Below are 461,373 nucleotides of genomic sequence, written 5' to 3'. Positions count from 1 at the left end.
CGCCGACGACATGCAGCCCCGCCAGACCGGCCACCACGGCACGTTCCTCGCCACGGTCCTTACGCAGGACAGGCACGACCACGGCCTCGTCCGACACCGACTCACGAGCCAACGCCGACAGCACACCGTCCGGACCCAGCTCCAGGAAGGTACACACACCCGCCTCGGACAACGCCCGCACACCATCAGCGAACCGCACCGTCTCCCGCACATGCCGCACCCAATACTCAGGCACACACAGCTCATCAGACGAAGCCAGAGCACCCGTCAGATTCGACACCACCGGAATCAACGGCGCACGAAACTCCAACCCCGACACCACGGCACGGAACTCGTCCAACATCCCGTCCATCAACGCCGAATGGAACGCATGCGACACCCGCAACCGGCTCGTCTTCCGGCCCAGCTCCGCCAGCCGCGCAGCGACCTCCAGTACCGCATATTCGACGCCGGACACCACCACCGAAGCAGGCCCGTTGACCGCAGCGATCGACACCCCACCGGAGGAATCGGAGAGTTCGGAGAGGTACGGCAGGACTTCGTCCTCGGTGGCCTGGATCGCCACCATCGCCCCACCACGCGGAAGCTCCTGCATCAGACGGGCGCGGGCCGCCACCAGACGGCACGCGTCCGCGAGCGACAGAACACCGGCCACGTGAGCCGCCGCGACCTCACCGATCGAATGCCCACCCACATAATCCGGCGTAACGCCGAGGGACTCCAGCAGCCGGAAGAGGGCCACTTCCACCGCGAACAGGGCCGGCTGAGCGATGCCGGTCTCGTTGAGGGCGTCCGGGTCCTCACCCCAGATCACCCCACGCAGGCCCTCTGCGCCGTCCAACGGCTCCAGCTCCGCGAGCACCGCGTCCAGCGCCTCCGCGAACACCGGGAACCGACCGTACAACTCCCGCCCCATACCGAGGCGTTGAGCACCCTGACCACTGAACAAAAACGCCAACGGACCCTGCGCGACCGAACCCCGCGCCGCCTCGGCCAGACCGTCCTGCGAAGCCAGCAGGACAGCCCGATACTCGAAGGGGGTACGGGCCGTGGCCAGCGAGAAACCAACATCCAGAGCCGAACGGCCCGCCTCGCCGTCCGCGAAGGCCCGCAGCTGATCCACCTGTGCCTTCAACGCGGCCTCGGACTTGGCCGACACCAGCCACGGCACCACGTCCGGTACCACACCCGGCTCCTGGACCGCCCGCTCCACCGACGGCACAGCCTCCAGAATCACATGCGCATTCGTGCCGCTGATCCCGAACGACGACACACCCGCACGACGAGGATGATCCGCCTCAGGCCAAGCCGTGTTCTCCCGCAACAGCTCGACATCCCCGGCGGACCAGTCCACATGCGACGACGGAGCATCCACATGCAACGTGCGCGGCAGTACGCCATGCCGCATCGCCATCACCGTCTTGATGACCCCCGCGACACCCGCAGCCGCCTGAGTGTGACCGATGTTGGACTTCACCGTGCCCAGCAGCAACGGACGTTCACGATCCTGGCCATAAGCGGCGAGGAGAGCCTGCGCCTCGATCGGGTCACCCAACGTCGTACCCGTACCGTGCGCCTCCACCACATCCACATCCGCCGGCGACAGACCACCGCTCGCCAGCGCCTGACGAATCACCCGCTGCTGCGACGGACCATTCGGCGCCGTCAGACCATTCGACGCACCATCCTGATTCACCGCACTACCACGCACCACCGCCAACACAGCGTGCCCGTTGCGCTCCGCGTCCGACAACCGCTCCAGCAAGAGCATCCCCACGCCCTCGCCCCAGCCCACACCATCAGCCGCATCCGAGAACGCCTTGCACCGACCGTCAGGGGACAGACCACCCTGCCGGGAAAACTCCACAAACGTGGACGGCGTCGACATCACCGTCACACCACCGGCCAACGCCAGCGAACACTCACCCGCACGCAACGCCTGCGCCGCCAGATGCATCGCCACCAGCGACGACGAACACGCCGTATCAATCGTGACGGTCGGACCCTCCAGGCCCAACGTGTACGCCACCCGACCCGACGCCACACTCGGAGCACTCGCGTTACCCCGGAACCCCTCAAACTCCCGACCGGTCAGCAACAACCCATAGTCGTTGTACATAAGACCGGCAAACACACCGGTCTGACTCCCCCGCAAGGACACCGGGTCGATACCAGAACGCTCAACGGCTTCCCACACCGTCTCCAACAGCAACCGCTGCTGCGCATCCGTCGCCAACGCCTCACGCGGACTCATCCCAAAGAACTCGGGATCAAACTCCGCAGCATCATGCAAGAACCCACCGGCACGCGTCGAAGACGTACCCGGATGCTCGGGATCCGGGTGATACAAACCATCCCGATCCCAGCCACGGTCCGCCGGAAACTCCGAGACCGCATCCACACCACCGGACACCAGATCCCACAACTGATCAGGAGACGACACCCCACCCGGATACCGGCACGCCATCCCCACAATCACCACCGGGTCATCCGCCACCGGCGGCAACACACCCACCGGCACCGACACAGCAGCGTCCGATCCCAGCACCTGGTCCAGCAGATGATCGGCAAGCACCTGAGCGGTCGGGTAGTCGAACACCAGCGTTGCCGGAAGCCGCAACCCCGTCGCCGCACTCAACCCGTTCCGCAACTCCACCGCCATCAACGAGTCAAACCCGAGATCACGGAACGTCCGGGCCGCATCCACCGCAGCCGCACCCTCATGCCCCAGCACCAACGCAACCCGGCCCCGCACCAGATCAAGCAACACCTCACGCCGCTCAACCTCATCAAGCCCACCCAGACGCTGCACCAGACCACTCGCACCGCCCCGACCGGCCGCACGACGGGCCCGCACCAGACCACGCAGCAGCGACGGCACCTCACCACCGGAACCGGAACGGAAGGCAGAAAGATCCAACGGCACGGGCAGCAACACCGGTTCACCGGTACCGAGCGCCGCGTCGAACAACGCCAGTCCCCTCTCGACGGAGAGTGGCGGCAGGCCGGCGCGCGACATCCGCTCACGGTCGGCCGCGCTCAGCACGCCGGCCATCCCGCTGGGCTGATCCCACGGTCCCCAGACCAGCGACACGCCGGGCATTCCCTGGGCACGCCGATGCTCCACCAGGGCGTCCAGGAACGAGTTCGCGGCAGCGTAGTTACTCTGGCCCGCTCCGCCGAACGTACCCGCGACGGAGGAGAACACCACAAACGCAGAAAGGTCGCCGGTCAGTTCGTGCAAGTGCCAGGCCGCGTCCGCCTTCGGCCGGAGCACAGCGTCCAGTCGTTCGGACGTCAGCGACTCGATCATCCCGTCATCGAGCACGCCGGCCGTGTGCACCACCGCCGACACCTCATGGGTAGCCAGCACTGCGGCCAACGCCTCGCGGTCTGCCGCGTCACAGGCCACCGCCTCGACATGCGCGTCGAACTCCCGCAACTCAGCACAGAGTTCAGCCGCACCCGGAGCATCCAGACCCCGCCGGGACAGCAACAGCAGATCCCGCACCCCATGCTCAACCACCAGATGACGGGCCACCACCGCACCCAAACCACCCGTACCACCCGTGATCAAAACCGTGCCGGAACCGTCCCACACCGGCCCCACCACATCGGGCACCTGGACCCGAGCCAGCCGGGGAGCCACAAGCCGCCCCTCACGGACCGCGCTCTCAGGCTCCCCGGCAGCCAGTGCCTCCCACAGCACCGAACCCGAGCAACCCTCGTCGTCCAGCTCCAGCAGACCGAACCGCCCCGGATGCTCCGACTGCGCCGACCTCAACAACCCGCGCACGACCCCAGCGACAGGACCCTCACCCGCACCACGCACCACCACGACCAACCGGGAACCGGCAAACCGCTCCCCCGCCAGCCACCCCTGCACCAAACCCAGAACCCGCGACGCCACACCATGCGCCGCATCCACCACACCACCGGCCGACGACTCCCCCGAAACCACAGCCAGCACCACACCGGCCACCGGCTCCTCACCCGCAGCCAACTCACCCAGATCCACCCACGCCTCAGCGGGGAAGCACGAGTCCCTCACGAGGTCACCCAGACCACCGTCCGGCCCCAGCACCGCAACCCCGGACCACGCGGATGCCCCGGACACCCCAGACCCAGCAGCCTCACCCGCCCCGGACACCGGAGCCCACTCCACCCGGAACAGCGAATCCCGGCCGATCGTCCGGACCTCATCGAGCTGCTCCGCCGTTACGGGACGCACCCGAAGGCCGTCCACCGAAGCGACGGGCTCTCCGGCCTCGTCCGAGACGGCAATCGTGATCGTTTCCTGCCCGTTGTACGACAACCGGGCCCGTACCGCTGTCGCACCGGAGGCGTACAGCGAGACCCCTTCCCAGGAGAACGGCAGCGCCCCGCCTTCCGAGCCGCCCGCGCCGTCGCCCGCGTAGGCCGCCGCGTGCAGGACGGCGTCCAGCAAGGCGGGATGCAGCCCGAAGCCCGCAGCCGCGGCCTCCTCCGGCAGCCCGGCCTCGACGAACACTTCCTCGCCGCGTCGCCATGCGGCCCGTAGCCCTTGGAACACCGGGCCGTACGCGAATCCCGCCTCAGCCAGCCGTTCGTAGCAGTCATCGAGATCGACGGGCTCGGCCCCGGCCGGCGGCCACACCGCCCCATCGAACGTCACTCCCGGCACTGCTCCCGGCAGTTCATCCTCTGCCGGAGCCAGCACACCCACCGCATGCAGACTCCACGGCAGCTCCTCGGAACCATCCGACCGCGAATACACCTTCACCGACCGAAGCCCGGAATCATCAGGCGTACCGACAAACACCTGAATCCGCACCGCAGCCCGCTCGGACAGAACCAACGGAGCAGCCAGCGTCAACTCCTCGACCCGACCACACCCGACCTCATCACCGGCCCGGATCGCCAACTCCACAAACGCCGTACCCGGCACCACCACCCGGCCCATCACCACATGGTCAGCCAGCCACCCATGCGACCCCAACGACAACCGACCCGCGAACACCGCCCCGTCCGAATCAGCCAACGACACAGCCGCACCCAACAAAGGATGATCCGCCGACGCCAACCCGAGCCCTTCGGCATCCTGGGCACCGGCCGATACGGAAGGCCAGTACCGCCGCCGCTGGAAGGCGTACGTGGGCAGGTCGACCCGCTGGGCACCCGTGCCCGCGAAGTACGCCCGCCAGTCGACGGCCACACCGGTCACGTGCAGGCGGGCAAGCGCCGTAACGGCCGCCGTCTCCTCACCACGGTCCTTACGCAGGACAGGCACGACCACGGTCTCGTCCGACACCGACTCACGAGCCAATGCCGACAGCACACCATCCGGCCCCAGCTCCAGGAACGCACGGACACCTGCCTCGGACAACGCCCGCACACCATCGGCGAACCGAACCGTCTCCCGCACATGCCGCACCCAATACTCAGGCACGCACAGCTCATCAGCCGTAGCCAGAGCACCCGTCAGATTCGACACCACCGGAATCAACGGCGCACGGAACTCCAGCCCCGACACCACACCCCGGAAATCGTCCAGCATCCCGTCCGTCAACGCCGAATGGAACGCGTGACTGACAGCGAGCCGACTCGTACGCCGCCCCTCGAACCGCCCCACAACCTCCAGCACCGCATCCTCGACACCGGACACCACCACGGACGAAGGCCCATTGACGGCAGCGATCGACACCCGGTCGGAGAGGTACGGCAGGACCTCGTCCTCGGTGGCCTGGATCGCCACCATCGCCCCGCCACGCGGAAGTTCCTGCATCAACCGCGCGCGAGCCACCACCAAACGGGACGCATCCGCCAACGACAGAACACCGGCCACGTGGGCCGCCGCGACCTCACCGATCGAATGCCCACCGACATAATCCGGCGTAACGCCGAGGGACTCCAACAGCCGGAAGAGAGCCACTTCCACCGCGAACAGGGCCGGCTGAGCAAAACCCGTCTCGCTCAGAAGATCCGGGTCGTCCCCCCAGATCACCCCACGCAAAGCCTCCCCGTCGCCCAGCTCCACGAGCACCGCATCCAGCGCCTCCGCGAACACCGAGAACCGACCGTACAACTCCCGCCCCATACCGAGACGTTGAGCACCCTGACCACTGAACAAAAACGCCAACGGACCCTGCGCGACCGAACCCCGCGCCGCCTCGGCCAGACCGTCCTGCGAAGCCAGCAGGACAGCCCGGTGCTCGAAGGGGGTACGGGCCGTGGCCAGCGAGAAACCAACATCCACAGCCGACGCACTACTTACGAACGACCGCAGCTGGTCCACCTGCGCGTCCAGCGCGGCCGGAGTACGGCCGGAGACCACCCACGGCACGACCGCCCCGGGCTCACCCTCGACCCGCTCCGGAAGAGACACGGGCGCGGAAGGCTGCTCCAGGATCACATGCGCGTTCGTGCCGCTGATCCCGAACGATGACACACCCGCACGACGAGGGTGATCCGCCTCAGGCCAAGCCGTGTTCTCCCGCAACAGCTCGACATCGCCCGCCGACCAGTCCACATGCGACGACGGAGCATCCACATGCAACGTCTGCGGCAGTACGCCGTGCCGCATCGCCATCACCGTCTTGATGACCCCCGCGACACCCGCAGCCGCCTGGGTATGACCGATGTTGGACTTCACCGTGCCCAGCAGCAACGGGCGTTCACGGTCTTGGCCGTAGGCAGCGAGCAGGGCCTGTGCCTCGATCGGGTCACCCAAGGTCGTACCCGTGCCGTGCGCCTCCACCACATCCACGTCGGCGGGCGACAGACCACCACTGGCCAGCGCCTGGCGAATCACCCGCTGCTGCGACGGACCATTCGGCGCCGTCAGACCATTCGACGCACCATCCTGATTCACCGCACTGCCACGCACCACCGCAAGAACGTCGTGCCCGTTGCGCTCCGCATCCGACAACCGCTCCAGCAAGAGCATCCCCACGCCCTCGCCCCAGCCCACACCATCAGCCGCATCCGAGAACGCCTTGCACCGGCCATCAGGCGACAACCCACCCTGCCGGGAAAACTCCACAAACGTGGACGGCGTCGACATCACCGTCACACCACCGGCCAACGCCAGCGAACACTCACCCGCACGCAGCGCCTGCGCCGCCAGGTGCATCGCGACCAGCGACGACGAACACGCCGTATCGATGGTGACCGTCGGACCTTCCAGGCCCAGCGTGTACGCCACCCGACCCGACGCCACACTCGGAGCACTCGCGTTGCCCCGGAACCCCTCAAACTCCCGACCAGTCAGCAACGACCCGTAGTCGTTGTACATCAGACCAGCGAACACACCGGTCTGGCTTCCCCGCAACGACGCCGGGTCGATACCCGTACGCTCGACGGCCTCCCACACCGTCTCCAGCAACAACCGCTGCTGTGCGTCCGTCGCCAACGCCTCACGCGGACTCATCCCGAAGAACTCAGGATCGAACTCCGCAGCATTGTGCAGGAACCCACCCGCACGGGTCGACGACGTACCCAGATGATCCGAATCCGGGTGATAGAGCCGCCCCAGATCCCATCCACGGTCAATTGGGAACTCCGAGACCGCATCCACTCCGCCGGACACCAGATCCCACAACTGATCAGGAGACGACACCCCACCCGGATACCGGCACGCCATCCCCACAATCACCACCGGGTCATCCGCCACCGGCGGCAACACACCCACCGGCACCGACACAGCAGCATCCGAGCCCAGCACCTGGTCCAACAGATGATCGGCAAGCACCTGAGCAGTCGGGTAGTCGAACACCAGCGTCGCCGGAAGCCGCAACCCCGTCGCCGCACTCAACCCGTTCCGCAACTCCACCGCCATCAACGAGTCAAACCCGAGATCACGGAACGTCCGAGCCGCATCCACCGCAGCCGCACCCTCATGCCCCAGCACCAACGCAACCCGGCCCCGCACCAGATCAAGCAACACCTCACGCCGCTCAACCTCATCAAGCCCACCCAGACGCTGCACCAGACCACTCGCACCGCCCCGACCGGCCGCACGACGGGCCCGCACCAGACCACGCAGCAGCGACGGCACCTCACCACCGGAACCGGAACGGAAGGCAGAAAGATCCAGCCGCACCGGCAGCAACACCGGTTCAGCGGTACCGAGCGCCGCGTCGAACAACGCCACACCCTGCTCGACGGACAACGGCGGGAAACCCGAACGATTCATCCGCTCCCGGTCGGCGACGGACAGTTCGCCCAGCATGCCGTCCGCCTGCTCCCACGGACCCCACGCCAACGACACACCCGGCAAACCCTGCCCACGCCGGAACTCCACCAACGCGTCAAGAAACCCATTCGCCGCCGCATAACTCGCCTGACCAACACTGCCCAACGTACCCGCAGCAGACGAAAACACCACAAACGCCGACAGACCCATATCCCGCGTCAACTCATGCAAAAACCAACCCGCATCCACCTTCGGACGCAACACACCATCAACACGCTCAGACGTCAACGACCCGACAAGACCGTCATCCAGCACACCCGCCGTATGCACCACAGCCGAAACGTCATACTCCGCGAAGACTCCAGCCAACGCCTCACGATCCGCCACATCACACGCCACCACATCAGCGTCAGCACCCAGCCCGGCAAGCTCAGCCACCAACTCCCGCGCACCCGGAGCATCCAGACCCCGCCGGGACAGCAACAACAGATCCCGCACCCCATGCTCAACCACCAGATGACGGGCCACCACCGCACCCAAACCACCCGTACCACCCGTGATCAAAACCCTGCCGGAACCGTCCCACACCGGCCCCACCACATCGGGCACCTGGACCCGAACCATCCGGGGCACCAAAGTCTCATCACCGCGCACCATCAACTCCGGCTCGCCCGAAGCCAACGCGCGCGACAAAACCGCTCCCGGCACAGCCTCGTCACCGAGATCCAGCAGCGTCATCCGCCCGGGATTCTCGGACTGTGCCGACCTCAACAGCCCACGCACCGATGCCACAGTCAGATCAACAGCGGCTCCCCGAGCCACCATCACCAACCGGGAATCCGCGAACCGCTCCTCTCCCAACCACTCCTGCACCAACTCCAGAGCCCACGCCACCGCGGCATGAACCCCATCCACCATGTCGCCACCGGGCCACTCCGAAGGAACCGCGGCCAGCACCACGCCGGCCACCGGCCCCTCAACCGAAGCCAACTCACCCAGATCCGGGAAGAACCGAACATCGGACCCGACAGCGCGTAGTACATCGGCCGAATCGCCGTCCGCGCCGACCACCGCCACCGCCGTGTCACCCAGGTCGGCCTCGGCCGGCCCGGACAGGGGTGTCCAGTCCACCCGGAACAGCGAATTCCCGTCCAGGGCGGCCGGGCCTCCCAACTGTCCGGGAGTCATCGGCCGGGTCGCGAGAGATTCAATCGCAGCGACCGGATCACCAGCGGTGTCCGCGACGGCGATCGACACCGTGGCCGGGCCGGTGTGCGACAGCCGTGCCCGCACGGTCGTCGCACCGGAGGCGTAGAGAGATATGCCGCTCCAGGAGAACGGCAGCGCCGCGCCCTCGGTCTCTGAGCTCCCAGCACCGGACGCGGCAGCCTGGAGCACCGCGTCCAGCAGCGCCGGGTGCACGCCGAACTCATCGGCCGCAACGTCTTCCGGCAGCCCGACTTCGGCGAACACCTCGTCGCCACGCCGCCACACAGCACGCAGGCCTTGGAACACCGGACCGTAGTCGAAGCCCGCCTCGGCGAGGCGGCCGTAGTGTTCGCGGAGGTCGACCGGCTGGGCGCCGGGCGGCGGCCACGCCGTCGCGTCGAACCCGACAGCGGCCGAGTCCCCGCGGTCGCCGGTCAGCACACCGGACGCGTGCTCCGTCCAGGGCGCGTCCACCGCGTCCTCGGGGCGGCCGTGGACGGTGAGGGTGCGCTGTCCATGGCCGTCCGTGTCGGCTCCCACACGCACCTGGATCTGTACGGCGCCACGCTCGGGGAGGACCAAGGGGGCCGACAGGGTCAGTTCCTCGACCCGGTCGCACCCGACCTCGTCACCGGCCCGGATCGCCAACTCCACAAAGGCGGTTCCCGGGACCAGCACCCGGCCCATGACGACATGATCCGCCAACCACGGATGCGAAGCCGCCGACAGCCGGCCGGCGAATACCACACCATCGGAGTCCGCCAACGAAACGGCCGCACCCAGCAGCGGATGCTCCGCCGACGCCAGACCGACGGCCCGTACATCACCCGAGACACTCGCCCCTACGGCGGGCCAGTACCGCTGCCGCTGGAAGGCATACGTGGGCAGCTCGACCTGCCCCGCACCGGTACGGGCGAACAACGCCCGCCAGTCCACACTCATGCCAACGACATGCAGCCCGGCCAGACCGGCCACCACGGCACGTTCCTCGCCACGGTCCTTACGCAGGACAGGCACGACCACGGCCTCGTCCGACACCGACTCACGGACCAATGCCGACAGCACACCGTCCGGACCCAGTTCCAGGAAGGTACGCACGCCCGCCTCGGACAACGCCCGTACACCATCGGCGAACCGCACGGTCTCCCGCACATGCCGCACCCAGTACTCAGGCACACACAGCTCATCAGCCGTAGCCAGAGCACCCGTCAGATTCGACACCACCGGAATCAACGGCGCACGGAACTCCAGCCCCGACACCACCGCACGGAAATCGTCCAGCATCCCGTCCATCAACGCCGAATGGAACGCGTGACTGACAGCGAGCCGACTCGTACGCCGCCCCTCGAACCGCCCCACAACCTCCAGCACCGCATCCTCGACACCGGACACCACCACCGACGAAGGCCCATTGACCGCAGCGATCGACACCCGGTCGGAGAGATACGGCAGGACCTCGTCCTCCGTGGCCTGGATCGCCACCATGGCCCCGCCACGCGGAAGTTCCTGCATCAACCGCGCGCGAGCCACCACCAAACGGCACGCGTCCGCCAACGACAGAACACCGGCCACGTGAGCCGCCGCCACCTCACCAATCGAATGCCCACCGACATAATCCGGCGTAACGCCAAGGGACTCCAACAGCCGGAACAGAGCCACCTCCACCGCGAACAACGCCGGCTGAGCAAACCCGGTCTCATTGAGAAGATCCGGGTCCTCACCCCAGATCACCCCACGCAAGCCCTCCCCGTCGCCCAGTTCCGCGAGCACCGCGTCCAGCGCCTCCGCGAACACCGGGAACCGACCGCACAACTCCCGCCCCATACCAAGCCGCTGCGCACCCTGACCACTGAACAGAAACGCCAACGGCCCCTGCGCGACCGAACCCCGGGAAGCCTCGACCACACCCTCTTCCGACGCCAGCAGCACCGCCCGGTGCTCGAACACCGACCGGCCGACGGCCAGCGAGAAGCCGACATCCAAGGACGACGCACCATCCGCGAAGGCCCGCAGTTGCTGCACCTGCGCGTCCAACGCGGCCTCGGACTTGGCCGACACCAGCCACGGGACCACGTCCGGTATCACACCCGGCTCCTGGACCGCCCGCTCCACCGACGGCACAGCCTCCAGGATCACATGGGCGTTCGTGCCACTGATCCCGAACGACGACACACCCGCACGACGCGCACGACCCGCCTCGGGCCAAGCCGTATTCTCCCGCAGCAACTCCACGTCACCGGCCGACCAGTCCACGTGCGACGACGGAGCATCCACATGCAACGTCTGCGGCAGTACGCCATGCCGCATCGCCATCACCGTCTTGATGACCCCCGCCACACCCGCAGCCGCCTGCGTGTGACCAATGTTCGACTTCACCGTGCCCAGCAGCAACGGACGTTCACGATCCTGCCCGTAAGCGGCGAGCAGGGCCTGCGCCTCGATCGGGTCACCCAACGTCGTACCCGTACCGTGCGCCTCCACCACATCCACATCGGCGGGCGACAAACCACCACTGGCCAGCGCCTGACGGATCACCCGCTGCTGCGACGGACCATTCGGCGCCGTCAGACCATTCGACGCACCATCCTGATTCACCGCCGACCCACGCACCACCGCCAACACAGCGTGCCCATTACGCTCCGCATCCGACAGCCGCTCCAGCAAGAGCATCCCCACGCCCTCGCCCCAGCCCACACCATCAGCCTCATCCGAGAACGCCTTGCACCGACCATCAGGCGACAAACCACCCTGACGATCGAACTCCACAAAGGTCGTCGGAGTCGACATCACTGTCACACCACCGGCCAAGGCCAGCGAGCACTCACCCGCACGCAGCGCCTGCGCCGCCAGATGCATCGCCACCAGCGACGACGAACACGCCGTATCAATCGTGACCGTGGGGCCCTCCAGGCCCAACGTGTACGCCACCCGGCCCGACGCCACACTCGGCGCGCTGCCGCTGCCCCGTAGCCCGTCGAACTCGCGCCCCGCGAGCAACGTCCCGTAATCGCCGTACATCACACCGGCGAACACACCAGTCTGACTCCCCCGCAACGACACCGGGTCGATACCCGTACGCTCGACGGCCTCCCACACTGTCTCCAGCAACAACCGCTGCTGCGCATCCGTCGCCAACGCCTCACGCGGACTCATCCCAAAGAACTCGGGATCAAACTCCGCAGCGTCGTGCAGGAACCCGCCCGCGCGCGTAGACAACTCCAGATCCCAACCGCGCTCAGCGGGAACCTCCGAGACCGCGTCCACGCCACCGGACACCAGATCCCACAACTGATCAGGAGACGACACCCCACCCGGATACCGGCACGCCATCCCCACAATCACCACCGGGTCATCCGCCACCGGCGGCAACACACCCACCGGCACGGATACAGCAGCCTCGGCACCCAGCACCTGGTCCAACAGATGATCGGCAAGCACCTGAGCGGTCGGGTAGTCGAACACCAGCGTCGCCGGAAGCCGCAACCCCGTCGCCGCACTCAACCCGTTCCGCAACTCCACCGCAGTCAGTGAGTCGAAGCCCAGGTCACGGAACGTCCTCTTCGCATTTACCGCAGTCGCGCCCTGGTGACCGAGCACCAAGGCGATCTGGCTGCGCACCAGGTCGAGCAGCACCTCACGCTGCTCGACCTCGTCGAGCCCCGCCAACCGCCGCACGAGGGCATTCGCGCCGACCCGGCCGACCGTACGACGGGCCCGCACCAGACCACGCAGCAGAGGCGGTACCTCATCGCCGGAACCGGAACGGAAGGCAGCGAGGTCCAAGCGCGCGGGCAGTACCACCGGCTCGTCCACGCCCAGAGCTGCATCGAACAGAGCTGTGCCCTGCTCGACCGACAGTGGCGGCATGCCTGCGCGCGACATGCGCTCACGCTCGTCCTCGGACAGTTCGCCCAGCATGCCGTCCGCCTGCTCCCACGGACCCCACGCCAACGACACACCCGGCAGACCCTGCCCACGCCGGAACTCCACCAACGCGTCAAGGAACCCATTCGCCGCCGCATAACTCGCCTGACCAACACTGCCCAACGTACCCGCAGCAGACGAAAACACCACAAACGCCGACAGACCCATATCCCGCGTCAACTCATGCAAAAACCAACCCGCATCCACCTTCGGACGCAACACACCATCCAGCCGCTCCGGCGTCAACGACCCGACAAGACCGTCATCCAACACACCCGCCGCATGCACCACAGCCGAAATATCCCGACCAGCCAACACCCCGGCCAGACCCTCACGATCCGCCGCATCACAAGCCACTACCTCGACATGCGCGCCGAACTCCCGCAACTCAGCACAGAGTTCAGCCGCACCCGGAGCATCCAGACCCCGCCGGGACAGCAACAACAGATCCCGCACCCCATGCTCAACCACCAGATGACGGGCCACCACCGCACCCAGACCACCCGTACCACCCGTGACCAGGACCCTGCCGGAACCGTCCCACACCGGCCCCGACTCGTCAGGCACCTGGACCCGGGCCAGCCGAGGAGCTACAAGCTCCCCCTCGCGAACCGCGATCTCAGGCTCCGCAGCAGCCAGCGCCTCCAGCAGCACCGGCCCCGAGCAGTCCTCGCTCTCCAGTTCCAGCAGACCGAACCGCCCCGGATGCTCCGACTGCGCCGACCTCAACAACCCGCGCACGACCCCAGCGACAGGCCCCTCGCCCGCACCACGCACCGCCACGACCAACCGGGAACCGGCAAACCGCTCCCCCGCCAGCCACCCCTGCACCAAACCCAGAACCCGCGACGCCACAGCATGCGCCGCATCCACCACACCACCGGCCGACGACTCCCCCGAAACCACAGCCAGCACCACACCGGCCACCGGCTCCTCACCCGCAGCCAACTCACCCAGATCCGCCCACAACCCGGCCTCGGCCCCCGCATCCCGCAACACTTCCGACAGCGCCTCGCCCGGCCCGACCACCGCAACCCCGGACGCCACGAACGCCCCGATGTCTGCCGCGCCGGACACCGGAGCCCACTCCACCCGGAACAGCGAATCCCGCCCCAGAACCTGACCGCCCGCAAGCTGATCAGCCACAACCGGACGCGTCACCAACGACTCAACCGACGCGACCGCACGACCCGCCGCATCCGCAACCTCGATCGACACCCCGTCCCGCTCACCGTACGAAAGCCGCGCACGCACGACTGTCGCCCCCGACGCGTACAGAGACACCCCTTCCCAGGCGAAAGGCAGACCGTCGTCCGGCTCTCCTCCCGCGACCGCAGCGGCGTGCAGTACAGCGTCCAGCAACGCGGGATGCAGCCCGAAGCCGCCGGTCTCGGCCTCTTCCGGCAGCGCCACCTCGGCGAAGATCTCACCGTCGCGCCGCCACGCCGCCCGTAGCCCCTGGAACACCGGGCCGTACGCGAAACCCGCCTCAGCCCGAGCTGCATAGAAGTCGCCAAGGTCGACGGGCTCGGCCCCGGCCGGCGGCCACACCGCCCCATCGAACGTCACTCCCGGCACTGCTCCCGGCAGTTCATCCTCTGCCGGAGCCAGCACACCCACCGCATGCAGACTCCACGGCAGCTCCTCGGAACCATCCGACCGCGAATACACCTTCACCGACCGAAGCCCGGAATCATCAGGCGTACCGACAAACACCTGAATCCGCACCGCATCCCGCTCGGACAGAACCAACGGAGCGGCCAGCGTCAACTCCTCGACCCGACCACACCCGACCTCATCACCGGCCCGGATCGCCAACTCCACAAACGCCGTACCCGGCACCACCACCCGGCCCATCACCGCATGGTCAGCCAGCCACCCATGCGACCCCAACGACAACCGACCCGCGAACACCGCCCCGTCCGAATCAGCCAACGACACAGCCGCACCCAACAAAGGATGATCCGCCGACGCCAACCCCGCGGCCCGTATATCTCCTGCTGCGGCCAAGGTGGCGGGCCAGTACCGGCGCCGCTGGAAGGCGTACGTGGGCAGGTCCACGCGCCCTGCTCCAGTGCCCTCGAAGAAGGCCGGCCAGTCGACGGCCACACCGGTCACATGCAGGCGGGCAAGCGCCGTAACGGCCGCCGTCTCCTCACCACGGTCCTTACGCAGAACGGGCACGACCACGGCCTCGTCCGACACCGACTCACGAGCCAACGCCGACAGCACACCATCCGGCCCCAGCTCCAAGAAGGTACGCACACCCGCCTCGGACAACGCCCGCACACCATCAGCGAACCTCACCGTCTCCCGCACATGCCGCACCCAGTACTCAGGCACACACAGCTCATCAGACGAAGCCAGAGCACCCGTCAGATTCGACACCACCGGAATCAACGGCGCACGGAACTCCAGCCCCGACACCACCGCACGGAAATCGTCCAACATCCCGTCCATCAACGCCGAATGGAACGCATGCGACACCCGCAACCGGCTCGTCTTCCGACCCAGCTCCGCCAACCGCTCGGCGACCTCCAGAACCGCTACCTCATCACCGGACACCACCACCGACGCAGGCCCGTTGACCGCGGCGATCGACACGCCACCGGACAACAGCGGCAGAACTTCATCCTCCGTGGCCTGCACCGCCACCATCGCCCCACCCGACGGCAACGCCTGCATCAACTGCGCGCGAGCCACCACCAGACGGCACGCATCCGCCAATGACACAACACCGGCGACATGCGCAGCCGCCACCTCACCGATCGAATGCCCACCCACATAATCCGGCGTAACACCCAGCGACTCCAGCAACCGGAACAGAGCCACCTCAACCGCGAACAACGCCGGCTGAGCAAAACCAGTCTCACTCAGAAGATCCGGGTCCTCACCCCAGATCACCCCACGCAGCCTGTCCCCGCCCAACGGCTCCAGCTCCGCGAACACCGCGTCCAGCGCCTCCGCGAACACCGGGAACCGACCGTACAACTCCCGGCCCATACCCAGCCGTTGAGCACCCTGACCACTGAACAGAAACGCCAAGGCACCCGCGCCGTCCACGCCGCGAGCCGCGTCGACCGCGCCCTGGGCGAGTCCCGACGTCTGCTGTCCCGTGGACAGTGCGGTCAGACCGGTGATGAGTTCGTCGGTGTCGGAGACCGAGAAGGCGGCACGGTGTTCGAAGGGCGACCGGGAAGTGGCGAGCGAGTAGGCGGTGTCGAGGACGCTGAAGTCCGGGCCGGCGACTGTGGCTTCGGCTTCAGCTTTCACAGCGTCCAGCAGCCGTGCGGCCTGTGCGCGCAGGGCATCAGGCGTACGGCCGGAGAGCATGACAGGCACCGCAGACACGGCAGAAACGCTGGAGGGCACCACATCCCGGGCCGGCTCCGGATCCGTTGCCTGCTCGATGATCACATGCGCGTTGGTGCCGCTGATCCCGAACGACGACACGGCCGCCCGCCGCGGCTCCCCTGTCGACGGCCAGTCGGCGTTCTCGGTGACCAGGCGCACCGAGCCCTGGGCCCAGTCCACGTGGGATGACGGGGCGTCCACGTGCAGGGTGCGCGGCACGGTGGCGTGCCGCATCGCCATGACCATCTTGATCACGCCTGCGACGCCTGCCGCCGCCTGGGTGTGACTGAGGTTCGACTTGACCGAGCCCAGCAGCAGCGGCCGGTTCGCGTCGCGGTTCCGGCCGTATGTCGCCAGCAGCGCCTGCGCCTCGACCGGATCGCCCAGGGTGGTGGCCGTACCGTGGGCCTCGACGGCATCGATCTGGTCGGCGGACAGCCGGGCGTTGATCAGGGCCTGCTGGATGACCTGTTGCTGGGACGGGCCGTTCGGGGCGGTCAGGCCGTTGGAGGCGCCGTCCTGGTTGACCGCGGTTCCGCGTACCACCGCGAGGACGGGGTGTCCGTTCTTCCGGGCGTCCGAGAGGCGTTCGAGGACCAGGACGCCGACGCCCTCGGCCCAGCCGGTGCCGTCGGCGGATTCGGCGAAGGACCGGCAGATCCCATCGCCGGACAGGCCGCCCTGGCGGCTGAACTCGACGAAGGTCGCCGGGCTGGACATGACGGTCACACCACCGGCCAGGGCGAGTGTGCATTCCCCGGCCCGCAGCGCCTGCTCGGCGAGGTGCAGGGCGACGAGGGACGACGAGCAAGCCGTGTCGACGGTGAGAGCGGGGCCGGTGAAGCCGAAGGTGTAGGCGATCCGGCCGGAGAGCACACTGCCGGAGTTTCCGGTGAGCTGGAAGCCGTGGGTCGCCTCGTCGCCGCCCACCCGGTAGTCCTGGGCCATCGCCCCTACGAACACACCGGTCTCGCTGCCCCGGAGGGACGCGGGGTCGACACCGGCCTGTTCGACGGCCTCCCAGGCCGACTCCAGCAGCACGCGCTGCTGCGGGTCCATGGCGATGGCCTCACGCGGCGAGATGCCGAAGAAGTCCGCGTCGAAGTCGGTCGCGTCGTGGAGGAAGCCACCGGCGGTGGTGGACGAGGAGGCGAGCGATTCGAGGTCCCAGCCCCGGTCGGCGGGGAAATCCCCGATGCCGTGTTCGCCGTCGGCGACCAGGCGCCACAGATCTTCCGGACCGGCCACTCCGCCCGGATAGCGGCAGGACATACCGACGATGGCGATCGGCTCCTGGGCCGACGCCTCAAGATCCCGCACCCGCTGGCGGCTCTGCCGCAGATCGGCGGTGGCCCGCTTGAGGTAATCCCTGAGCCTCTGTTCGTTGTCCATCTCAGCTCATCTCCACAGCGGTGGCCGGGGCGGTGTTCACTCCACGCCGTCTGAGATCGACGGCCCGAATGCGAAACAGGGGCATAGCGAATGGCGCGTGGGTAGCACGGACCGAGGATCGAGTGTCGTGGGGCGTTAACGGGAAAATCACTAGGACTCCGACCTCGGGTTGCGCCGATCCGTACGCACATCGGCGCCGGTGCGCGTCCGATGCGGCCCGCGCCCGATCGACTCCGGTGCGCGCCCGGTTCGGACCGACCGATTCGCCCGCGCCCATTTCGGCCCGCGCCCGTTTCGGCCCATATTTCGTTCAACCGCTGACCGTTGGTCAGACGGCCACATCGCCCTCGTCCTTCCGGCCGGCCCAGTCCGCGAGGGGGGCCAGTTCGGAGAGCTGGGTGCGGCCCGTCACGCCGAGTTTTCGGTAGACGTTCGTCAGGTGTTTCTCCACGGCGCGGACGCTGACGCCGAGTTCCGTGGCGATGTTCGAGTTTCCCTGCCCGGCAGCCACCAGGACGGCGATCCGGCGCTCCTTGGGGGTCAGCCGGGCGGCGGCGGAGCTGGCCAGGGCGCTGTTGCCCCTGACGCGACCGTGCGCGGCGTCGTGGGTCTTCGACCCCGGCTCGTTCCGGGTACGGCGTCCTGCGGCGGCGGTGCGGTCCCCGGCGAACAGCCTGAGCCCGAGCAGCAGATGCGCCTTCGCGGTCTCCAGCCGGTCGGCGGAACCGTCCAGCACCTCCACGGCGCGCAGGGCCAGTTCGACGCTGGGCTCGCCTTCGGTGATGCCGGCCCAGACACGCAGCAGGCGGCCCACGACGCTGGGGGCGCCCCAGGCCATCGCCTGTTCGTACTCGCACACGATCAGGTCCTGCGCGAGGTCGGGCCTGCCCAGCCGGTGCTGCAACCGTGCCGCCCAGGAGCGCCAGGGCAGTACGGCGGGGTTCGTCCAGCCCATGAGTTCGTGCTCGCGCCCGGCTTCAAGTGTGTGTTCCAGGGCGGCGGCGGTGTCGCCGGCCAGCGAGGCGAGCACCCCGTCGACGGCGTGCCCGAGCCAGGGGGCGAGCAACGAGTTGTCCAGGGCCCGGTACTGGGCGAGCGGGCCCTGCGCGATGTCTGCCGAGCCACCGTTGGCGATGGTCAGAGCCAGTGCCTCGCAGCAGCGTCCGGTGACCGAGGCGAGTTCGGGGTCGGCGTGTCGCAGCGTACGGGCCGCCAGGAGCGCCGCTTCGGCGTGCCGGCCGCGCCGTACCAGGGCGAACGCGCGCTCGGCGTCGGCGGCCAGCGCGTCGGTGCCCCGTTCACCGCCGGACTGACGGGCCATGACCGTCACGGCGGCGAGCCAGGCATCGGCCTCGTCGAGGAGGTCGGCGGCGAGCATGGCCCGCGCGGCGAGCGGTAGGGCGGTCTGCAGGTCGTGTGCGGCCGGGGGTGCGGCGAGCACAGCTCGGTGGGCCAGTTGGCCGACGGCGGCGGAGTCCGTTCCGACGAGCATGCCCGCGTAGGCGAGGAGGGCTCCACGGTCCCGGTCGTGGCCCGTCCGGGGATCGAGGTGACGGGCCTCGAGACGGAAAGCGCGGACGGTCTCGGTGAAGGGACGGATGTGCCCGAGGTTCGCGAAGCCCACGCGTACGTCGAGGGCGAGTGCGGATGCGCGTCTCTCGCCGTCGAGAAGCGCCGGGTCACCCAAGGCCCTTGCTGTATCGGTGAGTTGCGTACGGAGCCCGCCGGGTGGCGACTCCCAGGCGAGTACGGGGATGCGGGCGATCTCGCGGGCGCGGTCGGCCGGTGTGGGCAGGTCGGGCAGGGCGTGCACCAGGTACCGGAGCCCGCTGACGGGCGCGGTGGTCCTCTCGGCTCCGGCGAGTTCCACGAGGAGTTCGGCGCGCGCGGGTCCGTGGTGGCCGACGCCGAGCAGGGCCTGTAACAGGTATTTCCTGGCCAGGGCGGGGTTGGCGTTCGCCATGTGTGTCCGTGCCGCGGCGCGCAGGACGCCGGTCTCCCAGGCGTCGGGCGGGTTGCCCGCGGCCAGCACGTGTCTCGCCACGTCCACGGGGGGCCTGCCCGAGGTGTGCAGGGCCCGCGCGGCCTTGCTGTGCCAGTGCGCTCCGGCCGCCGCGTCGAGGGAGTTCTCGACGGCTGTGCCGATGACGTCGTGGGCGAAGCGCGGGGCCGGGTCGTCGGCGAGCAGTCCCGTGGAGGTGAGCGCGGCCAGGGCGGTGGTGCCGTCCGGTGCGGAGAGCCCGGCGAGGGAGAACAGTTGGGAGGCGTCGGTACGTGGGCCGACGACGGCAAGCGCGACGGCGATCCGGTGGGCCGACGGGTCCAGTTCGGCCAGGGCTCGGACCGCGTGACCGCCGATGGAGGCGGGGCGCGCGGTCCGGGCTGCCCCGGGCCAGGGTGGCCGCCGGGAGCGGCGAAGTTCGCGAAGGACGGCGGCGAGGAACAAGGGCCTGCCGCCGGAAGCCTCGGCGCAGGCCCGTACGAGTTCACCGTGTGAGCCTTCGAGTGCGCCGTGCGGGCCGTCACGTTCACCCTGAGAGCCGTCGAGCTCACCCTGAGAGCCGTCACGTTCGCCCCGCGTGCCGTCGAGCTCATCGTCGTCGTGTGAGCCACCGAGGCAGTACGCGGTCATGGCGGACACGCCGTCCAGGGACAGCGGCCCGAGCGGCAGGTGGTCGGTGACACGGGCGAGGAGGTCTCGCAGCGGCGGGGACGCCGCGGCCGGGTCGGCCGGATGCGGCGCCACGACCACGATCACGACCGGTGTCTCCGCCAGCCTCTGCCCGATCAGCGCGAGCCAGCGGAGTGAGGGCGCGTCGGCCCAGCGCAGGTCGTCGATGAGCATCAGCACGGGCCGGGTCGCGGCCAGGCCGAGCACCACGTCCCGCAGGCGTAGTTCCTCGCCGCGATCCAAGCGATCCGTACCGCCCGAACCGTCCAAACCGTCCGTACCACCCGAACGATTCGTACGATCCGTGGTCCCGGCCGCCGGGGCCGCGTCCGCGGTGGCATGCTTACCGTGCAGCATCTGCCGGGCGACCCCGAACGGGATGTCGTTCTCGGAGCGGGCGCCCCCCGCGTGGAGGACGACCGGCTCGGACGGATGAGTGTGCGCGGCCAGTTCGCGCAGCAGCGCCGACCTTCCGGATCCGAAGGGGCCCGACACAGCCACCAGGGCGCCCCGCCCGTGGCGGGTGTGGTCGAGCGCCCGCCGGACGGTCTTGATTTCCTGCGTGCGTTCGATCAGCACGAATCTCGTCCTCGTTCGGCTCTGTGAGTACCGGCCCGTTCCGACGAACCGGCTCGTTCCCCGTACGTCCGTTCCCCGTACGAGCCAGTTCGACGTCGGGACGTTACGAGGACACGTATTCGGGACGCACTCGGGGCGGCCACTGGCCGACGGCGAAAACGCCCATGGAATAGCCTTTCGAGATCAGCGCGGGCCTGTTGGTGACCTTGAGTTTCCGCAGCAGGGAGGTCACGTGGTACTCGACCCCGCCACGGCTGAGGAAGAGCTTCGCCGCCAGCTGGACCGTCGACTCGCCCGCGGCCACGCCTTCGAGGATCCGCGCGTGCACGGGGCTGAAGAGCTTCCGGCGGCCCACCAGCATCTGCGGCCCGGTCTCCGAGGCCTCCGGCTTGACCAGCACCATGATGGTGCCGACCCGGCCGGCGCTGCCGCGCACCGCGATGCCCGTCATCTCGCCCAGGAAGACCGAATCCTTGGCGCCCAGCGCGACGATCTGGTCGGCGAAGCGCGGATTCTGACCGTCGGTCAGGCGGATGAACTCATTTTTCACCTTGCCCTGCACGCTGGGGTGCAGGAAATCACAAATGTTCTTTCCGTGAACGTTGTTGGAGGTCCGTCCGAACTGCTGGGTGAACAAGCGGTTCGCTTCCAGTACCCGCAGTTCGAGGTCCAGATTCGCCATGCATATACCGGATTGCTCGAAGAGCGACCAGTAGATATCGCGATACTGCTCCGTACAACGGTCCTGTAGCTGAGTCGGGACAATCTCTTCCGAGACGAGACCAGAGTTACTCACGGGATAGTTGACCATTTCTCTCAAGTTCACTTGAGTTGACGATCCGATACCGAATTCCGCTCCCATGTGAAATTTTGTTTTCTTACTCCTTAGTCTATGAATGCCAAAACACATGTCAAGGGCAGGAAGTCGCTTGGGAACTTGATCCGCTTAAGACTGCGGTGCCCGCACTCAACGGTTCGGTACAGCGCGGTTCGGTACGGTGCGGGCCACTTGACCTGGTGTTTTACGGTTGCCTGCGGGGCAGACGCAGAAAATTAACATCGCAACCATCCGGACGTAACCCGGCGTAAGGTCCAACATGACCTCACACGTTCCAACATCACGGAAAGGATTACAGAGGCCCATGGAGGGGATCACTCAACCGGCAGACCATGGCTCGTAAAAGAAATGGAAAAAACTATTCCCGCGCATCTCGGTCATTCACCGCGCTGGTGAACTCCAAGCGCCTCGGCGAGCGATGCACGGCCGTCGACGTCGAGTTTTCGATAACAACCGGTAAGGTGCTTTTCCACCGCACGTCTGGTGATGTCCAGCTCGCCCGCGATCTCCTGATTGCTGCGACCACGCGCGGCGAGTTCGGCCACGGTGGCCTCGGCGCGGGTCAGTGCTGACCTGGCGACCGCGGCCGACGCCGGCGTCACTGCCCTGACCAGGCCTCCTGCCCACTCCCCCGGCACGGAGGTACGCAACTGCCGGGCCAGCCGGCGCCCCCGGGCGAGCAGTCGGTCGCCCTCCACCGGAGCCTCCTCCTGCACACGCTTCCCGAGAACGATCAGGGTCCGCGAAAGTTCCAGCCGGCTGTCCACGTCCCGCAGCACCTCGACCGACTGCCGCAGTGACTCCACCCCGCGTGGCCCGTCGGTCACCATGCCCCTGACCCGCAGCGCGCGGCCGAGCATGGTCGGCGCGCCCCAGGTCAGTGCGCGCCGGTGATACTCGTCGCTCAGCTCGGTCGCCTCACCGGTCCGGCCCAGCCGGTGGAGGAGCAGCGCCGCCGACACCTGCCACCGCGCCGTCGCCGGGTGGCACCACCCGGCCCGGTCCAGCAGCCGACCGCAGTCCAAGAACTGCGCCAGCGCCGCGGGCAGGTCCCCGCGCGCGGCGGCCAGGTCCCCCCGCAGATTCCGCCGGAGCATGAACGTCACCAGGTCGGTGCTCGGGCCCACCGCCTCCAGCACCCGGTTGAGCAGCGAGAGGTCCTGGAGTTCGAGGGCGACCGTGCCGAGCGCCACGGCGGCCATCCGTTTGGTCTCCGGCCGCTCCCGTTCGGCCAGCGTGAAGCCGAGGAGCGCGCATTCCCGTGCCTTGGCGACATCCCCGCGGCCGAGCAGGATGACGCTCCGCTGCGCCTCGACCAGCGCGGTCAGCTCAGGCTTGCCCTGCCGCCGGATATGGGTGAGTGCGGCGTCGAGCCAGGACGAGACCGCGTCACCCGCGTCAGCGGCGAGCAGTATCCACGGCAGCATCTGCAACGGCGCGCTGATCCGCTCGGTGTTGGTCGGCTCGTGGTCGAGGAGCTTGCGGGCGATCCGTACGACCTCGGCGCTGCCGATCCGGCCGGTGAGCGCCGCGGACTGCAGCAGCACCACGCGCAGTTCCCGCTCGGCGCAGCCTTCCCAGCCGACCGGGGCGGCGTCCCCGCCGAGTTCCGCGAGCCGTGCCAGCGCCGACGTCAGTGCGTCGGGATCCTCGAGCCTCGCGAAACGTGAGCGGGCCTCCAGTCGCAGGGCCATGTCCCGGTCGTATCCGTCCGGCGCGGCGAGTTCACCGAAGCGGTCGGAGACATCGTGGACCAGGCCGGCGAGTTGGTCGCCGCCCGTCATTTGCAGCGGGATCCAGGACAGCACCTCGGCGCGGCTGCGGTGGTCCGGCATCAGGCGTGCGGCCTGCGTGAGATGCCGGACCGCCGAGTCCGGCACCGTCACCAGTTCCACGGCGGCCAACTCCACCAGCACATCGGCCCGTTCACGGCCCTCGGCCGGCAGGTCCTGGAGGGCCCGGCGCAGATAGCGGACGGCCGGCCCCCACGCGCCACGTCTGCGCGCCGCCACCGCGGCAGCTCTGAGCTGGTCGATCTCCCAGCAGTCGCGCAATATGTCGACGTGCAGCAGCTGCGCGGCGATCGCCTCCGGCGCGGCTCCGCACTCCTCCAGCAGTACGGCGGCGGCGCGGTACAGCCGCGAACTCTCCTCCGCGCTCAGGGATTCCACGACCGCACGGGCCATCTCGGGTTCACGCACCTCGGGCCGGCCGGTACCGCTCAGCAGTCCGGCCTGTCTCAGCACCGTCCGCGCGGCGGCGCGCTCGTCGCGGCCCAGCCCGCTCAGCCGCGCGACCAGTTCCTCGGTGGCCTGGTCCGCCAGCACCACCACGGCTTTCGCGAAGGCGTCGGCGGCGGGGTCGCGGCGCAGCAGGAAGAGCAGCCGTTCGCGCCGGAACGTGCCGCCGAGCGCGCGGAGCCCTGGCACCTCCGCCGCCCGGCCGCGTAGCCGTTGTGCCAGGGCGCGGTCGAGCAGGACGCGCAGTTCCTTCGGTCTGCCGCCGGTCAGTTCGTGGCAGGCGGTCACGAACTCGGGGGCGCAGGTGGCGCCGAACCGGGCCGTGACCAGCGTCGCCGTCGCCTCGGCTGACAGGACTCGCACATGCAGGCTCCGGGTCGCCGCGCACGCGATTTCCCGGATCATGGGGTCCCGGGTACCCCGTCCGTCCTGCAGTACCACTCCGATGAGCAGCCGCATGCCGTCCAGCCGGGCCGCCAGGAAGGCGAGCGCGCGCAGCGATGCCTCGTCGACCCAGTGCAGGTCGTCGACCACGAGCAGTACGGTGCGCGTCGCGGCGAGTTCGGCCAGCGCCGTGTGCAGTCCGTGCAGGACCGATACGAGCATGTCGATGCCGATGTCCTGGGCCGGGTCGAGGCCGGCCTCGCCGGACACCGGGGCGAGCATGGCCCGCGAGGCGGCGGGGATGAGTTCCTCCCGCGAAGCGAGCAGGGGCAGTACGAGCTGGCGTACGACGCCGAGCGGGAAGCTTCGCTCGCTCTGCGCCCCGGCGCAGCGCAGCACGCGCGCGCCGGCCGCCTCCCCGGTCGTCATTAGTTCACGCAGCAACGCCGTGGTACCCGTGCCCGGCTGACCGCCGATCAGCAGCAGCGCGCCCTCGCCGGACTCGACCTCCAGTACGGCCTTGCGCACCACGGTCAGCTCCGGTTCGCGTTCCAGCAGCACGGCCTCACGCCTCCCGGTCGTCGGGCGCGAACCGGGCCACCAGCTCGGCCCTGCCCTTGATTCCGAGCTTGCGATAGACCTTGCTCAGCCGCAGTTCGACCGTACGGGTGGCGATGTCGAGCCGCCCGGCGATCTCCCGGTTGAGCCGGCCGTGAAGGGCGAGCCGGGCCACGTCCCGCTCGGGCTCGGGCAGCGCGTCGAGGGCGGAGGACTCCGGCTTCTCCGGCCGCCGGTGGGTGTTCAGAGCGAGATCCACACCGAGTTCGGCCAGCTTATCCATGGTGCGGCCGCACATCCGCTCGACGGCGTCGCCGGTGCCCCAGCGTTCCAGTACGGCGTGTTCCTCGGCGACGAGCCGGGCGGCCCTGTCGGTGGCGCCGAGCGTACGGTGCGCCACGGCGGCCGTGGTCCGCCAGGGCAGCAGCATCGGGTTCTTCCACCGCCGGACGCGCAACAGCCGTCCGCACTCCTCCAGGTAGACCAGGGCGCGCTCGGGATCGCCGGTGACCAGCCGGAGTTCGGCCCTGGCGTAGAGCAGGTAGGCCCAGCCGATGCCCTGGTCGGCGACGTCGGGGAGCGGGCGGTCCGCCGCCTGCCGTGCCTGTTCCAGTTGGCCGCAGCGGATCTTGCCCATGATGTCCATCGCCACGAACTTCGCGGCCAGCGACGGATGCCAGGAGTCGAGGGGCAGTTCCCGCAGGGCGGTGGCCAGGTCCCGCAGCCCGTCCTCGGGGCGGTTCCGGCGTATCGCCGCGCCCCCTCGGTGGAGCAGTGCTCGGGCCGTGATGGCTCGGGCGTGCTGTCGGCGGGCGTCGGCCACCACGGTGTCGAGTCCACGCAGGCCCGGTTCGACGTCGACGGCGCACAGCAGCGCGCGGGATGCCGCGATACGGCACATCAAGGGGACGTCGGTGTGCGCGTCGAGGGCGGCCGTGGCCAGTTCCCGTACGCGTTCACGGTCCTCGGCCAGGGTGGCCAACTGCCAGGCGAGGACGCCGGCCTGGGCAGGGTCGGCGGGGCGGGCCGCGGGGGCGGGCAGGGGCGCGACGGGGATCTCCGGGCGGGTGCCCACCTCCTCCTGCGCGAGCCAGCCGAGGGCGCTCAGCGGAGAGAGTCCGGCCGCGTCGACGGAACCGGCCGACGCCTGGTACAGCTCGGAGAGCACGCGCCGGGCGGTCTCGGCGTCGCCGCGCCCGAGCAGCAGGTCGGCCGCCCGCAGCACGGAGGGCCACGAGTCTGGGCTCGCGTACCGTACGAGGACCTGACGGAGCCTGCCGTCGCTGGCCTGAGGCGCGTTGACGACCTCGATGGCCGCGAGCCGGGTGAGGACCCGGGCACGGTCCGCGTCGTTCATCGGCTCGCGCAGGGCACGGCGCAGGTCCGTGGCCGCGGAACTCGTCCTGCCCTGCCGCAGACGGTACGCGGATGCCTCGCCGAGGGCTTTGCCGGCCCAGGGCAGGCCCGAGACGGGCGCGGCGGCGAGGAGGTCGGCGACGGCGACGGCCTTGGCGCCGGCCTTCCTGCCGAGTTCGGCCGCCCGTAGGTACAGGGCTTCCCGCTCGGTGGAGTCCATGGCCGCGAGTACGTCGGCGGCGAGACGCGGGGAGGCGGGGCGAGGCGTGTCGGGGTCGACCGCGAGGCCCGCGGCGAGGAGGGTTCCGAGGGCGCTGTCCGCGCCGGCCGCGCGGAGTCCGGCCAGCGCGGCGGAGATCTCGAATTCGAAGTCGTCGCCGACGGCGGCCAGTACGCGCAGCAGCGCGAGCGCGTCGGCGGGCAGGCCTCGTACGGCACGCTCGGCGCGCTCGGGCCAGGCCGCCTCGGCGACCGAGGTCAGACGCGGGATCCCCGCGGCGTCCAGCGGCAGGTTCCGGGCGATGAAGTGGTCGGCGACGGCCCGTAGTACGGCCGGACGGCCCGCTGTCGCGTCGGTGGCCGCGACGGCCACGGACTCCTCGGTCTCCCGTCCGCTCAGGTTCTCCAGCAGCTGCCGGGACTCCGCTGCGGACAGGGGGGTCAGCGGGAGTTCCCGCGCCGTGGGAAAGCCCGCGTTGTCCAGGAGGTGGTCCTCGCCGAGGTGGCCGGCGAGCGGGCCGTGGCTGGATCCGACGAGCAGGATCGAGGAGTGGTGCGTACGCCGGGTCATGGCGGTGAACCAGCGCAGTGACCAGGGGTCGGCCCATTGCAGGTCGTCCACGGCGAGCAGCAGCGGGCGCTCGGCGGCGAGAGCCAGGAACTCGTCGCACAGCCGTGGTACCGAGGCGGCGATGCGGCCGTCCCGCATACAGGCCGTGGTCAGTTCGAGCATCCGGGTCGGCGGGCGGAGCCCGGCGAGGAGCTGGGTCACCGCGGCGTAGGGGATGTCCGATTCGACGGGCGAGCAGCGGGCGAGTCCGGCTGCCAGACCCCGCGCGCGGGCCAGGGTGGCGACCCGGTTCAGTACGGCGCTGCGTCCGATGCCGAGCGGGCCGGTCACGCCGGCCAGACCCGGCCCACCGCGCTCCAGGGTCTCGATCATGTCGCCGAGCGCGGCCAGGACACTTGCGCGGCCGACGAGTTCGTCGGCCGCGACCGGGGGTGCGACGCTCATCGCGGCACCTGCCCGGAAGCCGTACGGATGGCGAGGGCACCGGCAGAGTGCGCCGCGTCCGTGAAACGCGCGCGACAATTCCGCATGCACACCTCTCGTATCACTCGGGTCAGTGACTTGTATTGAAGTGGTGACACCGGAGATTACAACTCCGCAGGTGACGGTGTGCCCTTCTGACGGTAACGTTGAGCTTTTCTTGAGGTTGCGGGAAACGCAACGCGCATTGATACATGCTTATCGAGCGCAATGGACCTAATGAGGACTCTTTTTCCTCAAGCCCTTATTAAAGGGACGCTACGTCTCCGACAGCACGTCGGCCAGCTCCTGCCTGCCCCGGATGCCGAGCTTCCGGTACACGCTGGTGAGGTGGAACTCGACGGTCCGCTGGGTGAGGAAGAGGGACTCGGCGATCTCCCGGTTGGTCGCCCCGGCGAGCGCCTGCTCGACGACCCGGCGCTCGCTGCCGCTCAACGCGTCGGCGGGTGAGGCGGTGCCGCTGCGCAGCCGGCCGCCCGCCTCGGTGAGCGCGGGCAGCGACTGGTCGAGTTGCAGCTTGTCCCGGCACAGCACGGACAGGTCGATCGAGCGGCGCAGCCGGTCGCGCGCGCCGTCGGCGTCGCCCCGCCGGTAGAGCCTGCGGCCGAGCAGGTACTCGGCCCTGGCCTGTTCGAGTTTGCCCGGGGAGTCCGCGAGGGTGTTCACGGCCTCGGTGAGCAGGTCGATCCCGGCGTCGCCTTCGGTCAACACGCCACGGGCCATGCCGAGCATGCCCCGTGCCCGTTTCGTACCCCAGCGGTGTACGTGCTCCTCGACGCGTTCGAGGATGTCCAGCCCTTCGTGGTGGCGGCCGAGTCCGGCGAGCGCCTCCGCGGCGTCGAACCACCAGGGAGCGAGCACGGGGTTGCCGATGCCGGCCTCCGCGAGGCTGTCCCGGCACCGGTAGAGGTGGGTGAGCCCGCGTTCGTGGTCGCCGAGCGCGGTTCGGACCCGCGCCTGTGCCATCAAGTACCAGTGGTACTCGATGGTGAAGTGGTCGAGCCGTGGCCGGGTGACCGCGTCGAGGACCTCCTGGGCCCGTTCGGGCTCGCCGCGGCGGATGAGCGCGGATGCCAGCGAGGCCTGGGGCAGGACCACGTTGGGGGCCCAGGACTCCTGGAGCGTGAGGTCGAAGGAGAACTGGGCGTCGGCCAGCGCCTCTCCCACGTTGCCCATCCACCGGTGGACCTCGGCGCGGGTGCTGGCGCCGAGGGTGCAGGTCCATGCCTCGCCGTGGCTCCGCGCGTGCTCCAGCAGGGCGGTGAGCGCGGCCAGCGCGGGGTCGATGTCGTCGGCGAGGTAGAGCGACAGGCTGGCGCCGAGCAGCGTCCATCCGCCGAGGGCGACGTCACCGATGCGCAGGACCTTCTCCGCCTGCGCCGCGACCTCGGTGGCGGGCCTGCCCTCCAGGGTGCCGAGCGAGGAGAGCATCGCGAGAAGCTGGCGTTCCTCGGCGGTGTCGCCCTGCGGGGGGACGTAGTGGCGAAAGCGCCGCTTGACCGCGCCCAGGGTGGCCTTCTCGTCGATGCCGGAGATCAGGTAGACGGACTCGACGAGGGTGCGCAGCGCGCGGTCCGCGGGGGTCGGGTCCTCTCCGACCTCCGCTTCGATCGCTTCCAGCACCTCGCTCACCAACGCGAAGGCGCGCAGGGAGTTCTGCACGCCCAGCGAGGTCAGCGCGTACTGCACGGCGAGCGGGACGCGGGCGCGGGGATCGGGCACCAGGGCGAGGGCTCGCTCCAGTTGCTCCAGCGCCGTCCACGGGTCGGTCTGGGCACGCGCTCGGGCCGACTCGGTGAGCAGGGCCACATCGTCCGGGTCGTGTTTGAGGGCCTGGGAGAGGTAGTGGGCCGCGACGGCGGGCGCGCCCCGGTGTTCCGCGCTGGCCGCGGCGGCGCGCAGCGCCCCGACCATCCAGGGTGCCGGTTCGCCGGGCAGGAGCATCAGCTGGACGGCGGCGTCCTCGGCGGGGCGGCCCGAGTCGTTGAGGAGCCGGGCGGCCCGTTCGCGCAGGGCGATCTCCTCCTCGGCGGCGGTCGCGTCGAGCACCGCGCCCCGGAGGAGATCGTGGGCGTAGTCGAGGCGGTCGCCGGCCAGGAGTTCGCCCGCCCTGAGGGCTTCGACCGCCGCGCCGGCCGGGCCGGGCTGGGTCCCGGCCAGCGCGGCGATCATCTCCACGCTCTCGCCGCCGAGTACCGCTATCGCCTTGGCGACGGCGTACGCGTCCTCCGGGAGCCGGTCGAGCAGGGTGCGGGCGACGGCGTCGCGGCCGAGTTCGTCGAGCAGCGCGACCTGTTCGGCTCCGGGCGGGACGTGGTCGCCGCGCAGCCGGGTGACCACCCGTCGTACGAGGAAGGGGTTGCCGCCGGTGATCTCGTGGCATTTGTGGGCGAAGGCCGGGTCCGGTTCGGTGCCGAAGGCCGACCGCAGCATGCCGGCGACGGCCTCGGCGGGGAGCGGCGGCAGGTCGAGCGTCACGCAGCCGAGGAGGTCGCCGATCTCGTCGAGGAGTTCGGGGCGGGGCTCGTCGTGGCCGGTGCGCTGGGTCATCACCACCATGAGCGGCAGGTCCTCGGCGCGGCGCAGCAGGAAGGCGAGCCAGCGCAGCGAGGTCTCGTCGCACCACTGGACGTCGTCGATCGCGAGCACCACCAGGCCGTCGGCGCTGAGTCCGGCGGTGAGCCAGTGCAGGCCGTGCATGACGGCGTACGTGTCGGTGGGGCCGGCGCCTTCCTCACGGTCCGGCCGCAGGACGGGCAGCGCGAGGCGCGCGCTGCCGCTGAGCAACGGGGAGTCCTCGGCTCCGTCCTCGGTGAGCCGCAGCGGATCGAACAGCTCGCGGACGGTCCCGTAGGCGGCCGAGCCTCTCTCCGGGCACTTGGCGGTCAGTACGGTCCTGGCGACGGAGCCGAGGCCGGCGAGGGCGGCGGAGACGAGCTGGGTCTTGCCGATGCCCGCGGGGCCGCGCAGCAGGACGGCCTGGCCCTCGCCGAGGGCCGCGCTACGAGCACGGTCCGCCAGAAGGGACAACTCCCAATCGCGGCCCGCCAGTTCCGTGCCCGGTTCGAATTGCGGACCACTGCGAGCGGTCACCGTGACTCCTCATTGCTGCGGTGACGAGGGCGGGAAACCAAATGACCCGATACGAATCCCGATACGAATAAGGGAGGTGATCACTTGGAGCGACGATCGTACCGCTTCAGACTGTCAGCACACGCGGGCCCGCTCGCCCGATGCGCCTGGCCAGACAGGAGTCGACCCGGTCATCCGTAATGAGTGTGTCGATGTCGGCAAGGCCGCCGAATCGGGCGAAATGATCGCGCCCGACCGTGTGGTGATCGGCCAGTACGACGGTGCGTCCGGCCGCCGAGATCGCCGCTCGTTTGACCATCGCCTCGGAGGGATCCGAGGTGGTCAGGCCGCGTGCGAGGGACACTCCGCCGGGCGCCAGGAAGGCGACGTCGACACGGATCTCGCTCAGCAGACGCATGGCCCAGTCGTCGACCACGGCGAACGGACGGGACTTGATCCGGCCACCGACCAGCATCACGGTGACGCTGCCCTTGTCGGTGAGACGCAGGGCCGAGTCGATGGCATTCGTGACCACGGTGAGTTGGCGGTCGGCGGGAATGAGCCCCACGAATTCATCCACTGTTCGCCCGCCGTCGAGAAAGACCGCGCCGTCCTCGGGGAGATGCGCCAACGCGGCCTGGGCGATGCGCCGTTGCTCCGAGAGGGCGGCCGGCTCGGCGGGCGGCGTCCTCTTCCTGACCTCCGGTCCCGTGTTCACCGGGATGGCTCCGCCGTGCACTCTGCGCAGCAGGCCCCGCTGTTCGAGCAGTGTCAGGTCGCGGCGCACCGTTTCGGTGGTGATGTCGAAGCGGGACGCCAGGCCGGCCACACCGACCCGGCCTGTTCGTCTCACCACTTCAAGGATCGTCTGCTGGCGCTCCTCGGCGTACATCCCCGCCTCTTCACTCGGCCCTGCCCCGGCATCCCTCGTGGCCCTCGTGCGCCATGCCCCCTCCGGCGACCTTCCCCACACCACACGCGTCACGAAGCGGCGTCGCAGCGGCTGAAACAGGCAGCGCTTGGGTGTGGAAACGCAGGTTAACACCCGCTCAAAGTCGCGTCCCGTAGTCGCGTTGAGGTGGCTGAGGTCCGCAGGGGACCCTGCGACGGACGGCCTCGGCGGAGCCGGCGTCCCGCGCGGCAGCGCACCTGGTGGGCACCGGATCCGGGCCGTACCGCCGGACCGGAAGGGGCCCCCACCGGCCGTACGACTGCCCTGAACCGATACGGATTTGAGCCAGTGCGGCTTCGGCAGGGTGACGGCGTGGCGAGAGTGCGACTGAGCGTGGCGGAACGGCGCGACGACCTGTTGCGCGCCGCCGTCGGACAGATCGAGGCACGGGGCGTGGCGGCCCTGCGGATCTCCGATGTCGCCGCCGTGGCCGGCGTCAGGAACGCGCTGGTGCTCTACCACTTCGAGACGGAGGAAAAGCTGGTCGCGGGCGCGCTGGAGCGCGACACGATGCTGAGGTGGCTGGACGAGGCACTCGCCCATGAGCTGGGACTCGAACCCGCCCAGGAGCCGGGCCTCGGCCGCACGGAACTCGACGGCCCCTGACCCGGCCCGGCGACCCCGGGAAGCGGAGTCCGTCACGACGGCCATACTGGGCGGCACGCGAAGGTGTCCGGAACCGAAAGGGAGATTGTGACGCAGCAGCAGACCGATCAGCTCCATCACGATGTGCTGGTCGTCGGAGGCAGCGGGGTGGATACCGTCGTCCGGGTCGACTCGCTGCCGGTTCCACTGGCCGACGCGGTCAGCGTCGGGCCGATCCGCGAATCGCCGGGGCACACCGGTGGCAATGTGGCCCTCGGCTGCCGGGCTCTTGGCCTGGACGTCAAGTTCCTCGACTACATAGGCGACGACTGGACCGGCAACCAGGTCCGCGAACGGCTCACGGCCGGCGGTGTGGACTTCCAGGCCCTGATCTCCCCCGCGGGCACCCGGCGCGCGGTCAATCTCGTCGAGAAGACGGGCCGCCGGATGTCCTTCCACGACGCCCGGGACCCGGACGATCTGCGGATGCCGCGCGACTTCTACCTGCCTCATCTCAAGCGGTCCCGTCATGTTCATCTGTCGATCACCAACTTCACCCGGTTCCTGTACGACGACATCGAAGCGCTCGGCGTTCCCGTCTCGACCGATCTGCACGACTGGGACGGTCTCTCCGAGTACCACAGGGAGTTCGCGCTCCGCTCCGACCTGGTCTTCCTCAGCGCGGCCGGGGCGAGCGAGCGGATCGCCTCGGTGATGCGGGAGATCCTGCGCGAGGGCCGTGCCGAAGCGGTGATCGCGACGGCGGGCGCGGGCGGCTCGTATCTGATGAGCCGCGAGGGAAGCCGCACCCCGCGCCCTGTTCCGGCGACCGTCCCGCCCGCGCCGGTGGTGGACTCCAACGGTGCGGGTGACGCGTACGTCTGCGGTTTCCTGTACGGACGGCTGGCCGGCCGGGACCTGGAGGAGTGCGCCCGGCTCGGTGCGGTGGCGGGTGCCTACGCCTGTACGGGCGAGGGCAGCACGGCACTCATCGCACCGGACGACCTGCTCGTGGGCTGAGGTCCCGGCCCTGCCCCGGACCCGGACCCGGACCTGGACGACCGGCACTCGGGCAATGACCCGACCCGGCGGATTCGGCCGTCGAGCCGACAAGCCGGCCGGACCGTCGGGCCGTTCACGCCCGTCAGGTCTGGCGCGCCGGTTCGTACTCCTCCGCTTCGAGCCCGAAGGTCCAGGCGACCCCCTGCCTCGCCGTCCGGGTCGTGGGCGGCACCCGCAGCCAGTACGTGCGGTGGGTGCCGTCCGGCTCCGGTGTGGAGTTGACCACCTCCACCATCGAGATGTCTTCGTCCCCCCGCATCTCGATCTTCCACAGGACGCCGGTCTCGTCATCGTGGACGGACTTGGCGCCCGACTCGCTCAAGTAGCGGTCGTAGCCGTAGTACTCCAGCATCACCCGGCGCAGCTCGGCGTTGGCCTCGTCGCGTATCCGCTCGGGGGTCAGCGACGGCAGCTCGTCGAGGAACGTGGCGGGAACCGGCATGCCGCGCCACGCGTACAGCGCGAAGCCGTCCGAATAGGCGAGCGCGGGACCGTCCCCTCGGTCGAGGCGGCCCGCCTCGTCGCGGTGGAGCGCCACGGGACGCTCGCAGATCACCACGGCGTGTTCGTACGGCCACCACCAGCCGGCGTGCAGTGCCACTTCGGCGAGTCCTTCGAGACGCTCACTGCGGCCCTCGAAGGCGGCGAGCCAGGCCGCGTCATGCTGTCCGAAGACGGCGTCGAGCAGCACCATACGTATCCCGGCCACCTCGTCGGGCTTCTCCGCGAAGGCTTCCACCACTCCGGCGCGTATCCGCTCGGTGAGCGCACGGGTGGTGTCCCAGAGCCGCGCGCCGGTGATGCTCCAGTGCTCGGCCCAGCCGAGCGGCCCCAACGCGTCGTGCACCCGGCGCCGTTCCTCCGCCCAGGGGTGCGTACGTACCTCGTCGCGCACCGACCGACCGGCGCCGGCGATCGCCCGCGCCGCCCGCGCACCGGCCAGCGGCGAGCCGGCCCAGACGAACCGCTCCGGCTCCGCCAGCCCCGCCCTGCGGTAGGCGAGCCGTACCCCTCGCTCGGCGGCAAGCCGGTCCGTCTCTCCCGTCGCCGCCGCGGCAGCCCGCCACTTGTCCACGTCATTCATGTCTGAAGTCCCGTCCCCTGTCAGCCTTTTCAGCTGTCTCTCCGTACTGCGCCCGGCCGCACCGCCGCAGTCTGTCGGGCCTGCGTGTCCGCGCGGCCCGCGCACCCGTGCGGACGATGTGTCCGCACGCGTCGTGTGCTCAGTCCGCGACGATGCGGACCGCGCCCGGGATGTACTCACGCTGGCGCACCACCCGGAACCAGCCCTTGGGCAGCGGTATCGCCGCGTGCTCCTCGTGCACCACCCGTCCGCCGTCCGGCAGATGGAGGAACATCGGCGCCGACAGGTCGCCGCCCTGTTCCCGGACCAGCCGTCCGGGCCCGGTCACGGCGTGGGCATGGCCGGTGACCTCGCCGAGCGCCAGGACCAGCCTGCCGCGCGCGTCCCTCGGCTCACCGGACACGGCCGCGGCGTCCGTGAGATGCGGTGGCACCGTCTCCCGCTCGACGGGCACGATCAGTACGTCTCCCTGCCGGAACATGGCTCTCCCCTCGACGGGCGGCGCCGAGTGCGCCGACCTGTGAAAGAACGCTACGGGGAGGGTCTGACATTCGGCCCCGGCGCTCGGAGAAGCCTCTCGACGCTCGGAGGGGGCCTACCGGCACCCGAAGACAGGCATTGTCAGTGGCACTTGGTAGAACTGCTCCCACATCAGCCGATCTCCGCTTTATCGCTATCGGGAGCATCCACCGTGTCCATTGACGACGACTTCATGCAGGAGCTGTACGGCCTGCCCGTGTTCGACTTTCCCGATGCCGGGACGAAGGCGGAGCTCCCGGCTCCCTCCTCCGTGGCCTGGCGTGTCTCGGTCGAAGCGTACGACTCCGAGGTGGAGTGGGAGCAGGAGTTCGCCCGATTCACCGAGACCGTGGACACCACCGAGGTCCGGGCACTGATCGTGGGGGCCTGGAGTGATGTCTATGATTCGGGGCCCGACGAGGTGATAAAGGCGATTGTCGCGGCGCGTGACCGGCTGCCCGCGTTGCGCGCCCTGTTCGTCGGTGACATCGACTCCATGCAGTGTGAGATCTCCTGGATCAACCAGGGGCTGGTGACCCCGCTGCTCGACGCCTTCCCCGCGCTGCTCGAGTTCGGTGTCCGGGGCGGTCAGCACCTGGAATTCCCCGCCGTCCGGCATGAGCGACTGCGCTCGCTCACCATGGAGACGGGCGGTCTGGACGCCGAGATCGTGCGGAACGTCGGTGCCAGCGACCTGCCCTCGCTGGAGAAACTGGATCTCTGGCTCGGCACGTCCTGGTACGGCGCGACCACGAGCGTGGCCGACCTGGCTTCCCTCCTCGCCGGTTCGCGGCTTCCCCGGCTGCGGCATCTGGCGTTGCACAACAGCGACATCCAGGACGAGATAGCGATCGCGCTCGCCGGCGCCCCCGTCGTGGCCGGCCTGGAGACTCTCGATCTCTCCATGGGCACCCTCGGCGACGAGGGCGCGGAGGCGCTTCTCGGCGGCCAGCCGCTCACCCATCTCAAGAAGCTCGACCTGCACCACAACTTCCTGAGCGAAGCGATGCGGGAACGGATCCTGGCCACACTCGGCACAGCCGGCGTGGAGATCGACCTCTCCGAGACCGAGGACGCGGACATCGATGACGACGGCACGGAATCTCGCTACACCGCGGTGGCGGAGTAGGCGGAGCAGATGATGCCGCCTTACCCGAGCACCACCGATACCGGCCTGACCGTGATCGGAAATCCCGGCAACCGCCGCGTGACCCTGTTCCAGGACGCCGTGCGGGCCGCCGGACTCCCCTCCGCCCGCGAGGTGTCATGGCTCGATGTGCTGGCCGGCCGGGCCGAGTTGAGGGCCGGTGAGACCGTACGCATCGACTCACCGGGCGAGGACCCGGAGGTGGAGAAACTGCTGCGCGGCGCGGACGACCTCACCCGCGTCGAGGGAACGGGCCGCTGGTACGAGCGGTTCACCACCGCGGTCCGGGGCCTCGGGCAGGCGGCATCCGCCGTGGGGGCCGATCTGCTCGACGCCCCCGATGAGTTGGCGGTGCTCTTCGACAAGCGGCTCTGCCACGGCGTGCTGGACGCGGCGGGGGTCCGGGTTCCCGCGTCGCCCACCTCGGGCGCCGGCTCTCCGGCCGTGTCCGGCTGGGACGACGTACGGGCCCTGATGGCCGATGCCGGGCTGAACCGGGCGTTCGTCAAGATCGCCCATGGCTCGTCGGCGTCCGGAGTCCTCGCCGTCGAAACGGCGGGCCCCGGGCGGGTCCGCGCCACCACGTCCGTCGAACGCGATGGAAAGGGGCGCCTGTTCAACTCGCTACGGGTGCGCCGGTACACGGCGGAGCGCGAGGTGGCCGCGATCATCGACACCCTCGCACCCGACGGACTGCACATCGAGCAGTGGATACCGAAGTCGACATGGGAAGGCCGGTCCGCCGACCTGCGAGTGGTGGTCATCGCGGGCAGGGCCACCCACGTGGTCGTACGGACCAGTGGCTCCCCCATGACCAACCTCCACCTCGGTGGCACCCGGGCGGATCTCGACGCCGTCCGCGCCGCGATCCGGTCGGCCGGTGGCAGCTGGGCCAGAGCTCTCGCCATCTGTGAAGATGCGGCCGGCTGTTTCCCCGGAACCCACTGCGTGGGTGTCGATCTGCTGCCGACCGCGAACTGGCGGCGGTTCGCGGTCTGCGAGGTCAACGCCTTCGGCGACCTGCTGCCCGGCCTCACGGGACTTCCGGGCAGCGACGCCGAGGGCCTGGACACATACGCGGCGCAGCTCGCCGCCCTGCCGAGGCGTGCCCCCCGTAGTGCCACCCGTACGACAACCGTGGACTCGCCGCGCGGACAGCCGGCACGACGGGGGCACCTGGCATGACGCGGACACCGGACATGTACACACCGGACATGAACAGAGTGGTCGGGCAGGACGACCTGCTGCTCGTCACCCTCGACACCCTGCGCTTCGACGTGGCGCAGGAGCTCGCCGAAGCGGGCCGGATCCCGCATCTCGCCCGCCATCTGCCGGGAGGCCGCTGGGAGAAGCGGCACGCCCCCGGCAGCTTCACCTACGCCTCGCACCAGGCGATCTTCGCCGGTTTCCTGCCGACCCCCGCCTCTCCGGGACCGCACCCCAGGCTGTTCGCCGCCCGCTTCGGAGGGAGCGAGACAACGGCCGACGGGACGTTCGTCTACGACACCCCGGACCTGGTTTCGGGCCTCGCCACGGCCGGCTACCGCACGGTGTGCGTCGGCGGAGTCGGCTTCTTCAACCAGCGGGGCGCACTCGGTTCGGTACTGCCGGGGATGTTCCAGGAGAGCCACTGGGAACCGGAGTTCGGTGTGACCTCACCGACCTCTTTCGAGGAGCAGATCGGCCGTGCGGAGCAGGTCATCGCCGGTCTGCCGGCCGAGCAGCGGCTGTTCCTCTTCGTCAATGTGTCCGTGCTGCACCAGCCCAACTGGTTCCATCTGCCCGGCGCCACCCGGGAGACAGGCGACTCGCGGGCCACACACGCCGCCGCGCTCACCCACGTCGACCGGCACATCGGCCGGCTCTTCGCCGCGGCGAGCAGCCGCCGCCGCTGCTTCACCATTGTCTGTTCCGACCACGGCACCGCCTACGGCGACGACGGCTGGAGCGGTCACCGCCTGGGCCACGAAACCGTCTGGACCGTGCCGTACGCCCATTTCTTCCTGGAACCTGGGGCCACCCGATGAGTACAGCCAGAGCCGGTACCACCACCGCGGCCGACACCACCGCCGCAACCGGCACCACGACACCGCGTCCGTACGAGAGTTACGTCTACGCCTACCCGCACAAGACGGCCTACCGCCCGCTGGAGGACCGTCCCGCGCTGGACGAGCTGTGGGCGGACGAGTGGAAGGACGCCCTCTCCCTCTATCTGCACATACCGTTCTGCGAGGTCCGCTGCGGCTTCTGCAATCTGTTCACCCGGATCGGCGCCCCCGACGAGCTGACGACGCGTTACCTCGACGCCCTCGACCGGCAGGCGGCCACCGTACGTGACGCGCTCGGCGACACCGACCCCGTACGGTTCGCCGCCGCGGCCTTCGGCGGCGGCACCCCCACCTTCCTCGACGCCGGTGAGCTGGACCGGCTGTGCGACATCGCCGAGAAGGGGATGGGCGCCGATCTGCGGGACATTCCGCTCTCCGTCGAGACCTCCCCCGCGACGGCCACCGCCGACCGGCTGGCCGTGCTCGCCGACCGGGGCGCCACCCGGCTGAGCATCGGCGTCCAGAGCTTTGTCGACGCGGAGGCGAAGGCCGCCGTACGCCCGCAGCGCCGGGCCGAGGTCGAGGCCGCTCTCGGCCGCATACGCGATGCCCGGATCCCGGTCCTCAACATCGACCTCATCTACGGCATCGACGGCCAGACCGAGGAGACCTGGCGCCACTCCCTGGACGCCGCGCTCGCCTGGCGGCCCGAGGAGCTCTATCTCTATCCGCTGTACATACGGCCGCTCACCGGCCTCGGTCGACTCGGCGCGGGCAGCGACGCCGCCTGGGACGCCCAGCGGCTGCGGCTCTACCGGCAGGGGCGCGATCACCTGCTCTCCCACGGCTACGAGCAGGTGTCCATGCGGATGTTCCGCCGTCCGGACGCCCCGTTCCAGGAATCCGGCGCGGATGACTACGCCTGCCAGACCGACGGCATGATCGGCCTGGGCTGCGGAGCCCGCTCGTACACCTCCGGTCTGCACTACTCCTTCGACTACGCCGTCGACATGCGTGAGATACGGACCATCATCGACACCTACACGACGACGGAGGACTTCTCCCGCGCGGAAGTGGGCCGCCGTATCGACGGTGACGAGGCGCGCCGCCGGCATCTGCTCCAGTCGCTCCTCCAGGCGCAGGGCATGGACGTGGCCGACTACCGCGACCGTTTCACGACCGGCCCGGCCGAGGACTTCCCGGCCGAGCTGGCGCGGTTCGCGGCGCTGGGCTGGCTCGACGAGAGCGCGGGCCCGGGCCTGCTGCGGCTCTCCCCCGAGGGGCTGGCGCATTCGGACGCGCTGGGCCCCGCGCTCTTCTCCCCCGCCGTACGGGCCGCGATGGCCGCGTACGAAGTGAAGTGAGAGGCACGTGGACTTGACGATCCTCTACCGCGGCCCGCTCGCCTCCTGCGACTACGACTGTCCGTACTGCCCGTTCGCCAAGCGGCGTGACAGCCGCGATCAACTGCGAGCCGACCGGGACGCCTTGGAGCGGTTCGCCGGATGGGCGTCGGAGCGCACGGACGACCGGCTGTCGGTGCTGTTCACTCCCTGGGGCGAGGGCCTGGTCCGCTCCTGGTACCGGCGGGCGCTCACCGAGCTGTCACAACTGCCGCACATCCGCCGGGTCGCCATCCAGACGAATCTGAGCTGCCGCACCGACTGGCTGGCGGACGCCGATCCCGGAACGCTGGCCCTGTGGTGCACCTACCACCCGGGGCAGACTCCGTACGACCGGTTCCTCGCGAAGTGCCACGAGCTGGCCGACCGGGGCATCCGGTTCAGCGTGGGGGTCGTCGGTCTCACGGAGCACCTGGAGCACGCCCGGCGGCTCCGCGCCGAGCTGCCCGAGCACATCTATCTGTGGATCAACGCGGCCGAGGGGCACAGCTATACGGACGAGGAGGCCGCCCGGTGGACGGGGCTCGATCCGCTGTTCCCGTACAGCCGCCATCCGCACCGCTCAGCCGGTCTGCCCTGCAGAACGGGCGAGTCGGTGATCTCGGTGGACGGCGAAGGTACGGTACGGCGCTGCCACTTCGTCCCCGCCGAGCTGGGCAACCTGTACGACGGGTCGTACCGGCGGGCGCTCACCCCACGGGCCTGTCCGCTGGCGGTGTGCGACTGCCATATCGGCTATGTGCATCTGGAGACGCTGCCGTTGTACGACGTGTTCGCCGGCGGGGTCCTGGAGCGGATCCCGGCAGGAGCGACAGGAGCGTAGGACGCCCCCCATCAGCCCCTCCGCCCCCGTCTCGCGCCCCTCCCCCATCCCGGCCGCTCCCCCATCCCGGCCGCTTTCCCGCGTCAGTGTTTCAGCGGCAGCAGGTCGGGCCGCTTGGCTTCCATATGGTCGCCGGACGATTCTCCGCGCAGCCGGCGCCCGATCCAGGGCACCAGATATTCGCGTGCCCAGTGGATGTTGTCGCGCCGCACCTCCAACGTGCCGCGCGGCGGCTCGGGCGGCCATACCTGATCCGGGTCGGCCGGCACATCGACGCCGAGTACCTGGGCGGCGCGCAGCGCCACTCGGGTGTGCCCCTCGGGCGACATGTGCAGCCGGTCGCCGTCCCAGGCTCGCCTGTCCTGTACGGACTTCAGCGACCAGAGGTCGAGTACCGGGCAGTTGTAGCGGTCCGCGATGGACCGGGTATGGGCGGTGAACGTGGCGATCTTGCCGCGCAGATGACGCAGCACCGGTACGCCACGGGTGTCGAAGCCGGTGGTCAGCATGACCGTGCCGACGCTGTTGGTGAGGTCGGCGACGGCTCGCTCGAAGCGCTCGGCGACATCGTCGGGGTCGGTGCCGGGCCGGATGATGTCGTTCCCGCCGGCGCAGAACGTCACCAGGTCCGGGGCGAGTTCCTTCGCCCGCGGTATCTGCTCCGCCACGATCTGGTCGAGGAGCCGACCGCGTACGGCGAGATTCGCGTACCGGAAATCACCGTGAACGGTGTCGGCCGCCCTTCCCGGGTCCGGCAATTGGTCGGCGAGCAGTACCGCGAGCCGGTCTGCCCAGCCGACGAAGGCCCCGTCGGGCCCTGGGTCTCCCACGCCCTCCGTGAAGCTGTCACCGAGCGCCGTGTACGACCCGAATGTGTCACTGGTTCTTGTTCTCGAATCGTCGTTTGCCACAGCAGGACATCCTCCACCCGGAGATGTGACCTACGCGACCGTAAGGAGGGGTTGACGTGGGGTGAGATACGCCATCGGTCAATTTTCGACCAAGCGGGAATAGCGGAAAACAGGAGCTGCCCGGCACCGAAAGTGCCGGGCAGCGCGCGCCGGTGCGAAAAGAACGAAGACGCGAAGGCGCGGAGGGGCGAATGACGTGCAGGGTCAGACGTTGACGCCCTGCTGGCGGAGGAAGGCCAGCGGGTCGATGTCCGAGCCGTAGTCCGGACCGGTGCGGATTTCGAAGTGCAGGTGCGGTCCCGTGACATTTCCGGTGGCACCGGAGAGGCCTATCTGCTGGCCCTCGCCGACACTCTGGCCGGTGGAGACGGCGAGGGACGACATGTGACCGTACTGCGAGTACTTGCCGTCGTCGTGCCGGATGACGACCTCATTGCCGTACGAGCCGCCCCAGCCGGCGGACACGACGGTGCCCGCGCCGACCGCCTTGACGGTGCTGCCCGAGGACGCCGAGAAGTCCACGCCGGTGTGGTAGCCACTGGACCAGCTGCCGCCGGACGCGCGGTACTGGGTGGTGACGGGCGCGTCAACGGGCTTGGCGAAGTCCGAACCGCTGCTCTGCGAGCCGGTGTTGGCGGCGGGAGCCTTGCGCTCGGTGGCACCGGATCCCGAGGACTCACCGGTGGATCCGCTGGAGGACTTGACCGGGGCCTCGGCCTTCGCCGGGGCCTCCGAGGCCGGGGCCTCCGAGCCACCGCCGGCGGACTTCGTGCCGATGGTCAGCTTCAGACCGGGGTGGATCATCGACGGGTCGTCACCGACCACCGAACGGTTGTCGTCGTACAGCTTCTGCCAGCCGCCTCTGACCTTCTGCTCGTCGGCGATCCTGGACAGGTAGTCGCCGGAGACCACGGCGTACGTCTTCGCGGTCTGGGTCGCGGCCTGCTTCACGCCCCCCTGCGCCTGCGCGGCGGAGACATTCCGGGCCGCGTGCTCGGCGGTGGACTCGGCGGCCTGCGGCGCGGCGGCCGGTGCGGCCTTCTCGGCGGCGTGCGCGCCGGTGGCACCGATCAGCGGGAGCGCGATGGCGGCGCCGCCCGTACCGGCGGCGATGAATCCGCGTGAGATCGGGTTGGCCTTGGGACGGCGGTGCTTACCCTTCGCGGGCATGGCGAATTCCTCTCCGGCGCCTACGAGGTGAGCTGTCGGGTTCGGGCTGGAGATGCCCGGCCGCGCCTGGCACGCGACTTCACCCCAAGCCGTCCGTACTGACGGAACGGCGTACTACCTGGGTCCCCCGCTCCTGCCACGCGTGGATGGATGGATAAGAATTCCGGGCGGCGGCAGGATTCGGCGTTCCGCTCGGATTGAAAGTGAACGTAAGCGAGTCGGACGGCCGTAACAAGCAGATCTTTCCCGATGCCCGAACGCGCTGCGTCATTACCCGGGCCCGTCGGTGACACTGAGTGGATTACCGATCTTCCCCACCCGTGTGACACGGCAATTCGTATGCGCGGCGTCAGCACAGAACGTCACGGATATGATCCTGCTCACGAGTCGGGGTCCATCTCCCTCGCGAGTGGGGCATGTTGCATGTAATTACCCAATACGGACAGACCTGGATATGAGCGAACTCCAGCCACCCGGGCCGTCCTCGGCAGGCACACGCAGGCACATCCGGATCCCGCCATTGAATCGATTGCCCCTGGTACAGATGTCATAGAGTCAGGAAGTCGTGGGGCCGGAAAGCCTCAGGGTCAGGAATCGGTGTCGTCGGCGAGCAGCGCCGACGGCGGACACGGAGGAGCAGGCCGTGACGCAGAAGGTGCCGCAGGTCCCGTCGACGGAGCCCGAGCTGACCGGAGTGCGCAACTTCCGGGACGTGGGCGGGCTTCCGACCACGGACGGTCGGCAGGTGCGGTACGGCACACTCTTCCGCAGCGGCCATCTCGCCAACGCCACCGCGACCGATTCGGCCTTCCTCTCCACTCTCGGCCTGCACACGATCTTCGACTTCCGCAACTCCGCCGATCTCAAGCTCGACGGCGCGGATGTGGAACTGGCGGGCGTACGCCATGTGAACATTCCGCTCTCCGACCCGGCCGACGGCGCCGAGTTCTGGCGGATGATCCGGCACGGCGACCTGGAGCAGCTGCACTCGATCCTCGCCGAGGGCAAAGCCGCCGCCCGGATGACCAACTCGTACCGCTCGATCATCGCGGACCGCACCGCCGAACACAGCCGCGTCCTGCACGCCCTCGCCGAGGACAGCGTCCCCGCGCTCATGCACTGCGCGGCGGGCAAGGACCGGGCGGGGCTCTCCATCGCGGTGTCCCTGCTGGCGGTCGGCGTCGAGCCCGAGGCGATCGAGGCGGACTACCTGAAGTCGAACGATCCGCACCGCCGTTACCGGATCGTCCGCAGCGACACGTCACCGGCCGGGACCTCGCCGGAGGTGATGGAGCTGCTCGGCCCGCTCTTCGACGCCCGCGCCGAGTACCTCGCAGCGGCCTTCGAGACCATCGAGAAGACGTGGGGCAGCACCGACCGCTATTTGACCGAGGGACTGAGGCTCGCCCCGGAGACCCGCGAGCGGCTGCGCGCCCGCCTCCTCGACGAAGACTGACCCGCGCCGGGCCGTGGCCGGACATCCAAGCCAAAAGCCACGAAATTATCGGCCTTCCGCTCCCACGGTGAAGAGCAGATAGAGGAAGCCCGCGAAGAGATGCCCGGCCACCAGGTAGGCGAAGAGCCGGATGACCAGCCCCCGGGGAAACGACTTCTCCTCGTTCATCACCCTCTCCGGGCTCCCCACCGACTCGGCCGACCTCTGATCCGAACGACCCGAATCGAATGCTGCGTCTGAATTGTCCGTCATGGTGACAGGCCTCTCTCCAGAAGATCAGCGGCGATGAGTGCCGCCGCCGAAGCACAGCTCGGCGGCGGGACTCTGCAGCAGGGTGTGGACAAAGAGCAGCTCGGTTCCGCCGGTTCCGTCCGCCGCGATCCGGTGCGGGGTGAGCGAGTCGAAGTGCGCGCTGTCCCCTGGACCGAGCATATGGACGACGTCCCCGAGATTCAGCCGCAGCCGCCCGTCGAGGACATAGAGCCACTCCTCCCCCGGGTGTACGCGGACGAGGTCACCCTGCGCCCCGTACGGCACCTGGAGCCGCAGCGGCTGCATGGCCCGGCCCGGCCCACCCGCCTGGTGGTACGTCCAGCCACCGGCCTCGACAGGCTCCGTCCGGTCGGCGCGGACGATGGGTTCGCGCTCCGGAGGCATCTCACCGAGCAGTTCGGAGATGGTCGTACCGTAGATACGTGCCAGGCCCAGCAGCATCGGCAGGGACGGCTGGCGGCGGCCCGTCTCCAGGCGGGAGAGGTGAGCGGGGGAAAGCCCCGCCCGCCGGGCGGCGGCCTCCAGAGTGAGCCGGCGACTGCGGCGCAGCTCGCGCAGGCGTGGCGCGACATCGGGCAGCTGTTCGGGCAGCGCGTCGGCTGCCTCTCCACCGGGAAAAGCGGTCATACCCCCATTGCGCCAGGATCTTTCCTCTGGGGCAAGTTTCTTACCTCAGAGGCAAAAGATCCGGGATCCCCCTAACGGTTGGCCACAGCCTGCTTCACCAGTGTCCTGCCGAAGTCCCACATCAGCCCGCCGCCTCCGTGAGCGTCGTCCATGACCGCCGTAAAGGCGTCCACGAAGCGCTCGACCTCCTGTTCGCCGATGGTCAGCGGCGGAATCAGCTTGATCACCTCCAGATGGTCGCCGGAGACCTGGGTGAGGATGCGGTGCTTCTGGAGCAGGGGTACGACCACCATCTGGGCGAAGAGCCCCTTGCGTGCCGCCTGGAGCATCGTCCAACGGCTGCGCAGCTTGATCGAGTTCGGCCGGCCGAACTCGATGCCGATCATCAGCCCCCGGCCCCGTACCTCGTGCAGCAACTCGTAGCGGTCCACCAGCGCGGCCAGCCGCGACCTGAGCAGATCGCCGGTCACCCGCGCGTTGGCGACGGTCTTCTCGTTCTCCATCACCGACAGGACGGCCAGGCCCGCCGCCATGGCCTGGGCGTTGGATCCGAAGCTCGCCGAGTGGACCAGCACCCGGTCCATCGAGGAGTAGACCTTCTTGAAGATCCAGTCCTTGCCGAGGGTCGCGCCGACGGGCACATATCCGCCGGAGAGCGCCTTCGCCACACAGACCAGATCTGGCTCCACGCCTTCCTCGTGCTGGTACGCGTAGAAGTCGCCGGTCCTGCCGAGGCCGGTCTGCACCTCGTCCGCGATGAGCAACGCCTTGTGCCGGTGGAGCAGTTCCTGGGCCTGGCGCAGAAAGCCGGGCGGGCTCTCGTGCACCCCCTTGCCCTGGATCGGCTCGATGACGAACCCGGCCACATCGCCGCGCTTCAGCTCCTTCTCCAGCGCGTCGAGATCGCCGAGTCCGATCGCGGTGTCGGGCAGCAGCGGCGCGAACCCGTCCCGGAAGCCGTCCTCGCCATTGACCGACAGCGAGCCGGTGGTCAGTCCGTGGAAGGCGTGCGAGCAGTACAGGATCCTTGTTCGCCCGGTCGCGTACCGGGCGAATTTCAGGGCCGTCTCGACCGCTTCCGTACCGCTGTTCCCGAAGAACGCCCGGTCCAGATGCGGGCTGTGCGCCAGCAGCCGCTCGGCGAGCAGTCCGGGCAGCGGCTGGCAGTCGAAGCGGGTGAGGTCGGCGAGCGAGGCGTCGAGGACGTCGTGGAGCGCCTTGCGTACGACGGGGTGGTGCCGGCCGAGGCCCATCACGCCGAAGCCCGCCAGCATGTCCAGGTAGTCGTTGCCGTCCGCGTCCCAGAAGTAGGCGCCCTCGGCCCGCTCGTAGACCCGGTCGAAGCCGATGGTGTGCAACATGCGCGGGAGCTGGTGGTTGAGGTGCTTGGAGTGCAGCTCGTAGCGCTCGGTGCCGCGCTCCGCGAGCAGCCGGTTGAGGTCGAAATCCGCCGGCTCCCCGAGCCGGGCGGGCTCCTCGGGCTCCCTGACCTGAGGGGGCTCCATGGGCTTGGTCATTCCCTGTTCTCCTTGTGTGCGAGCGCGGCGCCGATCTGTCCCGCGATCTCCACCGGCGTGAGGCCGATGTCGGCCAGCACCTCACTCCGTTTGGCATGGGCCAGGAACCGCTCGGGAATGCCGTACGTCCGCAGGGGTACGTCCACCCCCGCGTCCCGCAGCGACTGGCCGACGGCCGACCCCACCCCGCCGCTGCGGCTGTTGTCCTCGACGACCGCGACCAGGCGGTGCGAGGCGGCGAGCGGCGCGAGCTGTTCGTCGACGGGCTTGACCCAGCGCGGGTCGACCACGGTGCAGCGGATACCGGCGCCCGCGAGCAGGTCCGCCGCCGTGAGGCAGACGGTCGCGAGGGCTCCCACCGACACGAGCAGCACCTCCGCGTTCTCCTCGCGGTGCAGGACGTCCATCCCGCCCACGCGCCCTACGGCCGGGACTGTTGTCCCCGCCGACTCCTTGGGATAACGCACGACGGTCGGCGCGTCGGCCACGTCCACGGCCTCACGCAGCTGGGCCCGCAGCTGTCCGGCGTCGCGCGGCGCGGCGATCCGCAGGCCCGGCACGCACTGCAGGACCGACATGTCCCACATGCCGTTGTGGGACGGCCCGTCGGTGCCGGTGACCCCGGCCCGGTCCAGTACGAAGGTGACTGCGCACCGGTGCAGGGCGACATCCATCAGCAGCTGGTCGAAGGCGCGGTTCAGGAAGGTGGCGTAGACGGCGACGACGGGATGCAGCCCGCCGGTGGCGAGCCCCGCGGCGGAGACCGCGGCGTGCTGCTCGGCGATGCCGACATCCCAGATCCGGTCCGGGAAGCGTTCGGCGAAACGGGTGAGTCCGACGGGGTGCAGCATGGCCGCGGTGATCGCCACGACGTCCGGCCGCTCCTCCCCGATCGCGACGATCTCGTCGCCGAAGACCGAGGTCCAGGACGGACCGGCGGCCGGTACGAGAGGCTCGCAGGTCAGCGGATCCATCGCGCCGACCGTGTGGAAGCGGTCCGCCTCGTCCTCCAGCGCCGGCGGGTAGCCGCGGCCCTTCTCCGTCAGACAGTGCACGAGTACGGGCCCGTGGAAGCGTTTCGCCTTGCCGAGGGCCGACTCCACGGCCGCGATGTCGTGCCCGTCGACCGGCCCTACGTATTTGAGACCGAGGTCCTCGAACATGCCCTGCGGTGCGAAGGCGTCCTTGAACCCCTTCTTGGCGCCGTGCAGCGACCCGTACAGCGGCCGGCCGACGACGGGCGTCTGCTGGAGGACGTCCTTGCCCCAGGCCAGGAACCGCTCGTAGCCGTCGGTGGTGCGGAGGGTGGCGAGGTGGTCGGCGAGTCCGCCTATGGTCGGCCCGTAGGACCGTTCGTTGTCGTTGACCACGATGATCAGCGGGCGGTCCTTGGCCGCGGCGATGTTGTTGAGGGCCTCCCAGGCCATGCCGCCGGTCAGAGCTCCGTCCCCGATGACCGCGACGACATGGTTGTCCCGGCCGCGTACGTCCCGGGCCTTGGCCAGTCCGTCGGCCCAGCCGAGCACGGTCGAGGCGTGCGAGTTCTCGATGACGTCGTGCTCGGACTCCTCGCGGGAGGGATAACCCGCGAGGCCGCCTTTTCCGCGCAGCTTGGAGAAGTCCTGTCTGCCGGTGAGGAGTTTGTGGACATAGCTCTGGTGGCCGGTGTCCCACAGGATGCGGTCGACGGGTGAGTCGAAGGCCCGGTGCAGCGCCACGGTCAGCTCCACCACCCCCAGGTTGGGCCCGAGATGACCACCGGTTCTGGCCACGGCCCTGACGAGGAACTCCCTGATGTCCTCGGCCAGTTCATCGAGTTCGCTTGTCGTCAGCGCCTTGAGATCGCGCGGTCCCCGGATGTACTCCAAGACAGACACGCTCGGGCCCCCTCTCAGATCCTGCTCGGCTCAGATTCTGTTCACCCGGCGCCCAAGGGCGGACGCGCCGCGAGAACGCGGCGCGTCGCCATCGGCCGGGCCCCTGAGGTCACTTCGCCCCGGCGACCGTCTCCCGTACGGCACGCAGGGACTCCTTGAGCGAGCCCATCGTGGCGAGGACGGCGGTCGGCTCGTAGCCGCAGTGCGCCATGCAGTTGGCGCAGCGGTCGTCCTTCCCGCGGCCGTACTTGTCCCAGTCGGTGTCCTCGATGAGTTCCCGGTACGTCGGCACATACCCGTCGCTCATCAGATAGCAGGGGCGCTGCCAGCCGAAGAGCGAGTAGTTGGGGATGGCCCACGCCGTGCACGCGAAGTCGGCCTTGCCTTCGAGGAAGTCCAGGAAGAGCGGCGAGTGGTTGAGGCGCCAGCGCGCCCGGTTGCCGCCCGAGAACGCCTTCTTGAACAGTTCCCTGGTCTGTTCGACACCCAGGAAGTGCTCCTGGTCGGGAGCCTTCTCGTAGGCGTAGGCGGGCGAGATCATCATCTCGTCCACCTTCAACTCGTCATTGAGGAAATTCAGCACCTCAACAATGGTCTGGGGCGTGTCCGTGTTGAAGAAGGTGGAATTGGTGGTCACCCGGAAGCCGCGCCGTTTGGCGTCCTTGATGGCCGCCACCGCCTCGTCGAACACGCCCTCCTTCGCGACGGACTCGTCATGGCGATCCCGCAGCCCGTCGATGTGCACGGCGAAGGCGAAGTACGGCGACGGCGTGAATTTCTCGATCTTCTTCCGCAGCAGCACGGCATTGGTGCAGAGGAAGACGTACTTCTTCCGAGCGACCAACTGCCGCACGATCTCGTCGATCTGAGGATGCATCAGCGGCTCGCCACCGGCGATGGAGACCATGGGCGCCCCGGACTCCAGCACCGCGCCGACGGCCTGGGCAACGGGCATGCGCTGCTTCAGAACGCCTGCCGGATGCTGGATCTTTCCGCAGCCCTCACATTTCAGATTGCAGGCGAACAGAGGTTCCAGCTCAACAATCAGTGGAAACTTCTGACGCTTGCGGAGCTTCTGTTCGAAGAGGTACGTCCCGACCCTGATGGTCTGACGAAGCGGCATGGCCATCTAGCTCACCTCCTGGGGAGCAGCGAAGAACGGTGCCATTCATAGAAAGCTGGTAGCACGGCACGGAGGACACGGAAAGCCGATATTCCACCGCGCACTGTGCCAATACGGACGAGCTCATGCTCTGGAGCGTCCACGACCACCCGGACGGCCGCAACCGGGCGAGGCCCGGCGCGCAGAGCACTCCGGAGCGTCGCGGCGGATTCCATGTCCACCGCGATCGCCCCGGTGGTACGCAGTCCGGCCCGTTCCTGGCCGCGTACGACATGGTCGGAGCCGGTCAGCGGCCCGGTGTGGACGGTGCGGCCCGGCAGTGCCCGGGTCAGCGCGTCGACGAGCAGCCCGGTGTTCGTACAGGGCGTTGAGCCGTCCGGGCCCCGGGTCTCGTCGGCGACGATCAGGTCCCCCGGGTTCATCCCCGGGGTGAGGCCGGCGCAGAACCCCGACGCGATGACGGGCGCGTGCCTGGCCCCGGGCTCGGCGAGCGCGCGTGCCACGGCACGCTCGGCGTTCCTGGGGCCCATGCCCGTACGCAGGACGGTCACCGGCCCCGCCGCGTCGCCGCGCGCATGTCCGCCACGCAGCGCGAGCCGTTCGATGCCCAGCGCGCAGGCGATCAGCAACGGGGCTGACGGGCCGGAAGGCGCCGGGGACCGGCCCATCAGGCCCCCTTGCGGCTGCCCGCGCGTGCGATGAGGGGACCGGGGTCCCCGTGGACGTACCGGCCGAGTGCCGTGAGCGGGAAGACCTGCCGGTAGAGGTGGTAGTTGATGGAGAAGTCCCAGGGGAAGCCGGTGCCGGTGAAGTACGGCTCGTCCCAGGAGCCGTCCTCCCGCTGGGCGCCGGTGAGCCAGGCGATGCCGCGTTCGACGGCCTTGCTGTCCCGCCTGCCGGCGGCGAGCAGCCCGAGCAGCGCCCAGGCGGTCTGGGAGGCGGTGGTGACACCGCGCCCGATCCATTCCTCCTCGCGGTACGAGCGCAGGTCCTCGCCCCAGCCTCCGTCGTCGTTCTGTACCGATTCGAGCCAGGAGACCGCGCGGCGGATCGCGGGGTGGGAGACCGGCAGCCCGGCCGCGGTGAGCGCGGGTACCACCGCGCCGGTGCCGTATACGTAGTTGACTCCCCAGCGGCCGAACCAGGCGCCGTCGGCCTCCTGTTCGGCGAGGAGCCACTCGATCCCCCGCCGGGCGCCGGGGAGATGGGCCTTGCCCTCGTAGGCGAGCATCTCGACGACGTGCGCGGTGACATCGGCGGACGGCGGGTCGATGACCTCGCCGAAGTCACAGAAGGGCAGCCGGTTGGGGAACGGACTGGTGTTGTCGGCGTCGAAGGCGCCCCAGGCCCCGTTCCGCGACTGCATGCCCATGTTCCACCGGACACCGCGCTCGATGGCCGCGTCGAGCCGGTCGGGGTCGGGGTGTGCTACCCGGCGCAGAGCGAGAATGACCTCGGCTGTATCATCGATGTCCGGGTAGTTGTCGTTGTCGAACTCGAACGCCCAGCCGCCCGGGGTGAGTCCAGGCCTGCGTACGTCCCAGTCACCGGGGCGGACGATCTGCTCCCCGAGCATCCAGTCGGCGGCTCTGACCAGGGCCGGATGGTCCGGGCTCAGGCCCGCGTCGGCGAGTGCGATGGTGGCGAGGCAGGTGTCCCAGACCGGGGACTGACAGGCTTCGATCATCCGGGCGCCGTCCTCGCGCCAGATGGCGAAGCGGTCCAGCGATTCGAGACCGGCGCGCATGATCGGATGGTCGAGGTCGTATCCGAGCAGGTGCAGGGCGATCACGGAGTAGACGGCGGGGGGCTGGATCCCGCCCCAGCAGCCGTCGTTCTCCTGCCGCTCGATGATCCAGCGCGCGGCCGCGTTCATCGCGGCACGGCGAAGTCTTCGTGGTGCGATCTTCTGATACGCGTGCAGGGCCTTGTCGAGGCGCTGGAAGACCCCGTTCCAACTGCTCAGGGGCGCGGGCGGCTTGGCCGGGTTCGGATCGGCCGCGTCGGAGTGCAGCTCGTCGAGGGCGAAGGGAGCGGGCCGTACGGGCCGCTTCGCCGAGACGATGGTCAGCGGTACGACCGTCTGCCGTGCCCAGCAGCCGAAGTCGTAGATGTTGAGCGGGAACCACTTGGGCAGGAAGATCAGTTCGGGCGGCAGCTCGGGGAGGTCGTCCCATCTCCACCAGCCGAAGAGAGCGAGCCACACCCGGGTGAAGACCCGGCTCCCGGCGATGCCCCCCTGCTCGCGCACCCACCGGGAGGCGCGCGCCATGTGCGGGTCCTCGGGGCGGTCTCCGGCCAGCCGCAGAGCGACGTACGCCTCGATGGTGGCGGAGAGTTCGGCGGGGCCGCCGTGGAAGGTGGCCCAGGTGCCGTCCGGGCGCTGCTCGCCACGGATGAACCGGGCCGCGGCTTCGGTGGTACGGGCGTCCTGGACGCCGAGGAATTGACGGAGCAGCAGATCCTCGGCGTCCATCGTCACATTGGTGGCCAGGTCGCCCTTCCACCAGCCCTGAGGGTCCTGCCTGCCGAGCAGATGCTCGACGGATCGTGCGGTGGCCCGCTCGGCGGCGACCATGAGGCCACCGTCGAGGACGGGCGTCGTATCATTCGGTCCGCTGGCCGAGGCTGCGCGGGGTCCCATGGCCCCGGTGCTTCCGTCGGTCGTCGCTGTCATGGCTTCCCCTTCGTGCAGTGGTGTGCTTCTGCTGTGCCTGGGGTCTCCGTCGTCCGGCGCCTGGGGCCTGCCCGGCCTGCGGCTGTGGACGGCGACTGCGGTTATATGGGAATGGTGATCATCTCTTTCGGACGACGACGAAGTCCGCGAGCGCGGTGAGCTGCGCCCGGACCTGTTCCGGCATATCCACGCCGTCCAGGGCCTCGATCGCGATGGTGTGCTGCCTGCGGGCCTCCTGGGAGGTCCACTCCCGGCCGCCCGCCTCCTCGATCAGCGCCGCCCTGGTGGCGAACTCCTCCTCCGAGAAATTCTCGAAATCACTGCTCTTGGCGTCGGCGGCGAGCAGCTCGCCGAGCCGTTCCGAGGCCGGGCCGCCCGCGTCGAGCGCGGCGACGACCGGCAGGGACTTCTTGCGCTGGCGCAGGTCGCTCCAGGTCTGCTTGCCGGTGGCCTCGGGGTCGCCCCAGATGCCGAGCAGATCGTCGACGGCCTGGAAGGCGAGGCCGAGGTGGTGGCCGTACGACTCCAGCGTGTCGGCCGTACGGTCGTCGGCGCCGCCGAGGACCGCGCCGATGGAGACGGCACAGGCGAGCAGGGCACCGGTCTTGTTGCCCTCCATCTCCAGGCACTCCTCGACGGTGACCCGCTCGCGGTGCTCGTAGGAGATGTCCTGTGCCTGGCCGTCGATCAGCTTGCGGGTCGCGGTGGTCAGCCGGCGGGTCGCGCGGCCCGCCTCGGGGGTACCGATCTCCAGCAGCACCTCGTTGGCGAGCGCGAACAGAGCGTCGCCGACGAGGATCGCCTGGGCCGGGCCGTGCACCTTCCAGACGGTGTCGCGGTGGCGGCGCTGCTCGTCACCGTCCATCAGGTCGTCGTGCAGCAGCGAGAAGTTGTGGATCAGCTCCACGGCGACCGCGCCGGGAATCCCCTTCTCGGGGGCCGCGCCCGCCGCCTCGGCGGAGAGCAGTGCGAGCGCCGGGCGTACCGCCTTGCCACCGTCGCCGTCGGACGGCCGTCCTTCGGCGTCGATCCAGCCGAAGTGATAGGCGGCGACGGTGTCCATGGGCGTCGCGAGCCGGTCGATGGCGGCGCGCAGCACCGGCGTCGACAGGGTCCGCCCGCGCTCCAGCAACGCGTGGACGTCCGCGGTGTCGACAGCCGGATTCGCCGGGGGCACAGTCGGCACGGTCTCTCCTCTTGTTCCAGTACTCATCGGTGCAGTACTCGGGCTCATGCCGCCTCCTGCAAGGGGTGTTCATGCCGGCGGCCGATCTCGCCGAGTGCGGCGCCCGCGGCGCTGAAGCCGCTTCTCACCGCGCCCTCCATGGTCGCGGGCCAGCCGGTGGCGGTCCATGCACCGGCCAGGAAGAGGCCGGGGACGCGAGTACGGGCGGTGGGGCGCAGCCGGCCCACCCCGGGAGCGGGCGCGAAGGTCGCGGTCCGTTCGCGGGTGACGAAGAAGTCCCGTACGTCCGCGCCACGGGCGGCGGGCAGGAGGCGTTCCAGTTCGGGGAGGTAGCGTTCACGCAGTTCGGAGACGGGTGAGTCGATCTCGTCCTCGGCGGCCGACTGGGAGAGCGCCAGGTACTGGCCCTCCGTGAGCCCGGAGGCGTCGGTGCGGTCGAAGACCCACTGGACCGGGCTGCCGAGTGCCGCGAAGAACGGCCGCCGCAGCACCTTCCGGCCGTATACGACATGGACGTTGAGGATCGGCGCGGTGCCGATGTCCAGCAGCCGGTCGGGGTCGTCGAGCGCGCCCGTGGGCAGCAGCGCGTGGGTCTCGCGCTGAGGTACGGCGAGGACGACGGTGTCCGCGTCGAGCCGCTCACCGTCCACATCGACGTGCCAGCCGCCGTCCTCGGCACGGGAGAGTGCGCTGACGCGGGTACGCAGCTCGGTCCGCACACCGGCGGAGTCGAGGGCCTTGCGCGCCAGAGTGTCGTGCAGGTCGCCGAGCGGGACGTGCGCCCAGCCGATGTCGGCGGCGCCGGGCTCGGACAGCAGCCCGGTCTTGAAGACCATGGCGGCGAGCCCCATGGAGGCGTGCGGCGCGGTGGCGTTGAGCGTGGCCACGCCGACCAGGTCCCAGAGCGCCTCGATGGTCCGCGGCGACTGCCCGTGCCGGCCCAGCCAGGTCGCGAAGTCGATGCCGTCCAGGGCGGGATCGGCCGGGTCGAGCCGCTTCAGGGCGAGCGCCGCACGCCCGACCGACGCGCGCTCGGCGAGCGAGAGATGCGGGTACGCGGCGAGTCCGGCGGCGAGGTGCAGCGGTACGGGCAGGCCGTTGCGGCGGATCCGTCCGAGCCGGGGCCCGCTGGCCCGGCCGACGTCGAGCACGGGCACGTCGAGCCGGTCCTGGAGTGGCGCGAGCGCGGCGCCGTCCACCCGGTCCAGGAACCAGCGGTACGCCGTACAGCAGCGCAGATACACATGCTGCCCGTTGTCCACGGTGAGGTCGCCGCGGCGGAACGAGAAGGCGAGACCGCCGAGCCGCGGCCGCCCTTCGAGGAGCGTCACCCGCAGTCCGGCGTCGGCGAGCTCAAGGGCGGCGGTGATCCCGGCGAGCCCTCCGCCCACCACTACGGCGTGCCGGGAGCGCGTACCGTCGTCCGTTGTCATGCGCGCCCTCCTGCGACTGTCTCGGTGAAGGACGCGTCATCACGGCGCGAGGTTGAGAACTCCAGGTCCGCGTACGTTTCCGTGACCGTCGCGAAGGGGGGCGCGGTGCGCCGCATCAGCCGCGCCTCCTGACGGTCTGCCGGGAGATCTGCCGGGCGTCGAGCCCCGAGAGGCCGCGCACGGCGACGTACGCCTTCTCACGTCCGGGCAGCGAGACCCGGCCGCGCAGGACGGCCTCGGGGTCGCGTTCGATGCGGTCGAGCAGCCTGCGGTAGATGCCGGCCATGGCGGCGGTGCAGGCGCCGCTGCGCCGGTCGAGCATGGGCAGCAGGCGCAGGCCCTCGGCGAAGAGCGCGCGGGCGCGGCGGACCTCGAAGTGCACGAGACCGGCGAAGTCGGCGCCCTTGGGCGGGGTGGCGCTGTGGAAGCCCTCGGAGCACCCGAACTTGGCGAGGTCGTCGGCGGGCAGGTACGTACGGCCGTTGCCCGCGTCCTCGCGTACGTCCCTGAGGATGTTGGTCAGCTGAAGGGCGAGCCCCAGGGTGTCGGCGTACTCGGGGGCGCGCTCCGCGCCCGGCACGCCCGGCGCGGTGCCGAACACTCCGAGCGACACCCGCCCGATGGCGCCCGCGACACACCGGCAGTAGACCTTCAGGTCGTCCCAGGTCTCGTAGGTGTCGCCCCGTACGTCCATCAGGACGCCGTCGATCAGCTCGTCGAGCCCGCCGATCGGGATGGGGAAGCGGCGCGCCGCGTCCGCGAGCGCGACCGCGACGGGGTCGGTGTCGTCCTCGTCCACGCCGCCGTTCCTGACTCTGTCCAGGAGGGTGCGGGTCTCGTCGAGCCGTGCCTGCTTGATCTCCGGCGCGAGCGTGCCGTCACCGATGTCGTCCACGCGCCGCGCGAGGGCGTACATCGCGGACAATGCCTGCCGCTTCTCGGTCGGCAGCAGCCGGATGCCATAGGCGAAATTACGGGCCTGCTGCCCGGTGACGGCCTCGCAGTAGCTGTAGGCCGCCTGTACCGGCGCGGACATGGGCGTCTGTCCCTCCATGTTCCGGCTCACCCCTCTCTGTGCGCACTTCGCAAGACAGCTCCCACTTCGCGCAGCAGACGTGCCTTGGTGGGTTTGGGCGGCCCGGGGAGCACATCGTGCCCGGCGGCCGCGATCGAAGCGAGGGCGGCGCGCCCTCCGGCCACGAATCCGGCGAGCAGCAGCCGGAGCCTGCCGTGGACGCTGCCCACCAGCAGGGTGCCTTCGTCCAGCAGCAGGCCGGCCCGCTCGGCTTCGTAGGCGACCAGGGAGCGCACCGCCGCGCCCCCGGTGGGAGCGGCCAGCTCCGCCTCGGTGACATGGAACCGCTTCATGTCCTCGGCCGGCAGATAGACCCGGTCACGGCCGAGGTCCTCGGTCACGTCCTGGAGGTGTTCGACGATCTGGAGCGCCGTACAGACGGCGTCGGAGCGGCGGACGCGCTCGGGGCTCGCGGTGCCGGTGATCTGGAGGACGAGACGGCCGACCGGGTTCGCGGACAGTTCGCAGTAGGCGAGGAGATCGTCGTAGGTCTCGTAGCGTCGTACGAGCTGGTCCTGACGGTTGGCCGCGATCAGCCCGAGGAACGGCTCGGGGGTCAGCGAACGGCGCCGCACGGTCGGCGTCAGCGCACGCAGCAGGGGGTGGCCGGGAGGGGGGCCGGCCGGATCGAAGACCCGCCGCAGATCGGCCTCGAAGGCGTCCAGCATGGTGAGCCGGTCGTCGGCCTGTCCGGGATCGACGCCCAGGTGGCGGGCGTCCTCGCCGCCGGGGGTGAGATCGCCGTCGCCGATGTCGTCGACGAGCCGGGCGTAGCCGTAGACGGCCATCAGATCGTCGCGCCAGGCGCGCGGCAGGAAGAAGGGGGCGACCGGGAAGTTCTCGTCCGCGGCCTTGTCCAGCGTCATTCGCGAGGAGTCGTCGGAACGTACCTGCGGGGCGCCCGTCACTGCGTGCTACCCGGCACGGGGACGGCGGAATCCTCGCGGAGCTGGAGATTTCCCGTCATTGCCGTCACATCTCCCGTTCTACACTGCCGACCCAATACATCCCTTTTCGGACACGCCGCCCACCCTCCCCAGTACCGGAGGCCGTACGGCAGGCGGAATGCTACGAGGGATCGCCTCACGTGCCGCGAATCAGCATCACCACAGCTTACGTTGTGCGAGTCGGCCGGACACTGCGGGGTGTTGTGCCCATTACGAGAACATCGCGTAACACGCCAACCATCCCCCGGCTCACCGGACTTGACCGATCCTTGACGATCGGCGGCCGGCGTCACACCGGGTCACCGGGCTGCTCCGACGGCAAGACCCCCGCCGGATCGTTCCGGCGGGGGCCTCGGCCGGTCCTACTTGCCGGTCTCCTTCTCGTACGCCTTGATGACCTCGTCGGTCGGGCCGTCCATCAGCAGTTCGCCCTTCTCCAGCCACAGCACCCGGTCACAGGTGTCCCTGATCGACTTGTTGCTGTGGCTGACCAGGAAGACCGTGCCTGCCTCCTTGCGCAGTTCACGGATCCGCTGCTCCGAGCGGATCTGGAACTTGCGGTCGCCGGTGGCCAGTGCCTCGTCGATCATCAGGACGTCGTGGTCCTTGGCCGCGGCGATGGAGAACCGGAGCCTGGCGGCCATACCGGAGGAGTAGGTCCGCATCGGCAGCGTGATGAAGTCGCCCTTCTCGTTGATGCCGGAGAAGTCGACGATCGACTGGTAACGCTCGCGGATCTGCTCGCGCGTCATACCCATGGCCAGGCCACCGAGGATGACATTGCGTTCGCCGGTCAGGTCGTTCATCAACGCGGCGTTGACGCCCAGCAACGAGGGCTGGCCGTCGGTGAAGACCTTGCCGCTCTCCGCGGGCAGCAGACCCGCGATGGCGCGCAGCAGCGTCGACTTGCCGGAACCGTTGGTGCCGATCAGGCCGATCGCCTCGCCGCGGTACGCGGTGAAGGTCACGCCCCGTACCGCGTGGACCTTGCGGACGCCCCGCGACTCCCCCTTGTCGCGCCGGAGTATGCGGCTCAGCGCCGCGGTGGCGCTGCCCCTGCCACCGCCACCGCCGTTGACGCGGTACACGATGTGCACGTCGTCGGCGATGACCGTGGGGATGCGTCCCTGATTCTTGTCCTCAGCCACGGCCGTACCGCTCCTCAGCCTTCCAGAAGTACACGAATCCGACGGCGGCCACGAGCACGGCCCACGCCAGCGCGACGAGCCAGACGTGCGCGGGCAGGTTCTCCGAGCCGTAGCCGTCGATCAGCGCGAACCGGACCAGGTCCATGTAGATCGCGGCCGGGTTGTACTGGAGCACGTCGGAGATCCAGGCCGGCTTGTCCTTGAGCATCAGCGGGATGGAGAACATCACGCCCGAGGCGTACATCCAGGTACGCATCACGAACGGCATCAGCTGGGCGAGGTCGGGGGTCTTGCTGCCCAGCCGCGCCATGATCAGCGCCAGACCGGTGTTGAACAGGAACTGGAGCGCCAGGGCGGGCAGCACCAGCAGCCAGCTCAAGGTCGGATAACTGCCGAAGATGACCGCCACGCTGACCAGCACGACCATGGAGTACAGGAGTTGCTGGAGCTGCTGGAGGGAGAAGGAGATCGGCAGCGAGGCCCGGGGGAAGTGCAGGGCGCGCACCAGCCCCAAGTTGCCGGAGATGGCGCGGACACCGGCCATCACCGAGCTCTGGGTGAAGGTGAAGACGAAGACTCCGGTGACCAGGAACGGGACGAAGACCTCCTGGGGGATGCCCCGCTTGGTCTGGAGGATCAGCCCGAAGATCAGGTAGTAGACAGCCGCGTTCAGCAGCGGAGTCGCCACCTGCCAGAGCTGGCCCAGCTTCGCCTGGCTGTACTGGGCCGTGAGCTTCGCCTGGGAGAAGGCCAGGATGAAGTGCCGACGGCCCCACAGCTGTCGGACGTAGTCGCGCAGCCCTGGCCGGGCTCCGCTCACCGACAGGCCGTACTTGGCGGCGAGGTCGGCCGTCGGCAGACCGTCGTCGGGCGACGGGGGGGTGCTCACAGCGATCGCACCCTCATGGGTTGTGTCACTCACAAGTTGAAACTTTCGTGTTCAAGATGCGCAGCCGGTCGGGCGCAGGCGTGGACGGCCCGGCCCCGGGAGTACGCCCGATGCTCTCAGAACCGAGCTTGTCAGATGACAGGCGGTCGGCCCAGCCGGGTCAGCCGCCATACCGTACGCCACTTCATGGGGTGACGGGGACCACAGGGGGTCGCCCAGCCTTCCCGGAACCCGCCGAGCCACGCCTTGAGCGCGGGCGCGGAGGGGCGCCGGACCAGGGTGAGCAGCAGCCACACCCCGAGATAGAGCGGGACGAAGGGCGCGGGGAGATTACGGCGGGCCAGCCAGACCCGGTTACGGGCCACCATGCGGTGGTAGACCGCGTGCCGGGACGGGGGCATCGTCGGGTGGTTGAGCACCATGTCGGCGCGGTAGTCGATCATCCAGCCGGCGTCCAGGGCGCGCCAGGCCAGGTCGGTCTCCTCGTGGGCGTAGAAGAAGTCGCCCGGCAGGGGGCCGACCTGCGCCAGGACTTTCGTCCGTACGGCATTGGCGCCGCCGAGGAAGGTCGTCACGCGGGACGACCGCATGGGGTCCGAGGCGCGCAGCCTCGGGACATGCCGTCGCTGGGTGAGTCCGGTCTCCGGGTCGGTGATCCGGAAGCTGACGATCCCGAGTGCGGGGTCGGCCGAGAAGGCCTCGCGGATCAGCTCGGCGGTGTCCGTGTTCGGCAGCGAACCGTCGTCGTCCAGGAAGAGCAGGACGTCCACGTCCGAGCCGGCGGGGCCGAAGGCCTCGATGCCCTCGTTGCGCCCGCCGGGGATGCCGAGGTTCTCGGGCAGTTCGACCGTCCGTACCCCGGGGGGAACGGCGCCCACCGGGGCACCGTTCCCCACCACGACGACATCGATCGGGTCGCCCTCCTGCTGGGCGACCGAGTCGAGCAGGAGGCGCAGATCGCCGGGGCGGTCACCCATCGTGATGATCACCGCACCGAGCCGCACCTCGCTCACTTCAGCCTGCTGGACGCCAGGATGGAGACCAGGTGCAGCAGGGTCTGGAGGACGGCGATACCGGCGAGGATCGCGATACCGAGGCGGCTGAAGAACAGATCGCCCTGAACCGTGTCCGCGATCGCGGCCACGAGGATGAAGAGACTGGCCTCGATACCGCCGACGAGCCGGTGGAACTTGAGCGCGGCGGCGGCCCGGCGGGCCAGGGCCAGGCCGGAGGAGCGGGGCGCGGACGCCTCGTCCTTGACGGCCGGCAGTCCGCTCCGCGCCCTGGCCACGTCGACCAGGTCGGTCTCGGCCTTGATCAGGATGGCGCCGAGCGCCGCGAGCGTGCCGAGGAAGGCCCACAGCCAGTTCGTGGACGTGCCGTTCTGGTGGAAGACGTCCGCGCCGCGCACGCCGAAGCCGATCAGGAGGGCGGCCTCGCACAGGTAGTGGCCGACCCGGTCGAGATAGACACCGGTGATGGAGGTCTGCTTGCGCCAGCGGGCCACCTCGCCGTCGACACAGTCGAGCAGCAGGTAGATCTGGAAGAGCACCACCGTGAGGATCGCGCCGGTGAGTCCGGGCACGAGCAGTGTGGCACCGCCGATGACACCCACGACCACCATGAGGTAGGTGAGCTGGTTCGGCGTGATCTTGGTGTTCACCAGGTACGGGTCGATGTGCAGCGAGATTTCCCGCATGTACAGTCGCCCGGCCCAGTGCTCTCCGCTGCGCCGGTCCTTCACTCCCTCCGGGTGAACAACCGGTCGGAGTTCAGCTACTGATGGTCGTGGCATATTCGGAGTACGCGTCCCTGATCTGGTCGGTGGACAGGTCTAGGTGCTCAAGAATGGTGAAGCGGCCGGGTCGGGTCTGCGGCGCGTAGGCGACAGCCTGTACGAACTCGTCGACGGAGAAGCCGATCTCCTCGGGCAGCACGGGCAGCCCGTGCCGGCGCAGGACCTCCGCGAACAGCCGTGATTCGTCGTGGGCGCCGCGCAGATGCATGGCGAAGGCGGCGCCGAGGCCGACCTGCTCGCCGTGGAGCGCGGCTCGCTTGGGGTGGAGCAGGTCGAAGGCGTGGCTGATCTCGTGGCAGGCGCCGGACGAGGGCCGGGTGTCCCCGCTGATCGACATGGCGATACCGGTGAGCACCAGCGCCTCCGCCAGGACGGTCAGGAACTCGTCGTCGGCGACCCCGCCGGGGTGGCGCAGCACGGCTTCGCCGGCGGTACGGGCCATGGCGGCGGCCAGTCCGTCCATCTGCTCGCCGTTGATCCGGTGCGACAGCTCCCAGTCCGCGATGGCCGAGAGGTTCGATACGGCGTCGCCGATGCCGGACCGGACGAAGCGGGCCGGCGCGTCCCTGATCACATCGAGGTCGATGACGACGGCGATGGGGGTGGGGACGCCGTACGAGCCGCGGCCGTTGTCGTTGTCGAGTGTCGCGACCGGTGAACACAGGCCGTCGTGCGAGAGGTTGGTGGCGACGGCCACCATCGGCAGGCCCACCCGGGCCGCCGCGTACTTCGTCACGTCGATGATCTTGCCGCCGCCGAGGCCGACCACGGCGTCGTACCGCTTGCCCTTGATGCCGTCCGCCAGCTTGACCGCGGAGTCGATCGTGCCGTCCGCGACGGAGAACCAGTCCGCACCCGGCAGGTCCGGCGCGAGCCGCTCGCGCAGCATCTGTCCGGAGCCGCCGCTTATGGCCACGGCGAGCTGGCCCGCGCTGGAGATCCGCTGGTCGGCCAGGAGGCCGGCGAGATCGTCCAGGGCGCCGCTGCTGATGTCCACGACGACCGGCGACGGGATGAGCCGGGTCAGTACTGGCACGCGATCTCACGGCCCTTCGCGAGGTCGGCGTGGTTGTCGATCTCCACCCAGGGGATGTCGCCGATGGGGGCCACGTCGAGGGTGAAGCCTCGGTTCACCAGCTCCTGGTAGCCGTCCTCGTAGTAGAGGTCGGGGTCCCGTTCGAAGGTGGTCTTCAGCGCGTCGGCGAGGTCCGCGGCGGCCCCGGCCTCGATCAGGGTGACCCCGATGTACTCACCGGTGGCGGTGGCCGGGTCCATCAGCTTGGTGATCCGGCGGACGCCCCGGGCGCCCTCCGTGATGACCTTCATCTCCTCGTCGGCCAGCTGCTTGACCGTGTCGAGGGCGAGGATGATCTTCCGGTCCTCGCCCCGGGCGGCGAGCAGGGTCTTCTCGACGGAGACCGGGTGCACGGTGTCCCCGTTGGCGAGGATCACGCCCTGGCTGAGGATGTCACGCGCGCACCAGAGGGAGTAGGCGTTGTTCCACTCCTCGGCCTTGTCGTTGTCGACCAGGGTGAGCTTGAGGCCGTACGTCTTCTCCAAGGCGGCCTTGCGCTCGTACACGGCCTCCTTGCGGTAGCCGACGACGATCGCGGCCTCGGTCAGGCCGACCTCGGCGAAGTTGCCCAGCGTCAGGTCGAGGACCGTGGTGGTCCCCTCGCCCGCCGGGTCCACGGGCACGAGCGCCTTCGGGAGGGTGTCGGTGTAGGGGCGCAGACGCCGTCCGGCACCGGCGGCCAGTACGAGGCCGATCATGCGGGTTCTCCTTCGTCGTGTACGGCGGGGGCTCCGGAGGACACCCAGAACCGGATGGATTCCATGAGCACGACCAGCGCGACGGCAGCCGCGAGCACCGTGAGAGCCAGGGGGAAGTCGCTGCCGCGCGTCACGAGGACGGCGGCGAGTGCGGTCACCACCAGCGTGCGGCCCTCGTGGCCGCCGATCGTCCGGACGAGCCAGCGGGGCGGCGCACCGGTGCCGCCGCGAATGCGGTAGACCGTGTCGTAGTGATGGTAGGCGACGGCCGCCACCAGCCCGAAAGCCGCTGGCAGGGCTCCGTTCACCTCGGAGCGGGCGGCGAGCACCAGGAAGGTACCGTATTCGGCCGCCCTGAACACCGGTGGTACGAGCCAGTCGAGCGCGCCGCCCAGCGGGCGGGCGACGGCGAGACCCGAGGTCAGGACGTAGCCCAGGGCCGCGACGACGGGCCAGGGCCCGTCGATGGGAGCGAAGGCCGCCGTGGCGACGACCGCGGCGCCGCCGGCGAACGCGATCAGGAACGGCAGGAGGCCGGGGAGCCGACGGGCCGGGCGGCGCAGCAGCGCGGCGACGCCCTCGGCGAGCGGTCCCGAGTCGGCGAGGTCGGCCAGGGCCTGGGCGGCCCGTCCGGTACGGGTGGCCTTGCGGGTCACCGAGCGCAGGACGCGGCCCGCGGTGGTGTAGCAGGCGGCGAAGGCACAGCCGACGAGCAGCGCGTAGAAGACGATCCGGGGGGTGGTCACGGCGGTCAGCACGGCGATCATCGCCCAGCGCTCACCGATCGGCAGCACGATCATGCGGCGGACCCAGACGGTCCAGCCGACGCTGTCGAGCCGGCTGGAGAGCGCGGCGGTGGGAGTGCCGACGACTGCCTTGCCCGCGGCGTTCGCCGCGGTGGCGTCGACGTTGGCCTCGTTGAAGGAGAAGTCGACGACGTGGCGGCAGGTCTGGAGGACCATCGCGCCGAGTGCCAGTGCCCATACGTCGTCACCGCCCCGGGCGGCGCCGAGCGCGAGGCCCGCGTAGTAGGCGTACTCCTTGGCCCGGTCGAAGGTGGCGTCCAGCCAGGCGCCCATCGTGGAGTACTGGAGCGAGTAGCGGGCGAGCTGCCCGTCGGTGCAGTCCAGGACGAACGAGAAGAGCAGCAGCAGGCCGGCGGCGACATATCCGCCGCGGGTGCCGGTGGCCGCGCAGGCCGCCGCTATCAGGGCGGTGACCAGCGACGCGGTGGTGACCTGGTTGGGGGTCAGCCCGCGCCGGGCGCACCAGCGGGCGAGATAGCGGGAGTACGGGCTGATGCAGTAGGTGGTGAAGAAGCCGTCGCGGGCCTTCACGGCGGAGCGCAGCCGTACGGCTTCGTCGTCCACTGCGGCGACGGCGGCCTCGGCCTGTTCCCGGGCGGACGCGTCGGCCGGTACGGCGGCGACGAGCGAGCCCAGCTCGGGCCGGGTGACGCCGGTGCCCTCGGTGTCGAGCGCGGTGGCGACCCGGTCGGCGAGCGGCTCGCACGGAGCCACGGCGGTGGCGGAGGCCCGGTCGGATTCGTGTCCGGGTTCGTGTTCGGTGTCGGCCGGTGTCCGGGTGCCGTCATCGGACGGTGTCCGGGCGCCGTCGTCCGTCACGGCCGTCAGGGCGCGCAGCAGGGCGGCGCGGGCCTCCGGCTGGGCGGTGAGCGCGCCGGGCACGGCGGCGGCCGGGAAGCGCGGGTCGGTCAGGGCGAGGCGCAGGGCGTGGACGTGGCCGACGAAGCGCGAGTCGACCAGGGCGACGCGCTCGGCCGCCGGGGCCGAGGCGAGCAGGCTCCGGGCCTCGTCCGCGTCCGGCGCGGTACGTACGTCAAAACCCAGCGACCGCAGATGGCCGTCGAGCGGCGATCCGGGTACCGGGGGACCGGTGAGGATGGCGGTCGACAGACGAACTCACTCCTTGGCGCTGACAGGGCTGGGTGCGCGGCGACTTGACCCGGGGTCCGGGCGGCGGCACGTCGGCAGAGGCTATCGGATGATTGGAAGGCCGAGTTCACCGACCGTTTACGGCGCGGACGCAATGGTCCGGGCCGCGGGAGCCCATGCGGAGATCATCATTGTCGATCGGTGCCCCGCCCCACAAACCACGGACCTCGGACACCCGCTCGGGGTCCGCCGGGTGCCGGGCCGGGCGTCACGGGCCTGCGGCGCTCCGGGAAGCAGGACCTAAGGTGGCGGGATGACATGGCTGATCACAGGCGGTGCGGGTTATATCGGGGCACACGTGGCGCGGTCCATGACCGCGGCCGGTGAGCGGGTCGTCGTCCTCGACGACCTGTCGACCGGCGTCGCCGAACGGCTGCCCGCCGGCATCCCGCTGATACGGGGCTCCCTGCTGGACCGGGAGCTGGTCGACCGTACGCTCACCGGGCACGGCGTCACCGGTGTGGTGCACCTCGCGGGGAAGAAGCAGGTCGGTCAGTCCGTCGAGCAGCCGCTCACGTACTACCGGGAGAACGTGCACGGGCTGACCGTGCTCCTGGAGGCCGTCGTCGCCGCGGGAGTCGGGCGCTTCCTCTTCTCCTCCTCCGCCGCCGTCTACGGGGTGCCGGATGTGGAGTTGATCACGGAGCACACCCCGGCCGTACCGATCAATCCGTACGGCGAGACCAAGCTGGCGGGCGAATGGCTGGTACGGGCGACCGGGCGGGCGCACTCGATCGCCACCGGCTGCCTGCGCTACTTCAATGTGGCGGGCGCGGCGGAGCCCGAGCTGTCCGACATCGGGGTGTTCAACATCATCCCGATGTTCTTCGACCGGATCAGCCGGGGTGAGGCGCCCCGGATCTTCGGCGCCGACTATCCGACGCCGGACGGCACCTGCATCCGCGACTACATCCACGTCGCGGATCTCGCCGACGCTCATCTCGCCGCCGCCCGGCGGCTGGCCGCCCCGGGGGCCGGCGGGGATCTCACGGTCAATATCGGCCGCGGCGAGGGCGTCTCGGTACGCGAGCTGGCCGATCTGGTGGCGGACGTCACCGGCGACCGTACGGAGCCGGTGGTGGAGGCGCGCCGTCCCGGCGACGCCGCGAGGGCCGTGGCCTCGGTGGAGCTGATCGCCGGGGAGCTGGGCTGGACGGCGACGCGCGGAGTGCGTGAGATGGTCGAGTCCGCCTGGGAGGGCTGGCGGCTGCGCCACCCGGCGGCGCCGGTCCGATGACCTGATCGACACTCCGATGTGCGCTCTGACCTGCGCTCCCGTCCTCCTCCGGACGCGCACTCCCGACACGCTGACATTTCCGCAGGTCAGAGCACATGACAACGGTGTTCAGTGCCGTGTTGCCTATACCCCCCACCCGTAGTTCACTGGCGTGGTCGGCAGATCTTCCGGACAGCCAGGAGGCTTCTTCATGGGGGCAGGGCACAACCACGGACATACGCACGGACCACCGGCGGGTACCGCCACCGCCGCCCATCGGGGCCGACTGCGGATCGCACTGTTGATCACGCTGTCCGTGATGGTGGTGGAGATCATCGGCGGTATCGCCGCCGACTCCCTCGCCCTGATCGCAGACGCGGCCCACATGGCGACGGACGCGGTGGGGCTCGGGATGGCCCTGCTGGCGATCCACTTCGCCGCCCGTCCCGCGACCGAGAACCGCACCTTCGGCTTCGCGCGCGCCGAGATCCTCGCCGCGCTGGCCAACTGTGTGCTGCTGCTCGGCGTCGGCGGCTTCCTGCTGTACGAGGCGATCGAGCGCTTCATCGTCCCGCCCGAGACCAAGAGCGGGCTGACGATCGTCTTCGCCCTCATCGGCATGTTCGCCAATCTGGTCTCCCTCTCTCTGCTCGTACAGGGTCAGAAGGACAGCCTCAACGTGCGCGGGGCGTATCTGGAGGTGCTGGCGGACACGCTCGGCTCGCTCGCGGTGCTGGTCTCGGCCGGGATCATCCTGGCCACGGGCTGGCAGGCGGCCGACCCGATCGCGGGCCTGCTGATCGGCCTCATGATCGTTCCACGTACGGTCAAGCTGCTGCGCGAGACGCTGAACGTCCTGCTGGAGTCGGCCCCCAAGGATGTGGACATGGGCGAGGTCCGGGCGCACATGCTCGCCCTGCCCGGTGTGGCCGACGTACATGACCTCCACGCCTGGACGATCACCTCGGGTATGCCCGTGCTCTCGGCACATGTGGTCGTGGACCAGGACGCGCTGGACACGGTGGGGCACGAAAAGATGCTCCATGACCTGCAGGGATGCCTCGGCCACCATTTCGATGTCGAACACTGCACGTTCCAGCTGGAGCCCAGCGGCCACGCGGAGCACGAGGCGAAGCTCTGCCACTGACTCCTGTTGCTCCCGTGCCTGGTCAGCTGACCAGGCACGGGAGCGTGCCTGGTCAGCGCCGCTCGGCCGCGCCCGCTGTCCCACCGTCACCTACACCGCCGGGCGGCGAGGGGAACGGACATGCCCACACGCCCGGAGTGCGGACGCGGGGGTCTTGTACGGCAGACTTGGGCGCCGAGGCCCGAAGCGAAGGATGGTTATGCCGACCACACCAGGCACTACGGCGAACAGCTCGTCGAACGGCGCGCAGTCGCGCGGCGCACAGGAGGAGATCATGCTGGAGCTGGTCGACGAGAACGGCAAGACCATCGGCACCGCCGAGAAGCTCGCGGCTCATCAGCCACCCGGCCAGCTGCACCGGGCGTTCTCCGTCTTCCTCTTCGACGAGCAGGGGCGGCTGCTGCTCCAGCGCCGTGCGCTGAGCAAGTACCACTCCCCCGGCGTCTGGTCGAACACCTGCTGCGGGCACCCGTACCCCGGGGAGGCGCCCTTCGCCGCGGCGGCCCGCCGTACGTACGAGGAGCTGGGCATCTCTCCCTCGCTGCTCGCCCAGGCGGGCACGGTGCGCTACAACCACCCGGACCCCGAGTCTGGGCTGGTCGAGCAGGAGTACAACCACCTCTTCGTCGGGCTGGCGCAGTCGGCGCTGCGGCCCGACCCGGAAGAGATCGACGAGACGGCGTTCGTCACCCAGGCGGAACTGGCCGAGCTGCACGCCGAGGCCACGTTCTCGGCATGGTTCATGACCGTCCTGGACACCGCGCGCCCGGCGATCAGAGAGCTCACAGGGCCTGCTCTGGGCTGGTGACGCTCTCCCGGGCGGGCCCCCGGGCAGGTTCCCGGGCGAGCTCAGGACCGGGCGAGGAGAGTTCCTCCCGAGGCGGGGGCGCAGGGACGAGTGGAGGCCCGAAGGGCAGCACCGCCCAGACGACCTTCCCGCCGGCGGCGGTGTGCTCGACATCGAATCCGCCGCCGGCTTCGCGAGTGATCTCCCGGACCAGCAGCAGCCCGCGCCCGTCCGTCCGGGCATGGTCCATCTCCAGCGCCGTGGGCCGGTAGGGATGGCTGTCCTCGACCGACACCCGGATCCACCCCGCGCCGACGGCGACCTCGACGCCGATCTCCGGCGAGAGCAGGGCGGCGTGCTGTACGGCGTTGGTGACCAGTTCGGAGACGATCAGCAGCAGTCCCTGGACGATGCCGTCCCCGGCCGGCACCCGTCGTCGTCTCAGCAGATCGCGTACGGCGTGCCTGGTCCGCGGCACGGAGACATCGACGGCGGGAGCGGTGAACCGCCAGACCCCCTCGTACGACAGCGGCCGGGCCGGCCGAGTCGGCCCGGCCGGAACACTCCCGAGGCTCTCCATCCCGCAGCACCCATCCTCTCGGTCGACCGGTGTGGTCCATCGGCTGTCGAGTGTTGGGAACGGCTGGCCGGCTCCGGGCAGTTGAACAGAAGTCAACCGTTATTGGTGGAGTTCGACCGCGTCCGAGCGATCACATCCCTGGCACGGTCGCCGCTGATCTTCTCCTGGCGGTTCGGGAACGTTTGAGACGGTCCTCGTGTGCTTGAGCCATCAGGCGCCGGTTCCCGGCATGGGGCCGCCCGTTTCCGGCCCCTCGTTCGCCCGTTCCCAGGCTCTCGTTCGCCCGTTCCTGGTCCCTCGTCAGCCGGGGATAGCATCCGGCTCATGGAGCCACAGCTGCTGCACACCGCCGCCGACGGCATCGCGACCGTCGTGATGCACCATCCCGAGAAACGCAATGCCATGACGGCGCGGATGTGGCGTGAACTGCCGCCGCTGCTCGGGCGGCTGGCCGAGGATCCCGCCGTACGCGTGCTGGTTCTGACCGGCGAGGGCGACACCTTCTGCGCGGGCGCCGACATCTCCTCGCTGCGGGAGCCGGGCGAGGACGCGCGGGCTCTGGCGGTGGTGGCCGAGGAGGCGCTGGCCGCCTTCCCCAAGCCGACGCTCGCGGCCGTACGCGGCTACTGCGTGGGCGGCGGCTGCCAGTTGGCCGCCGCCTGCGACCTGCGGTTCGCCGAGGAGGGTGCCTGGTTCGGGATCACTCCGGCGCGGCTCGGAATCGTCTACCCGGCGTCGTCCACCCGGCGGCTGGCCTCGCTGGTGGGGCCCGCGACGGCCAAATACCTGCTGTTCTCGGCCGAGTTGATCGACGCGGAGCGTGCGCTGCGGACGGGGCTCGCCGACGAGGTGCTGTCGGCCGGGGAGTTGGGGAAGCGGGTCGCGGAGTTCGCGCGGGTCCTGGTGTCCCGCTCGCAGCTGACCCAGGCGGCGGCCAAGGAGTTCGTCTCGGGCGGTACCGACCGTGATGCGTACGAGATAGGGCGGGAGGCGTACGGGATGGAGCGGGAGGCGTACTGGACGGAGCGGGCGCGCGGCAGCGGCGACACCGCGGAGGGGGTCGCCGCCTTCCTGGAGCGCCGCGAGCCGCGCTTCGGCGGGGGTGTCGACTCCTAGGTTCCGCCAAGGGCTGTCCGGTCGGTTCCCTCTTCGGAAACGCCTCGTCCCTTCAGAAACGGCTCGTCGTGCGCAGCTCCTCGACCAGGTCCGCGGGCGCCTTGTCCGGCGATCCGGCGTCGTACGGCGGCTGCGGGTCGTACTCGGTCATCAGCTGCACAGTCTGGGCGAACCGGTCACCCGCGAGCACTCCGGCCAGGGTCAGCCCCATGTCGATGCCGGAGGAAACGCCTGCGGCCGTGACGTACTTGCCGTCGGTGACCACACGTTCGCCGGTCGACTCGACGCCGAACGCCCGGAGCTCGTCCAGGGCCAGCCAGTGGGAGGTCGCGCGTCGGCCGCGGAGCAGCCCGGCGGCGGCGAGCAGCAGCGATCCGGTGCAGACGGAGGTGGTCCAGGTGGTGGTGGCGTCCACCGCGCGCAGCCAGTCGAGGAGCGTCTCGTTCCCCATCTGTCCCGACTGTCCCGGGCCACCGGGCACCACGAGGATGTCCGGGGCGGTGACCTCACCGAGTGTCTTCTCGGCAACGAGCGAGAGGCTGCCGCAGTCGTCGGGGAACGGACCGGTCCGCTCGGCGACGAAGTGGGTTTCGGCTCCGGGGAGGCGGCAGAACATGTGGTAGGGGCCGACGGCGTCGAGCGCGGTGAAGCCGTCGAAGAGGAGGATGGCGATCTGCATGGCCGTGCCTTTCGGTGGGCTGGATACGGGTTCCAACGTGCGGTAGTGGGGCGTGGGGCGGAGGCCTCACGAGCTGGGGCGTGACGCGGCCGGGGATGCGGGGTGGTCACGGTGGAGGGGCGTGGTCCGCGTACGCCGCGGCTGCCTGCGGGAGGGGGACGGTTGAGGTGCGCTCCCCCGGGCGGAAGCGGCGACGGTATTCGGCGGGTGCTGTCCCGAGGACCTTGACGAAGGCGCGGCGCATGGCCTCCGGGGTGCCGTAGCCACAGGCGCGCGAGATCTCCTCGACCCCGTCGAAGCTGTCCTCCAGCAGCCTTCTGGCGTGTTCGAGCCGGACGCGCTCGACATAGCGGCCGGGTGTCGCGCCTGTCTCCGCGCGGAACGCCCGCGCGAAATGGCGCGGCGAGAGGCGGGCCCGTACGGCCAGTGACTCGACCGACAGATCGCCGTCCGGGTGTTCGCTGATCCAGCTCTGCACCTCGCGCAGCGGTTCACGCCGCGCGGTCTGGGCGGCGAGCTGTGCGCTGAACTGGGCCTGGTTTCCGGGGCGTCGCAGGAAGACCACGAGAAGACGGGCGACGTCGAGAGCCACATCCCGGCCCAGGTCCTCCTCGACGAGGGCGAGCGCGAGATCGATGCCCGAGGTGACACCGGCGGAGGTGGACACCGGTCCGTCCCGTACGAAGATCGGGTCCGGGTCGACGTCGATGGCGGGATAGTTCCTGGCCAGATGGTCGGTGGCGATCCAGTGGGTCGTCGCGCGGCGTCCGTCCAGCAGTCCGGCCTCGGCCAGCAGCAGGGCGCCGGTGCAGACCGAGACCAGCCGTCGGGCGCGCGGCGCCCGCTCACGCAGCCAGTCGATCAACCGCGGGTCGGGGCCGCGGCTGCCCTGGCCGCCGGGCACGATCAGTGTGTGCGGGTCCGGGGCATCAGGGAGGGCCGTGTCGGGGACGATCGTGAGCCCGCTGGAGGTCCGTACAGGAGCGCCGTCGAGCGAGGCGGTTCGGATCAGGTAGGCGTCCTCGCCGGTGTCGAGACGGACGCCCGCGAACACCTCCACAGGGCCTGTCACATCAAGGCTCTGGACTTCGTCGAAGAGGACAACCAACACGGATCGCTCTGTCATGACAGCCATCCTTCGCGCCCGAGTCGATGGCCGCAATGACGAGTACCCCTCCTTTCCTGCCAACCAGGCCCGCCCTGTTGCGCGTACCGACCAGTCAGTAACGTACGGGCATGACCACTCTGCCCGAGCATGCCGCGCGACACTGTTACTCCGTCGTCAACCCGATCCACTCGACCTTCTACTTCTCCCCCGACCTCGGACGCGAGTTCGCGCGCGCCGGTCTGGAGGACCGGAGCGCCGTCTACTTCGCCGCCCGCTCGGCGCCGCTGGGACGGGTCGGAGCGGGTGCCGTTACCGCGACCTTCTACAACTTCAAGCACGACCTCGTGGCCCGCCATGTCCCACAGGTGTGGGACACCGTCTCCCCGGAGGACGCTCTGGAGACACGGCTGCGCGCGGTCGACTCGGTGCTGCGGCGCCTGCTGGGCGAGGAGGCCATCGCCTCCAAGGAACTGGCGGAGGCGGCGGAACTGGCGCTGCGTGCCACCGAGGCGTGCGAGCGTCCGGCACGTCCGCTGTACGCCGCCAACGCCGACCTGCCGGTGCCGGAGGCACCGCACCTGGCGTTCTGGCACGCCGCGACACTGCTGCGCGAGCACCGCGGTGACGGCCACCTGGCCGCCCTGCTGAGCGTTCGGCTGGACCCCCTGGAAGCACTGGCCAGCCACACCGCGAGCGGCCGGGGCATGTCGCCGAAGTGGATCCTGTCCAGCCGGGGCTGGACAGCGGAGGAGTGGGAGGCGGCCCGGGAGCGGCTGCGTGGGCGCGGGCTGCTGGACACCGAGGGCGAGCTGACCGCGTCCGGAACGGAGCTGCGCAAGGCCCTGGAGGACGAGACGGACCGGCTGGACCGGGCGCCGTACGAACATCTGGGTGAGGCCGGCGTGGCCCGCCTCACCGAACTGGCCGGAGGTTTCACGGCGGCGGCGCGGGAGAGCGGGGCGTTCCCGGCGGACCTCATCGGCAAGCGCTGACACCGGGTTCCCGACGCACCGGGTACCGCTTGCTGATCCGGTCCGGATGCCCAGCGGCCTCCCGGCCCGGCCCCGGTGCGTTCGGGGCCGGGCCACGGCGGCCCTGAACGCCGCTCGCAGCCGGTTGCGCCCGCCGATGTCACCGCCACCTGCCACAATGCAGGCGGCGGACCACAGAACAGCGGAGCGTGATCGTGACGACGTCCATTGAAAGCAGGATCGCCGGGGAACTCGGCGTACGGGAGCGGCAGGTGAAGGCGGCCGTCGAGCTGCTCGACGGCGGATCGACCGTGCCGTTCATCGCGCGCTACCGCAAGGAAGCGACCGAGATGCTCGACGACGCGCAGCTGCGCACCCTCGAGGAGCGGCTGCGTTATCTGCGGGAACTGGAGGAGCGGCGGACCGCGATCCTGGAGTCCGTGCGCGAGCAGGGCAAGCTCGACGACGCCCTGGAGGCGCGGATCAGGGCCGCCGACACGAAGGCGCGGCTGGAGGACATCTACCTGCCGTTCAAGCCCAAGCGGCGGACGAAGGCACAGATCGCCCGCGAGGCCGGTCTGGAGCCGCTCGCCGAGGGCCTGTTGGGCGACCCTTCGGTGGAACCGCTCGCGGCGGCAGCGGCGTTCGTCGACACGGACAAGGGCGTCGCGGATCCCGCCGCCGCGCTGGAAGGCGCCCGCGCCATCCTCACCGAGCGGTTCTCCGAGGACGCCGACCTGATCGGTGAGCTGCGCGAGCGGATGTGGACGCGGGGCCGGCTGGCCGCGAAGGTGCGGGCCGGCAAGGAGGAGGCCGGCGCCAAGTTCGCCGACTACTTCGACTTCGCCGAGGCCTTCCCCGAGCTGCCCTCCCACCGCGTGCTCGCCATGTTCCGGGGCGAGAAGGAGGACATCCTCGACCTCGTCCTGGAGCCCGAGGAGCCGTCGGAACAGCCCGGTCCGACCATGTACGAGAACATGATCGCCCGGCGCTTCGACGTCGCCGACCGCGGCCGCCCCGGCGACAAGTGGCTCACGGACACGGTCCGGTGGGCCTGGCGGACCCGCGTTCTGGTGCACCTCGGGATCGACCTGCGGCTGCGCCTTCGTACGGCCGCCGAGGACGAGGCGGTGCGGGTGTTCGCCGCGAACCTCCGCGACCTCCTGCTGGCCGCGCCCGCCGGCACCCGCGCCACACTCGGGCTCGACCCCGGGTTCCGTACGGGCGTGAAGGTCGCCGTCGTCGACGCGACCGGCAAGGTCGTCGCCACCGACACGATCTATCCGCACGTCCCCGCGAACAAGTGGGACGAGTCGCTCGCGAAGCTGGCGCGGCTGGCGAAGGACCACGACGTCGACCTGATCGCCATCGGCAACGGCACGGCGTCCCGCGAGACCGACAAGCTCGCCGGGGAGCTGTGCGCCAAGCACCCCGAGCTGAAGCTCACGAAGGTGATGGTCTCCGAGGCCGGCGCCTCCGTGTACTCCGCCTCCGCCTTCGCCTCCCAGGAACTGCCCGACCTGGACGTGTCGATCCGTGGCGCGGTCTCCATCGCCCGCCGGCTCCAGGACCCGCTCGCCGAGTTGGTGAAGATCGACCCCAAGTCCATCGGCGTCGGCCAGTACCAGCACGACCTGTCCGAGGTGAAGCTGTCGCGCTCGCTGGACACGGTCGTCGAGGACTGTGTGAACGGCGTCGGAGTCGACGTGAACACCGCGTCCGCGCCCCTGCTCTCCCGCGTGTCCGGCATCGGCACCGGACTCGCCGAGAACATCGTCACCCACCGCGACACCAACGGGCCGTTCCGCTCGCGACGCGCGCTCAAGGACGTGGCCCGGCTCGGCCCGAAGGCGTACGAGCAGTGCGCGGGCTTCCTCCGTATCCGTGGCGGGGACGACCCGCTGGACGCGTCGAGCGTGCACCCCGAGGCGTATCCGGTGGTGCGGTCGATGGTGAAGACGACCGGCGGCGAGGTCGCGTCCCTGATCGGCAACGCGACGGTGCTGCGCTCCCTGAAGCCCGGGGATTTCGTGAACGACTCCTTCGGCCTGCCGACCGTGACGGACATCCTGCGCGAGCTGGAGAAGCCGGGGCGCGACCCCCGTCCCGCATTCAAGACCGCGACGTTCAAGGACGGCGTCGAGAAGATCGGCGACCTGTCCCCCGGGATGGTGCTGGAAGGGGTCGTCACCAACGTCGCGGCGTTCGGCGCGTTCGTCGATGTCGGCGTGCACCAGGACGGCCTGGTGCATGTGTCGGCCATGTCCAGGACGTTCGTGAAGGACCCCCGGGAAGTGGTGAAGCCGGGTGACGTGGTCAAAGTGAAGGTGATGGACGTCGACATCCCGCGCAAGCGGATCTCGCTGACGCTCAGGCTGGACGACGAGGCGGCGGCGAAGGCGGCGGGAGCGGTGCGGGAGCGGTCCGGTGGTGGCGGCGGTGGCGCCGGCGGCGGTCGGCCTCCGCGGCCTCGGCAGGGAGCCGGGGGTGGCGGTGGCCGGGGTGGAAGTGGCGCGGGTAGAAGTGGCGCGGGTGGAAGTGGCGGTGGCGCAGGTGGCGGTGGTGGTGCCAAGCGACAGGGGGCGCCCGCGCCGGCGAACAGTGCGATGGCTGACGCGTTGCGGCGGGCGGGGCTGACGGATCCTGAGCGGGGCGGACGCGGGGGCGGAAGTGGGGGGCGGGGGCGCGGCTGAGGCGACTCCCCTGCGGGGCGCGGGGCGCCGTCCGGCGGGGCGGTTCGCTGTGCCGGCCCCGGTGCCTGGGTCTTTCGTTTGGATCAGGCCGGATCAGGGAGCGCCTGCCGCGTCAGCGGCTGGTGTCCGTTGGTGCCGGCCGCCACGCCTTGCGGGGAAGGCGGTCCTCCCTCTGTGGCGCGGGTCAGCGCTGCGATCCGGTTTCCGCCGCGGGCAACCTCTCCGGTGCCATGCCGTCCGTGACGCTCAGTTCCTGGGTCCCTACGACAGACAGCAGTTCCAGCTGCTCGGCTCCTGGGCTTCCGGGCGGGGCGGTGAACCACAGCAGGCGTTGCCGTCCGTCCTCGCTGAGGAGGTTGTAGCAGTCGAGTTCGATGACGCCGAGCATGGGGTGGACGATCCTCTTGTGGTCCATGCGGCGCACCGCGACGTCGTGGGTGTCCCAGAGGGCGGCGAACTCCTGGCTGCGGCGGCGTAGCACGGCGACCATCTTCGTGACCTCCGCGTCCCGGCCGCGCCGGGCGGCCGCTGCTTGGAGGTCGGCCACGAACACCCGGGAGTGGTGCGGGTGGTCCTCGGGCGGGTAGATCTCGCGCGCCTGCGGGTCGGTGAACCAGCGGTACACGAAGCTCGCCGCCGGGCCGCGGTGTGCCGGGGACTTGCCGAGCAGGGTCCGGGCCAGGTCGTTTTCCACCAGGGTTTCGTGCAGGTCGGTGATGACGCGCGCGGGGGTGTTGGACAGCCGGTCCAGAAGTCCGAGGAGCGCGGGCTGCACGTGTGCCGATGGTCCGTGTGCTGACGGGGGGACCGGCCGTTCGGCCAGGTGAAACAGGTGGTCGCGCTCGTCGCCGTTCAGGCGCAGGGCTCGGGCGAGGGCGGCCAGGGTCTGGGTCGAGGGCTGCACGCGGTTCTTCGCGCTGCCGCGTTCCAGCTCGGTGTAGTAGTCGGCCGACAGCCCTGCCAGCTGCGCGACTTCCTCGCGGCGCAGCCCGGGGACGCGCCGACGCGGGCCTTGGGGGAGACCGACCTCGGCGGGGCGGATGCGGTCGCGGCGTGTCCTGAGGAAGGCACCGAGTTCTGGAAGGTTCACCCCTCCATGGTCGCTCGTACGCCAGAGCACAGCCAGGGGGTGGCATCCCCCGGGTAAACGCAGCCCTGGCTAAGGATGGGGGGCCGGCCGATCGTGGAGGACGCAGCAGGGCAACGGCAAGGCCGCGGCCCGACGCCCATCCACCACAGGAGTCAGCCATGCCTATCCCCACTTCCCGCGACGGGACCGCTGCCTCGGCCTGGTTTCCCGCCTCGCCTCGTGTCGCGATCGTCACCGGCGGCTCGCGCGGCATCGGCCGCCGGACCGTCGGCCGGCTGGCCGCCGACGGGTACGCCGTCGTGGTCGGCTATTCCGGCAGCCAGGACGAGGCCGAAGCCGCCGCGAAGGAGGCCGTCACCGGCGGTGGCCGGGCGATCGCGGTGCGCGCGGATGTCGCCGACGAACGCGCGGTCGCGGCCTTGTTCGACGCGGCCGAAGGAGAGTTCGGCGGCGGCGTCGACGTCGTCGTGCACGCGGCCGGGCGGATGCACCTGGCTCCGATCGCCGAGCTGGACCTGGCCGTCCTGGACGACCTGTACCGCACCAACATCCGCGGCACGTTCGTCGTCGTCCAGCAGGCCGCCCGTCGTGTGCGCCCCGGCGGCGCGATCGTGACGTTCTCCACGTCCGTGGTGGGGCTGGCCTTCCCGGGCTACGGCGCGTACGCCGCCGGCAAGGGCGCGGTCGAGGCGCTGACGCTGATCCTGGCCCGGGAGCTGCGGGGCCGGGACGTCACCGCCAACACCGTCGCGCCCGGCCCCACGGCCACCGGCCTGTTCCTGGACGGCAAGGACGAGGAGACCATCGCCCGCCTGGCCGCCCAGCCCCCGCTGGAGCGCCTCGGTACCCCGGCCGACATCGCCGAGGTCGTCGCGTTCCTGGCCTCCCCGGCCGGCCACTGGATCAACGGACAGGTCATCCGCGCCAACGGCGGAATCATCTGAACCGCCCGCAGCCACCCCATCGATCTGGACGGCCTGCTCACCGCAGGCAGCTCCCGGTAACACCCCGCTGAGAGAAGGAACAACCAGCCATGCCTTTCGCGAACTTCAAGGTCCCCGAGAAGACCCTCACCCCGAAGCAGAAGGAGGAGATCGTCACTCGCACCACTGAGCTGTATGTCGAGATCTACGGCGAGCGCGCCCGCAACACCACCATGGTTCTGGTCGAAGAGGTCGCGGACGGCGGCTGGGGCATCTCCGGCAACGTGCTGACCCTCGCCATGCTCGGCGAGGCGACACCGGCCGACACCAGCGGCGCCTGACCGCACCGGCCGTCATTCGGCCAGGCCAGCACCTTGGAACCGAGGGCCGCCGCCCCGCCCGCCGGTCGGATTGGGCGGGCGGGGTGGGTTGGGCGTCGCCCGGTGGGGGCTTTGGTCTAGCGTTCCGTCACCTTGCCGTTGGCTACGTCCAGGCGCCTCGTCGTGCGTACCGCGTTCAGCATCCGGCGGTCGTGGGTGACCAGCAGCAGCGTGCCGTCGTACGAGTCCAGCGCGGACTCCAGTTGTTCGATGGCCGGCAGGTCGAGATGGTTCGTCGGCTCGTCCAGGACGAGGAGGTTGACGCCTCGGCCCTGGAGGAGCGCGAGAGCCGCGCGGGTGCGTTCGCCCGGGGAGAGGGTGGTCGCGGGGCGCAGCAAGTGGCCCGCTTTCAGGCCGAATTTCGCGAGGAGGGTGCGGATTTCGGCCGGTTCGGTGTCGGGGACGGCCGGGCGGAAGGCGTCCAGCAGGGTTTCCGGGCCGTGGAAGAGGGCGCGGGCCTGGTCGACCTCGCCGACGACCACGCCCGAACCCAGGGTCGCGAGGCCCGCGTCCAGGGGGAGGCGGCCGAGGAGTGCGGCCAGCAGGGTGGATTTGCCGGAGCCGTTGGGGCCGGTGATGACGACCCGGTCGGTCCGGTCGATCTGGAGCGAGACGGGGCCGAAGTGGAAGCCGCCACGGCGGACTTCGGCGGCGTTCAACGTCGCCACGACGGCCCCCGAGCGGTCCGCGGCGGCGATTTCCATCCGGAGTTCCCACTCCTTGCGCGGTTCCTCGACGACGTCGAGGCGTTCGATCATGCGCTGTGTCTGGCGGGCCTTGGCTGCCTGCTTCTCGGTGGATTCCGTGCGGAGACTGCGACCGATCTTGTCGTTGTCGGTCGCCTTGCGCCGGGCGTTCTTGACGCCCTTCTCCATCCAGGACCGCTGGGTGTGCGCCCGTGTCTCCAGGGACGCCTTCTTGTCCGCGTACTCCTCGAACTCCTCGCGGGCATGGCGCCGTGCCGTCTCCCGCTCCTCCAGGTACGCCTCGTAGCCGCCGCCGAAGAGGGTGATCTTCTGCTGGGCCAGGTCGAGTTCGAGCACCTTGGTCACTGTGCGCGTCAGGAACTCACGGTCGTGGCTGACGACGACCGTGCCGGCCCGCAGGCCGGAGACGAAGGTCTCCAGACGTTCCAGGCCGTCGAGGTCCAGATCGTTGGTGGGCTCGTCGAGGAGGAAGATGTCGTACCGCGAGAGCAGGAGCGAGGCGAGACTCGCGCGGGCTGCCTGGCCGCCGGAGAGGGTGGTCATCGGCTGGTCGAGGCCGACGGTCAGGCCGAGCGAGGCGGCGATCTCCTCGGCGCGTTCGTCCAGGTCGGCGCCGCCCAGGCTCAGCCAGCGCTCCAGGCCGAGGGCGTATGCGTCGTCGGAGCCCGGGGCGCCGTCGACGAGCGCCTGGGTGGCCTCGTCCAGGGCGGTCTGGGCGGCGGTGACCCCCGTACGACGGCCGAGGAAGTCCCGTACGGTCTCCCCCGCGCGCCGTTCCGGCTCCTGGGGAAGGTGGCCGACCTCGGCGGTGGGCGGGGAGAGCCCGAGCACCCCGTCCTCGGGCGTGTCCAGCCCGGCGAGCAGCCGGAGCAGGGTGGACTTCCCGGCGCCGTTGGCACCCACGAGTCCGATCACGTCGCCGGGCGCGACGACCAGGTCGAGCTCGGAGAAGAGCGAGCGGTCGCCGTGGCCTGCGGCGAGATCTTTGGCTACGAGGGTGGCAGTCATCAGACCGTGGATTCTAGTGCGGTGTCATAGGAGCCCCGCCAGTTTGTACAGGGGCTGGGAGCCGGCGACCGTCGCCGTCCGGCGGAATGCGCCGACCTGGCCTGTCCTCGGTAGCGGAATGGGCCTCGGAACCCTGATTCCGCTACGGTCCGCACATGAACGGCAGGAAGAGCGATGTGCTCGTGGTGGGTGGCGGAGTCATAGGTCTGACAACGGCGTTGGTGCTCGCCGAGGGCGGTCACCAGGTCGGGCTGTGGACCCGCGATCCAGTCGGGCGAACCACCTCCGCGGTGGCGGGGGCGCTCTTCTGGCCGTACCGCATCGAGCCCGTGGATCGGATCGGCGTATGGATGGAACAGTCGCTGAGCAGGTACGAGCGGTTCGCGGAGCACCCGGACAGGACCGGAGTGCATATCGTCCCAGGGGTGATGGCGGACGCTCTGCCCGCGGAGCTGGGCAGTTGGGCGTCCCGGGTCGGGGGGTTGCGTGAGGCGCGTGCGGACGAACTGCCCGACGGCGTCGGGCATGGGCTGCGGGCCACTGTCCCGTTGATCGACATGCCCGTCCATCTGCGGTATCTGAAGGAGCGGTTCCGCGCGGCGGGCGGCACCGTGGAACGGCGTTCCGTCACCGGCTTCGACGAGTCGGCCGCCGAGGCATCGGTCGTGGTGAACTGCACCGGGATGGGCGCGCGGCAGCTGGTGCCCGACGCGTCGCTGTATCCGGCGCGCGGGCAGGTGGTGATCGTGGAGAACCCGGGGATCGACGAGTGGTTCGTGATGTCGCTGGGGGGCTCCGCCGACATGACGTACGTGATGCCGCAGCCGTACGGCCTGCTGCTCGGCGGTACGACGAGTGAGCACAACTGGGATCTGCGCCCCGACCCGGTGGAGGCGGAGGCCATCGTGGCGCGCTGCGCCCGGATCCACCCCGCGCTCGCCAGGGCGCGGGTGCTGGAACACCGGGTGGGGCTGCGCCCCGTGCGCCCCCGGGTCCGGCTGGAGGCCGTACCACTGCCCGGGGGCGCCCGGCTGGTGCACAACTACGGCCACGGCGGCGCGGGAGTCACCGTGGCCTGGGGCTGCGCGGAGGAGGCCGCACAACTGGCGGTGGGGTAGAACGTGCCGGGAGCGGCCTTCAGCAGTCGGCGGGCCTCCCGGCGGTCAGGTGGTACTCCGCCCGCTCGTCGAGCAGCAGCGGCACCAGATCGCGCTGCGACTGGCGAAGCGGTACGAGGGCGCCCTTGCCGCGCGGCACGGACACCACTCCGTGCAGGGCGAGTTCGTCCTTGACGTCGCCGTACTGATCCGCGTCGAGCCGGTAGCCGCACGGCGGGTCCTGAAGGATCTCCCCGGGGGCCGCGGGGTCGTTGTCCGCGCCGCCGAGATAGACCGGGCCGCGGTCCTTCAGCCCGGCCAGCCGGGCGGCGGCCGTGGCGGTCGTGATCTGTGCGCGGCGCTCGCCTGTGAAGGCGAACAAGCCCTTCAGGGAGTCGAGTTGACTGGTCACGCGGCGCCGGTTGTTCAGCGCCGCGTCGGAGATCTCGGCATCGGTGAGCGCGTCGACCCGGCTCTCGATGAGCAGGCCGATCGCGTGTTTGACGCCCGAGGCGTTGCGCAGGATGCGCTCCTGGCCGTCACCCGCGGTCTGCTTGATGGGGTCACCGGTCGCCGGGTCGGTCCAGATGCCGTACGTACCGATCGAGTGGCCGCCCTCGCGCGCGGCGGGGCGCACGTACCGCTCCGACAGGGTCCGCGACTCGTCGTGGACACGGGTGTCGGTGTTGAGGTTGCGCGGCCAGAGGTCGAACAGGTCCTTGTCGTAGTACGGCGGGGTGGCGCCGTACTCGTGCAGGTCGTAGATGACGTCCGGGCTCCGGTCGCGGATGACGGCGGCCATGGCCCGGCCCTCGGCGGTCTTGAGCGCGATGTGGTCGCGGTTGATGTCCACGTCGTCGGAGTTGCCGCGGGTGTCGGCGGCCCGTCCGTCCGGGTTGGCGGTGGGGACGACGAGGACGCTCGTACGGGCCAGGAAGCGCCGCGTTTCGCGGTCCTTGGCGTAGGCGAGATCGCGGACCGTGGTCAGGCACGCCTCGCGGCCCGACGGCTCGTCGCCGTGCTGGCTGCACACCAGCAGTACGGTGGCGGCCGCGCGCCGGGCGCCGAGCTCGACGAGCTGGAGCGGGCGGCCCTGCGCGGTGGTGCCGATGGTGGAGAGGGAGGCACGTTCGCTCCCCCGGTCGACGGCGGCCAGGAACTCCTGTTCCTGCGGCTGGCTGGTCCAGTTCGCTCCGTCGCTGGTCTCGAATTCGGTACGCGGCCCGGTGGACGTGCGGGCCGTGGTGGAACCGGCCTCGGCCGAGACGGCTGCCGTGGGCAGGACGAGGGCCGCGGTGGTCGCCGCCAGCACGGCGACTCGAAGGCGGACGAGGGTGCGTACGCGCGGTGTCATCGGCTGCGGTCTCCCGGGATCGGAGGTGTCCGGCGCGGCTCGGCCACGCCGTTCGGACGGGACTCGCGGGGTGCGCTGTGCGGTGGGACCGCTCCGGTCGCGGCGCGGGTGAACGCCTCCGCGCCGCCGACGAGCGGCAGCTTCGCGGACGTTCCGGCCAGATCGAGGGTGAGGGCCGGGGTGGTGGACGGCGGATCGATGAGGCCCTTGTCCGTACCGCCGATGATCAGGGCGAGCCGGTGGCCGGCCGGGACGACATGGTCGCTCGCGGCGAGATCGATGGTGAGGGTGTAGGGCTTGCCCGGGGTGAGTGGACGGCCCTGGCCGGCGGACGCGTAGGTGCCGAGGTCGGCCCAGCCGCGGCTGAAGACCGTGTGGTCCACGTCGGCCGTCCGGGCCGCGGTCTTCAGGTAGCAGGAGCTGTCCGCGGTGGTGCTCGGGCCCCAGCAGGTGCGTTCGGTGAGGGTGGTGATGCCTTCGCCCGACGCGGTGTAGTCGCGGATGGTGTCCGGGCCGAGGTCGACGAGTACCGCGGAGAGATGGGCGGTCGAGGTGGACGGTGTGGCGGTGACGGTCACCGTGGAGGAGCCGGACAGCCGCAGGTCGGTGCTGAGCGGCCGGGTGACGAAACCGGACTTGGCCGGGGTCGACCGGTCGATGTCGGCCGCCCAGTCGGTCTCGCCGAGTCGCGGGTCGTCGGTGAAGGTCTCGGTCGCACCGGGAGCGGCGGGCGCCCGGCCAAGCGTGCCGACGCCGGGGGCCGCGCCCTTGCCGGGGCGCAGGGTGGTGGCATCGGTGGCGCTCGGCGGCCAGACCCGGTCGGTGGACCACTGGTCGGGGGCGCGCTCGATGTCCGCCATGGGTTCGCGGTCGATGCCGTTGTCGTATCCGAGAAGGTAGTGGTCGAACCAGCGGTGCAGGGTGGGCACCCAGTCGGTGCGGCGGAAGTCGAACGGGTCGACATGGCCGGTCTGGGAGAGCCAGATCTTGCGCTCCACGCCCGCGTCGGCGAGCGCGTCCCACCACTGGCCGAGGTGCTTGGTACGGACGTTGAGGTCCTGCATGCCGTGGACGGCGAAGACGCTGGCCTTGACCTGGTGCGCGTCGCGTACGTAGTCGCGCTCGGTCCACAGCTCGGTCCAGTCGCCGCTGCGCGGTGCCTCGTCGACCAGGCGCTGCTGGACCGCCTGGCAGCGGCCCCGGGCGGCGGGGCTCTCCACGTAGTCGGAGAGCCATTCGGGCCCGGAGTCGTAGAGGGGGGCGCCCTGGGCGAAGTAGTAGTCGTACCAGGAAGTGATCGCGGCGATCGGGACGATGGTCTTCAGTCCCTCGACGCCGGTGGCGGCCACGCCGTTGGCGACGGTGCCGTCGTAACTCTTGCCGATCATGCCGGTGGCGCCGGTGGTCCAGTCGGCCGCCACCCGGGTGGTACCGGTGCGATCGGCGTAGGCGTGGGCACGGCCGTTCAGCCAGTCGACGACGGCCTTGGCGGACTGGACGTCCGACCGGCCGCCGACATCGACACAGCCGTCGGAGCGGTTGGTCCCGGTCAGGTCCACTGCGACGAAGGCGTAGCCGCGCGGCACGAAGTAGTTGTCGTAGTGCAGGGGGAAGGAGAGCGGGTTGCCGTCCGCGTCGTAGGTCTTCTTCTGGCTCTCGTTGCCGCGTCCGCAGCAGGAGTAGTACGGGCTGGCGTCCATGATCACGGGGATCTTCCGGCCCTGCTGCGCGGGCTCGGCGGGGCGGACGACATCGACGGCGACGCGGTCGGTCCTGCCGTCTCCGTCGCCGTCGAGTCCGGTGTCCACCCAGACGGACTCGCGTATGGCGTCGGAGTAGGAGTAGACGGGTTGGCTCTCGCGGGTCTTGGGGGGTTTGGGAGGCTTGGAGGGCTTGGGGATCTCGCGGGCCTCACGGGTCTCCGCTATCTGCTTGCCCTCCCGGGCCTCCCCGGTCTCCCCGGTCTCCCGAGCGGAGGGTCTGTCCACCGCCTGTTGAACGCCCTGTTGCCGATCAGCGCCCTGTGCTCCCGTCGGGGTGAGTAAAACCCCCAGGAGCGCGGCGGAGGCCGCCACGACCAACGTTCTGTACGACCTGCGGGCACTCCGCGTAGGGATCTCCATGGGGCGGAAGGTACCTCGGTCAACTCCCCTGCAAAAGAGGGCAGTCAAGAGGCAGGAGGGACCGGCGGACGGAGTACGGGGGACAGCCTGGACGATTCCGGCCGACGGGGCGGACCATGTCGGGGCATTTCGGCAACGCGGCGAGCGTGCATCTCTGTGTGCGTACGTGTGCGCCGGGCACGATCGCGCGGGCGGGGCTTCGGCATGACTCGTCCCGTGCCGCGACCGGCGATGTTGCCCGCCGAGGAGCGACGGCCGACATGGCCGGGAGGGGCATTAGGGTATAGCCGTTCGGCAGCCCGCCTCTCACGCGCCCACGTCGCTGTCGTACGTGCCGCCGCATCCGCCGACGAGGAGCGCACGCCGTGTCCGAACCGTCCACTGGTTCCCGCCCCACCCTGGAAGCCGTCGCGGCGCGCGCGGGGGTCTCGCGGGCCACGGCCTCCCGGGTCGTCAACGGCGGCGTGGGCGTGCGCCGGCCGCTGGTCGACAAGGTGCTGCGGGCCGTCGAGGAGCTGGGATACGTACCGAACCACGCGGCCCGCACCCTGGTCACCCGGCGCACCGGCGCCGTCGCCGTGATCATCGCCGAGCCCGAGGTCCGGATCTTCAGCGATCCGTTCTTCTCCCAGCAGATTCGCGGCATCAGCAAGGAACTGACCGCACACGACACCCAGTTGGTGCTCCTGCTGGTCGAAGGGCCCGGCGACTACGAGCGGATCGCCCGGTATCTGGCGGGCGGCCATGTCGACGGCGCGCTCGCCTTCTCGCTGCACACCGACGATCCGATACCCGCGATCACCCGGCGGGCGGCCATGCCGACCGTGTACGGAGGCCGGCCGAGCTGGACGGTGGCACCGGATCATCAGGCCGTGCCGTACGTGGACGCCGACAACCGAGGCGGCGCCCGCGAGGCCGTCCAGTACCTGCGTGACCTCGGACGGCTGCGGATCGCGCACATCAGCGGCCCACGCGACCAGACGTCGGCCAACGACCGGCTCGACGGTTACCGGGACGTCCTGCTGGACGCGGACCCGACGCTGATCGCCGAGGGCGCGTTCACCGAGGAGAGCGGGGCGCGGGCGATGACGGAACTGCTGGACCGGTGCCCCGATCTGGACGCGGTGTTCGCCGCCAACGATCTGATGGCCTCGGGCGCCCTGCGCGTCCTCAAGGAGCGCGGCCGGGCGGTGCCCGGCGATGTGGCGCTGGTCGGCTTCGACGACATGGACTCGGTCGCCGAGGCCACCGATCCTCCGCTGACCACCGTCCAGCAGGACATAGAAGGGCAGGGACGGCTGATGGCACGGCTGTTGCTACGAGGGCTCGACCAGGAGCGCGCGGGCGCCGGTCCGCCGGCACCGGCCTCGGTGATCACCCCGACCATGCTGGTACGGCGGGCCTCGGCCTGACCGCGGGCCTCAGTCGACCGCAGGCCCTGCCCGGCCGTCGGGCCTCGGTTCACCTCTCGCGCGTGACGCCTCAGGGCTCCTACGTGTCACGGAACGTCTCGCCCTTCTCCGCCTTCCCGACCAGCAGCGCGGGCGGCTCGAACCGCTCGCCGTACCGCTCGGCCAGTTCCCGGGCACGCGCGACAAAGCCGGGCAGGCCGCCCTCGTATCCGTTGATGTACTGGAGCACACCGCCTGTCCAGGCCGGGAAGCCGATGCCCATGATGGAGCCGATGTTGGCGTCGGCGACCGAGGTCAGGACGTTCTCCTCCAGGCAGCGCACGGAATCCAGCGCCTCGGCGAAGAGCATCCGCTCCTTCATGTCGAGGAAGGGGACCTCTCCGTCGCGGAAAGGGGCCTCCCCGTCGCGGACGGGGACCTCTCCGTCGCGGACGGGGACCTCTCCGTCGCGGACGGGGACCTCTCCGTCGCGGAAGGGCACCTCGGGAGCCTCGGTGTCCGCCGCCCGGCCGAAGTGCTCGCGCAGGCCCGGCCACAGGCGGGTGCGGGTGCCGTCCTCGCCGTACTCGTAGAATCCCGCGCCGCCCCCGCGTCCCGTACGCCCGAACTCGTCCACCATCCGGTCGATCACCGCGTCCGACGGGTGACCGGTCCAGGTGCCTCCGGCCTCCTCGACCGCGCGCTTCGTCTCGTGGCGGATCCTGCGCGGAAGCGTGAGCGTCAGCTCGTCCGTCAGCGAGAGCACCTTGGCCGGGAACCCGGCCTGCGCGGCGGCCTGTTCGATCGACGCGGGATCGACGCCCTCGCCGACCATCGCGACACCCTCGTTGATGAACTGCCCGATCACGCGCGAGGTGAAGAAGCCGCGCGAGTCATTGACCACGATCGGGGTCTTCTTGATCCTGCGCACCAGGTCGAAGGCGCGGGCGAGCGCCTCGTCGCCGGTCCGCTCGCCCTTGATGATCTCGACCAGCGGCATCCTGTCGACCGGTGAGAAGAAGTGCAGCCCGATGAAGTCAGCGGGCCGGGACGTGCCTTCGGCGAGCGCCGTGATGGGCAGGGTGGAGGTGTTGGAGCAGAGCAGCGCGTCGGGCTCGATGACGTCCTGGATCTCCTGGAACACCTTGTGCTTGAGCGCTGTGTCCTCGAAGACCGCCTCGATCACGGCATCACACCCGGCGAGATCGGCGACGTCGGCGGTCGGGGTGATCCGGGCGAGGAGCGCGTCCCGCCCGGCCTCGCTCGTACGCCCCCGGGAGAGCGCCTTGGCGAGGAGCTTCGCGGAGTGCGCCTTCCCTCTGTCGGCGGCCTCCTGGGACACATCCTTGAGGACGACGTCGAGACCGGCGCGTGCGCAGGAGTACGCGATGCCCGCGCCCATCATCCCGGCGCCGAGGACCGCGACCTTGCGGACCTCGCGCGGGGCGATGCCCTGGGGGCGGCCCGCACCCGAGTTGACGGCCTGGAGGTCGAAGAAGAACGCCTGGATCATGTTCTTGGCGGTCTGTCCGGTGACCAGTTCGGTGAAGTAGCGGGCCTCGATGGTCTGCGCGGTCTCGAAGTCGACCTGCGAGCCTTCGACGGCCGCCGCCAGGATATTGCGGGGCGCCGGGTAGGGGGCGCCCGCGATCTGCTTCTTCAAGTTGGCCGGAAAAGCAGGCAGGTTGGCGGCGAAGCGCGGGCTGGAGGGGGTACCGCCCGGGATCTTGTAGCCCTTGACGTCCCACGGCTGCCAGGACTCCGGGTGGGCGTCGATGAAGGCGCGGGCCCGGTCGAGCATCTCGTCGGTGGTGGCGGCGACTTCGTGGATCAAGCCGTTCTCCAGCGCGCGCCCCGGTGCGTACTGGGTGCCCTGGAGCAGGACCTTGAGCAGCGCGTCGGCGATGCCCAGCAGCCGTACGGTACGGATCACCCCGCCACTCCCGGGCAGCAGTCCGAGCGTGACCTCGGGCAGGCCGATCTTGGATCCGGGCGCGTCCAGGGCGACCCGGTGGTGGCAGGCGAGGGCGATCTCGTAACCGCCGCCCAGCGCGGCCCCGTTGACGGCGGCGACGACGGGCTTGCCGAGGGTTTCGATGCGGCGCAGGGCGTGCTTGAGCGCCATACCTGTCTCGAAGACCTGCCGGGCGTCCTCGGGACCGAGTCTGATCATGTCCTTGAGGTCGCCGCCGGCGAAGAAGGTCTTCTTGGCGGACGTGACGATGATGCCGCGAATGCTGTCCTTCTCCGCCTCCGCGCGGTCGGCGACGGCTGTGATGGCCTGCCGGAACGCGTGGTTCATGGTGTTGGCGGACTGGTCGGGGTCGTCGAGGACGAGGGTGACGACACCGGTCCTGTCCTGTTCCCAGCGAATCGGGGAGGAAGCCGGGGTGGAGGAAGCCGGGGTGGAGGACTCACTCATGCTGCTGCTCCGTCTCGGGAGGATTTCCGTAGCGGGAAGGCTCGGTGGCGGGGAGGCCCGGTGGTGTGGCCCGTCGCAGGGCGGTGACGTGGCCCGTCGCGGGGACGGTCAGAGACGCTCCACGACGGTGGCCACGCCCATGCCGCCACCGACGCAGAGCGTGGCGAGGCCGTACCGCTTGTCCTGGCGCTCCAGTTCATCGATGAGGGTGCCGAGGATCATCGCTCCGGTGGCCCCGAGCGGATGGCCGAGCGCGATGGCGCCACCGTTGACGTTGACCTTGTCCAGGGACAGTCCCATGTCCTCGGCGAAGCGCAGGACGACCGCCGCGAAGGCTTCGTTGATCTCGACCAGGTCGATGTCGTCGATGGTCAGTCCGGCCTTGGCGAGGGCCTTGCGGCTCGCCGGGGCGGGTCCCGTCAGCATGATGGTCGGCTCGGAGCCGGAGACCGCGGCGGAGACGATCCGGGCGCGCGGCGTGAGTCCGTAACGCTCGCCGGTCTCCCGGGAGCCGATCGCGACGAGGGCGGCGCCGTCCACGATGCCGGACGAGTTACCCGCGTGGTGGACATGGTCGATCTTCTCGACCCAGTGGTACTTCTGGAGGACCACGGCGTCGAAGCCGCCCATCTCGCCGATTTTGGCGAACGACGGCTTGAGGCCGGCGAGCGAGTCGGCGGTGGTGCCGGGCCGCATGTGCTCGTCGTGGTCGAGGACGGTGAGCCCGTTACGGTCGAGGACCGGCACGACCGAGCGCGCGAAGCGGCCCTCCTTCCAGGCCACGGCGGCCCGTTCCTGGGAGAGCGCGGCGAACTCGTCCACATCGCGCCGCCCGAAGCCGCCGAGGGTGGCGATCAGGTCGGCGCCGATGCCCTGCGGGGCGAAGCCGGTCGCGAAGCTGGTCATCGGGTCCATCGCCCAGGCACCGCCGTCGGAACCCATCGGCACCCGTGACATCGACTCGACGCCGCCCGCGAGGATCAGGTCCTCCCAGCCGGAACGGATCTTGGCCGCGGCCAGGTTGACGGCTTCCAGGCCGGACGCACAGAAGCGGTTCTCCTGTACGCCGGCGACGGAGTCGGGCAGTCCGGCGGCGATCGCCGCGATACGGGCGATGTCCGAGCCCTGGTCGCCGAGCGGGCTGACCACGCCGAGCACGATGTCGTCGATCGCCGCCGGGTCGAGCCCGGGGAACCGGCCGCGCAGCTCATGGATCAGGCCGACGACAAGGTCGATGGGCTTCGTGCCGTGCAGGGCGCCATTGGCCTTGCCCCGGCCCCGCGGGGTGCGGATCGCGTCGTAGACGAACGCTTCGGTACTCACGACGACTGCCTTTCAACGATTCCGGTATTCCGGTTCACGACTGTCCCGTTCACGACTGTCCCGTTCACGGTTGTCCCGTTCACGGCTGTTCCCCTTCACGACCGCGGCGATCTGCCGACGGCGTCCGTCATGTTCCCGGCCGTACGTCCACCGATGGTCCGGATCCGGCCGTCGGCCGGACGCGCCGACCCGTGTACTCGGGCACTCGGATACGAGGCTCCGGAGCTCCAACTCAGCTGCCCTCCTTGGCGTGTGCGGGTCCCCCGTCCCCTCCGGGCCCGCCCCAGCTGTCGGCGGGCAGGTCCCAGTCACGGGCGATCTCCGCACCGTCCGCGCCCGGCCGCGCGGGCGGCCGCCGCACCGATCCGGGGGTGGCGGAGAACCGGGGCGCGGGCGCCGGCTGGGTGAGCCCCGCGTGGTCGATGAAGGTGCCACGCGCCGCGAGATGCGGGTGGTCCGGTGCCTCACGCAGCGACACCACCGGAGCGACACAGGCGTCGGAACCCTCGAAAACCGCCGTCCACTCCTGGCGGGTCTTCGTCCTGAACCGAGCGGCCACCGCGTCCCGCAACTCGTCCCAGCGCTCGAAGTCCGTGCGCGCCGGGAGCTCGTCGGCGATGCCCAACAGCTCCACGAATTCGTTGTAGAACCGCTGTTCCAGCGCGCCGACCGCCATGTACTGGCCGTCGGCGGTCTCGTACGAGCCGTAGAACGGACTGCCGCCGTCGAGCAGGTTGGCTCCCCGCCGGTCCTGCCAGCCGCCCGCGCCCATCATCGCGTGGATCATGGTGGTGAGATGCGCGGTGCCGTCGACGATCGCCGCGTCCACGACCTGCCCGGTGCCATCCGGCGTACGGGCGTGCTGGAGCGCCGCGAGCACGCCGATGACGAGGTAGAGCGCGCCGCCCGCGTAATCACCGAGCAGATTCGCCGGGAGGGCGGGCGGCTCGTCGGCCTTGCCGATCATGGAGAGGGCGCCGGTGACCGCGATATAGCTGATGTCGTGTCCCGCGCGCTCGGCGAGCGGGCCGTCCTGGCCCCAGCCGGTCATCCGTCCGTACACCAGCCGCGGATTGCGGTCGAGGCACTCCTGCGGGCCGATACCGAGACGCTCGGCGACGCCGGGGCGGTATCCCTCGATGAGGACATCGGCGCGCTCGACCAGGTCCAGGACGCGGGCGGCGCCGTCCTCGGCCTTGAGGTCGATCAGCACGGAGCGCTTGTTGCGGTTGGTCAGGTCGTGCGCCGGATCGATACGGAGTCCCGCGCCGCCCGGCCGGTCGATCCGTACGACATCCGCACCGAGGTCGGCGAGCGTCATGGCGGCGAACGGCCCCGGCCCGATTCCTGCCAACTCGACCACGCGTACCCCGGCCAGCGGGCCCTTCGGACCGTTCCCTGTCGCCGCCACCTGACTTGTTGCCATCAATCCCCCAGCACAGTTACACACTGGTGCAACACCAGCGATGTCAAGAATGCGTCCCGCTCGGTACAGGCTCCCGGACTCCCGGGCTCTCGGACCGAGCAAGCGCTTAGTTCACTTGGTTCACTGTCGAGCCTATGCCGTCCCGCGACGCGATGCCGTCCGGCGACTCGTGAGGTTCCGCAACTCGATGAGGTTCCGGTGTGACGAGGTTGCCGGTGTGACGAGGTTCCGGTGCCCGATGAGGTTCCGGTGCTCGATGGCGTGGTAGCTCTCGCACGGGACAAGTGCACGGAACGGACAGTGGAGGGCCCATGACCGGCAAGCGCGACACGGAACGCCCGTACGACATCGTGCTCTTCGGAGCGACGGGCTTCGTCGGGACACTCACCGCGGAGTATCTGGCCGCCCACGCGCCCCAGGACTGCCGCTGGGCCATCGCGGGCCGGGACCTGGAGCGGCTGAAACAGTTGCGGGAGCGGCTCACCGCGATCGACCCCGGCTGCGCCACATTCCCCGTCCTGCACGCCGACGCGGATTCCCCGGACTCGCTGCGCACCCTCGCCGAGTCGGCCCGCGTGATCGCGTCGACCGTCGGACCGTACCTGTTGCACGGCGAGGGGCTGGTCGAGGCCTGTGCGGAGGCGGGAACGGATTACGCGGACCTGTGCGGCGAGGGCGAGTTCCTGGACCGGATGTATCTCCGCCATGACGTACGGGCCCGCGAGACCGGCGCGCGCCTCGTGCACGCCTGCGGCTTCGACGCGGTGCCGAGCGACCTCGGCGTGCACTTCACGGTCCAGCAGCTCCCCCAGGACGTGCCGCTGCGCGTGGACGGTTTCGTACGCTCCAACGCCTTCTTCTCCGGCGGGACGCTGGCCTCCGCACTGACCGTCATGAGCCGTGGCCCACAGGGTCTACGGGCCGCGAGGGAACGGCAGTTGTACGAGCCGAGGCAGGTCGGCCGGCGCACCCGGGCGCCGTTCGGCACACCACACTTCAGCCGGGAGACCGGGTTCTGGGCGCTGCCGCTGCCGACCCTCGACCCACAGATCGTGGCGCGCTCCGCGGCGGCACTGGAGCGGTACGGTCCCGACTTCCGTTACCGGCACTTCGCCGGGGTGAAGTCGCTGCCGGTCGCACTGGGCGGCAGCGCGGCGGCGGGAACGGGGCTGGCCGTGGTGCAAGTCCCGGCGGCCCGGAACTGGTTGCTCAAACGGTACGAGCCCGGCGCGGGCCCGGACGAGGAGCGCAGGCGGGCGAGCTGGTTCTCGGTGCGCTTCGTGGGCACGGGCGGCGGGCGGCGGGTCTTCACCGAGGTCTCGGGCGGCGATCCCGGCTACGACGAGTCGGCGAAGATGCTGGCCGAATCGGTGCTCAGTCTGGCGTTCGACGACCTGCCGGACACCGCGGGCCAGGTAACCACGGCGGTGGCGATGGGGGACGCGCTGCTGGTACGTCTGCGGGCGGCGGGGATCCGGTTCCGAGTCGCGGACGCGCGTTAGCCACGGCCTGTCGGAGGACGCGCGTTAAGCCATGGCCCAGTTGGCGATGGTGTAGATCATCGAGCCGAGCCAGATCAGACCGATGACGGAGGACACCAACAGCGCGGTAGACATGCCGCGTTCACCCTGCGAGGACTGCTGACGCGGCTCGAACTCACGGGACTGGAAAAGGGCCGTTCTCGATGCGGCTCGATAGTTCGTCATATCTTCAGCCTGCCGATCATGACCGGCTGCCGGTATCCGTACAGGTACTCAGCTTGTTCTTCAAGCTTCTGGCCGATTGAGGTCCGGCGATGGCGACTTCGCGTTTCACTTCGTACTCACGTCGTAGCGGGGAGCATCAAGGTCGTACATGCCGCACCGTCCGACGGACACGCCACCCAATACTCCGAACTCTCTGTAGTCGATCGATAGCATCCAGTAGCCATTCGGCTGCCGCCGAGGGCGTCTTCGACGAACGGAGCCTTCATGCATCACCGCGTCATCCGTCTCGCTGTCATCGCCGTGGCCGCCATCGGCTGCCTGTCGGTGAACACCGCTTCCGCCACCCCGCAGGCCGACACCGATCGTGCCGCCAAGACGTGCAAGGAGGGTTACTTCTGCCTGTGGTCGGGGCCGCATCAAACCGGCAGGCTCCTCTTCGCCGAGGACGCGCATGTGACAAAGGACAGCTTCCGGTTCCCCGACCGGGACGACATCGAACCGCCGATCTACCCGCGGTCCGCGTACAACCCCCTCCTCGACGACTTCGGCTGCATCGTCCGCCTCAACGACCAGCCGCACTTCGCAGGCGACGAACAAGAGGTCGCCGGCTTCGGCAACCAGGAACTCGACGGCCGCCGGGTGGCCTCGATCACCTCCGACTGCGGCTGAGCCACGAAAACGCTGATCAGATCCGGGTCGCGCCCAACACCGAACGGACCGGCCCGGATGACAGGCTCACGCTTCGCTCATCGAGTGATGTTGGGCGAACTCGTCAGCGAGCATGCCCATCATGACGAGATCGTGATGCCGACCGGCGAAGAACACCTGATCGCGGAGGCGCCCCTCCTCGATGAAACCGAGCCCACGTTGAAACGCCAGTGATGCCTCGTTGTGTGCGAAGACCCGCGCTCCGCACTTGTGAAACCGCCGCTCGGCGAACATGAAGCGCAGCAGCATCACCACGGCTTCCGCCGCGTAGCCTTTGCGCCGGTGATCAGCGCCCACTGTGACGCCGTACTCGAACCAGCCGGCACGTGGATCAGCGTGGTGCGAGCCGACAACACCGACTATCTGCCCCGTGTCGACGGCTTCGATTGCCAACTGGAAGCAGTCGCCGTCGGACTTGGCAGCGGCCTGATCCTTCGCCCAGGCGCGGTAGCCGTCGGCGGAGCGGGGTGGGTGCAGCAGGTCTCCCAGCCGCTCCTCGTCAGCGGCGAAGCGTATGAACGCGGTCCAGTCGTCGGGCTCGATACCGCGCAGGCGTACCCGTTTGCCGGTCCAGAACGATGTCATCCCCTATTCGATCACGCTGCGGCGTGTGAACTCCAGACGTCCGCCGACCCCCGAGACGGCATGTGACCTGGTGCTTCAAAGCTGCCAAACATGGCGAGCTCGCACCGCGTTCGGCCGTGACTCGGCTCGGCTCGGCTCGACTTGGCTCGGCTCGGCTCACCAACAGGCCGTCCCACCTACGCGGTTGCCTCACGCAGTGCCCGGCGGCAGAGGGAGTCGGCTCGCCGTGTGGACTCCGGAAGGCGATAATCAGGGGCCAGCCGCAGAGTGTGGGCGCAGGCGGTCGCGAGGTCGACGCGGTGGCCGACGGAGACGAAGACCGGCTTGACGTCCTCCTGCGTGCGCAGTGCCCGGCCGACCTCCTCGCCGTCGTCGGCCCGCAGTGGCGAGGAGTCGCCACGCCGGGCGCCCGGCTGTTCGTACGCGAACATGAACGGGTTCTTCGCCACACCGATCACCGGAAGCCCGGTGAGCACGCCGAGATGGGTGGCGAGCCCGAACCGGCGCGGATGGGCCAGGCCGTAGCCGTCACAGACGACGAGGCCGGGATCCGAGGTGAGCGATTCGAGGGCGGCCAGGACCGTCGGGATCTCACGGAAGGCGAGCAGACCGGGGACGTAGGGGAAGGCGACCCGGCCTACGGCGGTGGCCTCGTCCACGACGGCGAGGGTGGCGGCGTCGAGTACGACGGCCGCCGCGGCGACGACGTCCCGCTCGTCGTCGTACGCCACGTCCACCCCGGTCACCAGGCCCGTCCCGGCCGGCGGCCCCGGTTCGTCGAGCACGACGCGGCCGCGCAACTCGTCCTGGATGGCGCGTGCCTCGGTCTCGTCCGCGGGTGTCCTGATCGTCGTCATGGTGATCACCAGCCTAGGGCGTGCGGCGACAGCAGCGCCGCCTGCTCTCCTGCCCAGGCCTCTGCGGGCAGGCGGGCGCGGCTAACCTGGCGATCATGTTCGTACTGGAATTGACCTATACCAGCCCCATCGAGCGCGTCGACGAACTGCTCGACGCCCATGTCGCCTGGCTGGACGCGGAGTACGAGTCCGGTGTCTTCATCGCCTCCGGCCGCAAGAACCCGCGTGACGGCGGAGTGATCCTCGCGGTCGGGGACGACCGTGCGGAGATCGAGCGGATCACGGCGTCCGATCCCTTTGTGACCGGAGGCGTCTGCGCCTACCGGATCACGGAGTTCATCGCGACGAAAACGGCGCCCGCGCTCGCTCCGTACCGCCAGCAGCTCCCGGGCTGAGCGGAGAAGCCGGCAGCTAGGGCAACAGCCGGGCGACACGCCCCTGTTCGCCGGCGGCCCAGCAGCCCCGGTCCCGGGCGCAGTCGACCGTGTCGTACGAACCGGTGTCGACGGTCCGCCAGTTATGGCCGCCGTCCGTCGTCAGGTCCGTCCCGGTCGGGCCGACCGCGAGGGCGGCCGTCCGGCTGTACGGCAGCCAGGCCACGCCCGAACGGTAGGCGGGCGGCGGGGTGTTCGCCTGCCGCCAGCTCCGGCCGCCGTCGCCGCTGACCGCGGCGGCCGCCGGGGAGGCCTGGTCGGGACGGTAGTCGCCGCCGACCGCCAGGCCGTGCCGCCGGTCGCGGAAGGCCAGCCCGAAGACACCGCGGGCCGGGTCACCGGCGGGGAGCGTCGACGCGGAGACGGTCCGGTGGAGGCCGCGGTCGGCGGAGTGCAGCGCTGGGCTTTTGGCCAACGCGGCGAGCGCGCGTGCCGGGCGTCGCCCATCCGGCTACCCCCAGGACAGGTGATACAACTCACGCCCTTTCGGGAGCACGGATCGAGGTCCTCCACCGTCTTTCACATTGAGGAGGCGACCGCGTCCGGTCCCCCCTCCGATCCGTCTTCGGCCAGACCAAGGGGAGCAGACCATGTCACCCGTTATCGAGCAGGCTGTTCAAGCCCGACTGGTCGCGTCCGTCCCCCGGGCCGATACCGTGCACGCGACGCTGCGCTACGACCGCGCGGACCCCTTCGCCGTACGCATGGCGTTCCCGCCACCGGCGACGCTGGAGGGGACCGAGGTGACCTGGGAGTTCTCCCGCGAGCTGCTCGCCACGGGCATGACCGAGCCCATCGGTGTGGGTGACGTACGGGTCCGTCCCTTCGGCTACGGCCGTACGGTCGTGGAGTTCCACGCCCCCGAGGGCACCGCGATGGTGCATCTGCGCAGCTGGGAGCTGCGTGACTTCCTGGAGCGCTCCGAGGACCTGGTGCCGGCCGGCCGCGAGCACCTCTACCTGGATCTGGACCACGACCTGGCCGAACTGCTGGGCGACGCCTGCTGACGCGACGCACCTCCCTGCCCGCCTCCGCCTCTCGCCATTAATTCCGTTGACGACCACCGGCCCCTCTCATACGGTGTGCCGCAGTCCTGTTGTCGTCGATTGGAGTAGGACGTTGCTCGTCTGAGGTCCTGAGACACCGTGCCGCACAGCTGCGCTTCCGCCTGTGTGCTCGTGTGTGACCTCGGCTGTCGAGCCGTCCTCACCCGACCGGGACTCTTCGTCCGTATCGCGGTGTCTCCATCCGTTGCTCTGCACATCTCGCACGCACTCTTCGCGCTCGTCGCGCGGCAACCGGAGATCCGTATGTCTACTGCCCCCAGTCATCTCACCTGCACCGCCCTCTCCTTCGCCTGGCCCGACGGAACGGGCGTGTTCGACGGATTCCAACTGACCGTCGGCCCCGGCAGAACCGGGCTGATCGGCCTCAACGGATCAGGAAAATCAACCCTGTTGCGCCTGATGGCGGGCGAACTTACCCCGACCGAGGGGAAGATCAAGGTCATCGGCGATGTCGGTTACCTCCCGCAGACCGTGGTGCTCGACACCGGGCTGCGGGTGGACCAGGCGCTCGGTATCGCCGCGACCCGCGCCGCGCTGCACGCCATCGAGGCGGGCGACGCGAGCGAGCGGCACTTCAGCGCCGTCGGCGACGACTGGGATGTCGAGGAGCGGGCCGTCGCCACCCTCGATCAGCTCGGCCTCGGGCACATCGGCCTCGACCGGACCATCGGCGAGGTGTCGGGCGGCGAGTGTGTGCTGCTCCGGCTGGCCGCGCTGCTGCTGGCCAGGCCCGATGTGCTGCTGCTGGACGAGCCGACCAACAATCTCGATCTGCATGCCCGGCGGCGGCTGTACGCGGCGGTCGGCTCCTGGTCCGGCGTGATGGTCGTGGTCAGCCACGACCGTGAACTGCTGGAGCGGGTCGACCAGATCGCCGACCTGCGGGACGGCGAGGTGAAGTGGTACGGCGGCAACTTCACCGCGTACGAGGAAGCCCTGGCCCAGGAGCAGGAGGCGGCCGAGCGCATGGTGCGGGTCGCGGAAGCCGATGTACAGCGGCAGAAGCGTGAACTGGCCGACGCACAGGTCAAGTTGGCTCGGCGCAAGCGGTACGGACAGAAGATGTGGGACAGCAAGCGCGAGCCCAAGATCGTGATGGGAGCCCGTAAACGCGCGGCCCAGGAATCGGCGGGCAAGCACCGCATCATGCACACCGAGAAGCTCGCCGAGGCGAAGGAGCGGCTGGACGACGCGGTGGAGGCGGTACGCGACGACGACGAGATCCGGGTCGAACTGCCGTACACGAAGGTCCACCCGGGCCGGAGCGTACTGACGCTCCGCGAGCTGCGGCTGCGGTACGGAGCCGAGGCCAGGGGCGAGTTCGCGATTCACGGCCCCGAGCGGATCGCGCTCGTGGGACGGAACGGAGCGGGCAAGACGACGCTGCTACGGACGGTCGCCGGGGAGCTGGAACCGGTCTCGGGCGAGGCACTGGCCCATGTGCCGCTGCGCTTCCTGCCGCAGCGGCTCGATGTGCTGGACGACTCGCTGAGCGTCGTGGAGAACGTCGCACGGTTCGCGCCCGCCGCGACGAACAACATGGTCAGGGCGCGACTGGCACGCTTCCTGTTCCGGGGCGCGCGGGCCGATCAGCCGGCCGGGACCCTCTCGGGCGGGGAGCGCTTCCGTGCCTCGCTCGCCGCGCTGCTCCTCTCCGAACCGGCACCGCAGCTGCTGATGCTGGACGAGCCGACGAACAATCTGGACATGGCGAGCGTGCGCCGGCTCACCGACGCTCTGGAGTCGTACGAGGGCGCGCTGATCGTGGCGAGCCACGACGTGCCGTTCCTGGAGTCGATCGGCATCACCCGCTGGCTGCGGCTCGACGGCGAGTTGCGCGACACGACCGCCGAGGAGGTACGGGAGGCGTCGCCCAGGTCGTAGTACCGGCGCCGGCCACAGGGCCGAGCGGCGAGTCGGCGAGTCGGCGAGTCGGCGAAGACTCCGCCAAGCTCCGGAGGATCGACGCCGAGCCCCCGGAGCACCGATCGACGCCGACCGGGAAACCCGACAGAAGATGTCCGGTTTCCCGGTTAGCGTCCGGCTCATGCCTCAGAACATCGCCATCTCGGGCGCCCGTGAGAACAACCTCCGCGACGTGTCCCTCTCCATCCCGAAGGGCAAGATCACCGTCTTCACCGGGGTATCGGGATCGGGCAAGTCCTCGGTCGTTTTCGACACCATCGCCGTGGAGTCGCAGCGCCAGCTCAACGAGACCTTCACCTCGTTCATCAGAAACCGGCTGCCCAAGCACGAGCGCCCCCATGTCGACTCGATCGACAACCTCGCCGTCTCCGTCGTCGTCGACCAGAAGCCGGTCGGCGGCAATGTGCGCTCCACCGTCGGCACGATGACGGACATCTACTCCGTGATCCGGGTGCTCTTCTCCCGCCATGGCACGCCGAGCGCCGGTGCGGCGACCGCGTACTCCTTCAACGATCCCTCGGGGATGTGCCAGGCCTGCGACGGAGTGGGCCGTGTGGTGCGGCTGGACATCGACCGGGCCGTCGACTGGTCCAGGTCGCTCGACGAAGGCGCGCTGTTGCTCCCCGGGCTCTCGGTGGGCAGCTGGGAGTGGAACCTGTACGCCGAATCCGGCCACTTCGACCGGGCCAGGCCGCTGCGCGACTACACCGACGAGGAGCGTGAACTCCTGCTGCACGGAGGCGACTTCACGGTCCGGCTGAACATGAGGTCGGGCCCGGTGGACGCGCGGTTCGAGGGGATCGCGGACCGTTTCACCCGGCTCTTCCTCAAGCGCGACACCGCCGGTCTCTCCGAGAAGCGCCAGGAGGCCGCGGCCCGCTTCACCGTGGAGCGGCGGTGCGAGGCGTGCGGCGGGGCCCGGCTCAACGAGGCCGCGCTCGCGACCCGGATCGACGGACTCACCATCGCCGACCACGCGCGTATGGAAGTCGCCGATCTGGTCGAGGTGCTGGGCCGGATCGACGACCCGGTGGCGACCCCGATCGCTGCCGCGGCGCGCGAACGGCTGGAGCGACTGGCCGGGATCGGGCTCGGCTATCTCAGCCTGGACCGGGAGACCAGCACGCTGTCCGGCGGTGAGGGGCAGCGGCTCAAAATGGTTCGCCACCTGGGGAGTTCACTGACCGGCCTCACCTTCGTCTTCGACGAGCCGAGCGTGGGGCTGCACCCGCGCGATGTCGGCCGGCTGAACGATCTGCTGATCCGGCTGCGCGACAAGGGCAATACGGTCCTGGTGGTGGAGCACGACCCGGATGTCATGGCGATCGCGGACCATGTGGTCGACATGGGCCCGAAGGCGGGCACGGACGGTGGCCGGGTGGTGTACGAGGGGCCCGTGGACGGGCTGCGCCGGGCCGATACGCTCACCGGCCGCTGTCTGCGCCGCCGTACGCCCATGAAGGAGTCGTTCCGCTCCCCCACCGGCCGGCTCCCGGTCACGGGCGCGGCTCTGCACAACCTCAAGGGCATCGACGTACGGTTCCCGACCGGGGTGCTCACGGCGGTGACCGGGGTCGCGGGCTCCGGAAAGTCGACGCTGGTGTCCAAGGTGTTCACGGCCGCGTACCCGGAGGCGATCGTGATCGACCAGGGTGCCATCGGCGCCTCGTCCCGGTCCACGCCCGCCTCGTACCTCGGCGTCATGGACACCATCCGTACGATCTACGCGAAGGAGAACGGGGTCCGGCCGGGGCTGTTCAGCTTCAACTCCTCGGGGGCGTGCGGGGAATGCGCGGGCCGCGGGATCATCTGCACCGACCTCGCGTTCATGGATCCGGTGACCACGACCTGCCAGGCATGCGAGGGGCGGCGCTTCCACGACGATGTGCTGCGGCACCGGGTGAAGGGCCGCTCCATCGTGGACGTACTGGACATGACGGCGGCGACGGCCATGGAATTCTTCGAATTCTCCGAGGACAGGGCGCTGTCGCGGAAGCTGCGGGCCCTCAACGACGTGGGCCTCACGTATCTCACACTGGGCAGGCCACTCAGCTCGCTGTCCGGCGGTGAGCGTCAACGCATCAAGCTCGCCACGCGGTTGCACCGTACGGGCGGTGTGTACGTCCTCGACGAGCCGACCACCGGGCTGCACATGGCGGATGTGGACACGCTGGTGTCGCTGCTGGACCGGCTGGTCGACGCGGGGAATTCGGTGATCTGCGTCGAGCACAACCTGGATGTGGTCAAGCGCGCGGACTGGGTGATCGACCTCGGCCCCGACGGAGGTAAACACGGCGGTGAGATCGTCTTCGAGGGCACTCCGGAGGAACTGCTGGAGCACCCGAAGTCCGTCACCGCCGCTTACCTGCGCGCCCACTGAGGGATCCGACGGCGGTCCGGCCGGACCGGCGGACCGGCGGACCGGCCGTTTCCGGGACGCTGGTGCGGCACTCGGTTCCGCTTCCGCGACGGTCGGTTCCCCATCCGGCGTACGGCCGTCATGATGGGCGCGGCCCGCCCTCCGAACGCTGCCCTCCCAACGCCCTGGAGACCGCCCGTGCCCCGCAGGATTGCCCTGGTCCGACGCCCGAGCCCGCGCCTCGCCGAGGGGCTGGTCACCCATATCGAGCGCGCCCCCGTCGATACCGAGCTCGCGTTCGAGCAGTGGGAGGGGTACCTACGAACACTGCGCGCGCACGGCTGGGAGACCGTCGAGGCGGCGCCGGCCGACGACTGCCCGGACGGGGTGTTCGTCGAGGACACCGTCGTGATGTTCCGGAACGTGGCCCTCATCACCCGGTCCGGCGCCCTCTCGCGCCGGCCGGAGACGGCCGCGGTGGAGACGGAGCTGGTCCGGCTCGGCTGTTCGGTGAACCGGGTACGGGAGCCGGGCACGCTCGACGGGGGCGACGTCCTCAAGATCGGCGACACGGTCTACGTGGGACAGGGTGGCCGGACCGACGGGGCGGGAGTGGCGCAGCTGCGAGCGGCCTTCGAACCGCTCGGGGCGCGGGTCGTCGCCGTACCCGTGCGCAAGGTGCTGCACCTCAAATCGGCGGTGACGGCGCTGCCGGACTCCACCGTCGTCGGGTACGAGCCGCTGGTGGACGCGCCGGCTCTCTTCCCGCGTTTTCTGCCCGTACCGGAGGAGCCGGGAAGCCATGTGGTCCTCCTCGGCGGCGGAAAGCTGTTGATGGCGGCGAGCGCTCTCCGGACCGCGGAACTGTTCTCGGACCTCGGCTACGAGCCGGTTCCGGTGGACATCAGCGAGTTCGAGAAGCTCGAAGGGTGCGTGACCTGCCTCTCGGTACGCCTCCGCGACCTGTACACATGACCGAGCGTAACGAGCTTTCACCCTCCCGGGATTGGCCTTCGGCTTACTGCGCCTTTAACCTACGGTGTCGTAACCTACGAACCCGTAGGTAATTCTCCCGTCCCCCCTGGAGTACTCGTGTCGATCACCTCTCCCCACCTCGGCAGTTCGGACGCGTGGACCGACGCCCGGCTGCTGTACGCGCTGGAAGAGGTGGTGGAGAAGGAGCTCAACCGCCATCTCAAGGTCGCCAAGGACTGGATGCCGCACGAGTACGTGCCGTGGACCGACGGCCGTAACTTCCCGGGGTTCTTCGAGGACGGTGAGTCCTGGGACCCCGAGCAGTCGAAGGTCACCGACATAGGCAAGATCGCCCTCGTGGTCAACCTGCTGACCGAGGACAACCTGCCCAGCTACCACCACGAGATCGCCAGCCTCTTCGGCCGCGACGGCGCCTGGGGCACCTGGGTGCACCGCTGGACCGCCGAAGAGGGCCGGCACGGCATCGTGATGCGTGACTACCTGCTCACCTCGCGGGCCGTGGACCCGGACAAGCTGGAGCAGTTCCGGATGGTGCACATGGCGGAGGGCTTCGAGTCCGACAACCGCCACTCGATGCTGCACTCCGTCGCGTATGTCGCCTTCCAGGAGCTGGCGACCCGCGTCTCGCACCGCAACACCGGCCACCAGTCGGGCGACCCGATCTGCGACCGGATGCTCGCGCGGATCGCCACCGACGAGAACCTGCACATGGTCTTCTACCGGAATCTGCTGGGCGCCGCCTTCGAGATCGCCCCTGATCTGACGATGCAGTCGGTCCGCGATGTCGTCGTGAACTTCCGGATGCCGGGGCACGGCATGCCGGGCTTCGAGCGCGCCGCCGCGCAGATGGCGATAGGCGAGATCTACAACATGCGGATCCACCACGACGACGTGCTCCAGCCGGTGTTGCGCTTCCTGAAGGTCCTGGACATCGACGGGCTCGGCCCGGAGGGACTCAAGGCGCAGGAGGAACTCGGTCTGTACATGGGCGGCTTGGACAGCGAGGCGAGCAAGTTCGACGCGAAGCTCGCCGCCCGCAAGGCGCGGATGGCCGCGCGCGACGCAGGCTGAGTGGAGCGGTCGGGCCGGGTACGGTCCCTCGACCGCCGCCGCCGCCGTCGCCGTCGCCGTCGTTGTCGGGCGTCATGTCCGACGGCGACGGCGATGCGTCGTATGCGGTGTGCGTCGTATGCGGTGTGCGTCGTATGCGGTGTGCGTCGTATGGGTTATGCGCCATACGCGATGCGCGCCGTACGCACATCCACGCCGTCCGCACGCGCACGCCGCATGCGATGCGCGCCCTGTACGAGCCGCCGAGACGCCCGGAGCTCCGCCGGGCCCGCTGAGCCCCACTGAGCCCGGTGAGCCCCCGCGGTCGTGTCAGGAGGCGTCGCGCCGGAGATCCTGTCGTTCCTTCTCGGAGAGACCGCCCCATACCCCGAACCGCTCGTCGTGGGTGAGCGCGTACTGGAGGCAGGCCTCCCGGCCCTCGCACGCGCCGCACAGGCGCTTCGCCTCACGGGTGGAGGAGCCGGGGGCGGGGAAGAAGAATTCCGGCCCGGTCTGGGCGCACAACGCGTCCTCCTGCCAGGAGAGTTCGTCCTCGACGCGGTCGCTCACCGTACGGTCGTCCATGGTGCTGGCACTGATGTTGATCGGCATGCCGATCAGCATGTCGCGCGGCGATAAACATTTGCTTGATGAACCGTCAACGACCGAGCGATGACCGAGCGTGACCGCCCGGCAGGGGTCACCCGACGGGCTCTCAGGCACGGTCGCCGTTGAACGGACCACCGAACGGACCGCCGGGGGCGAAGGCCAGGGCCGCGAAGTGTTCGCCCATGCGACGGTGTGACGCGGCGTCCGGGTGGAGCTGGTCGGGCAGCGGCAGTTCGGCGGAGTCGGCCTCACCGTAGAGGTCACGGCCGTCGAGGTGGTGCAGGTTCGGGTCGGCGGCTGCCCGCTGCTTCACGACCCGGGCCAACTCCTCCCTGATGACGGTGAGAGTCAGCTTCCCGGCCGCCCGTTCCGCGGGGTCGCCCGTGGCCCGGAACTGGAGCCTTCCCCCGCTGAGGTTGCTGAAGTCCGGCATGCTCGGGCCGGGGGTGTCCTCATGGATGGGGCACAGGATGGGTGAGACGACCAGCAGCGGTGTGGTGGGGTGCCCCTCGCGGATGGTGTCGAGGAAGCCGTGCACCGCCGGGGTGAAGGCACGCAGGCGCATCAGGTCGGCGTTGACCAGGTTGATGCCGATCTTGACGCTGATCAGATCGGCGGGGGTGTCCCGCAGGGCTCGGGCGGTGAACGGGTCGAGCAGGGCGCCGCCGGACAGGCCCAGGTTGATCAGTTCCACACCACCGAGGGAGGCGGCGAGCGCGGGCCAGGTCGTGGTGGGGCTCGCGGCGTCGGAGCCGTGGCTGATCGAACTGCCGTGGTGCAGCCACACCTTGCGGCCCGGGTCCGGTGCGGGCTCGACGGGGGCGTCGGTGCGCAGGGCGACGAGTTCGGTGGTCTCGTTGTGCGGCAGCCAGATCTCGATGTCCTTGCCGCCGTCGGGCAGACCGGTGAAGCGGAGGGTGCCGACCGGGCCGGGCTCGGTCGTGGCAGATCCGGTGGTCATGTCGATGGTCGTGGTGTTGCCGCCGGTCACGGTCGCCTGACCGGCCAGGCGACCGTCGACGAGCAGGTCGTACACGCCGTCCGGGCGGGGCGGGGCGCCGACGTAGGCGCGCTTGGTGGGCAGCGTGTCCAGTTCGACGGCGGTGGCCCGGGTGCGGAAGACCAGCCGTACGCCCGACGATTGGGACTCGGCCACGGCCAGTTGGCCGTCGAAGTACTGGGCGCGGGCCCACGCGGGCAGCCGGTGCGGCAGCACCCCGTGCTCGGTCCGCTCCAGATCGAGGGCGCCGCGCAGGAGGTCCGCGGTGACGGGTGTGGTGATCCAGTTGTGCGTGGTGTCCATTGTCCCCACCTGTTGATCGAAACCTGTTGATCGAAATATCCGCTCCCGGATATCCGCATCCCGCATGGAGCCCGGTCTGGGCGCGGGCCGACACGGAGCCCGGGTCAGGGCGCGGGCCAATTCCGCAGCAGGGCGTCGAGGGCGTCCATGATCCGTGACCAACTCTCCTGCGAGTCGGGGGCGCTGTGGCTGAAGCTGCCGGCCATCTCCAGGCTCACGTAGCCGTGGAAGACGCCGCCCAGCAGCCGGACCGCGTGCGTCTGGTCCGGCTCCGTCAGGTCGTAGCCGCGCAGGATCGCCCGTGTCATCTGTGCGTGCCTGGGGCCGGCGCTGGCCGCCGCCGCCTCCGGGTCGAGCCTCAACTGGGTTGCGGCGTAACGGCCGGGGTGCTCCCGGGCGTAGTCGCGGTAGACGTCTCCGAGGGCGGTCAAGGCATCCTTGCCGGCCCGCCCGGCCAGGGCGGCGGCGCCCCGGTCGGCGAGTTCCTCCAGGGCGAGCATGGCGATTCTTGTCTTGAGGTCCTGGGAGTTCTTCAGGTGTGAGTACAGGCTCGCGACCTTGACGTCGAACCGTCTGGCGAGCTCCGAGACGGTCACCTGGTCGAAGCCGACCTCGTCGGCCAGTTCCGCCCCCGCCTGGGTCAGGCGTTCCGTGGTCAGCCCCGCGCGCACCATACTCTTCCCATCATTAGGCTTCACTCATAATGCGTTTGCCTAAGACCTTTAGGCAAATTAGCCTGCCGTGTGTGAAGCCGTTGAGTGAGCAAGAGATCCGTGCCGCGTTCGTGAACTGCACCAAGGGCGCGGCGAAACGCCTGTCCGTCCCACGCGACCTGGACGAGCGCCCCTGGGACGACCTGGACTACCTCGGCTGGCGAGATCCGCAGGCGCCTGGCCGCGCCTACCTCGTCATCGAGCTGGACAGCCGCCCGAGGGCCCTGGCCCTGCGCTGTACCGGCCCCGCCTCCGGGCAGATGCGGCGCAGCATGTGCTCGATGTGCGTGACCACCCATACCGGCGGCGTCTCCCTGATGGTCGCGCCGAAGGCGGGAAAGGCCGGGCAGCAGGGCAACTCGGTGGGCAGCTACATATGCAGCGACCTCGCCTGCTCGCTGTACGTACGAGGCAAGAAGGACGCGGGCGCCGGCTCGCGGCTCCAGGAAACGATCACGCTGGAGGAGAAGACCCGGCGGATCGTGACGAACATCGCCGCGTTCGTCGCCAAGGTGACCGCGTGATCGCCGCCGCACCCCTCACGCGGTCTCCTGGGCAGTGATTCCGGGGCCGCCTGTCAGGCGTCCCGGTCCACTCCCCGCATCAGCGCGAACCGCGCCCCGTAAGGGTCGGCGAGCTTGGCGAACCGGCCGACACCTTCGATGTCGGTCGGCGGCATCCGGACCGTACCGCCCGACTTCCGCGCGGCGGCCACGGTGGCGTCGCAGTCCGTGACCGCGAAGTACAGCAGCCAGTGCGGCGCGCTGTCGGATTCGATCGGGTCGGATCCCATCGGTACGAACCCGCCGAACATGGCCTCCGGGCCCTTGCCCGCAGGATGCATCATCCGGTATGTGCCGCTGCCGTCCGGCATCGGCATGCTGGTGGCCTCCCAGCCGAAGACCGTGTTGTAGAAGGCGTACGCGGCGTTCTCGTCGGGGGTGTACAGCTCGGCCCAGCAGAGGCTGCCCGGCTGGTTGACGACATCCAGGCCCTTGTTCTTGCCCGGCTGCCAGACGGAGAAGCCGGCGCCGGCCGGATCGGCGAAGACCGCCATCCTGCCGATGTCCATGACGTCCATCGGTTCGAACACGACGGAACCGCCGCCCTGCCGGACGGACTTGGCCGTCGCGTCGGCGTCAGGCGTGCTGAGGTACAACGACCAGGACGACGGCGCCTGATCGGACCGCAAGGGCATGGCGGCGGCCGCGGTCCTGCCCTCCGTCTGGAACATGCCGTAGCCGCCCGCCTCGGGCCCCGCCGACACGAAATCCCAGCCGAACAGGCCGTTGTAGAAGGCGGTCGCCCCCTCGATGTCGGGGGTGCCGAGGTCGGCCCAGATCGGGGAGCCGGCGGGATATGGGGTGGTGAGCATGGTGCGCTCCTTCGTGGAATCCCATTGCTCTGCCCTCCGAGTCTCCTCCGGATGCCGCGCCGCCGCACTCGATGCCGCGCCGCCGCGGCGGGGACGCGCCCCCGCGTGCCCGCGTCCGCCTGCCGCGCCCCGCGCACGCATTCCGTCCACCTGCCGCGCCCACGCATTCCGTCCGCCTGCCCGCTCCTGTCACCGCTCCGGGCTCTGCCCTGTCACCGCTCCGGCCTCTGCCGGGCGTGGGAGCATATGAGCCGGTCGGAGCGGTCCGGTCGGGCGGGAGGCGTCATGAGGGGTGCGGTCATCTCGCCGGATGGCGCGGTCGTCCCACCGGGATACGGTCCGGATCCGGTGCCCGCGGGCAGGAAAGCCGGGGCCGTACTCGACGCGGCGACACTGCTGCTCGGCAACGCACAGCGGCTGCTCGACGATCACTCCCGCGCCGTGACCTGCGTACGGGACGCCTTCCACCCACTCCAGCAGGAGCTGGTCGGCGTCGAGTTGGGCGCGATCCCGCTCTCCCGGCTGAAGGAGGTCACGGCCGGCCGACTGCGGCTCGGTGCCCTCGAACAGGCGGGACTCACCTCCGTACGGGAAGTACACGAAGCGGGTCGGCACGCCCTGCGTCAGCTTCCCGGGGTCGGGGCCCACACCGCCGACCAGGCGGTGGCCGCCGCCGGCCGGATCGCCGAGGCCGTCGGGGAGACCGTCTCCGTACGTATCGATGTCGACCACCCCGAGCCGCGCACCACGGCGCTGGTGGCCGCCCTGCACCGGCTGGTCGGGGCCGGCCCCGGACTGCGGCGCGCGCATGACACCGCCGACCGGCTCGGCACGCGGCTGCGCGGGCTGCTTCCGGAGGCGGAGCCCGCGCGCGGACGGCTGCGGATGGCCCTCTCCGGGCGGGACAGGCGGGCCAGGGCCCTCGGCGCGGCAGACAGGATCCGGGGACTGCTCGACGAGGCGGCGGAGGCGGACGTACCGCTGCTGCTCGCACAGGTCTCGGCGGATCTGCTGCGGGAACCGGCCTCGGAGATCGAGTGCTGGGTCGACTTCGAGCTGCGCTCGGCGGAGTACTACAGCCTGCTCGCCGAGACGGTCGGCAGCGCACCCGATCTCGCCTCGTCGGAGGGCTTCATTCCGTCCGAGATCGCCGGGCGGGTACGGGCCCAGCAGCTGGACGACACCCGGCTGCGGGTGTCACTGCGCGGCTACCAGTCGTTCGGCGCGCGCTTCGCGCTGGCGCAGCGCCGGGTGATCATCGGTGACGAGATGGGGCTGGGCAAGACCGTCCAGGCCATCGCCGCGCTCGCGCATCTCGCGGCGCGGGGCGGCACGCACTTCATGGTGGTCTGCCCGAACAGTGTGCTGATCAACTGGACGCGGGAGATCGGCACCCGGAGCACGCTGCGGGCGATCCCGGTGCACGGCCCGGAGCGGCAGGAAGCTTTCAGCGAGTGGCGCGAGGGCGGTGGCGTCGCCGTCACCACCTTCGACTCGCTGCATACGCTGCCGCTCCCCCGGCACGGGCAACCGGAACCTGCCGTACGGGAAGCCGGCAAACCGCGACCCGCCGGACCGGAACCCGCCGGGCCGCACATGCTCGTCGTGGACGAGGCCCACTACGTGAAGAACCCGGACACCCGCAGATCCCGCGCCATGTCCGGTTGGACGGAACAGGCCGGGCACGTCCTGTTCCTCACCGGTACGCCCATGGAGAACCGGGTCGCGGAGTTCCGCAGTCTGATCCGGCGTCTTCAGCCCGCGCTGGCCCCGGACGTCCAGGGCATCGACGCCGTCGCGGGCTCCCATGCCTTCCGCCGCGCGGTCGCCCCCGCCTATCTGCGCCGTAACCAGCGGGACGTCCTCGCCGAACTGCCCGCGCTGGTCCAGGTCGACGAGTGGGAGGAGCTCGGCGCCGACGATCTGGCCGCCTACCGGGAGGCGGTGTCCGCCGCCCACTTCATGCGCATGCGCCGGGCCGCCTACGCCCGGCCCGAGACCTCCGCCAAGCTCGGGCGCCTGCGGGAACTGGTCGCCGAGGCCGCGGCCAACGAGCTGAAGGTGGTGGTCTTCTCGTACTTCCGCGAGGTGCTCGCCGCGGTCCGACAGGCCCTGGGCGAGGGGGTGTTCGGACCGCTCTCCGGTGACGTACCGGGCGCCCGTCGCCAGCACACCGTCGACCGCTTCACCGCAGCGCCGGGGCACGCCGTCCTGCTGAGCCAGATCCAGGCGGGCGGTATCGGGCTCAACATGCAGGCCGCGTCGGTCGTCATCCTCTGCGAACCACAGGTCAAACCCACCCTGGAACACCAGGCGGTGGCACGCGCCCACCGCATGGGGCAGGTCCGCCCGGTCCATGTCCACCGTCTGCTCACGGTCGACAGCCTGGACCAGCGGCTGCTGGACATCCTCGCCGACAAGAACCGCCTCTTCGACGCGTACGCCCGGCGCAGCGACCTGGCCGAGGCGACGCCGGACGCGATCGATGTCTCGGACCGCGACATCGCGCGCCGGATCGTGGAGGAAGAACAGCTGCGCCTGGCGACCGGCACCGGTACGAACGCCCCCGGGTGAAAGCGACGTGCGTGGCGCATCACGTCCCCTGGCGGTCAACTGCGTGAGCGCACACCGACGATGAGGATGACGACGGCGGGCCTGAGTGAGCGTCAGGAACGGTCCTGGCACTGACCGGCACTGTCGTCGGCCGTCGGAGGAGCGCGGCTACCGGGGGACGCCGGAGGACTGCTGTCGGTGCTGCCCCTCGGCGAGTTCGGCCAGTGTTTCGGCGATGCCCGGCAGGAGGTCGGCCGGGATGTGGTCGAGGACCCGGCGCCGGGCGCTGGCGAGGTGAGCGGGCTGAGCCTCGTGCATGGCTCGCAGTCCGGTATCGGTGAGGACGGCTTCACTGCCGCGTGCGTCCAGGCCGTGGCGTTCCTTACGCACCATGTCGCGGCGGGACAGGCCGTCGATGACGCGCGTGATGCGCGACGGAGTGAGGCCGGAGGCCGCCGCGAGCGCGGACATGCGCATGCGGCGGTCGGGCGCCTCACTCAGCAGCAGCAGGACGGCGAACTCGGTCATGATCACCCCGGTGCCGGCCATGTCCTCCTCCAGAACGCGCGGCAGGGAGTGGACGAGACGTCCCAGGCTCTGCCACAGCAGAAGCTCATCGGCAGTCAGCGGATCAGTGGTGGCAGTGGCAGTGGGCTCCATGCGGCCACTGTATTTGACTAGGCAAGGAAGCGATGCGATGCTTGCCTAGTCAAAATTTGACTAGGCAAGTAGGTGCCTTGTGATGCCTGCTGCAGCAAGCCAATGCGAGGTGGTTACATGTCGCCCCGGGCACCCGCACCGGACGGATTCGAGCACGCTGTCGCCGATGTCGACGGGATCCGGCTCCACTACGTGACCGGCGGATCCGGGCCCGCCGCCGTCCTCGTGCACGGCTGGCCGTTCAGCTGGATCGAGTGGCGGGCGCTGATGCCACTGCTCGCGGCACGAGGCTTTACGGTCATCGCCCCCGACCTGCGAGGATCCGGCGACTCGCAGATCCCGGCCGGGCACTGGACCAAGCGCGAGGAGGCCGGGGACCTCCACCGCCTGCTGAGGCACCTGGGCCACGACCGGGCTTTCGTCGTCGGGACCGACGTCGGCACGATGACCGCTCACGCCTGGGCCCAGAGCCATCCGGACGACGTGGTCCGGCTGGTGCTCAGCGAGGCGTTCCTGCCCGGCTACGGCCTGGAGGAGCACATGAACCCCGCCACCGGCGGCTCGTGGCACTTCGGCTTCCACGCCCAGAGCGGCCTGGCCGCCATGCTCACCGCCGGCAAGGAGGAGCAGTACCTGTCCGGCTTCTGGTCGATGATGACCGGCGGCGGGATCACCGCCGCCGACCGCGCCGACCTGCTGCGCGCCTACACCCGCCCCGACGCGATGCGCGGCGGCTTCGAGCACTACGCCACCCTCGTCCAGGACGGGCAGGCAGCCCGCGCCGGGGGCCGCCTGACCATGCCCGTCCTCGTCCTGAACGGCGAGCACGGCCTGCCCCAGAACATCCTGCTGGAGGGTGCCCGCGCAGCCGCGGCCGACGTGCGCCACAACACCGTCCCCGGGGCCGCGCACACCTTCGCGGCCGACAACCCGGCCTGGACGGCCGACCGGCTCGCCCGGTTCTTCACCACCACCCCCGCCGCCTGACCCGCGGCACGACACAGCACACGGAGTACTCCTCATGCGGATCCTCGTCATCGGCGCCACCGGCTACGCCGGCCGCCGCGTCTCAGCCGCTCTGTCCCGCGCCGGACACACCGTCCTGGGCCTGGCGCGCGACACCTCCGCACCCGCGGCCCGCGCCCTCACCGTGGACGAAGTCACCCCCGTCGAAGGGGACTTCTCCAAGCCGGAGACCTGGCGCGGACACCTCGACGGCACCGACGCGGTCGTCCACCTGCTGATGGACATGAGCGACCCCGTCGGCGGTGACCAGTGCCTGTTCGCCGAGCTGCTCGCCGCCCAGGAGCGTGACGGCCGCCGCCGCCACCTGGTGTTCACCACCGGCATCTCCTCCTACGGCCGCACCGGCCTGCCACTCATGGACGAGAACACCCCCGGGAACCCCGAGAGCCCCATCGGCTTCCGCTTCGCGCTGGAGAAGGAGCTGGCCGCCTCCGGCCTCGCCCACACCGTGGTCCGTCCCGGGTTCATGTACGGAGGCCCCGCGAGCACCTCCATGACCGGCCAGTGGTTCGCCGCCGCCGAGGCGGGCAGCCCCGTCTTCTACGGCGACACCGCCAAGCGCTGGAGCTGGGTCCACGTCGACGACCTCGCCGACGCCTACGTCCGCATCCTCGACAACCCCGCCGCCGTCGACGGGGAGACCTTCGTCATCGCCGACGACCAGCGGCTGGCCGCCCTGGACATGCAGCACACCGCCGTACGAGCCGCAGGCCACACCGGCGAGATCGCCCTGGCGAGCGCCGAGGCAGGCGGCATGATGCAGATGGCCGCCGACCAGGACGAACTCGTCACCAGCGCCAAGGCCCGCCGCCTCCTGGGCTGGACCCCCCGCCACACCTCCTTCACCGACGACCCCACCCGCCACTACCGCGCCTGGAAGGCCGCCCGGCCCGCCGCATGACACGCCGCCGGGTGCGGGGCAACGCGTTCAGTGCCCCGCACTCCGGTCTCTTTCAGGCGTTCCGTTCGGATACTCCCCGGGGGCCATACCGGCGCCACAAGAGTCTTCCCTGATGTTTACTCCTCTGTCCGACACTCCTTGCGCTCCTGTTCCATCTCGTTGACACCCCGCGCACGTATCCAGGACAAGAGGTCACCAGCCATGCCTCAACTCGACCGGCGTCGCTTCCTCCAACTCGCCGGAGGAACCGCGGCTTTCACCGCTCTGTCGAACAGCATCACCCAAGCCGCCGCGATACCCGCCCGGCACCGCTCCGGAACGATCGACGATGTCGAGCACATCGTCGTGCTGATGCAGGAAAACCGGTCCTTCGACCACTACTTCGGCTCGCTGAGAGGCGTCCGCGGGTTCGGCGACCCCCGACCGGTGACGCTGCCCAGCGGCAAGTCCGTGTGGCATCAGTCGGACGGCACGAAGGACGTCCTGCCCTTCCGTCCGCCCGCGGACGACCTCGGTATGCAGTTCCTCCAGGGACTACCCCACGGCTGGAGCGACGGCCAGGACGCCATCAACCGGGGCAGGTACGACAAGTGGGTGCCGGCGAAGTCCGCCACCACGATGGCGTATCTGACGCGCGAGGACATCCCGTTCCACTACGCGCTCGCCGACGCCTTCACCATCTGCGACGCGTACCACTGCTCGTTCATCGGATCGACCGATCCGAACCGCTACTACATGTGGACGGGGCACACGGGCAACGACGGCACCGGAGGCGGCCCCGTTCTCGGCAACGACGAACTCGGCTACAGCTGGACCACGTACCCCGAGCGGCTGGAGAAGGCCGGAATCTCCTGGAAGATCTACCAGGACATCGGCGACGGTCTGGACGCCGCCGGCTCCTGGGGCTGGCTCGATGACGCGTACCGGGGCAACTACGGCGACAACTCGCTGCTCTACTTCAACCAGTACCGCGACTCCGCCCCCGGCGATCCGCTCCACGACAAGGCCCGCACCGGTACCGACGCCCGGAAGAACGAGGGCTTCTTCGACCAGCTCAGGGCCGACGTCACGGCGGACAGACTGCCGAAGATCTCCTGGATCGCGGCCCCGGAAGCATTCACCGAACACTCCAACTGGCCCGCAAATTACGGCGCTTGGTACATCTCCCAGGTACTGGACGCCCTGACGTCCAACCCCGAGGTGTGGAGCAGGACCGCCCTGTTCATCACCTACGACGAGAACGACGGCTTCTTCGACCACGTCGTACCGCCCCTCCCGCCGACGTCGGACGATCGAGGCAAGTCCACCGTGGATGTCGGCCCCGACCTCTACGCGGGCGACAACAACCGCGCCGCGGGCCCTTACGGCCTCGGCCCGCGTGTCCCGATGCTCGTCGTCTCGCCCTGGAGCAAGGGCGGGTACGCCTGCTCGGAAACGTTCGACCACACCTCGATCATCCGGTTCATGGAGCGCCGCTTCGGCGTGCGCGAGCCCAACATCTCGCCCTGGCGACGGGCCGTCTGCGGCGATCTCACCTCCGCCTTCGACTTCGAACGCCGGGACACCCGGCCCGGCCCGCTCCCCGACACCGACGGCTACCGGCCGCCGGACCACGAGCGCCACCCCGATTACGTACCCCAGCCGCCCGCGAACCCGGTGCTGCCCAAGCAGGAGCGCGGCCTCCGCCCGGCGCGCCCGCTGCGCTACGCACCGTTCATCGACGGAGCGGCGGCCCCTTCGACCGGCAAGTTCACCCTCACATTCAGCGGCGGTCACCGGGCCGGTGCCGCATTCCACGTCACGTCCGCCAACCGTACGGACGGTCCGTGGATGTACACGACCGAGGCGGGCACGACAGTCTCGGACACCTGGAACACCGCCGTTTCCGGGGGCGTCCACGACCTGTCCGTGTTCGGCCCGAACGGTTTCCTGCGCGGCTTCAAGGGCTCCGGCAAGACCGCCGGTCCCGAGGTGACGGCCCGCCACGACGCCTCCACCGGCAGCCTGAAACTGACCCTGACGAACGCGGGCACGTCCGCCGTCACTCTCACCCTCAGCTGCGCCTACGGTTCCCGGCCCCGGACTTTCACGGTACGGCCCGGCTCCACCGTCACCCACACGGTGGACCTGCGCGCCGCCCGGCGCTGGTACGACCTGACCGTCGTCTCCGACGCCGACCGCACGTTCCTGCGCCGCTTCGCCGGGCATGTCGAGACCGGCGAAGCGGGCGTGAGCGACCCGGCGATCATCACCGGATAACACCTCGGCCACTCGCACCACAGCGGTGGCGGGCGACCGTACGCGAACTCACCCGCCACTCGCTCGCGGTCACACGTCCCAGGTGACCGGGAGGCTCTTCACTCCGTAGATGTCCGCGGTCTCCGGGCGCAGAGCGACTTCTTCGGCCGGTACGGCCAGGCGCAGCGTGGGAAAACGCTTGAGCAGCGCGGAGAACGCGACCCGCATCTCGATGCGGGCCAACTGCTGGCCCAGGCACAGGTGGATGCCGTGGCCGAAGGCCAGGTTCCCGCCGTCCTGCCGGTTCAGGTCGAGCGTATGGGGGTCGGCGAAACGCTCGGGATCGCGGTTGGCGGTGTTGTACGACAGGACCACCGTGGTGCCGGCCTCGATCGTCCGGCCGCCCACCTCGACGTCCACAAGTGCCGTCCTCATGAACGACTTTGCGACGCTCAGATACCGCAGCAGCTCCTCCACGGCCTGGTCGATGAGCTCGGGATCGGTGCGCAGCGCGGCCAGTTGCTCGGGGTGCTGGAGCAGCGCGAAGGTGCCGAGGGACAGCATGTTCGCGGTGGTGTCGAACCCGGCCGCGAGGAGGATCAGACTGATCCCCCGCAACTCCTCGTCGGTCAGATCGCTGTCGGCGAGTTCGCTGAGCACGTCGTCGGTGGGGTTGGCGCGCTTGGCGGTGACCAGTTGTGCGAGGTACTCCTGGGTCGCGGTGTAGGCCGCTATCAGTTTCTCCTCGTCCGGCTCCCCGTTCATGAACGTGTCGATCTGCTCCTGGAAGGAGGCCCGGTCCTCGTACGGCACGCCGAGCAGCTCACAGATGATGATGGTGGGGATGGGCTTGGCGAACGCGGTCACCAGGTCCGCCGCTGGGCCGGCCTGCTCCATGGCGTCCAGGCAGTCGGCGGTGATCTGCTCGATCCGCTCGGTGAGCAGCCGCATCCGCCGTACGGTGAACTTCCCCACCAGGGGCTTCCGGTAGCGGCTGTGCTGCGGCTCGTCCGTGAGGAGGAACTCGCCGGGAGGCGCCGGGGGGAGCTCGTAGTCGACCACGTTCATGAGGTCCTTGCGGGCACTGAACCGCGGGTCGGCCAGGACCGATCTGACCTCGTCGTATCCGGTGATCAGCCAGCCTGGCTTGCCGCCGGGGTGGGGGTAGCGGCTGATGGGGCCGTGCCGACGGGCGTCGATCAACTCGGCCGGCGGGTCGAAGGGGCAGCCGGACGGACGCGCCGTGGGCAGCGCCATGACGGTGTGGACGGATTCACTCATGACCATTCCTCATTTCGCGACATGACGCGTTTTACGTATTCCGAAAGCTACGTTGCGTTCAGAATTCCGTCAATCGACTGGAATCCGTTTTCCCAGCTGGACGGCGGCAAATTGATGCAATGACATTGACGCCGAACGCAATGACTCGTTGCAATGAATGGCAGCGAAAGCAATACTGGCCGCATGCCAGGAGGACGATTGACCCACCAGGACCGCGCACGCATCGCGGCCGGACTCACCGACGGGCTCTCCTACGCCGAGATCGCCCGGCGGCTCGACAGGCCGACCTCGACGGTCAGTCGGGAGGTCGCCCGCAACAGCGGCCCCCGCGGCTACCGGCCCCAGCAGGCCCACCAGGCGACGGTCCAGCGGGCACGGCGTAGTACACCGGCACCCCCGCGCGCGGCCGGAGCGCCCGCCGGCGCGATGGAAGAGGAGATCATCGAGCTGGCGGTCAGGTCGGGAATGCCGAGAACAACCGCGCGCGTGCACGTCGACCTGTTGATGTCCGAGGACGGCAGGAGCACCGCGGCCGAGCTGACCCGCAGACTGAAGGTCAGCCCGGCCTCCGTCTCCGTCGCCGTGAACTTCCTGGTCCAGCACGGGTATGTCCGGCGCGAGCGCGATCCGCAGCGGCGCCGCGACATCTACGTGGTCGACGACGAGGCCTGGTACCACTCCATCGCGATCAGCGCGCAACAGACGCTCGAATCGGCGCGGGCCGCGATGGCGGCGGCGGAGGCGCTCGGGCTCGACACCCCCGTGGGGCAGCGGCTGACCAAGGCAGGGACGTTCCTGGAGCGGGTCATCCAGGACATGACGGAGTCGGCCGACCGCTGGCGCGGCCTCCTGAAATGAGCCGCGCGGGATGCGATGCGAAGCCTGACGTGGGCCGCGCGAGATACGAAGCCTGACGTGAGCGTGGGACTCGAACCTATCCCGGTGACGCTTCTCACCTGCGGTTTTCCTAAAGACCCGGACATTTGCATCCGATTCGATCCGGCTGCGCCCTCCTCGGTCCAACCCGATCCGGAACCGTGCGGCGATCGCTGCACGCACCGCGGGACGTCGAGTTGCGTCCGAAGTTGACGCTCATGCGGGAAGCGCTCCGCCTCGAAGCTCACCACCACGCTCACTACCGGTTCGGCCTCGCTCGCACGGGAAGCACCACATCACGATCCTCACTCTAAGTGGTCGTCACGGTTCACTTCCGCGCGAGCGGAGAGGGCTTTCCAAGCCGCCGTAGAACAGCAACGCCCGGTTCACCTCCGCGCGAGCGGAGAGGACCTGCCTGAGCCCTCTTCTGTCGCCGCTGGTGCCGGTTCACCTCCGCGCGAGCGGAGAGGACGTCGGCATCATCATCACCAACACTGCCGGTGACGGTTCACCTCCGCGCGAGCGGAGAGGACGCCAGCGCCGGATACATGAAGCTGCATGGCGACGGTTCACCTCCGCGCGAGCGGAGAGGACTTCCGGAACAGACGCTGTGCGTGGTCACTCTCCGGTTCACCTCCGCGCGAGCGGAGAGGACGACGGCTGGCGGCGAGGGAGGGGTGGTGTCGGTGGTTCACCTCCGCGCGAGCGGAGAGGACTTCGACCGCGCGGCGGTCGGTGCCCTGCTGGCCGGTTCACCTCCGCGCGAGCGGAGAGGACGTCACCCGTGGATGTCGGACCTTCTCGGCTACGGCGACGGGTCGTCTCCGCGCGAGCGGAGGTCACCCGTTGGTTGGCCTGGGTGAGAGTGAGGAGCTGCTGTCGTCTCCGCGCGAGCGGAGGTCACCCGTACCGCGAGCGGGAGTTCGGCGTCTTTCAGGTGTCGTCTCCGCGCGAGCGGAGGTCACCCGGCCAAGCCCAACGACCGTCTCCCCATGAGCATGTCGTCTCCGCGCGAGCGGAGGTCACCCGCGGCCTGAGTGGCGCCCTACCGGCCTGGATCCGTCGTCTCCGCGCGAGCGGAGGTCACCCGTTGGTCGGGGGAGGTCATGAGTACCCCGGGTCGTCGTCTCCGCGCGAGCGGAGGTCACCCGTCACGGAGTGCCTGAACCGACCTCTCGGACCGGTCGTCTCCGCGCGAGCGGAGGTCACCCGACATCGGCCGCCCCGGGTCCCCACCCCGATCAGTCGTCTCCGCGCGAGCGGAGGTCACCCGGAACAGGTTGTAGTGGATCGACGCCACCGTTGGTCGTCTCCGCGCGAGCGGAGGTCACCCGACGCTGGGCCTGGTCGCGTTCTTCGTGCTGCCGTCGTCTCCGCGCGAGCGGAGGTCACCCGGTGTAGTCGGTCGATCCGAAATCGGACGCGAGGTCGTCTCCGCGCGAGGGGAGGCCACCCAACACCAGTGGTTTTCTCGGATCTACTGGTGGTGTCGTCTCCGTGCGAGCGCAGGTAGCTGCGCCGAAGGTTCCGTAGCCCATTCGACGCTGCCATCACCTCGTCGTCCACAGCCTACATCGCCAAGCCGTTGAGGGTTAATGCGGCGGAGAATACGAGGAAGGGGCGAATGCGGGCTACTGACCCGCTGACGTTGGCTGTTCGGCGGGGTATGCAAGGGCGGGTGGCCAGGGCGCGCGCAGGCCAAGGGCGAGGACGGCGACCACTGCGAGGATCATCGCCAGGAAGCCGTACGTGGTACGCCAGGTGAGGTGTTCAGCAAAGGGTGCCTTCAGGCGCGAAGACGGTCGGTCCACCCCCGCAGAGCGAAGCGCCGGCGGGCCCACACGCTGAAGCACGCCGAGACTTGGACCCACGTTCACGAGGGAATGCAACGAAAATCCGAGCGTGATTACGTGACGGCAGCCTGGGGCCTGGGCACATCCGCACGTCCCATGGCCCGGTCGATCGTAATCTCGATGACCACGCGCTCGGGGTTGGGGGTCGGCGTGCGTCCATATCGGGCTCCGTAGCGGGCCACGGCATCAGCGACTACGTCTGGGTGAGTGCGGACCTCCGCGACGCCTTCCAGAGTTGCCCAGCGCCCTCCCTCTACTTGGCAAACAGAAACGCGAGCCTGACCGGGGAGCGCCCCCAGGATGTTGGCCACCTTCTTGCTGGATTTTCCAGTGATGACTCGCGCAATCCCGGCTTCGAAATCGACGGTCACGCCGACCGGCACGACGTGCGGGCGGCCGTTGGGGCGCACCGTCGTTAGCGTGGACAGGTGGTACTCATTCCAGAACTCAAGGTAACCAGCGCCTCGATCGCACATTTCGGCAGACATGACCGAAAGAGTAATAGCGAGAGACGAGAGAAACCCCTACCGTCCCGGAGTGACTACAGCCACAACCTCACAGCAGAGTCTGCCTGTGAGGTTGATAACGGCAGCGAGCAGCCAAAACGAATGCACCAAAGGGGTGGTGTGAACATGACGAGTCAGAAGACTCGCAGCTCACACGCGTGATCCATTCCCACAATAAGCCGTCCGCCGCGATCGACACGGCGATAACCAAGCGGCGAGCTGCGAATATGACGTTACTTCAGATAATCCCTGATCCGAGGCGTGCCGTAGTGTCCAAGACGGCTCCCGGTAGCTCCGTCGAGACAGCTTGTCGATCACGATGCTCGTTTGCGCGCTAGATCATTTGGGTGCCATTGGAAGGTGCGCTCACGTCCCGTGACCCAAGCCGCTCTGCCCTCGGCGCCTGTGATCATTTGCGTGCTCGCAGGTCAGAAGCGGCCCGGGGTCAGAGTGCTGTCGACACGGGCGCGGCTGTCGCTCGGCTCCGTGTGGAAGCCGTCAACCGCCGGTACGAACAGGGATTACTGATGTGGTCAGGAAGGCGTAGTCGCAACGCGGCTGAGCCCACTGCACAAGGCAGAACTACTCATCGGCGGTTGGGCCGTTGGCGCACGGCTGGTAGACGGACGGCGGAGAAAGACCTGCACCGCCAAATCCGGCGGGAGTTGCGTGCTCTCGACATCGGCCCTCCGATGGACGTAGAAGAGCTGTGCCGAGCACTGGGCAAACGCCGTGGACGACCTATTGATCTTCGGCCGGTTGCCCTTGAGAAGCCGGGCCCGTCCGGGGTGTGGGTCGATTTCCCTCAGATGGACGTGATCTTCTACCAGCAGGAGACCACGCGTCTGCACCAAGATCACATCATCCTGCACGAAGTGGGTCACCTCATCGTGGCCAAGGATGAAGAAGTCGCCCAAAGGGAGAAAACCCCTGATGACTTCGCCGAGGGATGGAAGAACCTGATCCCGGTGGTCGATCGTGGGCTGATCCGTCGTTTTGCTCGGCGCTGCTCGTACGAATCCGGCGAGGAGTGCGCCGTTGAACTCGTGGCCACCATCCTCTTGGAATGGTCTTCGGTGTTCGAACGCGAGGCGCCGTTGCCGGCGGACCCCTCTCTCCGGCGCATCCAGTCTGCCCTCGAAGGCCGACGAGGGTGGATCTAGCCCGTGCCCGAGCTACTCCTCCTCATCGTGGCCGCCGTCCTGTGGAAGCTCTACCACCTAGCACGAGACCCTCGCGACGCGCCTCTTCGCTCGGTCACGCTGTGCCTGCTGTGCATCGCCCTGTCCTACCCTCTGGCCATGCCCGGTGGCGCCTCCGGATTCGATGCCGTGGCCGCGCATGGCGCCGCGAAGCTGCTCCAGAACATTCTGCTTCTGCTGTCGGCCTACTTCTTGATGTGCTTCTACCTGTACTCGGCAGACAGGCAGGCCGGACGCCGAGCCCGGTGGGAAGCCGTCGTCGTCGCCCTGGTGGCGATGTCGATCACCGCGGCCGTGGTGTCGGTCCCTCATGAAGTTTTCGTCGGTTCGTACAGCACTGCCGATATGACGATCCCGCAAGTTGCCTTTTTCTACGGCGTCGCCGGCGTCTACAACACGTACGCCCTGGGCTCCGCCGCACGGTGGACTCGCCGCTACGCCAGCAAATCGCGGCGCCCCCATTCCACCGGTCTCTGGATGGCCGCGATCGGTCTCATCACGACGGCCGTGGCCTGCGCGATACGGCTGGTCGTCGTCATCATCCGGTGGAGCGGTGAAACCGTTCCGCAGCCGTTCATGGCTGGGGTGGCCTTCCTGCTGGCGGCGTCCATCCTCCTCTTCGTGGCAGGTGTCACCTACTCGGGTGCGAGTACGAGAGCGGCGTCCCTTCGGCTCTGGCTCCGGCATCGCCGTGACCACCGTCGCCTTACCCCGCTGTGGCAACTGCTGTCGGAGGCATATCCCGAGAACGTGCTGCACCCAGCCTCGCCTTCTCTTCGAGACCGGTGGCGGGCTCACGGTGTGCATCGGCGGTACCACCGGAGGATGGTGGAATGTCGCGACGGACTCGTGGACACCAGTCCCTACTGGGTTGAAGACGAGTACGGCGGCTCTGCGCTCGACCTTGCCCCCGACGAACTGGCCGACCGGCTCCGCCAGGCGGTCGCAAGGATCGGGCAGGGCGAGCCCGCACCACGTCCGGCCGTCCCGCTGGCAATGTCTCTGGGACGCGACCGGAAATCGGACGTCAAACAACTGATCGCGGTGTCGGACGCGCTTCGCGCTTCCGCACCGTCATCCAGAACCAAGGAGACGCCATGCTGATCACCGCGGACCGAGTCCTGGTGGGCTCCGGAAAGTATCTGGAGGACGGCGCGGTCCTCATCGAGGGCGACTCGATCACCGCGGTCGGTCCGCGGGAACAGCTCGCTGACCAGGCCGACCCGAACACGACGCGCCTCGCGTTTCCCGGCACCCTCATGCCCGGTCTCATCGACGCACACATCCACCTCGCGTTCGACGGCGGCACCGACCCCCGAGCCGTCTTCCAAGCATCCAGCGATAAGACCCTGATCCAGGACATGCGCCGCCGCGCGGAGCAGCTCCTCCTCAGCGGGGTGACCACCGCGCGGGACCTGGGAGACCGCGACGGATTCGCGCTTCGCGTGGCCGCGGAGATCGCCGACGGGCGCACGCCAGGACCTCGGATCGTGTCGGCTGGTACGCCCGCCACCCCGCCCGGAGGGCACTGCTACTTCCTGGGAGGCGAGGTCTCCGGGGCGGCCGAGGTTCGCGACCTGGTACGGCGCAACATCGCGGCAGGTGCCACCGTGATCAAGGTCATGGCCACCGGCGGCGGACTGACCAAGGACGGGCCGAGGAGCTGGCAGAGCCAGTTCTCACCGGAAGAGCTTGAAGCCCTTGTGGGCGAGGCCCACCAGGCCGGCGTGCCGGTGGCCGCGCACGCACACGGAGCGGACGGCATCGCAGCGTCCGTGAAGGCTGGCGTAGACACGATCGAGCACTGTACGTGGATGACCGCCGACGGCTTCGACCTCCGGCCCGACGTTTTGGCCCGAATCGTGGAGCAGGGAATCTTCGTCTCTCCCACCGTGAGCCCGCACTGGCAGATGGCCGCCCGCTTCTTCGGCGAGGAGCGGACAGAGGCGCTGTTCGACGGAGTGCGGCAGATGGCGAAATCCGGTGCCAAGATCATCGTGGGGACCGACGCGGGAGTCGGCCGTGCCGGTTTCGACGGGCTCGCCTCGGCGCTGGGTTTCTACGCGCACCTGGGCCTGCCGAACAGCAGGGTCATCGACATGGCGACAATCGACGCGGCTGACGCACTGGGCCTGAGCACGGTAACCGGCCGGATCGCACCCGGCTTCCGGGCAGACCTGCTGCTCGTCGACGGAGACCCACTCACCGATCTCGGCGCGCTGAAGGCGGTCAGGGTCGTGTTCGCCTCGGGTAGGCGTCATGAGCCGCGCGACACCGACCAGGCATAGCTGAGAGCAGTTGTCCGGGGCAGCGGAGGCGCCCCGGACAGCTCCTACTCATTCGCGTCCGGCTCCCGCTGCTCCAACTCCACGATCAAGTCATTGATGAGCGACATGGCACTCGCCGACAGCCCTTGCGTACCGCCCCGGGTTCTGACCCTCCCCCACAGCCCCTTTGCGTGCAGCTGACAAGAGCCGGAGTCCCTCATAGACCTGACGGGCCACGACATCAACCGACTGGAAGTACAAAGAGGAGACCCCGAAGAAGGCGGCCAAACCGTCGAGGACGACTGGGTGGGCAGTCTCCACAGCGCCGGTCCGAAGAGCTTCGACGTCTGTCTCTGATACGACCTCCGCTCCCGCATAAGCGTTGACCGCGTCGGCGATTTCGCCATCAACAGGGAAGTCGGAACCTGACTATTACTCCAAACTGGTTCGGGTTCTGGGCCCGTTGCGGGTATGAGCGATCTGGCGGGGGGACACGCGGCATCTGTCGCCGTCGACGCAGAGGACCGGCTGCGGGCGGTGGCCGCGCTGATGGCGGGGCAGAACCGTGAGGTGATGGGAACAGTGTTCGGGAGGGGGATCCACCGGCCCGCGTACTCGCCCCGTATCACGATGCCGTCGCCTCGCTCCCGGTAGATGGCATGCTGCCGTCGCAGAAGCGCGGTGAGGTGTTGAGCGGCGTCGCGGGGCAGCGGGGATTGTTCCCTCTCTGCATAGGGTCTGGAGTATGAACACCCAACATATAGAGCGGACGGCCATCGCCTGGCAGCAGTTGACCGAATGGCTGCGCGTGCACGCTCCCACCTCGCACGCTTCGATTCTGCCCCCGGCCACCGAGGCCGAGGTTGAGGAAGCAGAAGGCCAACTCAGGCATTACTGCGGGTACGGCTTCTTGCCCGAGCTGGTCGCCCTCTGGGCGATGGCCGGCGGGGTGCGGCAGCTCGACATTGAGGAGTACGACGAAGAGGGCGAGGTAGCCACGGGACGGTTCCTGCCTCACGGGCTGCTGCTCACCCCTTCTCAGTCGATCCGGCCGCGGTTGGCCGGCTTCGACCGCCAGGGCAAGGACTACTGGGAAGGCTCGCAGTGGGCTGCCCCCTTCGGCAACTACCGCGAAGCAACCGACACCGGCTTGTACCTGTCGGCTGCCGGCCTCGGTGAGTGGAGCAGCTACGAGGGCTTGTTCATGGAAGAGCCGTTGTATGCGTCGATCGCCGCCTACCTGGAAGCCATCAATCGAACGCTCGGCGAAGGCCCAGCAGACCTGATGGGCTCCGAGGTGCCCGGCATCGTCTACGGCTGCCTCATCTGGCAGAACCCGCAGGATCCGAGGCTGGACGAGACGTTCGCCGACTGGCGGCCCGCATGCTTGAGGTCCCGGAATGTTTGGGGTACCTGGACAGTCGCCTCAGCCCGCCCCGCCGTCGAGCAGCCGGCTGTAGCGCAGCCGCAGCGCCCGCTCCGTGCTGGCCACCAGAGTGCCCACCCCCATCGTGATGTTGAGCCATGCCGGCAGATGGATGGGCGAGGTGAAAGTCCCGATGTGCTGGGAGACGACGGGCACCTGGGTGAGCTGTTCGATGAGCTGTGAGATGAGGAGTGCCAGGGCGATGACGAGCACGATCACCGAGACGAAACCGATCCAGCGGCTCAGCGCGGGGTGCGCGCGGTCGAGGCGCGCTCGGCGTCCCTCGGCTGAGTCGGGGTCCGGGACGAGCTGATACTCGGCCCCATCGGCGGTGACGTAGTGGCAGCGCTTGAGCCCGAAGGCGCTCATCCTTACTTCGACGGTGCCGCCTCGGACGGGGAAGGCGGCAGGGAGTCTGGACTCGGCGTGACGCCTGCCATCGAGGTACAGGTGGGCTTTGACCTCGCCGGACGACTGGTTCTGCCAATGCCTGACGTCGACGGCGTAGACCGTCTGCCGGCCGGCATCGTCCGTCAGCCGAAGATAGAACAGTGCGCGGAAAAGCAACTGCCACCAACGGAAACGCTTCAGCGCTCGCCCGTCCCCCGGCTTGACCCGCTGCGCGGCCCGACGACGCCGCCACTCCGTGAACATGTCTCCGCTCCCGCTTCCGAGCCCGCTCCGGCTACTTGCCTGGCTCCGCCGCGCAGGCGAGGTCCTGTGACGGGCGCTGTCCGGCGGTCAGGAACGCCGTCACCGCGTCCTTCGCGCACGTGTTGGGGCTGAACGGATAGACACCGTGGCCGCCCTGGTCGGCCGTCACCATCGTGGCCCGCTTTCCGAACGCCCGCCGCAGCTCCTGGGCGCCTGCCAGCGGCGTGCCCGGGTCGCGCTCGTTCTGCACCATGAGCACGTTCGACGGTCCCCGGTCGCCTATGCGCACCGGCGGCTCGACCCGTTCGGCCGGCCAGAACGCGCACGGTCCGATGCCGGCCGTGGACGCGCCCAGCATCGGGTATTTCAGCCGGTCGACCGCGACACTCCGCTGATACTCCCGGACCGTGCCCGGCCAGCGCGTGTCGCCGCATACCACTGCGAACCGGGCGGCAAAGAAGTTGTCCATGTCCGCCGACGGCGGGTCGATCGGAAGCGGCTGGTCCGTGTCGAGCGCCCGCCAGGTCTCGGCCAGTCGGGGCATGCTCGCGTCGGCGTAGAGTTCCCCGAACGTGATTCCGCGGAACAACGTCCCGTCGACGCCCCGGACCGGGTTCGTCTCCAACCGCTCCGCGAGATCGAAGAACTCCGCGGTCACCTGCTCCGGTGTGGTGCCCAGACCGTACTCGGGGTGCGCGGCCGCGAACGCCGCGAAGTCCGGGAACCGGTCCTCCAGTCCGCGGGCGAGCAATCGCATGGCCGTGAAGTCGTAACCGCCGGGGCCCAGGTTGCTGTCGAGTACGATCCGGTCGCTGCGCTGGGGGAACATCGTCGTGTACACCGCGCCGAGGTAAGTGCCGTAGGAGGCACCGAGGTACGAGAGCTTCGGCTCGCCGAGTGCCGCCCGGATCCGGTCCATGTCACGCGCGGTGTTCGCGGTGGTGGTGTGCGGCAGCATCCACGCCGTCCGCGAGGTGGTGCACTGCTCGGCGATGGTCCGCGCGTGCACCGCCTCGCGCGCGACATCGGCCGCGGTGTGCGCGTACCGCGGGAAGTTGCCGCGTGCCTGCTGCTCCGGCGTCAGATCGCAGGCCACCGGCGAGCTGCGGGCGACGCCACGCGGGTCGAAGCCGATCACGTCGTAGGAGTCCAGCACCTTCTGCGGCAGCCCCGAGTCGGAGAGAGCGGCCGGGTAGCCGAGTCCCGTAACGCCGGGGCCGCCTGGGTTGGTCAGCAGCACGCCGCGGCGCTGCGAGGGGTTCTTGCTCGCCAGCCGGGAGATCGCGATCTCGATCTGCCGGCCGTCGGGATCCCTGTAGTCCAACGGGACTTCGAGCGTCGAGCACTCAAGACGGGGCGCGGCGACCTTCTCCGGGCACGGGCCCCACCGCACGGTGTCCGGCGTCGCCGCCACCGACACTCCCGGAATCGTGGTTGCTGCCACCGCGGTGACAGCGAGGGCGAGGGACAGAGTTCTGTGCATCTGATGGTCCTCCTCAAGGACGTACGAGGGCGTACGGGCGCGCACGGGTGTGCGGCGGGAACGGGCGGGCTTGGGACGGCGCTACTTTGCGGACACGCCTAGGGTCTTTCGTTTGGATCAGGCCGGATCAGGGAGCGGGGTCTGGTGCCGTGGATCGCAAGGCGGAGGAGGGAGGCGACGCGGAGCGTCGTGGAGTGACGACAACGCGGCGAGGCGCGGCACCAGGGCACGCGAGCCCGGCAAGATCCAAACGAGAGGCCCTAGCCGTTCATGCGGATCAGTACGTCGATCTGGGCGGGGTTGTAGAGATCGAGGGCGGCCAGGCCGAGCGCGTGCACGGCGAAGTCCTCTCCTCGGGGCGCGTCCGCGCACAGCTCCTGGACACTCGGGAACTCCGTGCGCACCTTGCGGACGGCGGGTACCAGAACCATCCGCTCGGCCAGGGCCTGACGGGTGCGCTCGTCGGCGTCGGCGGGCAGACGGTCGAACTCGACAAGGGTGGCGTCGGGCCCGGTCGTCCGCAGCATGGCCGCGTAGGCGTCGAGCACCGACTGGCCCAGAACCTGGCTCATGACCACGGCCATCGAACGGTCGGTCGCCGGGACTTCCGCGTCGGCGACGACCCTGGCCAGATCGGGCGGGAGGTCGGTCGACGCGGACCGGTCCAGGATCACGGCGATCTCGGCGCGCATCCCCCGCAACCGTTCGATGGACGCGGCCAGTTCGATGTCCAGCGCGCGCAGCGCCTCCTCGGGGTGTTCGTCGGCCTCGCCCAGCTCGGTGATCTGCTTCAGCGAGAGCCCGAGCCCGGTCAGGCGTGTGATGCGCAGTACGCGGACGAGGTGGGCCACGCCGTAGCTCTTGTAGCCGTTGGCCCGGCGCTCGGGCTCGGCGAGCAGGCCGACGTCGTGGTAGTGCCGTACCGCGCGCAGCGTCGTGCCGGCCAGCTCGGCGAGTTGACGGGTACTCCACCCCACGATGTCCCCCAGGACTCAGGTTTCCCGCGACGCGGACGCGTCGATGCCTCCAGTGGAACCCATGCCGCTGCGGCATGGTCAAGAAGACCTTGCCGCGGATACCGGCGGACACAGCGGGCAAGCCCCGCCCGCACGCCACGGAGGCAGTGCGCGGACGGGGCCGCTCGGAGTGGTCTCAGACCGGCCAGGAACCGGCCGGATCATCCACCCACGCGCTCTGCCCTTCCGCCGTCACGGTGAGCCCGAAGCGCTCGTATCCGGGTTTGCCCTTGCCCACCCATCAGGCGTAGGCCGAAGAGGCTTCCTCCCACAGGCGTCGGGGGCCGGATTGCCAGACCGACGCCGTGTCTCCGTCACGGAACATCACGCATGCCCACGAACGATCAGTGAGCCCGTAGAACCACACGGGTCGTGCACCGTCGCGCTTCTCTGCTTCGACATGGACGCAGTCGCGCAGTCTGAGACCCAAGACGAACCGTTGTGAGCTGAAGCGCTCCCCCATGAATTCGTCCTCCGTGATGGTGGTGGACGCCTTGTCACAGTCGGTCATGCCGCCGCTGACGAACTCGGAATGCACGATGGGCGCGAGCCGTTGGTCCCGTGCCTTCATGAACTCCACGGGACCTGTGAACTGCCCGGTGGCGCTCTCTCCGTCATCGGCGACAACCAACCGGGCCACGGCGTCACCGTTGCCGTAGTGAGTCCCCCACGGGACCACGATGACTCCGCCCGGTCGGCTCTGTTCCACCCAGGCGAAGGGGAGTTCCCGGAACCCGCACGTCGCGATGACGCGGTCATACAGCCCTCCTTCCGGATATCCCTTGAGTCCGTCACGGTTGATGACAGAGACCGGCAGACCGAACACGTTGAGCGCTGTTCGTGCCTCTGCCGCGACAACGGAATCAAGTTCCACCGTGACGACGTTCTCCGTCCTCAACCGGTGTGCCAACAGCGCGGCATTCCATCCGGAGCCCGTGCCGATTTCCAAGACACGATTGCCTGGTTGCACGTCCAGGTCCTGAAGCATCCGGAACACGACGGACGGCATGGACGCCGACGAGGTGGACAGCTCACCCGGTTCGGTACCGGAATGCCGGCCGTCGTCCCACTGCGTGACAACGGGAACGTCAGATGCCGCGTACCCGTACCAGGCCTCCGGCTCTGCCGACCGGGAGACGGCAACGCTCTGCCCCGTCTTCAGGTCGAACGGCCCACATGAGATCCGGCAGGAACGAGGCACGGGGTACAGCGGCGAACGAGGGAACCCAATCCGAGGAAAGGCCACCTCCAGCCATGAGGACGCGGCCCAGCACTGTACGGCTGAGGCACTCCTTGTGCGCGTCGGAGGTAACTGCTCAAGCAACCTTGGGCGGGTGGGGAACACCAGGACCACTGTCCGGGGAGGGCGGCCGATGAGGACCGGGGTAGGGCTCACCGGGCAACTTGTCGCCGCAAACCTCGCCGCTTCGCACGGTGTGGTTCCCGTCCGTGACAGCAAGGCCCCGTACGGCCCTCACCTCACACTGACCACCAAAGCCTTCACCGAACTCGTGGCGTTCGCCAAAACCCACCACTGAGCGCGCCTCTCCCCTCACGCCTGAACCCCGCCGCTTCACCAACGAAGCGGCGGGCGCGGGGAGTTGGCGCCTGGCGGCGGCTATGAGGCCGAAGTCCAGGGCGAGGCCGACGAGGTGCGAGCTGCCGAGGACAGTCTTGGCGGTGGCGAAGTCCTGGTCATGTTCCGGTCGAACCCCTACGATGCCTTCCGCCTCGCAATGGCAAGCCGCTCCATCTGGGGCTTCCCGTCAGCTTGCCTCGGCTACGCCCGGCTGAGGCGACCTCGGCGTCCCGGCGCCCCCTGGGGGCACGGCGGCGATGATGGTGTCGAGCATCGCGCGCGACGCCTGTAGATCCTCGATGGCGCGGGTGATCCGCTCGCCCTCCCGGCGCAGCTGGGCGAGCAGGTCCGGACAGGTGGGCACGAGGCGCTCGTCGTCCGCCCGGACGCACGGCAGAACCTGAGCGATCAGAGCGGTCGGCAGGCCTGCCGCCAGCAGACAGCGAATGCGGCGCACCGTCTCGACGTCCGACTCGCCGTAGACGCGGTAGCCGCTGGGCAGCCGCTCGGGCGTCAGCAGTCCTTGCTGCTCGTAGTAGCGCAGCAGCCGCTCATGGACCCTGGTGCGCCGCACCATCTCCTTCATACGCATGCCGCTCGCCCCCCTTCACGCTTCCGGCGCACACACCGCAACTTGACTCTGACACTGATGTCGGAGTTTAGCGTCGGCGGCATGACCACTGATCACGCGCTTCCCACCCCTCACCTCGATGTCCTCGTGCAGGGGCGCGGCCCCGCACTCCTGCTCGCCCACGGCGCCGGCGGCGGCATCGAGGGAAACTTCGGCCTCGTCCTCGACGACCTCGCCCAGGACCACACCCTCGTCGGCCCGCACTACCCGGGAGCGGGTGGCTCCCCTGCGGCCGTCGCACCACTGGACTTGGACGACCTCGCCGACCGCCTGGTCGCAGCCGCCGTCGCAGCCGGCCAGGACTCGTTCGCCGTCCTCGGGGAGTCCCTCGGCAGCGCCGTGGCCGTCCGGATCGCCACACGGCACCCCACCCGCGTCCGGGCCCTCGTCCTCACCGCCGGCTTCCCCACCGCTGACCCCGTCCTGGCGCTGGCCGCCCAGCTGATCAAGTCCCTTGCGGCCGCGGGTCAGTGGGACGACCTGGCACGACTCGTCCTCCTGTCCTGTATGTCCCCGGCGGACGTGGCGGACCTGGCGGACCTCGAACCGGCCGACCTCGACGCACCGGTCGCCCAGACCCTGGCCGCGATGCCGCCGGGCACGTTGGACCACTTCGACCTGGTGTCCCGCGTGGACATCCGGACCGACCTGGCGAAGGTGTCCGCACCCACCCTGGTGGTGGTGCCGACCGGCGACCGGCTCGTACTGCCCGAGAGCTCGTACCGTCTGGCGGCCGGCATTCCGGGCGCCCAGCTGATCGAACTGCCCGGCGCCGCCCACGTCCTGAACGCGGCAGACCGAGCGACCTGGCTCCGCCACGTCCGCGAGTTCCTCGCCGTTCTCCCCGCCACGTCGGCGTGAGCGCACCGCTCCTCACAGATCAGGCCGGTCCGCCCCCACGTATCGTGACCGCTCCCCGCGACCGGGCAAGTCCTGCCGGGACAGCCCTCAGACGCGGTCGGCTGCGATCAGGAGGTACTGGAAGGAGCCGTCCTTGTAGGAGTTGATGAACGCCTCCTCAATACCTGTGACCAGCGAGGACGTGGCCCGCAGTTCCCAGTAGGGCAGGGTCTCGGGAGTGAGGTCGATGACGGCATGCGGTACGAGGCGGTTGTCGGCCATGGCGCGCAGATACTCCCGGCGGGAGTGGATGTTGCACTCGAAGTGCGCGTTGATCTGGGAGACCCACTTCGACGGCTGGCCGTAACGCGGGTTCCAGCAGCCGGTGATGGTCACGTAGCGGCCACCTGCCGCGAGGACGCGGGAGTGCTCGGCGAAGAGGTCGTGCAGGTCGACGTACATGCTCGACTCGTTGTTCCACGAGGCCGCGGCCTGCCCGGTTTCGAAGGGCGTATCGAGCATGTTGCAGACGCGGGCGCGAACGTGGTCCTTGATGCCGAGTTCACGGGCACGCCCGTTGGCGAAATCGGCCTGCTTGGCCGAGAGTGTGACGCCCTCGACCTTGCATCCGAAGCGCTGGTGCGCCATCACCATCGAGCCGCCGCGGCCGCAGCCGGCGTCCACGAGCGTGTCGTCGCGGTCAATGGGTCCGAGGTGGTCCAGGAGGAGTTCGGCCTGTGCCGACTCCAGACGGTGGAGCTCGGCGATCAGCTTCTTCTCGTACGCGCTGTTCGCGGCGTCGCCAAGAGCCGAGTGGTCGACGTCCCCGATGCCGTAGTGGTGGTGGTACAGGCCGTCGACGTCGCCGAGACGCAGGTTCACGGGCCTCGCCTCGCCGTCCCAGTAACGGGCGATGTCCTCCTGATAGGGCGTCACCGGGGCGGGGATGAACACGGAGGTGCCGGTGGAGGCCGAGTCGGTGCTGGTCAGTTCGGTGCTGGTCACAGATGAATCCATTCTTCTCACCAGAAGTCGGGCAGGCTGTAGCGGTAGGTGTTGGTCTGGTGCCAGTAGTGGTTGCCGTCGACCCACACGGCCACCCCTCGCAGAAAGCGCAGCACGCTCGGGACGGGGCAGGCGGCGGCCAGGGCCGCGGCTTCGGCCTCGAAGTCACGCATGAGGTCGTTGTGCACCTCGACCGCCTTGAGATAGGCCTCGCGGTCGGAGACGTCCTCACGTTCGGCGATCACCACCGGCAGGTTCAGGTGCCGGCCGGGGCCGGCGAGTTCCTTGGTGTACGAGTACAGGTCGTTCACGATCGTGGTGGCGTTCCCGGCGAGCGCGATGACCCGCTGCATGGCGGGCTGGGCGTGCAGGTCCGCCGGGAGTTCGTAGCCGCCGACGGTGTCGGTGATGGTGGGGCAGGGGCGGAAGTTGTTGAACTGGCGCATCGCCAGGTACTCCCACACTTCAGGGACGTGGTCCTGCTGGGCCCAGGCGGCCTCGGCGAGATACCCCATGTGCAGCCGGGCCATATCGTGCCGGAACCGGTCGGCCTGAGAAGGGCCGGCCTTTTGGAGGAAGTACTCCATGGCGGAACGGTATGCGCGTCGAGGTGCGTCCGACCGAAGAGACTCCGCCCACTGCGGCTGGTACTCCTTCGTCGTGTACAGGGGGTCTAGGGCGGTGTGCGCCAGCAGAAGGCGTTGGCCCAGGCCGACGGGCGAGCCCCCGTGGTCCTCGCAGTAGCAGTCGTCCACCGCGTTCTCGGCGACCATCAGGCGCGTGGCGAGCATCAGATGGTCGACGGTGGGGGCGTCCGGATGGCAGGCGACCATGTAGCGCCCCACGGAGAATCCGTCGAACTGATCCTCCCAGTCATCGGGGTACAGATCGACCTCGTCCAACGCCCAAGCCTTGATCCTGCGGCTGACCTCCTCCACTCGCACGGAGTCGGGCTCCGGCACAGGGTGGTGATAGAGGCTCGGGATCGGCCGGCCCTCCGTAGGCGTCGGCGTCGGCTCTTCGTGCCGGGCGAAGTACAGGCCCGCCGTGCCCAGACCACTGGGGCCACGCAGGATCCGTCGCAGCTCCGCGGTGGGTGTACGGACCTCGGCGGCAGGGACCTCCACGGGGGCCGGGGCGGCGGATGAGGAAGGCGCCAGTGGGGGGCCGCCGGTGGCGGCCTTGATGTCGCGGGCGCGGGCGGCGGCGTCGGCGAGGACGTGCGCCCCGAAGCGGGAAGCGGCCGCGGGCAGGCCCGATTGCACTGGGAAGGGCTCAGGGTTGGGCATCCACAGCTCCTTGACGGGAGGGGGGAATCGTCCGGATTCTGGGCACGCTCGGCCGGCCTGGAGGGTCCACGTGCCCTGGGGTTTTCCGTTTGGATCAGGCCGGATCGGGGAGCGCCCGCCGCGTCAGCGGCTGGTGTCACCGTTGGTGCCGTGAATCGCAGGGCGGAGGCGGGAGGCGACGCGGAGGGAGCACCTCCCACGCCCTTGAGGCAGCGGGCGAGTCGCCGACTGAGGACAACGCGGCGAGGCCCGGCCCGCCGCGTCAGCCGCTGATGTCACCGCGGGCACGCGAGCCCGGCAAGATCCAGCCGAGAGGCCCTAATCGTGCCGACTGGCGATCTGCACGTTCTCCAGTACGCCGAGCGCGTCGGGCACAAGGACGGCGGCGGAGTAGTAGGTGGTGACGAGGTAGGAGATGATCGACTTTTCGTCGATGCCCATGAAGCGCACCGACAGGCCCGGTTCGTACTCCTCCTGGAGACCCGTCTGGCGCAGACCGACGACGCCCTGGTTGTCCTCGCCCGTGCGCATGACGAGGATCGAGCTGGTCTTCTCCTTGGTGATGGGGATCTTGCCGCAGGGCAGGATCGGGACTCCGCGCCAGGCCGGGACCTGCTGCCCGCCGAGGTCGACGTGGGTCGGGTAGAGGCCGCGTCGGTTGAACTCACGCCCGATCGCCGCGATCGTCCTGGGGTGGGCGAGGAAGAACTTGGAGCCGCGGCGGCGGCAGAGCAGCTCGTCGAGATCGTCCGGGGTGGGTGGTCCCGAGTGGGTCTGGATGCGCTGCTTGAAGTCGGCGTTGTGGAGCAGACCGAACTCCCGGTTGTTGACCAGCTCGTACTCCTGGCGCTCGCGCAGCGCCTCGATGGTGAGCCTGAGCTGCTCCTCGGTCTGGTTCATCGGCCCGTTGTAGAGGTCGGCGACCCTCGTGTGGACCCGCAGAACGGTCTGCGCGAGGGAGAGTTCGTACTCGCGTGGTTTCAGTTCGTAGTCGACGAACGCGCCGGGCAGTTCGGGCTCGCCGGTGTGGCCGGCCGACATGGCGATCTCCGCCTCGCCGTGACGATTCTGCCGCTTGAGCGGAAGCGAACTGAACTGCTGGACATGGGCCTGGAGGCTCGGCGCCGCGGACAGTACGGCGGCGAAGTCGGCGCGGGACAGGGTGAGCAGGGTGCCGGCCGTCTCGGCGGTGGCGGTGGAGTCCCACCGGGCGTCCGTATCCAACAGGGCGTGGTCGCCGAACCGGTCGCCGTCGGCAAGTACGGCGACGGCCACTTCGTCGCCGTACTTGCCGACGGAGGTCTGGCTGATCCGGCCGTGGGCGATCAAGTGGATCCGGTCGGCGGGCGCACCGCGCTCGACCAGCCTGTCGCCGGCACGGAAGTCGTGCTGCACGCACCGGTCGGCGATCGCGGTCAGCACCTCCACGTCCTCGAAGCCCTGCAGAAGGGCCAGTTCGCCCAACTCCCGGGGGATCACCCGGACGTTGGCACCGTCCTGGACAAACTCCACGCGCCCGTCACCGACGGTGTAGCTCAGCCGACGGTTCACCCGGTAGGCGCCACCCTTGGTCTCCACCCAGGGCAGCATCCGCAGCAGCCAGCGGGAGCTGATCTCCTGCATCTGCGGGGCAGACTTGGTCGTGGTGGCAAGGTTACGAGCAGCCGCGGTACCCAGGCTGGACTGCCGGGGCTGCTCCATCTGTCCCTCCAGGCCGGTATCAACAGTCATCGGGCGCGCTCTCCTTCGTAAGGGCGGTGACCGACGGGGGTCTCGCGGCACCGGGAACGGGAAAAAGAGGGGCAAACAACCTGGAATCCGTCCAGATCTCTGGGAACAGTAACGGCCGGTGCACCCAGTCGGTCCAGAAAAACCGGTGACATTAACTCGATACGATGATCGTGCCCTGGGCGAGGTTTACCCGGATGGCCGACGGTATTGGGCTACAACCTCGAAGGTCCGCGATCAGCGAGGGGTATCCGGGCCGCCGCCGTCGAGAGCCGCGCGGATCTGGCTGAGCCACTCCGTGCCCAGCCGGAGCCCGTCGGGGAGTTGGTCGCCTCGGTCCCAGCGCCACGTTGTGATCATCGCCAGCACGAGGATCCGGCACTCGCGCAGCACGTCGTGATCGACACCCGGATAGTGCTCGCCGACTTCTTCAGGCGCATGGGCGAGGTCGAATTCGACGGGCCCACGGCAACACGTCTCAAGGTCTGTGAACAGCAGCCCGTTCTTCGTGGTGAGCACGTTGCCCGGGTGCGGCTCGCCATGCAGCAGTTGCTCGGGGCCGCCGCGCTCGACGATCGCTCTTCTCAGGTTTCGTAACGTGTCGCCGAGCAGTCCCCGGTCCGCGTCGGCGAGCGCCGGAGTGCGGTCGCGGTCCGCCACGAGTTGTTGAGCCTGCGCGACTCGATCGGTGAACCGCGGCACAGGGACATCGAGTTTGCGCATGCCGGCATGCAGCCGCTCAAGCGCGTTGGCGTAGGGGGCCGGTGAGACCTCCAGAGGTGTCACGGGTTCGTAGTAGGTCCAGAGCGTGACGACGAAACCGTCGCGCTCATAGACGCGTGGCTCCACCCGAGGGTCGAGAGCGGCCACAGGGCACCCGGCCTCGGCGAGCCGCTGAGCAAGATCGACTTCGAACTGTGCGACGTGGTGCGCTACGGGTGCCACCCGGGCCAGGACGTCACCAGGCAGCAGACGCAGAGTGAGCTTGTTCGAGTCATGGAGAACGATCGCGTCGTCGACAGTCAGGTCAAGCGATGAGGCGATCGACAGGGCGGCGGCCACCGCACGCGGGACTTCTGACGCCTGCATCGTCGCCCGGCCTCTCTCCATTGAGCGCTGCCCTGACTCTTCAAGCGAACTCTTCAAGCGATACAGCCCGCGCACCTTAGCAAGCAACACCGTCAGCGCCTGGCAAGGGCGACAAGGACGACAAGGACGCTTACTGGACTTTGCGGACGAGCAGGTGAATCTCCTGGAACTGCCGTTGGTCGGTGGGCTGGGGCTCGCGAACCATCCGGGCCACCTCGGCCAACCCGGACTCGCGCAGCATCGCGGCGAGGTGGTCGGGCCACCACCGATAGGCCGGGGCGACTTTGTGATCGAAGACCTGCGTCGGGTGGGAGGGCGCTTCGCTTCCGGAAAAGCCGACCAGGAGGTGGCCGCCGGGTGCCAGCACGCGGTGGAACTCCCCCAGGATAACGGGGAGTTCCTCCGGCTGAGTGTGGATGATGGACCAACGTGAGAGTACGCCGCCCAGCACGCCGTCGGCGATGTTCAACGCGGCCATGGAGCCTACGTCGAACCGCAGGCCCGGATAGGCCTGTCGAGCCAGCCCGACCATCGTGGGTGAGGCGTCAACACCAAACACCGCCAGCCCCAACTCATCTAAATACGCGGTGATATGGCCGGGTCCGCACCCGAGGTCCGCGACCTGACCGTCCCCACTCGCACGGACGGCCTCGGCGAAGGCGCCCAGGATCGCGCGATCCAGGGGACTGTCACGGAGCGTGTCGCGGAACAGCTCCGCATAGGTGGAGGCAACAGCGTCATAGGCCTCGCGGGTGGCACCGAGGGCATCGAGTTCGACCATGCTCGCGACAATAGTCCCTGGCGAGGGGGCGAGCCGAGAGATTTTCGATCCTCCCGCCACCTCCCCGGGCCGACAGCTCTGTTCAAGCCAGTGTCGGCTGCTGTACCGCTGTGCTCAGCGCGTCGTGATACGTGCTGAGCACAGCGGATCGCTTCGCGCCCGGCCGCCGGTGACTGGCCCCGGCCGCCGGTAACTGGCCCGGGTCAGTGGCATGGTTCAGTGGCTTGGTTCAGTGGGTGGAGCGAGGCAGTACCTGGATGGTGTCGCCAACAGGGCGTTCACCCGTCGCGTCCGAAGGATGGTTGACGAGTTCGCCGTTGACGGCCATGGCGGTCGAGCCGCCGCCGTCGAGGTTGATGGCTTGGAGCGCGCCCTGGGACCGCATGAACGACGCGGCCTCCCGCAGGGTGAAGCCCTCGCTGCCGCCGGTCCGGCGGCCGTCGACCGTGACCAGGATCAGCCGGCCCTTGGCGTCGGTGCCCGCCATGGTTCGCGGCTGGCGGCTGTTGGCCCACGCGTAACCGAAGGAGAGGTCCTTCGGGTCCACGACTCCTTCGGTTGCCGCGTCGATGCTGACGCGGCCGTTCTTCACCAGCGTCGGGGCGGCGCTGACGATGCTGTCACGGCTGCCGAGGCGGACTCGGCGCCCGGCCTCGTCCCGGACGGTCTCGGCGACGTCGACCCGCTGTCCGGGCTTCGCGTGGGCGGTCAGCCAGCCGGCGGCCGAGCCGATGCCCTGGAGGACGGAGCCGCCGGCCGGCACCGTGCCGCCGCGGGTGCCCGCGGAGACGATCCGGCCGGAGGCGTCCAGCACGGCCTGGGCGCCGGCCCCGGTGGGCAGCGGGGCCTTGAAGGCGGGAGTGAACTTGACCAGGTCGTCGGCCGTGCGGCAGGTGACGTCCTGCCAGGGCTGTGTGCTCGGCCGGGCGCCGGGGCGGCCGCAGTTGCGTACGGTGCCGGGTACGCGGTTGATGCCCTGGACCTCGTATCGGGCCTTCCCGGCGGTGGCGGTGGCGCTGCTGGTGAGGTCGGCCATCCGGATGCGCTTGCCGCCGTCGCCGAGGACGAGTGCCGCCCGGGTGCCCGAGGACATCGACTCCAGCTTCCCGTCGTACGCCCCGAGTCCCGCCTGCGTGCCCTGCACGCCGTCGGTGTCCGCGGTGACGAAGAATCCGGCGTTGACGCCGACCAGCGAGTTCAGCTTCGCCGTGACGGACGAGGTCGTCGCGCGCCGCGTGACGTTGCCGTCGTGCGTACCGGCGATCGTGCCGGAGAAGGTGCGCGGGTCGATGATCGCGACGCGGATGTTCTGCTTGTCGGCCGGCTGGTCACTGTCGTACCCGGTCCACTCGGCCGTGGCGTGGAAGCCCGCCGCGGTGACCGCCTCGGCAGCGGCATCCGCCTCGTCCTGGGCGGCGTACGAACCGACACGGATCCGCAGGCCCATCAGGCCGCGCGGGGTGTCGCTGTAGGAAGGCCAGTCGATGGCGTCCACACGCGGGCGGAAGCCCTTGCTCCGCAACTGCGCGGCCGTGGCATCGGCCCAGTTCCGCGGTCCCACCTTGGCCCACGCGGCGGCACCGGTGAGCCGACTGGTGGTCGGTGCCTCGACGGTGACGGTCCAGGCCGGCTCCGCGGCCGGATTCGTCACCGTTCCGGTCCGCACCTCAACGCCCCTGGCGACCGACTGAGTGGTCCAGCGGGAGACGACGTGGGAGCCGGTCACGGCTCGGGCATCGGCAGTGCCGGGCGTCGAGGCCTGCGCGTCGACCGGCGCGCCGACGGACGTGACGGCTGCCAGCGTCATGGCCACGATCACGGCACGCGTGCGCACTGGACGCCGGGGCATGACGGCTCTGCCCTCACCAACTGGACTGGAGTGGTTCATGTTTCCTCACCGAAAGACGGAATGACCGGTCCGGAACGACTGCCTGCCGGACAGCGGGGACGCCCTCGATCTGATCACCGGCAAAAAGACGCGAACCGGACCGTTCGCCGACGTGAGCACGAAGAGCGAATTACCGGCAGGCGTACGTGTCGAGGCGCCCGCGTTCCCTGGTGAAACGGATCGGCGGGCAGTGCCCCGGCGTTCGGCGCGAGAGCTGAGCCGGGACCGCCAGACCATGAAGGGGTGCTCCCCCTCGGGCCCTGGGGGCCGGGGGCCGGGGGCCGAAGACCGGGGGACCTCCGCATCTGACGCCGCGCGCTGATCCGCCAGGGATCGCGGGGCAGCCCTTAGGCTGTCCCCGCTGCGGAAGGGCGGTGCCATGGATGCTGATTCCCTGATCAGGGCCGCGATCGAGGAGCATTGGCGAGCCTCGGAACGCGGGGATACCGAAGCCGAGCACGCCATCTACGCCACGGACGCGATCCTGGACTACCCGCAGTCGGGCGAGCGGTTCCAGGGCCGCGCGACGATTTCGGCGCAACGCGGCGGGCACCCGGCCGACCGGCACTTCACCGTCCGGCGGATCACCGGCCACGCGCATCTGTGGGTGAGCGAATGCATCATCACCTACGACGGTGTGCCTTCGTACTCGGTGAGCATCATGGAATTCGCCGACCGGCACGTGGTGCACGAGACGCAGTACTTCGCCGACCCCTTCGGCGCCCCGGCCCGGCGGGCCGCGCTCGCGGAGCCGATGCCGGGCCGGACCATCGCCGGAGCCTGATTCCTGCCCCCGTCCGGCTCAGCCGGCTGACCAGCCTGTCCACTGGGCGAGGTGTTCCGGTGGTTTCCTGTGGTCCATCCCGAAGCGGCGGGGTTTCACTTGCCCTGATCACCTCCGGGTGGGACCGGCCGCCCGCGACCACCGGCCCTGGAATCATGCGGCTACAGCGCGTCGCCCGGCAGCCCGGCGTATCCCTCCCGCAGGACGTCGATGACCGGGTGATGCCCTGCGAGTCCGGTGTCGTCGATTCCCGTGATGGCGCGCACGCCGATGGCCGCGTTCGTGGCGAACGCGGCGTGCATGGAGGGGACATCGGCGAGCGTGACCGGCGCGACGCGGTGTTCGCGTACCTCCTGGAGGAGCCGCATCGTCACCCCCTGGAGGCACGGCGCCTGCGGCCAGACCACCTGGTCACCGTCGAAGAAGCCGATGTTCCAGGTGCCGCCCTCGGAGATGAGCGAGTCGGCGCCGACGAAGAGCGCGTCGTCGAACCCGGCGAGCCGGGCCTCGCGACGCTGACGCAGGGCCCCGAACAGTCCGACGCTCTTGACCTCGGGGGTGTCGCGGTCGTACGGGACGGACCGTACCCGGATCGGCGGCAACGGACCGGCGGACGCGGCCCGTTGAGTGATCAGGACCTGGGGATCGGTGGCCAGCTCCGGATGGCCCAGGTCCAGGGAGGGGTCGAAGACCGTGACACGTATCGTGACCGCTCGCCGCGCCGGCGCGGCCTGCCGCAGCAGCGCGCGGACCCGGTCGAGGTCGAGATCCGTCCCGAACAGGGCCCGGCAGTCACGGCCGAGCCGGTCGAGGTGGAGCGCCAGCCCCCGTACCCGCCCGTCGTCCACGCGGAGGGTGGTGAAGTGACCGTAGTTGGTGAGGGCGAGAGCGGTGAGCTGATCCGGATCGACCGGCCGGCCGTTGAGTTCTGCCATGCGCCCAGCATGGCAGCCGGACCGGGCGCCCCGTCGGCAGCCCCGTCCCACCACGCAAGAAGCAGCGGTACCCCCTCTCCCGTACCGGAATTCCCACGTCACGGGAATTCCGGTACAAGAGACGGGGCGACCTGACGGGGGGCGACCTGCTTCTTGAAGGCTCAGCGCCGTGCCGACGCCAGCGCCGCGCTGACCTCGGCGGCAGAGGCGGGAGCGGCGGGCTGGTTCCTGTAGTTGTCGTCCTTGGTCACCGCGTAGGGCGCGCAGAAGGCCGGAGTGCCCAGTTGTGAGCGCCAGCTTTCGGTGAGCGGTCCCATGTCCACGGCGTCGTACCCGAGCAGCGAGAGCAAGTCGGCGGCGTGCTTCTTCGCGCCCGGGTCGTTGCCGGCGATCGGCAGGGCGGTGCGGTCGGCCGCGTCCACGGGGCGCGGCAGGGCCCTGAGGTGTTGGTAGTTGATGTTGTTGAACGCCTTCACGACGTGCGCCTCGGCCAGGTGCCGCTGGAGCAGTTCGCTGTCGGTGAGTTCGTGCGCTTCGAGCTCCGGGATGGTGCCGTCACGCGGGGCGTAGTAGTTACCGGTGTCGATGACCGTCTTGCCGGCGAGGGGCTCCTGGGGAACCGTCCCGACAGCGCCGACCGGGATCGTCACGACGACCCAGTCCCCGGCGGCTGCCGCCTGCGCGGGAGTGGCCGCACGGACCTGCGGCCCCAGTTCGTCCACGAGGCCGGAAAGCGTCTGCGGACCCCGCGAGTTGCTGAGCACGACGTCCAGGCCGGCGTTGACCGCCAGACGGGCGAGCGTGCCACCGATGAGTCCACTGCCGATGAGTCCAAGTGTCGCCATGCCTGGGAAACCTTCCAGTTGAGTGCCGATGCGCGCGCGCCTCGCCCCGTTGCAGACCCGTTGGGTCCAACGGGCCCCGCTCCGCCCCCGGCGACCGGGGCCTTCGCCGGCCCGCTGTGCGGGCGTCGGGGACGGGGACGGGGACGGGCCGCAGGGTGATCAGAAAACGTAGGGGATGTCGTGGATGACGCCCAGGTGACGGATGCGCCAGACGCCGTCGGTTCGGCGGAAGGTGAAGCGGTAGTACCCGGACTCGATCGGCTTGATGGTGCCCTGGGCGCCGAAGGTGCCGGCAGGCCAACCGCCCTCGGGCTTCCTGGTTCCGGCGACGTCGAAAGTGATGAACTGGGTATCGATGCCGGCCTCGTCGCCATCGACGGAGACCAGATGGTCGTAGGTGGTGTGGTGGCTCCAGCCCAGGGGCGGGTGCGGCGCCATGGCCGTGGACATGGCCGTTGCGATCTGCGCGCCTCCGGAGAGGGTTCCCAGCAACTCCATCCCCTCGGGCCCGCGGTAGTGGACCTCGACGACCGCGTCGGCCTCGAAGAGCTTTGACAGTGCCTCGCCGTCGCGCCAGTCCGCAGCACGGGTGTATCGGGAAACGATCTCCCTGATCTCGTTCTCGGTGCTCATGGCTTTCTCCGGTTCTCTCTGTGGTGCCTGTCGGTGTCCGGGCTTGTACGGCAGACGGGCGACCGGTCCCTTGTGCTCCGCAGGCGGACACCTTGGGTGATCACAATCTGCATGTTTGAAAAGTACATATACTTCGACGGAAGTGCAACTGTAAGAGTTGCTAATATGGGGGCGTCGGGAGCCACCCGGACCACGGGACCAAGTGGCGGAAGAAAGAGGTACGAGCATGCTGGACGTGAGGTTCTCCAGCGCGCTGAAGGCCATGCTCCTGCTGGGCCATGCCGAGGAGCAGGGCAGTCCCGTCCTCAGCTCGACCCAGCTCGCCAGGAGTCTGGACACGAACCCGAGCCTGGTGCGCAAGCTGATGGTTCCGCTGGTGCAGAACGCTCTCGTCGCGTCCATCAAGGGCCGCAGCGGCGGTGTCCGCCTCGGCCGGCCCGCGGACCAGATCACACTGGGGGAGATCTACCGCTCATCCGTCGGCGACAAGCCGCTGTGGTCCCCCCGGCCGGAGGGACCCCGGGAGTGCCTGGTCACCAACCACTCCGCCGAGTACTTCGCCAGGCTCACCGACGAGACCGAGGCAGCCGTCCTCGGCGCATTGGCAGGCCGCACCCTCGCCGACAGCCTCGACGAGCTGCGCGCTATCGACGCTCGCTGAGCACGCGTGGCGACAGCAGGGCCGAGCCCGGACGGACCGGAGGAAAGCACCCGCTCGTACCTTTCTCCCGCCTTGAACCGAATAGTCCACAAAGCGTTAGAGTCGAGGCATGACCGACGCCGCCATCGGCCCGAACGGCTCTCCCGACCGGAACCACGTCCCCGGGCTTCCGCTGCGCGACCTCGCGGGCTTCACCCACCGCTGGGTCGACGCGGAAGGAATCCGGCTACACGCCGTGGAGGGCGGTCGGTCGAGCGGCCCCACCGTCGTGCTGCTCGCCGGATTCCCGCAGACGTGGTGGGCCTGGCACAAGGCGATGCCGCGCTTTGCCGAACGCTTCCACGTGATCGCGATCGACCTGCCGGGGCAGGGCTACTCCGATCGCCCCCAGGGGAGTTACGACACTCACACCGCCGCCTCGCGCGTCCAGGCCGCGCTGACCGCGCTCGACGTGCCGAAGTACTGGCTCGTCGGCCACGACATCGGGGCCTGCGTCGCCTTCTCGCTCGCCCTGAAGCACCAGGACCGCGTACACGGCGTCGCCCTGCTCGACGCCGGCATTCCCGGAATCACCCTCCCGGACACCATCCCGACGGATCCCGAACGGGCCTGGAAGACCTGGCACTTGGCATTCCACCTGGTGCCCGAACTGCCCGAGACACTGATCACCGGCCGCGAACGTGAGTACGTGGGCTGGTTCTTGAGGGCCAAAACACTGTCCCCGGACACGTTCGACAGCGCCGATATCGACCACTACGCCGCCTCCATCGCAGCCGAGGGAGGACTCCGAGCGGCTCTCGCCTACTTCCGCGACGCCGCGGAATCGGCGCGCGAAAACCAGGACGCTCTCACTTCCGGACGAGGGCACCTGACCATCCCGGTCCTGGGAATCTCCAGCTCCCACGGCTCGATCCCCGACATGGCCGCCTCGCTCAGCCCGTGGGCAGAGGACGTGACGGGCGTCGTCATCCCGGAAGCCGGGCACTTCATTCCCGACGAGCAACCCGACGCGACGGTGGACGCGTTGACCGCGTTCATCGATCACGCGCGCGTCGGGTAGAGCGTGTCAGGGAGTCCGCCGACACCAGATCCTCCGCACCCGGCCCCGACTCCGACCTCGGCCTTGACCTCGATCTCGACCTCGGCAACCTAACGATCGTTTACGGGACTGCCCTCAGTGGCCCGAATGATCCGCCTTCGATCCGTCCGCCTTCTTCGAGGCCTTCGCGCCATCCCCGCCCATCGGATGGTCCGGATCATGTGGCTCGTACCCCGGGATCGTGCCGTCCGTCTTCTTCACCAGCAGCAGTCCCGCCATCCCCATGTCCGAGTGGCTCTGGACATGGCAGTGGTACATCCAGGCGCCCGCGCCCACGCGTTCGCCCGCGATGATCTGGAAGCCGAAGGAGTCCGCCGGGCCCGTGATCTTGTTGTCGATCACGCGACTCGGGTCGTCGGGACCGGTGAGCAGGCCCGTCCTGTTGTCCGCCCAGCGGTGACCGTGCATATGGAACGTGTGGTAGAACTCGCCGTGCGTGATCATGATGATCTCGACGCGATCCCCCACCGTGGCCTCGAAGTTGGGGGATTCCGCCCCCGGCTTGTTGTTGATCGTCATGTCGTTGAAGACGATCGTGAACTGCTTGTCCGGCAGGATGTCGCCCTGCCTGCGGACCACCACCGGACCGTAGAGCCCCTTGCGGATGCCGCCGGTGCCGTGGTCCGTGCCGACGACATGGTCGTGGTAGTGCCAGTACCCGGCGCTGCCCGCCTGCCAGGTGCCGTCCTTGCGCCTGCCCGGGGCGTGGGTGCGCCAGGTGTACGTGCGGGTGCCGCCGGGTTCGACGTGACTCTTGCTCATCCGGGTACCGTCGTTGGCGATGTCGTAGTCCACGCCGTGGACATGGAGACTGACGTCCACGTCCGTCGTGTTCTCGAACTCGATATGGACGGTGTCGCCCTCGATCAGCTCGATCAGCGGGCCCGGCACGGTCGCCTTGCCCTTCTCGAAGCCGTATCCCAGCTGACCGCCCGCCAACTTCTCCGCGTAGAGCTTGAGATGGCGCACCGTCCCGCCCGCCGGGGAGGTCCTGGGCGGACTCTCCGCGGAGGTCGCCGCCGGGGCCGAGGCGACGGACAACGATGTCACCCCTGTCGCGGCCACCGCGCCGCCCGCCAACAGGCGCCGGCTGAAACTCCGTCTGTCCATGGCCATACCGAACTCCCCTGTGCCGTACGGAGGTTGACGGGGCCCGTCAGGCGCTGTCCGGCGGACCCGGGGTCCCGGCCGGCCGACCGAGCGGGTCCGCCGGACAGCGCCTGACGCCCCGGGGACGGCCACACGGTAGACCAGCGACCTTCGTTTATCCACACTCAGGACAAAGTTGGTGGAATTGCGGTCGTACCTATTGGCGAGTCGGCGAAAGAGGTCTAGCTTCAGGCGCTGTTGCTGTGACCAAAGAGGGGTGGGTGAACACATGCAGCGCGCACCACGTCACCGGTCGAGATCCAGACGCGGGATGGCCGCGGCCCTGGCCGCCGGAGCCATGGCGGCGTCCTTGCTCGGCGGTAATGCCGCCACGGCCAGGCCGTACCCGGAGCCGACATCGACAACGTTGTCCCTTCCGTCGCCGCCCGGCGGGGAGAACGTCAGGGTTCTTGTCTTCCACGCCTCGGCCACCGAGGAGTCGCCGGTGGTCGACGCCGGCATCGAGGCCATCGAGTCGATCGGCCTGACAGGACCGTCCGCGGGCCGCTTCAAGACCGTGGCCACGGACGACGGTTCGGTCTTCACCGACGCCGAAAAGCTCGGCAAGTACAACGCGGTCGTCTTCCTCACGGGCGGCGGCGATGTGCTCGACCCCGACCAGGAGGCGGGGCTGGAGGCCTATGTGGAGGCCGGTGGCGGCTTCCTCGGCATCCATGACGCCGCCCGTACGGAACCGTACTCCGACTGGTTCACCGGGCTGATCGGCGCCCGTCCCGCGGCCACGAGCCCCACCACGGTGCAGCGCGCGACCGTCGAGGTCGGCGACCGGGTCCATCCGGCGACGAAGAACCTCCCGCTGGAGTGGAAGCGCCCCGACAAGTGGATCAACTGGGCCACCAATCCCACCGGCAAGGTGCACACCGTCGCCCGGGTCAGGGAAGCCGCCTACAAGCCCGGTACCGGCGCCAACGGCGCCGACCATCCCATCTCCTGGTGCCGTGACTACGACGGCGGCCGGTCCTTCTACACCGGCATGGGCGGTACGGCCGAGTCGTACGCCGAAACAGACTTCCGCGACCACCTTCGCGGCGCACTCCAGTGGACGACCCGTATCTCCCGGGCCGACTGCAAGGCGACGATCGACTCCAACTACAAGGCGGAGCGCCTCACTCAGCCGAACCAGGCCGGCCAGCAGGACCAGATCGGCGAGCCGCACGGCGTGGTCGTGGCACCCGACGGGCGCGTGCTGTACATCGGCCGCGGCGGCGGCGACAACAGCGCCCCCGTGGTGACGGACTGGAACAACCCGGACGTCGGCAAGGGCGTGGGCCAGATCCATGTCTACGATCCGAAGACGAAGAAGGTGACGCTCGCCGGCGCGCTGTCGATCTTCGGCAACAAGGGCGGCGGCGAGGAGCTGATCAAGGTCGAGGAGGGGCTGCTCGGCATCGAGCTGGACCCCGCCTTCGCGTCCAACGGCCAGGTGTATCTGCACTACACGCCGCACTCCCAGCTCAACCGTGACACGCGGATGGCCGAACGTCGCGTCTCCCGCTTCACGTTGGACCTGACGACCAACAAGCTGGACCTCGCCTCCGAGAAGGTCCTGCTGAAGTGGCCGGTGCAGGTGCACAGTTGCTGCCACTCCGGCGGCGGCATGGCCTGGGACTCGAAGGGCAACCTCTACATCGCGACGGGCGACAACAACTCGTCGGGATTCAGCGACGGTTACTCGGGCAACAACCCGCAGCCCAACTACAAGGGCGTCTCCTTCGCGGACGCGCGCCGCACCGCGGGCAACACCAACAACCTCAACGGCAAGATCCTGCGTATCCACCCGGAGGCCGACGGCACCTACACACTGCCCGACGGCAACCTGTTCACGGGCAAGGAGCAGGCCGAGGGCGGCGGAAAGACCCGCGGCGAGATCTATGTGATGGGCGTGCGCAACCCGGCGCGTATCTCCATCGACAAGAAGACCGACACGCTGTATGCGGGCTGGGTCGGCCCGGACGCGGGCGAGCCGAGCACCACCTGGGGCCCGGCGAAGTACGACACGTTCTCGGCGATCACCAAGGCGGGCAACCACGGCTGGCCGTTCTGCATGGGCAACAACCAGCCCTACCGGGACCGCAATCTGCCCGACCCGTCCAAGCCGCTGGGCTGGTACAACTGCGCAGCCCCGAAGAACGAATCCCCCAACAACAACGGTCTGGTGAACCTGCCGCCCGTCACCGGCAACACCATCTGGTACTCCCCGCAGGGCGGCGCCCCGGACTACCCGCGCGACGCGAACGGCATCCCCAGCTACAAGGCGTCGGAGGCCACCTACCTGCTGCCGTGGCTCAAGGGCGGCGGCCAGGCGACCATGGACGGCCCCCTCTACCGGTACGACGCGCAGAGCGCCAGTGCGGAGAAGTGGCCGGAGTACTGGGACGGCAAGTGGTTCGTCGGTGACTTCTACGACGCGGCGGCCAGCCCGCGTCACGCGGTGATGACCGACCCCAAGACCGTCGGCAAGGGCGGCCTGCCCGTGCACGCCGAGTCGCTGAAGAAGATCATCCCGGTCGGCCAGGGCGGCATCCGTAACCTCATGGACTGGAAGTTCGCGCCGGACGGTTCGCTCTACGTCCTCGACTACGGGCGCGGATTCTTCACCTCCGACGCCGAGTCCGCGCTGTGGCGTGTGACGTACAAGGGCGGCGAGCCGACTCCAGCCGCCGCCGACCTGGTCAGAAAGGCGGAGCAGTGAGACACCGACCACAACGCCCGTGGCGGGCTTCGCGGCCACATCTCCTGAGGTCACCCGCGCGCCTGTGGACGGCCCTGGTGGGCGCGTTCCTGATGGTGCTGGGGCTGACCTCCACGGCGGCGTACGGCCGTGCGGACGACAGCCCGGCCGCGCCGAAGGCGGCCGCCCAGGTGCTCACCTGGACGGCCGGCGACCCCATCGACAAGTACCTCACCTTCCCGACCACGGCGGTGGCCGGGGCGACCACGATCGTCTTCGAGAACAGCACGGCCACCGGCAACACCACCGGGATGCCGCACACGCTGACCTTCGACACGTCCGACCCCGAGTACAACAGCGACGTGCAGCTGAACATCCTGGCCAACCCCGGTGACGCCAACGGCGGCAAGTACACCGCCGAGGTCAACCTGACGCCGGGCAAGTACCGCTTCCACTGCTCCATCCCGGGCCACGGCACGATGAACGGCGTCCTCACCGTGACCGAGGCGGGCGGCGGCGACGACACCACCGCTCCCGGGACCGCGGCCAAGGTCGACGGGCAGAAGAACGCCGACGGCGCGTACGTCGGTTCCGCGACGGTGACGGTGACGGCCACCGACGACGGCTCGGGTGTGGCGACGACCGAGTACGCGGTCGGGGCCGACGGCGCCTGGCAGCCGTACACCGCCCCGGTGGTGGTCGACAAGGTCGGCGACCACACCATCCGTTACCGGGCCACCGACAAGGCGGGCAACGCGGCGGCGGAGAAATCCGTCGACTTCACGGTGGTGGCCCCGTCGAACGACGACAAGACCCCGCCGGAAACCTCGGCGACGGTGAGCGGCGAGAAGGACGACGCGGGCAACTACCTGTCGATGGCCACGGTCACCGTCACCGCGTCGGACACCGGCTCGGGCGTCAACACCATCGAGTACGCGCTCGGGGCGGACGGCGCCTGGCAGCCGTACACCGCTCCGGTGATGGTCCACGAGACCGGCGCCCACAAGGTCCGCTACCGCGCGACCGACAAGGCGGGCAACGCGGCGGCCGAGAAGTCCGTCGACTTCACCGTCGTGAAGCCCCCGGTGAAGGACACCACGCCGCCGGTGGCCGGGGCGGCCGTGGACGGCACCAAGAACTCCAACGGCGCCTACATCACCAGCGCCAAGGTGACACTGACCGCGACCGACACCGAGTCGGGTGTGGACAAGATCGCGTACTCCCTGGACGGCGGTCCCTACCTCGCGTACACCACGCCCGTGATCGTCGACAAGGTCGGCTACCACGCGCTCGCGTACCGGGCGACCGACAAGGCGGGCAACACCTCGCAGGCCAAGCAGTTGTCGTTCACCATCGCGCAGGGCGGCGGCGTTCCGGCGCCCAACTGCCCTGAGTTCGATGAGCGGTTGACGGTCATCGTCGGTACGGTCGACTCGGGTGTGCCGAACCGGCTCACCCGTAGCCGGTGCACCGTCAACGAACTGATCGAGGACGAGAAGGAGTGGACCTCCCAGGCCCTCTTCCTCAAGCACGTCGACAGTGTGCTCGACAAGCTGCTGGCCGACACGGTCATCGACGCGCGCGAGTTCACGGCGATCACCAAGGCCGCCAAGCAGTCCAAGATCGGTACCCCGGGCCAGACCGAGGGCTACCGCGATCTCTTCGACGGTACGGCGGAGTCCCTCGCCAAGTGGGAGCAGGTCGGCGGCGGCAAGTTCACCCTCACCGGCGACCGTGCCATCACCAGCAGCACGACGGTCGACGGCATGGGCATGCTGTGGTTCCCGCAGCGCACGTACGGCGACTTCTCGCTGAAGCTCCAGTTCCGTGACGACGCCCCGGGCACGGGCAACGCCAACGGCGGTGTCTTCGTCCGCTTCCCGAACGTCCACAACCACCCGGAGGAGTCCCGGCCGGAGTGGGTCGCCATCAACTACGGGCACGAGATGCAGATCCTCGACCGCCCGGACGGCGACCTGTACAAGACCGGCTCGGTCTACGGCTTCGACCGGGTGGGCCTGGGCGGCGCGGGCGTCACCCCGAAGGGCACCTGGAACGACTACGAGATCCGCGCCGTCGGCCAGCACTTCACGATTCTGCGCAACGGAGTCGTGATCAACGAGTTCGACAATGTGGCCGGCCAGACGTTCTACCCGGAGCGGGCCGGCGACCCGGGCACGGACGGCCGGCGGTACGCCACCGGTTATGTCGGGCTCCAGGTCCACGGCACGACGGATGTGATCTCGTACCGCGACATCCGCATCCAGGAGCTGTAGAGAGGTAGTCAGTCCCGGTTCACCGGTGTGGTGCCCCCTCTCCGTGCGGTCCGCGCGAGAGGGGGCACCACACCTGCCTTATAGGGGCGTTACGAGTCCTCGTGCCGCGCCCGGCTCGGCTGGACCCGTTTCGGCTCCCCCGGCATCTTCGGATAGTCGGGCGGATACGGCTTGTCCCCCAGCCCGTGGTCCCGTTCGTACCGGTCGGCCAGCTCCAGCAGCCCCTCCAGGCTGTCCAGCCGGTCCCCCATCCCCGCGTGGACGTCGCCCAGTTCGGCGTAGCGCACCGGCATGGTCGCCAGGTCGAAGTCGCGCGGCGCGACATCGTCCAGCTCTGCCCAGCGCAGCGGCGCGGAGACCGGCGCGTGCGGCTTGGGGCGTACGGAGTAGGCGGAGGCGATGGTGCGGTCGCGGGCGGTCTGGTTGTAGTCGACGAAGATCCGCTCACCGCGTTCCTCCTTCCACCAGGCCGTGGTCACCCGGCCCGGCATCCGCCGTTCCAGCTCGTGCCCGATGGTGATGGCGCACCTTCGCACCTCGGTGAACGTCCAGCGCGGTTCGATCGGTACGAAGACGTGGAGGCCACGGCCGCCGGACGTCTTGGGCCAGCCGTGCAGCCCCTGTTCGTCCAGGAAGGCGTGCAGTTCGTGGGCGGCGGCGACCGCGTCCTTGAAGTCCGTGCCCGGCTGCGGGTCCAGGTCGATGCGCAGCTCGTCGGGGTGGTCGGTGCGGTCCCTGCGTACCGGCCAGGGGTGGAAGGTGAGGCAGCCGAGGTTCGCCGCCCAGATCACGGCGGCCACCTCCGTCGGACAGATCTCGTCGGCCGAGCGTCCGCTGGGGAATTCGATCCGGGCCGTGGGGATCCAGTCGGGCAGGTTCTTGGGCGCCCGCTTCTGGAAGAAGGACTCGCCCTCGACGCCCTCGGGGAAGCGTTCCAGGGTGGTCGGCCGGTCGCGCAGGGCGCGGGTGATTCCCGGCGCCACGGCCAGGTAGTACCGCGCGACATCGAGCTTGGTGAAGCCGCGCTCGGGAAAGTAGACCTTGTCCGGGCTGGACAGCCGTACGGGCCTGCCGTCCGCCTCCAGCTCCACCGCTGCACCCATGTGGGTCACGGTAGGCGGGGTGGGCGGGGTGCGCATATCGGGCGGCCGGGCGGTGCGTACGCGGCGGCCCATATCGGGCGGAGGGAGAGGTTCCCGAGCACAATCGGGGCATGGATCTGCCCGTGATGCCGCCTGTGAGGCCCATGCTCGCCAAGTCCGTGGCGCGTATCCCGCCCGGGATGTTGTACGAGGCCAAATGGGACGGCTTCCGGGCGATCGTCCACCGCGACGGCGACGAGGTGGTGATCGGCAGCAGGACGGGGAAGTCGCTCTCGCGCTACTTTCCCGAGCTGGTCACGGCTCTGCGCGCCGAGTTGCCCGAGCGCTGTGTGGTCGACGGCGAGATCGTGATCGTCCATGAGGGCCGGCTGGACTTCGACCGGCTCACCGAACGTATCCATCCGGCGAAGTCCCGGGTGGACATGCTCGCCGAACGGACCCCGGCGAGCTTCGTGGCCTTCGATCTGCTGGCCCTCGGCGACAGCTCACTGCTCGCCGTCCCGCAGGCGCGGCGCAGGGAGGCGCTGGAGGCAGCGTTCGCCGGAGCGGGGCCGCCGGTGCATCTCGCGCCCGCCACCACCGATATCGAGCTGGCCCGAGTGTGGTTCGAGCAGTACGAGGGGGCCGGGCTCGACGGAGTGGTCGCCAAGCCCCTCGATCTGCCGTACCGGCCGGACACCCGGTCGATGTACAAGATCAAGCACGAGCGGACGGCGGACGTGGTCGTCGCCGGGTACCGGCTCCACAAGAGCGGTCCGGTGGTGGGATCGCTGCTCCTCGGCCTGTACGACGCTCAGGGCGTCCTTCAGCATGTCGGGGTCTGCGCCGCGTTCTCGATGAAGCGCCGCTCCGAGCTGGTGGGCGAACTGGCGCCGCTGCTCATGGAGTCGGCCGAGGGCCATCCCTGGGCCGCCTGGACGGACGAGGCGGCCCACGAGACCGCGCGGCTGCCGGGCGCGCCGAGCCGCTGGTCCGGTACGAAGGACCTGTCGTGGCTTCCGCTGCGGCCGGATCTGGTGTGCGAGGTCGCGTACGACCACATGGAGGGCGACCGGTTCCGGCACACGGCGCAGTTCCGCCGCTGGCGCCCGGACCGTACGCCCGCGAGCTGTACGTACGAGCAGTTGGAGGAGCCGGTGCGGTACGACCTGACGGAGGTGCTGGCGTCGCCGGGACAGCGGGAAGAGCGGCCCGGATCCTGAGGACGCCCTCCTGGCTGCTCGAACGCCCGCTTGCTCCCCGAAGATGCCGTCCTACTCCTCGGAGATGTCGTCCTACTCCTCGAAGGTGCCGTCCACATAGACCCAGGCGCCCTCGTGGCGTGCGAAGCGACTCCGCTCGTGAAGGGCTCCCGGGCTGCCCTGACGGGTGAAGCGGGCACGGAAGGTGACCGTTCCGGTGGTGTGGAACGCGCTGCCGTCCGTGGTGTCCAGGATCTCCAGGCCGGTCCACCGCATCGCGGGGTCGAGCTCCAGGTCCGGCGGGCGGGTGGCGGGGTCCCAGGTCGTGAGCAGATACCGCGCGTCACCGACGACGAAGGCGCTGTAGCGGGAACGCATCAGGAGCTCGGGAGTGGGGGCCGTGGCGGGGCCGGTGTGGAACCGCCCGCAGCAGTCTCCGTACGTGGCCGGCAGACCGCAGGGGCAGGGGGAGGCGGCGGTGACGGCGGACCGGCCGGACCGGGCCGCGCGCGAGGTGGGGCGTCGGGGCATGCCCTCATTCTGCCCGCGCGCGGCGCGTGGTCCGTGCCGCGCCTACGGCGACCCCGACGCCCGCGCCCGGACAGGGGCTACGGCTGCCCCCGGTGTCCGAGACGTACGGACAGCGCGCTCGCGCCCTTGACGGCCAGCTGCGCCAGCTCCTCCTCGCGCTCGTCGCTCCAGCGGATCATCGGCACGGAGATGGACATCGCCGCGACGACCCGGCCCGCGCTGTCCCGTACCGGCGCGGCCACACAGCTCACATCGGGGTTGGACTCGCGGTGCTCGACGGCGATTCCGCGCTCCCTGATCCCCGCCAGCTCCACCCGCAGCGCCTCCGGGTCGGTCAGGCTGGCGGGGGTCATCGCGATGAACTCGTGCTCGGCGATGCGGACTTCCAGCTCGGTCTGCGGCAGCGAGGCGAGCAGCATCTTGCCGACCGAGGTGCAGTGGGCGGGCAGCCTGCGCCCGGCGGCGGAGACCATCCGGACCGCGTGAGTGGAGTCCACTTTCGCGATGTAGATGACGTCCGTGCCCTCCAGGATGGCGACATGGACGGTCTCGTCACAGGTCTGCGCGACCTCACGGGCGACCTGCCGGCCTTCGGCGGCGAGGTCGAGCTGTTCCGCGTACCGGCTGCCGAGCTGGTAGGCACGTACACCGAGCCGGTAGCGGCCGGGCTGGGCGGGAACGGGTGCCAGGTACGAGCGGGCCGCGAGCGTGGTGAGCAGTTCGTGCACCGTGGTGCGTGGCAGTTGCAGTTTGCGGATGACATCGGGTGCGGAGAGCGTGCCGTCGCCCTCCAGGAACAGTTCGAGTATGTCCAGAGCCCGCGTCACCGCGGGGACCAGCCGTCCCATGGCCGACCACCCCCACCTCTTCGTTCGGTACTTCGGCCAGTGGCCGGAATGACGAACACAGGCTAACCGCCGCGCAACCCATTGACACCCCCTGGGCTGCCTGAATACCGTCACGCCACGATTTCGAACATGTGACGAAATACCGAACACCGAAGGGCAAGTGCCGTGCGCATAACGGGAATCAGCACACACGTGGTCGGTACGCCCTGGCGTAACCTCACCTACGTCCTGGTCCACACCGACGACGGACTCACCGGTGTCGGTGAGACGCGCATGCTCGGCAGGACCGACGCGCTGATCGGCTATCTGCGCGAAGCCGAGGCCAACCACATCCAGGGCTCCGATCCGTTCGCGGTCGAGGACCTCGTACGACGGATGAAGTACGGCGACTACGGGCGGGCCGGCGAGATCGTGATGTCGGGCATCGCGGTCGTGGAGATGGCCTGTTGGGACATCAAGGGCAAGGCGCTGGGCGTTCCGGTGTGGCAGTTGCTCGGCGGCAAGGTCACGGACAAGGTGAAGGCGTACGCCAACGGCTGGTACACCACCGAGCGTACCCCGGACGCCTACCACAAGGCAGCCGAAGCGGTGGTCGCGCGCGGCTACCGGGCCCTGAAGATCGACCCGTTCGGGACCGGGCACTTCGAGCTGGACCGGGCCGCGAGCAATGACGCGGTGGCGCTGATCGAGGCGGTACGGGACGCGATCGGGCCCGAGGCCGAGCTGATGCTGGAGATGCACGGCCGGTTCAGCCCGTCGACCGCCGTACGGCTGGCGCGCGAGATGGCCCCGTACGCCCCGGCGTGGCTGGAGGAGCCGGTGCCGCCGGAGAACCTCAAGGCGCTGAGCAAGGTCGCCGACAAGGTGGAGCTGCCGATCGCGACCGGCGAACGCATCCACGACCGGATCGAGTTCCGTGAGCTGTTCGAGTCGGGGGCCGCCGACATCATCCAGCCGGATGTGGGGCACATCGGCGGCATTCTGGAGACCCGGAAGCTGGCCGCGACCGCCGAGACGCACTACACGCTGATCGCGCCGCACAACGTCGGCGGTTCCGTACTGACCGCCGCGAGTCTCCAAGTGGCCGCGTGCACACCGAACTTCAAGATCCTCGAACACTTCAACGACTTCGCGGACGCCGACATCAAGAAGGTGGTCACCGGCGCTCCGCAGGTCGACCCCGAGACGGGCTGCTTCGAGGTGTCGCACGCGCCGGGGCTCGGTGTCGAGTTCGACGCGGAGGCCGCGGCCGAATTCCCGCAGCAGCAGGCGCGGTTCGACCTGTGGGCCGAGGGCTGGGAGAAGCGCGCCCCGAAGGCTCCCCGATGACCAGCCGTGCCGTCGTCGTCGAACGGCCCGGTGTCCACCGGCTGGTGAGCGGCGCCGAGCCGGTGCCGGGTCCTGGCGAGGTGCTGGTGCGGGTCGCCGCGGCCGGTATTTGCATGAGCGACCGCGAACTGTACGACGGCCGGCGCGACCCGGACTATGTCCGCTACCCGGTCACTCCGGGGCACGAGTGGTCGGGCACCGTCGAGGCGGTGGGCGCGGGCGTCGGCGGCGAGCTGATCGGCCGCCGGACGGTCGCCGAGGGGTTCCGCGCCTGCGGAGTGTGCGACCGGTGCCGCAGCGGCGAGACGTCGTTGTGTACCGCCGGGTACGAGGAGACGGGCTTCACCTGTCCCGGCGCGTTCGCCGACCATGTCGTCGTCCCCGCACGGCTGTTGCACCCGCTCGCCGACGACGCCGACCTGCGGGCCGCGGCCCTGCTGGAGCCGGCCGCGGTGGTGGCCGCCGCCGTACGGTCCTCGCACCCGGAGCCGGGTGAGCGGATCGCGGTGGTGGGCGCCGGAACGCTGGGGCTGCTCGCCGTGCAGCTGCTCGCCGCCTCCTCCCCCGGCGAGCTGACCGTGATCGATCCGCGGCCCGAACGGGGCCTCAAGGCACGGGAGTTCGGGGCGACCGGGGCTCTCGTACCGGAGGAGGCGAAGGAGGCTCACGGGCGGTACGACCTGGTCGTGGAGACGGCCGGGGCGCCGACCACGGCCGCCTCGTCCTGTCTGCTGGCGCGGCGCGGCGGCCGGGTGACACTCACCGGGATGTTCACACCGGGCGCGAGCGGTATCGACCCGGCGCATCTGTCGGTGAACCAGCTGACGGTACGGAGTGTCTTCGGCGCGCCGTCCGCCGCCTGGGCCTTCGCCGTACGGGCGTTCACCACCGGCCTGCTGAACCCGGGGCCGCTGGTCACCCACGAATTCCCGCTGGAGCGGTACGAGGAGGCCGTGTCGCTGGTCGGCGGAGGTGATCCCGGCACCGGAAAGGTGCTGCTGCGCCCGTGACACCCCCACCACGTAGGCCGTACCCCACCCGGACTCGCACACCCGCTGTACCGCACCCGGACTCGCACACCGCCGTACCGCACACGACCGGCGCGCATGACCGACGCGCTCGACCGAACCGAAGGACTCGTCCGTGACCGACGCATCAGCCCCCGCCCCCCGCCGCCCAGGCGAGCAGGCGCTCGCCACGCTCGGCCTGGCCGCGCCCGCCGACCACCCCGCCGACGCCTCCGCCCATGCCTTCCCCGACGGGGGCCGCTGGCGCACCGAGATCCCCTCCGTCGAAGGGCCCGAGTGCCTCGCCGAGGTCCTCAAGGAGTCCTCCCGGCTCGACGTACCGGTGCACCGCATCAGCCAGGGCAGCGGTGTGTGGATGCTCTCCGACGCCGACATCACCGAGATGACCGACGCCTGTGCGGCCCGCGACATCGAGCTGTGCCTGTTCACCGGACCGCGCGGCACCTGGGACACCGGCGCCTCGACCCGTACGGACTCCGGGGGCGCGGGCCTGCGTGCACGCGGCCACAGCGCCCTGGCCGGCTGCGTCGAGGACGCTGTGCGCGCCACGGAACTCGGTGTGAAGTGCCTGCTCGTCGCCGACGAGGGCGTGCTGTGGACGCTGCACCGGCTGCGTGCCCAGGGCGTGCTGCCCGCAGACATCACGTTCAAGGTCTCGGCACTGATCGGCCCGGTCAACCCCGCGTCGTACTCGGTGTTCGAGCGTCTGGGGGCCGACTCGGTCAATATCCCCTCGGATCTGACGCTCGCTCAGCTCACCGAGATCCGCCGGACCAGCCGCGCCCCCATGGACCTCTACATCGAGGCCCCGGACGACCTCGGCGGCTATGTCCGGATGTACGAGGCGGCCGAGCTGATCCGGCGCGGCTCCCCGCTCTACATCAAGTTCGGCCTGTCGAAGTCCCCGGGGATCTATCCGTACGGCGCCCAGATGCGCGAGACGGCGCTCAGCAGCGCCCGCGAGCGGGTCCGGCGCGGACGGCTGGTCCTCGATCTGCTCATCCGGCACGGCGCCGACGGCGGAATGTCACCGCTCGGCTCCCGGCTGCCGGGGCCCCTCAGCCGTTTCTCCCTCACCGACGACACCGACGACATCACCGACACGACCGACACCACTGACACCACCGACACCAAGGACTGATGCACCATGCGCACGCGCAGAGCCGCACTGGCTGTCACCGCCGTATCCCTCGCACTCTCCCTCACCGCCTGCGGACAGAGCAGTGACGGCGGTGGCAAGGAGGAGAAGAAGGGCGGCAAGGGATCCACCGTCGGCATCGCGATGCCGACCAAGTCGTCGGAACGCTGGATCGCCGACGGCAAGAACATGGTCAGCCAGTTCGAGGAACTGGGCTACAAGACCAACCTCCAGTACGGCGAAGACAACGTTGCCCAACAGGTCGCCCAGATCGAGAACATGATCACCAAGGGCGTGGACGTGCTGGTCATCGCGGCCATCGACGGCCGGGCGCTCAGCGACGTCCTCCAGCAGGCCGCCGCCCAGAACATCAAGGTGATCTCGTACGACCGGCTGATCCTCGGCACCAAGAACGTCGACTACTACGCGTCGTTCGACAACGAGAAGGTCGGTGTACTCCAGGCCACGTACCTCGTCGACAAGCTCGGTCTGAAGAGCGGCAAGAAGGGTCCCTTCAACATCGAGCTGTTCGCCGGCTCCCCGGACGACAACAACACCGGCTACTTCTTCGACGGCGCGTGGAAGACCCTCAAGCCGTACATCGACAAGAAGCAGCTCGTGGTCGGGAGCGGCCAGACCAAGCTCGACCAGGTCACCACGCTGCGCTGGGACGGCGGCACCGCCCAGCGGCGGATGGACGACCTGCTGACCAAGTCGTACGGGTCGCAGGACGTGGACGCGGTGCTCTCCCCGTACGACGGGATATCCATCGGCATCCTCTCCGCTCTCAAGTCCGACGGCTACGGGACGCCCGCCAAGCCGTATCCGCTGGTCACCGGCCAGGATGCCGAGGTCGCCTCGATCAAGTCGATCATCGCGGGCAACCAGACGATGACCGTCTACAAGGACACCAGGGCGCTGGCGAAGCAGGCCGTGCAGATGGCGGACGCCGTGCTGAACGACAAGAAGGCCGAGGTCAACGACGAGAAGTCGTACAACAACGGGACCAAGGTCGTGCCGGCGTATCTGCTGAACCCGGTCAGCGTCGACAAGACCAACTACCAGAAGGAACTGGTGGATTCGGGCTACATCAAGGCGAGTGACCTGACGTGACGGCGCCTGTCCTGGAGATGCGCTCCATCGTGAAGACCTTCCCGGGGGTCAAGGCGCTCTCCGACGTCAGCCTGACCGTGGCCCCTGGGGAGGTGCATGCCATTTGCGGGGAGAACGGAGCGGGCAAGTCCACCCTGATGAAGGTGCTCAGCGGGGTTCATCCGCACGGGAGTTACGAGGGGGAGATCCTCTTCGAGGGCTCCCCCTGCGCCTTCCGGGACATCAGGGCCAGCGAGTCACAGGGCATTGTGATCATCCATCAGGAACTGGCGCTGGTGCCCTACTTGTCGATCGCCGAGAACATCTTCCTGGGCAACGAGCACGCCTCCCGGGGCATCATCAACTGGAGCGACACGCTCAGGAACGCCGCCCGGCTGCTCAAGCGGGTGGGCCTGAACGAGCATCCGCAGACCCGCGTCGCCGACATCGGCGTGGGCAAGCAGCAGCTCGTGGAGATCGCGAAGGCGCTCGCCAAAGAGGTGAAGCTGCTGATCCTGGACGAGCCGACGGCCGCGCTCAACGATGCCGACAGCGCCCAGCTGCTGCGCCTCATAGGCGAGTTGAAGTCCCAGGGCATCACCTCGATCATCATCTCGCACAAGCTGAACGAGATCTCCGAGATCGCCGACTCCGTCACGATCCTCCGGGACGGCCGGACCATCGAGACCCTCGATGTGGGGGCCGGGTCGACCACCGAGGACCGGATCATCCGGGGCATGGTCGGCCGCGACCTCGACCACCGCTTCCCCGAACGCACCCCGTACCCGGGTGACCCGGGGGCGCGGCCCGCGCTCGAAGTACGCGACTGGACCGTGCACCACCCCATCGACCAGCAGCGCAAGGTCGTGGACGGCGTCTCGGTCCATGTCCGCAGGGGCGAGATCGTCGGCATCGCCGGCCTGATGGGCGCGGGCCGCACGGAACTGGCGATGAGCCTCTTCGGGCGCTCGTACGGCCGCAACATCAGCGGGACGGTGTTCAAGGACGGCCAGGAGATCCGTACGAAAACGGTGCCGGAGGCCGTCGCCCACGGCATCGCGTATGTCACCGAGGACCGCAAGCAGTACGGGCTCAACCTCATCGACACCATCGGCAGGAACATCACGCTGGGCGCCCTGTCCAAGGTGTCCCGGCGCGGTGTGGTGGACGAGCACGAGGAGACCCGGGTCGCCGAGTCGTACCGCAAGAGCATGAACATCAAGGCGCCGACCGTCTTCGAGCAGGTCGGCCGGCTGTCGGGCGGCAACCAGCAGAAGGTCGTCCTCAGCAAATGGATCTTCACCGGTCCCGAAGTGCTGATCCTCGACGAGCCCACCCGCGGTATCGACGTCGGCGCCAAGTACGAGATCTACACCGTCATCGATCAACTCGCCGCGCAGGGCAAGGCCGTTGTCTTCATCTCCTCCGAACTCCCCGAACTGCTCGGCATGTGCGACCGCATCTACACGATGGCGGCCGGCCGGCTGACCGGGGAGATCGCCCGGGCCGATGCGACCCAGGAAGTCCTGATGCGCCACATGACCAAGAACACGAGGTAGTCGACATGGGTCCGGTCACCACCGACACGCCGAAGGGCGACACACCGAAGGACGCCCCGCCACCACCCACGTCCGGACGCACGACGAAGGAGCTGCTGCTGGAGGCCGCGCGCCGCAACATGCGGCAGTACGGCATGCTCATCGCGCTCGGCCTGATCGTCGTCCTGTTCCAGATCTGGACCGACGGTGTGCTCCTCAAGCCGAACAACGTCACCAACCTGGTCCTCCAGAACAGCTACATCCTGGTCCTCGCCATCGGCATGATGATCGTCATCATCGCGGGCCACATCGACCTGTCGGTCGGTTCACTGGCCGCGTTCGTCTCCGCCGCCTGCGCGGTGATGATGGTCGAGCACGACATCCCCTGGGTCCTCGCCCTGGTCCTGGCGCTGATCATCGGCGCGGCCGCCGGAGCCTGGCAGGGCTTCTGGATCGCGTATCTCGGCATTCCGTCGTTCATCGTCACACTCGCCGGGATGCTCCTCTTCCGCGGCGGTACGCAGATCCTCCTCGGCTCGCGCTCGCTCGGCCCGTTCCCGGAGGGCTTCCAGAAGATCTCGACCGGCTATCTCCCCGAGGTCGGGCCCACCACCAACTACCACAACCTGACCCTGCTGCTGGGTCTCGCGCTGCTGGCCTTCGCGCTGCTCCAGGAGTTCCGCGACCGGCGCCGGCAGCAGGCGTACGACCTGGAGGTCCTCCCCCGTAATCTCTTCGTCGCCAAGTGCGTGGCGCTGGCCGCCGCCGTACTCGCCTTCACCATGACGCTGGCCAGCTACCGCGGGGTACCGGTCGTACTGCTGCTGCTCGCGGCGCTGCTCATCGGCTTCGGCTACGTCATGCGCAACGCGGTCGTCGGCCGCCATGTGTACGCGCTCGGCGGCAACCAGGCGGCGGCGAAGCTGTCCGGCGTCAAGGACAAGCGCGTCACGTTCCTGGTCTTCGTCAACATGGGCGTACTCGCGGCGCTGGCCGGGGTCGTCTACGCGGCCCGGCTCAACGCGGGCGTACCGCAGGCCGGTATCAACTTCGAACTGGAGGCCATCGCGGCCGCGTTCATCGGCGGCGCGTCGATGAGCGGCGGTGTCGGCACGGTGTTCGGCGCGATCATCGGCGGACTCGTCCTGGGCGTGCTCAACAACGGTATGTCGCTGGTGGGCATCGGCACGGACTACCAGCAGGTCATCAAGGGGCTGGTGCTTCTGGCCGCGGTGGGCTTCGACGTCTGGAACAAGCGCCGGGTGGGAGCCTGACGGTGTGAGGGCCTGAGGACCGCTGGGGCGAGTGTTTGACGGGCCCTGACCACCGGACGTACGCGCGGCGCCGCAGCACACCTGAAAGAGCTGCGACGCCGCGCCCCCGTTTTGGACCGGCGGGTCTTAGATCTTGCGGGCCACGCCCGCGTACCCAGGGACAGGCTCGTCGCCGGGGACCGGCACGACCTCGCCCAGATCAGGGCGCCAGTCGGCCGCCAACGAGACGCCGGGCTCCACCAGTTCAAGCCCCTTGAAGAACGTGGCGAACTGTTCCCGCGAGCGGACGGCGAGGGTGAGACCCCGCTGCTCGTACATCTCCCGGGCCGAGTCGGCGCTCCGCCGGTCGAAGTCCCCCGTGGCGTGGGAGAGGACCAGATAGCTCCCCGACGGCAGCGGGTCGAGCAGACGGTGCACCAGCTCGTAGGCGCCGTCCTCGTCCGAGACGAAGTGCAGCAGCGCGAGGAGCGAGAGCGCGACCGGGCGGCCGAGGTCCAGCACCTTCCCCGCCGCCTCGATGATGGCCTCCGGCTCACGCACATCGGCCTGCACGTACGCCGTCACGCCCTCCGGGGTGCTGCGCAGCAGTGCCTCGGCATGCCTCAGGACGATCGGGTCGTTGTCCGTGTAGACGACCCGGGATTCGGGGGCCGCCGCCTGGGCCAGTTGGTGGAGATTGGGTTCCGTCGGGATGCCCGTACCGATGTCCAGGTACTGGCGCACGCCGCCGGTGGTGCCGAGCCAGCGGACGGCCCGGTGCATGAACGCCCGGTTGACCTTGGCCATGTCGGGTCCCCTGGCATCCAGCATGAGGAGCTGCTTCGCCATCTCCTCGTCCACCGGATAGTTGTCCTTGCCTCCGAGGAACCAGTCGTACACGCGCGCCGGATGCGGCTTGCTGGTGTCGATGGGGTCAGGCCCGGTCATGTGCGCTCCATGAGTCTCAGGTTCGGTGAGCCGGCGAATTCCGTGGCACGGGAAAGGAGTTCGGGGTCAAGCTGTGCGGTCGGTCATGCGCTGTGCAGTTGAGATCTGACCGGGGGTAACGGGTGGTGGAGCTGCGTGTGGCGGACCCGGCCTGGTCAGGGCCGGATCCGACCTGAATTCCGATCAGGTGAGGAGGAAGTCCGCCTGCCCTGACTTGGCCCCCTGGATAAAGGCGGCGATCTCGCCGTGGGTGTAGATCAGTGCGGGGCCTTCAGGGTCGGCTGACTGGCGCACGGCGACTCTGCCGTCGGCCAGCTTCAGGGCCTCGATGCAGTTGCCGCCATTGCCACCGCTCCACGGCTTGCGCCAGCCTTCGGCACCGAGGTCAGCGGCGGGCATGCCGTTGTATATCGGATCCATTCACAGCTCCTTGCGGACATCCTTGAGGATCTCCTTCGTGCGTTGTGCAGTTGCGGCCTGAGCCGCCATCCGGTCCATGACCTCCAGGTGAGTGGCCACTTCGGGACGCGCGTCAAGATAGACGGCGCCCGTCAGGTACTCGCTGTAGACCATGTCCGGCAGCTCTGGTACGGCGAAGCGGAAGATGACGAACGGCCCGTAGGTACCGGGATGGTGCCCGCTCGAGAACTCCGCGATCTGCAAGGTCACATTGGACAGGTCGGAGGCATCGATGAGCCGGTCGACCTGTTCCCGCATGACCTCCGGACGGTCCCCCACCGGGCGACGCAGGACGGTCTCGTCCATGATCACCCAGAATTTTGGCGCACCCTCACGCGTGAGGAGCGACTGACGTTCCATACGGAGCGCCACATGGCGTTCGATACCCTCCGGCTGGGCCTGCCCCACGGCCCCGGCACGCATCACCGCACGGGCGTACTCCTCGGTCTGGAGCAGTCCCGGCACGAAGTGCGGTTCGTACGTCCGCAGCAGAGCGGCCGCGCCCTCCAGACTGACGTACACACTGAACCAGTCCGGCAGGATGTCGTGAAATCGCTGCCACCAACCGGGCTTGTTGGCTTCCTCGGCGAGCTCGACGAATGCGTCGGCCTCGTCCTCGGGAATGCCGTAGGCCCGCAACAGCGCCTGTACATAGGGAATCTTGAGAGCGACCTCGGCCGTCTCCATCCGGCGCACCGTCGCCGAAGCCACGCGCAGGACCTTGGCGGCTTCCTCACGCTTCAAGCCGGAACGTTCACGCAAATCCTGCAGACGTCTGCCGAGTACGACCTGACCCACGGTCGGGGCGGACCGCGGTTCACTCACTTCGGGGCCTCCCCACGCACGGTTGGCAGCAGTCTGCCATGTCTCCACGACGAAGAACACGGCACTCTGTAATTTTCAGAGTGCCACTTGCCAAGTGTCCTCGGCGGGTGGAGAGTGAGTGCGTGAACCAGTTCACGCGGATAGTCGAGCTCTGCCATGGGAGAGCATCACGCTCGGCCACCGCTCCCCCACCGTTAGGAATCGGTCGTGGCACCTGGTAACGCGCTCACCCCTCAGCTCACCGCCCTGTGCCCTGGCAACGTTGTCCGCCGCTACGGGTTTCAACTGCCCGCGCTTGCGGAATCCGTCGCCCGCGCACGGCAGCTGACGCTCGATCGGCTCATCCGTTGGGAGATAGAGAAGGAAACCCGCGAGACCGCCGTGCTCGTCGTATCCGAACTGGTGACGAACGCGATCGTGCACACCGCCGGTGACCATGTCATCTGCGAAGTGCGTGACGGCGAGGGACAACTCCGGATCGCGGTGGAGGATCAGGGATACGGCCCGACAGGGCCGCAGTTGCACCATGTCGCCGTGGGCGAGAGCGAAGGCGAGGGCGGGCGGGGGCTGTTCCTCGTGGACGCGCTGTGCGGCGGCTGGGGGACGCACGACACGTCGGGGTACGGGCCGGGGCGGGTCGTCTGGGCCGAACTGTCACGGGCCGTGCGGGACACGGTAGTTGGAACGGCCACTGGGACGGCCGCGGAGGTTGCGACGGCCGCGCCAGTTGCGACGGCTGCGGTGGTTGCGCCAATTGCGGCGGCTGCGGTGGTTGCGACGACCGTGGCGGCTGGGCGAGAGGGGCGGGCCGCGCGAGGCGGGCAGGCTCGGGTGGCGGACGGATCGCGGGCCGATCAGTCACGCCGGACGGAGCCGCCGTGCTGAGGACCGCACTGCACCGCCTCACGCGCACGCTGCGTGACGAACCCTCAGGCTCCGCGTACGCCTCCGGCTCTCCCACTCCGGGCTCCGCGCGTCCACCCCGCCGGGTTCAACTGCCGCTGCCGCCAACGCTGCCGGCCACCTTGGGCTGCGACGCGGTGGGCGTCCCGGCACAGCACGGCTTCCGGCTCATGGCGCGGCTGCCCAGGACGGGGTGCGTCTTCGCGGACGCGGACATGTGGTGGTGGATCGTCCCCGCCGGTTCGAACCTGGACCTGACATGGCCCTCCCCGGTCCGCTACGTCGCCGGGACGACGGTGCCCGCGACGCATCCCCGGCTGATCCACTGGCCCGAGGCGCCAACGCCGTACACGCCGCCGATCCCGTTCTACCTGATGGTCTGTCAGTTGATGGGGACGGCGCCGGCTTGGACGGAGGGCGTGCGAGGCACGCCTGGGGGGCCAGGGGCATCTGCGGGGCCAGGGGCACCTGGTGCGCCGGGGACTGTGGGGGCTCGGCGGCGGGTGTGACGTGCGCGGTGCGCCGTCCGGCGGGGGCCGGGGTGCGGGGTGCGGGTGGGGTTTGTGGAGGGTGCGGGTGCCGGGGCCTCCGGAGGCGCATGTCCGGACTGCATGATTCACGCCGCGTGCGGGTTTGTTGTTCGACTACGGGTTCGTGAGCGGCACACATCACGCTCTACGTCCGGACACGTCACCTCCTGCGACCCCGCCCCCCTCCCGCCGGTGGCCCGGGTGGGGCGCGTCGGGAGTGTCCCGGCCCGGATGCGGTTCGGTGACCCTCTTGATACAGCACCTCCACCACCGGATGCCGATCACATAGGCTCGTCGGCGAGATGAACACCAACGACGCATCCCTCGGCCCCAAAGCCGACAAAGAGTCCGTACGCCGGCACAATCTGAGCCTGGTGCTGAGAGCGGTGCGGGACGAGGGCGAGGCCACCCGAGCGGGTGTGGCGGCGCGCGTGGGCCTGACTCGGGCGGCTGTGTCGTCGCTGGTCGAGCAGTTGCTGGAGAGCGGATTCCTCTCCGAGTCCGGGAAGACGTTCAGCGGGCACGCCGGGCGGCCCGGCACCGTACTGAAAGTGACGCGTTCCGGACCCGCCGGCATCGGCGTCGAGATCAATATCGACTACGTATCGGTGTGTGTGGTCGATCTGTCCGGCACCGACCGGGTCCGGCTGACCGAGCACATCGACAACCGCGGCGCCCCGCCCGGCGAGGTCCTGGCCCGTGGCGCGGAGATCGCCGCGCGCACGCTGGAGTCGGCGGCCGAGCAGGAGTTGCTGCCCGTCGGGGTGCAACTCGCCCTGCCGGGGCTGGTGTCGGACGGCAGGGTCCGGCAGGCACCGAACCTCGGCTGGAACCAGGTACCGGCCGAGGAGATGTTCGCGCGGGCGCTCACCGGACTGCGGCCCACCGAGCCTGCCCTGCCGGTGAGTTCGGAGAACGAGGCGAACCTGGCGGCGCTGGCCGAGCTGTGGTTCGGCGGTCTCGGCCCGATCCGTACGTTCCTCTATCTGACCGGCGAGATCGGGGTCGGCGGCGCGCTGGTGCTGGACGGCGAACTGCTGCGCGGCGCCCACGGGTTCGCCGGAGAGATCGGCCATGTGGTCGCCGACGCGACGGGCCCGCTGTGCCGCTGCGGCTCCCGGGGCTGTCTGGAGCAGTACGCGGGGCAGTCGGCGCTGCTGCGCAGGGCCGGGATCGCGGAGAACTCGGGAGCGTCCGGCGTCGCCGAACTGGAGCGGCGGGCGCACGCGGGCGACGCGCAGGCCCTGGCCGCCGTGGGACAGGCCGGGCGGATGCTGGGCCGGGTGGTGTCGGGAGCGGTGAATCTCTTCGATCCGGAAGCGGTCGTACTGGGCGGGATCTACCGGGAGTTGATGCCGTGGCTGTCACCGGCGGCCGACCGGGAGCTGACGGCTCGGGTGGTGTCGGGGCTGTGGCCGCGTGACGGCGGGCTCCTACGCGCGTCCTCCTCGGCGGGAGACGCGGCACGCGGTGCGGCGGGGCTGGTCGTACGGGCGGTGCTGGCCGATCCGGTGGCGTACGTACCGCGTCGGGCAACAGAGCCGTAGGCCTGCCGGCTTGGAGGCCGGCAGGCCTACGGGCCTTCAGCGCGCTCCCAGCAAGTGGTCCATGGCCAGCTGGTCGAGATGTTCGAACGCCATGCCGCGCGCACCGGCCGCCTCGGCGTCGAACTCCTCGAACGCGCTGCGGTCGGCCAGCAGCCCGGCCACCCCGTCGGGTGCGGTGGGCTGGGCCAGTTCGTCCACTCGTGAGGCCCGGAGTGCCTCCTGGACCAGCGGGTCGGCGCGGAAGGCTGCGGCGCGCTCCTTGAGGATCAGGTAGTTGCGCATGCATCCGGCGGCAGAGGCCCACACGCCGTCGAAGTCCTCCGTGCGCGGCGGCTTGAAGTCGAAGTGCCGGGTCCCGTCCCAGCCCGCCGTCTCCAGCAGGTCCACCAGCCAGAAGGCGGCGCGCAGATCACCGGCGCCGAAGCGCAGGTCCTGGTCGTACTTGATGCCGCTCTGGCCGTTGAGGTCGATGTGGTAGAGCTTGCCCGACCAGAGGGCCTGGGCGATGGAGTGCGGGAAGTTCAGCCCGGCCATCTGCTCGTGGCCGACCTCCGGGTTGACCCCGAACAGCTCGGAGCGCTCCAGGCGGTCGATGAACGCCAGGGCGTGGCCGACGGTGGGCAGCAGGATGTCACCGCGCGGCTCGTTCGGCTTGGGCTCGATGGCGAACCTGAGGTCGTAGCCCTGTTCGGTGACGTACTCGCCGAACAGGTCGAAGGCTTCCTTCATCCGGTCGAGCGCGACCCGTACGTCCTTGGCGCCACCGGACTCGGCGCCCTCCCTGCCGCCCCAGGCCACAAAGGTCCTGGCGCCCAGCTCGGCCGCGAGATCGATGTTGCGGAGGGTCTTGCGCAGCGCGAAGCGGCGGACGTCGCGGTCGTTCGCGGTGAAGGCGCCGTCCTTGAAGACGGGGTGGGTGAAGAGGTTGGTGGTGACCATGGAGGCCACGACCCCGGTCGCGTCCAGCGCCTGCCGGAACCGCTTGACGTGCGACTCGCGCTCCATGTCGGACGAGCCGAACGGGATGAGGTCGTCGTCGTGGAAAGTCACGCCGTACGCGCCCAGCTCACCGAGGCGCTGTACGGTCTCGACGGGATCCAGGGCCGGGCGGGTCGCGTCCCCGAACGGGTCCCTGCCCTGCCAGCCCACCGTCCAGAGGCCGAAGCTGAACTTGTCCGCGGGGGTGGGAGTGAAGCGTTCCGTCATTCGCTGGCCACCTTCGATACCTCAGGTCCGGCACGCGCCGACCTTTTTGTTTCCTGACATGACTAATAATGCACGGGGGTGCGGGCACGGAAAACCCCCGAGTACGCCCGTATGTGTCCGCCCCGCCGACGGGGGGTCAGCACCATCGATCAGGTGTGGGCACGGACGGGTACAGCGGATGATCGCCACCCCCGTTCCCGTCGGGCACACCTTCGCGTAATTTGTTTCTGGCACATCCAAAAATGCTCTTCACACCGGTGGAACCGGTACGGCTGGTGCGCCTGGTGCGATCAGCGCGGCCGGTGACGTCGGCGCAGCCAGTCAGGAAGAGGTACGCCCATGTCGCGGAGCCCGGTTGTCATCGGCGTGGACAGCTCCACCCAGTCCACGAAGGCCGCCTTCACGGATGCCGCCACCGGTCGGCTGCTCGCCGTGGGCCGCGCCCCCCACCGGGTGACCGGCGAAGGCGGCGCGCGCGAGACGGATCCGGAGGTGTGGTGGAACGCTCTGCGGGAGGCCGTCGCCGCCGGGCTCAAGGAATCCGGCGTGGACGCCTCGGCCGTGACCGGGATCGCGGTCGCCGGCCAGCAGCACGGGCTGGTGGTGCTGGACCGCACGGGCCGGTCACTGCGCCCCGCGCTGCTGTGGAACGACACCCGTTCCGCTCCGCAGGCCACCGACCTCACGGCGACGCTCGGCGGCCCCGAGGCCTGGACCGCGCGGACCGGCTCCGTACCGGTCGCCTCGATGACGGCCACGAAATGGCAGTGGCTGCGGGAGAACGACCCGGCCACAGCCGAGGCCACGGCCGCCATCAGGCTCCCCCACGACTTCCTCACCGAACGGCTCGCGGGCACCGCGGCCACCGACCCCGGGGACGCCTCGGGCACCTGCTGGTATTCGACAGCCACCGGTGAGTACGACCGCGAACTCCTCGCGCTGCTCGGCCTCGACTCCGATCTGCTGCCCGCGGTCGCCACGACCGGCGCCACCCGGGTCGGCTCGCTCACCGCGGGAGCCGCGGCGGAGCTGGGCCTGCCCACGGGTATCGCCGTCGCCGCGGGCACCGGCGACAACATGAGCGCGGCCGTCGGCCTGGGCTTCGGAGGCGCCGGGCTGCTGGACCACCCGGTGCTCAGCCTCGGGACGTCGGGCACGGTGTTCGCCGCCACCCGCACCCGCCCCGACACCCCCGCGCTCGCGGGGTTCGCCGCGGCGGACGGTACGTACCTGCCGCTGGCCTGCACCCTCAACTGCACACTCGCCGTGGACAAGGTGGCCGAGCTGCTGCGGCTGGACCGGGAGGACGCGGTGCCCGGCGGCGAAGCCGTCCTGCTGCCGTATCTCGACGGCGAGCGCACCCCCGATCTGCCGGCCGCGTCCGGCCTGCTGACCGGGCTGCGCCACGACACCACACCGCGGCAACTGCTGGGCGCCGCCTACGAGGGCGCGGCCGTGACGGTGCTGCGCGCGCTGGACGAGGTGCTGCGCGCCTGCGGCCTCGACCCCGCCGACCCGGAGGTCGCGAGCCGCCCGCTGCGGCTGGTCGGCGGCGGCGCGCAGGGCCGGATGTGGGTCGATACGGTACGAAGGCTCTCCGGCCGCCAGTTGATCATTCCGGACAGCGGCGAACTGGTGGCGCTCGGCGCGGCGGCACTGGCCGCGGGCGCAGCGACCGGCGAGGACCCGGTGGCGATCGCGACATCCTGGAAGACCGGTGGCGGGACCGAACTTCCCCCGGTGGAGCGGGACATGGAGACATGGGAGCGGGTGGGGTCGGTGCTGGACAGGGCGGCGCCGAGCCTGCTGAGCACGTAGGGGAAGGTACGGTTCGTCGCCAACGACGACAAGCCGGTCCGTACCTGCTGAGTACGCGGGTCCCCCGGTCCGGACGGTCTGCGCGGATCGGGGACGCCGGGGGCCGGGTGCCGGAGGGTGCGGCTGTGGGGAGCGTGGGGGCGCAGGGAGCGGCGTGGTGCCGCCCCGAGCCCCCACCACCGCGCAACGTGCGCCCCTCGCGTGCTACTTGAGGGGGGATCAGAAATCCTTCTACCCTTCGGTCTGCGCGGCGCAGTCCGCGTCGGGGACGGAGGAAGCCGGCCATGGCCGAAGTGCCATCCGAGGAAGCCATATTCAAGGCCGTCGCCCAGCACATCGGCCTGCCCGGCGAAGGATCGCATCTGGTCTCCCAGGCGCTGCCGGTCGAGCGGTCGCAGGTCATCGACTTCCGTATCGACCGGTCCATCGAAGCCCGTACGGAGACCGAGAGGTCGGAGCCCGGCTCGGTCGATCTGTCGGGGCACGCCGCGTACGACACCATCGAGGATCATCACTTCGAGCCGCCCAAGGACCCCACGACACCGCAGAGACTGACGATGGTGCTCCGTGACTCGGTGCGCGAGGTCGTCTGCGTGTGCGAGGACGGCAGGACGCAGTGTCCGCGCTGCACGGGAAGCGGTCGGTACGACTGCCCGCCGACGGTGGTCTGCGAGGGCTGCCTCGGGGTGGAGGCGTGCACGGCGTGCGTGGAGACCGCGAACCGTAAGCGCGGCGGCGGCCGACCGACTTCCGCGCAACGGGCCGCCGCACAACGGACCTCGGGACAGGGGGCCTCGGGACAGGGGACTTCGACGCAACGGGCTTCGGCGCAACGGGCGTCCGGAGGGCAGGCGGCGGGACGTCGGGCATCCGGGCAGCAGGGCGAGCGCGTCACCTGCGCGACGTGCGGCCGGCCGGACGTGGCCTGTCCGGCCTGCCGTGGGCGCGGTGTCATCCCTTGCTCGGACTGCAAGGGCAAAGGGGCCGTGAACTGCGCGCGCTGCAAGGCATCCGGCGTGGTCGAGCACCCGGCGTGCGGCGGGAAGGGCCGGCGGACCTCCTGGACGGAGGGGACCATCCGGCACACTCCCGGCAGCGACGAGCTGTCGTTGCCCGCGAAACGCCCGCCTTACCAGGTCCGGCGCCGGATGGAACGGGTCGGCGACTGGAAGCGGACCGTCCTCACCGGATTCCACCCACTGCCGGACGATGTGGCCCCGGAACACCGCGCCGAGATCGAACGACGCCTCGTCCGGCGGGCACGCGAGGTAACCCGCCGCATGACGATCCGTCACCTCACCGTGGTCCGAGTGGAGTTGGTGACCGAACCGAACCGGGTCTTCTACGTCTTCCCCGGCAGGGAACGGACCGAAGTGGTCCAGCTCCCCTCACGCCGGAAGGTCTCGCGCGTGGCGACGATCACGGCGGGGCTGGCCTTGGTCGTGGTGCTGTTGCTGGTGCTGTTGGGCTGAAGGGTGTTACGGGTCGCGTGGCGCCCGCCAGGCGGGTGTCACGGGTCGGGTGGCGCCTGCCGGGCGAGGCCGATCGGCTCAGTCCGTCGGCAGGCCCTCCGCCTCCCGTGCCAGGGCGTCCAGGACCGGGCGGATCAGAGGGTGGTCCTCCGCTCCCCGTCGTACGGCGGCGAAGACGCGGCGCGTCGCGGCGGGGCCCGCCACGGGACGTACGACCGTACCTTTCAGCTCCATGCCGCGCAGCGCCGAACGCGGGACCAGCGCCACTCCGGCGCCCGCGCCGGCGAGGGCGACGACCGCGCGGAAGTCGTCGGAGGAGTGCACCAGGCGCGGCTGGAAACCAGCTCGTTCGCACGCGAGTTGCATGACGTCATGGCAGGGATTGCCGGGGTACGGGCCGATCCAGTCGCTGTCGGCCAGCTCCGCGAGCGCGACGTCCGCGCCGAGGCCGAGCGGGTGCGCGGCGGGCAGGACCGCGTCGAAGGGCTCCGCGTACAACGGCACCCGGGACAGCCGCAGATCGTCCTCGCCCGGGGCGCCCCGGTACTCGACCGCGACCGCGAGATCCGCCCGTCCGTCGAGCACCAGCGGCAGGCTCTCGTCACCTTCGGCGTCCAGGACCCGGACCCGGATACCGGGGTGCGGTCCGGCCAGCCGTTGCAGGGCCGGTGCCAGCACCTCCGCGATGCCGGTGGCGAACGCGGCGACCGTGACCTCCCCTGCCACGCCGCCCGCGTACGCGGCGAGTTCCGCCTCGGCCCGCTCCAACTGCGCGAGGACGGCGTGCGCGTGGGTGAGCAGGATCTCGCCGGACGCGGTCAGCCGTACGCCCCGGCCACTGCGTGTCAGCAGGGCGTGGCCGGTCTCCTGCTCCAGCACGGCGAGTTGCTGGGAGACGGCGGAGGGGGTGAGGTACAGCGCCGCGGCCGCGGCGGTCACCGTACGGTGGTCCGCCACGGCCCGCAGGAGGCGCAGCCGTCGGGAGTCGATCACCCGGCCATATTGCCAGGTGGGACGGGCCAACTCGGGCGAGCCGGGCCGAGGGGCACGTCCTGCCGCGGGCCTACTTGCCCTCAGCCCCGCTCGCGCTTCATCGCCTCGCGCGCGTCGATGAACGCCGCGACCGCACGCTCCACGTCGTCGGTCGAGTGCGCGGCGGAGAGCTGCACCCTGATCCGCGCCCGGTCCATGGGGACGACGGGGTACGAGAAGCCGATCACATAGACGCCGCGCTCCAGCAGCAGCTCCGCCATCCGGCCCGCCTCCGCCGCGTCGCCGATCATGACCGGGGCGATGGCGTGATCGCCGGGCAGGATCTCGAAGCCCGCGTCGGTCATCTCCTTACGGAAGAGCGCGGTGTTGGCGTTCAGCCGGTCCCGTAGCCCGCCCGCGCCCTCCAGCAGATCCAGCACCTTGATCGAAGCGGCGGCGATGACGGGGGCGAGGGAGTTGGAGAAGAGGTACGGCCGGGAGCGCTGGCGCAGCAGCGCGACGATCTCGGCGCGGGCGGCGACATAGCCGCCGGAGGCGCCACCGAGAGCCTTGCCGAGGGTGCCGGTGATGATGTCGACGCGGTCCATCACGCCGTGCAGTTCAGGGGTGCCGCGCCCGCCGGGGCCGACGAAGCCCACGGCGTGCGAGTCGTCGACCATGACCATCGCGTCGTAGCGGTCGGCGAGGTCGCAGATCTCGGCGAGCGGGGCGACGTACCCGTCCATGGAGAACACGCCGTCCGTGACGATCAGCCGACGGCGGGCGTCCTGCGCCTCCTTGAGCCTGGTCTCCAGCTCGGCGAGGTCACGGTTGGCGTACCGCAGGCGACGCGCCTTGGAGAGCCTGATGCCGTCGATGATGCTGGCGTGGTTGAGAGCGTCGGAGATGACCGCGTCCTCCGGCCCGAGGAGCGTTTCGAAGACTCCGCCGTTGGCGTCGAAACAGGAGGAGTAGAGGATCGTGTCCTCCTGGCCGAGGAACGCGGACAGGCGCTGTTCCAGCTCCTTGTGGATCTCCTGGGTGCCGCAGATGAAGCGTACGGACGCCATGCCGTAACCCCAGCGGTCGAGCGCGTCCTTGGCGGCGGCGACGACCTCGGGGTGGTCGGCGAGGCCGAGGTAGTTGTTGGCGCAGAAGTTGAGGACATCGCCGGGAGGGGTGTCGGGACCGGGGGTACGGGAAGTGCTGGGGGTACTGCCGGTGCTCACCGTGACGGAGGCGCTCTGCGGGGTGGAGATCACGCGCTCGGGCTTGAAGAGACCGGCCTCGCGGATCTCGCCGAGGGTGGCGGACAGTTCGTCCCGGACGGACGCGTACATGAAGGGCTCCTTGGGTTCTCGGGCTCTCGGACCGGGCTCTCGGACCGGTTCACGCCGCCCAGTTGATGATGATCTTGCCGCTGCGGGCCGTGGACGCCTCGTCGAACGCCTCGTCGAAGTCCTCGTACGCGTAACTGCCGGTGATCACGGGCGTGAGGTCGAGCCCGCCTTCGAGCAGCACCGTCATCGCGTACCAGGTCTCGAACATCTCGCGGCCGTAGATTCCCTTGACCGTGATCATCGAGGTGACGATCTTCGACCAGTCGACGGCGAACTCCTCGGCGGGCAGCCCGAGCATGGCGATGCGCCCGCCGTGCGTCATGTTGTCGACCATGTCGCGCAGCGCCTCGGGGCGTCCGGACATCTCCAGGCCGATGTCGAAGCCTTCCTTGAGGCCGAGCTGTCGCTGTGCGTCCGCGATACCGGTGCCCGCGCCGGAGACGTCGAGGGCGAGGGTGGCACCGGCCTTACGGGCGAGGGCGAGGCGCTGCGGACTGACGTCGGTGATCACGACATTGCGCGCTCCGGCGTGCCGGGCCACGGCCGCCGCCATGATCCCGATGGGGCCCGCGCCGGTGATCAGTACGTCCTCACCGACGAGCGGGAAGGAGAGCGCGGTGTGCACGGCGTTGCCGAAGGGGTCGAAGATCGCGGCGACATCGAGGTCCACCGCGGCGCGGTGCACCCAGACGTTCGAGGCGGGCAGAGCGACGTACTCCGCGAACGCGCCGTCACGGCCGACGCCGAGGCCGACGGTGCTGCGGCAGAGGTGCCGTCGGCCGGCGAGACAGTTGCGGCACTTGCCGCAGACCAGATGGCCCTCACCGCTGACGAGATCGCCGACGGAGATGTCCTCGACGCCCGCGCCGACGGTGGCAACCTCGCCGACGAACTCGTGGCCGAGGACGCGGGGCGTGTCGACGGCCTGCCGGGCCCAGCCGTCCCAGGAGCGGATGTGCAGGTCGGTGCCGCAGATGCCGGTACGGAGCACCTTGATCAGTACGTCACCGGTCCCGGTCTCCGGTTCCGGCACGTCCATGAGCCACAGCCCCGGCTCGGCCTTCTGTTTCACAAGTGCCTTCATGGGCGCGGCTCCCGGGGTGATGGTGCTGATCGGAGATCACTGATCACACGGAGATCAGAGCTCGCCTTGGTGATCAGTGATCGCGCGGAGATCGTCGATCGCAGCGGAGATCGTCGATCGCGGCGGTGATCACTGATCGCGGCGGTGATCGCTGATCGGTGGTCGTGCACCAATCTGCCGATCACCGACCGGTCCAGTCCATCGAGGATTTCTTAACCGGCCCAACAGCGGAGCTTCACGCCCCGGCGCGGGAACGCCTCCGGCACCGCCGTCGCTTCGGCACCCGCCCTTGTGGGACCAGGGCGACGGACGGTTGCCCGGGGAGCTCGCCGGGCAGCGGCAGTACGGGAACGGGCGCTTCCCAGACGGCGACCCTGGGCACGGCCAACCGGGTGGCGCCACCGGGCGACTGGGCCATCGCCAGGGCTGCGGGCAACGTCTCCGGGGCGATCACTGAGGACCGCGCAACCACCGAGGACCGCGCATCCGCCGGAGACCTCATGGGCACCACAGCCCCCAGAGCCATCGCGGGCTCCACTGACACCGGTTCCGCATCCGGCTGCGGCCCCGATTCCCGCGCCGGTTCTGACTCCGATTCCCGCGCCGGCTCCGATTCCTGTGCAGGTTCTGGCTCCGAGACCTCCCCCGGATCCCACCCGAGTGCCGATTCCTCCGCCCGCGCGGCCGACGCCCGCGTCAGCAGGACCACCCCGCGCGCCGCGACCACCGCGCCGACGAGCGCCGCCGCGACACCCACGGCGCCGCCCTGGAGACGTTCGCCCAGCAGCACCAGTCCGATGACCGACGCCGCGACGGGGTTGGCCAGGGTGAGGACCGCAAGTGGTGCTCCCAGTCCGCCGCGGTAGGCGGTCTGGGACAGCAGCAGACCGCCCGACGCGAAGGCCGCCACCACCAGCGCCACGGCCCCCACCTGCCACACCGGCAACGCGTCCGCGCCACGCGCCGTGGCAGCCACCGTCACGGTCTGGGTGAGGGCCGAGGCAACACCCGACGTGATCCCCGAGGCCGCCGCGTGCCGCAGCCCCGGACGGGCTCCCGGCCTGGTCAGCAGGGCCACCAGCGCCATCGCGACACCTGCCGCCCCGAGCGCCTGCGACAGGGTGAGCGTGGTGTTCGGAGCCGTGCCCGCCGCCGTCAGCAGGATCACCGCCAGGCCGAGGAGCGTGAGCGCCGTACCGCGCCACTCGCCTCGGCCGACCTGCCGCCCGGCACGGCGCGCGCCCAGCGGTACGGCCGCGACCAGCGTGAGCGCGCCCAGTGGCTGGACCACGGTGAGCGGCCCGTACGTCAGCGCCACCACATGCAGCAGCGCTCCGGTCGCGTTCAGCCCGACCGCCCCCCACCAGGCACCGCGCCCCAGCAGCGTGACCAGCCCGACGCCGGCTTCCGTACGGGCGGCCAGTCGTTCCTGTGCCACGGCCGCCGAGGCGTAGGCCACGGCGGAGACCAGTGACAGTACGACGGCGACCGACATCGCGCCGTTCATCGGGCCGCGCCTGACGGGACGCCCGGTGAGACGCGAAGTGGCGTGCCTGGCACGACGCGTGGCAACTCTCGTACGAGGGGCGGTCGGGCGGAAGTGTCCTGCTCCCGGTCGACGGGCCCCGTGCGGGTGTGTATCACCCGGCCCCCTTGCATGGGACGGCACGTCGCGGTGTGACGGCGTGGTGGTGCGGTGGCGTGGTCCGGAACCCCGCCCTATCGATACGCCAGTGTACCGATACGGATTCGTATCGGTACACTGGCGTATCGGTACACTGTCGTACCGACGCCCGAGAGGGACAGACAGGGAGAGACGATGACGCCGCCGCAGCGCCGCTCCAAGATCACGCCGGAACGTGAACGCGAGTTCTACGAGGCCGCCCTCGATCTGCTCAGGGAGAGCGGCTACGACGCGCTGACCATGGAGGGCGTCGCCGCTCGCTCCCGCTGCGGCAAGTCCACGCTCTACCGCCAGTGGCGCACCAAACCGCAGCTCGTCGCCGCCGCGCTCCGGGGCACCAGCTGCGTCAACCTCGCGGACGTCGACACCGGAACCCTCGCGGGGGACCTGCGCGCGGCGACCCGTTCCGCGGTGGTGGGATCCGGACGCGACACCGCGCTGATGCACGCGCTCGGCCACGCGGTCCTGCAGAATCCGGAGCTGCTCCAGGCGCTGCGCGAGGCCGTCATAGAGCCGGAGATCACGGCGATCGAGACCATGATCGGCCGCGCCGTGGCACGGGGCGAGATCGAGGCCGACAACCCCGCCGTCGAGTTCGTGGCCGTCCAGCTCATCGGTGTCATGCGGGCCCGGATGATGATCGAGGGCCGGCCCGTCGACGAGGCCTACCTGACCCGCTTCCTGGAGGCCTCCGTCCTTCCCGTACTCGGACTGCGAGTTCCCTCGCCCTCATGACCGGCGGGCCGTCGTCCGAGCGGAGGACGACAGCCCGCCCGCGCCGCACCGTGGGGACGGGAGCGGCGCACCTCCCGGCCGGTGGGCCCCTTTCCGAGGGGCCCACCGGCATGAGCGGGGCAGGCCACGCCCCCGGGGCGAATTGCGTATGGGTGCGTCAAGACTCCTTGACGTCAAGGTCACCTGACGCGAGACTCGGACGCATGTCCACTCCTGAAGAGCTGGAAAGCCGCTTCACCCTGCTCACCGCCGTCGCTCGCTACGACGAGCTGCGCATCCGGGAGTCGCTGTCCGCCCCCGACGAGGACGGCTTCCGTCTCGACCCCGACATCGCCGCCCTCACCCGCGAGGAGACGCTGGAGCTGCTCGCCCTGGGCGAGTTGATCGCCCGCAAGGCGGCCTACGGGCGTCAGCTCTCCGTACGGTCCGCACGCGAGGCGGGTGCCTCCTGGTCGCGGATCGGCGCGGCGCTGGGCACCAGCAAGCAGGCGGCGTGGGAGGCACACGGACGCTGGATCGACGAACAGGCCCGGCAGCACCGGCAGACCGGCTCCATCGGCTGGGACGACGCGGACGCGACGGCCGCCCGCGCACTGGCCGGCGAGCCCGACGACAGCCCGCGGACGGACGGTGACACGGCATGAGCGAGCGGGGAACGGGCGAGCCGGAACCGAGCGCTCTCGCTGGCCAGGGTCCGTCGTCGAGTTCCTCGATGTGATCGAGCCACTGACGAACCCTCCGGCGACGGCTGCAATCGACCCTTTCGATCTGGTGATTCCCTCTCCCGATTCACCCGTCGGCCAACTCGCCTGGATCGTAGAGAAGTTCAAGGAGTGGACACACCCCGCCGAGGTGCCGGAGGACGCGGTGCCCCGTGACCGGTTGTTGACCAACGTGATGCTCTACTGGCTGTCCCGCACTGCGGGTTCGTCGTCGCGCCTGTACTGGGAGCACGCCCACTCCTCGCCCTCACCGGGCGCAGACACAGACACACGCGCAGACACAGGCACCGGCACCGGGCCGGATACGACACCGACGGGGGTCGCGGTCTTCGGTGGCGATCTCGCACGCCCGGTCCGGCGGCTCGCCGAGCGGGACAACAACATCGTGCACTGGACGGAGTTCGACCGTGGCGGACACTTCGCCGCGATGGAGGAACCCGTCCTGTTCGCCGACGACGTCCGCGCGTTCTTCCGCCGGTTCCGCTGAGCGCACCCGCCGGACTGCCGGGGGAGGCGGAGAGGGAAGCGCCGCGACGTCCAGAAGAACCCTCGTACATCCGTACCAGCCTTACCTACGCTGATCAACGTATGGCCAACGATCCGCGCCCCGCCCATATCCGTTCCGGGCCATGCTGAAAATGCTCCACCGACAGCGGCGTTTTGGCCACATGGAGAGCGGCCGAGGCCAGTAGACAAGTGGGCGGGCGCTGTTCGGGCACCTGAACGCGTTCTGTCCGAGGTCTCGCGGAATCCCCACAGGAAGTGATAAACCCGGCTCGTAAGCAGTCAATTCCGGCCAGGCATTGCCCACTTGCATAGTTACTGACGATCCGACACGGACATATACGCTCCCCCACGCACAGTGCCCCACCGCATCTCCGCCCCATCCGTCCCAGCCACCCCAGCTGCCCCGCATGCTGCACCAGGAGGCCGATCATGACCTGTGTCCCGGATGTCTTGGAACAGAGTCTGGTCCAACAGCTTCCGGCTGTGCCGTTCTACTGTCCGGTTCCGCCCGCCAGACATCCGTCCGTCGAGGTCCTCAATGATCAGACCGTACGGTGGATGCTCAAACAGCGGCTCGACACCGACGAGCAACAGCTCAAGCGTCTGGCCATCTGCGACTTCGGCGGCCTGACCGCCGCGACCATGCCGTACGGACGGCTTGAACCGCTCGCCCTGATGGCCAAGTTCCACGCCGTGCTCTTCTCGCTGGACGACGGCGTGTGCGACGAATCCGAAGTGACGCCGGATCTGCTGGCCCAGGAGACCTCGCGCATCATGCGCGCCGTGGAGGCCCCGGCCGCGCGGGCACCCGGCGACTCGCCGCACACGGCCGCGCTGCGCCGACTCAGGCTGGAGTTGGAGCGGTTCGCGTCGCCGGTCCAAGTACGCCGCCTGACGGAGGCGATGCGCGTCTACACCTCGGGACTGGTGTGGGAGGCGTCCTGGCGCCGCAACGCGGAACTGCCCTCACTGGACGACTACATCACGCTGTGGATGCGGGCCATCGGGATGGCGCCCTCCACCGCGATGATCGAGGTGGTCGGCGGCTTTTCCGTGGCGGAGGACGCCATGCAGGACTCGCGGGTGCGTGCGCTCACCGAGATCACCTGGACACTGGTCAGCTGGGACAACGACCTCTACTCCCGCAACAAGGAACTGCTTCGGGCCGGCGACAACCTCAACCTGATCGACGTCCTGTGCCAGGAGCAGGACTGCGGTCCGCGTCACGCACTCGTACGCGCCGTGGCGATGCGGGACCGCGTCATGGTGCTCTTCGACCGGCTGGCCGCACAGGTCCTCAAGGAGGCGGACGCCGGTCTGCGACAGTATGTGAACGGGCTGGGGCAGTTCGTCCGGGGCCATCTCGACTGGGCGTCGCTCTGCCCCCGTTACTCCGTGCCGTCGGGACCGAAGGCGACACCCGGGGGGTGGTGGAAGCAGCAGCCCTCCGACAACAGCCTGGAGCCGCTTCCGATTCCCACGATCGCCTGGTGGTGGGACCAACTGGAGGTGGCGCGCTGACGGGTACCGCGTCTCTTCGGCCGGTGTGACGCTGTCGGTGTTGGCGCTGGTGTCGGTCTCGCTGCCCGTGTCGGTCTCGCCGCCCGTGTCGGTCTCGGCGTCGCCCGACGGTGTCGATGTCGGTGTCGTCAACCACCTGGACATGTCACAGGGAGTCGGGCTGTCTCGTCTCAGGGGGTGTAGCCGATGACGACCACAAAGGAGCACACCATGAACGCGCGACTGGACTACTTCGCCGACCCGACCTCCGGCAAAGTCCTCAAGCACTTCATGTCGTTGGGCAAGATCATCAAGGACTCGCCGCTGCCGGCCGCCACGCAGGAGCTGGTGGCGCTTCGCGTCAGTCAGATCAACGGCTGTGCAGTCTGCATCGACATGCACACCAAAGATGCCGCCGCTGCCGGCGAGACCTCGGTACGGCTGAACCTGGTCGCGGCGTGGCGGGAGGCCACGGTCTACACCGAGGCCGAGCGCGCCGCTCTGGAGCTGGCGGAGGCGGGCACCCGGGTCGCGGACGCGGCCGGTGGGGTCAGCGACGAGGTGTGGGCACACGTTGCCAAGCACTACGACCAGGAGCAACTCACCGCCCTGGTGATCATGGTCTCGTTCATGAACTCGGTGAACCGGCTGAACATCATCGCCCAGCGTCCGGCCGGCGACTACGAGCCCGGGCAGTTCCAGTAGTGGTCCGGATGTCACCAGAAGCCGTCTGCGTCGGCGAGTACGGACGGGTGAGGGGGCTTCACGGGGAGAGGATTCAGCGTGAGCAAGGTCGAGGAGTTCGAGGAACTGCGGCCGCTGCTGTTTTCGATCGCCTACCGGATTCTGGGCAGTGTGAGTGAGGCCGAGGACGCGGTGCAGGAGACGTGGCTGCGCTTTGACGGATCGGCGACCCGGCCCGCGTCGGCCAAGGCCTTTCTTTCCACCGCGGTGACGCGGATCTCGATCGATGTGCTGCGTTCCGCGCGGGTGCGGCGGGAGCAGTATGTCGGGCCGTGGTTTCCCGAGCCGCTGCTGAACGATCCGTATCAGGATCCAGCACGGTCGGTGGAACTGGCCGACTCGGTGTCGATGGCGGCGCTCCTGCTGCTGGAGCGGCTCAGTCCGCTGGAGCGGGCGGTGTTCGTTCTGCGGGAGGTGTTCGCCTTCGGGTTCGACGATGTCGCCGCTGCGGTGGGGCGTTCGGAGGCGGCATGCCGACAGCTGCTGGTACGGGCACGGCGGCATATGGAGGCCGGGCGGCCGCGGTTCGCGGCGGACGGTCAGGAGCGGCAGGAGCTGGCGACGAGGTTCTTCGACGCGCTGAAAGACGGCGATGTGGGCGGGCTGACGGATCTGCTGGCCACGGATGTGCAGTTGGTCGGGGACGGCGGCGGCAAGGCCCCGCAATTCGCCAAGGCCGTCATGGGCGCGGAGAACGTGGCCCGGTTGCTGGGCACGGCCTTCCCCTGGCTGTTCCGGATCGACGTGTCGTTCGAGCCGCACGACGTCAACGGCCAGCCCGGCGCGATCTTCCGTGACCGGGACGGCAAGGTGCTCTACATCCTGGTCATCGAGGTGCTCGACGGGCAGATTCAGACCGTCCGCGGGGTGATGAATCCCGACAAGATCCGCCACATCGGGCCGGTCGCCGATGCCTGGGCCATCGACCGCGAGGTGAAGCGGGCCCGTAGGCAGCCGAACTGACCACGGGAGTGGCACGCCACGGGCGTGGTACGGGCCCGCTCACTCACCGGCAGGTCCTGTCGGCGACCGCAGGGTGCTCGATCAGGTCATGCCGGTGACCGCAGGTGTTTGAGCAGGTCATGCCGGCGACCGCCGAGTGGTCACCGGCATGACCTGCTCAGGCACGGCGACCGCAGGGTGGTCGAGCGAGGGTCAGCGCAGCCGTCGCGCGCGCACCACCAGGTCGTCCGTATGGTGCGCGCCTGCACCACCGTCGGGTGCCACGCGTGGCCGCTGCTCGTCCACCTCCACCTCCCAGTCGTCGTCGAGCAGAGCGGAGACCATCGAGGGCCAGACGTAGTCGGCCGGGTCGAACTCGCTGTCCTGCGCCTGCTGGGTGTCCATCCCCGCGTGGTGTACGAGCAGCAGTACGCCCCCGGGCGCGACGGCCGCGAGCAGCGCTCGCTCAGCCGCGGCGTCCGGGGTGCGCAGCAGGGCTGGGTACTGCGCGGAGACCAGGTCGAAGGAGGCCGGCGGGAGCACCGCCTCCGTCAGTGCGGCGTGGACCCAGCGAACGGCGAGGCCGGCGTCCCGCGCGTGCCCGGCCGCCCGCTCCAGTGCCACGCCCGATACCTCCAGCGCGGTCACATCCCAGCCGCCGCGCGCGAGCCAGACGGCGTCCGCGCCCTCGCCACAGCCGACGTCGAGCACCCGCCCGGGGGTGAGCCCGGCGACTTCGGCCACGAGCGCACCGTTGGGCCGACCGCTCCAGAGCTGTTGCCGGTCGGCATACCGGTTGTCCCATTCCGCCCGCACCGCGGGGTCTCCGACGTATCCGTCGGCAGACGAGGGGGTGTCGGATGCGGGCGTTCCTGCTGCGATGTTGTCGGTCACGAACCCACCGTCGCCCGCCGCATCCCGGTCACGCCACTCTTCTTGCCGATCCGGCAAAACGGCGCCCAAGGGGCGAGGAAAAGCCGGGCAGTTCGGGACACCGGGCCGTACCCGCCGATCGGCGGGTACGGCCCGGTGAACTCCCCGCTCCGGCACCCGCCCGTCAGTACCCGCGCCACCAGCGGGTCACGGTCCGCCAGGCGCGCCGCGGCGCACTGTCCGAGCGCTGGTCCGGGATCGCCGCCGCCGGTGTCGCCGACGCTGATGCCACCGGCGCCTCGGCCTGAAGCACCCCGGCCGGAACCGCGGGAGCAGGCGGAACCGCCGAAGCGGCCGACGGCTGCGGTACGGAGGCGGGCCGGGGTGATTCCACCTGCCACTGCGGACGTGTCACGGGGGCCGACGGACTCGGCGGCCCGGTGATGTCCTGCGGCGGCCTCGGCGCGAACGTCACCGGCAATTCCTGCAACTGACGGGACATCAGAGCAGCCGAGTAACGCAGCTCATGCTCCTCCACCGAAAGTTGGAGATCCGGCAGTCGCATCAGTAGCGCATCGATGCCGGTGTCGGCGATGGCGCGCCCGATGTCCTGTCCCGGACATTCGTGCGGGCCGCCGCTGAAGGCGAGATGGGCGCGGTTGCCCTGCATGGACGCGTTGAGGTCGGGGCGTACCACCGGGTCCACGTTGGCCGCGGCGATCCCGACCACCAGTGCGTCACCGGCCTTGATGTGCTGTCCGCCCAACTCGGTGTCGCCGACCGCCCAGCGGCCGAAGATCGTGGTGAACGGGGGTTCGTCCCACAGCGTCTGCTCGACCGCCTCCGGCAGGGTCATATGGCCGCCGCTGAGCTGGGCTCGGAACCGCGGGTCGGTGAGCACCATGCGCAGCACGTTGGCGATGAGGTTGGCGGTGGTCTCGTAGGCGGCGATGAGTACCAGCCGCAGATGCTGGCTGACCTCGTCGTCGGTGAGCCCGGCGCGGTGCTCCGTCAGCCAGGTCGCGAAGTCCTCCTCGGGGGCGTCACGGCGGCGGGCCACCAGCCTGCGCAGAGCGGCCATCACGTACTCGTTGCTCTCGATGGCCGTCTCGGTGCCCTTGATCATGTCGCGGGCGGCCTGCACCAGACGTTCGTTGTACTCCTCCGGCATGCCGAGGATCTGTGCCATCACCATCATCGGCAGATGCTCGGCGAAACGGCTGACGAGGTCGGCCCTGCCGTCCTGGCAGAACTCGTTGACCAGCCGGTTGCTGTAGCGGTTGATGTAGCGCCGGACGCCCCGGTGGTCGATGCGCGCGATCGACTCGGTGACCGCGCCGCGCAGCCGCTCATGGTCCGCGCCGTCGGCGAAGACACAGAGGGGCTGCCAGGTGAAGATGGGGGCGAGAGGATGGTCGGGGGCCACGGTGCCGTCATGGAGCGCGCGCCAGCGCCGGGAGTCCCGGGAGAACTGCGACGGCGTGCGCGTCATGTGCAGGTTGTCGCTGTGCCCCAGGACGAGCCAGGCCGGCACGTCGCCCTGGAGTAACACCGGTGCTACGGAGCCGTGTTCGGCGCGCAGCTTCTCGTACAGGCCCATGGGGTCGTTCTCGGCCTCGGGCCCGTACAGCCGCCGGGGACCGTGGGAGGCCGGGCCGGTGGTGCAAGCCGGGCCACCGCCGGAAGCCGGGCCGGTGGAGTTCACACCGTCGGTGGTGAAGCCTTTGCCGCTGAAGCCGTTGGCGGTCAGGCCGTGGGCCGGGCAGCCGGGGGGCGGCGCCGCATGTCCGTCCGGTGAGGGCCGGTGGGAAAAGGGGGTGGTCACGGTCACTCCAGAGATCAGGCCGATTCAGGGATCAGGCCGAAGAGGTACGGGGACAGCTCTCGGGGCGCACGGGCACCCCACCGCGACGGGGTGGACGACCGTGCGGGGATGGGACTCGTACGGACAGAGCACGGCTCAGGGAGACGCCAGGGGCCCGTGGGCCACGTGGGACTCGTAGAGCACATGGAGCTCGTAGGGCTCATGAGACTGGTGGGGCACATGAGGCACGTAGAACTCGTAAAGCACGTCGGGCTCGTGAGGCATGTCGAGCTCGTGAGACACGTAGAACTCGTAAGGCATGTCGGGCTCGTGGGCACGTAGGACTCGTGGAGGTACGGCTTACGGTGTGATCCGTCAGCCGGGCGACACTGCCAGCGAGTGCAGGTAGCGCATCAGCGTCAGCAGGACGTCGCGGCTGGATGCCCTCAGCCGGGCGTCGCAGTCCACCATCGGGACCTCGTCGGGCAGATCCAGGGCGGTTCGCAGCGCTTCGACGGGGTGATGCGGCGCGTCCGGGAAGGTGTTGATCGCGACGACGAACGGTACGCCGCGCTCCTCCAGCCGTCCGATCACGTCGAAACTGACTTCGAGGCGCCGGGTGTCGACCAGCACCACCGCTCCCAGAGCTCCCTCGAAGAGCCCGTTCCACAGGAACCAGAAGCGCTCCTGGCCAGGCGTGCCGAAAAGGTAGAGCACCAGCTGTTCGGTGATGCTGATCCGGCCGAAGTCCATGGCGACGGTCGTGGCGGTCTTGCTCTCCACCCCGAAGTTGTCGTCCACCCCCACCCCGGCCTGGGTCATGGTCTCCTCGGTGGTGAGCGGACGGATCTCACTGACCGAGCCGACCATCGTCGTCTTGCCGACCCCGAATCCGCCCACGATCACGACCTTCACCGCGGAGGTGGCCGTGGTGGGCAGGACGTCCTCGCTCCTGGGGCCCGTGATCGTGTCAGAGTTTCTGAAGTCCATGCATCACCGCTTCGAGAAGGGACCGGTCGGGAAGGGCGGCGCGGACTATGGGCGCGCGCGATTCGACCAGCTCGGTCGCGAGGAGTTCGGTCAGCAGCGCGGTCACCACGCTGAAGGGGAGGCTGAGATAGGCGGAGATCTCGGCCACGGACAGCGGTGCCCGGCAGAGCCGCAGGATCGCGGCCTGTTCCGGCTGCACCGTCGGCGACGGTTCGTCACGCGCCACGATCATGGTGACGAGATCGAGCGGTGCCCGTTCGGCGCCGTCCGGTCCGCCGGTGATCACGTACAACCGTTCCGGGTCGACCGCCTCCGCCTCGGGTTGCCGGCGTTCTCGTCGGGGAGGCGGGGTCATCCGGCCTGCCCGTCATGGCGTGGGGGGCTCGTCAGATGGGCGCCGATACGGACGACCATGTCCCGCATCCGTGCCCCGACCAGCCCCGCGTCCACCGTCTCGTCGGCGAGGACAGCGAGATACGCGCCCGCTCCGGCCTCCATCAGATAGAAGAAGCCGCCCCCGAGCTCGATGACGACGAGCCGCATCCGGCCGTCGCTGTGGGGGATTTCGACCGCGACGGCCGCGGCGAGGCTCTGGAGTCCGGCGCAGGCGGCCGCGAGCCGGTCGGCGACATCCGGATCGCCGCCGTGCCGGGCGATCCGGAGCCCGTCAGCGGAGAGCACCACGATCTGCTGGATCTGCGGTACCCCGTCGGCCAGTTCCTTGAGCATCCAGTCCATGTTCGCCCGCTGCTGGATCACTTCAGATCTCCCTTGCCCCGTACATCATCGGAATCTCCCCGGTCGCCGGGCTGCGCCGACGTCCCCCCGGAACCGGTCGACGGCTGCTGGGGAGTGCCGTTGACCGCCTTGGTGAATGCTTCGAGCCAGATGCCGGGCCCGGGTGCGCTGTCCGCCGTACCGCCTTGGCGGCCGGTGTCGGCACCGGCACCGGATTCGCGACCGCTGCCGAAGTCCCGGCCGCCGCCGGATTCCGGGCTGTTCCCGGGGTCGCGACCGTCTCCGATATCACGGCTGTCACGGCCGTTGCCGGGGCCCCGGCCACTGCCGTACCCCCCGCCCCTGCCGTAGCCCCTCTCCGAGTCCCTGGCGCCGCCGTCCGCCGAGGCACCGCCGCCGGTACCCGAACGGGGCCCGAACGGGGCCCTGGTCGGCACTCCGTTACGGCGCCCGGTGGCCGGCGCGTGCGACGCGCCCCGGGGACCGAGGTTGTGCGAGCCGAGCGGGGCGCGGCCACGGCTGCGCCGCTGCGGCAGGCCGTTCTCGGTCCACTCCGTCACCGCGGGTACGTCGTCGTCCATGCTCGCCACCAGCGGTGCGGACGGCTGCGGACCGGTGACCGGCCGCGGCACCCGGTCGGCGGGGCGCAGCACATCCGTCGTGGGCAGTCCGGCGCCGCTGCCGCGGGGCAGCGCCGAGGCGCCGATGCCATGGGCGATACCGGGCGCGGGGCCGGTGGTGACGACATCACGCGGCACGATGAGGACGGCGCGGACACCGCCGTACGCGGACTGCCGCAGGGATACCTGCAAGTTGTACATCTGGCAGAGGCGGCCGACGACGGCCATACCGAGCCTGGGTGTCTCGCCGAGGTCGTTGAGGTCGATACCGGCCTGGGCCTGCGCGAGCATGCGTTCGGCCCGGGTCCGTGCCTCTTCGCTGAGGCTGACGCCACCGTCCTCGATCTCGATCGCGATCCCCGTCTGCACCTCGACGGCGGTGACATGGACGCGGGTCTGCGGCGGCGAGTAGCGGGTGGCGTTGTCGAGGAGTTCGGCGCACGCGTGGATGAGCGGTTCCACGGCCGTACCGATGATGGCGACCTTGGCGATCGAGTGCAGATCGACCCGCTGGTACTCCAGGATCCTGGACATCGCACCGCGCAACACGCTGAACAGCGGTACGGGCTTGGGCCATTGGCGTCCGGGGCGGGCCTTGCCGAGCACGGCGATGCTGTCGGCGAGCCGGCCGATCAGCGCGGTGCCGTGGTCGATCCGCAGCAGGTCGTCGAAGACCTCGGGGTTCCGGCCGTGGGCCTCTTCCATCTCCCTCAGCTCGCTGGCCTGTTGGTGCACGATGGACTGCACGCGGCGGGCGATGTTGACGAAGGAGCGCTGCGCGGACTCTCGCATCGCCTCCTCGTCGTCGATGATCTGCAGGACTGCGTGGAGCAAGGAGCGCTGTGCCTCGGGGAGTTCGCGATACCGCTCGTCACCGTCCACGACGGCGCGCATCACCTCCATGGGTGATTCGCCCTGACGAAGGCGGTGGATCGCGGCCGGCATCAGTTCCTTGCCGAGCCGTACGGTCTCCTCGTCGTGGTCGGCGAGCCGCCGGTCCAACGAGGCGAGCCGCTGGGCGTAGTGGTCATGGAGCATACGGACCGTCCTGGCGCGGCGGGACAGCTCCATCACACACCAGGCGACGACGACGGTCGCCACCGCGCCGTACAGCACGAGCGGTATCCGGGCGGCCTCGGCGGCCACAGCGATCACGACGGCCGTCGCCGCCGCCATCAGGACGGCGGGGATGACCAGCGCGCGGACAGCGGGGGACGCTTGTTCATTCGGGGGTGCTTCGAGACGAACCATGTAAGCCCTCTGGCGGTCGATTCAATCGGGGTCATTCGAACGATCGAGACACATGGGAACAAGTGCCTGATTACGTATCAACTCGGCGCGCTCCGCGAGAGCTTAGCCCGACCGATTCGCCACATCCGCATATTTCTGCAACCCCATGCACAGGCCACCCCATCGGGCATAGACTCGCGCGTTTGCACGCTGCGCTCACCTCGCGGCACGAAGAGTGACGCCCTTGTGCGACCGGGAGCCTCGCGCCCGGGCCTACCGCCCCCGCACTCCGGAGCAGAGGACTTTGGTTATCGTGGCCGGTCACGGATGAGGCCAGCGAGGGCAATGAGGACGTTGCGGTGAAGCGGGGGGACACGCGGTGAGTGAGGGGCCGACCGGCTGGATCCGGGTGCCGGTGGGGGCGGACTCGGCACGCTGGGCGACGCGGGGACGGTGCCGACTGGTGCTGTTCGTCGTGCACAACGTGACCTCGGCCACCCGACTGCTGGACGTCCTGCCGCTGTTCCGTGACGACCTGCGGGTGCAGCTGCTCGCGACCTGCACCGGATCTTCGCCGTTCCAGGCGGGGGTGGCCGAGTTGCTGGCGGAGACGGGCGTACCGGTCCTGCCGTGGGAGCAGGCGGTCGACCTCCCGGTGGAGCTGGCCATCTCGGCGAGTTTCGGCGGCCAACTTCACCGAATAAATGGCAAGTTGACCGTTCTCTCTCATGGCGTTGGTTACAATAAGAGGCTGGCAACACCGGACACCGGACACCGGACACCGGACACCGGACACCGGACACCGGACACCGGACACCCTTCGCCCGATCCCGATCCCGATCCCGATCCCGATCCCGTTGCCGCTCCGCCCGTCTTCGGTATGTCTCCGGAGTGGCTGCTCTCGGACGGCACCCCCGTCGCGGACTCGATGGTCCTCTCCCACCCCGAACAGCTGGAGCGGCTGCGCGCCGCGTGCCCGGAGGCGGCCTCGACCGCCGTCCTCGCCGGCGATCCCTGCTTCGACCGCATGCTGGCAGCCCTGCCGTACCGCGAACGCTTCCGCCGGGCCCTCGATGTACGGTCAGGACAGCGGCTCGTCCTGCTCAATTCGACCTGGAACCCCGACTCCCTCTTCGGGGACAGCGGCGGTGACGACCTCCTGCCGTCACTGCTGCCGCGACTGACCGCCGAACTGCCCGCGGACGAGTACCGGCCCGTGGCCGTGTTGCACCCCAATATCTGGAACGGTCACGGCCCCGGGCAGATCCGCGCCTGGACGGACCGGGCGCGGCGGGGCGGGCTGACGCTGGTGGATCCGCTGGAGGGGTGGCGCCAGGCGCTCATCGCGGCCGACGTGGTCATCGGGGATGCCGGCTCCGTCAGCTACTACGCGGCCGCACTCGGCACGCCCGTGCTGCTGGGAGCGGGATCCGCCGACGGCCTCGACGCGCGGTCGCCGGTGGCCGCGTTCGTACGGCAGGCTCCCCGGCTCTCGCCGTCCGCACCGCTGCGGGCCCAGTTGGACGCTCTGTTGAAGTCGGGACCAGCAGCAGGAGCGGAGCCGGGACCGCCGGCTAAACCGGGGCCGTCGACTGAACCGGGACCCGCGTCAGGTCCGGCGGAGTTGGTCTCGTCCGTTCCGGGAGAGGCCGCGACACTGTTGCGCCGCCACTTCTACCAGCTCATCGGCGCCCCCGAGCCCCCGGAACCCGCCTTGCTGGACCCGCTGCCGCTGTCCCCGTACGAATGGGTGGAACGGACGGCTCCGATACGTGTGGTGACCAGGCTGCTGGGAACAGGCGAGATCGGGGTGAGCCGCTACGCGGACCCCCGGTCGGAACCAGCTGGAGACGGGGGCGGGGACGGGGACGCGCATACGGCCGTGCACGAGGACACCCTCGATCCGGGCAGGCTCGGCCTGGCCGATGTGATCTTCCGGTACGGCATCGCGGACGACGTCCGGTTCGGCACGCCGGAGCAGTGGTCGGCGGAGGTGCTGGCGCGCCATCCGCAGTGTGCCCTGGCGTCGTACGTCACCGACGGCGGCAGCTGCACCGTACGCACTCGGGACGGCTCGCTGCTACGTCTCGTCGGCGGCCCCTCGGCCGCCGACCCCGCCGCCTACGCCTCCGCCCTGCACGCCTGGCTGGCGGCGGGCAAGGCGCTGGAGGAACTGACGGCGGGCGGAATGACCGTACGGACCGGCGACAGTTCGCACCGCGTGTCGGTCACCCTGGTCACTCCGGCGCGTTCCGCTGGGAAGACAGGACCTAGCTGAGGCAGCGCTCGCGCAGGGCTCGCAGATGGGCGAGGTGGTAGGCGGCGTTCTCCTTGTCGAGCGGGACCATCGCCTCCTCGATCAGCGGCAGCGCGCCCGTCGTGTCTCCCTCGGCGAGATGTGTCTCGGCAAGGTCCGTGAGCGTACGCGCGGTGTTGTACGCGTCGCCCGTACGGAAGAACTCCAGCGCGGTGCCCAGTCGTTGACGGGCCTCGGTGAACCGGCCGAGGTCGCGAAGCGCCCGGCCGCTGTGCCGTTCCAACAGGGCACGGGCCCGGGGCAGATCACGCTCGCCCTCGTCCCCCGGGCGGATCCCGTCGAGAAGGGAGCCGGCTTCGCCGAAGCAGGCGTATGCCTCCTCGTAGCGCCACTGTCGCAGCCGCAGCAGGCCCAGGGACTCGACGGCCGAGGCGTGTCCGCGCAGATGCCGGGACGCTGCCTCGGCCTCGGCGGCGGCGGCCAGTTGGCGCTCGGCCTCCTCGTACTGGCGCAGCTCGATCAGATCCAGCGCCAGCAGTGAGTGCATCCGCCCCGCCATACGGGACCGGGGGTGCCGAGCCTCGGCCACGCGCACGCCTGCCCGGAGGGCGGGAAGGAGTTCGTCGTGACGGCCCGCCTTGAGCTGGAGCGGCCAGAAGGCCTGGCACAGTTGGTACACCGCGTCCGGATCGCCCAACTCCTCGGCTGCGTAAACGGCTTGGATCAGATTGCCCAGCTCGGACCCCAGCGCGGTCAGTGCCTCGCCCTCGTCACCGTAGGGGTCGGGGCTCTCCGCCAACTCTTCGTAGACCGGGCCGATCCCCCAGCCCTGTGGCAGAGCGGCGAGCCGCGCGCGCACGGCGAAGCGCAGATACCACTCGACGGTGCGGGTCAGAGTCGCGGCGCAAGCCGCGATGCGGTCCTCACGGCTCGCGGCCTCCTCGGCATGGGCACGGACCGCCGGGCGGTAGCGGTAGCGGTCGGTGTCCGTCCGCTCCAGCAGCTGCCGGTCGGCGAGTACACCGAGGGACAGGACGGCCTCGGCCTCCGGTATGCCGACGGCGTGCGCGACAACCGCCGCGTCGAACGCGGGCCACTCGCGCAGTGACATCAGCCGGTAGACCCTGGCGACGCCGGGCTCCAGCGCCCGGTACGCGCTGTCGACGGCGGTACGGACGGGGTCGCTCTCGGACACGACGGCCGTCTCCTCCCACTGCGGTTCTACGGAGCCGGCCGGCCCGGAGAGGCCTCCCGGCCCCGGCGGTCCGGAGAGGCCTGTCGTCCCCGGCAGCAGGTGCGGTTCCGACAGCTGTGGTGCCACTGCCCGCAGGGCGTACGGCGAACCAGCGCACCGCTCCAGCACGCGCGGCAGCACAGCGCGGGCCGCGGCCAGTGTCTCCTTCTCCGTGAGGTCGGTGAGCAGCCGGCGCGAGTCCTTGTCGGACAGGGGCCCTACGGGGACCTTCCAAGCGTCCAGGCCGGGCAACGGACGGCGGGCGACCACCACGGTGAACACCCCGGGCGCGGAGGTCAGCAGCGGCAGGACCTGCGCGGCCGAGTGGGCGTGGTCGAGCACGACGAGAAGGCGCCGGTCGGCGACACAGCGCCGGAAGGCCTCACGTCGCTCCGCCGTGCTCTGCGGTATCTCGGCCTGCCTCATTCCCAGCTGGACGAGCAGGCTCCGCAGCACGACGGCGGTGTCCACAGCGGTCCCCACCGAGGCGCCGCGCAGGTCCGCGTACAGCTGCCCCTCCGGGAAGAGGCCCGCTTTCTGGTTCCCCCACTGAATGGCGAGGGCGCTGGTGCCGATGCCCTCGGGGCCATGGATCAGTGCGACCCTGGGCCGCCCGTCCGCCTTGCGCGTGGCCTCCCGTTCCAGGAGCTTCATCGGTCCCTGACGGTCCGTGAAGAACCGTACGGAGACGGGCAATCGGGGTACGGCCTCGGCTGTCGCGAGGCCGGGAGCCGTACGGGCGAACGCGGTCCAGGCACGGGCGAGCGCCGGATCGGTCCGCACCGCCTCGTGGATCAACTGCGCGACGGCCTCCAGATCGGCCGGCCCGGCGGGCGCGGCCACCTCCTGCCCCACGATGCGGCGCACCAGGCCGCCGGCCGACTCCCAGGCCCATTTCCCGGCCTCATTGCCCATTCCCGCACCCACGGCGCCCAGCACCGCGCCGATCGCTCCCAGCGAAATGGGATCCAGCATGCCCCGCTCCCCCGCTCCCCGGTCTGTGACGAGGCATCGGCAGAGGCCGCGCCACGTTTCGGGCTCCACCGTATTCCGGATCTTGGCGAGAGGGGAACGGTTGGCGTCTACTCGCAACGCCTTTCGTTGAGAACGGTGTTCGGGGAACGGCCGACCGCCCGGTCGTGTGCGTGGCCCCGGGGGTCTGGCGCCAGGGACACGCCCGGCGGACACACCCCGAACGACGGCAACGGAGGAGGGCCGTCACGGCGCCGCTCGCGAGGCGTCCGGGCACCGCCCGCGAGCGGGGCCCCCGGGCAGCGCCCACGAGGCGAGGTACCCGGCGGTATCAGGCGGTCGCCGCCGTACCCACTGATACTGACTGCATGACCCGACACGGAGAGCTGGGCACGGCCCTGCATCGCTGGCGTGACCGGATCGCACCGGCCGAGGCCGGGCTGCCCGTGGGCGAGCCCCGCCCGGAAACCGGTCTGCGGTACGAGGAACTGGCCCAGCTGACCGGCCTGTCCGTGGACTATCTCGTCCGGCTGGAGGAGGGGCGGGCGACCTCGCCTTCCGTACAGGTCCTGGCCTCGCTGTCGCACGCCCTGCGGCTGTCCGACGACGAGCGCCGGCATCTCTTTCTGCTCGCCGGACAGTCCCCGCCCGCCCTGGCACGGGTCTCGGACCGCGTGCCGCCCAGCGTCCGGCGGCTGCTCGGCCGGATGCCGGGGACCCCGGTCGGGGTCTACGACGCCACCTGGAACCTGCTCACCTGGAATCCGCTGTGGGCGGCGCTCGTCGGGGACCCGTCCGAGGTCTCCGGGCGCGGCCGGAACGCGGCCTGGCAGCACTTCACGGGCGCGCCCAGCCGGATCACCCACACCGTCGAGCAGGAGGCGCGGTTCGAGGCGGCCCTGGTCGCCGATCTCCGGGCCGCCACGGTCCACTACCCCACCGATGTACGGCTGCGCTTCCTCATCGGGGAGCTGCGGCGCGTCAGCGGCCGGTTCTCGGCGCTGTGGAACTCCCGTATCACCGGTTTCCACGACACCGGCGTCAAGACCGTGCACCACCCCGACGTCGGCCCGTTGACGGTGGACTGCGACACCCTCACCGTGCCGGGCTGCGACCTCCGTATCGCCGCCTACTCCGCCGCGCCCGGTACCGCGGCCGCCGACAAGCTCCGGCTGCTCGACACGCTCGGCACCGGGACCGTCCGGGAGCCGGCCCTGTCGGTACGAGAAGCGGACCGGGGGCCGGAACGGGGGGCGGAACGGGGGGCGGAACGGGAAGCCGGGGAGCCCCACGGCCCGGACAACGCCACGGACCCGGCCGCCGCTCCCGCCGACCGATGAGTGCCGTCGGCCGACGGCTCTTCGGCCTCACCTCCCGCTGGGGCGGTCATCACCCGATCGGGTGCCCCGCAGACGTCGTCAACACGCACAGCGCTCCGGTGAAGCCGGAGGGCGGCCCGCAGTCAACGGCTCAAGGCGTGGACGTCACCCGTTTGCGCTATCGCGTGCGTTACCCGTGACGGGGTGTGGGCCGAGCGGCCTCCGCCGTCAGGACGCGTGCTCGCGGGGGTATCCGCGCCACTCCGAGCGCGGGGAGCGGCCCGCCGGGTACCCGGGTCCGGGCGCGGATACGTCCGGTCGGCTCACGCGGCGGTGCGCGGTCCCCCGTCCGTTCCTACCGTGGCTGAATGACCAACAGATCCGTGCCGTACTCCGCCTTCTCCGTGACGGCGTCCGTGACGGCGATGTTCGCCGTCGGCCTGCTGGTCCTTCCCCCGGTGACCGCACCGGCCACCGCCGCTGCCCGGACGGATCCGCCCGGCCGGACCGCGAGCGTCCCCGGTTCCCGGCCGTCCACCGCCTCTTCCTCCGCTTCCTCCGCCCCCGCCCCCAGCGGCTCGGCAACCCGTGGACCGGGCGCCGGATCGGGTGCCGGAGCGGGCGCCGGAGGCCGTGGAGCAGCCCCTGAAGGGCTCCCCGACGGCACGCTGCTGTACCGGTCGGGGACGCAGGTACGGCTCACGCGCGGAGCCCCCCGGCCGCCGAGCGACGTTTCCGCGCTGTCCTGGCTGGTCGCCGACGCCCGTACAGGTGAGGTTCTGGCCGCCCACAACGCGCACCGCAAGCTGCCGCCCGCCAGCACCCTCAAAACGCTCTTCGCCGTGACCGCGCTCCCTCATCTGCCCGAACACGCCCGGCACACGGTCAAGGAGTCCGAGCTGGAGGACATCGGGCCGGGCAGCAGTCTGGTGGGGATCAACGCGGGCGAGTCGTACGAAGTGGCGGATCTGTGGCGGGGCGTGTTCCTCAGCTCGGGCAACGACGCGGTGCGCGCGCTCGCCGAGATGAACGGCGGCTGGGACGCGACGGTCGCTCAGATGCAGGAGAAGGCGAAGCTGCTGGGAGCGCTCGACACCCATGTCGTCTCCCCGGACGGCTACGACGCGGAGGGACAGGTGTCCTCGGCGTACGACCTGGCGGTCTTCGGCCGTACGGGCCTGGCCTCGCCCGCGTTCGTACGGTACAGCTCGACCGTTGACGCGCAGTTCCCGGGCTACGGGGGCACCTTCGGCATCGTGAACACCAACCGGCTGCTGAGCGGCGAGGACGGGGTCGAGCCGTATCCGGGACTGATCGGCGTCAAGAACGGCTACACCTCGGATGCCGGCTACACCCTCGTCGCGGCGGCCCGGCGCGGCCACCGCACCCTCGTGGTGACGGTGATGAACCCGCAGTGGGGCTCGGGTCACCAGGTGTACGAGGATGCCAGATCGCTGCTGGACTGGGGCTTCGACATCAAGGGGCGGGCCAGGCCGGTGGGCTCGCTCCAGCCGCCCGCGCCGCCGGTCCCACCCCTTCCGCCGAGTCCCACGGCCACGGCGGGGCCCGCCGGGCCCGGTGCGATCGCGAAGGCGGTACGAACCGCTCCCGCCACGGCCGCGGAACGGTCCGCTCGGGCCGACGACGACGGACCGGGATCCGGTTTTCTGCTGCCGGTGGCCTTCACCGGCTCGGCGTGTCTCGCCGTGGTCGCGCTGTTGCTCGTACGGCGCAGGGCCCGGCGGCGCCGACAGGGTGAGTGGTGGGAGTAAGGAAGCTCCCTCGGGAGGGGGTGACCGGGGCCTGTCGGGCGCTACCAGTGGGCGGGGCGGGCCAGCGACAGCGGCAGTGTGGTGGCGGAGTCGCCCTTCGCCGCGTTGGCCTGGGACTGCGTGAGGAAAATACTCCCGGTCAGATCGGCGCCCCGCAGATCGGTGTCCCTGAAGTCCGCGCCGATCAGATCGGCCAGCCTCAGATCCGCGCCCCGCAGGTCCGCGGCGATCAGATACGCCCCGCGCAGATCAGCACCTCTCAGGTCTGCGCCCTTGAGCTTCGCGCCGAAGAGGTCGGCTCCCCTGCGGTTCTTCTTCCTGCCCCGGACCTGGGCCCGCACCAGTTCGCTCGTACGCAGCAGGAGGGGATTGACGGCCGCTCGTCGCGCCGCCACATCCAGCTCCAGCAAGGCGTCGGAATCGGTGGTCCGGGTGAGGCGTTCGATCTCGTCCAGCGCGCCGCGGATCTCGCCGTGGACCGGCCGGGCCGGCTCCAGTGTCAGGGCCTCGTTCAGGTACCAGAGCAGTTCCTGGAGCTGCCGCATGACCGGCAGTACGGCGAACATCCGCTCCGCCGTCCCCGGGGCTCGCCGCCAGTCCTCTCCCCCGAAGGTGACCTGCGAGATCTTCTGGCCCGCGCCGAAACAGTCGTAGACCGTGCAGCCCTGGAAGCCCTGCTGCCTGAGGCGCTGGTGAATACCGCAGCGGAAGTCCGTCCGCAGGTGGCGGCAGGGTTCCCCGGCGTCCTTGTCGACCGGGAAGTCGGCCGAGGCCGCGAAGGTCAGGGCTACGCAGCACAGCCCGAAGCAGTTCTCGCAGTCGGCCCGCAGGTCGGGACGGTCGGGGCGGGCGGTGCCTGTGCCTGTGCCTGTATCGGTGCCTGTGCCTGTATCGGTGCCTGCTCCTGCTCCTGCGGTGTCGCCTGCTCCTGTGGTGGTGCTCTGTCCCTCGCCGGGCGGTTGGCGGAACGTGTCTGCCGGGGTGGTCGGGACGTACTTCTCGGACAAGGCGTCCGGTCTCCTGTCGCGGGGTGAGAGCGAGGGGCCGAGGGGTTGCTGGGGCTGGCGGGCTGGCGGGCTCGGTGGAGCGTACCTTTCGGCAGTCGTCCGCCCCCGCCGGGGCCGAATCCGTCGGCCGTCGGCGGTCAGGACCCGCCTGGGCTCGGGCGTGTCCGACGACCCGGTCGGTCAGCGCGGCGCGTGGCGGGATTCCAGCGCCGCACGGGCCCGCGCGGCCAGTCCGTCGGCGCCACAGCGCTCGGCCAGTTCGAGTCCGCAGGCCAGTTCGGCGGGGAACCCGGCCGCTATGCCGTACTCGACACGGGCGACGGCCAGTTCGTACGCGCAGGGCGACGCTTCGAGATGAGCCACCGCCTGGGCCAGCAGCTCGACCCGCGCCGGGCCTTCCTTCAGGGACGCCGCGCAGCACAGCGCGACGCCGATCGCGGTGTGCGTACCGAAGCGTTCGGCGCGGTCGCGGGCGTAGGAGGCGAGTTGGGTGGCGCGGACCGGGTCCTCGTCGGCGAGCGCCCGCGCGAGGTCGCACGCCCAGGGCGCCATGACGACGCTGTGCCGTCCGCGGGCCGTCAACGCCTTTCCCACCGCGTCCAGTTCGCCGATGGCTTCCTTCTTGCGGCCGAGGGCGAGCAGCAGTCGGCCGTGCACGGACGGCGCGTCGGGGATGACGATCGAGGAGGAGTACGGCGTGGTGAAGGCGTAGCGTTCGGCCGCCTTCCGTGCCTCGTCCACATGGCCGCGCGCGAGCAGTGTGTCGATGAGCATGCACGCCGCGTCCCAGTGCATCGGGAGTCCGTTGCCGACCCGGTCGGCGAGGCGCAGGCTCTCGCGCAGATACATCTCGGCATCGGTGAGACGGCCGCGCCTGCGGTGGACGTAGCCGACGAGGGCGTGGGCGAAGGCAAGGTGGCCGCCGCTCCAGCCGGAGATCTCGAAGGCGCGCAGGGCCTCCGAGAACAGGCTTTCCGCGCGGTCGAGCCGGTCGGCGAAGGCATAGGACAGCCCGAGCAGCGCGGCGGGTTCGAAGCCCCACGCGGTGTCGGTCCAGCCCACTCCTGGTGGCAATCCGCCGTCCAGCAGGGCCCGTTCGCCGATCTGCACGATCTCCTCGGCGCTCTCGCCCCGGGCCGTGGCGTCGAAGGCGCGCAGCATCAGCAGCACCCGTTCGGTGCTGTCGCGTCCGGTGAGGCCGTCCGCCATCGCGGTGAGACGGGCGGAGCGCTCGGGTCCGTCGTCCTCGACGGCCTGCACCCCTTCCCACAGGAAATGCGCGGCCTGGAGCCGCATCCTGGCGGGGCAGTCGTCCGTGCGGGCGGCTTCGGCGGCCACCACATGAGCGGCGTCCCCGACCTGACCGTTGTGTGTCAGGGCCTGCGCCAGCCGGAACACCACGTCCACTCTCGACGCGTCGTCGAGCCGCCCGGTGTCGAGCGCCGCGCGGAGATGGCCGACCGTGGTGACCGGGGAGGTGAGCAGGGTGGCACAGCCCAGTTCGTACAGGACTTTGGCCCGGACCGTCTCCAACGGCGGTTCTTCCAGGGCACGTTCGAGGCAGCGGCGAGCGGCGTCCGGGGCTCCCACGGCGAGATGCTCGGCGGCTGCTTCGCGTAGCTGCCCGACCAGTTCGGCGTCGCCGTCCGGGTGCACTTCGAGGAGATGCGGCGCCGCTGCCGCCGCTCCCCGGCCACTGCGGGAGACCGCCCAGGCGGCGAGGCCGTGCATCGCGGTGCGGACGCCCGCGGGGATCGCGCGGTAGACGGCGCCGGCGATGAGCGGATGGACGAACTCCATCGGGTCCACGCCCACGAGGATGCGCGCGGCCCGTAGCCGTTCGGCGCATTCGGCGGCCTCTTCGTAACTCATGCCCGCCAACTGGATGGCCAGGTCGAGCGAGATGTCCGTGCCGAGGATCGCCGCTGCCCAGGCGAACCGGGTGGTGGCCGTGCCCAGTTCCTCCAGCCTCTTGATCAGGCCCTTGCCGCGTGCCGAGGCTCCGAGGGCACGCAGTTCACCGGCGGATTCCTCAACAGGGGCGATTTCGCTGTCCCGTACCTTGGCGAGCAGTTCGACGGTCTCGTACGCGTTGCCACCGGTCACCGCCCACACTTCGCGGCAGAACGGGCCGTCCGCGTGCTCACCGAGCGCGGCACGCGCGAGGTCGGCCGTGGCATCGGGGGTCAACTCGCGCAGGCTGACGAGGAGTTTGGCTGCCGCCCCGAGCGTATGAAGGTGTCGCACAGTCGCGCCTATGGCTTCCTCGGTGCGGTAGGCGATGACGACGAGGACGGGCTGCGCGCCGGGCGGGCGCTGGGCGAAGGACGCGAGCCAGGAGAGGGTCTCCAGGTCGGCCCACTGTGCGTCGTCCACGATGAGGACGAGTGGGCCATGAACCTCGGCGAGCCGTACGACCAGGGTGTCGAGGCCGTCCTTGACGCCCTGCGGGTCGGCGTGCTGCTCACCGGGCGGTGCTATACCGAGCGCGGGGCCGACGATCTCGTACTGGTCACCGAGCAGTTCCCGCGCGTCCATGGCCGCGCCGTCCGGCCCGCTCACCGCCAGGGCCGGCTGGAACAGGTGCCGTACGACATGGAAGGGGACGGAAGTGACGGTCTCGCCGCCCCGGGCGGACCACACCGCGCAGCGTCCCGTCGCGAGCCGACGCACCTCGGACAGCAGCGCCGTCTTGCCGACTCCGGCGGCGCCCCGGTAGACGAGGATGCCACCGGAGGGCGTCGCTCGGCACAACGCTTCCACCGCGTGCGCCGCCGTGGCGAGTTCGGGTTCGCGCTCCAGCAGCGGGAGGGCGACCTCGTGCTCCGGCCGGTACACCGGCATCCCTCCCCTTCTCGAACATCCTCGAACATCGCGGCAGGTGAGCCGTGCTCAGGTCACGCGGTCGAGCGTAGCCGTGGAGCGCCCCGAGCGGACCTGAATCGACACGAATTCGGCCGTTCGACCGCGCCCGGTCGAACAGTGCCCCTGAGCCGACGAGCGTGCTCGGGGTGCGGGTGGATCATGCCCGTACGGCCCTCGGCTCACTGAACCGGGCGGCCAGCTCGGAGGCGGCCAGCACAACCCTGAACTGGTGCTCCACCTGGTCATGGACCGGGATCCAGCGGGCGCGGCAACCGGCCTCGAACACCTCGCAGCGTTGAGTGAGGAAGCGGTCCAGTGTGACGCGTACGTCGTGCACGCCCGCGTCCACGCCCACGTCCACGTCCGCGCGGCCTCCACCAGCCGGTCCGCACCCGGCATCGAGCATCTGGTCCATCAGCCCGGCGGTACGGACGACGAGCCGCTGCGCGGCGATCCGGAGCGCCATGATCCGCGCCCGGTTCAGTGGCAGGTCTCCGGCCTCCAGACCGCCGGCCTCGCCGAGCGGACCTTCCGGAGCCCATTCGTCCGCGAGTCCGGGGCAGACGGCGAGGTACTCCTGGACCGGCGCGAGCAGCGACGCCGCGGTGGCGGACAGCCCCGGTCGTACGCGCTCCAGCAGCCCGTCGAGCAGCCGCGCGTCCTGACGGAGCGTACGGCTGATGGTCTCCAGCGCGCCGTGCGGATCGGGGTGGGGCGAGGTGTCCCCCACCTCTGCCACGCCCCACATCGGCGCCTCGATGACGGCGGTGACGGTGCCGTACGCATGCGGATGGAACCAGGTGGAGGCGGCGGTGGCCGCCGGCAGCGAGAGGAACTGGTCGGCCTCCTGAGCCCGTGGCATGTCGTAGACACCTGGCCCGGGGCTCGGCCAGAAGAAGGCGTCGTACGGCCCCCGTTCCACCGGGATCCGGTGGTCCGCCGCGGACCGGGCGAGCCGGTCGGCGAGGCCGGGCAGACCCCGGGTCAGCTGAACGAAGCTGCCACCGACGTCCACGCCGTGCAGTGAGCACTGAAGGTACGGGCGTAACTCGTCCTGGAGGTCGAGCAGGGCGCGGGTCTCGGGCATGGGCTCCGCGCCGGGGTCCGTGGGCAGCCACTCGGGCTGCCTGGCGAAACCGGGTCGGAAGAAATGCCGGTAGTGGTGGGCGAAGGTCATCGGGCCGTTGATCCAGCGCTCGTTGCGCCGGGCTCCGTCGGGATCGAGGCAGAGGACGAAGTGCCAGGTGGTGTCGGCGAACCGGTTCACGTCCCTGGCCGGATACTTGGTCGTGTGCCCCTTCACGTGACTGTCCGCGCGACCGTTCACGCGGCCGTCCGCGTGGTTGTTCGCGTGGCCGTTCGCGTGGTTGTTCGCGCGGGTAGAGGTGGGCGTGTCCGTGTCCACGGACCCGTCGCCGTCCGCCGATTGGCCCGGCCGGCCCGGTCGTCCGCCTCGCGCCATGGACCGCGCCACGTATCGCGCCAGCCTCAACACGGTGACACCACCAACCGGTTCGTTGGCATGCGGCCCGGCGACCACAAGCACGTGCCGACTCCCACGCCCGACGGACAGCAGCCGGATCGGCTCTCCGGCCTTCGAGGATCCGATGCGCCGCAGGACGGCCCGGTCGGGGTGCGACGCGGCCAACGCCGCCGCGCAAGAGGTCAGTTCGTCAACGGTGAGATAGCGGCCCGGCACAGCGACCCGATCAAAAAGCGGTCGGATTGGCGCGACCGGTGGATCCTCTCCTGCCCCACCGCCTGATCACGATCGTGCCCGGATGGAGATGCGTTGCGCTGTCGCTCCTGGCCGTTCTGCTTCCGCCCATGAACCGCTCCTTCGCCCTCACGGTGCCCACCCCGTTGCGCGGATGCGCTGATAGTCCGTCACATAAAGGGATAACGTCAACACCGCAAGTGACGTCTGTCGCATATGGCTTATTCCAACGGCAGTTGACAGTCGCATCGCACCGGTGAGAGTCCAGATCAATGGAGATCAACGATCTGACCGCACGGCTCACGGACACGTCCGACAAGCCGAGTCGAGAACAGTCTCCTCCAACGAGGCTCCGGCCGGGGGTTGTTCGGCCCCCCGCCCGGCCCCGCGCGCCCCTGACGCGGCTCGGCGCGCACTTCCGCGGCTCGGCCTGTCCGCGGCTCAGATCTTGCCGGCCCCCGCCCCCGACGTCACCGAGGCGACGACACTCGACGCGGGCTCGGCCGTGTAGCTGTACGGCGGCTTGGTGAAGCTGCCCGGCTGCGAGATCTCGGTGGCGGCTCCTCCGAGATCGTTGCCGCGCAGCACCGCGTAACCGTCCACGTCACTGCTGCGGTTGGTGGTCACGGCGATCTTGGTGTCACGGAATACGTTGTTCTCGACCAGCATCTGCGCGCCCATCCGGGAGTGGCAGGCGGTGTCGGCGCCCTGAACGTAGTTGTCGTAGAAGTGGCCGGTGCCGAAGCGCAGACTGGGGATGCGCGAGTAGACGTTGCTGAACTGGTTGTGGTGGTACGTCACCCGCAAGTGCCCCGTGTCCTCGGTGGGGTTGTTGTCGCTGTGGCCGACGAGCGAACCCTTGAAGTGGTCCTTGAAGGTGTTCCAGGACACCGTGACGGAGTCGGACGCGTGCGTGATGTCCAGCAGCCCGTCGTAGAAGTCCTTGTCGTGAGTGCGGTCCGCCGAGAAGGAGTTGTGGTCGATCCACACCTTCGTGGACTTCTGGACGGTGATGCCGTCGGCGGGGGCGACGGGCTTGCTGATGTTGAGATTGCGGACGATCACATTGGTCGATTCCTTGATCCGCAGTCCGCCGCCGGTGAACCCGGACCCCGAACCCACGCCCAGCACCGTGGTGTTGGATCCGATGTCGACCTGACCGGTGAGCGAGATCAGCCCGGAGACGCGGACGACCTTCGCCGTGTCGCTCGCGACGGCCGAGGTGAACGCGGCGAGTGTGCTGACCGTGACGGGCGAAGCGCTGCCACCTCCGGTCGTGCCCGCGCCGAAGCCGATGGGGGTGGTCTCGGCGGCGGCAGCGGACTGCTGTGGCAGGGCGCCGACGGCGAGGACTGCGGCGGTGGAGGCGAGCAGGGCCGTCAGGCGGCGCCGGCTGAGGGTGGCAGACATGGGGGTGTCCCTTCGACGGGGCGAGCGGGGTTCCTCTGCGAGCGTTCACTTGTCTGTTGCCGTCGACGGCCGAAAGGTTGCCGGTCCCGGCCGCGGGTTGTCCAGCTGCAAGTACCGGCCACCGGTTGTCCCACTGCAAGTCCCGGCCGCCGGTTGTCCCACTGCAAGTCCCGGCCGCCGGTTGTCCCACTGCCGGTCCCGGGCCATCGGTTGTCCAACTGCCAGTCCCGGCTGCCCTTTGTCCCGGCCGCCGGTTGTCGTGACAGACCGCGGCAGCCGGTCACAGTGGCCGGGTCCCCCATGCCCCGGAGTTATCCGCCCATCGAAGCGGAGACGGCGCCGAGTTGGCGCGCGACCTCGGCGGGATGAGTCAGCTGGGGGTAGTGCCCGGCCCCGGCGATCTCTGCCACCGGGTGGTCGACGGCCGCGACCAGCGGGTCGTCCGAGCCCACGATGATCTGGACCGGGACACTCACCCGGTCCAGCAGCGCCCGCGCCTGCTTGCGCTCGGCGACGTCCGCGCGCATGGCCGTGACCACCCGGCGCGCGACTCCGCCACGGTGCAGATCGGCCGCGGCGCTCTCCACCTCCGCCCCCTCGGGGACGCCGAGCGTCCGGGCCAGATCGGCGGCGGACATGCGGCGCATCATCGCCGCGGCCAGACCCGAGCGGGCGAGCCGCGAGGGACCGCCCTGAAGAAACGCCGGGGAGATGAGGACGAGCTTGCTGATGCGGTCCGGATGATCGACAGCGAAACGCAGCGCGGGTCCGCAGGACCAGGAGTGTGCGACCAGCGCGGGACGGGTCCGTACCGGGCTCATCAGGTCGGCCAGCCACTCCTCCACCGGCCGGGTGGTGGCGGCCGAGCGCCCCAGGCCCGGCAGGTCGGGGGCCAGGACCGGGTCGGCAAGGCGGGCGGCGAGGGGCGCCCAGAGGTCGGCGTTCATCGGCAGTCCGTGCAGCAGGACGTGGGCGGGGCGGTGCCGCTCTCCGGTCACCCAGGTGCGGCTGCCCGCCACGGCGCGGAAGCCGTACGGGTTCAGCCAGGGCGACGCGGAACCGAAGCGGGCGGCCACCAGGTCGTCGGCCCACGCGCGCAGGGCGTCGGCGGCCGGAGGCATCTCCAGGCCGGCGCTCGCGGCGAAGGCGTGGGCGGAGGCTGTGGGGTAGCGGTCGGCCGACAGGAACGACAGCGTCTCGGGATCGGCGCCGGTCAACTTGCGCGGCAGGCGCCGCAGCAGGTCGGCGGAAACGGTCCGGCGAGGTGCCCGTACGCCCATGTGGTCGGCGATCGTACCGATCAGCTCGGGCAGGAGTGGAGTGCTGTCGTCGAGCACCCAGTAGTGCTCGCCCGCGGGCGATGCGGGGGCCTCCGCCAGAAACCGTACGAAGTAGTCGATCGTGGTGATCGGCAGGAAGGTGTCGTGGCCGCCGGGCAGCGCGGAAAGCCGCCCGTTCCACAGGTCCTTGACGAGAGCCGCCAGGCCGACGTACTGGCCCGGCCCGATCACGGTGCTGGGGTTGGCGATGGTCAGCGGGACCCGCAGCTCGCGAGCCCGGGCGCGCACCGCGCGATCGGCCTCGAACTTCGAGGCCTCGTACGCTCCCAGCACGGCGTAGTCGGGCTGACCGTCGGCCGCGCTCACCCGGTACCCGCTGATGTGCACCAGCCGCCGGAGTCCGGGCAGCGCGGCGGCCCATTCGAGTACGTTGAGCGCCCCGGTGACGTTGGTCGCCCGCGCTTCCTCCACACCGAGGCCGAAGGCGTAGCGGCCGGCGGTGTTGTAGACGTCGCGCACCTCGGGCAGTCCCGACAGCGGTCGCGTGATGTCTGCCGCGACGATTTCCAGCCCGCCGGTGTCAACGCCCTGGGAGATCAGCCAGGGGGTGAGGGTGTCGTTGCGTACGGCTGCCGCCACGCGCTGCCCCCGGGTGAGCAACTCGGCGACGAGGGAGCGGCCGATGAAACCGGTCGCTCCGAAGACGATCGCGTCCATGAAACTCCTCAATAGATCGGTCTACATATTTCTGGGCCCTAAAAAGGCCCGCCGGTCGGGGGACCTTCGCACCCGCCGGTCGCGGCGGGCCGTGTCAGCTCAACAGGGCGCCGAGCTCAACAGGGCGCCGACCTGGCGGGCGACGCGCTCCAGCGGTTCCCTGCTGCGGTGCGCCCGTGCCAGCAGGAGCGCCCCCTCCACCAGGGCCAGGATCGTGACGGCGAGATCGTCGGCGTCCGGACGGCCCGTCAGTTGTGCGCGCAGGGCCTCCTCCCACGCCGTGTAGACCTCCGAACACGCCTCCTGCAGGGGGTCGCTGGTGGCGGCCGTCTCCAGTGCCACGGTGGCCACCGGGCATCCCTTGCGCCAGCCGGACTCCTCCAGCCGGTCGCCCAGGTGCCGCAGCACCCCCTCGACGAACTCCGGTACCGACAGGCCTGCTTCGGCCAGGCCGCCCAGGGAATCGCCGATCGCCTGTCCGGCCCGTCGGACGGACTCGCCGACCAACTGGTCCTTGCCGCCGGGGAAGTGAAAGTAGAGCGAACCGCGGGGTGCGCCACTGACCGCGATCACCTGGTTGAGCCCGGTGCCGAAGTATCCCCCGGTCTCGACCAACTCCTGTGTCGCGTCCAGCAGTCGGTCCCGGGTCTCGGCGCCCTTCTGTCCCATGACACCAAAGTAGACCGATCTACATATTCGTTCAACCGGGCCATGGCGGAACGGGCGTACGGCGGCCGGGAGTTGTTCGGCGCGACCAACAAAAGAGCGCTTTGTCTCGATAGGGGTGTCAGCCCACGTCAGCGGTGACCGACGTCAGCAGGGAGACGAGCCTGTCGCGGACGCCGTCCTTGCCCTCCGCCCGGCTCGGCACCAGCCGTTCCTTGTCGTCCGGGTCCCGGGAGAGGAGGTGCAGCCTCCCGTCGTGACGGGCGAGGACCAAGTCGGTGCTGGCGCCGGCGGTCTCGGCCGATCCTCGCGCGGTGTAGTGCGTGACGGTGACCAGCGCGGAACGCTCCGAAGCGGCGAGCACGGCATCGGCGTCCGTCGCCGGATCGGGGTGCGCCGCCTCGCCCCGGGGTAGCCAGTCGGTGAGCATCCTGACGGCTTCGTCGAGCTTGTACAGGCCGATCTGGTGGATGCCGAGCGCGTCGATGCGGACCATCAGGCAGATCCGCTCGGGCTGAGGGAGCACCAGGATCCGCCACGGCTCGCCCGGCTCCGTCCCGGTCGTACGGGCATCGAGCACCCTGCGGGCCCGCTGCTGGAACGCCACCGCGATGCCCAGGTCTCCCCGTACCTGGACCTGCTCGGCCGTGGAGCCCGCCACGAGCAGTTGGCGGGCCGCCAGCGAGCGGACGGCCTCGGCGAGGACGTCGTCCGGCGGCCGGGCCTCCAGGAAGTCCACGATCGCGTCCACGGCGGTGAGTTCGGCGATGGTGTACGCACCGAGCAGCACCGGTCCGGTGTTCACGAGATTCACCACGGCCGAGACGAGCCCTTCGGGCACGACCGCCTCGCCGGGTTCCGACGGCTTCGGCGAAGGAACGTCGCGTCGATCGTCGCTCATGGTGACCCTTCCGTCCGTCGCGTCCCCCACACGGGCGGCCGACGGCTCTGCTCGCGGAGAACCGCGCCGGCGGCGCGTGACGGTGTCTCGGTGACCCACACCTCGGAGTTGCCGAACAGCCCCCGTCCGGCCCTGCCGGAAATCGCCTGGCCCAGCTCACCTGCCAGGTCCTCCCGATTCGGGGGCGGGAAGCGGGCCGCCAAGTCCTGGGACACCGCGGTGACGTCGTCGTCCTCGTCGATCCGGCGCAGCGCCAGGGTCAGCGCCCGCGCGACCGGAGGCGTGAGGGACGTGGGCAGGGCCAGGTTCGGCGACAGGTACATCGGGCGCCGTTCGGTCATCCGTGACAGGCCCCAGGGGCCGACATTGCTGCGGGTGACCCGGTACACCACGTAGTCCATGAGGTGCCGGACATCGCTCAGGCTGGGCAGCTTGTTCTTGCCGAACGCGGCCGGGGTCTTCTCCAGTTGCACCCAGGTGCCCTGCGCCGTGCGCCCGTGCAGCTTCTCCCGCACCACATTTCCGCGCATCCCGATATCGGGATAGAGCGTTTTGTCGATGTCGTGGTGGTGGCTGGACACACGTGGATGACTGACCTTGGCGAACCGCCAGTCCTCGTACAGCCGCGGATCGTCCACCAGCACGTGGCCGCCGCACAGCACGTCGTGCAACTGCGGCACCTGGAGTCCGTTCCGCTCAAGATCGGCGATGATGACCGCTTCCTCGGGGCTGAGGCGTTCGGCTGCCGCGATCAGCCCCTTCCGGTACGCCCCGGCCCGCGCGGTGATCCCGATCATGAGCCGGATCCTGCGGCGCACCTCGTCGGCCCGCCCGTCGCGCGCGGCTCCACGGGCCGCCCCGCCGGGTCGTCCCGCATGCGCCTTGGACGCAAATGGGCGCTTATGGTCCATCTGCCCAGTACAGCACGGCGGGCAGCCGGACGCTCATCGTGCTGACGCCGGCCCGAGCACCCGTCGCGCTGCGGCGCCCTGGCTTCGGCCGGGCGCCGCGGCCCCCGGCCGAGGGCAGGCGGCACGCAGAGCGTTCACCTTCTCCGCGTCGGTGGTCTCGGCCTCGGCCGTGTACGTGACGATCCTGAGGTCGGTTCCGGCGGCCACCAGGATGTCGAGATCGAGGACTATGTCGCCCACCAGCGGATGCTCGACGGTCTTGCGGTCACCGACATGGGAGCGGGCGGTGCCGTTGGACCACAGGCGGGCGAAGCGTGGGTTGTCGCGCCGCATGTGGTCGACGAACGCGTCGAGTCGTACGTCATGGGGATGGGCGGCGGCCGTCACACGCAGGTCCGCGACGAGGTCCTCCTCCTCCACTTCGTCGCCCGCCCACGACCGGACGGGCCAGGCCGCGATCGGTTCCCGCGATCGTCCGCCGCCCGCCCGGAACATCCCGGCGACGAGGCTGAACTCGTCCCAGCCGTACGTACGGGGATCACCGACCACGGCGGACCACATCTCGTTCCAGCCGATGATGGTCCAGTCGGCTGCGAAGACCGCGGTGGGGTTGTCTCCCGCCCGGCTCACCAGTCGGTGCACCCTCGCGGGCATCTGCCGGGACACGTTTCCGGTGGAGGGCGGTGCGAGACGGGCGCAACGAAACAGATGGTCACACTCGGAGGGGTCGAGGCGCAGCGCCCTGGCCAGGGCGGCGACCACCTGGGCCGAGGGGTGCCGGGCGCGGCCCTGTTCCAGCCGAACCACGTAGTCGACCGACAGCCCGGCCAGCCGGGCCAGTTCCTCTCGGCGCAGTCCGGGGATGCGCCGGTCCTGGTCCTCCGGCAGCCCGCTGTCCCGCGGTGACACGCGCTCGCGCCAGCCCCGCAGAGCGATGCCGAAGTGGTTCGTCGTGTCCATGCGGTTCGTCGTGGCCATGCGGATCATCGTTGACATGCGGACCATCGTCGTCCAGATGCCGTGGACACATGGTGTTTCCACTGCTGCACAACGGACTCTTTACTCGTCCGCGGCACCTGGCCGGACGCGTATCAGCGCGGTGGCCCGACGACGATCTGGCCGTACTTGTCGGCGGCTTCGGCCATGAGGTCCCGCGAGATCTCGAAGCCTTCGGGGCGCGGGGTGGCCAGGTCACGTCCGGCGTGCCGAAACATGCCCTCGATGCCGCCGGGGGTGCAGATCATCAGCAGGTCGGCGGTGTCGGAGGTGATCCGGTAGCCGTGGGGAACGTTCCGGGGGAGGAAGACGATGCCGCCCTCCGACAGTTCCATCTCCTCGTCGTCGCACCACAGCAGCGCACTGCCCTTGATCAGCATGAAGACCTCGTCCTCACGGGTGTGCGTGTGGTAGGGAGGCGCCTCGCCCTTGCTGACGGAGAACCGTCCGACAGTCAGCTGTCCGCCGGTGGCCGCGCTGTCCAGGAGTACGGCGAGCTCACCGCCGTCGAGCCATTCGAGCCTCTGTTGCTGCTCGGCCTGTGCGAGGTAGGCCATGGTCATACCGGTGTCCGTTCTGTGCCATCGGCGGACTCGGCACCTTCGCCGAGGGGGATGAGCGCGATCACGGGGATGACCCGCTCGGTCTTGCTCTGATAGTCGGCGAAGCCGGGATAGCGGCGAGCCTGCTCGGCGAACGCCGTGTCGCGCTCCGCGCCCCGCAGTTCGACGGCGCGCACATCGATGATCGCGTCGCCCACCTCGATGCGTACCTCGGGATGCGCGAGCAGGTTGTGGTACCAGTCCGGGTTACGGTCGGATCCGGCCTTGGAGGCGAAGACGAGGAAGCGGTCCTTGTCGGCCAGGTACATCGTCGGATTGACGCGGGGCTTGCCCGAGCGTGCGCCGACGGTGTGCAGGAGGAGCAGGGGCGCCCCGCTGAAACCACCACCGACCTGTCCCTGGTTGGCACGGAACTCGTCGATGATGCGTGCGTTCAAGTCCGGTTTGTCAGTCATGACTGTCTCCGGTTCGGGGTGTGCCGTGCCTTTGACGCTGCGGAGCCCGGCCGTGGTTCGCTTGTTCGATCATCCTCTGGCGATACGCCGACCGCCAGTCGCGAGGGTAGGAACGGCAGTACCACTCCCCCGTACTCCCGTTCCCCCGCACTCCCGTCACGGCTTTCGCGGTCCGTCCCCGACCGGGGTCAGCGGCCGGCCCTGAGCGCCCCGGCACCGAAGTGCTTGTCGATCAGGGCGGTGGTCTTCTCGCGCTGGCGGACGCTGATCTCCTCGGCGTGCTCCTCCCAGCCGAACACGCATGAGGAGATCACTCCGCCGAAGCCGACGGACGCGAGTGCTGCGAAAACCTCGTCGAAGTCGACCTCGCCACGGCCGAGTTCGGCGTGCTGGTGCACACGCGCGGGCGAGCCGGGCGGGTTGACGATGTAGCGCAGCCCGTTCGAGGCGGTGTGGTCGAGGGTGTCGGCGAGGTGTACGTAGGTGACCTTCTCGGCCGCTGCGGTGATGATGCCGGTCGCGTCGTTGCCCTGGTGGAAGGTGTGCGGGGTGCAGTAGAGGAACGAGATCCAGTCCCGGTTGAGCCCACGCACCAGGTTCACCGCCGCGTGACCGTCCTCGATGAAGTCGTCCGGGTGCGGTTCGAGTGCCAGCTTGATGCCTTCCCGTTCGAATACGGGGATCAGCTCGTCCATCGAGCGCAGGAACTGGCTCTCCGCGAACTCGGCGGCCTCGGGGCGGCCGTTGAACTCGGAGGTCATGGTGTCGATGCCGAGGTCGACGGTGATCTGGACGGCCCGCTTCCACGCGCGCACCGCGGCCTGCCGCTCTTCCTCTCCGGGGCCGGACCAGCGCAGCACCGGCAGCACCGAGGCGATGCCGACCCCGGCGTCGGCGGCGCGCTTGCGCAGGTGGGCCACCGTGGCGTCGTCGGCACGCGGGTGGCCGAAGAAGGGAATGAAATCGGCCTTGGGCGAGAGCTCCATCCAGGAATAGCCCATGCGCGCCACCACGTCGGGCAGTTCGAGGACCGAATGCGTCGAGTAGAACATCTGCGGATCGAGGGCAAGCTTCACTGCTGTCTCCGTCGAGAAGGTGGTGTGCGAGTACGGCCGTGGCCCCGTCCCCGGTCGGCGGGAACGCGGCCACGGGCGGGGTGGGTCAGAGTGCCGCCGCCGCGCTGTGCAGAGTCTTGGCGGCCAGGGTGAGCCCCTCGGTCTGGGAGTAGGCGGCGTCCTCGTGTTCGATGTTCACGGCCATGTCCGGGTCGATCTCGGCGAGGGCGCGCAGGAATTCGGTCCAGTAGGCGGCGTCGTTTCCGAGCCCTACGGCGACGAACTTCCAGGCCGGGTTCTCCGGCCAGCCGTTGCACCAGAACCCGTAACCGGTGGGTACCTTGCCGGGTGCGTCGGCGGGCACCCGGGTGAACGAGGTGTCCAGTACACCGCGGATGTCGGCACCGGGGCAGAGCGTCGCGTCCTTCGCCGCGGCGTGGAACACCAGCGGGCCCAGCCACTTGATGGAGGCGACGACATCCATCCCTTGCCACATCAGGTGCGAAGGGTCCATCTCCGCACCGATGTTCGTCGTGCCGGCCTCATCGACGAGCCGCTTCAAGGTGACCGGGGAGAACACCACATTGTGCGGGTGCATCTCGATGGCGACCCGTACGTCGTTCTCCCTGGCCAGTGCGTCGATCTCCTTCCAGAAGGCGACGGCCACGCCCCACTGGTAGTCCAGTACGTCCATGTAGACGCCGTCCCACGGATTCACCACCCATGACGGGTACTTCGCGTCGGGGTCGGAGCCGGGCGTGCCGGACATGGTCACGACGTGCTTCACCCCGAGCAGACCCGCGAGCCGGATGGTGCGGCGCAGGTCGTCGGCGTGCTTCGGCCCGACGCCCGGGAGCGGGTTGAGCGGATTGCCGTTGCAGTTGAGCCCGGTCAGTTCCATGCCGCGGTCGGCGAAGGCCGCCAGGTACTCGTCACGCGCGGTGGCCGAGGACAGCAGCAGGTCGACGGGACAGTGCGGGGCGGGGATGAAGCCGCCGGTGTTGATCTCCACGGAGGTCAGGCCGTTGGCCTTCAGGATGTCGAGGGCCTCGGTGAGTGTGCGGTCGTGCAGGCAGGCGGTGTAGGCGCCGAGCTTCAATGCCATTGCTTGTCCCTTACTTGCGTGTCCCTGGGGATGCGGGTGGTCAGGCGACTGACGTGGATACGGGGGGCGGTCGGACGGCAGACGTGGATACGGGTGGTCAGGCCGCGGGCGGAACCTCGACGGCCGCGCCACCGGTGCGGGAGGACTCCACGACGGCCTGGACGATCTCCATGGTCCGCAGCGCGTCGGCGAACGTGGCGCAGGCCGGCAGCGGCTCGGCGACGCCCGCGACCTGGTCGAGGAAGGCCCGTGCCTGGAAGGTGAACATCTCGGCGTTGCCGCCGCCCACGCCGGGCGCCTCCATCGGGTAGCCGCCCGCGAAGTACGGCATCTGCGGACCGGCGATGATCTGCCGCGCGCCCCGGGTACGGGACTCGGGCTGCGCGTCGTCGAAGACGTACTCGGCCGGCCGGTGCTGGTCGAACGCGGCCCGGCCACCGAGCCCCAGGACGTCGAAGGCGAGCCCGTTGGGCAGACCGAAAGCGGCGCGCGACACCGAGAACGTGCCCACCAGGCCCGAAGCGAAGCGAGCGGTGAAGGACGCGGTGTCCTCGTTCTCGACCTCGCCGAACTCGTCGGAGACGGGAGCGGCGCCGTGCCCGACGACCGCGCCCAGCGGCAGGGGCCGCCTGGCGATCTGCGTCGACAGCGAGGCACCGGAGACCGCGACGATGGGGCCGGCGACGTACTCGGCGGCGTCGATCACATGCGTACCGACGTCCCCGAGCGCACCGGAGCCGGGGCCGCCCTTGAACCGCCAGCTCAGCGGCCCGTTGGGGTCGGTCGCGTAGTCGCACCAGTAGCGGCCGCTGAACAGGGAGAGGTCGCCCAGCTCACCGTTGCGGACGTGATCGCGGATCGCGGCGATGGCGGGGGAACGACGGAAGGTGTACCCGACGGCGGTCACGACCTCGGCGCCGCGCTCCAACTCGACCATCGCGCCGGCGTCCTCGATCGAGCCGGCCAGCGGCTTCTCGCACAGCACGTGCTTGCCCGCGGCGACCAGCGCCTCCGCTATCGGGCGGTGCAGCGCGTTGCCGACGACGATGCTGACGGCGTCGATCGTCGGGTCCTCGGCGACGGCCTCCCAGCTCGGGAGTGCCTTCTCGTATCCGTAGCGGCGGGCGGCGTCCTCGCCGAGCTCGACGTTCGCGTCGGCGATCGCGGCCAGCCGCACCGGCGGCAGGTCGGCGCCGAAGACCGTGTTGACGTTGCGGTAACCGGCGGCGTGGGTACGGCCGGCCATACCCGCCCCGATCACCGCTACGGAGATGGGCTTCTTGGACGTGGGCATGCGGATGCCTTTCAAAGGAATCGGAGGACTCGGGGGAAGGGGAGGAAAAGACGGGATCAGGCGGCGTACTGCCGACGGAAGTGGGCCTCAAGGGCCTCCATCGAGCGGCCCTTGGTCTCCGGAACGGTGCGGAGGTAGAAGGCGATCGTGGCCGCGTTGACGGCGGCGAAGATCAGGAACGTGGCCCCGCCGATCGCGGAGATCAGGGGCGGGAACACCAGAGTGACCACGAAGTTGGCCGTCCAGGTGCCGAAGACGGCCATCCCCATCGCGAAACCGCGCAGGCGGAGCGGGAAGATCTCCGAGAGCATCAGCCAGAACACGGTCGCGACGCAGCCCTGCATGAACAGCAGGAACGTCAGCATCGACGCGAGCACGAGATAGCTCCGGGCGGTCGACTCGGGCAGGACCAGGAAGCAGAAGGCGATCAGCACCAGCGAGACGGTGACGCCGACCTGCCCGGTCAGCAGCATCGGGCGCCGGCCGAACCGGCCGAGCAGCCACATGCCGGTCGACACCGCGAGTACGGCGACGACACCGTTGGCGATGGTGGCGGTGAGCGCGGCCTGGGTGCCCAGTCCGGTGTCCAGCAGGATCGTCGGCGCGAAGTACATGATCGAGTTGACGCCGGTGAGCTGCGTCAGCACGGCCAGCGCGAACCCGAAGGTCACAAGGCGCAGTACCCACGGCGTACGCAACTCCCGCCAACTCGCCCGCTGCTCGTGGGCGTCGGCGGTGACGCGGCTCTTGATCTCGGCGAACTCCGCGTCGGCGACGTGGGCGTCGCGGATCCGGCCCAGGACGCGGGCGGCCTCGTCGAACCGGCCGCGGGAGGCCAGCCAGCGGGGCGACTCGGGTACGAACAGCATCCCGAACCACAGCAGTACGGCCGGGACCGTGGCGATCGCGAGCATCCAGCGCCATACGCCGTGCTCCCCCACGGTGTTGGCCATGATCGCGTTCGAGGTGTAGGCGAGCATCTGGCCGGTCACGATCATCAGCTCGTTCTGCGTCACGAGGCGGCCGCGGTGCTCGGCGGGCGCCAGCTCGGCGATGAACACCGGCACCGTCGCGGACGCGCCGCCCACCGCGAGCCCGAGCAGCGTACGGAACAGCACCATCACCGTGAGACCGGGCGCGAGCGCGGTGCCCAGCGCGCCGACGAAGAACAGCACGGCGAGCCCGAGGATGGTCCGTTTGCGCCCGTAGCGGTCGGAGAGGCGCCCGCCGAACAGGGCCCCGAACGCCGCTCCGAGCACGAGGGACGATGCGACGATCCCCTCGGTCAGCGGGCTGAGCCCGAGCCCGCCCTCCTCGGGCGAACGGGCCATGAAGGGAAGCGCACCGGAAATGACTCCGGTGTCGTAGCCGAAGAGGAGTCCGCCGAAGGTGGCGATGACGGTGATGGTCCGCAGCCGCCGGTACACCCCCGGGGAGGCGTGGTCCGTGTCGGCGCTGCTGGGTGCGGGGGCCTGAGGAGTGTCGTCCCTGACGTCCATGGCCGCCGCCTAGCCGTTGATGTGTGGTCGTCGGGCTCCGACGGGACTGCCGTCGGCCAACTGCTCCGACGTGCTGCCGGAGACGGGCGACAGGCCGCCACGGCGGAGGGTGCGGCTGCGGGTACGGAGCGGAGGTGGCGTCGTTGCCATGTCACGTCCTCGGATGGGAAGGAAGGGGAATTGTGCGCCGGTTTGTCGTGGAGACGGGTCGGCGCGGAGACGGGTCGGCGCGGAGACAGGTCGGCGCGGAGACAGGTCGGCGCGGAGACAGGTCGGCGCGGAGACAGGTCGGCGCGGAGGCGCGTCAACTGGAGCTGGGTCAGCTGGAGGTGGGGAAGGCGAATGCGGCGGTGATCTGCTGGGCGGGCCGGGGCCAGCGGGTGGTGACGACCTTGGGGCGGGTGTAGAAGCGGATGCCCTCGGCGCCGTGGACGGGAGAGTCACCGATGAGGGAGTCCTTCCAGCCGCCGAAGGAGTAGTAGGACATCGGGACGGGCACCGGGACGTTGACGCCGATCATGCCGACCCTGACCTGCCGCTGGAAGCGGCGGGCGGCCTCGCCGCTGTCGGTGAACAGCGCGGTGCCGTTGCCGTAGGGGTTGGCGTTGATCAGGGCGATCGCCTCGTCGAGGGTGTCGACGCGGACGACGGCGAGCACCGGGCCGAACAGCTCCTGCCGGTAGGCGTCCATCTCGGTGGTGACGTGGTCGAGCAGGGAGGGGCCGGTGAAGAAGCCGTCCTCGTGCCCGTCGACCTTGAGGCCGCGCCCGTCGACCACGAGGGTGGCGCCCTGGGTGGCGGCGGCACCGACGGCGCTCTCGACGCGCTCGCGGGCGGCCTGGGTGACCAGCGGCCCCATGTCGGTGCCCGGGGTGTCGCCGGGGCCGACGGTCACCTCGCGGGCCTTGCGTTCCAGGGCCTGGACGAGCCCGTCGGCCGCCTCGCCGACCGCGACGGCCACGGAAACGGCCATGCAGCGCTCGCCCGCCGAACCGTAGGCGCCGGCCGTGATGTGGTTCGCGGCGAACTCCAGGTCCGCGTCGGGCAGGACGACGGCGTGGTTCTTGGCGCCGCCGAGCGCCTGGACCCGCTTGCCCGCCTTCGTGGCCTGTTCGTGGACGTACTTGGCGATGGGGGTGGAGCCCACGAAGGAGACGGCCTCGATGCCGGGGTGGCCGAGGATCGCGTCGACGGCGGTCTTGTCGCCGTGCACGACGTTGAACACACCGTCGGGCAGCCCGGCCCGCTGGTAGAGGTCGGCGACGAAGTTCGCGGCGGAGGGGTCGCGCTCGCTGGGCTTGAGGACGAAGGTGTTGCCGGTGGCGATGGCCATGGCATGCATCCACAGGGGCACCATGGCGGGGAAGTTGAAGGGTGTGATGCCCGCGACGACGCCCAGCGGCTGGCGGAAGTTGTGCACATCGACGCCGCGCGAGACCTGGTCGGAGAAGCTGCCCTTGAGGACGTCGCCGAGCCCGCAGGCGAATTCGACGACCTCTCGGCCGCGCATGATCTCGCCGCGCGCGTCGTCGACGGTCTTGCCGTGCTCGGCCGAGATGATCCGGCCCAGCTCCTCCTCGTGCTCGACGAGCAACTGGCGGAAGGCGAACATCACTTGGGTGCGCTGGGCCAGCGAGGACTGGGACCAGGTCTCGAAGGCGGCACTCGCGGCCGACACGGCGGCGTCCACGTCGGCGGAGCCGGCGAGCGCGACACGGGCCTGCTCGCGGCCGGTGGCCGGGTTGAACACCGGGGCGGTACGGGCCGATACCGAGGTGGTACCGGACGATGCCGAGGTGGTACCGGACGATGCCGGGGCCGTACGGGACGATCCGAAGCCGGTGGTGGGGCTGCCGTTGATCCAGTGCGGAATGGTCTTCACGTGCGTGCGTCCTTACAGGTAATGCCGCTGGGAGCGCTTGTGGGCGGCGTACGTCTCGTAGGCGGCGCGGGTGGAGTCGAGCGCGGAGGTCTGGCTGACGGGCACGTCCCACCAGCCGTGGGCGGGCGGGTTCGGCCCGTACAGGTCGGTCTCGACGTGCACGACCGTGGTGCGCCCGGAGGCCTGGGCCTTGGCCATCGCGGTGCGGAAGTCGGCCACGGTGGCGGCGTGCAGGACGTCGGCACCGAGCGAGGCGGCGTTCATGGCCAGGTCCACCGGGAGCACATCGCCGTCCAGCTGACCCGAATCGCCGTCGCGGAAGCGGTACTTGGTGCCGAAGCGCTGCGAGCCGAGCGCCTCGGAGAGCGCGCCGATGGAGGCGAAGCCGTGGTTCTGGACCAGGACGATGATGACCTTCAGGCCTTCGGAGACCATGGTCACGATTTCCTGAGCCATCATCAGATACGAGCCGTCGCCGACCAGCACGACGACCTCGCGTGAGGGGTCGGCCAGTTTCGCGCCGACGCCCGCGGCGATCTCGTAGCCCATGCAGGAGTACGCGTACTCGACGTGGTACGCCTTCGGATCGCGGGCCCGCCACAGTTGTTGCAGGTCACCCGGCATGGATCCGGCGGCGTTGATGACGACGTCACGGTCCCCGAGGATCCCGTTGAGCGCGCCGAGGATCTGCGTCTGGGCGGGCAGCTCACCGGTGTTGCGGTCGTCGGCGAAGCACTCCTCCTCGATCTCCCGTGTACGGGCGATGAGTTGGCGGATACGGGTCCGGTACTCGGAACTCACCCGCCGGCCGATCAGTTCTGCCGCGAGCGTCTCGATGCCCAGGCGCGCGTCCGCGACCAGCGGTTCGGCCGAGTGCTTGACCGCGTCGAGGCGGGCGACATTGAGGTTGACGAAGGTGACGTCCGGGTTGCCGAACACGGTGTGGCTGGCCGTGGTGAAATCCGAGTACCGGGTACCGATTCCGAGGACGACATCCGCCTGGGCGGCAAGCTCGTTGGCGGCGTGGGCACCGGTCGAGCCGATGCCGCCCACCGCGCAGGGGTGGTCCCACGGCACCGCGCCCTTGCCCGCGTGGGTGTCCGCCACCGGGATGCCGGTCGCCTCGGCGAACGCCCGCAGCGCGTTCGCGGCACCCGAGTACACGGCGCCGCCGCCGGCGACGATCAGTGGCTTCTCCGCCGTACGCAGCAGACGTACGGCCCGTTCCAGAGCCGCCGCCTCCGGCACCGGGCGGCCCACATGCCACACCCTGCGCCGGAAGAAGTCGGCCGGCCAGTCGTACGCCTCCGCCTGCACGTCCTGCGGCAGACACAGGGTGACCGCGCCGGTCTCCACCGGGTCGCTCAGGACGCGCATCGCGGCGAGCGCGGCCGGGATCAGCTGCTCGGGCCGCGCGATCCGGTCGAAGTACTTCGACACCGCCCGGAACGCGTCGTTCACCGAGGTGTCCCCGGCCCGGGGGTCCTCCAGCTGCTGGAGCACCGGGTCGGCCGCACGGGTCGCGAACATGTCGCTGGGCAGCAGCAGCACCGGCAGCCGGTTGGTCGTCGCCAGCGCCGCGCCCGTGACCATGTTGGTGGAGCCGGGCCCGGTCGAGGCGGTGCAGGCGAAGGTGGCGAGCCGGTCCCGCATCTTCGCGAAGGCCACGGCCGCGTGCACCATGCCCTGCTCGTTGCGGGCCAGGTAGTAGGGCAGATCGGCCTCGCCGGTGGCGGCGGCCTGCAGAAGCGCCTGCCCGGTCCCGGCCACGTTGCCGTGCCCGAAGATGCCCCAGGCCCCCGGAATCAGCCGCTGCTCCTGCCCGTCGCGCTCGCTGTACTGGGCGGCCAGGAACCGCACCAGGGCCTGAGCGGTGGTGAGCCGGACGGTCTGCGCGCTCATGATCGGGCCTCCCAGGTGGCGCGCACCCAGCCGTGCGCCGGGTCGTCGCAGATCAGCCAGGCGCGGTCCGGACCGGGACCCGCCATGACGTTGAGGTAGTACAGGTCGTAGCCGGGCGCCGCGATGGACGGCCCGTGCCAGCCGTGCGGAATGAGCACCGCGTCGCCGGAGCGGACCTCGGCGAGCACGTCGATGGGCCGCTCCGCGCTCCCGTACACCCGCTGGTAGGCGAAGCCGGGACCTTGCGGTCCCGCGGCGATCTCGAAGTAGTAGATCTCCTCGAGCTCGCTCTCGACGGGGTTGCCGAGCGCGTCCGTGCGCGCCTCGTCGTGCTTGTGCGGCGGGTACGAGGACCAGTTGCCACCCGGTGTGAGCACCTCGCACACCAGCAGCTGATCGGCGTCGAACGTGCCGGGCAGGCAGTAATTGTGGACCGTACGGGCGCAGTTGCCCGCCCCGCGCAGCTCGACGGGCACGTCCCCCTTGCGCCCGTACCGAGGTGGCAGGACGGCCTCGGTACGGGCACAGGGCAGCGCGAACCTCCCGCCGGAGGCGCTGCTGATGAGGGCCTCCGCCTCGCGCGGCAGGTACGCGAAGTCGGTGACCGAGTCGAACACGCCGGAGCGGCCGGCGAGTTGGAAGGATTCGCCGTCGACGGTGACGGTGCAGGAGCCGGAGAGCGGCAGCACCAGGAACTCCGAGTCACCGGTGCTCAGGGCATGGGCCTCGCCGGGAACGAGTGTGAGGATGCGCAACCCCGAGTGACCCCAGCCGGCCGACTCGGGCGAGATCACGAGATCGTACGGCCCGTCGCCCGAACTGCCCTTCGGCAGGTGGTACTTGATGTCGCTCACAGCAGGCTCACCGCCCGGTCCACGGCGCCGGCGACATCGCCGCTCGCGGGATAGAGGAGCGAGCGCCCCACGACCAGGCCCTGCACGGTCGGCACGGCGAGCGCCCGCTGCCAGGCGGCGAAGGCGGCCTCGGCGTCCTTGACCTCCCCTCCGAGCAGTACGACCGGCAGCGTCGAGGAGGCGAGTACGCGCTCCATGTCGTCCACGACCGGCACCTTGAGCCAGGTGTACGCGGAGCGGCGGCCGAGGCCCGACGCGATGGTCATGGACGTGATCACCGCGTCGGCGGTGAGGACGTTGCGGATCCTGCCGTCCTCCCAGCGGGAGAGGAACGGCTCGACCATCGCGATGAGTTCACGGTCGTTGAGCTCGTCGACAGCGCGGGCACTGTTTTCCAGGACCGACGGCGTCGCCGGGTCGTCGAGAGCGATCCGGGTGAGCATCTTGCCACCGTCGAAGCCCATCTCCTTGATGGCCTCGGCGTCGTAACAGGTGAAACGGTCGTCGATCTCGAAGACGGAGCCCGCGAGCCCGGCCCGGTTCATGGAGCCGAAGACGCTCTTGCCGTCCAGCACACCGAGCAGCAGCAGGTCTTCGAGGATGTCGGCGGTGGCGAGGACACCGGTCACACCGGGCCGTTCCAGAGCCACGCACAACCGGTCGAGCAGTTCGCCGCGGTCCGCCATCGCCGTCGGGTCGCCTCCCACGGCGTTGGCGCCGCGCGCCGGATGGTCGGCGGCGATGATCATCGCGCGGCCGTTGTCACCCAGCGGCGACTTGGCCCGGACGCGCCGCGCCGCCGCCTCGGCGATGGCTCCCGGGTTCTTGGCCCGGGTGTGGGCGATCCGGGTCGCCTTGTCAGACAGCACTGTTGTGCACCTCTCGGAGTGTGTCGTTGACGCGCGCTTCGGTCGGCATCGCGTCGGAGCAGGCCAGCTCGCCCGCGACCAGGGCGCCCGCGGCGTTGGCGAAGGACACCGTGCGGTGGGTGTCCCAGCCGGACAGGAGTCCGTGGCAGAGCGCGCCGCCGAACGCGTCGCCCGCGCCCAGGCCGTTGACGACGTCCACGGGTACGGGCGGGATCTCGGCGGTCGTACCGTCCCGCCCCATGGCGAGGACGCCGCGGGGCCCTTGCTTGACGACGGCCAGTTCAACTCCCGCGGCCAGCAGGGCTTTCGCGGCGGCGTGGGGCTCGCGCTCGCCGGTGGCGACCTCGCATTCGTCGAGGTTGCCCACGGCGACGGTGGTGTGGCGGAGTGCCTCGGCGTAGTACGTACAGGCCTCGTCCGGGTCGGACCAGAACATCGGCCGCCAGTCGAGATCGAAGACGGTGGTGCCCGCCTTCGCCCGGTGCGCGAGCGCCGCCAGCGTCGCGGAGCGGCTGGGCTCCTCGCTCAGGCCCGTACCGGTGATCCAGAAGACGCGGGCGGCACGGACGGCGTCGAGATCGAGATCGCCGGCCTCGATGTCCAGGTCCGGGGCCTTCGGGAGCCGGTAGAAGTAGAGCGGGAAGTCGTCCGGCGGGAAGATCTCGCAGAAGGTGACGGGCGTCGGCGCGATCGTCGACGTACCGACGAACCGTCCGTCCACTCCGTAACCGTCGAGGGCCTGACGCACGAAGGCGCCGAAGGGATCGTCGCCCGTCTTGGTGATGACGGCGGCGCTGCGCCCGTGGCGGGCGGCGGCCACGGCCACATTGGTCGGGCTGCCTCCGAGGTACTTGCCGAACGAGGTGACGTCCGCAAGCCCCACTCCCGTCTGAAGCGGATACACGTCCACCCCGACCCGGCCCATGGTCAGCACATCGAACGACATCACGCTGGTTGCCCCTTCGCTTCAGCAGATCCCGGCACGGAGGCCACCGGGGAGACAGGTAGTTAGTTATTCAATGAATTTAAAGCGCTTTAAGGAGCGCTTGCGCAGTACGATGCCCTCACGGGTATGTCCTGTCAATAGGTTGTTTGCGCGTGGTTACGGAGACGGCCGGCCCGCCGGACAGACCCTGGGCCCAGCGACTCAGCGGGGCGCGGCAGTGGTGTCGCGTACCACGAGACGAGGGGCGAGCACGACTTCACGGGACACGGTGCGTCCCTCGTCGAGGCGTTCGACCGCGGCGGCCACGGCGTGACTCGCCTGCTCCTCGGCACTCTGGCTGACGGTGGTGAGGCTGAAGCAACTCAGGCGGGAGAGAGTGTCGTCGTCGTAGCCGGCCACGGACACCTCGCCCGGAACGGCGACACCGGCACCGCGCAGAGCGGTGAGGATGCCGATGGCGCACTGGTCGTTGAACGCCACGACGGCGGTGGGCAGTTCACCGTCGTCAAGGAGGCGGCGGGCAGCCCGCTCGCCGGCCTGCTCAGTGTGGTCGCCGCGAAGGACACGGATGTGTTCGTCGAGTCCGTGACGGCGCATGGTGGTGCGGTAGCCGCGGCGGCGGTCGGTGGCGATGACTCCTTTGCCGCCGTCGACGTAGGCGATCGAGCGGTGCCCGAGGCTCACCAGGTGGTCGACCGTCCGACCGACTCCGTCACCGTCGGAGGTACGGACGATGTCAAGATCGGCATCCGGGATGCGGCGGCCGATCACGACGACTGGCGCCTTGCGCTGCAAAGCGGTGAGCGTTTCGGCGGGGGCCGCCGGACCGAGGAGGACCAGCGCCTCACTGCGGAAGGCGAGAAGGGTCTCGATGGCGGTGTGCTCGTCGCGGTTACGCGTCTGGGTGCTGAGCACGAGGTCGTAGCCCACCGCCGCGGCCGCGATGTGGAGGTGCTCGACCAGTTCGGCGTGGAAGGGACTGTGGATGTCCACCATCACACCGAGCAGCCGACTCCGCCTGCTGGCCAACAGGCTGGCGGTGCGGTCCACTTGATAGCCGAGGTCGGCCGCCGCCTTGAGGACGCGGTCCCGGGTGCGCTGACTGGGGCCGGGAGCCCCTCGCAGGACCAGGGACACCGACGCGGGGGAAACTCCCACACGTGCGGCAACGTCCTCCAGCCGGGGCCGGGAGCCCGCACTGGCGCGGCTCGGACGGGCGGAGGATCGTGACTCGCCCACTGATCCTCCTGCCGGGGACTCCCCCTGCAACACCCTTGAGATGAGACGCACAGACGCACATTGCGTACGAATCCATGATACCAGCGAGTATTACGTCTCGGTGGGCCTCCGAAACGACACCGCCGGGCGCCACCAGGCACGGAACCTTCGGCGCTTGTGTCCGCCATGTCTACGGAGGCTGGTCTCAGGCCGGCCAGAACTCCGCCGGATCATCCACCCACACGGCCCGGACAGGAGAGTCCGGGGCGAGCGCATGGCCTCGCCAGGCTCAACTCACCGAGAGCGGCGCTCTCTTGTGTCTTACGCAACGGAACCGGGTGCGGAGGCTCGCCGCGTACGGTCCCGCCCGGCGATGGCCTCGGCGACCTCTTGGATGGCGCCACGCAGAAGGTCACCGTAGGGATCCTGAGGAAGGCTGGGGGCGTGCGCTGTGGCCGCGTTGATGTGCTCGGTGGCGGCTTCGAAGGAGCCGAGCCGGCGGTAGTTGTCGGCAAGGTTGAGGTGGAGGGAGGGGTAGAAGCCGGCGATACGGAGGCCGGCGTGATGCTCCTGGACGCGCTGTTCGGTCACGGCGTCGGCAGCGTCCAGGGCCCGGACGTCCCAGGCGAGGGCCTGAGCGGGATCCTCGTAGAGATCTGCCAGGTAATGAGCGAGCGAGCAGCGGTGCAGCGGATCGCCGGTGACACCGATCGCGGACCACAGGCCCAGCAGCTTCCGGCGGGCGGAGGTGACGTCTCCGGCTCGGCCTTCGGTGACGGCTCGGCCGATGGCTTCCATGGTCGGATCGGGGGCAGCGGGCGCGGTGGTCATGGAGTGTTCCTCGTCGATCTCAGCCGTCGGACCACTGCGTTGGGCAAAGACCCGATCGGCATCAGCTCAGAATGTGGGCGCCGCGCCATCATCGGGCTTCAACCAACTCGAAGGTCAACACCGACGAACACCGCGCCACGAAACCCTCGGGCCGACCGCGTCTGCGTAGTCTTCAGCCTCGGCGGGGGGGGCCGGCCCTCGGAGACCAGCTCGGCGACGAACTGCCTCGGCCTCCGACACCCATGCCTCGGGGGCCGAGGCCGGCAGCATCATCTCCCGGAGTCACCACACCACGCCAAAAACTCGGTGGCGTTCCGCAGCGGCAGAGACACTGCCGCTGCGGAACGCCACCGTGGTGTGGCAGGAGGTCAGGCGCCGCTCTGGACCGGACCGATGAGGGTGCCGGAGGCCACCCTGAGCGTGCCCTCGGCGAAGGAGGTGCCGGGGATCTGCCCACCCGGAGCCTGCAGCGTGAACGCCGCCTCGTCCGCGGGGGTACCGCTGCCGCTGTTCGGAACCTGGATGTCGAAGTGCACCGGTTGCCCCGGGCCGAAGGTGACCACGGTGTCCTGGGTGCCGTAGCGGCCGGCGGTGACCCCGCTGTCCGAGCCGCCGTTCGAGAACCGCACGTCGGTGGGCGAACCGGCCAGCTCGCACGGCTCGTACCCGCTCGGCGCGGTCAGGGTGACGCGATAGTGACGGTGCCCCGCGCTGTTGGCCGCCGCAGTGATCTTCGCGGTGTGATTGGCCGGGCGGCAGGCGGAGGGGGCAACGCTCCCGCCCGATGCCGACGAAGCTTGCGCGACTCCCGCCCCAGCTGCGCCCGCCAGCACAGCGGCGGCGAGGGTGAGGGCAATCTTCCGGTTGGTACGCATCATGAACACTCCTTGCCTTGTTCAATGGCCCTGCGGGTGTTCACCGTCAGAACCATGGTCAGCGCCAATCCTGCCCGCCCGCCCTCGCGGAAAGCGTCTCAGGACTGCCACAGCCGAGTCACCGGTACGTGAGGGCGATACTGGTGTTCTTTCTGCCAGAGAAGTTCCTGCCGGAGAGGTTCCTGCCGGAGAGGCCTGCCTTCGGCGACGAGAAGGATCCCCGGAGCGCGATGGAGGACGTGGAGGTGTCGTGACGACGACGGACGTCTGCGGAACCGGCGGGGCACCGCTGCTCCCCGAGGCGGTGCGGGCCGTCCCGTACTCCTGGGCCACCGGCTTCCGCTGGCCGCCGGAGACCGCGGAGAGCGCCGGCAACCTCGCGCTCGCCCGCGCCGTACTGGAGGCCTGCCTCCCGGCGGGCCCCCTCGCCGCGCCGGAGCCGCCCCCCGAGGCCCGCGCCAAGGACCTCGGGGAGGCGGAGCCCCTGCCCGACTGGGTCGAGGCCAGGAGCGTGCTGCGGGCCCTCATGCCGTACGCGCGCGACGTGACCCGGGAGCGGATGGCCGAGGCCGAGGCCCGGTGCGCGCGGGCGGGGCTCGACACCACGGACTTCACGGCGCGCTGGACCCGTCGTATCCGCGCCTGGATCGCGGAGGAGGTGCTGCGCTGGTGCGGCCTGATGGTCGACGACACCAGGGCACTCGCCCCCTGGGCGATCGACCTCGCCGAACGGTACGCGCGCCGGGGCATGGCCGCGGAACAGGCCGTATGGCTGCTCCGCCTCACCCCCGAAGTACCGGGCAGCCGCGAGGCCCTGGCCCGGTTGGCCCACGACGAGGGGCTGCCGGCCGAGGTACGGGAACTGGCCACGGAAGCGGACACCGGCACTTCGCCCGAGAGCTGACTTCGGGAATGCGTCAGCTTCCCGGCCTACCGTCGCTTGGTAATGAAGGCGCCGTTGACGGCATATCCATCCAGCCCGTGGAGTTCGCCGTATGCGATCAGGTCGCTGGTACGGTTGATGAACCCGCGTCCCGAATAGTTGAGCGAGGTATTGCAGAGAACGCTGAATCCGGTCAATTCACCGAAGGAAGTGAGGAGTTCGGCCATTTCCGGGTTCGCCGTCGGGTCGACGGTCTGGGTGCGAGCCGTTCCGTCGACGTGTGTCACAGCCCGCAGTTCACTGGATTCGACCTGGCTGAAGTACAGCATGTAGGGATCGGGGACCCCTCCGCCGAACCAGCGGCCCGCGTCCTGCTCCAGACAGATCGGGGCGATGGGGCGGTAGCCCTCGCGCTGCTTGATCTTGTTGAGCCTGCCTGTCGTCTCCTCGGTGAAGGGAGCGGCGAGGATCGATCGGTTCCCGAGCGCGCGGGGGCCGATTTCCCAGCGGCCCTGCGCCCAGCCGATGATGTTCCCGTCGCGGAGGTAGCGGGCGACCTCGTCGTAGTGCAGCGGGCGGATTTCGTAGCGCTGCGGGTCGAATTCCATGTCCTCGACGAATTCGCCACCGGCGTAGACGTCCCAGTCCAGGCCGGCCGACCCGGTGTAGAAGTGCTGGGCGTCGATGGCGGTCCCGATCGCGGAGCCGCTGTCGTTGGGGCACGGCGGGACGAAGACCGCGGGGAAGAGCCCGCACTCGCGCCAGCGACGATTCCACTCGCAGTTGAGCGCGCAGCCTCCTGAGATGAGTAGCGGTAAGCCTTCCGTCAGATGCTCCCGGGCGTAGGCGTAGAACCGGTCGAAGATGGCGTTCGACAGGCGGGCGGCGAGGTTCTTGTAGGCGTTCGATTCCACGCCGATGTTGTAGTAAGGGGAATCGGTCATCCGGTCCTTCAGGCTGCCGGTGATGACCTCCCTCTGGCCGAGTACGAAGTCGATGACTTCCTGCTCCGCCCGGGTCGTCGATCGGTTCTCGGCAAATCCGGCCAATGCCATCTGCTTGCCCGCGTCCTGGAAACGGACGAATTCCTCGTGCGAGCTGTACTTGGGGTCGGCGAGCGCGAAGCCGTAGGCGTACTTGTTTCCCGGGTAGTTGAGCACCTCCTGGAGATGAGTCACCTTCCCGTGCTCGTCGATGCGGTAGAACGAGCCGATGTTCCCCTCCCACACCAGACTGTAGAAGGGCTGATCCCGACGGAATGCTGACATTCCGTAGGACGTCATGATGTGAGAGCGCTCGTGTGTGGAGGAGAAGACACGCACATCCTTCCCGAAGAACCGGCCGACCTCGTCCGAAATCGCGGATTCGCCCACACCGAAGTAGCCGGCACGCGAGGGCTGGTCGGTCGCCTGAGTCCCCTTGATCCAGCCGCTCACGGCGACGACGTCCGGCTGTTTGTCCAGCCGGTCCGCCGCTACGGCGAACACCTCGGCGGTCAGACCGCTGTAGCGGACGAACGAGTCCTTCTCCGCCTCCAGAGAGAAGAGCAGCTTCCCGTCCTCGACGGCCGCGATTGCTCCGTCATGGCCTTCCTTGAGGGAAAGAATCAGCATGATGGTCCGTTTCTCTGCGAATTTCCGACCTGACAGTTGGATGCCGGGAATCGGACGGCGCCGGGATCGGCTGCCGCCGAGAGGGCTTTCAGGGCGAGCTGGTGCAACTGTGGGTTGGCGGACAGGGCGCCGGTGCCGTTTTGGGGCGAGGCGCCCAGGAGATCGGTACAGACACCGCCTGCTTCCGCCACGAGGATGTGTACGGCGGCGATGTCCCATGGGTTCACGACCGGTTCGGCAGCGATGTCGAGGGTTCCTTCGGCAACCATGCAGTGCTGGAGGAAGTCCCCGAAAGCACGGTCCTCCCAGCATTCTTCGGCCAGGCGTAGATATGCCTCACGTGAGTGGAAGACGTCCCAGGTACGCGTGCTGGTGGTGGACAGGTAGGCGTGGGCGAGGCTGGTGTTGCCGGAGACCCGCAGGGGCAGGGGGGCGCTGTCGGCCGGCCCACGCCGCAGCCAGGCGCCCTGTTCGGCCGCCGCCCACCAACGGCTGTGCAGGGCGGGAGCGCTGATCACACCGACGGTGGGCCTGCCGTCCTCCAGCAGGGCGATCAGTGTGGCCCAGACCGGTACACCGCGCAGGAAGTTCTTGGTGCCGTCGATGGGGTCGACCATCCAGGTGCGCCCGGCTGTGACGGAGCCGCCGGTCTCCTCCCCGGCGAAGGCGTCGTCGGGGCGGTCGGATTTCAGTGCCTCGCGTACGGCCGTCTCGACGGCGGTGTCCGCGTCGGTCACGGGCGTACGGTCCGGCTTCTCCCGGATCCTCAGGTCGAGGGCCTGGAAGCGACGGCTGGTGATGCCGTCGGCGATATCGCCGAGCCGCAGGGCCAGTTCGAGATCGTCCTGTCGTGACATGGGGCGCCTCACTGCACATCTCGTAGGTTTCGGGGGCTCGGCCCGTGGCGATGCGGGCGGAGCGCCACGGGCCGCCGGACTACTTCGCGTGCAGTTCGAGCATGTGGTACTCCATGACCCGGACTTCCTCGATCCGGCGCACGCGGCGCAGCAGTTCGACCCGCATGCCGGCTTCCTCCGCGATGGCATCGAGCCGTTCGCGGTCCCCGAGGTCGGCCGTGCCCAGCAGCAGCCTTCCACCGTCGGCCAGGTGCTCATGGGCGCCGGCGATATACCGGGCCTGGCCCTGGTAGCCCGGATCGAAGACGGCGGAGTGCAGATCGGTGGAGAGCGAGAAGCCGTCCTCCACATAGGTCCAGGGCACGTTCCAGAAGATGGCGTCGAAGCGGTCCGTGGGCTTGAGCGCCGTGTACATGTCGCTATGGAGGACGCGTACCCGGTCGCTCACACCGTGCCGCTCGGTGTTGGCGGTCGTGTTGGCCACTGCCTTTTCATTGATGTCGAGCGCGGTGACGGATGTGCAGCCGTTGAGTGCGGCGGTCACGGAGATGACGCCCGTACCGCAGCCGACCTCCAGGAACGAGCCGCCCTCGGGATAGGGCACGATCGAGGCCATCACCTCGGTCGCGGCGCTCAGGGTGCTGGGGAAGACGCCTCGGTGCAGGCTCCATTCCCGCCCCAGCAGGGTGAAGGAGTCCGGCAGGTCGTCACCCATGAGGGCGTGCTGGAGGACTTGAGCCACAGCCTCGGGGGACTCCACGGCCTCGGGGGACTCCTTGACAGTCATCGTCTCTGCCTCTCCGGTGGTGCGGGTCATCAGGTCGGGCCGACTGCGTGCCGTGCGAGCGCTTCGCGGTGACGACCGATCTTGCGGAAGGCTTCGGCGTACTGGTCGATGAGCGTCTTGTCCTCGGGCCAGTTGGTGAAGGTGGGCAGGGACAGCGCGTGCTTCTCGACGTGTTCCGCGTGCGAGCCGCTCTCCGGTGCGATGCTCTTCTTCGACGTACCGGGGAAGAGGGGGTTCTCCTGGCCGGCGTAGAGCGGCAGGGCCGACAGCCGAGGGCCGGAGGGGGCACCGACTTCCATGCCTTCGGCGCGCAGCGCCTCGATGAGGACGGAGCGGGAGACGCCTCCCAGTGCCTCGGGCCGGTAGAGCGGTTTGTAGCCGTACCAGGCGCCCATGTCGACGTGGTCGGCGACGTGTACCGGCTCCAGATAGGCCACGTCACGGAGTTGCCCGCCGAGGTGGCGCAGACAGCGGTGCCGGGCCTCCTTGCGTGCCGGGAACGCCGCGAGCGCGTGCCGGGCGACGATGGCGTTGAACGGCGACATGCGCAGCTTCAGCCCGAAACCGGTGACCCAGTGTGCACGCAGATCCTCGTCGAGGACGGCGTCCCGGGAGCGGTCCCGGTAGTGCCCGAGGAGAGTGGCGCGGTCGTGCACCTGGGGGTCGTTCGTGACGAGGATGCCGCCCTCTCCCGCGTAGACGGCCTTGTTGGCCTGGAGGGAGAAGACCGCGGCGTCGCCGAAGGTGCCGACGGGCTTGCCCTTGTAGCGGCTGCCATGAGCGTGGGAACAGTCCTCCAGAACGCGCAGCCCGTGTCGCTCGGCGATCCGCAGGATCGCATCCATGTCGCAGGGGTGGCCCCACTGGTGGACGACCGTGATCACCTTGGTGTGCTCGGTGAGCGCGGCTTGAAGTGCCTGAGGGTCCAGACCACGGCTGTCGGGGTCGATGTCGGCCAGGACCACGTCACCGCGGAGCGCGAAAACGGGACTCAGCGCCGCATGGTAGGTGAGTGCCGGGCCCACGACGTCCACGCCTTCGCGCACACCGAGTGCGAAGTAGGCGGCGAAGAGGGCGCTGGTACCGGAGTTGAAGGTGACCGCGAAGCGGGCTCCGCCGTTCAGGAAGGCGAGGAAGTCGGCCTCGAGTCGGCCGATGGGACCGCTGTTGCCCTTGATGGAGATGTCGGTGTTCCGCTGCTCGGCCAGTTCCGACAGCTCCGCCTCGCCGGCGGGGGGCGGCCAGACTTCGTGCGGCAGCGGCTGTTCGATGACGGGTGTGCCTCCGAGGAGGGCGAGTTGCTCGGCGGTGGTCATGTGTCCTTCCTGCTTTCGCGGTTGGGGCCTGTCCGGCTCCTGCTCATCGCTGCTGGGTGATACGGGCGCCGAGGCACAGGGCGAGTTCCTCGCGGGTCCCCGACGTCACGTTTCCTTTCCGGGGGCCTTGGAGGGTGGGGTCAGGCGCACCGGTCGGCGAGCTCGTTGTGCTCGCGCAACCGGTCCCGGTAGATCCCGTCGATCGTGCGTACGGAGAGGAGTTGACGCTGGAGGTGGTCCTGCCGGTAGTAGCGGTTGTCCAGCTGGCCCAGATGGTGGGCGATCATGGAACGCACGGCGTCGGTCTGGGTGTCTTCCCAGGTGAAGCTCTCCAGCGGCAGCCCTCCGACGGAATGCAGGACGGCGGCCCCGGGGGCGACGTTCAACGCGCCCTCCGTACCGAGCACGCAGAGGTGTTCGACCTTCTCGTAGTTGTGGCGTGAGATGCGCAGCGAGCCCGCCAGTCGCGTTGCGGGATAGCTGCACATGAGGCTGACGAGATCCTCAAGTCGGCGGTCCCGCATCTCCTGGTAGCGGTGCACGAAGGCGGAGTGCACCCGAGGGGGTTCGGGTGCGGGGAACATTCCGCTGAGTACATCGACGAGGTGGTAGCCCATGTCGAGGAGCACCCCGCCCATCGCCTGCTCCCTGGAGGCGCGCCAACCCGTGGTCGGATGGGCCAGGTTCAAGTGGTAGTCGTAGGAGAACCAGTAGGGCTGCCCGATCCGGGCGAGGTTCTCCTGGGCGAACTGGAAAACGGGGTTGAAGTTCCGTTGGAGCAGAGTGAAGACGCTGCGGTCGGCCCGTTGCGCCAGGTGTATCAGTTGCCGGGCTTCCTGCTCGGTGACGGCGAACGGCTTTTCCTTGATGACGTGCCTGCCGTGCACCAGGAGTTTCGTACAGACCGGGAAGTGTTCACTGTGCGGCACGGTGACCACAGCGACATCGAAGTCAATCCTTTCGAGTGCCTCACCGAGGACGTCGTAATGCGGGAATCCGCACTCGTCGGCGAGTGATGAGGCCGCCGGGGCGGGGTCGACGCCGCCGACGACATCTGCATTCTCCCGCACGATCGGCAGATACTCCTTTCCTTGATGCCCAGCAAATCCGACCACCAGTACTCGCGGTCGCGGACGCGCGTTCTTCAACCTGTCACCGGACATACGGAATATCCCCCTCGCAGATGATCTGAGGATGACGCGGGCAGCCAGGAAAGGACCGTGGAGATCGGCGATCGGACTCTTGGTCGCAGGGGATTCAGGGAACTCTTCGGCTTTTCCCGGAAGCATCTGCGAGCCAGGTGTGTGCTGCGGTCACAACGTCCTTGATGAAGGTGCTTCCGCCCTGTGAGTTCTCGTCGAGCAACGAGACCTCCTCGGCCGTGATCCAGGCGAACTCGGTGTGCTTGTCCCGTTCGAGTTCGGGCGAGGAGAGGTCCCCGTCCACCTCGACGACGTAGTCCGACTCGACATGCCGCAGTCCGTCCGCCGACCACTCCTCGTGCGCCACCCGGGCAAGAACGCGGCGCAGCCGCCACCCGGTCTCCTCCGCGATCTCCCTGTGGAGCGCGTCCAGGAGGGACTCCCCCTCCTCCACCGCTCCACCGACGACGTCCCAGCACCCGGGGAAGAGGCGTCGGCCGGCCGAACGGCGCTGGACGAAGATCCGGTCGTACGGGTCGCGGATCAGCGCGCCCACCACACGTCGGGGTTCGTTCGCCTCCGTCACGTCGGCCTCGCGCCTACAGCCACGCGCCTTCTTTCGCGGAACGATCTGACCATTCTTCCCTCGTTTCACCTGCACATGAGATTTCGCGTACGCCATGTACCGTGTAGAATAGAAAAGGAGTCGAACAGTCCGAAGAAAAATTCGAGCAGTCAGAATTTTTCGCCGACTCGCGCTTGTTACCGGGCCTGATTTTCCGTCCTGAATAATACCTGGAACCCCGTGCTGCGCATGGGGTCACGCAAGGCTTCGGACGCCTCAATTTCTCCTTGACACGACATTAAGTCATATAATTAAGGAGTGACCCGGCAGGTATTGCACATCCAGTCGGGCATAGGAGTTCCGCCGGTCTGCACCAAACGGCATGCCGCTATTGCCTAGGTCCGTCCACTCGGTGGGTGAGGCGTTTCCTCATTGCATTTCGCCTAGGTGATCATTCTTTTTTTGCCACCGTTGGACATTTCGCGGTGGAACATGTTGGCCAGATTTGCCACTCGTCGAGACCCGGTGGCGCTGCCCGTCGGCTACACGGACACGGTGACCTGTACTCACGTACTCACGGCCGCTGCCGCCGTTCCCAGTGGGACGACGCCTGCCCGCGGGGCCCCGGTGCCACTTCTGATCCCCGGGGCGGGCGGCGGGTCCTTCGTTCACAGGCGGCGGGCGACCAGGAAGACGTAACCGACCTGCGGGAGCGCACCGAACCGGGGGAGGGAGCGGGTGGAGTTGAAGAACTCGTAATGAGGGTCATCGGCGGAGGGCGCGATATCGGCGAAGGCATCGGCGAACGCCTGGTAGGTGCGCCGGACGTGCTCTCCGATGTCGTTGAACTCCACCACCTCCAGACCGGCGCGGTCGAGGGCCGTGCGGAGCTCCGCCGGTTCGGGAAACGAGGGGGACTGGAACGCCCGGCACGTCTGGCGGACTGACTCCGCGGCATCCCCGGTCACCGGCGACCGGAGCAGCACATCGGTGATGACCAGCGGGCTACCGGGTCGCAGGGTCCGGGCGATCTCGGTGAGGGCGGTGGTCCGGTCGCTGATGTGCATCATGGACTCAATCGCCCAGGCACCGTCGAAGGACGCGGCTTCGAAGGGCAGTGCCCGGGCGTCCGCGTATCGGAAGTCCACCCGGTCGGCGAGCCCGACGGCGTCCGCCCGGGTTCGGGCGAGGTCGATGTCCTCGTTGCTGACCGAGATTCCCGACACATGGGCGCCGGTGGCCCGGGCGATACGCAGGGCCGGCCGTCCGGTTCCGCAGCCGACGTCCAGCAGGCGCCGGCCGGGTACGGCGGCCAGCCGCCCCGCCACCAGGTCGGTGAGCCGGTCGGTGGCTTGGTTGAGGGAGCGGTCGTCCGTGGCGCTGTCCCAGTAGCCGAGATGAATGTTTCCGTCGACGGCCGTGCCGTCCGCGGTCTCGGTTTGTTCGTCGTGGAGCGGGCCGACGTTCAGTGACGACGGGACGGTGTGGTGCGCGGACGGGTCGTTGGTCATCGAGATCTCCCGAGCTTGGGGGGTGTGTCAGCTGGTGAAGGGGTCCGTCTGCCGCATTTCGCCGAATGAGCGGTCAAAGGCTTCCAGGGCGAACGCGATGTCCCCTGTCTGTGCGGACGGCCGAGAGCGGGAAGGAGTGGAGCTCCGGCAGATACACACCACGCGTCCGCATGAGGGGCTGCACACCTCCGTAGGCGACGCGGAAGCCGGGGGCTACCTCGTCGAAGACCAGAGGGACGTCGTGTCGCGTACAGAGCGCGCGTTTGACCACCTTCATCGCTACGGGGTCGTCCTTCAAAGGCGCGCGGTGCACCTGGGTTCTGGTAGCGCTCGCCGCGGAGCGGGTGTCGAAGGAGTCGATGACATCCGTGAGGCGGCTGCCATGGGCCCTCTCCGGTTGGTGTCTGACGGTGAGGGGAATCGAGCGACGATTGTCCTGGAGCGCGCGTAGTTCGTCCAGGGCGCAGAGTCGGCGTAGCCGCGACCGAACTGCTGCGCACCAGACGCCGGAGCACTCGCACCCCGAACTGGCCTCACCGTGCCTCCGCACGCCTGGAACCGCTCTTCATCGGCCACCCGTTCGGCCCTCATGTCGCGGCACCCCGAGGGCCTCCGTCACATCGCCATCCAGGGCACCTCGCACGTGTGCGGATGGTTCCCCTCCGGGCACATCCGCCTGAGCACTTCCTTACGCAGCGCTCGCCACACACGGAGGGAGCAGGGGACGGTGGCCCGCAGTTCGACGGGCCGCCTGTCCCCTGGCCTCTTACCCGGGTGCTCGTCCCGCCATTGATCTCCCAGGAAGCCGTAGTCCGGGATATCCGCATCCGGGTAGGAGCACACCTCCGTCCGCTGCACACACACCCCGCGCTCACATGCCGCCGAGCGGATGATGTCCTCCACCCAGTTCAACCCCGACCTGTCCGCGTACAGCCCGAAGATCAACTTCCTGGCCTTCATCGGCTACCTCAGCTTCTTGATGCTCTTCTTCGTGCAGTGCTTGGCCCGGTAGCCACGAGGCATCTGCCTGTTCGCGTCCTTCTGGGCTGCGGTCCACGCCTGATTCTGCGTGAGCCCGATGCCGTGGGCCTGTACGAACCCGTGTGCGGTGGAGTCGGAGATGCGCCACTTCGTGCACTGCATGTGCGCCTTCCACCCCCGAGCGGAAGTGTCCGCGCCGGCAGGAGAAACGACGCCGAGCAGCAGCGTGGCCGAGGCGACCCCGGAGACCAGGGCAGTGAGCAGTACACGCATGGGGTCCCCTTTTGGCGTGGGCAGTTGGCTCACCCTCATGATGCGCATCGCGCGCCCCCGAAGAACCGCTCGTTCGCATGACGCAAGGCACACACGTGCGCGCCAGGTACCCCTCAGGCCCAGCAGGACGGGCCACCGGCGACTGAGTCGTACCTCGATGCCCTGCGGTTCTCATGTCGCGGCTGCGCGGAATTCGCCGCCTCCGATGCGGGCCGTCTCGGCCTGTCTTCCCTGGCCTGACAGGGGATTCGCTGGGCTGTTGGTCACGTGGCTGGGCACGTGGTTGGGCACGCCACAGCCTAGAAATGCAGAAAACCCCTGATGAACAGGGGTCCTAGCTGGTGTCCGAGGGGGGACTTGAACCCCCACGCCCGATAAAGGGCACTAGCACCTCAAGCTAGCGCGTCTGCCATTCCGCCACCCGGACGAGTGGTCGAACCGCGGTGCTGTGCTCGCGGCGACAGAAACAACAATACCAGGGGATCAGAGCTGCCTTCACCCGCATATCCGGTGGTCAGCGGTCCGCAGACAAAGCCTTCGACGCCCCCCGCGGACCGCCCTCCGACCCGCGTCGACGTCTCGCACACAGGTCGTCACGCAGCGTGCGGACGATGGCGGCAAACGGATGGATCCGGGCAGCACCGGTTCCCTCCGAGTGCGCTCACGTCGTCGTGAGTGGGGCCCACTGGCGGCTGAGCGCGAGGACATCGCGCACCACTTGCGGGCTGGTGCTCCGGCGTGAGGGCGTTGCGGGGCGGACGTCGGGGCCGATGAGCAGGCCGGTCTTCCCGTCGAGTGAGGTCTCGGTCGCCGCGAAGAGGGAAGGCCGGGCGGCCATCTCGGCGGGACCGGATGTGGCGCGTTCGAAGGTGCGGCGGACGAGCGGCCACAGCAGGCGCAGCCCTGGCGAGACGATCGTGGGCGAGCGCATGGTCCCGTCGGTCATCGCGGTCGCGGCGCCGCCGGGGTCGGCCGCGAAGACGGAGATTCCGGTGCCACGGAGCCGCTCCGCCAGGTGGAACGTGTAGGCGAGGTTGGCGAGTTTGGCGCGGCCGTACCAGTGGAAGCCGTAGTAGCCGCCCGGCGGCTCAACGGCGTCGAAGGTGCGCTTGGCGGCCCGGACAGCGCTGGAGCTCACGTTCACGATCCGGCTCCGACCCGTTCCCCGGAGCGTCTCCAGGAGCAACTCGGCGAGCAGGTACGGCGAGAGGTGGTTGACGGCGAACGTCGCTTCGATGCCGTCGACGGTCCGCTGCCGCTCCGCGTACATCGCGCCGACGTTGTTCACGAGGACGGTGAGCGGCCCCGCCGCCGCCAGTCGTGCGGCCAGCGCCCGGGTCTCGCCGAGTGAGGCGAGGTCGGCCTGTACGAAGACCGGGTTCCCCGCGGTGGCCACGGCGGCGATCCGTTCGACGGCCGCCGCGCCGCGCTCGGCATTGCGGCCGACCACCGTGACGGCATAGCCGGCCGTGGCCAGACCCAGCGCCGTCTCCAGGCCGATACCTCCGGTCCCCGCTGTCACCACAGCCCGCATTTCCATGACCCCGCCCTTCATCCCCCATAAACGGATAACTATCCGCTTCTCGTCGGACAGCACACTAACACAACCGGATAGCTATCCACTTACGGGTGATGTTGTGCGACGGCGCCGCCGAAGCGACCCTCAGACCGGGGGACGCAGGCCCTGGAGGAGGATGTCGAGGTACACCTCGGCGCGCGCCGCGTCGCCGTCCCCCGAGCGCACAGCGTGCTGGATGCCGCAGAGCAGTCTGCGTACGTCGTCGGCCTCGACGTCGCTCCTGATCACGCCGGCGTGGCGGGCGCGCCCGAGCAACTCCCCTACGGCGCTGTCCAGTTCGGACTTCAACTCCGAGGTCTGCTCCGCGGCGTCCGTGGATGATTCCAGTACGGCCGCGAAGCCGGGATCGTCCAACGCCCGCTCAAGTGCGAACCGCAGCAGGCCATGCAGGCCCGTGAGGGCGTCCTCTTCGACCGAGGCCGCCTGTGCCTCCCCGACAAGCTCCCGGAACCGTTCCGCCGACAGCGCTTCCACCAGCGCGTGCCGGTTGGGGAAATGGCGGTACACGGTCCCGATACCCAGTCCCGCGAGCCGGGCGATGGCGTTCAGCTGGAGCGACTCGTCACCGGCGGCGATCTGCTCACGGGCGATGCGCAGCACCCGGGCGCGGTTGCGGGCAGCGTCCGCTCGCAGCGCGGTACTCCGGTCAGCTCTGGGTGTCACGCACCCAGCATAAAGGCGCCCTCCGCACTGCCTACAGCATCGGGCACGACCTACGGCATCAGGTGGTAGTCCGGGAAGTTGCCCGGCGGGCGCTCCCCCGGCGGGCCGTCCGTCACCGCTCGTACGAGAAGCTCGCCGCCGACGAAGGCGCCTCGCCAGGAGTGGCCGAAGCCGCCGAAGAGTTCGTCGCGGTCACCGCGCGAACGCGGCTTTCCGTGACCGGTCTTGAACGCGCGGATCTGAGGTGAGAGCCGGTCGTAGGTATCCGGGTCGTCAGTGGAGAGGGTCGCGACGAGGGCGCCGTTCGAGGCGTTCATCGCGGCCAGCAGCTCCGCCTCCGTATCGACCAGGACGATCGTGTCGACCGGGCCGAAGGGTTCCGCGTAGTGGAGCGGGGAGGACGGGGGCGGGTTCAGCAGGGTTACGGGCGGGACATAGGCACTCGTGTCCTGGTCCGGGAGGAAGGCGGCGTCGTCGAGCGCTCCCCGGTGGAGCGGGACGGCCCCGCGGCCGATCGCCTCGGAAACCTGGTCCTCCAGCTCCTTGGCCTTCGCCGCGTTGATGAGCGGACCGAAGTCCAGTTCCGGGAAGGGATCGTCGGGGTGCTCGACCGCGAGGGGGTGGCCGATGCGCAGGGAGCGTACGGCGGGCAGGTACGCGGCGAGGAAGTCGGCGAAGAGCGAGCGCTGGACGACGAAGCGCGGGTACGCCGTGCACCGCTGTTTGCCGTAGTCGAACAGCTTGGGGATGACGGCGGTCAGGGCGGGCCAGTCGCTGTAGTTCCAGATGCCCCAGGTATTGAGGCCCTCCTGTTCAAGGATATGGCGTTTACCCAGGTCAGCGACTGCCGTGGCGATCCTCGCGCCGGTGTCCCGGCCGCCGACGAAGGAGACGCAGCCGATCTCCGGCGAGCGGACGAGCGCCTCGGAGAGATCGCCGCCGCTGCCGCTGACGAGTGTCACGGGGATGCCCTCGCGGGCGGCGAGCGCGCAGGCCAGGGTCAGGCAGGCCACTCCGCCGTCGGTCGGGGCCTTGGCGATCACCGCGTTGCCTGCCAGGGCCTGCACGAGCATGGCGTGGACCAGGACCGACATGGGGTAGTTCCAGCTGGCGATGTTGGAGACCGGGCCGGGCAGCGGGCTCCGGCCTTCCAGCATCGGTTCGATGCCGACGATGTACCAGCGCACGCCGTCGATCGCACGGTCGACGTCGGCGCGGGCGAGCCGCCACGGCTTTCCGATCTCCCAGACGAGGAGGAGGGCGAGCAGGTCGCGGTGTTCGGAGAGCGCGTCGAGGGTGGCCCCGACGCGGGCTTTACGCTCCGGCAGCGGGATGTGCCGCCAGTCGCGGTGGGCGTCCAGGCCGGCGCGTACCGCCTGCTGGGCGGTGGCGGCGTCGAGGCGTGGCGGGCCCGCGACGGGGGTGCCGTCGACCGGGCTGGTGGCGGACAGGGACCGGCCGTCGGACCGCCAGGACGCGGCCCAGTGGTTGAGCACACGGTCGTCGCGGAAGGCCTCGGGCGCGACGGCGAGGCTGCGCTGCCAGGCGTCGGACCAGGCCGTGCCGGGTTTCAGCATCGTGCGAGTGGGTGCCATTGAGGTCTCCGCTCTGAGGCGCGGGAGGTACATGGCTCGGCTCGCGCACTGCCGGTGAGTCGTTCTACCGGTGAGTCGTCGTACTCGACGGCGTCACCCCGTGGTGGCATGCACCCCCCTCAATTATGAGTGCGGTCGCCTGCCGCCGCGAGGTGATCCAGTACCAGCCTCGCCGTCTCCGAGGGAGTCGAGCCGACCGCGATGCCGGCCGCCTCCAGGGCCTTCCTCTTGGCCTCCGCCGTGCCGGACGAGCCGGAGACGATCGCGCCCGCGTGCCCCATGGTCCTGCCCTCGGGCGCGGTGAATCCGGCGATGTAGCCGATGACCGGCTTGGTGACGTGCGAGGCCGCGTAGGCCGCCGCGCGTTCCTCCGCGTCGCCGCCGATCTCGCCGATGAGCACGATGAGTTCGGTGTCCGGGTCGTCCTCGAAGGCGGCGAGACAGTCGATGTGGGTGGTGCCCACGACGGGGTCGCCGCCGATGCCGACCGCCGTGGAGAAGCCGATCTCCCGCAGCTCGTACATGAGTTGGTAGGTGAGGGTGCCGGATTTGGAGACGAGTCCGATCCGGCCGGGCTTGGCGGCGATGTCCGCCGGGATGATGCCCGCGTTGGACTGTCCGGGGCTGATCAGCCCCGGGCAGTTGGGGCCGACGATCCGGGTGCCCCGCTTCTTGGCGTACGCGTGGAAGGCGACGGCGTCATGGACCGGGATGCCCTCCGTGATGACGACCGCGAGTCCGACACCGGCGTCCGCGGCCTCGATGACGGCCGTCTTGGCGAACGGCGGCGGGACGAAGAGGACGGTGACGTCCGCGCCGGTCGCCGCCATGCCCTCCCCCACCGAACCGAAGACGGGTACGGAACGGTCGTCGAAGTCGACGGTACGGCCCGCCTTGCGCGGGTTGACGCCGCCGACGACATCGGTGCCGGCGGCGAGCATCCGCCGGGTGTGCTTCATGCCCTCGCCGCCGGTCATGCCCTGGACGAGGACCTTGCTCTCCTTGGTCAGGAAAATGGCCATGGTCTTCTTCTCCTTGATCCAGTCGATCCGGGTGAGTCAGCCGCTCCCTGCGAACTCCTGGTCGGTCATCCGGCGTTCGCGAGTGCCGCGGCCTGCCGGGCCGCGCCGTCCATGGTGGTGACCTGCTCCACGAGCGGATGCGCGCGCTCCGCGAGGATCGCGCGGCCCCGCGCGGCGCTGTTGCCGTCGAGGCGCACCACGAGCGGTTTGGTCAACCGCACGGTTTCCAGGGCCCGGACGATGCCGTCGGCGACCGCGTCGCAGGCGGTGATCCCGCCGAAGACATTGACGAAGACGGACTTCACGGCCGGGTCGGAGAGGATGACGGACAGCCCGTCCGCCATCACCTGGGCGGACGCCCCTCCCCCGATGTCAAGGAAGTTGGCGGGGCGGGCGCCGCAGCCGGCGACCACGTCGAGGGTGGACATCACGAGGCCCGCGCCGTTGCCGATGATGCCGACCTCGCCGTCGAGCTTCACGTAGTTCAGCCCCTTGGCCGCCGCCGCGGCCTCCAGTGGATCGGCGGCCGGGTCGGTTCCGCCGCCGTCCCAACGCCCCCGCCGGAAGGACGCGTTGTCGTCAAGGGTCACTTTGCCGTCGAGGGCGAGAATCAGCCCCTCCGTGGTGCGTACGAGAGGGTTCACCTCGACCAGCAGCGCGTCCTCGCGGATCAGTACCTGCCAGAGGGCCTGAAGTACGGGCAGGGTGGCGGGCGGCAGCCCGGCCGCCGCCGTGATCTCGGCGGCCTTCGCCTCGGTGACGCCGTTCGCCGGATCGACGGGGATACGGGCCACCGCCTCCGGCCGGGTGGCCGCGACCTCCTCGATCTCCGTGCCGCCCTCGGCCGAGGCGATGGCGAGGAAGGTCCCGGCCGCACGGTCGAGGACGTACGAGACGTAGAACTCGGCCTGGATATCGACAGGTTGGGCGAGCATCACCTTCCGGACGGTGTGCCCCTTGATGTCCATGCCCAGCATGTGACGTGCGGTCAGCTCCGCCGCCGCCGGATCGGCCGCGAGTTTCACTCCGCCCGCCTTTCCCCGGCCTCCGGTCTTCACCTGAGCCTTGACGACCACGCGGCCACCGAGCCGTTCGGCGGCGAACCGTGCCTCCCTGGCCAGCTCCACGACCTCGGCCTCCGGCACCGCGATGCCGTGCTCGGCGAAGAGTTGCCTTGCCTGGTGCTCGTACAGATCCATGCCGGCTCCCTTTTGACGGAAAGTGGCGCACGCCCCCTGGACACCATCCACTCGATGCGGGATAACAAGTTTCATACAGTATTCGTAGACTGTATGCAATGAACCTGTATGCAATATGCGGGAGGGCTCTCGTCCTCCCCGACGAAGGGACAGGGACCTCCTCATGCCCGACGACAGCCAAGAACTCATCTCCGGTGGTCACCTGGTCGCCAAGGCGCTCAAAGCGGAGGGCGTCGAGGTCATCTACACGCTCTGCGGCGGCCACATCATCGACATCTACGACGGCTGCGTCGACGAAGGCATCGACGTCGTCGACGTACGTCATGAGCAGGTGGCCGCCCATGCCGCCGACGGCTACGCCCGTATCACCGGCAGGCCCGGCTGCGCCGTGGTGACCGCGGGCCCCGGCACGACGGACGCCGTCACCGGGGTCGCCAACGCCTTCCGCGCCGAGTCCCCCATGCTGCTCATCGGCGGCCAAGGGGCCCATACCCAGCACAAGATGGGGTCCCTCCAGGACCTGCCGCATGTCGACATGATGACCCCGATCACCAAGTTCGCCGCCACCGTGCCGGACACGGCGCGCGCGGCCGACATGGTGTCGATGGCCTTCCGCGAGTGCTACCACGGCGCCCCCGGGCCCTCCTTCCTGGAGATCCCGCGCGACGTGCTGGACGCCAAGGTGCCGGTGGAGAAAGCCCGGGTCCCGGCGGCCGGCCACTACCGGGCCTCGACCCGCTCGGCCGGTGATCCCGAGGCCGTCGAGAAACTCGCCGACCTGCTCGTCCAGGCCGAGAAGCCGGCGATCCTGCTCGGCAGTCAGGTCTGGACAACGCGCGGGACGGACGCGGCGATCGAGCTGGTGCGGACGCTGAACATCCCCGCGTACATGAACGGGGCGGGGCGCGGCACCCTGGCGCCCGGCGACCCGCACCACTTCCAGCTGTCCCGGCGCTACGCCTTCTCCAACGCCGACCTCATCGTCATCGTCGGTACGCCCTTCGACTTCCGGATGGGCTACGGGAAGCGGCTCTCGCCGGACGCGACCGTCGTCCAGATCGACCTCGACTACCGCACGGTCGGCAAGAACCGGGACGTCGACCTCGGCATCGTCGGTGACGCGGGGCTCGTGCTGTCGTCGGTCACCCAGGCCGCGAGCGGCCGTATCAACGGTGGTTCGGTCAAGCGCAAGGCGTGGCTGGACGAGCTGCGCGCGGCCGAACAGACCGCGATCGAGAAGCGGTTGCCGCAGCTGAGGTCGGATGCCTCCCCCATCCACCCGTACCGGCTCGTCAGCGAGATCAACGAATTCCTCACCGAGGACTCGATCTACATCGGCGACGGCGGCGACATCGTCACCTTCTCCGGCCAGGTCGTCCAGCCCAAGTCGCCCGGCCACTGGATGGACCCGGGACCGCTCGGCACCCTCGGTGTCGGCATCCCCTTCGTCCTCGCCGCCAAGCAGGCGCGGCCCGACAAGGAGGTGGTGGCGCTCTTCGGCGACGGCGCGTTCTCCCTGACGGGCTGGGACTTCGAGACGCTGGTGCGCTACAACCTGCCGTTCGTCGGCATCGTCGGCAACAACTCCTCGATGAACCAGATCCGTTACGGCCAGAAGGCCAAGTACGGCGACGAGCGCGAGCGCGTCGGCAACACCCTCGGCGACGTCTACTACGACAAGTTCGCCCAGATGCTGGGCGGTTACGGCGAAGAGGTCCGCGACCCGGCCGAGATCGCGCCCGCGCTCCGGCGTGCCCGCGAGTCCGGGCTGCCGTCGCTGATCAACGTCTGGGTCGACCCCGACGCGTACGCCCCCGGAACCATGAACCAGACCATGTACAAGTGACCATGTACAAGTGAAGGAGCCCTCCCATGACCCAGGCTCTTGAGAACCGGCGGTCCCCGCACGGAAGCGACACCCCCAAGGCCCTCACCGGGATACGGGTGCTGGACATGACGCACGTTCAGTCCGGGCCCTCCGCAACGCAGTTGCTCGGCTGGCTCGGCGCGGACGTGGTGAAGCTGGAGGCACCGAGCGGCGACATCACCCGCAAGCAGCTGCGCGACCTCCCGGACGTGGACTCGCTGTACTTCACGATGCTCAACTGCAACAAGCGGTCCATCACCCTCAACACCAAGACCGAGCGCGGCAAGGAGATCCTCACCGAGCTCATCCGCCGCTCCGACGTCATGGTGGAGAACTTCGGCCCCGGGGCCGTGGACCGGATGGGGTTCACCTGGGAGCGCATCCAGGAGATCAACCCCCGCATCGTCTACGCCTCCATCAAGGGCTTCGGCGAGGGCCCGTACACCAACTTCAAGGCGTACGAAGTCGTCGCGCAGGCCATGGGCGGCTCGATGTCCACGACCGGTTTCGAGGACGGGCCGCCGCTCGCCACCGGCGCGCAGATCGGCGACTCCGGCACCGGCATCCACGCCGTCGCCGGCATTCTCGCCGCGCTCTACCAGCGCGAACACACCGGCCGTGGCCAGCGGGTCAATGTGGCGATGCAGCACGCCGTGCTCAATCTCTGCCGGGTGAAGCTGCGTGACCAGCAGCGCCTCACCCATGGTCCGCTCGCCGAGTACCCCAACGACGACTTCGGCGACGAGGTGCCGCGCAGTGGCAACGCGAGCGGCGGCGGGCAGCCCGGCTGGGCCGTCAAGTGTGCTCCGGGCGGCCCCAACGACTATGTGTATGTGATCGTGCAGCCGGTGGGCTGGCGGCCGGTCACCGAGCTGATGGGCCGGCCCGAGCTGGCGGACGACCCCGAGTGGGCGACGCCGGAGGCGCGGCTGCCCAAGCTGGGCAAGATGTTCCAGCTCATCGAGGAGTGGACGGCCACCCTCCCCAAGTGGGAGGTGCTGGAGCAGCTCAACGCCCACAACATCCCGTGCGGCCCGATCCTCTCGACCAAGGAGATCATCGAGGACGCCTCGCTGGCGGCGAACGAGATGGTCGTCGAGGTCCCCCACCCCCAGCGCGGTTCGTTCACCACGGTCGGCAGCCCGCTGAAACTCTCCGACTCCCCCGTGGATGTAGTCACTTCACCGCTGCTCGGCGAACACAACACCGAGGTGTACGCCGGCGAACTGGGCCTGGATGACGAGGAACTGCGCGTTCTCAAGACGAACGGAGTCATCTAGCAGTGGACATCACAGAACCGGCGGCAGACGTCACGGAACCGGCGACAGGCATCACAGCACCGGCCGCAGACATCACGGAACCGGCAACGGGCATCACAGAACCGGCAGATCGGACTTTCGACATCACGGAACCCGACGAACAACGCCGACAGTCCGTGCGCGCCGTCCTGGACGCCGCGCTCGCCGAGGGACGTACGGCACTGACCGGCCCCGAGGGCAAGGCCGTCACCGACGCCTACGCCATCCCCACTCCCGCCGAAGGGCTCGCCGAGTGCGCCGACGAGGCCGTGGCGCTCGCCGACCGGATCGGTTTCCCGGTCGCGATGAAGATCGTCTCGCCCGAGATCCTGCACAAGACGGACGCGGGCGGCGTCCAGATCGCTCTGGCGTCGGCCGCCGAGGTGCGCGAGGCGTTCACCGCGATCGTCGCCAACGCCACGTCGTACGACCCGAAGGCGCACATCCTCGGCGTCCAGGTCCAGCAGATGGTGCCGGACGGCACCGAGGTGCTGATCGGTACGGTCACCGACCCGACCTTCGGCAAGATCGTGGCCTTCGGCCTGGGCGGCATCCTGGTGGAGGTCCTCAAGGATGTGACGTTCAGGCTGGCCCCTGCCTCCAAGGACGACGCGCTGTCGATGCTCGACTCGATCCGCGCGGCGGAGATCCTGCGCGGGGTGCGCGGCGGCGCGGCCGTCGACCGGGACGCGCTCGCCGAGCTGGTGGTCAAGGTGTCGCGGCTCGCGGCCGACTTCCCCGAGATCGCCGAGGTCGACCTCAACCCGGTGTTCGCCTCGGAGTACGGGGTGATGGCCGCCGACGTACGGATCCTGCTGACCACCGAGGTTCCGGCGACCCGGCGTACGTACACCCGCGAGGAGATCCTGGTCTCGATGCGGCGGCTGATGAAGCCGCGTTCGGTGACCGTCATCGGTGCCTCCAACGAGCAGGGCAAAATCGGTAATTCGGTCATGCGGAACCTGATCGACGGTGGTTTCCCCGGCGACATCCACCCGGTGAACCCCAAAGCCGATGACATCCTCGGCCGCAAGGCGTACAAGAGCGTGATGGATGTTCCGGGCGAGCCCGATGTGGCGGTCTTCGCGATCCCCGCGAAGTTCGTGCCCGCCGCGCTGGAGGAGGTCGGCCGCAAGGGCATTCCCAACGCCGTGCTGATCCCGTCCGGTTTCGCGGAGACCGGCGAACACGAGCTCCAGGCACGGATCGTGGCCATCGCCGAGGAGTACGGCGTACGGCTGCTGGGGCCGAACATCTACGGCTACTACTCCACCTGGCAGGACCTCTGCGCCACCTTCTGCACCCCGTACGACGTCAAGGGCGGTGTGGCGCTGACCTCGCAGTCCGGTGGTATCGGCATGGCGATCCTCGGCTTCGCCAGGACCACCAAGACAGGTGTCTCGGCCATCGTCGGGCTCGGCAACAAGTCGGACCTGGACGAGGACGATCTGCTGACCTGGTTCGGCGAGGACCCCAACACCCGTTGCATCGCCATGCACTTGGAAGATCTGAAGGACGGCCGGGCCTTTGTGGAGGCGGCCCGCGCGACCGTACCGAAGAAGCCGGTGGTCGTCCTGAAGGCCGGGCGTACGGCGGCCGGCGCCAGGGCGGCCGGTTCGCACACCGGCGCGCTCGCCGGGGACGACGCGGTGTACGGCGACATCCTGCGGCAGGCCGGGGTGATCCGGGCGCCGGGTCTGAACGAGATGCTGGAGTACGCGCGGGCGCTGCCCGTGCTCCCCACTCCACAGGGTGACAACGTAGTCATCATCACGGGCGCGGGCGGTTCGGGCGTACTGCTGTCGGACGCCATCGTCGACAACGGCCTGTCGCTGATGGAGATCCCGCCGGATCTGGACGAGTCGTTCCGGGCGTTCATCCCGCCGTTCGGCGCGGCCGGCAACCCGGTGGACATCACCGGCGGTGAGCCTCCGTCCACCTACGAGGCGACGATCAGGCTGGGCCTGGAGGATCCACGGATCCACGCGCTGGTCCTGGGCTACTGGCACACGATCGTCACCCCGCCCATGGTCTTCGCCGAACTGACGGCGCGGGTCGTGGCCGAATTCCGCGCGCAAGGCATCGAGAAGCCGGTCGTGGCGTCGCTCGCGGGCGATGTCGAGGTCGAGGAGGCGTGCCAGTACCTCTTCGAGCACGGTGTCGTGGCGTACCCGTACACCACGGAGAAGCCGGTCGCGGTGCTCGGTGCGAAGTACGAGTGGGCGCGGGCTGCGGGACTTCTGTGACGCTCCGTCAATTCCCTTGCCCTGAAAGCACTTCAGGAGGCAACTGATGACCTGACCCACTCTCGCGAGCACGAAGGTTTTGGACAGGGGGCGCTGGCCAGTTCTTTCGATGCAAGGGGTGCGAGACCACATGACCACTACTCAACTCAACCGTTCCGTCCCCTTCAAAGAGGTGACGGACCGCAACGGCCGCGTGTACCGGATCGGAGAGAAGGACCGGGACATCATGGGCCGGCCCCGATGGACGATGGTGCTCTTCCCCTGGATGGGCATGCTCGGCATCAGTTCGTCGGAGTACGCGTTCACCTCGGCGGAGGACACTCTGCACGAGGCCCATCTCTGGAACAGCGGGCACATATTCTGGCTGATGGGCGTCTGGGTGTTCTTCCAGGCGGCCGTCGCCTTCCCCGCCGGGCAGCTCCGGGAGAGCGGCAGGCTGCCCGCCCGCTACGCGATGCTGCTCGGCGCGCTGGGCACGCTCCTCGGCTATGTATCCCTCGCCTACGCGCCGCATGTGATCGTGGCGTATCTCGGCTTCGGGATGTTCAGCGGTATCGGCGCCGGACTCGTCTACGCCACCTGCGTGAACATGGTCGGCAAGTGGTACCCGGAGCGCAAGGGCGGCAAGACCGGCCTCGTCAACGGCGGTTTCGCCTACGGCTCCGTGCCCTTCGTCTTCCTCTTCACCTCGTACATGGACCTGAGCAACTACCAGAGCGTGCTGGTGCTCGTCGGTGTGATCTGCTGCCTCGTCGTGGCGAGTGCCGGCTGGTTCTTCAAGGACCCGCCGAAGTACTGGTGGCCCGAGGGCGCCGACCCGCTCAAGACATCACAGGACCCGCGGGTCCGGCGTGCGCTGGCGAAGAACCCACCGGCGGTGAAGCAGTACACACCGCGGGAAGCGGCACGCACACCGGTGCTGTGGATGATGTGGTTCTGCCTGCTCTGCACCGCCGGGATCAACATATTCGGCATCGCGTTCCAGGTTCCCTTCGGCAAGGACATGGGATTCACGGGCGGGATCGTGGCCACCGCGATGTCCCTCAAGGCGATCGTGAACGGTACGGGGCGCGGAGTCATCGGCTGGATCTCCGACCGGTACGGCCGCCGCAACACACTGATCTTCGTCTGCCTGATCCTGGGCAGCGCGCAGTTCGGCGTGCTGATATCCGGCTCGATGGGCAGCATGCCGTTCTTCCTGTTCTGCTCGATGGTCTCCGGCTTCGGCGGCGGCGCGATCTTCCCGCTGTTCGCGGCGATGACCGCGGACTACTTCGGGGAGAACAACAACGCCTCCAACTACGGCATGGTCTACAGCTCCAAACTCGTCTCCGGCCTGGTCGGCTCCGGTATGGGAGCCGTCGTGGTGGGCGCCTGGGACTACGAGGGCGCGTTCGTCATCGCCGGCAGCGTCGGCATCGCCTCCGCCTTACTGGCCCTGTTCCTGAAGGCGCCGGGACGGCCGGACATCAAGAAAATCCAGCCCAACCCCCATCCGATCGGCCGGGAGATCACCTGAAATGACAGCGGAACCCCTTTCTCGTACGTCCGAGCCGGCCCCGGCCGGCCCGGACTACCGCGAGATCACCGACGACCATGGCCGGATCTACCGGGTCGGCGAGTCCGACCGGCAGATCCTCGGCCTCCCCCGCTGGACGATGGTGGCGCTGCCCTGGCTCGCCATGCTCGCCATCAGTGTGTTCGAGTACGCCTTCGGGGCCGCGGAAGAAACCCTCTCCAAAGCCCATCACTGGACCTCGACGAACACGTTCTGGGTCCTCAGCGTCTGGATCTTCTTCCAGGCGGCCGTATCCTTCCCCGCCGGGCGGCTGCGCGAGAAGGGAGTCCTGAGCAGCAGGGCGGCCATGCTCATCGGCTCGTTCTTCTCTCTGCTGGGGTTCGTCAGTCTCAGTCACGCGCCGGACATCTGGTTCGCGCTGGCCGGCTTCGGGCTGCTCGGCGGGCTCGGCTCCGGACTGATCTACTCGACCTGCGTGAACATGGTCGGCAAGTGGTACCCGGAGCGCAGGGGCGGCAAGACCGGCTTCGTCAACGGTGCGTTCGCCTATGGCGCGGTGCCGTTCATCTTCCTGTTCACGTACGGCTTCGACACCTCCAACTACCACTCCGTACTGGACCTCGTCGGCGTCTACGTCCTGGTGCTGACCCTGGTCTCGGGGCTGTTCTTCAAGGACCCGCCGAAGAACTGGTGGCCCGAGGAGGTGGATCCGCTGGGACGCGACGGGGACACCAAGTCATCGGCCGCTCTCGCCAAGAACCCTCCGGCGGTACGGCAGTACACGCCGCAGGAGGCGTTACGGACTGGAGTCGTCCCGCTGATGTGGCTGTGCATGCTGTGCTGCGCGGGCGTCTCCATCTTCGGTATCTCGTTCCAGGTGCCGTTCGCGAAGGAGATGGGCTTCGGCCCGCTCATCGCGGCGTCGTCGATGGGCGTGATGTCGGTGATCAACGGCACCGGGCGCGGTGTGGTCGGCTGGCTGTCGGACAAGCTGGGGCGGCAGCGGACCCTCACGTATGTCTGTCTGGTGCTGGCCGTGGCGCAGTTCGGTGTGCTGACGGCGGGTGAGATGCGCAACCAGACGCTGTTCCTGGTCTTCGCGTTCCTGTCCGGCTTCGGCGGCGGCGCGTTCTACCCGCTGTTCGCGGCGTTGACACCCGACTACTTCGGGGAGAACAACAACGCCTCCAACTACGGCATGGTCTACAGCGCGAAGCTGGTCAGCGGGTTGTTCGGCGGCGGGATGGGCGCGGTCGTGGTGGCGTCGTGGGGCTATGCCGGCGCGTATGTGGCGTCGGGTGTGGTCTCGCTGGTCGCGGCGGGGATCTCGCTCGTACTGCGCCGGCCGGGCGATCCGGCGGGCGGGCGCGGCGCGGTGTCGCCGCCCTGGAGGCGGGCGGCGCATTCCGGTGAGGTGACGGCCTGACCTGTGGCTCAGAGCCTGGCCTGTGGCCCACAGCCTGACCTGTGGCCCAGAGCCTGACCTTTGGCACAGCCTGACCCGTACGAACGGATGGCCCTCCCCGCGGCTTGTCATGAGCCGCGCGGAGGGCCGCCGTCGTGTGTTGTGCGGGATGCGCTGCGCTGAGGTCGTCAGCGCCTCTCTCGCAGCGAGTGCAGGTGCGCCGACGACTTGCGGGCGAAGGCCAGGGAGTCCACCGGCTGGTCGTGCTCCACCTGCCAGTGGTGGTCGCGGCGGCCGCCATGGGTCTTGTTCACCGCCGATATGAAGCGCTTGTAGTCGATGTCGCCGTCACCGACGTCGACCATCCGGTAGCCGTCCCGGGCGGCGATGTCCTCGATGCCGTCCTTGACGTGGAAGAGCGGGTAGCGGTGCGGCTGCTTGAGTACGTAGCGCAGCGGGTCGAAGGGGGCGGGCTTGCCCTCGACGGTCTTGCTGAAGCGGAACTGCCCGGCGAACGCCCAGTAGATGTCCATCTCCAGATAGACCAGTTCGGGGTCGGTCTCGGCCAGCAGGACGTCGTAGAGGCGGACGTCCGGCCGGTCGGTGGCGAAGGAGAACTCCTCCGCGTGGTTGTGCTGGTAGAACTTCATGCCACGCCGTTTGGCGGCGGCGCCATAGGTGTTGAAGTCCGCGGCGGCCCGCTTCCAGGCGTCCACGGTGGTTCCGTAGCGGAACGGGCCCGAGGCGGTCCCCACATGGTCCAGGCCGAGTGCCTGGGCGTCGTCCAGGACCTTGGTGAGGTTCTGGGCGAAGCTGTAGGCGTTGGGGTTGTTGTCGTCGTAATAGTTGACATGGCTGCCGATGGCCTTCAGACCGTGATCCCTGGCAAGCCTCTTGAGCTGGGGCAGGGTGATCGCTCCGGCGGTGCCCTGGGTGTAGCCGGCGTACTCGATCTCGTCGTAGCCGAAGCGCTCCAGCTCGTCGAAGACCTTGGCGAAGCCGATCGTGGAGACCTTGTCGCGCAGCGAGTAGAGCTGGACGCCCAGGCGGCCGGGCGGCAGGACGGGCTGTCCCTTGCCGTGACCGTGGCCATGTCCGTGGCCATGGCCGTGGCCGTGGCCCTTGTCCTGGGCGGCGGCCGGGGTGAGCGCCGAGGCGCCGAGGACGGCGGCTGCGCCGGCCCCGGCGGCGACACCGAGCATGCCGCGTCTGCTGAGCTTGTGCGCGAGTTCGGGATCGGCGGGCTTCTTGCGGCTCATGGAACTCATTGCGGAACTCCTTGTGTCGTGTGCTTGCCAGTGCGTTCCGGTGTCAGCGCGTCCCGGTCGTCAGCGCGTTCCGGCTGTCAGTGCGTTCCGGCTGTCAGTGCGTTCCGGTTGTCAGTGCAGTCCCGCAAGCTGGAGGAGCAGGGACTTCACATCGGTGGCCGCGACGCGGTCGCCGACGGCACGGGGGATGGAGCACAGGATGAGCGGGCCTTCGTCGTCGCTGCGCGGGAGGCGGCCGTGGCTGCCGCGAATAGGCGAGGGGTCGAGAGGGACGACCGCGAGCCGGTAGCGCATGCCGAGCTTCTTGCGGGCGATCGCCTTGGCCGCCTTGAGGCGTACGTACGGATCGAGCGGGTCCATGAACAGCTCGACCGGGTCGTAACCGGGTTTGCGGTGGATCTCGACCAGTTGGGCGAAGTCGGGCGCCCGGTCGTCGTCGAGCCAGTAGTAGTACGTGAACCAGGCGTCCGGTTCGGCGATGGCCACCAGCTCGCCCGAGCGCGGATGGTCCAGGCCGTGCGCCTTCTTGCCGTGGTCGTCCAGGATCTCGTCGATGCCGGCGAGGTCCTTGAGGGCTTCACGGGTGGCGTCGAGGTCTTCCGGGCGGCGCACATAGACATGGGCGAGCTGGTGGTCCGAGACGGCGAAGGCGCGGGAGGCCATCGGGTCGAGGTACTCCATGCCGTCCTGGGTGTGGACCTCCAGGAGGCCGGCCCTGCGCAGGGCCCGGTTGATGTCGACGGGCCGGGACACCCGGGTGATGCCGTATTCGGAGAGCGCGACGACGGTACGGCCCTCGGCCCGGGCGTCGTCCAGCAGCGGGGCCATCGCGGCGTCCAGGTCGGCCGCCGCCTGATGGGAGCGGGGGTCGTCGGGGCCGAAGCGCTGGAGGTCGTAGTCGAGATGAGGGAGGTAGCAGAGCGCCAGATCGGGCCGGCGGGTGCGGATGATGTGGCGGGTGGCGTCCACGATCCACTGCGAGGAGACCAGGTCGGCACCGGGGCCCCAGAAGTGGAAGAGGGGGAACGTGCCGAACTGCTCGGTGAGTTCGTCGTGCAGCTCCGGCGGGCGGGTGTAGCAGTCGGGTTCCTTGCGGCCGTCGGCGTAGTAGACGGGGCGGGGGGTGACCGTCCAGTCGGTGTCCGCGCCCATCGCGTACCACCAGCAGATGTTGGCGACGGTGTAGCCGGGGTGGGCGCGGCGGGCCGCGTCCCAGAGCTTGTCGCCGGAGACCAGTCCGTTGTGCTGGCGCCAGAGCAGTACGTCACCGAGCTCGCGGAAGTACCAGCCGTTGCCGACGATGCCGTGCTCGGCGGGGAGCGTCCCGGTGAGGAAGGTGGACTGCGCGCTACAGGTGACGGCGGGCAGCACGGTGGTCAGCGGGGCCCGGGAGCCCTCGCCGGCCAGCCTCTTCAGGTTCGGCATGTGGTGGAGCAACTGGGGGGTGAGGCCGACGACGTCGAGGACGAGCAGCGGAGTGGGCGACGGGCTCCCAGGCGTGGGATCAGCCGGACCCGGGAGGGCGGTCGGGGACGGGCCCCGGACCGGATTGGGCGGTGCGGTCGGGGACGGTCCCTGGACCGGATTCGGCGGTGCGGTCGGGGTCGGGTCTTCGGCCTCGGTCATGGCAGCTCCTTGAGTCCGAGATCGACCAGGAGGTCGCGGGCCAGGGTGAGTTCGGCGGCGATGCCGTCGGCGAGCTGCCCGCGCGAGCGCGGGCGCAGCTCCGGCGGGAGCGCCTGCCAGGTGTATGTCTCGACCTCCAGGTGGCGGGTGCGCGGTTCCGCGCCGCCGACGAGCCGGGTCAGCGCGTCCTGGAGCACGGGGAGGGTGGAGGTGAGCGGGGGCGCGGGCGGGGCGTGCAGCGGTACATGGAAGTGCGCCCGCCAGGGTGCGCCGTCGGGCAGGGCGTCGCCGCCGAGTGCCTCGTCCAGGTCGTCGGTGCCGCGCAGCCCCGCCGCCGTACGGGTTCGGGTCTGGTGGAGGAAGCGGGGCTCGGCGAACGCGCCGAGGGCCTCCCGTACCTCCGGCAGATGGGGTTCCTCGGCGTGCAGGGCTGCGGAGAGCTGGGCCTTGGGGATGGTGATGTGCGCGGCTTCCAGCGCGTCGAGGGCGGTGGCGGGGTCCTCGAAGGAGGTCGCGAGGTGGCAGGTGTCGATACAGATACCGATCCGGTCGCCGGGGAGGTCGGTGAGCGGGCGGATCGCGTCGGCGGTGGTCTCGACGATGCAGCCCGGTTCGGGTTCCAGGGCGATCCTGATGGACTTCCCCGTCGTCTCCTCCAGCGCGTCGAGGCGTTCGGAGAGCACGGTAAGCGCCTTGTGCGCGGCGCGGGCGGCGGGAGCGTCGAAGACGGTACGCCAGGCGAGCGGGAGGGTGGAGACGGAGCCCTCGGTGACATCGTCGGGGAGCAGCGCGGCCAGCAGCCGGGCCAGCTCGACGGTGTGGGAGAGCCGCTCGGGGTCGGCCCAGTCGGGCTTGTACACGCGGTACTTGACCTCTTCGGCGCCGAAACCCTCGTACGGGAAGCCGTTGAGGGTGACGACCTCCAGGCCGCGCCGCTCCAGTTCGGCGCGCAGTCCGCGCAGCGCCGCCGGGTCGTTGGCCAGGGTCTGGGCCGCGCCCCGGGCGAGCCAGAGGCCGATGCCGAGCCGGTCCCGGCCGAGCCGTTTGCGTACCGGCTCGCAGTGGTCGCGCAGCTGGGCGAGGACGCCTTCGAGGTTCTCGGCGGGGTGGACGTTGGTGCAGTACGAGAGGTGGACGGTGGAGCCCTCGGGGTGGCGGAAGCGCATACCGTTCTCACTCCCCGCCACGGAGAATGGAGTTGCCCTCGTGGAGGGCCTGGGGCGCGGGGATGTCGAGCTGGAGCCGGCCACTGAGCCCGTAGAAGGCCACCGGGTTGCGCCACAGGACCTGGTCGACGTCGTCCTCGCCGAAGCCGGCGGCGAGCATCGCGTCCGCGACCTTGCGGGTCTTGAGCGGGTCGCTCTTGCCCCAGTCCGCCGCCGAGTTGACCAGCACCTTCTCCGTACCGTGCGACTTCAGGACCGCGACCATCCGGTCCTCGTCCATCTTGGTGTCCGGATAGATCGAGAAGCCGAGCCAACTGCCGCTCTGCGCGGCTTCCTTGACCGTCGTCTCGTTGAGGTGGTCGAGCAGGACCCGCTCCGGGTCGAGGGCGGATTCGCGTACGACGTCGATGGTGCGGCGCAGGCCCGACAGCTTGTCGCGGTGCGGGGTGTGGACGAGCGCGGGCAGAGCGTGGTCGGCGGCGAGCTGGAGCTGGGTGGCGAGGGCGTGGTCCTCGGCCGGGGTCATGGAGTCGTAGCCGATCTCACCGACGGCGACGACGGAGTCCTTGACGAGGTAGCGGGGCAGGGCGTCCAGGACGGGGGTGCAGCGCGGGTCGTTCGCCTCTTTGGGATTGAGGGCGAGCGTGCAGTGGTGGGCGATGCCGTACTGGGCGGCGCGGAACGGCTCCCAGCCCAGGAGCGCGTCGAAGTAGTCGAAGAAGCTGGCGGGTGAGGTGCGGGGCTGACCGAGCCAGAAGGAGGGCTCGACCAGGGCGCGGACACCGGAGGCGTACATCGCCTGGTAGTCGTCCGTGGTGCGGGAGGTCATATGGATGTGCGGGTCGAAGATACGCATCAGGACTCCTCGCCGGTCAGGTTCAGTACGTGGTGCAGGTCGGCGGGTACGGGGCGGCCGGCGGCGGTGCGTTCGGCCGCGAAGTCGGCCAGCATCCGGGCCAGTTCGGCGTCTTCGTGGGCACGCGGCTCCAGGCTCTCGACGGCGGCGGTCGGCACCCCGGTGAAGAGGCATTTGAGGACGGCGTGCCGCCAGGCGTGGGGGCCGAGGTGGGCGGCGGCGTACGGGCCGACGGCGGCCGCGACCAGCCGGGTGTCGTTGGTCCGCAGGGCGTCCTCGACCAGCGGCAGCGCGCCGGGTCCCGTGACGCGGTGGGGCAGGGCGAGCAGGACGGCACGGCGTTCGGCGGCGGTGCCCTGGTGGTAGAGCCTGGTCAGGGTGGCGAGGTCGGCGCGGGCTTCCTGGAGGAGCAGGGTACGTACGGCATCGGCGTGGTCCTGGCCGCAGTGCCGGCCGGCGGCGGCGAAGCGCAGCTCCCAGGGGGCGAGGGAAACGTTGTCGCCCCTCTCCGTCGACGCCGATGCCGACGCCGACGCCTCGGCGAGTGCGTCGTGGAGCCAGGACCGGGCGGGCGCGTCCAGTTGGGGCAGGAGTGCCTCGCGGGTCAGTGCCACCGTCCCTGTCTCTGTCTCTGTCCCTGTCCCTGTTTCTGTGTCTGTTTCTGTGTCTGTTTCTGTCACGTCCGGGCTCCCTTCGTACGGAGGAAGTCCAGGGAGGTACGGGCCAGTTCGGGCCCGGCGTGGGAGTGGCGAGGCAGTTCGACCACGGTCAGGCCCTGATAGCCGGACGCGGCCAGTGCGTCGAGGATGGGCGGGAAGTCCATCTCGCCGTCCCCGAACGGCAGATGCTCGTGGACACCGCGCCGCATGTCCTCGATCTGCACATGCCGCAGCCAGGGCGCGGCCTCCCGTACACAGTCGGCGGGCGTGGCCGGCTCAAGGCACTGGCAGTGGCCGAGGTCGAGGGTGAGGCCGAGGGGTTCGGGGTCGCCGAGGCGGTGCCGTAGTTCGTGGAAGTCGGCGAGGACCGAGACGAGATGGCCGGGTTCCGGTTCGACGGCGAGGGGGACACCGGCGGCCCGCGCGGCGTCGAGGACCGGTCCCATCGCGTCGTCGAGCCGCTTCCAGGCGGTGTCGGTGTCGGTGCCCTCGGGGGTGACACCGCTGAAGCAGTGCACGGCGTGCGCGCCCAGATCGGCGGCGACCTGGACGGCCGTGACGAGCAGCCCGGTCCGGGCTGCTCGCCCCTCGGGGTCGGGATCCAGCAGGGAGGGCCCGTGCTTGCGGCGCGGGTCGAGCACATAGCGGGCACCGGTCTCGACGGTGACCGAGAGTCCCAGCTCCGTCAGCCGCCGGGCGACCTGCCGGGTACGGGCGGCGAGACCGGGGGCCATGGGGTCGAGATGCATGTGGTCGAGCGTCAGCCCGACGCCGTCGTACCCGAGATCGGCGAGCAGTCCGAGTGCGTCGTCGAGCCGCAGGTCCGTGAGCCCGTTGGTGCCGTAACCGAATCGCAGACTCATGTCGGGCTCACTTTCCGTGCGAGGGTGCGGGCGAGAGGGACGAGGCCCATGACTCCGAGGGCGACCCCGGCCGCGCCACCGCGCGCGGCGAGCGCCGCCTGAAGCGGGATCATGGCCCGGATCCCACCACCGACGGCGCGTTGGGTCAGCGGCGGGGAGGGGTTGAGCGCGGCATGCAGCAGGGGCCGCCCGGCGGTTCCGGCGTATACGGCGGCGAGGGCGCCGGCGAGGAGGGGAGCGGTCCGGCGGGCGGTGACACTTCGCCCAACGGGTTCCCGGTCACCTGATCCGCTCCGTCCACCTCCTTCGCCCGGCCCGCTCTCCGGTCGGCGGCCGGCGAGCGCGCCCAGCACCCCGGTGGCCGCGAGGGCGGCGAGCGGCGCGGCGGTCGAACCGCCCTGTGCCTCACGGCGCGAGACGGTGGTGACGGCGAGAGTGTGCGCGCCGAGCAGCGCGGCGGAACGCAACGCGGCCGAGGGCAGTGCGGTGCCCGGCGCACGCCCGGCGCGCGGCGTACCGACAACTCCCGTTCCTCCCGCCATGGCCGGAGCGCGACCCGCCGTCGCTGTCGCCCCCAGCAGCAGGTCGAGCGCCCTCGCCGCGCCCATCGCCACCGGTCCCGCCGCCGTGTGCTTCAGCCGCAGGTCGTACGACCAGACCGTCGCCGCCAGCGCCGTACCCACCGCCAGGGACGGCCGGCCCGCGCGGGCGGCGAGGCCCAGGCCGACGGCCGTCAGGGCGCCCGCCGCCGCGAGGGCTGCGGGCGGGGAGATACGGCCCGACGGGATGGGGCGGTGCGGACGGTCCACCGCGTCCTCCTCGCGGTCCGCCCAGTCGTTGAGCGCCATACCCGCCTCGTACAGGCAGAGCGAGGCGCCCACCGCGAGGGCCGTGGAACGGTTGGGGCGTACGCCGAGGGCCGCCGCGCCGGCCAGCGCGTCGCCGGGGACCGTGAACAGGGCCGACACCCGCAGGAGTTCAGCCCAGGCACCCAGGCCCGTGCCCAAGCCCGTGCACTGGCCCGTACCTTGACCCGTCCCCAAGCCCGTGACCCGGCCCGTACCCAGGCCCGCTCCCGAACCGGCTCCCGGTCCGGCTCCCCGGCCCGCCCCTCGCCCCGCTCCCGGGCTCACTTCGTCTCCTTCAGCCGCTCGGCGAAGGCGAGCAGCGCCTCGAACTGTTCCGCCAGCGCGGCGGGCCCGCCGTCCGGGTCCTTGAAGTAGAAGCCCAGTTCGGGCAGCGGCCCGCTCAGCCCCGCCTCGTGCGCGCGGGCCACCAGCCGCGCCAGGTCGATCACCAGCGGCGCGGCCAGCGCCGAGTCGCAGCCCTGCCAGGTGGTCTGGAGGATCATCCGTGAGCCGAGGAAACCGTCGAAGGCGATGTGGTCCCAGGCGGTCTTCCAGTCACCGAGCGCCGGTACGTCGTCGATGTGCACCTCGCCCTCGGGCACGGTGCCCAGGTTGTCGGCGAGGACGCGTTCCTTGCCCGCGTTCTTGGCCGCCGCCGCTGCCGGGTCGGCCAGCGCCGCTCCGTCCCCGCCGCCCAGCAGGTTCGTGCCCGACCAGGCCCGTACGGTCAGGGCCCGCTGGACGAACATGGGGGCGAGCACGGAACGGAGCAGCGTCTGGCCTGTCTTGCCGTCGCGGCCGGCGTGGGGAAGTCCGCCGGCTTCGGCGGCCGCCAGGAGGGCCTCGGTGCGCAGCCCGGTGGACGGGGTGAAGTTGACGTACCCGCAACCGGCCCGGACCGCGGCCGCCGCGTACAGCGAACTGGCGGGCAGGCGTGGGGCGTTCGGTGCCGGTTCGGGTTCCGTGGAGGAGACATTGACGACGACCGTGCGCGCGACGCCGGTGCGCCGTGTGAAGTCCGTGAGGTCGTCGGTGAAGGCGGTGATGATCTCCTCGTCGGTCCGTGTGTCGCCCGCCTGTGGTCCGCCTTGCCTGATCTCCCGGTCCGCCGCCGCGAGTTCGGCGCCGACCGCCGAGGGCAGGCCGTGCGGCAGCACGCCCGCCAGGGTCAGCGCCTCCGCCCGTTTGGGCAGCGGACAGCTCGCCGTGTCGTGGCCGCCGAAGACGAGGGAGGAGAGGGCGGGCAGGCCCGAGTCCGCGAAGGGCGCGGTCTCGGTGACCATGCCCGTCGGGGGGTGGAGCCCGGCGGTGACCGCCGCGCATCCGGCGACCGCCGTCGTGGCGACGGAGCCACGCGCTCCGACGAACCAGACTCCGGTGCGTACTGCGGTCGATCCCGTACGGCCCGTTTCCGTACGGCCCGTTTCCGTACGGCTCGTCTCCGTACGGCTCGTCTCCGTACGGCTCGTCGTCACGGGTCCGGTCGCCGTCACGGGTCCGGTCGTCGTCACAGGTCCGGTCGTCGTCACGGGCTGCCTCCCTGCCTGTCGTGTGCTGTTTGGTGGGCGGCGGGCGGGGGGTACGGCGCCTCCCCGCCCGCCGCCGGCTGACGGGCCGCCCGTCCTGGAGCCGTCCGGGCCGTCGGAGCCCGGCCCGGACAGTGCTCTAGGCGGAGGGCAGCTCCTTGATCTGGATGTTGCGGAAGGACGCCTGGTCGTCGGCTCCGTGGTTCTGGAGGCCGATGTGACCGTCCTTCAGGCTGCGCACAGGATCGGTGTTGGTGAAGTCGTTGATCTTCACTCCGTTGAGGAAGATCCGCAGACGCTCGCCCTCGACCTTGATCTCGTAGTTGTTCCACTGGCCGGGCGGCCGCAGAACCCGGTCCCTGGCCTTGATGTCCGCCGACTTGAAGCCGTACACGGCGCCGGTCGTACGGTCAGGGGCGTCGGTCGCGTCGATCTGCACCTCATACCCCTTGTCCACCGCGGACCAGGGGTCGTCCGAGGCCGGGAAGCCCACGAAGACACCGGAGTTGTCGTCCCCGTCGAGCTTCCAGTCCAGCTTCAGCGAGTACGATTTCAGCTCCTTGGCCTGGTACCACAGCAGTCCCATGCCTCCCTCGGAGCGCAGTTCACCGTCCACGACGGTGAACCTGCCCGGTCCCGCCTGCTTCCAGCCCTCCGGGGTCTTCCCGTTGAAGAGGTCCCGGTAGCCGGTCCTCGGCTTGCAGTCGGCCTTGACCTGGCCGGCCGCGTACCGCAGCCCGCCGAGCAGATGCTGGCGGAAGGGCGCCTCGGCGTACGACTCCTTGGTGTGACCGCCGCCGGTGTAGAACGACCGGCCGCCCTCGTACGTCTGGCACCAGGCGATCGGGTGATCGCCCTTCATGTTGCCGCCCTGATAGGTGGTTTCGTCCAGGGTGGCGAGGACCCGGGCCTGAGTCCGGGGATTGGTGCGGTAGTTGTACCACTCGTCCGTGCGCTGCCACTCGTCACCGAGGGAGGCGGTCGCCGGGTGATCGTGGTCCTCGACCCGTACGGTGGCCGGCTGGATCGCGGGGTGCGAGTCGAAGTAGGCACCCACCAGCCCGCCGTAGAAGGCCCAGTCGTACTCGGTGTCGGCCGCCGCGTGCACGCCCATGTAGCCGCCGCCGGTGGCGACATAGTTCTCGAACGCCTTCTGCTGCTCGGAGTTGAGCACGTCACCGGTGGTGGAGAGGAAGACCACCGCGTCGTAGCGGGCGAGGTTGTTGGTGGTGAACTGGCCCGGTTCCTCGGTGGCGTCGACCGTGATGCCGGTGCTCTTGCCCAGTTCCTTGAGAGCGGCGATGCCCTCGGGGATCGAGTCGTGGCGGAAGCCGCCGGTCCTGGAGAAGACCAGGACCCGCTTCTCGGTCTTGCCGGGGACGGCCGTGGAGACCTGGAAGTCGTCCACGTCGAACAGCGCGCCGGAGCCGCCCTTGAAGACCAGGAACAGCTCGGTGGTCTTCTTCGGTACGGAGCGCAGCGGTACGTCGATGTCCTGGAAGGTCTCCCAGCCGCCGGTGACCGGGACCGGCGCGGAGCCGAGCAGATTGCCGTCGGCGGAGCCCGTCCTCACCTCCAGGAATCCGCCCGCGCCGCCGGAGGATATCCGGGCGGTGAGGGTCTTGGACCCGGCGAGGTGGTACGGCTTGAAGGAGATCCAGTCACCGTTGTCGATGTCGCCGACGGTCTTGCCGCCGTTGGCGGGAGCCTTGTCGATGACACTGATCCCGGAGGAGTCGTTGAAGTGCTCGGCCTGCCGGTGCCGGGGCTGGAGCTGCGCCTGGTCGTGGCTGGTGAGCGCCGCCTGGCCGCCGCCTCCGCCGTCGGTGTACTCGGCGTCGATCACACCGAAGATGTTGGCGTTGGGATCGTGCTCGGTGTCGGCGGGTGCGGTGATGGTGCCTTCGCAGCCCTTGGCCGAGGTGATCGGGTGGCCGTGGCTGTCATGGCCGAGGATGTAGCGGACGACGACCTTGGAGCAGTCGATCGGCCCGTCCTCCGGGTCGGTGACGTTCACCTTGAAGGGCAGGGTGTCACCGAAGTTGAACAGGGTTCCCTCGGCGGGCAGTTCGAGCGTCACCTTGGGCGCGGTGTTGCCGACGACCACCCGCACGGACGCCGTGGCGGTCCGCTCCGTCGGGTCGGTGACGGTGAGCCGGGCGGTGTAGGTGCCGTTCTTCTTGTACGTGTATACGGGGTTGGCCTCGGTGGAGGTGCCGCCGTCGCCGAAGTTCCAGGCGTAGGTGAGGGTGTCGCTGTCGGCGTCCTCGGTGCCCTCGGAGGAGAAGGCGACCTTCAGCGGCGCCTGGCCGGAGGTCTTGTTCGCGGAGGCCTCGGCGATGGGCGACTTGCCGCCGGTGGAGTTCTCGACGCGGTAGAGCGCGGAGTGCTCGTCGCCGCCGAACCAGGACAGTCCGTAGTCGAGGACGTACAGCGCCCCGTCCGGGCCGAACTCCATGTCCATGACCTGGGTGCCGGTCCACGGGAACGGGTTGATCTTGCTGACCGTACCGTCCTCGCCCTGCTCGATCCGCTTGATCCACTGCCGGCCGAACTCGCCGGCGAAGAAGTCGCCGTCGTACGCCTCCGGGAACTTCACCGGGGAGTCGAGGTCCGCGTCGTACCGGTAGACCGGTCCGGCCATCGGCGATTCGGAGCCGTCGCCGAGCTCGGGCACACTGCCGCCGTCGTACGGGATCCAGGCGGCCTGGGCCGGCGGGAGGTCGGTCAGGCCGGTGTTGTGCGGTGACGTGTTCTTGGGCGCGGCGCAGTCGAAGGCGGCGCCGGACTCCTTGGTCGCGAAGTCGTAGTCGACGAACGCGTCGTTGTCACCGGTGCAGTAGGGCCAGCCGAAGTTGCCGGCCTTGGTGACCCGCGCGAACTCGACCTGTCCCCCGGGGCCCCGCGTCGGGGACGCGGCGCCCGCGTCGGGGCCGTAGTCGCCCACGTACACGATGCCGGTCTTCGGGTCGACGGAGATCCGGAAGGGGTTGCGGAAGCCCATCGCGTAGATCTCGGGCCGGGCCTTCTCGGTGCCGGGGGCGAAGAGGTTGCCTTCGGGGATCGTGTACGAGCCGTCCTCGGCGACCTTGATACGCAGGACCTTGCCGCGCAGGTCGTTGGTGTTGCCGGCGCTGCGCTGGGCGTCGAACGCCGGGTTACGGTCGGCCCGTTCGTCGATCGGCGTGTAGCCGTCGGACGCGAAGGGGTTGGTGTCGTCCCCGGTCGACAGATACAGGTTGCCGTCCGCGTCGAAGGCGATGTCACCGCCGACATGGCAGCAGGTGCCGCGTGAGGTGGTGACGTCGAGGACCTTCTTCTCGCTCGCCTTGTCGAGGGTGCCGTCCTCTTTCAGGGTGAAGCGCGAGAGGCGGTTGTACCCGTCGAAGGGGGCGAAGTCGGCGGCCGTGCCGTTTTCGGGGGCGTCCCCGGCGGGGGTGTCGAGCTTGGGGGCGTAGAAGAGATAGATCGCCCGGTTCTCGGCGAAGCCGGGGTCGACCCCGACGCCCTGGAGACCCTCTTCGTCGTGGTCGTAGACGTCCAGCTTGCCCGCGACGGTGGTGTCGCCGCCGGCGTCGGTGATCCGCAGGGTGCCGTCGCGCGAGGTGTGCAGCACCTGCCGGTCCGGCAGGACGGCGAGCGAGATCGGCTCGCCCACCTCGTCGGCGCCCTTCGCGAGGGTCACCTGCTGGAAGCTCTCCTCCGCGGCCGGTGGCCGCGGGTCCGCGGCGGTGGCGGGTACGGCGCTGAGGCTCGATCCCACGAGCACGGCGCCCGTGAGGAGTGCGAGGAGGGATGCGGCTCTGGGGCGTTTTCTGTGCACGAAAGTCCTCCACAATGGGCCGTTCGTACGTGCGGGGTGCCAATCCGGAGGGGTGGTACGCGTCCCGTGCCACGCGATGCTCGTCCAGCACCGCTCCCCCGTGGAGCTGGCTGTGTCACCGACGTGCGCCGTCACATCGGAGACCACCTATGTCGTGTACATCTCCGTGGACCGTAGCTGTGTTCGTCCCGGACCGAAAGACCTTGCGCAGGACCCAAGTTGAACTTTCCCCAGCCTCAGGACAAAGGATCCTGACGGCAGGCCGGACCGCCCCGCGACGCCACACGCGTCGCCGGGCGGTCCGGAAGTGGTCGCTACTCACCGCCTCCGAACGCCGCGTCGAAGGACGCGGTGGGCGGGTCGAAGTCGAAGCGCTTGAGACCCGCGAGGGCCTCGGGGGCGCCGGCCAGCCGGTCCATGCCGGCGTCCTCCCACTCGACCGAGACGGGTCCCTCGTACCCGATCGACCGCAGCATCCGGAAGACGTCCTCCCACGGGACGTCGCCGTGGCCCGCCGAGACGAAGTCCCAGCCGCGCCTCGGGTCGCCCCAGGGCAGATGCGAACCGAGGCGGCCGTTGCGGCCGTCGAGGCGCTTGCGGGCCTCCTTGCAGTCCACGTGGTAGATCCGGTCCCGGAAGTCGTAGAGGAAGTTGACCGGGTCCAGGTCCTGCCAGACGAAGTGGCTGGGGTCGAAGTTCAGCCCGAACGCGGGCCGGTGGTCCACCGCTTCCAGCGCGCGGTGCGTGGTCCAGTAGTCGTACGCGATCTCGCTCGGATGGACCTCGTGGGCGAAGCGCACGCCCTCGGCGTCGAAGACGTCCAGGATCGGGTTCCAGCGCTCCGCGAAGTCCTCGTACCCCCTCTCGATCATGCCGGGCGGCACGGGCGGGAACATCGCGACCAGGTGCCAGATCGAGGAACCGGTGAAGCCGATGACCGTATCGACCCCGAAGGCGGCCGCGGCCCTGGCGGTGTCCTTGATCTCGGCCGCCGCCCGCTGTCTGACCCCCTCGGGCTCGCCGTCGCCCCAGATCCGGGCCGGCAGGATGCCCTGGTGACGTTCGTCGATGGGGTTGTCGCAGACGCCCTGGCCCACCAGGTGGTTGGAGATCGCCCAGCACCTCAGCCCGTACTTGTCGAGCAGTTGGTGCCGGCCGTCCAGATACCCGGGGTCGGCGAGTGCCTTGTCGACCTCGAAGTGGTCGCCCCAGCAGGCGAGTTCCAGCCCGTCGTAACCGAAGTCACGGGCGAGCCGGCACACCTCCTCCAGGGGCAGATCGGCCCACTGGCCGGTGAACAGCGTGAACGGACGTGGCAATTCGGGCCTCCTACGCTCGATTTCCGGACGCGTGCGTTTCCGACGGCTGCGGCACGGGAGTGTGCGACGGCTGCGGCACGGGCGTAATCACGGCTGCGGCACGGGCGTGTGCGACGGCTGCGGCACAGGCGTGTACACGGCATTCTTCGCCGCGCTGTCCTCCACCGCCGCGAGCACCCGCTGCACCTGGAGCCCGTCGGCGAAGGACGGCACCGGATCGGTCCCGGTGGCGACCGCCTCGACCAGATCGCGCGCCTGGTGGACGAAGGTGTGCTCGTAGCCGAGCGCGTGGCCCGGCGGCCACCACGCCTCCAGATAGGGATGCTCCGGCTCCGTCACCAGGATCCGGCGGAAGCCGGACGTGGCCGCGGGCTCGGTGTGGTCGTGGAACGACAGCTCGTTGAGCCGTTCCAGGTCGAAGGCGAGCGAACCGCGCTCACCGTTGATCTCCAGCCGCAGGGCGTTCTTGCGCCCCGCCGCCATCCGGCTGGCCTCGAAGGAGGCCAGCGCGCCCGAGGCCAGCCGCCCCGTGAACAGCGTCGCGTCGTCCACGGTCACCGCCCCCAGTTCGCTTCCGCCGGTCCCCGACAGCCCGGCCGTCGCCCCGCTGAGCACCGGCCGTTCCTTGACGAAGGTCTCCGTGAGCGCCGTGACGCCCACCAGCGGCTCCCCCGTCAGGAACTGCGCGAGGTCGACGATGTGCGCCCCCAGATCGCCGAGCGCCCCGGACCCCGCGTGCTCCCGCTTGAGCCGCCAGGTGAGCGGGAAGTCCGGATCGACCAGCCAGTCCTGGAGGTAGGTGACCCGGACGTGCCGCAGGGTGCCGAGCCTGCCCTCCTCGATCAGCTTCCGCGCGTACGAAATGGCCGGAACCCGGCGGTAGTTGAAGCCGACCATCGCCAACTGCCCGCGCGTGCGGGCCGCATCGGCGGCCCGCACCATGGCCTCGGCCTCGGCCACCGAGTTGGCCAGCGGCTTCTCGCACAGGACGTGCTTGCCCGCCTCCAGCGCGGCGATGGCGATCTCCGCGTGGCTGTCCCCCGGGGTGCAGATGTCGACCACCCGCACATCGTCGCGCGCGATGAGTGCCCGCCAGTCGGTCTCGGTGGCGGCCCAGCCGTGCTGGTCGGCCGCGGCCCGGACAGCGGCCGGGTCACGGCCGCAGATCGCCGCGAGCGTGGGCCGCATCGGCAGGTCGAAGACGTGTCCTGCCGTGCGCCACCCCTGCGAGTGGGCGGCGCCCATGAACGCGTATCCGACCATGCCGATGCCGAGCGTCGGCAGCTGCGCCCTCGTCGGCGGTGTACCGGCTTCTTGCTCCGACGGTTCCCTGGGACTGGGGGTCATACGGAGTACTCCTCGTCTCTCACTCGGTGGGGGCCAACTGCGGGAGGGCCGGTCAGCTGAAGCCGGTGGGCAGGTACTGGTCGACGTTCTCCTGGTCGACCACGGCCGAGTAGAGGGTGACCGAGGCCGGGATCTCCAGCTCCGACATGCCGCTGATGCCCTTGGCCTGGCCCAGCGCGCGAGCCAGGTCGATGGCCGAGGCGGCCATGGTCGGCGGGTAGAGAACGGTGGCCTTGAGCACGCTGTTGCCGGCCTTGATCGCGTCCATCGCCGACTTGGCACCGGCGCCGCCGACCATCAGGAACTCGTCGCGGCTCGCCTGCTGGATGGCACGCAGCGCGCCCACGCCCTGGTCGTCGTCGTGGTTCCACAGCGCGTCGAAGGAGGACTGCGCCTGGAGCAGCTGGGCCATCTTGGCCTGGCCGGACTCGACCGTGAAGTCGGCGGCCTGGCGGGCGACCTTGGTGATGTTGGGGTAGTTCTTCAGGGCGTCGTCGAAGCCCTTGGTACGCTGCTGGGTCAGCTCCAGACCGTCGATTCCGGCCAGTTCGACGACCTTGGCGTTCTTCTTGCCCTTGAGCTTCTGGCCGATGTAGTTGCCGGCGCTGACGCCCATGCCGTAGTTGTCGCCGCCGATGTAACAGCGGTACGCCTGCGGGTCGGCGAAGACACGGTCCAGGTTGATCACCGGGATTCCGGCGCGCATCGCCTTGAGCCCGACCTGGGTGAGCGCCTTGCCGTCGGCCGGCAGGATCACCAGGACGTCGACCTTCTTGTTGATCAGCGTCTCGACCTGGCCGATCTGCGCGGCGGTGTCGTTGGAGCCCTCGGTGCTGTCGAGGGTCACCTCCGAGTACTTCTCCGCGCGGGTCTTGGCCTGCTCGTTGATCGCGTTCAGCCAGCCGTGGTCGGCCTGGGGTCCGGCGAAGCCGATGGTGACGGGCTTGCCGGGCTTGTTGTCGGCGGCCGGCGCGCTGTCGGCCGCGGTCTCCTTCTTGGCTGGCTCGTTGCTGGTGCAGGCGGTGAGGAGGGCACCCGTGGAAACGGCGGCGGCGCCGAACAGCAGTCCTCTGCGGCTGGTTTCTGGCATGTCGGTTTGACCCTTCGGGTAGGTCGGTACGGCGGGCGAGCGGGTGCGAAACCTGAGGTTCCGGGGGCCGGGAGGTTCCGAGGTCCGGATGCGGGAGAAACCGAGGACCCGGGAAGTACCGGCGATCCGGGTGTCAGGCCTCGCCGTTGCGCAACGTGCGGCGCTGGACCAGTACGGCGGCGACGATGATGGCGCCCTTGGCGATCTGCTGGACGTCGCTCTGCAGGTTGTTGAGGGCGAAGATATTGGTGATCGTGGTGAAGACCAGCACCCCGAGGACGGACCCGACGATGGTGCCGCGGCCGCCGCTGAGCAGGGTGCCGCCGATGATCGCGGCGGCGATGGCGTCCAGCTCGTACAGGTTCCCGTTGGTGTTCTGTCCCGAGCCGGCCAGGATGATCAGCAGGAAGGCCGCGATGCCGCAGCAGAGGCCGGAGAGCAGGTACAGGTAGAGCCGCTGCCTGCGGACGTCGATACCGGCGAGCCTGGCGGCCTCCGCGTTGCCGCCGACGGCGACGGTGCGCCGGCCGAAGGTCGTACGGTTGAGCACCAGCCAGCCGATGACGGTGACGGCCGCGAAGACCAGGACGAGCGGCGGTATCCCCAGGATGTACGCGTCGGGGACGCCGAGGTCGAGCACCGACGGCACGGTGACGATCTGCGTCTTGCCGTCGGTGATCTGGAGGGCGAGCCCCCGGGCGGAGGCGAGCATCGCGAGGGTCGCGATGAACGGCACCATGCCGCCGTACGCGATCAGCAGCCCGTTCACCAGGCCGCAGCCGAGACCGACGACGACGGCGGTGAAGAGGATGCCGGCGAAACCGTACTCCTGGGTGGCCAGTGTGGTCGCCCAGACCGAGGAGAGGGCCACGATCGCGCCCACCGACAGATCGATCCCACCACTGGTGATCACGAACGTCATGCCGACGGTGACCACACCGATGACCGAGGCCTGGGTGAGCACCAGTTGGAGGTTGTTGGTGTCGAGGAACTGATCGGGCTTGGTGATGCCCCCGACGATGATCAGTGCCGCGAGCACACCGAGCAGGGAGAGGTTACGGACGTCGAGCCGCAGTCCGAGCGCACGCCAACCACCCTTCTCCGTACCGGACTTGGCGGATGCGGCGGCGGATGTTCCGGACGTGGTGTGCGCGGTGGGCCCGGCGGGCTGAGTGGACGGCTCGGAGCCGGCCGCACCGTCGGGCCCGCCCTGCCGCGCCTCGGAGGCAGGCTGTTTCATGGCGTCGGGCTCCCTTCCATCACAAGGTCGAGTACACGGTGCTCGTCGAGCTCCTGGGCCGGTGCCCGGTGGACGACCTGGCCCTCACGGAGCACCAGCACCCGGTCGGCGAGGCCCAGCACTTCGGGGACCTCGCTGGAGACGAGCAGTACGGCGAGGCCTTCGTCGGCCAGCCTGCGGATCACTGCGTACAGCTCGGCGCGGGCGCCGACATCGACGCCGCGCGTCGGTTCGTCCAGCAGCAGGACCCGGCAGCCGCGCAGCAGCCAGCGGGCCAGGACGGCCTTCTGCTGGTTGCCGCCGGAGAGGGTACGGATACGGGCGTCCGGGTTGTCGGGGCGCAGCGAGAGTTCCCTGGTGGCCTCCCTGGCCGCGGCCCGCTCCGCCGAGCGGTCGAGCCAGCCGGCCCGCGAGAAGCGGGACAGCGACGACACCGACACGTTGCGGGTGACGGATTCGAGCATCAGCAGGCCCTGGGCCTTGCGTTCCTCGGGGGCGAGACCGAGTCCCGCGCGGACGGCGGCGCGTACGCTGCCGGGCCGCAACGGGGTGCCGTCGACGAGGACACGTCCCGCGGTGGGTTTGCGCGCCCCGTAGACCGTCTCCAGGATCTCGGAGCGTCCCGAGCCGACGAGGCCGGCGAGTCCGACGATCTCACCGGGCCGCAGTTCGAGGTCGACCGGCGCGAACTCCCCTTCCCTGGCGAGTCCTTCGACCCGCAGTACGGGCTCGGCGCGCGCCGCGGTGTGCGTGGCGGGGGCGGGCCGCTCGGGGAAGACGTACTCGACGTTCCGGCCGGTCATCAGCGCGACGACCTGGCGGGTCGGGGTCTCCTTCGCGGGCAGCGCGACGGCCACCGTACGCCCGTCCTTGATGACGGTGACCCGGTCGCCGATCCGCCGGATCTCCTCCAGCCGGTGGGAGATGTAGATGACGGCCACACCGTCGTCGGTGAGGGTGGAGACGATACGGAAGAGGTTGTCGACCTCGTCGGGGTCGAGGGCCGCGGACGGCTCGTCCATCACGATGAGCCGTACGTCGTGGGAGAGGGCTCGGGCCATGGACACGATCTGCTGCTGGGCGGCGGAGAGCGAGCCGACGGGCCGGTGCGCCTGGATCTCTGGGTGGCCGAGGCGTGCCAGCAGCGCGGTCGCCTCGGCCCTGGCCTCTCTGCCCTTGACGACGAAGCCGGCGGTGGTGGGCTCGTGTCCGAGGAAGATGTTCTCGGCGACCGACAGGCCCTCGACCAGGTCGAGTTCCTGGTAGATGGTCGCGATGCCGAGCCGCATGGCGGCGATGGGCGACTTGAGCGTGACCGCTTCGCCGCGCCAGTTGATGACACCGCCGTCGGGCTGGTGGGCACCGGCGAGCACCTTGATGAGGGTGGACTTCCCGGCGCCGTTCTGGCCGAGCAGACAGTGCACCTCGCCCGCCCGGACCTCCAGGTCCACGCCGTCGAGCGCGCGGACGCCGGGGAAGGTCTTGGTGATGCCGGACATGGTGAGCAGAAGGGTTTCTGGTGGTGCTGGTGCCATGGCGTATCCCCTCGGGCAGTACAAGGGCAGGACGGAACCAGGTGCGGCGGAGCTGTGATGCGGTGGCGCGATGGTGCGGCTCGGTGCGGGTGACGCGGTTCGTGCGAGTGCTTGCGGCTCGTGCGGGTGGAGCGCGTGGTACCAGGTGATGCGCGTAGTGCGGGGTGGATCGTGTAGTGCCGGGTGATGCGCGTGGTGCTGGGTGGAGCACATGGTGCGGGGCAGAGCGCGTGGTGCCGGGTGATGCGCCGCCGGTGTCAGACCGGCGAGAACAGGTGGTCGCTGATGAGCCGGGCCGCGCCGGTCACTCCGGCGGTCTGCCCCAACTCCCCCAGGACGATGGGGAGATTGCCCGTGGCCAGCGGCAGGGACTGCTTGTAGACCTGGGTACGGACGCTCGCCAGCAGCGTGTGTCCCAGACCGGTCACCCCGCCGCCTATCACCACGAGCCCCGGGTTGAAGAAGCTCACGAGCCCGGCGATGACCTGGCCGACGCGGTTTCCGCCCTCGCGGATCAGGTCGATCGCGGTGGGGTCACCGGCGGCCGCGGCCTTGGCGACATCCGCGGCGGTGAGCCGGCCCGCGGGGCCCAACGCGTCGAGCAGGACGGCCAGTTCGGGCGAGCGGCCGGTGCGGGCCGCTTCCTCGGCGTCACGGGCGAGCGCGGCGCCGCTGAAGTACGCCTCCAGGCAGCCCTTGTTGCCGCAGGCGCAGGCGCGGCCGTCCGACTCGACCTGGATATGGCCGATGTCGCCGGCGCTGCCGGTCGTGCCCCGGTAGACCTCACCGGCGACGACTATCCCGCAGCCGATGCCGGTGCCTATCTTGACGCAGAGGAAGTCGCCCACCGAGCGTGCGACGCCCGCGTGCTGCTCCCCCATCGCCATCAGGTTCACATCGTTGTCGACCATGACGGGGCAGCCCAGTTCCTGACTGAGCGCCTCCCGCACGGGGAAGCCGTCCCAGCCCGGCATGATCGGCGGCGCGACCGGGACCCCCTCGGGGAAGCGGACCGGGCCCGGCACGCCGATCCCGGCGCCGTCGAACTCCTCGGCGAGTCCGGAGGCCTTGAGTTTGGAAGCCATCACGAGCACCTGCTCGAAGACGGCGACGGGACCCTCGCGGACGTCCATGGGGTGGTTGAGGTGCCCCAGCACCTCCAACTCCGCGTTGGTGACGGCCACATCGATGGAGGTGGCGCCGATGTCCACACCGAGGAAGCGCATCCCGGGGGCCAGCCGGATGTTGTGGGAGCGCCGTCCGCCGCGCGAGGCGGCGAGTCCGTCGGCGACCACCAGGCCGGTCTCCAGCAGCCGGTCCACCTCGACGGCGAGCTTGGAGCGGGAGAGGTCGACCTGATCGCCCAGCTGTGCGCGGGAGTTGGGTCCGCCGTCGCGCAGCAGCCGCAGCAGTCGCGCCTGGTGCGCGTTCGCGGGTCGTGCGGTCATACGTCTCACGCGCCCCTCCCCGCCCTGTCGGCTGTGATTATCGGGCTTTCGAGGGAACGTAGCAGCGCTTGCCCGCAGGGGGAAGAAGTTGCGCGGGAATCCGTACCAACTTTCTCCACACCCAGGACAAAGGTTCTGTGAGAGTGCTGCCCCGGAATGCGTGAGCACTGTCCCGGGACTCGCGGGAGCCGCCCCGGGATCAGCACCGCCCACCCGACCGCCCGGGGAGGGGCCGGGTGCGCCGTCAGCCGCGTTCGCGCTGGTGGTAGGTCGTACGCGTGTGTTCCGTGTGCGCCCTCATGACCTCTGTCGCGCGCTGTTCGTCCCGCGCCGAGATCGCCGCGATCAGGTCCCGGTGCTCGATCCACGACTGCTTGCCGCGCTGCCGGGCGACCGGCGTGTAGTACCAGCGGACCCGGCGGTCCACCTGCCCGGACAGCTCGGCCAGCACGACATTGCCCGCCAGCTCCATGATCTTGGCGTGGAAGGCCGCGTTGGTGGCGACCGCCTGATCCACGTCGTCGTCCGCCACCGCCTGCTCGCCGATGGCGCACAGCGCCTCCAGCGCGGCGATCCCCGCCGTACCCGAGTTGGCGGCGGCCAGCCGGGCGGCCTCCGCCTCCAGGAGCGTACGGACCGACAGCAGCTGGTCGGCCTCGTCCTCGGTCGGTTCATGGACGAACGCGCCCTGGGCCGGGCGGAGATCGACCCAGCCCTCGGTGTTGAGCCGCTGAAGCGCCTCGCGCACCGGCTGCCGGGAGACCCCGAGGTGGCCCGCCAGCTCGCTTTCGACCAGGTGCTGGCCCGGCTGGAGCGCCCGGGTCGTGATCAGTTCGAGCAGGGCCTCGTACACGCGCTCACGCAGCGGCCCCGGTCGTTCGAGCTTGGGCACGGCCCCCTGCGCCAACTTCGCGGACAACATTCGCGGTCCCCTCCTGGCCGGCAGAGTCAATGACGGTGTCAATGACGGTGGTGATGCCGCCACGAAGGACGGCATCGAGACATTGGCTATCGTCTACAGTCTACCGAGAACCGCGTCATCGCAGCGGGGTCAGGGGCAGCGAATGATCTGGCCCGCGTACGAGAGATTCCCGCCGAAGCCGAACAGCAGGGCCGGCGCCCCCGACGCAACCTCTCCCCTGGCCACGAGCTTGGACAGGGCCATCGGGATCGAGGCGGCGGACGTATTGCCGGATTCCACCACGTCCCGGGCGATGACGGCGTTGACCGCCCCGATCTTCTGGGCGACGGGCTCGATGATCCGCAGATTCGCCTGGTGCAGCACCACCGCAGCCAGATCCTCGGGGGCGATACCCGCCCGCTCGCAGACCTTGCGGGCGATGGGCGGCAGCTGGGTGGTCGCCCAGCGGTAGACGGACTGGCCCTCCTGCGCGAACACGGGCGGTGAGCCCTCGATCCGTACCGCGTGCCCCATCTCCGGCACCGAGCCCCAGAGCACCGGGCCGATCCCCGGCTCCTCGTCCTCGTCGGTCGCCACGACCACCGCGGCGCCCGCGCCGTCACCGACCAGGACACAGGTCGTACGGTCCGTCCAGTCGGCGACCCCGGCCATCTTGTCGGCGCCGATGACCAGTACCCGGGACGCGGAGCCCGCCCGTACGGCGTGGTCGGCCGTGGCGAGGGCGTGGGTGAATCCCGCGCACACCACATTCAGGTCCATCACGGCGGGCGAACCCATGGAGAGCCGGGCGGCGACCCGGGCGGCCGTGTTCGGCGAACGGTCGATCGCGGTGGACGTGGCGACGAGCACGAGGTCGATGTCCGCCGGGGTGAGACCGGCCGCGGCGAGCGCCTTGGCGCCCGCGTGCGCGGCCAGCTCATCCACGGGCTCGTCCGGACCCGCCACATGCCGGGTCTTGATGCCGACCCGGCTGCTGATCCATTCGTCGCTCGTGTCCACCATCTCGGCCAGATCGTGATTGGTGAGCACCTTGGCGGGCTGATAGTGCCCGAGCGCGGCGATACGAGTGCCGGTCATGCCCGGGACCCCCTCTGTTGTCGACGTCAGGAGCCCTCCAGTCTCGTCAGCGACTCACCGGTAGGCGTACAGGTGAACCAACAGGATTCATCCACGCCGCTTGGAGACTCCGACTCATCCGGTGAACAGCTGTGCGGCCTTGAGGACCAGCTCATACACACCGTACGCGAGCGGCGCCCCTACCCAAAGCCAGGCGAAGGCGATCAGACCGGTACGCGGGGACTCAGGCGCTGTGCTGCTTTTCGCTGACGGGCTCGTCATCGGTGGCCTCCTTGGGGGCGGGGACGTGGTGACGGGGATGAACGGGCCGTACCAGCTCATTGGCGACAAAGCCGACGACCAGCAGGCCGATCATGATGCCGAACGACAGCGAGTAGAGTCCCGCGCCGCTTCGGCCCGCCTCTTCCTGGCTGTCGGCGACCCAGTTGACGATGAGCGGACCGAGTACGCCGGCGGTGGACCACGCGGTGAGCAGCCGGCCGTGGATGGCACCGACCTGGTAGGTGCCGAAGAGGTCCTTGAGATAGGCGGGAATGGTGGCGAAGCCGCCTCCGTAGAAGGAGAGGATCACCAGCGCGCAGATGATGAACAGCGGCTTGGAGGAGTCGCCGAACTGCGCGATCAGCAGATACATCACGGCGCCGACACCGAGGTAGACGCGGTAGACGTTCTTGCGGCCGATCAGATCCGAGGTGGAGGACCAGCCGATCCGGCCGGCCATGTTGGCGGCGGAGAGCAGGGCGACGAAGCCCGCCGCGGCCGCGGTCGAGACGGGAGTGCTGGTCCCGGTGAAGAAATCGGTGATCATCGGGGCGGCCTTCTCCAGGATCCCGATGCCCGCGGTGACGTTCATGCACAGGACGACCCACAGGCACCAGAACTGCGGGGTACGCACGGCGGACCTGGCCGACACCTGCGCGGTGGAGATCAGCGAGCCCGCCGCCACCGGCTGCGCCGGACCGGCGCTCTCACTCTGCCGGTAGCCCGGCGCGGGCACGCGGACCAGCAGGACGCCGAGCGACATGAAGACCGCGTAGACCAGCCCGTGCACCAGGAAGGCGTACGCGATGCCCGTACTGTCCGGTCCGAACGACTCCAGCATCTGCGCGGACCACGGCGAGGCGATGAGCGCACCGCCGCCGAAGCCCATGATCGCGATGCCGGTGGCCATGCCCGGCCGGTCGGGGAACCACTTGATGAGCGTGGAGACGGGCGAGATGTAGCCGATACCGAGCCCGATCCCGCCGACGAAGCCGTAGCCGAAGACGATCAGCCAGTACTGCTCGGTGAAGGCACCGAGCGCGGCGAGCAGGAAGCCGGAGGAGAAACAGCAGAGGGCGACGGTCATCGCCCAGCGCGGCCCGTTGCGTTCGACGAGCGTGCCGCCGAAGGCGGCCGACAGGCCGAGCATCACGATGCCGAGCTGGAAGGGGAGCGCGCTTTCGGTGCCGGAAAGATCGAGAGCGGACTCCAGCGCGGGTTTGAACACGCTCCAGGCGTAGGCCTGACCGATCGAGAGATGCACCGACAGCGCGGCGGGCGGCACGAGCCAACGGCTCCAGCCTACGGGGGCGAGTGGTGGGGTCATGGTCGCAAACCCTAGGAAGCCACTGACCCGTTGGGAAGAGCACAGCGATCTTTACCGACGGATACCGCTTCTGACGCGGTTCAGTCGGGGTGTACTGACAGGACCGGCGGGTCTCGCCCAATCCCGTGCGGACAACTGTCCGTAGCCACTGACCAGCCTCGATACCGCTGAAGGAGAACAAATGGAAGACTCGACGCACCAAGAACAGGCAAGCCCCGTGGTCAAAGCCCGCATCCAGAACAGTTTCGATCGCCAGGGACTCATGGGCCACCTTGGCGCCCGCATCACGCACATCGCCCCCGGACGCGTACACATCGCCCTCCCGAGCCGCCCCGAAGTCACCCAGCAGCACGGCTACTTCCACGCGGGCGCCACCAGCGCGATCGCGGACAGCGCGGGCGGCTACGCGGCATTCACCCTGTTCCCCGAGAACACCTCGGTACTCACCGTCGAATACAAGATCAACCTCCTGGCACCGGCCGCCGGCGAGCACATCGAGGCGGTAGGAACGGTCCTGAAGTCCGGGCGGACCCTGACCGTGTGCCAACTGGAGGTGTTCGGCGTCCAGGACGGCCGGCGATCGCTCGTCGCGAACGGGCAACAGACCCTGATCCGCGTGAACAAGCCCGAGCAATGACGTCTCCGAGACCACCGAAACAGCCTCAACTCCCTTACGGTGAAGGGCTCGTGACGAATCCGGTACGTGGACTTCCGAACCAGAGCGTCTACGAAATACTGTATGCACACCATGGAGAGGAGCGAAGCTCACCATCAGCCGCGCGTACGGCGGCATCGCCCGCCACCTGCCCCTGCCCGTACAGGACAATGAGATCGTGAAGGTGACCTCACCGCACGACGACGTTCACATCAAGGGCCACTTCGGCTTCCAGCACGTACAGCAGCGCTGACAGGACCAACGAGAACGAGTAGGGCTGATCACCATGGGACGGGTCACCGAGCGCCGCCGCACCATCCGTATCCGGGACGGAGCCGTCACGACCCGCCCCGACACCCTGGTGGCCGAAGAGCCGCTGGAAATCCGGCTGAACGGCAAACCGCTCGCCATCACGATGCGCACCCCCGGCGACGACTTCGCGCTCGCGGCGGGCTTCCTCGTCAGCGAGGGCGTACTGGCGTCCGGCACGGACGTACGGTCCATCGTGTACTGCGCCGGGGCGAAGGACGACGGCTCCAACACGTACAACGTGGTCGACGTCCAACTCGCACCCGGAGTACCGGTCCCGGACATCACGCTGGAGCGCAATGTCTACACGACCTCGTCGTGCGGACTGTGCGGCAAGGCCAGCCTGGATGCCGTACGGACCACCGCCCGCTTCCCGATCGCCGACACTCCCCCGGTCCGGATCGAACCCGCACTGCTCTCCGCCCTGCCCGACCGACTGCGGGCAGCCCAGCAGGTCTTCGACCGCACCGGCGGCCTCCACGCGGCGGCGCTCTTCTCGGAATCCGGCGAAATGCTGGACATCCGCGAGGACGTCGGCCGGCACAACGCGGTCGACAAACTGATCGGCCGGGCCCTGCGGCAGGACCAACTGCCGCTCTCCCGCTCGATCCTGTTGGTCTCGGGACGCGCTTCCTTCGAACTGGCCCAGAAAGCCGTGATGGCCGGCATCCCCGTACTGGCGGCCGTATCCGCGCCGTCCTCACTCGCCGTCGATCTCGCCGCGGAAACAGGGCTGACACTCGTCGGCTTCCTCCGCGGCTCCTCCATGAACGTGTACGCGGGCGACGAACGGATCGCCCTGCACACCGAGGTGTGAAGGGTCGCTCGCCGCACGGGACAAGGGCCCGGCCGACGGGGAGCGCCCCCTGCGTCGGCCGGGCTTTGTTCTTCGTGGGACTCGGTTCGCCTCCGGGGCGCGAACGGGCGACCGGCGGGAGGGGGACGGGGGCGCAGGAGGTGACGTGTCCGGACGTAGAGCGTGATTTGTGCCGCACACCGGCCCGCACCGGACCACGAAACCCGCACGCGGCGTAAATCATGCAGTCCGGACATGCGCCTCCGGAGCCCCCGGCCCCCGCACCCACCACACACCGGCACCCGCACCCCCAGCCCTCGCCGGACGGCGCACCGCCGGGAGGCGTCACCGCACCGCCGCCGCCTCAACCTCCGCCTCAGCCTCCGACGACGGCGAAGGCGCAGACGCGGACGCAGTTCCAGACTCCAACTCCCCGTCCCGCGACCGCCGCTTGGCGATCACCGCGCACACCATCAACTGCATCTGGTGGAACAGCATCAGCGGCAGCACCGCGAGACTCGCATGCGCCCCGAACAGCACGCTCGCCATGGGCAGTCCCGCCGCCAGGCTCTTCTTCGAGCCGGCGAACTGGATCGCCACCCGGTCCGCCCGGTCGAAGCCCAGCCCCTTGCCGCCGTACCAGCTCACCGTCAGCATCACCGCGAGCAGCACCGCCTCTACGGCGAGCAGCGCCCCCAGTCGGCCCGGTGTCACCTGGTGCCAGGCACCCGCGATCATGCCCTGGCTGAACGCGGTGTAGACGACCAGCAGGATCGAGCCACGGTCGACGAAGCTCAGCAGCTTCTTGTGGCGGGCGAGGAAGCCGCCGATCCATCGGCGCAGCAACTGCCCCGCGAGGAAGGGCAGCAGCAGCTGCGCCACGATCTTGAACAGCGAATCCGCGGAGATGCCCGCGGTCCCGCCGCTGATCAGCAGCCCCGCGAGCAGTGGGGTGATCATGATGCCCGCGATGCTGGAGAACGATCCGGCGCAGATCGCGGCGGGCACGTTGCCGCGGGCCATGGAGGTGAAGGCGATGGACGACTGGACCGTCGACGGCACCAGGCAGAGGAAGAGCAGCCCGCTGTACAGCTGGGGTGTCAGGACGTACGGGACGAGCCCCCTCGCGGCCAGCCCCAGGAGCGGGAAGAGTACGAATGTGCAGGCGAGGACGGTGACATGGAGCCGCCAGTGCTTCATCCCGTCGACCACCTCGGCCGTGGAGAGCCGCGTCCCGTAGAGGAAGAACAGCAGCGCCACCGCGCCGGTGGAGGCTCCCCCCGCGATATCGGCCGCGGCACCGGAAGCCGGCAGCAATGCCGCCAGGGCCACGGTTCCGATGAGGGCCAGGATGAACGGGTCTACGGGCAGCCAGGACGGCATGCGCGGGGAACGGCGGCGGTTCATGTGCTCCACAACTAGCGGTCGGTGCAGGTCGTACGGTCGTCCAGGTCACGCGGCCGTACAGGTCACGCAGCCGTACGGGCCGTACGGGTCGTTCAGTCGGCACAGACCGCATGATCATCGGTCGTGCCCTCCCCATGCTCCACCCGATCTCCTTGATCGGGAATCCCGCATACGACACTGACTGTCATCGCGTTCCGCGATAACGCCGTAGCCTGGCGGTATGTACGACCCCGGACAGCTGCGCACCTTTCTGGCCGTGGCCCAGACCCTGAGTTTCACCCAGGCGGCCCGGCGCCTCGGCGTCCGCCAGTCCACGGTGAGCCAGCACGTCCGGCGCCTGGAGGACGCGACGGGCCGGCCGCTGTTCACCCGTGACACCCACAGCGTGGAGCTCACCGAGGACGGCGAGGCCATGCTCGGCTTCGCCCGGACGATCCTGGCGGCCCACGATCGCGCGGCGGTCTTCTTCACCGGCACCCGGCTGCGCGGGCGGCTGCGTTTCGGCGCCTCGGAGGACTTCGTACTCACCCGGCTCCCGGAGATCCTGGAGTCCTTCCGGCGCGACCATCCCGAGGTCGACCTGGAGCTGACCGTCGAGCTGTCCGGCACCCTGCACGAACAGCTGGCCGACGACCGGCTCGATCTGGTGCTGGCCAAGCGCCGCACGGGCGACACGCACGGCCAGCTGGTCTGGCAGTCGACGCTGGCCTGGATCGGCGCGCCTCATCTGCGTCTCGACCCGGACCGCCCGGTCCCGCTGATCGTGTTCCCGCCGCCCGGCATCACCCGGGCCCGCGCGCTGGAGGTGCTGGAGGCGCACGGCCGGCGCTGGCGCGTGGCGTGTACGAGCGCCAGCCTGAGCGGGCTGATAGCGGCGGCTCGGGCGGGTCTGGGCGTGATGGCCCATACCCGCGGGCTGATACCGCCGGGCCTGGTGCCGGTTCCGGCCAAGGCGGGGCTGCCCGAGCTGGGCGAGGTGGACTTCGTCCTGCTGCACGGGCAGGGCCGCAGGCACGCGGCGGCGCAGGAGGCGGCGGACGCACTGGCGGCGGCGATCCTGGCGGGCGGCGACCGGCTGCACCGGCAACCGACAGGCAACTGACACCCGGGAGCCCACGCGCCTCGCCGTACTCCTCCTTCGTACCCCTCCCCCGTACACCCTCAGGTACGGACCAACATCCGCCCTGTGATAATGCGGTGACAATGCGGGCGTGCTGACAGCGTACGGATTCGGTGGAGATTCCCACGCGGCGTACTTACTCCACAGTCAGAAGTCGGCCCACGCGCCGCGACCTCGGCCCCGTTTCGGGCGCTGACCTGTGGATATATGACTAAGCGCCGGTTACCTGCACGCCCTGCCCCCGATTTCACAGTGGGGTACCGTCACCGGCGCTGTGCGGAGCGCCACGAGGAGCATGTCATTGCGCGAGATCACCGTCCCACCTCTTCCGGCCGCACCCCACGTCGGTGGGCTCGCGGATGCCGTGTTCGAGCACGCCCTCGACGACCCGCATCGCGTCGCGCTCGGCCGTAAGGACGAGGCGGGCCAGTGGTGGGACATGACCTCCGCCGCGTTCCGCGACGAGGTGCTCGCCCTCGCCAAGGGGCTGCTCGCGCACGGCGTACGGTTCGGGGACCGCGTCGCGATCATGTCGCGTACGCGCTACGAGTGGACGCTCTTCGACTTCGCGCTCTGGACCGTCGGCGCCCAGCCCGTTCCGGTCTATCCCACGTCGTCCGCCGAGCAGGTCCACTGGATGCTGTACGACGCGGAGGTCACCGCGTGCGTGGTGGAGCACGAGGACCACGCCATGACCATCGGTTCGGTGGTGGACCGGCTGCCGCACCTCAAGCGGCTGTGGCAGCTGGACGCCGACGCCGTGGCGGAGCTGTTCGAGGCGGGCGCCGGGATCGATGACGAGATGGTGCACCGGCACCGCAAGGCGGTCACCCCCGAATCAGTGGCCACGGTGATCTACACCTCGGGCACCACCGGCCACCCCAGGGGCTGTGTGATCACCCACGCCAACTTCATGTTCGAGGCCGACACGGTCCTCGGACGCTGGGAGCCCGTCTTCCACTCCAGAAAGGGCGACGAGGCGGCGACTCTCCTCTTCCTGCCGCTCTCGCACGTCTTCGGGCGGATGATCGAGGTAGCGGCGATACGCGGCCGGGTGAAGCTGGGCCACCAGCCCGTCCTCGCGGCGAGCGCGCTGCTGCCCGATCTGGCCGCGTTCCGGCCCTCGTTCATCCTGGCGGTGCCGTACATATTCGAGAAGGTGTACGGCGCGGCACGCCGCAAAGCGGAGCGGGAAGGGAAGGCCGGCCCCTTCGACAAGGCCGTGGACGTGGCGGTGCGCTACGCGGAGGCCCTGGAGCAGCGGGCTTTCGGCCTGGGCCCCGGGCCCTCCGCCGGGCTGCGGATGCAGCACCAGTTCTTCGAGAAGGCCGTGTACAGCAAGGTGCGGGCCGCGATGGGCGGTCGCGTACGGCACGCCATGTCCGGCGGTTCGGGGATGGACCGGCGGCTCGGGCTGTTCTTCGCGGGCGCGGGCGTCACCATCTACGAGGGGTACGGACTCACCGAGTCGACCGCCGCCACCACCGCCAATCCGCCGGAGCGCACCCGCTTCGGCACGGTCGGGCAGCCCATTCCCGGCACCTCGGTGCATATCGCCGATGACGGCGAGGTGTGGCTGCGCGGGGAACACATCTTCTCCCACTACCTCAACGACCAGAAGGCCACCGACGACTCCCTGCACGACGGCTGGCTGGCCACCGGCGATCTGGGCGCGCTCGACGAGGACGGCTATCTCACCATCACCGGGCGGAAGAAGGAGATCCTTGTCACCTCCGGTGGCAAGAGCGTGTCCCCCTCGGCTCTGGAGGAGCGGGTACGGGCGCATCCGCTGGTGGCCCAGTGCATCGTGGTCGGCAACGACCGGCCGTACATCGCGGCGCTGGTCACGGTGGACCACGAGGCCGTCGAGCACTGGCTCTCCATCCAGGGAAAGCAGCCGCTCGCACCCGCCGCCCTGGTGCGCGACCCGGAACTGGAGACGGAGATCCGGCGCGCGGTGGTGGCCGCGAACACCGCGGTGTCACAGGCCGAGTCGATCCGTACCTTCCGGATACTGGCCCACCCGTTCAGCGAGGAGCACGGGTTGCTGACGCCGTCGCTGAAGCTCAAGCGCAAGGCGATCGAGGCCGCCTATGCGGCGGAGGTCGACGCGCTCTACCGTTGAAGGCTCCACGTGTCCCGGCGCTCCCGGCGCTCCCGGCGCTCCCGGCGGGACACACCCGGAACACATGGAACACAGAACACCGGACACGTGACGGACACGGAGACGGGGCCCGGTGACGGGAATCCGTCCGCCTCCGTGATCGTTGCACTACGGAGAAGAAACCGACGACGTTAGGATCGATCGCTCGTGAGCAAGGTCCCCAACCTCACTCTCAACAACGGCATCGAGATGCCCCAGCTCGGTTTCGGCGTCTGGCAGGTGCCGGACGACGAGGCGACGCAGGCCGTCTCCACCGCGCTGGAGGCGGGCTACCGCAGCATCGACACCGCAGCGATCTACGGCAACGAAGAGGGTACGGGCAAGGCCCTCGCCACCTCCGGGATAGCCCGTGAGGATCTCTTCGTCACCACCAAGCTGTGGAACGGGGAGCAGGGTTACGACTCGACCCTGCGAGCCTTCGACACCTCGCTGGAGAAGCTCGGCCTCGACTATGTCGACCTGTACCTCATTCACTGGCCGATGCCGGAAGCCGACACCTACGTCGACACGTACAAGGCGTTCGAGAAGATCCTCGCGGACGGCCGTACGAAGACCATCGGTGTCTCCAACTTCCTTCCGGCACATCTGGAGCGGCTGATCGGGGAGACCTCCGTGGTCCCCGCGATCAACCAGATCGAGCTGCACCCGCAGCTCCAGCAGGCCGAGTCGCGCGCCTTCCACGCGGAGCGCGGCATCCTCACCGAGGCCTGGTCGCCGCTGGGCCAGGGCAAGGGGCTGCTGGACGTCCCGACCGTGGTCGCGATCGCCCGCAAGCACGACAGGACGCCCGCCCAGGTGGTGCTGCGCTGGCATCTTCAGTTGGGGAACGTGGTGATCCCCAAGTCCGTGACCCCGTCCAGGATCCAGGAGAACATCGACGTCTTCGGCTTCGAGCTGGACGCGGACGACCTGGCGGCGCTCACGGCGCTCGACGAGGGCAAGCGGCTCGGCGGGGACCCGGCGAAGATCAACAGCTGAGCAGCGACAACAGCCGCGCAGGAATGACCGCAGGAATGAGCGCTGGGCAGGAGTGACAGCTCGGCGGGAATGACAGCTGGGCAGGAGTGACGGTGCCGTCGGCCGGGATCAGGGGCCGGCGGCACCGTCATGCGCGCCCTTCTTCGTCACCGCGCCGCGGCGACGCACCGCGCCCGGCGCCGTCAGGTCGCGCCGTGCGCCGGGGCGATCTCCTCGACGCGCCGCGCGAGTTCGAAGTCGCGCGCGGTCACGGCACCGCCCGCGTCGTGCGTGTTCACGGCGACGGACACCGTGTTGTAGCCCAGAGTCAGCTCGGAGTGGTGGTTCAACTCGTCCTGGATCCGGGCGATATGAACGACCAGGGCCGCTGCGGCGAAGTGCGCGGCGAGACGGTACGTACGGGTGATGCGGCCGTCCTCCAGGGACCAGCCGGGAAGCTCTCGCAACCGGTCCTCGGTCTCCTTCTGTGACAGCGCTTCGGCGGCCATGGCGGGGGCTCCTTCCGGGAACGGATGTTGTGGGTGTTACGGGTGCCACTGGAATGCGTGGAGTTACGAACGTCACAGGCATGACTGGAGTTACGGGTGTCACAGACGCTACGGGCTGTGACGCGGCCGACGATACGTCTTCCGCGACAGGCGTCCCGGCCCGCCGTGCCGTGCGCACCGCCTCCGACCACCGTCTGCCATCACCTCCGACCACCGTCTGCCGTCGCGTCCTGCCGCCGCCGGCCGGCGCGTCCTGATAACTCGTCGTAATAGGGGGGACATGAGTTGGCCCCGAGGGGGCAGGAGCGCCTCTGAGTATTCCGCCACATGGGAAGGTGATGTCATGACGACCAGGACTGTGCGTGCTGCCGAAGTGGAGCAGGCGGAGGACATCATGACGTCCGCGACGGGAGTGACGGCGGGAACGGCAGCCGATGAGCTGCCGCGCATCGAGGATCCGAGCAAGATCGCGCCGAAGGACGCGCGGGCGCTCTCGAAGCTGTTCTTCGACCAGCTCCAGGTTCTGGAAGAGGGCACGCACGAGTACCAGTACGCGCGCAACACACTCATCGAGATGAACCAGTCGCTGGTCCGCTTCGCCGCGGGCCGGTTCCGTAACCGTGGCGCCGGCGACATGGAGGACATCCTCCAGGTCGGCACGATCGGCCTGATCAAGGCGATCGACCGGTTCGACCTGTCCCGCGAGGTCGAGTTCACCTCCTTCGCGGTCCCCTACATCGTCGGGGAGATCAAGCGCTTCTTCCGCGACACCACCTGGGCCGTCCATGTCCCGCGGCGCCTTCAGGAGCTGCGCGTCGAGCTGGCCAAGGCCAAGGAACATCTGGCCACGAGCCTGGACCGGGACCCGACCGTCAAGGAACTCTCCGAGCTGATGGGACTCAGCGAGGAAGAGGTCATCGAGGGCCTGGTCGCGACCAACGGCTATACGGCCGGCTCCCTGGACATGCCCACCGGCGACGACGAGACCAACGGTGCCGGACGCACCTTCGCCGATGTGCTGGGCGAGGCGGACCCCGCCATGGAGAAGGTCGAGAACCTGCACGCCCTGGCGCCGCTCCTGGAGGAGCTGGACGAGCGTGAGCGCGGCATCGTGGAGATGCGCTTCGGCCGGGAGATGACGCAGTCCCAGATCGGCGCGGAACTGGGCGTCTCACAGATGCATGTGTCCCGGCTGCTGACCCGCATCATCACGCAGTTGCGCGAGGGGATGCTCGTCGAGGAGTGAGAGCCGGTACGGCGGCATCGCATCGACCGCGGCGGCTCCGTATTGCCTGAAAATGAGCGTGGTGGTCCCTCAAGATCTTGAGGGACCACCACGCTCATTTTCGCGTGCCCGCGCCGACCGGCGGCGGTGACCGGGCCGGGACTCCCGAGGCCACCGGGCCGGGACTCCCGAGGTCATATGTGACGGGGATCACGCAGCGAGGAAAACCTGCCGTCCGGGCCGGGCGTCTGGCAGGTGTGAGATCAGTCAGGGCGGCCGGCCCTCACCACCAGTCGTACGACCTTCGTTCTGCCGACGGCCAATCCGCCTGTGTGGGGGCTGATTCTCACGCCCGGCATCGGTGTCGTGTTCGCCCGGAGGGGCGCGTACCCCGTTTCGCCCGCGGGGGCGCGTACCCCGTTTTCACCCGCAGGGACACGTACTCCGCGCCGGGAGCTCCTCGTCGACCATCGGAAGGGAACATCACATGACGCCCGCTGTGAGCGCGGCCGACATCGCGCCGACGGCCTACGCCTGGGAGATCCAGGCCATCGGGCTGAAGGTCAGAGCCGGCCGGAAACGGATGGCCGTCGACGGGCTCGACCTGTATCTGGGCACCGGCGTACACGGCCTCCTCGGCCCCAACGGAGCGGGCAAGACCACCCTTATCCGGGCGCTGGCCACCGTACTGCGCCCCGCCGAGGGCGCTCTGAGACTGCTCGGCGAATCCGCGGGCGGCATGGGCGAGCACCGGGCGCTGCGCCGCCGGATCGGCTACCTGCCGCAGGAGTTCGGCTACTACAAGCGCTTCACGGTGCGCGAGTTCGTCGAGTACATGGCGTGGCTGAAGGAGGTACCCAAGGCGGACATACCCGCGGCTGTCCAGCGCGCCGTGGAGCGGGTCGGCCTGGCCGACCGGGCCGACGACCGGATGAAGGCCCTGTCGGGCGGCATGGTGCGGCGAGCCGGCATCGCCCAGGCCATCGTCAACGACCCCTCGATCCTGCTGCTGGACGAGCCGACGGTCGGCCTGGACCCGGCGCAGCGGCTGCGCTTTCGCGAGCTGCTCCAAGAGCTCGGAACGGACACCTGCGTGGTCGTCTCGACCCATCTGGTGGAGGACGTCGCCGCCGCCTGCACCGACGTGGTGCTCATCTCCGAGGGCCGGCTGGTCTTCCAGGGAACCCCGACCGAGCTGGCCGAGGCGGGCGGTCCCGACCACGTGGGCGACAGCCCGCTGGAGCGCGGCTACTCGGCGCTGCTCTCCAACACCGGGCAGGGAAAGGGAACTTGGTGAACGGCCGTGTTCTGCGCATCGAACTGAGGCGCTCCGTCGCCCCGTGGGCCGGAGCCGTGGTCCTGACGACGGCTCTGGCGTTCCTGTACCTGGTGAACGCCGCGTACTGGAGGGGCACCACGGCGTGGACGGCCCAGTGGACGTCCATGGCCCTGACGACCCGCTCCATGCTGTTCTATGTGTGGCCGCTGGCCGTGGGGCTCGGCGCGCTGCAGGGCCTGCGTGACCACCGCTCGAAGATGTCCGAGCTGCTGGCAACGACACCGAGGCCCGCCTGGCACCGCGCCGCCACGCTGGCGGGCACGGCGGCGATCACGCTGGGATCGGCCTTTGCGCTGTTCGTCCTCGTGGGCGCGGTCCAGGTGTTCGCCAGCACCGAGTACACGCACCTCGGGTGGCTGCCGATCTCGCTGGTGGGGGCGCTCTCTCTCGTCGCGGGTGCCGTGCTGGGCATGGGGGCCGGGCGGGCCCTGCCCTACGCGCTCACCCCGCCCATGCTGGCCATGGGCGCCTTCGTGTTCACGGCGCTCATGCACATGTCGTTGGGCCGGACGGAGACGACCACGGCGATGGGGATCCCGGGCACGGAGCCGAACCGGGTCTCGCTGCTGTCACCGGCGGTGGAAGAGGTGCGCGATGTGCTCGTCACGCTTTCCGCCTCCGTGCACCTCGGGCAGACGATCTGGCTGCTCGGCATGGCCGCGACCGGCTTCGCGCTGCTGGTCGCCGCGACCCGGCGCGCCCGGCTGGTCGCCCTGACGCCCGTCCTGGCGGGCGCGGTGATCGCCCTGCTCGTTCTCCCGTCCGACCCGCGCCGGATGTATGTCGTCGACGAGGCCGCCGCGGAGCTGGTCTGCGACGGCCCGGTGTGCGTGACCAGGACGCACCAGGACCGACTCGCCGACCTGGCGGGTCCCGGTAAGGAGGCGCTGCGCCTGCTGCACGGCTCCCTGGGCGGCCGGGCGCCGGTCTCGGTCCGGGAGAACACCGCCGTACTGCCGGACGGCACCATGCCGCGGTGGTCCCGCGAGACCGTGCTCTTCGACTTCGACGACGACATCATCACCGCCGGCGCGAAGGGCGAGGAGCTGACCCGGGCCCTGATCGCCGAAGGCATGGTGCCAGGGTGCACCCCCGTCGGCTGGAGCAGCTCGGGGGGAGACGACATCGCGCAGACCGTCGCGGTGGGCTGGGTCCTCGGGGACCTCAAGTCGCTGCCCGGCACAGGGGCGGCGCAACTGGGCGGCGAAGTCGACGCCGAGGCCCGCCCGGTGTGGAAGAAGCTCAAGGCGCTGCCGCGGGCCGAACAGCTCTCACGGATCAACGCGATGCGCGCCGCCGCGCTCTCCTGCGAGGACGACGGAAGCGACCCGCTCGACGCGCTGACCGGCGGTGCGTCCCGGTGAGATGGCTGACGCTGTACGCGCGCTCCCGGCAGGTGCCCGCGTCGCTCGCCGCGGTGGTGATCAGCGCGGTGGTGGTGTGGGCACTCGCCCGGGACGGGAGCGAGGCGCCCGGTGATCCGCGGCTGCCCGCGCTCGTCCTCGCCTCGGGGGCGATGGCAGCCTCGATCGGGCTCAGCGGGCAGGACCTCGCGCTGGACCGGACGGCCGCGATCCGCTGGGTGCTGCGGAGAGCCGTACACGTGCTGCTGATCGGCGCGGTCGTCGGCGCGGTGCTGCCGGCGGTGCAGGCGATGGGCGAGAACGTGGCCGCCACCGCGTTCACCGTCCGGAACAGCGCGGGGCTGATGGGGCTCGTCGCCGTCGGAGCGACGGTGTGCGGGGCGCGGCTCGCGTGGACGCTGCCGATGGCCTGGCTGTCCTTCTCGGTCTTCGCACCGCCTCCGACGAGTCTGCCGATGGAGGTGGCGACCTGGATGCTGCTGCCGCCCGGCACGGCGGCGGGCACCTGGACCGCCCTGGTTCTCGCGGTCACCGGCACCGTGGTCTACGCCGTTGCGGGACCGAAACGGTAGCCCGGCCGAAACGGTAGCCCGGCCGGTGCAGTTGCCCGTCGGGGTACGTTGTCGCGGATCGGCTTACGTTGTCACGGATCGGCTTACGTTGTCGCGGTCGCGAGTCGGGCACCCCTGGGGGGGCGCCCGACTCGCGTGCTCCAGCGCCTGCCTTTACGTCAGCTACGTCAACCGCGTGTGACGCGGAGAGTGACCAGTTCGAACGGCCTCAGCGACAGCCGTACCGCTCCCTCCGCCAGTTCCGGCTGCCGCTCACCGGCCAACGGGCGCTCCAGCAGATCGGTCACGGCGACGCCGTCGGCGTCGAATCCCAGACCCACGCGTACCTTGGCGCGGCCACCGGTCGACTCGTAGAGGCGTACGACGACGTCCCCGCTCCCGTCGTCGGCCAGCTTCACCGCGCTGACGACGACGGCGTCGTTGTCGACGGTCACCAGCGGTGCCACCTCGGAGTCTCCGGGAACCCTGCGCTCCGGCAGGTTGATGCGGTAGCCCTCCCTGACCGCGTCGCCGATCGCGGCGCCGGGCGCGAGCGCGTGCCGGAAGCGGTGTACGCCCTGATCGGTCTCCGGGTCGGGGAAGCGGGGCGCGCGCAGCAGGGAGACCCGGACCGTGGTGGTCGTACCGGCGTCCGCGTCACGGACGGTGCGGGTCACATCGTGGCCGTACGTCGAGTCGTTGACCAGGGCGACGCCCCAGCCGGGCTCCTCCAGGTGGACGAAGCGGTGGTTGCAGGCCTCGAACTTGGCCGCCTCCCAGCTGGTGTTGGTGTGGGTGGCCCGGTAGACATGGCCGAACTGCGTCTCGGAGGCGTACCGCTCCGCGTGGATGTCCAGCGGGAAGGCCGCCTTGAGGAACTTCTCGGTCTCGTGCCAGTCGACCTCGGTGTCGATGTCGAGCCGCTTGGCGCCCGGCGCCAGGGTCAGCAGCTGGGTGACCTTCGAGTCGCCGAAGGAGCGGACCACCCGGACACCGGCGACGCCGGCGCCCACGGCCCGGCCCGTGTCCCCGCCCGCTTCTCCCTCTGCGATCTCCAACTCACCCTCGAACGCGGTGAGTTCGTCGAGATCCGTCAGATCTGTGACGGTGTTGCGGTAGAACTCGTCCACGTCCCAGGCGTCCCACTGGTTCGGGAAGTCGGGGTGGATCTGGAGCAGGTTGGCCGCCTCGCCCGGGGCGACGCTCTCCCGCTCCGCGCTGATGTCGTACACCGACACCACCAGTCCCCGGCCGTCGATCTCGACCTCCAGCAGACCGTTGCTGAGCACATGGCCGCCGTCCTCACGCGGCAGCAACTGGGCGTCGCCGGCTCCGGTGGCCGGCCCCGCCGCACCGGCGGCCACTCCGGCGCGGGCGTGCGGTGCGGAGTTGAAGAGCAGAGTCGTGGCGCCGTCGGCGTCCCCGGCGAGGGCACGCTGCGCCGTGTCGATGACGCCGTTCAGCTCGGCGGCGACACCGGCGTAGGTCTTCGCGGCCTCGCGGTGCACCCAGGCGATCGACGAGCCGGGCAGGATGTCGTGGAACTGGTGCAGCAGCACCGTCTTCCAGATCCGGTCCAGCTGCTCGTACGGATACGGGGAGCCGGTCCGTACGGCGGCGGTGGCGGCCCACAACTCGGCCTCCCGCAGCAGATGTTCGCTGCGCCGGTTGCCCTGTTTGGTCTTGGCCTGGCTGGTGAGCGTGGCGCGGTGCAGCTCCAAGTACAGCTCACCGACCCAGACCGGCGCGTTCGGGTACTCCGCCTCGGCCTTGGCGAAGAACGCGCCGGGAGACTCCCACTCGACCGTGGCCGAGCCCTCCAGGCTGCGCAGGCGCGCCGCCTTGGCGATCATCTCGCGTGTGGTGCCGCCGCCCCCGTCGCCCCAGCCGGTCGGCGCGAGGGAGTGCCTGGCGACGCCCTTCTCCTTGAAGTTCCGTGCGGCGTGGGCGATCTGTTCGCCCGTCATGGAGCAGTTGTACGTGTCGACGGGCGGGAAGTGGGTGAAGATACGGGTGCCGTCGATGCCTTCCCAACGGAACGTGTGGTGCGGGAACTTGTTGACGGCGCTCCACGAAATCTTCTGGGTGAGCAGCCACTTGGACCCGGCGGCCTTGATGATCTGCGGCAGCCCGGCCGCGAAGCCGAAGGTGTCGGGAAGCCACGCCTCGTCGTTCTCGATGCCGAACTCGTCGAGAAAGAAGCGCTTGCCGTGCACGAACTGACGGGCCATCGCCTCGGAGCCCGGCATATTCGTGTCGGACTCGACCCACATACCGCCGGCGGGCACGAACCGGCCGTCCGCCACGGCCTTCTTGACCTTGGCGTAGACCTCGGGCCGGTGTTCCTTGATCCAGGCGAACTGCTGCGCCTGCGACATCGCGAAGACGAACTCCGGCTCGTCCTCCAGCAGCGCGGTCATGTTGGCCGTCGTACGGGCGACCTTGCGGACCGTCTCACGCAGCGGCCACAGCCACGCCGAGTCGATATGGGCGTGCCCGACCGCACTGATGCGGTGCGCCGTCGGGGGCGCGGGGGTCGCCAGCATGCCGGCGAGCCGCTCCCGGGCGGCGGCGGCCGTACCGTTCACGTCCTGGAGGTCGACCGCGTCGAGGGCACGGCTGATCGCGCGCAGGATCTCCCAGCGCCGGGCGGCGTCGACGGGCAGCTCCGCCATCAGCTCCCCGAGCACCTCCAGGTCCTGGACGAGCTGCCACACGGTCTCGTCGAAGACCGCGAGATCCATCCGGGCCAGGGTGTACTGCGGCTCGCTGCCCGCGGTCTCCTTGTCGCCCAACTTCGTCGGCAGGAAGGGGTGGTAGTCGAGGATCACCGGGTTCGACGCGGCCTCGACATGCAGCAGCACCTCCTCGCCGCCCGCGACGGGTGCTCCGATCCGTACCCACTGGTTGCGCGGGTTGAGGCCCTTCACCGGGGAGCCGTCGGGCCGGTAGACGAGGCCCTCGCACTGGAACCCGGGCATGTTCTCGTCGAAGCCGAGATCGAGGATCGCCTCGACCGTACGGCCCGCCCACTTCTGGGGGACGGTCCCGGAGACCCGGAACCAGCTGGTGCCCCAGGGCGCGCCCCACCGGTCGCCGGCCTTGACCGGCCGCGTCGGGCCGGCGAGGCCCTCCGCCACCGGCACGGGTTCACCGGGCGCGTCCCAGACGGCGATGTCCAGCGGTATCGATTCGGGGTGTACGGCGGGCCGGATGCGCTCGTCGAGGACCCGCTTGAGGCGGCCTTCGATCAGGCTGCGGTCGTCGTGCATGAGGGGCTGCTCCTGAACTGCGTAAGGGTGCGGGTGCGGATCACGGTTCTCAGGGACGGGCGGTGCGCGTACGGAGCGCGGCCGGGGCTCCGGCCGGGACGGAGACGGTATACCCCTCTCCGGCGCTCCGGACCGCGAAACTGGGCGGTACCCGGGATCATCCGACCGGGTCCCGGGCGGCGCCGGGGTCTGTCGGGGCAGCCGGGGCTGATGGGACGACCTGGTCCGGGCGGACGACCTCGGTGATCCCGCGCGCGGCCAGGTGTTCCTTGTCCTCGGCGCGGCTCGCGAGGACGGCGGTCGGGCGGGCGCCCTCCCCGGTGAGCCGGGCGAACGCATCGAACACCGCCCCGCCCGGAGCGCAGACCGAGCGGGCCGGCGCGGTCTCGTCGTCCCCCGCGTCGATCACGACGGCCGTGGTCCGGGGTGCCGGGGCGTAGGTCGTACCCCGCCGCTCCGCGACGATCCGGGCAAGGGACTCCCCGGCCGGCTTGACCTTCCGCTCGTTGGTCAACAGGCCCAGGCCGTACTCCAGTTCGGGGAAATCGGCGAGCGAACGCGACACGTCGTGGGAGCACCACCAGGTGATGCCCCAGACGTCCTGGCAGTCCAGCGCGGCCGCCACGGTCGCCTCGGTGAACTCGGCCGCGTGTTCGGCCGGGATCAGCGGCGCCGGGGCGCCGACCTCCTGGAGCCAGACCGGCCGGTGCGGTTCGAGCGCCCAGGCCTTGGACAGTTCGATCAGGTACGCGGCGTGCTGCTCGGTGGCGGTGCCGGTACGGCCGTGCCGCTGGGCGGTGCCGTTGAACACCCAGGAGTGCACGGCGGTGACGGCGCCGATCCGGGCCGCGTGCGCGGGAGTGAAGGCGTGATCGTCCTGGTACCAGGCCGCGTCGTACGCGGCGTGCAGATGGAGCTTGCCGGGCGCTCCTTCCTCGCAGGCGTCGAGCAGCCGCCGGAGCCAACTGCCCGCCTGTTCGGGGGTGACGGGGTCGGGGTCGGGATGCGGCGGCCCGGAGAACTGGTTGATCTCGTTGCCGATCGTCATGCCGATGAAGTTCGGCCGGTCCGCGAGGGCGGCGGCGAGCGTACGGAGATACGCGGCCTGCCCGGCGACGACATCGTTGTCGGTGAACAGGTTCCGCCGGTGCCAGGTCCGCGTCCAGGCGGGCAGGAAGTCGAAGCTCGACAGATGGCCCTGGAGTCCGTCGACATTGACGTCCAGGCCGCGTTCGGCTGCGGCATCGGCGAGTTGGACGAGCTGTTCGACGGCTCGGGGCCTGATCAGGGTGCGGTTGGGCTGGAAGAGCGGCCAGAGCGGGAAGACCCGGATGTGGTCGAGCCCGAGTCCCGCGACGGAGTCCAGGTCGGCACGTACGGCGTCGAGGTCGAAGTCCAGCCAGTGGTGGAACCAGCCCTGGCTGGGCGTGTAGTTGACGCCGAAGCGCGGCGCGGGAGAGCTCATACTGGCATCGTTGTCCTGGTTCTGTGGTGCGACGTTCTGTGGTGCGGCCTTCTGTGGTGCGGCCTTCTGTGGTGCGGCCCTCTGTGGTGCGGCCCTCTGTGGTGCGGCCCTCTCTAGGGCGTCGGTGCGGCTCAGCCCTTGACGGCGCCCTCGCCCACGCCCCGGAAGAAGTAGCGCTGGAGACACGCGAAGAGGACGATCAGCGGGAGTACGGCGATGACCGTGCCGGCGGCGACCAGACGCGGGTCCTGCGCGAAAGTGCCGTGCAGGTAGTTGAGTCCGATGGTCAGGGTGTAGTGCTCCGGGTCGCTGAGGACGATCAGCGGCCAGAGGAAGTCGTCCCAGGCGCCCATGAAGGCGAAGATCGCGACCACGGCGAGGGTGCCCTTGACGGCGGGCAGCGCGATGCGGAGGAACCGCTGCCAGACGTTGGCGCCGTCGACATAGGCCGCTTCCTCCAGCTCCTGCGGGAGGTTGAGGAAGGCGTTGCGCATCAGCAGGACGTTCATCGCGCCGATGGACGCGGGAAGCAGCACCCCGATCAGGGTGTCGTTCAGGCCGAGGTCACGCATGGTGGTGAACTGGGCGATGATGATGCCCTCGACCGGCACGAGCATGGCGAGGATGAACACCAGGGTGGCGGCCCTGCGCCCCCGGTAGCGCAGCCGGGCCAGCGCGTAGCCGGCCAGGGTGGCACCGACGCAGTTGGTGACCACGCTGGCGGAGGCGACCTTGAGGGAGTTGTACGCGTACTCCCAGACCGGGATGGTCTTGGCGACCCGGCTGTAGTTGTCCAGCGTCGGATCGCTCGGGAGGAACGTCGGCGGGGAGGTGTAGATGTCCTCGGTCATCGCCTTGAGCGAGGTGGACAGCTGCCACAGGAACGGCCCGACCGTCAGGGCCAGTACGGCGAGCAGCAGGACGTACCGCAAGGCGAGTTGCCACGGCGCGATGCGCTTGCCCTCGGCGTCGGTGAACGGCTTCCGGAGGCCGCCCGGGAGCCTGGGGCGCTCACCGGTGACGCCGGCGCGACCGCCGGTGGCCTCCGGGACCGTGCCAGTGGCTTTCGGGACCGCACCCGTGGCTCGCGGGACGGTGCCTGTGGTCTTCGGGGAACTCACGCGTCCTCCTTACGGTCGGCGCGGAGTACGAGCAGCATCAGGACGACGGTGACGACGAAGACCACGACGGAGATGGCGGAGGCGTAGCCGACCCGGCCGCTCAGGCCCGTACCGACGCGCTGGACGAGCATCACCAGGGTGGTGTCCTCGCCGGCGGGGCCGCCGCTGGGGCCCGCCATCAGATAGACCTCGGAGAACACCTTGAACGCGGCGACCGACGACAGCGCGCCGACGAGAACCATGGTGGAGCGGACCGCCGGGACGGTGACGGTGACGAAGCGGCGGACGGCCCCCGCCCCGTCCACGGCGGCGGCTTCGTGCAGCTCGCGCGGTACGTTGGCCAGTGCGGCCAGGTAAATGATCATGTAGTAGCCGAGGCCCTTCCAGACCGTGACGGCCATCGCGCTGAACAGCAGCAGCCATTGATCGCTGAGGAAGCCGATCTTGCCGACTCCCACGGCCTCCAGCACCGAGTTGATCAGCCCCCGGTCGTCCAGCATCCAGACCCAGATCAGCCCGACCACGACGACCGAGGCGACGACCGGGGTGTAGAAGGCGGAGCGGAAGAAGCTGATGCCGGGGATGTTCCGCTGGACGAGCAGGGCCAGCAGCAGGGGCAGGATGATCAGGGCCGGGACGACGCAGACCACGTACAGCGTGCTGTTGCGCAGGCCGATCCAGAACATCTCGTCGTCGAGCAGCTCCCGGAAGTTGGCGAGTCCCACATAGCTGCCCGGGAGGAGGGTCCGCCGGTCGGTGAAGGAGTTGACCAGGGTGCTGAAGAACGGATAGAGGCTGAAGGTGCCGACGATCAGCAGTCCCGGCGCCGCGAACAGCCAGGGACTGGAAGGGAGTTGGCGTCTGATTCCGCGGGCTGTACGGCCGGCGGGCCCGCGGCGGGGCTCACGGCCGCCGGAGCCGGAGCCCCGGGGCGTGAGCCCCGCCGCAGCGGGGCCCGGAAGAGGCGCCCCGGGGGCGGTGGTGCTTTTCATGGTGGCTTTCGCTCAGCTCTGGCTTTGGCTCTCGCTCCGGCTCAGGATCCGGGGCCGGCCGCGGCCGGCCCCGGAGCATCAGCTCTGCTTGAGCAGCTTGTCGCAGGCCTCGACGGCACGGTCGAGCGCCTCCTGGGGACTCACCTTGCCCTGGAGCGCCTTGGCGACCTGGTTGCGCAGCTCGGTCTTCATCTGTTCGCTGAACACGACGGGCGTGTAATTGACGGCCGTCTTCAGGGACTTGGCGGCGGCGACCCGCACCCGCGTCTCGTCGGTGCCGTCTTCCTTGGTGAAGTACGGGTCGTCCAGGGAGCCCTTGGTGCTCGGGAAGATGGCGACCTGCTTGGCGAACGACATCTGGCGGGTAGCGTCGGTCACGAAGTGCGCGAACGCCACGGCGGCGGGCTTCTGCTGCGTCTTGGCGTTCACCATCACGCCCATGACGTACATGTTGACCTTGCCGGTGCTGGTGACCTGGTCGGTGATCCCGATGTTCTTGTAGAGGTTCGGGGCCTTCTTCTTGAAGTTCTCCAGGTCCAGCGCGCTGCCCGGGTTCATCGCCACGGACTCGGTGAGGAACTTGGTCCCGGAGGACTCGGGGGTCGCGGTCAGCGCCTGCGAGTCGAGCGCCTTCTTGTCGAACAACTCCTTGTAGCGGGTGAGCATCTCCACCCCCTTGGCGTCGTTGAAGGCGAAGCCGGTGCCGTCCCCGTTCATCAACTCGACGCCGTAGCGGCCGAAGTCCTCGATGGTGGGCACCTGGGCGAGGGTGGCGATCTTGCCGTCGCTCTGCTCGGCCAGCTTCAGGCCTTCCTCGAAGACCTGGTCGTACGTCGTCGGCGGCTTCTCGGGGTCGAGCCCGGCATCCTCGAAGAGCCGCTTGTTGTAGAACATCGGGCCGGTGTTCAGGTACCAGGGGAAGCCGTACGTCCCGTCCATGCCCGGTATCTGGTGGCTCTCCCAGGCGCCCGGCAGATATTCCTTGCGGAAGGCGGCCGCCGTCTTGTCCTTGTCGAGGTCCAGTGCGAGCCCGGCCTTCGCCAGCGGGGTCACCAGGTCCGGCGAGACATTGACGACGTCGGGCAGCGTGTCGCCGGCGGCGTCCGCGCTGAGCTTGTCGGCGTAGCCCTCGGCCGGCCGGTCGATCCACTGCACCTTCGCGTCCGGGTACTTCTTCTCGAAGTCCTTGATGACTCCGTTGAAGTAGTCCTTGAAGTTGGCCTGGAGGTTCCAGGTCTGGAAGGTGATCTTGCCCTTGATGGCTCCGGAGGCGTCGGAGGAGCCCTCGTCGGCTCCTCCACTACATGCGCTGAGCGGCAGGACGGTGGCGAGAACAGCGGCGAGGGCCACTGCTCTTCGGGGGATGCGCACGGTGAACGGCTCCTTTGCTCGGACCAGGCGTCTGGACGGCAGGCCGGAGCTGCGGGGCACCGGCGACTGCTTATGCCCAGCAGACAATGCAATGCGCCCGGGTGAAAGTCAACACATTCCCCACACACACGTGATTCTGTCTGATATTCGAGCAGGTCAAAGCCTGCTCTTTGCTTTCCTTGCCGTGGACGACTAATGCGCTTTAGAATGACGCGGCTCAAGCGCATTAGTCCGAGCTGTACCCGGCTCGCCCGGTACGGCCGAAAGACCCTACGATGCCCTTATCGAGCGCATAGGGAACGTGCGGGACACGCACGGGAAACAGAAGGAATACAGGAAAAGGGGCGCGCGGGTGGCAGCCAACCGGCCGTCGGTCAGGGACACCACAGCGGCCCGGCGCACCCCCGCGCGCCGCCCGACCATGAAGGACATCGCCCAGCGCGCCGGAGTGTCGGAGAGCGCCGTGTCCTTCGCACTCAACGGCCGTCCCGGCGTCTCCGAGGTGACCCGTGACCGGATCCGACGGGTCGCCGAACAGCTCGGCTGGCGGCCCAGCACCGCCGCCCGCGCCCTGTCTGGCGAGGGTGCGGCCACGGTCGGTCTGGTGCTCGCCCGCCCCGCGGCGGTCCTCGGCGTGGACTCATTCTTTCTCCAGCTGATCTCCGGCATCCAGGAGATCCTGTCAGAACGTCAACTCGGCCTGCTCTTCCAGGTGGTGGAAGACGTGGATGCCGAGTGCGCGGTCTACCGGCGCTGGTGGGCGGAGAACCGGGTGGACGGTGTCCTGGTCGTGGACCCCAGGACCGACGATCCCCGCCCCGACCTGCTGGGAGAGCTGGGACTTCCCGGTGTCGTCATCGGCGCGCTCCCCGGCGACGACGGCCCGCTCCTGCGCGACGACGACGGCGAAGCGATGCCGCATCCCGGTCTCTCGCAGGTACGGGCCGACGACGCGGGCGCGATGGCCGTCGTCGTCGGCCGGCTGCACGAGCTGGGGCACCGGCGGATCGTGCACATCGCGGGGCTGCCCTCGCTCGCGCACACCGAGCGGCGCGTCCGCTCGCTGGAGGCCGAGGCCGGGCGGCGCGGCCTCGCCGAGGTCCGCTCGGTGACCACGGACTACTCCGACACCCAGGGCGCCGCCGTGACCCGCCGGGTGCTGACGGAGGGCAGCCCCCCGACCGCCCTCGTGTACGACAACGACGTGATGGCCGCGGCGGGCGTGGCGGTCGCCACCGAACTGGGTCTCTCCGTACCGCGCGACCTCTCGGTCATCTCCTGGGAGGACTCGGCGCTGTGCCGGCTGGTGCGCCCCTGGCTGACGGCGCTCTCCCGCGACACGATCGCGTTCGGCCGCGGCGCCGCGCACGAGCTGGTCGCGCTGCTGGACGGCGGCGCGGCCCACACCGTACAAGTGCCGCTCCCGCACTTGATCGAGCGGGAGAGCACGGCGGGAGCACGCGCGTCGTGAGTCCTGTCCGTTCTGTGACCCGTCGCGCCCACCCCAGGCAGGGGCGGGCGCGACGGGCCGCCCGGCTACAGGGTCGTACCGCTCTCGTTCCGTTCCGCTTCCGTGGCCCCGTCCTCGGAAGCGGCGACGGGCTCGATGTCCCGGCCCGCGCCGCCGGAGGCGCGGCGGGGTTCGGTCACCTCGGCCCGTGCGGCCTCGGCACGGAGCATGGCGTTGAGTGCGGCGAAGGTGTCGATAGGCATGGCTGTGTCCTCACATGAGAGTGGGCTGAGTCAACTGCTGAGGTTCGAGGGGCACTTGAGCGCATGACGCACTCCGTGCTCTGCCTGACCTGTCAGCAGCGCAGCACCACACAACGCGAGGCGCCCGGCGCACGCGGGGGTTGCCCAACCGGCGCGCACCGCCCGACGTACGACGCCTGGCCCGTTCCGTACGGTCCGCTGCGGGTCAGGAGCTGGACGCGCGCCCTGCCCTCCCGCTCCGTCCTGCCGGGGGCGGCCTGTTCGGACTCGGCCGCGTCCTGCTGCCCCTCGCTCCCGGGATCCCGGGGGGCCGAGACCGGGGGCAGTTCGGCGTCGGACGCCGACGCGGTGCACACTTCGAGCGACATGCCGAGAAAGGCGACCAGTACCAACAGCGCGACGAGCAGCGACCGGCGCGCGGCGGCAGCGCGAACTGCCGCGGTGCGGGGGACAGCGCATGGGGCACGGTGCATGGGCACGACCTCCTGGACATGCGACCTCTGCCCATGAACAACCGTGTTTCGTCCTGCTACCGCCGGAAATCGCCCGCACGAGGGACACGCGCTATGCGGAGTTCGTCTCCCCTTCGGCGGTTCGCGCGCCTTCGACCGAACACGTGCCTTCGGCGGTCCGCTCGGCGGTCCGTGCGCCCTCGGCCGAACACGTGCCTTCGGCGGTCCGCTCGGCGGTCCGTGCGCCCTCGGCTGAGTACGTGCCTTGGCCGGGCCGCGCGCCCTCGGCGATCCGCTGTTCCGCCGCCGTACGTCCGCCGCGGCCGAGCGGCACCTGAGGTCCGCCGCCCTCGCGCAGCCACCGTCGGAGCACCCCGTGCACCCGCTCCGCGCCCACGAGTTCACCGCCGCCGGGGACCGGAGCGGAGAGCACCAGCGGGGACAGCAGGAACGCCCGGGACTGTTCGCCGCCGAGTCCGCCGTGCGAACCGATCTGCTCCTCGAAGGCGTGCACCCGGCCCGTCGCCGGGTCGTACATCGAGTTGACCATGACGTCGGCGACATGCGGGAAGGAGTCGGTGCGCCGTACGGCGTCGGCCGCGCCCGGTCCCATGGCGGCCAGCGGGCCGCTGTCGTCGAGTTCGGCGACCGGGACCTCCACCCCGTGGGGGCCGAGCACCACCGAACCGTGTTCCTCGCTCCGTACCAGCAGGAAGCCGATTCCCGGGTGGTCGGCGAGGGTCCGCAGCAGCGCGGGATGGCGCCGTTCGATCTGCTCGCGGCTCATCCTCCCCGGCACATCGGGGAAGGAGATCAGGGCGAGGTTCCCGGAGGCGAGCACGACCGGTTCCCGGTCCTGTCCCGGCTTCTCCCCTGCGCCGCCGGGCTTCTCCCCGGGGCCGTCGGGGTCGTCGGGCTCCGGCCGGTGGAGCGCGCCGAGGACGGCGTGCCGGGCCGCGTCGCGCGCCTCGGCGCCGCTCTTCGTCCGCCCGGCCCGGCGCGGTACGGGAAGTCCGCAGCCCGCTCTGACCAGGTCCTTGAGGGTGAGTCCGTAGGCGGCCTGGAAGGTTTCGCCGGGGCTCTGGCCGTGGTCGGAGAGCAGCACGATCCGGTAGGTACGGGGAGCGAGTTCGGCGACCCTGGCGATCAGGCCGACCGAACGGTCGAGGCGTTCGAGGACCCGCGCCGCGTCCCGGCTGTGCGGCCCCGAGTGGTGGGCCACCTCGTCGTACGCGACGAGGTCCGCGTAGACGGCGGTCCGGCCGGCCAGCATGTCCCCCAGCACCGAGGCGACCACCACGTCCCGCTCCACGACGGTGGCGAAGGCCCGGATGAACGGATAGAGCCCGCCACGGCTCACCCTCGGCCGGTCGCCGCGCAGACGCGCCCGCGTCGACTGGCCGATCTCGCGGCCGACATCGGCGACGAAGGAGACCACCGTACGAACGGCGTTGGCCGGATCGGAGAAGTACGCGAAGTAACCGGCGCGGGAGCGGTTGGCCTTGCCTCGCCTCGCGGCCATCGACAGCACCAGCGCGAGCTGGTCGGCGCCGCCGCTGAAGAGATTGCCCCGGCTGGCGCCGTCGAGGGTGAGGAGCCCGCCGTCGCCGGTGCGCTCGATGGCCCGGCGCTGGAGCTCGACGGCGCTGGCGGGCCGGTTGCTGACCATGATCCGGCCGGTGTCCTTCTCGTACCAGCGGAAGGCGGGGACGTCATGGTTGGAGCCGTGCAGGATGCCGAGCTGGCTGGCGCCGGTCTGGCTGGACCAGTCGGTACGCCAGGGGGTCAGCCGGTGGGTGGGCCACGCGCCCAGCCAGTCGGCGACGTGCGGCATCACCCCGTCGGCGACGGCGTCCAGCAGTACCTGGTGCCCCACTCCGTCGAGTTGGAGGAAGACCGTACCGGGCGGTCCGCCGTGGCCGGCGTCCTCGCCGCTCCTGCGCCGGCGCCGGCCGGCCAGCCGCGAGAACCTGCGCCCGTACGCGGCGTCGTCACCGACCGCGAGCGCCGTGGAGGTCGCGGAGGCGACGGCGGACATCACGGCGGCGACCACCACCGCGGTCTCCGGGTTGGCCACGCCCCGGCCGTCGGGTATCAGCCGCAGCGCGACCAGCAGCAGCGAACCGTTGAGGAAGAACACCAGCAGGCCCAGCACCAGCGCGGGGACGAGGAGCACGGCCCGTACGAGCAGGGGCCAGACCAGCGCGCTGAGCAGACCGAAGGCGCCCGCGCCCCAGCCCGCCGTGACGGCGGTCCTGGTGATGCTTTCCCCGTCGCCGGACCGGAGCTGGAAGTCCGGCAGGATCCCGGCGAGCAGCAGCATCGTCAGCGCCGACACCGCCCATACGATGATCACTCTCAGCAGGGCTCTGCCCGTCGTTCGCCATCGCCCCTTGAGCACTGCGCTTTCACCTCACGTCCGCGCCCGAACGCCTGCGCGGGCTCCGCCCCAGCCTTGCACAGCGCGCCGAAAACCCGGCACGGACAACGAGTCGTCGCAGGTCAGCAGGGAGACACTGAGGTAACCGGGGTCAGCAGCCGTTGTAACCGGCCGTCGGCATTGAGAGCCTGCGGTGGACACCGGCCTTCATGGCCGCGTCGTACGACGGCTCGTCCAGCCCGACGATCTCCAGGCGTACGCCCCGCCGCTCACACTCCGCGGAGAACACCCTCACGGACGTGAACGCCCGGTCGAGCACCCGTTCATTGGCGACGACGAAGACCTCCACCAGCCCCGCGTCGACATCCACCCATAATCCGCCGTGGTCGGGGCGCAGTCCGTAGAGCAGCAGTTGCCGTGTGACGACGTAGCCCTGGGCCTCCGCCCAGCGCGCGCACATCAGGTGCTGACCGCGGGTGTCCACGAGGAAGGGTTCGCTGTCGAGCTCCTCCAGCGGGGTCAGGCTGGTGATCGCAGCCACTCGTACCTCACCCATGACGCGTCCCCCGCTCGTCCCCCGACGCCGGCCTTCGTCCGGGCACCCTACTGGGCGCGCGCCCTCGCGAGGCAGGCGCGTACAGGGCGGACAACAGCGCGCGAGCGGGCGCATTCGCCCGTCCGCCCCGCCCGCCGCCGTACGCTGAGTCCGGGCGGGCGGACACGCGAACGCACAGACGGCAGGCGGACGGGCGGAGCTGAGGTCGGGTTGGGAACTGTCATCACCTGGTGGGGTCATGCCACCTGCACGGTCGAGGACTCCGGTGTCCGGGTGCTGACCGACCCGCTCCTCGTCCGCCGGCTGGCCCATCTGCGCCGCCGCCGCGGCCAGGTGCCGCCGCCCGAGGCGCTGGTCGCCGACGCCGTACTGGTCTCGCACCTCCACTCCGACCATCTCCATCTGCGGTCGCTGTCCCGGCTCGCGCCCGGCACCCGGCTGATCGTGCCGCGCGGAGCCGGGCGTTCCGTCCCCGGGCTCCGCAGGCTCGACGCCCGCCGGAACCCGGGCGGTCTGCGGATCACCGAGGTCGACGCGGGCGACGAGGTGGAGATCGGGGCACTGCGGATACGGGCCGTACCCGCGCGGCACGACGGACGGCGGCTGCCGGTCGGACCGCACCGCTCCCCCGCCCTCGGCTATGTGATCTCCGGCGAGTCGCGGACGTACTTCGCCGGTGACACCGGACTCTTCGACGGGATGGCGGACGCCGTGGGCCCGGTGGACACGGCGCTGCTGCCGGTCGGCGGCTGGGGTCCCCGACTGGGGCCCGAGCACCTGGACGCCGGGCGCGCGGCGCAGGCACTGGCCCGGCTGGCGCCGCGCGCCACGGTGCCGGTGCACTACGGCACGTACTGGCCGATCGGACTGGACGCCGTCAGGCCCCATGAGTTCTACGCCCCGGGCCACGAGTTCGTACGGAAGGCGGCGCGGCTCGCCCCGAAGGTCACCGTGCACCTGCTGCGGCACGGCGAGAGCGCGCGTCCGGAGGACGGACGGTGATCGACCGGCTCATAGCCCAGCTGTCGCAGGCGTTCCAGTTGCCGACCGAATCCACTCAGCAGGCCGTCGGCTATCCCTCGCTCTTCCTGCTGGTGGCGTTGGGCGCGCTGGTGCCGGTGGTGCCGACGGGCGCGCTGGTCAGCTCGGCGACGGTGGTCGCCGTCCACCAGTCGACTCCGCTCCCCGTGCTCTGGGTCTTCGTCGTGGCATCGGTCGCGGCGTTCCTCGGGGACATCGCGCTCTACTGGCTGGGGCGGCGCGGTGTCCGCTCCAAGAACGGCTCGCGCTGGCTGGCCGCACTGCGCCGGAGCGCCCCGCCCGACCGGCTGGAGCAGGCGCAGCGGAAGCTGCGTGAGCACGGCGTGATGGTGCTGGTGCTGTCCCGGCTGGTGCCGGCCGGGAGGATTCCGGTGATGCTGGCCTGTCTGCTGGCGGAGTGGCCGCTGCGCCGGTTCGCCCGGGGCGATGTGTCGGCCGCTCTGGCCTGGGCGGCGACGTACCAGCTGGTCGGGGTGCTCGGCGGCTCGCTGTTCCAGGAGCCCTGGGAGGGAGTGCTCGCCGCGGTGGTGCTGACGCTGTTGCTCAGCGGCGCGCCGGCGCTGTGGCGCCGACTGCGCGGGCCCGGAGGGCGAGAGCGGTCGGGAGAAGGAAAGGCGTCCGGGCCATCCGGGCCGGGCCGGGCCGACGGCGCGGGGAGTGCCGGCGCCCCCGGCACCGCGGGATCAGAGGGCCAGCAGACGTGACGAGCCGACCGGCAGGTCCCAGAGCTGGGCGCGCGGCCGGCCGGTCCTCGCCCACGCGGCCCTGACCCGGGTGAGGGGTTCGAGCACCGGTTCGGCGGAGAGGACGAAGGTCGCCCAGTGCATCGGGGCCATGTTCCTGGCGCCGAGGTCCTCGCAGGCCCGTACCGCCTCCTCCGGGTCGGCGTGCACATCGCGCAGCCACCAGCGCGGGGCGTACGCCCCGATCGGGAGCAGCGCCAGATCGATGCCGGGATGGCGGCGGCCGATCTCCTTGAACCAGTGCCCGTATCCGGTGTCCCCGGCGAAGTGGACGCGCCGGCCGTGGCTGTCGCTCAGCACCCAGCCGCCCCAGAGCGAGCGGCAGGTGTCGGTGAGGGAGCGCTTGGACCAGTGGTGGGCGGGGACGAAGTCGAAGCGTACGGTCCCGCCGTCGGCGCCGGGCAGCTCGGCGGCCTCCCACCAGTCGAGCTCGGTGACCCGGGTGAAGCGGCGGCGCCGGCACCAGCGGGCCAGCCCGGCCGGTACGAACAGCGGGGTGTCGCGCGGCAGTCGCTTGAGGGTCGGGGCGTCGAGATGGTCGTAGTGGTTGTGGCTGATGACGACCGCGTCAACGGGCGGCAGATCCTCCCAGCGGACCCCGACGGGTGTGAGCCTGGCCGGGGTGCCGAAGATACGGCGGGACCAGACGGGGTCGGTGAGGACGGTGAGCCCGCCGATGCTCACCACCCAACTGGCGTGCCCCGCCCAGGTGACGGCGAGGGTGGCCGCGTCCACGGAGGGCAACGGCCCTGGGGCGAACGGCAGTTGTGGTACGTCACGGAGCCCGTCGGCGCCGGGGCGTACGGCGCCCTCTCTGGCCAGCCGGGCCAGGGCGCGGACGCCGGGCAGCGGGGCGGTCAGCCGGTCGGCGAAGGACCGGGGCCAGTGGCGGAGTTCACCGAGGGGCCGCAGGCCGTCTCTCGGGCGAGTGTCGGCCGGTGCGGGGGTGGCCGGGTGGGTCTGGTGGGTCTGGTGGGTCGTGCCAATAAGCTGGTGGCTCGTGCTGACGGGCTGCTGGGTCGTGCCGGCCTGTTGCGCCCGCTCGATTCGTTCCGTAAGGCCTGCTTCTTCCGTCTGTTCCGTAGGGCCTGCCTGTTCCGTCTGTTCCGTCTGTTCCGTCTGTTCCGTCATCGAGGTTCCGTTCCACTCGGTTCGTCGAATCGGCGCAGGGCGTCGAAGGCGGATCCAAAAATGCTGAGCGCTCGCGCGACATGAGGCAATTCCAGCGGCGTCGCCGAGGTGAGGGACTCCAGGCGCTCCGCCGGGGTCGCCCCGAGCAGCGGTCCGGTCGACAGGCGTACGCGCAGCTCGTCCAGTTCGTCCCCGAACCGGTGGCCGCCGGGCGCCGGCGCCCCCAGGCGTTCGCTCAGATGGTTCTCCAGCTCCATGGAATCGGTGACACCCGATCCGGCCAACCGTGCGCGCAACGGCCCGAGATCGGCGTAGAGATGACGGCCCGCCTGCGGGGGTGGGGCGACGGCGCCCGAGACGAGTACCGCGTGGTGGGCGGCGGCGGCCACGCGCGCGTGCAGCGCGGTCGCCGCCCGCGCTCTGTCCGTGACGGGCGCCGGTTCGTCCAGCGCGTGGGCGGCGGCAGCCGCGACGGGGCCCGCGACCAGGGCGCCGAGTGCGGTGAGGATGTCGAGTGTGCGTGCCCGCAGGGCGGCTCCGGCCCCGGTGGCGGGGTAGCGGGCGACGGCCGCCGGCCAGGCGGTGGGGAGGAGCGCGCCCGCCAGGTCCGAGACCACGACGACCTCGTCGGGCCACATCTCGGCCGGGCTGAGCAGCGGCGTCTCGTGCGGCCGGTGCACGGTGTCGCGCCAGGTCTCGTCGCTGATGATGTGCAGGCCTTCGCCGATCGCGGCCTCGCATGCCTCCCGCACCAGCTCGGGCGGGGCGACGGACGCGGTGGGGTCGTCGGCGAGGGAGAGCAGCAGCACGCGGGGCGTACCCCCCTCGTCCCGTACCCGGCGGACCGTCTCCAGCAGGGCGAACGGATCGGGCACTCCGCCCGCGTCCACCGGGGCCGGCACATGGTAGGCGGGCCGGCCCCGGAGCTGTACCTGCGGGGTCCACCAGGCGGGGCAGGGCCGTGGCATCAGGACGTCACCGTCGTACGCGGCGAGCAGCGCGAACAGCAGCGGCTGCGGGCCGGGCGCGGCGGCCACCTCGTCGAGGCCGCTGTCCAGCCCTCGCCGTCCCCAGTAGCCACAGGCCGCTTCCCGCAGGACCGCGCCGCCACCGGGCGGCTCGGGTGAGGGGCGTCCGGCGGCAGCGGCGCAGGCCTCGACCAGTTCGGGCAGCACGGGCAGCCCCGTCTCGGGCACGGACGGGCCGAACCGGACGGGGCCACGGCCTTCCGGAACCGTCCGCCGCATACCGTCACCTCCCGCAGTCACCCGGCAGGGCCACGTAAAGCGCGGCCACGTGGAGCACGGCCACGTAAAGCGGCCACGTAAAGCGGCCATGTAACGCGGCCTGCAGCGCGGCCACGCGTCACGGCCACGCGTCTCGGCCACCGGCCGGGAGCCGGCCCCTCCGGAAAGCTCGGCTCCTGAGCCCTTCATCGCGGCTCCTGAGCCCTTTATACGGAGGTTTGCCGCTCCCTGCCCTCCGGGATCCGCCCCCGGCCGCACTCCGGGGGCGCCCCCGGATCCGCCCTGGGGGCGCCCCCCGTTCCACCCTGATTCCGCTCCCCCCGCTCCCCCGTACAGCCACTTCCGCGCCCCCGCCCACGCGTACCCGGGCTTTCCGGGTGCCGTACGGCACTGCTTGGGCCGGCCGCTCGCGGGGTACCCGCGTTCCATGCCAGACACCTCAGCCATTCCCACGGCCCACCAGCAGGCACCGCCGGGGACCCGTACCCGGATCGCGGCTCTGCTCGACTCCTGGGACGAGCGGGCTTTCCGCTCCGTCGCCGCCCGGCACTGGCCGGGCGCGGGTCCCGTACTGCCCCGGCTGAGCCGTAGCGCCAACCACGGACTGCTCTGGTTCGGCGCCGCCGCCGGCATCGCGGCGCTGGGCCACGGCACCCGTTCGCGCCGGGCGGCCCTTCGGGGGGTGGCGTCGCTGGGGCTCGCCTCGGCCGCCATCAACGTCATCGGCAAGCGCGCGGTGCGCCGGCCGCGTCCCCTGCTCGACGCCGTACCGGTGATACGGCAGCTGAAGCGGCAGCCGTTCACCACGTCCTTCCCGTCCGGGCACGCGGCCTCGGCCGCGGCCTTCGCGACGGGGGTCGCCCTGGAGTCCAAGGGCTGGGGCGCGGTCGTGGCACCGCTGGCCGCTTCCGTGGCCCTCTCCCGGGTCTATACGGGGGTGCACTATCCGAGCGATGTGCTGGTCGGCGCGGCGCTGGGGGTGGGGGCGGCCTACGCGGTACGGGGGATAGTGCCGACCCGTTCGCAGATGCCCTCGCCCGGACGGCCGTACGCGCAGGCCCCGGCACTGCCCGGCGGCCGGGGGCTGGTCGTCGTGGCCAACCGGGCGTCCGGCTCCTTCGACGACGCCACGCTGGTGCGCGACGCGCTGCCGTTCGCGGAGATCGTGGAGTGCGAACCGGAAGAGGTCGAGACCGAGCTGGAGAAGGCGGCGGGCCGCTGCCAGGCCCTCGGTGTCCTCGGCGGTGACGGAACGATCAACCGGGCCGCGACCATCGCCGTGCAGCACGGACTGCCGCTGGCCGTCTTCCCGGGTGGCACGCTCAATCACTTCGCGTACGACCTGGGGATCGAGCATGTCCAGGACACCTGCCGGGCGCTGACCGCGGGGGATGCCGTACGGGTCGACCTGGGGCGCTTCACCCCCGGGCCGTACGGGACGGCCCCCGGCCACTTCCTCAACACGTTCAGTCTGGGCGTCTATCCGGAGCTGGTGCGGGTGCGCGAGCACTGGGCGCCTCGGATCGGCGGCTGGCCCGCCGGGGTCCTCGCGGCGCTGAAAGTACTGCGCGGCGAGCACCAGCTGGACGCCGAGTTCGAGGGCCGGCGGCGGTCACTGTGGCTGCTGTTCGCGGGGAACTGCATCTACCAGCAGGTGGGCCCCACGCCCGGCCACCGGCACGACCTGGCCGACGGCCTGCTGGACGTGCGGATCGTGCACGGGGGCCGCGCCCCGGGGCTGCGCCTGCTCGCCGCCGCGCTCGCCGGGCCGCTGAGCCGTTCCCCGGTGCACGCGGCCGAGCGGATGCGGCGGGTGCGGATCTCGGGCATCGAGCCGGGTACGCCCCTGGCATACGACGGTGAAGTCGCCGAGGCGCCCGAGGAGTTGACGCTGGACAAGGCGATCGAGGCGTTGACGGTCTACCGGCCGCAGGCCCTGCTGTAGCGGACGGCTCGCACACCGCACCCTCCAGGACCAAGAGGAGAAGGTTAGGCTTACCTAATTCAATCGAAGGAGGAGCCGTGTTGAGCACTGAACCAAGCCTGGAATCGCCCGAGTTCGACCATCTGTTGCACTGTGTACCGGATGTCGAGGCCGCCGCCCGCGCGTACAGCGAGACGGGGCTGCCCGCCCACGCCAACCCCGAACATCAGGGGTACCGCAACGGTGCCTGGCGGCTCGACACCCGCTATGTCGAACTGTCGAGCGTCGTCGACCGGCCCGCCTTCCTCGACTCACCGTACGGCAGGGCCATGAGGGGCTGGCAGCCCCGCTACGACGAACTCGTCGCGCGCGGCGGCGGTGCGCTCAACTTCTGCGTCCACGTCCAGGACGTCGGCGCCACCACCCGGCGACTGCGCGCGCGAGGCCACGACGTGGAACTGCTGACCTTCGCGCGGGAGGGATCACCCGTCTCGTTCCGCGAGGCGATCCTGAAGGGGGCGCCGCCATGGGCGCCGTTCTTCATCACCTACACGCCCGACCGCCAGACGATCCTGGCCAAGTACAGCGCGGGCCGGGTCGATCGGGGATGCCACGACCTGGCCGGTTTCGAGATAGAGACCCCCGATCCGCTCGGCTCGGCCGCCTGGCTGAGCAAGGTGCTCGGCATACCGCTCGCCGAGTCGTCCCCCGCGGTGGTGCCGCTGCCGCTCGGCCAGGTGCGTTTCACCGCCGGGCCCGCCGACGCGATCACCACTCTGCTGCTCTCCGAGGGCGCCCCGCCCACCGCGACGATCTCCGGACTCGCCGTACGACCGGAGGGGACCGACACCACGGGGTAGCCGGAGCGGGCCGACGCCACCGGGCCACACAGTAAGACACGGGTCTCATTATTCGACATGGGCGGCGTACCGTGGCCGGACCACTTCACGAGAGGGAGTCCGGCCATGCCGAAGGAGACCGTCTACACCCACGGGCACCACGAGTCGGTGCTGCGTTCGCACCGCTGGCGTACGGCCGCCAACTCGGCGGCGTACCTCCTCCCCGAACTGCGCCCGGGCCAGGACCTGCTGGACGTGGGCTGCGGCCCCGGGACCATCACCGCCGACCTGGCCGCGCTCGTCGCTCCGGGGACGGTGACGGCGGTCGACGCCGCCGCGAGCGTCCTGGAACAGGCGCGGGAGGCGGCGACCGGGGCGGGCGTGGACAATGTCCGCTTCGCGGTCGCCGACGTCCACGCATTGGACTTCCCGGACGACTCCTTCGACGTCGTCCATGCCCACCAGGTCCTCCAGCACGTGGGCGATCCGGTGCAGGCTCTGCGCGAGATGCGCCGGGTGTGCCGGCCCGGCGGCGTCGTCGCGGTGCGCGACGCGGACTACGGAGCCTTCACCTGGTTTCCGTCCGTACCGGCACTGGACGACTGGCAGGAGCTGTACCGCCGGGTGGCCCGCGCCAACGGCGGCGAACCCGACGCCGGACGCCGACTGCTCTCCTGGGCGCGGCGGGCCGGCTTCACGGACATCACCGCGACCGCCGCCGCCTGGTGCTTCACCACCTCCGACGAAGTCGCCTGGTGGAGCGGGCTCTGGGCGGACCGCACCATCGCGTCGAGCTACGCGCAGACGGCGGTCAGCGGCGGCCATACGACACCGGAACAGCTGGCCGGGATCGCCGAGGCCTGGCGGGAGTGGGGCGCGGGCGAGGACGCCTGGTTCATGACCCCGCACGGCGAGATCCTCTGCCGTGCGTGAGCACTCGGGGCGAACCTCGACATCCGAACCAATGCGACGTAAGTATGCGGCGCATCATGCGACTTGACCCTGTTCGACCAAGTTGCCCGTTCACCCGCGCGACGTACAGGTGATACAGCACTCTGGAACCACTCTGTCCGTAAAGAGAAGGGACCACTGTGGGCGAACACCGTAAGCCGGATCCGGACCCGGGTCAGGGAACACCGCCGCCCGGGAACGCCGACGGGCAGGTACCCAAGCCTCCGCCTCCCAGCGGTACGCGCAGGAAGTAGTGCTGATGGACGAGTTCGCCGAGCTCCGACAACGCCTTGACCGCGTGTTGGAGGCAGACGGTGGGTGGCCAGTTGATTCGCCGTGGGTTCGTCCGGCCGTCGAGGATCTGCCCAGGCACCTGTTTGCCCCCGACCGGGTGTGGGCCTGGGACGGCTCCGCCTATGTCCCCGCAGACCGTGGGACGGAAGCCGGACGCTGGGCCGAACTCGTCTACCCGAGACCCGATCAGGCCACCATCACGCAGATCACCGATGGGCTGCCCTCCTCCAGCCTGTCCTGCCAGGCAGTCGTGGTGGACATGCTCGACTCACTGATGGTCGAGCGCGGCCATCAGGTGCTTGAACTGGGCACCGGGGCCGGCTGGAACGCCGCCCTGTTGGCAGCGCGGGCCGGCCCCGGACGAGTCACCAGTGTGGAAGTGGACTCCCGGCTCGCGGCAGAGTCCCGTACTCGCCTCGACGCGGTGGGCGCCGGGGTGAACGTCGTCGGCGGCGACGGCGCCCAGGGCAGGCGCGAGAACGCTCCGTACGATCGAGTCGTCGCGACGTACGCGGTCGACGAGGTGCCGTGGACATGGGTGGAACAGACCCGTCCCGGAGGGCGCATCGTCACGCCATGGGGCCGACTCGGACATGTGGCGCTCACCGTGGCGGACGACGGACGCTCGGCCAGCGGCTGGATGCAGGGCCTGGCCCAGTTCATGCCAAGCCGCGGCACCAGTCAGGGTCTGCCCTGGGACCAGGTCCGTGGTGACGACGCACCCGAGACCGACGGGTCCTTCGCCAGGGACGTGCGGCGCCTCCATGCGGACGTGAGTCTGCTCTTCGCCCTGCGCGTCGTCCTGCCTGACGTCCGGATCTTGACGACGGCCGGTGACGGTGTGACTGCGTGGCTTCACGACGGCCATTCCTCCTGGGCCACTCTCACCGCACCGGAGAGCGCCGCGCCCGTGGTGTACCAGGGTGGCCCCCGCCGCCTGGCCGAGGAAACCGACCGGGCATGGCAGAAATGGCAGGATGCCGGCGAGCCCAGCTTGTACGACTTCGGGATGACCCGTACACCCACCCGGCAATACATCTGGAGCGGAGACAAAGACACCGGAACCCGCTGGGCCACCACTGTGGGATCGACAACTCCGTGCACAGTGTCAGCTGGGGACACTCGGTGATCCGCGACCAGCGGCGGGGTCATTCGTCACAACCGGGCAGCAGGTCACGGAGCATCCAGTTGCTCGGGCAATGCGGGCACGCTCGTCGCGTGTGGCCGTTCCGCCGCGCCGACGATTTCATGTCGCGGCTCCGCCAACTAATGTGATGCGTATGGAAATCCTGGGAACCACGTTGCGCATCTGCGTCGATGACCTGGAGACCTCGGTGGTGTTCTACGAACGCCTCACCGGTAGCTCCGCGCTCCGCTTCGAGCGCGGCGGGGTCTCGGTCGCCGCCGTCGGCTGCTTCCTTCTGATGAGCGGACCCGCGTCGGAGATAGATGTCCTGCGCAAGGTGACGGCGACCATCGCCGTCAAGGACGTCGACGAGGCGCTCGTCGCCCTTACCGAGGTCGGCGCCCAGGTCCTCGCGGGCCCGGTGCCGACGCCGGTGGGCCGCAATCTGATCGCCCTGCATCCCGACGGCTCGATCTTCGAGTACGTCGACCGCAAGGCGGTCCACGAACCACAGCCGTAGAGCCACAGCCGTGCCCGAGGCCGCCGGTTCAGCGGCCTCGGGCCCACATCTCGGCGGTGACCGCCCAGCGTTCGTGGTCCCGCCAGGCGCCGTCGATGAACAGGAAGTCCGGCGAGTAGCCCTCCCGCCGGAAGCCGGCGCGACGTACCAGCGCGAGGGAACCGGCGTTGCCCGGCTGGATGTTGGCCTCCAGACGGTGCAGTTCCAGCGGTCCGAAGGCCCGCCCGAGCACCAGCCCGAGCGCTTCCGACATCAGCCCGCGCCCGGCGGCGTGCGCGAAGGCGCCGTATCCGAGCGCGCCGCTCCGGAAACCGCCCCGCACGATGTTGTTGATGTTGATGAAACCGGCGATCCGCCCGTCGTCGCGAGTACGGACCAGGTGGCCCAGCTTGGCGGGGTCCTCGGCGAACACGTTCGCGTACGCGGCGAACGCGTAAGGCCGGCGGGCGGGAAGAGCCAAGGACTGTGCAGGGCCTCGCTCTCGCGGACGAGGGCGGTGAACTCGTCGGCGTCCTCACGGCGGAGGGGACACAGGAACGTGCGGAGGCCCTCGGCGAACGGCTCCGGAAGGTCGCGCATCGCGCCAGACTAGACCGGCCGACGGCTCGCCCATCACCGGCCGGGCCAGGTCACGTCAGCGCCGGCACATCCAGGGTGAGCGTGGCGCTCTCCGAGTCCAGCACCGCGGGCACGCCCAGCGGCATCGTCAGTGCCGTCTCGCCGTGGCCGAACCCCAGCTCCTCGACGACCGGTACGCCCAGTCCGCCGAGCCGGTCGAGCAGCAGCGCCCGTACGTCCTCGTACGGACCGCACTGCGTCCAGGAGCCGAGGCCGATCCCGGCGACTCCGTCCAGCCAGCCGGAGCGCAGCAGTTGGGTGAGGATACGGTCCAGCCGGTACGGCTCCTCGCCGACGTCCTCGATCAGCAACAGCCCTCCGGCGGCCGAAGGACGTACGTGCGGTGTGCCGAGGTCGGCCGCGAGCAGGCTGACGCAGCCGCCGAGTGTGACGCCCGTCGCCCGGCCGGGTACCAGCGGCCGGGCCGTGGCCGACCCCAGGGTCCGTACCGACTCCGGCTCGAAGAGCGTGGCGCGCAGCGACTCCTGCGTCGCGGCGTCCTTGAGGAAGGTCAGGGTGGCGACCATCGGGCCGTGCAACGTGACCAGGCCCATCCTTAGGGCGAACGCCTCGTGCAGCGCGGTGATGTCGCTGTAGCCGACGAAGACCTTGGGCCCGGCGGCCCGCATCGCGGTCCAGTCGAGCAGCTCGGCCATGCGCTGGGCTCCGTACCCGCCACGGGCGCAGAGCACCGCGGAGACGGACGGATCGCACCACGCCTCCTGGAGGTCCCGGGCGCGGTCCTCGTCCGTCCCCGCGAGGTAGCCCAGCCGGGGGTGGGTGTCCAGGACGTGCGGGGCGACGACGGGTTCGAGGTCCCAGCCGCGCAGGATGTCGAGCCCCGACGCGAGCCGGTCGGCGGGTACCGGGCCGCTGGGCGCCACCACGGCGACCCTGGCCCCCCGCCGCAGGCGCGCGGGCCGGGTCAACGGCGTGACCGTCACGGCAGGAGGCGTGACGCTCAAGGACATGGAGGTCGCGGTCGGGGGCGTCTCGGTCACGTCTTGAACTCCAGCTTCGGGACGTCGGTACGGTCGATGCCGAAGGTCTGTACGTACAGGGACAGTTCGGCCTCCAGCGCGCGGATCATGGTGTCGGCCCTGCGGAAGCCGTGCCCCTCCCCCTCGAACGAGATGTACGCGTGCGGAATGCCGCGCCCCGCCATCCGGTCCAGGAACCGCTCGCACTGCGCGGGCGGGCAGATCACGTCGTCCAGGCCCTGCAGCAGAAGGAACGGCGTGGTGATCCGGTCGACATGATGCAGCGGAGAACGTTCGTGATAGCGGTCGGGGACCTCGGCCAGCGGTCCGATCAGCGATTCCAGGTACTGGGACTCGAAGTCGTGGGTCTCGTCGGTGGCCCAGCCCAGCAGGTCGAGGATCGGATAGATGATGGTGCCGCAGGCGTACACGTCGGTGGTGGTGAGGGACGCCGCCGCCGTCCAGCCGCCCGCGCTGCCGCCACGTACGGCGAGCCGGGCCCGGTCGGCGGTGCCTTCGGCGGCCAGGGCCTGCGCGACGGCCGCGCAGTCCTCGACGTCCACCACTCCCCACTGCCCGCGCAGCCGGTTGCGGTAGGCACGGCCGTAACCGGTGGAGCCGCCGTAGTTGACCTCGGCGACACCGATGCCGCGCGTGGTGAAGTAGGCGATCTCCAGATCGAGGACGAGCGGGGCGTGGCCGGTGGGACCGCCGTGGGCCCACACCACGTAGGGCGGCAGTTCGTCGTCGGGCGCGCGGTGGCCGGGGTGGTGCGGCGGGTAGATGTGGGCGTGGATCTCGCGGCCGTCCGGGCCGGTGAAGGTACGGATCCGGGGCTCGGGGTAGTACGCGGGGTCCACCGGGTCGCGGTGCGCCGAGCCGATCACGCGGGCGTCTCCGGTGGCGCTGTCCACCTCCACGACCTCGTACGCGCTGCGCGGGCCGGCCGCGACGCCGATCACCCGGGTGTCCCGCACGGCGAGCGTCGCGGCCCATTCCGTCCAGGGCCCGGCCGCGTCCACCAGTTCGCCGGTCTCCGGGTCGAGGATGCCGAGCGCCGTGGTGCCCTTGCCGTGGATGACGGCGATCAGCCCGTTCTCCAGCGGGTGGAACCACTGGAGGCCGATCTTCCAGAGGGGACCGCCGAACTCCTCGCCGCGCCCTGGGCAGAGGGCGGTGCTCGCGATGACGCCGGGCGACCGGTCCGGCCCGTCCGCCGCGCCCGGGAGCAGGGCGTCGGGACGGACGCGCCGGAGCTCCCACCAGTCTCCGAGGTCGGAGACGAAGAGCAGCGAGCCGTCCGGCGCCCAGTCGACCTGGGCGATCGACTCGTCCGTGTCCCCGACGACGGGGACGACCCCGGTGAACGGGCCGGTCTCCGTCACCTCACCGAGCATCACCACCGTGCCGTCCCACGGCATCCGCGGGTGGTCCCAGGCGATCCACGCGGCATGGCGCCCGTCCGGGGAGAGCCGGGGCCCGGTGACGAAGCGGTGCCGGTCGTCGGACAGCTCCCGTACCGCCGTACGGTCCTCGGCGGCCGAGCCGTCCAGGGGGACGGCGGCGACCACCCGGCGTACGTCGGTGGGCGCCTCGCCGGTGAACTCCTCCAGCACGCACCAGACTTCGCCCCGGTCCAGGTGGATCCGGGGGTCGGCCCAGCGCAGCCCGCCGCCGGTCGCGGAGACGGGTGTGAGGGGCCTCGGGCCGTCCGCGCCGTCCGGCTCGTACACGTACAGACGCTGGTCGGGGAAGTGGACGAAGACGACGAGCGGGCCGCCGTCGGGGCGCGCGGCGCCCGCCCAGGGCACACCGCCGTACTCGATCACCCGGCTGCGGACGTTCCACGGGGCCGGCAGGACCGACTCCTCGTGGCCGTCGGCCCGCAGGCGTACGAGTGCGCGCCGGCCCGCCTCGGCCGGGCGCGGTGCCGTCCACCACACCTCGTCGCCGACCGTCCCCACGTACTCGGGGCGGCCGTCGTGCGAGGCGGCCAGTGTGGCGTCGATCGGCGACGGCCACGTTCCGTAGCCCCCCATGGACAGCATCGTGCTCCTCAGCGAACTGTGCGAACCAGGCGAAGAATCAGGCGGATTGGACGGATCAGGCGGACTTCAGGTAGTGGTCGAGAACACGGACGCCGAAGTGCAGCGCCGAGACGGGCACCCGCTCGTCGACGCCGTGGAACAGCGCCTGGTAGTCGAAGCCGGGGGGCAGCTTGAGCGGCGAGAAGCCGTAGCCCGTGATGCCGAGCCGGGAGAACTGCTTGGCGTCCGTGCCGCCCGACATGCAGTACGGCACGACATGCCCGGCCGGGTCGAAACGCTCGACGGCGGCGCGCAGTTTGGCGAAGGTCGGCGAGTCGACCGGCGCCTGGAGCGCGACCTCGCGGTGGTGGAACTCCCACTCCACGTCCGGCCCCGTCAGCAGGTCCAGGGTGGTACGGAACTCCTCCTCGCCGCCGGGCACCATCCGCCCGTCGACATAGGCGGTGGCCTGGCCCGGAATCACATTGACCTTGTACCCGGCCTCCAGGACGGTCGGATTGGCGCTGTTGCGCACGGTCGGCTCGACCAGCGCGGCGGCCGGGCCGAGCTTGCCCAGCAGACCGTCCGTGTCGAAGTCCTCGGCGTGGACGTCCGTGTCGATGCCGTTCAGCGCGGCGAGTTCGGCGAGGGCGGCCCGTACGGTCGGGGTGAGCCTGACCGGCCACCGGTGGTCGCCGATCCTGGTGATGGCGGCGGCGAGCCGGCTCACCGCGTTGGCGCGGTTCACCTTGGAGCCGTGCCCCGCCCTGCCGTGGGCGGTGAGCTTCAGCCAGCCGGTGCCGCGTTCACCGGCGGCGATCGGATAGAGGGCCATTCCGGGGCCGGCGTGGAAGGTGAAGGCCCCGGACTCACTGATGCCTTCCGTACAGCCCTCGAAGAGTTCCGGGTGCTGGTCGGCGAGGAAACCGGAGCCGTCGACGGCGCTGGCCTCCTCGTCGGCGGTGTAGGCGATCACGATGTCCCGGCGCGGCCGGATGCCCGACCTGGCCCACGAGCGGACGACGGACAGCAGCATCGCGTCCATGTTCTTCATGTCGATCGCGCCGCGGCCCCACACGACGTCGTCCCTGATCTCCCCGGAGAAGGGGTGCACGCTCCAGTCGGCGGGCTCGGCCGGTACGACGTCGAGATGACCGTGGACGAGAAGCGCGTCGGCGGCCGGATCCGTGCCTTCGATCCTGGCCACGACGTTGGTACGGCCGGGGGTCCGCTCCAGGAGGGTGGGCTCGACTCCCGCGTCCGCGAGTCGCTCCGCGACGTATTCGGCCGCCGGGCGCTCCCGGCAGTCCCCGCTCCCCCGGTTGGTGGTGTCGATACGGATGAGCTCGGAGGTGAAGGTGACCACCTCGTCGAGCGCCGCCCTGTCGAGGGGATCAAAGTCGAGGGGATCAAACATGTCGGTGGACCTCATGTCAGCCATACTGCTCCTCCACCGCGGCCGAAACGATCGTGGTGACCGCCTTGAACGTGCGAATGGCCTCATACATCGTCCCGCTGGTGTACGAGACGCGCCGTTCACCGCTCGCCGCCACGCCCGGTACGACGGTGGAGACCTCGGAGAGATGCGCGGCGTCGAACTCCATCTCCATGGTGAACGGCCCGGCGCCGACCGGTTCGTACCGGCCCGCGAGTGCCGTGGCCTCCTTCGCGGCGGCGCGGATGTCGGCGGCGGTACGGGCCGGGGTCCGGCAGACCGCCGCGTACCGCGAGACATGGTCCTTGACGGCGACCTTGCGGGCGTCCGGGGCGTAGCCGTCCGCGTCCACGCAGGTCAGGTCGTCGCCGGTGACGAGGACGACGGGGACGCCGTACTCCGCGACCACATGCGCGTTCAGCAGGCCCTCGCTGGCCCGGGTGCCGTTCAGCCACACGCCGGTGAGGGAGTTGGCGAGATACGTGTGCGCCAGCACGCCCTCCGTACCGGCTCCGGTGTGGTAGCCGACGAAGGCGATACCGTCCACGTCGCCGTGCTGTACGCCCTCGACCATGGACAGCGACTTGTGCCGGCCGGTGATCATCTCGGCCCGCTCGTCGAGCTGTTCCAGCAGCAGATTGCGCATCGACCAGTGCGCCTCGTTGATGAGCACCTCGTCGGCGCCGCCGTCGAGGAAGCCGAGAACGGCGGCGTTGACGTCGGAGGTGAACAGGGAACGGCACCGTTCCCACTGAGGTTTGCCCGGCAGGACGTCGGCCGGCCAGGTCACACCGGTGGCGCCTTCCATGTCGGCGCTGATGAGGATCTTCACAGGTCCCTTCCTCTCTCCGGGCCAAGCCGGGCCCTCTCCGGGCCAAGCCGGCCGGGCCGCGCCGCGCCGCCGAAGCGGCCCGGTGCCGACCCCGGCGTCGGCCTTGGGGCCTGTCCGGCACCGGTTCCGCCGGACCCGAGCTCGCCTCCCACCCTATCCAGCCCCTGTCCGGCACCGCGCGCCGCGTGTGAGGGGCGGCGCGGACGCCGGGCGCGGACGGGGGCGGACAAGGGAGTGACGGGCCCGTACACGGGTGTGACGGGGCGGACACGGCTGTGACGGGCCCGTACACGGCTGTGACGAGCCCGTACACGGCTGTACGGACAGCGCTATGCGCGTGCGAGCACGAACCACCGGGCCGGCAGGTCGATCCGGGTGCCGTCCGGCAGCTGCTCCGTCTGCGCGAGCACGGTGTCCCCGCTCGCCAGGATCGTCAGCCCGGCCGCGCGCAGCAGTCCGGGCACCTCCTCGTCCTCGGCCCCGGCCGGCTTGAGCCCGTGGTCGAAGACCCGCCGCAGCTTCTCCGGCGGGCCGTCGGGCCCCGCCGAGGCCTGCTGCAACACCGCCCTCGACGCGCTGGTCAGCTCGGCGACGAAGGCCCGGCCCCGTACGCCGAGCAGCTCCGCGACGGCCTCGGCGACAGCGGTCCGGTCCTGCGGTTCGCTCTGATGGATCACCGCTCGCATATAGACGTTGGTGTCCCCCGTCCGGTCCCGCAGCGCGCGCACCGCGTCGCGGTCGACCAGGTTGAGCTGTTCGAACTCGGCGGTCCCCGCGGTGTCGGCGCGGCGCGCGAGCGCTATCGCCGCGTCCGAGAGGTCCACGCCGATCGCGCGTGCGAAACGGGTGGCCAGATAGCGGGTCTGAGTGCCGTTGCCACAGCCGAGATCGACCACCGGCAGTGAGGCGTCCGCGTGCGGCAGCAGCAGTTCGCTGTGCGGTATGGAGGCGAGGGACGGATCGCAGTCCCAGATCGCCTCACCCGGTGTGCCGGAGGTCTCCCGCCAGAAACCTTCCCATGCCTCCCGGTAACGCAGCGACACGTCCATTTGTCTCCCCAGGTATGGCCCGCGGAACGCGGGTGTGGGGACCGGACTACCGTTTCCGCAGGTCCGGGGACAAGAGCGCGGGGAAAATCTTCACTTGGACCGACCAGGAACCGGGGAGAGACGGGTGGCTCAGGCAGCCGGCGCGGACCGGGACGGCCGCGCGGTGGACCTCCGTGTCAGGGCCTGCTCGAACCAGACCGTCTTGCCGTGGGCCGAGCTGCTGCTGCCCCATTCCCGGGCCAGCCGGCTCACCACCCGCAGTCCCCGCCCGAACTCGTCGTCATGGCCCGCGTTCAGCAGGGCCGCCGGGGCCGGTTCGTCGTCGGTGACCTCGCACAGCAGCGCGTCCGTACGGACCAGACGCAGCCCGACCTGACGGGACCGCGCGTGCTTCAGGGCGTTGGTGACCAGCTCACTGACCATCAGTTCGGCGGCCTCCACCGCGTCCGGCAGCTCCCAGTCGAGCAGCTGTCCGCGCGCCAGGCGTCTGGCCCTGCCCACTTCCCGTGGATCGAGGTCGAGTTGGAACTCGGCCACGTCCTCGTCCGGGATCCCGTTCAGCCTCGCCATCAGCAGGGCCACATCGTCCTTGCGGCCGTCGCGGGTGTTCAGCGCGCGGATGATGGTGTCGCAGGCGCTGTCCATCGAGGCGGCGGGGTGCGCGGCGGACGCGCACAGGGCCGCCAGGCCGTCCCCGATGTCCTCGCCGCGCACCTCGACCAGCCCGTCGGTGCACAACACCAGCCGGTCCCCCGGCCGGACCTGCACGGTCGCCGTCTCGAAGGCCACTCCGCCCACCCCGATGGGCGCTCCGGTCGGCAGGTCGAGCACCTCGCTCCTGCCGTCCTCGGCGCGGACGAGGACCGGCGGGATGTGTCCGGCGTTGGCGATCTGGAGCTCGGACGTGATGGGGTCGTACACCGCGTACAGGCAGGTCGCCAGATACAGCTCGCCGAGCCGCTGCGCCAAGTCGTCCAGATTGCGCATCAGTTGTGCGGGCGGCATCTCCATGGTCGCCATGGTCTGTACGGCGGTACGCAACTGGCCCATCATCGCCGCCGAGTTGAGCCCGTGGCCCATCACATCACCGACGACGAGGGCGGTGCGCGACCCGGGCAGTTTCACGGCGTCGAACCAGTCACCGCCGATCCGGCCGAGCCGGGTGCCCGGCAGATATCGGGTGGCGATGTCGCAGCCCGCCATGCGCGGGGCGACCTGCGGCAGCATGCTGTCCTGGAGCGTCTCGGCGACGTTCTCCTGGTACGTGTACATCCGGGCGTTGTCGAGTACGAGCCCGGCCCGCGCGGCGAGTTCGGCTCCGGTCGTACGGTCCATGCCGTCGAACGGCTCGCGTTCGGGCCGTCGCATCAGCACCATGAAGCCGAGCACCACGTCGCGCGCCTTCAACGGCACGAGCAGCATGGACCGGTGATTGATCAGGGGACGCAGATCCCGCTTCTCGAACTCTCCCGAGATACGGTTGCCGTCCTCTTCGCTGATCCGTGGGATCAGTACGGGCTCGCCGGTGACCATGCACTGGAAGAACGGGGTGTGTTCGGGGAAGGCAATGGCCTCACCGACCGGCACCGTGTCGTCCCAGCGGCCCGGCTCGTCGTTGTGCTCCACCCAGACCCGGTGCCAGAGGGTGGTCACATCGGGCGGACCGTCCGGGAATCCCTCGCCGGCCAGCACCGCGGCGCGCAGGTGCGTGCCCGCGAAGTCGGTGAAGCGGGGGACGGCGGCGCTGGTGACCTCACGGATCGTACGGGCCAGGTCCAGGGACGAGCCGATACGGCCGCTGACCTCGTTCAGGAACTCCAGCCGTTCGCGCACGGCGGCGTATTCGAGGTCGAGTTGGGGGCGGGGCACCGCCGACCGCCGGGGCTGCCCGGGTCCGGCGGGCGTGGCGGCGGAGGTGGCCCCTCGTTCGGCCGCGCGGCGGGGCACACCCCAGTCGGGGGTGACGGGAACTCGTTCCTGATGACTGAACTCCAGTACCGGGTAGCCCAGTTCGAGGACCTGGGCGACGATGCGGTTGGACTCGGCCGGGCCCATGTTCGGCAGGATGTCCGGCAGCCGCCGGGCCAGCGCGTCGGAGTCCTGGAGTTCCGTGTGCAGGGCGAAGCCCGGGGAGATGCGCGGGGCGCCCGACCCGTCCCGCGTCTCGTCCGCCCCGTCGCGCGTGGACTCCTCGCCGTCGCTCGTGGCTTCCGCGCCGTCGCTCGTGGCTTCCGCGCCGTCGCTCGTGGCTTCTTCGCCGTCCCGCCGCAACTGGGCCGCGTCCGCCGCGAGTACGAGGTGGCGCCCCGGCCCCGGACCGATCAGTGGATACGCCCACCACAGCACGTCGAGCCGGCCCCGCCCGGGAGCGGAGAGCTTCGCGCGTCCGGCGGTGGGATAGGAGCCCCGCGTGTGCAGCTCCGGACCCAGATCGTCGTACGAGTCGTACGTGCCGTGGGCCACCCCCTGTTCGCCCTCGGCGAGGGCTCCGGCGACCGGCATCAGATCGCTGGCCGGCTGCCCGATCGCCTCTTCCCTCGCGTGGCCGAAAAGTCGCCGTGCGCCGCTCGACCAGTGCGACACCAGGCCGTCACCGTCCACGACGACCACGGCGAGCGGGATCCGGCCGGCCGCGGCGAAGTCCTGCGGCAGTCCCGGCGGAATACCACTGTCCATGGGTGGAAGGCTCCTTCCCTGCCGCCAGGATCCGCGGCTCCGCCCTCCACGGTAAGGCCCTTCACACACGATGCGCCGGTCAATGAACTAATAGGTAGTGCGCCCGCGCACAACCCACAGTTGACTGAAAATAAGTCAGTCCTCGTGGCCCAGTTGGAGGTCGCGTTCGGTGCGTCCGCCGCCCGCCATGCGGAGGACGGTGGCGACCGGCGGATAGCCCGCGGCGATCACCGTGTACTCGCCCGAGGAGAGATCCACGAACCGGAAGATGCCGTCGGGACCGGTGGTGAGGGTGTCCACCACATTGCCGGCCGCGTCGAGCAGGGTGACGCGCGCGTCCTCGACGGGACGGCCTCCGCCGGCCCGTACCGTACCGCGCAGCACCGCCCCGCCGGCCAGTTCGATGTCCTGCCGGGTCTCGCGCGAGGCCTGCACGCTGACCGGGAGGGCCGCGGGCCGGAAGGCCGGGGCGCTCGCCGCCAGCGTGTACTCCCCGGCCACCAGCTCCGAGATCACATAGGCGCCCTCGCGTCCGCTGCGGGTGCTCGCGACGACCTCGCCGCGTACGTCCGTGAGGGTCACGGCCGCGTCACGCACCGGGGTGCCGTCGGCGGTGCGTACGGCTCCGGCGAGGCGGCCCGCGCCACCGAGGACCACGTCCAGCTCGACGGGCCGTTCGCCTACGGTCACCGTGACGGCCTGCGGCTGGTGGCCACTGGCCGCCGCGATCATCACGTACGAACCGGAGCCGGGCACGCTCAGCGCGTACCGCCCGTCCCCGCCGCTCGCCCCGCGCCCGACCTGCTGTCCGTGGACATCGATCAGAGTGAGCGCGGCACGGGGCACGACGGTGCCGTCGTGGTGCTGCACGGTGCCGCAGACAGCCACACCCGAGATGTACGGCGCGGGGCCCTGGGAGGAGGCCGGGAAGGCAGGTGCGGCCGGCGGGGCACTGGCGCGCGGCGCGGGAACCGGGGCCGGCTCGGCGGGAAACGCGCTGGGTCCGACGGAGTACGCGGTGGCGTACGAGGTCGGCTCGGCGGCGTACGAGGTCGGCTCAGTGGCGTACGAGGTCGGCTCGGCGGCGTACGAGGTCGGCTCAGTGGCGTACGAGGTCGGCTCGGCGGGGAATGCGGTGGGCTCGGCGGCGTTCTGGGACACCAGCGGTTTCTCCTTGAGTAAGAAGGCGATCAACAGGCCGAGCACGAGCACCGGCACGAGATAGAGGAAGATCCGCGGCATCGCGTCCGCGTAGGCCTGGACATACGGGTCGCGCAGCGCGGGCGGCAGGGCGTGGACCAGTTGCGGGGTGATGGATTCCGGTTCGGGAAGATCGGCCCCGGCGGGGAGCCGGTCGGCGAGTGCGTCGGTGAGCCGGCCGGCGAAGAGCGTGCCGAAGACGGCGGCCCCCACACTGCCGCCGATCTGCCGGAAGTAGTTGCTGGCGCTGGTGGCGGTGCCGAGGTCGGCGGGCGGAACGGAGTTCTGTACGGCGACGACGAGCACCGGCATCACCAGGCCCATGCCGAGCCCCAGGACCCCCTGCGCGATGCCGCATTCGAGCAGGGATGTACCGGCCTCCAGACGGGACAGCAGCCACATCCCCTCCACCGAGATCGCGCAGCCGAGCAGCGGATAGATCTTGTAGCGCCCGGTACGGGTGACGAGAAGTCCCGAGACGACGGAGGCGACGACGATTCCGCCCATCATCGGCAGCATCAGCAGGCCTGATTCGGTGGCACTGGCCCCGTCGACCATCTGGAGGAAGGTCGGCAGATAGCTGCTGGCGCCGAACAGCGCCACCGCGGTGATCGCGCCGATCAGGCCGGTAATGGTGAAGACCGGGTCACGGAACAGCCGCAGCGGAATGATCGGTTCGGGCGCGAAGCTCTCGACGACGAAGAAGAGCAGGGTCGTTCCGGCGGCACCCGCGGCCAGTCCGAGCACGACGCGGGAGTCCCACGCGTACTCCGTACCGCCCCAACTGGTCAGCAGCACCAGGAAGGTGGACGCGGCGGCGAGCATCAGCGCGCCCAGGACGTCCAGCCGGCCGCGGGCGGCGGGCTTGGGGAGCCGGAGCACCACGGAGACCACGGCGAGGGTGACGACGCCCAGCGGCACATTGAAGTAGAAGCACCAGCGCCAGGAGACATGGTCGGTGAAGAAGCCGCCGAGCAGCGGGCCCGCCACGGAGGCGAGCCCGAAGGCCGCGCCGATGAGTCCCATGAAGCGGCCGCGCTCCCTGGGCGGCACGATGTCCGCGATGATCGCCTGGACACCGATCATGAGTCCGCCGGCGCCGATGCCCTGGACGGCGCGGAAGGCGATCAGCTGGTCCATGGTGCGGGACCAACCCGCCAGCGCGGATCCGATGACGAAGACGACGATCGCGAACTGGAAGACGCCCTTGCGGCCGTAAAGGTCCCCGAGCTTGCCGTAGACCGGCAGCCCGATGGTGGCGGTGAGCAGGTACGCGGTGATCGTCCAGGACATCCGGTCCAGGCCATGGAGTTCGCCGACGATCTTCGGCAGCGCGGTGGCCACGATCATCTGTTCCAGCGTGGCCAGCAGCAGGGCGAGTATCAGGCCGAAGACGACCAGGCGCAGCCGACGGGGGCTGAGGGGTTCGGCGGGGACCGGGGCGGGAGGTGCCTCGGCCCGGCCGGTGTGGAGCGGACCCGCGTGGAGCGGCCCTGCGTGGAGCGGCTCGGGGCCCTGCTGCCCGGCGCCCTGTCGCTCCACGCCATTCGGCAGAGTGGTACCGCCCACGTACTGCTCCCCTCGTCGCACCTGCGCGGCGTCATTCTTCGCATCGCACGCCAAGAGGGGGCAAGCGGAACGCTGACTACCGAAAGGGGTTGCGACGGGGGCGTGTTGGGCGGCGGAGCCCGCGCCGGGGCGCTCATCAGGGATTTCCCGCGACGTGTCGCACGAGGGGCGCGCAATGGCGCCGCGGGGAAAACCACCCGAAACGGTGACCGTGGGGCAGCCTGGGTAGATCTGCCGGGGCGCGCCCCGGCAGATCTACTTACCGGTGCCGGAACTACTCACTCGTCTGGGCCCCGGAGGTGTTCTCGGTCTCGGCGGCGAGCTTCGCGAGCAGCTCGTCGTAGATGCGCGCGAGGCCCTTGGGGGCGAAGGTCCGCTCGAAGAAGCCGCCGATGCCGCCGGCGCCGTCCCAGACGGTGGTGACGACAGCCTTCGAACGGCCCTCACCGGCAGGGGTGACGGTCCAGGTGGTGACCATCGAGGAGTTGCGGTCCTTCTCCACGAGGCGGCCGTCGCTCGGCTCGGTGACCTCCAGCAGGCAGTCGCGCACGCGCTTGCTGGTGGCCTGGAGCTTCCAGTGGACGAGGGTGCCCTCGCCGTCGCCGCCCTCCCGCACCTCGTACTCGCTGAACTGGCCGGGGAGCACCTTCGCGCGGGTGTTCTCGTAGTCGGCCAGCGCATCGAACAGCGTGTCCGCGTCCGCCGCGATGATCCGCTCCGTCGTGGCCTCGACCTGCGCCATGGCGTTTCCTCCAGCACTCGGTTCTTCAGTGAGTCGCGGCCAGCCAACCACCCTCCGGTACGCCCGCCAAATCCGGGTCCGCAGCGATCAAGGGAACACTTGTTCTATTCTGTGGTCAGAGCTACCGAGGAGGCACGCATGCGCTGGGACAATCTGGCCGAAAGCCCGCCGACGACGGGGCCGACCGGGGACATGGCACTCTTCGGCACGGACGCGGTGACCACCCGCACGTTCGACACTCCTGAATTCCGCGGGATCACCTTCCACGAGGTCCGCGCCCGCTCGATCGTGAACCGGGTGCCGGGAGCGTCCCGTATGCCGTTCGAATGGACGGTGAATCCGTACCGGGGCTGCACACACGCCTGTGTCTACTGCTTCGCGCGCAAGACCCACAGCTATCTGGATCTCGACACCGGGCTGGACTTCGACTCCCAGATCGTCGTCAAGATCAACGCGCCGCAGCTGGTACGCCGGCAGCTGGCCTCCGCCCGCTGGAAGGGGGAGCACATAGCGATGGGCACGAATGTCGACTGCTACCAGCGGGCGGAGGGGCGCTACGGGCTGATGCCGGGCATCATCACGGCGCTGCGCGACCACGCCAACCCGTTCTCCATCCTCACCAAGGGCACCCTGATCCTCCGAGATCTCGAACTGCTGCGGGAGGCCGCCTCCGTCACCGAGGTGGGCATCTCGGTCTCGGTCGGCTTCGTCGGCCAGGAGCTGTGGCGCACGGTCGAGCCGGGCACCCCGTCGCCCGAGCGCCGCCTCGATGTCGTCCGCGCGATGACCGACAACGGCATCGGCTGCGGGGTACTGATGGCGCCGGTCATCCCTTTCCTGGGCGACCGCCCCGACCAACTGCGGGCGACGGTACGGGCGATAGCCGCCGCGGGCGCCGGCTCCGTGACCCCACTGGTACTGCATCTGCGGCCGGGGGCGCGCGAGTGGTTCATGGCCTGGCTGGGACAGCACCACCCGCACCTGGTGTCACGTTACGAGCGCCTGTACGCGGACGGGGCGTACGCCCCCAAGTGGTACCAGCGCCGGATCACACGACAAGTGCACGAACTGGCCGACGAGTACGGAATAGGCCCGGCGAGCCGGGGCGAGGCCAGGCGTATCACCGAGAGCCGGGACGGCACGCGGGACGAGGCGCCGGGCCCCGCGCCCGAGGCGACGCAACTCACACTCTTGTGACAGACGAGGGCGGAGACAGGGACTGAGGTTCGCTGCGCGTACGTCGCTCGTCATAGTGGGATCGGGCGGCTTCCACCGCGTCGTGATGATCGACGACCCATCCCAACATGGCTTGCAGGGGCGACTGAAGGCTCCGGCCCAAGCGAGTGATGCGGTATTCGATCGCAACCGGGTCCGTGGACACGACCAGCCGCTCGACCACCCCGTTGCGTTCGAGCCGCCGCAGGCATGTGGTCAGTGACTTCGGCGTGACGGCGGGCAGGTGCTGGCGAAGCCCATTGAAGCGCCGGGGCCGGTCACACAGTGCCTCCAACACCAGCAGGGACCACTTGTCGAAAAGCTGGTCGAGGAGACGACGCCCCTCGGCGTCGAAGGTCGGTCCAGTCACGCCGGTCTCCTTCTCGATACCTGGTTTCGTTGAAGTATATCGACCCTACTAGGTATACAGAAGATATCTCCGTGCTCGACCCTCGACCAGTGAAGGCAGGATCCATGACCGGCGAATACTCGGCCATCAAGGTCTCCATCAACGACGGCGTGGCACACGTCGTCATCGACCACCCTCCGCTCAACTTGCTGGACGCCACCCTCATGCTGGACCTGGACCGGTTCGCGGCCTCGATGTCCGGCGACGACGACGTCCAGGTGATCGTCTTCGACAGCGCGGACCCGGACTTCTTCGTCGCCCATGGCGATATGACGATTACCGACGATCTCGCATCGTTCGCGGAACTCCCGATCGCCCCCGAGGGAGACCAGTCCCTGAACCCGATGATGCGGCTCCACGAACGCGTCAGATCGCTGCCGCAGATCACCATCGCCAAGCTGCGCGGACTGGCACGCGGCGGCGGTGCGGAACTGCTCTCGGCAATGGACATGCGGTTCGCTTCCCTCGAACACGCCGGTCTGGCGCAGCCGGAGACCGCGGCGGCGATCATCCCGGGCGCGGGAGGCACCGCATACCTGCCCGGTCTCGTGGGCCGCGCACGCGCGCTGGAGATCATCCTCGGTGCGCAGTTGATCGATGCGGTGACCGCGGAACGGTACGGATGGGTGAACCGGGCCGTGCCGGACGCCGAGCTCGACCATGTCGTCGACACCCTCGCCGCCCGGATCGCCGGTTTGCAACCCGGTGTCGCTCGCGCCGCGGTCGAGGCGGTCGACGCCGCGTCGGAGTCGATAACTCACGGCCTGGAAAGGGGGAATGAGCTTCTCGGCCGCCTCTTCGGCGAACCCGCCGCGGCCCGATTCACCAAGGCCGCGCTGGCCGCCGGCGCACACACCCGCGACGGGGAGCGGCGCCTGGAGGCCGTGTTCGACAAGCTCCAGTAGGTCCTGCCCTCAAATGGATCCACCCGGCATGCGCTCATTCGTCCGGGACCAGGGCGCCGGGGTGATTAGCCCCGCCCATCCGCTACGGGGGCGACGGATGGACTGGGCGGTACGGGCGGGGGCTCAAGACGGGCCGATGACGGCGAGGCCGACGCCCAGAAAGACGAGTGCCACCAGGCAGATCAGAATCGTGACACCGGCAGCGAACAAGGCCAGTCCGGCTTTCCGCACACTCATTCCTGACAGCGTTCCTTTCCACGGCATTCCCGACAGTGGAGCGGGGGCGGCGGGTGCGGCAGACCGGCTTCCGGCGGGATGTAAACAACTCCAGAACGTACGTCCAGTACTCCGCCGGTCCCCCGACGCTTCGACCGCTTCCTTCTTCGCCGCCAGTTCCGCACACTGCGCGCATTCCGGGTCGCTCATCGCCAACTCCCGCTCGACCAACGATTTTCCTTCTCCACCAGGGGCCGCAGGCGCTCTATGGTCGGACTGTGGGACCGGTCGTCCGCGCGGGAATGCTCGGGCTCGCCATCTCCCGCGACTGGGCCGGCCCGTTCGGGGCAGTCCTCCCCCAACGGGCAAGCGCACGGCCCCAGTTTGGTGGCCGACACCATCGGAAGGTCACCACCTTCCCCGACATCTGAGTTCACCGCTCCTCCTTGCCCGCGCGATCTCTGGTCGCTCTAGGCAACGCGACGACTACGCACAGCGCTACGCTTGTCATGGCGCGAGGCCATAAGAGCCATAAGGCCGCTGTGGAGGGGATGGGAACGGTGAAGGCACTGGAGCCGAACACAGCACTTGAGCGGCTGTACCGCGAGAGCGGGTGGACGATGCGTCAACTCGCCCAAGAGGTCAACCACATCGGAACCGAACGCGGAACCCCTCTCAAGTACCAACAGCCATCGGTCAGTCAGTGGCTGACGGGGCAGCTGCCCAAGGAATCCGTCCGCCCACTGATCCTGGAAGCGTTCGCCCGACGACTACGACGACCCGTCACCCGATCCGAAGCAGGATTCCTCCCGCTCCCGCAGGAGTCGAACTCCCATCCGAGTACCGTGGAAGGGCTGATCGACCTCGGGAGGCAAGACATGGACCCGTCCCGCCGCAGCGTCGTGGGAGCCGCCCTGTTCTCCGTAGCCCTCACCGTTCCCAACTGGCCAGACGTTCTAGGCCGCATGGAAGCCGTTCAGGTCGGGAAGCCGCTGCGCATAGGAATGCCCGAAGTCGACATGGTCATTGCCATGACGGAACGGGTGTCCGAACTGGACGACCAATTCGGGGGGCGTCACGCACGGCCGATGGCAGCGGCATTCCTCGTGAACACGGTCGCCCCTTACCTGAAGGCAGACGCGTCGGAGGAAGTCCGCAAAGCGATGATGTCCGCTGCCTCCGACCTGTGTTACCTCACCGGATACATGGCTGTTGACGAGGGAATTCACGGGCTGGCCCAGCAGTACTATTTGAAAGCGCTAGAGCTGGCCGGGGCGTCGGAAGACCATCTCACCTACTGCACCACACTGCGAGGAATGAGCGTCCAGGCCGTGGACCTGGGACACGGAAGGTCCGCAATGCGGCTCGCCGATGCCGCCGCTGCGGATTCCCCGCAGGCGGGCCCCCGGATGCGAGCGTTCCTGGCCGGGCAACAAGCCCACGCAGCAGCACAAATCGGAGACCGCTCGAATGCGCTGATGCATCTGCGGGAAGCCGATGTTGCCATGGATAAAGCCGAATCCCAGCAGAGGATTTTCGGTTCCTATGATCCGGCCGCATTGAACTACCACACCAGTCAGGTCAGGTATGAGCTTGGCGATACGGCTGGAGCGGTAGCAGCAATGCAGCAGTCCGACAGATTGCGCTACGGCATCCATCGGCGTACGCGCGTGAGAGATCGTGCGATTCTCGCCGAGCGTCAGTTCGCAGTTGGGCATCTGGAAGCGGCTTGCGCCACCTGGAACAGCGCGCTGGAGGACTATCCTTTGATTCAATCGGGAAGGGCAGATCAGCGGATGCAGAATCTATTGCGCCTGGCAAAGCCTCATCTCAAGAATCCTGTAGCACGCGATGTTTACGAGCGGACTCGTTCGATTACCTCGAAAACACTCAGAGCCTAAACCGCCGCGGCACGCGGGGCGTCGGAGGCCTGCGTAAAGACGGCTGTTGAGGCAGGCGCGGGACGCGCCTTTGGACTTCCGGGTGGCGCCAGTCGCGTAGCGGTACGCCGCCCGGCATCAACTCGGGCGGACTTACCGTCAGAAGTCCGTCCCCTTCCTGGAGATTCATCCCGCACTCCGCCAAGTCGCCTGGGCCATGCCCAGACCCTGGAACCGCTCTTGATCGGTGGAGCGAGGCCAAGAGCCACTCCCGATCGACTGAAACTCGCCGATCTGGCGCGATGCAAAATATCGTCATAAACTCCAATAATTTCGACAAAAGGCCACCCTCAAAGAAGAGAACACCTTCCATTGGATGCCCTTTGCCGCATTGCTCAGCATTCGCCCTCGGTGACTTGATCCTTACGGACGCCTGCCCCAAAATCGCCACGCTTGACGCGAGCATGGCATTACGCATAATTTGCGCCACTACAAAGTGCCGCCATGACGCGCGATCATTTGAACACCCACGAAGCGCGGCCATGGAGCACCCGCCATGAAAAGATTGAAACGTTATCAAACAGGGGCGCACACGCTTGCGATCACCACCTGAGGGGATTCACGCTCGCACCTTGCGGCCATAACCGAGGAGTTCTCGACAAAATCCAAAGAAGCTCATTGCGTATCTATTGCCCACTTGCCCCCGAAGCGGAATGACGAAATCGTTTACAACGATATACGGCCTGCCACAGTGCAGCCGTTACCGGGGTACGCCAGCCATCTCCATAGACGGTGGCGTTAACGCCGGGCCGCTACCCGGCAATACCATCGAGTGGTCGGGGACCATACAGTCCCGCTCCTGCTGGGCAGCATCCCTGCCCTATGCCCGGTGGCCACAATCCGACTGATCCCGCGCCATCCGGGCGCACCGACTGCGCACCCGCACTTCCCGTCGAAAGGGAAGCCCGTCACGCGTGACTTCCCGCAGGAGGCGGAGACAGTAGTGCGTCATGCGACTTCCCGCAGGGACTTGCCCAGAGATTTCCAACGACCCCAGCGACACAGTCCGGGAGCATCCTCAGCCCTGCCTCGGCTCAAACACAACCGCACTACCCGAACGAACTACGCACGATCATGATGCGTTACGGGAGGACCCAATGAAACCGCCCTCAGATGTAAACTCGATCTCTGTTCCGATTCGCGCACTCGTCTGCGACGGCATTCCGCTGGTACGGGACAGTCTGGCCGGTCTGCTGGATTCACAGTCAGATTTCAAGGTGGTGGCCACGGCCGAAAGTGTTGCGCAGACCCTGTTACTCACGCGGACGTACCGGCCCGATGTGGTGCTCCTCGGCCTCGATCCGGAGCCGAACCTCCAGGCGAGCCGACGGCTGGCCGAGTACGGGAGCTCCGAGGAGAGCGGGCCGCATGTCCTGGTGTTCCACCATGACTGCACGGACGCGCTGCTTTCCGATCTGCTCCTGGCAGGGGTGAAGGGCCTGCTCAACCGGGACGCCACCGGTGAAGAGGTGCTCGCCGCGGTCCGGGGTGTGGCCCGTGGGTCCACCATGCTCAGCACGGTGGTCGTGGACCGGCTCGTCGAGTGGTTCCGGCGTGTGTACGAGAACGCGCCTCGGGCGGCGGAGATGCCGGAGGTCACCACACTGACCCTGCGGGAGCGGCAGGTGCTGGCTCTGGTCGGGCACGGCATGACGATTGACGACGTGGCCGAGCGGCTGTACATCGGGATCAGCACAGTCCGCACCCACCTGCACCGCATTCGGCACAAGCTGGCGCTGAAGGACCGTGCCCAACTGGTCGCCTTCGCGTACCGGTCGGGGCTGATGAGCGAGCAGGCGGTGAGCGGGGAGAACCCGGACTACTCGCACGCCTGACGGCGTCGGCCGAGTGTCGATCGACCGCCAAGGAATGCTCCCGGCCCCTTGGCGGCCCGTAGTCGGCGCGGTCGCCGAGACCGGCCGCCGGGATCGCTCAGACCCTCGCCAGCAGGCCCTCGATCTCCTTCATCTGCTCGGGTGTCAGTGGCCCGAAATCCAGCGCGCCGACGTTCTGTTCGACCTGAGCCACACTCCGGAAGCCGGGTATGGGCACGGTCCGCGGGCTACGGGCCCACAGCCAGCCGATGGCGCCCTGCGCGAGAGTACGACCGCCACTGGTGAGCACCTCGCGGACCGCCTCCGCCCGCGCGACCCACTGTGCCGACGCGCCGTCTTCGGTGAACCAACGCAGCCAGCCCGGCGGTGTGCCGCGGATGTCCCCCCGAGCCACCCCGTCGGCCGACGTGTACTTGCCGGTCAGCAGGCCCATGGCCAGCGGGCTGCGATTGATACTGGCCACCCCCGACTCCTCGCAGAGAGCGAGCAGTTCGGGCGCGTCGTGCAGCACGCTGCACTCGTGCTGCACGGCGACGCAGTGCTCCCCCGCCGTGAACACGCGGGCCCGCGCCTGGTCGTCCGTACTCCACGCGTAACCCCGGATCAGGCCCTCGGCCACGAACTCCTCGCAGACGTCCCGCAGCCGGGCGCCCACCTCCGCATCCACGTCGGACAGGTGGAGTTGATACAGGTCGACGTAGTCGGTGCCCAGCCGGCTCAGCGAGGCGTGCAGCGCCTTCCGGGCGTACTCGGGTGTCTCGTCGGCGCCCGTCATCGTCCGGCTCGACTCGTCGAAGACGTTGCCCCACTTGGTGGCGATGACGACCTCGTCACGGTGCCCGGCCAGCGCCCGGCCCAGGACCCGCTCGCTGCGGCCCGCGCCGTACACGTCGGCCGTGTCGAAAAAGTTGGCCCCCAACTCCAGCGCGCGCCGGATCGCGACGACCGACTCGTCGTCGTCCACCTCTCCCCAGCCCAGCGGATTTCCCTCGCTGTCCGTCCATTCACCACCGATCGCCCAGCAGCCGAGCCCCACCGCGCCGACCTGGATGGCACTGTCCCCGAGACTCCGGGCCATAGGAAGAGAGTTACCGCTTTGCACATGTCCTCCTGGGAATCAGTTGGTGCCCGCGTCCAGGCGGGCCTTCCGTGCCCCCGCCCGGTGGACCGCCATAGCGGCGAGGCCGGTCGACACATCGCCAAGCGTCACCAGGACCCGGCTCAGCGCCACCGCGGCGACCACGGCCGGCCCCGACAATACAGCGGCCAGTGTGAGACCGAGTACGACGTCACGGGCGCCGAGCCCGGCCGGCAGAACGAAGGCCAGCATTCCGCACACCGCGGACAACGCGAAGCCGCCCACCCCGACTGCCAGCGCCCTGCCCGGGTCCGCGCCAAGGGCCGTGGCAAGTACGGAGACATGGAGACCGGCCAGCACCCAGCCCGCGCCCATCAGCGCTGTCGCGTACAGGGCCGTCCGCCGGTCGACGGCCGCCTGCCGCCGCGCACCGAGAACGGGGGCGGCCCACACCACCACGGCGGGCAGCGCGAGGGCCACCGGCGCCAGCAGCCACCACAGCGGCTGTGGCCCGGCCAGTACGGGCACCGCGAGGACACCTACCGCGGCACCGGCGGCGGTGCTGAGCACCACACTGCCGAGGAAGCCGCCGGCCAGCCGGGCCGGCGGCTGCCGCACCGACTGGGCAAGACCGGCATGCGCCAGCGCCGGCCACAGGCCGCCGGGGATGTACTTGGCGAGCCCTCCGACGAAGTACAGGCGGATCGCGTCGCGCAACTCCAGGCGGGCGCCCATCCCTTCGAGCAGCGCCCGCCACCCCAGCATGCCGGGAACGAGTCCTGCCACCACCAGCGCGCCGGCGAGCAGTACGTAGCCCGGTCCGAGGGTCCGCATCTGATCGCCCAGGGCCGACCGCTCACGCCACAGGACCGCTGCGAGAGCCACCGCGACGACCGTGCAGCCGGCCCCGCGGGCGGTTGCGGCCAGAACGGTCCGTACCCGTCCGCTCATCGCGCACCGCCCTCCAGCGACAGCCGCAGTTCCTGGGCCCGGTGATCGGACATGCCCGCCGAACCGCGCAGGTCGTACCGGTGCACCGCGACCTGGTCGGAGGTGAACGCCCAGTCCAGCCGCCACAGTCCGGGCCCCTGGTCCCGCCACGTGGCCGGGTAGAGCGCGGGACTCTTCCGTACCGCGTCCCTGAGAACGCCCTCCAGCCCGCCGATGTCGCCCATGGCCGGTGAGGTGTTGAAGTCGCCGGCGACCAGTAGCGGACGGTCGTTGCCCGCCACGTCCTTCTCCAGTGCGGCGAACTGCGGCCGACGTTCCGCGTCGCGCTGCCGGACCGTGCGGTAGAAGCCGGGGGTCAGAGGATTTCGTGCGGCATCGACCTGCACGGGGATGTGCACGTTGTAGAAGGACATCACCGTGCCCTTGATGCGCAGATCGGTGCGGAGGACCTTGGCCGACTCGTACACCCGCGTCCACTCGGTGGTGGGACGGATGGCCCGAGCCGGGCCGATGGCGGGCCGGCCGACGATGGGAAACCTGGACAGGGTGAGGAGTTCACCGCTGACTGCGACTTCGTAACCGGGGAATTCCCGCCGCAGCCGGGCCATGTCGTCGGTCCGTACCGGCCTCTCACCCACCCAGGACAAGTACTCCTGGAGCAGGTAGACGTCCGCGCGCTGGGCCTTCAGATAGCGGTAGAAGCGGTCGGGGTCGTCCCACTGGTGCCAGTACTGGGTGTTCCAGGACATCACACGCAGGGCGTCGCGCGGCGGGGCCTGCGCGTTCCAGTTGGCGACGGCGTACGGATTGAGCCCGGAGTACACCGCTCCCAGCACGGTGGTCGCGGCCAGCAGTGGGATCAGTGTGCGCCGTACCGGCCGGGCGAAATACGCGGCGGCGAGCAACGCCAACGGAACGGCGACGAAGGCCAACGGCGGTACGAGGTCAGGGACCAGCCAGAGCCACAGGCGGCCGCTGAGCGCGTACTGAAGCAGGAGGAACATCCCCCACGCGACGGTCAGCGCGACGAGGAGGCGGGTGCCCAGGCACCAGCGCGCCCCGGTGGTGGGCTCCGTCAGCTCCCCGGCGGCAGGTCCGGCTTCGCCCGGCCCGGTCCCGGCCGCTCCCGCGGTGCGGACGCCGAAGTCCCCGCTCACGCCGATCCCCTGAGGGGTTCCTGGCCGGCGTCGTACAGTTGGCGGAATGCCCCGGAGGCCAGCCACTGCAGGGCTCCCGCGCCGGCGCCCGCCGCGATGGACAGGTTCACCAGGAAGTGCGCGCCCATGAAGTAGAGCAGGAAGAACGGGCCGCGGCGGCGCAGCACATAGCCGTACATCCCGGCGTCGCTCAGCAGCGACATCAGCAGCAGCAGCGCGGGTACGACGGCCCACGCGACCCCGAACAGCGGCGGCAGGGCCAGGGCGGCCACGGAGCCGAGGGCAGCCAGGCTCCCCCAAGCCCGGGAGGCCGTCTCGAAGCCCTGGGCGAACCTCCGGCGCCGCGCGTACAGCGGGACCCTCAGCCGGCCCCGGCGGAAGAGCTTGCGCATCAGCGGCCACATCTCGTGGTCGTCGTCGTGCCGACCGCGGACGTCGTTGCTGAGCCACAGGGTGTAGCGCTGCGAGAGCCGGTTGCCGTAGTCGACCTCCTCGGTCTGCCACAACCGGTCGTTGAACGGGCCGAGTTCGGCGAAGACATCGGCGCGTATCGCCCCCAGGGAGAAGAAGCCGAAGGAGACGGGCCCCTCGGAGCTGGCCCGCCAGTAGTGGGCCTGCAGACTCCGGTACTCCTCGACCAGGCTGTCCCGGATCAGCGGTTCCGGCTCGTAGATCCCGCAGACCGAGCCCATGGCCGCGTCGCCGCCCAGCAGGGCGACCGCGTTGGCGACAGCGTCGGGGGCGAGCGCCACGTCCGAGTCCACGAAGAACAGCACCTCGCCGCGGGCCTGCCGGGCGCCGAGGTTACGGGCGGCGGCCACTCCGCTGTTGCCCGGGGTACGCAGCACAGGGACCCCGAACCGTTCGGCGACGGCCACCGAGCCGTCCGTACTGCAGTCGTCCACCACGATGATCTCGGTCTTCGGATAGCTCTGGTCCTGTATCGCGCTCAGGCACAGCCCCAGCGTCCGCTCGTAGTTGTAGTTGGGAACGATGATGCTCACCAGGGGCTGGAATTCCATGGCGGTTCGTTACCTCTCTTCTCCAGGGCTACAGCGGGGGTTGACCGGCGAGCAGGGAACCGACCAGAAGGGCACCCCACACCAGTGAGTTGACGACCATGGTTCGGTCGTGCAGGACCGAGCGCACGGGCTCACCGCCTTCGCCGCTGACGAGGACCAGCTGCAGGTAGCGGAACAGTCCGAAGAAGGCGCAGGGAACGGAGAGCAGCATGACCGCGTCCCCGTGCGGACCCGCGGAGACCTCGGTACGCAGGTAGAGCAAGTACGTGATCGCGGTGAGCACCGCGGTGTGCAGGATCAAGGAGTCGAGATAGGGCACCGAGTAGCCGCGCAGGGCCGGGCGGTGCAGCTCTCCGCGAAGCATCAGTTCGTGCCGCCGCTTGCCGAAACTCAGCATCAGGCACAGGGAGAAGACACAGATCAACAGCCACGCCGAGGGCTCGACACCGGCCGCCGCGCACCCCGCGACCGCCCGAAGCACGAACCCGCAGGACACCACGAAGGCGTCGACCAGCGGCACGTGCTTCAGCGCCCGGCTGTAGGCGGCGTTGAGCAGCAGATACGCCCCGACGGGCACGGCCACCGCCAGAGTGCCGTACGCCAGCAGCAGGCCGAGCACGACTGACAGAACCGCGGCGTAGAGCCAGGCCACCGGGACCGGGAGGCGGCCGGCCGCCAGCGGACGGTGCCTCTTGACGGGGTGGAGACGGTCTCGTTCCCGGTCGCCGATGTCGTTGACGACATAGACGATGACCGAGGCGAGCGTGAACGCCAGCAGGGCGGCGCCGACGCGCAGGATCGGGGCGAGACGCCAGACGGCGGGGTCCAGCAGCGGAAGAGGCACCACCAGCAGGCTCTTTATCCACTGCCCTGGGCGGGAGAGCGCGAGCAGGCCACGGAAGCGCCCTGCCGCGACGGACGTGGACGCGCTCGTGGACGCGCTCGTGGACGCGCTCCCGGACGCGCTCGTGGCCGCTGTGTGGAGCTCTGCCTCAGGCACGGTTTCGGACGCCATCAGAAGACCCTCTTCGCCAGCGCGAGCGCCCCTTGCCGCCACGCGTCCCTGCTGGTGCGCCCGCTGCGCCGGCCCAGCCGCCCGGCCGCCTTCTGCTCGCGCCACCAGGCGTAGGTCCGCAGCAGGGAGTCCTGATTGGAGTACTTCGGCTCGAACCCCAACCGCTCGCGGGCCCGGTCGATACTGACGTACGAGTCATCCATCAGCTTCCGCGACAGCCGCCCGTACACCGGCGACAGCTTTGTGCGCGCCAACAGCTCAAGGGTGATCAGCGCCGGTTTCGCCGGCAGCGAGACGACGCGCTTGCCGTGCCCGGCGGCGTCCAGCACGGCCTGGAAGTCCTCGCGCAGCGTGGCGAATTCGGCGGCTGCCAGGTTGAAGGTGTCGTCGGCTGTCGCGGCCGGTGCGTGCAGTGTGGTCACCACAGCGTCGACGAGGTCGAAGGTGTCGAACATCTGGATACGGACGTCTCCGCGGCCCAGGACCGGGAAGTGACGGCCCTCCTCCGCCCATTCGAAGAGCATGGCGAATAGGCCGAGCCGACCGGGACCGAGGAAGGTCTTGGGGCGCAGGATGGGCACGCAGATCCCCGTGCCGCGGTACTCCTCGACCACCTCCTCCGCCTGAGCCTTGGCGGCGCTGTAGGGATCGCAAGGCAGGCGGGGATGTTCCTCCGCGGTCGGCATGTCCGTGGGGATGCCGTAGACAGCGGTGGTGGAGACATGGACGACGCGCTCGACCTCGGCGCTGCGCGCCGCCCGCATCACACTGCGCGTCCCGTCCACGACGATCGAGCGGATCTGCTCGGCGGGATAGCTGGGCAGCGCCGAGGCGCAGTGCACCACGGCGTCCATGCCGGTGGCCGCCCGGGTGAGGAAGGCGGTGTCGCGGATGTCGCCCACGGTGTGCCGGTATCCGACGCCACCGGCCTGGCCGGGCGGGCCCGCGGGACACAAGTCGACGGCGGGTCTCACATCGATGCTGTGAACGTCGTGCCCGTCGTCGGCGAGTCTGCGGACAAGGTCACCACCCAGCATGCCGGCACCGCCGGTCACCAATACGTGCATGAGCCGCCCTCCATAGGAGTTCCGTGGGTCATGGACTTCAGGAGTTCCGTGGGTCATGGACTTCCGAGATGGCACAACGAGGGCCGGAAAAGCGCGATGAAGTATCGGCCCGGCGGCGGAAGCCCCGTCCTTTTTCCCTCGCCGACGACATTAGGCGCGGGCCGCTCGCCGGGGCGTCCTCATTCCGGTGGAATACGAAAGCCCCGTTCTCAACACCAGGTTCACGGCTTTGGACACCACGCTTACCCACTTTGAAGGCGCGGCTGAACGGCGGCCCGAGAGGTGCGGCCGAGGCGTTCCGCGACGGACTGGATCGGCAGCGTGTCCTCGGCCGGCCACTGGCCTGCGAGGAGCATCCGCAGCCCCGTTGCGTAACGGAGGGGCGGCATGCTGATCGTCATGTGGGTCGGAGCGCCCCGGCACCGCTTGGGGACTGCCGCGTCGATGTGATCCCGACCGTGTACGTGGGGCGTGGCTGTCCGCCCGCCCCACGTGAAACGGATCCCCTCCCAGGTGAAACGGATCCGCGGTACCTCAGGCGGTCATTCCACCGTCGACGAGCAGGTCGGTGCCCGTCACGTACGACGCCTCGTCAGAGGCGAGGAACAGCACCGCGGCGGACAGTTCCGCGGAGTCTCCGAAGCGGTCCATCGGCACCCGCAGGAGTTCCCGCGCCTGGGCGTCCTCGTCCCATGTGGCCTCCAGGAGCGGGGTGCGCACAATGCCGGGGCAGACGCAGTTCACACGAACGCCCGCCGCGGCGTAGTCCTTGGCCGTGGCCCGCGCGAGACCCCGCACGCCGAACTTCGATGCCGAATACGCGGCATTCGGAGTCCTGCCCTGGAACCCGGCCGTGGAGGAGATGTTCACGATCGACCCGCCGCCCGCCGCGACCATGCCCGGAATGACGGCGTGCATTCCGTAGAAGGTGCCGTTCAGGTCAACCTCCATCGTGCGGCGGTAATCGGCGATCGACAGCTCCGCGGCGGGCAGGAAGGGCCCCGCGGCACCGGCGTTGTTCACCAGTACGGTGATCGGCCCGAACTCTCGCTGGGTCTCGGCGACCAGCGCGGCCCACTGCTCCGGGTCACTCACATCCAGACGGACGAAGCGAGCGGCTTCGCCGAGTTCGGCGGCGAGTGCACGGCCCTCCGCCTCAAGGATGTCGGCGATCACCACACGCGCGCCTTCGGCGACGAACGTCCGCACATGGGACGCCCCCATCCCGAGCGCTCCGCCCGTGACGACAGCGACCTTCGACTCCAGACGACCCATTCGTTCTCAGTCCTTTCACAACGGGCCCGGCGGCTCACGGCGCCGCGGCCTCGACCAATTGCTCCCAGTTGGGAAAGTATCATCTGGGAGTATCTGGCGCCGGGTAGCATCAGGCGACGTGATCAGGGATTCCAGCGACCTTCGGGCAAGCAGTCGGCGCGCGCTGGCCAGCGCGCACGGTGTCCACGTCGGGATGTCGCTGTTTCTCGCGTGGCGCATCTCCGACCGCAACTTCGCCGACGCGCTGAGCGAGTTCGAGCTCACGCCGCGGCAGTACAACGTGCTTCTGTCGCTCGCCGCCGACCAGCCGCTGAGCCAGACCGAGCTGGTGAACCGCGTCGGGGTCGACCGCTCGGGGATGGGACGTCAGATCGACGACCTTGAGCAGCGAGGACTCGTCGAGCGACGCCGTAACGAGGCCGACCGGCGCGCTCATGCCGTAAACGTCACCGACCTCGGCCGCAGTTGCCTCAACGCCGCCGACGCCGCCGTCCAGCGCACGATGGCGGAGGTGTACGGCGTCCTCAGCGACGAGGAGCTACAGGTACTCGACCGGCTCCTGACCCGCATCGTCGAACAGCACTGAGGGACAGGGGCGAGGGCGGCGGAAAACCCGTGCCCGCTGTCAATGGTGTCCGCGAGGATGGCGCCCATGACTGAATCCACCCGGCCGTGCTCCCCCGACGGCGCCTCACCCAACGGCGTCTCGTCCGACAACGAATACAGCCAAGTCGGCGGGGAAACAGGCCAGTTCATGGCGATACCCGGCGAGGTGACGGCCGGGATCCGGGTCCGTGAGATGACCGTCGCCGACTGCGAGGCCGTCGCCGTGATCCGGGTGCGCGGCTGGCGGTACGCGTACGCGGGGCTCATACCCCAGGCGTATCTGGACGCGATGAGCGTCACGGAGGAGACGGCCCTGCGCCGTGAACGGTTCGCCGCCGGCGCCGGCCTGGTGGTCAATCTCGTGGCGGAGCGCGGCGGACGGGTGGCCGGGTGGGGTTGCTACGGTCCCGGCCGCGACGCGGACGCGGACGCCGGGACGGCGGAGCTGTACGCGATCTACGTACAGCCCGAGTTGCTGTCCACCGGTGTCGGGCGCGCGCTGATGGACGCGCTGACGTCACGGGCCGCGGAGGACGACTACACGTCGATGCTGCTCTGGGTGCTGGCGGAGAACGGGCGCGCCCGCCGCTTCTACGCGAAGGCCGGCTTCGCGCCGGACGGCGCCGAGGAGTCCTTCGACGTGGACGGGGTCTCGGTGCCCGAAGTGCGTTACGCGAGGCGGCTGAGTGCCTCGTCGGCGGCGGTGCGCAGGCGGGGGTGAACCCGGGCCGCTTCGAGGGCGTCGCGCGCGCCGGGGTCCCCGAGCTGTCCCAGTCCCTCGATACAGGCGAGCGCCACCCGCCAGTACGGTTCGTCCGGCGCCAACAGCCGTTCCAGCGTGGCGATCAGCACCGGTACGGACTCGGCGGCCCGCAACTCGGTGAGCAGCCGTATGGGATGGAGCGCGTAGGCGGTGCGCAGTGTGTTGGTGGCGAGCGCGGCAGCGGCCCTGGGGGTGCGCGGGTCGCCGAGCCGGGCGAGGGCGTACGAAGCGGAGACGCAGCGCTCGGGATCGCGGTGGTTGAGGAGCAGCACGAGCGTTTCGAAAGCCCGCCGGTCCCCGGCGCACCCGAGCCGGAACGCGGCTGTCTCCCGCGCCCACAAGGGCTGTTCACGCGCGGTGAGAACACCGGCCAGCTCTTCCCGGTCCTCGGTGTGTACGAGCCGTTGATACGCCTCCGAGTCCCCGGACTCGTCCCGCACCCGGTCCGCGAGCGAACGTAAGTCCTCATCCATGCCTGCCAGGTTATCGGCGCCGGGCACGCGACCGGCGCCGATTCACAGCTCCGGCCGGCCGACGCGCGCGACGCGCAAGGTGACTTGACAGTGTGTGGTCGCCCAGGGCGTATCGGCTCCAGGTTCCCCCGGCTTCGGTGACCAGGCGGGTGGCGGTCTTGTCGTGGTAGCCGACGGCTTTCGCGATGACGGAGGCCGGGGCCGGGGCCCGGAGGACGAGTTGGCGGATCGCGGAGGTCCTGCCGCGCTGTGGCTGCCTCGGGAGCACTGCTCATGACGTAGCGATTCTCCTCGAAGATCCCGCCTCCCTGGTGCCGCAAGTCGCCGAAGGTCTCCGAGGTGCTGCCGCTGCTCTACCTCCACGGCCTGCCCTCGGGGATTTCGTGCCCGCGCTGGAGCAGTTCCTGGGAAGCCTGGCCGTTCAAGCTTGTCGAGTCCGTCCAGGCGCGCCGGCGTGCGGTCATCGCACCCCACCTCGTCGCCCTCGTCCGGGCCTGCGCCCGCTTCGAGAACGGTCACCTCGTCGAACGCCCCGAGGAACCCGCCGCAGCGTGCCACATCTCAACCGACCTAAAGATCCTGACAGTTGCTCATGAAACCAGCCCCGGTGACGCTACGCTGCTGTGTCGTGCAGGAGACGCGTCTCGACACTGCTCGGATCCGGGCGGCTCGCCGGGTGATCGACCCGGTCTTTCTCGACACTCCGCTGTACCGCTGCGAGGCGCTGGAGCCCGGCCTCGGGTGCACGGTGAGCATCAAGCTCGAAACGGCGAACCCGGTCCGCAGCTTCAAGGCCCGCGGCACCGAGGTAGTCGCGAGCCTGCTGGCCGACAATGCCTCGCGAGCCGGGGTGTGCGCCAGCGCGACGGGGCACGTGGTTCTGCGAGGTGACCCCGCGCACGCCTCTGCCCGATCTGGTCCTGTCCTTCAGCACCCGGGACCGGTCCCCGGCACTGAACGCCTTCCTCGACGTCATCCGCGACACCTGCCCCGATGTCGGTGCCGCACTCGACCACCGGCTCGGCCGACCCGGGGTCCCGGTAGGAACGGAGCAGGAAAATCGGTCTTGCTGTCAGACGGCCGCATTCTCCGACAGTCGGCTGCGGTCCACATCATGACTGCCTGATGCTTCTGTCCAACAGGCCCAGAGCCGAGCACAGGGAGACGGAGAGGGTCATCCATACGACGAAGGCCCCACCGCCGCAGAGCACTGCGCGGGGCACGCTTCCGTCCGCTGCCCAGGACAGCACACCGGCGATGACCGCGACAAGCAGGGACAGAACAGTTGACAGGGCGACGAGCAAGACTCGCGTCGAAAGTCCGGAGCGCAAGGCCGACATCCTTCTGCGAAGGATGGCCGCTCCAAGACACGCGTCTCAGCCCGACCACCGAAAACGGTAGTTGGCTGAGACGGTGTGTCCCCGGGGTGTGGTCCGGACTGCAGAGAGTCCGGGCCCCCCGGGGAGACGCCCTCAATCAGTCCTCCGATGCTAGAAGACTCCGACAGATCACACCAGACAGCGCTCGCTGGAAATCGAGACGATCTCAGCGGTGATCGCTAAGGGAGACTGATGGCACTCCCTCCGGATAGGTGTACGCGACACCTGAACATGCGAGTTCACCGGTCCCGAGGCGGGTGACACAGCGCATGACGACCGCGCTCTGGCGCGCTCGTTACCCGTCGGTTAACCTCAGATGAGCGGGTTATCCACTCGCGACTCCGATGGCCTGGTGACGCAGCCATCGCGAGTGCTGTCGGTTCAGCACTTCCACGGCCCGGCCCGTCCGGACCGTACATACGGCGTGGCTCCGGAACAGGGCCCGTCGGCAGGCTCACGGACGCTCAGCACGTACACGTCCGCCGGCCGAGCCCCGAAAACCAGCCGTCACTTCTTCCCCTGGAGTCCCGTGATGGACATCCCTCTCTCCACCATCGCCGTGGTCGGCCTCGGCACGATGGGGACCGGCATCGCCGAGATCCTCGCCGTGGCCGGCCGTGAGGTCATCGGCATCGACATCAGCGACGCGGCCTCCAGGCAGGCCGTCGCCGCGCTCGAAGCGTCCACCGCGCGGGGCGTGGAGCGCGGCCGGCTCACCGAGGAGGAGCGGCGGACCGCCCTCGCCCGGTTCCGTACGTTCTCCGATCTGCACGCCGCCGCCGACGCCGAGTTGGTGATCGAGGTCGTGCCCGAGTCGTACGAGGCCAAGCAGCGGGTCTTGCGCGCGCTGGACGGGATCGTCAGTCCCACGGCCGTGCTCGCGACCGGCACCAACGCACTGTCGGTGACCCGGCTGGCCGCCGACTCGGCGCACCCCGAGCGGGTGCTCGGACTGCACTTCTTCAACCCCGCCCCGGCGATGAAGCTGGTCGAGGTGGTCTCCTCGGTCCTCACCTCGCCGCAGGCCGTGGCGGCCGTCACGGCACTCGCGCGCGAACTGGGCAAGGAGCCGGTCGCGTTGGGCGACCGGCCCGGGTTCGTCGCGGACGGCCTGCTCTTCGGCTATCTCAACCAGGCCGCCGCGATGTACGAGGCCAAGTACGCCTCCCGCGAGGACATCGACGCGGCGATGCGGCTGGGCTGCGGGCTGCCCATGGGGCCGCTCGCCCTGCTCGACCTGATCGGCGTCGACACCGCCCGTACCGTGCTGGACGCGATGCACGCGGCGTCCCACGACCGGCTGCACGCCCCCGCGCCGGTTCTCAGACAGCTCAGCGACGCCGGGCTGACCGGGCGCAAGGCCGGGCGCGGCTTCTACACGTACGAGGCGCCCGGCAGCGGCACGGTGGTGCCGGACGCCCTGACACCGACGATCACCGCGGAAGGCGCCGCCGCAGGCTCTGGCCGACCCGTCCGGTCGGTCGGGGTCGCGGGCTCCGGCACCATGGCGAGCGGCATCGCGGAGGTCTTCGCCAAGGCGGGATACGACGTCGTACTCGCGGCCAGGAACCCGGAGAAGGCGGTCGCCGCCGTCGGCCGTATCGCCACGTCCCTGGCTCGTTCCGTCGACAAGGGCCGGCTGACCGCCGAGGCCCGGGACGCGACGCTGGCCCGGATCGCACCGGCCGGTTCGCTCGACGCGTTCGCCGAGGTGGATCTGGCCGTCGAGGCGGTGGCCGAGGACCTGGAGGTCAAGCGGCAGCTCTTCGCCGCGCTCGACAAGATCTGCCGGCCGGGCGCGGTGCTGGCCACCACGACCTCCTCGCTCCCGGTGGTCGCCTGCGCCCGGGCGACCTCACGCCCGCAGGACGTCGTCGGGATGCACTTCTTCAACCCGGCCCCGGCGATGAAGCTGGTCGAGGTGGTCCGTACGGTCCTCACCGCCGACGATGTCCACGCCACCGCCCGCGAGGTGAGCCGCGCCGTCCGCAAGCACCCGGTGGACTGCGGCGACCGCGCCGGTTTCATCGTCAACGCGCTGCTCTTCCCGTACCTGAACAACGCGGTCAAGATGGTCCAGGAGCACTACGCGACGCTCGACGACATCGACGCCGCGATGAAGCTGGGCGGCGGCTATCCGATGGGCCCCTTCGAACTGCTCGATGTGGTCGGCCTCGACGTCTCGCTGGCCATCGAACGGGTGCTGCACCGCGAGTTCCACGACCCGGGGCTGGCCCCCGCGCCGCTGCTGGAACACCTGGTGGCGGCGGGCTGCCTCGGCCGTAAGACGGGGCGCGGCTTCCGTGAGTACGCGCGGCGCTGACCCCGGCGCCGGAGGGGGCGGACCGCCCGGCCGGTCCGCCCCGCAGGCACGCTCTCCTGCGCCGATGCAGTACGTTCACTCCATGTCCCAGTCCGCCAAGTCCTCCCGTACGAACTCCAAGACCGCCGGCACGGAGAGCGCCGCCGGCACTCGCGCCGCCGCGCAGCGCCTCAAGATGCGCCGTGAATTGGCGGCCGCGGCCATGGAGCTGTTCGCGACCAAGGGGTACGAGGCGACGACCGTCGACGAGATCGCCGCCGCGGCCGGGGTCGCCCGCCGGACCTTCTTCCGGCACTTCCGCTCCAAGGAAGAGGCGATCTTCCCGGACCACGACGACACGCTCGTCCGGGCGGAGTCGGTGCTCAATGCCGCACCGGCCCACGAGCACCCGCTGGACACGGTCTGCCGGGGCATCAAGGAGGTCATGCGGATGTACGCGGCCTCCCCCGCGGTCTCCGTGGAGCGCTACCGCCTCACCCGCGAGGTGCCCACGCTCCGCGAGCGCGAGATCGCGTCGGTGGCCCGCTACGAGCGGCTGTTCACCCGCTATCTGCTGGGCCACTTCGACGAGCGCGACCACGCCGACGGCAATGACGACCCACTGCTGGCGGAGGTGGCCGCGTCCGCGGTCGTCACGGCGCACAACCATGTGCTGCGGCGCTGGCTGCGGGCCGGTGGCCAGGGCGATGTCGAGGCGCAGCTGGACCACGCGTTCGCGATCGTGCGTGACACCTTCGGCACCGGTATCGGCGCGGGCCGGACCCTCGGCGACAAGCCGCGACAGCCGGCCGCCACCGCGCGTACCAGCGGGGACGTGCTGGTGACGGTGGCGCACACGGACGCCCCGCTGGACGAGGTCATGCGGACCATCAAGCAGGCACTCAAGGGCGCGTAGTCGCCCGGCCTCTCGTTCCCCCATCGCTTCCCGCGCCCACCGGCCGGGCCCCCGCGCACCCTGACGCCGATACGCCATGCGCACACCCCGGCACCTGAAGTGATATTTGCCGGCGGTCGAGCGGTAGACATTGCTCATGCGTGCCGTACGAGTGACACATGAGAGAAATTTTTGGCACCCAGTGCCTTGCCAGGTGTCACCGGGTGCCATAGCGTGAAGTTGTCCGGCTGTTCCCGCAAGCCATCCCGCTTGTGCGCCCGGACGCCTGCGTCACAGGCATCTCCGCGCTCACCCGGCGCCGCCGGTCAGCACGACCGGCACCGCGCACCCGCCGAACCGACGGCACACCTCCACCGCACCAGCAAGCAGCCCCCTTGCATCTCGCACCCTCGGCTTCACCGGAGGCAACACCGTGAAGGAAATCCTGGACGCGATCCAGTCGCCGGACAGCACATCCGCAGACTTCGCCGCACTGCCCCTCCCCGGCTCGTACCGCGCGGTGACCGTGCACAAGGACGAGACGGAGATGTTCACGGGCCTGACCACCCGGGAGAAGGACCCCCGCAAGTCCCTCCATCTCGACGAGGTCCCGGTGCCCGAACTCGGCCCCGGCGAGGCCCTGGTGGCCGTCATGGCCAGCTCCGTGAACTACAACTCCGTCTGGACCTCGATCTTCGAGCCCCTGCCGACCTTCGGATTCCTGGAGCGGTACGGCAGGCTCAGCGAACTCACCAGGCGCCACGACCTGCCGTACCACGTCATCGGCTCGGACCTGGCGGGCGTCGTGCTGCGCACCGGCCCCGGCGTCAACGTCTGGCGGCCGGGCGACGAGGTCGTCGCGCACTGCCTCTCCGTCGAGCTGGAGTCGTCCGACGGGCACAACGACACGATGCTCGACCCCGAGCAGCGGATCTGGGGATTCGAGACCAACTTCGGCGGCCTCGCCGAGATCGCGCTCGTGAAGTCCAACCAGCTGATGCCCAAGCCGCAGCACCTGAGCTGGGAGGAGGCCGCGGCTCCCGGACTGGTCAACTCGACCGCGTACCGCCAGCTGGTGTCCCGCAACGGCGCCGGGATGAAGCAGGGCGACAACGTCCTGATCTGGGGCGCGAGCGGCGGACTCGGCTCGTACGCCACGCAGTTCGCGCTGGCCGGCGGGGCCAACCCGGTCTGTGTCGTCTCCAGCGACCAGAAGGCGGAGCTGTGCCGGCGGATGGGCGCCGAGGCGATCATCGACCGCACCGCCGAGGACTACGCGTTCTGGACGGACGAACACCATCAGGACCCGCGCGAGTGGAAGCGGTTCGGCAAGCGCATCCGCGAACTGACCGGCGGCGAGGACGTGGACATCGTCTTCGAGCACCCGGGGCGCGAGACGTTCGGAGCGAGTGTGTACGTCACGCGCAAGGGCGGCACGGTCGTCACCTGCGCCTCCACCTCCGGCTACACGCACGAGTACGACAACCGCTATCTGTGGATGTCGCTCAAGCGCATCATCGGCTCCCACTTCGCCAACTACCGCGAGGCGTGGGAGGCCAACCGGCTGGTCGCCAAGGGCAAGATCCACCCCACCCTGTCGAAGGTCTACGCGCTGGAGGACACCGGCCAGGCCGCGTACGACGTCCACCGCAACCGCCACCAGGGCAAGGTCGGGGTGCTGGCGCTGGCACCCCGCGAGGGCCTCGGCGTGCGGGACCGGGAGCTGCGCGAGCGGCACCTCGACGCCATCAACCGCTTCCGTAACGTCTGAAGGCTGAAGGCTTTTCATGACTGATCGTCAGAAAGACCGGCCCTGGCTCATGCGGACGTACGCCGGTCACTCCACCGCCGAGGCGTCCAACGAGCTCTACCGGCGCAACCTCGCCAAGGGGCAGACCGGCCTCTCGGTCGCGTTCGACCTGCCGACGCAGACCGGCTACGACCCCGATCACGTCCTGGCCCGGGGCGAGGTCGGCCGGGTCGGGGTGCCGGTCTCGCATCTCGGCGACATGCGGCGGCTGTTCCAGGACATCCCGCTGGAGCGCACCAACACCTCGATGACCATCAACGCCACCGCCATGTGGCTGCTGGCGCTCTACCAGGTGGTCGCGGAGGAGCAGGGCGCGGACATCGCCCTGCTCCAGGGGACGACCCAGAACGACATCGTCAAGGAGTACCTCTCACGCGGGACGCATGTCTTCCCGCCCGTGCCCAGCCTGCGGCTGACCACGGACATGATCACGTACACGGTGAACCACATCCCCAAGTGGAACCCCATCAACATCTGCAGCTACCACCTCCAGGAGGCGGGGGCGACCCCGGTGCAGGAGGTCGCGTACGCGATGTCCACCGCGATCGCCGTACTCGACGCGGTGTTCGCGTCCGGGCGGATTCCCGAGGACCGCCGGGGGGATGTCGTCGCCCGGATCTCCTTCTTCGTCAACGCCGGTGTGCGCTTCGTCGAGGAGATGTGCAAGATGCGGGCCTTCTCCCGCATCTGGGACCAGGTCACCCGCGAGCGGTACGGCATCGAGACCGCGAAGCAGCGCCGCTTCCGCTACGGCGTCCAGGTCAACTCCCTCGGCCTGACCGAGGCCCAGCCGGAGAACAACGTCCAGCGGATCGTCCTGGAGATGCTGGCGGTCACCCTCTCCAAGGACGCCCGCGCCCGCGCCGTGCAACTCCCGGCCTGGAACGAGGCGTTGGGCCTGCCGAGGCCGTGGGACCAGCAGTGGTCGCTGCGTATCCAGCAGGTCCTGGCGCACGAGAGCGACCTGCTGGAGTACGAGGACATCTTCGAGGGTTCGCATGTCGTGGAGGCCAAGGTGGCGGGCCTCGTCACCGAGAGCCTCGCCGAGATGGACCGTATCGAGGAGATGGGCGGCGCGATGGCGGCCGTCGAGTCCGGCTATCTCAAGTCGCGGCTGGTCTCCTCGCACGCCGAGCGCCGGGCGCGGATCGAGTCCGGGGAGGAGAAGATCGTCGGCGTCAACTGCTACGAGTCCACCGAGCCCGGTCCGCTCACCGCGGACCTCGGCACCGCGATCATGACGGTCGACCCGGCGAACGAGGAGCGGGTGGTGGCGGCCCTGCACACCTGGCGGGACAACCGCGACGAGGCCCGCGCCACGGAGGCGCTGGCCGCGCTGAAGAGAGCGGCAGCGGGCACCGACAATCTGATGGCCGCCACCGTGGAGTGCGCGCGGGCCGGAGTGACGACCGGCGAGTGGTCCTGGGCGCTGCGCGACGTCTTCGGCGAGTTCCGCGCGCCCACGGGGGTGAGCGGCGCTCAGGTCGCCGTGGCCGCCGAACGGGGCACCGCGCTCGCCGCCGTACGGGAGATGGTGTCCCGTACCGCCGGGGAACTGGGGGCGGGGCGGCTGCGGCTGCTGGTCGGCAAGCCCGGTCTCGACGGGCACTCCAACGGCGCCGAGCAGATCGCCGTACGCGCCCGGGACGCCGGCTTCGAGGTGGTCTACCAGGGCATCAGGCTCACACCCGAGCAGATCGTGAGCGCCGCGCTCGCCGAGGACGTGCACTGCGTGGGCCTGTCGATCCTGTCGGGTTCGCACGCCGCGCTGGTGCCCGACGTACTGGAGCGGCTGCGCGCGGCGGGCGCCGGGGACCTCCCGGTGATCGTCGGCGGGATCATCCCGAACGCGGACGCCGAGGAGCTGCGGGCGGCCGGAGTGGCCGCCGTGTTCACCCCGAAGGACTTCGGAATCACCGAGATCATCGGCCGTATCGTCGACGAGATCCGTACCGCGAACAAGCTCGACCCGTTGGAGGTCCCCGCATGACAGCCCACCTGTCGCCCGCCACCGCCCGGCCCGACCGGCTGCGTCCGCGCCGCTCCTGCCTGGCCGTTCCGGGCTCCAACCCGCGTTTCCTGGAGAAGGCCCAGGGGCTGCCTGCCGACCAGGTCTTCCTGGACCTGGAGGACGCGTGCGCGCCGCTCGCCAAGGAGGGCGCCCGGCACACCGTCGTGGACGCGCTCAACAAGGGCGACTGGACGGGCAAGACACGGGTCGTACGGGTCAACGACTGGACGACGCACTGGACTTACCGCGATGTGGTCACGGTCGTGGAGGGCGCGGGAGCGAACCTCGACTGCGTGATGCTGCCGAAGGTCCAGGACGCGCAGCAGGTCGTCGCGCTCGATCTGCTGCTCACCCAGATCGAGAAGACGATGGGCTTCGAGGTCGGCCGGATCGGTATCGAGGCGCAGATCGAGAACGCCAAGGGCCTGGTGAACGTCGACGACATCGCCGCTTCCTCGCCCCGGCTGGAGACCATCGTGTTCGGCCCCGCCGACTTCATGGCCTCCATCAACATGAAGTCGCTCGTCGTCGGTCAGCAGCCGCCCGGATACGGCGCGGACGCGTACCACTACATCCTGATGCGCATCCTGATGGCGGCCCGCACCCACGATCTCCAGGCGATCGACGGTCCGTACCTCCAGATCCGCGATGTGGAGGGGTACCGCGAGGTCGCGGGCCGTGCGGCGGCGCTCGGCTACGACGGCAAGTGGGTGCTGCACCCGGGCCAGATCGAGGCGTCGAACGAGATCTTCTCGCCCTCCCAGGAGGACTACGACCACGCCGAACTGATTCTGGACGCGTACGACTACTACACGTCCGAGGCCGGCGGGAAGAAGGGCTCCGCGATGCTCGGCGACGAGATGATCGACGAGGCCAGCCGCAAGATGGCCCTGGTCATCTCGGGCAAGGGCCGGGCCGCGGGCATGCGGCGCACCACCTCCTTCGAAGCCCCGGAGGCGTAGGAGCCATGCGATTCGGACGCACCTTCGAGGAGTTCGAGGTCGGCGCGGTCTACAAGCACTGGCCCGGCAAGACGGTCACGGAGTACGACGACCACCTGTTCTGTCTGCTCACCATGAACCATCACCCGCTGCACCTGGACAGCAACTACGCGGAGAAGACGACGGACTTCGGGAAGAACGTCGTCGTGGGCAACTACGTCTACTCGCTGCTGCTGGGCATGTCGGTGCCGGACGTCTCCGGGAAGGCGATCGCCAATCTGGAGGTCGAGTCGCTCAAGCATGTCGCGCCGACCTTCCACGGCGACACGATCTACGGCGAGACGACGGTCCTGGACAAGACGCCGTCCAGGTCCAAGAGCGACCGCGGAATCGTGTACGTGGAGACCAGGGGCTACAAGCAGGACTCCACCGTGGTCTGTGTGTTCCGGCGCAAGGTGATGGTCCCGACCGAGACGTACGTCAAGGCACGCGGAGGCGAACAGCCAGGCCGCCCCGAACCCCAGGAGATGTGACCGAGATGAGCCCACTCGCCCAGACCGCCGGCCTGACCGACATCCAGCGGGAGATCCTCGCGACCGTCAGGGACTTCGTCGACAAAGAGATTCTCCCGGTCGCCACGGAGCTGGAGCACCGCGACGAGTATCCGACCCGGATCGTGGAGGGCCTCAAGGAACTCGGCCTGTTCGGGCTGATGATTCCCGAGGAGTACGGCGGTCTGGGCGAGTCCCTTCTCACCTACGCGCTGTGTGTGGAGGAGATCGCCCGGGGCTGGATGTCGGTGTCCGGCATCATCAACACCCACTTCATCGTGGCGTACATGCTCAAGCAGCACGGCACCGAGGAACAGAAGGACACCTTCCTGCCGCGGATGGCGGCCGGTGAGGTGCGCGGGGCATTCTCGATGTCCGAGCCCGGCCTGGGCTCCGATGTCTCGGCGATCACGTCCAAGGGGCTGCGGGACGGCGACGACTACGTACTGAACGGCCAGAAGATGTGGCTGACCAACGGCGGGACGTCCACGCTCGTCGCCGTGCTGTGCCGCAGCGACGAGGGCCATCCGGAAGGCACCGCCCCGCACAAGTCGATGACCACGTTCCTGGTCGAGAAGGAGCCCGGCTTCGGGCAGGTGCGGCCCGGTCTGACCATCCCCGGGAAGATCGACAAGATGGGGTACAAGGGCGTCGACACCACCGAGCTCATCATGGACGGACTGCGCATTCCGGCCGATAGGGTGCTCGGCGGCGCCACCGGCCGAGGGTTTTACCAAATGATGGACGGAGTCGAGGTCGGCCGGGTGAATGTCGCCGCGCGCGGCTGCGGGGTGGCGCGGCGCGCCTTCGAGCTGGGGATCTCCTACGCCCAGCAGCGGCACACGTTCGGCAAGCCGATCGCCCAGCATCAGGCGATCCAGTTCAAGCTGGCCGAGATGGCTACCAAAGTCGAAGCCGCCCATGCAATGATGGTCAACGCCGCACGCAAAAAGGACTCCGGGGAACGAAACGACCTGGAGGCAGGGATGGCGAAGTACCTCGCCTCCGAATACTGCAAAGAAGTCGTGGAGGACGCGTTCCGCATCCATGGTGGTTACGGCTTCTCGAAGGAGTACGAGATCGAGCGCCTCTATCGCGAGGCCCCGATGCTGCTGATCGGCGAAGGTACCGCCGAGATCCAGAAAATGATCATCGGTCGACGCCTGTTGGAGGAGTACCGATTCCAGGGTTGATTGTCACCTTTGAGCTACTTTTGCCGCGAAGAAGATCACACCCTGTCCTCCGGCGCGACCGGCTTCAAGCCGCTCGACTCGGCTGCTGGCTTGCTCAGTTGCGGCCCGCAACCGATACCATCGCTGGAAAGCCGCCGTCCCCCGTTGCCAGCGCGGCATCATCCGCTACGAAGGTCATCCATGCCCCACAGCCAAACCTCCGCACCACGCGGCAGGGTCCGCCTCGCGCGCGGAGCATCGCCGTGGCTCCTGCCGACCGTCGCCACCGCAGCGATCGGCCTGGTCCGCGCGCGCAGCTCCAAGCGCGCCGCAGTACTCGCCGTGCCCGCCACCGCGCTCGCAGCGGGCATGCTGTGGTTCTTCCGCGACCCGGAGCGTGAGATCACGCAGGGCCGGGTGATCTCCCCGGCCGACGGTGTGGTGCAGAGCATCATGCCGTGGAAGGACGGACGCACCCGGGTCGCCATTTTCATGAGTCCGTTGAACGTCCATGTCAACCGTGCCCCTCTCGCGGGCACCGTGACATCCGTGGAGCACATCCCCGGCGGATTCGTCCCGGCGTTCAACAAGGAGAGCGAGAACAACGAGCGCGTTGTCTGGCACTTCGACACCGAGCTGGGTGACATCGAGATGGTGCAGATCGCCGGCGCGGTGGCGCGGCGGATCGTCCCGTATCTGCCCCAGGGGACCAAGGTGGAACAGGGCGAGCGCATCGGCCTGATCCGTTTCGGCTCGCGCGTCGACATCTACCTTCCGGAAGGTGTCGAAGTCGCTGTCGAGGTCGGTCAGACCACGACCGCAGGGGTGACTCGAATTGACCGTGATTAATCCTGAAACGCAAGCCGGCTGGGCCGCCGAGGCTGAGGCCGAAGCGGAGGACGACGCGGAGGACATGCCGCTGTCGATGCGGCTGTCGATAGCGGACACCCTCACGCTCGGTAATGCCACGTGCGGCTTCATGGCCGTGTACTTCACCACCACCGGCATCCTCATCCCGCACCTCACGGGCAGCGATGAGAGCGGCATGGCACGGCACTCCGCCGCGACGGCCGTGATCCTGATGCTCGCCGCGGCGATCTTCGACCTGTTCGACGGACTCGTGGCCCGCAAGCTGCGCAGCTCCCCGATGGGCGCCGAGCTGGACAACCTCTCGGACCTGATCAGCTTCGGTCTCGCACCGGCCTATTTCGTCCTCGTGTACGGAATGGTCGCGGACGACGCGCATCAACGGGTGTCGGCACTGGCGGCGATCGTGGTGTTGCTCGCCGTCGTGCTACGGCTGGCGAGATTCTCCTGTGTGACGCTGAAGGACGGCATGTTCCAGGGCATGCCGAGCCCCTTCGGGGCACTGACGGTCGTCTCGATCGTCCTGCTGGAACTTCCCTTCGTCACGACGCTGCTCGCGATCATCGGGGTGGCCTGGCTGATGGTGAGCCGCGTCGAGTATCCGAAGCCGCGGGGCATTCTCGCGGTGGCGATGCTCAGCTGGATCGTGGCCGCGATGGGGCTGCTGGCGGCCTGGGCGTTCGACGCCCCCGGTGGTCAGCTGCTGCTCCAGACCGGCTGTGCGCTCCAGGTGGTGACGGGAGCGGTGATTCCGCTCTTCGCCACGGCACGGCGGGTGAACACCTTCCGCGGCAACCGCCGCGAGGCACGGGCGGCGCAGTTGCCGTAGCCGTAACGGGGAACGAGTAGTGCGGGTAGGGGCCCGGGTGCGTATCGCACCCGGGCCCTTACTCGTTGTGGTCTTCCGCCGGTCCTCTCCCTCTGGAAGCATTTACCGTCATGACCGGGGGATCGATACATCAGCTCTTCGAAGAGCGGGCACGGCGGGCACCCGACCGTGTGGCCGTGGTCACCGATGGTGACCAGTACAGCTATCTGCATGTGGACACCGAGGCCAATCGGCTGGCGGCGTATCTCGTCGAGAGGGTTGGGCTGCCGGACTCCGGCTCCGCCGTCGCCACCGTCGCGATCTGTACGGAGCGGCCGCTGGACGCCCTGGTGGCGATGCTGGCCGTGCTCAAGGCGGGCCATGCGTACGCCGTCGTGGCGCCGCGGACACCGGGCGAGGAGCTGCACCGGCTGCTCGGGCTCGCGCGGGCCAAGGCCGTCATCACCCAGCGGGCGCTGCTGCCGCGGATCGACGACGGCCGTGACCGGACCGCCGTCTGTCTGGACAGGGACGCGGAGGCCATCGCCGCGCACTCGGGGGTGGCGCCCACGGTCCGTGGCACGGGCGAGGGGGACAGGGCCGGGAATGGGAACGGGACACGGACGAGAGCCGGCGCGACGGTAAGGACGACGGCCACCGTGCTCTTCACCGCCGGGACGACCGGCAAGCGCACGGCGGTCGTGTCCGGGCACGAGCGGTGGATCGCCGCGTATGCCGCCTGGTCCGAGGTCTACGCGCTGTCACCGGAGGACCAGGTGCTGGTGACGGCGCTGCCCGAGACCACCGAGTTCACCGGGGGCTGGATCCGTGCCCTGTGCTCCGGCGGGACGCTGGTGCTCTCCGAACGGCTGGTCAGCACGGAGAGTGTCACGGTGGTCGAAGCCGACCCGAGGACGGCCGCCCGGCTGCTGACGCGTGACCTCCCGGCGCTGCGGCTGCTCACGGTGGGCGGCGAGCCGCTGCGGCTGGACGAGCAGTTGCGCCTCCAGGAACTGCTGCCGACGCCCGAGGCGCGGGTGGTCGGTGTGTACGGTCCGGCGGAGGTCGTCGGCTGCGGTACGTGGTTCGAGCCCGAGCAGCTGCCGGGTGCCGTGGAGTATCCGGAGCGTGCCGCGTATCTCGGCAGGCCGTTCCCCGGCTGCGCGGCGGAGCTGCGCAAGGGCCGGATCTGGCTCACCCCTCCGGACGGCGGCGACGCGGTCCCCACCGGCGACGTGGGGCGCAGGCACGCCGACGGGCCGCTGGAGTTCCGCGGACGGACGGCGGACCGGGTCACGGTCGACGGCAGGACGGTCGACACGTACCGGGTGGAATCGGCGCTGGGCGGTCATCCCGGCCTCCGGGAAGTGGCCGTCACGGCGGACAAAGGCCGCACGGGGAAGCGACTGATCGCCTTCGTCGCGCCCGTCACCGGCCCGGACGAGCTGCGTTCCCGGCTCACCGGCCTGGTCCCGGCGGGCGACATTCCCGGGTCGGTGGTGCGGATCCCGCAGCTGCCGAGGAACGCCGCAGGGAAGGTGGACCGCGCGAAGCTGCCGCTGCCGCCGGTCCCCCGGGCCGCGAGCGCCGGCGGCAAGGGCGGCGAGATGTCCCCCGAGGACGTCAACGCCGTGATCGCCGCCGTGGTGACGTTGTGCGCGGGTTTCCTGTCCGCCGGGCTCACCAACGTGTTCTGGCCCGGCTCCACCGATCTGACCGGTGTACCGACGCCGTGGAACGTGCTGTTCGCCTTTCTGTACTTCTTCGAGTGGCTCTCCTTCGGCCTGGGCATGGGTTTTCTGGCGATGGGGCGGCAGCCGATGCTCCGGCACGGCGCGCCACGGGGGATCACCACCCTGGCGCATCTGGCGATCGTCTGGCTGCTGGCCGCCTGGTGGCCGCAGGACAATTTCTACCGGCTGGCCGCCAAGACCGACTGGCCGAAGCAGGCCGCTCTCGTCTACACCTTCAATGTGACGCTGATGCTCGCGGCGGTGACCGTGGTGATCTGGGTGAACTCGCGGCCCGCGGTCAACGAGCGGGGCTGAAGATCCGGCCGAGGTCCCGGCCCGCATCGCGGACCAGGGCCTCGGCCGCGTCGAGGCGGTCCACCGTACGGGCCGCGAGCAGGACTCCCACAAAGGGAGCGGGGTCGAAGGCCGCCGTGGGGATCGAGGGGATCAGAACCGCCCCGAGAGCCGCGCAACGGGCCGTCAGTTCCCTCAGCCAGGCGATGAGTTCGGCATCGGGGAGGCGGGCCGCGAGCGGAACGTGGTCCACGGTACGCACGAGATGGTCACCGCCCCGGGTCTCGTCGAGGCGGGCCTTCACCATGAAGGCCGCCGAAGGTCCCGTCAGCCGCAGATTGATCTCCGTGGGGGCGAGCCGATCGGCCGGTGCGGTCACGAAGTCGACGTCGTACCAGCCCCGGTAGCCGCTCGCGGCGAGTTCCCTGCCGACGGCGTGCCCGAACCGCAGCGCGATGGCGGCCGGTCCGTCCGGTACGACGCCGGGGCCGACGGTCGCTCCCCGGTAGGCGGTGCCCTTCACGTCCATCACGGCGACGCCCACGTCGTGCACCGTGCCGGTGGCGTCCACGATGCCGTCGTAGGTGAGGTCATGGGGTGCACGGCCACCGGTCAGGTACTCCTCCACCAGGAGCGGGCCCCGGGGCACCGCCCGCAACGCGCGCGGCAGATCCCGTACGGACCTCACCACGTACGTTCCCGAACCACCCACGCCGTGCTCGGACTTGAGGACGCTGCCCGCGCCGGAACGGGCCCGCGCGAGGACCAGCCGGGCCGCCGCACGGCGGCCGGCGGCCGGTCGCTGAACAGGAACGGTGATGTCGTCGGGATACCCGGGAGCCAGCCGCAGGAAGAGGGCATTGGCGGCCCGCTTGGACTCGTAACGCAGCGCCCCGGGCGGCAGCGGCCGGCCGGACAACTCCCCGGACGCGGCCGTGTGGCCCCACGGTACGAAGGGTAGTCCGAGCCCTCGCAGATGCGCGGTCAGTACGGTACGGGTGAGCAGCTCGGCGGTGAGTCCGGCGGGGATTTCGGCGGGGGCAGGGGCGGTTTCCGCGCCAGGGCCGATTCCGTCGTACAACTCCACCGCGCCCCAGGCGAGTTGGCGGGAGAGCAGTTCGATCCAGCCAGGGGGTACGGTCCAGGGCAGGACGATCACGGCCGGATGCGGGCTTCCCAGCGCGGCCAGGCAGGAGTAGTGACCGCTCGCCAGGCGCCCGGTCTCGGACAGCGGGCCGAACTGCTCCTGGAACTCGGCGACATTACCGAGCTGTACGGTCCGCAGCCCGCCCGTCCAGGCCCGCACCCACTCCTCGCGCGGGACCACTTCGACCCGGAGCCGGGACAGCGGGCCGCCGCCGGAGACAGGCCGCGCTCCGAGCGCCCGGTAGAAGTCCACGGCGTGTGGGTCGGAGTCGATCGTCAGCCGCTTGAAGCCCGCGTCGCGGGCGGCGTCGAGGACATGGGCGTACAGGGTCCGGCCGATGCCCCGGCCGATCGCGTGCGGTTCGACGAACAGCAGCCCGAGGGTGCCGTCGGGGGCCTCGCCCTCCAACGAGGCGACACCGAGGAGTTCACCGGACTGCTCATCCTGCGCGACGATGATCCGACGTGCCGTCATGTCCGTTGCGGAGATGACCAGTTGGTCGCGGCACGCCTCAAGGAAGGCGTCGTCGTACCCCCAGTGGGCCTTCGAGCGCAGCACAAGTCCGCTGAGCACCTGCGCTTCGTCGGGGCGCGCTTCGCGTATCCGCACGCCCCGACCATAGGCGGTCCGGTCAGACCAGGTCAGGTCCGGTCAGACCAGGAAGTCCCGCGCGATGTTCGCCGCCAGGCGTTCCAGCAGCGGCCCCGCCTCCGCCATGCTGACGGCCGGGTCCGGCTCCAGCTCGGTGAGGGCGTAGGCGCGGCGGATGCCTGCCCGGCCCAGCGCCTCGGGGCGCAGGGTCAGCCGGCCGCAGACCGCGATGACCTCGATCCCACGCGCCCGCGCCGCCGCCGCGACGCCCGCGGGGGCCTTGCCGTGCAGCGTCTGCTCGTCCAGGGAGCCCTCGCCCGTGATGACGAGGGTCGCCCGGGACAGGGCCGGGGCGAAGCCCAGCACATCGAGCATGATCTCGATCCCGGGGCGGAAGCTCGCGCCGAGGCCGACCAGCGCGCCGTAGCCGATACCGCCCGCCGCGCCCGCGCCCGGCGAGAGCGCGAGATCCGCGGCCCGGGAGCCGATGGCCGACTCCAGGACCGTGGCGTAGTGGGCGAGGGCCGCGTCGAGCGTGGCGATGTCCTCCGCGCTCGCGCCCTTCTGCGCCCCGTAGACGGCGGGGGCGCCCTTGGGGCCGGTCAGCGGGTTGTCGACATCGCTGGCCAGGACGATCTCCGTGGCGGCCAGGCGGTCGTCCAGACCGGAGAGATCGGCGGTGGCGAGGTCACGCAGTCCGCCGCCGCCCGGCCCGACCGGCTGTCCGTCCGCGTCCAGGAAGCGTGCGCCGAGCGCCGTGAGCATCCCCGCGCCGCCGTCGGTCGTGGCGCTTCCACCGACGCCGAAGACAATGCTCCGCGCGCCCGCGTCGAGCGCGGCACGCAGCAGTTCGCCGGAGCCGTACGTCGTCGCCGTCAGCGGCGCGAAGACCCCTTCGGGCAGGCACTGGAGGCCCGATGCCTCCGCCATCTCGACGACGGCCGTACCGTCCCGCAGGGCGTACGCCGCGGTCAGTTCGTCCCCGAGCGGGCCGGTGACCCGTACCTCACGGCGCTCGAAACCGGCGGCCACGGCGGCCGCCACGGTGCCGTCGCCACCGTCCGCGACCGGCAGCGTCTCGACAGTCACCGCGGGGGCGACCCGGTGCAGCCCTGCCGTGACCCGTTCGGCGACCTGCACGGCCGTGAGTGACCCCTTGAACTTGTCCGCCGCGACCAGTACGCGCGCGGCTTCCGTTGCTGCTCCGTCCGTCACTGTGCATCCCTCTGCTCTCGAACAGATAGTCGCGCCGACCCGACCCTATCCGTACAGATGACCCACTGCCCATGATCGGTCTCCGGATTGCGCGGGCCCCGGCCCGCGACCTCTTAGGCTTCGGGTGTGACGGAAACAGATGCGCAAACCGATACCGACTACGCCGCGTACATCGCCGGCCTCCCCCGTGTGCTGGCCGGCGCCGCCATGCTCTTCAGGGACGCCCGGGGCCACGTACTGATCGTCGAGCCCAATTACCGGGAGGGCTGGGCCCTGCCGGGCGGGACCATCGAGTCCGACGACGGTGAGACCCCGCGTGAGGGTGCCCGCCGGGAGACCCTTGAGGAGATCGGCCTGAACATCGAGCCGGGGCCGCTGCTGGCGGTCGACTGGGTCCCGGGCACGGCCCGGCCGCCGATCGCCGCGTATCTGTACGACGGCGGGGTACTGGGCGAGGACCAGCTGGCGGCGATCCGGCTCCAGGAGGAGGAACTGCTGTCGTGGCGGTTGCTCGACCCCGCCGAGCTCTCCTCGTATCTGCCGGGATCGCTCGGGCTCCGGGTGCGGGCGGCGCTCGACGCGCTGGAGTCCGGCACGGGCGCGGTGGAACTGGAGAACGGCGTGCGACCGCGGTAGTCCCATGGCTGTCCCCGGTGGCGCGGTCCGATCGGCTCGTTTCGGCGAAAGTTGACCTTCACGTTCCTTGAACGACGACAATCGCCGCCATGGACGGCATCACACTCAGCGCCACACAGGGCCTCACGAAACTCCTGAGCATCGGCGACTTCGCGCGACGCGTCGGTCTCGCGCCGAGCGCTCTGCGCTTCTACGACGACTGCGGAGTTCTTCCGCCCGCGCGGGTCGACGAGGCGACCGGCTACCGCTACTACAACCCCGACCAGACCACGCGGGCAGGGCTGTTGCGGAGTCTGCGGGCGGCGGGGCTCACGCTGGCCGACGTCAGCACCGTGCTCGACGGTGATCAGGAGGAGGCCCGCGCCGTACTGGAACGGCACCGCAGTGCCGTACGGGACCAGCAGCGGGCCGCCGATGCCACGATCGCCGCGGTTCTGGGATCTCTCTCCCCCACCGGCCCCTACACGGGCCGGCGCTCGGATTCCGACGCAGGCGCAGGTGCTGGTGCTGGTGCCGGTGCCGGTGCTGGTGCCGGTGCCGGTGCTGGTGCCGGTGAAAGTGAAGGTGACGGTGGCCTTGCAGCGAGTACGCCTTCGACGCGTGTACGGCTCGGTGGCGCGGAGTTGGCCAGTGCCCTGCGCCAGGTCGTACCGGCCGTCGGTCGTGACCCGGAGCACCCGGTCCTCGGGTGCGTTCTCATCGAGATCGGTGACGGCGAGATCCGGCTGGTGGCCACCGACCGCTACCGGATGTCGATACGCGTCCTGAGGCCGGTGATCGCGGTGGACGGGCCCGACCGCCAACTGCTCGTGGAGGCGGACGCCCTGGCCGAGATCGGGGCCTGGGCCGCGCGGTGTGTCGCGGTGACGATCGAGGCCGGCCCGGCGGGGGCCAGGGTCCTCGATACGGGCGGGTCCGGATCACGTGATCTGCCGTCGGCCGAGGGGCGGTTCCCCGCCTATCGCGAGATGCTGTCCGCCGCGGCCGAGCCTCGGCACCGTCTGATCGTGGACCGGTCGGCTCTTCTGGATGCCGTCGAGAACTGCTGCGACACGTCCGGCGACGCACCGCACGGCACACCCGCGATCGCCCTGCGACTCGGCGAGGACAAGGTCACGGTCTCCCTGCCCGACGATTCCAACGCCGTTATCCTGCACGCCACTTGCCTGGGTGACCTGCCGGTCCGTATCGGCTTCGACCCCGCCGTCCTCGCTCCGGCCCTCGAAGCGAGCGTCGGCCCGGACGTCCTGCTGGAGATCGCGGCGGTGACCGAACCGGTCGTGGTGCGCTCGGCGGACCAGGGAAGCTTCAGCACCCTGGTCATGCCCGTCAGCCTCACCGCTCCGGACAACTGACGCCCGCTCGCGGCGACTGACGGGTCATCCAGGGCGGCATTTTGATGACCCGTCAGGGGCAACTTCACGTTCATTCCGCGTTGGTCCGCCGTGCATGCCCGCCCAGGATCATCCTGGAGATTCGTCCAGGATCCCGGAGGAAGCATGCCAAGGCAGAATCGCGGCCGAACGACGGCCCTGTTCACGTCCGTTGTCCTCGTTTCGACCGTCCTGGCCGGAGCGGGCGCGGCCCAGGCGCAGATCCGTACGCAGCCCCTGACCGGGACGCAGACCGAAACGCACGCCAAGGCTCAGGATCGTACCCAGGCCCGGACCGTGGACGCGGCGGGCCGGGCGACGCGGCAACTGCCCGCCCTGCCCAAGACCGTCGACGGTGGCACCTGGCCGTCCGGTCATCTCCAGGGCACGGCCGTCGACCGCCGCAAGGGCTACATGTACTTCTCCTTCACCGACCTCCTGGTGAAGACCGATCTGCGCGGCAAGCCCGTCGGCTCCGTCACCGGTTTCACCGGGCACCTCGGCGACCTGGACTTCAACGAGCAGGACGGCCGCGTCTACGGATCCCTTGAGTACAAGGCCGCGAAGTCCTTCTACATCGCCGTGTTCGACGGGGACCGCGTCAACCGCATGAACATGGACGCCGAGTCCGCCGGCGTGGTCTCCACCGTCCACCTGAAGGAGGTCGCGAAGGACTACACGGCCGACATGAACGGGGACGGTGTCTTCGACGGCGACACCGCCAACACCCCTGACCACCGGTACGGATGCAGCGGCATCGACGGAGTCTCCTTCGGTCCCGCGCTGGACCGCCAGGGCGGCTCCAAGCTCACCGTCGCGTACGGGGTCTACGCCAACACCGGCCGCGAGGACAACGACAACCAGGTCCTGCTCCAGTACGACGTGCGGCAGTGGAAGAAGTACGAGAAGCCACTGTCCGAGGACGCCCCGCACACCTCAGGACCGGCCTCGCCCGACGGCAAGTACTTCGCGTACACCGGCAACACCACCTACGGCGTGCAGAACCTGGAGTACGACGCGCACACCGGCAACTGGCTGATGGCCGCGTACAAGGGCAAGAAGACCCGGTTCCCGAACTACTCCCTCTTCGTCCTCGACGGCTCGAAGCGCGCCACGTGGGGCACCGTGCGCGGTCAGGCGAAGCCCGAGCGCGGCCGGATCCTGTCGCTCCTGCCCCGTGGGCTGCACGACACGGCGTCCGGTGTGTACGGCTGGGAGTCGGCCGGGCAGTACGGGCTGGTCTCGCTCGACGACGGCCGCTACTACGTCGCGTCGATCGGCACGGTCGAGGTCGACGGGGTCACCCGGCAGACCGGCCGCGCGGTCCTGAACCGCTGGACGGGCCTGACCCCCAACCCCTTCGCGCCGGTGACGCGTTCCTGATCGGCGTGTGTGAACGGGGGTCGTCGTGAACGGGGGTCGTCGAATCCGGCCCCCTCGTGTCAGAAGAGAGTGGCCGGGGCCGGGACAGTGGCGGGGCCGTGCGCTCCGCCGCCCGCGGCTCCGTCCGCTCCCTCGAAGGCCAGGAGCCGCTGCTTGCGGTCGAGTCCGCCGCCGTAGCCGATGAGGCTGCCGGTCGAACCGATCACCCGGTGGCAGGGCACGACGATGCTGATCGGGTTCTTGCCGTTGGCCAGTCCGACCGCGCGCGAGGCGGCCGGTTTGCCGAGGGCGTCGGCCAGTTCACCGTACGACCGTGTCTCGCCGTACGGAATCCGCTGGAGCTGAGCCCAGACGTCGCGCTGGAACGGCGTGCCGTTCAGCCGTAGCGGCAGATCGAACTCTCTGAGCTCACCGTCGAAGTACGCGGCGAGCTGGCCGAGTGTCTCGGTGAACGGCCGGGGGTCCGGGACACCGAAGGTCTCCTCCAGCGGGCGGTGGCGCTGCTCGGCCATGTAGAGGCCGCTCAGTACACCGTCGGTCGCGACGAGGGTCAGTGGTCCGTACGGGCTGTCGGTCACGGTGTGCACGATGTGGTCGGCGTACTGCTGAGTCATGACGAACTTCCTTACTTCGGGAGGTGGTTGATGGCGTGGTCATCGGTGGCCCACAGATACTGGACGGCGTACGCACGCCAGGGCCGCCAGGCGGCTGCGCGGGCCGTGAGCGCGGCCGGGGTGGACGGCAGGCCGAGTCCCGCGGCGGCCCGGCGCACGCCGAGGTCGGTCGGCACGAACGCGTCCGGGTCGCCGAGCCCGCGCATCGCGATCACCTCGACCGTCCACGGCCCGAACCCGGGCAGGGCGATGAGCTGCTCCCGCGCCCGCTCCCAGTCGCTGTCGGGGCCGAGCCGGATCGACCCGTCGGCGAGGGCGGCGACGAGCGTGGTGAGGGTGGTGCGCCGACTGCGCGGCAGGGCCAGCGCGTCCGGGTCGAGCGCGGCGAGCGCCTCGGAGGACGGGAAGAGGTGGGTGAGCCCGCCTTCGGGATCGTCGACCGGCACACCGTGCGCGGTGACCAGACGGGCCGCGTGGGTGCGGGCGGCGGCGGTGGAGACCTGCTGGCCGAGCACGGCTCGTACGGCGAACTCGGCGGCGTCGACGGTACGGGGCACCCGCCGCCCCGGGCCCTTGTCGACCAGCGGGGCCAGCGACGGGTCGACGCGCAACTGCTCGTCCACGGCGACCGGATCGGCGTCCAGGTCGAGCATCCGGCGGCAGCTGCTGATGGCGAGTGTGAGGTCGCGCGGGTCGGTGAGCGAGAGCCGGCAGGCGATGTGGTCGGGGCGCGGGGCGAGGGCGACGATGCCGTGGCCGTACGGGAGTGAGAGCGTGCGCCGGTACGCGCCGTCGCGCCACTCCTCGACGCCCGGTACGGCGGTGGCGGCGAGGTGCCCGAAGAGGTTGTCCGGGGTGAGGGGCGCGCGGAACGGCAGGCGCAGCGAGATCACTCCCGGGGTGCCGGGGCCGCCGGGTGTGCGGGCTGTGCCGGCCGTACGGGGAGCGCCGTGGCGACCGCTGGAGTCGCCACGTGAGGCGCGTGAGGCACAAGAGGTACGAGAGGTACGAGAGGTACGTGAGGCGCGTGTGCGCAGCTCGCTCGGCGACAGTGCGAAGACCTCGCGCACGGTGTCGTTGAACGCCCGGATCGAGGCGAAGCCCGCCGCGAAGGCGACCTCGGCCATCGGCAGATCAGTCGTTTCGATGAGGAGCCGGGCGGTCTGCGCCCGCTGGGCGCGGGCCAGTGCGAGCGGTCCCGCGCCCAGCTCGGCGAGCAGCTGCCGCTCGATCTGGCGGGCGGAGTAGCCGAGCCGCCCGGCCAGGCCGGGCACGCCTTCGCGGTCCACGACCCCGTCCTGGATGAGCCGCATGGCACGGGCGACGCTGTCGGCGCGGGCGTTCCACTCCGGGGAGCCGGGGCTGGTGTCCGGCCGGCACCGCTTGCAGGCCCGGAACCCGGCCTGCTGGCAGGCCGCGGCACTCGGGTAGAAGGTCATGTTCTCGGCCTTGGGCGGCACGACCGGACAGCTGGGCCGACAGTAGATGCGCGTGGTCAGGACGGCCGTGAAGAACCATCCGTCGAACCGCGCGTCCTTCGACCTGACAGCCCGCACGCAACGCTCGGTGTCGGTGTACATGCCTCAAGCATCCGGCAGGAGAGTCCTCCCGGCTGGCAAGAAAACGACATCAACCTTCGGAGGACTCTCCTGCCTCTCCCGCCTCTCCCGCCTTGCCTGCCTTGCCTGCCTTGCGACCCCGCCGACCGGTTCAGTCGGCCAGTTAAGTCGGCCGATTCAGTCGGCGAGAGCGTCCATTCCGTTCGTGAGCCTGAAGAGCCGGGAGAGTTCGGCTCTGCGACGAACCGAGAGTTTTCGGTAGACGCGGGTGAGGTGTTGCTCGACAGTGCTGACGGTGATGTAGAGGTGTCGGGCGATCTGCCGGTTGGACTTGCCTTCGGACGCCAGGACGGCAACTCGCCACTCGGCGTTGGAGAGCAGCGTTCTGTCGACGGATTCGGGGGCGGCGGCACGAGGGACGGGGGCGGTGCCGTTCAGGCTGGGCGTCCGCGCGGGCAGGAGGGGAGTCCGGTCTCCCTCGTGGTGACTGAGCTGTTGTGCCTCCTGTCGCAGGGTGTGGGCCTCCTGGGAGCGGCCGTTGTCGGCATGGCTCTGGCTGAGGTCGGCGAGGGCTCGTGCGAGGGCGAGACGGTTGTCGCACTGACGCAGGACGTCCACAGCCTGACCGAGGAGCGCCTCGCGCTGGTCCGGCGGACAAGCGGCGGCCAGCACGCGCAGGGCGTTGCCACGGCAGGTGGACGGACGGGGATCGATGGCGGCGAGCTCGCGTTCGACCATGGTGCGAGCGCGGTGTGATTTACCGAGGGCCAGATAGGCCTCGGCGGCCCCGGTGCGCCAGCCGAGGAGGTGACGCGAGGAGGAGCGCCACTGGTCGGCCATCGGAGTACAGGCGCTGAAGTCGCTGAGGGCCGCATAGGGACGGCCGGTGGCCAGGCTGTGGTAGCCGCGTGCGACGAGGTAGAACAGGCCGATGGTGGACTGGAACATCTCTTCGGGAACGGGATATTCGAGATAGGAGGCGGCTTCTTCGTGCCGCCCCATGACCGTGTAGGCATGGACCAGAGTGGAGAGCGGGGAGCCGACGACCACACCCCAGCCGTGGTGGGGAAGGTGTTCCAGAGCGCCGGTCGCGCGAGCGGCGGCAGTGCTCATGTCACCGCGCTGGATGGCGACGCGGGCGTGAATACTCAGGAAGATCGCGTGACGGGCGGGAGAGCCCTCGGCGGGAAGCTGGGCCAGCAACGCCGCGCAGAGTCTGTCGGCCAGCGCGAAATGACCGTGCTGGATCAGCTCCAGCAGCGACAGCGCGTCACGGTCCCAGAAGATCCGCCGGTCCCGGACCAGTGGTGGTAAAGCGGCCCCGTCGACCGTCTCGTCGAGCTCGGACACCAGGGGAAGCAGGTCGCTGTGGCCGGCCGGTGCGGACAGCTGGCCGATGGACGCCCGCGCCGCGCGCTCCAGATGAGCTGCCGACATGGTGTCCATTTCCCACGAGGGCGGATCGGACTCCGGCAGTGTGCTCAGCAGGGCCGGACCGAAGTGCGCCACCACCGCCCGGGTCGCTGCGAGTTGTTCCCTGTCGCCCGGACTCCGCGGATCGGAGAGCTTCTCCAGATGCGTGATCGCCTCGCCGGCCTCCTTCGTCCGGCCGAACCACAACAGCCACGAGATGAGTCCGTGGATGTCCCCTGCGTCGAGCGCCCCCGAACGCATCGCGGACATCAGCCGGCTCGCCTCCGGCTCCGCCGCCGCGGGGTTGACGCACCACAGCGCGCCGACCAGAGCCCGGATGATCTCCACCCGCCGTGGTTCGTCCAACTCGGCCCGGTCCGCGAGTCGCAGGCACCGCAGTGCGGCGTCCGCCTTCCCCTCCCCGAGGAGCTGCCGGGACGCCCGCAGCAGTACGGCGACCTCCGTGTCGTCCAGCACCCCGTTCCCGGCCACGAGATGGTCCGCCACCGTGGTGACGGGCGCGCCCTCCGCCCGGAGTACCCCCGCCGCGCGCGAGTGGAGCCTGGCGCACTCGGGCGCGCCCATCACGGCCCTGCGGGCGGCCGGATTCCGGAACCAGCCCCCCTCCAGCAACCCCGCCGACTCCAGCTCGGCGATCTCCGCGGCGACCCGCTCCGGGCAGCGGTCCAGGAGCTGCCCGATTCTGACCGGGGTGTGCGACCGGTCGAGCACGGCCAATGCCCGTACACAGGACATCAGATGGGGATGGCGCAGCAGCCTGCCCATGTACGACCGCTCGAACGCCTCGCTCACCACGACGCCCCCGCCAACGGCCGCGCCATGCTCGGGGGCTGTCCTCAGGGACGTCTTGTGGTCGCGTACCAGCGCGTGTACGAGAGCGGGGTTGCCGCCGCTGACCTGGTGAACGCCGGCGTACGTTTCCTCCGCCGCCTCGGCGCCGAGCTGACGCTCCAGCAGCAACCGCACCTCCGCTTCGGACAGCAGGGGGATGTCCCTGATGCGGCAGCCCGGTACGCCGAGGAAATCGGATCGCTCCGGTGTGCCCTCCGCCGGCGCCTCCGTCTGACCGGACGTCATGACGATGACGATGCCGCTGCTCTGGGCGCGCCGGGCCAGGTGCAACAGGCAGACCTGGGACAGCGCGTCCGCGTACCGCACATCGTCGACCGCGATGACCAGGGGTTTTTCCCGCGCCACGGCTTCCAGGACCGAGGTCAGGTCCCGCAGCCGGCCGACATGGTCGCTGTCGGACGCTTCCCGCGGCACGCCGTGCTCCCACAGCCGGGCCACCGCCGCGCGCGCCTCCTCGGGTATTCCGGAGGAATATGTCAGTTGCTCTATCGTGGCGAAGGGAACACTGCGCTCGTTACGGAAACCGGTGGCAGCCAGAAACAGTGCGCCGGACTCCGCGGCGTGTTCCCTGAATCTCCGTAGCAGAGTCGTCTTCCCCGTACCCGGACCCCCGTGCAGGGCGATCACGCAGCCCTGATGAGGTCCGACTTCCCTCACAAGCGCGCCAAATTCAGCCACATAATCCTGTCGGCGGCTCGCCCAGCTCATCGTCTCACCTCTGCACTCAGGGAAAGGGGTTCCCGAAACTCAGGAACGCAGAATCAGCGCCATCTATCGCTTCAGTAATCCAGTGTAATCAGCTGAGTGCGGGCTGTCTTGGGTGCGTCGGTGAACTCACCGGACCTCTCCCGCACGCCTTTACCACCCGGGCGACCAGGCTTTCCCCAGTCATTCGGCAGCACCCGAAGAGCCCTGGATCCAATCCGGCACAGGAGCACAGATATGCGCCATCTTGCAGTTCGGGTCGCCGTGGCGCGCACCACTCCAACCAGTCGAAACCACGGTCACCGAAGAAGAACCGCTCTCCCGTGAGAACAACCGATGAATGTTTTGTGAGTAATCGAGCAACAGGGGCTCGATTTAGCGATGGAGTGACCTGGTAAGCCCCCTTCCGCCCATCGCGCGGAAGATTCGGCCGCACGGCTACGTTTTGCCGGAAAAATTCCACCACACCCTCCAATGGTACGTACCATGACTCTGGTGAAATCCAGCCAATGCCTTATCAGTTCGCAAACGCGGCGTCATGACCGCGATGTCATGACAACAGTCGTCGCCCGCCGCGGGAACCGCGACGGGCGACGATCCCGTCACCGGCCGGGGCCGGGCGGACGGGAGTTCAATACCGTGTGATGTGCCGTTCGCGACCCCCTCCGGGGTCGCGTGTCACCACGACACCGGGAGGGTGGTCGGGCCGCGTACGACGGCCTCGGCGGGCCGCCATCGCAGGGCGGCCGGGGGCACGGTCAAGGACAGCTCCGGGGCCGCCCTGACCAGTTCTTCCAGCGCGACGCGGAGCTGGAGCCCGGCCAGCCGGGCACCGAGACACACATGCGGCCCATGGCCGAACGTGAGGTGTCTCGCCACGTCGGCCCCGACGTCGAGGACTTCCGGGTCCGGGTTCTCGGCCGCGTCGAAGTTGGCATGCAGCAGGGACACCAGCACCCCCTCCCCCGCCGCGATCCGCTCCCCGCCGAGCTCGACATCCCGCACTGCCACGCGCGTGAAACTGATCGGGACGACGGGCGCGTACCGCAGGAGCACCTCCACCGCGCCGGGGATCAGCTCCGGACGGCGCACCAATTCCCGCCACTGCCGGGGGTGTTCCAGCAGGGCGAGCGCCGCGAGTCCGATCTGGCCGATCGTGGTCTCGTACCCCGCGTTGAGCAGCAGTTCGACGAGGGCGAGCAACTCCCGTTCGTCCAGGGCCCCGTCCTGCTCCTCGGCGAGGACCAGTCTGCCGAGCAGGTGTCCGCCGGGGTCATGCCTGGCCAGGTCCACCAGGGAGACGAAGTACGCGCGCAGTTCGTCTCTGGCCGATTCCGATTCCTCCGGTGAGCAGGGGGTGATGCCGTGCGCGCGGTCGGCCAAGTGGGAGAAGCGGTCACGTTCTGCCTCGGGGACACCCAGCACCTCGCAGATCGTCGCCGACGACAGCGGCATCGCGTAACCGGATACGAGGTCGATCCCACGCCTGTCCTTCAGCAGGCCGCGGGCCGTTCGCCGGATCGAGTCCTCCTGGGCGGCGACGGCATGGGGAGCGAAGGCACGGTTGACCAGCTTGCGCAGCCTGCCGTGCGCGGGCGGATCGAGGCTGGTGAGCGCCGCCGGATCCGCCCGCAGGGGATGGATCGCCGGCGCCGACTCGGCGACGGCCATGGCCCGGCTGAACCGGGAGTCGGTGAGCACCTGACGCCCGAGTTCGAACCGGGTGACAAGCCAGAGATCGTCACCCGTGGGCGCGCGGACCCGTACCACGTCCGGCACCGGATGCCGTGGGAGATAAGGCAGCATGGGGCCGCGCTGGGTCGCGGTGGCGTGCGCCGTACGCGCGGCCACCGGACATGTGCCGGGGGTGCTCGGGGGCGTGCCCCCGGAGGTCGTCCGGGGGCCGCTACCGGGAGCGGTCAGGGATGGTGACGGCTCCTGCGCGTCGGTCGTCATCTGGCCGGGCCTGTCATTTGACCCCGACGACCATGTACTCGGGCCCGTCGAGGTGGCTGACGGTGATGTCCCGGAAGCCCGCCTCGGTCAGCCAGCCCCGGCACTCGGCACCGGTGTAGCCGAGGCCCCCGGCGGAGACCAGCGAGACGTTGAGGCTGGTCAGCATGGAGGTGGTGTTGGTCCGGCGGTCGTCGTCGATGAGCGACTCGTAGATGAGCAGCGAACCGCCGGACGGCAGGGCGTCGTACGCCTTCCGGATGAGCATCTGCTTGATGTCCAGGTTCCAGTCGTGCAGCACATGGCCCATGACGATGACGTCGCCGGTCGGCAGCGGATCGGTGAAGAAGTCACCGCCGGCGAAGTCGGCCCGGCCCGTGATACCCGCCTGGCCGAGGTGGGTCGTGAAGCGGGCGTTCACGGCGGGCAGGTCGAAACCGATGCCGTGCAGGTGCTCGTGGGCGCCGAGTACCTGGGCGAGCAACGCGCCCTCCGAGCAGCCCACGTCCACGACCGTGCGCACCGGCTTCCAGTCGAACGCGGTGGCGATGGCCTGATTCGCGCCCATGCTGTAGCCGGTCATGGCCCGGACGAAACCCGTGACCTGGTCAGGGGTGGCGAACGCTTCGCCGAAGGTGTCGCTGTTGGCGTCGGCCTCCACCAGGGTGCCGTCGCCCGCCGTACCGCCGTCGCCACCGCCCGATTCGGCGAGGGCTCCGGAGAAGTCGAGACGGTCTCCGCTGCGCAGCCCTTCCGTGATCCGTGACCACCAGCCGAATCCGGAGTTCAGGAAGGCCAGATAGCCGGACACATCGGTGGCGGGCTTGTTCGGGTTGAGATATTCCCCGGCCACCGGGGAGTTGTGGTAGAGCCCGTCCCTGCGCTCCAGCATTCCCAGCGAGACCAGACTGTTCAGGAAGTCGGGAGCGCCCCGGCCTTTGATCCCGAGCAGCTCGCACAACTCCTCGCCCGTACGGGGCTGTTCGGACAGCTCGGCGAATACGCCGAGTTCTACCGCGCTCAGCAGTACTTTCGACTTCCAGAAGGCGGTGGCGATGGAGATGATGGTGTGGGGCGATCCGACATCATTCCGCGGCGCGGTCATGCTGATTCCTCTCGTGAAACAACAGGTACATCACACAAGGTCGAGATCGTGATAGATGGCGTCACCGATGGAGAGCATCCGCTCCTGGTGTTCGTCCTGCGACGCCTTGCCGTTGAGGTGCACGGCGGCCACCACCGAGGCGTCCGGGTCGGCGAAGGCCACGGACGTCCACAGTCCGTAGTGCCCGAAGGTGCGGCGCGAGGCGTAGCGGCTGAAGGCCGTGTACGCCTCGCCGAGGTGGTGTGACTCCAGCCGGAACCCCAGTCCCCAGTCGGCGTTGCCGAAGGGATCGGTGAGGCCGACCCGGTGACGGGCCGTCATCGCCATGACGGTCTGCGGCCGGAGGATCCGGCCGCCCGGTCCCTGCCCGCCGGCCAGCAGTGTTTCGAAGAAGCGGCCGAGATCCCGGACCGGGCCGCGCATGTTGAGCCCTGGAATGGGCCGGGTGCACGAGGCTTCCGTGGCGTACCACTGGGTCGGTTCGGCCGGGAAGACTCCTCCCGTGATGTGGATCAGCGGGAGCAGCCGGGCCTCCTCCTGGTACTCCTCGGGGGTGAGCACCATCCGGGTGCCGGTCATCGCGCAGGGGGCCAGTACTTCTTCGGTCAGGTAACGCTCGTAACTCCGGCCGTCGACCGCCTGGACGATGTCCGCCAGCAGGAACCAGGCCCACCAGGGCGCGTAGTTGATCCTTGTCCCGGCTTCGGCGTCCGGGGGGATCCTCATGGTGCGCAGTTGTTCCCGGCGGAGTTCGACGTCCGCGGCGAAGGTGCCGTGCAGCGGGTCCAGCGCCATGGGAACCGCGCTGGTGTGAGTCAGCAGCTGGTAGAGGGTGATCTTCTCCCGGCCCTCGCCCTCGAACCAGGGGAGGTACTCGGCGACGGGACGCAGCGGATCCACCAGCCCCCGCTCCCAGAGCTGCCCGACGGCCACCGCCCCGACCGCCTTGGAGCAGCAGTACCAGATCGGCGACGACCCGCGGGTGAAGGGGACGTGGGGCCGGGATTCGCCGAGGGCCACGGACACGGCGGTACGTGTCGGGGCGTGCGACACGTACACCTGCGCGCCGGGAGTGGTACGGCCGAGTTCGGCTCGCAGGGCCGCCATGGTCCGGGGCAGCGCGTCCTGTGCCGCCTGTATCTCCGCCGTCTCGTCCCGCGGTGCGGCGGAGGTACGGGCGGCCGCGGGGCGTTCCCGCCACGCGGGCGCCGGGAGCGGTCCGTCCGGCAGGCCGGTGGTCCGGGCCCGTACTGCCGCCAGCGCGCCCGACACATCCTGCTGGAGGATCCGGTCGAGCAGGAAGACGAACAGGAACGCGCCTTCCAGCCGGAGGCCGCCGTGTTCGAACAGGCGCGTCCGGTGTGTCTGGTCCCCGAACAGCAGGGTGCGGGCGTCCGCGTGGGTGAGCGTGAAGGCGAGGGCGGGCCGTCCGGCCTGGTGGCCTGCCGAGAACCGGAGGGCGCCGGTGGTGAGGTCGACGAGGATGCCGAGCGCGCCGGCGGTGCCCGCGGGCGCGTCCGTGACGGTCAGCTCGACCCGGATGGCGGAGGTCTCGTCGGCCGGGAGCACGGCGAACGCGGAGTTGGCGCGGGCGAGCCACTCCGGCGAGAACAGCCCGTACCGGGTGGGGGCGGCGGGGGCGGACAGGTCCGTCCCGGCGGGGGCCGTCCCCATCAGTACCTCTTGGCCACGGTGAAGCGCACTTTGGAGGTGCTGGTGAGGCTCTCGTCGGCCGCCTTCAGGGTGTCCAGTACCGCGTACACGGCCCCGACGGCTTCCTCGCGCTTGTCGTCGGGAACGGTCTCCCAGAACTGGCGCCCGGCGGTCGACCACACCCACCGCCACCACTGCTCCGCGTCGACGAAGTGGGTGACGCAGTCCTCCTCGACCGTCTCGGCCTCGGCGAAACCGGCCTCGCCGAGCATCGCGTGGAAGGCGTCGACCGAGCGGAACGGGCTCTCCTCGGGCAGGGTGTGCGAGGAGGGACCCCGGCCGTACGGGGCGCTCGCGGCGAACACCGGGTCCCACCGCGGGTCCGGCCGTCCCCACCACGACACCGCGAACTGCCCTCCCGGCTTGAGCAGTTCGCGGTAGCGGGCCGCGGCGACCTCCGGGCGGGGGAAGAAGAACAGACAGATCCCGGCGAAGACGGCGTCGAACGAGCCCGGTGCGGTGGGTATGCCGTCCAGGGCGACGGTCTCAGCGTCGCCGACGACGGCCCGCGCCTGGCGCAGTCCCTGCCGGGCGGCCTCCTCCTGGGCCCGTGCCACCATCCCGGCGGACAGGTCGACGCCGATGACCTCGCCGTCGGGTCCCGCCGCCCGCGCGGCGGGGACGAGCACGGCGCCGGTGCCGCACCCGACGTCCAGCACCCGCTGCCCGGCCGTGACCTTGGCGTGGCCGACCAGCCGGCGGCCGAGGTCGTTGAAGTGCTCCACCCCGACCCGCTCGTAGTCCGGCGCGCTGCGGTCGAAGAGCAGGGCCAGTGCCGCCTTCCGCTCGGCTTCCCCGTCGTGCGCGATGCCACTCACCGTGTGTCCTCCTCGTGTTGCGTACCGGTGCTGACTCGTACCGGTCCTCCGGTCGCCGCCGATGTGTAGACGGCGGTCACGACGGCCACCGCCTGCCGTCCGGCGTCCGCGTCCGCCAGCGGGGGCCGGCCCTCCCGTACGGCGTCGAGGAAGTCCAGGAGCTGGTCGCGGTGCGGCTGGTACAGCAGGCCGATCCGGTCCCTGGTCTCGTCGCGTTTCTGGGAGGGCGCGTGCTCGGCGGCCTGGTTGTCGTTGCCGAACGCCCCGTAGGCGGGCGCTCGTTCACCCTCGCGTGCGGCGTGGAAGTACTCCAGTTCGTCGTTGTCGATGACCACCGAGCCCCGGTCGCCGTGCACCGAGATCCGGGCGGTGCGGCCCGGATAGGCGGCGGTGGTGGCGAGCAGCACGCCGAGCGCGCCGTTCGCGAACCTGAGGCTGGCGGTGGCCACGTCCTCCACCTCGATGTCGCCGTGGGCGAGCAGGGCGGTGTGCGCGGCCACCTCCACCACCGGTCCGGCCAGCCACTGGGCCAGGTCCACCGCGTGGACGCCCTGGTTCATCAGGGCCCCTCCCCCGTCCAGGAAGCGGGTGCCGCGCCAGGTGCCCGAGGTGTAGTAGGACTGCTCGCGCCACCAGGGCAGTTCGATCACGACGGAGGTGATGCGTCCCAGCTCCCCGGCCTCGATCGCCGTCCGGGCGAGGCGGGCCGCCGGATCGAAGCGGCGCTGGGAGATCACGCCGAGCGTTCCGCCCTCCTGCCGTGCGACGGAGATCAGCCGGTCGGCGGCGGCCGGTGACACGTCGATGGGCTTCTCGACGAGCAGGTGTTTGCCCGCGCGCAGCACGGCCGCTCCGAATTCGGCGTGTGTTCCGCTCGGTGTGCAGAGCAGGACGGCGTCCACGTCCGCGGATGCGAGCAGTTCGGGTACGCCGAGGGGGTCGCAGCCGAGTTCGGCGGCCAGTTCCCGGGTTCGTGCCCGGTCCCGGCCGGCGACGGCGGTCAGCCGGGCCCGCCCACCCAGCTCGGGGTCCTCCCGGGTGAGGAGCCGCCCCAGGAAACCGCCGATGGACCCGCAGCCGATGATCCCGAACCTCAGCGCCACGGGATCACCCGACCGGGACAATGGCGTTGCCCAGGTAGTTCGGCAGCGCGGTGAGACGACGCTCCTGGTCGTCCAGGTCCGCCGGGTAGCTCTCCCGGTACTGCTGGGTCACCCGCTGGATCTCCTGCCAACTCGCGGGCACCACACCGCCGTTGTGCTGGGGGGCGAGCTGGTCGTAGAGGCTGGTCCCGGGCCGCAGGAACAGCTGGTTGATGCCGAACCACGCGGGGATGCCCCCCGCCCAGTCGACCAGCCAGTCCGACATGCAGGCGTCGTCGTCGGGGAGTCCGAGGAGGATGAACGCGAACGGGGTGATCCCGGCGTCCTTGAGCTTGAGCACGGCGTCACGGATCTGCTGTTCGGTGACCCGCTTGTGGACGCCCGTGCCCGCCACGGCGGGCGACTCGGCGCCCAGCCACATGCCTTGGCAGCCCGCCTTGGCCCACTCGGTGACATCGTTCTTCAGCACGATCTCGGCCCGGGTCTGGCCGACCCAGCCGACACCCTGGCCGCGCAGACGCCGGCAGATGTCCGTGTAGAAGGTCTTGTTGATCCCGAAGACGTAGTCCAGGAAGAACTGGAATTCCAGGCCGATCGCCTGCTGGGCCTCCACCTCGGCGATCACCCGGTCGACGGGCTGGACCCGCATGCGGTTGCCGAACGGCAGGTGGCAGAAGGTGCAGCCGTACGTGCAGCCGCGGGCGGCCAGCACCATTCCGCAGGGGCCGGGCTGGGGCAGGCCGTCGACGATGACCTCGGCCGTGTACTCCCGCATGGGCGCCAGGTCGTACGCGGGGAGCGCGAACTCCTCCAGGGGGATGTTCGGGTAGGGCTTCAGGCGGTCCCCGACGATGGGGAGCGACGAGGGGGACACGGCCATGGTGTCGGCGGACAGGACCGGCGCCGTCACGCCCGCGCCCAGGCTGCGGACGGCCTGGACGGCCGCCGAGTCCGCCTCACCGATCGCGACGTGCTGGACATCGAGGTCGAGCCTGGTCGCGTGCGGAAGGTGGGTGCCGTGCGGCCCGATGGCGACGGTACGGGCGTTCGGGAAGCGGGCCTTCGCGGTGTCCGCGGCGATCCTGATCGGACCCAGGTCCAGCGGGTAGCACTGGGCCCGGTCGGCGATGGCGGAGGAGATCAGCAGGATGTCGGGCTCGTCCCCGACGGGGGGCGCGTCCTGCAACCGCTGGTCCCAGATGCTGACTTCATGGCCTTCGGCGCGCAACTGGCCTGCGGCCATAAGGATGTCCAGGGGGACCTGGATGAAGTACTGGTCGAATTTGTTGCTGGGGATCACCAGGCAGACTCGGCTCATGGCACATGACCTCACAGACGGGCGGAAGGGGTGGCGGGTGAATGTGCCGTGGGGAGCGGCGCTTCGCGAGCGCGGGCTACCTCGGCCAGACGGCTGATGCGGGAGATGGGCCGCAGGTCGATCCCGGGCGGGCCGGGTTCGGTGAGCAGGGCGCCCATGGACCATCGCAGCGCGTTGTCCATCGGGGAATCGTGGAAGAACCATTCGCGCCGGAGGTCGGGTCCTTCGACGGAGAGCCGGTGCGTGTTGCGTTCCAGCGCGGTGCCGCCGGGCAGTGTCACGGGATCCAGCTCAAGGGTGAAGCGGACCGGACCGGCGGTGATCTCGACCAGCCGCTGTCTGCTCTCCGTGCCCCCGTGGGGCGGGGCCATCCATTTCGGCGAAGGCACCAGCGGATGGGCGTCGGGGCCCACGATGGTGGAGTACAGCTCGATGGTGAGATCGTCGACCGTGGTGGTCTCATGGGCGGCGGTGCTGGTCAGTTCCCGGTCGACCGCCACCCGGACGTCGTGCTTGGACGGGTCGGTGAGCAGGTACCGGTCGTACGTCCCGGTCGGCAGCACACCGCTCACCAGGGCGAGCATGTGCAGCCATTCGTAACCGAAGACGCCGTAGTCGTGGTCCACGAACCGGCCGGCCGCGATGTCCTCCCTGCGGTCCTTGCCGAATCCGACCCGGACGCCGCTCACCGGATACCCGGGCGCGAGCTCGTCCTTCATCGCGCGCAGGACGGGGACGGCCTGGGCGTGCCGGTACTGGTTCATCACCACCAGGCGGGACCGCTCGTACCGGCGCAGCAGCGCGGCGAGGACGGGGCCCTCCCCGGACCGGCAGACCGGCTTCTCCACCAGCAGCCGCGCCGCCGGATCCCTGTCGAGCACCTCGGCCACGGTCCGCAGGTGCGTGGCGGTCGGCGAGCACACCGACCACACGTCGACCGGGGCGTCATGGGGTACGTCCGCTATGCGGCGGTACTTGGGCGCCTCGGTGGGCTGCGCGTCCGCCGGGAGCACCTCGGTGACGGGGTCCACGACGGTGACGGTGAACCCGAGGCGGCTCAGCAGCCGTTCGTGCAGTCGGCCGGCGACCCCGTGGCCGACCACGCACACGTGTGTCCTGGACATGCGCGCTACCAGGCGGTGGTGGTCGAAGCGGGTTCGGCGGCGGCCGTTCGCTGCTGTGTTCCGGAGAGGTACTCCCCGTAGTAGGCGCTGAAGAGTTCGGCCTCGTCGATGGCCTGGTCCACCGGCTCCAGGTGGAGGCCGGGTCCGAGTGAGTCGAGGTCCCGGCAGAGGGTCTTGGCCGCGATCAGCGTGCCCGCCCGGTAGGCGTCGTAGCCGCGGTTGGCGATCCCCTCGTACTCGAAGAGGTTGAGCGAGCGGCCGTCGCCCAGCACCGTGGCCGCGGCCCCCGAGGGGAGGATGTAGCGCACCCCGACGTACGGGACCACGGTCGACTCGATGCCCGTCGATCCCTCGCTGAGGAGGCTGAAGTCCTTCGTGGCGAACCCGGCGAGATACACACCGTCGGGCAGCAGCGGCAGATCCGCCGCCGTGATGGCGAGCTCTCCGGTACCGCCGATGACCAGGAACGGGGAGTGGCCGCGCAGTGCCTCGGCGGCGGTGCGGTACGTCTCGAAGCCGTGCTCCGCGGCCGTGATGAGCGCGAGGATGTCGGTGTCGACCACGCTCACCCGGCAGCCGAGGGCCCGCAGCGCGTGCGCCACGCGCCCTCCCAGCGTGCCGAAGCCGAGGATCAGCACATGGCGGCCGATGAACTTCTCGCCGGGGAGGATGGCGCGCAGCCGGCGGACACAGGAGTCCGCGATCTCGTTGTAGCCGAGCATCGTCTTCAGCCGGGACCGGGCCATGTTGAGTACGGGGATGGACAGCTTGCCCGGGGCGTTGGCGATACGTTTCAGACCGCTCACGGTCAGTTCGAGGGCGGCGTCGATGTACTCGGTGAGCACGCCGTCCGCGCCGTATCCCTGGGCCAGCAGCCCGCCGTCGTCGATCACCATCACCTTGCGGCCGGCGGCGTGCGCCTGCCGGATGAAGCCGTTGACGCGTTCGTTGACGGCGAGCGCGTACGCCTGGGCGGTCGTGTCCGCCGAGCCGTTGATGACCGAGTTGTCCAGGACGTCGCTCAGGTAACCGTGGTTCAGGAACCAGGCGTGGACCCGGCTGCGGTGCAGGGTGCGGTCCCCCTTGGAGAGGGCGAAGACCCAGTCCGGGTCGAGACCGGCGCGCTCCATGCCGAGGAGGAAGCCGACGCTGTTCTCCACGTAGTGGTCCCGGAAGATCAACGCCCAGTTGGCGAGGGAGGGTTCCTTCGTGGCGTACCGGTCGACCAGCGGCATGGCCCGGACGATGGAGTCGATCTCGGCTTCGCTGTAGCACTGGCCCCGGAGGGTCAGCTTCTCCAGCAGGCGGACGAATACGGCACGCACCTCGTCGGGCAGCGGACCCGAGGTGGTGAGAAGCACCCGCCTGCTGCCCGCCGCCGGCAGGATGTGGTCGAGGGTGTCGGGCGCGACGTCCGGGAGGGCCTGGCTGCGGATCTCCAGGCAGCTGTCGCCCAGATAGACGCGGAAGTTCCCGGGCTTGAGGACCTCCAGCCTCGGCTCCTCCGGAGACCGGCCCTCGTCGTAGACCACCGACCGTATGACGTCGTGGAGTTGGTCGCAGGTCATCCGGCCGTCCAGCACCTCGTACAGACCCTCGGGCGGCTCGTCGGCCCCCCGGCCATCGACAGCGTCACGTACCGAATCGGTTTCGAAGACTGCCACTTTCCAACCTCTTCTCAAGCGCGATCAAATGCAAATGACTGTCCAGAAGGAGACAGGTCTAGAACCACGTCAGAACAGTTGCCGCAGCTGTCATCCCGCCCCCGACTGCCGCAAGGAGAATTCGCTCACCGCGCTGGAACGGCCGGCGCATCTGCGCCTTCCGCATGGTGATGGGAATGGATGCCGCTCCGGTGTTTCCGTACTCCGCGGCCGTTATGGGAACACGGTCCGGATCGAGCTTCAGCTCGGAGGTTATTTTCTCCAGCAGCCGCACATTGGCCTGATGGAAAATGAACTGGTCGATGTCCTCGATCGAGAGTCCGCAGTCCGCCACGGCCGCGCCGATGATCTCCGGAAGCGTCCGCAGCGCGTACTCGGTGACGGGCCGTCCGTCCATCTTGAACAGATGCTCCCCGGCGGCACGCGCCTCGGGGGTCAACGGCTTTCTGGTGCCGCCGGCCGGCACCTCCACCAGGGAGCGCAGGCTGCCGTGGGCCACCATCCGCGAAGCGCCGATTCCGTAGCCTTCCGGCACCGGTCCGAGCAGCGCGGCGCCGGCGCCGTCACCGAAGAGACTGACGGTTTTCCGGTCGCCGCGGTCCATGACGGAGGAGAACATGTCCGAGCCCACGACGAGGGCGTGGGTGCCATAGGCGGCGGACGACGAGAGCAGCGCGCCGGCGATCGTCAGCCCGTAGACGAACCCGGAACACACGGCGTTGACGTCGAAGGCCGCCGCCGCCTCCAGACCCAGTTTGCTCTGCAGGGCCACGGCCGTCGCGGGCTGCGGCTGATCCGGGGTGGCGGTGGCGACGATCACCAGACCGATGTCCCGCTCGGCCCCGGGAGCCCTGCTCAGCAGGTCGGTGACCGCCTCGTGGGCGAGGTCGGAAGTCGCCACTCCGGCGGGTGTGTAACGCCTCTCGTAAATGCCGGTGCGCCGGGCCACCCAGTCTTCCGGAACGTCCGCCCACTTACTGATGAGCGAATTGTCGACGATCACTTCGGGAACGTGAAACCCAAGCCCCAAGATACCGACGGGCATTCCCAACCTCCCTGGTTCCTCAGCACTGGAAAATCCTTGCCGCTCGTCCCCCTTGGAGAAGAATGGGATGTCGAGTACGCATCATCGGAAGGACAACAAAGAGGCAACAGCTACCGTCCCCTTGCGGTTCGGGAAAATTCTGGACGCGCTGCCTCTGTGTTCCCTTCGGCAAATCCACCTTACGAAAACCGGCACCGGAAGCTCATCCCCTTACAACCCCTATCAGCCCCTACTGGGGTCGCGCCCGGGGAGGATCAGCCGTCGGATATCGAGCCCATGCGCGGGGGCTGACGGATCGTCAAATACCAAGCGGGTAAAGGGGAATGGCGGTACGGCGGCAGGGGATGACGGCGAGGCGAGGCGGTAGGGGTTGGAGGGCAGAGCGAGGCCGCCCGGCAGCGGGCAGGACGCTGAAGGCCGAGATCGGTACGCCCAACTCGGGCTCGAACAGCGACGGTTACGCGGGCGTGCGGCGAGGCGTCATGGATCCCGGAACCGAGATCAGCGCCCGATGGAGATGACTGCCGGGGCCCGGTTCAGGTGGCCCGGAGCCGTGTTCAGGCCCGGACCTCGCGCAGCCGTCGCCAGACGGCCTTCGCCGCGTTGTGCCCGGACATGCCGTGCACCCCCGGGCCCGGCGGGGTCGCGGAGGAGCAGAGGAAGACGGCGGGATGCGAGGTGGTGTACGGAGACAGGGAGATCTTGGAACGCAGCAGCAGTTGGAGTCCGGTGGCGGCGCCGGTCGCGATGTCCCCGCCGACGTAGTTGGCGTTACGGGCGGCCAGCTCGGGCGGGCCTTCGGTGGCGCGGGCCAGGACGCGGTCGCGGAAACCGGGGGCGAAGCGCTCGATCTGCCGCTCGATCGCTTCCGTGAAGTCGCCCTCCCAGCCGTTCGGGACATGGCCGTACGCCCAGAAGACGTGCTTGCCCTCGGGGGCGCGGGACGCGTCGACCACACTGGGCTGGGCGGTGATCAGGAACGGGGAATCGGGTGCCCGCCCGCTCGTGGCCTGGCGCAGCGCGAGGCCGATGTCCCGGGCGGTGGGGCCGATTTGTACGGTGCCGGCGCGGCGGGGCGCCTCGGCCGTCCACGGCACGGGGCCGTCCAGCGCGTAGTCGAGCTTGAAGACGCTCGCGCCGTAGCGGTAGCCGTCGTACGCCCTGCCGAGGCCCGCGATCCGGGCCAGGGCGGTCGGTGAGGTGTCGAAGACGTACGCCCGCGCGGGCGGCAGGTCGTCCAGGCGCTTGATCTCGTATCCGGTGTGGACGGTGCCGCCCAGGTCACGGAGGTACGAGGCGAGGGCGTCGGAGATCGACTGGGAACCGCCGCGCGCCAGCGGCCAGCCTCCCGCATGCGCGGCGAGCGCGAAGATGAGGCCGACCGCTCCGGTGGCGACACCGCTCAGCGGGGCGATGACATGGGCGACGAGCCCGGCGAACAGGGCCTTCACCCGCTCGTCGCGGAACCGCATCGACAGCCAGGTCGAAGGAGGCAGCCCGGCGAGGCCGAACCGGGCGAGGGTGACGGGATCGCGTGGCAGCGCGGACAGCGGCAAGGACATGAAGTCATGGGCCAGGGTGTCCCACTTGCCGAGGAACGGCGCGACCAGACGCCGGTACGCGCCCGCGTCGCGCGGCCCGAACGACGCGGCCGTCTCGGCGACCGAACGGGACAGCACGGCCGCCGTACCGTCGTCGAAGGGGTGCGCCATCGGCAGCTCGGGGTGCAGCCACTCAAGTCCGTACCGGGCGAGGGGCATGGTCTTGAACACGGGCGAACCGATGCCCAGCGGGTGCACGGCGGAGCACGGGTCGTGCCGGAAGCCGGGGAGCGTGAGCTCTTCCGTCCTGGCGCCCCCGCCCACGGTGTCCCGGGCTTCGAACACGCCCACGGAGAAGCCACGCCGGGCCAACTCGACCGCGGCGGTCAGCCCGTTGGGCCCCGCCCCCACGACGACGGCATCGAGCATCGACGTCACCTTCGGACTCCTTTGTCAGCCGACGAAGCCCAAGGATATTCCCGGGCACCGACACTCCGGGCCCCGGTCCTGCCCACGACGTCGAACTTCCCGGCATTGAACTTCCCGGCATTGAACTTCCCGGCGCCGAACCCCCGAGCACTGAACTCCTCGGCGTTGACCTCCACGACGGCCCGCCGCGGATCAGGCTCGGCCCAGGCACCGGCTCAGGCCCCGGCCCGCAGGCACTCCCGTACCCGCTGGGCCGTCGCCACGTCGCGGGCCGCGGTGAAGGGGAGCGCGTTGCTACCCGTGATGCGGTACGGCTCGCCCGACAGCGTCATCTGGGCGCCGCCCGCCTCCGTAACGAGCAGGAGCCCGGCCGCGTGGTCCCAGGCCAGTTCCCAGTTGAAGGCCACCGCGTCGAGCGCGCCCCGGGCGACCGCCAGGTATTCGAGCCCCGCGGAGCCGCACGCGCGAGGGGCGATGCCCTCGGTGCGCAGGCCCAGCAGGGCGCGCTTCTGTGCGTCCGTGGTGTAGTCCGGATGGGACATGGCGACCTCCAGGACCTGGCCGGGTGCGGGCGCGCCGGAACGCAGCGGGGTCCCGTTGAGCGTCGCGCCCCGTCCGCGTACCGCGATCGCCATCTCGTCCAGGGCCGCCGCGTACGTCCAGGACGCGAGCAGCTCGCCGCCCTGCGCGAGGGCGACGAGGGTGCAGAAGCCCGGCTCGCCCCGGACGAACTGGCGGGTGCCGTCGACCGGGTCCACGATCCAGACCGGAGCGTCGCCGCGCAGCGCGCCGTACACGGCCGGGTCCGCGTGGACGGCTTCCTCGCCGACCACCAGAGAGCCCGGGAGCAGTGCGGTGAGGGCGGCGGTGAGGTGTTCCTCCGCGCGCCGGTCCGCGATGGTCACGAGATCGTGCGGGCCGCTCTTCTCGATGATCTCGTGCGCGGCGAGTTGCCGGTGTCGCGGCATGATCTCGGCGGCGGCAGCGGCGCGGACCGCTGCCTCGACGGCGGACACGCGGGGTCCCTGGGCCGCTCCCGGCAGGGGAACCGTTCCGTACACAGAGTCATCGATCATGCCCCCAGCCAATCACGCCGGTGTGACGGGCAGGGGGACAGGTCGGGTGCGGGAGGCGGAGATCACGGTGGCGGGGACGGGTCCATGACCGGGCCGAAGGGGCAGCGGCCGAGGGGACAGCGGCCGACAAGGCGTACCCCCGATTCAGCGGCCCACGGCGTACCCCTGCATCCCGCGCGGGTTGGCGGCGGCCGACAGGACACCGGTCTCCGGGTCCCTCGCGACCGCGCACAGCCGCCCCTCCGACCAGGCGTCCCCCACGGTCACGTCATGACCGCGCCGGCGCAGCTCGGAGACGACCTCGGGGTCCATCCCCGCCTCCACCGTCACACTGCCCGGCCGCATCCCGCGCGGATAGAAAGAACCGGGGAAGCTGTCGTTGTGCCAGTTGGGTGCGTCGATGGCGCCCTGGAGGTCGAGCCCGCCGCGTACGGACGCGCGCAGGGCGACCGCCAGGAAGAAGTGCAGCTGCCACTGGTCCTGCTGGTCGCCACCGGGCGTTCCGAACGCCATCACCGGTATGCCGTCACGCAGCGCGATCGACGGGGTGAGGGTGGTACGGGGCCGGCGGCCGGGGGTGAGGGAGTTCGGCAGGCCGGGGTCCAGCCAGGCCATCTGGAGCCGGGTTCCCAGCGGGAAGCCCAGCTCGGGCACCACCGGGTTGGACTGGAGCCAGCCGCCGCTGGGGGTGGCGGCGATCATGTTGCCCCAGCGGTCCACGATGTCGAGGTGGCAGGTGTCGCCCCGGGTGCCGCCGTCCTTGGCGACGGTCGGCTCGCCCGCCCCGGCCGCCGGAAGGCCCAGTGCCTCGAATCCGGTCTCGCCCGTGGAGACGGCGCCGGCGTGGGCGCTGAGGACGGGGGCGCGGCCTTCGGGGCTGCCGGGGCGCAGTTCGTACGAGGCCCGGTCGCCGATGAGCGCGCGGCGCCCGGTGTTGTACGGCTCGGAGAGCAGCGCGGCGAGCGGCACGTCGGTGGCGTCGCCGTACCAGGCCTCCCGGTCGGCCATGGCGAGCTTGCAGCCCTCGATGAGCAGGTGGACGTACGCGGCGGAGCCGTACTCCGGCAGTTCGGCGGCGGGGGACGGCAGCAGGGCCAGCTGCTGGAGGAAGGCGGGGCCCTGGCTCCAGCCGCCCGCCTTGCACACGGTCCAGCCGTTCCAGTCGTACGTGGCGGGCGCCTCGTACGTCGCGGACCAGCCCGCCAGATCGGCCGCGGTCAGGGTGCCGGTGTGGTGCGAACCGCTGGTGTCCATGGTGGGCCGGTCCGACTGCCGGAGCAGCGCCTCGGCGATGAAACCCTCGCGCCACACGGCGCGGGCGGCCTCGATCTGGACCACCCGGTCCTCGCCGGCCGCCTCGGCCTCGGCCAGCAGCCGGCGCCAGGTCGCGGCGAGCGCGGGGTTACGGAACAGCTCCCCCGGGGCCGGTGCCCGGCCGCCGGGGAGGTAGACGTCGGCGGACGAGGTCCACTCCGTCTCGAAGAGTTCGCGGACGGTCTCGACGGTCTGGCCGACCCGTTCGACGGGCGCGTGGCCGTCCTCCGCGTAGCCGATGGCGTACCGCAGGACCTGGCCCAGGGACCGGGTGCCGTGGTCACGCAGGAGCAGCATCCAGGCGTCGAAGGCACCGGGCACGGCGGCGGCCAACGGCCCGGTACCGGGGACCAGTTCGAGACCGAGGGAGCGGTAGTGGCTGATGGTCGCGCCCTCGGGGGCGGGGCCTTGGCCGCACAGCACCCGGACGTCTCCGCCGGCGGGCGCGAGGATGATCGGCACTTCACCGGCGGGGCCGTTGAGGTGCGGTTCGACGACATGAAGCACGAACCCGGCGGCGACGGCGGCGTCATAGGCGTTGCCCCCGTCCTCCAGCACGGCCATCGCGGACTGCGAGGCGAGCCAGTGGGTGGAGGACACCATGCCGAAGGTGCCCTGGAGAGTCGGTCGGGTCGTGAACATACCGCGTCTCACCTGCGCTTGTGTCGGAGTCCATGGGACCGATCAGCGCTCACGACGCCCCCTGGGGAGTTTCTGGGGAGTCTGGCCTCGGTTCTCGTTCTGGCTGATCGGTGAGCAGACTATCGACCACCCGTCGTCGCTTCTTCCCCGTCTCCGGCATGAAGTGGGCGGAGTGGTCGGGAGTGATGGCCGGTGACGAGTGCCCCAGCCGCCTGGCCGGAGTCGCCACGGACTCCCCCGGCCTCCACCAGGACGGAGGCGTATGTGTGCCTCAGCACATGGAAACCGTCCCTCGACGCCGTCTGCCACTGCCAAGGCTTCAATCCCTTGGCGAGCGGCGGAACCATGCCCGCTTTGGCCGGTGCGGGCTTCCGGTTCTCGGTGTCCTGCGGCGCCTTGTTCAGAGGATTGAGATCCTGATTCGATCGCGAATCAGCCTGCTGCTGTTCGGCGAGCCAGGCATCAAGTGGGTTCCTGGTGTACATGACGCGACCACCGGGCCCCATCCTAAAGCTGGGCAGCCCCTGCCTACGGTGGCGCCAGACGTAAAGAACGTTGACCGAAATCCCCATGTCCTTCGCCGCGTTCTGGACGTTCAGGAAAGCGGCCTCGGCCTTGGGCTCTGAGTGGTTTCGCATGACGTGTCTCCAGGGTGGGCGCCGCCGATATGGCGGCCATACGGCTTTCCGCCGACGGCAGAAGCAAGCAACAGGCGGGAGGGACCAGCATCCGAAGATTTCGAGGTTTGGTTCGACCGTCATTCAGTGATAGGGGAAACACCTACTGAAGCGCACTCGCCTCCTGAGCCGGAGACAAAAAAGGGAAGCACGCCAGCCTCCAAGGTCCGTTACTCGCCGAGTACGTCAACAGGGATTCCTGTTAACGCCGTTCGCCACCGTGAGTGTGAGCGGTCGGCGTTCGTGTCGTCGGCCCGGTGACCCGTCGGTCCCTGGTCGCGCCGTAGCACCACAGCTGCCAGGCTTGTACCTCGCGCGGATGGGCGCGAGCAGGCCAGTGGTGTACGAAGGGAAGGCGGGAAAGCGCCGAAGGAAGCCCACTCAACTGCCTCGCCCCAGCGGGCCGCACCGTCTCCCCGACGCCGCACCGACCGCGCGTCGCACGGTCCCGTGCGGCACCCCCTCCCGATACCCGGCTTTCTCGCCCTGGTGGCCATTCCCTACACGCACAACACTCCGAAAGGCTCTGCCATGTGGAGTGCGCCCGCTCCCCTCCCGCCTTCGACGGCTCAGGACTGACGCATGCGGCGTACCGCTCAACGGAGGCCCCCTCCTCAGCACGACGTACGCACATATCAAGGCGGCACGGCGATTCGACAGGAACCAACTCCAGCCGAGCGGGCTGCTGTTCTTCCACCGGCATCAGCAACCTCGGTCTCTACATCGGCAACGAGCAGATGCTCCATGCCCTGGTGCCCGAGTGCGCCCGTGCAGATCGCACCGATCGATCAGAGGCCACTCATTTGGGAGACGAGGGTGGGTACCATCCGGACAGACCACACTACGAGAACTTACCCGCCCGAGGAGTGAGATGCATGTCCGTTCGTTTGCCGCGACCTTCTGGAGCGGCCTTCCGTTCCCGCGCGTCGTCCGCCGTAATCGCGACTGTGTCCGCTGCGGTCATCTCTGTTGTCATCAACGTGTGGACGACCAGCTGGGCTTGGCCCGCCGGCGCTGGTCTCGGCGCACTGCTCCTGATTCAGGCACTCTTCGAATGGAGTCGGGCTCGCGCCGCCGACTATGCCCCTTCGCCCCCGTCCCGTTGGGTGGTGGAGCAACACTTCGCGGACGTCTCGGACAGCAGCATCACTGCGGCACGCCGTCCTGCTGGAGGCAGTGACGCGGAAGTGCGGCAGCATCTTGGTGCGGTGAGCCGATCCAGCGTCATCGGCATTGACGGCAACAGCAACCAGTGACGTTCGGCAAAGGGCCAGGGATCCCGGCAGAACTGGCCAGACAGTCCGATTCTTTTGTCGGGCGTGAATGGGCACTGGCCGAGATCGCGTCGTGGCACGAGACCGCTGAACCGCTACTCGTCGTATCGGCAGAACCCGGGGTCGGCAAGTCCGCGCTCGCGGTACGGCTGGCCCAGATCTCGCTCGGTGAGGTGCCATCCGCTCAAGGGCTCGGACCGGGCTGGCTGCACGCGTGGCACTTCTGCCAGGCCCAGCGATTCAGTTCGTTGAACATTCGCGGCGTACTGGAACGGGTGGCCGACCAGTTGTGTGCCACGCTCCCGGGATATGCCGAAGCCGTGGCGTACCGCGCTCCGGTCACCATCATCGCGGTCAACCAGGAGTTCACGGGGCCCGTACGGAACTCCGCCGTCATCGGGATTAATCGGCTGGTCCTCCCCGACGCCGAGCCGTGTCAGCTGTTGGAAAGCCTGTTCCGACAGCCGCTGTCGGAACTCGGGACCCACGCCGTCGTCCTGCTCGACGCTGTGGACGAGACCGAAGAACGGATCGGTGGGCCGCAGACGTTGGCCTGGCTACTGTCCACGCTGCATACCGACCCCATACCCGGGCTACGTCTTGTGCTCACCACTCGCAGCGGCCCTACTGCTGAGCGCTTCTTCTCTCATGGCCGGCGATTGCAGCTCCGAGACGACGAACCCGCAGGGACGCACGATGTGCACACCTACCTCCAGGGCCGCCTCCACGACAGAGGAATCGCCAATCCCACGCGTGTCGCACAACTGATCGCTCACGCCGCCGACGGCAACTTCCTGTATGCCGCCCTCGCCGCGTCCGAGGATGCCAAATGGTTGGGTCTCCTTGCCTCGGGCGAGTGTGTTCTCCCGCACGGGCTCGCGGACCTCTACAGCAGTTTCCTCGACCGTCAAGTGACCGCCGATCCCTGCCGGTGGCGTGAGGTCATACGCCCGGTCCTCGGTCTCCTGGTGCAGAGCCGGGGCAATGGATTTACACAGCGTCAGCTGACCCAGCTGTCCGGTCTCCGCCAATCAGCTGTTGACGACGCACTGGAGTTGTGCGCTCCGTATCTACGAGGCTCGCGGCCTCACGGCCCCTTTCTCCCCTTCCACGGATCGTTGCGCGACCACCTCCGCTTGGAGTCCCGACACGGCGTCTACCCGCTAGAGTCGACAGAGCAGATCATCGCGACGTTCCGCACTGATGCCGCTGATCCCCATGGCGTGGAGCATCTCTTGGGCTACATGGCCGACCGTGTCCAGCTCATCGGCGACGAGCACACTGCCGAACACGACCGACAGCAACTCCGAGATTTGCGCGAGTTGGAGGAGATCGTCACCGACTTCGGCTACCTGGACGCGCGTATCACCGCGACGGGCGTGGACTCACTCCTGAACGAGATCACCGCTCTGCATGTCCTGCTCCCCGAGAACCCAATGCTCAGTTCGATGCGCGGGATACTCGGACGTCAGGCGCACAACCTGCGCGGCGGAGAACTCGGGCAGGTGACGTCGTTCACCGCCCAACAGCTCCTGTACGAGTGCTCGGTGAGCGGGCGTTCCGGTCTCCTCCGCCCCCGGAACCCCGAACACGAGCCGGTCATCTCGACGTTGTGGAGCGCCGCGAGCGAAAACTCCCGGCTGTTGTCCCACACTCTGGCCACCAGCGAATACAGCGTGGACGCCCTGGCCATGTCAGTGGACGGAACCAGGACTGCGCTCTGCGGGCACACGTGGCGCGGAAATGACATGCTCAAGACCGTCCAGGTCTTCGACACGGAAACCGGTTCGACGATTCGAGAGTTATCACTCACCGGAAACAAGACGAACGTGTTGAGTCTTCGCTTCAGCGACGACGGCCGGAGACTCGTAGCCTTGCGGATAGACCGAACGGGCGTGCTCTGGGACCTGTCCTCCGGAACGGAAAAACCGCTGGCGCCCGACGAGTTCACCGAGCCGCAGCCCTCCTCCCAGCCGACGGAACTCCCGCCCTATGCCATACCCGAGCAGGTCGGCCCGTACGATCTCGCGGACTTGATAGTGGCGGCCACGCCGGATCGCCGCTATGCGGCCGTCTGCAAGCACGGGGGCCAGTCAGCGATCGTATGGGACCTTTCCAACCGCACCTTGCTGGGGCACTTCGACACCAGCCTCATCCGATCCCTGGCCATCTCGCCTGACGGCCGGTGGGTGGTCGTGGGCTCGTCCAACGGTGGAGCCCACGTCCTCAGCCCGTTGGCTCCCGCGCCGCGGCTCTCACTGGACGGTCACCGGAGCATGGTGCGCACGGCATCGGTGCGCGCTGGCCATGCGGCGACACTGGGCAATGACGGCGACCTGAAGATCTGGGACGCAGCTACGGGTCGACTGCTGCGGACGGTGCGCAGACCACATGCTCCACACGGCGAAGACTCTCTCGCCTTGGACGGTGAGGCCAACCTGTGCGTCGTGGGGACCTACGGCGGCAACGCCACAGTCCTTGACCTGCGGCTTGGGGCCTGGATTCGCCCACTCATGGTCAATGGCACCCCCTGCGACGAGACCTGGCAGACACGCGACGGCGCCCGCGACGAGGCACTGCCTCCAGTGGGCGTCGGTGACTGCCCGCGCGCGCACTGGCCGACACACGTCAACGATCGCCATGGCTCCCCCGTGTCGGCCCTCGACATCTCACCTGACGGCCGCCGCATCGTGACCGGAACCCTCAACGGCGTGGTGCGTGTCTGGGATATGGATACCGGCGATCTCGTACGCGAGGTGACACGGGGCAAGTACCTCGTCCGAGCCGCTCGGTTCACGCCGGACGGAAACCACATCATCACCGTCGCCCAACTCGGTGGCCTATACCGCCCGCTGTGGCTGGGAGTGGAAAAGTGGAGCCTCGACACCGGCGAGCTGACCCAGGTCTTGTGGCCCGACGAGACGCACGCGCCCTTGCCCCTCCCCGATGACCACCAGGTCGCCGCTCTCACCAGAGACGGCCGCTACCTCGCGACGGGGCACACAAGCGGCACAGTCACGGTGCACGACCTCGCCGTCCGGGAACGGGTCGGTCGTCTGGTGCTGCACGGCGCCATTACGTGCCTGGCCTTCGATGGGCCGCGACTCTTGGCAGGCACGGCAAACGGTGACGTCACACTGCTTGATATACGGTCAGCGCTTGAGTCATCACACACTTGAGCATGCGATCGGCTGCTCCCACACGGACAGGTACTGATGCTCCGTTACCTACTTCGTGGCCATGATGTTGGGGCTCCCGTGCACCCGGTTTGCTGCATTGTCTACGGCGAGGGCGGCTGCGCCGCCTGTCTAGGACGGCCTCTTTTAGCCCCGGAGTGCCGGAGGCCTCGATGCAGGCACGAGCCGTGATCCGTCCCAGCCGCAGCCGAGCAGCCGTCTGACGACGGCTACTACGGGTAGTGGCCGAGTTCGACTACTGCGAGTCTGGCGCGTGGGACGAGATCCTGCGGGCCATCCAAGCCGACGCCGACGTGGCAGGCCGCATCGAGTGGTTCGTGGCGAGCGTGCATTCCACCTCTCGTCGCGCCCGCCAACACGCCGGCCGGAGCGCGCAAGAAGCCGCCGCGAGTGCCGAGATTCCCGGGGCGGACTGACCTGCAAGCAGCTGGGCGGCAAGCTCTCCGGCGACTTCACCTTCACGCTCAAACGCTGAGCCCTCCTCGGAACCAGGGGCCTGTCCGGCATGATCCGCCGGACAGGCCCTAAGTCGCGTCCTCCGGGCCCCTCGAACGCGGCCTGACTCACTGGCTGGCTTCGGCAGCCAGTCTCGGGGCGATCCGTGCACATCGCGCGGCGTAGTCCCGGAGATGACGGGCCTTGAACAGCTCGGCGTCCCAGTCTTCGGAGCGGACTTCGCCGTCGGGCCAGATGTAGGCGAGCCCGCGCCCTCCGGAGGTCAACGACACCTCACGGAGGTCGTATCGGTCATCTTCGAAGGCGTCGAGGATTGCCCACTCCCTCTGGCTGAGGTCAGTGAGCAGCACGCCGGGAGCCACGGAGTCAGGGGCCGCTACGAGTCCGGGGTAGACGCGCCCTTCCAGGGACGCTGCGCGCCAGCCGGGCGCGCTGGTCGTTTCGCGCTGCGGTATCCGGCCGATCAAGGCTTCGAGTACGGCATCGAACTGGAGCGTCCCGTACACGAACAAGGCCGCGGCGTCTTGCGGGAGTCGGCCCCGGCGACCAGAGGTCGCCAAAACCGGGCCGGGCTGGGTGGCTGCTTGGCACATAGTCGTTCCGGTCATCACGCGCTGGGCAGGTACATGGCGTCGTAGGTCGGCGATTCAGGGGCGTGCTTGATCTCCCCCATCACCGTGTACCCCCATCGTAGGTAGGCATCACGCGCCGGCTGGTTGTCGATGATGCACGTCAGGGTGGTGGCGCTCTCCGCGCGCCCCGTGATCACGGTGTCGTGGATCTTCCTGCCGAGCCCCTGGTTCTGGAACTCGGGGAGAACCATCAGCTCTCGAAGCCAGAAGACCTGTCCAGCGTCCGCGAGGGCCCGGAGCTGTCCCGGCCGCCGGCCGTCGAGCGAGGTCCACCACGGTTTGTCGGCGGCCAGCGTCGCGCCGTGCACATAACCGATGATCTGCCCGTCCCGGCGCGCGGTCACCGTCTCGAAGCCTTCGCTGGCGAAAGCGGCCTCCAACCGCTCGCGGAAGGAGGCAACGGAGAAGAAAGGGTCGCCGACGTACGGGGGTGTGTCGTACACCCTGGCGTACACCTCGACCAGTTCATCGGTGATGGCCTTGGCCGACGCCCCGTCGTACCGCTGGTACTCCGCATCCACTGGTTGCATCTCTCCTTTTGCTGAATCACGCGACGACTGCGCGGATCTCTTCAAGCAGGTCCCCCACCCCACGAGCACCGTGATGAGGGGCCAGTCCATCGTGGACGATCTTCAACTGCTGGACTGCCCGAGCGGAAGACATGCCCGCCGTCCGGATCAGCCCGATGGCCTTCTTCACGGCATCAACGCTGTGGTCGATGTCCCCTGCGCCGAGGGCCGCGGTCGCGAGCCGCCCGAGGCACATGCCTCTGTTCCGCGAGTGCGCCACGTCCTGTAACTGCTCGGAGTGCGCCAGGTGCTTCTGAGCGCGCGCCGTCTGACCGAGATCGAGGCGGCACATCCCCTCCAGGCAAACCAGTTCAGCTTGATTGAGGAACGTCGTCCAATCAGGGTCACGGTCGTCCGTCCCGCGCTCCCACTCCTTCCAGGCCCTCTTGATCGCGGCCTCGCAGTTGAAGCGGTCACCGACGCGGGCGTGCCCTTGCGCCTCGCGGATCGCCAGGAGCGCCCTGACCCGCGTGGGTGCGCTCCACATGTCGGCGTGCGTCTGCGCGAGCCGAGCGAAGCGGATCGCTTCCCGCCCCTTGTTCAAGTCCACCGCCTGCCGGGACATGTTGCTCAGTGTCCGGCTGGAGAGCACATCGTCGCCGGTCAGCATCGCGGCGTTCAGGGCCTCGGAGAAGTAGGACCGAGCCTGCGTGTGCAGGCCGGCGTCGTAGCTGAACCACCCGAGGCTAGTGGTGAACTTCCCCGCGAGTGCGTGAAGTTCCCGACCTAACTGTTCGTCGTAGATGCCGCGGTCAATCATGTGGTGCACCCAGAGCAAATGGGCGCGAGTCGGTCGCCAGAGGCGGTTGCCGCCGAACTGCTGGTCCTGCGCGTCCATATCGTCCGCAGCTTCACGCAGAAACTCGACCTCGTGCTCTTCGATTTTCCAGTCTGTAGAGCTGGCCACGCCGATCGTGGTTTGCGCCAACCACGGGGGCGGGTCCTGATTGCTCCCGGCAAGGAGCGGGACCGCCGCGGCTGACTGTTCGATGAGCGGGATCGGCGTTACAACGGGGACTGCGGGTGCGTCGGAGGCGCCCTCTCCGCGACCTGGGCGGAGCCCCAGCTCCTCGACCGGCCGCTGGAAGTACAGCTCCAGGACAACCCGCGCGTCCGGATGCGGGTACGGGCGAGCAGTCGTCTCGCTCTCCCACTTCGACATCTGACGGACGGTGAAGGTGGGGCGCTTTGAGACCCGCCCCTCGGCGGCAAGCCGTTCCGCCAGGGCATTGAGTTCGCCAACTGCCATCGTCTGAGTCCGGTTGCGGCTCTCGCGAAACGCTTTCAGCGGGCTGCGGCTCACCGGCTACCCCCTTGCCGACTGGTGTGAGTCCACCGTAGCGGTCCTCCGGCGGACCACGTGAGGTGTCGTCATCAAACGTGCTGGTGAGAGGGAGAGGGCGTTCGAAAGGACGGGGAAAGGGCGGGTAGGGGGCGGCCAAGGTTCCAGCGAAAAGACCTGTTCATCACCCCCGACCGCCCGATGCACTAGGTGACAGCGCACACACTGTGCGTGCCGAAGGCTTGGACAATGGCCTGGGAGGGCTCATGGAGACCTGCACCGTGACGGGCGATAACGAGAGCCTCTCCGCGTGGTTCGCCAAGGCGGCTTCCTCGCTGGCTGAGTCCATAGCCGCTTGGCAGCTCACGCCCGGCTTCCCCCGGCATCTTTCCACCGGCATCACCTTCGATGTCGTTCTGGCAGACCGTTCGCTTGTGGAGCTGTCGTACGAGATCCTGCGCCGGTACGAGCAGACTGTCGGGCCGGCTGTTCGCTTCACGAACCTGACCACGGCAGCGGTCCTCGTGCCAGCCGGTACCCAAGCCCGTTGGAACAGGCTGAGCACCGGCTCTTCCTGGCCCGGCTGGAAGGCGGTACCGACCTCCCTCGGTCGCGGCCACGCAATGCGTATCCCTGGGATCGCGCCGCTGGAGCCGGGTGTGCCGATGGAATGGCTGAAGGCGCCCAGCACCGAGTCGGCCATAGGCGACGCGCCCCTGCTCACCAGCCCGGTGCCCTTGGTTCGCTGCCTTGCCGAAGCACGTTCCATCCTCACCCCCGACGACGATGAACGGAGCCCGCTCAGCAGGGCGGTATCCGCAGTCCGGGCGATCCTCCGAACCCCCCAGAGGACGTGATGACGACGGCTGCCGCACGGCCTCGCCGCGCCGCCCACCGCGACGGCGCCCTCATGAGTTCGACGTTCCAAATCAAGAAGCTGCTGCCAGGTGAGCCTCCTCCGCCTGAGGACTGCGAGCAGGTCGGCGTCATGCGACAGCGGACCCGGGAGCGCCTGAGCGCAAGCGGCCTGGCCCACATGGCCGACGAGGCGGTCTTGGTCGTGTCCGAGATGGTCACCAACGCCATCGTCCACAGCGGAGGCCAAAGGATCACGGTGGCCCTCTCCCGGCGGGGCAACTTCCTACGCATCGAGGTGCGCGACGGTGTCCCCAGCAACCACGCCCTGCCTCAGGCGCCCGGCGACGCCGACGAGCACGGTCGCGGCCTGGTCCTCGTGAAGTTGATCGCCGAGGAGCAGCGAGGTACCTGGGGCGTCGATGACAGCGGTGCCACCACGTGGTGCGAGCTGAGTCTGGCGGCGCGCTGATGGCGAACATCGCCGTACGAGACGAGACCGCGGGCCCGGAGCTGATGGCGGTCCGCGCCAAGGACCCGACGGTCCCCACGAACCCCTGGACTCCGTCACACGACGAAGACGAGATCCGCCGGTACCTACGCGCGGTCCGCGAGTGGGTGCCGGTGGACTGGGACGAGGTGTACGACGAACTGGATACGGTCCTGCACGGCGAGCAGGAGATCAGCCACCACGCCGCTGGCCCGTCCGGCGGGGCACCCCTGCCCGAGCACGACGACGCCGAAGAACGCGCCCAGCGCTTCCGCGGGGCGCTCATGCAGCTCATGAACCGAGGTCTGCGCAGCAAGGCCGACACGAAGCACTCGGACATCGCCGACCTGATCGAACGGGCCCGTAACCTGCGTGCCGAGGAACTGCCCGGCGACCCGTGGCAGGATCTCGGGCTCCTACGGAAGCTGGCACGAGTCACCCTGGACCTCGCCGAGCGTCTGGACGAAGTCGGCATCGTCACGGGGCTGGTCGAATGCTGACCGCCGCCTCGACGTCGGCCGGCGCGCTCTCCCTCCGCCCGGTTGAGGAAGCGTACGACTTCGAATACTTCCGCGACCGGCTCGCCGATCCCGCAGTCCTCGCTGACGCTGTCGCTATCTGCGTCTTCCGGGCGCCCCTGCTTGCCGTGCCGGTTCGCGGCCTTCGCCGTGGCGGTTACATGTCCTTCGACCTACTGTCGACGGCGTTGGAGGCCCGCGGCCTCCTCGCGGACCGGCCCGGGTTCCCGAGCCTCCGCGTCCGCTGGTCGCCGTACCGCGATACCTGCCACACGGTCGAATGGGGCAGGCCCGCTCCCGCGTGGTGGGAGGACGACGTGGTCTTCGGCCGCTTCTACGGCTACAGCGAGGCCGCCATCGCCGCGTTCGTAGGACACCACTATCAGCCCCCTCGGGGGCTGCCTCCGAGCCGCTCTCCCACGGTCTCGTAGTCCGCTGAAGGGGGACCGGCTGTCCCGCCCGCACTTGAGAGGACGAGCACCATGTGCGCGCACACCCCGCCGTGCCCCACGGCTGAGGCTCCCGAGAGGGAGGCCGCACGGCTCACGGTGTACCACCCGGAACAGGGCTGGAGCCCACTGTGCAACGGCGTGCTGCCCTTCGAGGACACCGGCGAGCTGCTGCCGGACGGGCGGGTCATCGCCCCGCACCGGCCAGTCCTCGCGGGGGCACCCTCATCACCACTGCTGCTGAAACGACCGTTCGCCGGCCCCTGCCAGGGTCTGCACAACCCGACCAACCGAGAGAAAGCCGACTGCCCATGAACGTCCTCAAGAACCTTCGCCGCCTTCGCGCATATCGCTCACCGCACAAGGACTACGAGCCGCTCACCTCATCGACTTCCCCGGACAACGACTTCGCCTGTCCGCTGTCTGCCGGACACACCGAAGGCTGTCCCGTTCCAACGAGTGCGTAGCGACAAACCTGTGCCCACGTCCGCAGGACGAAACCAGCGAGAGCACCGCCCTCTTGTCCATCGGCCGACGCATGTTGCCGACAAACTGACCGGGAGAATTCCATGCTCACCGCACCGACCTTCCGCAGCGTGGAGGGCGCCTACCTCGCCCTGCTGCAACTGGCCTCGACCAACTTCGAACAGCACATCGAGGCCCGGGGGAACGCTGCCCGCGAGGTGATCGGCGTCAGCTTCCGGCTGCCCGACCCCCGCCAGCGGCTTCCCTATCTCGCGACCAGAAAGGCCAACCCGGTCTTCCAGTTCGCCGAAGCTCTCTGGTACCTCGCCGGCCGCCGCGACGTGGAGATGATCGGCTACTACGCGCCGTCGATGCGCTCCGGTTCCGGCGACGGGCTCACCCTGGGCGGGTCTGCCTACGGGCACACTTTGTTCAACCCCGCCGATGGCGACACGACATCCCCCTTCGACCGCGTGCTGGACCTGCTGCGCACGGAGCCGGACAGCAAGCGCGGGTACCTCCCCGTCTTCTCCGCCAACGAGTTGGCCATCACCGACAACCCCGACATGGCGTGTCTGGCGGGTCTCCATCTGCTCGTCCGCGACGGGCAGCTGCACATGGTGTGCAACATGCGGGCCAACGACCTCGACTGCGGCCTGCTCAGCGACGTGTTCTCCTTCACGATGATTCAGGAGTACGCCGCCGTCCAACTCGACCTGGAGTTAGGCCACTACACGCACACCGTTGGCTCCGCGCACGTCAACGACCGGAACGCCGAGCGGGTCCGGCGGGTGCTGACCGAGGCGGAGCTGCGCCGCGCTCCCCAGCAGTTCCCCTTCCCCGCCATGTCCGCGGGGACCGGCCCGGCCACGATCAGCCGGCTCATGGAGCACGAGCAGCTGCTCCGTACCAACACGGTGAAGTACAGCGCGGACGAGATCGCCCACCTGGACGTGGACGCCTACTGGCAGCAGGCCGTGCTGCTGTTCGAGGCGTACCGGCAGATCCAGCACGACGAGACCGACACGGTCAGCCATGACGTGCTCGACGCCCTGCACCCCGGCCTGCGGTGGCTCCTCGGGCACAAGTGGGCGGCGTGCGCGATCGCGGAGGACGCGCGATGAGCCGCAAGCCGCCCTCCGGGGCGGTGGTCGAGGGGATCGACTTCGGCCGCTGGGCCGTAGTCCTGTGCAAGCCGGACGCGGTGGAGCGCGGTCTGGTCAATGCCGTCCTGGAACGGATCGAACGGGCTGGAGTCTCGGTTCGCTCACGCACTGATCTGATCGCGGAGCCGTGGCAGGCCCACGTCGTCTACCGCGACATGCTGGCCGACCCCGGGCGCTTCCCCGCGAATCTGCCCACTCGCATGGACGACGCGTACTCGGGGCAACGCGTCACGGTCGCGCTGGCGCACGGCGGTCCCGACATCCATGCCCGCCTCCGCCGGTTGATCGGACACACCGACCCCACCAAGGCTGTGGTCGGCACGATCCGCGGCGACCTCGGCACCGACAGTGTCGCGGCTGCCACCAAGGGAGGACGACTCGTGCGGAACCTCGTGCACACCTCCGCCGATCCGGCGTCTGCTCGCCGAGACTTCGGCACGTGGTACGGCCCCGAACGGGCCTTGAACGTCTCCGACTTCGACCGCTGCTCGGTCATCCTGTGCAAGCCGGATGCGGTGGAGCGCGGCTTGGTCGACGCTGTCCTGGAGCGGATCGCCGCTGCGGGCGCCACTGTCGCGAACCGGCAAGAAGTCACCGTGCAGGCGTGGCAGGCCCACGTGCACTACTGGGACCTCCTGGTGGACCGGGACTGGTTCCACGATCGGGACATCCCAGCGTGCCTGGACGAGATGTACGCCGGGCGGAACGTGGCCGTCGCGCTGGCCTACGGGGAGCAGGGCCTGCACGCTCGGCTGCGCGATCTGCTGGGCCACTTCGACCCCACACAGGCCGCACCCGGCACGATCCGCGGGGATCTCGGTGACGACAGCCTCTCGACCGCTCTCGCGGAGAAGCGACTCGTGCGCAACCTCGTCCACACCAGCGACGACGCCGACGCGGCCCGCCGCGACTTCGGCACCTGGTACGGCGCCGGCCGCAGCGACCTCCTCTCCCCGGAACTCCCGGCACAGAGCACACCCGCCGAAGCGTGACTCACACCCTGGAGACCTGATGAGCACTCCCGCCATCGGAGCCCGGCGCACCCTGCCGATCCTCTCCCCCGACAAGATCGGCGCCCTGAAGCGGGAACTCGCCGATGTGATCGAGTACCGCAAGAGCGGGCTGTCGCTGAACTGGATCGTCGGCTGCCCGCTCGACTGCGGATACTGCGTGCGGCACCTCTTCCAGAACTTCGAGATGAAGGTTCCCCGCCGCCTGATGAGCGACGAGGAGGCTGTCCGCCAGCTGACCGGCCACCCATACTTCCGGGCACACAAGACACCGATCCAACTCCTGAACCGGGCAACCGACCCGATGCTGCCTGTCGTCAAGCCGCACCTGTTCCACGTGCTGAGGCAGCTCGACGGACAGGGGCTGACCAATCACGTCCTGATCATCACCCGGTGGCGCGTCGATCCCGAGGACTGCGCCGTCCTCAATTCCTTCGCCAAGCTGCGGCTCACCGTTCTGGTCACCCACTCGAACATCCAGAACGAGCGGATCGAGCCGGTGGACAGCAACATCGCAGCCCAGAGCCTGCGCACCCTCTACGAGCACGCCGAGCGATACCGCACGGTCTTGTACTGGCGTCCCATCGTCCCTGGCCTCAACGACTCCGAAGCTGCCATCGCCCGCGCACACGAACTGTCCCAGCACGCGCACGCCACCGTCTTCACAGGCCTGTTCTTCCGCAAGGAGATCGCCGCGTACTACGAGGCGCACGGTCTGGACATGCCGTACGAGGACACCGCCCGGCGCAAGATCATGCCCGAGGCCGCCGAGCAGCGGATACTCGACGCCTTCGATCAGAACGCCTCCTGGGGCGCGCTGTTCCGCAAGACCTCGTGCGGTGTCGCCTACGCGCACGGAGAGGCCGACTACAACGGGCACTTCGGCATCCGCGAACTGTGCGACATCTGCCCGCCCGCGCAGATCGCGAAGTGCCAGGCCGCCTGGGTCCAGCCGGATCTGAAGGCCGTCACGCAGGAGGCACGCGAACTCGGCGCGACCGGCCAGGTCGAAGTCAATGAGCGTGCCATCGTCGTTGAAGGACTGGACGAACCGCCGCGCTACTACCTTCAGCACGGCTTCGGCTACCAGTGCCACGACCGAGCCAAGCCCCACCACTACCGCCAGCACGGCCGAGCCGAGATCGGCTGGAAGGCGGAGGACGGAAAACCAGCTTCATGAACTTCTCCTCCTGGCCCGCGCTCCTCGTTGTCGATGTCGAGGGCAACGGCACCAACCCGCCCGACCTGGTCGAGGTCGCCGCGCTCCCCGTCCGCGACGGACAGCCCGACAAGAACACTGCGGGCGCCTGGCTGACCAAGCCGAACCGTCCCGTTACGCCCTTCGCGGCCCGGGTGCACGGCCTGACCAACCAAGTACTCGAAGACCAGCCGGGCTGGGAAGAGATCAAGGGCGCGGTCCACGCGTGCCTCGGCACGGCGTGGATCGCCGCCCACAACGCGCACGTGGACTACCGAGTCCTCTCCGCGCACCTTCCGCAGTGGCAGCCGGCCGGGGTCATCGACACCCTCCGGCTGGCCAAGGCCACCTATCCCGACCTGGCCAAGTACAGCCTCGACGCCCTGATTGAGCACGTCGAACCGGACCTGAGCCAGGCCCCAGCCCAGCGCCACCGCGCGACGTTCGACGCGTACGCGACCGCGCAACTCCTCATCGCCATGGCCAGCCGGTACGAGAACTGGGACCAGCTCGTGGCCGCCGCCGTCCCGCCCGGCCTGCCCGGCGCCCCCGAACCAGAACAGGAGCCCACCCTGTGGTGACAGCATCGAACCTCATCCGCATCGGCGTGATGGGAACCCACTCCACCGGCAAGAGCCTGCTGATGCGCCGCATCGAGATGGAGCTGCGCGGCCGGGACATCCCCGTCGCACGCACCGGTCAGCTCGGGCGGCGTGCGGCGCTCGTACCGCTGCCCAAGATGCAGGACCACACGGTGGACTCCACCAGGTGGGTCATCGCCACCGGAATCGCTGACGAAGTCGCCGCCGCCGCACGCCTGAACGGCGACGCCCCCGTGCGGGTCGTCCTCGCCGACCGAGCCTGCTGGGACGCGCTCAGCTACTTCCGCGCCGCTCAGGAGTGGAACGGCCGGGCCGTCCCTCGCACAGAACGCGAGGCCCTGCACAGGCTCGCCGCCGCGCACACCCCCTACGACCTCCTCTTCGCGACCGTCCTCGACCCGGACCTGCCCGTCAGGCCGAAGCACGACTACGACGCCCGGTACCGGACGCTGGTCGATCAGCACACCCACGCTCTTCTCCGCGAGGAGAGCCTTCCGTACGTACGGGTCACAGGCGACGATGCCAGCCAGGAGCGGGCCATCGAGAAGGCCCTTCAGCTCTGCTGCACGGAGGCGCCGGTATGAGCACCCCGGCGCCCGGCGGAACCATCGAGATCGCCGGAAAAACCATCTCCCGCCTCGGCTTGGGCACCATGCGGCTGACCGGCCCCGGCACCTGGGGCGACCCCGAGGACCGCGACCAGGCCCTCACCGTGCTGCGCAACGCCGTCCACACCTTCGGCATCACCCATATCGACACCGCCGACGCCTACGGCCCCCATACCGTCGAGCACCTGATCAAGGACGCCCTCTACCCCTACCCGGACAACCTCCTGATCGCAACCAAGGTGGGGTTCGCGCGGCCGGCTCCGAGCATGTGGGCACCGCACGGACACCCGGTGTACCTGCGCGCCTGCGTCGAGGCGAGCCTGCGCCGCCTGGGGATGGAGCGCTTGGACCTGTGCTACCTGCACCGCGTCGACCCCGAAGTGCCGCTCGCCGACCAGCTCGGCACGCTCGCGGCGCTACGCGACGAGGGGAAGATCGGGCACATCGGCCTCTCCAAGATCACCCCGGAAGACTTCGAGCTGGCCCGAAAGGAAGTCTCCGTCGCCGCGGTGCAGAACGTCCTCAACATCCACGACCGGTACGACCCGGTCATGGAGCTGTGCCGCGACGAAGCGATCCCCTACGTTCCGTACCGCCCCCTCGATGCCGGCGCCGCGGCACAGGGCGGGAATGTGACCACCCCGTTGCGCTGGTTGCTTGCCCGCGGATCACACGTCGCTCCGATCCCGGGGACGAGCAACCCTCAGCACCTGGCCGCCATCGTCCAGGCCGTGGACAGGAGCGGCTGGACATGATGCCGGTCGCGGCGCTGCCGGTCGCCAGGCCGCGAACACGAACACCATACGAGAACTGGCGCCCGCCGATCATCGGCGTCAGTGTCCTGGCCCTCGTCGGCGCGACCAGTCTCGTTCTGCCCTGCCTCCCTGGCGGTGCATGGGCGCTGCCAACGGGAACAGTTGAAAACGGTCAGAGCCCCGAAGAAGCAGCACAGACAGTACTCACCTGCCTGTCCGGTGAACTACCGGTACAACGCAGAGTCGTCGTGGACCAGGTACAGATGAGACGCCGCAAGATCATCACCCACCTCGTCATCACGGCACCGTTGACCACACGCGAGGCGTACGCCCTCGCCTACCGAGATCCGCGTGCACAAGTGCGGGTCGTGCGCACGGCACAGGGGCTGGCATCCCTCCCCGAAAAGGCGCGGCTTCGAGCGCTCCTCGGCCTCCAGACCTTCGCGATCGGAGCGACGGTCTACCTGCGGAACGGAGAAGTGCAGCGGCTCGAATCAGCACCGCGCCCATAGATCGGCACGTCCCGCCTGGTGGTCACAGTTCTGTCATGCCCGTGACCGCCGGACGGGGCGGCTGTGCTCAGAACTGATTTCGGCGTGCCACGCTGCGATGACGTTGCCGAGGACGATGGGCAGAGGTGATGCGCGCGGGCGGCTACAAGCCGAAGGTGCCCTGGAGAGTCGGTCGGGTCGTGAACATACCGCGTCTCACCTGCGCTTGTGTCGGAGACCATCGGACCGATCAGCGCTCACGACGCCACCTGGGGAGTTGCTGGGGGAGTCTTGGCCACGGTTCTCGTCTCCCGGATCGGTGAGCGGAGTGTCGCCTGATCAGTGAGCAGACTATCGACCGCCCGTCGCCCAGGTCCGCCCCGCCTCGGGCGTGAAGTGGCCGTTGCGATCGGAGTGATGGGCTGCGACGACTTCCAGGCCCCGTTATTCGGCGCCGACCTCCCGACGGGGCAGGCGCCCGCGCCTGGTCAGCCCTGCCAAGGTGCGGCGTAACCGTCGTAGGTGCCGTCGTTGGTTGCCAGGTGCACCCACTGGTCGACGTACTCCTTGAACTCCTCGTCCCCGCGCGGCAGAAGATACGCCTTCTCGACGAAGTTGAAGGGCTTGTCGGGGTTGATCGCGCAGAGTTCGGGGTGGAGCTTGGCCTGGTACTTCGTCTCGCTCCCGTCCGTGATCATCACGTCCGCGCGGCCCGCCACGATCTCGTCGAAGATCGTGGTGTTGTCGGAATGGGGGACGAGGGTGGCCTGGTGGATGTTGGCCTTGGCGAACGCCTCGTTCGTACCACCGGGGTTGACGATGACCCGCACCCCGGGCTGGTCGATCGCGTCCAGGGACTGGTACTTGGCCTTGTCCTCGCAACGGGCGATCGCGGCCTTGCCGTCGACGAGGTACGGCGTGCTGAAGTACGCCTTCCGCGCCCGGGCCAGGGTCACGGAGACGCCCCCCATGGCTACGTCGCACTTGCCCGCGGTGAAGTCGTCCATGAGCCCGGCCCAGGTGGTGGCCACGAAGTCGGGTTTCGCACCCAGGCTGGTCGCCAGGTTCTTGGCCATGTCGATGTCGATCCCGGTGTACGACTTGGTGGTGGGGTCGAGGTGGCTGAACGGCCGGTAGTCCCCGGTGGTGCACACGCGCAGCGTCCCGCGCTCGGGAACGGTGTCCAGCAACGTCTCGGTGCCGTAGGAAGCGACGGCCTCCCGGACGGTGTGTGTCTGGGTGGCGTACGCGGTACCGCCGACGGTGATGATCAGGGCGAGGGCGAGGGTACTCAAGGCAGTCCTGCGGTGCATGGCTTCCCTTTTCTGCTGTGGGGGAGTTGGGGAAGGTGCGTTCCGGCGCGTCCGGTCCGGCCGCTCGGACATCCTGCCATCCGATTGCGTACGTACGGTCCCCGCCGCACGTCGCCCGCCCGCTCGCCGCACGTCAGCCGATCGGCTGCCGCACCTCTTCGCGTACCTTCAGGACCGTCTTCGCCGTCGCGTCGAGGTCGACGGAATCGGGGTCCTGCTGGGCCTCCCCGGGGTTCACGAACGCCACGTAGGCAGCCGTGTTCTCGTCGCCCCAGGCGCACACGGGGAGAGTGGAGGTGGTGCCCTGGTCCTCGGAGAGGAGGACGGTGCATGTCAGATCGAGGTCGGAGCCTGGCGGTGTGATGGTCTTCGGAGGGTTCGGCTCGCTCATGCCGTCCGACTCCCTCATACCGTCGAGCAGACTCGTCTTTGTCCTTTCCGGGTCCTTGAACTGACCGTGCATACCGGCGAGGACGAACCCGCTGAAGGTGGCACCGCCACCACCGGTGCCGGTTCCGGTGTATGTGCCGGCGGACACCTTCACATTCCGCTCGTTCGGGCCGGAGGTCTGACCGCTCTTCTCCATCTCGTCGTTCGCCGCCGCGGAGTCGTCCTTGACCAGCTTGTACTCCGTGTCCAGCAGGGTCTTCGCGACGGTGAGCCGGTATTCGGCCGCGGGGAACGAGCCGGCGGAGTTCGCGGCCTCCTCGGCATCGCTTCCCCTGTTACCGAAGTAGGAGAGGAGAAGTACGAAGACGATCGAGCCGCCGACGATGCTGAGGGTACGGCCGGTCCGGTTCTTGCGTGGGGGCGGACCCATCGGCGGGCCCATCGGGGGCTGGCCCCAGGCGCCTTGGACGCCGTACGGCGGCTGGCCCCCGTACGGCGGATGTCCCCCCGGCTGTCCCCCGTACGGGGGATGCCCTCCGTACGGCGGCTGGCCCCCGTACGACTGCGGCGGATACGACTGCGGCGGATACGGCTGCTGGGGAGGTCCGTAGGGGCCCGGGGGCGGCTGAGGCGGCGTGGTCATGAACATGCACGCTACGTCACCCGGTGGCAGCCGCGTCCGGTGCGGTCCCGTCGTCGGCGACAAGGTGGCAGGAGACCTGCCGGGGCCCGTTCTCCCCACCCGGAAAGGTCCGTGACATCGGGATCTCGCTCCGGCAGCGGTCGACCGCGACCGGGCAGCGGGGGTGGAAACGGCAGCCGGACGGCGGGGCGAGCGGGCTGGGCAACTCGCCGGTGAGCACGATGCGTTCGCGGGAGCGCTGGGCGACCGGGTCGGGGACGGGTGCGGCGGAGAGCAGCGCCTGGGTGTACGGATGCCTGGGGTCGGCGAACAGCTGTGCCGTCGGGGCCTGTTCGACGATCTGGCGTATGTCGCATACAGACCCCACGACAAGAGTGTTGCCATTACGCCGACACCATTCCGATGAAGATCGGGTAACCCAGTGCGGCACATCAGCCACGGTCCCCTCAAGTGCCTCGCACCGGTGGCACGCACCGCCCATCGCTCACCCCGGTGTCGGCGCCTGGGCGGACTCCTCGTCCGAGGAACGGCGATCCCCCGGCCCCCGCGCCGGATTCTTTCCGCCCTTCTCCGTGGGCAGTTTCAGCAGGAACGTCAGCACGAACGCCACCAGGTACAGCGCGAGGAAGATGAGCGTGACGCCCCCGGCGCCGACGAGAGGGAAGAAGAGGCTGGCGATCGCCGGTCCGACGAATGCCGCGCCGCCCGCGCCCAGGTTCAGCAGGGCCATCGAGCCGCCCTTGTTCTCGGGCGCCATCGACGGAATGAGCGCCGAGATCGGTACGAACCCGGCGAGGGTCGCCCCGTAGAACATGCCGGCCAGCACCGCGACCCAGTAGTAGTCCGGGCCGAGCCAGACCGGCACGAAATACAGCGTCGTCACACTGATCGCGCAGCCCACCGCGCCGAAGCCGGCGATGGTCGTGCGCCAGCCGATGCGGTCGGAGAGGGCGCCGAAGATGAGATTGAAGAAGATGTTGGTGCCGTAGATGATCGCCAGCAGCTGAAGCCACTTGTCCGTACCGAACCCGACGTCGTCGGAGAAGATCCGCGGCAGGTACACGAGCATGCCGAACTCGGGTGCGGTGTTGATGATCCGCACCAGGCAGCCCACCAGGACGCGCGGATGGGTCCAGATGATGGAGACGGAGTTGAACAGGCTCTGGCCGGTGGTGACCTCGGGCGGTGCCATCCGGTCGCCGCCCGGCCGGCGGCGGGCGCCGACCAGCGCGAAGGCACCACCGATCAGGATCAGGGCGAGCGCCGACCACAGCGTCCCCAGTCGGCCGAGCGAGGGAATCGTCAGGCTCGACCACAGCGAACCGAGCGTGGGCAGGCCTCCGGTGAAGGCGAAGTAGAACCAGCCGACCGCCGTGCCCAGCCGGGCCGTCGGCGCCGTGTTGGTGATCCACACGAGGAAGCCGAACGCGAAGAGCGGATAGCCGAAGCCCCGGATGCCGTAGAGGACCAGCATCATCGGGTAGTTCTCCGTGCCGAGCGCGAGGACCAGATACGCGGCGTCGAAGACGGCCCAGATCGCGAGCCCCACCCACATCACCCGGCGCGGCCCCCACACCTGGCAGAGCGCGCCGGAGAACCAGGACGCCAGCATCACGGCCACGCCGTACACCGTGATCACGTATCCGGCACGGACGTCCGTACCGGCGCCGTGGTCGGCCATGTAGGGAGCGATGAAGCCGGACTCGACTCCGTCGCCGATCATGAACAGCAGCACGCCCACATAGCCCAGGACCAGGGGTTTCGGCAGCCCCAGCCGGTCCAGCAGACCGCTCCTTGCCTCTTTCGCTTCCGAACCGGTCGTCTGTCCCGGCATCGCGACCTCCACTCTGAGGTGAACACGGCGTACGACCGGAGATACTCAAACGAAGCGAGAGAAATATCAAGAGGGCTGGTAAAGATAACTAGTTTTCTTGTTAACTACTCACCCTCGTGCCGACCCGCGATTCCGGCCATCCGCCGCCCCGCGCCGCCTCCACCAGCCCCGTCGCCGCCCTCGCCGCCCCCGTGGCCGCCCCCGTGGCCGCCCCCGTCGCCGCCCTCACCGCTCCCCTCGTCCGCCTCCGCGGCCCGCGTGTCCGTCTCGACGACCCGTACATCCGTCAGCGCCCGCATCTCCTTCACCAGCTCCTCGTCCACCGGTCCGGTCAGCAGGACGTGGTCGAAGGAGTCCACACTCTCCAGCCGGTGCAGCGCGCGGTGGCCCACCTTGCTGTGGTCCATCAGCAGCACACTCTTCGCCGCCGCCCGCCGGACCGCCCGCTTGATACTGACGATCTCCTGCTCCTGGTGGAAGGTCATGGCCGCCGTCATCGCGGACGTGGACAGGACGGTGAGGTCCACGGAGATGCCGCTGATCATGTCCAGTGCCGGCAGCCCGATCCAGGAGTCGTGCGTGCGCGAGTACTCGCCACCCACCGAGATCAGACGTATGCCCTCGACGTTTCTCAACTCCTCCGTGATCAGGCGGTAATTGGTCACCACCGTCATCGGCCCCACCTCCGGCAGCAGCCGCGCCAGGGCCAGCGCCGTGGTCGAGTCGTCCAGCATCAGCGACATCCCGGGCGTCACGAACGGCAGGGTCGCGTGTGCCAGCGCCTGCTTCTCGGCCCAGTGGGCGTGCAGCCGGAAGTCGGAGCTGGACTCGAAGACGGTCGAGGGCTGCGCCGAGACGCCCCCGTGGTACTTGCGCAGAATGCCGCGGTCCGCCAGCTCGGAGATGTCCCGGTGGACCGTCATCACACTGACGCCGGTCAGCTCGGTCAGCTCGGCCACGGTGGCATCACCCCGGGCCAGGACATGGTCGATGATCAGCTGCTGTCGTCGCTGGCGCGGGGCGCGCGAGGGCTGGAATGTCATGTCTCCCATCCTGCCGTGATCCTGCCGTGCCGATTAATAACACAGCACCCGTGACAGCTAACACTCTAAGTGTTAATTTGCCGGGGCGGCGGTGTTAAGTTGGCGCCGCTGTTGGACCGCCATGCTCCGTGCGGTCAAATCCCGGCGATCAGTGATGAGAAGTAGGGGTATCCGTGGCCGACGCAGTGGTCTTCGACATGGACGGCGTACTGGTGGAGAGCGAGCACCTCTGGGAGGAGTTGTGGTCCGCCTACGCCGCCGAACGCGGCAGCCGATGGGGCCCGGAACAGACCCGTAGCGTCCAGGGGATGAGCTCCCCCGAGTGGGCCGCCTTCCTCACCGAGTTCTGTGGGAAGGGCGATCCCGCCGAGAGCGCCGAGCGGGACGTCGTCGACGGCATGGTCCGGGCGCTGGAGGACGACCGCATCGGGTTGCTGCCCGGAGCCCGTGACATGGTCGCCGCGACCGCCGCGCTCGGCCCCGTCGCTCTCGCCTCCTCCGCGCCCCGCCGTGTCATCGACGCCGTCCTCGTCCACCACGGCATCGACCACCACTTCAGCGCGACCGTCTCCAGCGCCGAGGTCCCCCGCGGCAAACCCAGTCCGGACGTCTACCTCGCCGCGGCCCGCGAACTGGGCGTTGCCCCGGAGCGCTGCCTCGCCGTGGAGGACTCCAGCAACGGACTGCGCGCCGCCGCGGCCGCCGGGATGATCGTCGCGGCCATCCCCAATCCGCAGTATCCGCCGGCCGAGGACGCTCTGGCGGGCGCTTCGTTCGCCGCCTCCGACCACGGCGCGGTACGCGACTTCCTGCTCGGCCGGCTCAAGGAGAAGGAAACCCGGAACAAGCAACCCAAGGACAAGGAACTCAAGGAGAAGGAGGGTGACCGGGTATGACCACGGTCCTGATTTCCGGGGACGACTTCATCGCCCCCGAACTCTTCTTCACCGCCCTGCGGGCCGAAGTACCCACCGCCGGGCTGGACTTCCGTACGCTGCGCACGCGGTGGCCCAACGAACCCTTCGGGCCGGTCGGGACCGGTGACGGCTCCGTCAAGGAGGCCAGCGGCACCGAGGACCAGGTGCTGGAGGCGCTCGGTGACGCGAGCGTCGCCCTGACCCAGATGGCGCCCTTCACCGCCCGCGTCATCCGTGAGGCGCCCCACCTGAGGTTCATCGGCGTCGCGCGCGGCGGTCCCGTCAACGTCGACCTGGCCGCCGCCACCGCCGCCGGCATCCCCGTCACCTTCACCCCGGGACGCAATGCCGCCGCGGCCGCCGAGTTCGCGGTGGGTCTCATCCTCGCCGCCATGCGCCGTATCGCCCTCTCCGACTCCGAACTCAAGAAGGGCATGTGGCGCGGCGATTACTACGCCTACGACAACGCGGGCCTGGAGATCGACGGTGCCACCATCGGTCTCGTCGGGTACGGAGCCATCGGCGCGATCGTCGCCCGCGTCCTGCGCGCCTTCGGTGCCCATGTGCTCGTCTCGGATCCGTACGCGGACCCGGTGAAGGCGGCGGGCGACGGTGTCGAACTGACCGGCCTGGACGACCTGTTGCGGCGCAGCACCGTGGTGAGCCTGCACGCACGTGTCACCCCCGAGACGCGTCACATCCTCAACGCGGACAATCTCAAGCTGCTGCCCGAGGGCGCCGTCCTCGTCAACTCCGCCCGGGGCGACCTGCTCGACTACGCCCCGCTGCCCGGCCTCCTGGAGTCCGGCCGGCTCGGCGCGCTGGCGCTCGACGTCTACGACATCGAACCCCCGCCGTCCGACTGGCCGTTGCACCGGGCCCCCAACGTCATCACCACCCCGCACCTCGCGGGCGCCACCCGGCAGACCGCCGACCGGGCGGCCGCGATCACCGCCGCCGAGGCGGGCCGCTTCCTGCGCGGCGAGCCCCTGCGGCACGTCGCCAACACCGAGGCGCTGGCCACGGGTGGTACAAGGGGCCCGCTGGCGACGGGTGATGGGGACGGCACGCCGACCACGGGTGGTGGAGGGGCCTCGTCATGATCGTCGGAGTGGACATCGGTACCTCGGTCACCAAGGCCCAGCTGATATCCGGCGACGGCCGCACCACCCCCGTGCACGAGGCCCGAAGCACCGTCTACACCCTGCCCGGACAGCGCGTCGAGCAGGATCTGGACGAGGTCGTCGGCACCGTCGAGACCGTCGTACGGGCAGCCGTCGCCGACGCCGGGGCCCTCGGCGACGGACCGGTCGAGGCCCTGGCACTCACCGGACAGGGCGACGGCCTGTGGCTGCGCGACGCGGCCGGCGCTCCCGTGGGCCGCGCGCTGTCCTGGATGGACGGCCGGGCCTCGGGACAGCTCGCCCGGTGGAACGCCGACGGCACCTTCCACGCGCTGCACCGGCTCACCGGCGTCGGCCTCTTCCCCGGATCGGCCGCCCCGCTGCTGGCCCATCTCGCCGAGCACGAGCCGGAACGCCTGGAAGCGGCCCATGTCGCCGGGTACTGCGTGGACGCCGTCGTACAGCGCTTCACCGGCGCGGTCACCGTCGATGCCTCCGACGCCTCCCAGCCCTTCCTCGACGTCGCCACCCGCGCCTACAACGACACGGCGCTGGAACTGTGCGGCCTGTCCGCCCACCGCGGACTGCTGCCCGAACCGGCGCCGCCCGGCACGCTGCACCGGCTGCTCCCCGAGGTCGCCCGGCGGCTCGGCCTGCCCGCCGGACTGCCGGTCTCCGCGGGCCCGTTCGACATACCGGCCTGCGGTTTCGGCTCCGGAATCAGCGAACCGGGCGAGGGCAACCTGATCATCGGCACCACCCTCGCCAGCCAGGTCCTCACCGACGTCCCGACGCCCGCCGCGCCGGGACCACACAGCTCGACCCGCACACCCGGCACGCCCAGACCTACCGCCGAACCCGCCGGAATGCTGCTGGCGACCCCGTACAAGGGGCTGTGGATGCGTGTCATGCCCGCCATGATCGGCACGGCGGGCCTCGACTGGCTGCTGAAAATGCTCGACGTGAAGGTCGAGGCGCTGGACGCGCTGCTCGTCCAGTCCCCGCCCGGCGCCTCCGGTGTCACCGCCCTGCCGTTCCTCTCCAGCAGCGGCGAACGCGCCCCCTTCGTCGACTCCCGGGCCCGCGGCCGGCTCGACGGGCTCTCCCCGCTGACCAGCCGCGCCGATCTCGTCCGGGCGCTGTGCGAGGCCGTCGCCTACTCGGCCCGGCACTGCATGGAGACCCTCGGCGTCTCCGGCACCGTCACCGCCTGCGGCGGCGGCGCGCGCTCCGGGGAGTGGGCCCGTGTCTTCGCCGGCGTACTGGGACGTGACCTGCACATCTGCGACGACGCCGTGGGGATACGCGGCGCCGCCCAGGTCGCCTGGGACGCCCTGGGCACGCCTGTCGACGCCGATGCCTGGCGCGCCCGGCGCCGTACCGTCACCGCCGAGCGCGGCATCACCGACCACTACGCCGAGGGCTACGCCGCCTACCGCCACGCCCTGGACACCGCACGCGAAGGCTGGAACACACCATGACCAGGCTCTTCAACGATCCGGCCCGTTTCACCGACGACATGATCACCGGCTTCGCCACCGCCCACCCCGACCATGTACGGGCCGTGCGCGGCGGGGTGGTACGGGCCCGTCCCACCCGCAAGGGCAAGGTCGCCGTCCTCACCGGCGGCGGCTCCGGCCACTACCCCGCCTTCTGCGGTGTCGTCGGCCCCGGCTTCGCCGACGGCTCCGTCATCGGCAACGTCTTCACCTCCCCCTCGGCCGCCCAGGCGCGTTGCGTCGCCGAAGAGGCCGAGGCGGGCGGCGGTGTGCTCTTCCTCTTCGGCAACTACGCCGGTGACGTCATCAACTTCGGCCTCGCGGCACAGCAGTTGGAGGGCGCCGGCATCCCCGCGCGCTGCTTCGCCGTCACCGACGACATCGCCTCCGCGCCCGCAGCCGACACCGGACGCAGGCGCGGCATCGCGGGCGGCTTCGTCGTCTTCAAGACCGCGTCGGCCGCCGCCGAGGAGGGAGCGTCCCTCGACGAGGTCGTCGGCGTCGCCGAACGCACCAACGCCCGCACCCGCACACTCGGCGTCGCGTTCGACGGCTGCACCCTGCCCGGGGCGGGCGACCCGCTCTTCACCGTGCCCGACGGCCGGCTCGGCCTCGGGCTCGGTATCCACGGTGAACCGGGGGTGAGCGAGGACGCCCTGGGCACGGCGGACGAACTGGCGCGCACCCTGGTGGACGGACTGCTCGCGGACCGCCCCGCCGACACGGCCGGCGACCGTCGGGTCGGAGTCGTCCTCAACGGCCTCGGCGCCACCAAGTACGAGGAGTTGTACGTCCTGTGGGGCGCCGTGGCCCGTCTGCTGGACGAGGCCGGCCTCACACCCGTACGGCCCGAGGTCGGCGAACTCGTCACCAGCCTCGACATGGCCGGCTGTTCCCTCACCCTGACCTGGCTGGACGAGGAGCTGGAGCGCCTCTGGCTCGCACCGGCCGACACTCCGGCCTTCCGCCGGGGCGCCGTGCCCGGGACCACGGAGAACACCGGCGACAACGTCGCGACCGTACGGCGTACGAGGACCTCGCCCGCCGGGACCCTCACGCCCACGGCCTCCGGCGAGGCCCTCCAGGTCGCGGAGTTGACCGTCGCCGCGCTGCGCGCCGCCCGCACCACCCTGCACCGGGACGCGGTGGCGCTGGGCCGTCTCGACGCGGTGGCGGGCGACGGCGACCACGGGCGCGGCATGTGCAAGGGCGTGGACGCCGCGCTGGCGGCGGCCGAGAAGGCACACGCCCAACAGGCCTCCCCCGGAGCCGTGTTGGCTGCGGCCGGTGATGCCTGGGCGGCGGAGGCGGGCGGCACCTCGGGCGCGCTCTGGGGTTCTGCCCTGCGGGCACTCGGCAGTACGCTCCCGGCCGACCGCTCCCCGCGGCGCGAGGAGTTGGCGTCCGCGGCGGCCGGCGCCCTGACCGCCGTCACCTCGCTCGGCAAGGCGGAAGTGGGCGACAAGACTCTCGTCGATGCCCTCGCTCCCTTCGTCACGACCCTCACCGAACAGCTGAGGACCGGTGTTCCGGTACGCGAGGCGTACGCGAACGCCGCCGACGAGGCCCGCGCGGCCGCCGAGCGGACCGCCGCGCTGCGCCCACGCCTGGGCCGCGCACGCCCGCTCGCCGAACGCAGCGTGGGCAGTCCCGACCCCGGCGCGACCTCGCTCGCCGCGGTGCTGACGGCGCTGACCGGCATTGCCATCCCAAGCTGACCGCTTTCCCCCCGACAGGAGGCAACTCGCGCATGACCACCACCGGCACCGGCACCGGCACCAGCCCGTTTCGCGTCGTCGTAGGCTGCGACGACGCCGGCTACGCCTACAAGGAAGCCATCAAGAACGACCTGCTCTCCGACCCACGGGTCGCCGAGGTCATCGACGTCGGAGTGGGGGACGACGAGCACACCGCCTACCCCCACGTCGCCGTCGAGGCGGCCCGCCGGATCGCCGACGGCGACGCCGACCGCGCCCTGCTCGTGTGCGGTACGGGTCTCGGCGTGGCCATCAGCGCCAACAAGGTCCCGGGCATCCGCGCCGTCACCGCGCACGACAGCTACTCCGTCCGCCGCTCGGTCCTGAGCAACAACGCCCAGGTGCTCTGCTTCGGCCAGCGCGTCATCGGCCTGGAGCTGGCCCGCGCCCTGGCCGACGACTGGCTGGACCAACGCTTCGACGAGGCCTCCCCGTCGGCGGAGAAGGTCGCCGTGATCGAGACGTACGAGGAGCGCTGAGGCCCAGCACACCACCGGGGCGGGAACGCACTGCCTCCACGCCTACGGCACCCGGCCGGCAGCGCCCGCCCGCCCGTTGGCCCGCATCAGTACGGTGTACAGCACCAGCGAGGCCGCGAGCCCCACCGCCCAGCCGTAGTTGGCGAGCGGCTTCAGGAAAGGGATCAGGCCGTCCTCGGGAAACGGCCCCTTCCCGGGCTCCGAGTGGGAGCCGCCCACCGCCAGCAGACCGCCGACGGCGAAGGCGAACACCGCCCGGAGATTCCAGCCGTTGGTGTACCAGTAGCGGCCCCCGGGGCGGTAGAGGTCGCCGAGGTCGAGGACGGTGCGCCGGATGATCCAGTAGTCCGCGATCAGGATGCCCGCGACCGTACCGAGCAGACCGCCCACCAGCCCCAGCCAGGTGAAGATGTACAGCTCAGGAGTCGCGGTGAGTTTCCACGGCATGATCACGACGCCGACCACCCCCGTGATCAGTGCGCCCGTACGGAAGTTGACGATTTTCGGGGCGAGATTCGCGAGGTCGTACGCGGGTGACACCACGTTGGCGGCGATGTTCACGGAGACCGTCGCGATGAGTACGGTCACGAGCGCGAAGAGCAGTCCGAAGACGTTGTCGGTCTTGGCTGCCAGCTCGACCGGGTCCCACACGGCCGCCCCGTACACCGCCTGCGATCCCGAGGTGACGAAGACCGACAGCAGCGCGAAGAGGGTCATGGTCGTCGGCAGCCCGAGCGACTGGCCCCGGATCTGGGCGCGTTGGCCCGCGCCGAAGCGGGTGAAGTCCGGGATGTTCAAGGACAGCGTGGACCAGAAGGCGATCATTCCCATGAGGGACGGGAAGAAGACCGGCCAGAAGTCGGCGCCCCAGCCCAGTGTGGACGGCTGGTCGAGCAACGGGCCGAATCCGCCCGCCTTTACGGTGATCCAGACGAGAAGTACCAGCGCGCCGACGATCACAAAGGGCGCCGCCCAGTTCTCGAAGCGCCGCAGGGTGTCCATCCCCCGGTAGATGATGGCGAGTTCGAGCGCCCAGAAGAGTACGAAGCAGAGCCAGAGCGTCCAGGGCTGACCACCGACCTTCGAGGCCTCGGCCCAGCCGCCGAAGATCTTGCCGAGCAGGATGAAGATGCCCTGCCCGCCGATCCACGTCTGGATCCCGAACCACGCACAGGCGACGGCCGCCCTGATCATCGCGGGCAGATTGGCGCCCCGCAGCCCGAACGAGGCACGGGCGAGCACGGGAAACGGGATGCCGTACTTCGGCCCCGCGTGCCCGGTCAGCAGCATCGGGAACAGCACGATCAGATTGGCCAGCGCGATCGTGAAGACCGCCTGTTTCCAGTCCATGCCCAGCGTGACCAGGCTGGAGGCCAGCAGCCAGGACGGGATGTTGTGCGCCATGCCGACCCAGAGCGCGGCGAAGTTGTACGTCGTCCAGTTACGGCGGGCGACCGGTACGGGCAGCAGATCGGCGTTGGCGAAACGGCTGTCGTCGGGGACCGCGCCGGGCGGGAGTTCGACGCGGCCCTGTGGATCGGCCATCGGTCCGTCCGACGGGGAGGTGGGCGGTACGGTCGCGGTCATGGCGGCGGGACCCTTCGTTCGAGAGAGAGGAAGCCGGGGACATCGAACGAGGCCGTGCGGGCGGGTCGGGCAGGCGGTCCGTGCGGGCGGGCAGTTCGGCAGAGCGCGGGGGTCAACTCCGCAGCGCGGGGATGATCTCCGCGCCGTACGCGTCGATCGTCGCCTCCTTCGCGTCATGCATGTTGTACACGGCGAACTGGTCGACGCCCAGGTCCCGCAGCGTCTTCAGCTTCTCGATGTGCGCCTCGACGGGCCCCAGCAGACAGAACCGGTCCACGATCTCGTCGGGTACGAAGTCCGTGGACGGGTTCCCGGCCCGGCCGTGGTGGCTGTAGTCGTACCCCTGGCGCCGCTTGATGTAGTCCGTCAGCGCCTCGGGCACCAGCCCGGAGTGCTCCCCGTACCGCGACACCAGGTCGGCCACATGGTTGCCGACCATCCCGCCGAACCACCGGCACTGCTCCCGCGCGTGCGCGATGTCGTCACTCACATAAGCGGGCGCGGCGACACAGATCGTGACGGAGTCGGGATCGCGCCCGGCGTCCGAGGCGGCGGTACGGACCGCCTTGACCATCCACTCGGTGAGGAACGGGTCCGCGAGCTGGAGGATGAAACCGTCGGCCTTCTCCCCCGCCATGGCCAGTGCCTTGGGCCCGTAGGCGCCCATCCACACCGGCAGCTTCCCGTCCCGTACCCACGGCAGCCGCACGGTCCGGCCGTCGACCTCCGCCTCGCGCCCCTCCCCCAGATCGCGGATGACATCGATCGCCTCGCCCAGCCGGGCCAGTGTGTTGGGTTTACGGCCCACCACACGCATCGCGGAGTCACCGCGGCCGATTCCGCACACCGTGCGGTTGCCGTACATCTCGTTGAGTGTGGCGAAGGTGGAGGCGGTCACCTCCCAGGTCCTGGTGCCCGGGTTGGTGACCATGGGGCCCACGATCAGTTCGGTGGTGTGTTCCAGGATGCGGCTGTAGATGACGAAAGGCTCCTGCCAGAGCACGGCGGAGTCGAAGGTCCAGCCGTAGCGGAAGCCGTTGCGCTCCGCGCGCCGTATGAGCCCGACGACCTCCGAGGCCGGCGGGTCGGTCTGGAGGACGAGTCCGAAATCCATGACCTGGTCACTCCTCAGTCTCATCAGTCTCAGGCGAGGTACTGGCAGGTGGAGCGGGGCGTGTACTGCCCGTGCCCGGCATGACCGGCGAACTCTCGCCGGTCGATGACGAGTTCACCGCGCGAGAGCACCGTCTCCACCTGCCCGGTGATCCGCTTGCCCTCGTACGCGGAGTAGTCCACGTCCATGTGGTGTGTCTCGGCGGAGACGGTCTGCTCGGTGTGCGGGTCGTAGACGACGACATCGGCGTCGGCGCCCGGCGCGATGGTGCCCTTGCGCGGATAGAGGCCGAACATCCTGGCAGGCGAGGCACACGCGATCTCGATCCAGCGGCGGCGGCTCAACTTCCCTTCCACCACGGCCTGATGGAGCAGATCCATTCGGTTCTCCACTCCGGGGAGCCCGTTGGGGATCTTGGAGAAGTCGCCGCGGCCCATCTCCTTCTGGCCCGTGAAACAGAACGGGCAGTGGTCCGTGGACACCACCTGGAGATCGTTGGTGCGCAGCCCGCGCCACAGCGCCGCCTGGTGCTCCTTCGGCCGCAGCGGCGTGGAACACACGTACTTGGCGCCTTCGAAGTCCGGCTCGGCCAGGTTGTCGGTGGACAGGAAGAGGTACTGCGGACAGGTCTCGCCGAAGACGGGCAGCCCCTTGTCGCGGGCGGCGGCCAGTTCGGCCAGGGCCTCCTCGGCCGAGACGTGCACGACGTACAACGGCGCGTCCGCGACCCGTGCGAGCTGGATCGCGCGGTGGGTGGCCTCCGCCTCCAGCAGGACCTTCCGTACCTCACCGTGGTAGCGCGGATCGGTGCGGCCGGTGGCCAGAGCCTGTTCGACGAGGACATCGATCGCGATGCCGTTCTCGGCGTGCATCATGATCAACCCGCCGTTGTGCGAGGCGCGTTGCATGGCGCGCAGGATGCGGCCGTCGTCGCTGTAGAAGACGCCTGGGTAGGCCATGAACAGCTTGAACGAGGTGATGCCCTCCTGGACGAGGAGGTCCATCTCCTTGAGGGAGTTCTCGTTGACGTCGGACATGATCATGTGAAAGCCGTAGTCGATCGCGCACTTGCCGTCGGCCTTGGCGTACCAGGCGTCCAGCCCTTCGCGCAGCGCCTGTCCGGGCGCCTGAATGGCGAAGTCCACGATGGTGGTGGTGCCGCCCCACGCTGCGGCCCGGGTGCCGGTCTCGAAGGTGTCGGCGGCGAATGTGCCGCCGAACGGCATCTCCATATGGGTGTGGGCATCGACTCCGCCCGGGATGACGTACTTGCCGGTGGCGTCGATCGTACGGGCGGCGGTCCAGCCCTCGGCCACCTCGGAGCCGTGGGCCGCGAGTGCGACGATCCGGCTGTCCTCGATCAGGACATCGGCGTGGGTCTCGTCGGCGGCGGTGATGACGAGTCCGCCACGGATCAGGGTGCGGGTGCTGCTCATGCTGGTGGCGCTCCCTTTCGTACGGTCGGCCGAGCCGGTCGGCCGGTTCGAGTAGCTGGGGTCGGCCTGATGGACCATCAGGCCGACCGGCCAACTTGCCCCCGACTACGCGCTGCGCAGGGCCAGTTCGATGATTGCCGCGCCCTCTTCCGCCTCGGCGACGGTCAGGGAGAGCGGTGGGGCGATCCGCAGCACGCTGGTGTTGTGGCCACCGCCCTTGCCGATCAGCAGCCCTCCCTCGCGCGCCGCTTCGAGGACGGCCGAGGCAGCCGCGGGATCCGCCTCCCCCGTCCCGGGGTTGATCAGCTCGATCCCGATCATCAGCCCCCGGCCGCGCACTTCGCGTACGGAGTCGATCCCGGCGCCGATGGCCCGCAACCGCTCGATCAGCAGTCCGCCGACACGGCGGGCGTTGCCCTGGAGGTCGTGTTCCAGCAGATACGAGAGGTTGGCGAGGCCGGCCGCCATCGTGACGGGGCTGCCGCCGAAGGTCGAAATGGAGTTGGCGTCAAGGCAGTTCATGACGTCGGCGCCGGCGACGACACCACCGATGGACATGCCGTTGCCGATGCCCTTGGCGAAGGTGAGGATGTCCGGCGGGCCGTTCTCCGCGTGCGCCTGCCAGCCCCAGAAGTGATCGCCCGTACGGCCCCAGCCGGTCTGCACCTCGTCGCTGATCCACAGGATGCCGTGCCGGTCGAGGACTTCACGGAACGCGGCGTACAGCCCGTCCGGCGGGGCGGTGAACCCGCCGACGCCCTGGATCGGTTCGGCGATCAGCGCTGCGGGCACCCGGGTGTGCCCGAGCAGGTCCTCCAGGTCCGCGACACAGGCCTCGATGAACCGCTCGTCCGTGAGCCCGGCGTACGGACCGCGGTTGCGGACACCGCCGTGCACGTACAGCGTCTGGAGCGGCGAGAGACCGGTCGGCGACCAGCCGCGGTTGCCGGTGATGGAGACGGTGGAGAAGGACCGGCCGTGGTAGCTGTTGCGCATCGCCAGGATCTGGTTCGACCGGCGGTACGTGGTCGCCAGAAGCAGCGCGGTGTCATTGGCCTCGGTCCCCGAGGTGGTGAAGAAGACCCGGGCGTCCGGGATGCCGGAGAGACCGGCGATCCGCTCGGCGAGGTCGACCATCGGACGGTCGAGGTAGAGCGTCGAGGAGTGGATGATCTTCTCGGCCTGCTCGCTCACCGCCTTGGTGACCTCGGGGAGGGCATGGGCGGTCATGGTGGTGAGGATGCCGCCGAAGAAGTCGAGATAGCGGTTGCCGTCGCCGTCCCACACATGGCGCCCCTCGCCGTGTGTGATCTCGATGGGCCGGTCGTAGTAGAGGGCCAGCCAGTCGGGGAGGACCGCGCGGTGGCGGCTGAGCAGATCCGTCGCCGCGAGCGGACCCGGCGCGGACTCCGTCGGGCGGCTTGCCGGGTGGGCCGTCGCCCCTGTCGCCGGCCCGTCCATCGGATCGGCCGCCGAATGTGTTCCGGTCGGCCGCGTCACGGCTTCACCAGTCCCTCGTACGCGTCGGGCCGGCGATCCCGGTAGAACGCCCACTGCTGCCGCACCTCGTCGATCACACCGAAGTCCAGGTCCCGTACGAGCAGTTCCTCCGCCTTGTCGCTGGCGGTCTCACCGACGAACTGACCGCGCGGGTCGACGAAGTAGCTCGTTCCGTAGAAGTCGTTGTCGCCGTACTCCTCCTGGCCGACGCGGTTGATCGCCGCGATGAAGTACTCGTTGGCGACGGCGGCGGCCGGCTGCTCCAGCTGCCAGAGATAACCCGACAGACCGCGGGAGGTGGCGGAGGGGTTGTAGACCAGCTGCGCGCCGTTCAGCCCGAGCTGACGCCAGCCCTCCGGGAAGTGGCGGTCGTAGCAGATGTAGACACCGACGCGGCCGACGGCGGTGTCGAAGACGGGCCAGCCGGCGTTGCCCGGCTTGAAGTAGTACTTCTCCCAGAAGCCTTTGACCTGTGGGAGGTGGTGTTTGCGGTACTTGCCGAGGTACGAGCCGTCGGCGTCGATCACCGCCGCGGTGTTGTAGTAGAAGCCGGACTGCTCGATCTCGAAGACGGGGACGACGATCACCATCCCGGTCTCCCGGGCGAGGTCCCGCATCCTGCTGACGGTCGGCCCGTCCGGGACAGGCTCGGCCCAGCGGTAGTGCTCCGGCTCCTGCACCTGGCAGAAGTAGGGCGCGTTGAACACTTCCTGGAAACCGATGACCTGCGCGCCCTGCCGGGCCGCCTCGCGGGCGTGCTCCTCATGCTTGGCGATCATGGATTCGGTGTCGCCGGTCCAGGTCGCCTGGACGAGTGCGGCGCGTACGACTGAGGCCACGAGCTGCTCCTTCGGCGGGGGCACGATGAGCTCTACGCACGTAGATGCGGTGCGTAGGAGGAGAACGTAAGCCCCGTCCCACACGGGGGCAAGACCATCGTCGTTAACCCGCAGAGTCGATCAAGTTTCACACCCGAGCGGTCGACATCGGGCGGATCGCGTCTGACCAGGCAGCCTTCCGGCGGGATCGTACGGGATCGGCGCCTGAGGGACAGTCGGGCGGGACGCTCGGGGAGCTACCCGTGTCCGACCACCCGAGCCGAACCTGTCAGGCGGTGGCGACCCCGGCCACACGCAGAGCGTGTACGACATCACGCTCGCGGGCCCCGGAAATGGCGCGCGCCGCGTCGATCAGCTGCGGGACGAGACGACGGGGATCGAGTACGGCGACGAGCGCCGCGTCCTCGGGCGTGCGGGCCTGGACGAAGGCGCTGAGCAGCGCTCGCGCCTCAGGCGCCCGGCCCGCCTCCCCGAGCGCGAGAACGGCGTCGGCTATCTCCTCGGCGGGACGGGACACTCCCTGGCGAAGCAGCTGTCCGCAGTCGCTGTCCCTGCCTGCCACGGCGAGTGCCCCGGCAGCGGCGGCGAGCCGCGCGGGTGGCAGGGAGGCAGCCTCCCACAGGAGTTCGGCCCAGTCGGCACCGAGTCCGGCGCGGTGCAGTTCGGCGGCGAGCAGGGGCAACTGCTCGGGCGGCCGTCCCGCGGCCTCGCAGAGCACGACGTGCGCCTCCCCGGTCCGGCCTTCGGCGCGCAGCCGGATCAGCGTGGCGACCATCGCGGCGGCGGCTTGCCGGTCTTCGGGCGAGTGGGCGGGCGCCGCCTCCTTGGCGGGCCCCGCCGACCCCCCGCCGAAGCGTGCGCCCCGGGGCGCGGCGACGGCGACCGGCGGCGGCGCGGGCAGTACGGACGCGGGTTCGGGTTCGGTCCCGGCCTGGTCGTCCTCCGCGAACTCGTCGATCTCCAGCCCGGCGAACCGGGCACCACGCGGCTTGCGCTTCGGCGCGGTGTCACGTTTCTTCTTCGGGGGCTTCTGCTTCTTCGACGGTTTCTGCGGCGCGGGGTCCGGTTCGGCCGCGACGGCGGCCGGTGCGACCTGTGCGAGTGCCTCGGCCTGTGCGTCAGTCGTGCGCTCGGGCGCGTACGCGGCGCCCCGGACGTCCGAGTTACCGAAAGCCGTCCCCTCCTCGGCGGCCCGCTCCACGGGGTGGAACCAGTCGTCGGGGGCCGGCCGCCGCGCGCCCGGGGCCGTGGAGGAGGCGATCAACGCCGCCCGTCTGGAGCTGAGTTCGGCGCAGCGCGCGGAGGCGCGGGCATGGTCGTCGCGGATCCAGGCCAGGTCATGGGCGAGCTGTTCCGCGTGGGGCGAGCCCTCCGGGGCCGTACGGAGCAGGCGGACCAACTCCTCGGCACGGCCCGCCGCGCTCGCCCGCTCACCGAGCATCAGCCGAAGCCGCTCCGCCAGCGCGTCGGCGCCGCCGTACCGCCGGTCATGCGCGGCGGCCGACGCCGCGTGCAACTGCGCCGCCCGGGCCCTCTCACGCGCCACCACCTGCTCGTCGCGGTCCGCCGCGAAGTCCTGGAGCAGTGACTCCACGACGTCCCAGGGCGGTACCTCGGCCCCGTCGCGGCAGGCGCGCATGCCGCCCGGATCGCGGCGCAGGAAGACTCCGTACCAACCGCCGCCCGGGTCGAGCCGCGAGGTCAGTTCCCTTAAATACCGAGCGAAAGTACCGATTTCCACCGGTAGTTGATGCACCGTCATCGCCCGCCTGCCCGCCCGTCCCGTCGCGCGACCGCCTGCCGGTCCTGCGTTGCCCGTCGGAGGGAGGAAACTCTCCGAGTCCGCAGGCATTCGACCTCAGTCGTGTTACGGCACGACTACGCGCGGTTTTCCGGAACGGTTCGGTGCCCTCACCGCCACGGGCCGGGGCCGGATCAGAACGAGAGGGCGATACCCGTGTGCGGACGCCTGCCGCGACGCACGAGCCGGGCCGGAGCATCGACCAACCAGAACTGCCAGCCGTACTTACGGGCGATCAGCTTCCGTACGCCATCGGTACCCGCCGCGTCGAGCAACCGCGCCGTGCCCTCGGCGGTCGGCGCTCCCTCCGCGATCCGCCCGCGCACATCGCACACCGTCACCACGGCACGGCCGTTGTTGCGGATCCGCTTGACCTTCCAGGAGTCGGTGTTGGTCCAGATGAACAGCTCTCCCCCGTCCACCGCGTGCCAGACGGGCGTGGACACGCCCGTACCGTCCTTGCGGTAGGTGGTGAGGCTGACATAGCGGCTGCGGCCGAGCTCGTCGAGGGTCGTCATGGTCCGGAGGCTACGCGCTTCCCTCGTTCCCGGCACGAATGCCTGCCTCACCCGGAGCGGGCCTCTTCCGTGCATCATGTGCCGAGGATGTCCATGAGGTGATCATCGAGGTCGGCCACGAAGTCCTCGCGCCGCCACGGGCGCAGCTCGTGCCGGGCCCGGCGGAGCCGGATCGACGGGACCCTGCCGCCGGTGGAGGTGGCGGCGGTGATGCATTCATGCAGCAGTTCGGCCGCAGCCTGCGGATCGTCCATCCGGATCCTGGCGAGAGCCTGGTCCGTGGTGACGATCGCCCGCTGTACCTGCTCGCGCGGGGCGGTGAGAGCGGCGGCCGACCGCGCGAACCGGTCGTGAGCTGTGGACGGATTGCCCACATACAGTTCGCACACCCCCTCGAAGCCGCGGAGATGGCCGGACGAGAACGACCTGCCGGCCGGATCGTCGGAGTGGTCACTTTCGATGTCGTACCAGCTCAGCCCGAGAGCGGCTTGAGACGCCCGCTCTTCCCCTGCTCGTGCTGCGATCTCGGCTTGAAGAGCGTGAGCGCGGGCCCGCACGAGAGCGCTGTCGCCGGTTCGCGCGGTCCGTACCGCCTGGTTGACCAGCAGCCTGGCGTTGTCGATCCCTTGAGCGGAGTACAGGGTGACGAGGGCGTGGCTCATGTACACGTTGGCCTGACGCCACGGCTGCCCCAGGAGCGCGGCCTCGCGGGTCGCTTCCGAGTACAGGGCCCGAGACGCGGCATCGTCCCGTATCTCGAAGGCGATGCGGGCGGCCAGTGCTGACGCGGCTACGGCGGCCTTCCGCAGTGCGGGAACGATCGGCTCGGGGAGCGGGCCCGCCAGGAGGCGCCGGCACGTTTCGACGGCGGGGGCGAGCATGAGTTGCAGTCGCACGAACGGCAACGAGCCCACCTGAGCGTTCACATCAGCTACGACCGACGACAGGGTGTCCGCCGTCGCGTCGTCGGCCCGGGATGGATCCACGAGGGCGTTGGCGAGACCAGCCTGCGCTCCAGGGGACATGAGCGCGAGCATGCCGCCTCCCGCGTCGGTGGCGGCCCGTAGGAGCGTGGTGCGCAGTTCGGTGATGTGCCCCTCACGCTCACCGAGTTGTCCGAGCGCGTCCAGGTATTCGGCAAAGTCGGTGCCGGATCCCAGCGCCAGGTCACCGGAGGGAGTGCGCGCGTAGAGGTGAGCCATGAGTAACTGGTATCGCTCATCCGGCATCGTGGGTGCCGCCGACTCCCAGCGCGCCACGGACCGTTGCACGCTCGCCACGGCGGGGAGGCGTGGATGACGCAGGTCTTCCGCGTACTGGGTAAGGGCTCGTGCCATGTCCGCGAGGGAGAGTCCGCGTCGTCGGCGTAGTCGTTTCAGCGCGGCGGCCCCCGCCCCCGTTGCTCTGCCGTCCATGTCCGCCATAGTGACGCAGGATGCGGTTACACGGGCACGATCAGCCGAGGTTTCCCTTGATCGGCTGCGTAGTTCAGAGTCTGCCAAGTTCCTGTCGGCGGGGCACCCTCCCTGGGAAATCCGATCGTCATATCGGAATGGTCGATCATCCACCGGTTGCGGGCGAAGTAGGCAGGGGTCCGCAGTTCGGCGGCGGCCAGCTCGACAACTTCGCTGATTCGTCCGCGTGCTCGCACGATCGCCTGGCGGGCCTCGCCCGGCTGCTGGTCGACGGTGCCGGGCACGACGATGGTGATCTGCGCGGGGGTTTTTCCGGCGAGCCACAACAGAGACAGGCTGTCGATTCCTTTCGCGCCACCGATGAAGAAATGCGAGGAGGCCGCGGCAAAGGGGCCGATGTAGTCGGCAAAGATTCGCGCGTACTCAGCGGGACTGCGGTGTCCCGTATCGCGCGTACCCGTGATCGCCACAGATCGCATGATCGACTTCGTGTCATAGGTTGTCATATCCCGCAGGAGCTCCCGTACTGAGACCGTCAATGTGTGAATACCAACGGCTTGCGAAAAATCGCCGGTCACCTGCGGGACCACGGGCTCACCGTCACTGAGACGGATGCCGAGCACCGCCTGCAAGCGACCAACCCCCTGTACGGCGCCGAAGAAATCCTCCCGCATCACGGCCGGTGCGTCACCTCGTATGACGATGAGGTCGGCGAGCGGGGCCACGAGGAAGACTGCGCGGCACGCATCGCCCATCTCCTCGCGATTCCCGTACGGTTCGCGCCCGCCCTCGTTCCCGACCTGGAGCCCACCCGGTGAGCCCGGCCAGCGGAACACAGGGCGAAGTGCGGCCGGAGAAGGCCATTGCCCGATGGCTGACATCCACCACCCGTCATCCCGACATCGCCGAGACGGACTGGATGGCCGGACGCCCGGCCATCCTCCGGACCGGCATCATCTACGACGCCGTCCGCATGCCCATGGAACTGGTGCACTCCGCAGTCCGGAGCACCACCCCTGACGCCGTGAGCGGCGCACTGGCCGAGGCCCTCGACGGCCCCGTGGTGTGCCACCCCGGCCAGTGGTACTACGCCCTGGTGCCGCCCGGGACGTGCGAGGTGTGGCGGTCCCCGGTGGCTGCGGTCCGTGGCCGGGGCGGGTGGCTCGGCATCCCGAGGGTGGACCGTACGCAGCCCGCCCCGGTCGATCCCTACTGGGCCGTGCCAGTGGAACGGATCGACCGGCTGTGCCTGCCCGCCGCGGTGGCGGAACTGCTGCGCGTCGGCCGGGAGCGGTGCGAAAGGCCAGAGCATTCGGCAGCGCACATCGCCTTCCTGGAGCACGCCGAGGAGTGCACCGCGTGCGCCACGGCCACCTCACCCTGCGCCGTCGGCACGCGGTTACGCGAAGCGGAACGGGCGGCCCGCCGGTGAACAGCGTCCGGCCCGCAGCCCCGGCCCCGGCGCCCCTGTGCGACTACTGCGACCACGCCCACGACACGCTCATCGTCGTCGGCGTCGTCCACTCGGCGAGCGGCCCCGGGCGGACCATACGAGCCTGCCCACCGTGCCGTACCGCGCGCCGCCTCCTCCCCCTGGCCGAGCACCCCGCCGACAGCCTCGGGCTCGTACTCGTAGAACCACGAACTCCCGCTCGCCACTGACCATGCGCGGCGAGCGGGCACCACCGCCCCGGCCGGTCGTCCACCCCCCGTCGCCGGCCGGGGCACCTCACCGCAACTCGATCGGGGCAGCCCCGATCGAGTTGCACGACGATCCGCAAGGACTGCACATGGCCGCTCGTCCGCGACTCGTGCGATCTCCCCACACAGGCGGGCGCGGAGCACACCTCGGACATCCGAACGCTCTCGATCCACCGTTCTATGGATACAGGCGGATCGGCCTCCGGCGGGATATGCACGACTCCGGAGCGCACGTCCAGCACTCCGCCGTACCGCGTCCACCAGCCCTCCGGGCTGCCTTCGTACGCCGTGCCCGCGTACGGGTCGTCTTTCGTCGGCGTCACCACCACGCCCAATGGGCATCGAGGGGCCCCGATACGGCCAAGCGTCCGTGTTGCGGATGCCTACGGAGCAGCCCCACGCAATCGGTGACGGTGGTGAGGTCCCCCGACTCTTCGGCCGCATCCTTCTTCGCCGCCAGTTCCGCACACTGCGCGCATTCCGGGTCGCTCATCGCCAACTCCCCCTGGACCAACGGTTTTCCTCCTCCAGCAAGGGGCGCAGGCGCTCTATGGTCGGACTGTGGGACCGGTCGTCCACACGTTGGTGCTCGGGCTCGCCGTCACCCGTGACATGGCCGACCCGCTCAGGGCAGTTCATCCCGAACGGGCAAGCACACGGCCCCAACTTGGTGGCCGACACCATCGGAAGGTCACCGCCCTCCGGTAAATCGTGGTTCACCACCACCGCTCACCCTCCCTCGGCACAGACTCCGTCAAGAGCCGCAGCGCAACTCTGTCGAGAAGCGACCGCGTTGGTGTTGCGTAACCCTCACGCGGCACCCAGTCGGGGGCGGGCCCCCAGAAGCCACCTGCCGCGAACAGCGCCTGTAGCGCGTCGACATCGGTCACTTGTCGGCCTGTCCAGGGCTTTCCGTCTGCCGTGATTGGCGTGTCAGCTGCCATAGGGTCACCATCGGCGCGTTGCTGAAGTAGCCCCAGTGGCAGGGGTAGTGGCAAGGGCGCTGGATCTTGGGCTGATGGTCAGGACTAGTGGCAGCTCTGGTGGCAGGCTGGAGCCATGACCATCGGGGCACTGATCAAGGACCTCCGGAAGACACGCGGTTGGAGCCAGGGAAGACTAGCGGCGGCGATCAATGATGCGTTCGGGACTGGACTCACGCGGGAGTACGTGAGCGGCTGGGAGCGTTGCAAAGTAACTCCCGGCCCGTTCTACCTTCGGTGCCTGTCCGCTGTGCTGGACGTGCCACTCGCAGTATTTGAGGGTGAAGTGAAACGACGTACATTCATCAGTGATGTCGCAGCCACTGCCATAGCTCCAGTGGTCGCATCCGACTTGCTCGCCGCCGGTTTCAGTGCGCGCCTCTCCGGCGGTCCTTCTTTAGATGAGTGGGAAGAGAAGCTGTCCACCTACGGGACCGAGTACATGTCCATGGGTGCATCTGATATTCAGAGGCGAGTTTCGGGGGAACTCGTCGCAGTTCAACAACAGTTGGACAGTCGACAACTGTGGTCTGTCGCTTCCCGACTGATGACGCTCTACGCAAAAACCTTCCCCGGGTCGGATGGCTCCAAGGCCGTAAATTGGTATCGAATGGCAGCCAAAGCCGCCGACGAGTCCGGGGACCAACGTTCCCGTGTATGGGTCAGGGGACGCGCCGCGATCGCCCTCGGCTATGAGGGAGCCTCGCTGGGCATGGCAGACGTGTTTGCCGATCAGGCTATGGCCATGAGCGACGAGCCGTCGTTGGGGCTGCTTAATGCCGTTATGGGAAAGGCGCATGCGGCAGCGATTCGCGGAGACGCCGAAACAGCCAGGAGGCTAATGGACGACGGGCGTCGAATTTTTGACTCGGCCGGCTCGTATGAGCAAACAAGCGACTATGCCGTACCTTGGTGGCGCATGAACGTCTTCATTTCATTGCTAGCAGCAAGGCTGGGCGACGAGAACACTGCGGTAACGGCTCAAGATGCAGCACGTCGAGAACTGCCGGACGAGCTGCCACGATTTGCCACGCACCTTGAAATGCATCGGGGGCTGATGCTGGCGCGTTCAGGAGATAAAACCAGCGGTGTTACATACGCGCAAAATGCGTTGAACTCACTCCCCACCGAAAAGCATTCCCTCACACTTAGGCTACTCATGCAAGAGGTCAATAATTCACAGACGGGTAAATAAAACCCGCACCCACCACCCTGGCCAAGGCGGACTGGCGCGGGGGCTATTCCAGCCATAGTCCGTCGCGCATGATGACTCTCCCGCGTAGTTCCGGCTCGCCGCGCCAAGCACGCACAGTCTTCGGAACTACGCGTACATACTGAAAGGAACCCTCTTCCACGCGTGGATCCCACCCGAACTTGTCGGCGAACGCCTCCGCCGCGCTTCCGGGCACCTCCTGGTCCGGGAAGCACTCCGCCTCACCCTGGAGGAGTACCACGTCGAGGGTGTCCGGTAGCGCCAGGCGCACGCGCGGCTCTTCGCGGACGTTCCGCGCAGTCACGGAAGTGGCGCCGGTGCACATCCACACGGCTCGCCCATCCCACAAGAACCACAGCGGCACCTGATGCGGCCCGTGATCAGGGTGAGCCGTCGACACCCATATATCCCGCTCGGTGACGAGCCGCTCCAGAGCGTCGCGCATACGCTCCGCCGTCTGACGACGAACGATTCCCGTGGTCTCCATGAGGACCGACCCTAGCCAGCAGACGCGAAGCGCGCCTGAGGCGAAGGACCTACTCCCAGCGACCGATGAACCCCTCACGCGATTCCAGGATTTCGCTCTCGACCTGGCGAAGAACAGCTCCGATGCGACTCGCGTCCAAACGCTCCCGAAGCGCTGGTTAGCCGCAGTACTCGCGCGGGCCGAGTCGCCCGAGATCGCGACCCAGGAAGCAGCTGCGGGCAGGCGGGCGCGGAGCGCACCTCAGACAGGCACGAGCACGCACGTCGCCGCGATCTCGTCCATCGACAACCCCAGCGCCCCGGCCAGCGCGGCCACCGTGAAGAAGGCCGGCGTCGGCGCCCGGCCCGTCTCGATCTTGCGCAGGGTCTCGGCGGAGACTCCGGCGACGGCCGCGATCTCCACCATGCTTCGCTGGCCGCGCGCCTCACGGAGCAGGCGGCCGAGCCGCTCGCCGCGTTCGCGCTCTTCCGGGGTCAGTGGGCTGCGTACCATTCCGTCATTGTAATACCGACACCGAACCCCAACCGGTATAGTTATTGGAATGGTGGAGATCAAGACCGATGCGTCATTGGATTCCATGCGAGCCGCGGGACGGGTCGTCGCGCAGGCGCTGACAGTGGTACGTGAAGCCGCGGCGGTGGGAGTCGCACTCCGCGCCCTCGACGAGACCGCCCGCGCCGTCCTGCGCGAGGCCGGGGCCGGCTCGCCCTTCCTCGACTATTCCCCCGACTGGGCGCCCACGCCCTTCCCCGCCGTCATCTGTACGTCGGTCAATGACGCGATCGTGCACGGCATCCCGGACTCCTACCGGCTGCACGACGGCGATCTCGTGAGCATCGACTGCGGAGCGGTGCTCGGCGGCTGGGTCGGCGACGCGGCGATCAGCTTCACGGTCGGCCGCGCCCGCCCCGACGACCTCCGGCTGATCGACACGGCGAACGAGGCACTGGAGGCCGGTATCGCCGCGGCCGTCGTCGGCAACCGCATCGGCGACATCGCCCACGCGATCGGCCGCGTCTGCCGCTCGGCGGGCTACGGCATCCCCAGCGGCTTCGGCGGCCACGGGGTGGGCCGCACGATGCACGAGGACCCGGGCGTCCCCAACGAAGGCCGCGCGGGACGCGGTCTGCCGCTGCGCCACGGCATGGTGCTGGCCATCGAACCGATGCTGATCGCGAGCGGTACGGACCGGAACTTCACCGACCGCGACGGCTGGACGGTCCGCACACTGGACGGGAGCCGCGCGTCCCACGCGGAACACACCGTCGCGATCACCGACGACGGCCCGCGCGTCCTGACCGCACTCTGACCCGGCCGTCCTCAAGCGCCGGACGGAGCAGACGCCGGACGAACCGGGTGCCGGACGGTCCAGGCGCCGGGCAGACCGAGATGGCCTGACCGGCGCCTGGACCAGCCGCCTTACGGGGGCCGAACGCCCCACCGCCTCCGCCTACTTGCCCGCCGGACGCACCACCATCGCCGAGCCGCCGCCCCTGCGGACCTTCTCCGCCGCGGCCAGCCACCGTCCGTCCGGCAGCCGCTGCACCCCGGTCGCCGCGCCGATCTCCGGGTTCTGGGTGAACACGTGCCCCAGCGCTTCCAGTTGGCCCCGCACCGGGCTGTTCCACAGTCCCGGCTCCAGCTCCGTCGCCGCCGCGTTGCGCTGGCTGGCCCGGGGCGCCGCGATCGCGTCGACCAGCGGCAGGCCGCGGTCGAGACGGCCCGTCAGCGTCTGGAGCACGGTGGTGATGATGGTCGCGCCGCCCGGTGAGCCGACCGCGAGGACCGGCCGGTCGTGCGAGTCGAGCACGATCGTCGGCGAGATGGACGACCGCGGCCGCTTGCCGGGACCCGGCAGATTCGGGTCGTGCACCGCGGGGTTCGCCGGGGCGAAGGAGAAGTCCGTCAGCTCGTTGTTGAGCAGGAAGCCCCGCCCCGGCACAGTGATCGCGCTGCCGCCCGTCGACTCTATGGTCAGGGTGTACGCGACGACATTGCCCCACTTGTCGGCGGCCGTGAGGTGGGTGGTGTTCTCGCCCTCGAAGGTGGTCGGCGCGGCGGTCCCGCCGGGCGCGCACGGTGTGGGATCGCTCGGATCCCCGGGCGCGAGCGGGCTCTTGAGGACCGCGTCGTCCTTGATCAGGCAGCCGCGCGAGTCAGCGAAGCGCTGCGAGAGCAGCCCCTTCGTCGGCACGTCCTCGAAGGCCGGGTCACCGACCCAGCGGCCCCGGTCCGCGAACGCGATCCGGCTCGCCTCGATGAAGCGGTGCAGGTACTTCGCCTGGCTCGCCTTCGAAAGGTCCGTGCGCTCCAGGATGTTGAGCGCCTCACCGACGCTCGTGCCGCCCGACGACGACGGCGCCATGCCGTACACGTCGAGGCCCCGGTAGGAGACCTTCGTCGGCGCCTGCCGCTTCGTCCGGTACGCGGCCAGGTCCCGCGTGGTCAGGTCGCCGGAGCGGACGTTCCGGCCGCTGTCCGGGTCGACGGGCGGCTTGCGTACCGTACGGACGATGTCGCGGGCCAGCTCGCCCTCGTACAGCGCGCCGGTTCCCTCGCGCCCCAGCTCCTTGTACGTACGCGCCAGATCGGGGTTCTTGAAGACCGAGCCGACGACCGGCAGGCGGCCGCCGGGCAGGAAGAGCTTCGCGGTGTCGGGGAAGTCCGCGAACCGCTCCTGGTTGGACTCGGTCTGGGAACGGAAGGTGTCATCGACGGTGAAGCCGTCCTTCGCCAACCGCTCTGCGGGCTTGAGCAGTTGGCGAAGGGACCGGCTGCCCCACGCGTCGAGCGCGGTGTCCCAGGTGGCGGGGGTGCCGGGGGTGCCGACGCTCCGCCCGCTGGTCACCGCGTCCGCGAACGGGATCGGCTTGCCGTTCTCCAGGAAGAGCGAGCTGTCCGCCGACCTCGGCGCGGTCTCGCGGCCGTCGACGGTGTGCACCGTACGGGACTTGGCGTTGTAGTAGACGAAGTAGCCGCCCCCGCCTATGCCCGCGGAGTACGGCTCGGTGACCCCGAGCGCGGCGGCGGTGGCCACGGCCGCGTCCACGGCGTTGCCGCCGTTCTTGAGGACCTCGATGCCGGCGGCCGAGGCGTCCGGGTCGACGCTCGCGACCGCGCCCCCGTATCCCGCCGCCACCGGTATCTTCTCCGGAGGCCCCGGGGTCTTCGCGGCGGACGAGGAGGGCGGAGCGGCCGCACCGACCGAGAGCATGGCCGCGGTGGCCACCACAACCGAAACATTCCGCGCGGCGGAGCGACGCATCCGTACCTCCAGTCGAGAACTGTCCGCGCAGCGTAACCCCAGCTCCCGGCCCGCGTCAGGATCACTTCGTACATTGGTCACGCCGTCCCGCTACGATGCGCGCCCATGAATGACGACATACGCAACATCGTGCTCGGCGTGGTCGCCGCCGGTGTCAGCGCCGCACTGGGCTGGCTCACCCGTACCCACCTCTGGCGGCGCAGGCTCCGTCGCAAGCAGGCGTTCTTCGGGCTGCCGAGCAACTCGGGGTGTCTGCTGGTCGTCAACCGTGACGCGGACACCGAAGCCGCGGTCCACCGTTACGACGTCGCCGCCCTGCTGGAACTGGCCGCCCTCATCAAGGACTGCGGCGCGCACTCCGAGATCGTCCAGCACGACATCGCACGGCAGGGCTTCGGCGAGCGTACGGAATTCTGTCTCGGGGGTCCTTACTCCAATCGGCGTATGGCGGCGCACCTCCACTCGATGCTGCCCGGCGTGAAGGTCAACACCAGTGCCGAACCCGTCTCCGAGCGGGGCGCCTTCCAGATCGGCTCCGAGCGCTACGGCGTGGAGCCCGGTGTCACCGAGTACGTCCTGCTGGCGCGGCTGACCGTCGGGGACGGGGCGCGCCCGGTCTTCCTCTTCTGCGGCCAGCGCGCCATCACCAATCAGGCGGCCTCCCGCTACCTGGCCCGTCACCACGAGAAGCTGGCGCGCAAGCACGGCGGCAACTCGTTCTGTCTGCTGCTGAAGGTGGTCAACTCGCAGGTGTACGGCCCCGATGTGGTGGAACTGGTCGCCGATGTGACCAGGGCGGCCCGTGAGCCCGTTCCCGCCGCCGCACCGACGTCCCACCGCGCCACGGACTGACGCGCCCGGAACGGATCGGCGGCCCCTGAGACACCCGGGACGCCCCCGGCCCTGAGGCGCTCGAAGCGGGCCGGCGCTGCGCCACACGACTCGACGCGGAGCACAACCCGACCGGCGCGCAGCTGACCTTCTCCCCGTCCACGGCCGACCGTCGTATCCGTCGGTACCGCCGCACGCGAAGTGATCTCCGGCTGCTGCCGGCGGGCCGCTGCCCCTGAGCTACTGCCCGCCCGGCAGCAGCGTCCCTGGGGAGGCCGGGGTGACACCCACGGCCTCAGTTCTCGGGTTGCGCCGCTGCCGCCTGGCCATCCAGTGGGCGAACCAGGAGAGCAGCATGCACATCCCGATGTAGATCGGCGAAATCACCATCACCACAGGGATGAACGGCAAATCGTAGTCGAGATTCGACGCGACGAGCTTTCCGGCATGGAGGAACTCCTCATAGGTGATCAGATAGCCCAGTGATGTGTCCTTGAGAGCGACCACCAGCTGGCTGATGATCGTGGGCAGCATGGCGCGGACCGCCTGCGGCACCAGCACGTACGTCATGACCTGCGTCTTGCGCATGCCGAGGGCGTACGCGGCCTCCCGCTGACCGCGCTCCACCGAGTTGACTCCGGTACGGAACACCTCGGCGAGCACGGAGCCGTTGTAGAGCGTCAGACCGGCCACCAGGGCGGGCAGGGCCTGCACCTTGAGCGCCACGAAGATGAAGAAGATCATCACCAGTACGGGCATGGCGCGGAAGAACTCGACCAGCACGGTCGCGAGCCAGCGCACCGGACGGTGGTCCGAGAGCCGCCCCGAGGCGAGGATCGCGCCGAGCGCGAGCGAGAGCACCGCCGCGTACGCGAAGGCCTTGAGGGTGTTGCCGAGTCCGCGCAGCAGCAGGTCCTGGATGCCCTGGTATTCGAAGGGCGTCCACTTGGTGGCGGTGAACTGGTTGGTGTCGAAGAGCAGATAGAGCAGCCAGCCGAACAGCGCGGCGATCGCGGCCGTGGCCACCAGGCCGTAAGTGCGGTGCCGCCGCCGGGTCCTGGGCCCCGGAATGTCGTAGAGGGCGGTCGATTCGCTCGCCCGAGTCGTGCGGGCCTTGCGCCCCGGGGTCGTCTGGGTCATCGGGCGACTCCGTAACGCTTCTCCAGGAAGCTGAACAGCGCGGCGATGGTCAGCGTGATGATCAAGTAGCCGACGGCGATCCAGACGAAGGTCCAGATGATGCTGTAGCCCATCTCGCTGAGGGGCTTGTACGTGCCGAGCAGCTCGGTGACGCTGAACGCCCCTGCGATGGCCGAGTTCTTGGCGAGGGCGATCAAGGTGGAGCCGATGGGCGGGATGACCGTACGGAACGCCTGGGGCAGGACGATGTCGCTCAGTGTCTGGCCGAAGCTCATCCCGAGACTGCGGGCCGCCTCGCCCTGTCCCGTGGGCACGGTGTTGATGCCCGAGCGCAGCACCTCGCAGATGAACGCGGAGGTGTAGCAGCCGAGGGCGAGGACCGCGAAGAGCTGGAAGGGGAGGACCAGTCCGAAGCGCGGCAGGCCGAGGACGACCGCGAAGAAGAGCAGCGTCAGCGGGGTGTTGCGGAGCACGGTGACCCATACGGTGCCCAGTGCCCGCAGGGAGCGGACCGGCGCCACCCGGCACGAGGCCATGAGGAACCCCAGCGCGAGCGCGAGCAGTGAGGCGTAGACCGTCAGCTCGACCGTGCCGAGGAAGCCCTTGCCGTAGAGGGAGAAGTTGTCGGTGAGTACGTTCATGGCGCGGGCCTCAGCTCGCCGGGTAGCGGTCGATGGGCGGCGGCGGGGTCGCCGGGCGGCCGGAGAGGCCGAGGGTCGCGTCGTACGCCTTCTGCCAGTTGCCGTTCTTCTCGTTGACCGCGAGGGCGTCGTCGAGCGCGATCCGCAGGGCGTTGTCGTTACGGGGGACGCCGATGCCGTACGGCTCCTTCGAGAAGGGCCTGCCGACGACCTTGAGTTCGTCGGGCACCTTGGCCGCGTAGCCCTGGAGGATGGTGTCGTCGGTGGTGACGGCGTCTACCTGGAAGGTCAGCAGATTGTCCACGCAGACGGAGTAGGTGTCGTAGCCGACGAGTTGGACGCGCGGATAGTCGTGCTGGATCCGCTGGTACGGAGTCGACCCGGCGGCCGAGCAGACGCGTTTGCCGTCGAGGTCCTGGGGCCCGTGGATGTCGTTCTCGTCGGTCCGTACGAGGAGGGACTGGCCGGCCATGTAGTAGGGACCGGCGAAACCGACGAGCTTCTTGCGGTTGTCGTTGATGGTGTAGGTGCCGACGTAGTAGTCGATCTGCCCGTTCTGGAGGGCCGTTTCGCGGTTCGCGGAGGCGATCGTACGGAAGCGGATCGTCTTCGGATCGAAGCCCAGGGACGCCGACATCATCCTGGCGATCTCGATGTCGAAGCCGGAGTAGACGCCGGAGGCGGGGTCCTTCTCGCCCATGTACGGCTGGTCCTCCTTGACGCCGACGACCAGGTACCCGCGCCGCTTGGCCTTGGACCAGGTCGGCGAGTCGGGCAACCGGAAGCCGTGATCCACCCGGTAGTGGGGCAGGGCGTCGGGCTGCGGGCCCTTCACGGGCGGGCTGCCCGGCTTGCCGCAGCCGGCGGCGAGCAGAGCGATCAGCAGGAGCGCGAGTGCCGTAAGGGTTCTTCCCGCCCGTGGCACGCGGTTCGTGCGTGGCGTGCGTGGCACGCGGTTCGTGCGTGGCGTACGCGGTGTGCGTGGCACGCGGTTCGTGCGCGGCGTGCGTGGCGTACAGCGCTTCCGTGGCATGCAGCCGGTCATCATCAACCGCACCCCCGTCAGTGCTTGAGGATCTTGGAGAGGAAGTCCTTGGCCCGGTCGCTCTCCGGGGCGTTGAAGAAGTCCTCCGGGGTGCGGTCCTCGACGATGCGGCCCTCGTCCATGAAGACCACGCGGTTGGCGGCGGAACGGGCGAAGCCCATCTCATGCGTGACGACGACCATGGTCATGCCCTCGCGGGCCAACTGCCGCATCACTTCCAGCACCTCGTTGATCATCTCCGGGTCGAGCGCCGAGGTGGGCTCGTCGAAGAGAAGGACCTTGGGGTCCATGGCGAGCGCGCGGGCGATGGCGACGCGCTGCTGCTGGCCGCCGGAGAGCAGGGCGGGAAGCTTGTCGGCCTGCGAGGCGAGCCCCACCCGGTCGAGCAGTTCCCGGGAACGCCGGTCGGCGTCCTCCCGCTTGCGCTTACGGACCTTGATCTGCGCGAGGGAGACGTTCTCCAGCACGGTCTTGTGCGCGAAGAGGTTGAACGACTGGAAGACCATGCCCACTTCGGCACGGAGCCGGGCGAGGCCCCGGCCCTCCTCGGGCAGCGACCGCCCCTCGATGGTGATACGGCCCGACTCGATGGTCTCCAGCCGGTTCATGGCCCGGCAGAGCGTGGACTTGCCCGAGCCGGACGGGCCGATGACCACGACCACTTCGCCTCGGCCGACCGTGAGATCGATGTTCTGAAGGACGTGCAACTGCCCGTAGTACTTATTGACGTCATGCAGTTCGATCAACGAATCGACGGCCATACGCTGCCCCACCCACTCTCGGCTGTGTCGAGGTCAGCGCAAACTATCCAGCCGGACAAGGGACTTCACACACGACACGCATGAACAGGGCATAAGCCGTATTTACTGCCAAGGGGTGCGCGCGGTGATGGGCCAGGACGGCCCGGATCGGGGTGGCGGGACCGGAAGACAGACGGGACCGGAAGAAAAAGGGGGCGGCGGCGCCGGACAGCCGGGCCGGTGTCAGGACTCGGCCGCCTCCGCGTACACCTGGGACAGTTCGGGCGCTCCGGTGGCCGCCCAGTCGAGGCCGGCCTCGACCACCTCGATCTCCCGGCCGGAGGCGAGAGTGACCACGGGATGCCCGCCCGGCCAGATGTTCCAGACCGCGCCGGGGACCGTACGGACGATCACCGTCCCCAGGTAGAGACCCGCGTCGTTGCCCAGCCAGGGCAGCTCCTCCGGATCGTCGCGCCAGCGCGGCGGAAGCTGGTCGAGGGCCTCCAACGAGGCCGGGGAGTCGTCCAGTTCAAGCCCCTGCTCCCCTGCCCGGGCACGCAGCAGCTCGCATTCGGAGAGCAGCTCGGCGACACCCTCCGGCTCACCGCCGACGGCCGAGGCGAGCGACGTCCCCTCCTCGTCGCCGTGCCTCTTGCGCCAGTTGTCCAGGAAAGGAAATTTGTTCATACCGGTCAGCCTCCCATTCCCCCTGGCGGGGCACCATAGGACGCGCGGACGGGCCACGCGGGGCCGCCACCGGGCCCTGGGGCCCCGCCGGTCGCAGCACTAGAATTCGAGATCCACCACGACAGGCGCATGGTCCGAGGCGCCCTTTCCCTTGCGCTCCTCGCGGTCGACATAGCTGTCCTTGACGGCGCTCGCGAACGGTCCGTTGCCGTACACCAGGTCGATGCGCATGCCCTTGTTCTTGGGGAAGCCCAGCTCACGGTAGTCCCAGTAGGTGTACGGACGGTCGTACTTGAGCGGACGGGGCACCACATCGGAGAGACCCCGCTCACGCAGCGCGGCGAGCGCGTCACGCTCGGCCGGGGTGACATGGGTGGCCCCCTCGAACCGGGACAGGTCCCAGACGTCCTCGTCGGTCGGGGCGACATTGAAGTCACCGAGGACGGCGAACGGCCGCACGCCCGCCGCGTCGTCGGCCACCGCCGTCCGCAGCGCCTCGAACCAGCGCAGCTTGTACGCGTAGTGATCATGGCCGACCTCGCGGCCGTTGGGCACGTAGACCGACCAGAGGCGGACCGGGCCACAGGTCGCGGAGATCGCCCGGGGCTCCTCCACCCCGTCGTACTCCGGCCCGCCGGGGAGGCCCTTGACGATGTCCTCCAGGCCTACCCGGGAGATCAGCGCCACTCCGTTCCACCTGCCGGTGGCGTTGACCGCGGACTCGTAGCCCAGCTCACGCAGCTGGTCGGCGGGGAACTGCTCCTCGCCGCACTTGGTCTCCTGGACGCACAGCACGTCCGTGCCGCTGCTCTCCAGCCAGGCCAGCAGCCGGGGCAGCCGGGCGGTGATCGAATTGACGTTCCAGGTGGCGATGCGCATGCGTGACAGCCTATCGGCGGGGTCTGACAGTGGGCATCCGACAGCCGGAGGACCGGGGATCACCGGCGTCGGGGATCACCGGGGTCGGGGATCACAGGTCGGTGGAGTCGCCCGGGGCCAGCCGGCCGTGCTCGGCGCCGCCGAGGCCGCCGATCTGGGCGTCGTAGATGGGCCGGGCCAGATCGGTGAGCAGGGCGTCGTGGATGTCGAAGGCACGCCGCGGGCTGACCTCGCGTACGTACTCGATCACCTCGGAGATCTTGTTCCAGGGCGCATGGACGGGCAGCATCAGCGTCTCGACGGGGTGGTCGGGGACGGTCAGCGCGTCGCCCGGGTGGAAGACCGAGCCATCGACGAGATAGCCGACGTTGGTGATGCGCGGGATGTCCGGGTGGATCACGGCGTGCAGCTCGCCGTAGACGCGGACATCGAAACCGGCCGCGGTGAAGGCGTCACCGTGGCCGACCGTGTGCACCCGGCCGGGGAAGGCCGCGGAGAGCTGCCCGGCGACGCTGCGCAGCGTCCAGAGCTCGGCCGCCGGATTGGCCTCCAGGCCGGCGCGCAGCCGGTCCTCGCTGAAGTGGTCGGGGTGTTCGTGCGTGACGAGGATGACGTCGGCGCCGTCCGTGGCGTCTTCCTCGGTGAAGGAGCCGGGGTCGATGACGAGCGTGTGCCCGTCCTTCTCCAGCCGGACGCAGGCGTGCGTCTTCTTGGTGAACCTCACGGCTGACCGCCTTTCCTGGATTTCCCGGGTGCTCGCGATTGCCTCCCGCGCTCTTCCGTACGGAGGCACGTTCCGTGGCGCTTCCTTACGGAGGACATGCCTCTACGCCATCCTGCTACGCCTCGGGCGTCGTCTCTTCCTGGATCACGGCACCGACCACCCGGAACGCCGTGTTCGCCGCCGGAACGCCGCAGTAGATGGCCGCCTGGATCAGCACTTCCCTGATCTCGGCCGGGGTGAGGCCGTTGCGCAGCGCGGCCCGGGTGTGGAAGGCCAGCTCCTCCAGGTGTCCGCCCGCGACCAGTGCGGTCAGCGTCACGGCGCTGCGGGTGCGGCGGTCCAGGCCCTCCCTGGTCCACACCTCGCCCCAGACGTAGCGGGTGATCAGATCCTGGAAGTCACCGCCGAAGCCGTCGGCGGCTGCCATGGCGCGGTCCACATGTGCGTCTCCGAGGATCTCTCTGCGCACTCTCATACCCGTTTCGTACGGGTCCGCGCGCCCGTTCGCCACGGCCTGGGGCTGCTCGGCGGGCGCTATCTCGGCGACCGGGCCGACCGTCGCGGAGAGCGGCGGCGCGGCCATCCGGTCGGGCATCACCGTCAGACCGGTGGAGGTGTCGGACGGGTTGTACCACGCTGTGGAGAAGTGGTGGACGAGCAGGTCCGTGACGGCGGCGGGCTGTTCCACGGGCGCCAGGTTGGATGCCGCGGGCACCAGCGCCAGCCGGGCGTCGGGTATCCCCGCGACCAGCGTGCGTGCCTCTGCCGGCCCGCTGACCTGGTCCTCGGCGCCGACCAGGACCAGCGTCGGCACGCCGATACGGCCGAGCTCCGCCCGTATGTCGAAGGCGGCGAGAGCCTCGCAGGCGGCGATGTAGCAGCCGGGATCGGTGGTGCGGACCATCTGGACGGCCCACTCGACGATGGCGGGCTGGGCGGCGGCGAAGCCCGCGGTGAACCACCGCTCGGGCGCGGTGCGGGCCATCGGGTCCAGTCCGTTGGCGCGGACGATCACCCCGCGCTGGCGGAACTCGTCGGCCGTACCGAACCGGGGCGAAGCCGCCACCAGCGCGAGCGAGGCGATCCGGTCGGGGCGGCGCAGCGCCAGTTCGGCGCCGATCGCTCCGGCGATGGAGCAGCCCGCGTATCCGAAGCGCTGCACTCCGATTCCGTCGAGCGTGGCGAGCAGCCGCTCCGCCAGTTCGGGAACGCTGGTGGCGGGGTGCGCGGGGGCACCGCCGTGGCCGGGCAGGTCGAAGCGGAGCACCCGCCACTGACGGGCCAGCTCGGGTATCTGGCGATCCCACATGTGCCAGGTGGTGCCGAGAGAAGGCCCGAGAATCAGGACGGGAGCGTCCTCCGGACCGTCCATGCGGTACTGCAGGGTCTTGGGGGGCGTCATCGTCTCACTCACTCGCGCCACGTTAGTAAGGGCGTGGCGTCTCGGCGGTCACGGGGTGCCCGTCACCACGAGGTGAAGGCTGGTGTGGAGATCATGGAGTTGTGGTGGAGACGACGTACACCCGGGGGAAGCCGGGATCCGACAGGTCGACGACGACGTCCTGGCTGGGGCGCGGCCTCTCCTGCCGGTGGCGGGTGCCCGCCCAGTCGTGGCCGGGGATGGCGAAGTTCCAGCCGACGGTGGCCCGGTCGCGGGGCGTGATGGTGATGGCGCCGTCCTTGAGCTCGGAGCGGCTGGTCCCCATCTCGGTCAGAAAGGTGTCGAGCCGCCCGGAGGTGACGTCGAACTGGACGTACAGCCGGCTGGTCTTCCAGTTGCTCGTCTCGAAGTAGCGCACGCCGGTGGCCCCGCCGGGAATCGGCACCTCGAAGATGGCGCGCTTCATCTTGGAGGGGCGCAGATGCTGGAGTCCGGTGGCCGAGGACTCGGCCTCCTTGCTCCGGCCGCTCTCCCGGCTCTGTCCGGCCGAGATCACCAGATATCCGGCCGGGATGCCGATGAGGAGCACGATGACGATGGCTGTCAGCCAGCGGCGGCGGTTGCGGTGGCGGCGGTCCTCCGGCGGCTTGCCGCCCTCGCCCGGGGTCGATGGCTGTCGGGACACGGTCATGAGGGCGGTTCCTGGGTCGAGCGGGCGGTACGGATGGCCTGGGCGTAACGCTCGTACCGTTCGTAGCGCTCCACCCTGCGCCGCTTGGCGCGGCGGAAGCGCCGGGCCACCAGCCGGGAGAGATCGGCGGCGCCGACCATGCCCGCCTCCGGGCCGAGCTGCGCCTTCACGATCCGGGCCTCGGGGCGGTAGCCGCGGCCGGTGAGATGGCGGCGGAACGCGTCACGGGCGGGGCCGATCAGCAGGTCGTCGGCGGCGCTGACGCCACCGCCGATGACGAAGCAGGACGGGTCGAGGGCGGCGGCCAGATTGGCGATGCCGACGCCGAGCCACTGTCCGATGTCCTGGAACAGCTCGATGCACATGGCGTCGCCCTCGCGGGCGAGTTCGGTGATCAGCGGTCCGGTGATCTCGTGGACGTTGCCCTTGACGCGGTCGATGATGTTGTACGCGACCGGGGAATCGGCCGCCGCCAGTTCCCTGGCCTCCCGTACGAGGGCGTTGCCGGAGCTGTACTGCTCCCAGCAGCCTCGGTTGCCGCACGGGCAGCGGTGGCCGCCGGGTACGACCTGCATATGGCCGAATTCGCCGGCGACACCGAACTTGCCGCGCTTGACCTGGCCGTCCTCCAGGATGGCGCCGCCGATGCCGGTGCCGAGCGTGATCATGACGAGGTGGTCCTCGCCCCGTCCGGCGCCGAAGCGCCATTCGGCCCAGGCGGCGGTGTTGGCGTCGTTGTCGACCATCACGGGGACGGCCAGCCGTGAGGAGATGGCGTCCCTGAGGGGTTCGTCACGCCAGGCGAGGTGCGGCGCGAACAGCACCTTGGAGCGGTCGGCGTCCACCCAGCCGGCCGCGCCGATGCCGACGGCGTGCACATCGTGCCGGTCGGAGAGATCGAGCACCAGCTCGACGATGGTGTCCTCGACGACCCGGGGGCTCTTGGACTTGTCCGGCGTCTCGGTGCGGAGCTTCTCCAGGATGTTGCCGTCCGGGTCGACGACCCCGGCCATCACCTTCGTACCGCCGATGTCGATACCGACGGTCGGGACGCGCGGCGGGGCGAGCAGGGAGCGGCGCTCACGGGCGCCGACGGTCCGCAGGACGGTGGCGCGGGCGGCGCCCCGGTGGGTCGCGAAGTCGCGGTAGGTACTCATCGGCCCCGCCCCCTCGTGCCCGTCGGCTCCGGCTTGCCCCACTTGTGTGCGCGGCCTCTAAGTACTCGCACGAGTCGTGTCGTCCCTGCGGGTCGGCGGCCGCTCGCCCGGGTGGGCGGCGGCGGCGGACGGCGTCCACCCGTGCCAGATTGTGCCATCCGAGGCGGGTGCGGGCGCTGTGCGGCCCGGCGGAGACGCCCGACGCGGCCGCCGGCCCCACGGGTCGGGTCCCGTCCGGTCAGTTGCGGTCGCGACCGGACGTGTCAGTCCTTGTCCCCACTCCTGTCCGACGGATGACCGCTCCCGTCCGACGGATGACCGCTCGCATCCGTCGGATGACCGCTCTTGTCTGTCGGGTGACCACCGAGGTGGGCCGGGGCGGGAGCCCGCTCCAGTTCGTGACTCAGCTCCTCCAGTTCGGAACCGCCTGCCATCTGGCGGGTCAGCTCGTCCAGGGTGATCGAGTCCTTGGTGTGGCTGCCCGCCATGACACCGCGCTTGAGCAGCACGAAACGGTTGCCGACCAGGTACGCGTGGTGCGGGTTGTGGGTGATGAGCACCACTCCGAGCCCCGCGTCACGCGCGGCGGCCACGTACTTGAGCACCACGCCGGACTGCTTGACTCCTAGCGCCGCGGTCGGCTCGTCCAGGACGAGCACCTTCGCGCCGAAGTAGACGGCGCGGGCGATGGCCACACACTGGCGCTCGCCGCCGGACAGGGTGCCGATCGGCTGGTCGACATCGCGCAGGTCGATGCCCATCCGCAGCAGCTCCGCGCGGGTGGTCTCGCGCATCAGCCCGACGTCCAGCCGCTTGAAGGGCCCGCGGCCCAGGGTCGGTTCGGAGCCGAGGAAGAAGTTCCGCCAGACCGGCATCAGCGGTACGACGGCGAGGTCCTGGTAGACCGTGGCGATACCCCGGTCCAGGGCGTCGCGCGGGGAGGCGAGGGTGGTCTTCTCCCCCTCGATCAGGAAGTCACCCGCGTCATGCTGGTGCAGCCCCGCGATGATCTTGATCAGGGTGGACTTGCCGGCGCCGTTGTCACCGAGCACACAGCTGATCTCGCCCGCGCGGACCTCCAGCGAGACGCCCTCCAGGGCGCGGATATTGCCGTAGTACTTACTGACGTCGTCGAGTTCGACCAGTGCCGTCGTCGGTTCCGCCGGTGTCGTCATGTCGACCGGTGCCGTCATCGGGAAGCCTCCGCACGCTTGCGTACCCACGCGTTGAGCAGGGTGGCCAGAAGGAGCATCGCGCCGAGGAAGAACTTGAACCAGTCGGCGTTCCACTCCGCGTACACGATGCCCTTGTTGGTCATGCCGAAGATGAACGCGCCGACCGCCGAGCCGATCGCGGAGCCGTAGCCGCCGGTGATCAGACAGCCGCCGATGACGGCCGCGATGATGTAGATCAGCTCCTGGCCGACGCCCTCACCGGACTGGACGGCGTCGAACGAGAACAGCCGGTGCTGGCCGGAGATCCAGGCGCAGAAGGCCACGCCCATGTACAGCGCGATCTTGGTCTTCATGACCGGGACGCCGACCGCCCGGGCGGCATCGGCGTTGCCGCCCACCGCGAAGATCCAGTTGCCGAAGCGGGTCCGCAGCAGGATCCAGGTGGCCACCGCGACCAGCACGGCCCACCACAGGATGGTGCCCTTCAGGCTGACGTCGCCGATGGTCAGCTGCGAGGCGAAGACCTTCCTGGCGGACGGGAAGCCCTCCATGTCGCCGATGCTCTTGGTCGAGACCGTGCCGCTGATCAGCTTCGTCAGCCCGAGGTTGAGACCGGTGAGCATCAGGAAGGTGCCGAGCGTGATGATGAAGCTCGGCAGTTTCGTACGGGTCAGCAGGACGCCGTTGAAGACCCCGATGGCCAGCGTGACCAGCAGCGACACCAGGACGCCGACCCAGACGTTCGCCGTCATCTGGAAGCTGAACATCGAAGAGATCAGCGCGGAGCTGATCACCATCACACCGGCCGAGAGGTCGAACTCCCCGCCGATCATCAGCAGCGCCACCGGGACCGCCATGATCCCGATCGTGGATGCCGCGTAGAGCACGGTGCCGAAGCTGGAGGCCCGCAGGAAAGAGTCCGCCACGACCGAGAAAAAGAGGAAGACCGCCACCGCGCCGACGACCGAGCCCAGTTCGGGCCGGCCGAGCAGCTTGCGCAGCCGCGACGTACGGATCAGGCGCTCGTCGTCGCCCGCGGTCTTCTCCGGCCGGTCGTCCGCCGGGGGTGCGGTCGCACTCATCGCGTCCCCCTCTTCGTGTACTCCTCCAGCGCCCCGGCGTCCTTCTGCGTGACGACCTGCGGGCCGGTGAGGACCGGGCGTCCGCCGCCGAGCACATCGGCGTTGTACCGGTAGAGCCAGAGCAGGTCCACGGCCTCGTACCCCTGGAGGTAGGGCTGCTGGTCGACAGCGAAGCCGAGCGTGCCGGACTTGAGGTCCGAGGCGACCTTGGCGTTGAGGTCGAAGGTGTCGACCTCGGCCTTGCTGCCCGCGGTCTCCTTGGCCTTGACGGCGGCGTCGGCGAAGGGGGCGCCCAGCGTGACGACGGAGTCGATGCTGTGGTCGGCCTGGAGCTTGGCCTCGATGGACGCCTGTACGTCCGGCAGGCTCGTGCCGTCCACGTACAGGTTCTGGAGCTGCCCGTCGAAGGCCTTCTTGGCTCCGGCGCAGCGCTGCTCGTGGCCGACGTTGCCCTGCTCGTGGACGACGCAGAGCGCCTTCTTCTTGCCGCGCTCGGCCAGCTCCTCGCCGACGGCCTCACCGGCGATGGTCTCGTCCTGGCCGATATGGCTGAGCGCGCCGAAACTCTTCGACTGGTCGACGCCGGAGTTCACGGTGATCACCGGGATTCCGGCCTTGACGGCCTTGGTGACGACGGCCTTCATGGCGTCGGGCTTGGCGAGCGTGACGATCAGTCCGTCGACGTTCTTGTCGATGTAGGACTGAACGAGCTGGGCCTGCTCCTGCCCCTCGTCGCTGTTCGCGTAGAGGAAATTGATGTTGTCCTTGACGGCCGCCTGCTTGGCGCCGTTCTGGACGATGTCCCAGAAGGTGTCGCCGTCGCCCGAGTGGGTGACCATGGCCACGGTCCACTTGGGGGTGTTCACGGCGGACCGTCCCTCGGCGGTGGCCTGCTGGGCCCGTTCCTCGGCGCGCTTTCCGCCCGTGCTGCTGCATCCGGCGAGGGCCGAGACCCCCACCGCTGCCGCCAGCACCGCGCCGATCGCGCGTACCCCTGTCCGAACCGTTGCCACGACGCCGTGCCCTTCTTGCTGTACTCCTCATGCGGCCGGGTCTCGTTCAGTCCCGGCCCGGCCGCCCAAGTATCGGTCATGCCTGTTCGGAGGGTGGACGGCGGGTGAACTTCGCCGGCGCCGGCGAAGTTCACGTGCCGTGGGCGGGGCGGAACTCTCGCGACACGCCCCGGCCCGGCAGAAACCGGCCGGACAAGGGCCGGACAAGGGCCGGACTGGGGCCAGACGGGGGCCAGACGGGGGCCGGGCAGGGCCTAAGACCGTAGGACCGGGGACAAGGACAGGGCCTATGACCGTACGAGCAGCTGGAACTCGAAGGAGTACCGCGAGGCGCGGTAGGTGTGCGAGCCGAACTCGACCGCCCGTCCCGTGTCGTCGAAGGTGGTCCGCTCCATCGTGAGCAGCGGGGCCCCGGCCGGCTCCGCCAGCCGCTCGGCCTCCTCGTCCGTCGCCGTCCGCGCCCCGACCGTCTGCCGGGCGCTGTGCAGCGTGATCCCGGCCGACCGCATCAGCCGGTACAGGCCGGTGGCCTCCAGGCGCGCGGTGTCGCATTCGAACAGCCCGGTCGGCAGGTGGTTGCGCAGGAACGCCATCGGTTCGTCGTGCGCGTACCGCAGCCGCTCGATGAGCACGACCTCCGCGCCCTCCGTCACCGCGAGCGCCGCCGCCACCTCGGCCGTTGCCGGGATGACCGTGTTGCGCAGCACGTGTGTGGCCGGGCGCTGGCCCGCCGCCTCCAGATCGTCGAAGAGGCTGCTCAGCTCCAGCGGGCGCTTGACCTGGCTGTGGACGACCTGGGTGCCGACGCCCCGGCGGCGGACCAGCAGGCCCTTGTCGACCAGGGACTGGATGGCCTGCCGGACGGTGGGACGGGACAGTCCGAGGCGGCCGGCCAGTTCGATCTCGTTGCCGAGCAGGCTGCCCGGTGCCAGCCTCCCTCGCTCGATGGCGGCCTCCAGCTGCTGCGACAGCTGGAAGTAGAGCGGGACCGGGCTCGTGCGGTCGACGCTGAGCTGGAGCGGCGCGGCGGGATCCGTCTCCTGTCCGGGTTGGGCTGAACTCGGCTGATGGGGCACGGGGCGAGCGTAGTCGCAGTGCATGATGACGGGAAGTCGTGAGGTTCGATTGTCAGGACAAACGCTTGACACCGTGAGTGGCGGACGGTCACCTTATGGCCATGCGCATCGGACTCATCGGCACGGGCCGTATCGGCACTTTCCACGCTGACGTGCTCAGCCGTCATCGCGAGGTCGGCTCCTTGGTGGTCGCGGACACGGACGCCGTACGGGCGTCGAAGGTCGCCGACCGGACAGGATCGACCGCGGCCCCCTCCGTGGACGAGGTCTTCTCCTGGGGGGTGGACGCCGTGGTGATCGCCTCGGCCACCTCGGCCCACGCCGATCTGATCAGCCGCGCGGCGCGGGCCGGTCTGCCCGCCTTCTGCGAGAAGCCGATCGCCCTGGACCTGGCGGGCACCCTGGGCGCGCTGCGCGAGGTCGAGTCGGCGGGCACGGTGCTCCAGCTGGGCTTCATGCGCCGCTTCGACGCGGGGTACAGCACGGCGCGCGAGCTCGTACGGTCGGGCCGGCTCGGCCGGCTGCACACCGTACGGGCGATCACCTCCGACCCGGCGCCGCCGCCCGCCGCGTATCTGCCGCTGTCCGGCGGGCTGTACCGCGACTGTCTGGTCCACGACTTCGACATGATGCGCTGGGTCACCGGACGGGAGGTGGTGGAGGTGTACGCGACGGGGTCGGACGCGGGGCCCGCGATGTTCGGCGAGGCGGGCGACATCGATACCGCCGCCGCGGTGCTCACCCTGGACGACGGGACGCTCGCGACCGCCACGGCCACCCGCTGCAACGGCGCGGGCTACGACGTACGGATGGAACTGGCGGGCGAGCTGGACCAGTTCGCGGTGGGTCTGGACGACCGTACGCCGATCACCTCGACCGAGCCGAAGGGCCCGCCGCCCTGCGACAACCCGTGGCCGGGCTTCCTCGAACGGTTCGCCCCGGCGTACGAGGCCGAGCTGGACGCCTTCCTCAAGGTCGTCACCGGAGAGCTGGACAACCCGTGCGACGGCGGGGAGGCGCTGCACGCGCTGCGGATCGCGGAGGCGTGCGAGCTGTCCCGGCGTGAGCGGCGCCCGGTGTCGCTGACGGAGATCCCGGGCAGCTGAGCCCACTTACGGGCATGCCTTCCCGCCTCCCTGAGACGACCGGGAGGCGGGAAGTGCGGTGCCCCGAGCGACCGCGCGCAGGACGCCGTACCGCTGCTACCAGCGCACCGGCAGTCGGCGCACCCCGCGAATCAGCAGGCCGGGCAGCCATTCGTACGGTCCCGCGTCCAGGTCGAGCGCCAGGTCCGGGCAGCGCTCCAGCAGCGTGCGGAGGGCGATCCGGGCTTCCAGACGGGCGAGCGGGGCGCCCAGGCAGAAGTGGACGCCGTGGCCGAAGGCAAGGTGGCTCTGGCTCCGGCCCGGTGTCGCGGAACGCCGTATGTCGAAGGTGTCCGGGTCCGGGAAGCGGGCCGGGTCACGGTCCGCCGAGGCCAGCCCGACCAGGACCGTCTCGCCGACCGGGATCTCCGTGTCACCGAACGAGACCGGCTCCCTGGTGAACCGCAAGGTGCTGGTCTCCACCGGCCCCTCGTAGCGCAGTGTCTCCTCGATCGCCCCGTCGAGAAGCCCGAAGTCGGCGCGCAGCGCCGCCAGTTGGACAGGGTTGACGAGCAGTGTCCGTACCGCGTTGGAGATCAGATTGACGGTCGTCTCATGGCCGGCGATCAGCAGTACGTAGGCCCAGCCGCGCAGTTCGTCCGCGGACAGCCGGTCGCCGTCCTCCGCGCGGGCACGCAGCAGAGTGGAGAGCAGATCGTCGGCGGGTTCGCCGGCCCGCTTGGCCTCGATCAGTTCGTCGAGGTACGCGCAGAGCGCGACGGTGGACTCACGCACACCGGCCGGGCTGGTCGGCGAGACGATCTCGTTGGTCCAGGCACGGAAGACATCACGGTCCGCGTGAGGTACGCCGAGCAGTTCGCAGATGACGATGATGGGGAGCGGAAAGGCCAGTCCGTCGACCAGATCGCCCTGCCCGGCCGGGAGCATGGCGTCGAGCAGTTCGTCGGTGATCCGCTGGATGCGCGGGCGCAGGCTCTCCACCCGGCGCGCGGTGAATTCGGGTGCGACCAGCTTCCGCAGCCGGGTGTGGTCGGGCGGGTCGAGGGCCAGGACATGCGGCCCGGAGACCAAGTCCGGCTCGTGCTCCTGGCCCACGGCGGCCGGCGACTTGGTCAGCCGGGTGTCGGTGAGCGCCCCGCGCCCCTCCTCGAAACCGACCACCAGCCAGAAGCGGCCGCCGTCCGGGCCCCGCACCTGGTGAACGGGGCCTGTCTCCCGCAACTTCGCGTAGTACGGGTAGGGGTTGGCGATGAAGTCCGGTCCGTAGTCCGCTAATTCAATGAGCGTCATCCCGTCAGCGTACGTCGCCCTCCCGACCGTCGGCGTCCGGCGAGATCAGTTCCGCGTCGTGCACCAACAGGGCTATCTGCACACGGTTGTTGAGGTCGAGCTTGGCCAGGATCCGGGAGACATGGGCCTTGACGGTGGGGACGCTCATATAGAGGGAGGCGGCGATCTCCGCGTTGGACCGGCCCTGTCCGACGGCGAGCGCGACCTCCCGTTCCCGTTCGGCGAGGGTCGCGAGCCGGTCCGCCGCCTCCGCCGCGACGGCCCCCCTGGCGCCCGTGGACACTCCCGCCACCTGGGTCATCAGCTGGCGGGTCACCACCGGCGAGAGCACCGGATCGCCCGCCGCCACGCGCCGTACCGCACTGACGATCTCGGCGGGCGGGGTGTCCTTGAGCACGAACCCGGCGGCTCCGGCGCGCAGCGCCCGTACCACCTGTTCGTCGGCGTGGAAGGTGGTCAGGACGAGGACTTCGGGCGCGTCCGGGGTACGGCGCAGTGTCTCCGTGGCGGTCAGACCGTCCATGACCGGCATCCGGATGTCCATCAGCACCACCTCGGGCGCGCACCGTTCGACCAGGGCGGCGACCTCGGTGCCGTCGGACGCCTCCCCCACGATCTCGATGTCGTCGGCGCCGCCGAGCATGAAGGTCAGTCCCGCACGGACCAGAGGGTCGTCGTCCACGATGATCAGCCGGATGGTCATGAGGTCCACGGTAGCCAAGCGCGGACGGCGAACCCGCCGTCGCCGGTGGGGCCGTGCTCGAACCGGCCGCCGGCCAGCGCGGCGCGCTCGGCCAGACCGATCAGGCCCTGTCCGGACCCCGGCACCTTCGGGACCTCGCCCACGGGCGCGGCGTTGCGCACCTCGACGGTGAGCCCGTCCCCCGGTCCGCCGCCCACCTCGACGGTGGAGCCGGTGCCGGGCGCGTGTTTACGGGCGTTGGTCAGGCCCTCCTGGGCGATGCGGTACGCGGTACGGCCGATACTCGCGGGCACGGCCGACGGATCGTCGACGCTGCTGTCGAGCGTGACCTTCATGCCTGCCTGGCGGGACTCGGCGACCAGGGCGTCGAGGGTCGCGAGGGTGGGCTGCGGCCGGTCGCCCTCGTCGCCCGGCGTACGCAGCACACCGATGATCATGCGCAGATCCTGGAGGGCTTCGTGCGCGCTGTCCCTGATCACCCCGGCGGCCCTGGCGACCTCGGGCGCCGGTGCGTCCGGCCGGAATTCGAGGGCGCCCGCGTGGACGCTGAGCAGCGTCAGCCGGTGGGCGAGCACATCGTGCATCTCCCGGGCGATCGCCTCGCGGGCGAGCCGCTGCGCCTGCTCGGCCCGGAGATCCGCCTCGGCCTCCGCGCGCGACGCCCGCTCACGGAGCGCGACGACCAGCTGGCGGCTGGCCCGTACGAGCATGCCCCAGCCGGTCACCAGCAGGACCAGGACCACGGCGGCGATGATCCCGGTCACCAGAGGGGTGGCCGGATCCGGGCGGACCACGGGCTGGACGGCCCCGCCCACCATGGACAGCACGCCGACGATCGCGACGAGCCGGAACGGCCGGTGCACGGCCACCACGAACAGCGCCACCAGAGCCGCCCCGCCGGTGGCCGGCGCCACCGCGTTGAGCAACGCCAGTACCAGGGCGATCTCCATCGGCCAGCGCCGCCGTACCCACAGCGAACAGCAGGCCAACACGCCCGCGACCAGATCGAGGAAGACGACAGCGTCCGAATTGCCGGCCCGTTCGCTCACCGCGAGGCCGACCAGGCCGATACCCACGGCGATGAGGAACATCAGGGCGTCGACGCCCCAGTCGCGCACGGTACGGCGTGGCCTGGCGGTGCCCCGGTCACCGGGCAGTTGGGGCCCCCTCGTCGGACCGATCATCTCCGAGGGGAGCAGCCAGGAGTAGTCCGTGCGTGTCATGTCCCTGAATTTACGCAGGTGGAGGGCGGATGGGGACGCCGTGACCGAAGGAAGGCACCAAAGTCACGTAAGGGTCGACTTTCGGCGGTGCGCCTGCCCGCGTAGGGACAGGCAGGGGGCAGGCCCTGGCCTGTCCCGTGGCCTGGCGGGGAGGCGCACCGCACCCGTACTCCCGCCGGGCGCCGGGAGGCGCACCGCTACCGTTCAGCCACCCAACTCCCGGTGACGGGCCGCCAGTCGGGACGCGCCCTGCTCCGTGAGCGAGCCGAAGAGGCGCAACCGCGAGATGCCGCCGTCGGGGAAGATGTCGATCCGTACGTCGGTCGCGACCGCGCCGGCCGGCAGTACGAAGCGGTGGTTCGTATCGGGCTGGAGCCGGGTCCGGGGAAGGATCTCGGTCCAGTCGCCCGTGCCGCCGTCACGGACGGACAGCGTGGCCCAGCCTGCCGCGTTCCCCTTCAGGTAGGCCGTGTCGATCTCGACGGCACGGATCTCCGCCTGCTCCACCAGCCGGTAGCTGATCCAGTCGTTGCCCTTGTCCCGGCGCCGCCGGGTCTCCCAGCCGTCGTCCATCTTGCGGGAGCGGCCCGGCTGGATGGTGTTGGTCGCGGGCGAGTAGAAGCGGTCGGACGCGTCCTCGACCCGGCCGCCGTTCTCCAGCGCGACGAGGTCGAACGTACCGAGCGCACCGAGCCACGCGGGATCGGGCGCGACCTCCCCGTACACCCGCAGCCGGGCGATCCCGCCGTCGGGATGCTGGTTGACCCGCAGGTGGGTGAAGCGCTGCTCGGTGTCGACCGTGAAGCCGTTGGCGGCATGGCCGCCGATGGCCGTACGGGGCACGAGCGTCGTCCACTTGACCTCCTCGCCGAGGAGATCGTCGGGCGACGGGGAGCCGGGCAGCGAGGTGCCCTCCACCGAGACCGCCTGCGGATAATTGCCCCGGAAATGGGCGGTGTCGACGACGATTCCGTGAATCACGCCGGGTGCGCCGAGCCTGACCAGCGCCCAGTCGTGGTCCTCGTCCGTGGGATGCGGACGCTCGGCGCCGGTACCGCGCCTGCGCCGGGTCTCCCAGCCGTCCATGATCTTGCCCTTGTGGCCGAAGCGCTCCGGGTCGAACTCCGCGGCCTCCGGCCTCAGCATGTTCTCGCGCTCGGCGAAGAACTCGTCGTTGGCGGCGATCACCCCGGCCCCGAGCCGCCGGTCGGCGAGATCGGTGAAGTGGGCGAACGGGAAGTCGGCGGTGCGGTAGTCGGCGTACGGATGACCGCCGCCGTACGGACGGGCATCACCGGTGAACGAGGGTACGGGCACGGGGACTTCGGACGGGCGGGCCTCGGACGGGCGGGCCTCGGGCGACGGAGCTTCGGGCACGGTCAGTTGTTCCTTTCGAGGAGGAGGCCGGTGGGCTCGGTGAGGGCGCCGTTCCGGACGATCCGGGTGCCACGCAGCCAGGTCGACCTGACGACGCCGTACAGGCTCTTGCCCGCGTACGCCGTGACCTGATTGCGGTGGTACAGCTCGGCCGGGTCGACGGTGAAGAGCTCATCGGGGGCGAGCACGGCGAAGTCGGCGTCGCGGCCCGCCTCGATGGCGCCCTTACGGGTCAGTCCCGCGAGCGCGGCGGGGGCCGTCGACATCCAGCGGACGACGTCCTCCAGCGACCGGCCGCGCCTGCGCGCCTCGGTCCAGATCGCCGGAAGCCCCAGCTGGAGCGAGGAGATGCCGCCCCACGCGGACGCGAAGTCGGGGGTCTTGAGATCGGGTGTGCAGGGCGAGTGGTCGGAGACGACGCAGTCGATGGTGCCGTCGATGAGCCCCTGCCACAGCGCGTCCTGGTTCGCGGCCTCACGGATCGGCGGGCAGCACTTGAACTCCGTGGCGCCGTCGGGGACTTCCTCGGCGGTGAGGGTCAGGAAGTGCGGACAGGACTCGACGGTGATCCGTACGCCGTCCCGCTTGGCGGCGGCGATCATCGGCAGGGCGTCCGACGACGACAGGTGCAGCACATGCACCCGGGCGTCGTACCGCGCGGCCTGGGCGATGAGGCTTTCGATCGCCGCGTTCTCGGCGCCGCGCGGCCGGGACGCCAGGAAGTCGGCGTAGGCGGGCCCGCCGCGCAGCGGTGCGGAGGCCAGTTCGTGCGGGTCCTCGGCATGCACGATCAGCAGCCCGCCGAAGCCGGCGATCTCGGCGAGCGAGCGGCTGAGTCCGTCCTGGTCCAGCTCGGGGAACTCGTCCACGCCGGAGGGCGACAGGAAGCATTTGAAGCCGAAGACCCCGGCGTCGTACAGCGGCCGGAGTTCCTTGACGTTGTCCGGGACCGCGCCGCCCCAGAAGCCCACGTCGACATGGGCCTTCGTCCGGGCCACCGCGCGCTTGGTGCCCAGATGGGCGGCCGTCGTGGTGGGCGGAAGGGAGTTGAGCGGCATGTCGAGCAGCGTGGTGATCCCGCCGGCCGCGGCGGCCCGGGTGGCGGTCCAGAAGCCCTCCCACTCCGAGCGGCCCGGATCGTTCACATGGACGTGCGTGTCGACCAGACCGGGCAGTACGACATCGTCCCCGACGTCCTCCAGACGGGCGCCGGGCGGCAGCTCGGCACCGTACGGCAGGACGGCCGCGATCTTTCCGTCCGCGACGGCGACCGAGGCGGCGCGCGTCCCTTCCGGAGTGATGACACGTGTCGAACGCAGTACCAGGTTCACTTCGGACACCCGTGCTCCTCCACCCATGGTTCTCGCTCGTGGTTCTCGCTCACGCAAAGCTTTCCGGAGAGCAAATTTCAACGAACTGTTGAAGAAGTCTTCACTCCGGACCTGACCTCGTCAAGACCATGCCCCATGCGAGCGTTTCCGTAAAGTGAAATTTAAATTTCGTAACGTAGAATTGGGTGAGGGCCACCAGGAGCTGCGAGCGGCGGGCGAACGAGTCCTGACCGGCGAGGACCGCATCTGATCCGCCGGATACCTCGTCCGGGGCCCGGTAGGCTGCTTGCCTGCCCCGCCCGTCCCGAAAGGACCCATGACGTGCCGTCGTCCCCCGCCAGCGCCAGCGCAACCGACGCCACCAAGTCCGCCCCGGCCGGTGGCGGGGGCGTCCAGTCCCTGGAGCGCGCCTTCGACCTGCTCGAACGGATGGCGGACGCGGGCGGCGAGGTCGGGCTGAGCGAGCTGTCCGCCAGCAGCGGCCTGCCGCTGCCGACCATCCACCGCCTGATGCGCACGCTGGTGGACTGCGGCTATGTGCGCCAGCAGGCCAACCGGCGGTACGCACTCGGGCCGCGCCTGATCCGCCTCGGCGAGTCGGCGTCCCGGCTGCTCGGCACCTGGGCCCGGCCGTATCTGGCCCGGCTCGTCGAGGAGACCGGCGAGACGGCGAACATGGCGCTGCTCGACGGTGACGAGGTCGTGTACGTCGCGCAGGTCCCGTCGAAGCACTCGATGCGGATGTTCACCGAGGTGGGCCGCCGGGTCCTGCCGCACTCCACGGGCGTGGGCAAGGCACTGCTCGCGCATGCCACCCCGCAGGAGGTACGCGCCCTGCTCGCCCGTACGGGCATGCCGGCCGCCACCGAGAAGACGATCACGACTCCCGACGGTTTTCTGGACGCCCTGGAACTGGTGCGCGTGTCGGGGTACGCCATCGACGACAACGAGCAGGAGATCGGGGTCCGCTGCCTGGCGGTTCCGGTCCCCGACTCCCCCACCGCGGCGGCCATTTCGATCTCGGGTCCGGCGGGCCGGGTGACGGAGGAGGCCACACAGAGAATCGTCCCGGTGCTCCAGGAGGTCGCCCGGGATCTGTCGGAGGCACTGGCGAACACGACGCCCCAGGCCTGAGGGCGCCGCGCGCCCGACGGACGGCCGACGGACCGGCCGAATGCTGCTTTTACCGAGACTGGCGGGGCACGTCTCCGAAGAGGTCGACCGCGCTCCGTACGCCCATCAGCGCCGGTCCGAGCGCGCTGACCGAACCGATCGAGCCCACGATCAGCAGCAGCGAACGTCGCATGCGGGCGATCTCGGGGGTACCGCTCTTCACCATCGCGGCCAGGGCCGCCAGTTCATCCTCGGCTATGGCCCGGTCCCTGAACTCGGCCGGATGCCCGGCCAGTTCACGCCGGAGCCGGGACACCGCGGCGTGCAGCTCCGCCACCCTCGGGTCCTGGCCCTTCTCTGTCACCGGCGCCTGCCCCACGCTCCGCAACAAAGCTCTTCCCCCTGCTCCTCGCCCGTGCACGTCGTTGTGCCGGGCACATCTGCGCATTTATATGCCTACCTCGCCCGGACGGTGGTCAAGCGCCCAGGTTCGCGGGCAAGTTAACGCCATTACGCGCGGTAATTCCAACACCACGCCCTGACCTGCGCCGATGGCCACAGGAGCGGCTGTGACCTGCTAGGACAGGGTTCGGAGCCGACCAGAGACAGACCGAAGCAATCACTCCAACTCCGCTCCGGGAACGACACCAGAGCGGGGGTAATTTTTATCTGACTAAATATCCGCATTGTTCAGCGTTTGTTTGTTCACCTCAGCCGGGGCGATCATGAACAACGCCCGGGTGCTCTCCTGATGCCAAGGAGCCGGTTCACCGACCGGCGACCGTCAACAGGGAGGGTTTCATGGCTTCGCTGCTCAAGAAATCGACGACCGGCATCTCCGCGATTCTGGTCGTGGGCGCACTCGCGCTCGGGGGGACCACCGCTCAGGCCGCTTCCCCAGGACAGGCACCGCACCGGGCCGCGAACAGCGGAACGGCGGCCGGGCCGCAGGCATACACCTGCGTCATCGGTGACAGGGTCCACTTCCGTTCGGGTCCGGGGACGAACTTTCCGTCCCTCGGGCAGGTCAACCGCGGTCAGGGATTCAACATCACCGGCTCCAGCGGGAACTGGCGCCAGGGCAACCTCTGGGGCGGCCCGACAGGCGTGTGGATCTCCAACACCTACCTGGGCACGTGTGCCTGATCCAGCGGCACTCAGCTGACTGAACGCCGGTGGGCGCCGCTCCGAACCGGAGCCGGGAGCCCACCGGCTTCTTCTTTGTGACCTGCGGACCGACTGCGGACCACCCGCGGATCGGGTAGGCAGTGCCCATGGCGGGCACACACGACGACACACACAACGGCACACACGAGCGCACGCACCCGGCCGTCGCCGGACTGCTGCTCGCCGCGGGCGGCGGCCGCAGGCTGGGGGGCCGACCGAAGGCACTGCTGGAGCACCGGGGCCGCCCCCTGGTCGAACACGCCGCACGCACACTGCGCGAGGGGGGCTGCGGCCCGGTGCACGTCGTGCTGGGGGCAGCGGCGGAGGAGGTACGGAACCGGGCCGAGCTGCCCGGCTGCGTCCTGGTCGACAACCCCCGGTGGGCCGACGGAATGGGGTCCTCGCTGCGCGCGGGGCTCGCCTCCCTGGCCGGTACGGACGCACGGGCGGCCCTGGTGTTCCTGGTGGACCAGCCGGGCATCGGAGCGGCGGCGGTGGCCCGGGTGGTGGCCGCGTACCGCACCTCGGACGCGGCCACCGCGTCGGCCTCGGACGCACCCGTATCGGCTTCGGACGCGCTCGTATCTGCCTCGTACGACGGGAAGCGCGGCCACCCCGTCCTGTTCGGTGCCCGCCACTGGGCGGGAATCGCGGCGGATGCGACGGGCGATCGCGGGGCACGCGACTACCTGAAGGCCCGGGAGAGCGACATCGTCCTGGTCGAGTGCGGAGATGTCGCGCAGCCGTACGACATCGACACCGAGGAGGATCTGTCCTATCTGTCCCCTCTGGAGTGAGGCCGTGGCACTCTCTGCCAAGGTCGGCCGACCGAGAGAGAACCGACATCGGCAAACCATTTGAACTTCCACCATGAGAAAACTATTATCCACAGGTCAGAAGCGTCCGACACGTCGGTCGGTACCCGTGACCACGCCACGGCTGCCCGGCACCCTGTGCCATCCGGGCCCGCCCGTGCCGTCCGAGGCGGCCCGGCGACCAGCCGGGCGGCCCCGCCCGCGAAGGAGTGACAGCTCATGTCCGCACCAGCGCCGTCCCCGCTGGCCATCGTCGATGCCGAGCCCCTGCCGCGGCAGGACGAGGTGCTCACGGAGGCGGCCCTCGTCTTCGTGGCGGAGCTGCACCGGCGGTTCACCCCCCGCCGTGACGAGCTCCTCGCCCGCCGCACCGAGCGCCGCGCCGAGATCGCCCGTACCTCCAGCCTGGACTTCCTGCCGGAGACCGCGTCCGTCCGCGAGGACGAGAGCTGGCGAGTGGCCCCCTCACCGGCCGCGCTGAACGACCGGCGCGTGGAGATCACCGGCCCGACCGACCGCAAGATGACCATCAACGCCCTCAACTCGGGCGCGAAGATCTGGCTCGCGGACTTCGAGGACGCCTCGGCGCCCACCTGGGAGAACGTCGTCCTGGGCCAGCTCAATCTGATGGACGCCTACGCGCGCCGTATCGACTTCACCGACCCGCGCTCCGGCAAGTCGTACGCCCTCAAGGACGCGGACCAGCTGGCGACCGTCGTGACCCGCCCGCGCGGCTGGCATCTGACGGAGCGTCATCTCCAGCTGGACGGCGAGCCGGTGCCCGGTGCGCTGGTCGACTTCGGGCTGTACTTCTTCCACAACGCCAAGCGCCTCATCGAGCTGGGCAAGGGCCCGTACTTCTACCTCCCGAAGACGGAATCGCACCTGGAGGCCCGCCTCTGGAACGACATCTTCGTCTTCGCCCAGGACTACGTCGGCATTCCGCGGGGCACCGTCCGCGCGACCGTGCTGATCGAGACGATCACCGCGGCGTACGAGATGGAGGAGATCCTCTACGAGCTGCGCGACCACGCGTCCGGGCTGAACGCGGGCCGCTGGGACTATCTGTTCTCGATCGTGAAGAACTTCCGTGACGGCGGCGCCAAGTTCGTCCTGCCGGACCGCAACGCCGTCACGATGACGGCGCCGTTCATGCGCGCCTACACCGAACTCCTCGTCCGCACCTGCCACAAGCGCGGTGCCCACGCCATCGGTGGCATGGCGGCCTTCATCCCGTCCCGGCGCGACGCCGAGGTGAACAAGGTCGCCTTCGAGAAGGTCAAGACCGACAAGGACCGTGAGGCGGCCGACGGCTTCGACGGCTCCTGGGTCGCCCACCCGGACCTGGTCCCCATCGCCATGGCCTCCTTCGACGCGGTCCTCGGCGACAGGCCCAACCAGAAGGAGCGCCTCCGCGAGGACGTCTCCGTCGCCGCGGGCGACCTGATCGCCGTCGACTCCCTCGACGCCAAGCCCACGTACGAGGGCCTGCGCAACGCCGTCCAGGTCGGCATCCGCTACATCGAGGCCTGGCTGCGCGGCATGGGCGCGGTCGCGATCTTCAACCTGATGGAGGACGCGGCCACCGCCGAGATCTCGCGCTCGCAGATCTGGCAGTGGATCAACGCGGGTGTCGAGTTCGACCACGACGGCCGGACCGTCAAGGTCACCCCGGACCTGGCCCGTACGCTCGCCGCCGACGAACTCACCGCGATCCGCGCCGACATCGGCGAGGAGGCCTTCACCGCCGGCCGCTGGCAGCAGGCCCACGACCTGCTGCTGACGGTCGCGCTGGACGACGACTACGCGGACTTCCTCACGCTCCCGGCGTACGAGCAGCTGCGGGGCTGACTCCCGCACGGAAACCGCACGGAAACGCGCGGAAACGCGCGGAAACGCGGCCCCCGGCCCCGCAGGACGGCGCCGGGGGCCGCGTCGAGCGCGCCCCCGAGTATCGAACGCGGCCCCCACTACCGAGCTCGGCCCCCGAATGTCCAGCTCAGCTCCCGAACTGCTGACCTCACCACGCAGATCAGCTAGATTCGCGGCAGCAATCGATCCGTTTGGCGTGAGTTTCACGGATTTCAGGGGGAAGCAAGCACATGGCACTCAACCAGAAATGGTCGGAGCTGTTCGGTCACGACAGCTCCGGTACGGGGATGCGGCTGGCCTCGGCCGACGCACCTGGGAACGGCGGGGGCGGTGAGCCCGATCTCAAGGCGGCTCAGGGCCCTTGGACTTCGGCCTCAGGGGTGGCGAACGGCCTGCACACGTCCTCGGCATCGGCTCTGACAGAGCTGGATGCCGCACTGGAGGGCGTTGCCGGTGGTACGGAAGGTTTCAGCAGTTCGGCGGGGCTGACCGAGATCCGTACCTCTTGGAAAGAACGTCTCACTTCGGTCCGTGACGAATGCACCCGGCTCGAAGGCGCGCTGAAGAGCGCCGGCAAGGAGTTCGGCGAGCAGGAGGTCAAGACCAAGCAGCGGTTCGAGGGTCAGGTGCCGAAGTGACCACCTGGCAACAACTGCGCGACGCGAAGCTCTCGGAGTACGAGGACGCGGCGGACGGCTGGGGCAAGGTCTCAGGCCGCGCCAACGCCGCGAAGGACCGCGTCGACAACGAGATGCTCGGCACGCTCCGCGAGACCCAGAAGGGCGAGACCGCCACCGGAGCCATCGATGATCTCACCCAGCTCAGCCGCAACTACCAGTACATCCACACCGAATGCGGCCTCATCCGTACCGCACTGAACGGACTGGCCGCTGAACTCGCCGCGCCACAGAAGAAACTCAAGCAGGCGCTGGAGGACGCCGAGAACCTCAAGTTCACGGTCAAGGCCGACGGTTCCGTCGAGTACCCGCGCTCGCCCGTCGCTCCCCTCGCGCCCGGCAACGGCACCGCCACACCCGGCGCCCCGATACCGCTTCTGCCCGGGAAGGCGGAGGGCGGCGCCGACGCCAACAAGGGCAAGGCCGAGGACATCGCGGAACGCATATCCGCCGCGGTCCGCGACGCCGCCGAGATCGACGGACGGTACGCGGGAGCCCTGCGCCGCCTGAACACCACCGGCGGACTCAAGGTCACGGACGCGATGCTCGCCGACGCCGCCGCCGACACCACGGCCTTGCAGCAGGCCGCGGGGAAATACGCCGACGACGCGAAGATTCCCCAGGGCAAGTCCGCGACCGAGAACGCGGCGTGGTGGAAGGGGCTCACCCAGGAGCAGCGCGACGAATACGCCACCCTCTACCCGGCCTCTGTCGGGGCCCTCGACGGGATCCCCAGCGATGTCCGCGACGACTCCAACCGCATGGTGCTCGCCGAAACCCGCGCCAAGGCCCAACTGGACTTCGACAAGCTGGGCCCCGAGCCCCCCAAGATGATCCAGAATCCGAACGGCACCTATCCCGTCGCCATCAAGAACCCGGCGTGGGAAAAGTGGGACGAGGGCGGGGGTAACCGTCTCAGGGCCGAGATCAAAGGTATGGACGCGATCCAGAAGCGGTTCGACGCCCCACCATCCCATGGTTTGCCACCGGCGTACCTCCTCGGCTTCGACGAGAAGGGAACCGGCCGGGCGATCATCGCCAACGGCAATCCGGACACAGCTGACCACACGGCGGTGTACGTACCAGGCACAAAATCGAAGCTGGAAAGCATTGGTGGCGATATCAACCGGATGACCAGCCTCTGGAGCGATGCCGAATCAGAGGCCGAAGGGAAGTCCGTCTCCACTATCACCTGGCTTGGCTACGATGCCCCGCAGAGCATCGTCCCCGAGGCCATGGAGAAGCAGTGGGCGTACGACGGCTCGCCCAAGCTGAACACCTTCATGGATGGTCTGGAGACCGCCCAGGGAGGCCCTGACAACAGTCACACCACGGTCATCGGCCACAGCTACGGCTCCACCGTCGTCGGTGACGCCTCGAACAAGGGCGATCTCTCGGCCGACGACATCGTGGTCGCGGGAAGTCCGGGCATGTTGACCGGCGACGCGGACGACCTCGACGTCGGCAAGGATCATGTATGGTCCGAGGCCGCGTCCGACGACTTTGTCCCGGCCGGCGGAAAGCTCGCGGGGCTGGGCGGTTACAAGTGGGATGTCGAGACCTGGAACGGCATCCCGTTCAACGCCGGATACGTCCAGACCGTGCCGTCCGACGAAGCGTTCGGCGCGCACCGGATGGACGTCAACACCAGCGGACACAGCGACTACTGGACTCCCGGCTCCCAGAGTCTGAAGAACCAGGCAATGGTCGTCGTGGGGAGATACGACGACGTGGAAGAGGACGATTGATGCCCCCTCGCACTATTGGCGGACTCCGACACCACAGCCTCGGCGTGCTCATCTCAGCCTTTGTCCTGGCAGCCCTCACGACTGGATGCTCGAAAGACATGGACGACCTCGGCTACACACCCACCACTCTCGGCGTCGAAGAGGCCCGAACCAAGACGAAGACCGTCTCCAGTCAGATCTTCGACTTGATCGGCCTCAAACAGGCCAAGACGACCGAGACAGGGCCTGGCATCTCGCCCTGTGAAGAGGACCCTGAACGGCTCTTCCTCTCCCGCCATCCCTGGGCACTCTACGGAGTATCGGCGGAGGAGTTGAAACAGGGTTTCCAGCGGCTCAAGGAGAACCTGCCCAAGCACGGCTGGAAGATCGTCGAGTACGGACCGAACAAGAGCGCCAACAAGAATCTTGAACTCACCGCAGACTCCGACAAGGAGCGCTACTCGGTCAACGCCGAACTCCGCGTCACCGGAGAACGGGGCAAGGCTCGCCCCTCGATCCAGATCCGCATCGTCTCCGGCTGCTTCCGCGCCCCCGAAGGCACCGACCTCAATGGCGTCCTGTGAGGTACGGACCATCGAGACCTTCCGAGACGGCCACCATGTGAGACGGGATGGCCGACGCCGGAGCGATGAGTTTCGGCGGCCGGGCCGGTCCACCTCTGTATGGACACACATGCGAAGGCAGACATGTTCGATCTCGGACCCGCCTGCCGGGAGGTGGCCGGGCTGCTCGGAGGTATCTCCGACGACCAGCTCACGGGGCCGACGCCGTGTCCCGACTACGCGGTACGGGAGGTGCTCGGGCATCTGGTCGGGCTGACGGGGGCGTTCCGGGACGCCGCGCGCAAGGAGCTGGGGCCGACGACGGACACCGCGCCGAACACCGCGCTGCCCGTGCTGGACACCGACTGGCGTGAGGTCCTGCCCCGGCAGCTCGACGAACTCGCCGCCGCTTGGCGCTCCCCCGCCGCCTGGGAAGGCTTCACCCGGATCGGCGGTGTCGACCTGCCGGGCGCGGTGGCCGGGATCGTGGCCCTCAACGAGGTTCAGCTCCACGGCTGGGACCTGGCTCGGAGCACGGGTCAGGCGTACGACCCGGACGAGACGAGTCTGCGGGCGTCGTACGCGATGCTGGCTCCGATGGCCGACCCCGACGACCCGGGTCCCGCCCAGGAGGGCCTGTTCGGACCGCCCGTCCGGACGCCCCAGGATGCCCCGCTCCTGGACCAGGTGGTCGGCCTGAGCGGCCGTCGCCCGGACTGGAGTCCGGGGGAATGATCCGGGCCTGCCGACCGAGGGTCGGGGGGCCCAGCGGCCGGTAGCCCGAGGCATCCCGCTCACCCTCGACCCCGTGAGTGACTCCTCGGCCGCTTCTCGCGGTTGAGTGTCCAGTTGTCGCCACCTGGTTGATGAGCGGCCGGGCTCCACCGGCTGTCCGGTGTGAGCGGGGTGCCGGACAACGCCCCGACATTTTTGGGCAGCCGCCGACAGTCGGCGGCCCCGGCAGTACGGATCGCCACACATTCAGGACGCTCCGGAAGCCCTCACGTAATCTCAGGATCTGTCCCGGTGCACAGAGACCGGTGCACCCACAGGGAAAGAGCCGTTACGTGATCCACACGCTCCGCCGACTGCTGCTGCTCATCCTGGCGCTGTCGGTCCTCGCCCTCTGCGCCGCGTGTACCTCGGCGTCGGGCGCCTCGACCCCGGATGCCTCAACCTCCGGCGCCCTGGCGGGTCTTGACGCGCCGGCGAAGAAAGAGCTCGCGATGCGGCTGGTCTCCAGCGCGGAGAACTCCTCGCTGGACTGGAAGGCGCAGTACGGCTACATCGAGGACATCGGCGACGGGCGCGGCTACACGGCCGGCATCGTCGGGTTCTGCACAGGCTGCGGCGATCTCCTCATGGTCGTCGAGCGGTTCACCACCGCCCGGCCGGACAACGCGCTGGCCCCCTTCCGTGCCGCGCTGCGCGCCGCCAAAGGCAGTGCGTCCCACGAAGGACTCGGTCGCGCCTTCACCGAGGCGTGGAAGAAGTCCGCCGAGGATCCCGCCATGCGCAAGGCCCAGAACACGGAGCGCGACCGGCTGTACTTCGGCCCGGCCGTCACGCGCGCGAAGGCCGACGGGCTGGGCACGCTGGGGCAGTTCATCTACTACGACGCCTACGTGATGCACGGCTACGGCGACGGAAAGGGCTCGGTCGGCTTCCGTACGATCCGTGAACAGGCCCTGCGCAAGGCCGAATCGCCCGGCCGCGGGGGCGACGAGTCCGCGTATCTTCACGCCTTTCTGGACGCGCGAGTCGCCGCGATGCGGCGCGAACCGTCCCACTCCGACACCAGCCGCATCGACACGGAACAGCGCGTTTTCCTCGACGAGGGGAACCTGAACCTCGACGCCCCGCTCGCGTGGAAGGTGTACGGCGACCGCTACCGGATCGGCGCCGAGCCTGCCGAGTAGCACGCCCACAGCATCACCCCGACCGGCCACCCTTCACCCCTCCTTCACATACGAACGGGTGTACGCCGCCCTCCTTCTTTGGTAGGAAAGCTTCCTAACAGAAGAAGGAAGCGTCAACATCCTCACGGAGGCATGGTGCTCACCCCCCACATACGCACCGCTCTGCTCGCACTGACACTGCTCGCCGTCCCCGCCACCAGCGTGGCGAACGCGGCGCAACAGCCCCCGGACACGGCCACAAGCACTGCCTCAACCACAGCCGTGGCCACCGGACTTGACGATGCCGCGAAGAAGGACATCGCCATGCAGCTCGTCTCCAGCGCGGAGAACTCCTCGCTGGACTGGAAAGCGCAGTACGGCTACATCGAGGACATCGGCGACGGGCGCGGCTACACCGCGGGCATCATCGGGTTCTGTTCCGGTACGGGCGACATGCTGGATCTCGTCGAGCTGTACACCGAGCGCAAGCCGGACAATCCGCTCGCCTCGTATCTGCCCGCCCTGCGGCAGGTCGACGGTACGGACTCGCACGAGGGGCTCGACCCCGGCTTCACCGGTGCCTGGGAACAGGCCGCCCGGGACTCGGTGTTCAAGAGCGCGCAGGACGACGAGCGCGACCGGGTCTACTTCAACCCGGCCGTGGCGCGCGCCAAGCAGGACGGTCTGGGCACGCTCGGCCAGTTCATCTACTACGACGCCATCGTCATGCACGGCAACGGCGGCGACAGCACCAGCTTCGGCAGCATCCGTAACCGGGCCCTGGCCGAGGCGAGGACACCTGCCCAGGGCGGCGACGAGAAGGAATATCTGCACGCCTATCTCGACGCCCGGGTCTGGGCGATGCGCCAGGAGGAGGCGCACGAGGACACCAGCCGGGTGGACACCGCGCAGCGGGTGTTCCTCAACAAGGGCAATCTGAACCTGGATCCGCCGCTCGACTGGAAGGTGTACGGCGACGACTTCCACATCGGCTGAGCACCGGCCGACACAGCGCGGGACACGGCACAGGCCCCAGTAGCGGGTACAGCGGCGGGTACGGCATCTCATCGGTGCCGTACCCGCCGTACCTCTCAGTGCGATCCTGCCGCGGCCGGTGCCGGGACCGTTTCCCGCCGGTCCGGCTCCGTACCATCGCCCGTACCGGCCCCGTCGTCCCTCCGGCCCTTCCCGCCCAGGTGGTTGAAGGCCAGGTTGAGGACGATGGCCACCACGCATCCCGTGCTGATACCCGAGTCGAGCACCACCATCAGATCCTTCGGGAAGGCGTCGTAGAAGCCCGGTGCGGCGATCGGGATCAGGCCTATGCCCACGGCCGCCGCGACGATGAGCGCGTTCTCGCCCTTCTCCAGCGCGGCCGTGGCCAGGGTCTGGATGCCGCTCGCGGCGACCGAGCCGAACAGGACTATCCCCGCTCCGCCCAGGACGGGCAGCGGTACGAGCGCGATGACCGACGCCAGCACCGGGCTGAGCCCGAGCAGGACCAGGATGACGCCGCCGGCCGCGACGACGAAGCGGCTACGGACCTTGGTCATCGCGACGAGCCCGATGTTCTGCGCGAAGGCGCTGCACATGAAGCCGTTGAACAGCGGGCTGAGCGCGCTGCCCAGAGTGTCGGCGCGGAGCCCGCCCTTGATGGTCCGCTCGTCCGCCGGGCGCCCCACGATCCTGCCGAGCGCGAGCATGTCGGCGGTGGACTCGGTCATACAGACGAGCATGACGATGCACATCGATATGACGGCCGCGGTCTCGAACTGCGGGGCACCGAAGTGGAACGGCGTCGGGAAACCGATCGGGTCGGCGTCCGCGATGGCATCGAAGCTGGTCATTCCCATCGGGACGGCGACGACCGTACCGACGACAAGACCGAGGAGGATGGAGATCTGCTGGAGGAATCCACGCAGCAGTTTCCGTAGCGCCAGCACGATCACCAGGGTGAGGGCGGCCATTCCGATGTTCCGCGTGGAGCCGTAGCCGTCGGCCGTGGCGTCGCCGCCCTGGGACCAGTTGAAGGCTACCGGGAGCAGCGACACACCTATCAGGGTGATGACGGTGCCGGTGACCACGGGCGGGAAGAAGCGGACGAGCTTCGAGAAGTACGGGGTGAGGGCGAAGCCCAGCAGACTCGCGACGATGATCGCGCCGAAGATGACGGGGAGGGCGTCGGCGCCCCGGTCCTTGCCGATGGCGATCATCGGGGTCACGCCCGCGAAGGAGACGCCGTTGACGAAGGGGAGCCGGGCGCCGATCTTCCAGACTCCGACGGTCTGGAGCAGGGTGGCCAGGCCGGCGGTGAAGAGGCTCGCGCCCATCAGGAACGCCGTGTCCTTGGCGCCGAGGCCCAGCGCGGGCCCCACGATCATGGGCGGGGCCACTACACCCGCGTACATCGCGGCCACATGCTGGAGGCCGCTGGTGAGCGTCTTCACGGGCGGGAGGGTCTGGTCGACCGGATGAGCCCGGCCGGACTCCGTGCCCGGTTCCGTGCCGGACACGGAGTCCGCGCCCGCTATCTCTCCTATGTCTTCCGCGTCTTCTGTGCCTTCTGATGCTGCTTTGTGAAACCTGGGCTGAGCGGCCACGGGGGTTCCTCCGGTCGGTTACACGTCGGGGCAACGTGGGTGTCAGGGAGGGCGGTGCGGGTGGGTGTCGGAAGGGAATGCGTGTGTGTGGGGCGGATGTGTGGGTGTGAGTCCGGCAGGTCGTACGCGGAAACACACGTGTCACCGTCCCGGGAGGTGAGGCACCGACGACGGTACGACACCTCCCGGGCGCGGCTGCCAGGAGCCCTGCCGGGCCCCGGCCTCCGGTCGAGGGCCGTCCCCCTCGGCCGGACGTTCTCGACGGACGTTCTCGACGGACGTTCAAGCGCGAACGTCCACACCCGGCCGGACAGGACCTGGCGCGGGATCAGCTCTGTGCGGCGATCCGCGCCAGACGCCGTGCCTCACTGCGCGTGGCGCGGGCGACCGCGTCCTCGTCCACCGTGGTCAGGTGGTTGTCCTCGACGACGGTCCGGCCGTTGACCAGCGAGAGTGTGACCGGGGCGGCCGCGCCGTGGACCAGCGCGACGACCGGGTCCTCGATGGACGCGTGCGCCAGTGTGTCCAGCTTCCAGAGCACGAGGTCGGCGAGCTTGCCGGGCTCGATCGAGCCGATCTGCCCCGCGCGGCCGAGCACTTGGGCACCACCGTACGTACCGAGACGCAGCGCCTGGCGGGCGGTGAGCGCGGACTCGCCGTGCGTGCCGAGGCGGTTGATGAGCAGCGCGTTGCGCAGTTCGGTGTGGAGTTCGCCCGACTCGTTCGAGGCGGTGCCGTCGACGCCGAGCCCCACCGGGACTCCGGCCTTGAGCATGTCGGGGACCCTGGCGATACCGGCGGCCAGCCGGGCGTTGGAGGACGGGCAGTGGGCAACTCCCGTACTAGTACGGCCGAAAGCGGCGATGTCGGCGTCGTTCATATGGACGCAGTGGGCCATCCATACGTCGGAGCCGAGCCAGCCGGTCGATTCGAAGTAGTCGGTCGGCCCCATGCCGAACAGTTCCTTGCAGAACTGCTCCTCCTCCACGGTCTCACTGCCGTGAGTGTGCAGCCGTACGCCCTTGCGACGCGCCAACTCCGCGCCCTGCTTGAGCAGTTCGGTGGAGACGGAGAACGGGGAGCACGGCGCGACCGCGATCTGGGTCATCGCGTCGAACGAGGAGTCGTGGTGCCGGTCGATGGTCTCCTCGGTCGCGGCGAGCGCGCCGTCGAGGGACTCCACGGCGAAGTCCGGGGGCAGTCCTCCCGCCGACTCGCCCCGGTCCATCGAGCCGCGGGCGAGGGTGAACCGTACGCCCATCTCGGCGGCGGCCCCGATGATCACGCCGGACAGGTCGTCCGAGCCGCGCGGGTAGACGTAGTGGTGGTCCATCGCGGTGGTGACACCGCCGCGGGCCATCATCGCGAGGGAGCCGCGCGCCGCCGCACCGACCATGGCGTCGTCGATGCGCGCCCAGGTCGGATAGAGCGCGACCAGCCAGTTGAAGAGGTTGTGGTCGGTGGCGAGTCCGCGGGTGATCCACTGGTAGAAGTGGTGGTGCGTGTTGACCAGGCCGGGTGTGACGAGGTGGCCGGTGCCGTCGATACGGCGGACCACGTTCTCCAGGCCGGCGGGGGCCCGGCCGGGGCCGACCGATTCGATCCGGTTGTCCAGGACGACGACGTGGCCGGAGGCGTACTCGGTGTCCCGTGCGTCCACGGTCGCGATGGCGCAGTTCTCGATGACGATGCGCGAAGCCGCCATTGCGGTTCCTCTCCCTGCTGCTTCCGGGGTACGAAGGGCTGTTTCCGGGGTGCGGAGGTCCGAGCGCGGTCAGAGCGTGGTCAGGTCCAGCGGGATCCGCGGCTCGATTCCGTCGCGCAGGACGGTGGCCTCGATCAGGCCGTACGGACGGTCGGCCGCGAAGTACACCGCGCCGTCCTCGGTGTCGTTCTTCAGCCCGAACGGCTTCAGGTCGACCAGGAAATGGTGCTTGTTCGGCAGTGCGAACCGGACCTCGTCGATCTCGCTCCGGTTGTCGATGATCCGCGTACCCATGTGGTAGAGCGTCTGCTGGAGCGAGAGGGAGTACGTCTCGGCGAAGGCCCGGAGCAGGTGCTTCTTCGTCTGCTCGTAGGACTCGTCCCAGTTCGGCATGGGCTCGTCATCGCTCGACCAGCTGTAACGCCACCTGGCGGACACCTCGGTCGCGAGGATCCGGTCGTACGCCTCCTGGAGCGTCGTGTACTTGTCCTTGGCGTATCCCCAGAATTCGGAGTCCGTCGAATTCAGTACGGTCAGGTCCTTGAGGCCAGAGATGACCTGCCACGTCTCGCCGTCGAAGGTTGTCTGGGTGACGCGGGTCTCCTGGCCCTTGCGGACGAACGAGTGCTCTTTCCCGTCGCCCCCGTCGCCCCCTCCGCCCTGGTCGCTCCCTTCGCCGTCCGGTGTTCCGGCGGACTCGATGCGGTCCCAGGCGTACTCCTCTATCCGGATGCGCGCCCGGTGGATCGGTTCCTGGCTGGTCACGAAGTGCCGGGCCAGCAGGATGCCGAACTGCTCGGCCGACTCGATGCCGTGCTCCTTGGCGAACGCGTACACCGTGTTCTTGGTGGTGTCGGTCGGCAGCACACGGGCGTTGGAGCCGGAGTAGTGGACGTCCTCCATGTCGCCCGAGAGGGAGACTGAGACGTTCAGATCCTTGATGTGGTGGGTACCGCCGTCCCGGGTGATCTTGACGACGCGGTTCTCCGCTTTGCCGTACTGGTTCTGGCCGAGAATCGTGGGCATGGCTGCTAGCTCCCTCGGTATACGGAATAGCCGAACGGGTTGAGCAGCAGCGGTACGTGAAAGTGCTCGCCGGGGGTGACGGTGAACGTGATCGCCACCTCCGGGAAGAACGGTGCACCGCTGTCCCCTGAGCGGGGGGCGTCCTGCCGCCCGCTGTCCCTTGCGCGGGGGGCGTCCTGCCGCGCCTCGGCTTCCTGCTCGGCGGACGTGGCGGACGCCGCCGGCTCGGTGAACGTGACGAAGTACGCCTCGGTCTCGAAGTCGAGGCGTACGTGGGTCGTACCCTCCGGCAGCGCCGGCAGGTCCTTGCAGCGCCCGTCCGCGTCGGTCCTCGAACCACCGAGCGCCACCCACGGTGCGCGGAGACCGCTCCGGGCCGCGAGGGAGACGGCGACGCCCTCGGCGGGGCGTCCGGTGCTGGTGTCCAGGATGTGCGTGGAGACCGAGGCCGTGATGCCGGTGCCGGGTTCGGGGTCAGTGTCGGGGTCGGTGTCGGTGCTCAAGGCCGTCACTCTCCTTCTTCTGCGGGCGCGTTCACCGGTTCCGCCGGGGGTTCCGTCACGAGGCGGGCCAGTCTGATGCGGTTGATCTTGCCAAGCTCGGCGCGCGCGGTCGCGCGCTCCTGCTCGGGCGTGTGTGCCAGCCGCTCCTTCAGCGCGTCACGCATCCGCTCGCCGGTCGCACCGGTGGCGCAGATCAGAAAGACATGGCCGAACGTCTCCTGGTACGCCAGGTTCAGTTCGAGCATCTCGGCCTTGAGCTCCTCGGAGGCATCGGCCATCCCCCGCTGTTCGCGGGAGGAGGCCGGGTCCCCGGGCTTCGGCCGGCCGATCGGCGGGTGCCCCGCCATCGCTTCGGCCAGATCTCCGGAGTCCAGTTCCCCCATTGCGGTGTCACTGGCGTCGAAGAGGGCGTCCACAGTGGCGTACGGGCGCCGGGCGAGCAGTTTCCTCCCCCACGCCGAACTGGCGCACACCTCGTGCAGTGCGGCCAGAGCCGCACGGTCGGTCGAGGCGTTGAACCGGGCCAGGCCCGGTGTCGGTGTCGAAGTCACGGGAGCCTCCGTGGCTGTGCTGGGCGGGCTGCGCATAGCTAACGCCCCTCGACAACACGTCGTCAACACTTTGTTGAAATCTCGTATACGGAACCCACGCGGGCAGGGAGCGTGCATACGAAAAAGCCGCCGCCCACGGGGATGGTGGGGCGGCGGCCTGTTTCATGGCTGTCACACCGCGCGTACCGGAGGCGTCCCCTCAGTCGCGCGCACAACGGTGCTGGTCACTGCACCGGGTCCGCCTTCGCGGCGGCCTCCCGGTTGAGGTAGTTGTAGACGGTGAAGCGACTGACCCCCAGGGCCGTCGCCACCGTCTCGACGCCGTGCCGTACGGAGAACGCACCGCGTGCCTCCAGCGTCCGTACGACCGACTGCTTCGACTTGCGGTCGAGTTCGGCGAGCGGCATGCCGTACCGGCGCTCCAGCGCGGCCAGGATGTGATCCAGGGACTCCGACAGCTGCGGCAGCCGTACGGCCAGCAGGTTCTCGCCCTCCCAGGCGAGTACGACATCGTCGGGCTCGGCCTCGTGGGGGGCCACCAACTCGCCGCCCATGGCGTCGACCAGCGGCTTGACGGCGGCGATGAAGGGATGATCACGCGGCTCGGTCACCGGCCGCCCTCCCCATCCGCCGCATCCGGGCTTGCGTCCGCAGGCGTAGGCGAATCCGTAGCCGCATCCGGACCCGCGTCCGCGATCACATTGACCTGGAGCGACACCCGGGTCGCGCCGGCGGCCAGCGACTCCCGCAGCAGCGTGTCCACCGAGGCCAGCACCGCGTCGGCGCGGCCCTCCACCGTATTGCCGAAGGGGCCGACATCGACGGTGTCCAGCTCGGCCCTCTGGACGACCTCGCGGGCGACCACCGCATGGGCGGGCGCCTCGTCGAGATCGAAGGGTTCGGTCGTGAACTCGACTCTCAATCGCACGGTGCCCCCATGGCGTCGGCTCTGACCTGCACGTTCTCTCAGCCCTCCGGCCGAGAGGGCGTATCCGGGGCGCACTCCCACTCAGGGCGCCGAACGCCCAATCCATCGCCGCCCTGGTCTGTTGCTCCGGCTCAGGAAAGAGATGGCCGCGGACGTTCAGGTCATCGCGGCGTTGGTGTGCCCCAGTCGCTCCGACACGACCTTAACGGACCCCTCTGCGTCGATCAGCAGAGATGCGGCGTTGGCGTTGCTAGACCTTGCGCCAGCGGGCGTTGGCCCAGGAGAAGACACCGAAGGCCATCAGGCCGAGCGCTATCAGTACCAGTAGCCAGGGCCCTGCCGGAGTGTCGGTGAAGGAGCGCAGAGTGTCGTCCATACCCTTTGCCCTGCCCGGCTTGTGCTGGACGGCCGCCGCAAGGGCGAAAGCACCCGCGACAGCGAAGACAGCACCACGGGCCGTACCGCCGAAGACTCCGACGAAGCCGACAGCCTTACGCGCCTTCTTCGGGATCTCGGACATTTTCAGGTGTTTGTGGAACTTGCGCATGAGCGCCCTGCAGGCGATCCACACACCGGCCGCGGCCACCGTCACGCCGGCGATTCCGACGATCCACTGTCCGCCGGGCCACTCCAGCGCCTTCGCCGTAACGTCCCGGGAACTCTTGTCGGAGCTCCCGCTGCCGCTGTCCCCGGCGGCGTAGGACAGCACGGAATAGGAGACGAATCCGTAGAAGACGAAACGGCCTGCGGCCATCGCCCTCTTGCTCGCCTTCCGGCCGTCGGGACCTGCCTGCCCGAAGGCCGCTTCGGACAGCCGCCACAGGGCCATCCCGGCGAGTGCTGTCCCGAGCAGGTACAGCAGGACGGTCCCGAAGGGCTTCTGGGCGATCTCGGCGATCGCTCCGCCGCGATCCGCCTGTCCACCTCCGCTGCCACCGGAGAAGGCGATCCGGAGGGAGAGGACGCCGATCAGCATGTAGATGACCCCGCGGGCGAC

General features: G+C 69.6%; 365 protein-coding genes, 1 tRNA gene, 15 pseudogenes, 1 CRISPR repeat array and 1 riboswitch (2 of these 383 running past the window's edge). Of the genes and pseudogenes, 144 read left to right on the top strand and 237 right to left on the bottom strand.

What is annotated here, in order from left to right:
* The 7 genes from ACIQD6_RS07130 to ACIQD6_RS07100 all read right to left on the bottom strand — a co-directional run.
* Positions 1 to 18,052: the start of a type I polyketide synthase gene (locus ACIQD6_RS07130; RefSeq protein ID WP_401879089.1), read on the bottom strand. Its footprint begins 21,611 nt before the window's first position; only the first 18,052 of its 39,663 coding nucleotides appear in the window; the start codon lies at positions 18,050 to 18,052; its stop codon lies off the left edge, out of view.
* Positions 18,053 to 18,380: 328 nt separating this feature from the next.
* Positions 18,381 to 21,302 carry an AAA family ATPase gene (locus ACIQD6_RS07125; RefSeq protein ID WP_401879086.1) on the bottom strand — a complete coding sequence of 974 codons (2,922 nt, stop codon included), beginning with the start codon at positions 21,300 to 21,302 and terminating at the stop codon, positions 18,381 to 18,383.
* Between the two features lie 103 nt (positions 21,303 to 21,405).
* Positions 21,406 to 22,113 carry a LuxR C-terminal-related transcriptional regulator gene (locus ACIQD6_RS07120; RefSeq protein WP_401879572.1) on the bottom strand — a complete coding sequence of 236 codons (708 nt, stop codon included), beginning with the start codon at positions 22,111 to 22,113 and terminating at the stop codon, positions 21,406 to 21,408.
* A gap of 404 nt (positions 22,114 to 22,517) precedes the next feature.
* Positions 22,518 to 25,325 carry an AAA family ATPase gene (locus ACIQD6_RS07115; protein WP_401879084.1) on the bottom strand — a complete coding sequence of 936 codons (2,808 nt, stop codon included), beginning with the start codon at positions 25,323 to 25,325 and terminating at the stop codon, positions 22,518 to 22,520.
* A 4-nt stretch (positions 25,326 to 25,329) separates the two neighbouring features.
* Positions 25,330 to 27,912, bottom strand: a complete 2,583-nt coding sequence (locus ACIQD6_RS07110; protein ID WP_401879081.1) for an AAA family ATPase — start codon at positions 27,910 to 27,912, stop codon at positions 25,330 to 25,332.
* Positions 27,913 to 28,206: 294 nt separating this feature from the next.
* Positions 28,207 to 31,041: an ATP-binding protein gene (locus ACIQD6_RS07105; RefSeq protein ID WP_401879079.1), complete on the bottom strand. Its 2,835-nt coding sequence runs from the start codon at positions 31,039 to 31,041 to the stop codon at positions 28,207 to 28,209.
* A gap of 106 nt (positions 31,042 to 31,147) precedes the next feature.
* The gene (locus ACIQD6_RS07100; protein ID WP_401879076.1) at positions 31,148 to 31,912 is read right to left on the bottom strand and encodes a DeoR/GlpR family DNA-binding transcription regulator; all 765 of its coding nucleotides are present in this window, start codon (positions 31,910 to 31,912) and stop codon (positions 31,148 to 31,150) included.
* Positions 31,913 to 32,284: 372 nt separating this feature from the next.
* Between ACIQD6_RS07100 and ACIQD6_RS07095 the strand changes: the two are divergent.
* Positions 32,285 to 32,467, top strand: a pseudogene (locus ACIQD6_RS07095) (TetR family transcriptional regulator); the annotation flags it as partial.
* A gap of 198 nt (positions 32,468 to 32,665) precedes the next feature.
* Positions 32,666 to 33,577, top strand: coding sequence for a carbohydrate kinase family protein (locus ACIQD6_RS07090; RefSeq protein ID WP_401879074.1), 912 nt, complete (start codon positions 32,666 to 32,668; stop codon positions 33,575 to 33,577).
* A gap of 124 nt (positions 33,578 to 33,701) precedes the next feature.
* Here ACIQD6_RS07090 and ACIQD6_RS07085 read toward each other — a convergent pair whose 3' ends face one another.
* The gene (locus ACIQD6_RS07085) at positions 33,702 to 34,703 is read right to left on the bottom strand and encodes a DUF6745 domain-containing protein (protein WP_401879071.1); all 1,002 of its coding nucleotides are present in this window, start codon (positions 34,701 to 34,703) and stop codon (positions 33,702 to 33,704) included.
* 139 nt (positions 34,704 to 34,842) lie between these two features.
* The gene (locus ACIQD6_RS07080; RefSeq protein ID WP_401879068.1) at positions 34,843 to 35,184 is read right to left on the bottom strand and encodes a hypothetical protein; all 342 of its coding nucleotides are present in this window, start codon (positions 35,182 to 35,184) and stop codon (positions 34,843 to 34,845) included.
* A 231-nt stretch (positions 35,185 to 35,415) separates the two neighbouring features.
* On the opposite strand from ACIQD6_RS07080, the gene ACIQD6_RS07075 reads away from it, so the two are divergent.
* The 5 genes and pseudogenes from ACIQD6_RS07075 to ACIQD6_RS07055 form a co-directional block, all read left to right on the top strand.
* A complete protein-coding gene (locus ACIQD6_RS07075) occupies positions 35,416 to 36,351 on the top strand; it encodes an STM4015 family protein (protein ID WP_401879569.1) in 936 nt (311 codons plus the stop codon).
* Between the two features lie 12 nt (positions 36,352 to 36,363).
* On the top strand, positions 36,364 to 37,554 hold the full coding sequence (locus ACIQD6_RS07070) for an STM4014 family protein (protein ID WP_401879566.1): 1,191 nt from the start codon (positions 36,364 to 36,366) through the stop codon (positions 37,552 to 37,554).
* A gap of 29 nt (positions 37,555 to 37,583) precedes the next feature.
* Complete coding sequence (locus ACIQD6_RS07065) at positions 37,584 to 38,396, top strand: STM4013/SEN3800 family hydrolase (RefSeq protein WP_401879065.1); 813 nt, start codon at positions 37,584 to 37,586, stop codon at positions 38,394 to 38,396.
* On the top strand, positions 38,393 to 39,781 hold the full coding sequence (locus tag ACIQD6_RS07060; protein ID WP_401879063.1) for an STM4012 family radical SAM protein: 1,389 nt from the start codon (positions 38,393 to 38,395) through the stop codon (positions 39,779 to 39,781). The genes ACIQD6_RS07065 and ACIQD6_RS07060 overlap by 4 nt, the downstream gene beginning before the upstream one ends.
* Before the next feature lie 7 nt (positions 39,782 to 39,788).
* Positions 39,789 to 40,699, top strand: a pseudogene (locus tag ACIQD6_RS07055) (STM4011 family radical SAM protein); the annotation flags it as partial.
* 27 nt (positions 40,700 to 40,726) lie between these two features.
* On the opposite strand, the gene ACIQD6_RS07050 reads toward ACIQD6_RS07055, so the two are convergent.
* Together ACIQD6_RS07050 and ACIQD6_RS07045 are read right to left on the bottom strand one after the other, a co-directional pair.
* On the bottom strand, positions 40,727 to 41,554 hold the full coding sequence (locus ACIQD6_RS07050; RefSeq protein ID WP_401879060.1) for an SGNH/GDSL hydrolase family protein: 828 nt from the start codon (positions 41,552 to 41,554) through the stop codon (positions 40,727 to 40,729).
* 204 nt (positions 41,555 to 41,758) lie between these two features.
* Entirely contained in the window at positions 41,759 to 42,724 is a 966-nt protein-coding gene (locus tag ACIQD6_RS07045) for a peptidoglycan DD-metalloendopeptidase family protein (protein WP_401879058.1), read from the bottom strand.
* A gap of 4 nt (positions 42,725 to 42,728) precedes the next feature.
* Positions 42,729 to 42,920: riboswitch (cyclic di-AMP (ydaO/yuaA leader) on the bottom strand.
* Between the two features lie 447 nt (positions 42,921 to 43,367).
* On the opposite strand from ACIQD6_RS07045, the gene ACIQD6_RS07040 reads away from it, so the two are divergent.
* Positions 43,368 to 44,180, top strand: a complete 813-nt coding sequence (locus tag ACIQD6_RS07040) for a tyrosine-protein phosphatase (protein WP_401879056.1) — start codon at positions 43,368 to 43,370, stop codon at positions 44,178 to 44,180.
* A gap of 45 nt (positions 44,181 to 44,225) precedes the next feature.
* On the opposite strand, the gene ACIQD6_RS07035 is transcribed toward ACIQD6_RS07040, so the two are convergent.
* The 18 genes from ACIQD6_RS07035 to ACIQD6_RS06950 all read right to left on the bottom strand — a co-directional run bounded on the left by ACIQD6_RS07035 (position 44,226) and on the right by ACIQD6_RS06950 (position 64,439).
* A complete protein-coding gene (locus ACIQD6_RS07035; RefSeq protein ID WP_401879054.1) occupies positions 44,226 to 44,348 on the bottom strand; it encodes a DUF6126 family protein in 123 nt (40 codons plus the stop codon).
* A gap of 108 nt (positions 44,349 to 44,456) precedes the next feature.
* Positions 44,457 to 45,080 (bottom strand): helix-turn-helix domain-containing protein, encoded by a 624-nt coding sequence (locus tag ACIQD6_RS07030; RefSeq protein ID WP_401879052.1) that lies wholly within the window; start codon positions 45,078 to 45,080, stop codon positions 44,457 to 44,459.
* A gap of 71 nt (positions 45,081 to 45,151) precedes the next feature.
* On the bottom strand, positions 45,152 to 46,585 hold the full coding sequence (locus ACIQD6_RS07025; RefSeq protein ID WP_401879563.1) for an aspartate aminotransferase family protein: 1,434 nt from the start codon (positions 46,583 to 46,585) through the stop codon (positions 45,152 to 45,154).
* Positions 46,586 to 46,593: 8 nt separating this feature from the next.
* The gene (gene dxs, locus ACIQD6_RS07020; protein ID WP_401879049.1) at positions 46,594 to 48,474 is read right to left on the bottom strand and encodes a 1-deoxy-D-xylulose-5-phosphate synthase; all 1,881 of its coding nucleotides are present in this window, start codon (positions 48,472 to 48,474) and stop codon (positions 46,594 to 46,596) included.
* Between the two features lie 109 nt (positions 48,475 to 48,583).
* Positions 48,584 to 49,603 carry an adenosyl-hopene transferase HpnH gene (hpnH, locus tag ACIQD6_RS07015; RefSeq protein ID WP_401879046.1) on the bottom strand — a complete coding sequence of 340 codons (1,020 nt, stop codon included), beginning with the start codon at positions 49,601 to 49,603 and terminating at the stop codon, positions 48,584 to 48,586.
* A 5-nt stretch (positions 49,604 to 49,608) separates the two neighbouring features.
* Complete coding sequence (locus tag ACIQD6_RS07010; RefSeq protein ID WP_401879043.1) at positions 49,609 to 50,265, bottom strand: 1-hydroxy-2-methyl-2-butenyl 4-diphosphate reductase; 657 nt, start codon at positions 50,263 to 50,265, stop codon at positions 49,609 to 49,611.
* Positions 50,265 to 52,274 (bottom strand): squalene--hopene cyclase, encoded by a 2,010-nt coding sequence (gene shc, locus ACIQD6_RS07005; protein WP_401879041.1) that lies wholly within the window; start codon positions 52,272 to 52,274, stop codon positions 50,265 to 50,267. Before shc ends, ACIQD6_RS07010 begins: the two co-directional genes overlap by 1 nt.
* A gap of 118 nt (positions 52,275 to 52,392) precedes the next feature.
* Positions 52,393 to 53,508, bottom strand: a complete 1,116-nt coding sequence (locus ACIQD6_RS07000) for a polyprenyl synthetase family protein (RefSeq protein WP_401879039.1) — start codon at positions 53,506 to 53,508, stop codon at positions 52,393 to 52,395.
* Positions 53,505 to 54,893: a hydroxysqualene dehydroxylase HpnE gene (hpnE, locus tag ACIQD6_RS06995; RefSeq protein WP_401879036.1), complete on the bottom strand. Its 1,389-nt coding sequence runs from the start codon at positions 54,891 to 54,893 to the stop codon at positions 53,505 to 53,507. Before hpnE ends, ACIQD6_RS07000 begins: the two co-directional genes overlap by 4 nt.
* 115 nt (positions 54,894 to 55,008) lie before the next feature.
* The gene (hpnD, locus tag ACIQD6_RS06990) at positions 55,009 to 55,947 is read right to left on the bottom strand and encodes a presqualene diphosphate synthase HpnD (RefSeq protein WP_401879034.1); all 939 of its coding nucleotides are present in this window, start codon (positions 55,945 to 55,947) and stop codon (positions 55,009 to 55,011) included.
* 8 nt (positions 55,948 to 55,955) lie between these two features.
* Positions 55,956 to 56,834, bottom strand: coding sequence for a squalene synthase HpnC (gene hpnC / locus ACIQD6_RS06985; RefSeq protein WP_401879033.1), 879 nt, complete (start codon positions 56,832 to 56,834; stop codon positions 55,956 to 55,958).
* 443 nt (positions 56,835 to 57,277) lie between these two features.
* A complete protein-coding gene (locus ACIQD6_RS06980) occupies positions 57,278 to 58,063 on the bottom strand; it encodes an ABC transporter ATP-binding protein (RefSeq protein WP_401879031.1) in 786 nt (261 codons plus the stop codon).
* On the bottom strand, positions 58,056 to 58,985 hold the full coding sequence (locus ACIQD6_RS06975; protein WP_401879029.1) for an ABC transporter permease: 930 nt from the start codon (positions 58,983 to 58,985) through the stop codon (positions 58,056 to 58,058). The genes ACIQD6_RS06980 and ACIQD6_RS06975 overlap by 8 nt, the downstream gene beginning before the upstream one ends.
* Before the next feature lie 98 nt (positions 58,986 to 59,083).
* Positions 59,084 to 59,956 (bottom strand): glycosyltransferase family 2 protein, encoded by an 873-nt coding sequence (locus ACIQD6_RS06970; protein WP_401879560.1) that lies wholly within the window; start codon positions 59,954 to 59,956, stop codon positions 59,084 to 59,086.
* Positions 59,957 to 59,961: 5 nt separating this feature from the next.
* A complete protein-coding gene (locus tag ACIQD6_RS06965) occupies positions 59,962 to 60,747 on the bottom strand; it encodes a CDP-alcohol phosphatidyltransferase family protein (RefSeq protein ID WP_401879026.1) in 786 nt (261 codons plus the stop codon).
* The gene (locus ACIQD6_RS06960) at positions 60,725 to 61,786 is read right to left on the bottom strand and encodes an iron-containing alcohol dehydrogenase family protein (protein ID WP_401879023.1); all 1,062 of its coding nucleotides are present in this window, start codon (positions 61,784 to 61,786) and stop codon (positions 60,725 to 60,727) included. Before ACIQD6_RS06960 ends, ACIQD6_RS06965 begins: the two co-directional genes overlap by 23 nt.
* Positions 61,774 to 62,523: a sugar phosphate nucleotidyltransferase gene (locus ACIQD6_RS06955; RefSeq protein WP_401879020.1), complete on the bottom strand. Its 750-nt coding sequence runs from the start codon at positions 62,521 to 62,523 to the stop codon at positions 61,774 to 61,776. The genes ACIQD6_RS06960 and ACIQD6_RS06955 overlap by 13 nt, the downstream gene beginning before the upstream one ends.
* The gene (locus ACIQD6_RS06950; protein WP_401879557.1) at positions 62,520 to 64,439 is read right to left on the bottom strand and encodes a DUF5941 domain-containing protein; all 1,920 of its coding nucleotides are present in this window, start codon (positions 64,437 to 64,439) and stop codon (positions 62,520 to 62,522) included. Before ACIQD6_RS06950 ends, ACIQD6_RS06955 begins: the two co-directional genes overlap by 4 nt.
* A gap of 292 nt (positions 64,440 to 64,731) precedes the next feature.
* Between ACIQD6_RS06950 and galE the strand changes: the two genes are divergently transcribed.
* From galE to idi, 3 genes are all read left to right on the top strand, one after another.
* The gene (galE, locus tag ACIQD6_RS06945; RefSeq protein ID WP_401879017.1) at positions 64,732 to 65,715 is read left to right on the top strand and encodes a UDP-glucose 4-epimerase GalE; all 984 of its coding nucleotides are present in this window, start codon (positions 64,732 to 64,734) and stop codon (positions 65,713 to 65,715) included.
* A 190-nt stretch (positions 65,716 to 65,905) separates the two neighbouring features.
* On the top strand, positions 65,906 to 66,841 hold the full coding sequence (locus tag ACIQD6_RS06940; RefSeq protein ID WP_401879016.1) for a cation diffusion facilitator family transporter: 936 nt from the start codon (positions 65,906 to 65,908) through the stop codon (positions 66,839 to 66,841).
* A 199-nt stretch (positions 66,842 to 67,040) separates the two neighbouring features.
* On the top strand, positions 67,041 to 67,649 hold the full coding sequence (gene idi / locus ACIQD6_RS06935; protein WP_401879015.1) for an isopentenyl-diphosphate Delta-isomerase: 609 nt from the start codon (positions 67,041 to 67,043) through the stop codon (positions 67,647 to 67,649).
* Between the two features lie 94 nt (positions 67,650 to 67,743).
* On the opposite strand, the pseudogene ACIQD6_RS06930 reads toward idi, so the two are convergent.
* Positions 67,744 to 68,208: pseudogene (locus ACIQD6_RS06930) on the bottom strand (ATP-binding protein); the annotation flags it as partial.
* A gap of 324 nt (positions 68,209 to 68,532) precedes the next feature.
* Here ACIQD6_RS06930 and ACIQD6_RS06925 point away from each other — a divergent pair.
* Positions 68,533 to 69,324, top strand: coding sequence for an enoyl-CoA hydratase/isomerase family protein (locus ACIQD6_RS06925; RefSeq protein WP_401879013.1), 792 nt, complete (start codon positions 68,533 to 68,535; stop codon positions 69,322 to 69,324).
* Between the two features lie 52 nt (positions 69,325 to 69,376).
* Here ACIQD6_RS06925 and ACIQD6_RS06920 read toward each other — a convergent pair whose 3' ends face one another.
* Together ACIQD6_RS06920 and ACIQD6_RS06915 are read right to left on the bottom strand one after the other, a co-directional pair.
* Entirely contained in the window at positions 69,377 to 70,003 is a 627-nt protein-coding gene (locus ACIQD6_RS06920; protein WP_401879011.1) for a DJ-1/PfpI family protein, read from the bottom strand.
* A 106-nt stretch (positions 70,004 to 70,109) separates the two neighbouring features.
* Complete coding sequence (locus tag ACIQD6_RS06915; RefSeq protein WP_401879009.1) at positions 70,110 to 71,129, bottom strand: GlxA family transcriptional regulator; 1,020 nt, start codon at positions 71,127 to 71,129, stop codon at positions 70,110 to 70,112.
* 110 nt (positions 71,130 to 71,239) lie between these two features.
* Here ACIQD6_RS06915 and ACIQD6_RS06910 point away from each other — a divergent pair, with 110 nt between their 5' ends.
* Both ACIQD6_RS06910 and ACIQD6_RS06905 read left to right on the top strand, forming a co-directional pair.
* Positions 71,240 to 72,103 carry a hypothetical protein gene (locus ACIQD6_RS06910; RefSeq protein WP_401879008.1) on the top strand — a complete coding sequence of 288 codons (864 nt, stop codon included), beginning with the start codon at positions 71,240 to 71,242 and terminating at the stop codon, positions 72,101 to 72,103.
* A gap of 194 nt (positions 72,104 to 72,297) precedes the next feature.
* The gene (locus tag ACIQD6_RS06905) at positions 72,298 to 74,775 is read left to right on the top strand and encodes a Tex family protein (RefSeq protein ID WP_401879006.1); all 2,478 of its coding nucleotides are present in this window, start codon (positions 72,298 to 72,300) and stop codon (positions 74,773 to 74,775) included.
* 184 nt (positions 74,776 to 74,959) lie between these two features.
* Here ACIQD6_RS06905 and ACIQD6_RS06900 read toward each other — a convergent pair whose 3' ends face one another.
* Positions 74,960 to 75,865, bottom strand: a complete 906-nt coding sequence (locus tag ACIQD6_RS06900; RefSeq protein WP_401879004.1) for a helix-turn-helix domain-containing protein — start codon at positions 75,863 to 75,865, stop codon at positions 74,960 to 74,962.
* A gap of 158 nt (positions 75,866 to 76,023) precedes the next feature.
* Here ACIQD6_RS06900 and ACIQD6_RS06895 point away from each other — a divergent pair, with 158 nt between their 5' ends.
* Together ACIQD6_RS06895 and ACIQD6_RS06890 are read left to right on the top strand one after the other, a co-directional pair.
* Complete coding sequence (locus ACIQD6_RS06895; RefSeq protein WP_401879003.1) at positions 76,024 to 76,809, top strand: SDR family oxidoreductase; 786 nt, start codon at positions 76,024 to 76,026, stop codon at positions 76,807 to 76,809.
* A gap of 89 nt (positions 76,810 to 76,898) precedes the next feature.
* Positions 76,899 to 77,129, top strand: coding sequence for a tautomerase family protein (locus ACIQD6_RS06890; RefSeq protein ID WP_401879001.1), 231 nt, complete (start codon positions 76,899 to 76,901; stop codon positions 77,127 to 77,129).
* A 116-nt stretch (positions 77,130 to 77,245) separates the two neighbouring features.
* Here the strand turns inward: ACIQD6_RS06890 and ACIQD6_RS06885 are convergent, their stop codons facing one another.
* Complete coding sequence (locus ACIQD6_RS06885; RefSeq protein ID WP_401878998.1) at positions 77,246 to 78,883, bottom strand: ABC-F family ATP-binding cassette domain-containing protein; 1,638 nt, start codon at positions 78,881 to 78,883, stop codon at positions 77,246 to 77,248.
* A 155-nt stretch (positions 78,884 to 79,038) separates the two neighbouring features.
* Between ACIQD6_RS06885 and ACIQD6_RS06880 the strand changes: the two genes are divergently transcribed.
* A complete protein-coding gene (locus ACIQD6_RS06880; RefSeq protein WP_401878997.1) occupies positions 79,039 to 80,001 on the top strand; it encodes an FAD-dependent oxidoreductase in 963 nt (320 codons plus the stop codon).
* 19 nt (positions 80,002 to 80,020) lie between these two features.
* On the opposite strand, the gene ACIQD6_RS06875 is transcribed toward ACIQD6_RS06880, so the two are convergent.
* Both ACIQD6_RS06875 and ACIQD6_RS06870 read right to left on the bottom strand, forming a co-directional pair.
* Positions 80,021 to 81,334 carry a M14 family metallocarboxypeptidase gene (locus ACIQD6_RS06875; RefSeq protein ID WP_401878995.1) on the bottom strand — a complete coding sequence of 438 codons (1,314 nt, stop codon included), beginning with the start codon at positions 81,332 to 81,334 and terminating at the stop codon, positions 80,021 to 80,023.
* Complete coding sequence (locus tag ACIQD6_RS06870) at positions 81,331 to 83,457, bottom strand: Xaa-Pro dipeptidyl-peptidase (protein ID WP_401878993.1); 2,127 nt, start codon at positions 83,455 to 83,457, stop codon at positions 81,331 to 81,333. The genes ACIQD6_RS06875 and ACIQD6_RS06870 overlap by 4 nt, the downstream gene beginning before the upstream one ends.
* 365 nt (positions 83,458 to 83,822) lie before the next feature.
* On the opposite strand from ACIQD6_RS06870, the gene ACIQD6_RS06865 reads away from it, so the two are divergent.
* Positions 83,823 to 84,869, top strand: a complete 1,047-nt coding sequence (locus ACIQD6_RS06865) for a LacI family DNA-binding transcriptional regulator (RefSeq protein ID WP_401878991.1) — start codon at positions 83,823 to 83,825, stop codon at positions 84,867 to 84,869.
* Between the two features lie 79 nt (positions 84,870 to 84,948).
* Here the strand turns inward: ACIQD6_RS06865 and ACIQD6_RS06860 are convergent, their stop codons facing one another.
* The 3 genes from ACIQD6_RS06860 to ACIQD6_RS06850 all read right to left on the bottom strand — a co-directional run bounded on the left by ACIQD6_RS06860 (position 84,949) and on the right by ACIQD6_RS06850 (position 90,019).
* Complete coding sequence (locus ACIQD6_RS06860; protein ID WP_401878989.1) at positions 84,949 to 87,270, bottom strand: 3-hydroxyacyl-CoA dehydrogenase NAD-binding domain-containing protein; 2,322 nt, start codon at positions 87,268 to 87,270, stop codon at positions 84,949 to 84,951.
* Positions 87,271 to 87,378: 108 nt separating this feature from the next.
* Positions 87,379 to 88,593 carry an acetyl-CoA C-acetyltransferase gene (locus tag ACIQD6_RS06855; protein ID WP_401878986.1) on the bottom strand — a complete coding sequence of 405 codons (1,215 nt, stop codon included), beginning with the start codon at positions 88,591 to 88,593 and terminating at the stop codon, positions 87,379 to 87,381.
* Positions 88,594 to 88,825: 232 nt separating this feature from the next.
* The gene (locus ACIQD6_RS06850; protein ID WP_401878984.1) at positions 88,826 to 90,019 is read right to left on the bottom strand and encodes a CaiB/BaiF CoA transferase family protein; all 1,194 of its coding nucleotides are present in this window, start codon (positions 90,017 to 90,019) and stop codon (positions 88,826 to 88,828) included.
* 311 nt (positions 90,020 to 90,330) lie between these two features.
* Between ACIQD6_RS06850 and ACIQD6_RS06845 the strand changes: the two genes are divergently transcribed.
* Entirely contained in the window at positions 90,331 to 91,521 is a 1,191-nt protein-coding gene (locus tag ACIQD6_RS06845) for a saccharopine dehydrogenase family protein (RefSeq protein ID WP_401878982.1), read from the top strand.
* 24 nt (positions 91,522 to 91,545) lie between these two features.
* Here the strand turns inward: ACIQD6_RS06845 and mmpA are convergent, their stop codons facing one another.
* Positions 91,546 to 91,725, bottom strand: coding sequence for a morphogenic membrane protein MmpA (gene mmpA / locus ACIQD6_RS06840; RefSeq protein ID WP_401878980.1), 180 nt, complete (start codon positions 91,723 to 91,725; stop codon positions 91,546 to 91,548).
* A 264-nt stretch (positions 91,726 to 91,989) separates the two neighbouring features.
* Between mmpA and ACIQD6_RS06835 the strand changes: the two genes are divergently transcribed.
* The gene (locus tag ACIQD6_RS06835) at positions 91,990 to 92,394 is read left to right on the top strand and encodes a peptidase inhibitor family I36 protein (protein ID WP_401878978.1); all 405 of its coding nucleotides are present in this window, start codon (positions 91,990 to 91,992) and stop codon (positions 92,392 to 92,394) included.
* Positions 92,395 to 92,460: 66 nt separating this feature from the next.
* On the opposite strand, the gene ACIQD6_RS06830 is transcribed toward ACIQD6_RS06835, so the two are convergent.
* Together ACIQD6_RS06830 and ACIQD6_RS06825 are read right to left on the bottom strand one after the other, a co-directional pair.
* The gene (locus ACIQD6_RS06830) at positions 92,461 to 93,018 is read right to left on the bottom strand and encodes a GNAT family N-acetyltransferase (protein WP_401878977.1); all 558 of its coding nucleotides are present in this window, start codon (positions 93,016 to 93,018) and stop codon (positions 92,461 to 92,463) included.
* A gap of 176 nt (positions 93,019 to 93,194) precedes the next feature.
* Entirely contained in the window at positions 93,195 to 93,875 is a 681-nt protein-coding gene (locus ACIQD6_RS06825; RefSeq protein ID WP_401878976.1) for an endonuclease V, read from the bottom strand.
* A 95-nt stretch (positions 93,876 to 93,970) separates the two neighbouring features.
* Here ACIQD6_RS06825 and ACIQD6_RS06820 point away from each other — a divergent pair, with 95 nt between their 5' ends.
* Complete coding sequence (locus ACIQD6_RS06820) at positions 93,971 to 94,270, top strand: YciI family protein (protein WP_401878975.1); 300 nt, start codon at positions 93,971 to 93,973, stop codon at positions 94,268 to 94,270.
* Positions 94,271 to 94,286: 16 nt separating this feature from the next.
* Here the strand turns inward: ACIQD6_RS06820 and ACIQD6_RS06815 are convergent.
* Positions 94,287 to 94,712, bottom strand: a pseudogene (locus ACIQD6_RS06815) (oxidoreductase); the annotation flags it as partial.
* Positions 94,713 to 94,899: 187 nt separating this feature from the next.
* On the opposite strand from ACIQD6_RS06815, the gene ACIQD6_RS06810 reads away from it, so the two are divergent.
* The 5 genes from ACIQD6_RS06810 (at position 94,900) to ACIQD6_RS06790 (ending at position 101,728) form a co-directional block, all read left to right on the top strand.
* Positions 94,900 to 95,316, top strand: coding sequence for an SsgA family sporulation/cell division regulator (locus tag ACIQD6_RS06810; protein ID WP_401878973.1), 417 nt, complete (start codon positions 94,900 to 94,902; stop codon positions 95,314 to 95,316).
* Between the two features lie 303 nt (positions 95,317 to 95,619).
* Entirely contained in the window at positions 95,620 to 97,260 is a 1,641-nt protein-coding gene (locus tag ACIQD6_RS06805) for an ABC-F family ATP-binding cassette domain-containing protein (protein ID WP_401878971.1), read from the top strand.
* A gap of 163 nt (positions 97,261 to 97,423) precedes the next feature.
* Positions 97,424 to 99,682: an ATP-binding cassette domain-containing protein gene (locus ACIQD6_RS06800; RefSeq protein WP_401878968.1), complete on the top strand. Its 2,259-nt coding sequence runs from the start codon at positions 97,424 to 97,426 to the stop codon at positions 99,680 to 99,682.
* A gap of 177 nt (positions 99,683 to 99,859) precedes the next feature.
* Positions 99,860 to 100,636: a dimethylargininase gene (gene ddaH / locus ACIQD6_RS06795; protein WP_401878965.1), complete on the top strand. Its 777-nt coding sequence runs from the start codon at positions 99,860 to 99,862 to the stop codon at positions 100,634 to 100,636.
* Positions 100,637 to 100,753: 117 nt separating this feature from the next.
* Entirely contained in the window at positions 100,754 to 101,728 is a 975-nt protein-coding gene (locus ACIQD6_RS06790) for an acyl-ACP desaturase (RefSeq protein ID WP_401878962.1), read from the top strand.
* Positions 101,729 to 102,037: 309 nt separating this feature from the next.
* On the opposite strand, the gene ACIQD6_RS06785 is transcribed toward ACIQD6_RS06790, so the two are convergent.
* The 3 genes from ACIQD6_RS06785 to ACIQD6_RS06775 all read right to left on the bottom strand — a co-directional run bounded on the left by ACIQD6_RS06785 (position 102,038) and on the right by ACIQD6_RS06775 (position 104,293).
* Entirely contained in the window at positions 102,038 to 102,319 is a 282-nt protein-coding gene (locus ACIQD6_RS06785) for a WhiB family transcriptional regulator (protein ID WP_401878959.1), read from the bottom strand.
* A 103-nt stretch (positions 102,320 to 102,422) separates the two neighbouring features.
* Positions 102,423 to 103,619 (bottom strand): GDSL-type esterase/lipase family protein, encoded by a 1,197-nt coding sequence (locus tag ACIQD6_RS06780; RefSeq protein ID WP_401878956.1) that lies wholly within the window; start codon positions 103,617 to 103,619, stop codon positions 102,423 to 102,425.
* Between the two features lie 104 nt (positions 103,620 to 103,723).
* Entirely contained in the window at positions 103,724 to 104,293 is a 570-nt protein-coding gene (locus tag ACIQD6_RS06775) for a TetR/AcrR family transcriptional regulator (protein WP_401878953.1), read from the bottom strand.
* Between the two features lie 71 nt (positions 104,294 to 104,364).
* Here ACIQD6_RS06775 and ACIQD6_RS06770 point away from each other — a divergent pair, with 71 nt between their 5' ends.
* Positions 104,365 to 104,856 carry an FBP domain-containing protein gene (locus tag ACIQD6_RS06770; protein WP_401878950.1) on the top strand — a complete coding sequence of 164 codons (492 nt, stop codon included), beginning with the start codon at positions 104,365 to 104,367 and terminating at the stop codon, positions 104,854 to 104,856.
* Positions 104,857 to 104,909: 53 nt separating this feature from the next.
* Here the strand turns inward: ACIQD6_RS06770 and ACIQD6_RS06765 are convergent, their stop codons facing one another.
* On the bottom strand, positions 104,910 to 105,707 hold the full coding sequence (locus ACIQD6_RS06765; RefSeq protein ID WP_401878947.1) for a VOC family protein: 798 nt from the start codon (positions 105,705 to 105,707) through the stop codon (positions 104,910 to 104,912).
* 285 nt (positions 105,708 to 105,992) lie between these two features.
* Between ACIQD6_RS06765 and ACIQD6_RS06760 the strand changes: the two genes are divergently transcribed.
* Positions 105,993 to 108,281: a DEAD/DEAH box helicase gene (locus ACIQD6_RS06760; protein WP_401878945.1), complete on the top strand. Its 2,289-nt coding sequence runs from the start codon at positions 105,993 to 105,995 to the stop codon at positions 108,279 to 108,281.
* Positions 108,282 to 108,428: 147 nt separating this feature from the next.
* On the opposite strand, the gene ACIQD6_RS06755 is transcribed toward ACIQD6_RS06760, so the two are convergent.
* Entirely contained in the window at positions 108,429 to 108,920 is a 492-nt protein-coding gene (locus tag ACIQD6_RS06755) for a MarR family winged helix-turn-helix transcriptional regulator (protein ID WP_401878943.1), read from the bottom strand.
* A 117-nt stretch (positions 108,921 to 109,037) separates the two neighbouring features.
* Here ACIQD6_RS06755 and ACIQD6_RS06750 point away from each other — a divergent pair, with 117 nt between their 5' ends.
* The 3 genes from ACIQD6_RS06750 (at position 109,038) to ACIQD6_RS06740 (ending at position 113,106) form a co-directional block, all read left to right on the top strand.
* Positions 109,038 to 109,907, top strand: a complete 870-nt coding sequence (locus ACIQD6_RS06750; RefSeq protein ID WP_401878940.1) for an alpha/beta fold hydrolase — start codon at positions 109,038 to 109,040, stop codon at positions 109,905 to 109,907.
* Positions 109,908 to 109,941: 34 nt separating this feature from the next.
* Positions 109,942 to 110,847, top strand: a complete 906-nt coding sequence (locus ACIQD6_RS06745) for an NAD-dependent epimerase/dehydratase family protein (RefSeq protein ID WP_401878937.1) — start codon at positions 109,942 to 109,944, stop codon at positions 110,845 to 110,847.
* Between the two features lie 201 nt (positions 110,848 to 111,048).
* Positions 111,049 to 113,106: a phosphocholine-specific phospholipase C gene (locus tag ACIQD6_RS06740; protein ID WP_401878934.1), complete on the top strand. Its 2,058-nt coding sequence runs from the start codon at positions 111,049 to 111,051 to the stop codon at positions 113,104 to 113,106.
* A gap of 69 nt (positions 113,107 to 113,175) precedes the next feature.
* On the opposite strand, the gene ACIQD6_RS06735 is transcribed toward ACIQD6_RS06740, so the two are convergent.
* Positions 113,176 to 114,366: a cytochrome P450 gene (locus tag ACIQD6_RS06735; protein WP_401878931.1), complete on the bottom strand. Its 1,191-nt coding sequence runs from the start codon at positions 114,364 to 114,366 to the stop codon at positions 113,176 to 113,178.
* Positions 114,367 to 114,549: 183 nt separating this feature from the next.
* Between ACIQD6_RS06735 and ACIQD6_RS06730 the strand changes: the two genes are divergently transcribed.
* Positions 114,550 to 115,224 (top strand): helix-turn-helix domain-containing protein, encoded by a 675-nt coding sequence (locus tag ACIQD6_RS06730; protein ID WP_401878929.1) that lies wholly within the window; start codon positions 114,550 to 114,552, stop codon positions 115,222 to 115,224.
* 346 nt (positions 115,225 to 115,570) lie between these two features.
* A CRISPR array of direct repeats spans positions 115,571 to 116,759; the repeat unit is 16 nt; unit sequence CTCCGCGCGAGCGGAG.
* 389 nt (positions 116,760 to 117,148) lie between these two features.
* Here ACIQD6_RS06730 and ACIQD6_RS06725 read toward each other — a convergent pair.
* Positions 117,149 to 117,583, bottom strand: a complete 435-nt coding sequence (locus tag ACIQD6_RS06725) for a pyridoxamine 5'-phosphate oxidase family protein (protein ID WP_401878927.1) — start codon at positions 117,581 to 117,583, stop codon at positions 117,149 to 117,151.
* 710 nt (positions 117,584 to 118,293) lie between these two features.
* Here ACIQD6_RS06725 and ACIQD6_RS06720 point away from each other — a divergent pair.
* The 3 genes from ACIQD6_RS06720 to ACIQD6_RS06710 are packed head-to-tail and all read left to right on the top strand — an operon-like array spanning position 118,294 to position 121,091.
* Positions 118,294 to 118,764 (top strand): hypothetical protein, encoded by a 471-nt coding sequence (locus tag ACIQD6_RS06720; RefSeq protein ID WP_401878924.1) that lies wholly within the window; start codon positions 118,294 to 118,296, stop codon positions 118,762 to 118,764.
* A 3-nt stretch (positions 118,765 to 118,767) separates the two neighbouring features.
* The gene (locus ACIQD6_RS06715) at positions 118,768 to 119,907 is read left to right on the top strand and encodes an MAB_1171c family putative transporter (RefSeq protein ID WP_401878921.1); all 1,140 of its coding nucleotides are present in this window, start codon (positions 118,768 to 118,770) and stop codon (positions 119,905 to 119,907) included.
* Entirely contained in the window at positions 119,901 to 121,091 is a 1,191-nt protein-coding gene (locus ACIQD6_RS06710) for an amidohydrolase family protein (RefSeq protein ID WP_401878918.1), read from the top strand. Before ACIQD6_RS06715 ends, ACIQD6_RS06710 begins: the two co-directional genes overlap by 7 nt.
* Before the next feature lie 1,405 nt (positions 121,092 to 122,496).
* Here ACIQD6_RS06710 and ACIQD6_RS06705 read toward each other — a convergent pair.
* The 4 genes and pseudogenes from ACIQD6_RS06705 to ACIQD6_RS06690 all read right to left on the bottom strand — a co-directional run bounded on the left by ACIQD6_RS06705 (position 122,497) and on the right by ACIQD6_RS06690 (position 126,905).
* Positions 122,497 to 123,150, bottom strand: a complete 654-nt coding sequence (locus ACIQD6_RS06705) for a hypothetical protein (RefSeq protein ID WP_401878915.1) — start codon at positions 123,148 to 123,150, stop codon at positions 122,497 to 122,499.
* Between the two features lie 31 nt (positions 123,151 to 123,181).
* Positions 123,182 to 124,633, bottom strand: a complete 1,452-nt coding sequence (locus ACIQD6_RS06700; RefSeq protein WP_401878914.1) for an alpha/beta hydrolase — start codon at positions 124,631 to 124,633, stop codon at positions 123,182 to 123,184.
* Between the two features lie 260 nt (positions 124,634 to 124,893).
* Positions 124,894 to 125,610 carry a MerR family transcriptional regulator gene (locus tag ACIQD6_RS06695; RefSeq protein WP_401878911.1) on the bottom strand — a complete coding sequence of 239 codons (717 nt, stop codon included), beginning with the start codon at positions 125,608 to 125,610 and terminating at the stop codon, positions 124,894 to 124,896.
* 175 nt (positions 125,611 to 125,785) lie between these two features.
* Positions 125,786 to 126,905: pseudogene (locus tag ACIQD6_RS06690) on the bottom strand (rRNA adenine N-6-methyltransferase family protein).
* A gap of 117 nt (positions 126,906 to 127,022) precedes the next feature.
* Here ACIQD6_RS06690 and ACIQD6_RS06685 point away from each other — a divergent pair.
* The gene (locus ACIQD6_RS06685; protein ID WP_401878908.1) at positions 127,023 to 127,187 is read left to right on the top strand and encodes a DUF397 domain-containing protein; all 165 of its coding nucleotides are present in this window, start codon (positions 127,023 to 127,025) and stop codon (positions 127,185 to 127,187) included.
* A 228-nt stretch (positions 127,188 to 127,415) separates the two neighbouring features.
* On the opposite strand, the gene ACIQD6_RS06680 is transcribed toward ACIQD6_RS06685, so the two are convergent.
* Complete coding sequence (locus tag ACIQD6_RS06680) at positions 127,416 to 127,820, bottom strand: MerR family transcriptional regulator (RefSeq protein ID WP_401878905.1); 405 nt, start codon at positions 127,818 to 127,820, stop codon at positions 127,416 to 127,418.
* 81 nt (positions 127,821 to 127,901) lie between these two features.
* Here ACIQD6_RS06680 and ACIQD6_RS06675 point away from each other — a divergent pair, with 81 nt between their 5' ends.
* Positions 127,902 to 128,720: an alpha/beta fold hydrolase gene (locus tag ACIQD6_RS06675; RefSeq protein ID WP_401878902.1), complete on the top strand. Its 819-nt coding sequence runs from the start codon at positions 127,902 to 127,904 to the stop codon at positions 128,718 to 128,720.
* 87 nt (positions 128,721 to 128,807) lie between these two features.
* Here ACIQD6_RS06675 and ACIQD6_RS06670 read toward each other — a convergent pair whose 3' ends face one another.
* The 6 genes from ACIQD6_RS06670 to ACIQD6_RS06645 form a co-directional block, all read right to left on the bottom strand.
* Positions 128,808 to 129,704, bottom strand: coding sequence for a geranyl diphosphate 2-C-methyltransferase (locus ACIQD6_RS06670; RefSeq protein WP_401878899.1), 897 nt, complete (start codon positions 129,702 to 129,704; stop codon positions 128,808 to 128,810).
* 17 nt (positions 129,705 to 129,721) lie between these two features.
* Positions 129,722 to 130,993, bottom strand: a complete 1,272-nt coding sequence (locus ACIQD6_RS06665) for a family 2 encapsulin nanocompartment cargo protein terpene cyclase (RefSeq protein WP_401878896.1) — start codon at positions 130,991 to 130,993, stop codon at positions 129,722 to 129,724.
* A 318-nt stretch (positions 130,994 to 131,311) separates the two neighbouring features.
* Positions 131,312 to 132,724, bottom strand: a complete 1,413-nt coding sequence (locus tag ACIQD6_RS06660) for a family 2B encapsulin nanocompartment shell protein (protein WP_401878893.1) — start codon at positions 132,722 to 132,724, stop codon at positions 131,312 to 131,314.
* Positions 132,725 to 132,958: 234 nt separating this feature from the next.
* Entirely contained in the window at positions 132,959 to 133,810 is an 852-nt protein-coding gene (locus tag ACIQD6_RS06655; RefSeq protein WP_401879554.1) for a phosphotransferase, read from the bottom strand.
* Positions 133,811 to 133,940: 130 nt separating this feature from the next.
* Positions 133,941 to 134,591 carry a class I SAM-dependent methyltransferase gene (locus ACIQD6_RS06650; protein WP_401878890.1) on the bottom strand — a complete coding sequence of 217 codons (651 nt, stop codon included), beginning with the start codon at positions 134,589 to 134,591 and terminating at the stop codon, positions 133,941 to 133,943.
* Positions 134,592 to 134,820: 229 nt separating this feature from the next.
* Entirely contained in the window at positions 134,821 to 136,398 is a 1,578-nt protein-coding gene (locus tag ACIQD6_RS06645) for a phosphodiester glycosidase family protein (RefSeq protein WP_401878887.1), read from the bottom strand.
* Between the two features lie 460 nt (positions 136,399 to 136,858).
* On the opposite strand from ACIQD6_RS06645, the gene ACIQD6_RS06640 reads away from it, so the two are divergent.
* Positions 136,859 to 137,263 (top strand): nuclear transport factor 2 family protein, encoded by a 405-nt coding sequence (locus ACIQD6_RS06640; RefSeq protein WP_401878885.1) that lies wholly within the window; start codon positions 136,859 to 136,861, stop codon positions 137,261 to 137,263.
* A gap of 161 nt (positions 137,264 to 137,424) precedes the next feature.
* On the opposite strand, the gene ACIQD6_RS06635 is transcribed toward ACIQD6_RS06640, so the two are convergent.
* The 3 genes from ACIQD6_RS06635 to ACIQD6_RS06625 all read right to left on the bottom strand — a co-directional run bounded on the left by ACIQD6_RS06635 (position 137,425) and on the right by ACIQD6_RS06625 (position 139,676).
* Complete coding sequence (locus tag ACIQD6_RS06635; protein WP_401878882.1) at positions 137,425 to 138,198, bottom strand: aminotransferase class IV family protein; 774 nt, start codon at positions 138,196 to 138,198, stop codon at positions 137,425 to 137,427.
* 161 nt (positions 138,199 to 138,359) lie between these two features.
* Positions 138,360 to 139,043 (bottom strand): NADPH-dependent F420 reductase, encoded by a 684-nt coding sequence (locus ACIQD6_RS06630; protein WP_401878879.1) that lies wholly within the window; start codon positions 139,041 to 139,043, stop codon positions 138,360 to 138,362.
* Between the two features lie 159 nt (positions 139,044 to 139,202).
* Positions 139,203 to 139,676 carry a nuclear transport factor 2 family protein gene (locus tag ACIQD6_RS06625; RefSeq protein ID WP_401878877.1) on the bottom strand — a complete coding sequence of 158 codons (474 nt, stop codon included), beginning with the start codon at positions 139,674 to 139,676 and terminating at the stop codon, positions 139,203 to 139,205.
* Between the two features lie 226 nt (positions 139,677 to 139,902).
* Here ACIQD6_RS06625 and ACIQD6_RS06620 point away from each other — a divergent pair, with 226 nt between their 5' ends.
* Positions 139,903 to 140,337: an RrF2 family transcriptional regulator gene (locus ACIQD6_RS06620; RefSeq protein WP_401878875.1), complete on the top strand. Its 435-nt coding sequence runs from the start codon at positions 139,903 to 139,905 to the stop codon at positions 140,335 to 140,337.
* Between the two features lie 109 nt (positions 140,338 to 140,446).
* Positions 140,447 to 141,397, top strand: a complete 951-nt coding sequence (locus ACIQD6_RS06615; protein ID WP_401878872.1) for an alpha/beta fold hydrolase — start codon at positions 140,447 to 140,449, stop codon at positions 141,395 to 141,397.
* Positions 141,398 to 141,511: 114 nt separating this feature from the next.
* On the opposite strand, the gene ACIQD6_RS06610 is transcribed toward ACIQD6_RS06615, so the two are convergent.
* Both ACIQD6_RS06610 and ACIQD6_RS06605 read right to left on the bottom strand, forming a co-directional pair.
* Complete coding sequence (locus ACIQD6_RS06610) at positions 141,512 to 142,546, bottom strand: multicopper oxidase domain-containing protein (protein WP_401879552.1); 1,035 nt, start codon at positions 142,544 to 142,546, stop codon at positions 141,512 to 141,514.
* Between the two features lie 285 nt (positions 142,547 to 142,831).
* Positions 142,832 to 143,047, bottom strand: a complete 216-nt coding sequence (locus ACIQD6_RS06605) for a hypothetical protein (protein ID WP_401878869.1) — start codon at positions 143,045 to 143,047, stop codon at positions 142,832 to 142,834.
* On the opposite strand from ACIQD6_RS06605, the gene ACIQD6_RS06600 reads away from it, so the two are divergent.
* Together ACIQD6_RS06600 and ACIQD6_RS06595 are read left to right on the top strand one after the other, a co-directional pair.
* Positions 143,031 to 145,298, top strand: a complete 2,268-nt coding sequence (locus ACIQD6_RS06600; RefSeq protein ID WP_401878866.1) for a ThuA domain-containing protein — start codon at positions 143,031 to 143,033, stop codon at positions 145,296 to 145,298. The two genes, ACIQD6_RS06605 and ACIQD6_RS06600, sit on opposite strands and share 17 nt — an antisense overlap.
* A 92-nt stretch (positions 145,299 to 145,390) precedes the next feature.
* On the top strand, positions 145,391 to 147,553 hold the full coding sequence (locus ACIQD6_RS06595; protein WP_401879549.1) for an OmpL47-type beta-barrel domain-containing protein: 2,163 nt from the start codon (positions 145,391 to 145,393) through the stop codon (positions 147,551 to 147,553).
* Positions 147,554 to 147,642: 89 nt separating this feature from the next.
* On the opposite strand, the gene ligD is transcribed toward ACIQD6_RS06595, so the two are convergent.
* Positions 147,643 to 148,656 carry a non-homologous end-joining DNA ligase gene (gene ligD, locus ACIQD6_RS06590; RefSeq protein ID WP_401878863.1) on the bottom strand — a complete coding sequence of 338 codons (1,014 nt, stop codon included), beginning with the start codon at positions 148,654 to 148,656 and terminating at the stop codon, positions 147,643 to 147,645.
* 110 nt (positions 148,657 to 148,766) lie between these two features.
* Here ligD and ACIQD6_RS06585 point away from each other — a divergent pair, with 110 nt between their 5' ends.
* Positions 148,767 to 149,858, top strand: a complete 1,092-nt coding sequence (locus ACIQD6_RS06585; RefSeq protein ID WP_401878862.1) for an ATP-dependent DNA ligase — start codon at positions 148,767 to 148,769, stop codon at positions 149,856 to 149,858.
* Between the two features lie 72 nt (positions 149,859 to 149,930).
* Here ACIQD6_RS06585 and ACIQD6_RS06580 read toward each other — a convergent pair whose 3' ends face one another.
* Together ACIQD6_RS06580 and ACIQD6_RS06575 are read right to left on the bottom strand one after the other, a co-directional pair.
* Positions 149,931 to 150,368: a YchJ family protein gene (locus ACIQD6_RS06580; protein ID WP_401878860.1), complete on the bottom strand. Its 438-nt coding sequence runs from the start codon at positions 150,366 to 150,368 to the stop codon at positions 149,931 to 149,933.
* Positions 150,369 to 150,445: 77 nt separating this feature from the next.
* The gene (locus ACIQD6_RS06575) at positions 150,446 to 151,216 is read right to left on the bottom strand and encodes an IclR family transcriptional regulator (protein ID WP_401878857.1); all 771 of its coding nucleotides are present in this window, start codon (positions 151,214 to 151,216) and stop codon (positions 150,446 to 150,448) included.
* A 165-nt stretch (positions 151,217 to 151,381) separates the two neighbouring features.
* Between ACIQD6_RS06575 and ACIQD6_RS06570 the strand changes: the two genes are divergently transcribed.
* The 6 genes from ACIQD6_RS06570 to mmsB all read left to right on the top strand — a co-directional run bounded on the left by ACIQD6_RS06570 (position 151,382) and on the right by mmsB (position 158,615).
* Entirely contained in the window at positions 151,382 to 152,545 is a 1,164-nt protein-coding gene (locus ACIQD6_RS06570) for a mandelate racemase/muconate lactonizing enzyme family protein (protein WP_401878854.1), read from the top strand.
* Positions 152,542 to 153,555 (top strand): zinc-binding dehydrogenase, encoded by a 1,014-nt coding sequence (locus ACIQD6_RS06565; RefSeq protein ID WP_401878852.1) that lies wholly within the window; start codon positions 152,542 to 152,544, stop codon positions 153,553 to 153,555. The genes ACIQD6_RS06570 and ACIQD6_RS06565 overlap by 4 nt, the downstream gene beginning before the upstream one ends.
* Positions 153,556 to 153,688: 133 nt before the next feature.
* Positions 153,689 to 154,714, top strand: coding sequence for a hypothetical protein (locus ACIQD6_RS06560; RefSeq protein ID WP_401878850.1), 1,026 nt, complete (start codon positions 153,689 to 153,691; stop codon positions 154,712 to 154,714).
* Between the two features lie 6 nt (positions 154,715 to 154,720).
* Positions 154,721 to 155,824, top strand: a complete 1,104-nt coding sequence (gene chvE, locus ACIQD6_RS06555) for a multiple monosaccharide ABC transporter substrate-binding protein (protein WP_401878848.1) — start codon at positions 154,721 to 154,723, stop codon at positions 155,822 to 155,824.
* Positions 155,821 to 157,362 (top strand): multiple monosaccharide ABC transporter ATP-binding protein, encoded by a 1,542-nt coding sequence (gene mmsA, locus ACIQD6_RS06550; RefSeq protein ID WP_401878846.1) that lies wholly within the window; start codon positions 155,821 to 155,823, stop codon positions 157,360 to 157,362. The genes chvE and mmsA overlap by 4 nt, the downstream gene beginning before the upstream one ends.
* A 5-nt stretch (positions 157,363 to 157,367) precedes the next feature.
* On the top strand, positions 157,368 to 158,615 hold the full coding sequence (gene mmsB, locus ACIQD6_RS06545; protein WP_401878844.1) for a multiple monosaccharide ABC transporter permease: 1,248 nt from the start codon (positions 157,368 to 157,370) through the stop codon (positions 158,613 to 158,615).
* A 126-nt stretch (positions 158,616 to 158,741) separates the two neighbouring features.
* On the opposite strand, the gene ACIQD6_RS06540 is transcribed toward mmsB, so the two are convergent.
* From ACIQD6_RS06540 to ACIQD6_RS06530, 3 genes are all read right to left on the bottom strand, one after another.
* Complete coding sequence (locus ACIQD6_RS06540) at positions 158,742 to 159,542, bottom strand: SAM-dependent methyltransferase (RefSeq protein WP_401878843.1); 801 nt, start codon at positions 159,540 to 159,542, stop codon at positions 158,742 to 158,744.
* Between the two features lie 183 nt (positions 159,543 to 159,725).
* Entirely contained in the window at positions 159,726 to 159,962 is a 237-nt protein-coding gene (locus tag ACIQD6_RS06535; RefSeq protein WP_401878841.1) for a DUF397 domain-containing protein, read from the bottom strand.
* A complete protein-coding gene (locus tag ACIQD6_RS06530) occupies positions 159,963 to 160,826 on the bottom strand; it encodes a helix-turn-helix domain-containing protein (RefSeq protein ID WP_401878838.1) in 864 nt (287 codons plus the stop codon). It lies immediately after the preceding gene.
* A gap of 207 nt (positions 160,827 to 161,033) precedes the next feature.
* Here ACIQD6_RS06530 and ACIQD6_RS06525 point away from each other — a divergent pair.
* From ACIQD6_RS06525 to ACIQD6_RS06515, 3 genes and pseudogenes are all read left to right on the top strand, one after another.
* Positions 161,034 to 161,480, top strand: a pseudogene (locus ACIQD6_RS06525) (ATP-binding protein); the annotation flags it as partial.
* Positions 161,481 to 161,704: 224 nt separating this feature from the next.
* A complete protein-coding gene (locus tag ACIQD6_RS06520) occupies positions 161,705 to 162,238 on the top strand; it encodes a hypothetical protein (protein WP_401878835.1) in 534 nt (177 codons plus the stop codon).
* A gap of 323 nt (positions 162,239 to 162,561) precedes the next feature.
* The gene (locus tag ACIQD6_RS06515) at positions 162,562 to 163,806 is read left to right on the top strand and encodes an ROK family protein (RefSeq protein WP_401878833.1); all 1,245 of its coding nucleotides are present in this window, start codon (positions 162,562 to 162,564) and stop codon (positions 163,804 to 163,806) included.
* 36 nt (positions 163,807 to 163,842) lie between these two features.
* Here ACIQD6_RS06515 and xylA read toward each other — a convergent pair whose 3' ends face one another.
* A complete protein-coding gene (gene xylA / locus ACIQD6_RS06510) occupies positions 163,843 to 165,012 on the bottom strand; it encodes a xylose isomerase (RefSeq protein ID WP_401878830.1) in 1,170 nt (389 codons plus the stop codon).
* A 339-nt stretch (positions 165,013 to 165,351) separates the two neighbouring features.
* Between xylA and xylB the strand changes: the two genes are divergently transcribed.
* Entirely contained in the window at positions 165,352 to 166,830 is a 1,479-nt protein-coding gene (xylB, locus tag ACIQD6_RS06505; protein ID WP_401878828.1) for a xylulokinase, read from the top strand.
* 284 nt (positions 166,831 to 167,114) lie between these two features.
* The gene (locus ACIQD6_RS06500; RefSeq protein WP_401878825.1) at positions 167,115 to 168,302 is read left to right on the top strand and encodes a hypothetical protein; all 1,188 of its coding nucleotides are present in this window, start codon (positions 167,115 to 167,117) and stop codon (positions 168,300 to 168,302) included.
* A 78-nt stretch (positions 168,303 to 168,380) separates the two neighbouring features.
* Here the strand turns inward: ACIQD6_RS06500 and ACIQD6_RS06495 are convergent, their stop codons facing one another.
* The 4 genes and pseudogenes from ACIQD6_RS06495 to ACIQD6_RS06480 all read right to left on the bottom strand — a co-directional run.
* Complete coding sequence (locus ACIQD6_RS06495; RefSeq protein ID WP_401878823.1) at positions 168,381 to 169,295, bottom strand: LysR family transcriptional regulator; 915 nt, start codon at positions 169,293 to 169,295, stop codon at positions 168,381 to 168,383.
* Positions 169,296 to 169,375: 80 nt separating this feature from the next.
* Positions 169,376 to 170,614, bottom strand: a complete 1,239-nt coding sequence (locus tag ACIQD6_RS06490) for a glycine C-acetyltransferase (protein ID WP_401878821.1) — start codon at positions 170,612 to 170,614, stop codon at positions 169,376 to 169,378.
* A 49-nt stretch (positions 170,615 to 170,663) separates the two neighbouring features.
* Positions 170,664 to 171,698: an L-threonine 3-dehydrogenase gene (gene tdh, locus ACIQD6_RS06485; protein WP_401878818.1), complete on the bottom strand. Its 1,035-nt coding sequence runs from the start codon at positions 171,696 to 171,698 to the stop codon at positions 170,664 to 170,666.
* Positions 171,699 to 172,224: 526 nt separating this feature from the next.
* A pseudogene (locus ACIQD6_RS06480) lies at positions 172,225 to 173,205 on the bottom strand (hypothetical protein); the annotation flags it as partial.
* 312 nt (positions 173,206 to 173,517) lie between these two features.
* Between ACIQD6_RS06480 and ACIQD6_RS06475 the strand changes: the two are divergent.
* From ACIQD6_RS06475 to ACIQD6_RS06450, 6 genes are all read left to right on the top strand, one after another.
* Positions 173,518 to 174,117, top strand: coding sequence for a TetR/AcrR family transcriptional regulator (locus tag ACIQD6_RS06475; RefSeq protein WP_401878815.1), 600 nt, complete (start codon positions 173,518 to 173,520; stop codon positions 174,115 to 174,117).
* Between the two features lie 203 nt (positions 174,118 to 174,320).
* The gene (locus ACIQD6_RS06470; RefSeq protein WP_401878813.1) at positions 174,321 to 174,761 is read left to right on the top strand and encodes a hypothetical protein; all 441 of its coding nucleotides are present in this window, start codon (positions 174,321 to 174,323) and stop codon (positions 174,759 to 174,761) included.
* A 127-nt stretch (positions 174,762 to 174,888) separates the two neighbouring features.
* Positions 174,889 to 175,326 carry an alpha/beta fold hydrolase gene (locus ACIQD6_RS06465; protein ID WP_401878811.1) on the top strand — a complete coding sequence of 146 codons (438 nt, stop codon included), beginning with the start codon at positions 174,889 to 174,891 and terminating at the stop codon, positions 175,324 to 175,326.
* Positions 175,327 to 175,904: 578 nt separating this feature from the next.
* Positions 175,905 to 176,867 (top strand): hypothetical protein, encoded by a 963-nt coding sequence (locus ACIQD6_RS06460; protein WP_401878808.1) that lies wholly within the window; start codon positions 175,905 to 175,907, stop codon positions 176,865 to 176,867.
* A gap of 210 nt (positions 176,868 to 177,077) precedes the next feature.
* On the top strand, positions 177,078 to 177,551 hold the full coding sequence (locus ACIQD6_RS06455; protein ID WP_401878805.1) for a carboxymuconolactone decarboxylase family protein: 474 nt from the start codon (positions 177,078 to 177,080) through the stop codon (positions 177,549 to 177,551).
* Between the two features lie 78 nt (positions 177,552 to 177,629).
* A complete protein-coding gene (locus ACIQD6_RS06450; protein ID WP_401878802.1) occupies positions 177,630 to 178,553 on the top strand; it encodes an RNA polymerase sigma-70 factor in 924 nt (307 codons plus the stop codon).
* Positions 178,554 to 178,745: 192 nt separating this feature from the next.
* Here ACIQD6_RS06450 and ACIQD6_RS06445 read toward each other — a convergent pair whose 3' ends face one another.
* From ACIQD6_RS06445 to ACIQD6_RS06420, 6 genes are all read right to left on the bottom strand, one after another.
* A complete protein-coding gene (locus tag ACIQD6_RS06445) occupies positions 178,746 to 179,426 on the bottom strand; it encodes a class I SAM-dependent methyltransferase (protein ID WP_401878799.1) in 681 nt (226 codons plus the stop codon).
* Positions 179,427 to 179,589: 163 nt separating this feature from the next.
* On the bottom strand, positions 179,590 to 181,230 hold the full coding sequence (locus ACIQD6_RS06440; RefSeq protein WP_401878797.1) for a cytochrome P450: 1,641 nt from the start codon (positions 181,228 to 181,230) through the stop codon (positions 179,590 to 179,592).
* A 354-nt stretch (positions 181,231 to 181,584) separates the two neighbouring features.
* The gene (locus ACIQD6_RS06435) at positions 181,585 to 182,199 is read right to left on the bottom strand and encodes a GTP-binding protein (protein ID WP_401878796.1); all 615 of its coding nucleotides are present in this window, start codon (positions 182,197 to 182,199) and stop codon (positions 181,585 to 181,587) included.
* On the bottom strand, positions 182,180 to 182,554 hold the full coding sequence (locus ACIQD6_RS06430; protein WP_401878794.1) for a DUF742 domain-containing protein: 375 nt from the start codon (positions 182,552 to 182,554) through the stop codon (positions 182,180 to 182,182). Before ACIQD6_RS06430 ends, ACIQD6_RS06435 begins: the two co-directional genes overlap by 20 nt.
* Entirely contained in the window at positions 182,551 to 182,958 is a 408-nt protein-coding gene (locus ACIQD6_RS06425; RefSeq protein WP_401878791.1) for a roadblock/LC7 domain-containing protein, read from the bottom strand. The genes ACIQD6_RS06430 and ACIQD6_RS06425 overlap by 4 nt, the downstream gene beginning before the upstream one ends.
* Complete coding sequence (locus ACIQD6_RS06420) at positions 182,955 to 184,808, bottom strand: ATP-binding protein (RefSeq protein ID WP_401878789.1); 1,854 nt, start codon at positions 184,806 to 184,808, stop codon at positions 182,955 to 182,957. The genes ACIQD6_RS06425 and ACIQD6_RS06420 overlap by 4 nt, the downstream gene beginning before the upstream one ends.
* A 358-nt stretch (positions 184,809 to 185,166) precedes the next feature.
* Between ACIQD6_RS06420 and ACIQD6_RS06415 the strand changes: the two genes are divergently transcribed.
* Positions 185,167 to 187,065, top strand: coding sequence for a hypothetical protein (locus ACIQD6_RS06415; RefSeq protein WP_401878786.1), 1,899 nt, complete (start codon positions 185,167 to 185,169; stop codon positions 187,063 to 187,065).
* Here the strand turns inward: ACIQD6_RS06415 and ACIQD6_RS06410 are convergent.
* The gene (locus ACIQD6_RS06410) at positions 187,058 to 189,253 is read right to left on the bottom strand and encodes a tetratricopeptide repeat protein (RefSeq protein ID WP_401878783.1); all 2,196 of its coding nucleotides are present in this window, start codon (positions 189,251 to 189,253) and stop codon (positions 187,058 to 187,060) included. The genes ACIQD6_RS06415 and ACIQD6_RS06410 overlap by 8 nt on opposite strands.
* 365 nt (positions 189,254 to 189,618) lie before the next feature.
* Here ACIQD6_RS06410 and ACIQD6_RS06405 point away from each other — a divergent pair, with 365 nt between their 5' ends.
* Together ACIQD6_RS06405 and ACIQD6_RS06400 are read left to right on the top strand one after the other, a co-directional pair.
* Positions 189,619 to 190,590 (top strand): helix-turn-helix transcriptional regulator, encoded by a 972-nt coding sequence (locus tag ACIQD6_RS06405; RefSeq protein WP_401878782.1) that lies wholly within the window; start codon positions 189,619 to 189,621, stop codon positions 190,588 to 190,590.
* A 347-nt stretch (positions 190,591 to 190,937) separates the two neighbouring features.
* Positions 190,938 to 192,341: a D-alanyl-D-alanine carboxypeptidase family protein gene (locus tag ACIQD6_RS06400; protein WP_401878779.1), complete on the top strand. Its 1,404-nt coding sequence runs from the start codon at positions 190,938 to 190,940 to the stop codon at positions 192,339 to 192,341.
* 41 nt (positions 192,342 to 192,382) lie between these two features.
* On the opposite strand, the gene ACIQD6_RS06395 is transcribed toward ACIQD6_RS06400, so the two are convergent.
* From ACIQD6_RS06395 to ACIQD6_RS06285, 23 genes are all read right to left on the bottom strand, one after another.
* Positions 192,383 to 193,171 carry a pentapeptide repeat-containing protein gene (locus ACIQD6_RS06395; RefSeq protein WP_401879547.1) on the bottom strand — a complete coding sequence of 263 codons (789 nt, stop codon included), beginning with the start codon at positions 193,169 to 193,171 and terminating at the stop codon, positions 192,383 to 192,385.
* Positions 193,172 to 193,528: 357 nt separating this feature from the next.
* Entirely contained in the window at positions 193,529 to 196,192 is a 2,664-nt protein-coding gene (locus ACIQD6_RS06390) for an ATP-binding protein (RefSeq protein ID WP_401878777.1), read from the bottom strand.
* A 178-nt stretch (positions 196,193 to 196,370) separates the two neighbouring features.
* Positions 196,371 to 197,861: a M14 family zinc carboxypeptidase gene (locus ACIQD6_RS06385; RefSeq protein ID WP_401879545.1), complete on the bottom strand. Its 1,491-nt coding sequence runs from the start codon at positions 197,859 to 197,861 to the stop codon at positions 196,371 to 196,373.
* Positions 197,862 to 198,371: 510 nt separating this feature from the next.
* A complete protein-coding gene (locus tag ACIQD6_RS06380) occupies positions 198,372 to 199,340 on the bottom strand; it encodes a polysaccharide lyase family 1 protein (RefSeq protein ID WP_401878776.1) in 969 nt (322 codons plus the stop codon).
* 311 nt (positions 199,341 to 199,651) lie between these two features.
* On the bottom strand, positions 199,652 to 201,337 hold the full coding sequence (locus ACIQD6_RS06375; protein ID WP_401878773.1) for an alpha/beta fold hydrolase: 1,686 nt from the start codon (positions 201,335 to 201,337) through the stop codon (positions 199,652 to 199,654).
* A gap of 99 nt (positions 201,338 to 201,436) precedes the next feature.
* Positions 201,437 to 202,006: a TetR/AcrR family transcriptional regulator gene (locus ACIQD6_RS06370; protein ID WP_401878771.1), complete on the bottom strand. Its 570-nt coding sequence runs from the start codon at positions 202,004 to 202,006 to the stop codon at positions 201,437 to 201,439.
* 118 nt (positions 202,007 to 202,124) lie between these two features.
* Positions 202,125 to 202,904 carry a hypothetical protein gene (locus tag ACIQD6_RS06365; RefSeq protein ID WP_401878769.1) on the bottom strand — a complete coding sequence of 260 codons (780 nt, stop codon included), beginning with the start codon at positions 202,902 to 202,904 and terminating at the stop codon, positions 202,125 to 202,127.
* The gene (locus ACIQD6_RS06360) at positions 202,901 to 203,701 is read right to left on the bottom strand and encodes a hypothetical protein (protein WP_401878766.1); all 801 of its coding nucleotides are present in this window, start codon (positions 203,699 to 203,701) and stop codon (positions 202,901 to 202,903) included. The genes ACIQD6_RS06365 and ACIQD6_RS06360 overlap by 4 nt, the downstream gene beginning before the upstream one ends.
* Before the next feature lie 147 nt (positions 203,702 to 203,848).
* Complete coding sequence (locus tag ACIQD6_RS06355; protein WP_401878763.1) at positions 203,849 to 204,793, bottom strand: helix-turn-helix domain-containing protein; 945 nt, start codon at positions 204,791 to 204,793, stop codon at positions 203,849 to 203,851.
* Between the two features lie 113 nt (positions 204,794 to 204,906).
* Positions 204,907 to 205,374, bottom strand: coding sequence for a cupin domain-containing protein (locus ACIQD6_RS06350; protein ID WP_401878761.1), 468 nt, complete (start codon positions 205,372 to 205,374; stop codon positions 204,907 to 204,909).
* Entirely contained in the window at positions 205,371 to 205,829 is a 459-nt protein-coding gene (locus ACIQD6_RS06345; protein WP_401878758.1) for a nitroreductase family deazaflavin-dependent oxidoreductase, read from the bottom strand. The genes ACIQD6_RS06350 and ACIQD6_RS06345 overlap by 4 nt, the downstream gene beginning before the upstream one ends.
* Positions 205,830 to 206,017: 188 nt before the next feature.
* Positions 206,018 to 206,905 (bottom strand): sugar phosphate isomerase/epimerase family protein, encoded by an 888-nt coding sequence (locus ACIQD6_RS06340; RefSeq protein ID WP_401878756.1) that lies wholly within the window; start codon positions 206,903 to 206,905, stop codon positions 206,018 to 206,020.
* A gap of 85 nt (positions 206,906 to 206,990) precedes the next feature.
* Entirely contained in the window at positions 206,991 to 207,989 is a 999-nt protein-coding gene (locus ACIQD6_RS06335; RefSeq protein ID WP_401878754.1) for a sugar phosphate isomerase/epimerase family protein, read from the bottom strand.
* Between the two features lie 97 nt (positions 207,990 to 208,086).
* Positions 208,087 to 209,283 (bottom strand): Gfo/Idh/MocA family protein, encoded by a 1,197-nt coding sequence (locus ACIQD6_RS06330; RefSeq protein ID WP_401878751.1) that lies wholly within the window; start codon positions 209,281 to 209,283, stop codon positions 208,087 to 208,089.
* A gap of 56 nt (positions 209,284 to 209,339) precedes the next feature.
* Positions 209,340 to 210,782, bottom strand: coding sequence for a sugar porter family MFS transporter (locus ACIQD6_RS06325; protein WP_401878748.1), 1,443 nt, complete (start codon positions 210,780 to 210,782; stop codon positions 209,340 to 209,342).
* A 319-nt stretch (positions 210,783 to 211,101) separates the two neighbouring features.
* Positions 211,102 to 212,664, bottom strand: a complete 1,563-nt coding sequence (locus tag ACIQD6_RS06320; RefSeq protein WP_401878746.1) for a CoA-acylating methylmalonate-semialdehyde dehydrogenase — start codon at positions 212,662 to 212,664, stop codon at positions 211,102 to 211,104.
* A 12-nt stretch (positions 212,665 to 212,676) separates the two neighbouring features.
* The gene (gene iolD, locus ACIQD6_RS06315; protein WP_401878743.1) at positions 212,677 to 214,566 is read right to left on the bottom strand and encodes a 3D-(3,5/4)-trihydroxycyclohexane-1,2-dione acylhydrolase (decyclizing); all 1,890 of its coding nucleotides are present in this window, start codon (positions 214,564 to 214,566) and stop codon (positions 212,677 to 212,679) included.
* Positions 214,563 to 215,420: a 5-deoxy-glucuronate isomerase gene (iolB, locus tag ACIQD6_RS06310; protein ID WP_401878740.1), complete on the bottom strand. Its 858-nt coding sequence runs from the start codon at positions 215,418 to 215,420 to the stop codon at positions 214,563 to 214,565. The genes iolD and iolB overlap by 4 nt, the downstream gene beginning before the upstream one ends.
* A complete protein-coding gene (locus ACIQD6_RS06305) occupies positions 215,417 to 216,289 on the bottom strand; it encodes an aldolase (RefSeq protein WP_401878737.1) in 873 nt (290 codons plus the stop codon). Before ACIQD6_RS06305 ends, iolB begins: the two co-directional genes overlap by 4 nt.
* Entirely contained in the window at positions 216,279 to 217,235 is a 957-nt protein-coding gene (gene iolC / locus ACIQD6_RS06300) for a 5-dehydro-2-deoxygluconokinase (protein WP_401879542.1), read from the bottom strand. The genes ACIQD6_RS06305 and iolC overlap by 11 nt, the downstream gene beginning before the upstream one ends.
* Before the next feature lie 201 nt (positions 217,236 to 217,436).
* Entirely contained in the window at positions 217,437 to 218,414 is a 978-nt protein-coding gene (locus tag ACIQD6_RS06295) for a LacI family DNA-binding transcriptional regulator (RefSeq protein WP_401879539.1), read from the bottom strand.
* A gap of 360 nt (positions 218,415 to 218,774) precedes the next feature.
* Positions 218,775 to 219,284, bottom strand: coding sequence for a hypothetical protein (locus ACIQD6_RS06290; RefSeq protein WP_401878735.1), 510 nt, complete (start codon positions 219,282 to 219,284; stop codon positions 218,775 to 218,777).
* 368 nt (positions 219,285 to 219,652) lie between these two features.
* Positions 219,653 to 220,162 carry a DUF4232 domain-containing protein gene (locus tag ACIQD6_RS06285; protein WP_401878732.1) on the bottom strand — a complete coding sequence of 170 codons (510 nt, stop codon included), beginning with the start codon at positions 220,160 to 220,162 and terminating at the stop codon, positions 219,653 to 219,655.
* A 125-nt stretch (positions 220,163 to 220,287) separates the two neighbouring features.
* Here ACIQD6_RS06285 and ACIQD6_RS06280 point away from each other — a divergent pair, with 125 nt between their 5' ends.
* Entirely contained in the window at positions 220,288 to 220,413 is a 126-nt protein-coding gene (locus tag ACIQD6_RS06280; RefSeq protein WP_401878729.1) for a hypothetical protein, read from the top strand.
* Positions 220,410 to 221,063 carry a hypothetical protein gene (locus ACIQD6_RS06275; protein ID WP_401878726.1) on the top strand — a complete coding sequence of 218 codons (654 nt, stop codon included), beginning with the start codon at positions 220,410 to 220,412 and terminating at the stop codon, positions 221,061 to 221,063. Before ACIQD6_RS06280 ends, ACIQD6_RS06275 begins: the two co-directional genes overlap by 4 nt.
* Before the next feature lie 26 nt (positions 221,064 to 221,089).
* Here ACIQD6_RS06275 and ACIQD6_RS06270 read toward each other — a convergent pair whose 3' ends face one another.
* The 15 genes from ACIQD6_RS06270 to sucC all read right to left on the bottom strand — a co-directional run bounded on the left by ACIQD6_RS06270 (position 221,090) and on the right by sucC (position 236,145).
* A complete protein-coding gene (locus ACIQD6_RS06270) occupies positions 221,090 to 222,655 on the bottom strand; it encodes a carbamoyltransferase C-terminal domain-containing protein (protein WP_401878724.1) in 1,566 nt (521 codons plus the stop codon).
* The gene (gene hisN / locus ACIQD6_RS06265; protein ID WP_401878723.1) at positions 222,649 to 223,512 is read right to left on the bottom strand and encodes a histidinol-phosphatase; all 864 of its coding nucleotides are present in this window, start codon (positions 223,510 to 223,512) and stop codon (positions 222,649 to 222,651) included. Before hisN ends, ACIQD6_RS06270 begins: the two co-directional genes overlap by 7 nt.
* 79 nt (positions 223,513 to 223,591) lie before the next feature.
* Positions 223,592 to 224,299, bottom strand: a complete 708-nt coding sequence (locus ACIQD6_RS06260; RefSeq protein ID WP_401878720.1) for a methyltransferase — start codon at positions 224,297 to 224,299, stop codon at positions 223,592 to 223,594.
* Between the two features lie 29 nt (positions 224,300 to 224,328).
* On the bottom strand, positions 224,329 to 225,615 hold the full coding sequence (locus ACIQD6_RS06255) for a DegT/DnrJ/EryC1/StrS family aminotransferase (RefSeq protein ID WP_401878718.1): 1,287 nt from the start codon (positions 225,613 to 225,615) through the stop codon (positions 224,329 to 224,331).
* 140 nt (positions 225,616 to 225,755) lie between these two features.
* Positions 225,756 to 226,778 (bottom strand): Gfo/Idh/MocA family protein, encoded by a 1,023-nt coding sequence (locus tag ACIQD6_RS06250; protein WP_401878715.1) that lies wholly within the window; start codon positions 226,776 to 226,778, stop codon positions 225,756 to 225,758.
* A gap of 94 nt (positions 226,779 to 226,872) precedes the next feature.
* On the bottom strand, positions 226,873 to 227,343 hold the full coding sequence (locus ACIQD6_RS06245) for an NUDIX hydrolase (protein ID WP_401878712.1): 471 nt from the start codon (positions 227,341 to 227,343) through the stop codon (positions 226,873 to 226,875).
* A gap of 647 nt (positions 227,344 to 227,990) precedes the next feature.
* Positions 227,991 to 228,833: an SAM-dependent methyltransferase gene (locus ACIQD6_RS06240; protein ID WP_401878709.1), complete on the bottom strand. Its 843-nt coding sequence runs from the start codon at positions 228,831 to 228,833 to the stop codon at positions 227,991 to 227,993.
* A gap of 615 nt (positions 228,834 to 229,448) precedes the next feature.
* Complete coding sequence (locus ACIQD6_RS06235; RefSeq protein ID WP_401878707.1) at positions 229,449 to 229,793, bottom strand: hypothetical protein; 345 nt, start codon at positions 229,791 to 229,793, stop codon at positions 229,449 to 229,451.
* A gap of 3 nt (positions 229,794 to 229,796) precedes the next feature.
* Positions 229,797 to 230,087, bottom strand: a complete 291-nt coding sequence (locus tag ACIQD6_RS06230) for a hypothetical protein (RefSeq protein WP_401878705.1) — start codon at positions 230,085 to 230,087, stop codon at positions 229,797 to 229,799.
* A 339-nt stretch (positions 230,088 to 230,426) separates the two neighbouring features.
* Positions 230,427 to 230,514, bottom strand: a tRNA-Leu gene (locus ACIQD6_RS06225).
* A 234-nt stretch (positions 230,515 to 230,748) separates the two neighbouring features.
* Positions 230,749 to 231,627 carry an SDR family NAD(P)-dependent oxidoreductase gene (locus ACIQD6_RS06220; protein ID WP_401878702.1) on the bottom strand — a complete coding sequence of 293 codons (879 nt, stop codon included), beginning with the start codon at positions 231,625 to 231,627 and terminating at the stop codon, positions 230,749 to 230,751.
* Between the two features lie 123 nt (positions 231,628 to 231,750).
* Positions 231,751 to 232,329, bottom strand: a complete 579-nt coding sequence (locus ACIQD6_RS06215) for a TetR/AcrR family transcriptional regulator (RefSeq protein WP_401878699.1) — start codon at positions 232,327 to 232,329, stop codon at positions 231,751 to 231,753.
* Positions 232,330 to 232,379: 50 nt separating this feature from the next.
* On the bottom strand, positions 232,380 to 233,924 hold the full coding sequence (locus ACIQD6_RS06210) for an aldehyde dehydrogenase family protein (protein ID WP_401878696.1): 1,545 nt from the start codon (positions 233,922 to 233,924) through the stop codon (positions 232,380 to 232,382).
* 119 nt (positions 233,925 to 234,043) lie between these two features.
* A complete protein-coding gene (gene sucD / locus ACIQD6_RS06205; protein WP_401878693.1) occupies positions 234,044 to 234,946 on the bottom strand; it encodes a succinate--CoA ligase subunit alpha in 903 nt (300 codons plus the stop codon).
* 65 nt (positions 234,947 to 235,011) lie between these two features.
* A complete protein-coding gene (gene sucC, locus ACIQD6_RS06200; RefSeq protein ID WP_401878691.1) occupies positions 235,012 to 236,145 on the bottom strand; it encodes an ADP-forming succinate--CoA ligase subunit beta in 1,134 nt (377 codons plus the stop codon).
* Positions 236,146 to 236,308: 163 nt separating this feature from the next.
* Here sucC and ACIQD6_RS06195 point away from each other — a divergent pair, with 163 nt between their 5' ends.
* The 5 genes from ACIQD6_RS06195 (at position 236,309) to ACIQD6_RS06175 (ending at position 244,501) form a co-directional block, all read left to right on the top strand.
* Positions 236,309 to 237,991: a thiamine pyrophosphate-binding protein gene (locus ACIQD6_RS06195; RefSeq protein ID WP_401878688.1), complete on the top strand. Its 1,683-nt coding sequence runs from the start codon at positions 236,309 to 236,311 to the stop codon at positions 237,989 to 237,991.
* Positions 237,992 to 238,017: 26 nt separating this feature from the next.
* Positions 238,018 to 239,292 carry a formyl-CoA transferase gene (gene frc / locus ACIQD6_RS06190; protein ID WP_401878686.1) on the top strand — a complete coding sequence of 425 codons (1,275 nt, stop codon included), beginning with the start codon at positions 238,018 to 238,020 and terminating at the stop codon, positions 239,290 to 239,292.
* A gap of 122 nt (positions 239,293 to 239,414) precedes the next feature.
* Positions 239,415 to 241,556: an acetate--CoA ligase family protein gene (locus ACIQD6_RS06185; RefSeq protein WP_401879537.1), complete on the top strand. Its 2,142-nt coding sequence runs from the start codon at positions 239,415 to 239,417 to the stop codon at positions 241,554 to 241,556.
* 130 nt (positions 241,557 to 241,686) lie between these two features.
* The gene (locus ACIQD6_RS06180; RefSeq protein ID WP_401878684.1) at positions 241,687 to 243,075 is read left to right on the top strand and encodes an OFA family MFS transporter; all 1,389 of its coding nucleotides are present in this window, start codon (positions 241,687 to 241,689) and stop codon (positions 243,073 to 243,075) included.
* A 1-nt stretch (position 243,076) separates the two neighbouring features.
* Positions 243,077 to 244,501 carry an OFA family MFS transporter gene (locus ACIQD6_RS06175; RefSeq protein WP_401878681.1) on the top strand — a complete coding sequence of 475 codons (1,425 nt, stop codon included), beginning with the start codon at positions 243,077 to 243,079 and terminating at the stop codon, positions 244,499 to 244,501.
* Between the two features lie 167 nt (positions 244,502 to 244,668).
* On the opposite strand, the gene ACIQD6_RS06170 is transcribed toward ACIQD6_RS06175, so the two are convergent.
* The 18 genes from ACIQD6_RS06170 to ACIQD6_RS06085 all read right to left on the bottom strand — a co-directional run bounded on the left by ACIQD6_RS06170 (position 244,669) and on the right by ACIQD6_RS06085 (position 268,681).
* Positions 244,669 to 245,739: a sugar phosphate isomerase/epimerase family protein gene (locus ACIQD6_RS06170; protein WP_401879534.1), complete on the bottom strand. Its 1,071-nt coding sequence runs from the start codon at positions 245,737 to 245,739 to the stop codon at positions 244,669 to 244,671.
* Between the two features lie 120 nt (positions 245,740 to 245,859).
* Positions 245,860 to 247,374: a nucleotide pyrophosphatase/phosphodiesterase family protein gene (locus tag ACIQD6_RS06165; RefSeq protein ID WP_401878679.1), complete on the bottom strand. Its 1,515-nt coding sequence runs from the start codon at positions 247,372 to 247,374 to the stop codon at positions 245,860 to 245,862.
* The gene (gene eboE, locus ACIQD6_RS06160; protein ID WP_401878676.1) at positions 247,371 to 248,540 is read right to left on the bottom strand and encodes a metabolite traffic protein EboE; all 1,170 of its coding nucleotides are present in this window, start codon (positions 248,538 to 248,540) and stop codon (positions 247,371 to 247,373) included. The genes ACIQD6_RS06165 and eboE overlap by 4 nt, the downstream gene beginning before the upstream one ends.
* A 7-nt stretch (positions 248,541 to 248,547) precedes the next feature.
* A complete protein-coding gene (locus ACIQD6_RS06155) occupies positions 248,548 to 249,396 on the bottom strand; it encodes a TatD family hydrolase (protein ID WP_401878674.1) in 849 nt (282 codons plus the stop codon).
* On the bottom strand, positions 249,396 to 250,010 hold the full coding sequence (locus ACIQD6_RS06150) for an EboA domain-containing protein (protein ID WP_401878671.1): 615 nt from the start codon (positions 250,008 to 250,010) through the stop codon (positions 249,396 to 249,398). The genes ACIQD6_RS06155 and ACIQD6_RS06150 overlap by 1 nt, the downstream gene beginning before the upstream one ends.
* Positions 250,011 to 250,072: 62 nt before the next feature.
* Positions 250,073 to 250,918, bottom strand: coding sequence for a sugar phosphate isomerase/epimerase family protein (locus tag ACIQD6_RS06145; protein ID WP_401878670.1), 846 nt, complete (start codon positions 250,916 to 250,918; stop codon positions 250,073 to 250,075).
* Positions 250,915 to 251,925 (bottom strand): SCO3242 family prenyltransferase, encoded by a 1,011-nt coding sequence (locus ACIQD6_RS06140; RefSeq protein WP_401879531.1) that lies wholly within the window; start codon positions 251,923 to 251,925, stop codon positions 250,915 to 250,917. The genes ACIQD6_RS06145 and ACIQD6_RS06140 overlap by 4 nt, the downstream gene beginning before the upstream one ends.
* 122 nt (positions 251,926 to 252,047) lie before the next feature.
* Positions 252,048 to 253,295: an inositol-3-phosphate synthase gene (locus tag ACIQD6_RS06135; protein ID WP_401878668.1), complete on the bottom strand. Its 1,248-nt coding sequence runs from the start codon at positions 253,293 to 253,295 to the stop codon at positions 252,048 to 252,050.
* Between the two features lie 136 nt (positions 253,296 to 253,431).
* Positions 253,432 to 257,115: a ThuA domain-containing protein gene (locus ACIQD6_RS06130; protein WP_401878666.1), complete on the bottom strand. Its 3,684-nt coding sequence runs from the start codon at positions 257,113 to 257,115 to the stop codon at positions 253,432 to 253,434.
* Between the two features lie 314 nt (positions 257,116 to 257,429).
* Positions 257,430 to 258,434, bottom strand: a complete 1,005-nt coding sequence (locus ACIQD6_RS06125) for a sugar phosphate isomerase/epimerase family protein (RefSeq protein ID WP_401878664.1) — start codon at positions 258,432 to 258,434, stop codon at positions 257,430 to 257,432.
* An 87-nt stretch (positions 258,435 to 258,521) separates the two neighbouring features.
* Positions 258,522 to 259,697 carry a Gfo/Idh/MocA family protein gene (locus ACIQD6_RS06120; RefSeq protein WP_401879528.1) on the bottom strand — a complete coding sequence of 392 codons (1,176 nt, stop codon included), beginning with the start codon at positions 259,695 to 259,697 and terminating at the stop codon, positions 258,522 to 258,524.
* Between the two features lie 136 nt (positions 259,698 to 259,833).
* Positions 259,834 to 260,871 carry a substrate-binding domain-containing protein gene (locus ACIQD6_RS06115; protein WP_401878662.1) on the bottom strand — a complete coding sequence of 346 codons (1,038 nt, stop codon included), beginning with the start codon at positions 260,869 to 260,871 and terminating at the stop codon, positions 259,834 to 259,836.
* A 133-nt stretch (positions 260,872 to 261,004) separates the two neighbouring features.
* Positions 261,005 to 262,111, bottom strand: coding sequence for an ABC transporter permease (locus tag ACIQD6_RS06110; RefSeq protein WP_401878660.1), 1,107 nt, complete (start codon positions 262,109 to 262,111; stop codon positions 261,005 to 261,007).
* Positions 262,108 to 263,646 (bottom strand): sugar ABC transporter ATP-binding protein, encoded by a 1,539-nt coding sequence (locus ACIQD6_RS06105; protein ID WP_401878658.1) that lies wholly within the window; start codon positions 263,644 to 263,646, stop codon positions 262,108 to 262,110. Before ACIQD6_RS06105 ends, ACIQD6_RS06110 begins: the two co-directional genes overlap by 4 nt.
* Before the next feature lie 257 nt (positions 263,647 to 263,903).
* Positions 263,904 to 265,094, bottom strand: a complete 1,191-nt coding sequence (locus tag ACIQD6_RS06100; protein WP_401878656.1) for an ROK family protein — start codon at positions 265,092 to 265,094, stop codon at positions 263,904 to 263,906.
* A gap of 244 nt (positions 265,095 to 265,338) precedes the next feature.
* Positions 265,339 to 266,016 (bottom strand): GntR family transcriptional regulator, encoded by a 678-nt coding sequence (locus tag ACIQD6_RS06095; protein ID WP_401878655.1) that lies wholly within the window; start codon positions 266,014 to 266,016, stop codon positions 265,339 to 265,341.
* Between the two features lie 129 nt (positions 266,017 to 266,145).
* On the bottom strand, positions 266,146 to 267,093 hold the full coding sequence (locus tag ACIQD6_RS06090; protein WP_401878652.1) for a beta-ketoacyl-ACP synthase III: 948 nt from the start codon (positions 267,091 to 267,093) through the stop codon (positions 266,146 to 266,148).
* A 223-nt stretch (positions 267,094 to 267,316) separates the two neighbouring features.
* Entirely contained in the window at positions 267,317 to 268,681 is a 1,365-nt protein-coding gene (locus ACIQD6_RS06085) for an OFA family MFS transporter (RefSeq protein WP_401878650.1), read from the bottom strand.
* 181 nt (positions 268,682 to 268,862) lie between these two features.
* Between ACIQD6_RS06085 and ACIQD6_RS06080 the strand changes: the two genes are divergently transcribed.
* Together ACIQD6_RS06080 and fdhD are read left to right on the top strand one after the other, a co-directional pair.
* Positions 268,863 to 269,318, top strand: coding sequence for a PaaI family thioesterase (locus ACIQD6_RS06080; protein ID WP_401878647.1), 456 nt, complete (start codon positions 268,863 to 268,865; stop codon positions 269,316 to 269,318).
* A 304-nt stretch (positions 269,319 to 269,622) separates the two neighbouring features.
* Positions 269,623 to 270,462 carry a formate dehydrogenase accessory sulfurtransferase FdhD gene (fdhD, locus tag ACIQD6_RS06075; RefSeq protein ID WP_401878645.1) on the top strand — a complete coding sequence of 280 codons (840 nt, stop codon included), beginning with the start codon at positions 269,623 to 269,625 and terminating at the stop codon, positions 270,460 to 270,462.
* A gap of 324 nt (positions 270,463 to 270,786) precedes the next feature.
* Here fdhD and ACIQD6_RS06070 read toward each other — a convergent pair whose 3' ends face one another.
* Entirely contained in the window at positions 270,787 to 271,848 is a 1,062-nt protein-coding gene (locus tag ACIQD6_RS06070) for a bile acid:sodium symporter family protein (RefSeq protein ID WP_401878643.1), read from the bottom strand.
* Positions 271,849 to 272,068: 220 nt separating this feature from the next.
* On the opposite strand from ACIQD6_RS06070, the gene ACIQD6_RS06065 reads away from it, so the two are divergent.
* From ACIQD6_RS06065 to ACIQD6_RS06055, 3 genes are all read left to right on the top strand, one after another.
* Positions 272,069 to 272,950 (top strand): LysR substrate-binding domain-containing protein, encoded by an 882-nt coding sequence (locus tag ACIQD6_RS06065; protein WP_401878641.1) that lies wholly within the window; start codon positions 272,069 to 272,071, stop codon positions 272,948 to 272,950.
* 313 nt (positions 272,951 to 273,263) lie between these two features.
* Positions 273,264 to 275,093 (top strand): AMP-dependent synthetase/ligase, encoded by a 1,830-nt coding sequence (locus ACIQD6_RS06060; protein ID WP_401878639.1) that lies wholly within the window; start codon positions 273,264 to 273,266, stop codon positions 275,091 to 275,093.
* Between the two features lie 186 nt (positions 275,094 to 275,279).
* On the top strand, positions 275,280 to 276,110 hold the full coding sequence (locus tag ACIQD6_RS06055) for an aldo/keto reductase (RefSeq protein WP_401878637.1): 831 nt from the start codon (positions 275,280 to 275,282) through the stop codon (positions 276,108 to 276,110).
* A gap of 182 nt (positions 276,111 to 276,292) precedes the next feature.
* Here the strand turns inward: ACIQD6_RS06055 and ACIQD6_RS06050 are convergent, their stop codons facing one another.
* Entirely contained in the window at positions 276,293 to 276,598 is a 306-nt protein-coding gene (locus ACIQD6_RS06050; protein ID WP_401878634.1) for a 4a-hydroxytetrahydrobiopterin dehydratase, read from the bottom strand.
* 343 nt (positions 276,599 to 276,941) lie between these two features.
* On the opposite strand from ACIQD6_RS06050, the gene ACIQD6_RS06045 reads away from it, so the two are divergent.
* The 4 genes from ACIQD6_RS06045 to ACIQD6_RS06030 all read left to right on the top strand — a co-directional run bounded on the left by ACIQD6_RS06045 (position 276,942) and on the right by ACIQD6_RS06030 (position 281,098).
* Positions 276,942 to 277,844, top strand: a complete 903-nt coding sequence (locus tag ACIQD6_RS06045) for an RNA polymerase sigma factor SigF (protein WP_401878631.1) — start codon at positions 276,942 to 276,944, stop codon at positions 277,842 to 277,844.
* Between the two features lie 466 nt (positions 277,845 to 278,310).
* On the top strand, positions 278,311 to 279,120 hold the full coding sequence (locus ACIQD6_RS06040) for an ABC transporter ATP-binding protein (RefSeq protein ID WP_401878629.1): 810 nt from the start codon (positions 278,311 to 278,313) through the stop codon (positions 279,118 to 279,120).
* Entirely contained in the window at positions 279,117 to 280,526 is a 1,410-nt protein-coding gene (locus tag ACIQD6_RS06035) for a hypothetical protein (RefSeq protein WP_401878627.1), read from the top strand. Before ACIQD6_RS06040 ends, ACIQD6_RS06035 begins: the two co-directional genes overlap by 4 nt.
* Positions 280,523 to 281,098: a hypothetical protein gene (locus ACIQD6_RS06030; RefSeq protein ID WP_401878625.1), complete on the top strand. Its 576-nt coding sequence runs from the start codon at positions 280,523 to 280,525 to the stop codon at positions 281,096 to 281,098. The genes ACIQD6_RS06035 and ACIQD6_RS06030 overlap by 4 nt, the downstream gene beginning before the upstream one ends.
* A 167-nt stretch (positions 281,099 to 281,265) precedes the next feature.
* On the opposite strand, the gene ACIQD6_RS06025 is transcribed toward ACIQD6_RS06030, so the two are convergent.
* The 5 genes from ACIQD6_RS06025 to ACIQD6_RS06005 all read right to left on the bottom strand — a co-directional run bounded on the left by ACIQD6_RS06025 (position 281,266) and on the right by ACIQD6_RS06005 (position 289,298).
* Positions 281,266 to 284,349 carry an alpha-mannosidase gene (locus ACIQD6_RS06025; protein WP_401878622.1) on the bottom strand — a complete coding sequence of 1,028 codons (3,084 nt, stop codon included), beginning with the start codon at positions 284,347 to 284,349 and terminating at the stop codon, positions 281,266 to 281,268.
* A gap of 157 nt (positions 284,350 to 284,506) precedes the next feature.
* Entirely contained in the window at positions 284,507 to 285,814 is a 1,308-nt protein-coding gene (locus ACIQD6_RS06020; RefSeq protein ID WP_401878620.1) for a glycosyl hydrolase, read from the bottom strand.
* Positions 285,815 to 285,945: 131 nt separating this feature from the next.
* On the bottom strand, positions 285,946 to 286,767 hold the full coding sequence (locus tag ACIQD6_RS06015) for a carbohydrate ABC transporter permease (RefSeq protein ID WP_401879525.1): 822 nt from the start codon (positions 286,765 to 286,767) through the stop codon (positions 285,946 to 285,948).
* A gap of 164 nt (positions 286,768 to 286,931) precedes the next feature.
* On the bottom strand, positions 286,932 to 287,927 hold the full coding sequence (locus ACIQD6_RS06010; protein ID WP_401878617.1) for a carbohydrate ABC transporter permease: 996 nt from the start codon (positions 287,925 to 287,927) through the stop codon (positions 286,932 to 286,934).
* A gap of 78 nt (positions 287,928 to 288,005) precedes the next feature.
* On the bottom strand, positions 288,006 to 289,298 hold the full coding sequence (locus ACIQD6_RS06005; RefSeq protein WP_401878614.1) for an ABC transporter substrate-binding protein: 1,293 nt from the start codon (positions 289,296 to 289,298) through the stop codon (positions 288,006 to 288,008).
* Positions 289,299 to 289,719: 421 nt separating this feature from the next.
* On the opposite strand from ACIQD6_RS06005, the gene ACIQD6_RS06000 reads away from it, so the two are divergent.
* The gene (locus tag ACIQD6_RS06000; protein WP_401879522.1) at positions 289,720 to 290,769 is read left to right on the top strand and encodes a LacI family DNA-binding transcriptional regulator; all 1,050 of its coding nucleotides are present in this window, start codon (positions 289,720 to 289,722) and stop codon (positions 290,767 to 290,769) included.
* A 65-nt stretch (positions 290,770 to 290,834) separates the two neighbouring features.
* Here the strand turns inward: ACIQD6_RS06000 and ACIQD6_RS05995 are convergent, their stop codons facing one another.
* The 4 genes from ACIQD6_RS05995 to ACIQD6_RS05980 form a co-directional block, all read right to left on the bottom strand.
* Positions 290,835 to 291,011 carry a hypothetical protein gene (locus ACIQD6_RS05995; RefSeq protein ID WP_401878611.1) on the bottom strand — a complete coding sequence of 59 codons (177 nt, stop codon included), beginning with the start codon at positions 291,009 to 291,011 and terminating at the stop codon, positions 290,835 to 290,837.
* Positions 291,012 to 291,103: 92 nt separating this feature from the next.
* Positions 291,104 to 291,484: a hypothetical protein gene (locus ACIQD6_RS05990; protein ID WP_401878609.1), complete on the bottom strand. Its 381-nt coding sequence runs from the start codon at positions 291,482 to 291,484 to the stop codon at positions 291,104 to 291,106.
* A 91-nt stretch (positions 291,485 to 291,575) separates the two neighbouring features.
* Positions 291,576 to 293,864 carry a phage holin family protein gene (locus ACIQD6_RS05985; protein ID WP_401878606.1) on the bottom strand — a complete coding sequence of 763 codons (2,289 nt, stop codon included), beginning with the start codon at positions 293,862 to 293,864 and terminating at the stop codon, positions 291,576 to 291,578.
* 130 nt (positions 293,865 to 293,994) lie between these two features.
* Complete coding sequence (locus tag ACIQD6_RS05980; protein WP_401878604.1) at positions 293,995 to 294,399, bottom strand: hypothetical protein; 405 nt, start codon at positions 294,397 to 294,399, stop codon at positions 293,995 to 293,997.
* 210 nt (positions 294,400 to 294,609) lie between these two features.
* On the opposite strand from ACIQD6_RS05980, the gene ACIQD6_RS05975 reads away from it, so the two are divergent.
* Positions 294,610 to 295,401 carry an MBL fold metallo-hydrolase gene (locus ACIQD6_RS05975; protein WP_401878602.1) on the top strand — a complete coding sequence of 264 codons (792 nt, stop codon included), beginning with the start codon at positions 294,610 to 294,612 and terminating at the stop codon, positions 295,399 to 295,401.
* Entirely contained in the window at positions 295,401 to 296,144 is a 744-nt protein-coding gene (locus ACIQD6_RS05970) for a DedA family protein (protein ID WP_401879520.1), read from the top strand. Before ACIQD6_RS05975 ends, ACIQD6_RS05970 begins: the two co-directional genes overlap by 1 nt.
* On the opposite strand, the gene ACIQD6_RS05965 is transcribed toward ACIQD6_RS05970, so the two are convergent.
* Complete coding sequence (locus ACIQD6_RS05965) at positions 296,124 to 297,314, bottom strand: MBL fold metallo-hydrolase (protein WP_401878601.1); 1,191 nt, start codon at positions 297,312 to 297,314, stop codon at positions 296,124 to 296,126. The two genes, ACIQD6_RS05970 and ACIQD6_RS05965, sit on opposite strands and share 21 nt — an antisense overlap.
* The gene (locus tag ACIQD6_RS05960; RefSeq protein WP_401878599.1) at positions 297,311 to 298,561 is read right to left on the bottom strand and encodes an aminotransferase class I/II-fold pyridoxal phosphate-dependent enzyme; all 1,251 of its coding nucleotides are present in this window, start codon (positions 298,559 to 298,561) and stop codon (positions 297,311 to 297,313) included. Before ACIQD6_RS05960 ends, ACIQD6_RS05965 begins: the two co-directional genes overlap by 4 nt.
* A gap of 427 nt (positions 298,562 to 298,988) precedes the next feature.
* Between ACIQD6_RS05960 and ACIQD6_RS05955 the strand changes: the two genes are divergently transcribed.
* The 5 genes from ACIQD6_RS05955 to ACIQD6_RS05935 all read left to right on the top strand — a co-directional run bounded on the left by ACIQD6_RS05955 (position 298,989) and on the right by ACIQD6_RS05935 (position 304,215).
* Positions 298,989 to 300,506 (top strand): bifunctional phosphatase PAP2/diacylglycerol kinase family protein, encoded by a 1,518-nt coding sequence (locus ACIQD6_RS05955; protein ID WP_401878597.1) that lies wholly within the window; start codon positions 298,989 to 298,991, stop codon positions 300,504 to 300,506.
* Positions 300,507 to 300,586: 80 nt separating this feature from the next.
* A complete protein-coding gene (locus tag ACIQD6_RS05950) occupies positions 300,587 to 301,345 on the top strand; it encodes a VOC family protein (RefSeq protein ID WP_401878595.1) in 759 nt (252 codons plus the stop codon).
* Between the two features lie 105 nt (positions 301,346 to 301,450).
* A complete protein-coding gene (locus ACIQD6_RS05945) occupies positions 301,451 to 302,257 on the top strand; it encodes a methyltransferase domain-containing protein (RefSeq protein ID WP_401878593.1) in 807 nt (268 codons plus the stop codon).
* Between the two features lie 277 nt (positions 302,258 to 302,534).
* Positions 302,535 to 303,698, top strand: coding sequence for a methyltransferase domain-containing protein (locus ACIQD6_RS05940; RefSeq protein ID WP_401878592.1), 1,164 nt, complete (start codon positions 302,535 to 302,537; stop codon positions 303,696 to 303,698).
* Between the two features lie 151 nt (positions 303,699 to 303,849).
* Positions 303,850 to 304,215: a VOC family protein gene (locus ACIQD6_RS05935; protein WP_401878591.1), complete on the top strand. Its 366-nt coding sequence runs from the start codon at positions 303,850 to 303,852 to the stop codon at positions 304,213 to 304,215.
* A gap of 28 nt (positions 304,216 to 304,243) precedes the next feature.
* On the opposite strand, the pseudogene ACIQD6_RS05930 reads toward ACIQD6_RS05935, so the two are convergent.
* From ACIQD6_RS05930 to ACIQD6_RS05890, 9 genes and pseudogenes are all read right to left on the bottom strand, one after another.
* Positions 304,244 to 304,794 (bottom strand): annotated as a pseudogene (locus tag ACIQD6_RS05930) (GNAT family N-acetyltransferase).
* Positions 304,795 to 304,844: 50 nt separating this feature from the next.
* Positions 304,845 to 305,804 (bottom strand): LD-carboxypeptidase, encoded by a 960-nt coding sequence (locus ACIQD6_RS05925; protein WP_401879517.1) that lies wholly within the window; start codon positions 305,802 to 305,804, stop codon positions 304,845 to 304,847.
* Positions 305,805 to 305,830: 26 nt separating this feature from the next.
* Entirely contained in the window at positions 305,831 to 307,861 is a 2,031-nt protein-coding gene (locus ACIQD6_RS05920) for a prolyl oligopeptidase family serine peptidase (RefSeq protein WP_401878589.1), read from the bottom strand.
* Positions 307,862 to 307,916: 55 nt separating this feature from the next.
* Positions 307,917 to 309,257 carry a M20/M25/M40 family metallo-hydrolase gene (locus ACIQD6_RS05915; RefSeq protein WP_401879514.1) on the bottom strand — a complete coding sequence of 447 codons (1,341 nt, stop codon included), beginning with the start codon at positions 309,255 to 309,257 and terminating at the stop codon, positions 307,917 to 307,919.
* Positions 309,258 to 309,273: 16 nt separating this feature from the next.
* Entirely contained in the window at positions 309,274 to 310,107 is an 834-nt protein-coding gene (locus tag ACIQD6_RS05910) for a M55 family metallopeptidase (protein WP_401878586.1), read from the bottom strand.
* Between the two features lie 329 nt (positions 310,108 to 310,436).
* Positions 310,437 to 311,156: a class I SAM-dependent methyltransferase gene (locus tag ACIQD6_RS05905; protein WP_401878584.1), complete on the bottom strand. Its 720-nt coding sequence runs from the start codon at positions 311,154 to 311,156 to the stop codon at positions 310,437 to 310,439.
* Between the two features lie 129 nt (positions 311,157 to 311,285).
* A complete protein-coding gene (locus tag ACIQD6_RS05900; protein WP_401878582.1) occupies positions 311,286 to 313,832 on the bottom strand; it encodes a SpoIIE family protein phosphatase in 2,547 nt (848 codons plus the stop codon).
* A gap of 135 nt (positions 313,833 to 313,967) precedes the next feature.
* A complete protein-coding gene (locus tag ACIQD6_RS05895; RefSeq protein WP_401879512.1) occupies positions 313,968 to 316,439 on the bottom strand; it encodes an MFS transporter in 2,472 nt (823 codons plus the stop codon).
* A gap of 436 nt (positions 316,440 to 316,875) precedes the next feature.
* Entirely contained in the window at positions 316,876 to 317,343 is a 468-nt protein-coding gene (locus ACIQD6_RS05890; protein WP_401878581.1) for an SRPBCC family protein, read from the bottom strand.
* Between the two features lie 138 nt (positions 317,344 to 317,481).
* Here ACIQD6_RS05890 and ACIQD6_RS05885 point away from each other — a divergent pair, with 138 nt between their 5' ends.
* On the top strand, positions 317,482 to 318,540 hold the full coding sequence (locus tag ACIQD6_RS05885) for an Rv2578c family radical SAM protein (RefSeq protein ID WP_401878578.1): 1,059 nt from the start codon (positions 317,482 to 317,484) through the stop codon (positions 318,538 to 318,540).
* On the opposite strand, the gene ACIQD6_RS05880 is transcribed toward ACIQD6_RS05885, so the two are convergent.
* Positions 318,527 to 318,928: a winged helix-turn-helix transcriptional regulator gene (locus tag ACIQD6_RS05880; protein WP_401878575.1), complete on the bottom strand. Its 402-nt coding sequence runs from the start codon at positions 318,926 to 318,928 to the stop codon at positions 318,527 to 318,529. The two genes, ACIQD6_RS05885 and ACIQD6_RS05880, sit on opposite strands and share 14 nt — an antisense overlap.
* 104 nt (positions 318,929 to 319,032) lie before the next feature.
* Between ACIQD6_RS05880 and ACIQD6_RS05875 the strand changes: the two genes are divergently transcribed.
* The 3 genes from ACIQD6_RS05875 to ACIQD6_RS05865 all read left to right on the top strand — a co-directional run bounded on the left by ACIQD6_RS05875 (position 319,033) and on the right by ACIQD6_RS05865 (position 323,863).
* Positions 319,033 to 319,872 (top strand): enoyl-CoA hydratase/isomerase family protein, encoded by an 840-nt coding sequence (locus tag ACIQD6_RS05875; RefSeq protein WP_401878572.1) that lies wholly within the window; start codon positions 319,033 to 319,035, stop codon positions 319,870 to 319,872.
* An 836-nt stretch (positions 319,873 to 320,708) separates the two neighbouring features.
* A complete protein-coding gene (locus ACIQD6_RS05870; RefSeq protein WP_401879509.1) occupies positions 320,709 to 321,989 on the top strand; it encodes a tetratricopeptide repeat protein in 1,281 nt (426 codons plus the stop codon).
* A gap of 1,136 nt (positions 321,990 to 323,125) precedes the next feature.
* Positions 323,126 to 323,863 carry a response regulator transcription factor gene (locus tag ACIQD6_RS05865; protein WP_401878570.1) on the top strand — a complete coding sequence of 246 codons (738 nt, stop codon included), beginning with the start codon at positions 323,126 to 323,128 and terminating at the stop codon, positions 323,861 to 323,863.
* Positions 323,864 to 323,960: 97 nt separating this feature from the next.
* Here ACIQD6_RS05865 and ACIQD6_RS05860 read toward each other — a convergent pair whose 3' ends face one another.
* From ACIQD6_RS05860 to ACIQD6_RS05830, 7 genes are all read right to left on the bottom strand, one after another.
* Positions 323,961 to 324,941, bottom strand: a complete 981-nt coding sequence (locus tag ACIQD6_RS05860) for an aldo/keto reductase (RefSeq protein WP_401878567.1) — start codon at positions 324,939 to 324,941, stop codon at positions 323,961 to 323,963.
* A 39-nt stretch (positions 324,942 to 324,980) separates the two neighbouring features.
* On the bottom strand, positions 324,981 to 325,892 hold the full coding sequence (locus tag ACIQD6_RS05855; RefSeq protein ID WP_401878564.1) for a hypothetical protein: 912 nt from the start codon (positions 325,890 to 325,892) through the stop codon (positions 324,981 to 324,983).
* On the bottom strand, positions 325,889 to 327,049 hold the full coding sequence (locus ACIQD6_RS05850; RefSeq protein ID WP_401878562.1) for an endonuclease/exonuclease/phosphatase family protein: 1,161 nt from the start codon (positions 327,047 to 327,049) through the stop codon (positions 325,889 to 325,891). Before ACIQD6_RS05850 ends, ACIQD6_RS05855 begins: the two co-directional genes overlap by 4 nt.
* Entirely contained in the window at positions 327,046 to 328,071 is a 1,026-nt protein-coding gene (locus tag ACIQD6_RS05845; RefSeq protein ID WP_401878559.1) for a glycosyltransferase family 2 protein, read from the bottom strand. The genes ACIQD6_RS05850 and ACIQD6_RS05845 overlap by 4 nt, the downstream gene beginning before the upstream one ends.
* A 28-nt stretch (positions 328,072 to 328,099) precedes the next feature.
* A complete protein-coding gene (locus ACIQD6_RS05840; protein WP_401878556.1) occupies positions 328,100 to 329,086 on the bottom strand; it encodes a UbiA prenyltransferase family protein in 987 nt (328 codons plus the stop codon).
* Positions 329,086 to 330,153 (bottom strand): NAD-dependent epimerase/dehydratase family protein, encoded by a 1,068-nt coding sequence (locus ACIQD6_RS05835; RefSeq protein WP_401878554.1) that lies wholly within the window; start codon positions 330,151 to 330,153, stop codon positions 329,086 to 329,088. The genes ACIQD6_RS05840 and ACIQD6_RS05835 overlap by 1 nt, the downstream gene beginning before the upstream one ends.
* A 534-nt stretch (positions 330,154 to 330,687) precedes the next feature.
* Entirely contained in the window at positions 330,688 to 331,428 is a 741-nt protein-coding gene (locus ACIQD6_RS05830; protein WP_401878551.1) for an SDR family NAD(P)-dependent oxidoreductase, read from the bottom strand.
* Between the two features lie 118 nt (positions 331,429 to 331,546).
* Between ACIQD6_RS05830 and ACIQD6_RS05825 the strand changes: the two genes are divergently transcribed.
* Both ACIQD6_RS05825 and ACIQD6_RS05820 read left to right on the top strand, forming a co-directional pair.
* Complete coding sequence (locus ACIQD6_RS05825; protein ID WP_401878548.1) at positions 331,547 to 332,014, top strand: MarR family winged helix-turn-helix transcriptional regulator; 468 nt, start codon at positions 331,547 to 331,549, stop codon at positions 332,012 to 332,014.
* A gap of 66 nt (positions 332,015 to 332,080) precedes the next feature.
* Positions 332,081 to 332,755 (top strand): GNAT family N-acetyltransferase, encoded by a 675-nt coding sequence (locus tag ACIQD6_RS05820; RefSeq protein WP_401878545.1) that lies wholly within the window; start codon positions 332,081 to 332,083, stop codon positions 332,753 to 332,755.
* On the opposite strand, the gene ACIQD6_RS05815 is transcribed toward ACIQD6_RS05820, so the two are convergent.
* The gene (locus ACIQD6_RS05815; RefSeq protein WP_401878542.1) at positions 332,704 to 333,270 is read right to left on the bottom strand and encodes a HEAT repeat domain-containing protein; all 567 of its coding nucleotides are present in this window, start codon (positions 333,268 to 333,270) and stop codon (positions 332,704 to 332,706) included. The two genes, ACIQD6_RS05820 and ACIQD6_RS05815, sit on opposite strands and share 52 nt — an antisense overlap.
* Positions 333,271 to 333,552: 282 nt before the next feature.
* On the opposite strand from ACIQD6_RS05815, the pseudogene ACIQD6_RS05810 reads away from it, so the two are divergent.
* The 13 genes and pseudogenes from ACIQD6_RS05810 to ACIQD6_RS05750 all read left to right on the top strand — a co-directional run.
* Positions 333,553 to 333,683: pseudogene (locus ACIQD6_RS05810) on the top strand (IS256 family transposase); the annotation flags it as partial.
* 215 nt (positions 333,684 to 333,898) lie between these two features.
* Positions 333,899 to 334,135, top strand: a pseudogene (locus ACIQD6_RS05805) (pyridoxal-phosphate dependent enzyme); the annotation flags it as partial.
* Positions 334,125 to 334,388: pseudogene (locus tag ACIQD6_RS05800) on the top strand (hypothetical protein); the annotation flags it as partial. The pseudogenes ACIQD6_RS05805 and ACIQD6_RS05800, both read left to right, overlap by 11 nt.
* A 793-nt stretch (positions 334,389 to 335,181) precedes the next feature.
* A complete protein-coding gene (locus ACIQD6_RS05795) occupies positions 335,182 to 336,972 on the top strand; it encodes a 3-hydroxyacyl-CoA dehydrogenase family protein (protein ID WP_401878539.1) in 1,791 nt (596 codons plus the stop codon).
* Positions 336,973 to 337,054: 82 nt separating this feature from the next.
* Positions 337,055 to 337,867 carry a TetR family transcriptional regulator gene (locus ACIQD6_RS05790; protein WP_401878536.1) on the top strand — a complete coding sequence of 271 codons (813 nt, stop codon included), beginning with the start codon at positions 337,055 to 337,057 and terminating at the stop codon, positions 337,865 to 337,867.
* Between the two features lie 412 nt (positions 337,868 to 338,279).
* Positions 338,280 to 339,617, top strand: coding sequence for a crotonyl-CoA carboxylase/reductase (ccrA, locus tag ACIQD6_RS05785; protein ID WP_401878534.1), 1,338 nt, complete (start codon positions 338,280 to 338,282; stop codon positions 339,615 to 339,617).
* A gap of 16 nt (positions 339,618 to 339,633) precedes the next feature.
* Entirely contained in the window at positions 339,634 to 341,646 is a 2,013-nt protein-coding gene (locus tag ACIQD6_RS05780) for a protein meaA (RefSeq protein WP_401878531.1), read from the top strand.
* Positions 341,643 to 342,629: an HpcH/HpaI aldolase/citrate lyase family protein gene (locus tag ACIQD6_RS05775; RefSeq protein ID WP_401878529.1), complete on the top strand. Its 987-nt coding sequence runs from the start codon at positions 341,643 to 341,645 to the stop codon at positions 342,627 to 342,629. Before ACIQD6_RS05780 ends, ACIQD6_RS05775 begins: the two co-directional genes overlap by 4 nt.
* A gap of 5 nt (positions 342,630 to 342,634) precedes the next feature.
* Positions 342,635 to 343,141, top strand: coding sequence for a MaoC family dehydratase (locus ACIQD6_RS05770; RefSeq protein ID WP_401878527.1), 507 nt, complete (start codon positions 342,635 to 342,637; stop codon positions 343,139 to 343,141).
* 5 nt (positions 343,142 to 343,146) lie between these two features.
* On the top strand, positions 343,147 to 344,352 hold the full coding sequence (locus ACIQD6_RS05765) for an acyl-CoA dehydrogenase family protein (RefSeq protein WP_401878525.1): 1,206 nt from the start codon (positions 343,147 to 343,149) through the stop codon (positions 344,350 to 344,352).
* A 180-nt stretch (positions 344,353 to 344,532) separates the two neighbouring features.
* Positions 344,533 to 345,180, top strand: coding sequence for a phosphatidylserine decarboxylase (locus ACIQD6_RS05760; protein WP_401878522.1), 648 nt, complete (start codon positions 344,533 to 344,535; stop codon positions 345,178 to 345,180).
* On the top strand, positions 345,173 to 346,027 hold the full coding sequence (gene pssA / locus ACIQD6_RS05755; protein ID WP_401878519.1) for a CDP-diacylglycerol--serine O-phosphatidyltransferase: 855 nt from the start codon (positions 345,173 to 345,175) through the stop codon (positions 346,025 to 346,027). Before ACIQD6_RS05760 ends, pssA begins: the two co-directional genes overlap by 8 nt.
* A 110-nt stretch (positions 346,028 to 346,137) precedes the next feature.
* Positions 346,138 to 348,054 carry an AMP-binding protein gene (locus ACIQD6_RS05750; RefSeq protein WP_401878517.1) on the top strand — a complete coding sequence of 639 codons (1,917 nt, stop codon included), beginning with the start codon at positions 346,138 to 346,140 and terminating at the stop codon, positions 348,052 to 348,054.
* On the opposite strand, the gene ACIQD6_RS05745 is transcribed toward ACIQD6_RS05750, so the two are convergent.
* Both ACIQD6_RS05745 and ACIQD6_RS05740 read right to left on the bottom strand, forming a co-directional pair.
* Positions 348,038 to 349,789: a GNAT family N-acetyltransferase gene (locus tag ACIQD6_RS05745; RefSeq protein ID WP_401878513.1), complete on the bottom strand. Its 1,752-nt coding sequence runs from the start codon at positions 349,787 to 349,789 to the stop codon at positions 348,038 to 348,040. The genes ACIQD6_RS05750 and ACIQD6_RS05745 overlap by 17 nt on opposite strands.
* Positions 349,790 to 349,831: 42 nt before the next feature.
* Positions 349,832 to 350,986 carry a glycerate kinase gene (locus ACIQD6_RS05740; RefSeq protein ID WP_401878510.1) on the bottom strand — a complete coding sequence of 385 codons (1,155 nt, stop codon included), beginning with the start codon at positions 350,984 to 350,986 and terminating at the stop codon, positions 349,832 to 349,834.
* Between the two features lie 126 nt (positions 350,987 to 351,112).
* Between ACIQD6_RS05740 and ACIQD6_RS05735 the strand changes: the two genes are divergently transcribed.
* The 3 genes from ACIQD6_RS05735 (at position 351,113) to ACIQD6_RS05725 (ending at position 354,378) form a co-directional block, all read left to right on the top strand.
* Positions 351,113 to 351,622: an NUDIX domain-containing protein gene (locus ACIQD6_RS05735; protein WP_401878507.1), complete on the top strand. Its 510-nt coding sequence runs from the start codon at positions 351,113 to 351,115 to the stop codon at positions 351,620 to 351,622.
* 89 nt (positions 351,623 to 351,711) lie between these two features.
* Positions 351,712 to 352,977, top strand: a complete 1,266-nt coding sequence (locus ACIQD6_RS05730) for a MerR family transcriptional regulator (protein WP_401878505.1) — start codon at positions 351,712 to 351,714, stop codon at positions 352,975 to 352,977.
* Positions 352,978 to 353,121: 144 nt separating this feature from the next.
* Positions 353,122 to 354,378 (top strand): hypothetical protein, encoded by a 1,257-nt coding sequence (locus tag ACIQD6_RS05725; RefSeq protein WP_401878503.1) that lies wholly within the window; start codon positions 353,122 to 353,124, stop codon positions 354,376 to 354,378.
* 59 nt (positions 354,379 to 354,437) lie between these two features.
* On the opposite strand, the gene ACIQD6_RS05720 is transcribed toward ACIQD6_RS05725, so the two are convergent.
* The 16 genes from ACIQD6_RS05720 to ACIQD6_RS05645 all read right to left on the bottom strand — a co-directional run bounded on the left by ACIQD6_RS05720 (position 354,438) and on the right by ACIQD6_RS05645 (position 377,025).
* Positions 354,438 to 354,992, bottom strand: a complete 555-nt coding sequence (locus ACIQD6_RS05720; protein ID WP_401878501.1) for a methylated-DNA--[protein]-cysteine S-methyltransferase — start codon at positions 354,990 to 354,992, stop codon at positions 354,438 to 354,440.
* 11 nt (positions 354,993 to 355,003) lie between these two features.
* Positions 355,004 to 356,572 (bottom strand): AlkA N-terminal domain-containing protein, encoded by a 1,569-nt coding sequence (locus ACIQD6_RS05715; protein ID WP_401878498.1) that lies wholly within the window; start codon positions 356,570 to 356,572, stop codon positions 355,004 to 355,006.
* 156 nt (positions 356,573 to 356,728) lie between these two features.
* Complete coding sequence (locus tag ACIQD6_RS05710; protein WP_401878495.1) at positions 356,729 to 359,545, bottom strand: AAA family ATPase; 2,817 nt, start codon at positions 359,543 to 359,545, stop codon at positions 356,729 to 356,731.
* A gap of 675 nt (positions 359,546 to 360,220) precedes the next feature.
* Positions 360,221 to 361,393 (bottom strand): cytochrome P450, encoded by a 1,173-nt coding sequence (locus ACIQD6_RS05705; RefSeq protein WP_401878493.1) that lies wholly within the window; start codon positions 361,391 to 361,393, stop codon positions 360,221 to 360,223.
* A gap of 118 nt (positions 361,394 to 361,511) precedes the next feature.
* Positions 361,512 to 362,600 carry a methyltransferase gene (locus ACIQD6_RS05700; RefSeq protein WP_401878490.1) on the bottom strand — a complete coding sequence of 363 codons (1,089 nt, stop codon included), beginning with the start codon at positions 362,598 to 362,600 and terminating at the stop codon, positions 361,512 to 361,514.
* Positions 362,601 to 362,630: 30 nt separating this feature from the next.
* Entirely contained in the window at positions 362,631 to 364,274 is a 1,644-nt protein-coding gene (locus ACIQD6_RS05695; RefSeq protein WP_401878488.1) for a serine hydrolase domain-containing protein, read from the bottom strand.
* Positions 364,274 to 365,131 carry a class I SAM-dependent methyltransferase gene (locus ACIQD6_RS05690; protein ID WP_401878485.1) on the bottom strand — a complete coding sequence of 286 codons (858 nt, stop codon included), beginning with the start codon at positions 365,129 to 365,131 and terminating at the stop codon, positions 364,274 to 364,276. Before ACIQD6_RS05690 ends, ACIQD6_RS05695 begins: the two co-directional genes overlap by 1 nt.
* On the bottom strand, positions 365,128 to 366,234 hold the full coding sequence (locus tag ACIQD6_RS05685) for a Gfo/Idh/MocA family protein (protein ID WP_401878482.1): 1,107 nt from the start codon (positions 366,232 to 366,234) through the stop codon (positions 365,128 to 365,130). The genes ACIQD6_RS05690 and ACIQD6_RS05685 overlap by 4 nt, the downstream gene beginning before the upstream one ends.
* Positions 366,235 to 366,238: 4 nt before the next feature.
* Positions 366,239 to 367,552, bottom strand: a complete 1,314-nt coding sequence (locus tag ACIQD6_RS05680; protein WP_401878480.1) for a B12-binding domain-containing radical SAM protein — start codon at positions 367,550 to 367,552, stop codon at positions 366,239 to 366,241.
* Between the two features lie 11 nt (positions 367,553 to 367,563).
* On the bottom strand, positions 367,564 to 368,676 hold the full coding sequence (locus tag ACIQD6_RS05675; RefSeq protein ID WP_401878478.1) for a Gfo/Idh/MocA family oxidoreductase: 1,113 nt from the start codon (positions 368,674 to 368,676) through the stop codon (positions 367,564 to 367,566).
* A 5-nt stretch (positions 368,677 to 368,681) separates the two neighbouring features.
* Positions 368,682 to 370,340 (bottom strand): hypothetical protein, encoded by a 1,659-nt coding sequence (locus ACIQD6_RS05670; RefSeq protein ID WP_401878477.1) that lies wholly within the window; start codon positions 370,338 to 370,340, stop codon positions 368,682 to 368,684.
* A 58-nt stretch (positions 370,341 to 370,398) separates the two neighbouring features.
* Positions 370,399 to 371,385 (bottom strand): 3-oxoacyl-ACP synthase III family protein, encoded by a 987-nt coding sequence (locus ACIQD6_RS05665; protein WP_401878475.1) that lies wholly within the window; start codon positions 371,383 to 371,385, stop codon positions 370,399 to 370,401.
* 557 nt (positions 371,386 to 371,942) lie between these two features.
* Positions 371,943 to 373,364, bottom strand: a complete 1,422-nt coding sequence (locus tag ACIQD6_RS05660; RefSeq protein WP_401878472.1) for a phytoene desaturase family protein — start codon at positions 373,362 to 373,364, stop codon at positions 371,943 to 371,945.
* Positions 373,365 to 373,570: 206 nt separating this feature from the next.
* The gene (locus ACIQD6_RS05655; protein ID WP_401878469.1) at positions 373,571 to 374,431 is read right to left on the bottom strand and encodes an inositol monophosphatase family protein; all 861 of its coding nucleotides are present in this window, start codon (positions 374,429 to 374,431) and stop codon (positions 373,571 to 373,573) included.
* Positions 374,432 to 374,575: 144 nt separating this feature from the next.
* Entirely contained in the window at positions 374,576 to 376,387 is a 1,812-nt protein-coding gene (locus ACIQD6_RS05650; RefSeq protein WP_401878467.1) for a gamma-glutamyltransferase family protein, read from the bottom strand.
* 119 nt (positions 376,388 to 376,506) lie between these two features.
* On the bottom strand, positions 376,507 to 377,025 hold the full coding sequence (locus ACIQD6_RS05645) for a helix-turn-helix domain-containing protein (RefSeq protein ID WP_401878464.1): 519 nt from the start codon (positions 377,023 to 377,025) through the stop codon (positions 376,507 to 376,509).
* 914 nt (positions 377,026 to 377,939) lie between these two features.
* On the opposite strand from ACIQD6_RS05645, the gene ACIQD6_RS05640 reads away from it, so the two are divergent.
* The 3 genes and pseudogenes from ACIQD6_RS05640 to ACIQD6_RS05630 all read left to right on the top strand — a co-directional run.
* Positions 377,940 to 378,320 carry a hypothetical protein gene (locus ACIQD6_RS05640; protein WP_401878461.1) on the top strand — a complete coding sequence of 127 codons (381 nt, stop codon included), beginning with the start codon at positions 377,940 to 377,942 and terminating at the stop codon, positions 378,318 to 378,320.
* Positions 378,317 to 381,517: a hypothetical protein gene (locus tag ACIQD6_RS05635; RefSeq protein ID WP_401878457.1), complete on the top strand. Its 3,201-nt coding sequence runs from the start codon at positions 378,317 to 378,319 to the stop codon at positions 381,515 to 381,517. The genes ACIQD6_RS05640 and ACIQD6_RS05635 overlap by 4 nt, the downstream gene beginning before the upstream one ends.
* 266 nt (positions 381,518 to 381,783) lie before the next feature.
* Positions 381,784 to 381,934: pseudogene (locus ACIQD6_RS05630) on the top strand (IS5/IS1182 family transposase); the annotation flags it as partial.
* Between the two features lie 164 nt (positions 381,935 to 382,098).
* Here the strand turns inward: ACIQD6_RS05630 and ACIQD6_RS05625 are convergent.
* The 3 genes from ACIQD6_RS05625 to ACIQD6_RS05615 form a co-directional block, all read right to left on the bottom strand.
* A complete protein-coding gene (locus tag ACIQD6_RS05625) occupies positions 382,099 to 382,497 on the bottom strand; it encodes a gamma-glutamylcyclotransferase family protein (RefSeq protein WP_401879506.1) in 399 nt (132 codons plus the stop codon).
* Positions 382,498 to 382,598: 101 nt separating this feature from the next.
* Positions 382,599 to 383,153 (bottom strand): GNAT family N-acetyltransferase, encoded by a 555-nt coding sequence (locus tag ACIQD6_RS05620; protein ID WP_401878455.1) that lies wholly within the window; start codon positions 383,151 to 383,153, stop codon positions 382,599 to 382,601.
* Between the two features lie 16 nt (positions 383,154 to 383,169).
* Entirely contained in the window at positions 383,170 to 384,495 is a 1,326-nt protein-coding gene (locus ACIQD6_RS05615; RefSeq protein WP_401878452.1) for a hypothetical protein, read from the bottom strand.
* Between the two features lie 245 nt (positions 384,496 to 384,740).
* Between ACIQD6_RS05615 and ACIQD6_RS05610 the strand changes: the two genes are divergently transcribed.
* The 12 genes and pseudogenes from ACIQD6_RS05610 to ACIQD6_RS05555 all read left to right on the top strand — a co-directional run bounded on the left by ACIQD6_RS05610 (position 384,741) and on the right by ACIQD6_RS05555 (position 393,102).
* A complete protein-coding gene (locus tag ACIQD6_RS05610; RefSeq protein WP_401878449.1) occupies positions 384,741 to 385,331 on the top strand; it encodes a hypothetical protein in 591 nt (196 codons plus the stop codon).
* Positions 385,331 to 385,801, top strand: coding sequence for an ATP-binding protein (locus tag ACIQD6_RS05605; RefSeq protein ID WP_401878447.1), 471 nt, complete (start codon positions 385,331 to 385,333; stop codon positions 385,799 to 385,801). Before ACIQD6_RS05610 ends, ACIQD6_RS05605 begins: the two co-directional genes overlap by 1 nt.
* Entirely contained in the window at positions 385,774 to 386,319 is a 546-nt protein-coding gene (locus ACIQD6_RS05600; RefSeq protein WP_401878444.1) for a DUF6415 family natural product biosynthesis protein, read from the top strand. The genes ACIQD6_RS05605 and ACIQD6_RS05600 overlap by 28 nt, the downstream gene beginning before the upstream one ends.
* Positions 386,313 to 386,768 (top strand): DUF6302 family protein, encoded by a 456-nt coding sequence (locus ACIQD6_RS05595; protein WP_401878441.1) that lies wholly within the window; start codon positions 386,313 to 386,315, stop codon positions 386,766 to 386,768. The genes ACIQD6_RS05600 and ACIQD6_RS05595 overlap by 7 nt, the downstream gene beginning before the upstream one ends.
* Before the next feature lie 51 nt (positions 386,769 to 386,819).
* A pseudogene (locus tag ACIQD6_RS05590) lies at positions 386,820 to 387,005 on the top strand (DUF5999 family protein); the annotation flags it as partial.
* Positions 387,006 to 387,355: 350 nt separating this feature from the next.
* A complete protein-coding gene (locus tag ACIQD6_RS05585) occupies positions 387,356 to 388,375 on the top strand; it encodes a thymidylate synthase (protein ID WP_401878438.1) in 1,020 nt (339 codons plus the stop codon).
* Positions 388,372 to 389,409: a nucleoside-diphosphate kinase gene (locus ACIQD6_RS05580; RefSeq protein ID WP_401878436.1), complete on the top strand. Its 1,038-nt coding sequence runs from the start codon at positions 388,372 to 388,374 to the stop codon at positions 389,407 to 389,409. The genes ACIQD6_RS05585 and ACIQD6_RS05580 overlap by 4 nt, the downstream gene beginning before the upstream one ends.
* A 19-nt stretch (positions 389,410 to 389,428) precedes the next feature.
* The gene (locus ACIQD6_RS05575; protein WP_401878434.1) at positions 389,429 to 390,607 is read left to right on the top strand and encodes a radical SAM protein; all 1,179 of its coding nucleotides are present in this window, start codon (positions 389,429 to 389,431) and stop codon (positions 390,605 to 390,607) included.
* Complete coding sequence (locus tag ACIQD6_RS05570; RefSeq protein ID WP_401878431.1) at positions 390,604 to 391,206, top strand: exonuclease domain-containing protein; 603 nt, start codon at positions 390,604 to 390,606, stop codon at positions 391,204 to 391,206. The genes ACIQD6_RS05575 and ACIQD6_RS05570 overlap by 4 nt, the downstream gene beginning before the upstream one ends.
* Positions 391,203 to 391,811: an AAA family ATPase gene (locus ACIQD6_RS05565; protein WP_401878429.1), complete on the top strand. Its 609-nt coding sequence runs from the start codon at positions 391,203 to 391,205 to the stop codon at positions 391,809 to 391,811. The genes ACIQD6_RS05570 and ACIQD6_RS05565 overlap by 4 nt, the downstream gene beginning before the upstream one ends.
* Positions 391,808 to 392,590, top strand: coding sequence for an aldo/keto reductase (locus ACIQD6_RS05560; protein ID WP_401878427.1), 783 nt, complete (start codon positions 391,808 to 391,810; stop codon positions 392,588 to 392,590). Before ACIQD6_RS05565 ends, ACIQD6_RS05560 begins: the two co-directional genes overlap by 4 nt.
* Positions 392,587 to 393,102, top strand: coding sequence for a hypothetical protein (locus ACIQD6_RS05555; protein ID WP_401878425.1), 516 nt, complete (start codon positions 392,587 to 392,589; stop codon positions 393,100 to 393,102). The genes ACIQD6_RS05560 and ACIQD6_RS05555 overlap by 4 nt, the downstream gene beginning before the upstream one ends.
* A gap of 467 nt (positions 393,103 to 393,569) precedes the next feature.
* Here the strand turns inward: ACIQD6_RS05555 and ACIQD6_RS05550 are convergent, their stop codons facing one another.
* The 5 genes and pseudogenes from ACIQD6_RS05550 to ACIQD6_RS05530 form a co-directional block, all read right to left on the bottom strand.
* The gene (locus tag ACIQD6_RS05550) at positions 393,570 to 394,394 is read right to left on the bottom strand and encodes a transporter substrate-binding domain-containing protein (protein WP_401878423.1); all 825 of its coding nucleotides are present in this window, start codon (positions 394,392 to 394,394) and stop codon (positions 393,570 to 393,572) included.
* 133 nt (positions 394,395 to 394,527) lie between these two features.
* Positions 394,528 to 395,427, bottom strand: a complete 900-nt coding sequence (locus ACIQD6_RS05545; RefSeq protein WP_401878421.1) for a hypothetical protein — start codon at positions 395,425 to 395,427, stop codon at positions 394,528 to 394,530.
* Between the two features lie 16 nt (positions 395,428 to 395,443).
* Positions 395,444 to 395,770: pseudogene (locus ACIQD6_RS05540) on the bottom strand (oligopeptide/dipeptide ABC transporter ATP-binding protein); the annotation flags it as partial.
* A gap of 141 nt (positions 395,771 to 395,911) precedes the next feature.
* Positions 395,912 to 397,261 carry an MFS transporter gene (locus tag ACIQD6_RS05535; RefSeq protein WP_401878419.1) on the bottom strand — a complete coding sequence of 450 codons (1,350 nt, stop codon included), beginning with the start codon at positions 397,259 to 397,261 and terminating at the stop codon, positions 395,912 to 395,914.
* A 266-nt stretch (positions 397,262 to 397,527) separates the two neighbouring features.
* A pseudogene (locus ACIQD6_RS05530) lies at positions 397,528 to 398,304 on the bottom strand (DeoR/GlpR family DNA-binding transcription regulator); the annotation flags it as partial.
* A gap of 173 nt (positions 398,305 to 398,477) precedes the next feature.
* On the opposite strand from ACIQD6_RS05530, the gene ACIQD6_RS05525 reads away from it, so the two are divergent.
* Genes ACIQD6_RS05525 through ACIQD6_RS05505 form a run of 5 tightly spaced genes read left to right on the top strand, consistent with a single transcriptional unit; the run spans position 398,478 to position 404,080 of the window.
* Positions 398,478 to 399,200 (top strand): HAD family hydrolase, encoded by a 723-nt coding sequence (locus tag ACIQD6_RS05525; protein ID WP_401878416.1) that lies wholly within the window; start codon positions 398,478 to 398,480, stop codon positions 399,198 to 399,200.
* Positions 399,197 to 400,324, top strand: a complete 1,128-nt coding sequence (locus ACIQD6_RS05520; protein WP_401878415.1) for a 2-hydroxyacid dehydrogenase — start codon at positions 399,197 to 399,199, stop codon at positions 400,322 to 400,324. The genes ACIQD6_RS05525 and ACIQD6_RS05520 overlap by 4 nt, the downstream gene beginning before the upstream one ends.
* Positions 400,321 to 401,826, top strand: a complete 1,506-nt coding sequence (locus ACIQD6_RS05515) for an FGGY family carbohydrate kinase (protein ID WP_401878412.1) — start codon at positions 400,321 to 400,323, stop codon at positions 401,824 to 401,826. Before ACIQD6_RS05520 ends, ACIQD6_RS05515 begins: the two co-directional genes overlap by 4 nt.
* Positions 401,823 to 403,562, top strand: a complete 1,740-nt coding sequence (locus ACIQD6_RS05510; RefSeq protein WP_401878409.1) for a dihydroxyacetone kinase family protein — start codon at positions 401,823 to 401,825, stop codon at positions 403,560 to 403,562. The genes ACIQD6_RS05515 and ACIQD6_RS05510 overlap by 4 nt, the downstream gene beginning before the upstream one ends.
* A gap of 32 nt (positions 403,563 to 403,594) precedes the next feature.
* Positions 403,595 to 404,080, top strand: a complete 486-nt coding sequence (locus ACIQD6_RS05505; protein ID WP_401878406.1) for a ribose-5-phosphate isomerase — start codon at positions 403,595 to 403,597, stop codon at positions 404,078 to 404,080.
* Between the two features lie 42 nt (positions 404,081 to 404,122).
* On the opposite strand, the gene ACIQD6_RS05500 is transcribed toward ACIQD6_RS05505, so the two are convergent.
* The 9 genes from ACIQD6_RS05500 to ACIQD6_RS05460 form a co-directional block, all read right to left on the bottom strand.
* A complete protein-coding gene (locus tag ACIQD6_RS05500) occupies positions 404,123 to 405,667 on the bottom strand; it encodes an NCS1 family nucleobase:cation symporter-1 (RefSeq protein ID WP_401878403.1) in 1,545 nt (514 codons plus the stop codon).
* A 112-nt stretch (positions 405,668 to 405,779) separates the two neighbouring features.
* Positions 405,780 to 406,781 (bottom strand): TIGR03842 family LLM class F420-dependent oxidoreductase, encoded by a 1,002-nt coding sequence (locus ACIQD6_RS05495; protein ID WP_401878400.1) that lies wholly within the window; start codon positions 406,779 to 406,781, stop codon positions 405,780 to 405,782.
* A 29-nt stretch (positions 406,782 to 406,810) separates the two neighbouring features.
* On the bottom strand, positions 406,811 to 408,217 hold the full coding sequence (gene hydA, locus ACIQD6_RS05490; RefSeq protein WP_401878397.1) for a dihydropyrimidinase: 1,407 nt from the start codon (positions 408,215 to 408,217) through the stop codon (positions 406,811 to 406,813).
* A 105-nt stretch (positions 408,218 to 408,322) separates the two neighbouring features.
* Positions 408,323 to 409,717, bottom strand: a complete 1,395-nt coding sequence (locus tag ACIQD6_RS05485; protein ID WP_401878395.1) for an aspartate aminotransferase family protein — start codon at positions 409,715 to 409,717, stop codon at positions 408,323 to 408,325.
* Positions 409,714 to 410,556 (bottom strand): nitrilase-related carbon-nitrogen hydrolase, encoded by an 843-nt coding sequence (locus tag ACIQD6_RS05480; RefSeq protein ID WP_401878393.1) that lies wholly within the window; start codon positions 410,554 to 410,556, stop codon positions 409,714 to 409,716. The genes ACIQD6_RS05485 and ACIQD6_RS05480 overlap by 4 nt, the downstream gene beginning before the upstream one ends.
* A 268-nt stretch (positions 410,557 to 410,824) precedes the next feature.
* A complete protein-coding gene (locus tag ACIQD6_RS05475; RefSeq protein WP_401878391.1) occupies positions 410,825 to 412,297 on the bottom strand; it encodes a hypothetical protein in 1,473 nt (490 codons plus the stop codon).
* 194 nt (positions 412,298 to 412,491) lie between these two features.
* Positions 412,492 to 412,875: a PPOX class F420-dependent oxidoreductase gene (locus ACIQD6_RS05470; protein WP_401878389.1), complete on the bottom strand. Its 384-nt coding sequence runs from the start codon at positions 412,873 to 412,875 to the stop codon at positions 412,492 to 412,494.
* Between the two features lie 74 nt (positions 412,876 to 412,949).
* On the bottom strand, positions 412,950 to 414,290 hold the full coding sequence (locus ACIQD6_RS05465) for a hypothetical protein (RefSeq protein ID WP_401878387.1): 1,341 nt from the start codon (positions 414,288 to 414,290) through the stop codon (positions 412,950 to 412,952).
* 26 nt (positions 414,291 to 414,316) lie between these two features.
* On the bottom strand, positions 414,317 to 414,769 hold the full coding sequence (locus tag ACIQD6_RS05460; RefSeq protein WP_401879503.1) for a hypothetical protein: 453 nt from the start codon (positions 414,767 to 414,769) through the stop codon (positions 414,317 to 414,319).
* 335 nt (positions 414,770 to 415,104) lie between these two features.
* Here ACIQD6_RS05460 and ACIQD6_RS05455 point away from each other — a divergent pair, with 335 nt between their 5' ends.
* Together ACIQD6_RS05455 and ACIQD6_RS05450 are read left to right on the top strand one after the other, a co-directional pair.
* On the top strand, positions 415,105 to 415,722 hold the full coding sequence (locus ACIQD6_RS05455) for a hypothetical protein (RefSeq protein WP_401878385.1): 618 nt from the start codon (positions 415,105 to 415,107) through the stop codon (positions 415,720 to 415,722).
* Positions 415,723 to 417,050: 1,328 nt separating this feature from the next.
* Positions 417,051 to 418,169, top strand: coding sequence for a helix-turn-helix domain-containing protein (locus tag ACIQD6_RS05450; RefSeq protein WP_401878382.1), 1,119 nt, complete (start codon positions 417,051 to 417,053; stop codon positions 418,167 to 418,169).
* Between the two features lie 43 nt (positions 418,170 to 418,212).
* Here the strand turns inward: ACIQD6_RS05450 and ACIQD6_RS05445 are convergent, their stop codons facing one another.
* On the bottom strand, positions 418,213 to 418,674 hold the full coding sequence (locus ACIQD6_RS05445; protein ID WP_401878380.1) for a pyridoxamine 5'-phosphate oxidase family protein: 462 nt from the start codon (positions 418,672 to 418,674) through the stop codon (positions 418,213 to 418,215).
* A 240-nt stretch (positions 418,675 to 418,914) separates the two neighbouring features.
* Positions 418,915 to 419,166 carry a helix-turn-helix domain-containing protein gene (locus ACIQD6_RS05440; protein WP_401878377.1) on the bottom strand — a complete coding sequence of 84 codons (252 nt, stop codon included), beginning with the start codon at positions 419,164 to 419,166 and terminating at the stop codon, positions 418,915 to 418,917.
* A 49-nt stretch (positions 419,167 to 419,215) separates the two neighbouring features.
* Between ACIQD6_RS05440 and map the strand changes: the two genes are divergently transcribed.
* Complete coding sequence (gene map / locus ACIQD6_RS05435; RefSeq protein ID WP_401878374.1) at positions 419,216 to 419,983, top strand: type I methionyl aminopeptidase; 768 nt, start codon at positions 419,216 to 419,218, stop codon at positions 419,981 to 419,983.
* A gap of 141 nt (positions 419,984 to 420,124) precedes the next feature.
* On the opposite strand, the gene ggt is transcribed toward map, so the two are convergent.
* Positions 420,125 to 421,939 carry a gamma-glutamyltransferase gene (gene ggt / locus ACIQD6_RS05430; RefSeq protein WP_401878371.1) on the bottom strand — a complete coding sequence of 605 codons (1,815 nt, stop codon included), beginning with the start codon at positions 421,937 to 421,939 and terminating at the stop codon, positions 420,125 to 420,127.
* Positions 421,940 to 422,044: 105 nt separating this feature from the next.
* Here ggt and ACIQD6_RS05425 point away from each other — a divergent pair, with 105 nt between their 5' ends.
* Positions 422,045 to 422,791 carry a hypothetical protein gene (locus ACIQD6_RS05425; protein ID WP_401878368.1) on the top strand — a complete coding sequence of 249 codons (747 nt, stop codon included), beginning with the start codon at positions 422,045 to 422,047 and terminating at the stop codon, positions 422,789 to 422,791.
* 219 nt (positions 422,792 to 423,010) lie between these two features.
* On the opposite strand, the gene ACIQD6_RS05420 is transcribed toward ACIQD6_RS05425, so the two are convergent.
* The 14 genes from ACIQD6_RS05420 to ACIQD6_RS05355 all read right to left on the bottom strand — a co-directional run bounded on the left by ACIQD6_RS05420 (position 423,011) and on the right by ACIQD6_RS05355 (position 436,225).
* Positions 423,011 to 423,910 (bottom strand): amino acid ABC transporter permease, encoded by a 900-nt coding sequence (locus ACIQD6_RS05420; RefSeq protein WP_401878366.1) that lies wholly within the window; start codon positions 423,908 to 423,910, stop codon positions 423,011 to 423,013.
* The gene (locus ACIQD6_RS05415) at positions 423,907 to 424,551 is read right to left on the bottom strand and encodes an amino acid ABC transporter permease (RefSeq protein ID WP_401878363.1); all 645 of its coding nucleotides are present in this window, start codon (positions 424,549 to 424,551) and stop codon (positions 423,907 to 423,909) included. The genes ACIQD6_RS05420 and ACIQD6_RS05415 overlap by 4 nt, the downstream gene beginning before the upstream one ends.
* Positions 424,552 to 424,561: 10 nt before the next feature.
* Complete coding sequence (locus tag ACIQD6_RS05410; RefSeq protein WP_401878360.1) at positions 424,562 to 425,476, bottom strand: glutamate ABC transporter substrate-binding protein; 915 nt, start codon at positions 425,474 to 425,476, stop codon at positions 424,562 to 424,564.
* Between the two features lie 137 nt (positions 425,477 to 425,613).
* Positions 425,614 to 426,357, bottom strand: coding sequence for an amino acid ABC transporter ATP-binding protein (locus ACIQD6_RS05405; RefSeq protein WP_401878357.1), 744 nt, complete (start codon positions 426,355 to 426,357; stop codon positions 425,614 to 425,616).
* Positions 426,358 to 426,579: 222 nt separating this feature from the next.
* Entirely contained in the window at positions 426,580 to 427,023 is a 444-nt protein-coding gene (locus tag ACIQD6_RS05400; protein WP_401878355.1) for a DUF6278 family protein, read from the bottom strand.
* Positions 427,024 to 427,122: 99 nt separating this feature from the next.
* Entirely contained in the window at positions 427,123 to 427,902 is a 780-nt protein-coding gene (locus tag ACIQD6_RS05395; protein WP_401878352.1) for an exodeoxyribonuclease III, read from the bottom strand.
* 91 nt (positions 427,903 to 427,993) lie between these two features.
* Positions 427,994 to 428,626 (bottom strand): MBL fold metallo-hydrolase, encoded by a 633-nt coding sequence (locus ACIQD6_RS05390; protein WP_401878350.1) that lies wholly within the window; start codon positions 428,624 to 428,626, stop codon positions 427,994 to 427,996.
* A gap of 115 nt (positions 428,627 to 428,741) precedes the next feature.
* The gene (gene pcaC, locus ACIQD6_RS05385; RefSeq protein ID WP_401879500.1) at positions 428,742 to 430,028 is read right to left on the bottom strand and encodes a 4-carboxymuconolactone decarboxylase; all 1,287 of its coding nucleotides are present in this window, start codon (positions 430,026 to 430,028) and stop codon (positions 428,742 to 428,744) included.
* Between the two features lie 91 nt (positions 430,029 to 430,119).
* The gene (locus tag ACIQD6_RS05380; RefSeq protein ID WP_401878348.1) at positions 430,120 to 430,698 is read right to left on the bottom strand and encodes a hypothetical protein; all 579 of its coding nucleotides are present in this window, start codon (positions 430,696 to 430,698) and stop codon (positions 430,120 to 430,122) included.
* Positions 430,695 to 431,855, bottom strand: coding sequence for an ROK family glucokinase (locus ACIQD6_RS05375; RefSeq protein ID WP_401878345.1), 1,161 nt, complete (start codon positions 431,853 to 431,855; stop codon positions 430,695 to 430,697). The genes ACIQD6_RS05380 and ACIQD6_RS05375 overlap by 4 nt, the downstream gene beginning before the upstream one ends.
* Positions 431,856 to 432,118: 263 nt before the next feature.
* Positions 432,119 to 433,048, bottom strand: a complete 930-nt coding sequence (locus ACIQD6_RS05370; RefSeq protein ID WP_401878342.1) for an ATP-binding cassette domain-containing protein — start codon at positions 433,046 to 433,048, stop codon at positions 432,119 to 432,121.
* On the bottom strand, positions 433,045 to 434,112 hold the full coding sequence (locus ACIQD6_RS05365; RefSeq protein ID WP_401878339.1) for an ABC transporter permease: 1,068 nt from the start codon (positions 434,110 to 434,112) through the stop codon (positions 433,045 to 433,047). The genes ACIQD6_RS05370 and ACIQD6_RS05365 overlap by 4 nt, the downstream gene beginning before the upstream one ends.
* Positions 434,109 to 435,125, bottom strand: coding sequence for a sugar ABC transporter substrate-binding protein (locus ACIQD6_RS05360; RefSeq protein ID WP_401878337.1), 1,017 nt, complete (start codon positions 435,123 to 435,125; stop codon positions 434,109 to 434,111). Before ACIQD6_RS05360 ends, ACIQD6_RS05365 begins: the two co-directional genes overlap by 4 nt.
* Positions 435,126 to 435,412: 287 nt before the next feature.
* Positions 435,413 to 436,225: a GntR family transcriptional regulator gene (locus ACIQD6_RS05355; protein ID WP_401878335.1), complete on the bottom strand. Its 813-nt coding sequence runs from the start codon at positions 436,223 to 436,225 to the stop codon at positions 435,413 to 435,415.
* 77 nt (positions 436,226 to 436,302) lie between these two features.
* Here ACIQD6_RS05355 and ACIQD6_RS05350 point away from each other — a divergent pair, with 77 nt between their 5' ends.
* Positions 436,303 to 437,307: a Gfo/Idh/MocA family oxidoreductase gene (locus ACIQD6_RS05350; RefSeq protein ID WP_401878332.1), complete on the top strand. Its 1,005-nt coding sequence runs from the start codon at positions 436,303 to 436,305 to the stop codon at positions 437,305 to 437,307.
* Positions 437,308 to 437,403: 96 nt separating this feature from the next.
* Here ACIQD6_RS05350 and ACIQD6_RS05345 read toward each other — a convergent pair whose 3' ends face one another.
* The 5 genes from ACIQD6_RS05345 to allB form a co-directional block, all read right to left on the bottom strand.
* Complete coding sequence (locus tag ACIQD6_RS05345; protein ID WP_401878330.1) at positions 437,404 to 438,597, bottom strand: cytochrome P450; 1,194 nt, start codon at positions 438,595 to 438,597, stop codon at positions 437,404 to 437,406.
* Positions 438,598 to 438,601: 4 nt separating this feature from the next.
* Positions 438,602 to 439,300 (bottom strand): response regulator, encoded by a 699-nt coding sequence (locus ACIQD6_RS05340; RefSeq protein ID WP_401878327.1) that lies wholly within the window; start codon positions 439,298 to 439,300, stop codon positions 438,602 to 438,604.
* Positions 439,297 to 440,523: a sensor histidine kinase gene (locus tag ACIQD6_RS05335; RefSeq protein ID WP_401878325.1), complete on the bottom strand. Its 1,227-nt coding sequence runs from the start codon at positions 440,521 to 440,523 to the stop codon at positions 439,297 to 439,299. The genes ACIQD6_RS05340 and ACIQD6_RS05335 overlap by 4 nt, the downstream gene beginning before the upstream one ends.
* A gap of 204 nt (positions 440,524 to 440,727) precedes the next feature.
* The gene (alc, locus tag ACIQD6_RS05330; RefSeq protein WP_401879498.1) at positions 440,728 to 441,840 is read right to left on the bottom strand and encodes an allantoicase; all 1,113 of its coding nucleotides are present in this window, start codon (positions 441,838 to 441,840) and stop codon (positions 440,728 to 440,730) included.
* A gap of 62 nt (positions 441,841 to 441,902) precedes the next feature.
* Entirely contained in the window at positions 441,903 to 443,258 is a 1,356-nt protein-coding gene (gene allB / locus ACIQD6_RS05325; protein WP_401878322.1) for an allantoinase AllB, read from the bottom strand.
* A 294-nt stretch (positions 443,259 to 443,552) separates the two neighbouring features.
* Here allB and ACIQD6_RS05320 point away from each other — a divergent pair, with 294 nt between their 5' ends.
* A complete protein-coding gene (locus tag ACIQD6_RS05320) occupies positions 443,553 to 444,365 on the top strand; it encodes an IclR family transcriptional regulator (RefSeq protein WP_401878320.1) in 813 nt (270 codons plus the stop codon).
* A gap of 49 nt (positions 444,366 to 444,414) precedes the next feature.
* Here ACIQD6_RS05320 and ACIQD6_RS05315 read toward each other — a convergent pair whose 3' ends face one another.
* Positions 444,415 to 444,735 carry a DUF5955 family protein gene (locus ACIQD6_RS05315; RefSeq protein WP_401878318.1) on the bottom strand — a complete coding sequence of 107 codons (321 nt, stop codon included), beginning with the start codon at positions 444,733 to 444,735 and terminating at the stop codon, positions 444,415 to 444,417.
* A gap of 410 nt (positions 444,736 to 445,145) precedes the next feature.
* On the opposite strand from ACIQD6_RS05315, the gene ACIQD6_RS05310 reads away from it, so the two are divergent.
* The 9 genes from ACIQD6_RS05310 (at position 445,146) to ACIQD6_RS05270 (ending at position 454,059) form a co-directional block, all read left to right on the top strand.
* Positions 445,146 to 445,490: an SH3 domain-containing protein gene (locus tag ACIQD6_RS05310; protein WP_401878315.1), complete on the top strand. Its 345-nt coding sequence runs from the start codon at positions 445,146 to 445,148 to the stop codon at positions 445,488 to 445,490.
* Positions 445,491 to 445,618: 128 nt separating this feature from the next.
* Positions 445,619 to 446,308: an NTP transferase domain-containing protein gene (locus tag ACIQD6_RS05305; protein ID WP_401878313.1), complete on the top strand. Its 690-nt coding sequence runs from the start codon at positions 445,619 to 445,621 to the stop codon at positions 446,306 to 446,308.
* A gap of 237 nt (positions 446,309 to 446,545) precedes the next feature.
* A complete protein-coding gene (gene aceB, locus ACIQD6_RS05300; RefSeq protein WP_401878311.1) occupies positions 446,546 to 448,177 on the top strand; it encodes a malate synthase A in 1,632 nt (543 codons plus the stop codon).
* A 251-nt stretch (positions 448,178 to 448,428) separates the two neighbouring features.
* The gene (locus ACIQD6_RS05295) at positions 448,429 to 448,836 is read left to right on the top strand and encodes a hypothetical protein (RefSeq protein ID WP_401878309.1); all 408 of its coding nucleotides are present in this window, start codon (positions 448,429 to 448,431) and stop codon (positions 448,834 to 448,836) included.
* The gene (locus ACIQD6_RS05290) at positions 448,833 to 450,623 is read left to right on the top strand and encodes an alpha/beta hydrolase (RefSeq protein WP_401878306.1); all 1,791 of its coding nucleotides are present in this window, start codon (positions 448,833 to 448,835) and stop codon (positions 450,621 to 450,623) included. Before ACIQD6_RS05295 ends, ACIQD6_RS05290 begins: the two co-directional genes overlap by 4 nt.
* A gap of 98 nt (positions 450,624 to 450,721) precedes the next feature.
* Positions 450,722 to 451,186: a hypothetical protein gene (locus ACIQD6_RS05285; protein ID WP_401878305.1), complete on the top strand. Its 465-nt coding sequence runs from the start codon at positions 450,722 to 450,724 to the stop codon at positions 451,184 to 451,186.
* A 123-nt stretch (positions 451,187 to 451,309) separates the two neighbouring features.
* The gene (locus tag ACIQD6_RS05280; protein ID WP_401878303.1) at positions 451,310 to 451,900 is read left to right on the top strand and encodes a TIGR03086 family metal-binding protein; all 591 of its coding nucleotides are present in this window, start codon (positions 451,310 to 451,312) and stop codon (positions 451,898 to 451,900) included.
* A gap of 332 nt (positions 451,901 to 452,232) precedes the next feature.
* Complete coding sequence (locus tag ACIQD6_RS05275; RefSeq protein WP_401878301.1) at positions 452,233 to 453,084, top strand: chitosanase; 852 nt, start codon at positions 452,233 to 452,235, stop codon at positions 453,082 to 453,084.
* Positions 453,085 to 453,216: 132 nt separating this feature from the next.
* A complete protein-coding gene (locus tag ACIQD6_RS05270) occupies positions 453,217 to 454,059 on the top strand; it encodes a chitosanase (RefSeq protein ID WP_401878298.1) in 843 nt (280 codons plus the stop codon).
* Between the two features lie 95 nt (positions 454,060 to 454,154).
* Here ACIQD6_RS05270 and ACIQD6_RS05265 read toward each other — a convergent pair whose 3' ends face one another.
* The 8 genes from ACIQD6_RS05265 to ACIQD6_RS05230 all read right to left on the bottom strand — a co-directional run.
* Positions 454,155 to 455,603, bottom strand: coding sequence for a nucleobase:cation symporter-2 family protein (locus ACIQD6_RS05265; protein ID WP_401879495.1), 1,449 nt, complete (start codon positions 455,601 to 455,603; stop codon positions 454,155 to 454,157).
* A 388-nt stretch (positions 455,604 to 455,991) separates the two neighbouring features.
* Positions 455,992 to 457,368 carry an 8-oxoguanine deaminase gene (locus tag ACIQD6_RS05260; RefSeq protein ID WP_401878296.1) on the bottom strand — a complete coding sequence of 459 codons (1,377 nt, stop codon included), beginning with the start codon at positions 457,366 to 457,368 and terminating at the stop codon, positions 455,992 to 455,994.
* A gap of 69 nt (positions 457,369 to 457,437) precedes the next feature.
* The gene (gene pucL, locus ACIQD6_RS05255; protein WP_401878293.1) at positions 457,438 to 458,394 is read right to left on the bottom strand and encodes a factor-independent urate hydroxylase; all 957 of its coding nucleotides are present in this window, start codon (positions 458,392 to 458,394) and stop codon (positions 457,438 to 457,440) included.
* 5 nt (positions 458,395 to 458,399) lie between these two features.
* A complete protein-coding gene (locus tag ACIQD6_RS05250; RefSeq protein ID WP_401878290.1) occupies positions 458,400 to 458,897 on the bottom strand; it encodes a hydroxyisourate hydrolase in 498 nt (165 codons plus the stop codon).
* A gap of 5 nt (positions 458,898 to 458,902) precedes the next feature.
* Positions 458,903 to 459,448, bottom strand: a complete 546-nt coding sequence (gene uraD, locus ACIQD6_RS05245) for a 2-oxo-4-hydroxy-4-carboxy-5-ureidoimidazoline decarboxylase (RefSeq protein ID WP_401878287.1) — start codon at positions 459,446 to 459,448, stop codon at positions 458,903 to 458,905.
* Positions 459,449 to 459,672: 224 nt separating this feature from the next.
* Complete coding sequence (locus ACIQD6_RS05240; RefSeq protein ID WP_401878284.1) at positions 459,673 to 460,059, bottom strand: helix-turn-helix domain-containing protein; 387 nt, start codon at positions 460,057 to 460,059, stop codon at positions 459,673 to 459,675.
* Positions 460,056 to 460,376: a thiamine-binding protein gene (locus ACIQD6_RS05235; protein WP_401878281.1), complete on the bottom strand. Its 321-nt coding sequence runs from the start codon at positions 460,374 to 460,376 to the stop codon at positions 460,056 to 460,058. The genes ACIQD6_RS05240 and ACIQD6_RS05235 overlap by 4 nt, the downstream gene beginning before the upstream one ends.
* A gap of 250 nt (positions 460,377 to 460,626) precedes the next feature.
* Positions 460,627 to 461,373, bottom strand: partial view of a DUF1206 domain-containing protein gene (locus ACIQD6_RS05230; RefSeq protein ID WP_401878278.1) — the 3' portion only. It continues 93 nt past the right edge of the window; the window shows 747 of its 840 coding nt (coding positions 94–840); its start codon lies off the right edge, out of view — the gene reads right to left on this strand; its stop codon occupies positions 460,627 to 460,629.

This window comes from Streptomyces sp. NPDC088400 (assembly GCF_044753355.1).
Lineage (GTDB): Bacteria > Actinomycetota > Actinomycetes > Streptomycetales > Streptomycetaceae > Streptomyces.
This window is presented reverse-complemented; position numbering and strand designations above follow the sequence as displayed.

Bases quoted from the DNA above. Each gene is read 5' to 3' on its own strand.
- ACIQD6_RS06635 (WP_401878882.1), bottom strand. From the start codon at position 138,198: ATGGCAGAACTCAACGGCCGGCCGGTCGATCCGGATCAGCTCACCGCT.
- ligD (WP_401878863.1), bottom strand. From the start codon at position 148,656: ATGGGTGCAGCGGTGGAGCTGGAGGCGGACGGCAGGCCCGTACGGCTG.
- ACIQD6_RS06375 (WP_401878773.1), bottom strand. From the start codon at position 201,337: ATGGACGCGATCGTCTTCGGAGCGACCGGTTTCATCGGCCGCTCCCTC.
- ACIQD6_RS05355 (WP_401878335.1), bottom strand. From the start codon at position 436,225: ATGCACTGCGACTACGCTCGCCCCGTGCCCCATCAGCCGAGTTCAGCC.
- ACIQD6_RS05585 (WP_401878438.1), top strand. From the start codon at position 387,356: ATGCTCACCGCACCGACCTTCCGCAGCGTGGAGGGCGCCTACCTCGCC.
- ACIQD6_RS06380 (WP_401878776.1), bottom strand. From the start codon at position 199,340: ATGTCTGCCACCCTCAGCCGGCGCCGCCTGACGGCCCTGCTCGCCTCC.
- hydA (WP_401878397.1), bottom strand. From the start codon at position 408,217: ATGAGCAGCACCCGCACCCTGATCCGTGGCGGACTCGTCATCACCGCC.
- ACIQD6_RS06455 (WP_401878805.1), top strand. From the start codon at position 177,078: ATGAACGCGCGACTGGACTACTTCGCCGACCCGACCTCCGGCAAAGTC.
- ACIQD6_RS06735 (WP_401878931.1), bottom strand. From the start codon at position 114,366: ATGAGTGAATCCGTCCACACCGTCATGGCGCTGCCCACGGCGCGTCCG.
- ACIQD6_RS05310 (WP_401878315.1), top strand. From the start codon at position 445,146: ATGGCTTCGCTGCTCAAGAAATCGACGACCGGCATCTCCGCGATTCTG.
- ACIQD6_RS06360 (WP_401878766.1), bottom strand. From the start codon at position 203,701: ATGATCGGGATCACCGCGCGGGCCGGGGCGTACCGGAAGGGGCTGATC.
- ACIQD6_RS05295 (WP_401878309.1), top strand. From the start codon at position 448,429: ATGGCACTCAACCAGAAATGGTCGGAGCTGTTCGGTCACGACAGCTCC.
- ACIQD6_RS06335 (WP_401878754.1), bottom strand. From the start codon at position 207,989: ATGGCATTGAAGCTCGGCGCCTACACCGCCTGCCTGCACGACCGCACA.
- ACIQD6_RS05535 (WP_401878419.1), bottom strand. From the start codon at position 397,261: ATGCCGGGACAGACGACCGGTTCGGAAGCGAAAGAGGCAAGGAGCGGT.
- ACIQD6_RS05370 (WP_401878342.1), bottom strand. From the start codon at position 433,048: ATGACGGCACCGGTCGACATGACGACACCGGCGGAACCGACGACGGCA.
- ACIQD6_RS06745 (WP_401878937.1), top strand. From the start codon at position 109,942: ATGCGGATCCTCGTCATCGGCGCCACCGGCTACGCCGGCCGCCGCGTC.
- ACIQD6_RS05780 (WP_401878531.1), top strand. From the start codon at position 339,634: ATGACTGATCGTCAGAAAGACCGGCCCTGGCTCATGCGGACGTACGCC.
- ACIQD6_RS05505 (WP_401878406.1), top strand. From the start codon at position 403,595: ATGACCACCACCGGCACCGGCACCGGCACCAGCCCGTTTCGCGTCGTC.
- ACIQD6_RS05415 (WP_401878363.1), bottom strand. From the start codon at position 424,551: ATGAACGTACTCACCGACAACTTCTCCCTCTACGGCAAGGGCTTCCTC.
- ACIQD6_RS07060 (WP_401879063.1), top strand. From the start codon at position 38,393: ATGAGTACAGCCAGAGCCGGTACCACCACCGCGGCCGACACCACCGCC.
- hpnH (WP_401879046.1), bottom strand. From the start codon at position 49,603: ATGGCCATGCCGCTTCGTCAGACCATCAGGGTCGGGACGTACCTCTTC.
- ACIQD6_RS05865 (WP_401878570.1), top strand. From the start codon at position 323,126: ATGAAACCGCCCTCAGATGTAAACTCGATCTCTGTTCCGATTCGCGCA.
- ACIQD6_RS06605 (WP_401878869.1), bottom strand. From the start codon at position 143,047: ATGCCGGCGTCGACCACCGGCGACTCCTCGGTGGCCGAGGCGTGGAAG.
- ACIQD6_RS06585 (WP_401878862.1), top strand. From the start codon at position 148,767: ATGGATCTGCCCGTGATGCCGCCTGTGAGGCCCATGCTCGCCAAGTCC.
- ACIQD6_RS07070 (WP_401879566.1), top strand. From the start codon at position 36,364: ATGCCGCCTTACCCGAGCACCACCGATACCGGCCTGACCGTGATCGGA.
- ACIQD6_RS05815 (WP_401878542.1), bottom strand. From the start codon at position 333,270: ATGGATGAGGACTTACGTTCGCTCGCGGACCGGGTGCGGGACGAGTCC.
- ACIQD6_RS05775 (WP_401878529.1), top strand. From the start codon at position 341,643: ATGACAGCCCACCTGTCGCCCGCCACCGCCCGGCCCGACCGGCTGCGT.
- ACIQD6_RS07065 (WP_401879065.1), top strand. From the start codon at position 37,584: ATGAACAGAGTGGTCGGGCAGGACGACCTGCTGCTCGTCACCCTCGAC.
- ACIQD6_RS05875 (WP_401878572.1), top strand. From the start codon at position 319,033: ATGACCGGCGAATACTCGGCCATCAAGGTCTCCATCAACGACGGCGTG.
- ACIQD6_RS06675 (WP_401878902.1), top strand. From the start codon at position 127,902: ATGACCACTGATCACGCGCTTCCCACCCCTCACCTCGATGTCCTCGTG.
- ACIQD6_RS05445 (WP_401878380.1), bottom strand. From the start codon at position 418,674: ATGGAGACCACGGGAATCGTTCGTCGTCAGACGGCGGAGCGTATGCGC.
- ACIQD6_RS05820 (WP_401878545.1), top strand. From the start codon at position 332,081: ATGACTGAATCCACCCGGCCGTGCTCCCCCGACGGCGCCTCACCCAAC.
- hpnE (WP_401879036.1), bottom strand. From the start codon at position 54,893: ATGACAACGGACGACGGTACGCGCTCCCGGCACGCCGTAGTGGTGGGC.
- ACIQD6_RS06115 (WP_401878662.1), bottom strand. From the start codon at position 260,871: ATGCCAGAAACCAGCCGCAGAGGACTGCTGTTCGGCGCCGCCGCCGTT.
- hpnC (WP_401879033.1), bottom strand. From the start codon at position 56,834: ATGACGCTGGACAAGGCCGCGGACGAGAACTTCCCGGTCGCCCCCTTC.
- ACIQD6_RS05695 (WP_401878488.1), bottom strand. From the start codon at position 364,274: ATGGGGACGGCCCCCGCCGGGACGGACCTGTCCGCCCCCGCCGCCCCC.
- ACIQD6_RS05710 (WP_401878495.1), bottom strand. From the start codon at position 359,545: ATGAGCTGGGCGAGCCGCCGACAGGATTATGTGGCTGAATTTGGCGCG.
- hisN (WP_401878723.1), bottom strand. From the start codon at position 223,512: ATGTCACGACAGGACGATCTCGAACTGGCCCTGCGGCTCGGCGATATC.
- ACIQD6_RS06725 (WP_401878927.1), bottom strand. From the start codon at position 117,583: ATGTCTGCCGAAATGTGCGATCGAGGCGCTGGTTACCTTGAGTTCTGG.
- ACIQD6_RS06665 (WP_401878896.1), bottom strand. From the start codon at position 130,993: ATGCCCAACCCTGAGCCCTTCCCAGTGCAATCGGGCCTGCCCGCGGCC.
- ACIQD6_RS05790 (WP_401878536.1), top strand. From the start codon at position 337,055: ATGTCCCAGTCCGCCAAGTCCTCCCGTACGAACTCCAAGACCGCCGGC.
- ACIQD6_RS06235 (WP_401878707.1), bottom strand. From the start codon at position 229,793: ATGAAGGCCAGGAAGTTGATCTTCGGGCTGTACGCGGACAGGTCGGGG.
- ACIQD6_RS05375 (WP_401878345.1), bottom strand. From the start codon at position 431,855: ATGAGTACCTACCGCGACTTCGCGACCCACCGGGGCGCCGCCCGCGCC.
- frc (WP_401878686.1), top strand. From the start codon at position 238,018: ATGACCCAGGCTCTTGAGAACCGGCGGTCCCCGCACGGAAGCGACACC.
- ACIQD6_RS06065 (WP_401878641.1), top strand. From the start codon at position 272,069: ATGTACGACCCCGGACAGCTGCGCACCTTTCTGGCCGTGGCCCAGACC.
- ACIQD6_RS07025 (WP_401879563.1), bottom strand. From the start codon at position 46,585: ATGGAGCCCCCTCAGGTCAGGGAGCCCGAGGAGCCCGCCCGGCTCGGG.
- ACIQD6_RS05845 (WP_401878559.1), bottom strand. From the start codon at position 328,071: ATGGAATTCCAGCCCCTGGTGAGCATCATCGTTCCCAACTACAACTAC.
- ACIQD6_RS05555 (WP_401878425.1), top strand. From the start codon at position 392,587: ATGATGCCGGTCGCGGCGCTGCCGGTCGCCAGGCCGCGAACACGAACA.
- ACIQD6_RS06910 (WP_401879008.1), top strand. From the start codon at position 71,240: ATGACCACTCTGCCCGAGCATGCCGCGCGACACTGTTACTCCGTCGTC.
- ACIQD6_RS06875 (WP_401878995.1), bottom strand. From the start codon at position 81,334: ATGACACCGCGCGTACGCACCCTCGTCCGCCTTCGAGTCGCCGTGCTG.
- ACIQD6_RS06405 (WP_401878782.1), top strand. From the start codon at position 189,619: ATGACCCGACACGGAGAGCTGGGCACGGCCCTGCATCGCTGGCGTGAC.
- ACIQD6_RS06730 (WP_401878929.1), top strand. From the start codon at position 114,550: ATGCCAGGAGGACGATTGACCCACCAGGACCGCGCACGCATCGCGGCC.
- pcaC (WP_401879500.1), bottom strand. From the start codon at position 430,028: ATGACGCCCCCCAAGACCCTGCAGTACCGCATGGACGGTCCGGAGGAC.
- ACIQD6_RS05655 (WP_401878469.1), bottom strand. From the start codon at position 374,431: ATGATCGATGACTCTGTGTACGGAACGGTTCCCCTGCCGGGAGCGGCC.
- ACIQD6_RS06390 (WP_401878777.1), bottom strand. From the start codon at position 196,192: ATGCCGGTGTACCGGCCGGAGCACGAGGTCGCCCTCCCGCTGCTGGAG.
- ACIQD6_RS05335 (WP_401878325.1), bottom strand. From the start codon at position 440,523: ATGACACGCACGGACTACTCCTGGCTGCTCCCCTCGGAGATGATCGGT.
- ACIQD6_RS06940 (WP_401879016.1), top strand. From the start codon at position 65,906: ATGGGGGCAGGGCACAACCACGGACATACGCACGGACCACCGGCGGGT.
- ACIQD6_RS06290 (WP_401878735.1), bottom strand. From the start codon at position 219,284: ATGACCACCGCGCCCGCTGCCCCCGATCCGACCATGGAAGCCATCGGC.
- ACIQD6_RS05765 (WP_401878525.1), top strand. From the start codon at position 343,147: ATGAGCCCACTCGCCCAGACCGCCGGCCTGACCGACATCCAGCGGGAG.
- ACIQD6_RS05940 (WP_401878592.1), top strand. From the start codon at position 302,535: ATGGACGAGTTCGCCGAGCTCCGACAACGCCTTGACCGCGTGTTGGAG.
- ACIQD6_RS06830 (WP_401878977.1), bottom strand. From the start codon at position 93,018: ATGACATCGTTCTGGACCGGCAAACGGGTACGCCTGCGCGGTATCGAG.
- ACIQD6_RS06740 (WP_401878934.1), top strand. From the start codon at position 111,049: ATGCCTCAACTCGACCGGCGTCGCTTCCTCCAACTCGCCGGAGGAACC.
- ACIQD6_RS06615 (WP_401878872.1), top strand. From the start codon at position 140,447: ATGACCGACGCCGCCATCGGCCCGAACGGCTCTCCCGACCGGAACCAC.
- ACIQD6_RS05870 (WP_401879509.1), top strand. From the start codon at position 320,709: ATGCGTCAACTCGCCCAAGAGGTCAACCACATCGGAACCGAACGCGGA.
- ACIQD6_RS05520 (WP_401878415.1), top strand. From the start codon at position 399,197: ATGACCACGGTCCTGATTTCCGGGGACGACTTCATCGCCCCCGAACTC.
- ACIQD6_RS06805 (WP_401878971.1), top strand. From the start codon at position 95,620: ATGTCTACTGCCCCCAGTCATCTCACCTGCACCGCCCTCTCCTTCGCC.
- ACIQD6_RS06925 (WP_401879013.1), top strand. From the start codon at position 68,533: ATGGAGCCACAGCTGCTGCACACCGCCGCCGACGGCATCGCGACCGTC.
- ACIQD6_RS05510 (WP_401878409.1), top strand. From the start codon at position 401,823: ATGACCAGGCTCTTCAACGATCCGGCCCGTTTCACCGACGACATGATC.
- ACIQD6_RS06255 (WP_401878718.1), bottom strand. From the start codon at position 225,615: ATGACCACCGCCGAGCAACTCGCCCTCCTCGGAGGCACACCCGTCATC.
- ACIQD6_RS06800 (WP_401878968.1), top strand. From the start codon at position 97,424: ATGCCTCAGAACATCGCCATCTCGGGCGCCCGTGAGAACAACCTCCGC.
- ACIQD6_RS05720 (WP_401878501.1), bottom strand. From the start codon at position 354,992: ATGACTCAGCAGTACGCCGACCACATCGTGCACACCGTGACCGACAGC.
- ACIQD6_RS05730 (WP_401878505.1), top strand. From the start codon at position 351,712: ATGGACGGCATCACACTCAGCGCCACACAGGGCCTCACGAAACTCCTG.
- ACIQD6_RS06785 (WP_401878959.1), bottom strand. From the start codon at position 102,319: ATGCCGATCAACATCAGTGCCAGCACCATGGACGACCGTACGGTGAGC.
- ACIQD6_RS06435 (WP_401878796.1), bottom strand. From the start codon at position 182,199: ATGGACTTCAGAAACTCTGACACGATCACGGGCCCCAGGAGCGAGGAC.
- ACIQD6_RS06460 (WP_401878808.1), top strand. From the start codon at position 175,905: ATGCTCAAACAGCGGCTCGACACCGACGAGCAACAGCTCAAGCGTCTG.
- ACIQD6_RS06270 (WP_401878724.1), bottom strand. From the start codon at position 222,655: ATGCTGATTCTTTCCCTCAAGGAAGGCCATGACGGAGCAATCGCGGCC.
- ACIQD6_RS05665 (WP_401878475.1), bottom strand. From the start codon at position 371,385: ATGCCCGTCGGTATCTTGGGGCTTGGGTTTCACGTTCCCGAAGTGATC.
- ACIQD6_RS06880 (WP_401878997.1), top strand. From the start codon at position 79,039: ATGAACGGCAGGAAGAGCGATGTGCTCGTGGTGGGTGGCGGAGTCATA.
- ACIQD6_RS05770 (WP_401878527.1), top strand. From the start codon at position 342,635: ATGCGATTCGGACGCACCTTCGAGGAGTTCGAGGTCGGCGCGGTCTAC.
- ACIQD6_RS06915 (WP_401879009.1), bottom strand. From the start codon at position 71,129: ATGACAGAGCGATCCGTGTTGGTTGTCCTCTTCGACGAAGTCCAGAGC.
- ACIQD6_RS05340 (WP_401878327.1), bottom strand. From the start codon at position 439,300: ATGACCATCCGGCTGATCATCGTGGACGACGACCCTCTGGTCCGTGCG.
- ACIQD6_RS05280 (WP_401878303.1), top strand. From the start codon at position 451,310: ATGTTCGATCTCGGACCCGCCTGCCGGGAGGTGGCCGGGCTGCTCGGA.
- shc (WP_401879041.1), bottom strand. From the start codon at position 52,274: ATGACAGCGACGACCGACGGAAGCACCGGGGCCATGGGACCCCGCGCA.
- ACIQD6_RS05465 (WP_401878387.1), bottom strand. From the start codon at position 414,290: ATGGACGGCAGAGCAACGGGGGCGGGGGCCGCCGCGCTGAAACGACTA.
- ACIQD6_RS05795 (WP_401878539.1), top strand. From the start codon at position 335,182: ATGGACATCCCTCTCTCCACCATCGCCGTGGTCGGCCTCGGCACGATG.
- mmpA (WP_401878980.1), bottom strand. From the start codon at position 91,725: ATGACGAACTATCGAGCCGCATCGAGAACGGCCCTTTTCCAGTCCCGT.
- ACIQD6_RS06720 (WP_401878924.1), top strand. From the start codon at position 118,294: ATGGACGTAGAAGAGCTGTGCCGAGCACTGGGCAAACGCCGTGGACGA.
- ACIQD6_RS06210 (WP_401878696.1), bottom strand. From the start codon at position 233,924: ATGGCACCCACTCGCACGATGCTGAAACCCGGCACGGCCTGGTCCGAC.
- ACIQD6_RS06345 (WP_401878758.1), bottom strand. From the start codon at position 205,829: ATGACTGACAAACCGGACTTGAACGCACGCATCATCGACGAGTTCCGT.
- ACIQD6_RS06165 (WP_401878679.1), bottom strand. From the start codon at position 247,374: ATGACCGAGGCCGAAGACCCGACCCCGACCGCACCGCCGAATCCGGTC.
- ACIQD6_RS06420 (WP_401878789.1), bottom strand. From the start codon at position 184,808: ATGGTTCGTCTCGAAGCACCCCCGAATGAACAAGCGTCCCCCGCTGTC.
- ACIQD6_RS05680 (WP_401878480.1), bottom strand. From the start codon at position 367,552: ATGAGCCGAGTCTGCCTGGTGATCCCCAGCAACAAATTCGACCAGTAC.
- ACIQD6_RS06655 (WP_401879554.1), bottom strand. From the start codon at position 133,810: ATGCAGGCGTCAGAAGTCCCGCGTGCGGTGGCCGCCGCCCTGTCGATC.
- ACIQD6_RS07075 (WP_401879569.1), top strand. From the start codon at position 35,416: ATGCAGGAGCTGTACGGCCTGCCCGTGTTCGACTTTCCCGATGCCGGG.
- ACIQD6_RS06650 (WP_401878890.1), bottom strand. From the start codon at position 134,591: ATGGTCGAACTCGATGCCCTCGGTGCCACCCGCGAGGCCTATGACGCT.
- ggt (WP_401878371.1), bottom strand. From the start codon at position 421,939: ATGCGTCGCTCCGCCGCGCGGAATGTTTCGGTTGTGGTGGCCACCGCG.
- ACIQD6_RS06765 (WP_401878947.1), bottom strand. From the start codon at position 105,707: ATGCTCACCACCCCATATCCCGCCGGCTCCCCGATCTGGGCCGACCTC.
- ACIQD6_RS05580 (WP_401878436.1), top strand. From the start codon at position 388,372: ATGAGCCGCAAGCCGCCCTCCGGGGCGGTGGTCGAGGGGATCGACTTC.
- ACIQD6_RS05380 (WP_401878348.1), bottom strand. From the start codon at position 430,698: ATGACCGTGTCCCGACAGCCATCGACCCCGGGCGAGGGCGGCAAGCCG.
- ACIQD6_RS06620 (WP_401878875.1), top strand. From the start codon at position 139,903: ATGCTGGACGTGAGGTTCTCCAGCGCGCTGAAGGCCATGCTCCTGCTG.
- map (WP_401878374.1), top strand. From the start codon at position 419,216: ATGGTGGAGATCAAGACCGATGCGTCATTGGATTCCATGCGAGCCGCG.
- ACIQD6_RS06705 (WP_401878915.1), bottom strand. From the start codon at position 123,150: ATGTTCACGGAGTGGCGGCGTCGTCGGGCCGCGCAGCGGGTCAAGCCG.
- ACIQD6_RS05645 (WP_401878464.1), bottom strand. From the start codon at position 377,025: ATGCGAAACCACTCAGAGCCCAAGGCCGAGGCCGCTTTCCTGAACGTC.
- ACIQD6_RS06145 (WP_401878670.1), bottom strand. From the start codon at position 250,918: ATGAGTCTGCGATTCGGTTACGGCACCAACGGGCTCACGGACCTGCGG.
- ACIQD6_RS06080 (WP_401878647.1), top strand. From the start codon at position 268,863: ATGGAAGACTCGACGCACCAAGAACAGGCAAGCCCCGTGGTCAAAGCC.
- ACIQD6_RS06410 (WP_401878783.1), bottom strand. From the start codon at position 189,253: ATGCTGGATCCCATTTCGCTGGGAGCGATCGGCGCGGTGCTGGGCGCC.
- ACIQD6_RS06090 (WP_401878652.1), bottom strand. From the start codon at position 267,093: ATGACCGGCACTCGTATCGCCGCGCTCGGGCACTATCAGCCCGCCAAG.
- ACIQD6_RS05650 (WP_401878467.1), bottom strand. From the start codon at position 376,387: ATGTTCACGACCCGACCGACTCTCCAGGGCACCTTCGGCATGGTGTCC.
- ACIQD6_RS06700 (WP_401878914.1), bottom strand. From the start codon at position 124,633: ATGCACAGAACTCTGTCCCTCGCCCTCGCTGTCACCGCGGTGGCAGCA.
- ACIQD6_RS05470 (WP_401878389.1), bottom strand. From the start codon at position 412,875: ATGACGACCCTCGACGAGCTCGGCCGCAGCCGCTATGTCAGCCTCACC.
- ACIQD6_RS06240 (WP_401878709.1), bottom strand. From the start codon at position 228,833: ATGACCAACGACCCGTCCGCGCACCACACCGTCCCGTCGTCACTGAAC.
- ACIQD6_RS05500 (WP_401878403.1), bottom strand. From the start codon at position 405,667: ATGACCGCGACCGTACCGCCCACCTCCCCGTCGGACGGACCGATGGCC.
- ACIQD6_RS05545 (WP_401878421.1), bottom strand. From the start codon at position 395,427: ATGACCACGCCGCCTCAGCCGCCCCCGGGCCCCTACGGACCTCCCCAG.
- ACIQD6_RS06680 (WP_401878905.1), bottom strand. From the start codon at position 127,820: ATGCGTATGAAGGAGATGGTGCGGCGCACCAGGGTCCATGAGCGGCTG.
- ACIQD6_RS06110 (WP_401878660.1), bottom strand. From the start codon at position 262,111: ATGAAACAGCCTGCCTCCGAGGCGCGGCAGGGCGGGCCCGACGGTGCG.
- ACIQD6_RS05995 (WP_401878611.1), bottom strand. From the start codon at position 291,011: ATGCCTATCGACACCTTCGCCGCACTCAACGCCATGCTCCGTGCCGAG.
- ACIQD6_RS07030 (WP_401879052.1), bottom strand. From the start codon at position 45,080: ATGACCGCTTTTCCCGGTGGAGAGGCAGCCGACGCGCTGCCCGAACAG.
- ACIQD6_RS05980 (WP_401878604.1), bottom strand. From the start codon at position 294,399: ATGGGTGAGGTACGAGTGGCTGCGATCACCAGCCTGACCCCGCTGGAG.
- ACIQD6_RS05450 (WP_401878382.1), top strand. From the start codon at position 417,051: ATGACCATCGGGGCACTGATCAAGGACCTCCGGAAGACACGCGGTTGG.
- ACIQD6_RS05405 (WP_401878357.1), bottom strand. From the start codon at position 426,357: ATGGCCGTCGATTCGTTGATCGAACTGCATGACGTCAATAAGTACTAC.
- pucL (WP_401878293.1), bottom strand. From the start codon at position 458,394: ATGCCCACGATTCTCGGCCAGAACCAGTACGGCAAAGCGGAGAACCGC.
- ACIQD6_RS05915 (WP_401879514.1), bottom strand. From the start codon at position 309,257: ATGTTTGATCCCCTCGACTTTGATCCCCTCGACAGGGCGGCGCTCGAC.
- ACIQD6_RS06965 (WP_401879026.1), bottom strand. From the start codon at position 60,747: ATGCCACGACCATCAGTAGCTGAACTCCGACCGGTTGTTCACCCGGAG.
- ACIQD6_RS05425 (WP_401878368.1), top strand. From the start codon at position 422,045: ATGAATGACGACATACGCAACATCGTGCTCGGCGTGGTCGCCGCCGGT.
- sucC (WP_401878691.1), bottom strand. From the start codon at position 236,145: ATGGATCTGTACGAGCACCAGGCAAGGCAACTCTTCGCCGAGCACGGC.
- ACIQD6_RS05675 (WP_401878478.1), bottom strand. From the start codon at position 368,676: ATGTCCAGGACACACGTGTGCGTGGTCGGCCACGGGGTCGCCGGCCGA.
- ACIQD6_RS05550 (WP_401878423.1), bottom strand. From the start codon at position 394,394: ATGCACCGCAGGACTGCCTTGAGTACCCTCGCCCTCGCCCTGATCATC.
- ACIQD6_RS06490 (WP_401878821.1), bottom strand. From the start codon at position 170,614: ATGTACGCGTCCGTCCGGGACGAACTGTCCGCCACCCTCGGCGAGATC.
- xylB (WP_401878828.1), top strand. From the start codon at position 165,352: ATGTCGCGGAGCCCGGTTGTCATCGGCGTGGACAGCTCCACCCAGTCC.
- ACIQD6_RS06630 (WP_401878879.1), bottom strand. From the start codon at position 139,043: ATGGCGACACTTGGACTCATCGGCAGTGGACTCATCGGTGGCACGCTC.
- ACIQD6_RS05750 (WP_401878517.1), top strand. From the start codon at position 346,138: ATGACCGGGGGATCGATACATCAGCTCTTCGAAGAGCGGGCACGGCGG.
- ACIQD6_RS05965 (WP_401878601.1), bottom strand. From the start codon at position 297,314: ATGACGGAACAGACGGAACAGACGGAACAGACGGAACAGGCAGGCCCT.
- ACIQD6_RS05960 (WP_401878599.1), bottom strand. From the start codon at position 298,561: ATGCGGCGGACGGTTCCGGAAGGCCGTGGCCCCGTCCGGTTCGGCCCG.
- ACIQD6_RS05570 (WP_401878431.1), top strand. From the start codon at position 390,604: ATGAACTTCTCCTCCTGGCCCGCGCTCCTCGTTGTCGATGTCGAGGGC.
- ACIQD6_RS05440 (WP_401878377.1), bottom strand. From the start codon at position 419,166: ATGGTACGCAGCCCACTGACCCCGGAAGAGCGCGAACGCGGCGAGCGG.
- ACIQD6_RS07080 (WP_401879068.1), bottom strand. From the start codon at position 35,184: ATGTTCCGGCAGGGAGACGTACTGATCGTGCCCGTCGAGCGGGAGACG.
- allB (WP_401878322.1), bottom strand. From the start codon at position 443,258: ATGGGTGGAGGAGCACGGGTGTCCGAAGTGAACCTGGTACTGCGTTCG.
- ACIQD6_RS06760 (WP_401878945.1), top strand. From the start codon at position 105,993: ATGAGGGGTGCGGTCATCTCGCCGGATGGCGCGGTCGTCCCACCGGGA.
- ACIQD6_RS06430 (WP_401878794.1), bottom strand. From the start codon at position 182,554: ATGACCCCGCCTCCCCGACGAGAACGCCGGCAACCCGAGGCGGAGGCG.
- ACIQD6_RS05900 (WP_401878582.1), bottom strand. From the start codon at position 313,832: ATGGACAGTGGTATTCCGCCGGGACTGCCGCAGGACTTCGCCGCGGCC.
- ACIQD6_RS06095 (WP_401878655.1), bottom strand. From the start codon at position 266,016: ATGTTGTCCGCGAAGTTGGCGCAGGGGGCCGTGCCCAAGCTCGAACGA.
- ACIQD6_RS06325 (WP_401878748.1), bottom strand. From the start codon at position 210,782: ATGGACGTCAGGGACGACACTCCTCAGGCCCCCGCACCCAGCAGCGCC.
- hpnD (WP_401879034.1), bottom strand. From the start codon at position 55,947: ATGGAGGGACAGACGCCCATGTCCGCGCCGGTACAGGCGGCCTACAGC.
- ACIQD6_RS05620 (WP_401878455.1), bottom strand. From the start codon at position 383,153: ATGCAACCAGTGGATGCGGAGTACCAGCGGTACGACGGGGCGTCGGCC.
- ACIQD6_RS06820 (WP_401878975.1), top strand. From the start codon at position 93,971: ATGTTCGTACTGGAATTGACCTATACCAGCCCCATCGAGCGCGTCGAC.
- ACIQD6_RS06040 (WP_401878629.1), top strand. From the start codon at position 278,311: ATGACGCCCGCTGTGAGCGCGGCCGACATCGCGCCGACGGCCTACGCC.
- ACIQD6_RS06885 (WP_401878998.1), bottom strand. From the start codon at position 78,883: ATGACTGCCACCCTCGTAGCCAAAGATCTCGCCGCAGGCCACGGCGAC.
- ACIQD6_RS06195 (WP_401878688.1), top strand. From the start codon at position 236,309: ATGCCCGACGACAGCCAAGAACTCATCTCCGGTGGTCACCTGGTCGCC.
- ACIQD6_RS05725 (WP_401878503.1), top strand. From the start codon at position 353,122: ATGCCAAGGCAGAATCGCGGCCGAACGACGGCCCTGTTCACGTCCGTT.
- ACIQD6_RS06470 (WP_401878813.1), top strand. From the start codon at position 174,321: ATGTCCACTCCTGAAGAGCTGGAAAGCCGCTTCACCCTGCTCACCGCC.
- chvE (WP_401878848.1), top strand. From the start codon at position 154,721: ATGCGCACGCGCAGAGCCGCACTGGCTGTCACCGCCGTATCCCTCGCA.
- ACIQD6_RS06640 (WP_401878885.1), top strand. From the start codon at position 136,859: ATGGATGCTGATTCCCTGATCAGGGCCGCGATCGAGGAGCATTGGCGA.
- ACIQD6_RS06370 (WP_401878771.1), bottom strand. From the start codon at position 202,006: ATGGGACAGAAGGGCGCCGAGACCCGGGACCGACTGCTGGACGCGACA.
- ACIQD6_RS05905 (WP_401878584.1), bottom strand. From the start codon at position 311,156: ATGGACGTGTCGCTGCGTTACCGGGAGGCATGGGAAGGTTTCTGGCGG.
- ACIQD6_RS06175 (WP_401878681.1), top strand. From the start codon at position 243,077: ATGACAGCGGAACCCCTTTCTCGTACGTCCGAGCCGGCCCCGGCCGGC.
- ACIQD6_RS06835 (WP_401878978.1), top strand. From the start codon at position 91,990: ATGCATCACCGCGTCATCCGTCTCGCTGTCATCGCCGTGGCCGCCATC.
- ACIQD6_RS07010 (WP_401879043.1), bottom strand. From the start codon at position 50,265: ATGGGCCGGTCCCCGGCGCCTTCCGGCCCGTCAGCCCCGTTGCTGATC.
- ACIQD6_RS05575 (WP_401878434.1), top strand. From the start codon at position 389,429: ATGAGCACTCCCGCCATCGGAGCCCGGCGCACCCTGCCGATCCTCTCC.
- ACIQD6_RS07085 (WP_401879071.1), bottom strand. From the start codon at position 34,703: ATGAATGACGTGGACAAGTGGCGGGCTGCCGCGGCGGCGACGGGAGAG.
- sucD (WP_401878693.1), bottom strand. From the start codon at position 234,946: ATGGCCATTTTCCTGACCAAGGAGAGCAAGGTCCTCGTCCAGGGCATG.
- ACIQD6_RS06660 (WP_401878893.1), bottom strand. From the start codon at position 132,724: ATGACTGTTGATACCGGCCTGGAGGGACAGATGGAGCAGCCCCGGCAG.
- ACIQD6_RS05395 (WP_401878352.1), bottom strand. From the start codon at position 427,902: ATGCGCATCGCCACCTGGAACGTCAATTCGATCACCGCCCGGCTGCCC.
- ACIQD6_RS06810 (WP_401878973.1), top strand. From the start codon at position 94,900: ATGTCACCCGTTATCGAGCAGGCTGTTCAAGCCCGACTGGTCGCGTCC.
- ACIQD6_RS05515 (WP_401878412.1), top strand. From the start codon at position 400,321: ATGATCGTCGGAGTGGACATCGGTACCTCGGTCACCAAGGCCCAGCTG.
- ACIQD6_RS05935 (WP_401878591.1), top strand. From the start codon at position 303,850: ATGGAAATCCTGGGAACCACGTTGCGCATCTGCGTCGATGACCTGGAG.
- eboE (WP_401878676.1), bottom strand. From the start codon at position 248,540: ATGCGCTTCCGCCACCCCGAGGGCTCCACCGTCCACCTCTCGTACTGC.
- ACIQD6_RS06710 (WP_401878918.1), top strand. From the start codon at position 119,901: ATGCTGATCACCGCGGACCGAGTCCTGGTGGGCTCCGGAAAGTATCTG.
- ACIQD6_RS05495 (WP_401878400.1), bottom strand. From the start codon at position 406,781: ATGGATTTCGGACTCGTCCTCCAGACCGACCCGCCGGCCTCGGAGGTC.
- ACIQD6_RS05420 (WP_401878366.1), bottom strand. From the start codon at position 423,910: ATGACCCAGACGACCCCGGGGCGCAAGGCCCGCACGACTCGGGCGAGC.
- ACIQD6_RS05855 (WP_401878564.1), bottom strand. From the start codon at position 325,892: ATGAGCGGACGGGTACGGACCGTTCTGGCCGCAACCGCCCGCGGGGCC.
- ACIQD6_RS06845 (WP_401878982.1), top strand. From the start codon at position 90,331: ATGACCGGCAAGCGCGACACGGAACGCCCGTACGACATCGTGCTCTTC.
- ACIQD6_RS05610 (WP_401878449.1), top strand. From the start codon at position 384,741: ATGGAGACCTGCACCGTGACGGGCGATAACGAGAGCCTCTCCGCGTGG.
- ACIQD6_RS06540 (WP_401878843.1), bottom strand. From the start codon at position 159,542: ATGACCGGGCCTGACCCCATCGACACCAGCAAGCCGCATCCGGCGCGC.
- mmsB (WP_401878844.1), top strand. From the start codon at position 157,368: ATGGGTCCGGTCACCACCGACACGCCGAAGGGCGACACACCGAAGGAC.
- iolD (WP_401878743.1), bottom strand. From the start codon at position 214,566: ATGAGCGCGCAGACCGTCCGGCTCACCACCGCTCAGGCCCTGGTGCGG.
- ACIQD6_RS06285 (WP_401878732.1), bottom strand. From the start codon at position 220,162: ATGATGCGTACCAACCGGAAGATTGCCCTCACCCTCGCCGCCGCTGTG.
- iolC (WP_401879542.1), bottom strand. From the start codon at position 217,235: ATGTCGTTCGATGTGCTGACCATGGGCCGGGTCGGGGTGGACGTGTAT.
- ACIQD6_RS05400 (WP_401878355.1), bottom strand. From the start codon at position 427,023: ATGAACAAATTTCCTTTCCTGGACAACTGGCGCAAGAGGCACGGCGAC.
- ACIQD6_RS06580 (WP_401878860.1), bottom strand. From the start codon at position 150,368: ATGCCCCGACGCCCCACCTCGCGCGCGGCCCGGTCCGGCCGGTCCGCC.
- ACIQD6_RS06895 (WP_401879003.1), top strand. From the start codon at position 76,024: ATGCCTATCCCCACTTCCCGCGACGGGACCGCTGCCTCGGCCTGGTTT.
- ACIQD6_RS05260 (WP_401878296.1), bottom strand. From the start codon at position 457,368: ATGGCGGCTTCGCGCATCGTCATCGAGAACTGCGCCATCGCGACCGTG.
- ACIQD6_RS05345 (WP_401878330.1), bottom strand. From the start codon at position 438,597: ATGACGCTCATTGAATTAGCGGACTACGGACCGGACTTCATCGCCAAC.
- ACIQD6_RS06050 (WP_401878634.1), bottom strand. From the start codon at position 276,598: ATGGCCGCCGAAGCGCTGTCACAGAAGGAGACCGAGGACCGGTTGCGA.
- ACIQD6_RS06575 (WP_401878857.1), bottom strand. From the start codon at position 151,216: ATGGGACGGCTGGTCCCCGCGGTGACGCGGGCTCTGGACATACTCGAA.
- ACIQD6_RS05925 (WP_401879517.1), bottom strand. From the start codon at position 305,804: ATGTCCTTGAGCGTCACGCCTCCTGCCGTGACGGTCACGCCGTTGACC.
- ACIQD6_RS06610 (WP_401879552.1), bottom strand. From the start codon at position 142,546: ATGGACAGACGGAGTTTCAGCCGGCGCCTGTTGGCGGGCGGCGCGGTG.
- ACIQD6_RS05955 (WP_401878597.1), top strand. From the start codon at position 298,989: ATGCCAGACACCTCAGCCATTCCCACGGCCCACCAGCAGGCACCGCCG.
- ACIQD6_RS05640 (WP_401878461.1), top strand. From the start codon at position 377,940: ATGTCCGTTCGTTTGCCGCGACCTTCTGGAGCGGCCTTCCGTTCCCGC.
- ACIQD6_RS06060 (WP_401878639.1), top strand. From the start codon at position 273,264: ATGTCATTGCGCGAGATCACCGTCCCACCTCTTCCGGCCGCACCCCAC.
- ACIQD6_RS05350 (WP_401878332.1), top strand. From the start codon at position 436,303: ATGCGCATCGGACTCATCGGCACGGGCCGTATCGGCACTTTCCACGCT.
- ACIQD6_RS06025 (WP_401878622.1), bottom strand. From the start codon at position 284,349: ATGCACGACGACCGCAGCCTGATCGAAGGCCGCCTCAAGCGGGTCCTC.
- ACIQD6_RS06020 (WP_401878620.1), bottom strand. From the start codon at position 285,814: ATGAGCTCTCCCGCGCCGCGCTTCGGCGTCAACTACACGCCCAGCCAG.
- ACIQD6_RS06250 (WP_401878715.1), bottom strand. From the start codon at position 226,778: ATGTCCGGTGACAGGTTGAAGAACGCGCGTCCGCGACCGCGAGTACTG.
- ACIQD6_RS06120 (WP_401879528.1), bottom strand. From the start codon at position 259,697: ATGGTCGGATACGCGTTCATGGGCGCCGCCCACTCGCAGGGGTGGCGC.
- ACIQD6_RS06475 (WP_401878815.1), top strand. From the start codon at position 173,518: ATGACGCCGCCGCAGCGCCGCTCCAAGATCACGCCGGAACGTGAACGC.
- ACIQD6_RS06870 (WP_401878993.1), bottom strand. From the start codon at position 83,457: ATGGAGATCCCTACGCGGAGTGCCCGCAGGTCGTACAGAACGTTGGTC.
- ACIQD6_RS05920 (WP_401878589.1), bottom strand. From the start codon at position 307,861: ATGCTGTCCATGGGGGGCTACGGAACGTGGCCGTCGCCGATCGACGCC.
- ACIQD6_RS06100 (WP_401878656.1), bottom strand. From the start codon at position 265,094: ATGACCGCACGACCCGCGAACGCGCACCAGGCGCGACTGCTGCGGCTG.
- ACIQD6_RS07045 (WP_401879058.1), bottom strand. From the start codon at position 42,724: ATGCCCGCGAAGGGTAAGCACCGCCGTCCCAAGGCCAACCCGATCTCA.
- ACIQD6_RS05595 (WP_401878441.1), top strand. From the start codon at position 386,313: ATGCTGACCGCCGCCTCGACGTCGGCCGGCGCGCTCTCCCTCCGCCCG.
- ACIQD6_RS06500 (WP_401878825.1), top strand. From the start codon at position 167,115: ATGGCCGAAGTGCCATCCGAGGAAGCCATATTCAAGGCCGTCGCCCAG.
- ACIQD6_RS06330 (WP_401878751.1), bottom strand. From the start codon at position 209,283: ATGCCCACGTCCAAGAAGCCCATCTCCGTAGCGGTGATCGGGGCGGGT.
- ACIQD6_RS06890 (WP_401879001.1), top strand. From the start codon at position 76,899: ATGCCTTTCGCGAACTTCAAGGTCCCCGAGAAGACCCTCACCCCGAAG.
- ACIQD6_RS05885 (WP_401878578.1), top strand. From the start codon at position 317,482: ATGCGCTGGGACAATCTGGCCGAAAGCCCGCCGACGACGGGGCCGACC.
- ACIQD6_RS06155 (WP_401878674.1), bottom strand. From the start codon at position 249,396: ATGCGTATCTTCGACCCGCACATCCATATGACCTCCCGCACCACGGAC.
- ACIQD6_RS05285 (WP_401878305.1), top strand. From the start codon at position 450,722: ATGGACGACCTCGGCTACACACCCACCACTCTCGGCGTCGAAGAGGCC.
- ACIQD6_RS06955 (WP_401879020.1), bottom strand. From the start codon at position 62,523: ATGATCGGCCTCGTACTGGCCGCCGGTGCCGGACGGCGTCTGCGCCCC.
- galE (WP_401879017.1), top strand. From the start codon at position 64,732: ATGACATGGCTGATCACAGGCGGTGCGGGTTATATCGGGGCACACGTG.
- ACIQD6_RS05840 (WP_401878556.1), bottom strand. From the start codon at position 329,086: ATGGCGTCCGAAACCGTGCCTGAGGCAGAGCTCCACACAGCGGCCACG.
- ACIQD6_RS06365 (WP_401878769.1), bottom strand. From the start codon at position 202,904: ATGAGCGACGATCGACGCGACGTTCCTTCGCCGAAGCCGTCGGAACCC.
- ACIQD6_RS06220 (WP_401878702.1), bottom strand. From the start codon at position 231,627: ATGGAAATGCGGGCTGTGGTGACAGCGGGGACCGGAGGTATCGGCCTG.
- ACIQD6_RS05700 (WP_401878490.1), bottom strand. From the start codon at position 362,600: ATGACCGCGCCGCGGAATGATGTCGGATCGCCCCACACCATCATCTCC.
- ACIQD6_RS06515 (WP_401878833.1), top strand. From the start codon at position 162,562: ATGAACACCAACGACGCATCCCTCGGCCCCAAAGCCGACAAAGAGTCC.
- ACIQD6_RS06000 (WP_401879522.1), top strand. From the start codon at position 289,720: ATGAAGGACATCGCCCAGCGCGCCGGAGTGTCGGAGAGCGCCGTGTCC.
- ACIQD6_RS07120 (WP_401879572.1), bottom strand. From the start codon at position 22,113: ATGGTCAACTATCCCGTGAGTAACTCTGGTCTCGTCTCGGAAGAGATT.
- ACIQD6_RS06180 (WP_401878684.1), top strand. From the start codon at position 241,687: ATGACCACTACTCAACTCAACCGTTCCGTCCCCTTCAAAGAGGTGACG.
- ACIQD6_RS06535 (WP_401878841.1), bottom strand. From the start codon at position 159,962: ATGGATCCGATATACAACGGCATGCCCGCCGCTGACCTCGGTGCCGAA.
- ACIQD6_RS05860 (WP_401878567.1), bottom strand. From the start codon at position 324,941: ATGGCCCGGAGTCTCGGGGACAGTGCCATCCAGGTCGGCGCGGTGGGG.
- ACIQD6_RS06685 (WP_401878908.1), top strand. From the start codon at position 127,023: ATGAGGACCGGGGTAGGGCTCACCGGGCAACTTGTCGCCGCAAACCTC.
- ACIQD6_RS05305 (WP_401878313.1), top strand. From the start codon at position 445,619: ATGGCGGGCACACACGACGACACACACAACGGCACACACGAGCGCACG.
- idi (WP_401879015.1), top strand. From the start codon at position 67,041: ATGCCGACCACACCAGGCACTACGGCGAACAGCTCGTCGAACGGCGCG.
- ACIQD6_RS05835 (WP_401878554.1), bottom strand. From the start codon at position 330,153: ATGCACGTATTGGTGACCGGCGGTGCCGGCATGCTGGGTGGTGACCTT.
- ACIQD6_RS05830 (WP_401878551.1), bottom strand. From the start codon at position 331,428: ATGGGTCGTCTGGAGTCGAAGGTCGCTGTCGTCACGGGCGGAGCGCTC.
- ACIQD6_RS06350 (WP_401878761.1), bottom strand. From the start codon at position 205,374: ATGACCATGGCCTACCTCGCACAGGCCGAGCAGCAACAGAGGCTCGAA.
- ACIQD6_RS06645 (WP_401878887.1), bottom strand. From the start codon at position 136,398: ATGACGCTGGCAGCCGTCACGTCCGTCGGCGCGCCGGTCGACGCGCAG.
- ACIQD6_RS06780 (WP_401878956.1), bottom strand. From the start codon at position 103,619: ATGGACACCACGCACAACTGGATCACCACACCCGTCACCGCGGACCTC.
- ACIQD6_RS06085 (WP_401878650.1), bottom strand. From the start codon at position 268,681: ATGACCCCACCACTCGCCCCCGTAGGCTGGAGCCGTTGGCTCGTGCCG.
- ACIQD6_RS05715 (WP_401878498.1), bottom strand. From the start codon at position 356,572: ATGTACACCGACACCGAGCGTTGCGTGCGGGCTGTCAGGTCGAAGGAC.
- ACIQD6_RS07100 (WP_401879076.1), bottom strand. From the start codon at position 31,912: ATGTACGCCGAGGAGCGCCAGCAGACGATCCTTGAAGTGGTGAGACGA.
- ACIQD6_RS06045 (WP_401878631.1), top strand. From the start codon at position 276,942: ATGACGACCAGGACTGTGCGTGCTGCCGAAGTGGAGCAGGCGGAGGAC.
- ACIQD6_RS06230 (WP_401878705.1), bottom strand. From the start codon at position 230,087: ATGCGTGTACTGCTCACTGCCCTGGTCTCCGGGGTCGCCTCGGCCACG.
- ACIQD6_RS06825 (WP_401878976.1), bottom strand. From the start codon at position 93,875: ATGACGACGATCAGGACACCCGCGGACGAGACCGAGGCACGCGCCATC.
- ACIQD6_RS06625 (WP_401878877.1), bottom strand. From the start codon at position 139,676: ATGAGCACCGAGAACGAGATCAGGGAGATCGTTTCCCGATACACCCGT.
- ACIQD6_RS06595 (WP_401879549.1), top strand. From the start codon at position 145,391: ATGGTGCTGGGGCTGACCTCCACGGCGGCGTACGGCCGTGCGGACGAC.
- ACIQD6_RS05605 (WP_401878447.1), top strand. From the start codon at position 385,331: ATGACGACGGCTGCCGCACGGCCTCGCCGCGCCGCCCACCGCGACGGC.
- ACIQD6_RS07000 (WP_401879039.1), bottom strand. From the start codon at position 53,508: ATGAGCCCGAGTACTGCACCGATGAGTACTGGAACAAGAGGAGAGACC.
- ACIQD6_RS06400 (WP_401878779.1), top strand. From the start codon at position 190,938: ATGACCAACAGATCCGTGCCGTACTCCGCCTTCTCCGTGACGGCGTCC.
- ACIQD6_RS06170 (WP_401879534.1), bottom strand. From the start codon at position 245,739: ATGAGCCGCAAGAAGCCCGCCGATCCCGAACTCGCGCACAAGCTCAGC.
- ACIQD6_RS06750 (WP_401878940.1), top strand. From the start codon at position 109,038: ATGTCGCCCCGGGCACCCGCACCGGACGGATTCGAGCACGCTGTCGCC.
- ACIQD6_RS06860 (WP_401878989.1), bottom strand. From the start codon at position 87,270: ATGAGTGAGTCCTCCACCCCGGCTTCCTCCACCCCGGCTTCCTCCCCG.
- ACIQD6_RS05890 (WP_401878581.1), bottom strand. From the start codon at position 317,343: ATGGCGCAGGTCGAGGCCACGACGGAGCGGATCATCGCGGCGGACGCG.
- ACIQD6_RS06070 (WP_401878643.1), bottom strand. From the start codon at position 271,848: ATGAACCGCCGCCGTTCCCCGCGCATGCCGTCCTGGCTGCCCGTAGAC.
- ACIQD6_RS06355 (WP_401878763.1), bottom strand. From the start codon at position 204,793: ATGGCCACGACGAACCGCATGGACACGACGAACCACTTCGGCATCGCT.
- ACIQD6_RS06260 (WP_401878720.1), bottom strand. From the start codon at position 224,299: ATGACTGTCAAGGAGTCCCCCGAGGCCGTGGAGTCCCCCGAGGCTGTG.
- ACIQD6_RS06920 (WP_401879011.1), bottom strand. From the start codon at position 70,003: ATGCAGATCGCCATCCTCCTCTTCGACGGCTTCACCGCGCTCGACGCC.
- ACIQD6_RS06565 (WP_401878852.1), top strand. From the start codon at position 152,542: ATGACCAGCCGTGCCGTCGTCGTCGAACGGCCCGGTGTCCACCGGCTG.
- ACIQD6_RS07035 (WP_401879054.1), bottom strand. From the start codon at position 44,348: ATGAACGAGGAGAAGTCGTTTCCCCGGGGGCTGGTCATCCGGCTCTTC.
- ACIQD6_RS05560 (WP_401878427.1), top strand. From the start codon at position 391,808: ATGAGCACCCCGGCGCCCGGCGGAACCATCGAGATCGCCGGAAAAACC.
- ACIQD6_RS06775 (WP_401878953.1), bottom strand. From the start codon at position 104,293: ATGGTGCGCGCGGGGCTGACCACGGAACGCCTGACCCAGGCGGGGGCG.
- ACIQD6_RS05945 (WP_401878593.1), top strand. From the start codon at position 301,451: ATGCCGAAGGAGACCGTCTACACCCACGGGCACCACGAGTCGGTGCTG.
- xylA (WP_401878830.1), bottom strand. From the start codon at position 165,012: ATGACGGAACGCTTCACTCCCACCCCCGCGGACAAGTTCAGCTTCGGC.
- ACIQD6_RS05270 (WP_401878298.1), top strand. From the start codon at position 453,217: ATGGTGCTCACCCCCCACATACGCACCGCTCTGCTCGCACTGACACTG.
- aceB (WP_401878311.1), top strand. From the start codon at position 446,546: ATGTCCGCACCAGCGCCGTCCCCGCTGGCCATCGTCGATGCCGAGCCC.
- ACIQD6_RS05990 (WP_401878609.1), bottom strand. From the start codon at position 291,484: ATGCACCGTGCCCCATGCGCTGTCCCCCGCACCGCGGCAGTTCGCGCT.
- ACIQD6_RS05365 (WP_401878339.1), bottom strand. From the start codon at position 434,112: ATGAGTGCGACCGCACCCCCGGCGGACGACCGGCCGGAGAAGACCGCG.
- ACIQD6_RS06010 (WP_401878617.1), bottom strand. From the start codon at position 287,927: ATGAAAAGCACCACCGCCCCCGGGGCGCCTCTTCCGGGCCCCGCTGCG.
- ACIQD6_RS06850 (WP_401878984.1), bottom strand. From the start codon at position 90,019: ATGGCAACAAGTCAGGTGGCGGCGACAGGGAACGGTCCGAAGGGCCCG.
- ACIQD6_RS05460 (WP_401879503.1), bottom strand. From the start codon at position 414,769: ATGCGATCTGTGGCGATCACGGGTACGCGCGATACGGGACACCGCAGT.
- ACIQD6_RS07110 (WP_401879081.1), bottom strand. From the start codon at position 27,912: ATGAGCGTCGCACCCCCGGTCGCGGCCGACGAACTCGTCGGCCGCGCA.
- ACIQD6_RS06755 (WP_401878943.1), bottom strand. From the start codon at position 108,920: ATGGAGCCCACTGCCACTGCCACCACTGATCCGCTGACTGCCGATGAG.
- tdh (WP_401878818.1), bottom strand. From the start codon at position 171,698: ATGAAGGCACTTGTGAAACAGAAGGCCGAGCCGGGGCTGTGGCTCATG.
- fdhD (WP_401878645.1), top strand. From the start codon at position 269,623: ATGGGACGGGTCACCGAGCGCCGCCGCACCATCCGTATCCGGGACGGA.
- ACIQD6_RS05760 (WP_401878522.1), top strand. From the start codon at position 344,533: ATGCCCCACAGCCAAACCTCCGCACCACGCGGCAGGGTCCGCCTCGCG.
- ACIQD6_RS06105 (WP_401878658.1), bottom strand. From the start codon at position 263,646: ATGGCACCAGCACCACCAGAAACCCTTCTGCTCACCATGTCCGGCATC.